374 protein-coding genes, 1 tRNA gene, 2 pseudogenes and 1 CRISPR repeat array (2 of these 378 cut by a window edge) are annotated in these 461,373 nt (G+C 51.6%); of the genes and pseudogenes, 172 read left to right on the top strand and 205 right to left on the bottom strand.

Going from position 1 to position 461,373, the window contains the following annotated elements:
• The 3 genes in view from IE117_RS02825 to udk are tightly spaced (at most 18 nt apart) and all read left to right on the top strand, a layout consistent with a single transcriptional unit that may run on beyond the window.
• Positions 1-1,812, top strand: partial view of a GumC family protein gene (locus IE117_RS02825; RefSeq protein ID WP_189562826.1) — the 3' portion only. It extends 627 nt beyond the left edge of the window; the window shows 1,812 of its 2,439 coding nt (coding positions 628-2,439); its start codon lies beyond the left edge, outside the window; its stop codon occupies positions 1,810-1,812.
• An 18-nt stretch (positions 1,813-1,830) separates the two neighbouring features.
• Complete coding sequence (locus IE117_RS02820) at positions 1,831-2,703, top strand: N-acetylneuraminate synthase family protein (protein WP_189562825.1); 873 nt, start codon at positions 1,831-1,833, stop codon at positions 2,701-2,703.
• Between the two features lie 15 nt (positions 2,704-2,718).
• Positions 2,719-3,354 (top strand): uridine kinase, encoded by a 636-nt coding sequence (gene udk / locus IE117_RS02815; RefSeq protein ID WP_189562824.1) that lies wholly within the window; start codon positions 2,719-2,721, stop codon positions 3,352-3,354.
• A 126-nt stretch (positions 3,355-3,480) separates the two neighbouring features.
• On the opposite strand, the gene IE117_RS02810 is transcribed toward udk, so the two are convergent.
• Positions 3,481-4,149, bottom strand: coding sequence for a bifunctional 4-hydroxy-2-oxoglutarate aldolase/2-dehydro-3-deoxy-phosphogluconate aldolase (locus tag IE117_RS02810; protein ID WP_229580223.1), 669 nt, complete (start codon positions 4,147-4,149; stop codon positions 3,481-3,483).
• Between the two features lie 120 nt (positions 4,150-4,269).
• Positions 4,270-5,265, bottom strand: a complete 996-nt coding sequence (locus IE117_RS02805) for a sugar kinase (protein WP_189562823.1) — start codon at positions 5,263-5,265, stop codon at positions 4,270-4,272.
• A gap of 195 nt (positions 5,266-5,460) precedes the next feature.
• Here IE117_RS02805 and IE117_RS02800 point away from each other — a divergent pair, with 195 nt between their 5' ends.
• From IE117_RS02800 to IE117_RS02790, 3 genes are all read left to right on the top strand, one after another.
• Entirely contained in the window at positions 5,461-6,318 is an 858-nt protein-coding gene (locus IE117_RS02800) for an inositol oxygenase family protein (protein WP_189562822.1), read from the top strand.
• Between the two features lie 98 nt (positions 6,319-6,416).
• Complete coding sequence (locus IE117_RS02795) at positions 6,417-7,805, top strand: high affinity choline transporter 1 (RefSeq protein WP_189562821.1); 1,389 nt, start codon at positions 6,417-6,419, stop codon at positions 7,803-7,805.
• Entirely contained in the window at positions 7,802-8,647 is an 846-nt protein-coding gene (locus tag IE117_RS02790; RefSeq protein WP_189562820.1) for a polysaccharide deacetylase family protein, read from the top strand. The genes IE117_RS02795 and IE117_RS02790 overlap by 4 nt, the downstream gene beginning before the upstream one ends.
• A gap of 52 nt (positions 8,648-8,699) precedes the next feature.
• Here IE117_RS02790 and vapB read toward each other — a convergent pair whose 3' ends face one another.
• Both vapB and recQ read right to left on the bottom strand, forming a co-directional pair.
• Entirely contained in the window at positions 8,700-8,915 is a 216-nt protein-coding gene (gene vapB / locus IE117_RS02785) for a type II toxin-antitoxin system VapB family antitoxin (protein WP_189562819.1), read from the bottom strand.
• Between the two features lie 41 nt (positions 8,916-8,956).
• Entirely contained in the window at positions 8,957-11,101 is a 2,145-nt protein-coding gene (recQ, locus tag IE117_RS02780) for a DNA helicase RecQ (protein ID WP_189562818.1), read from the bottom strand.
• Between the two features lie 277 nt (positions 11,102-11,378).
• On the opposite strand from recQ, the gene IE117_RS02775 reads away from it, so the two are divergent.
• The 6 genes from IE117_RS02775 (at position 11,379) to IE117_RS02750 (ending at position 16,592) form a co-directional block, all read left to right on the top strand.
• Positions 11,379-12,191, top strand: coding sequence for a carboxylesterase family protein (locus IE117_RS02775; protein WP_189562817.1), 813 nt, complete (start codon positions 11,379-11,381; stop codon positions 12,189-12,191).
• Between the two features lie 19 nt (positions 12,192-12,210).
• Complete coding sequence (locus tag IE117_RS02770) at positions 12,211-13,665, top strand: arylsulfatase (protein ID WP_189562816.1); 1,455 nt, start codon at positions 12,211-12,213, stop codon at positions 13,663-13,665.
• A 4-nt stretch (positions 13,666-13,669) separates the two neighbouring features.
• Entirely contained in the window at positions 13,670-14,188 is a 519-nt protein-coding gene (locus tag IE117_RS02765) for a GNAT family N-acetyltransferase (RefSeq protein ID WP_189562815.1), read from the top strand.
• Positions 14,185-15,324: a cysteine desulfurase family protein gene (locus IE117_RS02760; RefSeq protein WP_189562814.1), complete on the top strand. Its 1,140-nt coding sequence runs from the start codon at positions 14,185-14,187 to the stop codon at positions 15,322-15,324. The genes IE117_RS02765 and IE117_RS02760 overlap by 4 nt, the downstream gene beginning before the upstream one ends.
• Positions 15,325-15,444: 120 nt before the next feature.
• On the top strand, positions 15,445-15,741 hold the full coding sequence (locus IE117_RS02755; RefSeq protein ID WP_189562813.1) for an SCP2 sterol-binding domain-containing protein: 297 nt from the start codon (positions 15,445-15,447) through the stop codon (positions 15,739-15,741).
• Positions 15,742-15,803: 62 nt separating this feature from the next.
• Positions 15,804-16,592 (top strand): SDR family oxidoreductase, encoded by a 789-nt coding sequence (locus IE117_RS02750; RefSeq protein WP_189562812.1) that lies wholly within the window; start codon positions 15,804-15,806, stop codon positions 16,590-16,592.
• Positions 16,593-16,699: 107 nt separating this feature from the next.
• On the opposite strand, the gene IE117_RS02745 is transcribed toward IE117_RS02750, so the two are convergent.
• From IE117_RS02745 to IE117_RS02720, 6 genes are all read right to left on the bottom strand, one after another.
• Positions 16,700-17,710, bottom strand: coding sequence for an aspartate-semialdehyde dehydrogenase (locus IE117_RS02745; RefSeq protein ID WP_189562811.1), 1,011 nt, complete (start codon positions 17,708-17,710; stop codon positions 16,700-16,702).
• A gap of 69 nt (positions 17,711-17,779) precedes the next feature.
• The gene (locus tag IE117_RS02740; RefSeq protein ID WP_189562810.1) at positions 17,780-18,352 is read right to left on the bottom strand and encodes a 5-formyltetrahydrofolate cyclo-ligase; all 573 of its coding nucleotides are present in this window, start codon (positions 18,350-18,352) and stop codon (positions 17,780-17,782) included.
• A gap of 56 nt (positions 18,353-18,408) precedes the next feature.
• Entirely contained in the window at positions 18,409-19,956 is a 1,548-nt protein-coding gene (bshC, locus tag IE117_RS02735) for a bacillithiol biosynthesis cysteine-adding enzyme BshC (protein ID WP_189562809.1), read from the bottom strand.
• A gap of 23 nt (positions 19,957-19,979) precedes the next feature.
• Positions 19,980-20,777 carry a sugar isomerase domain-containing protein gene (locus IE117_RS02730; protein WP_189562808.1) on the bottom strand — a complete coding sequence of 266 codons (798 nt, stop codon included), beginning with the start codon at positions 20,775-20,777 and terminating at the stop codon, positions 19,980-19,982.
• Between the two features lie 85 nt (positions 20,778-20,862).
• On the bottom strand, positions 20,863-23,382 hold the full coding sequence (locus tag IE117_RS02725; RefSeq protein WP_189562807.1) for a M1 family aminopeptidase: 2,520 nt from the start codon (positions 23,380-23,382) through the stop codon (positions 20,863-20,865).
• 119 nt (positions 23,383-23,501) lie between these two features.
• On the bottom strand, positions 23,502-24,770 hold the full coding sequence (locus tag IE117_RS02720) for a cation:proton antiporter (RefSeq protein WP_189562806.1): 1,269 nt from the start codon (positions 24,768-24,770) through the stop codon (positions 23,502-23,504).
• A 318-nt stretch (positions 24,771-25,088) separates the two neighbouring features.
• Between IE117_RS02720 and IE117_RS02715 the strand changes: the two genes are divergently transcribed.
• Together IE117_RS02715 and IE117_RS02710 are read left to right on the top strand one after the other, a co-directional pair.
• Positions 25,089-26,396 (top strand): DUF6600 domain-containing protein, encoded by a 1,308-nt coding sequence (locus IE117_RS02715; RefSeq protein ID WP_189562805.1) that lies wholly within the window; start codon positions 25,089-25,091, stop codon positions 26,394-26,396.
• A 179-nt stretch (positions 26,397-26,575) separates the two neighbouring features.
• Positions 26,576-27,154: a DUF2911 domain-containing protein gene (locus IE117_RS02710; protein ID WP_189562804.1), complete on the top strand. Its 579-nt coding sequence runs from the start codon at positions 26,576-26,578 to the stop codon at positions 27,152-27,154.
• A 152-nt stretch (positions 27,155-27,306) separates the two neighbouring features.
• Here IE117_RS02710 and IE117_RS02705 read toward each other — a convergent pair whose 3' ends face one another.
• The 3 genes from IE117_RS02705 to IE117_RS02695 all read right to left on the bottom strand — a co-directional run bounded on the left by IE117_RS02705 (position 27,307) and on the right by IE117_RS02695 (position 32,532).
• Complete coding sequence (locus IE117_RS02705) at positions 27,307-29,238, bottom strand: M13 family metallopeptidase (protein WP_229580635.1); 1,932 nt, start codon at positions 29,236-29,238, stop codon at positions 27,307-27,309.
• A gap of 242 nt (positions 29,239-29,480) precedes the next feature.
• Positions 29,481-30,395, bottom strand: a complete 915-nt coding sequence (locus IE117_RS02700; RefSeq protein ID WP_189562802.1) for a bestrophin family protein — start codon at positions 30,393-30,395, stop codon at positions 29,481-29,483.
• A gap of 46 nt (positions 30,396-30,441) precedes the next feature.
• On the bottom strand, positions 30,442-32,532 hold the full coding sequence (locus IE117_RS02695) for a prolyl oligopeptidase family serine peptidase (RefSeq protein ID WP_229580626.1): 2,091 nt from the start codon (positions 32,530-32,532) through the stop codon (positions 30,442-30,444).
• 232 nt (positions 32,533-32,764) lie between these two features.
• Here IE117_RS02695 and IE117_RS02690 point away from each other — a divergent pair, with 232 nt between their 5' ends.
• The 5 genes from IE117_RS02690 (at position 32,765) to IE117_RS02670 (ending at position 37,498) form a co-directional block, all read left to right on the top strand.
• Positions 32,765-33,724, top strand: a complete 960-nt coding sequence (locus tag IE117_RS02690; protein WP_189562800.1) for a hypothetical protein — start codon at positions 32,765-32,767, stop codon at positions 33,722-33,724.
• A 423-nt stretch (positions 33,725-34,147) separates the two neighbouring features.
• Positions 34,148-34,699: a fasciclin domain-containing protein gene (locus tag IE117_RS02685; protein WP_189562799.1), complete on the top strand. Its 552-nt coding sequence runs from the start codon at positions 34,148-34,150 to the stop codon at positions 34,697-34,699.
• Positions 34,700-34,889: 190 nt separating this feature from the next.
• Positions 34,890-36,548: a sodium/sugar symporter gene (locus tag IE117_RS02680; RefSeq protein WP_189562798.1), complete on the top strand. Its 1,659-nt coding sequence runs from the start codon at positions 34,890-34,892 to the stop codon at positions 36,546-36,548.
• Between the two features lie 96 nt (positions 36,549-36,644).
• Complete coding sequence (locus tag IE117_RS02675) at positions 36,645-36,992, top strand: GIY-YIG nuclease family protein (RefSeq protein WP_189562797.1); 348 nt, start codon at positions 36,645-36,647, stop codon at positions 36,990-36,992.
• Positions 36,993-37,015: 23 nt separating this feature from the next.
• Entirely contained in the window at positions 37,016-37,498 is a 483-nt protein-coding gene (locus tag IE117_RS02670) for a YehS family protein (protein WP_189562796.1), read from the top strand.
• Positions 37,499-37,589: 91 nt separating this feature from the next.
• Here IE117_RS02670 and IE117_RS02665 read toward each other — a convergent pair whose 3' ends face one another.
• Together IE117_RS02665 and IE117_RS02660 are read right to left on the bottom strand one after the other, a co-directional pair.
• Positions 37,590-40,400 carry a M16 family metallopeptidase gene (locus IE117_RS02665; protein ID WP_189562795.1) on the bottom strand — a complete coding sequence of 937 codons (2,811 nt, stop codon included), beginning with the start codon at positions 40,398-40,400 and terminating at the stop codon, positions 37,590-37,592.
• Between the two features lie 103 nt (positions 40,401-40,503).
• Entirely contained in the window at positions 40,504-42,717 is a 2,214-nt protein-coding gene (locus tag IE117_RS02660; protein ID WP_189562794.1) for an FUSC family protein, read from the bottom strand.
• A 184-nt stretch (positions 42,718-42,901) separates the two neighbouring features.
• On the opposite strand from IE117_RS02660, the gene IE117_RS02655 reads away from it, so the two are divergent.
• The 3 genes from IE117_RS02655 (at position 42,902) to nadB (ending at position 47,585) form a co-directional block, all read left to right on the top strand.
• Positions 42,902-44,335, top strand: a complete 1,434-nt coding sequence (locus tag IE117_RS02655) for an alpha-L-fucosidase (RefSeq protein WP_189562793.1) — start codon at positions 42,902-42,904, stop codon at positions 44,333-44,335.
• A gap of 94 nt (positions 44,336-44,429) precedes the next feature.
• Positions 44,430-45,890, top strand: a complete 1,461-nt coding sequence (locus IE117_RS02650) for an alpha-L-fucosidase (protein ID WP_189562792.1) — start codon at positions 44,430-44,432, stop codon at positions 45,888-45,890.
• An 87-nt stretch (positions 45,891-45,977) separates the two neighbouring features.
• The gene (nadB, locus tag IE117_RS02645) at positions 45,978-47,585 is read left to right on the top strand and encodes an L-aspartate oxidase (protein WP_189562791.1); all 1,608 of its coding nucleotides are present in this window, start codon (positions 45,978-45,980) and stop codon (positions 47,583-47,585) included.
• 1 nt (position 47,586) lies between these two features.
• Here the strand turns inward: nadB and IE117_RS02640 are convergent, their stop codons facing one another.
• The 4 genes from IE117_RS02640 to IE117_RS02625 all read right to left on the bottom strand — a co-directional run bounded on the left by IE117_RS02640 (position 47,587) and on the right by IE117_RS02625 (position 52,547).
• On the bottom strand, positions 47,587-48,354 hold the full coding sequence (locus tag IE117_RS02640) for a T9SS type A sorting domain-containing protein (protein WP_189562790.1): 768 nt from the start codon (positions 48,352-48,354) through the stop codon (positions 47,587-47,589).
• 670 nt (positions 48,355-49,024) lie between these two features.
• Positions 49,025-50,473, bottom strand: a complete 1,449-nt coding sequence (uxaC, locus tag IE117_RS02635) for a glucuronate isomerase (protein WP_229580221.1) — start codon at positions 50,471-50,473, stop codon at positions 49,025-49,027.
• A gap of 70 nt (positions 50,474-50,543) precedes the next feature.
• Positions 50,544-51,737 carry a mannonate dehydratase gene (gene uxuA / locus IE117_RS02630; protein WP_189562789.1) on the bottom strand — a complete coding sequence of 398 codons (1,194 nt, stop codon included), beginning with the start codon at positions 51,735-51,737 and terminating at the stop codon, positions 50,544-50,546.
• 195 nt (positions 51,738-51,932) lie between these two features.
• Positions 51,933-52,547 (bottom strand): RNA polymerase sigma-70 factor, encoded by a 615-nt coding sequence (locus tag IE117_RS02625; protein WP_229580211.1) that lies wholly within the window; start codon positions 52,545-52,547, stop codon positions 51,933-51,935.
• A gap of 286 nt (positions 52,548-52,833) precedes the next feature.
• On the opposite strand from IE117_RS02625, the gene IE117_RS02620 reads away from it, so the two are divergent.
• Positions 52,834-53,910, top strand: a complete 1,077-nt coding sequence (locus IE117_RS02620; protein WP_189562788.1) for a LacI family DNA-binding transcriptional regulator — start codon at positions 52,834-52,836, stop codon at positions 53,908-53,910.
• Here the strand turns inward: IE117_RS02620 and IE117_RS02615 are convergent.
• Positions 53,852-55,123 (bottom strand): DUF349 domain-containing protein, encoded by a 1,272-nt coding sequence (locus tag IE117_RS02615; RefSeq protein WP_189562787.1) that lies wholly within the window; start codon positions 55,121-55,123, stop codon positions 53,852-53,854. The two genes, IE117_RS02620 and IE117_RS02615, sit on opposite strands and share 59 nt — an antisense overlap.
• Positions 55,124-55,414: 291 nt before the next feature.
• On the opposite strand from IE117_RS02615, the gene ettA reads away from it, so the two are divergent.
• Positions 55,415-57,082, top strand: a complete 1,668-nt coding sequence (gene ettA, locus IE117_RS02610; protein WP_189562786.1) for an energy-dependent translational throttle protein EttA — start codon at positions 55,415-55,417, stop codon at positions 57,080-57,082.
• 134 nt (positions 57,083-57,216) lie between these two features.
• On the opposite strand, the gene IE117_RS02605 is transcribed toward ettA, so the two are convergent.
• Both IE117_RS02605 and IE117_RS02600 read right to left on the bottom strand, forming a co-directional pair.
• Entirely contained in the window at positions 57,217-57,465 is a 249-nt protein-coding gene (locus IE117_RS02605; RefSeq protein ID WP_189562785.1) for a hypothetical protein, read from the bottom strand.
• Positions 57,466-57,644: 179 nt separating this feature from the next.
• Entirely contained in the window at positions 57,645-59,141 is a 1,497-nt protein-coding gene (locus tag IE117_RS02600) for a thioredoxin domain-containing protein (RefSeq protein WP_189562784.1), read from the bottom strand.
• 207 nt (positions 59,142-59,348) lie between these two features.
• On the opposite strand from IE117_RS02600, the gene IE117_RS02595 reads away from it, so the two are divergent.
• Positions 59,349-62,306: an FAD-binding and (Fe-S)-binding domain-containing protein gene (locus IE117_RS02595; RefSeq protein WP_189562783.1), complete on the top strand. Its 2,958-nt coding sequence runs from the start codon at positions 59,349-59,351 to the stop codon at positions 62,304-62,306.
• Here the strand turns inward: IE117_RS02595 and IE117_RS02590 are convergent, their stop codons facing one another.
• The gene (locus IE117_RS02590; RefSeq protein ID WP_189562782.1) at positions 62,307-62,540 is read right to left on the bottom strand and encodes a hypothetical protein; all 234 of its coding nucleotides are present in this window, start codon (positions 62,538-62,540) and stop codon (positions 62,307-62,309) included.
• Between the two features lie 197 nt (positions 62,541-62,737).
• Between IE117_RS02590 and IE117_RS02585 the strand changes: the two genes are divergently transcribed.
• The 4 genes from IE117_RS02585 (at position 62,738) to IE117_RS02570 (ending at position 65,995) form a co-directional block, all read left to right on the top strand.
• Positions 62,738-64,354 carry an McrB family protein gene (locus IE117_RS02585; protein ID WP_189562781.1) on the top strand — a complete coding sequence of 539 codons (1,617 nt, stop codon included), beginning with the start codon at positions 62,738-62,740 and terminating at the stop codon, positions 64,352-64,354.
• 42 nt (positions 64,355-64,396) lie between these two features.
• Entirely contained in the window at positions 64,397-65,152 is a 756-nt protein-coding gene (locus IE117_RS02580) for a hypothetical protein (RefSeq protein ID WP_189562780.1), read from the top strand.
• Positions 65,153-65,255: 103 nt separating this feature from the next.
• Positions 65,256-65,651, top strand: a complete 396-nt coding sequence (locus IE117_RS02575; protein ID WP_189562779.1) for a nucleotidyltransferase substrate binding protein — start codon at positions 65,256-65,258, stop codon at positions 65,649-65,651.
• The gene (locus tag IE117_RS02570) at positions 65,648-65,995 is read left to right on the top strand and encodes a nucleotidyltransferase family protein (protein WP_189562778.1); all 348 of its coding nucleotides are present in this window, start codon (positions 65,648-65,650) and stop codon (positions 65,993-65,995) included. Before IE117_RS02575 ends, IE117_RS02570 begins: the two co-directional genes overlap by 4 nt.
• On the opposite strand, the gene IE117_RS02565 is transcribed toward IE117_RS02570, so the two are convergent.
• On the bottom strand, positions 65,946-66,413 hold the full coding sequence (locus IE117_RS02565; protein ID WP_189562777.1) for a GAF domain-containing protein: 468 nt from the start codon (positions 66,411-66,413) through the stop codon (positions 65,946-65,948). The two genes, IE117_RS02570 and IE117_RS02565, sit on opposite strands and share 50 nt — an antisense overlap.
• Before the next feature lie 133 nt (positions 66,414-66,546).
• Positions 66,547-68,979 carry an ABC transporter permease gene (locus IE117_RS02560; protein ID WP_189562776.1) on the bottom strand — a complete coding sequence of 811 codons (2,433 nt, stop codon included), beginning with the start codon at positions 68,977-68,979 and terminating at the stop codon, positions 66,547-66,549.
• A gap of 309 nt (positions 68,980-69,288) precedes the next feature.
• Here IE117_RS02560 and IE117_RS02555 point away from each other — a divergent pair, with 309 nt between their 5' ends.
• The 9 genes from IE117_RS02555 (at position 69,289) to IE117_RS02515 (ending at position 89,672) form a co-directional block, all read left to right on the top strand.
• The gene (locus IE117_RS02555; protein ID WP_189562775.1) at positions 69,289-71,682 is read left to right on the top strand and encodes an ABC transporter permease; all 2,394 of its coding nucleotides are present in this window, start codon (positions 69,289-69,291) and stop codon (positions 71,680-71,682) included.
• A gap of 42 nt (positions 71,683-71,724) precedes the next feature.
• Positions 71,725-74,109, top strand: coding sequence for an ABC transporter permease (locus IE117_RS02550; protein ID WP_189562774.1), 2,385 nt, complete (start codon positions 71,725-71,727; stop codon positions 74,107-74,109).
• Between the two features lie 75 nt (positions 74,110-74,184).
• Entirely contained in the window at positions 74,185-74,472 is a 288-nt protein-coding gene (locus tag IE117_RS02545) for a hypothetical protein (RefSeq protein ID WP_189562773.1), read from the top strand.
• A 164-nt stretch (positions 74,473-74,636) separates the two neighbouring features.
• Entirely contained in the window at positions 74,637-77,045 is a 2,409-nt protein-coding gene (locus tag IE117_RS02540; RefSeq protein ID WP_189562772.1) for an ABC transporter permease, read from the top strand.
• A 59-nt stretch (positions 77,046-77,104) separates the two neighbouring features.
• A complete protein-coding gene (locus IE117_RS02535; RefSeq protein ID WP_189562771.1) occupies positions 77,105-79,489 on the top strand; it encodes an ABC transporter permease in 2,385 nt (794 codons plus the stop codon).
• 139 nt (positions 79,490-79,628) lie between these two features.
• Positions 79,629-82,037 carry an ABC transporter permease gene (locus tag IE117_RS02530; protein WP_189562770.1) on the top strand — a complete coding sequence of 803 codons (2,409 nt, stop codon included), beginning with the start codon at positions 79,629-79,631 and terminating at the stop codon, positions 82,035-82,037.
• A gap of 170 nt (positions 82,038-82,207) precedes the next feature.
• The gene (locus IE117_RS02525) at positions 82,208-84,607 is read left to right on the top strand and encodes an ABC transporter permease (protein WP_189562769.1); all 2,400 of its coding nucleotides are present in this window, start codon (positions 82,208-82,210) and stop codon (positions 84,605-84,607) included.
• Between the two features lie 121 nt (positions 84,608-84,728).
• A complete protein-coding gene (locus tag IE117_RS02520; RefSeq protein ID WP_189562768.1) occupies positions 84,729-87,098 on the top strand; it encodes an ABC transporter permease in 2,370 nt (789 codons plus the stop codon).
• Positions 87,099-87,197: 99 nt separating this feature from the next.
• Complete coding sequence (locus IE117_RS02515) at positions 87,198-89,672, top strand: ABC transporter permease (RefSeq protein ID WP_189562767.1); 2,475 nt, start codon at positions 87,198-87,200, stop codon at positions 89,670-89,672.
• A 66-nt stretch (positions 89,673-89,738) separates the two neighbouring features.
• Here IE117_RS02515 and IE117_RS02510 read toward each other — a convergent pair whose 3' ends face one another.
• Positions 89,739-90,851 (bottom strand): Gfo/Idh/MocA family protein, encoded by a 1,113-nt coding sequence (locus IE117_RS02510; protein ID WP_189562766.1) that lies wholly within the window; start codon positions 90,849-90,851, stop codon positions 89,739-89,741.
• 102 nt (positions 90,852-90,953) lie between these two features.
• A complete protein-coding gene (locus tag IE117_RS02505; protein WP_189562765.1) occupies positions 90,954-91,358 on the bottom strand; it encodes a DUF1573 domain-containing protein in 405 nt (134 codons plus the stop codon).
• Positions 91,359-91,577: 219 nt separating this feature from the next.
• On the opposite strand from IE117_RS02505, the gene IE117_RS02500 reads away from it, so the two are divergent.
• From IE117_RS02500 to IE117_RS02485, 4 genes are all read left to right on the top strand, one after another.
• The gene (locus IE117_RS02500) at positions 91,578-93,989 is read left to right on the top strand and encodes an alpha-ketoacid dehydrogenase subunit alpha/beta (RefSeq protein WP_189562764.1); all 2,412 of its coding nucleotides are present in this window, start codon (positions 91,578-91,580) and stop codon (positions 93,987-93,989) included.
• A gap of 8 nt (positions 93,990-93,997) precedes the next feature.
• Positions 93,998-94,609 (top strand): sugar transferase, encoded by a 612-nt coding sequence (locus tag IE117_RS02495; RefSeq protein WP_189562763.1) that lies wholly within the window; start codon positions 93,998-94,000, stop codon positions 94,607-94,609.
• 119 nt (positions 94,610-94,728) lie between these two features.
• Entirely contained in the window at positions 94,729-95,343 is a 615-nt protein-coding gene (locus tag IE117_RS02490; protein WP_189562762.1) for an acetyltransferase, read from the top strand.
• 40 nt (positions 95,344-95,383) lie between these two features.
• On the top strand, positions 95,384-96,154 hold the full coding sequence (locus tag IE117_RS02485) for an alpha/beta fold hydrolase (protein WP_189562761.1): 771 nt from the start codon (positions 95,384-95,386) through the stop codon (positions 96,152-96,154).
• Between the two features lie 16 nt (positions 96,155-96,170).
• Here IE117_RS02485 and IE117_RS02480 read toward each other — a convergent pair whose 3' ends face one another.
• The 4 genes from IE117_RS02480 to IE117_RS02465 form a co-directional block, all read right to left on the bottom strand.
• A complete protein-coding gene (locus tag IE117_RS02480) occupies positions 96,171-96,602 on the bottom strand; it encodes a hypothetical protein (RefSeq protein ID WP_189562760.1) in 432 nt (143 codons plus the stop codon).
• Between the two features lie 19 nt (positions 96,603-96,621).
• Positions 96,622-97,053, bottom strand: coding sequence for a hypothetical protein (locus IE117_RS02475; RefSeq protein WP_189562759.1), 432 nt, complete (start codon positions 97,051-97,053; stop codon positions 96,622-96,624).
• 25 nt (positions 97,054-97,078) lie between these two features.
• Complete coding sequence (locus tag IE117_RS02470) at positions 97,079-97,507, bottom strand: hypothetical protein (RefSeq protein WP_189562758.1); 429 nt, start codon at positions 97,505-97,507, stop codon at positions 97,079-97,081.
• 145 nt (positions 97,508-97,652) lie between these two features.
• The gene (locus IE117_RS02465) at positions 97,653-99,119 is read right to left on the bottom strand and encodes a sulfatase (protein WP_189562757.1); all 1,467 of its coding nucleotides are present in this window, start codon (positions 99,117-99,119) and stop codon (positions 97,653-97,655) included.
• Between the two features lie 54 nt (positions 99,120-99,173).
• Here IE117_RS02465 and IE117_RS02460 point away from each other — a divergent pair, with 54 nt between their 5' ends.
• The 3 genes from IE117_RS02460 (at position 99,174) to IE117_RS02450 (ending at position 101,951) form a co-directional block, all read left to right on the top strand.
• Positions 99,174-99,896, top strand: coding sequence for an SAM-dependent methyltransferase (locus tag IE117_RS02460; RefSeq protein WP_189562756.1), 723 nt, complete (start codon positions 99,174-99,176; stop codon positions 99,894-99,896).
• Positions 99,897-100,085: 189 nt separating this feature from the next.
• Positions 100,086-100,787: a hypothetical protein gene (locus IE117_RS02455; RefSeq protein ID WP_189562755.1), complete on the top strand. Its 702-nt coding sequence runs from the start codon at positions 100,086-100,088 to the stop codon at positions 100,785-100,787.
• A 165-nt stretch (positions 100,788-100,952) separates the two neighbouring features.
• Positions 100,953-101,951: a 2-hydroxyacid dehydrogenase gene (locus IE117_RS02450; RefSeq protein WP_189562754.1), complete on the top strand. Its 999-nt coding sequence runs from the start codon at positions 100,953-100,955 to the stop codon at positions 101,949-101,951.
• Between the two features lie 82 nt (positions 101,952-102,033).
• Here the strand turns inward: IE117_RS02450 and IE117_RS02445 are convergent, their stop codons facing one another.
• The 5 genes and pseudogenes from IE117_RS02445 to IE117_RS02425 form a co-directional block, all read right to left on the bottom strand.
• Complete coding sequence (locus IE117_RS02445; RefSeq protein WP_189562753.1) at positions 102,034-102,393, bottom strand: hypothetical protein; 360 nt, start codon at positions 102,391-102,393, stop codon at positions 102,034-102,036.
• 73 nt (positions 102,394-102,466) lie between these two features.
• The gene (locus tag IE117_RS02440; protein ID WP_189562752.1) at positions 102,467-103,603 is read right to left on the bottom strand and encodes an epoxide hydrolase family protein; all 1,137 of its coding nucleotides are present in this window, start codon (positions 103,601-103,603) and stop codon (positions 102,467-102,469) included.
• An 81-nt stretch (positions 103,604-103,684) separates the two neighbouring features.
• Positions 103,685-103,896, bottom strand: a pseudogene (locus IE117_RS26500) (DUF2200 family protein); the annotation flags it as partial.
• 45 nt (positions 103,897-103,941) lie between these two features.
• Positions 103,942-105,630: a hypothetical protein gene (locus IE117_RS02430; protein ID WP_229580209.1), complete on the bottom strand. Its 1,689-nt coding sequence runs from the start codon at positions 105,628-105,630 to the stop codon at positions 103,942-103,944.
• 270 nt (positions 105,631-105,900) lie between these two features.
• On the bottom strand, positions 105,901-108,129 hold the full coding sequence (locus tag IE117_RS02425; RefSeq protein WP_189562751.1) for a T9SS type A sorting domain-containing protein: 2,229 nt from the start codon (positions 108,127-108,129) through the stop codon (positions 105,901-105,903).
• A gap of 303 nt (positions 108,130-108,432) precedes the next feature.
• Here IE117_RS02425 and IE117_RS02420 point away from each other — a divergent pair, with 303 nt between their 5' ends.
• Positions 108,433-108,585: a hypothetical protein gene (locus IE117_RS02420; protein ID WP_189562750.1), complete on the top strand. Its 153-nt coding sequence runs from the start codon at positions 108,433-108,435 to the stop codon at positions 108,583-108,585.
• Positions 108,586-108,791: 206 nt separating this feature from the next.
• Positions 108,792-111,194, top strand: coding sequence for a TonB-dependent receptor (locus IE117_RS02415; RefSeq protein ID WP_189562749.1), 2,403 nt, complete (start codon positions 108,792-108,794; stop codon positions 111,192-111,194).
• 34 nt (positions 111,195-111,228) lie between these two features.
• Here IE117_RS02415 and IE117_RS02410 read toward each other — a convergent pair whose 3' ends face one another.
• Positions 111,229-112,131 (bottom strand): NAD-dependent epimerase/dehydratase family protein, encoded by a 903-nt coding sequence (locus tag IE117_RS02410; RefSeq protein WP_189562748.1) that lies wholly within the window; start codon positions 112,129-112,131, stop codon positions 111,229-111,231.
• Positions 112,132-112,285: 154 nt separating this feature from the next.
• Between IE117_RS02410 and IE117_RS02405 the strand changes: the two genes are divergently transcribed.
• Positions 112,286-112,750 (top strand): hypothetical protein, encoded by a 465-nt coding sequence (locus IE117_RS02405; protein WP_189562747.1) that lies wholly within the window; start codon positions 112,286-112,288, stop codon positions 112,748-112,750.
• 161 nt (positions 112,751-112,911) lie between these two features.
• On the opposite strand, the gene IE117_RS02400 is transcribed toward IE117_RS02405, so the two are convergent.
• The 3 genes from IE117_RS02400 to IE117_RS02390 all read right to left on the bottom strand — a co-directional run bounded on the left by IE117_RS02400 (position 112,912) and on the right by IE117_RS02390 (position 117,028).
• A complete protein-coding gene (locus IE117_RS02400; RefSeq protein WP_189562746.1) occupies positions 112,912-115,077 on the bottom strand; it encodes a xanthine dehydrogenase family protein molybdopterin-binding subunit in 2,166 nt (721 codons plus the stop codon).
• Between the two features lie 74 nt (positions 115,078-115,151).
• Entirely contained in the window at positions 115,152-116,144 is a 993-nt protein-coding gene (locus tag IE117_RS02395) for an FAD binding domain-containing protein (protein WP_189562745.1), read from the bottom strand.
• An 80-nt stretch (positions 116,145-116,224) separates the two neighbouring features.
• Complete coding sequence (locus IE117_RS02390; protein ID WP_189562744.1) at positions 116,225-117,028, bottom strand: 2Fe-2S iron-sulfur cluster-binding protein; 804 nt, start codon at positions 117,026-117,028, stop codon at positions 116,225-116,227.
• Positions 117,029-117,304: 276 nt separating this feature from the next.
• On the opposite strand from IE117_RS02390, the gene IE117_RS02385 reads away from it, so the two are divergent.
• Positions 117,305-118,096, top strand: a complete 792-nt coding sequence (locus IE117_RS02385; RefSeq protein WP_229580207.1) for an NIPSNAP family protein — start codon at positions 117,305-117,307, stop codon at positions 118,094-118,096.
• 217 nt (positions 118,097-118,313) lie between these two features.
• Here IE117_RS02385 and IE117_RS02380 read toward each other — a convergent pair whose 3' ends face one another.
• From IE117_RS02380 to IE117_RS02370, 3 genes are all read right to left on the bottom strand, one after another.
• A complete protein-coding gene (locus IE117_RS02380) occupies positions 118,314-119,045 on the bottom strand; it encodes a YqjF family protein (RefSeq protein ID WP_189562743.1) in 732 nt (243 codons plus the stop codon).
• Positions 119,046-119,197: 152 nt separating this feature from the next.
• Complete coding sequence (locus IE117_RS02375; RefSeq protein WP_229580205.1) at positions 119,198-120,718, bottom strand: sulfatase family protein; 1,521 nt, start codon at positions 120,716-120,718, stop codon at positions 119,198-119,200.
• 171 nt (positions 120,719-120,889) lie between these two features.
• Positions 120,890-121,183: a TIGR03643 family protein gene (locus IE117_RS02370; RefSeq protein ID WP_189562742.1), complete on the bottom strand. Its 294-nt coding sequence runs from the start codon at positions 121,181-121,183 to the stop codon at positions 120,890-120,892.
• A 168-nt stretch (positions 121,184-121,351) separates the two neighbouring features.
• Here IE117_RS02370 and IE117_RS02365 point away from each other — a divergent pair, with 168 nt between their 5' ends.
• On the top strand, positions 121,352-122,104 hold the full coding sequence (locus IE117_RS02365) for a hypothetical protein (protein WP_189562741.1): 753 nt from the start codon (positions 121,352-121,354) through the stop codon (positions 122,102-122,104).
• Positions 122,105-122,224: 120 nt separating this feature from the next.
• On the opposite strand, the gene IE117_RS02360 is transcribed toward IE117_RS02365, so the two are convergent.
• From IE117_RS02360 to IE117_RS02335, 7 genes are all read right to left on the bottom strand, one after another.
• Positions 122,225-122,590, bottom strand: coding sequence for a DUF2200 domain-containing protein (locus tag IE117_RS02360; protein WP_189562740.1), 366 nt, complete (start codon positions 122,588-122,590; stop codon positions 122,225-122,227).
• 177 nt (positions 122,591-122,767) lie between these two features.
• The gene (locus IE117_RS02355; RefSeq protein WP_189562739.1) at positions 122,768-123,196 is read right to left on the bottom strand and encodes a hypothetical protein; all 429 of its coding nucleotides are present in this window, start codon (positions 123,194-123,196) and stop codon (positions 122,768-122,770) included.
• Between the two features lie 35 nt (positions 123,197-123,231).
• A complete protein-coding gene (locus IE117_RS02350; protein WP_189562738.1) occupies positions 123,232-125,370 on the bottom strand; it encodes an AAA family ATPase in 2,139 nt (712 codons plus the stop codon).
• A gap of 123 nt (positions 125,371-125,493) precedes the next feature.
• Complete coding sequence (locus IE117_RS26190) at positions 125,494-125,625, bottom strand: hypothetical protein (protein ID WP_308439260.1); 132 nt, start codon at positions 125,623-125,625, stop codon at positions 125,494-125,496.
• Between the two features lie 292 nt (positions 125,626-125,917).
• Positions 125,918-127,255 carry a hypothetical protein gene (locus tag IE117_RS02345; RefSeq protein WP_189562737.1) on the bottom strand — a complete coding sequence of 446 codons (1,338 nt, stop codon included), beginning with the start codon at positions 127,253-127,255 and terminating at the stop codon, positions 125,918-125,920.
• A 295-nt stretch (positions 127,256-127,550) separates the two neighbouring features.
• Positions 127,551-128,255 carry a hypothetical protein gene (locus tag IE117_RS02340; protein ID WP_189562736.1) on the bottom strand — a complete coding sequence of 235 codons (705 nt, stop codon included), beginning with the start codon at positions 128,253-128,255 and terminating at the stop codon, positions 127,551-127,553.
• Between the two features lie 91 nt (positions 128,256-128,346).
• Positions 128,347-130,668, bottom strand: coding sequence for a TonB-dependent receptor (locus IE117_RS02335; protein WP_189562735.1), 2,322 nt, complete (start codon positions 130,666-130,668; stop codon positions 128,347-128,349).
• Positions 130,669-130,771: 103 nt separating this feature from the next.
• On the opposite strand from IE117_RS02335, the pseudogene IE117_RS02330 reads away from it, so the two are divergent.
• Positions 130,772-131,907, top strand: a pseudogene (locus IE117_RS02330) (DUF819 family protein).
• Positions 131,908-131,978: 71 nt separating this feature from the next.
• On the opposite strand, the gene IE117_RS02325 reads toward IE117_RS02330, so the two are convergent.
• The 15 genes from IE117_RS02325 to atpA form a co-directional block, all read right to left on the bottom strand.
• The gene (locus IE117_RS02325; protein WP_189562734.1) at positions 131,979-132,878 is read right to left on the bottom strand and encodes a hypothetical protein; all 900 of its coding nucleotides are present in this window, start codon (positions 132,876-132,878) and stop codon (positions 131,979-131,981) included.
• Between the two features lie 206 nt (positions 132,879-133,084).
• Positions 133,085-134,623 carry a TolB family protein gene (locus tag IE117_RS02320; protein WP_189564200.1) on the bottom strand — a complete coding sequence of 513 codons (1,539 nt, stop codon included), beginning with the start codon at positions 134,621-134,623 and terminating at the stop codon, positions 133,085-133,087.
• Positions 134,624-134,738: 115 nt separating this feature from the next.
• Positions 134,739-135,902 carry a glycoside hydrolase family 26 protein gene (locus IE117_RS02315; protein WP_189562733.1) on the bottom strand — a complete coding sequence of 388 codons (1,164 nt, stop codon included), beginning with the start codon at positions 135,900-135,902 and terminating at the stop codon, positions 134,739-134,741.
• Positions 135,903-136,004: 102 nt separating this feature from the next.
• On the bottom strand, positions 136,005-137,093 hold the full coding sequence (locus IE117_RS02310; RefSeq protein ID WP_189562732.1) for an IPT/TIG domain-containing protein: 1,089 nt from the start codon (positions 137,091-137,093) through the stop codon (positions 136,005-136,007).
• Positions 137,094-137,171: 78 nt separating this feature from the next.
• Entirely contained in the window at positions 137,172-138,740 is a 1,569-nt protein-coding gene (locus tag IE117_RS02305; protein ID WP_189562731.1) for a RagB/SusD family nutrient uptake outer membrane protein, read from the bottom strand.
• An 89-nt stretch (positions 138,741-138,829) separates the two neighbouring features.
• Positions 138,830-142,048, bottom strand: a complete 3,219-nt coding sequence (locus IE117_RS02300; RefSeq protein WP_229580203.1) for a SusC/RagA family TonB-linked outer membrane protein — start codon at positions 142,046-142,048, stop codon at positions 138,830-138,832.
• An 87-nt stretch (positions 142,049-142,135) separates the two neighbouring features.
• Positions 142,136-143,914, bottom strand: a complete 1,779-nt coding sequence (locus IE117_RS02295) for a tetratricopeptide repeat-containing sensor histidine kinase (protein WP_189562730.1) — start codon at positions 143,912-143,914, stop codon at positions 142,136-142,138.
• A 30-nt stretch (positions 143,915-143,944) separates the two neighbouring features.
• Positions 143,945-144,592 (bottom strand): response regulator transcription factor, encoded by a 648-nt coding sequence (locus tag IE117_RS02290; protein ID WP_189562729.1) that lies wholly within the window; start codon positions 144,590-144,592, stop codon positions 143,945-143,947.
• 257 nt (positions 144,593-144,849) lie between these two features.
• Positions 144,850-145,713: a UTP--glucose-1-phosphate uridylyltransferase GalU gene (galU, locus tag IE117_RS02285; protein WP_189562728.1), complete on the bottom strand. Its 864-nt coding sequence runs from the start codon at positions 145,711-145,713 to the stop codon at positions 144,850-144,852.
• Between the two features lie 123 nt (positions 145,714-145,836).
• Positions 145,837-146,832: a mevalonate kinase family protein gene (locus tag IE117_RS02280; protein WP_189562727.1), complete on the bottom strand. Its 996-nt coding sequence runs from the start codon at positions 146,830-146,832 to the stop codon at positions 145,837-145,839.
• A 219-nt stretch (positions 146,833-147,051) separates the two neighbouring features.
• Entirely contained in the window at positions 147,052-147,591 is a 540-nt protein-coding gene (locus IE117_RS02275; RefSeq protein ID WP_189562726.1) for a YceI family protein, read from the bottom strand.
• Between the two features lie 135 nt (positions 147,592-147,726).
• Entirely contained in the window at positions 147,727-147,903 is a 177-nt protein-coding gene (locus IE117_RS02270; protein WP_189562725.1) for a hypothetical protein, read from the bottom strand.
• Between the two features lie 202 nt (positions 147,904-148,105).
• Positions 148,106-148,834: a LolA-like protein gene (locus IE117_RS02265; RefSeq protein ID WP_189562724.1), complete on the bottom strand. Its 729-nt coding sequence runs from the start codon at positions 148,832-148,834 to the stop codon at positions 148,106-148,108.
• Positions 148,835-149,097: 263 nt separating this feature from the next.
• Positions 149,098-149,979, bottom strand: coding sequence for an ATP synthase F1 subunit gamma (gene atpG / locus IE117_RS02260; RefSeq protein WP_189562723.1), 882 nt, complete (start codon positions 149,977-149,979; stop codon positions 149,098-149,100).
• A 76-nt stretch (positions 149,980-150,055) separates the two neighbouring features.
• A complete protein-coding gene (atpA, locus tag IE117_RS02255; RefSeq protein WP_189562722.1) occupies positions 150,056-151,633 on the bottom strand; it encodes a F0F1 ATP synthase subunit alpha in 1,578 nt (525 codons plus the stop codon).
• A gap of 314 nt (positions 151,634-151,947) precedes the next feature.
• On the opposite strand from atpA, the gene bamJ reads away from it, so the two are divergent.
• The 3 genes from bamJ (at position 151,948) to IE117_RS02240 (ending at position 155,663) form a co-directional block, all read left to right on the top strand.
• Positions 151,948-152,652 (top strand): BamJ family beta-barrel-assembly machinery protein, encoded by a 705-nt coding sequence (gene bamJ / locus IE117_RS02250; RefSeq protein ID WP_308439259.1) that lies wholly within the window; start codon positions 151,948-151,950, stop codon positions 152,650-152,652.
• Positions 152,653-152,663: 11 nt separating this feature from the next.
• Positions 152,664-154,787 (top strand): carboxy terminal-processing peptidase, encoded by a 2,124-nt coding sequence (locus IE117_RS02245; RefSeq protein ID WP_189562720.1) that lies wholly within the window; start codon positions 152,664-152,666, stop codon positions 154,785-154,787.
• A gap of 123 nt (positions 154,788-154,910) precedes the next feature.
• Positions 154,911-155,663, top strand: coding sequence for a CPBP family glutamic-type intramembrane protease (locus IE117_RS02240; RefSeq protein WP_189562719.1), 753 nt, complete (start codon positions 154,911-154,913; stop codon positions 155,661-155,663).
• 43 nt (positions 155,664-155,706) lie between these two features.
• Here IE117_RS02240 and IE117_RS02235 read toward each other — a convergent pair whose 3' ends face one another.
• The 6 genes from IE117_RS02235 to IE117_RS02210 all read right to left on the bottom strand — a co-directional run bounded on the left by IE117_RS02235 (position 155,707) and on the right by IE117_RS02210 (position 164,137).
• Positions 155,707-156,420 (bottom strand): tetratricopeptide repeat protein, encoded by a 714-nt coding sequence (locus IE117_RS02235; RefSeq protein ID WP_189562718.1) that lies wholly within the window; start codon positions 156,418-156,420, stop codon positions 155,707-155,709.
• A gap of 127 nt (positions 156,421-156,547) precedes the next feature.
• Positions 156,548-156,808, bottom strand: coding sequence for a DUF4160 domain-containing protein (locus IE117_RS26495; RefSeq protein WP_189562717.1), 261 nt, complete (start codon positions 156,806-156,808; stop codon positions 156,548-156,550).
• A gap of 58 nt (positions 156,809-156,866) precedes the next feature.
• Positions 156,867-159,278, bottom strand: coding sequence for a hypothetical protein (locus IE117_RS02225; RefSeq protein ID WP_189562716.1), 2,412 nt, complete (start codon positions 159,276-159,278; stop codon positions 156,867-156,869).
• 55 nt (positions 159,279-159,333) lie between these two features.
• Positions 159,334-160,458 (bottom strand): DUF4249 domain-containing protein, encoded by a 1,125-nt coding sequence (locus IE117_RS02220; RefSeq protein WP_189562715.1) that lies wholly within the window; start codon positions 160,456-160,458, stop codon positions 159,334-159,336.
• Between the two features lie 149 nt (positions 160,459-160,607).
• The gene (locus IE117_RS02215) at positions 160,608-163,367 is read right to left on the bottom strand and encodes a TonB-dependent receptor (RefSeq protein WP_189562714.1); all 2,760 of its coding nucleotides are present in this window, start codon (positions 163,365-163,367) and stop codon (positions 160,608-160,610) included.
• The gene (locus tag IE117_RS02210) at positions 163,364-164,137 is read right to left on the bottom strand and encodes a hypothetical protein (RefSeq protein WP_189562713.1); all 774 of its coding nucleotides are present in this window, start codon (positions 164,135-164,137) and stop codon (positions 163,364-163,366) included. The genes IE117_RS02215 and IE117_RS02210 overlap by 4 nt, the downstream gene beginning before the upstream one ends.
• A 202-nt stretch (positions 164,138-164,339) precedes the next feature.
• Between IE117_RS02210 and IE117_RS02205 the strand changes: the two genes are divergently transcribed.
• Both IE117_RS02205 and IE117_RS02200 read left to right on the top strand, forming a co-directional pair.
• The gene (locus IE117_RS02205) at positions 164,340-167,210 is read left to right on the top strand and encodes a PVC-type heme-binding CxxCH protein (RefSeq protein ID WP_189562712.1); all 2,871 of its coding nucleotides are present in this window, start codon (positions 164,340-164,342) and stop codon (positions 167,208-167,210) included.
• A 196-nt stretch (positions 167,211-167,406) separates the two neighbouring features.
• Complete coding sequence (locus IE117_RS02200) at positions 167,407-167,631, top strand: hypothetical protein (protein ID WP_189562711.1); 225 nt, start codon at positions 167,407-167,409, stop codon at positions 167,629-167,631.
• 25 nt (positions 167,632-167,656) lie between these two features.
• On the opposite strand, the gene IE117_RS02195 is transcribed toward IE117_RS02200, so the two are convergent.
• Both IE117_RS02195 and IE117_RS02190 read right to left on the bottom strand, forming a co-directional pair.
• Positions 167,657-168,433 (bottom strand): LytR/AlgR family response regulator transcription factor, encoded by a 777-nt coding sequence (locus IE117_RS02195; protein ID WP_189562710.1) that lies wholly within the window; start codon positions 168,431-168,433, stop codon positions 167,657-167,659.
• Positions 168,430-169,476, bottom strand: coding sequence for a sensor histidine kinase (locus IE117_RS02190; RefSeq protein WP_189562709.1), 1,047 nt, complete (start codon positions 169,474-169,476; stop codon positions 168,430-168,432). The genes IE117_RS02195 and IE117_RS02190 overlap by 4 nt, the downstream gene beginning before the upstream one ends.
• Before the next feature lie 401 nt (positions 169,477-169,877).
• On the opposite strand from IE117_RS02190, the gene IE117_RS02185 reads away from it, so the two are divergent.
• The 17 genes from IE117_RS02185 to IE117_RS02105 all read left to right on the top strand — a co-directional run bounded on the left by IE117_RS02185 (position 169,878) and on the right by IE117_RS02105 (position 197,754).
• Positions 169,878-172,436 carry a TonB-dependent receptor gene (locus IE117_RS02185; RefSeq protein ID WP_189562708.1) on the top strand — a complete coding sequence of 853 codons (2,559 nt, stop codon included), beginning with the start codon at positions 169,878-169,880 and terminating at the stop codon, positions 172,434-172,436.
• Positions 172,437-172,685: 249 nt separating this feature from the next.
• Entirely contained in the window at positions 172,686-173,957 is a 1,272-nt protein-coding gene (locus IE117_RS02180; RefSeq protein WP_189562707.1) for a hypothetical protein, read from the top strand.
• Between the two features lie 209 nt (positions 173,958-174,166).
• A complete protein-coding gene (locus IE117_RS02175; RefSeq protein WP_189562706.1) occupies positions 174,167-174,766 on the top strand; it encodes an RNA polymerase sigma factor in 600 nt (199 codons plus the stop codon).
• Between the two features lie 111 nt (positions 174,767-174,877).
• Positions 174,878-176,032: a FecR family protein gene (locus tag IE117_RS02170; RefSeq protein ID WP_189562705.1), complete on the top strand. Its 1,155-nt coding sequence runs from the start codon at positions 174,878-174,880 to the stop codon at positions 176,030-176,032.
• A 181-nt stretch (positions 176,033-176,213) separates the two neighbouring features.
• Positions 176,214-179,582 (top strand): TonB-dependent receptor, encoded by a 3,369-nt coding sequence (locus IE117_RS02165; protein WP_229580201.1) that lies wholly within the window; start codon positions 176,214-176,216, stop codon positions 179,580-179,582.
• A gap of 7 nt (positions 179,583-179,589) precedes the next feature.
• Complete coding sequence (locus IE117_RS02160) at positions 179,590-181,236, top strand: RagB/SusD family nutrient uptake outer membrane protein (protein WP_189562703.1); 1,647 nt, start codon at positions 179,590-179,592, stop codon at positions 181,234-181,236.
• A 12-nt stretch (positions 181,237-181,248) separates the two neighbouring features.
• Positions 181,249-182,067 carry an endonuclease/exonuclease/phosphatase family protein gene (locus IE117_RS02155; protein ID WP_229580199.1) on the top strand — a complete coding sequence of 273 codons (819 nt, stop codon included), beginning with the start codon at positions 181,249-181,251 and terminating at the stop codon, positions 182,065-182,067.
• A 245-nt stretch (positions 182,068-182,312) separates the two neighbouring features.
• A complete protein-coding gene (locus tag IE117_RS02150; protein WP_229580197.1) occupies positions 182,313-183,230 on the top strand; it encodes a helix-turn-helix transcriptional regulator in 918 nt (305 codons plus the stop codon).
• Between the two features lie 81 nt (positions 183,231-183,311).
• The gene (gene cas6, locus IE117_RS02145; protein ID WP_189562702.1) at positions 183,312-183,980 is read left to right on the top strand and encodes a CRISPR-associated endoribonuclease Cas6; all 669 of its coding nucleotides are present in this window, start codon (positions 183,312-183,314) and stop codon (positions 183,978-183,980) included.
• Between the two features lie 14 nt (positions 183,981-183,994).
• Complete coding sequence (locus tag IE117_RS02140) at positions 183,995-184,555, top strand: hypothetical protein (RefSeq protein WP_189562701.1); 561 nt, start codon at positions 183,995-183,997, stop codon at positions 184,553-184,555.
• Positions 184,552-186,741 carry a CRISPR-associated helicase Cas3' gene (gene cas3, locus IE117_RS02135; protein ID WP_189562700.1) on the top strand — a complete coding sequence of 730 codons (2,190 nt, stop codon included), beginning with the start codon at positions 184,552-184,554 and terminating at the stop codon, positions 186,739-186,741. The genes IE117_RS02140 and cas3 overlap by 4 nt, the downstream gene beginning before the upstream one ends.
• 1 nt (position 186,742) lies before the next feature.
• Positions 186,743-188,062, top strand: coding sequence for a hypothetical protein (locus IE117_RS02130; RefSeq protein ID WP_189562699.1), 1,320 nt, complete (start codon positions 186,743-186,745; stop codon positions 188,060-188,062).
• A gap of 36 nt (positions 188,063-188,098) precedes the next feature.
• A complete protein-coding gene (locus tag IE117_RS02125; protein WP_189562698.1) occupies positions 188,099-189,139 on the top strand; it encodes a CRISPR-associated protein Cas7 in 1,041 nt (346 codons plus the stop codon).
• Positions 189,136-189,687 carry a CRISPR-associated protein Cas4 gene (gene cas4 / locus IE117_RS02120; RefSeq protein ID WP_189562697.1) on the top strand — a complete coding sequence of 184 codons (552 nt, stop codon included), beginning with the start codon at positions 189,136-189,138 and terminating at the stop codon, positions 189,685-189,687. Before IE117_RS02125 ends, cas4 begins: the two co-directional genes overlap by 4 nt.
• 80 nt (positions 189,688-189,767) lie before the next feature.
• Positions 189,768-190,853: a type I-B CRISPR-associated endonuclease Cas1b gene (gene cas1b, locus IE117_RS02115; RefSeq protein ID WP_189562696.1), complete on the top strand. Its 1,086-nt coding sequence runs from the start codon at positions 189,768-189,770 to the stop codon at positions 190,851-190,853.
• 93 nt (positions 190,854-190,946) lie between these two features.
• A complete protein-coding gene (gene cas2, locus IE117_RS02110) occupies positions 190,947-191,210 on the top strand; it encodes a CRISPR-associated endonuclease Cas2 (RefSeq protein ID WP_189562695.1) in 264 nt (87 codons plus the stop codon).
• 234 nt (positions 191,211-191,444) lie between these two features.
• Positions 191,445-195,849: a CRISPR direct-repeat array (repeat unit 29 nt; unit sequence CCTTCAATTTGACCTGCTGGTATTGAAAT).
• A gap of 108 nt (positions 195,850-195,957) precedes the next feature.
• Positions 195,958-197,754, top strand: a complete 1,797-nt coding sequence (locus IE117_RS02105; RefSeq protein WP_189562694.1) for a sulfatase-like hydrolase/transferase — start codon at positions 195,958-195,960, stop codon at positions 197,752-197,754.
• A gap of 10 nt (positions 197,755-197,764) precedes the next feature.
• On the opposite strand, the gene IE117_RS02100 is transcribed toward IE117_RS02105, so the two are convergent.
• Complete coding sequence (locus tag IE117_RS02100) at positions 197,765-199,126, bottom strand: MATE family efflux transporter (RefSeq protein WP_229580187.1); 1,362 nt, start codon at positions 199,124-199,126, stop codon at positions 197,765-197,767.
• A gap of 134 nt (positions 199,127-199,260) precedes the next feature.
• Between IE117_RS02100 and IE117_RS02095 the strand changes: the two genes are divergently transcribed.
• From IE117_RS02095 to IE117_RS02085, 3 genes are all read left to right on the top strand, one after another.
• The gene (locus IE117_RS02095) at positions 199,261-199,992 is read left to right on the top strand and encodes a DUF4290 domain-containing protein (protein WP_189562693.1); all 732 of its coding nucleotides are present in this window, start codon (positions 199,261-199,263) and stop codon (positions 199,990-199,992) included.
• A 158-nt stretch (positions 199,993-200,150) separates the two neighbouring features.
• Complete coding sequence (gene murA, locus IE117_RS02090; protein WP_189562692.1) at positions 200,151-201,458, top strand: UDP-N-acetylglucosamine 1-carboxyvinyltransferase; 1,308 nt, start codon at positions 200,151-200,153, stop codon at positions 201,456-201,458.
• 13 nt (positions 201,459-201,471) lie between these two features.
• Positions 201,472-202,131 (top strand): DUF3267 domain-containing protein, encoded by a 660-nt coding sequence (locus IE117_RS02085; protein WP_189562691.1) that lies wholly within the window; start codon positions 201,472-201,474, stop codon positions 202,129-202,131.
• Between the two features lie 18 nt (positions 202,132-202,149).
• Here the strand turns inward: IE117_RS02085 and IE117_RS02080 are convergent, their stop codons facing one another.
• Positions 202,150-203,019 (bottom strand): 3-keto-disaccharide hydrolase, encoded by an 870-nt coding sequence (locus tag IE117_RS02080; RefSeq protein WP_189562690.1) that lies wholly within the window; start codon positions 203,017-203,019, stop codon positions 202,150-202,152.
• Between the two features lie 344 nt (positions 203,020-203,363).
• On the opposite strand from IE117_RS02080, the gene IE117_RS02075 reads away from it, so the two are divergent.
• The 16 genes from IE117_RS02075 to IE117_RS02000 all read left to right on the top strand — a co-directional run bounded on the left by IE117_RS02075 (position 203,364) and on the right by IE117_RS02000 (position 224,003).
• On the top strand, positions 203,364-204,680 hold the full coding sequence (locus IE117_RS02075) for a polysaccharide pyruvyl transferase family protein (protein WP_189562689.1): 1,317 nt from the start codon (positions 203,364-203,366) through the stop codon (positions 204,678-204,680).
• A gap of 118 nt (positions 204,681-204,798) precedes the next feature.
• Positions 204,799-206,142, top strand: coding sequence for a sulfatase-like hydrolase/transferase (locus IE117_RS02070; protein ID WP_189562688.1), 1,344 nt, complete (start codon positions 204,799-204,801; stop codon positions 206,140-206,142).
• Between the two features lie 77 nt (positions 206,143-206,219).
• Positions 206,220-206,822, top strand: coding sequence for an RNA polymerase sigma-70 factor (locus IE117_RS02065; protein ID WP_229580185.1), 603 nt, complete (start codon positions 206,220-206,222; stop codon positions 206,820-206,822).
• Between the two features lie 107 nt (positions 206,823-206,929).
• The gene (locus IE117_RS02060; RefSeq protein WP_189562687.1) at positions 206,930-207,979 is read left to right on the top strand and encodes a FecR family protein; all 1,050 of its coding nucleotides are present in this window, start codon (positions 206,930-206,932) and stop codon (positions 207,977-207,979) included.
• A 143-nt stretch (positions 207,980-208,122) separates the two neighbouring features.
• On the top strand, positions 208,123-211,434 hold the full coding sequence (locus IE117_RS02055) for a TonB-dependent receptor (protein ID WP_189562686.1): 3,312 nt from the start codon (positions 208,123-208,125) through the stop codon (positions 211,432-211,434).
• 93 nt (positions 211,435-211,527) lie between these two features.
• Positions 211,528-212,982, top strand: coding sequence for a RagB/SusD family nutrient uptake outer membrane protein (locus tag IE117_RS02050; protein WP_189562685.1), 1,455 nt, complete (start codon positions 211,528-211,530; stop codon positions 212,980-212,982).
• Positions 212,983-213,035: 53 nt separating this feature from the next.
• Positions 213,036-214,406 (top strand): sulfatase-like hydrolase/transferase, encoded by a 1,371-nt coding sequence (locus tag IE117_RS02045; protein WP_189562684.1) that lies wholly within the window; start codon positions 213,036-213,038, stop codon positions 214,404-214,406.
• 15 nt (positions 214,407-214,421) lie between these two features.
• Complete coding sequence (locus IE117_RS02040; RefSeq protein ID WP_189562683.1) at positions 214,422-216,110, top strand: FAD-dependent oxidoreductase; 1,689 nt, start codon at positions 214,422-214,424, stop codon at positions 216,108-216,110.
• 13 nt (positions 216,111-216,123) lie between these two features.
• Positions 216,124-217,803, top strand: a complete 1,680-nt coding sequence (locus IE117_RS02035; protein WP_189562682.1) for an FAD-dependent oxidoreductase — start codon at positions 216,124-216,126, stop codon at positions 217,801-217,803.
• Positions 217,804-217,812: 9 nt separating this feature from the next.
• Positions 217,813-219,495 carry an arylsulfatase gene (locus IE117_RS02030; RefSeq protein ID WP_189562681.1) on the top strand — a complete coding sequence of 561 codons (1,683 nt, stop codon included), beginning with the start codon at positions 217,813-217,815 and terminating at the stop codon, positions 219,493-219,495.
• Positions 219,496-219,540: 45 nt separating this feature from the next.
• A complete protein-coding gene (locus IE117_RS02025) occupies positions 219,541-221,037 on the top strand; it encodes a sulfatase family protein (protein ID WP_189562680.1) in 1,497 nt (498 codons plus the stop codon).
• Positions 221,019-221,495 carry a nucleoside deaminase gene (locus IE117_RS02020; protein ID WP_229580183.1) on the top strand — a complete coding sequence of 159 codons (477 nt, stop codon included), beginning with the start codon at positions 221,019-221,021 and terminating at the stop codon, positions 221,493-221,495. Before IE117_RS02025 ends, IE117_RS02020 begins: the two co-directional genes overlap by 19 nt.
• A gap of 64 nt (positions 221,496-221,559) precedes the next feature.
• On the top strand, positions 221,560-222,165 hold the full coding sequence (locus IE117_RS02015) for a superoxide dismutase (RefSeq protein ID WP_189562679.1): 606 nt from the start codon (positions 221,560-221,562) through the stop codon (positions 222,163-222,165).
• A gap of 102 nt (positions 222,166-222,267) precedes the next feature.
• Positions 222,268-222,343 (top strand) — tRNA-His (locus IE117_RS02010).
• A 50-nt stretch (positions 222,344-222,393) separates the two neighbouring features.
• A complete protein-coding gene (locus tag IE117_RS02005) occupies positions 222,394-223,056 on the top strand; it encodes a carotenoid biosynthesis protein (RefSeq protein ID WP_229580181.1) in 663 nt (220 codons plus the stop codon).
• 68 nt (positions 223,057-223,124) lie between these two features.
• Complete coding sequence (locus tag IE117_RS02000; RefSeq protein ID WP_189562678.1) at positions 223,125-224,003, top strand: MerR family transcriptional regulator; 879 nt, start codon at positions 223,125-223,127, stop codon at positions 224,001-224,003.
• Here IE117_RS02000 and IE117_RS01995 read toward each other — a convergent pair.
• The 4 genes from IE117_RS01995 to IE117_RS01980 form a co-directional block, all read right to left on the bottom strand.
• On the bottom strand, positions 224,000-224,950 hold the full coding sequence (locus IE117_RS01995; RefSeq protein ID WP_189562677.1) for a D-2-hydroxyacid dehydrogenase: 951 nt from the start codon (positions 224,948-224,950) through the stop codon (positions 224,000-224,002). The genes IE117_RS02000 and IE117_RS01995 overlap by 4 nt on opposite strands.
• Positions 224,951-225,061: 111 nt before the next feature.
• A complete protein-coding gene (locus IE117_RS01990) occupies positions 225,062-225,547 on the bottom strand; it encodes a hypothetical protein (RefSeq protein WP_229580179.1) in 486 nt (161 codons plus the stop codon).
• A gap of 3 nt (positions 225,548-225,550) precedes the next feature.
• Positions 225,551-226,873, bottom strand: coding sequence for a signal recognition particle protein (ffh, locus tag IE117_RS01985; protein ID WP_189562676.1), 1,323 nt, complete (start codon positions 226,871-226,873; stop codon positions 225,551-225,553).
• A 158-nt stretch (positions 226,874-227,031) separates the two neighbouring features.
• Positions 227,032-228,240 carry a thioredoxin family protein gene (locus IE117_RS01980; protein WP_189562675.1) on the bottom strand — a complete coding sequence of 403 codons (1,209 nt, stop codon included), beginning with the start codon at positions 228,238-228,240 and terminating at the stop codon, positions 227,032-227,034.
• 193 nt (positions 228,241-228,433) lie between these two features.
• On the opposite strand from IE117_RS01980, the gene IE117_RS01975 reads away from it, so the two are divergent.
• Positions 228,434-229,141: a head GIN domain-containing protein gene (locus tag IE117_RS01975; protein WP_189562674.1), complete on the top strand. Its 708-nt coding sequence runs from the start codon at positions 228,434-228,436 to the stop codon at positions 229,139-229,141.
• Between the two features lie 29 nt (positions 229,142-229,170).
• Here IE117_RS01975 and IE117_RS01970 read toward each other — a convergent pair whose 3' ends face one another.
• Positions 229,171-229,599 (bottom strand): ABA4-like family protein, encoded by a 429-nt coding sequence (locus IE117_RS01970; RefSeq protein ID WP_189562673.1) that lies wholly within the window; start codon positions 229,597-229,599, stop codon positions 229,171-229,173.
• 68 nt (positions 229,600-229,667) lie between these two features.
• Here IE117_RS01970 and IE117_RS01965 point away from each other — a divergent pair, with 68 nt between their 5' ends.
• Positions 229,668-231,164, top strand: coding sequence for an FAD-binding domain-containing protein (locus IE117_RS01965; RefSeq protein WP_189562672.1), 1,497 nt, complete (start codon positions 229,668-229,670; stop codon positions 231,162-231,164).
• Between the two features lie 11 nt (positions 231,165-231,175).
• Here IE117_RS01965 and IE117_RS01960 read toward each other — a convergent pair whose 3' ends face one another.
• Together IE117_RS01960 and IE117_RS01955 are read right to left on the bottom strand one after the other, a co-directional pair.
• Positions 231,176-231,898 carry a hypothetical protein gene (locus IE117_RS01960; protein ID WP_189562671.1) on the bottom strand — a complete coding sequence of 241 codons (723 nt, stop codon included), beginning with the start codon at positions 231,896-231,898 and terminating at the stop codon, positions 231,176-231,178.
• Between the two features lie 15 nt (positions 231,899-231,913).
• Complete coding sequence (locus IE117_RS01955) at positions 231,914-232,396, bottom strand: hypothetical protein (RefSeq protein WP_189562670.1); 483 nt, start codon at positions 232,394-232,396, stop codon at positions 231,914-231,916.
• A gap of 136 nt (positions 232,397-232,532) precedes the next feature.
• On the opposite strand from IE117_RS01955, the gene IE117_RS01950 reads away from it, so the two are divergent.
• Positions 232,533-233,393 (top strand): DUF58 domain-containing protein, encoded by an 861-nt coding sequence (locus tag IE117_RS01950; RefSeq protein ID WP_189562669.1) that lies wholly within the window; start codon positions 232,533-232,535, stop codon positions 233,391-233,393.
• 12 nt (positions 233,394-233,405) lie between these two features.
• Here the strand turns inward: IE117_RS01950 and IE117_RS01945 are convergent, their stop codons facing one another.
• Positions 233,406-233,558, bottom strand: coding sequence for a DUF8506 family protein (locus IE117_RS01945; RefSeq protein ID WP_189562668.1), 153 nt, complete (start codon positions 233,556-233,558; stop codon positions 233,406-233,408).
• Positions 233,559-233,792: 234 nt separating this feature from the next.
• Here IE117_RS01945 and IE117_RS01940 point away from each other — a divergent pair, with 234 nt between their 5' ends.
• Genes IE117_RS01940 through IE117_RS01930 form a run of 3 tightly spaced genes read left to right on the top strand, consistent with a single transcriptional unit; the run spans position 233,793 to position 238,818 of the window.
• Positions 233,793-234,986: a BatA domain-containing protein gene (locus IE117_RS01940; RefSeq protein ID WP_189562667.1), complete on the top strand. Its 1,194-nt coding sequence runs from the start codon at positions 233,793-233,795 to the stop codon at positions 234,984-234,986.
• Complete coding sequence (locus IE117_RS01935; RefSeq protein WP_189562666.1) at positions 234,983-237,166, top strand: hypothetical protein; 2,184 nt, start codon at positions 234,983-234,985, stop codon at positions 237,164-237,166. Before IE117_RS01940 ends, IE117_RS01935 begins: the two co-directional genes overlap by 4 nt.
• Positions 237,163-238,818, top strand: a complete 1,656-nt coding sequence (locus IE117_RS01930; protein ID WP_189562665.1) for a hypothetical protein — start codon at positions 237,163-237,165, stop codon at positions 238,816-238,818. Before IE117_RS01935 ends, IE117_RS01930 begins: the two co-directional genes overlap by 4 nt.
• A 49-nt stretch (positions 238,819-238,867) precedes the next feature.
• Here the strand turns inward: IE117_RS01930 and IE117_RS01925 are convergent, their stop codons facing one another.
• The 5 genes from IE117_RS01925 to IE117_RS01905 all read right to left on the bottom strand — a co-directional run bounded on the left by IE117_RS01925 (position 238,868) and on the right by IE117_RS01905 (position 245,868).
• Entirely contained in the window at positions 238,868-239,374 is a 507-nt protein-coding gene (locus IE117_RS01925) for a DUF6265 family protein (protein ID WP_229580177.1), read from the bottom strand.
• Between the two features lie 3 nt (positions 239,375-239,377).
• The gene (plsY, locus tag IE117_RS01920; RefSeq protein ID WP_189562664.1) at positions 239,378-240,022 is read right to left on the bottom strand and encodes a glycerol-3-phosphate 1-O-acyltransferase PlsY; all 645 of its coding nucleotides are present in this window, start codon (positions 240,020-240,022) and stop codon (positions 239,378-239,380) included.
• A gap of 145 nt (positions 240,023-240,167) precedes the next feature.
• On the bottom strand, positions 240,168-244,856 hold the full coding sequence (locus IE117_RS01915; RefSeq protein ID WP_189562663.1) for a hypothetical protein: 4,689 nt from the start codon (positions 244,854-244,856) through the stop codon (positions 240,168-240,170).
• A gap of 23 nt (positions 244,857-244,879) precedes the next feature.
• Positions 244,880-245,710, bottom strand: coding sequence for a 50S ribosomal protein L11 methyltransferase (prmA, locus tag IE117_RS01910; RefSeq protein WP_189562662.1), 831 nt, complete (start codon positions 245,708-245,710; stop codon positions 244,880-244,882).
• The gene (locus IE117_RS01905) at positions 245,707-245,868 is read right to left on the bottom strand and encodes a hypothetical protein (RefSeq protein WP_189562661.1); all 162 of its coding nucleotides are present in this window, start codon (positions 245,866-245,868) and stop codon (positions 245,707-245,709) included. Before IE117_RS01905 ends, prmA begins: the two co-directional genes overlap by 4 nt.
• 21 nt (positions 245,869-245,889) lie before the next feature.
• Here IE117_RS01905 and IE117_RS01900 point away from each other — a divergent pair, with 21 nt between their 5' ends.
• The 3 genes from IE117_RS01900 (at position 245,890) to tamL (ending at position 254,168) form a co-directional block, all read left to right on the top strand.
• Complete coding sequence (locus IE117_RS01900) at positions 245,890-246,633, top strand: hypothetical protein (protein WP_189562660.1); 744 nt, start codon at positions 245,890-245,892, stop codon at positions 246,631-246,633.
• Between the two features lie 207 nt (positions 246,634-246,840).
• On the top strand, positions 246,841-251,817 hold the full coding sequence (locus IE117_RS01895; protein ID WP_189562659.1) for a translocation/assembly module TamB domain-containing protein: 4,977 nt from the start codon (positions 246,841-246,843) through the stop codon (positions 251,815-251,817).
• Complete coding sequence (gene tamL, locus IE117_RS01890; protein WP_189562658.1) at positions 251,814-254,168, top strand: translocation and assembly module lipoprotein TamL; 2,355 nt, start codon at positions 251,814-251,816, stop codon at positions 254,166-254,168. Before IE117_RS01895 ends, tamL begins: the two co-directional genes overlap by 4 nt.
• A 31-nt stretch (positions 254,169-254,199) precedes the next feature.
• Here the strand turns inward: tamL and mce are convergent, their stop codons facing one another.
• Positions 254,200-254,637, bottom strand: a complete 438-nt coding sequence (gene mce / locus IE117_RS01885; protein WP_189562657.1) for a methylmalonyl-CoA epimerase — start codon at positions 254,635-254,637, stop codon at positions 254,200-254,202.
• Positions 254,638-254,725: 88 nt separating this feature from the next.
• Between mce and IE117_RS01880 the strand changes: the two genes are divergently transcribed.
• From IE117_RS01880 to IE117_RS01860, 5 genes are all read left to right on the top strand, one after another.
• Positions 254,726-256,078: a Gfo/Idh/MocA family oxidoreductase gene (locus tag IE117_RS01880; RefSeq protein ID WP_189562656.1), complete on the top strand. Its 1,353-nt coding sequence runs from the start codon at positions 254,726-254,728 to the stop codon at positions 256,076-256,078.
• A gap of 99 nt (positions 256,079-256,177) precedes the next feature.
• Positions 256,178-257,494 carry a sugar MFS transporter gene (locus IE117_RS01875; protein ID WP_189562655.1) on the top strand — a complete coding sequence of 439 codons (1,317 nt, stop codon included), beginning with the start codon at positions 256,178-256,180 and terminating at the stop codon, positions 257,492-257,494.
• Between the two features lie 28 nt (positions 257,495-257,522).
• Positions 257,523-258,266 carry a glucosamine-6-phosphate deaminase gene (locus tag IE117_RS01870; RefSeq protein WP_189562654.1) on the top strand — a complete coding sequence of 248 codons (744 nt, stop codon included), beginning with the start codon at positions 257,523-257,525 and terminating at the stop codon, positions 258,264-258,266.
• 10 nt (positions 258,267-258,276) lie between these two features.
• Positions 258,277-259,464, top strand: coding sequence for an N-acetylglucosamine-6-phosphate deacetylase (nagA, locus tag IE117_RS01865; RefSeq protein WP_189562653.1), 1,188 nt, complete (start codon positions 258,277-258,279; stop codon positions 259,462-259,464).
• Between the two features lie 67 nt (positions 259,465-259,531).
• Entirely contained in the window at positions 259,532-260,902 is a 1,371-nt protein-coding gene (locus tag IE117_RS01860) for a putative oxidoreductase C-terminal domain-containing protein (RefSeq protein WP_189562652.1), read from the top strand.
• Between the two features lie 87 nt (positions 260,903-260,989).
• On the opposite strand, the gene IE117_RS01855 is transcribed toward IE117_RS01860, so the two are convergent.
• Entirely contained in the window at positions 260,990-261,751 is a 762-nt protein-coding gene (locus IE117_RS01855; RefSeq protein WP_189562651.1) for a DUF547 domain-containing protein, read from the bottom strand.
• Between the two features lie 182 nt (positions 261,752-261,933).
• Here IE117_RS01855 and IE117_RS01850 point away from each other — a divergent pair, with 182 nt between their 5' ends.
• Entirely contained in the window at positions 261,934-263,994 is a 2,061-nt protein-coding gene (locus IE117_RS01850; RefSeq protein ID WP_189562650.1) for a PAS domain-containing sensor histidine kinase, read from the top strand.
• Between the two features lies 1 nt (position 263,995).
• Here the strand turns inward: IE117_RS01850 and lepB are convergent, their stop codons facing one another.
• The 5 genes from lepB to IE117_RS01825 all read right to left on the bottom strand — a co-directional run bounded on the left by lepB (position 263,996) and on the right by IE117_RS01825 (position 268,532).
• Entirely contained in the window at positions 263,996-265,153 is a 1,158-nt protein-coding gene (gene lepB, locus IE117_RS01845) for a signal peptidase I (RefSeq protein ID WP_189562649.1), read from the bottom strand.
• A 159-nt stretch (positions 265,154-265,312) separates the two neighbouring features.
• Positions 265,313-266,092, bottom strand: a complete 780-nt coding sequence (locus IE117_RS01840) for a TIGR00266 family protein (protein WP_189562648.1) — start codon at positions 266,090-266,092, stop codon at positions 265,313-265,315.
• A gap of 105 nt (positions 266,093-266,197) precedes the next feature.
• A complete protein-coding gene (locus IE117_RS01835; protein ID WP_189562647.1) occupies positions 266,198-266,440 on the bottom strand; it encodes a hypothetical protein in 243 nt (80 codons plus the stop codon).
• Between the two features lie 162 nt (positions 266,441-266,602).
• Positions 266,603-268,132 (bottom strand): glutamate--tRNA ligase, encoded by a 1,530-nt coding sequence (gltX, locus tag IE117_RS01830; protein ID WP_189562646.1) that lies wholly within the window; start codon positions 268,130-268,132, stop codon positions 266,603-266,605.
• A gap of 31 nt (positions 268,133-268,163) precedes the next feature.
• Entirely contained in the window at positions 268,164-268,532 is a 369-nt protein-coding gene (locus IE117_RS01825; protein WP_189562645.1) for a Rid family detoxifying hydrolase, read from the bottom strand.
• Positions 268,533-268,579: 47 nt separating this feature from the next.
• On the opposite strand from IE117_RS01825, the gene IE117_RS01820 reads away from it, so the two are divergent.
• Positions 268,580-269,176, top strand: a complete 597-nt coding sequence (locus IE117_RS01820) for a TIGR04282 family arsenosugar biosynthesis glycosyltransferase (protein WP_189562644.1) — start codon at positions 268,580-268,582, stop codon at positions 269,174-269,176.
• A 257-nt stretch (positions 269,177-269,433) separates the two neighbouring features.
• On the top strand, positions 269,434-269,880 hold the full coding sequence (locus IE117_RS01815) for an SRPBCC domain-containing protein (protein ID WP_189562643.1): 447 nt from the start codon (positions 269,434-269,436) through the stop codon (positions 269,878-269,880).
• 1 nt (position 269,881) lies between these two features.
• Here the strand turns inward: IE117_RS01815 and IE117_RS01810 are convergent, their stop codons facing one another.
• A complete protein-coding gene (locus IE117_RS01810; protein WP_189562642.1) occupies positions 269,882-270,697 on the bottom strand; it encodes an alpha/beta fold hydrolase in 816 nt (271 codons plus the stop codon).
• A gap of 108 nt (positions 270,698-270,805) precedes the next feature.
• A protein-coding gene (prfB, locus tag IE117_RS01805) for a peptide chain release factor 2 (RefSeq protein WP_189562641.1) occupies positions 270,806-271,880 on the bottom strand; the annotation gives its coding sequence in 2 pieces (ribosomal slippage) (positions 270,806-271,819 and positions 271,821-271,880; 1,074 coding nt in all).
• Between the two features lie 194 nt (positions 271,881-272,074).
• Between prfB and lpdA the strand changes: the two genes are divergently transcribed.
• The gene (lpdA, locus tag IE117_RS01800; protein WP_189562640.1) at positions 272,075-273,472 is read left to right on the top strand and encodes a dihydrolipoyl dehydrogenase; all 1,398 of its coding nucleotides are present in this window, start codon (positions 272,075-272,077) and stop codon (positions 273,470-273,472) included.
• Positions 273,473-273,603: 131 nt separating this feature from the next.
• Positions 273,604-274,527 carry a bestrophin family protein gene (locus tag IE117_RS01795; protein ID WP_189562639.1) on the top strand — a complete coding sequence of 308 codons (924 nt, stop codon included), beginning with the start codon at positions 273,604-273,606 and terminating at the stop codon, positions 274,525-274,527.
• Here IE117_RS01795 and IE117_RS01790 read toward each other — a convergent pair whose 3' ends face one another.
• The 5 genes from IE117_RS01790 to IE117_RS01770 form a co-directional block, all read right to left on the bottom strand.
• Positions 274,528-275,250, bottom strand: a complete 723-nt coding sequence (locus tag IE117_RS01790; protein ID WP_308439258.1) for an ABC transporter ATP-binding protein — start codon at positions 275,248-275,250, stop codon at positions 274,528-274,530. It abuts the gene before it with no gap.
• A gap of 131 nt (positions 275,251-275,381) precedes the next feature.
• Positions 275,382-275,909: a DinB family protein gene (locus tag IE117_RS01785; protein ID WP_189562638.1), complete on the bottom strand. Its 528-nt coding sequence runs from the start codon at positions 275,907-275,909 to the stop codon at positions 275,382-275,384.
• Positions 275,910-275,930: 21 nt separating this feature from the next.
• Positions 275,931-277,037, bottom strand: coding sequence for a serine hydrolase (locus IE117_RS01780; RefSeq protein ID WP_189562637.1), 1,107 nt, complete (start codon positions 277,035-277,037; stop codon positions 275,931-275,933).
• Between the two features lie 16 nt (positions 277,038-277,053).
• The gene (locus tag IE117_RS01775) at positions 277,054-277,557 is read right to left on the bottom strand and encodes a hypothetical protein (protein WP_189562636.1); all 504 of its coding nucleotides are present in this window, start codon (positions 277,555-277,557) and stop codon (positions 277,054-277,056) included.
• Between the two features lie 100 nt (positions 277,558-277,657).
• Positions 277,658-280,318, bottom strand: coding sequence for a tetratricopeptide repeat protein (locus IE117_RS01770; protein ID WP_189562635.1), 2,661 nt, complete (start codon positions 280,316-280,318; stop codon positions 277,658-277,660).
• 223 nt (positions 280,319-280,541) lie between these two features.
• Here IE117_RS01770 and atpD point away from each other — a divergent pair, with 223 nt between their 5' ends.
• Together atpD and atpC are read left to right on the top strand one after the other, a co-directional pair.
• On the top strand, positions 280,542-282,047 hold the full coding sequence (gene atpD / locus IE117_RS01765) for a F0F1 ATP synthase subunit beta (RefSeq protein ID WP_189562634.1): 1,506 nt from the start codon (positions 280,542-280,544) through the stop codon (positions 282,045-282,047).
• Between the two features lie 11 nt (positions 282,048-282,058).
• Positions 282,059-282,307: an ATP synthase F1 subunit epsilon gene (gene atpC, locus IE117_RS01760; RefSeq protein WP_189562633.1), complete on the top strand. Its 249-nt coding sequence runs from the start codon at positions 282,059-282,061 to the stop codon at positions 282,305-282,307.
• A 188-nt stretch (positions 282,308-282,495) separates the two neighbouring features.
• Here atpC and IE117_RS01755 read toward each other — a convergent pair whose 3' ends face one another.
• Both IE117_RS01755 and IE117_RS01750 read right to left on the bottom strand, forming a co-directional pair.
• Positions 282,496-282,747, bottom strand: coding sequence for a GlsB/YeaQ/YmgE family stress response membrane protein (locus IE117_RS01755; RefSeq protein WP_189562632.1), 252 nt, complete (start codon positions 282,745-282,747; stop codon positions 282,496-282,498).
• 132 nt (positions 282,748-282,879) lie between these two features.
• On the bottom strand, positions 282,880-284,304 hold the full coding sequence (locus tag IE117_RS01750; RefSeq protein ID WP_189562631.1) for a S41 family peptidase: 1,425 nt from the start codon (positions 284,302-284,304) through the stop codon (positions 282,880-282,882).
• A 209-nt stretch (positions 284,305-284,513) separates the two neighbouring features.
• On the opposite strand from IE117_RS01750, the gene IE117_RS01745 reads away from it, so the two are divergent.
• The gene (locus tag IE117_RS01745) at positions 284,514-285,674 is read left to right on the top strand and encodes a hypothetical protein (protein WP_189562630.1); all 1,161 of its coding nucleotides are present in this window, start codon (positions 284,514-284,516) and stop codon (positions 285,672-285,674) included.
• Positions 285,675-285,741: 67 nt separating this feature from the next.
• On the opposite strand, the gene rocD is transcribed toward IE117_RS01745, so the two are convergent.
• On the bottom strand, positions 285,742-286,986 hold the full coding sequence (gene rocD / locus IE117_RS01740; protein ID WP_189562629.1) for an ornithine--oxo-acid transaminase: 1,245 nt from the start codon (positions 286,984-286,986) through the stop codon (positions 285,742-285,744).
• A 106-nt stretch (positions 286,987-287,092) separates the two neighbouring features.
• Here rocD and IE117_RS01735 point away from each other — a divergent pair, with 106 nt between their 5' ends.
• From IE117_RS01735 to IE117_RS01720, 4 genes are all read left to right on the top strand, one after another.
• Entirely contained in the window at positions 287,093-287,284 is a 192-nt protein-coding gene (locus IE117_RS01735) for a C1orf53 family protein (RefSeq protein ID WP_189562628.1), read from the top strand.
• A 151-nt stretch (positions 287,285-287,435) separates the two neighbouring features.
• Positions 287,436-287,675 (top strand): 50S ribosomal protein L28, encoded by a 240-nt coding sequence (gene rpmB, locus IE117_RS01730; protein WP_189562627.1) that lies wholly within the window; start codon positions 287,436-287,438, stop codon positions 287,673-287,675.
• 249 nt (positions 287,676-287,924) lie between these two features.
• Entirely contained in the window at positions 287,925-290,294 is a 2,370-nt protein-coding gene (locus IE117_RS01725) for a TonB-dependent receptor (protein WP_189562626.1), read from the top strand.
• Between the two features lie 105 nt (positions 290,295-290,399).
• Complete coding sequence (locus IE117_RS01720; protein WP_189562625.1) at positions 290,400-291,317, top strand: DUF4249 domain-containing protein; 918 nt, start codon at positions 290,400-290,402, stop codon at positions 291,315-291,317.
• Positions 291,318-291,429: 112 nt separating this feature from the next.
• On the opposite strand, the gene IE117_RS01715 is transcribed toward IE117_RS01720, so the two are convergent.
• Together IE117_RS01715 and tpiA are read right to left on the bottom strand one after the other, a co-directional pair.
• On the bottom strand, positions 291,430-293,529 hold the full coding sequence (locus IE117_RS01715) for a ComEA family DNA-binding protein (protein WP_229580174.1): 2,100 nt from the start codon (positions 293,527-293,529) through the stop codon (positions 291,430-291,432).
• A gap of 40 nt (positions 293,530-293,569) precedes the next feature.
• Positions 293,570-294,334 (bottom strand): triose-phosphate isomerase, encoded by a 765-nt coding sequence (tpiA, locus tag IE117_RS01710; protein WP_189562624.1) that lies wholly within the window; start codon positions 294,332-294,334, stop codon positions 293,570-293,572.
• A gap of 186 nt (positions 294,335-294,520) precedes the next feature.
• Here tpiA and IE117_RS01705 point away from each other — a divergent pair, with 186 nt between their 5' ends.
• From IE117_RS01705 to deoC, 3 genes are all read left to right on the top strand, one after another.
• The gene (locus IE117_RS01705; RefSeq protein WP_189562623.1) at positions 294,521-295,795 is read left to right on the top strand and encodes an aspartyl protease family protein; all 1,275 of its coding nucleotides are present in this window, start codon (positions 294,521-294,523) and stop codon (positions 295,793-295,795) included.
• 112 nt (positions 295,796-295,907) lie between these two features.
• Positions 295,908-296,615 (top strand): GntR family transcriptional regulator, encoded by a 708-nt coding sequence (locus IE117_RS01700; protein WP_189562622.1) that lies wholly within the window; start codon positions 295,908-295,910, stop codon positions 296,613-296,615.
• A gap of 125 nt (positions 296,616-296,740) precedes the next feature.
• Positions 296,741-297,499 (top strand): deoxyribose-phosphate aldolase, encoded by a 759-nt coding sequence (deoC, locus tag IE117_RS01695; protein ID WP_189562621.1) that lies wholly within the window; start codon positions 296,741-296,743, stop codon positions 297,497-297,499.
• A gap of 96 nt (positions 297,500-297,595) precedes the next feature.
• On the opposite strand, the gene IE117_RS01690 is transcribed toward deoC, so the two are convergent.
• The gene (locus IE117_RS01690; protein WP_189562620.1) at positions 297,596-299,023 is read right to left on the bottom strand and encodes a hypothetical protein; all 1,428 of its coding nucleotides are present in this window, start codon (positions 299,021-299,023) and stop codon (positions 297,596-297,598) included.
• A gap of 252 nt (positions 299,024-299,275) precedes the next feature.
• Between IE117_RS01690 and uvrA the strand changes: the two genes are divergently transcribed.
• Positions 299,276-302,116, top strand: coding sequence for an excinuclease ABC subunit UvrA (uvrA, locus tag IE117_RS01685; RefSeq protein ID WP_189562619.1), 2,841 nt, complete (start codon positions 299,276-299,278; stop codon positions 302,114-302,116).
• Positions 302,117-302,158: 42 nt separating this feature from the next.
• On the opposite strand, the gene IE117_RS01680 is transcribed toward uvrA, so the two are convergent.
• The 13 genes from IE117_RS01680 to IE117_RS01620 form a co-directional block, all read right to left on the bottom strand.
• Positions 302,159-304,948 carry an FG-GAP-like repeat-containing protein gene (locus IE117_RS01680; protein ID WP_189562618.1) on the bottom strand — a complete coding sequence of 930 codons (2,790 nt, stop codon included), beginning with the start codon at positions 304,946-304,948 and terminating at the stop codon, positions 302,159-302,161.
• 51 nt (positions 304,949-304,999) lie between these two features.
• Positions 305,000-305,542 carry a nuclear transport factor 2 family protein gene (locus tag IE117_RS01675; RefSeq protein WP_189562617.1) on the bottom strand — a complete coding sequence of 181 codons (543 nt, stop codon included), beginning with the start codon at positions 305,540-305,542 and terminating at the stop codon, positions 305,000-305,002.
• 154 nt (positions 305,543-305,696) lie between these two features.
• Positions 305,697-307,625: a helix-turn-helix domain-containing protein gene (locus tag IE117_RS01670; RefSeq protein WP_189562616.1), complete on the bottom strand. Its 1,929-nt coding sequence runs from the start codon at positions 307,623-307,625 to the stop codon at positions 305,697-305,699.
• Between the two features lie 147 nt (positions 307,626-307,772).
• Entirely contained in the window at positions 307,773-308,951 is a 1,179-nt protein-coding gene (locus IE117_RS01665) for a class I SAM-dependent methyltransferase (protein ID WP_189562615.1), read from the bottom strand.
• 181 nt (positions 308,952-309,132) lie between these two features.
• Positions 309,133-311,679, bottom strand: a complete 2,547-nt coding sequence (locus tag IE117_RS01660; RefSeq protein ID WP_229580171.1) for an ABC transporter permease — start codon at positions 311,677-311,679, stop codon at positions 309,133-309,135.
• A complete protein-coding gene (locus IE117_RS01655) occupies positions 311,666-312,346 on the bottom strand; it encodes an ABC transporter ATP-binding protein (RefSeq protein ID WP_189562614.1) in 681 nt (226 codons plus the stop codon). Before IE117_RS01655 ends, IE117_RS01660 begins: the two co-directional genes overlap by 14 nt.
• Before the next feature lie 96 nt (positions 312,347-312,442).
• Positions 312,443-313,258 (bottom strand): enoyl-ACP reductase FabI, encoded by an 816-nt coding sequence (locus IE117_RS01650; protein WP_189562613.1) that lies wholly within the window; start codon positions 313,256-313,258, stop codon positions 312,443-312,445.
• A 45-nt stretch (positions 313,259-313,303) separates the two neighbouring features.
• Positions 313,304-314,125, bottom strand: a complete 822-nt coding sequence (locus tag IE117_RS01645; RefSeq protein ID WP_189562612.1) for a phytanoyl-CoA dioxygenase family protein — start codon at positions 314,123-314,125, stop codon at positions 313,304-313,306.
• 181 nt (positions 314,126-314,306) lie between these two features.
• The gene (locus tag IE117_RS01640; RefSeq protein ID WP_189562611.1) at positions 314,307-315,206 is read right to left on the bottom strand and encodes a trypsin-like peptidase domain-containing protein; all 900 of its coding nucleotides are present in this window, start codon (positions 315,204-315,206) and stop codon (positions 314,307-314,309) included.
• 174 nt (positions 315,207-315,380) lie between these two features.
• Entirely contained in the window at positions 315,381-315,929 is a 549-nt protein-coding gene (locus IE117_RS01635; RefSeq protein ID WP_189562610.1) for a DUF2911 domain-containing protein, read from the bottom strand.
• Positions 315,926-316,600 (bottom strand): type IX secretion system protein PorG, encoded by a 675-nt coding sequence (gene porG / locus IE117_RS01630; protein WP_308439257.1) that lies wholly within the window; start codon positions 316,598-316,600, stop codon positions 315,926-315,928. Before porG ends, IE117_RS01635 begins: the two co-directional genes overlap by 4 nt.
• 108 nt (positions 316,601-316,708) lie before the next feature.
• Positions 316,709-317,725 carry a DUF6089 family protein gene (locus IE117_RS01625; protein ID WP_229580168.1) on the bottom strand — a complete coding sequence of 339 codons (1,017 nt, stop codon included), beginning with the start codon at positions 317,723-317,725 and terminating at the stop codon, positions 316,709-316,711.
• A 198-nt stretch (positions 317,726-317,923) separates the two neighbouring features.
• Positions 317,924-319,081: a C40 family peptidase gene (locus IE117_RS01620; protein ID WP_189562609.1), complete on the bottom strand. Its 1,158-nt coding sequence runs from the start codon at positions 319,079-319,081 to the stop codon at positions 317,924-317,926.
• A gap of 125 nt (positions 319,082-319,206) precedes the next feature.
• On the opposite strand from IE117_RS01620, the gene IE117_RS01615 reads away from it, so the two are divergent.
• Positions 319,207-319,962 (top strand): SDR family NAD(P)-dependent oxidoreductase, encoded by a 756-nt coding sequence (locus tag IE117_RS01615; RefSeq protein WP_189562608.1) that lies wholly within the window; start codon positions 319,207-319,209, stop codon positions 319,960-319,962.
• Between the two features lie 40 nt (positions 319,963-320,002).
• On the opposite strand, the gene IE117_RS01610 is transcribed toward IE117_RS01615, so the two are convergent.
• Both IE117_RS01610 and IE117_RS01605 read right to left on the bottom strand, forming a co-directional pair.
• On the bottom strand, positions 320,003-320,674 hold the full coding sequence (locus tag IE117_RS01610) for an alpha/beta hydrolase (RefSeq protein ID WP_229580165.1): 672 nt from the start codon (positions 320,672-320,674) through the stop codon (positions 320,003-320,005).
• Between the two features lie 145 nt (positions 320,675-320,819).
• Positions 320,820-321,695, bottom strand: a complete 876-nt coding sequence (locus tag IE117_RS01605) for a diacylglycerol/lipid kinase family protein (protein ID WP_189562607.1) — start codon at positions 321,693-321,695, stop codon at positions 320,820-320,822.
• Between the two features lie 254 nt (positions 321,696-321,949).
• On the opposite strand from IE117_RS01605, the gene IE117_RS01600 reads away from it, so the two are divergent.
• Positions 321,950-322,381: a YybH family protein gene (locus IE117_RS01600; protein ID WP_189562606.1), complete on the top strand. Its 432-nt coding sequence runs from the start codon at positions 321,950-321,952 to the stop codon at positions 322,379-322,381.
• A gap of 11 nt (positions 322,382-322,392) precedes the next feature.
• Here the strand turns inward: IE117_RS01600 and IE117_RS01595 are convergent, their stop codons facing one another.
• The 6 genes from IE117_RS01595 to IE117_RS01570 form a co-directional block, all read right to left on the bottom strand.
• Positions 322,393-322,893 (bottom strand): lipocalin-like domain-containing protein, encoded by a 501-nt coding sequence (locus tag IE117_RS01595; RefSeq protein WP_189562605.1) that lies wholly within the window; start codon positions 322,891-322,893, stop codon positions 322,393-322,395.
• A 192-nt stretch (positions 322,894-323,085) separates the two neighbouring features.
• A complete protein-coding gene (locus IE117_RS01590; protein WP_189562604.1) occupies positions 323,086-323,586 on the bottom strand; it encodes a lipocalin family protein in 501 nt (166 codons plus the stop codon).
• 100 nt (positions 323,587-323,686) lie between these two features.
• Entirely contained in the window at positions 323,687-324,676 is a 990-nt protein-coding gene (gene meaB, locus IE117_RS01585) for a methylmalonyl Co-A mutase-associated GTPase MeaB (RefSeq protein WP_189562603.1), read from the bottom strand.
• 98 nt (positions 324,677-324,774) lie between these two features.
• Positions 324,775-325,494 (bottom strand): 2-C-methyl-D-erythritol 4-phosphate cytidylyltransferase, encoded by a 720-nt coding sequence (locus IE117_RS01580; RefSeq protein WP_262893082.1) that lies wholly within the window; start codon positions 325,492-325,494, stop codon positions 324,775-324,777.
• A 99-nt stretch (positions 325,495-325,593) separates the two neighbouring features.
• Complete coding sequence (gene queA, locus IE117_RS01575) at positions 325,594-326,643, bottom strand: tRNA preQ1(34) S-adenosylmethionine ribosyltransferase-isomerase QueA (RefSeq protein ID WP_189562602.1); 1,050 nt, start codon at positions 326,641-326,643, stop codon at positions 325,594-325,596.
• 118 nt (positions 326,644-326,761) lie between these two features.
• On the bottom strand, positions 326,762-328,255 hold the full coding sequence (locus IE117_RS01570; protein WP_189562601.1) for an acetyl-CoA carboxylase biotin carboxylase subunit: 1,494 nt from the start codon (positions 328,253-328,255) through the stop codon (positions 326,762-326,764).
• Between the two features lie 358 nt (positions 328,256-328,613).
• Here IE117_RS01570 and IE117_RS01565 point away from each other — a divergent pair, with 358 nt between their 5' ends.
• Positions 328,614-329,888, top strand: coding sequence for an aminotransferase class I/II-fold pyridoxal phosphate-dependent enzyme (locus IE117_RS01565; protein ID WP_189562600.1), 1,275 nt, complete (start codon positions 328,614-328,616; stop codon positions 329,886-329,888).
• A gap of 257 nt (positions 329,889-330,145) precedes the next feature.
• The gene (locus IE117_RS01560; protein WP_189562599.1) at positions 330,146-330,325 is read left to right on the top strand and encodes a BF3379 family histone-like protein; all 180 of its coding nucleotides are present in this window, start codon (positions 330,146-330,148) and stop codon (positions 330,323-330,325) included.
• Between the two features lie 59 nt (positions 330,326-330,384).
• Here the strand turns inward: IE117_RS01560 and IE117_RS01555 are convergent, their stop codons facing one another.
• From IE117_RS01555 to eno, 5 genes are all read right to left on the bottom strand, one after another.
• Complete coding sequence (locus IE117_RS01555) at positions 330,385-330,999, bottom strand: hypothetical protein (protein ID WP_189562598.1); 615 nt, start codon at positions 330,997-330,999, stop codon at positions 330,385-330,387.
• 80 nt (positions 331,000-331,079) lie between these two features.
• Positions 331,080-332,612 carry a 2,3-bisphosphoglycerate-independent phosphoglycerate mutase gene (gene gpmI, locus IE117_RS01550; protein ID WP_189562597.1) on the bottom strand — a complete coding sequence of 511 codons (1,533 nt, stop codon included), beginning with the start codon at positions 332,610-332,612 and terminating at the stop codon, positions 331,080-331,082.
• 33 nt (positions 332,613-332,645) lie between these two features.
• Positions 332,646-333,164 carry a low molecular weight protein-tyrosine-phosphatase gene (locus IE117_RS01545; RefSeq protein WP_189562596.1) on the bottom strand — a complete coding sequence of 173 codons (519 nt, stop codon included), beginning with the start codon at positions 333,162-333,164 and terminating at the stop codon, positions 332,646-332,648.
• Complete coding sequence (locus tag IE117_RS01540) at positions 333,161-333,496, bottom strand: FtsB family cell division protein (protein ID WP_189562595.1); 336 nt, start codon at positions 333,494-333,496, stop codon at positions 333,161-333,163. Before IE117_RS01540 ends, IE117_RS01545 begins: the two co-directional genes overlap by 4 nt.
• Before the next feature lie 57 nt (positions 333,497-333,553).
• Positions 333,554-334,825 carry a phosphopyruvate hydratase gene (gene eno, locus IE117_RS01535; protein ID WP_189562594.1) on the bottom strand — a complete coding sequence of 424 codons (1,272 nt, stop codon included), beginning with the start codon at positions 334,823-334,825 and terminating at the stop codon, positions 333,554-333,556.
• A gap of 77 nt (positions 334,826-334,902) precedes the next feature.
• Between eno and IE117_RS01530 the strand changes: the two genes are divergently transcribed.
• Positions 334,903-335,613 carry a thioredoxin domain-containing protein gene (locus IE117_RS01530; RefSeq protein WP_189562593.1) on the top strand — a complete coding sequence of 237 codons (711 nt, stop codon included), beginning with the start codon at positions 334,903-334,905 and terminating at the stop codon, positions 335,611-335,613.
• A gap of 497 nt (positions 335,614-336,110) precedes the next feature.
• Here the strand turns inward: IE117_RS01530 and carA are convergent, their stop codons facing one another.
• From carA to rpsL, 34 genes are all read right to left on the bottom strand, one after another.
• The gene (gene carA / locus IE117_RS01525; protein ID WP_189562592.1) at positions 336,111-337,214 is read right to left on the bottom strand and encodes a glutamine-hydrolyzing carbamoyl-phosphate synthase small subunit; all 1,104 of its coding nucleotides are present in this window, start codon (positions 337,212-337,214) and stop codon (positions 336,111-336,113) included.
• 129 nt (positions 337,215-337,343) lie between these two features.
• Positions 337,344-338,216, bottom strand: a complete 873-nt coding sequence (gene rplQ, locus IE117_RS01520; RefSeq protein WP_189562591.1) for a 50S ribosomal protein L17 — start codon at positions 338,214-338,216, stop codon at positions 337,344-337,346.
• Positions 338,217-338,288: 72 nt separating this feature from the next.
• Positions 338,289-339,278 (bottom strand): DNA-directed RNA polymerase subunit alpha, encoded by a 990-nt coding sequence (locus tag IE117_RS01515; protein WP_189562590.1) that lies wholly within the window; start codon positions 339,276-339,278, stop codon positions 338,289-338,291.
• 137 nt (positions 339,279-339,415) lie between these two features.
• Positions 339,416-340,021, bottom strand: coding sequence for a 30S ribosomal protein S4 (rpsD, locus tag IE117_RS01510; RefSeq protein ID WP_189562589.1), 606 nt, complete (start codon positions 340,019-340,021; stop codon positions 339,416-339,418).
• An 84-nt stretch (positions 340,022-340,105) separates the two neighbouring features.
• A complete protein-coding gene (gene rpsK / locus IE117_RS01505; RefSeq protein ID WP_189562588.1) occupies positions 340,106-340,501 on the bottom strand; it encodes a 30S ribosomal protein S11 in 396 nt (131 codons plus the stop codon).
• A 40-nt stretch (positions 340,502-340,541) separates the two neighbouring features.
• Positions 340,542-340,919, bottom strand: coding sequence for a 30S ribosomal protein S13 (gene rpsM, locus IE117_RS01500; RefSeq protein ID WP_189562587.1), 378 nt, complete (start codon positions 340,917-340,919; stop codon positions 340,542-340,544).
• A 4-nt stretch (positions 340,920-340,923) separates the two neighbouring features.
• On the bottom strand, positions 340,924-341,040 hold the full coding sequence (ykgO, locus tag IE117_RS01495) for a type B 50S ribosomal protein L36 (RefSeq protein WP_189562586.1): 117 nt from the start codon (positions 341,038-341,040) through the stop codon (positions 340,924-340,926).
• 48 nt (positions 341,041-341,088) lie between these two features.
• Positions 341,089-341,307 carry a translation initiation factor IF-1 gene (infA, locus tag IE117_RS01490; protein WP_189562585.1) on the bottom strand — a complete coding sequence of 73 codons (219 nt, stop codon included), beginning with the start codon at positions 341,305-341,307 and terminating at the stop codon, positions 341,089-341,091.
• A gap of 20 nt (positions 341,308-341,327) precedes the next feature.
• Positions 341,328-342,125 (bottom strand): type I methionyl aminopeptidase, encoded by a 798-nt coding sequence (map, locus tag IE117_RS01485; protein ID WP_189562584.1) that lies wholly within the window; start codon positions 342,123-342,125, stop codon positions 341,328-341,330.
• 3 nt (positions 342,126-342,128) lie between these two features.
• Positions 342,129-343,445: a preprotein translocase subunit SecY gene (gene secY / locus IE117_RS01480; protein WP_189562583.1), complete on the bottom strand. Its 1,317-nt coding sequence runs from the start codon at positions 343,443-343,445 to the stop codon at positions 342,129-342,131.
• A gap of 76 nt (positions 343,446-343,521) precedes the next feature.
• Entirely contained in the window at positions 343,522-343,998 is a 477-nt protein-coding gene (gene rplO, locus IE117_RS01475; protein WP_189562582.1) for a 50S ribosomal protein L15, read from the bottom strand.
• A 14-nt stretch (positions 343,999-344,012) separates the two neighbouring features.
• On the bottom strand, positions 344,013-344,192 hold the full coding sequence (rpmD, locus tag IE117_RS01470; RefSeq protein ID WP_189562581.1) for a 50S ribosomal protein L30: 180 nt from the start codon (positions 344,190-344,192) through the stop codon (positions 344,013-344,015).
• 71 nt (positions 344,193-344,263) lie between these two features.
• The gene (gene rpsE, locus IE117_RS01465) at positions 344,264-344,782 is read right to left on the bottom strand and encodes a 30S ribosomal protein S5 (protein ID WP_189562580.1); all 519 of its coding nucleotides are present in this window, start codon (positions 344,780-344,782) and stop codon (positions 344,264-344,266) included.
• A gap of 13 nt (positions 344,783-344,795) precedes the next feature.
• Complete coding sequence (rplR, locus tag IE117_RS01460) at positions 344,796-345,149, bottom strand: 50S ribosomal protein L18 (protein ID WP_189562579.1); 354 nt, start codon at positions 345,147-345,149, stop codon at positions 344,796-344,798.
• A 47-nt stretch (positions 345,150-345,196) separates the two neighbouring features.
• Positions 345,197-345,754, bottom strand: coding sequence for a 50S ribosomal protein L6 (rplF, locus tag IE117_RS01455; protein ID WP_189562578.1), 558 nt, complete (start codon positions 345,752-345,754; stop codon positions 345,197-345,199).
• A 19-nt stretch (positions 345,755-345,773) separates the two neighbouring features.
• Positions 345,774-346,172 carry a 30S ribosomal protein S8 gene (rpsH, locus tag IE117_RS01450; RefSeq protein ID WP_189562577.1) on the bottom strand — a complete coding sequence of 133 codons (399 nt, stop codon included), beginning with the start codon at positions 346,170-346,172 and terminating at the stop codon, positions 345,774-345,776.
• Between the two features lie 76 nt (positions 346,173-346,248).
• Positions 346,249-346,518 (bottom strand): 30S ribosomal protein S14, encoded by a 270-nt coding sequence (rpsN, locus tag IE117_RS01445; RefSeq protein ID WP_189562576.1) that lies wholly within the window; start codon positions 346,516-346,518, stop codon positions 346,249-346,251.
• Positions 346,519-346,538: 20 nt separating this feature from the next.
• Entirely contained in the window at positions 346,539-347,102 is a 564-nt protein-coding gene (gene rplE / locus IE117_RS01440; protein ID WP_189562575.1) for a 50S ribosomal protein L5, read from the bottom strand.
• 78 nt (positions 347,103-347,180) lie between these two features.
• Positions 347,181-347,519 carry a 50S ribosomal protein L24 gene (rplX, locus tag IE117_RS01435; RefSeq protein ID WP_189562574.1) on the bottom strand — a complete coding sequence of 113 codons (339 nt, stop codon included), beginning with the start codon at positions 347,517-347,519 and terminating at the stop codon, positions 347,181-347,183.
• 47 nt (positions 347,520-347,566) lie between these two features.
• Entirely contained in the window at positions 347,567-347,935 is a 369-nt protein-coding gene (gene rplN, locus IE117_RS01430; RefSeq protein ID WP_189562573.1) for a 50S ribosomal protein L14, read from the bottom strand.
• Positions 347,936-347,937: 2 nt separating this feature from the next.
• A complete protein-coding gene (gene rpsQ / locus IE117_RS01425) occupies positions 347,938-348,201 on the bottom strand; it encodes a 30S ribosomal protein S17 (RefSeq protein ID WP_189562572.1) in 264 nt (87 codons plus the stop codon).
• A gap of 6 nt (positions 348,202-348,207) precedes the next feature.
• Positions 348,208-348,417 (bottom strand): 50S ribosomal protein L29, encoded by a 210-nt coding sequence (gene rpmC / locus IE117_RS01420; protein WP_189562571.1) that lies wholly within the window; start codon positions 348,415-348,417, stop codon positions 348,208-348,210.
• Positions 348,418-348,460: 43 nt separating this feature from the next.
• Positions 348,461-348,889, bottom strand: coding sequence for a 50S ribosomal protein L16 (gene rplP, locus IE117_RS01415; protein ID WP_189562570.1), 429 nt, complete (start codon positions 348,887-348,889; stop codon positions 348,461-348,463).
• 44 nt (positions 348,890-348,933) lie between these two features.
• Positions 348,934-349,788 (bottom strand): 30S ribosomal protein S3, encoded by an 855-nt coding sequence (gene rpsC, locus IE117_RS01410; protein ID WP_189562569.1) that lies wholly within the window; start codon positions 349,786-349,788, stop codon positions 348,934-348,936.
• Positions 349,789-349,802: 14 nt separating this feature from the next.
• Complete coding sequence (rplV, locus tag IE117_RS01405; RefSeq protein WP_189562568.1) at positions 349,803-350,198, bottom strand: 50S ribosomal protein L22; 396 nt, start codon at positions 350,196-350,198, stop codon at positions 349,803-349,805.
• A 48-nt stretch (positions 350,199-350,246) separates the two neighbouring features.
• Positions 350,247-350,525, bottom strand: coding sequence for a 30S ribosomal protein S19 (rpsS, locus tag IE117_RS01400; RefSeq protein ID WP_189562567.1), 279 nt, complete (start codon positions 350,523-350,525; stop codon positions 350,247-350,249).
• Between the two features lie 9 nt (positions 350,526-350,534).
• The gene (rplB, locus tag IE117_RS01395) at positions 350,535-351,362 is read right to left on the bottom strand and encodes a 50S ribosomal protein L2 (RefSeq protein ID WP_189562566.1); all 828 of its coding nucleotides are present in this window, start codon (positions 351,360-351,362) and stop codon (positions 350,535-350,537) included.
• Between the two features lie 55 nt (positions 351,363-351,417).
• Positions 351,418-351,705, bottom strand: a complete 288-nt coding sequence (gene rplW / locus IE117_RS01390; protein ID WP_189562565.1) for a 50S ribosomal protein L23 — start codon at positions 351,703-351,705, stop codon at positions 351,418-351,420.
• A gap of 1 nt (position 351,706) precedes the next feature.
• Complete coding sequence (gene rplD, locus IE117_RS01385; protein WP_189562564.1) at positions 351,707-352,342, bottom strand: 50S ribosomal protein L4; 636 nt, start codon at positions 352,340-352,342, stop codon at positions 351,707-351,709.
• A 5-nt stretch (positions 352,343-352,347) separates the two neighbouring features.
• On the bottom strand, positions 352,348-352,968 hold the full coding sequence (gene rplC, locus IE117_RS01380; RefSeq protein ID WP_189562563.1) for a 50S ribosomal protein L3: 621 nt from the start codon (positions 352,966-352,968) through the stop codon (positions 352,348-352,350).
• A 294-nt stretch (positions 352,969-353,262) separates the two neighbouring features.
• Positions 353,263-353,568 (bottom strand): 30S ribosomal protein S10, encoded by a 306-nt coding sequence (gene rpsJ / locus IE117_RS01375; RefSeq protein WP_189562562.1) that lies wholly within the window; start codon positions 353,566-353,568, stop codon positions 353,263-353,265.
• Positions 353,569-353,715: 147 nt separating this feature from the next.
• On the bottom strand, positions 353,716-355,839 hold the full coding sequence (gene fusA / locus IE117_RS01370) for an elongation factor G (RefSeq protein ID WP_189562561.1): 2,124 nt from the start codon (positions 355,837-355,839) through the stop codon (positions 353,716-353,718).
• A 203-nt stretch (positions 355,840-356,042) separates the two neighbouring features.
• On the bottom strand, positions 356,043-356,510 hold the full coding sequence (rpsG, locus tag IE117_RS01365) for a 30S ribosomal protein S7 (RefSeq protein ID WP_189562560.1): 468 nt from the start codon (positions 356,508-356,510) through the stop codon (positions 356,043-356,045).
• A gap of 122 nt (positions 356,511-356,632) precedes the next feature.
• Positions 356,633-357,043 (bottom strand): 30S ribosomal protein S12, encoded by a 411-nt coding sequence (rpsL, locus tag IE117_RS01360; protein WP_189562559.1) that lies wholly within the window; start codon positions 357,041-357,043, stop codon positions 356,633-356,635.
• A gap of 221 nt (positions 357,044-357,264) precedes the next feature.
• Here rpsL and IE117_RS01355 point away from each other — a divergent pair, with 221 nt between their 5' ends.
• Positions 357,265-358,221: a nucleoside hydrolase gene (locus tag IE117_RS01355; protein WP_189562558.1), complete on the top strand. Its 957-nt coding sequence runs from the start codon at positions 357,265-357,267 to the stop codon at positions 358,219-358,221.
• Between the two features lie 3 nt (positions 358,222-358,224).
• Here the strand turns inward: IE117_RS01355 and IE117_RS01350 are convergent, their stop codons facing one another.
• Positions 358,225-359,241 (bottom strand): quinone oxidoreductase family protein, encoded by a 1,017-nt coding sequence (locus IE117_RS01350; protein WP_189562557.1) that lies wholly within the window; start codon positions 359,239-359,241, stop codon positions 358,225-358,227.
• Between the two features lie 119 nt (positions 359,242-359,360).
• The gene (gene murQ / locus IE117_RS01345; protein WP_189562556.1) at positions 359,361-360,170 is read right to left on the bottom strand and encodes an N-acetylmuramic acid 6-phosphate etherase; all 810 of its coding nucleotides are present in this window, start codon (positions 360,168-360,170) and stop codon (positions 359,361-359,363) included.
• A 257-nt stretch (positions 360,171-360,427) separates the two neighbouring features.
• On the opposite strand from murQ, the gene ilvD reads away from it, so the two are divergent.
• From ilvD to IE117_RS01310, 7 genes are all read left to right on the top strand, one after another.
• On the top strand, positions 360,428-362,125 hold the full coding sequence (ilvD, locus tag IE117_RS01340; RefSeq protein ID WP_189562555.1) for a dihydroxy-acid dehydratase: 1,698 nt from the start codon (positions 360,428-360,430) through the stop codon (positions 362,123-362,125).
• Positions 362,126-362,290: 165 nt separating this feature from the next.
• The gene (gene ilvB, locus IE117_RS01335; protein ID WP_229580621.1) at positions 362,291-363,976 is read left to right on the top strand and encodes a biosynthetic-type acetolactate synthase large subunit; all 1,686 of its coding nucleotides are present in this window, start codon (positions 362,291-362,293) and stop codon (positions 363,974-363,976) included.
• Between the two features lie 77 nt (positions 363,977-364,053).
• The gene (ilvN, locus tag IE117_RS01330; RefSeq protein ID WP_189562553.1) at positions 364,054-364,596 is read left to right on the top strand and encodes an acetolactate synthase small subunit; all 543 of its coding nucleotides are present in this window, start codon (positions 364,054-364,056) and stop codon (positions 364,594-364,596) included.
• Between the two features lie 58 nt (positions 364,597-364,654).
• A complete protein-coding gene (gene ilvC / locus IE117_RS01325; RefSeq protein ID WP_189562552.1) occupies positions 364,655-365,701 on the top strand; it encodes a ketol-acid reductoisomerase in 1,047 nt (348 codons plus the stop codon).
• Between the two features lie 166 nt (positions 365,702-365,867).
• Positions 365,868-367,139, top strand: coding sequence for a threonine ammonia-lyase IlvA (gene ilvA, locus IE117_RS01320; protein WP_189564183.1), 1,272 nt, complete (start codon positions 365,868-365,870; stop codon positions 367,137-367,139).
• Positions 367,140-367,254: 115 nt separating this feature from the next.
• Positions 367,255-367,950 carry a J domain-containing protein gene (locus tag IE117_RS01315; protein WP_189562551.1) on the top strand — a complete coding sequence of 232 codons (696 nt, stop codon included), beginning with the start codon at positions 367,255-367,257 and terminating at the stop codon, positions 367,948-367,950.
• 12 nt (positions 367,951-367,962) lie between these two features.
• Positions 367,963-368,817 carry a helix-turn-helix transcriptional regulator gene (locus tag IE117_RS01310; RefSeq protein ID WP_189562550.1) on the top strand — a complete coding sequence of 285 codons (855 nt, stop codon included), beginning with the start codon at positions 367,963-367,965 and terminating at the stop codon, positions 368,815-368,817.
• Positions 368,818-368,825: 8 nt separating this feature from the next.
• Here IE117_RS01310 and IE117_RS01305 read toward each other — a convergent pair whose 3' ends face one another.
• The 10 genes from IE117_RS01305 to IE117_RS01260 all read right to left on the bottom strand — a co-directional run bounded on the left by IE117_RS01305 (position 368,826) and on the right by IE117_RS01260 (position 386,321).
• On the bottom strand, positions 368,826-369,632 hold the full coding sequence (locus IE117_RS01305; RefSeq protein WP_189562549.1) for a fatty acid desaturase: 807 nt from the start codon (positions 369,630-369,632) through the stop codon (positions 368,826-368,828).
• A gap of 53 nt (positions 369,633-369,685) precedes the next feature.
• The gene (locus IE117_RS01300; RefSeq protein ID WP_189562548.1) at positions 369,686-370,837 is read right to left on the bottom strand and encodes an AsmA family protein; all 1,152 of its coding nucleotides are present in this window, start codon (positions 370,835-370,837) and stop codon (positions 369,686-369,688) included.
• Between the two features lie 100 nt (positions 370,838-370,937).
• Positions 370,938-373,469: an endopeptidase La gene (gene lon, locus IE117_RS01295; RefSeq protein WP_374757946.1), complete on the bottom strand. Its 2,532-nt coding sequence runs from the start codon at positions 373,467-373,469 to the stop codon at positions 370,938-370,940.
• Positions 373,470-373,607: 138 nt separating this feature from the next.
• The gene (locus IE117_RS01290) at positions 373,608-374,069 is read right to left on the bottom strand and encodes a DUF6702 family protein (RefSeq protein ID WP_189562546.1); all 462 of its coding nucleotides are present in this window, start codon (positions 374,067-374,069) and stop codon (positions 373,608-373,610) included.
• Between the two features lie 152 nt (positions 374,070-374,221).
• Complete coding sequence (gene rseP / locus IE117_RS01285) at positions 374,222-375,538, bottom strand: RIP metalloprotease RseP (protein WP_189564182.1); 1,317 nt, start codon at positions 375,536-375,538, stop codon at positions 374,222-374,224.
• Between the two features lie 176 nt (positions 375,539-375,714).
• Complete coding sequence (locus tag IE117_RS01280; RefSeq protein WP_189562545.1) at positions 375,715-376,590, bottom strand: hypothetical protein; 876 nt, start codon at positions 376,588-376,590, stop codon at positions 375,715-375,717.
• A 7-nt stretch (positions 376,591-376,597) separates the two neighbouring features.
• Positions 376,598-377,557, bottom strand: coding sequence for a CHAT domain-containing protein (locus IE117_RS01275; protein ID WP_189562544.1), 960 nt, complete (start codon positions 377,555-377,557; stop codon positions 376,598-376,600).
• 13 nt (positions 377,558-377,570) lie between these two features.
• Complete coding sequence (locus IE117_RS01270; RefSeq protein ID WP_189562543.1) at positions 377,571-381,884, bottom strand: caspase family protein; 4,314 nt, start codon at positions 381,882-381,884, stop codon at positions 377,571-377,573.
• Between the two features lie 202 nt (positions 381,885-382,086).
• Positions 382,087-383,412: a beta-helix domain-containing protein gene (locus IE117_RS01265; protein ID WP_189562542.1), complete on the bottom strand. Its 1,326-nt coding sequence runs from the start codon at positions 383,410-383,412 to the stop codon at positions 382,087-382,089.
• Positions 383,413-383,504: 92 nt separating this feature from the next.
• Positions 383,505-386,321, bottom strand: coding sequence for a TonB-dependent receptor (locus IE117_RS01260; RefSeq protein ID WP_189562541.1), 2,817 nt, complete (start codon positions 386,319-386,321; stop codon positions 383,505-383,507).
• 424 nt (positions 386,322-386,745) lie between these two features.
• Here IE117_RS01260 and IE117_RS01255 point away from each other — a divergent pair, with 424 nt between their 5' ends.
• The 6 genes from IE117_RS01255 (at position 386,746) to IE117_RS01230 (ending at position 394,512) form a co-directional block, all read left to right on the top strand.
• Positions 386,746-388,245, top strand: a complete 1,500-nt coding sequence (locus IE117_RS01255) for a glycoside hydrolase family 32 protein (protein ID WP_189562540.1) — start codon at positions 386,746-386,748, stop codon at positions 388,243-388,245.
• A gap of 77 nt (positions 388,246-388,322) precedes the next feature.
• Positions 388,323-389,135 carry a 3'-5' exonuclease gene (locus IE117_RS01250; RefSeq protein ID WP_189562539.1) on the top strand — a complete coding sequence of 271 codons (813 nt, stop codon included), beginning with the start codon at positions 388,323-388,325 and terminating at the stop codon, positions 389,133-389,135.
• Positions 389,136-389,240: 105 nt separating this feature from the next.
• Positions 389,241-389,576, top strand: a complete 336-nt coding sequence (gene nuoK / locus IE117_RS01245) for an NADH-quinone oxidoreductase subunit NuoK (RefSeq protein ID WP_189562538.1) — start codon at positions 389,241-389,243, stop codon at positions 389,574-389,576.
• A 67-nt stretch (positions 389,577-389,643) separates the two neighbouring features.
• Positions 389,644-391,563, top strand: a complete 1,920-nt coding sequence (nuoL, locus tag IE117_RS01240) for an NADH-quinone oxidoreductase subunit L (protein ID WP_189562537.1) — start codon at positions 389,644-389,646, stop codon at positions 391,561-391,563.
• A 101-nt stretch (positions 391,564-391,664) separates the two neighbouring features.
• Positions 391,665-393,113 carry a complex I subunit 4 family protein gene (locus IE117_RS01235; RefSeq protein ID WP_189562536.1) on the top strand — a complete coding sequence of 483 codons (1,449 nt, stop codon included), beginning with the start codon at positions 391,665-391,667 and terminating at the stop codon, positions 393,111-393,113.
• A gap of 10 nt (positions 393,114-393,123) precedes the next feature.
• A complete protein-coding gene (locus IE117_RS01230) occupies positions 393,124-394,512 on the top strand; it encodes an NADH-quinone oxidoreductase subunit N (protein WP_189562535.1) in 1,389 nt (462 codons plus the stop codon).
• Between the two features lie 156 nt (positions 394,513-394,668).
• Here the strand turns inward: IE117_RS01230 and IE117_RS01225 are convergent, their stop codons facing one another.
• Together IE117_RS01225 and IE117_RS01220 are read right to left on the bottom strand one after the other, a co-directional pair.
• On the bottom strand, positions 394,669-395,607 hold the full coding sequence (locus IE117_RS01225) for a helix-turn-helix domain-containing protein (protein ID WP_189562534.1): 939 nt from the start codon (positions 395,605-395,607) through the stop codon (positions 394,669-394,671).
• A 171-nt stretch (positions 395,608-395,778) separates the two neighbouring features.
• A complete protein-coding gene (locus IE117_RS01220) occupies positions 395,779-396,918 on the bottom strand; it encodes an acyl-CoA dehydrogenase (protein ID WP_189564181.1) in 1,140 nt (379 codons plus the stop codon).
• 226 nt (positions 396,919-397,144) lie between these two features.
• On the opposite strand from IE117_RS01220, the gene IE117_RS01215 reads away from it, so the two are divergent.
• Entirely contained in the window at positions 397,145-398,416 is a 1,272-nt protein-coding gene (locus IE117_RS01215; RefSeq protein WP_189562533.1) for a hypothetical protein, read from the top strand.
• Entirely contained in the window at positions 398,413-399,666 is a 1,254-nt protein-coding gene (locus tag IE117_RS01210; RefSeq protein WP_189562532.1) for a hypothetical protein, read from the top strand. Before IE117_RS01215 ends, IE117_RS01210 begins: the two co-directional genes overlap by 4 nt.
• A gap of 78 nt (positions 399,667-399,744) precedes the next feature.
• Here IE117_RS01210 and IE117_RS01205 read toward each other — a convergent pair whose 3' ends face one another.
• Genes IE117_RS01205 through IE117_RS01195 form a run of 3 tightly spaced genes read right to left on the bottom strand, consistent with a single transcriptional unit; the run spans position 399,745 to position 405,325 of the window.
• Entirely contained in the window at positions 399,745-400,836 is a 1,092-nt protein-coding gene (locus tag IE117_RS01205) for an alginate lyase family protein (RefSeq protein ID WP_189562531.1), read from the bottom strand.
• Positions 400,837-400,851: 15 nt separating this feature from the next.
• On the bottom strand, positions 400,852-403,374 hold the full coding sequence (locus tag IE117_RS01200; protein WP_189562530.1) for an OmpA family protein: 2,523 nt from the start codon (positions 403,372-403,374) through the stop codon (positions 400,852-400,854).
• A 10-nt stretch (positions 403,375-403,384) separates the two neighbouring features.
• The gene (locus IE117_RS01195; RefSeq protein ID WP_189562529.1) at positions 403,385-405,325 is read right to left on the bottom strand and encodes a T9SS type B sorting domain-containing protein; all 1,941 of its coding nucleotides are present in this window, start codon (positions 405,323-405,325) and stop codon (positions 403,385-403,387) included.
• A gap of 137 nt (positions 405,326-405,462) precedes the next feature.
• Between IE117_RS01195 and IE117_RS01190 the strand changes: the two genes are divergently transcribed.
• The 5 genes from IE117_RS01190 to IE117_RS01170 all read left to right on the top strand — a co-directional run bounded on the left by IE117_RS01190 (position 405,463) and on the right by IE117_RS01170 (position 413,050).
• A complete protein-coding gene (locus tag IE117_RS01190) occupies positions 405,463-406,287 on the top strand; it encodes an SDR family oxidoreductase (RefSeq protein ID WP_189562528.1) in 825 nt (274 codons plus the stop codon).
• A 43-nt stretch (positions 406,288-406,330) separates the two neighbouring features.
• The gene (locus IE117_RS01185; protein ID WP_189562527.1) at positions 406,331-406,966 is read left to right on the top strand and encodes a SprT family zinc-dependent metalloprotease; all 636 of its coding nucleotides are present in this window, start codon (positions 406,331-406,333) and stop codon (positions 406,964-406,966) included.
• Positions 406,963-410,370, top strand: coding sequence for a type IX secretion system sortase PorU (gene porU / locus IE117_RS01180; protein WP_229580162.1), 3,408 nt, complete (start codon positions 406,963-406,965; stop codon positions 410,368-410,370). Before IE117_RS01185 ends, porU begins: the two co-directional genes overlap by 4 nt.
• A 110-nt stretch (positions 410,371-410,480) precedes the next feature.
• Positions 410,481-411,695, top strand: coding sequence for a type IX secretion system outer membrane channel protein PorV (gene porV, locus IE117_RS01175; protein ID WP_189562526.1), 1,215 nt, complete (start codon positions 410,481-410,483; stop codon positions 411,693-411,695).
• Between the two features lie 71 nt (positions 411,696-411,766).
• Positions 411,767-413,050 carry a M16 family metallopeptidase gene (locus IE117_RS01170; protein WP_189562525.1) on the top strand — a complete coding sequence of 428 codons (1,284 nt, stop codon included), beginning with the start codon at positions 411,767-411,769 and terminating at the stop codon, positions 413,048-413,050.
• A gap of 15 nt (positions 413,051-413,065) precedes the next feature.
• Here IE117_RS01170 and IE117_RS01165 read toward each other — a convergent pair whose 3' ends face one another.
• Entirely contained in the window at positions 413,066-413,437 is a 372-nt protein-coding gene (locus IE117_RS01165) for a LytR/AlgR family response regulator transcription factor (protein WP_189562524.1), read from the bottom strand.
• A 148-nt stretch (positions 413,438-413,585) separates the two neighbouring features.
• Positions 413,586-414,305, bottom strand: a complete 720-nt coding sequence (locus tag IE117_RS01160; RefSeq protein WP_189562523.1) for an MIP/aquaporin family protein — start codon at positions 414,303-414,305, stop codon at positions 413,586-413,588.
• A gap of 194 nt (positions 414,306-414,499) precedes the next feature.
• Between IE117_RS01160 and purB the strand changes: the two genes are divergently transcribed.
• Positions 414,500-415,846 carry an adenylosuccinate lyase gene (gene purB / locus IE117_RS01155; RefSeq protein WP_189562522.1) on the top strand — a complete coding sequence of 449 codons (1,347 nt, stop codon included), beginning with the start codon at positions 414,500-414,502 and terminating at the stop codon, positions 415,844-415,846.
• A 7-nt stretch (positions 415,847-415,853) separates the two neighbouring features.
• Here the strand turns inward: purB and IE117_RS01150 are convergent, their stop codons facing one another.
• The gene (locus IE117_RS01150) at positions 415,854-416,285 is read right to left on the bottom strand and encodes a nuclear transport factor 2 family protein (RefSeq protein WP_189562521.1); all 432 of its coding nucleotides are present in this window, start codon (positions 416,283-416,285) and stop codon (positions 415,854-415,856) included.
• 178 nt (positions 416,286-416,463) lie between these two features.
• On the opposite strand from IE117_RS01150, the gene IE117_RS01145 reads away from it, so the two are divergent.
• Both IE117_RS01145 and IE117_RS01140 read left to right on the top strand, forming a co-directional pair.
• A complete protein-coding gene (locus IE117_RS01145; RefSeq protein WP_189562520.1) occupies positions 416,464-417,744 on the top strand; it encodes a hypothetical protein in 1,281 nt (426 codons plus the stop codon).
• 45 nt (positions 417,745-417,789) lie between these two features.
• A complete protein-coding gene (locus tag IE117_RS01140; RefSeq protein ID WP_189562519.1) occupies positions 417,790-419,094 on the top strand; it encodes an alpha/beta hydrolase family protein in 1,305 nt (434 codons plus the stop codon).
• A 111-nt stretch (positions 419,095-419,205) separates the two neighbouring features.
• Here the strand turns inward: IE117_RS01140 and IE117_RS01135 are convergent, their stop codons facing one another.
• From IE117_RS01135 to IE117_RS01120, 4 genes are all read right to left on the bottom strand, one after another.
• Positions 419,206-421,923, bottom strand: coding sequence for a choice-of-anchor Q domain-containing protein (locus tag IE117_RS01135; RefSeq protein WP_189562518.1), 2,718 nt, complete (start codon positions 421,921-421,923; stop codon positions 419,206-419,208).
• 172 nt (positions 421,924-422,095) lie between these two features.
• Entirely contained in the window at positions 422,096-425,215 is a 3,120-nt protein-coding gene (locus IE117_RS01130; RefSeq protein ID WP_189562517.1) for an AAA family ATPase, read from the bottom strand.
• 192 nt (positions 425,216-425,407) lie between these two features.
• Positions 425,408-426,652, bottom strand: a complete 1,245-nt coding sequence (locus IE117_RS01125) for an exonuclease SbcCD subunit D (protein ID WP_189562516.1) — start codon at positions 426,650-426,652, stop codon at positions 425,408-425,410.
• A gap of 92 nt (positions 426,653-426,744) precedes the next feature.
• Positions 426,745-427,272, bottom strand: coding sequence for a KdsC family phosphatase (locus IE117_RS01120; RefSeq protein ID WP_189562515.1), 528 nt, complete (start codon positions 427,270-427,272; stop codon positions 426,745-426,747).
• A 91-nt stretch (positions 427,273-427,363) separates the two neighbouring features.
• Here IE117_RS01120 and IE117_RS01115 point away from each other — a divergent pair, with 91 nt between their 5' ends.
• The 3 genes from IE117_RS01115 to IE117_RS01105 all read left to right on the top strand — a co-directional run bounded on the left by IE117_RS01115 (position 427,364) and on the right by IE117_RS01105 (position 431,025).
• Complete coding sequence (locus IE117_RS01115; protein WP_189562514.1) at positions 427,364-428,608, top strand: AGE family epimerase/isomerase; 1,245 nt, start codon at positions 427,364-427,366, stop codon at positions 428,606-428,608.
• A 137-nt stretch (positions 428,609-428,745) separates the two neighbouring features.
• Positions 428,746-429,963: a parallel beta-helix domain-containing protein gene (locus tag IE117_RS01110; RefSeq protein ID WP_189562513.1), complete on the top strand. Its 1,218-nt coding sequence runs from the start codon at positions 428,746-428,748 to the stop codon at positions 429,961-429,963.
• The gene (locus IE117_RS01105) at positions 429,964-431,025 is read left to right on the top strand and encodes an SO2930 family diheme c-type cytochrome (protein ID WP_229580152.1); all 1,062 of its coding nucleotides are present in this window, start codon (positions 429,964-429,966) and stop codon (positions 431,023-431,025) included. It begins immediately after the preceding gene.
• 11 nt (positions 431,026-431,036) lie between these two features.
• Here IE117_RS01105 and IE117_RS01100 read toward each other — a convergent pair whose 3' ends face one another.
• A complete protein-coding gene (locus IE117_RS01100) occupies positions 431,037-431,840 on the bottom strand; it encodes a Rossmann-like and DUF2520 domain-containing protein (protein ID WP_189562512.1) in 804 nt (267 codons plus the stop codon).
• Between the two features lie 167 nt (positions 431,841-432,007).
• Here IE117_RS01100 and IE117_RS01095 point away from each other — a divergent pair, with 167 nt between their 5' ends.
• The 3 genes from IE117_RS01095 to IE117_RS01085 all read left to right on the top strand — a co-directional run bounded on the left by IE117_RS01095 (position 432,008) and on the right by IE117_RS01085 (position 435,617).
• Positions 432,008-432,688, top strand: a complete 681-nt coding sequence (locus IE117_RS01095; RefSeq protein WP_374757957.1) for a glycosyltransferase family 2 protein — start codon at positions 432,008-432,010, stop codon at positions 432,686-432,688.
• A 125-nt stretch (positions 432,689-432,813) separates the two neighbouring features.
• Complete coding sequence (locus IE117_RS01090) at positions 432,814-434,298, top strand: cellulose synthase family protein (RefSeq protein ID WP_189562510.1); 1,485 nt, start codon at positions 432,814-432,816, stop codon at positions 434,296-434,298.
• Positions 434,295-435,617 (top strand): MptA/MptB family glycosyltransferase, encoded by a 1,323-nt coding sequence (locus IE117_RS01085; protein ID WP_189562509.1) that lies wholly within the window; start codon positions 434,295-434,297, stop codon positions 435,615-435,617. The genes IE117_RS01090 and IE117_RS01085 overlap by 4 nt, the downstream gene beginning before the upstream one ends.
• Before the next feature lie 14 nt (positions 435,618-435,631).
• Here the strand turns inward: IE117_RS01085 and glpK are convergent, their stop codons facing one another.
• Positions 435,632-437,131 (bottom strand): glycerol kinase GlpK, encoded by a 1,500-nt coding sequence (glpK, locus tag IE117_RS01080; RefSeq protein ID WP_189562508.1) that lies wholly within the window; start codon positions 437,129-437,131, stop codon positions 435,632-435,634.
• Between the two features lie 280 nt (positions 437,132-437,411).
• Between glpK and IE117_RS01075 the strand changes: the two genes are divergently transcribed.
• A complete protein-coding gene (locus tag IE117_RS01075; RefSeq protein WP_189562507.1) occupies positions 437,412-438,170 on the top strand; it encodes a hypothetical protein in 759 nt (252 codons plus the stop codon).
• Positions 438,171-438,199: 29 nt separating this feature from the next.
• On the opposite strand, the gene IE117_RS01070 is transcribed toward IE117_RS01075, so the two are convergent.
• Positions 438,200-439,279 carry a ferredoxin--NADP reductase gene (locus IE117_RS01070; protein ID WP_189562506.1) on the bottom strand — a complete coding sequence of 360 codons (1,080 nt, stop codon included), beginning with the start codon at positions 439,277-439,279 and terminating at the stop codon, positions 438,200-438,202.
• Positions 439,280-439,859: 580 nt separating this feature from the next.
• Here IE117_RS01070 and IE117_RS01065 point away from each other — a divergent pair.
• The gene (locus IE117_RS01065) at positions 439,860-442,262 is read left to right on the top strand and encodes a T9SS type B sorting domain-containing protein (RefSeq protein WP_189562505.1); all 2,403 of its coding nucleotides are present in this window, start codon (positions 439,860-439,862) and stop codon (positions 442,260-442,262) included.
• Positions 442,263-442,323: 61 nt separating this feature from the next.
• Here IE117_RS01065 and IE117_RS01060 read toward each other — a convergent pair whose 3' ends face one another.
• From IE117_RS01060 to rplU, 3 genes are all read right to left on the bottom strand, one after another.
• A complete protein-coding gene (locus tag IE117_RS01060) occupies positions 442,324-442,920 on the bottom strand; it encodes a NifU family protein (protein WP_189564178.1) in 597 nt (198 codons plus the stop codon).
• A 204-nt stretch (positions 442,921-443,124) separates the two neighbouring features.
• Entirely contained in the window at positions 443,125-443,436 is a 312-nt protein-coding gene (gene rpmA, locus IE117_RS01055) for a 50S ribosomal protein L27 (protein ID WP_189562504.1), read from the bottom strand.
• Between the two features lie 102 nt (positions 443,437-443,538).
• Positions 443,539-443,850 (bottom strand): 50S ribosomal protein L21, encoded by a 312-nt coding sequence (gene rplU, locus IE117_RS01050; protein ID WP_189562503.1) that lies wholly within the window; start codon positions 443,848-443,850, stop codon positions 443,539-443,541.
• 321 nt (positions 443,851-444,171) lie between these two features.
• Here rplU and IE117_RS01045 point away from each other — a divergent pair, with 321 nt between their 5' ends.
• From IE117_RS01045 to IE117_RS01025, 5 genes are all read left to right on the top strand, one after another.
• Entirely contained in the window at positions 444,172-444,651 is a 480-nt protein-coding gene (locus tag IE117_RS01045; protein WP_189562502.1) for a TlpA disulfide reductase family protein, read from the top strand.
• Positions 444,652-444,693: 42 nt separating this feature from the next.
• On the top strand, positions 444,694-445,347 hold the full coding sequence (locus tag IE117_RS01040; protein ID WP_189562501.1) for a thioredoxin family protein: 654 nt from the start codon (positions 444,694-444,696) through the stop codon (positions 445,345-445,347).
• A 140-nt stretch (positions 445,348-445,487) separates the two neighbouring features.
• A complete protein-coding gene (locus IE117_RS01035; protein ID WP_189562500.1) occupies positions 445,488-446,408 on the top strand; it encodes an SMP-30/gluconolactonase/LRE family protein in 921 nt (306 codons plus the stop codon).
• A gap of 10 nt (positions 446,409-446,418) precedes the next feature.
• Positions 446,419-446,793 (top strand): diacylglycerol kinase family protein, encoded by a 375-nt coding sequence (locus tag IE117_RS01030; protein WP_189562499.1) that lies wholly within the window; start codon positions 446,419-446,421, stop codon positions 446,791-446,793.
• Positions 446,793-447,281: a hypothetical protein gene (locus tag IE117_RS01025; RefSeq protein ID WP_189562498.1), complete on the top strand. Its 489-nt coding sequence runs from the start codon at positions 446,793-446,795 to the stop codon at positions 447,279-447,281. Before IE117_RS01030 ends, IE117_RS01025 begins: the two co-directional genes overlap by 1 nt.
• A gap of 51 nt (positions 447,282-447,332) precedes the next feature.
• On the opposite strand, the gene IE117_RS01020 is transcribed toward IE117_RS01025, so the two are convergent.
• From IE117_RS01020 to IE117_RS01010, 3 genes are all read right to left on the bottom strand, one after another.
• A complete protein-coding gene (locus IE117_RS01020; RefSeq protein ID WP_189562497.1) occupies positions 447,333-447,848 on the bottom strand; it encodes a DUF2911 domain-containing protein in 516 nt (171 codons plus the stop codon).
• Positions 447,849-447,945: 97 nt separating this feature from the next.
• Complete coding sequence (locus tag IE117_RS01015; protein WP_189562496.1) at positions 447,946-449,028, bottom strand: Gfo/Idh/MocA family protein; 1,083 nt, start codon at positions 449,026-449,028, stop codon at positions 447,946-447,948.
• A gap of 67 nt (positions 449,029-449,095) precedes the next feature.
• Positions 449,096-450,775 carry a hypothetical protein gene (locus IE117_RS01010; protein WP_189562495.1) on the bottom strand — a complete coding sequence of 560 codons (1,680 nt, stop codon included), beginning with the start codon at positions 450,773-450,775 and terminating at the stop codon, positions 449,096-449,098.
• 195 nt (positions 450,776-450,970) lie between these two features.
• On the opposite strand from IE117_RS01010, the gene IE117_RS01005 reads away from it, so the two are divergent.
• The 8 genes from IE117_RS01005 (at position 450,971) to IE117_RS00970 (ending at position 458,730) form a co-directional block, all read left to right on the top strand.
• Entirely contained in the window at positions 450,971-451,540 is a 570-nt protein-coding gene (locus IE117_RS01005) for an RNA polymerase sigma factor (protein WP_189562494.1), read from the top strand.
• Entirely contained in the window at positions 451,512-453,179 is a 1,668-nt protein-coding gene (locus IE117_RS01000) for an outer membrane beta-barrel protein (protein WP_189562493.1), read from the top strand. The genes IE117_RS01005 and IE117_RS01000 overlap by 29 nt, the downstream gene beginning before the upstream one ends.
• Before the next feature lie 168 nt (positions 453,180-453,347).
• A complete protein-coding gene (locus IE117_RS00995) occupies positions 453,348-454,559 on the top strand; it encodes a serpin family protein (RefSeq protein ID WP_189562492.1) in 1,212 nt (403 codons plus the stop codon).
• Positions 454,560-454,787: 228 nt separating this feature from the next.
• The gene (locus IE117_RS00990) at positions 454,788-456,101 is read left to right on the top strand and encodes an LVIVD repeat-containing protein (protein ID WP_189562491.1); all 1,314 of its coding nucleotides are present in this window, start codon (positions 454,788-454,790) and stop codon (positions 456,099-456,101) included.
• A 44-nt stretch (positions 456,102-456,145) separates the two neighbouring features.
• Positions 456,146-456,739, top strand: a complete 594-nt coding sequence (locus tag IE117_RS00985) for a hypothetical protein (protein WP_189562490.1) — start codon at positions 456,146-456,148, stop codon at positions 456,737-456,739.
• 26 nt (positions 456,740-456,765) lie between these two features.
• Complete coding sequence (locus tag IE117_RS00980; protein WP_229580149.1) at positions 456,766-457,236, top strand: hypothetical protein; 471 nt, start codon at positions 456,766-456,768, stop codon at positions 457,234-457,236.
• Between the two features lie 37 nt (positions 457,237-457,273).
• Positions 457,274-457,735: an META domain-containing protein gene (locus IE117_RS00975; RefSeq protein WP_189562488.1), complete on the top strand. Its 462-nt coding sequence runs from the start codon at positions 457,274-457,276 to the stop codon at positions 457,733-457,735.
• 116 nt (positions 457,736-457,851) lie between these two features.
• Entirely contained in the window at positions 457,852-458,730 is an 879-nt protein-coding gene (locus IE117_RS00970; protein WP_189562487.1) for a TraB/GumN family protein, read from the top strand.
• Positions 458,731-458,802: 72 nt separating this feature from the next.
• Here IE117_RS00970 and IE117_RS00965 read toward each other — a convergent pair whose 3' ends face one another.
• The 4 genes in view from IE117_RS00965 to IE117_RS00950 are tightly spaced (at most 37 nt apart) and all read right to left on the bottom strand, a layout consistent with a single transcriptional unit that may run on beyond the window.
• Positions 458,803-459,897, bottom strand: coding sequence for a WD40/YVTN/BNR-like repeat-containing protein (locus tag IE117_RS00965; RefSeq protein WP_189562486.1), 1,095 nt, complete (start codon positions 459,895-459,897; stop codon positions 458,803-458,805).
• Between the two features lie 37 nt (positions 459,898-459,934).
• Positions 459,935-460,384, bottom strand: a complete 450-nt coding sequence (locus IE117_RS00960) for a DUF1572 family protein (protein WP_189562485.1) — start codon at positions 460,382-460,384, stop codon at positions 459,935-459,937.
• Between the two features lie 28 nt (positions 460,385-460,412).
• Positions 460,413-461,030 (bottom strand): DUF4159 domain-containing protein, encoded by a 618-nt coding sequence (locus IE117_RS00955; protein ID WP_189562484.1) that lies wholly within the window; start codon positions 461,028-461,030, stop codon positions 460,413-460,415.
• Positions 461,027-461,373: the 3' portion of a Uma2 family endonuclease gene (locus IE117_RS00950; protein WP_308439255.1), read on the bottom strand. 328 nt of this gene lie beyond the right edge of the window; the window shows 347 of its 675 coding nt (coding positions 329-675); the start codon falls outside the window, past its right edge; it ends in the stop codon at positions 461,027-461,029. Before IE117_RS00950 ends, IE117_RS00955 begins: the two co-directional genes overlap by 4 nt.

Here is a 461,373-nt window from a genome sequence, read left to right as displayed (position 1 = left end):
CTGGTGAACGCATTTGTTTGGCGCATAGATATGGAGGAGACCGAGGAGCAAATGCCTGTTATGGACCTCACCTTCCGCCATCATAACGAGGCTTATACCGAGCACTTTCTCGTCAATCTGGTTGAAGCATACCGGGATTTCGATTTGCGGCAGAAGCAAAAATCCTCCGACCTCACGATTGGTTTTATCAACAAGCAGGTCGGTATATATTCCGGCTATCTCAAAGAGTCGGCCCGTGAACTGGAACTTTTCAAGCAGAAAAACCAACTGCTTGATGTGAGTACTTCGGCGCTGGAGATCACCTCGAAAGTGCGCGAACTGGAGCAACGGAAGAACGAGCTGGAAATTCAGAGATCTTATATCGATATGCTGGAAGCCAACATGGGCCGTACTTTCGAAACCGTCAACTACCTTTCGGTGGGCCTTGATGGAACCTCTGACGGTGTGTTGATAGGTCTTTTACAAAACTTCAACGACCTTATCACGCAGCGTAAGCAGTTATTACAAAAGTACAGCCCCAATTCAGCTGCGGTGAAGAATCTGGATGAGCAGCTTGTCAAGTACCGCAGTCAGATTCTGGACAATATCCGGCTCCAGAATCAGAAGAATGAACGTACGCTCAAAATCCTGAATGATAACCTGTCGGCTCTCAAAGGCAGATTCAGCCGGATTCCGGCTCTGGAAAAAAACTTCATATATCTGCAAAGTGATTTTGAAGTAAATAAAAACATCTACTCCCTGCTACTGAACAAGGAAATCGAATCTTCCATCGTGAAGGCCGGCATGTTGCCGTCTTTTACGGTCATTACACAACTGGACACCGATAAGGTTTCGCCCATTGCCTGGCGAATCATACTGCTATTCATGTTCGCTGGCCTGGCCTTGGGAATAGGCTCCGTGCTGCTGGCGCGGTCAATCAACAGCACTTTTACCGACATCGGGAAGGTGGCACAACACCCGGGCGTGAGTTTGCTGGGACTGATCCATCACTTCTCAGAAAAAGTGACCAACACCCCGCAGGACCTGACAAGTTTCCTCAACGATCGCACCGTTTTTACCGAATCCCTGAGTGCCATCCGCACTCGGTTAAGTTTTGCAAAATCTGCTCTGGATGCCAAAACGGATGATGGGGGACAACTCATCCTGGTAACCTCCGAGCGGGCTGGCGAAGGAAAATCATTTGTGACCGTTAACTTAGCTCTATCTTTCACAAAAATCGGGAAGAAAGTCATCGTAGTTGGGGCCGACCTGCGCAAGTCGAGAATCCACTTATTTTTCGATGCAGGGCAAACGTATGGCCTGAGTGATTTCCTGCAGGACCCGGAGGAAATCGACCGGGCAGTCTATGCATCAACGATCGAAAATCTTGACTATATCCCCGCCGGGTTTGCGCCGTTCAATCCGGCCGAACTCCTGCAAAAGCCCGCGATGCAGGAGTTGTTGCGCTACTGCCGGAAAAACTATGATTATGTGCTACTGGATACCGCCCCGGTCGGATTGGTAGCGGACAACGTGCCGCTACTACCCCAGAGCGATTTTGTGATATTCATCGTACGCTGGTTATATTCCAATCAGGAATCGTACCACCTGGCCGGACAACTTGCCGACGAGTATGAATTAAAAGATGTCAAAGTAGTAATCAACGATTTTTATCCCGACAATCTGCACAGTAGTCTATCCTCCGGCAGCGGCTATTATGGCTCCGGTTCCGGCAGTTACCAGTACGGCTATGCTTACCAGAACGACGGGTACCTGACGGATTCGCGTACGGGTTGGCGCAAGAATTTGAGAAAAGTTTTTGGCAGGAATTAAAATAATAGTCCGCTTTTTATGAATACCTACCAACAGCCCAGAGTCATATCGGAAATAGGTTGCAACCATATGGGACAGTTCGAGATCGCCAAAGAACTTATCCGGCTGTCGAAGGAATGCGGGGCGAAGTACGCCAAATTCCAGAAACGCAATTCTCGTGAGCTTCTCACGCCCGACCAGTATGATGCCCCCCACCCCATTCCATATAATGCTTATGGTCCGACCTATGGCGCTCATCGGGAGTACCTGGAATTTGACCAGGCACAGCATGCTGAATTGAAGGAATACGCCGAAACAATAGGCATTGGATACGCCACTTCGGTATGGGATGTCACATCGGCCCAGGAAATCATTGGGTTACAGCCCGATTTTATCAAAGTACCATCGGCATGCAACAACAATTACGAAATGCTGCGCCTGCTGCGCGACGGTTATCAGGGCGAGGTCCACATTTCAACGGGTATGACTACACAAGACGAAATCGCTCAACTCGTAGCGTACTTTGAAGAGACCGGTCAGGCCCGGCAGCGGCTCGTGATGTATAGCTGCACGTCGGGGTACCCGGTACCTTTCCGGGATATTTGTTTGCTGGAAATCAAGCGGATTCAGGAAAACTACGGCAACCGGATCAAAGAAATCGGATTTTCGGGCCATCATCTGGGCATTGCGGTAGATGTAGCAGCTTACACGCTGGGTGCTGTGTGGGTCGAGCGGCATTTCACCAAGGATCGTACCTGGCGTGGCACCGACCATGCCGCTTCGCTGGAAGTACCCGGACTACAAAAGCTGGTGCGGGATCTGGATCACACCTTTGAGGCACTCACCTACAAAACCAGCGAAATCCTGGAAATCGAGCAAGTGCAAAGGGAAAAATTGAAGTATCGGAAATAGATTTTATTTAGAAAATTGACACAGACCAAACCATTTATTGTAGGCATAACGGGCGGAAGTGCCTCAGGAAAGACCTTCTTTATGAAGAGTCTGCTTTCGGCCTTCGGAGAGGAGGAGATTTGCCGTATTTCGCAGGACAATTATTATCTCCCCATTCATCAAATCCCCAAAGACCGGAATGGGGTAGAGAACTTTGATTTGCCCGAAACGATCGACCACGCGCTGTTCGCGCAACATATTGCCGAACTTCGGCAGGGAAAGGTAGTGCAGCACAGGGAGTATACCTTCAATAACCCGTTAGTTACGCCTAAAATGCTCACTTTTCAGCCGAAGCCAATCATTATTGTGGAAGGAATTTTTGTTTTTTACTTCCCGGAAGTGGCCGATCTGATCGACTTAAAAGTATTCGTTGACGCCAAAGAACATGTCAAGATCAAGCGGCGCATTATCCGCGACAATAGCGAGCGCGGCTACGACCTGGAAGATGTCCTCTATCGTTGGGAAAACCACGTAGCCCCCACTTACGACAAATACATCAAACCCTTGCGCGCCGAAGCGGACATCATTATCAATAACCACGATCAGTTCGATCGTGGCTTGGATGTGGTAGTGGCCTATTTAAAAACGAAAGTACCGGCTCAGCGCTCCTAGTTCAAAGCTGGCGGTGGAAGCTTTTTGTTATCAGCAGCAATCTGTGTTGTGCAACTGTAATCCCTATTGTTATGAATTCAAGTGAATTTCATAACAATAGGGAAGGCCTTTTTGAAGGTTCAATTATTAGGCACGAAGTTCTTTCACAAACCCCAAACACTCCGCAATCTTCCGTTCTACCCAGTCGTAATCCTGCCGGGCCAGCACATCCTTGGGAAACAGGTGAGAGCCCATCCCTACGCAGTAGGCCCCCGCACCAAACCATTCGGCAAAGCTCTCGCGGGTAGGCTTCACGCCGCCCGTCACCATAATCTTCAGGTCAGCCATCGGACCGCGTACGGCTTTCAGAAAGCCCGAACCAAGTACCTCGCCGGGAAATAGTTTCACCACTTCAGCCCCCGCTTGTCTTGCGTTGTATATTTCGGTGACCGTCATCACGCCCGGCAGCCAGGGTACTTCGGCGGCGGCACAGGCTGTTCCCACGGCGGGGTTGAGTGCAGGCGTCACCACGAAGTCGGCTCCGGCGTAAATGAACTTATTCGCCGATTCGTCGTCGTAGATGGTACCGATGCCCATCGCCATATCGGGCAAGTGTTCGTGCGCGTAGGCGACAAGTTGCTCAAAAGTGGCCAGCGCGCTGCCACCCCGGTTCGTAAATTCAAACACCCGTAAGCCCGCCCGGTAAGAAGCCTTAAGTACCTCGATAGCTACGGCAGCATCATCGTGGTAAAACAGTGGCAAAACACCACCCGAGTATAAGGAATTGAGTACGGTATCTTTATCAATATGCGCCATTTCAAAAATCAGGGTTAATGGTTAAACGGTCAAATGGTCAAAGGCCCTGCACGTTTTCGTCTTGTTTGCGCCGATTAGGTCCGCAAACCCCGAACCGTTTGGCCCTGTAACCCAAAAAATTTATCTTTTTATTCTTCCCGATGTCTCGCCCTGCCGGATGGCCTCCACCTCAGCTTCGGTGCTTACGAGCGCGTCGCCTTCGATGGTGTGCTTCATGGCCGAGGCTGCTACCCCGAATTCCAGGGCTTTCTGCTCATCGTCGAAAGTCAACAGGCCGTGAATGAGCCCAGCGATGAAAGCGTCGCCTCCACCCACGCGGTCCACTATAGGGTTGATATCAACGTCGGCAGTTTCGAGCATCTTTTCACCATTCCAAAGGAAAGCTTTCAGCAAATTGTGGCTGGCGCTAAGCGAAGTACGCTGCGTGTCTACAACCCGACTCACCTGCGGGAAGGCTTTCTGCAATTTGACGCAGGCATCCGGAAAGTCGGTGCATTCGATGCCAAATATTTCCTTCACATTGATCTGGTTAGCAATCACGATATCCGTTCCAGCGGTGAGTTCAGGAATGACGTCGCCGGGCGTCTTGCCGTATTTCCAAAGGTTGGAGCGGTAAAAAATATCGCCCGACACGGTGATTCCTTTTTTACGAGCTGCCTGAATTCCTTGTAGACAAGCATCGGCTGCCTCTTGCGAGAGGGCGGGTGTGATGCCCGCCCAGTGAAACCAGGTCGCGCCTTTCAGGATTTCGTCCCAATCGTACGACTGCGGTTCGGCAGTCGCGAAGGACGAGCCCGCCCGGTCGTACACGATCTGGCTGCCGCGCAGGGCTGCGCCCGTTTCGAGATAATAGACCGCCATGCGGGGGCCGCCAAACTGAATATGGGAGATGTCTACACCGTGAAAACGGAGGTACTGCGCTGCCGCCCGACCGACGGGCGAATCAGGAAAACGGGTGACGTGAGCCGTACTATGGCCCCAATAGGCCAGGGCGGATGCTACATTTGCTTCGCCGCCAGCATAGGTAACGTCAAAGGAACGGGCTTGTTCGAAACGGGAAAACCCGGGGGTACTAAGGCGCAACAACACTTCGCCGATGGTAACGATTTGGGCCATACAGAGGGCATTCGGCAGTTGGCTGACAGCTAACGGCCTTTGTCAATTTAGTGAAAGAGTGGTTTAGTTTTCAGAGGGGCAAAGGTATGGATTTTCGTAAAGTAAGGAAATCTGCCTTTGACTTCTGATAAGCCAAGCTTTTTTTGTTAAAAAAACTGTAATTTTATCCTTTATAACCGAAAAACACTCATAAGCATGAAAGCTGACACCCAAAATCCGCTCCCGAGCCTCGATGTCTGGGAGGAAGATGTCCTGACCCGCTACCCTGAGCCTTTTGAAAAAGCCAAGGAAGACTATCGCAACTACGACGAGCCGGGCCGCGACACCGTGCGGGAGTTTTACAGGCTGAATCACACCTACCAGACGTACGACTTTGTGCGTGAGAAGGAAGCTGAATATCTTAAATTCGACAAAAAAGAAATGCCAATCTGGGAAGCTTTTGACTTCCTGAATACCCTCGTAGACGACTCGGACCCCGATACCGACCTGGATCAGTGGCAGCATCTGCTCCAAACCTCGGAAGCCATTCGTGCCGACGGCCATCCCGACTGGTTTGTGCTGGTAGGGCTGATGCACGACATGGGTAAGGTACTTTGTCTGTTTGGTGAGCCGCAATGGGCCGTCGTGGGCGACACTTTCCCTGTAGGCTGCGCCCATTCCGATAAGATTGTCTATCCCGAATACTTCGCTGCCAATCCTGATACGTACGATGAGCGGTACAATACCAAATATGGCGTATATGAGCCAAACTGCGGGCTGAACAATGTTCATATGTCGTGGGGGCATGATGAGTACGTGTACCAAATGACAAAGCACGGCATGCCCGAAGAAGGTCAGTACATGCTGCGTTACCATTCGTTCTACGCCCAGCATCGCGAACATGGCTACGACCACCTGCTCGACGATCACGACCGCGCGATGTTCGAATGGGTGAAGAAATTTAACCCTTACGATTTGTATTCAAAAGTACCTACGCCGCCGGATTGGAAAAAGCTTCGTCCTTACTACGAAGACCTGGTGGCGAAGTATTTGCCGGGGGCGTTGAAATTCTGATTATTCCATTATCCTCACTTTTGGACCGCTATTTACGCTGAGAACGGAATCGTTCAAACCGTGAATAGCGGTTCTTTTTTAGCCCCGATTCGTACTACATGCTGGCAGCTTGCATTCTTGGCTACCTGGCCCTCAACCTGGGAATCGGTCTTTGGGCTTCACGGCGGGTTTCCACCACCCAGGACTTTGTACTGGCGGGGCGCAACTTGCCACTTCTTCTGGCAGCTTCGGCCACTTTCGCCACCTGGTTTGGTTCCGAAACCATCATGGGTGCTCCCGCTGAGTTTATTCAGCACGGAGTGCTGGGCGTCATCGAAGACCCCTTCGGAGCCGCGTTGTGTTTGTTTCTGGTTGGCCTATTCTTTGCCAGCCGTCTTTACAAAATGAACATCATTACATTCTGCGACTATTACCGGATTCGGTACGGTCGGCGAGCGGAGCTATTGTCGGCTTTACTCATCATTCCTTCGTATTTCAGTTGGATCGCTGCGCAGCTAATGGCGATGGGAATCGTACTGAAAATCGTACTGGGATGGTCGCTGACAGAGTGCATTCTGCTGAGTTCGGGCGTTGTGATCCTTTATACGGTCTGGGGCGGCATGTGGTCCATCTCGATCACGGATTTTCTACAAACCATCCTGATCATTTTAGGACTGAGCATTGTAGCTTTCATTCTCTATCAGAAAACGGGGGGCCTCGAGCGCATCACCGAAAAATTGCCTGACGGCTTCTTTCGTTTTTACCCCGAGTTCACTTTCAAGGGTTCGGTTGAGTACTTCGCGGCCTGGATCACGATCGGCCTGGGTTCCATCCCGCAACAGGACGTTTTCCAGCGGGTTATGTCAGCCCGGTCGGCCCAAACGGCCGTACGGGCTACGTTGATTTCTTCCTTCATGTACCTGAGCGTAGCCCTCATTCCGCTTTTTATCGCTCTCTGTGGCCATCTGCTATACCCTGAACTGGAGCAACAGGACGGGCAGATGATTATTCCGCAGATGGTTCTGCTGCACACAAGTTTGCCGTTGCAGGTCATGTTTTTCGGGGCTTTGGTTTCAGCTATTCTCAGCACCACAAGCAGCGCCATTATGGCCCCGGCGGCGGTCCTGGGCGAAAACGTCGTCAAGCTTTTCCGGCCGGAGCTCACCGACCGGCAACTTCTGCTGGTCATTCGTGTGGGCATTGTGGTGATTACGGCTGTCTGCATCTATATGGCCACCACCCGCGAGAGCATCTTCGAGCTCGTGGCCGAGTCCTCGGCTTTCAGCCTGGTTTCGCTATTCGTGCCGCTGGCCGCAGGAATCTATTGGCGGCGGTCCAACGAAGCGGGCTGTTTGCTTTCGATGGTATCAGGGCTGGGTGCCTGGCTTTTTTGTATTTGGCTGAAAACCGAATACCCGCCGTTGATCTATGGTTTGCTGGCAAGTACAGTAGGGATGCTGGCTGGCGTCTTTTTATATGGTAAGCCCCAACTGTTTCAAAACGTATGAAAACCAATCTGCTCTTTTTATTTATTTTTTGCGCCACGACCTGTTTGGCTCAAAAACTACCCGCGCGCCTTATCGTCCGCGGCGACGACATGGGATTTTCACACTCGGGCAATTTAGCTTTAGTAGAGTCGTACAAAAACGGTATCGAAACGTCCATTGAGGTGATCGTGCCCTCGCCTTGGTTTCCCGAGGCAGTACAGCTGCTCAAAGAAATCCCCACCGCCGATGTAGGCATTCACCTGGCTCTGACCAGCGAATGGGATTTGGTAAAGTGGCGGCCCCTGACGGCGGCGTCAAGCCTGGTAAATGAGGATGGTTATTTTTATCCCATGATTTTCCCTAACAAAAACTACCCCGGCCAGTCTATCTCCGAGAATAAATGGAAAATCGAGGACGTGGAGCGGGAATTCCGGGCGCAGATTGAAATGGCCTTGCGGCACATTCCGCGCATCAGCCATGTTTCGGCGCACATGGGTTGCGCGAATTTGTCGAAAGAAGTAGCGACAATGACCAAGCGGCTGGCGCAAGAATACAAAATCGATATCGACCCGGATGACTACGCCGTGCAGCGACTACCCATGGAGGGGCCACGCAACACGCCAGCGGAGAAAGCGCAAAGCTTTATAAATGCGCTTGACAAGGTACAACCCGACAAAACTTACCTCTTTGTGGAGCATCCCGGCCTGGACAACGCCGAACTACGCGCCATTCATCATATTGGGTATGAGAACGTCGCCGAAGACCGGCAAGGCGTGACGAATTTATTCACCGATCCGAAAGTAAAGGCGCTGATCGAAAAGAAAGGCATAAAATTAATTGGATACCAGGATTTGGTGAAGTAGTAATGTTATATTGTATAATAGAGAAAAGTGTGCGTATCAAGTAAATACCGCATCACATATAATCCTTGAAGTCAGCCAGTGGAGTATCGAAGTCCGGAGCAAGCTTATACCTCCCCTTCGAAATACCGAAAACCCTTTCCTTAGTATTAGACTTGTTTTCCAGTCTCCGTGTTTTTTCCTGTCGCAGGAACTGGGCAAAGTGAAGTACTTCCTGTTTTAGGCTCTCAGGAAGCTGTTGTATTTCGGATGACATCAATTCTTCGGTCATAACCCAAATTTGAATTTTCTTCAACAAATATAACAAAACATTCACGCCCCTTCCCGGATTGCCAGTGCCAGTCTGATCATCCCGTACTCGATTCGTTCACCCAGATGCTCGAACAAGGGGGCCAGCGGATCGCCAGGCTTGAAGTTGAGTTCGTCAGCGGCAGTCAGTACTTCGGCGTAGGTGCGGTCCGAAATGAGCGGGCGAAGCTGGATATCGTGGCCTTCGTCGCGTAGTTTTACCAGATGCGCCACTACGGTGGAGGTAGTTAGGCCACGCTGTTGGGCAATGTCATCGAGGGTAAAGCCCTTTTCGTAGAGTTCGTGCGTCATGAGGTAAGTCATCCCCTTCACTACGCGGGTGCCGGGTTTGGTATTTTCTTTGGCAAACTTCACAATTTCGGCTACGAAGGCCTCGCCGTAACGCCGGTACTTTTCGGTACCTACACCTGATACTTCCAGCATCTGTGCTTCCGAGACAGGCCGCTTCTGAGCCATTTCGGAGACAGTCTTGTCCGAAAAAATCACGTAAGGCGGCACATTGAGAGCGTCGGCCATCTGCTTGCGAAGCAGGCGTAGCTGCTCGAACAACGCGTCTCGGATAATCTCCTGTTTGGGTTTTTCCTTAGGTACAAGGGCTTCTTCGCGGGCTTTTCGCTCGGAGAACGGAATGTACCTGGCCAGTTCCAGCGTCTTGCCTTCTTTTAGGATCTGCCAGCTTAGAGCGTTGAGTTTAAAAGCATGGCCTTCGTCGTAGGCAATGTCCATCACTCCCGAGTTGAGCATCTGGCTCAAGTACTCGGCCCATTCGTCGCCACGCAGGTCGCGCCCCACGCCGAAGGTCGGCAGTCGGTCGTACCCGCGATCGAGCAGGGCACGGTTGCGGCTACCGCGCAGAATGTCGATCAGCATTCCCATCGCCACGCGCTCACCGGTGCGGGCAATGCCCGAAAGCGCCTTTTGAGCCAGCAAAGTACCGTCGAATCGGGTGCGGGGGTTCTGGCAGACATCGCAATTGCCGCAGTCTTTCTCCACAGCTTCGTTGAAGTAGCTGAGCAGAATGCGCCGGCGGCAGAGATCAGCCTCGGCGTACTGCTTCATGCGTTCAAGTTTAGCCCGCAACAGTTCCTTTTGATCATTGGATTGCTCCGAATTGTTGATCATGTCCTGCCGCATGACGATGTCCTGGTAACCGTAGAAAAGTACCGTGTCGGCGGGGGCACCATCGCGGCCTGCCCGTCCAATTTCCTGGTAAAAACTCTCGACATTGGGTGGCAGATTATAGTGGATCACCCAGCGGACATTCGATTTGTCGATCCCCATGCCGAAGGCAATCGTGGCGACGATGATCTGAATGTCGTCGTTCAGAAATTGCTCCTGCACCTTGGAACGCTTGGAGGCTGACAAACCGGCGTGGTAGCAATCGGCTCGGAAGTCACGATTCTGGAGCGAAGCGGCCACCGTCTCGGTAGTCTTGCGGCTCAGGCAGTAGATGATGCCCGGCTGGTTGGGGTGTTTTTTCAGAAATTGTTCGATCTGCGGCAGCCGTTTGCGGCTTGGAAGTACCGTCAGGCTAAGATTAGGCCGGTCGAAACTAGCCACGAAAGTCGGGGCCTTCTTCACACCTAACTGCCCCAGAATGTCGCGCCGCGTCACGCGGTCGGCCGTGGCGGTGAGGGCAATGACCGGCACGCCGGGAAAATGGTTTTTAAGCGAGGAGAGTTGCCGGTACTCCGGCCGGAAATCGTGCCCCCAGGACGAGATGCAGTGCGCCTCGTCCACGGCAAAAAGCTGCACGTTCCAGCTTTTGAAAAGCTCCATCGTGTTGCCCGAAAACAGCCGCTCGGGAGCCACGTACAGTAGTTTTAATTCTCCCAATTTGGCCTTCCAGAACACCGAATCCTGTTCGCTGCTGCTCAGACTGGAATTAAGATAAGCCGCCTCAATCCCATTGGCGCGGAGGGCTTCCACCTGATCTTTCATCAAAGCTATAAGCGGGGAAATGACTACCGTCAGCCCTTCCTGCAATAAAGCGGGCACCTGATAGCAAACCGACTTTCCCCCACCCGTAGGCATCAGTACCAGACAATCCTGACCGCGCAGGACCGTGTCGATGATTTCGGCCTGCTGCGGCCGAAAAGTGTCGTATCCGAAATATTGTTTGAGGGCTTGTTCTTTAGTTAATGGCATTTTTATAGGTCAGCGTTCCGATGTTCAACGTTCTCAGAAGCTGTTTGAGTTCTTGGAATAATATCTGGGAGAATTCCCGGTGCGAGCCGGTCTGAGCACTCTTCAATAAGTAGCTCTCGAAACAAAATACCCACTTTTTCCCAAAACTACCTAGTCAGTTTGCGTCCGTGTTGCGCAAGATCACGGCTGACGGCGTTTCAATCGATTAAAATGTATTTTTGGGTAAAAGGAATCTAAAATTCTCTTTTTGTCCCTAACTGTTTTATTTGAGATGACCATGAAAAACAACGCTATTGCTCGATTTGCCGTACTGCTACTCCTACTCTCCGGCTACAAATTTTCCTACGCACAGGATTTAAGCCAATACGAGAAGCGGGAGTTCAAGACCGCTGATGGAAACACGCTCCCCTACCGCCTGCTGTTTCCAGAAAATTATGACAAGAGCAAAAAGTACCCTCTCATCCTGTTTCTGCACGGGGCCGGGGAGCGCGGTACCGACAACGAGAAACAGCTCGTTCACGGAGGCAAAATGTTCCTAGAAGCACAAAACCGCGAAAAATTCCCGGCTATCGTGATCGCGCCACAGTGCCCGCCGGAAAGTTACTGGGCTTCGGTAAAGGTGGACCGCGACAAACGGCCCATGACGTTTGAATTCGATTATCAACGGCCATCGAACTGGCCGCTGGTAGCAGCATACGATTTGGTAAAACAAGTAGTTGGAGAAGAAAGCGTGGACAAGCACCGGCTGTACATCATGGGATTGTCGATGGGCGGCATGGGCACATTCGAGCAAGTCTACCAGCACCCCAAAACCTTTGCCGCCGCCGCGCCCATCTGCGGTGGAGCCGACGTGCAGGCCTACGACAAGCGCGTCCGCAAAACGCCCTTTTGGGTTTTCCACGGTGATGCCGACTCGGTAGTTCCTGTGGAGAACTCACGGCGAATGGTCGATAAACTCAAAGCCTTGAAAGTACCCGTCCAGTACACCGAATATCCGGGCGTCAACCACAATAGTTGGGATAATGCCTTTGCGGAACCGCAACTACTGCCCTGGCTCTTCTCTCACTCCCGCCGCAAAGTAAAGTTGTGAAACTACGTAACCTACGCTTATGAAATCCCCAAAAATCACCTTTATAGTATCAATCCTGTTTATAGTATCAATCCTGGCTGGCCTGGGTATCCTTGCTTTCATTCCAAAAGCAAGCCCAAAAGTCGTTAAGCCCAATATTGTTTATATCATGGCCGACGATCTCGGCTACGGCGATGTGGGCGCATACGGTCAAGAGAAAATCAAGACGCCCAACCTGGATCAAATGGCCGCCGACGGACTGCGCTTTACAAGTTTTTACGCCGGAAGTACTGTCTGCGCCCCGTCGCGATGTTCGCTCATGACGGGTAAACACACCGGACACAGCTACATCCGGGGTAACGGCGAGATTCCCCTTCGTCCTCAGGATAAAATATTGCCGCAATACTTACAGGAGCAAGGGTACACCACAGGTATGTTTGGCAAGTGGGGCTTGGGCGACATGAACACTACCGGAATGCCCGATCTGAAAGGCTGGAGTAAGTTTACTGGCTTTCTGCATCATGTGGAGGCGCACTTTCAGTTCCCCGGCATTGTGTGGAATTTTGTTCAGGGCAATAAGCCGATACGCGAACGGGTCCGAACCGAGGGCGGACAGAGTAGTTTTGCGAATGATTACATAGAGGAAAGAGCCTTGGAATTCATCGACAAAAACAAGGAGAAGCCATTTTTTCTTTATCTATCGCTAACCATTCCCCACGCCGAACTGGTCACGACAAATAAAATACTGAGCCGATACCAGGACAAAGACGGCAACAGTGTTTTTGCTCCCGAAAAACCTTACCCCGGCCTGCACTACGGCGGACAAATGCAGCCCCGAGCCGCCTACGCTGCCGTAGTGAGCCGCATCGACGATTACGTGGGTGATGTCCGCGCCAAACTCGCCGAATTGGGTCTGGCCGAAAACACGCTGATTTTTTTCACCAGCGACAACGGCACTCACGTAGAAGGGGGTCGCGACCACGATGACGTGGAGTTCTTCCGGAGCAGCGGCCCGCTACGCGGAGTGAAGCGCGACATGTACGAAGGCGGCATCCGTGTCCCCGGAATCGCGTGCTGGCCAAGCACCATCCAACCCGGCCAAATCACCGACTTCGCCACCGCCAACTGGGACTGGTTGCCCACGCTATTGGAATTGAGCGGCAGTCCGGCCAAGCCGACGGCTTTGGACGGCACGTCGCTAGTGTCTTTATTAAAAAAGAACGAAGCTCCCAAAGCCGCCACTAACCGCACGCTCTACTGGGAATTCCACGAGCGAGGTTTTTCGCAGTGCCTTCGCCAGGGCGATTGGAAAATCGTGCGTTTCGTCGAAACAGGCCAACCTACCAAAACTGAACTCTACAACTTGGCCGACGACCTGGGCGAACAGAACGACCTCGCCCCCACGCAGCCCGCCGAGTTACAACGTATGACCAAACTGCTGGACGCCGCCCGCACCAGATCGGTGCACCCGGCATTCGTGACGGCGGGCTATTGAGTTGATGAAAAACGCCTCTTCCACCCTATCTCTCCGGCCAGCCACGCCTGACGACCTGTCGCTTCTAAAGCAATGGGACGAACAACCCCATGTACTGGAGTCCGACCCCGACGACGACTGGCAATGGGAAACGGAACTGCAGCGTTCACCCGTATGGCGGGAGCAATTGATCGCCGAGCTGGAAGGCCGTCCGATTGGTTTTGTGCAAATCATCGATCCCAGATTGGAAGACACCCGTTATTGGGGGGACGTACCGGATGGTCGCAGAGCCATCGATATATGGATCGGCGAGGCATCCGACCTGGGAAGAGGATACGGTACCCAAATGATGCGGCTGGCTCTTGACCGATGCTTTGCCATCCCCACGGTAGACTCCGTCTGGGTAGACCCGCTGGAAACCAATACCCGTGCGCACAGGTTTTACGAACGTATTGGCTTTGAGTTTGTTGAAAAAAAGAGATTTGACGATCAGGACTGCTCGATCTATCAGATAAAACGTAAGACTTATTCAAATATACCTTGACTCCACCCATCTACCTCGACTATAACGCTACCACGCCCGTAGATCAGCACGTATTGAAAGAGATGCTGCCCTGGTTCACGGAGCGTTTTGGTAACGCCGCCAGCCGCACCCACCTCTACGGCTGGGAAGCTGCCGATGCCGTGGCCGACGCCCGGCAGCAAGTAGCGAAGCTGATCGGCGCGACGGAGAAAGAAATAATCTTTACCAGCGGGGCCACTGAATCCAATAATCTGGCGTTGAAGGGTGCCTACGAAGCAGCGGGCGCAGAACGGCGGCATATCATCACGGTAGTTACCGAACACAAGGCCGTGCTGGACGCCTGTCAGCATCTTGAAGCCTTAGGAGCTGAAATAACCTACCTTACGGCCGCTCCCGACGGACTCATCAACCTTCGCCAAATCGAGCAAGCCCTGCGGCCGGATACTTTGCTGGTATCTGTCATGTATGCCAATAATGAAATTGGCGTTATCCAGCCCATTGCCGACATCGGGGCACTGTGCCGGGCAAATGGGGTATTTTTCCACACCGATGCCACCCAGGCGGCGGGCAAAATCACCGTTGGCGTAGAGTATGACTGCGTAGATTTGCTAAGTCTGTCGGCGCACAAACTTTACGGCCCCAAAGGGGTCGGGGCTTTGTTTGTGCGCAAAGGCACCAATTTGACGGCACAGCTGGATGGTGGCCGCCACGAGCGCGGGCTACGGTCAGGTACTTTGAACGTGCCGGGTATTGTGGGTTTTGGCAAAGCCTGTCGTTTGGCCGCCGCCACCATGCCCACTGAGCGTGAAAGGCTTAAGACCTTACGCGATCAGCTAGAAAAGGAAATTCTGGAAACCGTAGCCGATGTGCGCATCAATGGTAACCAGGAAAAGCGTCTACCGCAAACTACCAACCTTTCCTTCGAAGGCGTGGATGGGGAAGCTTTGTTAATGGCCTTTAACCGCATTGCAGTTTCTAACGGCTCGGCCTGCACCTCGGCTTTGGTTGAACCTTCTTACGTGCTGAAAGCATTGGGTGTCCCCGACGACCTGGCCCATGCGTCAGTGCGGTTTAGTTTGGGACGATTTACTACAGAGGAAGAGATTGCAGAGACGATCCAGCACGTGCAAGAGGTTGTGGCGCGGCTGCGGGCGTGAAGATTCAGATCCTGTCTTTGAATAATAGAAGCTTATAGGTTTGTTTAAAAGAGACAGTCAGTTTTTCTCGCACATTGCTTATACTTGTAAAAAATCAGTTTACCATTAATCCCCAGCTTCATGAGCCTGAATACCCTGACCGACCGAATCCGCACCGTCGTCGGCACCGATAGTGACACCAAAGCCAAAGTAAAGTTCGAAACCGACGAAGGTTTTGTTTTTATAGACACAACCCAAGTACCCAATGTCGTCGCCAACGAAGACAAAGACGCCGATTGCACCCTGAAAATATCTACCAACAACGCCCTGAAAATGCTGGATGGTGACCTGAATCCAATGATGGCCTACATGACAGGCAAGCTGAAAATTGAAGGCGACATGGGTGTGGCGATGAAGATCGCGCAGACGTTCAGTTAGGCGTCCTTCGATTCTACTCAGGCGCTTCTATAACTATTATCCACTCGCAACTTTCCACTACATTGAATCTCGACCTCACCGGAAAAACCGCCATCGTTTGCGGTAGTACCCAAGGCATTGGCCTTGCCTCCGCCATCGAATTAGCCCTACTGGGCGCCAACGTCACTCTCATGGCGCGTGACGAACAAAAATTAAAGGAAGTCGTGGATACGCTCGACACGTCGCTCGGTCAGATCCACCGCTTTGTCGTGGCCGACTTTATGGATAATGCGGGTGTCAAGACTTCCATCGACGAGTACCTGCGACTGGTACCTGACGTGCATATTCTGATCAACAACACGGGCGGCCCGGCGGGTGGAGCCATTCTGGACGCCGAGACGGATCAATTCCAGCAGGCTTTCCAGATGCACCTTGTCAACAACCAAATCCTGACGCAATCTGTGGTACCCGCCATGAAAAATGCCCGGTTCGGCCGCATCGTCAACATTATAAGTACCTCCGTGAAGCAACCCATTGTGGGTCTCGGCGTGTCCAATACCATCCGGGCAGCGGTGGCCAACTGGGCCAAGACCATGTCGCTGGAACTGGGCCGTTATGGTATTACGGTGAACAATGTACTACCGGGCTATACCAAAACCGGCCGCCTGGATGCGGTGCTCAACATGAGGGCCGAAGCCCAGGAACGAACACCCGAAGACTTGGCCGCCCAGATGCAGGCCGAGATTCCGGTAGGACGCTTCGCCGAGGCAGAAGAGGTAGCTGCGGCCGTGGCCTTTTTATGTAGTCCGGCTGCCGCGAGCATTAGTGGCATCAACATTCCGGTGGATGGCGGAAAGACAGGGAGTTTGTAAACAGCCTACACCCGCTGAAAAGCATCCTGATCAATAGAAAAAAGCCGCTCCTGATCTCAGCAGGAGCGGCTTTTCGAATTATTGGTATCAGATTGTTAAAGACAAACTTACACTTTTTCGGCTACATCCACCAAATCGTGTTGCACGAGGTACTCAGCGATCTGCACAGCATTGGTTGCCGCACCCTTGCGCAGGTTGTCAGACACTACCCACAGGTTAAGCGTCTTGGGCTGAGTTTCGTCGCGGCGGATGCGGCCCACGAAAGTGTCGTCTTTACCATGCGCGGTTAGCGGCATAGGGTAAACGAAGTTTTTGGGATCGTCCTGCAGTACCACACCATCGGCATTGCTCAGGAGCTCGCGTACTTCATCCAAGTCGAACTCATTCTCAAACTCAATATTAACCGCCTCTGAGTGACCGCCCATAGTCGGGATGCGCACGGCGGTGGCGGTAACAGCAATGCTGTCGTCGCCCATGATCTTCTTGGTTTCGTTGGTCATCTTCATCTCCTCCTTGGTATATCCATTGTCAAGGAAGACGTCGATATGCGGTAGCACGTTGAGGTCGATCGGATGCGGGTACACCTTCTTGACCGTGTCGTCGCCCCTGCGCTCGGCAAAGAGTTGATCCACGGCTTCCTTCCCAGTACCCGTCACCGACTGATAAGTCGAAACTACCACCCGCTTGATCTTGTATTTTTGGTGCAAAGGATTCAGAACCAGCACCATTTGAATAGTGGAGCAGTTCGGATTGGCAATAATTTTGTCTTCGGGGGTCAGCGTGTTAGCGTTGATTTCCGGCACGACCAACTTCTTGGTAGGGTCCATGCGCCAGGCAGAAGAATTGTCTACCACGGTAATGCCCGCAGCGGCGAATTTGGGGGCCAGTTCCAGCGAAGTACCGCCGCCAGCCGAGAAAATCGCCACTGCCGGTCCGGCCTTGATCGCGTCCTGGTAGCTGACCACTTTCACCTGTTTACCCTTGAACGTGATTTCCTTGCCAACAGAACGTTCAGAGGCCACGGGCAGTAACTCCGTCACCGGAAAATTACGCTCGGCCAGTACTTTAAGGATTTCGCTGCCTACCAGTCCGGTAGCGCCTACGACTGCGATTTTCATTTTAGTAAAATGGTTTTAGTAAAAATTGGGGGCAAAAGTACAAAAAAATCTTTCAGAGAGTAGTTAAAATCAACTGTTCCAGTGGTATATATTAGTAGGTGTCACACAATAGTTCAGCTTCACGTCCCATTCGTCTGCATCTTCAATTTCCTCAATCGCTTCGAAAGCGGAGAGCCCGATTTTAAGCGTGTCGGGTCGGCATTGGGCCAGGAAGCGATCGTAGAAACCGCCGCCATACCCTACGCGGTGTCCTTTTTGGTCAAAGGCTAGCAAGGGTACTAGTACTGCATCAATCGCCTGTATTTCTACCGGTTGAGAAGTACCGGCACCGGGTTCTTCAATTCCCCAGCGGTTAGAGATCAATACTGTTTCGTCGTTCCAGAGGTAGTTTTGTAATTTGCTGGTACCGGGAATCATGCGGGGCGCGGCCCACTGTATAGATGGAAGTTGAATTCGCAGGAGCTGGCGAATACCCTTTGTATCGACCTCGCTTCTTGTCCGACAGCCTACGAAAGAATGGACGAGGCTGATTGAGCTTCCAGACAACACTTCTCTTAGCCTGGCGGCGATCCGCTCATTGTCGGCCAGATTCGTGACTGCCCTTTTCTTCAGGAAAATTTCTCGAATCTCTTTTTTCTTCACCTTACTGAACGCAAATCACTCAAAAGTCTGGCATACGCTGCGGTTAGCCTCGCTGCCTATTCTTCCAAAACATTAAACTTGAAATCCAGAGGGTCGAAGTGTTCGAGGAGAATCGAAATGAAATTCCGATTGTTGAGGTAAAAATTCAGGAAATTATCGTGGCGCTCTTGCGCTGAACCGTTGGGAAAGAACGTATCCAGCAGGTTCTGCAATTGTCCGACCTGAATGTCGTGTTTTTTCTCCTCGGCCCGCCGAATCCGCTTTTCCAGTTTTTCCAGCGAGTTGAATAGTCTCGCCCGCTCGGCCAACACGGCTTTTTCCATCGTCACATCCACGTCCAGCGCTTTGTTTACCACCTTGGCAAGTACCTCGGCGAACGCGTACTTTTCCAGATCCAGCGACAGCGGGTATTCCGATATCCGCTCGACCAGATCGTGTTTTAATTGGTGTTTCTCCTTAAAAATATCTCCGTAGGATAAATCAAGTTTTTCCAGCCGATGACGACTGGCGGCGTCGACGTACAAGGCAAAATTGCGTGGAATCAGCATCGGGAAGGGTACGACGAAATGATCAAACACTCCTTTCAACTGCAACCAGTAGGGCACCTCCGATGGTCCGCCGATGTAGGCCAGGTTCGGCAGAATAATTTCTTCGTACAATGGCCTGAGTACTACGTTCGGGCTGAACCGCTCGGGATACTCGTTCATTTCCTGCCGGATTTCTTCGTCCGTAAATTCCAGCCTGGTGTTCAGAACATTGAAAGTACCATCCTGCCGGATGATACGCTCGCGCAGCCCGTCGGTCAGGTAAAACAGATTGATTTCCCGCGCGTGAACGGGCGTGTGGTAGCCCAGCCCTTCCAGTTCCCGGGTAGTCTCTTCCACCAAACGGCTGGAATTCTGGTTGAAAAGTTCATCTTCAATGACAGGCAGTAAGTGTTTTTTCAAAGCCGGGTCATCGGCATCAACCGTTATGAGCCCCTCCGCACCGAATAGCTCGTGCATGTAACATCGGGCCGCATCCGCCAGCGTTTTGTTTTCGAGGTAGGCTTTCTCGAATAGCGGCGCCGACTCGGGCAACGTGTTCAACACGGTTTCCAGTTCCTGTGGGTCGAGACGCCCCACCGCCCCCACATGGTCGCCGGGCCAGGTGTATTTCCTGCCAAAGAGATTGAAGGAAGCGATTTCCTCAAAATCATGGTCTTCGGACGCCATCCAGTAAACGGGTACGAAGTTGTACTCGGGATAATTTTCTTTCAGCGTTCGCGCCAGATTGATCGTGGTGACGACCTTGTAAATCACGTACAGCGGCCCGGTAAAGATATTCAGCTGGTGGCCCGTGGTAACAGTGAAGGTACTTTCGTCCAGTAAAACGCTGAAATCGGGCGCATCCGCGATGCCTTTGTACTGCCTCGTCAGCACTTCCACCAACGTTTGCCGCTTGGCTGAGTCGAAACCGGCGCGTTGGTCAATTGCTTTTCCAGCTTCATCAACACTGGGAAATACGCTGTAAAATGCCTTCAATTCCGGTTTTTGGTCCAGATAATCGAGCAGAAGCGGCGGAAACTGGCCGGTGTCGCGCAAAGCAACGGAATGTAATTTCATCGATCAGGTCAAAAATGGGTTCATCACAATTTGGGCCGTTGTCCCTGCCCTACTTTTTCGTAAAGTCTGGCCAATCGGTGGGCGTGTTCATCGTAGGCCGACTCGAACAATTCGACGGCTTTTTCCGCGCCAACTACCACGCCCGCGCTGAGTACTTTGGGCGGCTGCCCGGCCTCGGTGAGCAATCGGGCCACTTCGGCCTTAATGCAGTTGACCAGCATCGCGCCGCCGATGGTACTTCCCGGGGCAACGGGAGTGTCCAGATCTGGAATACTCACCATCGCGTCGCCGACGGGGGCGCCCGTGTCGAGAATCAGGTCGGCAAAATCGCCCAGTTTTTTTCCGTCGGTGCGTTTAGAGGTACTTTGGCTGGAATGCGCACTGGTAATCAAAGCTACGACTTTTACGCCGCTTTTCTGAAACAGCTCCGCCATTTCGATCGGTACGACATTGCAGCCGCTCGACGAAATGACCAGAGCGGCATCCTTCTCCGACAAATCGAAATTGCGCAGGATACGGTCGGCCAGGCCGGGGACATTCTCCAGAAACATCGCCTGCCGCTGTCCATTGGCTCCCACCACTAGGTTATGGAAGGTTAAAGAAAGCTCCACGATTGGGTTAAAGCCTGGAAAAGAACCATAACGCGGCCACATTTCCTCGACCATGATCCGGCTATGGCCACTACCAAAGACGTGCACCATCCGCCCCGCCAGGATGCTGTCGGCAAACCAGCGCGCGGCCTTTTGGATTTCCGGTTTCTGGCTTTCGACGGTGTCGGTGATTGAGCGGCATTTGTTTAAGTAGTCTTGAATGACGTCCATTCTGCGGTTGATTTGTGTACTTGCTTGTAGGGCTGGATAGCCACTGCTGCGAACCAATAGATTTCTTCTTATAAATCCGATAGCCTCAATTCACAATCCTCTCAGCCCGGAAAAGGTTATCGGCGGATTGCAGGAGTTTGGCTTTCAGGCGTGGATTATAGTTGGGGTGTTCCTGCAGGAAACTTCTGACGATCCGCTCGGCTTCCGTCGATTGGTACGAACCCAATGTAGCCCGGAGCCAGGCTTCGGGGAAAAAGATGTCGCCTGTTTTTTGAATCTCTTCCAGTAAATCCAGGCTCGGGCGCAGGTACTTTTGAGAAGCCTCTATCCGCAACGGATGGTGCAGATATCCCAAAGCCGCCGTCACCCAGGATTCGTGTTCACGGTTTTTCTCTTCTTTTAAAGAATTGAAGAAAGCGTCCCTTTCCGAAACATCAGCCGACAGAGCGGGCAGCATAAATTCCAGCCGTTTTTTGCGGTCAGGATTCTTGACACGGGTCAGTTGTTGTTCCAGAATATTTTTTGCAGAAATGTCAGAAGTACCATACTCCCGCACGGCCAGTGCCAGGGCCAGCGACGTGTAGTCGTCTTCGGTAAGTGTGACGCCCGCCGGGGCCTGCTGGGTTCTCCAGATTTCGTAGAGGCGATCTTTGGCTTCCTGGCTTTCAGCAATGTTCTGGTAAAGCTTAAAGACGATTTTTTTCTTGTTGCCGTCCTCGATCCGTGATAGCGCTTCCCACACCTTCTTTTCCAGATAGTCTGCCCAGGCTTTGCGTGCCTCGGGCTTCATGAATTGCCAGAAAATATGGGAAAGCTGGTCAGTGATCAAGTCCAGACTCAACTCCTCTGTTTCCTTGTCCAGCATCTTCACGTACAGATCGGCCAGCAGGGTGGGCGGGATCGCCGGATTTTTATTGAGCATATTTTCGTACAAACTGATGTAAGCAGAGGCACGCATCAGTGGGCTGGCGATCGCGGGTAGTTGCACGACCATATTCCGGCTCATGGGGAAAAGGCCATAGCCCTGTCCCGAAGAATTCATCAGGATATCCAGCGGCATGTCGCGCCCAACTACCTCCGGCACCAAGACCGTATCAGCGTTCATGTTGACCGTCAGCTCCTCCACCCTATCCCGGTAAATGAGGGCTATTTCAAAGTACTGAGGCCAAGTCCGGTCAAACTCGTCCTCACTCTGCTGGGTGATGGTCAGGTTGGTAATTTTCCCGGCGGAAGCATTTAAGTTGTAATCGAAGCGAGGCCGCCCCGTTTCGTTCACCCATACCTTGTTCCAGGCGGCGAGGTCGATGGGGGTGTATTTATCAAGAATCGCGATCAGATCGGGCCAGGTGGCGTTGCCGTAAGCGTATTTTTTCAGGTACTCGCGCAGGCCATCACGCAGGGCATCGGGCCCCATAAGGCGCTCGAGTTGGCGCATCATGATGGGCGCTTTGTGGTAGATAATCGGTCCGTACATTGTCCCGGCCTGATTCAGGTTGTCGAGCGGCTGACCGATGGCATTGGGTCCTTCGGTACGATCCACGCCGTAGGCCGTCGGGAAGTGTGAAATCAGGAACTCGAGATCGTAGTTGCTCAGTGGCTGCGCAACCTTGGCGATTTTGTCAGCCATGAAATTAGCAAAGACCTCTTTCATCCACACATCGTTGAACCAGCGCATCGTTACCAGATCGCCAAACCACATGTGGGCTGTTTCGTGGGCCAGTAGTTTGATGCGGCTCATTTTCTGGTTGCGTGTTGCTCCTTTATCCAAAAACAAACTTGCCGCCTTGTACTGAATAGCCCCCGCATGTTCCATGCCACCGTACTGGAAATCAGGAATGGCCGCGAAGTCGAATTTCTGGAAAGGGTACTTTATCTGCGTGTAGTCTTCCATGAAGCCCAATGCGTCGGCGTGGGTTTCAAAGATCGGATCCAGGCTGAGCCGGATTTTGGAAGTATCCGTTTCGCGGTGATACAGCGTCATTTCGCGTCCACCGGGCGTCCGCGCCACACGATCAAACTTGCCGGCGACAAAAGAGAAAAGGTAAGTCGGCAGAAGGTCGGAGGGATGGAAATGATAGCTTTTCTGCATTCTTGAAATCACGCTATCGCGCAAAGGAGCATTAGACACAGAAATCCAATCCGCCGGAACGGTTAGTGATAGTTCGAAGCTGGCCTTCAAATCAGGCTGGTCCAAGCAGGGAAACACCGTGCGGGCGCGGTCAGGGACGAGCAGAGTGTAGAGATACTCGGCATTGCGGTTGAGCGACAAGTCCCCGGCGATGAAGTCAATGTCCACCGTATTCTTTCCTTTTTTCAGGTACTCCGCCGCGATCTGAACATGCTCCTTCTCAAAAACAAGGGGCACGTCCTTGCCGTTGACCCGAATTTTCTGGAGATGATCCTCCTTTTCCTTGAAATCGATCGAAAGTGAGTTGGTGTTTTTCTGCCAATCAAAGGTGATCCTTTCTGTGGCGGGAATAGGGCTGTCTTTCTGCGCGGGAATGTCGAATGAAAGCTTGTAGGTGATGTTGCTCAGCACCTGCTTCCGGTTGCGGGCCAGCGCTTCCGAAACTCCTTCCTGCAAATCAACGGAATCGATGGGCATGCGATGACACGAGAAGCACAGAAGTGCTATGGTGAAAAGACACAAAGCGGTCCGGCACAAAGTAGTTGTATTGGATAGTGAGTGCAAAGTTTCTGAACATTCGGGGGCTGACCCGCAAGTTACGGCTCCTTAGCGGGCAAATCAACCTCCTCGGCGGGCTGTCCGGCAAATTTCTCCTCGATCTTTTTCATGCTGATAGCTGCGGTGACACCATGCGTAATCAGCGAAACCAACACTGTGAAGGCGGCCATCGACCAAATCTCGCGGGCATTGGCGAAATTGACTTCTGCCAGAGCAAAGGATAGATAGAAAAATGAGCCGATGCCTTTAATCCCAAAAAACGATATGGCTCCTCTTTGTAACGGATGCAAATCCGTCCCCAATAGCCCCAGGTACCCCGCCACGGGACGAACGACGAAAACAAAAACCAACCCCAGGACAACCATTTGTCCCGACAATTCTTCCAGTACACCGCTGACCAGGCTGCCTCCAAAAAGAATAAGCACGATCGCCACCAGAATACGCTCGATCTGATCGGTGAAAGAATGCAGCTGATTGTGAAATTCGTGCTGCATCTCGGAGTTACGTAGTGTCACCGCGCCAATAAACACAGCCATAAAACCATACGCATGAAGCATTTCAGTGAAGGCGTAAATGACCAACGTCGCTGCCAGGGCGATGAAGCCGTTGTTCATTTCAATAATGCTTTTTTTGCTGGATTTCCGGAAAATGAGAAATGCCAGCAACCGCCCCAGCAAGTACCCCACCACCGCGCCAACGATAATGCGGTAAAAAAAATCAGTGAGCAGCCAGTCGGTAAGGCTGCCTTCGCCGGTACCGGCGATTTGGGCCAGTACGATTGCCAGCCAGGTAAAGGGGAACGCCAGGCCGTCGTTGAGTCCGGCTTCGGCGGTGAGAGCGAACTTCACGTCATTACGCTCATTTTCCTGTGGTTCGCCTACCTGGACGTCTGCCGCCAGTACGGGATCGGTGGGAGCCAGCACTGCGCCAAGCAACAGAGCCGAAGCCAGATCAAACTGCAGGAACTGCCATGCCAGCAGGCTAATGGCGGCAATGCTCAGAAGCATGGTGACACTCACCAGTCGCAGAGGCAGGTTCCAGTTTTTGAAAGAAAAAGGGCGGTCGATTTTCAAACCTGTTCCCATCAGCGAAATAATGACAACCAACTCGGTCAAATGCACGGTGTACTCCTGCTTGCGGATGGGATCAGGCAAGGGCAAACTATCACCAAAAATGTACAAAACGCCCCCCAATAGCACGTACAGAATAGCGTAGGAAATTTTGGTTTTCTCAGTGATGGCGGGCATCCAGGCCATGGCTAGCGAGGCAAGACCGACAATAAGCAGTACAATGACATAAGTATCCATCAAGTTGTTGGTTTATCCGCTCTGGTGACCATGATAAAATTTCGGTTCTGTCAGGAACAACAACTACGCTGCAAGGTTGTTACTTCCTGATAATAAAGTTTTTTGTCGGGCGTAGGGGGATCGGGGGATTTATTTGTCAAAAAAGCGGGCCTGGAATTTTTTTTTATCCTTTCGAGTTCTTAACTTGTATACTTTTCAGGCCAAGTTTACAGTTTAAATAAAATCATTAAGCACCAATCAGTCAGAATATTAAACCCGTTGCCGGCTTTCCTGTCCAAGAATTGCTTACCCGTTCCTAACACTCAAAATTTATTAGCCATGAAAAATTCAAAAACCTTCCTCCTCCTGGCCTTCCTGACACTAGGCTTGCTGGGAACCCAAAAGGCGCAGGCGCAACGCGGCGGTGCAGTCAACTTCCAGTATTTTTATAACGAACTCTCACCCTACGGCAGTTGGTCATCGGACCCGCGCTACGGTTCCGTGTGGACGCCCTACGACGTAGGACGAAACTTCCAGCCTTATGGTACCGATGGTCGCTGGGTGATGACTGAGTTCGGCAACACCTGGGTTTCGGATTTCTCATGGGGCTGGGCTACTTTCCATTATGGCCGCTGGTTTTACGACGATTACCGTGGCTGGGCCTGGGTACCTGGCTACGAGTGGGGGCCCGCCTGGGTTGACTGGCGCTCGAACAATGACTATTATGGCTGGGCGCCTATGTGGCCGGGTGTACGGGTAGGTGTTTCTTTCAACATCCCACTTAATTACTGGGTGTTTATCCCGAGACGTCACCTGTTCAACCGCAACGTGTTCGGCTACTGTGTGCCCCGCTACCGTTATAATAGTTTCTTCGGCCGCACCACGGTCATTAACAACTACTATTATAACGACAACCGAAATTATCAGTATTCCTATGGCCCTAGCCGGGGGGAAGTAGAGCGCGTTACGCGTGGTACTATTCCTACCTATCGTGCCGAAGAAATCCGGGGCAATCGCTACGCCTCAAACAATGGATCGGGTACCAGCAACCGTACCTACCGCGCCGATGATACAAGCCGCAGTGGCCTCGATCGCCAGAGTCGTGATAATAGCGGCAGCATAAATGGCCGCACGTACGATGCAGGTACTTCAAGCCGCTCTTCCCGCAGCTATGGCAGCAATGAGAACAGCAGCAATGGCCGCAGCAGCTACGAAAGTACCGCACCTTCGTCAAGCCGTACCTACGATGCCAACGAATCTTCCAGCCGCTCACGCAGCGGAAGCGCGTACGAATCCAGCAGCCGGAGTTCAGCCACGCCATCTTACGACTCAGGCAACAGCTCTCGCAGCAGTAGTCCGAGTGTAAGTAGTCCTCCTAGCTACGAATCCCGCAGCCGTTCGAGTGCTCCGCAAACCCGTTCAGCGCCGAGCGTGAGGAGTGCACCAAGCCAGCCGAGCAGCAGTAGCCGTTCCCGAAGCAATAGCAGCTATTCGGCACCCTCACGGTCCTCATCGAGAAGTACACCTGCCCCATCCATGAGCAGTCGGTCATCGTCCCAATCGAGTGCAGCGCGGACCAGTGCGCCGAGTTCCAGCAGCCGGAGTTCTTCTTCGAGTTCATCAAGCCGGAGCCGGGGCCCAAGATAAGAGCCGCAAATTGCGGTCAAGACTTAACCTATCTAAAATGAATCGAATACATGTAGTGCAGAAACTCCGGCTCGTTGAGTCGGAGTTTTTTTATACTTATGTCGGACTTTCATTCCTGACTAGCTATCTTCGAGGCGCGTTTATTAATATTTATGAATCAAGAAACAACCAACCAAACAATGAAAACTACCGCTTTACTTCTGTGCATTTGCGCACTTTTCACATTCAAAGCCCAGGCCCAGACTTTCCGGGGCATCGACAAAAGTCCGATGGACATGGCCTATTACCCTGATGACTACGCTCACGATCGCAAGTTTGCGCCCGATAAGATAAAAGGCGAAACCGCCAAGGTACGGGTCATTTACAGCCGTCCTGCCCTGAATGGCCGCGAGGTAGTCGGCAATCTGATTCCGATCGGCAAAGTGTGGCGTGTGGGTGCCAACGAAGCCCCCGAAATCAAGTTCTACGAGGACGCCACGATCATGGGCAAGAAGGTTAAAGCCGGTACTTACGCGCTGCTGGCTCAGGCCAATGAGCAAAGCCAGGATATGACCATTATCCTGAGCAGCGACCTGGATCAGTGGGGTGCGTATAGCTACGACCCGAAATATGACGTACTGCGCGTAAACGTGGCAGGAAAGGAAATTTCAGAATCTGTCGAGAATTTCGCAATCCAGTTTGCCAAAGGCAATGACAAGGAAGTACTCATGCGTATGGCCTGGGGCACAGGAATGGTGGAGGTACCGATTGTATTTTAGGCGATTGGCCGTCGGCCATAGGCTTCCGGCTTATAGTAAGAAGGGCCTGGCAGAATTCTGCCAGGCCCTTCCTTTTGTTATTCGATCAATATCGTTGTTGCTTCCTGCACTAATGAAAAGGCCGAAAGCCGACCGCCGATAAAACTGCTTCCTTACCACAAATAAATCCGGTCCTCCGGCTTCACGTACAGCTTGTCGCCTGGCTTCACGTTAAACGCTTCGTACCAGGCATCCATGTTGATGAGCGGGCCAATGGTGCGCCATTCGCCGGGCGAGTGCGGGTCAACGAGTACTTGCTGGGCCGCGGCTTCGGGCAGGATGTTGGTGCGCCATACCTGCGCCCAGGCCAGGAAGAAACGCTGGTCGGGCGTAAATCCGTCGATCTTTTTGTCTGATTTCCCTTCGGGTGTCATTTTGAAGGCAGTGTAGGCGGCATTCAGTCCACCCAGATCACCGATGTTTTCACCTAGCGTCAGGCGTCCGTTGACGTGGATCGTGTCGAGCACCGTGTAATTGTTATACTGCTCCACAATGCGGTCGGCCAGGCCGACAAACTTTTTGCGGTCGCTTTCGGTCCACCAGTTGCGGAGGTACCCGTCTTTGTCGTACTGGCTGCCGCTGTCGTCGAAGCCGTGCGAAATCTCGTGCCCGATTACGGCACCAATGCCACCGTAGTTGACCGCATCGTCGGCGTTGGGATCGAAGAAGGGGAATTGCAGAATGCCCGCCGGAAACACGATCTCGTTAAGTACCGGATTGTAGTAAGCATTCACCGTGGGCGGTGTCATGCCCCAACGGGTGCGGTCCACGGGTTTGCCCAGGCGACTGACCATGTCTTTGTAATCCCAGGCATCGCTGTTTTTCACGTTGGCGTAAAATGTGCCCGGCTTGATATACAATCCCTCGTAGGTCTGCCATTTGTCGGGGTAGCCGATTTTGGGCGTGAAGTTGTGCAGTTTAGCAAGCGCTTTTTCCTTGGTTTCAGCACTCATCCATTCCAGCCCGTTGATGCGTTGCTCGTAGGCCTTCACCAGATTTTTGATCAGCTCGTCCATGCGCTGCTTGGCGGCGGGCGTGAAGTATTTTTTCACGTAGAGCTGGCCGAGCAATTCACCGATAGTGCGGTCGGTGAGTTGGGACATCCGCTGCCAGCGGGGAGTCTGCACTTTTTGTCCGGTAAGTACCTGGTTGAAAGCAAAAGCCGCATCCACAAAATCGGAGCTCAGGTAGCTGGCCGAAGATTTCAGCACATTCCAGGTCAGGTAGGCTTTCAGATCGGGCAACGAGGTAGCGTTAAACAGCGAGTCCGCTTTCACGAAAAAAGCCGGATTATTCACAAGTACCGTATCCTCGCCCGTCACCATCATCATAGGCATAATCTGCTGCCAGTTAAAATGCGGGGTACTTTTGGAGAAATCCTTTACCGACAATTTATTGTAGGTTTTCTGCGGGTCACGCATTTCCACGCGCGGCATCTGGGCGCGGGCCAGTTCGGTTTCCAGCTTCATGATGGCGTTGGCGTTCGCCTTGGCCTGCGTTTCGGAAGTACCCGTGAGCGTGAACAGCTTCACGATATAGTCGTTGTAGGCAGCGCGGATTTTCTGGCTGCGGGCGTCGTCTTTCAGGTAGTAGTCGCGGTCGGGCAGCGTGGTGCCGCCCTGCGAAAACTGCGGGATCATCACCTCCACATCCTTACGATCCTGCCCTACATAAAAGCCGAAAAAAGGACTTCCCTCACCCACGGTGCGGGCTTTGGCGATTTGCGTAATGGCGGCTTGCTTACTGTTAATGGCGTTGACCTTCTGCAAGTCAGACTTTATAGGCGTGTAGCCGAGTTTATCGATTGCAACACTGTCCATTGCCGACTTGTAAAAATCGCTCACGCGCCGCTCGACCGAACCCGCCGGGGCGTTTTTGTTAGCGGCGGCGTCTTCCAGCAGACCGCGTACGGCTTCTATATTGAAGTCGCGCAGCACATTAAAACTACCCCAGCGCGTCTCCTTGGCCGGGACTGGGTTGTTTTTGATCCAGTTGCCGCTGGCGTAAGTGTAGAAATCATCGCCCGGTTTTACGGAAGTATCCATGTTCGCGGGGTCGATAAACTTCTCCGGGGTCAGGGGCTTTACTTCTTTCTTTTGGGCAAAGGCATTGGTTTGCAGAACCCCTACGCCACACAGGGCCAGAGCCAGCAATTTTGTTTTACAAATCATTTTCGATTAGGTTGATGCATTAACTGTTGTTGGTGCAATGATACTTGGTTTTTCGATAACCTAAACGCCTGTGAGCCTGAATTGATTTCGATTTTTTGTTAAGAATTTTTAAAAGCTCAAAGCACATATTCCCCATCGACACTCTGTACAGGCTCCGGAATATCGGTTTCTCCCAGCATTTGCAGCAGATTTATCTCGATGGTCCGGGTGATCTGATCCAGTGGCACTCCGGTAGGCAATGGCTCGAATGGGTTGACCAACGCCTGACCTACCGAGTGGGTGGTCAGGAAGACATAACCGACCAACGCTCCAAACAATACAGACCAAGGGCCGATGGAATTGGCGGTTACCATGGTCGTGCTGATTATGAAAATCCAGATAAAAGAACGGGTGTAGTAGTTGTATGTAGTAGGAAAGACCGTATTGGCAATGCGTTCGGACTTACCCATTTCATCGCAGAAATTGACAACCATCCGGTTCATTTCCATAAACTGGAATCCGTCGATGGCTTCCCTTTTGTATAGATCTTCCACGAGCTTCGACTGGTAAGAGAGAATGGCGTTGGGAACATTCATGTCTTTTTCTACGTAGGCGAACTCCTCTGGATCAATGAATTTATCGTGCTCAGAGACACCTGACTTCCGCAGATTCTTTTTCAGCGCATACAGAAAAGCAATGTGTCGCTTGACCGCGATGCGCCTCAGACTAAGGAGTTCCGCTTCGGATAGACTCTCTGAGGAGGTAGTGTACTGAATGATTTGTCTGGCCCAGGTGCGGGAGTCGTTGACGATTGCTCCCCAAATTTTCCGGGCCTCCCACCAGCGATCATAGGACTGATTGTTATTGAAACCGACAAAAAAAGCAAGGGCAGTACCCAGGATGGTAGGGATAACCGCCGGAAATACAAAATAGCGGCTGACCACGTATTCATTAACCAAAAACGCCGCAACACATATCAATAAATCCAACGCAGCGTACCGCCCCGTTCCCGATATGATGCGGCCTATTCTTACATTTTTTGAGATTAACATGATGCTATTTCTTTATGCTCCAGGCACGAAATAAAGATTCCCCTCCTCACTTCCAGACCAGTCCCATATTTTTGAAAACAAAAGCGTACAAATCCGCCGTGGTTTCCAGGGCCTTCTTGGTATTGCTGGCGCCGTGGCCCGAGTTTGTATCGATCCGGATCAATAATGGGTTGGTGGACGATGCGCCCGCTTTTTCCTGCAATGTCGCAGCGTACTTGAATGAGTGCGCGGGCACTACGCGGTCGTCGTGGTCGGCAGTGGTGATGAGTGTAGCGGGGTACTTCCCGCCCTCCTTGATATTATGCAAAGGCGAGTACTTGTACTGATACGCGAACTCGTCGGCGTTGTCGCTGCTGCCGTAGTCGGCGATCCAGTTCCAGCCGATGGTAAACTTGTGGAAACGCAGCATGTCCATCACGCCCACGGCGGGCAGAGCCACTTTAAATAGTTCGGGCCGTTGATTAACTACAGCTCCCACGAGAAGCCCTCCGTTGGAGCCGCCCTGCACGGCCAGGTAATCGGGCGAGGTGTATTTCTCCTTGACAAGGTACTCGGCGGCGGCAATGAAATCGTCGAACACATTTTGCTTGTTGAGCTTCATGCCCTGTTCGTGCCAGGTTTCGCCGTACTCGCTACCGCCGCGCAGGTTGGCTTGTACGAAAATACCACCCTGGTCCAGAAATGGAATGCGCGTCGGGCTGAACGATGGCGGTAGGCTGATGTTGAAGCCACCATAGCCGTACAAAACTGTCGGGTTCTTGCCGTCCATTTTCAGGCCTTTTTTATACACGATAAAGGCCGGGATTTTGGTACCGTCCTTGCTGGGATAGAAAACCTGCTTGGTTTCGTAGTCCTCGGGCTTAAAGCTAACCTCCGGCTCACGGAAAATGCTGCTTTTCTCCGAAGCAATGTCGTAGCGGAAGATCGTCGGTGGGTAGTTGAAAGAGGTATAGGTGTAAAACACAAACTTATCGTCCTGCTCGCCACCAAAGCCCCCCGCCGACCCCAGGCCGGGTAGTTTGACCTCATTCTGCATTTTGCCTTGCATGTCATAGACATAGACGCGCGAGGTGACATCTTTAGAGTACTCGGCGAATAGCTTGCCCCCGGCGGTACCTGCGCTTAGGAGCGGCTCGGCTTTTTCGGGCAGGAAAGGCTGCCAGTCTTGGGTTTTGGTGATGTACTTCATCACTTTCCCGTTGGGAGCGTTTTCGTTGGTTTCGATCAGGAAGCCGCCGTCAATGTTCTCGACAATGCTGTACGAAAAGTCGGTGATTTCTTCTTTGATAGGCGTGAATTTGGCTTCACCGCGCTTCATTACCCACAGGCCATTGCCATCCAGACCTTTGCCCCGATCACTCAGGTAGAGTGAAGCATATTGCTCATCCTCCGTAGTACTGACCGTGTGAAAGCGTTGCGGATTGGTTGGGTCTTCGTAAATCAGCTTATCGCTGGACTGCGCCGTACCCACTTTGTGGTAAAATACCTGGTGATTCTCATTTTTAGCGGCCAGCGCACTGCCCTCAGGCTTGGGATAGCGGCTGTAATAAAAACCATCCCCCTGCCAGGCTGCACCCGATACTTTCACCCATTCTACCTTGTCGGACAGCATTCTCAGAGTTTTCATGTCCATGACCTGGTATTCCTGCCAGTCGGAGCCGCCCTGCGAGAAACCGCAGACGGCGTAGTTGCCATTTTTCGACAGGCTGAACACCGTAAGCCGTGTAGTGCCATCGGCGGAGAGTTGATTGGGGTCCAATACTACCTCGGGTGTCCCGTTTAGCCCCTTCTGCCGATACAGCACCGATTGGTTTTGCAGACCGTCGTTTTTATAAAAATAGAAGTAGTCGCCTTTCTTGCGGGGAGCCGAGAACTTGGGGTAGTTGTAGGCCTTTTCCAGGTCGTCAAAAATCTTCTGTTTGAAGGGAATCTTGCCCAGATACCCGAACGTCACCTCGTTCTCGGCCTTGACCCAGGCGGCTGTCTCGTCAGAGCGGTCGTCTTCCAGCCAGCGGTAAGGATCGGCGACTTTGGTACCGTGGTAGTCGTCCACATGGTCGATTTTTTTGGTGGTCGGGTAGTTTATTTTTTGCGCCTCTCCGTCGGGGTGGAGTAGCGTGGCGGTAAGCAGGGTCATTCCGAGTAGTTTATAGTTCATTTTTGCAAGATTGAATTGATCTTGGAGCATTGAGCAAAAGTACGATTGGTTTGTAAGACAAGCAATGGCAGTTCCAATGGGGTAGTCTTGCTCCCTTCTCTTTTGAGAAAATAAAAAAGGCGTATGCTTGGCCTGATATTTACAAAAAATAATGAGCAATTGTTAGGTTAAGACACGAGTTTTCTCCGTAGTTTTATCACAAAAAAGCGCTATGATAGCTCGCATTCTCACCCTGCTGCTGTTTGCCGTTTTTACGGCTGCGAGTGCCCGGGCCCAGGACCTCGATTCGACCGTCGCCTTTCCCGTGAACGCTGTCATTTTCCTCAAAGACGGCACCCAGCTGCGTGGCGTGCTGCTATCCGAGTCGCCCGTGGGTGCGCGGATCAGAACTGACAATCTGGGGGAGATCGCTGTGACGGCGGATAAGATAGAGAGCATCGAAAAAAACGATAACGGCTTCTATAACAAAGGCAGGTACTGGTTCAACAATCCACATTATACCCGCTACCTGTTTGCGCCCTCGGCTCTATCGCTGAGCAAGGGCGAAGGCTACTACCAGAATTCTCTGCTTCTCCTCAATTCCGTGGAAGTGGGTATCACGGATCATTTCACGATGGGCGGAGGTTTTGTCCTGAATCCCACTTTCCGCGACTGGCAGGTACTTTTCTTAACTCCCAAAGTTAGTTTTCCTACCCAATCAAAGGTAACGTTTGGAATCGGAGCGCTAGCCATTGGTGTTTTCAATCGTACTTATGATTTTGACATTCAGACAGGAGTACAGCGTAAAGACGGCATAGAAACCAATTTCGCCGGTGTGGGATATGGTATCATGACCATCGGCGGAGCCGAGCGAAACGGCTCCGTGGGCCTGGGTTGGGGCTTTGCGCAGGGAGAAATCAGCGCCAGCCCCGTCATCAACCTGAGCTACATGTCGCGACTGGGCCGAAAGGTAGGCGTCGTGACTGAAAACTGGATTATCATTCCCCGCCAGGGCGATTCGGGCGTCGGTATTTTGTCGGGCGGTGTACGGTTTTTCGGAGAAAAAATGGCCGTGGATTTGGCCCTTTGGGTACCCGTCGGTGAAGATGCCCCCTTCTTCGCTTTCCCTTATGTTGACTTTGTAATAAAGTTCGGACAAAAGAAAAGACCAGGGCAACGCAGCGAAAAGTAGGCTCGACCAGAAAACGACCAACGTCCTTATTCGAAATCCAACCTTTACTTTCCAACCAAGAAAGGAACGGCTTACCGGCTGTCTCGCCGGAGCACCGACGCGATGACTGCGCTCATTCATCTGCCAGAAATAGCGATCATTCATATCGGTAATGAAGAGCCTGGGGCGAGGTGACTCCGCATAGGGTACGGATGTAGTTTTTCAGAGGGGATGTCCGGTGGACATCCCCTTTTTTCATTGAGTGTAGCTGCTTCCCAAACTCTTTCTTGAATTATATTGATTCATAAAGCACTCAATTTCAATACTATGAGTATTTATTTTTTCAAATAAACACTCCAATAAAATCCGCCGGAAAAAACAAGGCGTAAGTGGAGCCATAAATCAACAAACTAAAAATCATCCATTACAAAACCGAATTGCATTATGAAAAAATTAGCATTTTTTGTCGCGGCCCTATTTGTTGCCAATGTCTCATTTGCGCAGGGAAACATGAAAACCGTGGAAGTGGGCGGAGCTGCGATGTACCCTACTAAGAACATCGTCGAAAACGCCGTCAATTCCAAAGACCACACTACGCTGGTGGCCGCCGTTAAAGCCGCCGGCTTGGTGGAAACGTTGCAGGGAGCCGGTCCTTTCACGGTGTTTGCACCAACGAATAAGGCGTTCGACAAACTACCCGCAGGCACTGTCGAGACTTTGGTAAAACCTGAAAACAAGGCCACATTAACCACGATCCTGACCTACCACGTCGTACCGGGCATGATGGATTCGCAAGCCATCGCTGCTGCCATTAAGGAAGGCAACGGAAAAGCCACTTTCAAGACCGTAGAGGGCGGAACCTTGACGGCCATGATGAAAGGCAAGAAACTGATGCTGATGGACGAGAAAGGAGGTACTTCCACCGTCACCATCAAGGACGTCTACCAGTCCAATGGTGTCATTCACGTGATCGACACGGTGGCAATGCCAGAGTAATTCGCGGACTGAGTCGAGAGCACGAGTAAAAAAGCCGGCGCGCCATGCGTCGGCTTTTTGTGTTTTTATCGTTCAGAAGAATGGCTCAAAACTCCCTAATCGGTGGGCAAATGCATTATTTTACGAGCAGAGTATTAACTGAGAGGGCAATAGTGCTTTGTACTAAAAACCTGGATAAACTCCTTCCTCGATGACCCTCGGCTTACAAACGCTCGATTACGCCATTTTTCTCGTTTACTTCGTCATAGTTGCCAGCTACGGCTATTGGGTCTACACCCACAAGGGCAAGCAGAATGGCGACAGCGCCAAGGATTTCTTCCTGGCCGAAGGCTCGCTGACGTGGTGGGCCATTGGCGCGTCCATCATTGCTTCTAACATTTCGGCGGAGCAGTTCATCGGCATGAGCGGACAGGCGTTTCAACTGGGAATTGCTATTTCAGTATATGAATTATTCGGTGCGGTGTCACTGCTGATCGTGGCAGTGTACTTTCTGCCCATGTACCTCAAGAACGATATTTTTACGATGCCGCAGTTCCTGGCGCGGCGCTACGATACCCGGCTGGCGACGATTATGGCGGTGTTTTGGCTGTTCCTGTACATTTTCGTCAACATGACATCCATTATCTACCTCGGGGCATTGAGTTTGGAAAAAATGACGGGTTTTGGCTTCATGCTTTGTGCTACCTTTCTGGTAATCTTCGCCATCGTCATCACCTTGGGGGGCATGAAAGTCATCGGTTATACGGACGTCATTCAGGTAGTTTGTCTGATTTTTGGCGGCCTGGCGACTACTTATTTGGCGCTGGGCTTGCTTTCCGACCGAGTTGGAACGGGAGCGGGCGTGTTTGAGGGCCTGAGCATGATCGCTCAGAAGGCCGACAGCCACCTGCACATGATTTTCACGCCCGGTGAGTACAGTGTCCACGACGGCCGAGGCGGCTTCATCGACGCCTACAACCAACTACCCGGCGTGATGATGTTTATCATCGGCGGACAGTTTGTCAATAATCTCAACTACTTCGGCTGCAACCAGTACATCACCCAACGCGCCCTCGGGGCCGACCTCAAAACGGCCCGCAGCGGGTTGCTTTTCGCCTCGGTGCTCAAAATGTTTATGCCGCTCATCGTAGTTCTGCCGGGCCTTGCCGCTTACGTACTTTTTCAGGAAAACGCCGATCCGGCTATCATCGGTGGCATTACTGACAACAACATTGTGAAGCCCGACAACGCCTATCCCGTCCTGCTCAACTTACTGCCAACGGGCTTGAAGGGCCTGGCCTTCGCTGCCCTCACCGCCGCCATCGTGGCGAGTCTGGCGGGTAAAGCCAACAGTATTTCGACCATTTACATGCTGGATATTCACAAGAAGTTTTTCCAACCCGGCATGAGCGAAAAACAAACCGTCTGGACGGGCCGCGTGGCCATTGTGGTTGCCTTCATCATCGCATTGCTGGTCAGTCCGCTGCTGCGCAACTTCGGGCAGGCCTTCGAATACATTCAGGTGTATACGGGCTATATCTCGCCGGGTATCCTGAGTATTTTCCTATTGGGTTTCTTCTGGAAAAAAGCCACCGCCAACGGCGCTTTGGTTGCTGCAATTCTTAGCGTGGCACTGTCGGCTTTCATCGAGTACCAGTTCCCGGCCTTCCCCTTCCTCAACCGCATGGGGGTCGTATTCTGGATTTGCTCGCTGGTTCACGTCACCATCAGCCTTATCCAATCGGGCGGGAAGGATAACCCGAATGCTTTTATGGTCAAGCGGGAGTGGTTCAGGGTTGCGCCGTCGTTCCGGTACGGGGCGATCGGGGTGGTAGGGTTATTTTGTGTGATTTATTGGATTTGGTGGTAATGCTTCGGCTCCGCTCAGCATGACAAGATCCCGAAGCCGCCCAGCGGCCAAAGACAGTCCCTCCAAAAGAAAAAGTCATAACTTTACTTAAAAATTATGCACAGGTACTTTGTATACATTCTTAAATGCGCTGACGATAGCTACTACACTGGCGTCACAAACGATCTCGACCGAAGATTGATAGAACATCAATCAGGACATAACCCTGATTCCTACACTCACAGCCGCAGACCTGTGGAAATAGTTTTCAATAGAGAGTTTAAGTACATAGATCAAGCCATCGCATTTGAGAAACAAGTAAAGGGATGGAGCAGAAAAAAGAAAGAAGCAATCATTCAGGACAACTGGGATTTGCTACACCCGCTAGCCGAGTGTCTCAATAACACTTCACATAAAAAATACGGAACAGGTGTCTCAGCCCGCCCGAAACCCTTGTCAGTCTGAGCGAAGCCGAAGACCACACCCCTATGAACAACAACGACACCCTCCGCCGCCTGCGCTACGCCTTCGACCTCGACGACCACGCCATGATGGTACTTTTCGACAAAGGCGGGTACGAAGCGACCCGCGCCGAAGTGAGCGACTGGCTGAAACGCGAGGAGGACGAAAATTTTCAACCACTCCGAGACGTGATGCTGGCGACTTTCCTCAACGGCTTTATCGTGGACAAGCGCGGCAAAAAAGATGGCGAAGAGCCGAAGGCCGAGAAGAAGACCAACAACAACCTCGTGCTGCGCAAGCTAAAAATCGCCCTGAGTATGAACGATACCGATATGCTCGACGTATTTGCGTTAGTCGGTTTCCACATCAGCAAGCACGAAATCAGTGCGTTTTTCCGCAAGCCCGACAATCCGCGCTATCGCGATTGTAAAGATCAAATCCTGCGCAATTTTCTGGTAGGATTGCAGATGAAGTATCGACCAAATCCTGAGGAAGATTTTGAAGACTAAAAAAGCAAAGGCTCCGCTAAAAACGGAGCCTTCGGTACTCAAATGAAAAGGCCGACAGCCGACAGCCGACAGCCGACAGCCGACAGCCAAACTACTTCTTCTCCGGCATCAGCACTACCTTAATAAAATTACTGTCGTCCAAGTACTTTTGCGCGGCGGCTTTGGTACTAGCAACGGTCACTTCTTTCAGGTGTTTTTCTTCGTTAAAAACCTCGGTCAGGTCTTCGTCTTCGAATAGACTGTTATCGAGGTAGCCACGCCAAAACTCGTTGGTTTTCAGGCTCACCTGCGTTTGGCGCTGCGTTTCGGCCACGAACTTTTCGATATCCTTGGGTTCGGCCCCGTTCTTTTTAAGCTTCTCGATCTCCTCCTTGGTGCGTTGAATGAGCTTGTCCACGTTTTCAGGAGCGCAGCCGAAGCCGATCATCATCCGGTAGTGGCCGTTGGGGTACTTATCCGTAGATTCCGAAACGCTCACGCCGTACACGCCGCTTTCTTCCTCGCGGAGCGCCTCAATGAGTTTGATTTGCAACACTTCCTGTAAAGCCTCAATCTGCACGTTATTTTCGGGAGTATAGTCATACTCGCCCGTATATGCCAGCGCTACACGACTTTTGGGCTCCACCCCCATGTAAACCGTTTTTTCCACACGTCCCTTCATCGGACGAATATCCGGGTCATCGTAGGTATCGTTGCGGTCGGTCGAAGGTAGTCCGCCGATGTACTTTTCGATCATCGGCTTGATTTCGTCCACCTTAAAGGCTCCGACGAAAGTAAACACAAAATCGGAGGCGTCTTTGAAGCGGTCTTTGTAAATCTCCATGGCCCGATCGAGGTTCACTTTGTCCACACGCTCGGGCGTTAGCGGCTCGCTGCGCGGGTCGTAGTTGGTCATCACAGCATTCAGCGTATCCGAAAAAATCTTCTCCGGCGTCGGTGTTTTCATCATGTTCTCCAGGTACGATTTCTGGCTGGACAAAATCCCCTGCGCCACGGGCTCGTCCTTACGGGGCGCGGTGAAGTAGGCGTACATTAGTTGCAGGGCGGTTTCAAGGTCTTTCGGGTTGGTACTACCCGTCACGCCTTCGGAGAGTTCAGTCACGTAAGGGCGCACGCTGACGGTTTTGCCGGCAAGGTACTTCTGCAACTGCGTCTGGCTATAACTACCCGCGCCACCCGAGCCAATGAGGTAGCTGGCGAAATCACCCGTTTCCAGATCTTTGGGAAACAGCGAAGTACCTCCCTTTCCCGTGGCTTTGAACAGGATTTGATCGTTCTTGAAGTCGGTTGGCTTTAAAAGTACCTTCACGCCGTTGCCCAACGTGAGTTCGGTAACGCCTAGGCGTTCGTCCAGTTTTTTCTCTGATACAACCTTCGTGCCTTTCGGTTCAGTGGGCAATAATGGCTCGTCTTTGGTGTCGTCCACATAGGCCGTCACGTCCTTACCCGCCGTGGCGAGCATTTCTTTCACCTTTGCCTCGGTGGGAAGTTCATCTTTGGCCTTCTCGGGACCCAGAATCACTACTGCGCGGTTCTTGTCGGTGATAAACTGACTGGCAAGTTTGTTGATCTCCGCCAGCTTGACACCCTCGATTTCTTTCTTGACAAAGCCGGAGTAATACACGATACCCATGATCGAACTTTCGTTCAGGAAGTTATCGATGTAGGCCTGCACGTAACGGTCCGAGCGGGTCTTATCTTTTTCCGCCAGACTTCGTTCTATACCATTCAAGTAGGAGCTTTTGGCCCGGTCGAGTTCCGACTGCGTGAAGCCAAATTTTTGCACGCGGACATTTTCCTCGAGCAACGTTTTCAAAGCGCGTTCCACGCCATCGGCACTTTTGGCGAGAGCCACGGAGGTGAAGGCGTCGAGGTCGCCCAGGAAGCCCCCGTAACTACCCGTTCCAAACAGGAAAGGCGGATCGGCCTGTTGCGTAAGCTCCTGCATGCGCGTGCCGAGCATGGCATTGAAAAGTCGGAAGGTCAATTCCGTGCGGGTATCTTTCAGGGTCTTTTCGGTGAACTCAGGCTGTTTATAAATCACCTGCACCAGATTTTGGGGCTGCTCGGCGTCGGTTACAATCGCCACATTCGTGGCCCCGTCGAGCGGAATTTTGTACTCGGTCCGCTTCTTGGGCGACTTGGGCATCGGAATGCTGCCAAACTTGTCCTTGATGATCTGCTCGACCTTGGCAGGATCAAAATCACCCACGGCAATGACCGCCATTAAGTCAGGGCGGTACCAGTCGGTGTGGAATTGCTTCAGGACTTCGGGTTTGAAGTTCTTCAAAACTTCATCTTTACCGATGGGCAGACGGTCGGCGTAGCGCGAATTGTTGAGGATCATTTTGAAATACTGATCGCGCATCCGCTGCTGCGCACCCCGGCCCGAGCGCGACTCTTCCAGTACCACGCCGCGTTCTTTCTCCACTTCTTCGGGATCAAACAGCGCATTGTGCGCCCAGTCTTCCAGTACCTGCAATCCCTTTTCAAGCAGTCCCGCCGAGTCCGTGGGGATCGGCAACATATAGACCGTTTCGTCGAAACCCGTGTAGGCATTGAGGTCGGCTCCAAAGCGAACGCCGGATTTTTGCAGGAAATCGACCAGTTCATTTTTGGGAAAATTCTTGGTGCCGTTGAAGTTCATGTGCTCCATGAAGTGAGCCAGCCCTTGCTGCTCATCGGTCTCAAGGACAGAACCCGCCTTGATCGCCAGCCGCAGTTCGGCGCGGTCTTTAGGCTCTACATTCTTGCGGATGTAGTAAGTCAAGCCATTGGCGAGTTTACCGATTTTCACATTGGGATCAAGGGGAATCGGCTTAGAGAGGTCTGTCTGGGCCAGCGTGGGGGCGGCAACTACCAGCAGCAGCAGCCAGGTTTTGGGAGAGAGAAAGCTTTTCATTCAGTGATGGGATAGGTTAAAAGGGAGTGTAACAAACTTTCAACGAAGAAAATAGTTTTTTGTTGAAATGCAAGGTACCTAAGCCTCAGCGATACTAACGTAGTCAGTCGGCACTCGTGACTTCCGGCTTCTGATTTAGCTTTTTCCTGAGTTTGTGGGTAATCACTTTCAGTTTGTGGGCGCTCTCCAGCCAGAATAAATCGTAGGCCCTGGGTAAGTATTGCCGGCTATCGGTACGCAAAAGCTCCTCAATTTCCAGCTGGCGGCGGCTCATTTCTTCCGAGTCGTCTGCTGCCTCCTCGTCAGCATCCAGGTAGGGCTGGGATAGCAGCGAATCGATCCCATTCATGGCTTCTTGTAGAGAATTATTCACCCTTGTGTCTAGGCGGCGATAATCGGGGTTTCTTTTTAGAAATAAACCAAGATTGGTAATAAGCGAAAGCTGAGTGTAGATCAACAAGGCAATTCGCTGCGCATTTCCCAGCAATTCGGTTTGTCGGGGCGTTTCGGCCTGAGCGAGGCGGTACGAACTCAGCAGGTCATCCGTTTCAAGAAAAGCCGTTTTGCGGTACAGTTTGTACTCCGTAACATTGCTTTCGCCGGTCCTTGCCTGATTGAGCACATTTTTCAGGAGATCGTGATTGGCGCGGAGTGCCGAGGCTACATCGCCGGGTAGTTTCTGTAGTTCCCAGAACGGAAAGACAAAGCGCATCGCCAGCCAGCATAGTCCGGCAGCCAGCAGCGTATCGAGCAGCCGGTAGTAGGCCGCATCCATGAAACCCCGCTGCAAGTAGCTGTAAAAGAAAAGGATGAAAATGGTAAAGAAACCCGTCGTGACCGCATACTGCCGTTTGACAAATGAAAAGGCGCCAAACTGCGCTATCAGAAATATCGCCAGGCTAAGAATCAATCCCGGCCGAAAAAGGTAATAAATGGCCAGCCCCGCCGCCAGTCCGACCAGCGTTCCGTAGGTTCGGTGAGCGAGCCGCTCGCGGGAAAGGCTGAACCCCGGTTTTAGAATTACCAGCACAGTCAACAGCGCCCAGCTCGGATTTCCCAAACCTAGTGCAGCAGCCAGAAAATAAGCTCCGGTGGCCGTCAGGGCCATGCGAAGCGCGTACCTGAAAAAACCCGATTGCAAAGAAAGATGGCTGCGCAGGTAGTTCCAGCCGATGGTGTCGCGCAGGGCGAACCGCCGCAGTCCTTCGTCGGGCAGGTCCAGGCGCACTTCCCGACGATCCAACGTATCGCGAAGGTTACGGAGCAAGCGTAATTCCTGCTCCGCATTCCGTTGAACCCGACGTAATAAACGGTAGCTTTCTGCTACCTGCACCAAGCCACGCAAAGACTGTTTCTGATCATCAAGAAATAGGGTTAGTTCTTGCAATGCCCGTTCGGCCGCATCGTCATGGTCGCGGGTAGACGGAGCCTGCTCGCCTGCCACCAAACGGCCCTCCAGCAATAAAAGCTGCGCTGCGATACTGTCATTTAATGTCAACAGCAGGGGTTTTGCTTTCTCTTTTTCGGGGCTGTCGGGCAGGGCTTCCAGCGATGAAACGCTGGCGGTGGCCAACTCGAGCAAATCCACCAGATTGGCCAGAAAGTGAGTGGCCCTACCCATGAATGTCTCAGGATTGGTGATGTTCATGGGTTCACGCAGTAGTACTTCCCGGATTTGCTGATGGGCGGCCAATATCCCTCCCTGCTTTTGGGTCAGGGCTAAAAGTACCTCGTCACCAGGACGGTCTGAATGAAGAAGCCCATCCTGCATGGAAAAATAATCGGCTGTCAGGCGCAGACAATCCTGCAGGCGCCGCCGGAGCTGCCGGGGACGCTGTAAGGGGTGCATTAATAAAGCGTACAAAATGTACCACGATGCCCCCAGCAGCAGGTAGCCCGCTTTCTGCAAACCGTCGCTCAAAGTCGGAACGGTGGCCGCCAGACTCAGCCCGATCATCACCGAAAGGTTGAGCAACAGGGCTACAATACTGAAATTAGAACTAAAAGGAGAAAGAAAATTGATGACAAACAGCACACCGAAAAGCATGACGGCATTCAGCAGAGGGTACGCTTTCACCTGGGTGAATACCAGAAAAAGCAGCGCCGACAGCCCCCCCGACAGAAGCATAAAGCCCAGTTTTTTGGGTAGTGCGATCGGAATGTCGATGCCAAAAACGAAAGTGCAGCCCAGGAAAAGGAAAAGCCCTAACTCGTTGTAGCCTAATACCAAACTCACCAACAATGGCAAAGAAGCTCCCAACAGAAAACGCAGAGCGGATTCCGTATCTTCGGAGGTGATATATTCTTTGATTGTCATAAGGTGCGGTCAGCGAACGTTATTCTGGATAATTCCCGGATACGGGAATGAGTTAAACCAGAATCTTCTGAGAACTTTGTTTGCAAACACAGGCTGTTTGGCATTTTCTTAATAACATTGAGTTTCTTTTATTAAACTTTTTAAAAAAATCCCCGGCCAGTATTGCCAAAGCAAGCGTTAAATTATGAAAAAAGGACTTTTTCTACTCTGTTTAGTCTGTGTGACAGGATTGACCCAAAATATTCGGGCCCAACAACATTCCGAGCAGAGCCACTCCAAGTACATCCCTCCAACCGACGAGAAAGTTAAAGCCAAGCTGGCGCAGTGGCAGGACGTAAAGTTTGGTTTGCTCATGCATTGGGGTACTTACAGTCAGTGGGGAATCGTGGAATCATGGTCGCTTTGCCCGGAGGATGAGGGCTGGTGCGAACGTCGAGGCCCTTATGCCGACAACTGGTACGAGTACAAAAAAGCCTACGAAAATCTGCAAACTACCTTCAATCCCACGCGCTTCAACCCCGAAAAATGGGCGACCGCGGCCAAGGGGGCGGGCATGAAGTACGTGGTTTTTACTACCAAGCACCACGACGGCTTCTGCATGTTCGACACCAGGCAGACCGATTATAAAATTACCAGCGCCAAATCGCCCTTTTCCAGCAATCCGCGCAGCAACGTCACGAAGGAAATTTTGTCAGCATTCCGGCAAGAGGGCTTCATGACGGGCACCTATTTTTCCAAGCCCGACTGGAACGTGGAGTCGTACTGGTGGCCCTACTTTCCGCCCAAAGATCGCAATACTTCCTATGACCCGAAGAAGTACCCTGAACTTTGGAAAAAATTCCAGGACTTTACTTACAATCAGATCGAGGAGCTTATGACGGGCTACGGCTCAGTGGACATTTTGTGGCTCGATGGCGGATGGGTCCGGCCTTATAGTACCATCGATCCGGATATCAGCTGGCAGAAAGCTATTCCTTACGAACAGGATATCGACATGGCGCGCATCGCCAAAATGGCCCGCAGCCATCAGCCCGGATTATTGGTAGTGGACCGTACCGTCACGGGCGAATTTGAAAACTACGTAACCCCCGAACAACAGATTCCGGATGAGTACCTGCCTATCCCGTGGGAATCGTGCATGACGATGGGTAGTTCGTGGTCGTACGTTCCAAAGGAAAACTTCAAATCGGCCCGGCAACTGGTGCATACTTTGGTCGATATCGTAGCCAAGGGAGGGAATTTGCTCCTGAATATTGCGCCCGGTCCCGACGGCGAATGGCACGATGAGGCTTACACCCGTCTGGCGGAAGTAGGCGAATGGATGGACGTCAACAGCGAATCGATCTACGAAACGCGGCCGCTGGCTCCGTATCGCCGGGGCAAATGGGCCTATACCCGGAAGGGCGAAAGTACCTACGCTACCTACCTGACCGAGGTGGGCGAATCCATGCCCGGAAAGTTAAAGCCCGATGGGTTGGCAATTCCGGACAAAGCCCAGGTGACGTTGCTGGGTAACGATAAAAAACTGGTAGTAAAGAACGGACTGATCGAAATTCCGGCAAAAACAATTCAGGCTCTTGGCCAGAAGTACGCTTACGTGTTCCGGATCGACTCCTAGGCTAGTGGCTGAGGGTGGAAACAACTACCTCAAAAATAATCTTTATATTTACCTTATTCCTACGTTAGGCCCGAATCCCAGATTAAACGATCTAATGAAAAAAACTTTAATCGTATTCCTTTTTGCCAGCCAATACCTTTGGGCACAAGTACCGCCTAAACCTTACGGTCCTACCCCATCGCCGCGCCAATTGGAATGGCATGCCGTGGAGCAATACGGCCTGATCCACTTCACACCAACTACCTTTGAGAACAAAGAATGGGGCTACGGCGACGCCGATCCTGCCATTTTCAACCCCAAAGAATTCGACGCCAATCAAATTGTGCAGGCCGCCAAGGCAGGCGGCTTGCGGGCGATTATTCTGGTAGCCAAGCACCATGATGGTTTTTGTCTGTGGCCTACGAAAACCACGGAGTACAACATCACAAAAAGCCCTTTCCGAGGCGGGAAAGGTGACTTAGTCAAAGAAGTGGCCGATGCGGCCCGTGCCAATGGCCTCAAATTCGGTGTGTACTGTTCACCCTGGGATCGCAACAACGCTGCTTACGGCACGCCTGAATACCTGGCCATTTATCGTGCCCAGTTAGAAGAGCTCTACACGAACTACGGTCCGCTCTTCATGTCATGGCACGACGGCGCCAACGGTGGCGACGGCTACTACGGCGGTGCCAGAGAAAAACGTTCCATCGACAACACGACCTACTACCAGTGGGACTCCACCTGGACCAACCTTACCCGAAAGTTACAGCCGAGCGCCAACATTTTCAGCGACATAGGCTGGGACGTGCGCTGGGTAGGCAACGAGAAGGGAATTGCCGCCGAGACGCATTGGGCTACCTTCACTCCCCAACCCCCTAAGGGCGTTAACGAAGCCGTACCCGGCCAGGCCAACTACGAAGACAGCCCCACCGGAATGCGCGACGGCAAGTTCTGGATTCCGGCCGAATGTGACGTGCCACTGCGCAAGGGCTGGTTTTATCACCCGGATCAACAACCGAAGTCGCCCGATGAGCTTTTTGATCTGTACTTAAAAAGCGTCGGACGCGGTGCAGCCCTGGACCTGGGCCTGGCCCCCGACACGCGTGGCCTGCTCAGCGACGCCGACGTGGCATCGCTGAAAACCTTCGGCGAGCGGCTACAAAAGACTTACGCCCAAAATCTGGCCCGGGCGGCCTACATCCGCGCCATTAACGTGCGGGGCTATAATTCGATATATGGTACCAAAAATCTGGTGGACAACAACCCCGACAGCTACTGGACGACGGACGATGATTTTAAGAAATCCAGCATGAACTTGGAGTTTTCGCAACCCACTACGTTCGATCTTATCAGTATTCAGGAAAGCGTCAAGTTTGGCCAGCGCGTGGAAGAGTTCGAGATCGACACCTGGGAAAACGACGACTGGAAGAAGATACACACGGGTACCAGCATCGGTGCCCGCCGTCTGATCAAATTCGATACTCCTGTGACTGCTGAAAAAATCCGCATTCGCTTTACCAAAACGCCCGAGGTGGTAGTTTTGAGTGAGCTGGGCGTTTACAAAGTAGCGGACTGACTTCTCTCTTTTACCTCCAATTCATTCAGGCGGCTGGCAGCATAGAGTCGTCTACGTGACCTTATTCATTCAATCAAAATTGGCCCTATGCCAAAATTCGATTTTCTAGTCATCGGCTCCGGCATCGCCGGGCTGAGTTATGCCGCCAAACTGGCGCGCCATTTTGAGGGGAAAGAAAAAGTTTCCATCGCCGTCATCACCAAGGTGCAGGCCGACGAAACCAATACCAAATACGCGCAGGGCGGCATCGCAGCCGTGTGGGCCGAATCCGATTCTTTCGAGAAGCATATCGGCGATACGATGGACGCGGGCGATGGCATCAACAAGCGTGAAATTGTAGAAATCGTGGTGGAGGAAGGCCCCGACCGCATTCAGGAGCTGATCGACTACGGTACCCGGTTCGACAAGGAAGAGGACGGCGACTATGACCTGGCCAAAGAAGGCGGCCACTCCGACCACCGTATTCTGCACTTCAAGGATATTACCGGAGCCGAAATCGAACGGGCTTTGCTGAGCGAAGTACGACGGCACAAAAACATCGAGATTTTTACGCACTACTATGCCGTCGAGTTCCTCACCCAGCACCATCTGGGCGAAACGGTCTACCGGTACCGCGAAGACATCAAGTGCTTTGGCGCTTATGTTCTGAATTTGGAAACAAGTCGGGTAGAGAAATTTCTGGCTAAAACTACCTTGGTTGCCACGGGTGGTGTTGGGAATATCTACCAAAGTACCACCAACCCCACGATTGCGACGGGTGACGGCATTGCGATGGCCTACCGCTCCAAAGGCATTTGCGACAACATGGAGTTCATCCAATTCCACCCTACCAGTCTTTTTCAGCCGGGCAAAAAACCCTCTTTCCTGATTTCGGAGGCAGTCCGGGGGTTTGGCGGCATTCTGAAACACGCCGACGGCAGTACTTTCATGGACAAGTACGATGAACGCCTGTCGCTCGCGCCGCGCGACATCGTGGCCCGGGCCATCGACTCAGAGATGAAGACTCACGGGGTGGAGCACGTCTATCTGGACGTGCGGCATCTGGACTACGAAGAATTCTTAAAGCATTTTCCCAACATCAATCAGTACTGCCTCAACATTGGCATCGATGTCCGGAAAGACATGATTCCTGTCGTACCGGCGCAACACTATATGTGCGGAGGCATCAAGACAAATGAATGGGGGCAGACCAATATTCAGTTCCTATACGCTGTAGGCGAATGTTCTGCTACGGGGCTGCACGGAGCCAACCGTTTGGCCTCCAATTCATTGTTAGAGGCGGCAGTATTTGGCCATCGGGCCTACCTGAGTACGATTGAATATTACGAAAAAGCCGTCATTCCCGAAGGTATTCCCGAGTGGGACGACTCCGGCACGTCGCATCCCGAAGAACAGGTACTGGTGACGGAAATGACGCGCGAGCTGAATAGTATCATGTCCAACTACGTGGGCATCGTCCGTACCAACCGCCGGATGAAGCGCGCCTACGACCGCCTGCAGCTTCTGCACGAAGAACACGAACAACTGTATCGCGAGTCGAAGGTATCCGTGGCGATCTGCGAACTGCGAAACATGATTACGGTATCCTACCTGATTATCAAGATGGCTATGGCCCGGCGCGAGAATGTAGGACTACACTATAACCTGGACAACATCAAGCCGGAAAAACTGGAACCTGTGCTTCCCCTGGCGTAGGTCAATGCACCAGCACTTTGGTGTGTTTTCGCAAACCATCCTGATCAAGCGAAAGAAAGTACATACCCGGCGCCAGCCTGACCGCCGGGATCAATTCCGTGTAGCCATCGCTGTTCTGGTTGAGGCGGAAGCTTACATCCTGCCCCATGATTGTCGTCAGCCTAAGCGCGGCAGCATCGACACCTGAGCTACGGACCCGAATCCGCTCACCGGAAGTGGGGTTGGCAGCCACCCAAAGCGTGGGTTGGCCGGGACGCACGATCACGTCCTTGACATTCGAATATTCGTAGGTATTGTCCTTATCCACCATCCGCAGGCGGTAGTAATTGTTGCCAGGCGGGGGGGTAAAATCCGTAAAAGCATACTGCCGGCGACCATCCGATTCACCCGCTGCTGCCACGCGCCCCACGTCTCCGAACTCTTTCAGATCGTTACTGCGCTGCACGATGAACTCCCGGCTGTTTTGCTCCCAGGCCGTTTCCCAGTTGAGTTCCACCTGGCTATTGATGGGATCGGCGTTGAAGTACGTAAGGTTAACGGGGTTAACGCCCTCGATGTCCTGAATCAAAAAATCGCTAAGGCGTATGATGCCCACACCACCCTGAAAGCGAAAAGAGATATCAGATAATTGAACTGGCAAAGTGGAGACGCGTGGAGTACCCGCCAGGAATCTGACCTTATCGATCCAGAAGTCCCATCTCTGAGGATTCAGACTATCAATTGTATTGTTAGGTGTACGGTAGTAATGTACCCTGGAGGTGTTGTTCATCACCCAGGTTACTAGCACAGACCCACTAAGAACATCACTGGTAGAAGAACTATTTCCCGTCTTTCTGAACTGAAACAGGTTATTGACTCCTAGGAAATTGACTGAAACCTTTGCAAAAAGACTTGTGTCGGCAGGAACCGCATTATTGCTTGGAGACAGACTCTGCCCAACGTTGAAAGTAGCAACGTTAGCCAGATTGCTAGTAGCCGAAGGTACAGTCACGCGTACTTGATAAAACATTGTCTGGGGAACGTACGGATTAAAATCTGTCGAACGAACCACTCTACCACTTCCTGAACCCGACGAACCTGTTCTTTCGAATTCCACGTACCCTTGTTGAGGCACCAAACGAAGAGTGGCACCGCCCTGAACATAAATAGTATCAAATTGGGTATTGTTCGGATCTTTTGAGGTGTAAGGGCCAGCTCCGGAAAAGTTTTGCCTTAGAAAGGTAGTTTGCGCCGTTGCCTGCCCCAACAGCAGAATAAGGCAAACTCCCAGTAACCCGCATTTTCCGTATAAATTCCTCATCACATCAAAATCGTTAAATCCGCTATCATTCAACCAATTTACAAATATAATCGATTGAATAATAGGGCAAACAAGAATAATATAAAAAGGCAGGGGCGAACACAAATGCTCGCCCCTGCCTTTTTATATATCTTTTTATTCAAAATCCGAAGTATTCCCTCGCGTTGTTGTAGCTGATGTCCTGCACCATTTTGCCCAACCAGGGGATGTCGTTAGGTAGTTCGCCGTTCTCGACATCGGTGCCGATGAGGTTGCACAGAATGCGGCGGAAGTACTCGTGCCGCGGGTACGACAGGAAGCTGCGTGAGTCGGTGAGCATTCCCACAAAACGACTGAGCAGTCCCATGTTGGAAAGCGTATTCATTTGCTTTTCCATGCCGTCCTTCTGATCCTGGTACCACCAGCCCGAGCCAAACTGGATTTTACCCGCCACGCTGCCGTCGTTGAAGTTACCTACCATCGTCGCGATCATCTCGTTGTCGCCGGAATTGAGGTTATAAAGTATTGTCTTAGCCAGTTGATCGCTCGAATCCAGCTTGTCCATGAACTTCGAGAGGGCCTGCGCCTGACTGAAATCACCAATGGAATCCCAACCCGTGTCAGGACCCAGGTTGCGCAAAGCGCGCGAGTTATTGTTGCGCAATGCCCCGAGATGAAACTGTTGCACCCAGCCCGCAGCGTGATCCATTTTGGCCAGTTCGTACAGCAGCGTGGATTTGTAGGCATTCTGCGCGTCGTTGTCAGGAACGCTGCCCGCTATGGCCTGGGAAGCCGCGTCGTAGGCCAGCTGGTCGTCGAACTGCGTGGCATATATATGTTCCAGACCGTGGTCAGAAAGGCGTCCGCCCATCCTGGCGAAAAACTCGTGACGCTTCTGCAGGGCTTCCAGCAGATCATCGTAGCTGTCGTTGCTACTCAAGCCCGCCATTTGGCAAATTTTTTCCATATAGGCCCGGTACTCCGCGGGATCGCCGATAAGCAGCATGGACTTGTCAGCCCGGAAGGTAGGCAGCACTTTGATTTCGAAGCCACTGTCCTTGATCGTTTGGTGATGTTCCAGCGTATCGGTGGGGTCGTCGGTGGTGCATACCACTTTCACGTTCATCTTCCGCAGCAGATTCCTGACGCTATATTCGGGGCTACTCAACTTGGCGGAGCATTCTTCGTAAATATCCCGCGCTGAATCAGAATTCAGGATCACGTCGATGTCAAAGTACCTCAGAAGTTCCAGGTGCGTCCAGTGGTAGAGCGGGTTGCGCATCGTATAGGGAACCGTCGCCGCCCATTGCTCAAACTTCTCCCAGTCGGAAGCATCACCCGTGCAGAATCGCTCATTGATTCCATTGGATCGCATGGCCCGCCATTTGTAGTGGTCGCCATACAGCCAGGCCTGGGTCAGGTTCTCAAATATTTTATCCTCTGCGATCTGGTCGGGCGGCAGGTGGCAGTGGTAATCGATGATAGGCATTTCCTTGGCGTAGTCGTGGTAAAGCCGCCGGGCGGTTTCGGTCCGCAGCAGGAAATCTTCGTTGATAAAAGTCTTTTTTGCCTTGTGTTTCAGTACGGTCATAGGTGATTTAATTTTCATTGGTAAATAATAAAATGACAGGGCAGAATAGAGACCTCACCCCACCATTTTATGATTCAGAATTCTGTCATTATATAATGGACGAACGCTCAATACCCATCTCCAAGCCCCTTAGCTCCGCCAGTCCGCGCAGTCTGCCAATGGCTGTGTAACCGGGATTGGTACGCTTGGCGGCGGTGAGGTCGTCGAGCATGCGGTGGCCGTGGTCGGGGCGGAACGGCAGTCGCAGATCAGCACGGCCTGCATCTTTTCTTTTCTTCTGTTCTTTCAGCAGCGCTTTCATTACCCCGTACATGTCCACGTCGCCGGCAAGGTGATCGGCTTCCTGAAAACTACCATCGCCCTCGCGCTGCGTGGCCCGCAGGTGGATAAAATGAATCCGATTCCCCAGCCTTTCCACCATGCCTACCAAGTCGTTGTCGGCCCGCACGCCGTAGGACCCCGTACAGAAACACAGACCATTGGCCATCACCTCGCAGCTTTCCAGCAGCGCTACGGCATCCTTTTCGGTACTCACCACACGAGGCAAGCCCAGAATTGGGTAAGGCGGGTCATCGGGATGGATAGACAGCCGAATGCCCGACTCCTGCGCGACAGGGGCTATCTCATTGATGAATTGGTACAGATGTTTCCTCAACTCTGCATCACCGATGGCATCATAGGTCGCCAGTACATCCCGGAATTCTTCAATGGTAAAACTTTCTTCCGAACCGGGAAGCCCGGCGATAACGTTGCGGGTCAGGCGGTGGATGCTTTCCTCATCGGCCTGGTCCAGCCATGCCTTCGCCTTTCTTTGCTGCTCTTCAGTATAGGAAGCCAACGCATTTTTTCTTGCCAGGATATGAAGTTCAAAGGCAGCGAATTGCGTAGCGTCGAAGCGCAACCCGGTAGAGCCATCAGGCATCGGGGCATCCAGATCGGTGCGAGTCCAGTCCAGAACGGGCATGAAGTTGTAGCAAACAGTGTCGATCCCGCTTTCGCCCAAATTATGGATGGACTCCTTGTAGTTATCTATGTATTGCTTGAAATTGCCGGTGCGCGTCTTGATTGCCTCATGAACGGGGATGCTTTCCACCACCGACCACACCAGCCCCTGAGCTTCAATGGCGGCCTTTCGCTTTTTGATTTCTGCTGCACTCCATACTTCGCCATTGGGAATATGATGCAGGGCTGTGACAACACCGGTGGCACCTGCCTGTCGCACATCTGCTAATGAAACAGGGTCATTTGGCCCAAACCAGCGCCAAGTTTGTTCGAGAGACATCTTTCTAGTAGTAAATTGTTGTTTTTTAGGCCGAAAGTTAACGGTTAAAGGTGAATGGGGCGCGGTCTTTACTCATACATGTATCCTTATGAGGGACAAAATGATGTATCGGGAACGGATTAATTACAATCCACCGCTCACAACCTGGAAGATTTTCAGCCTCTTACCGAAAACTCATTGAAAGCAAATCCACTGCTAAGCCACCAGCCTGTTCTCAGGCACTCTTTCCCGCAACACCTTCAGAGCGCGGCCCATTTGGGTTTCTACAGTTTTGATCGATATTTTGAGTTGTTCAGCGATTTCGCGATAGCGGAGCCCTTCCTCACGGCTGAGGCGAAAGATAATCTGACACTGGCGCGGAAGGTCGCGGATGTGGCCCTCCACCCGATCATAAAACTCGTTAAAAACCATTTCATCGGCCGGAGAGTAATGATCGGCATAGGCAGGGTTCCACTGAATACTTTCCAGCGGCTCTCGTTCGTACACGCGGTGCAGTTTCAGTTTCAGGTAGTCGAGCGACTGGTTGCGAACAGCCCGGTATATGTACGCCTCGAAAGAGGTGTGTACTTCGATCTGGTCACGATTTTTCCATAGCTTGATAAATACATCGGCTACCACCTCTTCGGCAACTTCACGCCCCACCACTACGCGCATGGCATAGGTGCAGAGGGAGTAATAATAGCGGGTAAACAGCTCGCGGTAGGCAACGTAGTCACCTTCCTGCACCACCTTCCTGAACAGCATTTCCATTTGGCTCGGGCAGAGGGAAGGCTGACTGGTCGTCTTCTTAAGTAGAATCGTGTTCATCATCCGGTAATGATTAGGAATAGAATTTTTTTGTGAAATAGGTAATTGCTTGAAATTGCACGATTGCTTGATTTCGTTGAAAGATTACGCATAGGCTCGTTGATTCACAAAATTCTATCTTGAAAAAGGGCAACAATTTTACGCAACCGTTCCCGGTACCGTTCCCGAAACTTCGACATTTTCCGGGAATTGTTGTTTTTATGCTACTTTGCAGAAAATAATTTCGCTAAAAAAAAGCGATTTCAGGTTAGGTCAATTGCACTTTTCAAGGTAATCGCTTTCATAAATTATGGGAAAAACTTCGATCACCATTAAGGAAATTGCGCGCCAACTGGGAATTTCCAAATCCACGGTTTCAAGGGCTCTCCGCGATAGTTCTGAGATAAGCGGAGCCACTAAGGAACGGGTCATAGAACTGGCACGGAAGCTCAACTACTCGCCTAACCCTATCGCACTCAGCCTCTTAAAGAATCAGACCCACACCATCGGTATCATTGTTCCGGACATCGACAATCCTTTTTTTTCCACGGCTATCAGCGGTGTGGAGGACGTGGCTTACAGTCGCGGGTACCATGTGATGATCTACCAGAGTCACGAGTCCTACGAACGCGAGATGGCCGATGTCCGGCACATCGCCGACCGTCGTGCCGACGGCCTGATCGTTTCGGTAGCAAGCCGGTCATTGCATCACCAGCATTTCGCCGACTTACAGGAAGGGGGTATCCCCATCGTATTTTTCGACCGGGCCAGCAATGAGGTTCAGACCCACAAGGTATTGGTTGACGACTACACGAGTTCCTTTGCCGGAACCGAGCATCTGATCGAGCAGGGCTGCCGCAAAATTGCTCATGTTTCGGGCCCAATGAGCCTGGCCATCAGCAGGAATCGATGCAACGGCTACCGGGATGCGTTGCGCAAACACAAACTACCCCAACGGGATGAGTGGGTGCTGGAGGCAGAGTATAATCAGGCGGGGGGCACCGAACGCGCCTACCAGCTCATGGCCCTCCGCGAACGACCCGACGGTATTTTTGCCGCCAGTGACCGCATTGCCATTGGAGTTCACTGGGCATTGCGGCAGCTCGGATACCGGATGCCCGATGATGTGGCGCTGCTGGGCTTTTCAGATCTGGGGGTGTCAAGCTTGCTCGACCCGCCGCTAAGCTCGATAGCCCAACCCTCTTTCGAGATGGGACGCCAGTCCGCGGAGTTGCTGCTGGAGCTCATCGAAAACAAAAGTACCCCGGTCACTTACGAGACCAGGGTACTGAAAACACATTTGCAAGTGCGGGGATCGAGCTTGAAAATCAACGCTCCAGTCGTTCAAGCTTCCGCTGAAATTCCCGAAGAATCTTATCCTTCATAGCTACCTTTCGTTTTTGTATGTTGAGCCGCCCGCGCAGGCGCTTGTCCTGCTCTTCGTCTCCGGTCAGGCTGCGCTCTACATCGAGCGTCGCCATATCCAGGTCGCTTTTTTCCCGGCTCACGAGCCATTCCATCTCCCGGATTTGGGCACGAAGCTGCTCTTCTTCGCTCTTGAGTTCAAAAGCCGGGTACTTACGGCTGATCACGCGGGCCAGGTAGCTCAGCTCGAATATTTTGTCGCAGGTCGAGCGGAAGCGGTCGCTCAACTCACGATCCGACTGCCGGAAAGGTATCCTGATTTCCTTCCACTTGCTGAGAAGTACCTTGGCTTTCTCAGATGCCGTCACGATGTTGTCGTTTTTCAGGGCGTCCTCAGCCTCGGCCAGAAGCTTCCGCTGCTGTGTGATCCGCGGATCTTCGCGATTCTCCGGCTGAATACCTTTCGCTTGGTTGTATTTGTCGTAAAAGAGCTTGAAAAAATGGCGGTAGGCCTTGTTGATCTTGAAAAATTTCTTGGGGGGTAGTTCGCCCAGAGCGTTCCAATCTCGCCGAATATCTCGGGCCTGTTTGTAGGCTTCGTCCAAATCCTTACTCCACGACAGTTGTTTCACCCGCTTGATGAGCTTCTCGTACTCGTCCACCTTGGCTTGCACAATCTTATTCTGCTCGGCAAAGTATTCGCGGCGACGATGAAAAAAGTCATCCAGGATGTCCTGAAATTGTTTGTCTACATCCTCCTGAAACTCATTGTCCACAGGACCTGTCCTGATCCATTTGTCTTTTACCACCTGCACGGCATCGGTGGCTGTCGGCCAGTCCTCGATTGAGGCTGCCTCTCTGGCGTCTTCGATCAGTGCCCGCTTTATTTCCAGATTCTTGGTTTGATTGACCAGGATCAGCCCCGTGAGATAATCTTCGGCCTTATCCAGTCTGTCGAGCAGGGGAATGAAGTCGCCAATCGCATCAAAACCAATCAGTTTCCGGCGGAGTTGGGTCAGTTTAGTGAGGTAAGACCCCTTATTCTGGGCTTCTTCGATGTCCTTTTCCAGGGTGTCCACTTTGCCTTTGGCAATGGTGAATCGATTTTTGAAATAATCGATCGCCTCCTGTTCTGTACTTTTCACCTCGCCAATCTGACGGTCGGGATTCCCGAGGTAACCTTTCAAAAATACTTTGCCATCCTTTACGTAGCCGTATTCTTCCTTTTCTTCCATGACTTTACTTTTTATCTATCTGCTTAATTGGTGGGTTTAGTTATTCAGGAAACCCATTTGATGCCGAAATCTCCTCTATATTTCAATAAGTACATTAAATCAGCGCTTTCCGAAGGTTTTAGACAAAACAGAAAAATAGCAGCCTGAAACTCAAAACCTAATTTAGAATACCTATCCAATCAAATTACTGAATATAAGATTTTTAATTCCCCTTGATATCCGTAATCCACAATCCGGCGTCCATGTATGGGCTTAATTACCGATATTTGCCAAGTACAAATTAACTAAAAAATGGCCAACGAATCCATAATTTTCTCGATGTCGGGTGTCAGCAAGATCATTCCACCCAACCGTCACATCCTCAAAAATATTTACCTGTCTTTCTTCTACGGGGCCAAAATCGGCGTCCTGGGCCTGAACGGTTCCGGTAAATCCACGCTGTTGCGCATCATTGCGGGCCTCGACAAGAGCATTCAGGGCGAGGTTGTTTTCTCACCTGGCTTTACGGCTGGCATGCTCGAACAGGAACCTCAGCTTGATCCCACAAAAACCGTGCGGGAAGTGGTGGAGGAAGGCGTGCAGGAGATTGTAGACCTTCTCAAAGAGTTCGACCAGATCAACGAAGCCTTCGGTGATGCCGACGCCGATTTTGACAAGCTGCTCGAGCGCCAGGGCGAGGTGCAGGAAAAACTCGACCACGCCGACGCCTGGAATCTCGACAACCGCCTGGAAGTGGCGATGGACGCCCTGCGCTGCCCCCCGTCCGATCAGTCGGTCGCTAATCTGTCGGGAGGGGAAAAACGCCGCGTGGCCCTGTGCCGCCTGTTACTGCAGCAGCCCGACGTACTGCTCCTCGACGAACCGACCAACCACCTCGACGCCGAAAGCGTACTATGGCTGGAAGAACACCTGCGGCAGTACAAAGGCACGGTCATTGCCGTAACCCACGACCGCTACTTCCTCGACAACGTGGCTGGCTGGATTCTGGAACTCGACCGCGGCGAAGGCATTCCGTGGAAAGGAAACTACACCTCCTGGCTGGAACAAAAGCAGGAACGACTGGCAAAAGAGGAAAAACAGGAATCGAAGCGCCAGAAGACACTACAGCGCGAATTGGAGTGGGTGCGCATGGCTCCCAAGGCACGGCAGGCTAAGTCGAAGGCGCGCCTGGGTGCCTACGAAAAAATGCTCGGTGAAGACGCCAAAGAAAAGGAAAACAAGCTGGAACTCTTCATCCCGCCCGGCCCGCGCCTGGGTAACAAGGTGATCGAAGCCAGCAACATCATGATGGCTTACGGTGACAAACTACTTTATGAAGACCTGAATTTTGCCCTGCCTCCCGCCGGTATTGTGGGGATCATCGGCCCGAACGGTGCCGGAAAAACTACGCTCTTTAAGTTGATTACCGGACAGCTGGAGCCTCTGAAAGGAGGATTCGAAGTAGGTGAAACCGTGCAGTGGGCCTATGTGGATCAGGAACACGACAACCTCGATCCGGACAAGACAGTGTACCAAACCATCTCGGAAGGCAATGAATGGGTAATGCTGGGCGGAAAACAAGTCAATGCGCGTGCTTACGTAAGCAAGTTTAACTTCGCGGGCTCAGATCAGGAAAAGAAAGTCGGTAACCTGTCGGGCGGCGAGCGCAACCGCGTTCACCTGGCTATGACACTGAAAGAAGGCGGCAACCTGCTCCTCCTCGACGAACCCACCAACGACCTGGACGTGAACACGCTCCGAGCCCTGGAAGAGGGCCTCGAGAACTTCGCGGGCTGCGCCGTGGTCATCACCCACGACCGCTGGTTCCTCGACCGCGTCGCGACCCACATCCTGGCCTTCGAGGGTGACTCGCAAGCCTACTGGTTCGAGGGAAATTTCTCGGAATATGAGGAAAACCGTAAGAAACGCCTTGGTGCAGACGCTACGCCTAAAAGAATTAAATACCGGAAGTTGGTTTAGATACAAAGGGCTGCCAATTTTTAATAAGGGTTGCCTTACTTTCTTCGGTTAAAACAAAAATGCTGCTCTGTCGAAAGATAGAGCAGCATTTTTGTTTTAATAACTCCGGCCGATCAGTATCCGTGCAGGAACAGCTAACTCAGGAAGAGGGAAGAGTACTGTTCACGAAGCCTTCTCAATTCTGTCTCCCGGTCAGATTCAGATTTGTAGAACCATGTTCTGACTATTTTATCGAAACCGTCTGCCTGCGCGCCATAAAAGTACAGTATGGAAATATTTTGGTTTTTATGATTATCGGGTGCCCGCTCAATGCGGGTAACTTTTGAAAACTCAATCGGCGGATTGACGTTTCGCAAGTTGTACATACTCTTGATTGTAAGCATAGTAATAAGAAAAAGGGGACATTGGATCATTGCGCAAACCGCACCAACGATCACATTCAATCCAGTCGCAGGCACAAGCTGAACAGCTCCCGATTTTTAATCGGGATGAGCCAGGCAGCGATACAGATGATATTATTCTTGGTTTTTGTAGAATACTACTGAGTTCGCGTAGAAAACTACTACTGCCCCACCACGCTCCGCAGTTCTTTTTTCAGCGTCGGGTTGTCAGGGAACTCCTGCGGAATCCAGCGGTTCACAAAGCGGCCGGCTTCATCGATCACCATGAAGGGAAAACGCGGCTCGACTGCATAAACGGCTTTGAATTTTTCGATTTCTTCGTCCGGAGCATAGAGATGCAGTGCGTGGGGGCGTGCTTCCACGTAATCTTTCCAGGTATGGAACGGGATGCCGGGTGTAACACTCACGTACACAAACAGGACACTATCACCTTTTGCTTCTTCCAGCAGCTTCAGCGTTGGTTCATGTTGTTTCAGGTTGAAGGCAAAGGCAACGGCCAACGGCTTACCCCGCAAACTACTGAGTGACACCATCGTACTATCTTTATTGAGCAGTGTAAACTCAGGCGCCGATTGACCTTTTTCCAGTTTTTCCTTAGCGGCGATGATTTTAGCAAAATAGTCTTTCACCTCCGAGTCGGGATAGCGCGGCCCGAAGTCACTGAACAATGCCTTGGCAGCCTGCATGGAAGGCAGCGCGGTCACTGCATAGTTGAGCCAATAAGTAAGTAGGTACTCTTGCTGTTTGGGATAATTTTGCAGTTTTTCGATGCTGCGCTGGTACACATCCTGTACAGCTTCAGCACTCAGCATAAACTGAGTGCTAACCTCCTGCGGGTACTTCTCGGTACTGGGAATCAGAATCCAGTTGCGCAGTTCGTTGCGATAAGCCAAACTAAACAAAGCTTCATCCGGGTATAACTTAAAGTTATCCATCGTGATGGTATTCAACTCTTTCCGCTGTTCGGGCGTCAGTTTCACGGGCGTATTCTTGCGCATCTGGCGATCACGGACGACGATGCGCATCAGGTACGGCTCCACGTGGGTGGTGGCCCGCACATAGTTGTCGAAAGTACTGTCCACCGGGTGCGCCGCTTTGAAAGTTTCGTACTGCGCCAGGCGAAGTTGCGCCAGGCTATCGCTCTGCGTAACTATGGCATCATTGTCTATTTTCTTAGGATTAAAGCGAAAGGCGGGCAGGTACTGGTAGTGGTTTTCCAGAAAATAGTTTTGCAAAAATTCCTGATAAGCCACATTCTTTCCCTCAAATGTGAGTTCATTACCGGGATTCACCGTGATGGTCAGGTTTTCGTCCGGCACGATATAAAGCAACTGAGTACGGCTCTGGCGGCGCATTTCGGCGGGCGACAGGTCGTTGGTAGGCCGCTTGGAAGCAATCGTCATTCTAACCAGTAATGGCTTGTCCACCGGGAAAGTCGTCGAGCCGTCTTTCTGAATACTCAGATCAAACACGTCGATGGTTTCATACTCGGTTTCGGCCAGGCCCACGCCCAGGGTTTCATGAAAACGAACGCGCTCGAGCGTAAGGGAATACACATAGTCGACCTCAGTGGGCGACGCAATGTTGATGCGGGCGGAACTCTGAGCCATTCCGCTGATAACCAGCATCGTAAATATAATTGTTGAGACGGCTTTCATACACTTTTTCTGGACACTCGGGTCGCAACGGTTTTTATATAAAACAGGCGAAGTTACGGGTCTTTGTATCAAAACCAAAAGCATGCCGTAGCCGCTGCGCCGAGCCTGGAAGTTGTTGAGTAATGGCAATATAACGGAAAAATACTTCCGGCAAGTTCGCGCTGCCGTTTGGTTACGTTAATTTAGCGTTCCATTTTCACCGACCGCATGAACCGCCCCACTCTTCTTCAATTCAACGCACTACGCTCCGAACTTTCTGGAGAACTCTATTTCGACAACTCCACCCTCCACGCAGCGCAGCGGCGGCTATACGCCACAGATGCCTCGGTGTATCAGGAGTTGCCGCTGGCCGTGGCCCTGCCGCGCCACGAGGCAGACATCAGGCAACTCATTGCTTTTGCCAATCAGCACAGACTTACGCTCATACCGCGCGCCGCGGGTACTTCGCTGGCCGGACAGGTGGTGGGGCAGGGTTTGGTGGTAGACATTTCAAAATATTTTAACAAAATTCTGGAAATCAATGCTGAGGAAAAATGGGTGCGGGTGCAGCCGGGCGTCATCCGTGACGACCTGAACAAGTACCTGGCACCGCACGGATTGCTTTTTGGCCCCGAAACCTCCACGGCCAACCGCGCCATGATCGGCGGCATGATCGGTAACAATTCCTGCGGACTGCATTCGCTGATCTGGGGAACTACCCGCGACCATCTACTGGAAGTGAAAACACTACTCTCAGATGGATCGGAAGCAGTGTTTTCCTCAACCAGTCAAAATGATTTTTTGCAAAAATTGACTGGCCAAACTGCTCCCAGCAAACGCGAACAGGCGATTTACGCCGGAATGTGGGGGATCATTTCCAACCCCGTCGATCAGGAATTGATTGAAAAAAACTTCGCTAAAAAATCCGTAACGCGGCGAAATTCGGGCTACGCGCTCGATAGTTTGACGGAAGGTGACCACATCAACCTCGCCCGGCTCATCGCCGGGTCAGAAGGAACGCTCTGTTTCATCACCGAAGCCAAAATTGGCCTGGTGGATTTACCGCCCGCCGCCGTGGGTGTGGTTTGCGTTCACACGACTTCACTGGGCGAGGCGCTTCACGCCAACCGCGTGGCCATGCGCCATGCGCCCAGGGCGTCGGAACTGGTGGATAAGTACATCATGGATTTCACCAGGGAACACCATGAGTACTCCAAAAACCGATTTTTTCTGGAAGGGGACCCCGCCGCCCTGTTGCTGGTGGAGTTCTGGGGCGACGCAGAGGAGGAAGTACGTAAACTCGCAGCGGATTTCGTCGCCGACCTGGAACTGGAAAACCTGGGCTACGCCTACCCGCTGCTCTTCGGAGCCGACGCCATCAAGGCCTGGGACATTCGTAAGGCAGGATTGGGGCTGATCCGTAACTTACCCGGTGATACGCAGCCGGTGAACCTGATCGAGGACTGCGCCGTGGCCGTAGAAGACCTGCCCGACTACATCGCCGACCTGGAAAAACTCCTGACCCGGCATGGCCTGCACGCCTCATACTATGCCCATGCCGGTGCGGGCGAGCTGCATGTGGAGCCGATGATCAACCTGAAAACCAGCGAGGGAAAACGCCTGTTCCGGGAAGTACTGGCCGAAACTGCCGTACTGGTAAAGAAGTACCGGGGCGCGCTCTCAGGCGAACACGGCGACGGGCGCCTGCGCGGCGAGTTCATCCCGTTTATGATGGGGCAGGAAGTATACGAGCTTTTCCGGCAGGTGAAGCGGATCTGGGATCCGAATGGCATTTTCAACGCCAACAAGATCGTAGACACACCCCCTATGAACGAGTCGCTTCGCTACGTGGCCGACGCTCCACCGCCCGCCATCGGGACCATTTTTGACTTTACACGAGAAGAAGGCATTCTGCGCCTGACCGAAAAATGCAGCGGCTCCGGCGATTGCCGGAAAACCGAACTGACAGGCGGCACGATGTGCCCCAGCTACATGGCCACCCGTCGCGAGCGCGACACGACCCGCGCCCGCGCCAATATTCTGCGGCAGTATTACTCCAAAACGTCATTTTCAGAAAACAAAGAAGGAACGACCAGTCCCGCAATGGTAAAGGAAGTGCTTGATTTGTGTCTTTCGTGCAAGGGCTGTAAAGCAGAGTGCCCGTCGAGCGTGGACGTAGGCAAGATGAAGGCGGAATTTACCCAGCAATATCACGATACACACGGTGTGCCGTTCCGGTCGCGGCTGGTGGCGGATTTCACCAAGCGCATGAAACAGGCTGCTCTCGTTCCTTGGGTGTACAATAAAATTTTCAGCACGCCCGCTTTGCGCCGCGCAGCGAACAAAGCCGTCGGCTTCCACCCTGAACGAACGATGCCGCTGCTGGGCAAGCAGACTTTTCGGAAATGGTTTGGGAAAAGAAAGGGCCGGGAAAAGAGCGAACTCGCAAAAAATGGGACCGTCTACCTCTTCTGCGATGAATTCACAGACTACAACGACGCGGAAGTCGGGCAAAAAATGGTTTGCCTCTTGGAGGGGCTGGGGTACGAAGTGTTACTTCCGAAACATACTGAGTCGGGCCGTACTTTTTTATCCAAAGGATTGGTGAAAGAAGCACAGCAAATCGCCAACCAGAACGTCCGGTTGTTGCACAACCTGATTACCGACCAAACCCCGCTCCTTGGTATCGAGCCGTCGGCTATTCTGACATTTCGCGACGAGTACCCCGATCTGGTTACGCCCGAACTTCGGACTCCGGCAAAAAATCTGGCCAAAAATGCGCTGCTCTTCGAGGAATTCATGGCCCGCGAAATCGAAAAGAAAAACATTGCCAGTTCGCAGTTTTCAACCGGGGAAAAGCTCATCAAGCTTCATGGGCACTGTCACCAAAAAGCGCTTTCATCGCTGTCGGTGGCGAAGCAGGTACTTTCGCTGCCGCTCAACTATAAGGTGCAACTTATCCCCAGCGGCTGCTGCGGCATGGCGGGTAGTTTTGGATACGAGGAGGAACATTATGACCTCTCGATGCAGATCGGCGAACTGGTACTTTTCCCTACGATCCGGCAGCAGCCCGAGGCGGTAATCATCGCCGCGCCCGGCACGAGTTGCCGGCACCAGATAAAAGACGGAACCGGACGCAGCAGCCTGCATCCGGTTGAAATTCTGTGGGAAGCACTTTTAAAATAATTATCGCTGCATGTCGGTCGCCAGAGTATCACTCATGCGGTCGCCGGCCACCGTATCGGATAATACCTGGCTGGATGGGGTGTCGCTTTTCGGCACCGCATCACCATCATGCCTGAGAAAGCTGTATACAAAGGCAAGGATCGACAGCACGATGCCTATGCCTATGATCCAGTATAGCACATTGCCAATTTTTTTAGTTTCGCGGGCTTCGTGGTCGGTTTCTTTTCTGTCCATGAGGATTGGTTTTATTAGTGTTCGTAAAGGGTACAATTTCCGTTCCAAAGGTAATACGTAGGGACTGGATTCTGGATTCCAGTTTCTTAATTTTTGTCAAAGGACTATGGTTAAGCCTTTTACACCTTACTCTTTCGATATAAAAATATTGATTTGATTATCTTGCCATATTATCCCAAAAAATCTATCCCGCCATTATGAACCAGTCAGAACAGAAAGACCAACTTATTAAAAAAATCCGGGAAATAGACCATCCCGAAGCCAGTCTGCTGTTTTTTAGACTACTGAAAGACGTGCTAGATGTCACCAACCTGGCCGACTCTGACCCCCGGCTGGCGATTGTAGTTTTAAAGAACGCCGTTGGGATTTCGGTCAATATCAATGTGTATCTGGCCCTACGCCTTACGAAAACCCGCAACGAAGGGGTCTGTCTATGGTTTGCGTTTCCCAAAGACTACTTCCAGGACGGCAAACATCCGTTGACGAAGTCGAAAGATTCCCAGTCCAGGCTTAACGGTCCCCAGGCAGATTATGTTTGGCTGCCCCTGCCCTTCGAGCAGGCAGATCTGGACCGCTACGACCCCGATGCCAAGCAACAGTGGGAAAACTGCCTGCTGGAATTCGTGGAAAAGGCCCGGCGCAGTCCGCACATCAAAAAACATAATTCTGCCGCCTACAAAGCCGCGATCGATGAAGCCTACCGGGGCGAGATCATCGCCTTAGCAGCCCCCGGCTGGCACGAAAATCAAGTAAACGAAGGCACAAAACCCTATGCAACGCTGGATACGAACGGAGGGCAACACCAAGATTCCGTTCCCCCGAAACGTCCTGACATTCCGCTCAACTACCTGCTCTATGGCCCGCCGGGAACGGGCAAAACCTACTACGTTCAGCAATTGCGCCGCGAATTCCCCGACGCCCACTTCGTGACCTTTCACCCCTCGTACAGCTACGAAGAATTCATGGAGGGGATCCGGCCCGATTTGGTTGGCGGACAATTGAGCTATCGGGTCAAAAAAGGGATCTTTCAGGAAGCCTGCGAGGAGGCGCTACGAAAAGCGGGTTATGCTTCCTTTGGTAGTTGCCTGGACGAGGGGCCCGCGCGCCGGGCCGAGCGATTCGCCGCTGCGCCGGGACATTTGCTTGTCATCGACGAGATCAATCGTGCCAACCTTTCGGCGGTACTGGGCGAAATCATCACCCTGCTGGAACCCGACAAACGATTGGGGGCCGGGAACGAATTATGGCTTACCCTCCCCTACTCCCGCAACCGCTTCGGGGTTCCGGCCAATCTCTACGTGGTCGGGACGCTCAATACCGCCGATCGCTCCATTGCCTTACTCGACACAGCCTTACGCCGCCGCTTTGCATTCCGGGAAATGCCTCCCGATCCTGAGTTACTGGCCGACATTGCCATTGAAGGTATTGACCTTCGTGCTTTGTTGCGCACGATGAACAAACGCATTGAGGCCCTATACGACCGGGACCACACACTAGGCCACGCCTATTTTCTGGGCTTGAAAACCTATGAGGATTTGTGTGAGGCTTTTCGGGGCAAAATCATCCCGCTGCTGCGCGAATATTTCTATGACGACTGGGAGAAAATACGTCTCGTATTGGGCGACAACGAACGGCAGGGCAAGGATTATGATGAGCAACTGGTACGTCGTATGGTACTCAATGAGCGCGAATTGTTTGGCGAAGAAGTACTTATTCAACCTGACGCTTACACCTATGAAATTAATCCGGCCCTGGCCGGCGGTGCATTCGACCAGCTACCGAAAGAAGCCTTCATTCGTATCTACCGGAAGTAATTTTTTTACATTTGCCATTCCCAATTCACTTGTTCGACTCGTATGCGTTTACAGAAAAAATTCATTCGTCCGGTTTTTCTCCTGAAAGCTGCTTTGTGGACATTCATGCTGATGCCGCTGAGCGTCGCAGCGCAGCAGCGCAATCTGGTTTCTTTTTCGGGTGGATACAGCCTGCCCGTCGGGCAGTTTGCCAGCGAAAACCTCAACGACCCCGAAGCAGGGTTGGCCGGGTCAGGGATTTATGGTCAGCTCAATTACGAACGCAAACTGCTTTCCTGGCTGGGCCTGCGCCTGACGGGCAATCTCAACATCAATCAGACGGACGCACAGCCCCTCATCGATCGGTTCAGTCCGTTACTGGATAAGTCGGAAAGCTATAGCTGGAAAAAAGAAACCACCACCTGGCAATTGGGCGCATTGCTGCTGGGGCCATCCGGGTACCTGACCAGGGGGAGCATCGAACTGGAAGGGCACGTGCAGGGAGGTTTGATTTTCGTCGAGTCGCCGGGTGTAAAAGTGTTGGGCACCTCCTCAGAAGGCGGCCCAACGGTCGAAGGTCAGATTAAAAAAGCTTCTACAAACGCCTTTGGTTTCGGTGCTGGCGCTTCGGTACGTTTCCGGCTGACCGACTGGCTGCGATTTCAAATCACTGCCGATGGCATCGGATCGAACGCCCAGTTGAAGAACGTGCAGAATACGGGTATAATAAACAATGTGGTCGTCCAGAACGTGACCAGCAATCCCAAGCGCTTCGTGTCGGTTGTGAATGTAGGAGCGGGACTAGTTTTTGGTTTTTAAGAAGGTCGATAAAAAGGGAATTGATATAAATTATCGCAAATAATAATTTACATTGATCCCTTTTTATCAACCTGTGAAACCCAATTGTATATAAAAAAATTACATGACTGACCCAGACATTCGCTGGAAGCAACGCTTCCAAAACCTTGAAAAAGCATACGCCCGCCTGCGAGACGCCGTGGCTATGAAAAACCTTTCGGATTTAGAAAAGGCGGGCGTAATTCAAGTATACGAATTTACTTTTGAGTTAGCCTGGAAAACGGTAAAGGATTATCTCGAAGCGAATGAAGTATTGGTTAGTTTTCCGCGCGATGTCATCAAAGCTGGTTTCAAATATGACTTATTGGATGGAGAACTTTGGCTGGACATGTTACAAAAGCGCAACCTGATGAGCCACAGCTACGACGAGGAAAACGCAGAGCTGGCTTATCGGTTGATCGTTACTAAATATTTCGTGGCTATCGAAGAATTATTCCAGAAGCTCCAACAATCAATATGAACCCATTCGGCATATCGGCAAAAAGCTTCCGTCTGCTTACCGAAGCCTTTGACCGCTACCCAGAAGTAGAGGAAGTACTCGTATTCGGTAGCCGCGCCAAAGGCAATTTCCAAACGGGCAGCGACATCGACCTGGCAATCAAAGGCGCAAGATGCACCCTCAAAACAGCAATAGATATCGCAGGCTATTTGAATGAGGAAATTCCCATTCCATATTATACGGATGTGGTATATTACGAAGGGTTAAAAAACGAGGACTTAAAAGCGCACATCGACCGGGTTGGAAAGCCTCTTTTTACGCCAACTGCCGACTCAGTTCCTCCCCGATCTTCATTAAGTCGCTAATCTCTGTTTTCGTAAAGTCATAGGGCACGGGCTTGGCAATGCCCAGCACTCCATGTAGGTCCCCATCGAGCAGCATCGGTGCAGCCAGTGAACCTTCCACTTTGGTATCCTTCGCCGAGGGCCGGGCTACGCCCGACTCATCCGTCTGCAGATTACACATCTCCACAGGTTCTCGGCGTTCGGCAGCGATGCCCGCCATACCCTTGCCGATGGGTATCTGCGACATTTTAGGCAGCAAAAATTCAGGTATACCCACCTGTGCACGCAGATTCAGGAATTGAGTTTCGCTGTCCAGCGTGTGGATGGTCCCTGTGGTACAATCGAAAGCATCGATAATCTTTATCAGAAGTTGCGACCAGTCGATCGCTGAAGTCTCACTTTGCAACCCGGCGAGAATGGATTCAGTTTTGGCGTTCATAAGTAGTTTGAAGATTCAATTTCTTCCTACAAAAGGCATACCCGCATCGCCCACCCTAACCTTCAGCACGCCAAAACTGACAAAGTGCCGGGGGGCTGACCGAGTGGAATGATCCGCACTCGCAGCTGAACGTTCACTCACTCCGCAGGGACTTTACCGGATTCATCAACGCCGCCCGAATGGCCTGGTAGCTCACCGACCCCAATGCCACGGCCACGGCCAATAGCGCGGCTACCACGAACACCCACCATTCGATGCCGATTTGGTACTGAAATCCCGCCATCCAGGACTTCATGAGGTACCAGGCGATGGGCGAAGCGATAACAATGGCGATACCGACCAGTTTCAGAAAGTCTTTGGATAAGAGCGCCGTCAAGCCCAGCACGGATGCTCCCAGCACTTTCCGAACGCCGATTTCCTTGGTGCGCTGCTCGGCGGCGAAGGCCGACAGACCGAACAAACCCAGACAGGCGATGAAAACTGTCAGCCCGGCAAAGACACGGTAGAGCAAGCCCATTTGCTGCTCGGCCTGGTAGAAATTCTCAATGTTTTCTTCGTAGAATTTTCCGACGAAAGGTACTTCAGGAAAGATTTTCTCATAAGCGACTTTGACTTTCGCCACCGTTTGCGGTAAGTTTTTGGATTCCAGTTTCACGGCACCCGACCAGTAAAACTTGCTGAGTTGAGTGATAAGAATAGGGTCGATATCCTCCCGGGCCGACTTGGTGTGGAAATCCTTGATGACGCCAACAATGGGCGCGGGCTCCCAGCCGCCCATACGCAACTTATGGCCAATGACCGAAGCCGGGTCCTTGATGCCCAGTTTTTGCAGAAGACGCTCATTGACTACGAATTTGGTGCTGGTGTCGGCATTAGCGTAGGGGCCGCCCGCCAGAAATTCGATGCCGTAGGTTTTGAAATAATCACCATCGGCCATTTTCATGGAAATTTCGAAATCTTCATCTTCCGACAAATTGGTGTAGGCAAAATTACTACCCCAGTTGTTGCTGGAAGAAGGCGGGTCGGAAGAAAAAGAAACCGCGCTCACTTCCGGTATTTGCAGTAGTTCATTGCGCAACGTGGCGTTGCGGGCGCTGTACTCGGTATCCAAATTGAGATTGTATACCCCCTCTTTCACAAAACCCAAATCCAACTGGCTGATGTACTCCATCTGTCGCAGATTGATAACCGTGCCGATAATCAGAACCAATGCCGCCGCAAACTGGAAGACGATCAGGCTCTGGCGCAACGTCAGCCCCCCAGCCCATCCACGTGAAGCTTTCTTTTGAAATACTTCCAGCGGCGAAAAGGACGACAGTACCAAAGCCGGATAAAGACCCGCCAGAAATGTCAGTCCCAGCGACAGCCCGGCCAGCCACAACCCCAATCGGGGTACAATGTCCAACGCCGGATCGGTCGGGACGTCGAACATGTTTTCCAGGATTGGCAAAGCCATGTAAGCAAGCATGAAACCAGCCAGTACTGAGGCCAGCACCACCAGAAAAGTTTCGGTCAGGAATTGGGCAACCAACTGTCCCTTCTGGCTGCCCAGGACTTTCCGGACACCCACCTCCTTGGCGCGCTTGGTGGCTAGGGCAGAATAAATATTGATGAAATTAATGCAGGCCATCAACAGAATCAGCACGCCTACGATAGCGATGTTCCGGATGCGCTCGCGAGGGACTGCCCGGTCTTTGTAATTGTCCAGCTCGGTATCATGGTGGAGGGCTGCGAAAGGACTCAGGCTATGGGTTTTCTTATCCTTGTCGTTTCGTTTGTCATAGTGCTTGCGGGAGAATTTTTCGAGAAGGGCATTGGCCGAGGCTACTTCAAAGTTTTCGGGTAGTTGCACGAAAATCTGATCGCTGCTGCTGGTACTACCCCAATTCTCAAAATCCCCGAAGCCAAACAGCTTCGGCTGGGTACGTTTAGACTCGTAAGACAAAACGATATTGAGCGGAAAATCTGTGTTTTGAGGCGCATCTTCAAGAATCCCGCCCACTTTCATCGTGGTGGTGTTGTTGATCCGCAGGTACTGACCCACGGCTTGCTGGTAATCCTTGAAATATTTCTCCGCAAACTTCCGCGACAGCACCACCACGTTAGGCTCTGCCAGTACGTCGGGGCCGCCTTCGAGCCACTGGAAATCGAACATTTTGAAAAATCCGGGATCGACCATCAGCCCCTCATTGTCCTCAATAAATTTGGCTGAAAGGTCACCGGAATCAGGGTTTCGGCCCAGAACCGTCACCTGCGGATCGAGGGTACCATAGATCGGCACCACTCTCTCGAACTGCGGGATGTCCGTTTTCAGCGCTGCGGCCACGGGCAGGGGCGCGCCCGGCGTCACTTCACCACTTCCATCGGCATAGGCTTGTTGCCGGATGACGCGGTAGATGCGGTCGTAGTTCGCATGGAACTTGTCGAAACTGTTTTCGTAGCGCACCACCATGAACAGCAACAGAGCTGCCGCCACGCCGACGCTCAGACCCAGCGTATTGAGAATAGTAAAGCCGCGATGACGAGACAGGTTGCGAAGGGCAATTTTGAGATTATTGCGTAGCATGGTAAAACGGAGAAAAGACGGTTACAGGACATGACAAGCAGAAAAGTCTGTGCCAAATACCGTGGCTACTGGTTCTCAGATAATTATACTTTGGCCTTTCTTTTTTATTGTCCGAAAACGGTCAGTGGTGTTCGATATCGAACACTTTTTAGTTCACTTCTTTTCATAAAAATCTGATTATCAGAAATATCAGTTTTTGGTACAGATTTTTCCCGGCCAATGCAGACACCAGTGAAAGGAATCCTTTCCACCGGACCACCCGGGCAGTTGCACTACCCTCCCCTATCTCCCAAAAATTACTTCCAAATCATGCTGAAATCCCACTTCAAAATCGCCTGGCGGAACTTACTGAAAAACGGCTTATTCTCTACCCTCAATTTGCTCGGCCTCTCGGTTGGTGTGGCTATTTTTCTCTACCTGTTTCTTTACGCCCGGGAAGAATTGTCTTTTGACAAATACAACCCTCATGCCGAGGATATCTACCGCGTCGGGCTGACGGCAACTTTTGGAGGCGAGAGCAATGAGTGGGCGTCGGTACCCAACAATATCGGCCCCGACATGAAGGCGGAGATTCCCGAAATAAAAGCCTACGCGCGTCTGCTGTACCACAATTTTGGCAAGACGGGTTTCGTGAGCAGCGAGCAGGATAAGTTCGCCGAGCGAAAAATGTACTGGTCGGACCCCGGTCTGTTCGACATCTTCGAACTCCCGCTGGTGTACGGCAACCCAAAAACGGCCCTCGACGGACCGAATAAGATCATGCTTAGTCAAAGCACGGCCCAAAGGTACTTCGGCGACGCCGACCCGGTGGGCAAAATCCTCAATGTGGATCACGACTACGAGGTCACGGTGAGTGCCGTGTATCAGGATTTCCCGCAAAACTCTACTCTCGATCCTGATCTCATCGGTTCGTTCTCGACGGTCAAGTGGGCCAACGAGGGGCAGCACTGGAGCAACGCCAGCTACGAAACCTATTTTCTGCTCGAGCCGAATGCCTCCATGAAAAAGGTAGAATCAAAAATCAACCAGGTACTGGACAAGAACGTAGAAAAGGAAAACCAGTGGTTCCGATTCTGGTTGCAGCCCCTGGCCGACGTTCACCTTTATTCTACAAATATTTCGAATTCCAGCACGACGCGGATCGGCGATATTCAGCAGATCAATATTCTGATTGCGCTGGCGCTCGGCATTTTGCTCATCGCCTGCATCAACTACATGAATCTGGCCACGGCGCAGTCGCAGAAGCGCCGCAAAGAGGTAGGCATCAACAAGGTAGTTGGCGCCACGCAATCCACGCTGGTAGCGCGATTTTACGTCGAGGCTTTCATCATGGTCACGGCCGCGGTGCTGGTGGGTTTTGCGGTGCTTTTCGGACTTTTGCCTTTGTTTAATTCCATCGCCGAGAAGGAAATTACTTTCGGGAGTTTGTTCAGCGTTCCGGTGCTGGCGAGCATTGGCGCGGCTATTGTGGTACTTTCATTGGTGGCAGGCTCGTATCCGGCTTTGATGCTGTCGTCGTTTTCGCCGTTGAGCCTGTTCGGACGTGGAGCGCAAAACAGCCTTTCTGCCATTTGGGTGCGCAAAGGGTTGGTCGTCGCTCAGTTTACGGCGTCCATCATTCTGATGATTGCCACCTTCGTTTTTTATCGGCAGTTACAGTATGTACAGGAAAACGACCTGGGCTATAATGCCGACCAGGTCATTGCCATTTCGACGCAGGGTGCCGAAAATAGCGAGCAAATCAATACCCTTTTGAACACCTATAAGGGGCTGAGTTTTGTGAGCTCTGTGGCGCGGGCACAGTCCTACCCCGGTGCGGGAACGAGCGGTCGGACGATCACCAAAGATGGGACGGGGACAAATGGGATCGCCATTCAGACCAACCGCGCTACGCCAGAAATCATAGAGACGCTGGGCATCAAACTTCTGGCCGGCGCTCCCGTTTCCGAAAAATCGTCGGAAGAAGACACGACCGTCCAGTTGGTTATTAACAAAACTGCCGTAGACTTCCTGGAAATGACGCCCGAAGAAGCGATTGGTAAAACCGCCTACAATACCTTCGGCTACAACCGCGCTACCATCGTAGGGGTAATGGAAGATTTCCACTTCGACACATTCCACAAGCCCATTGGGGCCTACGCTTTCCATAATAGTGCTTCCGAAGGGAGAAGCAATCTGCTGGTTCGCATGAATGGCGGAAAACTGTCCGAGAATGTGGCGACGCTGGAAAGTAGTTTTAAGAAATCCATCCCCGATTCAGCCTTCGATTTTAAATTTCTGGACGATGTAGTCGCCAAACTCTACGCCACCGAGCAGCGCACCGCCCGCCTGGTACTTTTCTTCTCGATCACCGCTATCCTGATCGCCTGCCTAGGGTTGTTCGGCCTGGCGGCCTTCACGGCCGAGCAGCGCACCAAGGAAATAGGGGTTCGCAAAGTACTGGGAGCCAGCGTTGCGAGTATCACGGCTTTGTTATCAAAAGATTTTCTAAAACTGGTGTTGGTGGCTCTGGTCATCGCTGCACCCGTTTCCTGGTATTACCTCGATGGCTGGCTCCAAAGCTATGCTTACCATATCGATATGCCGTGGTGGATTTTCGGGGTGGCAGGTTTGCTGTCGGTCGTGGTGGCCTTCCTCACGGTAAGCTACCAGTCGATCAAGGCGGCGGTGGTGAATCCGGTGAAGTCGCTGCGAAGTGAATAAAAAGAAGGACCCTGTCTGAAAACCAAGCCCAATAATTTAGCCATGCTCTCCAACTACCTCAAAATCGCCTGGCGCAACCTGCGCCGTGACAAATTTTACAGTCTGATCAACATCCTCGGTCTGACGATTGGTATCACTTGTGGCCTGCTGCTCTTGCTGTACGTGACCGATGAGTTGAGTTACGACCGCTACCACAAAAATGCCGACCAAATCTACCGCGTCGTCACGGAAATTCACGAACCGGACAAGACCAACCATTGGGGAGGCATTCAGCCTCCGGCGGTCAAGACGATGAAGGAAAAGTACCCCTCCGTGGAGAATTACGTTCGCTTTTTCCCCAATGGCACGACAACTTTCCGACGGGGTGAGCAGCGGTTTTCCGAGGAAGATATTTACGCGGCGGATTCGACGGTGTTCGACATTTTCAGCTACAATTTTGTGGCGGGCGATCCCAATACGGCCCTCGATGCGCCCGGCAGCGTGGTACTGACCCGTGAACTGGCGCAGAAATTCTTTGGCTCGAACGAAGCGCTGGGCCAGTACCTGCGCACCGACGACACTACCTCCTACCAAGTAACGGGAGTCATCGAAGGTGTACCCAAAAACTCGCACTTTCGGTTCAACGCCCTGCTTTCGCTCAATTCCCGGCAGCAGCAGAATAACGGATGGGGCGGGTTTTTCGTGACTAGCTACGTTTTGCTGGCCAAAGGTACCGACCCAAAGACGATCGAGAGTAAATCGCCCCAGCTCTACGATGAGTTTATGGCGCCAATTTTCGAGCGGATGGGTATCAAAATCGCTTACCAATTGCAGCCGCTGACGAGCATTCATCTGTATTCCAAAATGGATGGAGAGACGGGAGGCGACATCGGTTATGTCTATACGTTCAGTGCAGTGGCCTTTTTTATGCTACTGCTGGCCAGCATCAACTACATGAATCTGGCAACGGCGCGGTCGGCACGGCGGGCCAAAGAGGTAGGTCTGAGAAAAGTAATGGGATCGGTCAAGAGCGCATTGATCGCGCAGTTCTTATCCGAGTCGGTACTGATGACGACAATAGCCTTGCTGGCGAGCGTGCTATTGGTGGTTTTATTGCTGCCTTTTTTCAATACTGTTTCTGGTAAGGAGATCGAACTCGCTCAACTTCTTCAACCCCAGTTTCTTTTCATCGCGCTGGGTATCGTCGTCTTTACGGGCTTCGTCAGCGGTAGCTACCCGGCTTTTTATCTGTCGTCGTTTGCACCAGCCTCGGTTCTCAAAGGTACTTTCAAGGGACGAGGAGACGGTTTCTTTCGCAAGGCACTGGTCATCACCCAGTTTTCGGTATCGCTGGTGATGCTGATCTGTACCTGGATCGTCTTTCAGCAGCTCAATTTCATGCAAAACCAGGACATGGGCTACGACCGCGAGCAGGTACTTACAATCAACTACCGCGATGACCAACCCAGCGGACGCTACGAATCCTTCCGCCGAAGTCTATTGACCAATCCTGATATTGAGCGTGTGGCCACCGCCGGACAACCCGCCAGCAACATGGGCGGCAGAGTGATTTTTGGCGTCGAGACGAATACGGGCATGAAAGATATGGCTTTCAAACCTGCGTCCATCGACCACGACTACCTCGATGCCATGGGCATGAAAATCGTCCAGGGACGGGGATTTTCCGAGAAAACTCTTGCCGATACGCTCAACAGTGTGCTCGTCAACGAAGCCGCCGTGAAACGGATGGGCTGGAAGGAGCCGCTGGGCAAGAAAATCATGCTTGACGGTTTGCCGCAGGACGGCCAGAACGCCCCGCCCACGGCAAAGGTGGTGGGTGTCGTGAAAGATTTCCACCAGCAGTCGCTCTACAACCCCATCGAGCCGCTGGTACTGCTTTACGACCGGGCGCTGCCCGTCACGCACATCAAAATAGCCGCTAAGGACGCTGACAAAACGCTGGCCTTCATCAAGCAAAAATGGACGGAAACGTACCCCGACAAAGTGTTCGAGTACAGTTTTCTGGATCAGGATTTCGAGTCGGCCTACCATGCCGACGTGCTGCGCGGGCAGATTTTCACGACTTTCTCGATCCTCACGATTCTGATTGCCTGTCTGGGTCTGTTTGGTCTGGCGACTTTCACTACCGAGCAGCGGGTGAAGGAAATCGGGGTGCGGAAGGTACTTGGCGCGTCGGTGTCAAGTGTGGTAGTGCTGCTTTCGCGGGATTTCACCAAACTAGTGCTGTTCTCCTTCCCGATCGCGATTCCCATCGCCTATTTTTCGATGGACAAATGGCTGCAAAGCTTTCCCTACAAAACGGATATTCACGTTTGGGTTTTCTTGGCGGCCTGTGTACTAACATTACTGATTTGCTGGGCGACGGTGATTTACCAAAGCGTGAAAGCCGCGCTGATGAATCCGGTGAAGAGCCTTCGGAGTGAATAAAAAGAAGGAAAGTACCGAAAGCCAGTCCTCTTTTCCTTGCCCAAGAAACCAATGTTTCACTAAACCCCAACAACTATGAGCCACATAGCCATCCCCATTCCTCCCCTTCCCGGCAAGCAGGAGATTGAAGTCGAGGTAACGATCAACGGGCAAAAGCACCAACTGCACTACCGGGTGGAGCTGTTTTACTGGAACGATTGCAGCAATCCGCACGGGCACCGCGCCGACTGTATCAGCGAAATGCTCTCGTCCCATGATCCCGCCTGGACGGTGTACTACATCGGCGCGCCCACCGATGAGTTTGTTCCTATCACTTTTGTAAAAGAAGAAAGTCGCAGGCTGCTGCGTGGTGAGGTAGCATGATTTGAAAAAGCCTCTCACGACTGTCCGATTCCGAATAAAACTGTCCGAAATCGGACAGTTTTATTATATATAAATACTGACTAACAATTAGTTAGACTTATGGCACAGGTTTTTCCCGCCTTCCATTATTCCTTGTACCCTATCCTCCTTTCATTCTACATAAAATGCTACTCAACTACCTCAAAATAGCCTACCGAAACCTCCTTCGCCATAAGGCTTTTGGCATCATCAACATCATCGGACTGGCCGTTGGACTTGCGGGATTTCTGCTGATCGCACTTTACGTCAAAGACGAGTTGGGCTACGACCGCTACAATGAAAACGCCGACCGCGTGTACCGCGTGGGCCGCACTTTCCTGACGTCAGAGGGTACCCCCTCGCTGACTTTGGCGCAGGTGGCTCCACCGTTCGGGCCGCTCATCGAGCAGGATTTCCCCGAGGCCGAAGAGGTCGTCAGAACGCTGGGTACGGGCGGGTTGGTCATGCGGAACGGCGAGCGGCAATTCAACGAGGAAGATGGGTTCTTTGCCGAAGAGAATTTATTCAAAGTACTGACTTTCGACTTCATCAGCGGCAACCCCGACGAGGCTCTGGCAAATCCAAACTCCATGCTCATGTCGCGCCCGATGGCCGAGAAGTACTTTGGCAAGGAAGATCCCGTCGGCAAGACGCTGCGCGTCGAAAACCAGTTCGACCTCATCGTGACGGGCGTGTATGAGCCGCTGCCTGCGCAGGCGCACTTCCACCCTCGTTTTCTCCTGGCCTTTTCGGCTCTGAACGACCCGAATATTTACGGTGCCGAACAGTTGCGAACCAATTATGGCAATAACTCTTTCACTACCTATATTTTACTGGCTAAGGGCGCTGATCCGCAGCGCATGGAAAAGGCATTCCCGGCCTTTCAGGACAAGCACGTGCCTTCCTATGAAGGCCGGATGCCCTCCTCTTTTTCCGTGCTGAACCTGACCAAACTCACCGATATTCATCTGCGTTCCCATACCGATTCGGAGTTGGAGCCGCCGGGAAATATCCGCTACATCTATATTTTTTCACTCATTGGCCTGTTCATTCTGCTGATTGCCTGCATCAACTACATGAACCTGGCCACCGCCCGCTCGGCCGGACGGGCCAAGGAAGTCGGTATGCGTAAGGTGGTAGGCGCCAAACGCGGCCAACTCATCGGGCAGTTTCTGAGCGAGTCGCTGCTACTGGTTATTCTGGCGTTGTTCTTTGCTTTGCTTTTAATGGTGTTCGGCTTGTCTGCCCTTAATAATTTTAGTCAAAAAGAGCTGTCATTCGCGCAATTGCTTGACCCGACTTTTCTGGTCATCGTGACAAGCATCACGCTCCTGACCGGGTTAATTGCGGGCCTTTATCCCGCTTTTTTCCTGGCTTCCTTCCGGCCACTCAACGTCCTGAAAGGACAAATCGCCAGTAAACTACGCACGGGCCGACTGCGGCAGGTACTGGTCATCACGCAATTCTCGATTGCCATCGCCCTCATCATCGGCACAGGCGTGGTGCGCAACCAGATGCACTACATCCAGGATTACAGCCTGGGCTACGAGAAAGAGCAAGTGGTACTTTTGCGAGATGCCGGAGACGGCGAAACCAACTACGAAACACTCAAACAACAACTCATCCAGACGGGCTCGGTCACCGACGTAGGCCGCTCGTCGCGCATTCCTTCCGGGCGGTTGCTCGACTCACAAGGAGCCCGTGCCATGCAGGGCGACAGCATGGCTCCCACCAGCATCACCCTTAAGCAACTAATGGTGGACTACGATTTTGTTCCAGCCTACAAGATCGGCATGGCGGCCGGGCGCAATTTCTCCCGTGATTTTTCTACCGATACATCCATGGTAGTCATAAACGAGACGGCCTCACGGCAACTAGGCTGGACACCCGACGAGGCCATCGGTAAGCCGTTTCAGTACGGAAACGTGCGGGGTCAGATAATCGGCGTCACTAAGGACTACCACTTTGAATCGCTGCACCAGGAAATCGCTGCCATCGCTATGACGCTCACCCCGGGCCGGCTCAACTGGGTTTCGGTTCCACTCAAAGGCGATATCACCGCCGGGCTGCAACGCGTGGAAAAGGTGTGGAAGCAGTTTTTTCCGGGACAACCTTTCCAGTACCAGTTCCTCGACGAGCGCTTCGACCGCCTTTACGCCGCCGAACAAAGACAACAGAGTCTGTTCAGCACTTTCGCAGGAATAGCCATTCTGCTGTCCTGCCTGGGGCTATTTGGCCTGTCCATGTTTATGGCGGAGCAAAGGGTAAAGGAAATAGGCGTTCGCAAAGTACTGGGTGCCAGCATCGGTAGCATCGTAGCTTTGCTTTCCAAGGATTTCCTGAAACCCGTATTAGTCGCCCTGCTGATCGCCTCGCCCGTCGCTTGGTATGCTATGAGTGAATGGCTGGGTGGTTTTGCTTACAAAACAGACATCGGCTGGGGCGTATTCGCGCTGGCAGGTATTCTGGCTATTGGTATTGCGCTACTGACGGTGAGTTTCCAGAGCGTGAAGGCGGCAGTGGCGAATCCGGTGGAGTCGCTGAGGAGTGAATAAATAAAATGTCTGCTGGTTACTGGTCATACAGAACTGAAATTTTATAAATAAAAACAGCCATGATCAAAAACTATTTCAAAATCGCCTGGCGGAACCTGACGAGAAACAGGCTATTTTCCCTGGTCAACATTGCGGGGCTGTCACTGGGCTTGACCTGCTGTATGCTGATCGTATTGTACATCAAAGATGAAGTTAGCTTCGATCGTTTTCAGGAACATAAAGATGAGTTATACCGCATACAGGTTACGTTCTCCGATGAGAATGGAGCCCGAACGACTGGCAGTACCAATGCCATTCACGGACCGGCATTCAAGCAGGAAATTCCTGAAATCAAGGAGGTGGTTCGAACGCAGAGTAATTCTTTCGTTATAAAAAAAGATAATGAACTCTTCAATCAGTCGGCAGTCTTTGCGGATGATGGCTTTTTCAGAATATTCACGATGCCCCTGCTGGCTGGTAATCCTGAAACGGTACTTTCGGATATACATTCGATTGTACTGACCGAGCGAATCGCTGAGAAGTACTTCAACACCACCGATGCTGTAGGCCGAACCCTGGACCTGAAAATAGGGGATGAATTTGAGACTTTTACCGTTTCCGGCGTAGCCCAAAACTGTCCGGAGAATTCTTCCATCCAGTTTGAAACTGTACTGCCCTTCAAATTTCAGGAGGCAAAAGGCTGGACCGATACCGGATGGATGGGTTTCTACATGAATACCTTCGTGCTGCTACATGATAAGGCCGATTCCCGTACAGTAGTACCCAAACTCGATCGGGTATTTGCCAGCAAGGCTGCTGAGGAAATCGGCGAGATGAAGGATTCTAAGTCCAAAATCCACTTCGACCTTCAGCCATTTCTGACCATTCACATGGATAATGAACTGAGCGATTTGCGCAATGGATTGGGGCATGGCAGCAGCCCGATATATTCCTATCTCCTGTCCGGCATAGCCTTGTTTATTCTGCTGATTGCCTGCATCAACTTCGTAAACCTGACGGTGGCCCGCTCACTCAATCGGGCTAAGGAAATTGGCATTCGAAAGGTAGCCGGAAGTAAGCGAACACAGCTTGTCGCTCAGTTCCTGAGTGAGTCGATTTTGCTGGCGTTTGTTGCCTTCGCTTTCGCGCTAGCGCTGACCCAAGTTATACTGCCTACCTTCAACGAACTAGCAAATAAGCAACTGGCGCTTTCGTATCTGTTCGACTTTAAGCTGGTAGCTATGTACATAGGGCTCCTTCTGGTTACGGGCTTTGTAGCTGGTTTTTACCCTGCACTGGCCTTATCGGGATTCAGCCCGACCCAAACGCTCTATAACCGACTTCGGCTTACCCGGAAAAATTACCTCACCAAAGGATTGGTGGTCTTCCAGTTTGCGCTATCGGTGTCGCTGGTAGTCGCGACGCTGGTTATTTTTTCGCAGTTCGAGTACCTGACCAACAAAGATCTAGGTTACAACGATGAAAACCTGATGGTTCTGAGTTTGGGCCGTGGGGGACCCGGTAAGCAGACATTCGATGTGATCAAACAGGAATTACAGAACACTGCCGGAATTAAGTCCGTGGCGGGCTTCAACGGCCATTATAACGGAACCGGTGCCAAAATCGGGGATCAAAATATAGGATTTAGCTATATAGGCGTGGATGATGATTTTCTCAATACGCTGGAAATACCTCTCGAACAAGGGCGTAATTTCTCGCAGAGTTTCACCTCCGACCCCACTCAGTCTGTCATTATCAACGAAGCTTTTGTCAGGGAGGCAGGTTGGAAGGATGCGATTGGAAAAGAGATATACTTCGAGTGGAAGGATGCAACACTTCGGGTAGTAGGTATAGTAAGGGATTATCATTATGCTTCGCTGAAAGAAAAGATCGAACCGCTACTACTGACCCAAGACCCTAATTATCGTTTAGGAACCTTAATGATCAAACTGGACACCAGGGATATTCCGGCTACGGTCAAAGCCATTGAACAGGTCTTTCACAAGCATATTCCGCTCATGCCCTTTGAGTATGTATTTGAGGATATGACTAATTTCAAAAAATACGAAAAGGAAGCCAAATGGAAACAGATTATTACGCTGGCGACCATCCTATCCATTTTTGTTTCGTGTATTGGCCTGTTTGGTCTGGCTACTTTTAATGCCGAATCCCGACTCAAAGAAGTAGGAATCCGAAAAGTACTGGGAGCCTCGGTAGTACGGATCGCCACCTTGTTATCCACGGATTTTATCAAGCTCGTTTTATTTTCGATCCTCATCGCCGTACCGATTTCCTACTATGCGATTTCCGCCTGGTTACAGGATTTTCCGTACCGAATCGAGCTTTCCTGGGATTATTACTTCCTGGCCGCTATCCTGTCGGTAGCTGTAGCACTGATCACGGTAGGGTTTGAGAGCATTAAAGCGGCATTGATGAACCCGGTGAAGTCGCTGAGGAGCGAATAGTCTTACGACCAAAGTACCCCTCATCAAAAACTACGTTTAAGGATTTTTAACACACTCATTTTGAGATTGTTTTCTACCTTGGCTGCTTGTTCAATCAGGCAGACAGATGATACCAGGTCTGCGCATTTCCGAAAGTTTCATGCTGAAAAACTATCTCAAAATCGCTTACCGATCCTTGCTGCGCAGCAAGTACTATTCACTCCTGAACATTACCGGACTGGCGGTGGGCATCACGTTCGCCATGCTGATCGGCAGCTACGTCTGGGGCGAATTCCGGGTGAACCGGACTTTACGCAATACCGAGCGGCAATATATCGTGCAAAGTCGCTGGAAGCAGGAAAACATGGGGCTGGAATTCGCGACCCTGGCACCCATCGGTCAGGCCCTAAAAACGCAGTATCCGACGCTGGTGGCCGATTCCTACGCCTTTTATGGCGTTACCGCCACGGTGAGCCACGGTAACAACCATTTCCGCGAATCCATCCAGATCGGCGATTCGACATTGCTGACGATGTACGATTTTGCGTTGGCGGCGGGCAATCCGCACACGGCTCTGACTCAGCCGAATGGAATCGTTATCACCGAGACCAGAGCCCGTAAGCTTTTTGGCAAAACCGATGTATTGAATCAATCGCTGACCGTAGAGACACCGCAATCGGGGAAGCAGGAGTTTACCGTAACGGGGGTACTTAAGCCACTACCACCCAACTCGGTGACTCACCTATTGACCGAAGAAGCCGAAGTTTTCATGTCGCTGGGCGCGCTGCCCTATTTCGGCGGCGATCTTACCAATTGGAACAACACTTTCACCGTCAACTACGTGGAGTTGCAGCCGGGTGTGTCGCCCTCGGATTTGAAGAAACCCCTCGCTCAGCTCATTGCCACGAATGCCCCGCCCAATCTGGGCAAAAACCTGACTGCCTATTTGACCCCGCTGACCGATTACTACCTGGAAAGCAACAATGGTCTGGTGCGCCGAATGATCACAACGCTGGCGTGGGTGGCGCTTTTTATTTTGCTGATGGCCGTCATTAATTTTGTCAACCTTTCGCTGGGTAGTGCTTCCACGCGGTTGCGCGAAATTGGCGTGCGCAAAGCACTCGGAGGTTTGCGCCGACAACTGACCGCGCAGTTTTTGACGGAAGCCCTGGTCCTGACGCTGCTGGCGATGGTACTTTCCATCGGTTTATACGTGCTATTTCGTCCGGCATTCAGCGGCGTGGTGGGCAAAGACATTCTATCGCTAACGGACCTGCCTGCTGGATACGGTTGGGGAATACTCGCTTTAATTCTTTTGGTTGGCTTACTGGCCGGCGGTTATCCTGCCCTCCATTTGTCGGCCTACTCCTCCGTCGATTCTTTGAAAGGAAAAGAGCGGACCGCAGCGGGCGGGCGGTGGTTCAGGAGAGGGCTGGTGACCGCACAGTTTACGATTGCGGTACTGGTTTTTGTGGGCGCGATTTTCGTTTCCCGCCAAATCGCCTTCTTCTTTGATACTGATCTGGGGTTTAATAAGGACGCCCTGCTAACCGTCTCTTCGCTGCCCCGCGACTGGTCGCCCGAGGGCGTCACACGCATGGAAGACCTTCGTGATCAATTTGCCCGCTTACCCGGCGTCGGCTCGGCCAGCTTATCATACGAAATTCCGAACGGCAGCGCAGGATTGAACGCCAACGTCTATCTGCCGGAGCAGGACAGTACCCAGGCCATCACCATGCCTGCCCTGACGACCGATGAGCATTTTGCCAAAACCTACCAAATCGACGTGCTAAGCGGACGGTACTTTCGGCCGGAAGCAAGTCAACAAGATGCCGATGGCATTGTACTAAATGAATCTGCCGCTAAGCAGCTCGGCTACCTGAGCCCCGAGGCGGCGGTCGGGAAAATGGTGAGGATTCAGGGTAGTTTGCAGCCATTTCGGGTATTGGGCGTGATTAAGAATTTCCATTTCGGCAGCATGCACAAAGCCATCGAGCCGTTGCTGGTCGGACATATTCAAAACATCACTATCTATCGCTATTTTTCCTTCAAAATAGAAGCCGGCGAAGTGCGCCCGACGATTGCGGCTATCGAAAAGAAATGGCACGAACTATTCCCGGACTCTCCGCTGGAATATGCCTTCATTGATCAGGCTTTTGAAAAACTATATAAAACCGAATTGCAACTGGAAAAGGCCGCTTACGTGGCCACCGGATTGTCTTTGCTGGTGATGCTTCTGGGCGTCGTGGGCATGGTTTCGCTCACCGTTTCGCGCCGGACCAAAGAGGTCGGCATCCGTAAAGTACTAGGTGCTTCCGTAGCGGGTATTGTGGGACTTTTCCTGAATGAGTACGCCTGGATATTGCTCGTTGCCAATCTCATAGCATGGCCGCTGGCCTACACGCTCCTCACGGATTGGCTAGCCGATTATGCTTATCATACCACGATCACCTGGTTACCGTTCGTGCAGGTAGGCGTAAGCATAGCGCTGGTTTCGGCTTTGGTGATTGGACTGCAGGTGATTCAAACGGCACTGCGAAATCCGGTGGAGAGTCTCAGGAGCGAGTAACCAGCGCCCACCTTCAACTGTCCGATTTTGAACCTAAGTGTTCGAAATCGGACAGTTTCCCCATACCTAATATCTGACTTTCAGAAAGTTAACATTTTGGCATAATTTTACAAAGCAAGTAAGGATAGTATTCCAATACGCGAAGCCATTCCCTTTGTGCTCAAAAAATTATGCTCCGTAACTACCTGAAAATCGCTTACCGCAACTTGCTACGCAATAAGCTATACTCTGGGATCAACATCGTCGGCCTGGCGGTGGGATTGTCGGCCTGTATCGTCATCATGCTGTTTGTCAATTACGAGAATGGCTACGACCGTATCCACACCAAAAACCTGTATCGACTCGACGAGGTGCAGAAATTCGAGGGCATGGTAGCGCCACAGAAAGTCGCGCTTTCCATGTACCCGATGGGGCCGACGCTGCAAGAGGAGTACCCTGAGGTCAAGAACTTTGTGAGAATTGACGACCAGTCCGACGTGATCCTGAATCATAATGACAAGAAAGTAGAGCTTCCCACCGTCCTTTCGACCGATGCCAATTTCCTAAAGATGTTCGATTTTGAATTGATCGAAGGTGATCGGGCCCTGGTGCTGGCAAAACCCAACTCGGTAGTTCTTACCCAGAAAAGTGCCACCAAGATTTTCGGAAGCAATGAACCGATTGGGCAAACCCTGATGTCCTACGGCCGGGATACGCTGGCATTCAAGGTTACCGGAGTGCTGGAAAATCTGCCCGCCAATTCACACCTACAGTTCGACGCGCTTTTTTCGATGAGTACGTTCGTTGGCCCGCAGGCGATGAACAATTGGGGAGGCAACTGGCTGGTAACCTACCTGGAATTGGAGAAAGGAGCCGACATCGCCGCAATGGAGAAAAAGTTTCCTGACTATCTCAAAGGCCATATGAGTGAGGAAGGTGCGAAGCAGTACGAATTGTTCCTGCAACCGCTGACCGAAGTACACGGCAACTCGACCGACATCACCCACGACTACATGAATTTCCAGAAGTTCGACCGGACCTACACGTATATATTCTCGATCATCGCGCTCATTGTACTGGTGATTGCCTGCGTCAATTTCATGAACCTCTCCACCGCGCGTTCGACGGGCCGGGCCAAGGAAGTTGGCATTCGCAAAGCAGTGGGGGCCCAACGTTTTCAGTTAGCCGGGCAGTTTATTGGCGAGTCGATATTACTGGCATTTTCGGCCTTAATTCTTGCCGTAGTGCTGGTGTTAGTTACGCTCCCATACATCAACCGAATGAGCGATCGTAGTCTGGATTTCGCCATTTTCACCGACCCCAAACTGCTGCTTACCGTTTTGGGTGGCACCATACTGATCGGCATATTATCGGGACTTTATCCGGCGGCGTACTTATCGTCGTTTGAAGCCGCCAAGGTACTGAAAGGCTCGATCCGCACGGGTAAGAGTACTTTCCGAAATGCGCTGGTGGTGGCGCAGTTCAGTTGCGCGGTGTTCCTGATTATCGGTACGGGCTTTGCTTTGAAGCAGCTTCACTTTATGCGGGATAAAGATCCCGGTTTCCAAACCGATCAGGTTGTCCTGATTCCGCTCAATGCTAAGTCGTGGCCAAAGTACCAGTCACTGAAAAAGGAATTGCTGGCTAATTCGCAAGTGGAGGCAGTGTCGGGTTCGGGACAGCGGCTAGGCAACAATTTGCACCAATGGGGCATGCAGTTTCAAGGCGATGGTCCCGTGCGGCAAGTCGGGACATCCAATGTGGTGGTCGATCCCGACTACCTCTCGCTCTATAAAATAGAACTGGTGGCCGGGCGAAATTTCCGCGACGACGCTTCGGACAATGGCCGGACATTCATTATCAACGAGTCGCTGGCCAAAGAGCTATTGAAGGACGAGGCCGAGCCAGACATCGCGTCGCTGGTCGGAAAACGCTTCGGTGGAGATTTTGCTGACTCACTGGGCACGATCGTAGGCATTGCCAAAGACTTCAATTTCAACTCGCTCCATCATAAAATTGAAACCTTGTCCATGTATAACCAGCAGGATTGGGGGTACGATGAAATGTCGGTCCGCATTAAAGGCAAAAACTCCAGACAGGCCGTCGCCGCCATCGAGAAAATCTGGCGCGATCAGGTACCTGAGCAAACATTCAGCTACTCTTTTCTGGACGAGCATTTCACCAAACTCTACCGCGCCGACAGCCAGGTCAGCGAAATCGTGGGAATTCTGGCGGGGCTGGCCGTTTTCATCTCGGCCCTCGGTTTGTTCGGACTGGCATCCTACTCCGCTGAGCGGCGGGTGAAGGAAATCGGTGTCCGCAAAGTACTTGGGGCCTCGGTGGTAGGCATCGTGGGGCTACTGTCCAAAGATTTCCTGAAACTCGTTTTCGCAGCTATCTTTATTGCGGTACCTGTCGCCTGGCTGGCCGTCAATTCCTGGTTGCAGGATTTCGCTTACCACATTGACATCGACATCTGGCTGTTCCTGGCGGCGGGTCTGCTGGCCGTATGCATTGCCCAACTGACCGTTACTTTCCAAAGCATGAAGGCTGCGCTGGTGAACCCGGTGAAGTCGCTGAGGAGCGAATAATTAAAGATAAAAGGAGGGGCGATGAGAGCAGAAAAGAAAAAGGGATTTTCCATTAGCGCTTTATCTAATCCTGACTCTCCCCCTTCCTTCCATTACTATTTAAGCCTACCATTGCAAATACATGCTTCGTAACTACCTCAAAATCGCCTACCGGAGTTTGTTGAAGAACAAGCTCTTTTCCGGTATTAATATCTTCGGCCTTGCGCTGGGAATGGCTTGTGCGCTGCTGATTGGGCTGTGGGTACGCTATGAGCTTAGTTATGATCGATTCATTCCCGGCGTGGAAAATATCTATAACGTGCAGGTGAATTACGCCTTCAACGGCGGGAAACTGGAAACGGCTCAGTACGTCCCTGGCCCGTTGCAGGAGGCTATTGCCAAAGACATTCCGAATGTAGCAGCGGTCACCAAAATAAGTGGCGGAGGCGAAAGTCTGGTCAAATCCATTGCTACGGCTACGGAAAAATCAGCGAAGGAGAAAGGTCATTTTGTCTCGGCCGAATTTTTCGACGTGTTTTCATTTCCCGTATTTCAGGGTGATGCTAAGGCGGCCCTGGCCCAACTCGATAAAATTATTATTACCCGGAAATTAGCTGAGAAATACTTTCCAAATAAATCGGCCCTGGGACAAACGCTGCAACTTGACGACAATAAACTGTACACCGTCGGGGCGGTACTCGACGATCTGCCCGCCAATTCGACGCTGCAATTCGACTGGCTGGCCAATTTGAAAAATATCGAACAGCCCTACATGACTGAATGGACGTGGAACTCAGTCATCGTGTACGCCCGACTGCTACCAACCGCCAGCCCCGATCATACGCAAGCCAGTATGAAAGACATTTTCCGGCGGTACGCCACCTTTGACAACGGTGAAGTACCCGTGCTGCACCCGATGACCGCCATGCACCTGTATTCCGACTACAAGGACGGAAAGGTAGCGGGCGGACGCATCGAATACGTGCGAATTTTCTCGCTCGTGGCGCTTTTCATTTTGCTCATCGCCTGCATCAATTTCATGAACCTGGCCACGGCGCGCTCCTCGGTACGGGCGCGCGAGGTCGGCGTCAGGAAAGTCGTGGGAGCCAGGAGGATGTCGCTGGTCGCGCAGTTTTTGGGTGAATCTTTGCTGATGAGTTTGCTGGCCGCCGGGCTGGCTATTTTTCTTGTATGGTCAACACTACCTTCCTTCAATGCTCTCTTTGATAATCAATTATCCCTCGATTTGGATAATCCGATGTTTTGGGCGCTAGTAGGGGCGCTCATATTGATTACCGGACTTTTGTCGGGTAGTTACCCCGCGCTGTTTTTGTCAGCCATGCGCCCCCTGAGCATATTGAAGGGCTTCACCAAGATGGGAACGGGACCCGCTTTGTTCCGGCGGACGCTGGTGGTATTCCAATTTTCTCTGTCCATCTTTTTGATCGTTGGTATGCTGGTCATTGGGTCGCAGATGCGGTACCTGCGCACGAAAAACCTGGGTTTGGATCGCGAGAATGTGGTTTTCATTCCACTGGAAGGAGCATTTGAGCAGGCTCCGAAAAGTACCTTGTTCCGCGAGAAAATTCTGCGCCAACCCACCATTGCCTCAGCTACATTGACCAGCCAACTACCCGTAAACGTGCGGAACAGCACGACGGACCTGGCCTGGCCGGGCAAGGAGCCTAAACGAATGGTGGAAGTTTCAACGATGAATGTGGGCGGCGATTTTATTCGTACCATGAACATCGACCTGGCCGCGGGCCGTGATTTCCAGCCAAACAATGCGGCAGATTCCTCCAACTACCTCATTAACGAAACTGCCGCCAAGCTGATGGGTATGAGTGATCCGGTCGGTCAGGAAGTCACCTTTAACCGGGGCAAAGGTCGGGTAGTGGGACTGATGAAGGACTTTCACCTCAACTCGATGCACCAGGCGATTGCGCCGTTGGTACTGGCCTTCTATCCGGAAAACACCCGTTATCTGCTGGTAAAAATCCGCGCCGGACAAACGCCGTCAGCCCTGGCCGCGCTCGAACGTATCAACAAAGAACTGAATCCAAACTACCCTTTCAGCTACCAGTTTGTGGACGAAGCCTACGAAAAACTCTATCAGTCGGAACAGCAGGTCAGCACGCTGGTCAACTACTTCGGCGTCCTGGCTATTCTGATTTCCTGCCTTGGCCTGTTTGGGCTGGTCGCCTTCACCGCCGAGCAACGCACCAAGGAAATCGGTATTCGGAAAGTATTGGGCGCTACGGTGACGAGTATCGTGACCCTACTTTCGAAAGATTTCCTGAAACTGGTATTAATCGCAATGGTGCTGGCAATTCCGCTGGGTTGGTGGGCGCTGAATAAATGGTTGGGAACATTCAAATACCATACTGATCTGTCCTGGACAATGTTTGGCCTGGCGGGTGTACTGGCCCTGGGCATCGCGCTCCTGACCGTTAGTTTTCAGTCGGTGAAGGCAGCGCTGATGAATCCGGTGAAGAGCCTTAGATCGGAGTAGGCAACGATTTCTTATAGGTCAAACGGCATTCTACGCTACCCTCTTAATTGCCTCGAACCGTTCGCCTTTTCACCATTCACCTTTTAACGAAATAAAATCATGCTGCTCAACTACCTCAAAATAGCTCTCCGCCACTTCCGGCGGCAGAAGTTCTTTTCGCTCATCAACGTCTTGGGTTTGGCCGTGGGGCTGGCGGCCTGCTGGCTCATCGGCCTATACGTACAGCACGAGCGCAGCTACGATAATTTCCTGCCCTACACCGACCGCGTCTGTGCCGTAGCCTTCGACATTAAAGCAGGCGACCAGGAAGCTTTCACTACCAACACCCCGCCGCCCGTGGGTCCGCGGCTGGTGGAGGATTTCCCTGAAATCGAAATGGCCGCCCGAACCTTCAATCTGGGCAGCGTTGTCGTGCAGCGCGAGGCAATGGAAGGCAAAGAAGCCATCACCTTCAACGAATACGAAAACGCCCTGGCTGCCGACACGGCTTTTCTGGAATTATTCGGCTTCCCGATGCTGGAAGGAAACGCGGCTTCCGCCCTGGATGCGCCGGGTAGCGTCGTGCTTACGGAAAGTATGGCCCGCAAGTACTTTGGCGAGGAAACTGCTTTGGAACAATCACTAAAAATCAACGATTATCCGTACAAAGTGACGGGCATCGTGCGGGACTTGCCCACCAATTCCACGGTGCAATTTGGCTTTCTGGCGTCCATGGCTGATTTCTCCGTGGTAGAGCGGTTCTCATGGAGTTGGATTTGGTTGCAGGTCGATACCTGGGTGAGGCTACGCCAACCTGCTACGGAGCAATCGCTGGCTAGTCTGGAAAAGAAATTCCCGGCGATGGTACGCAATTATGCCCCCGCAGCCTACGCCCGCATCGGGCAGGATTTGACCAAAAATCTCGAAAACGGCGACCGCCTCGATGTAAAACTCCTGCCTTTGGGAAACCTGCATCTGGGTTATACGGATCTTACTTCACGGCTAAGTACCCTCGGCGACGGGCAACAGGTAGGCATGTTCGCGATCATCGGTGGCTTGATTCTGCTGCTGGCCTGCGTCAACTTCATGAACCTAAGTACCGCTCGATCTATGAAACGTTCACGGGAAGTAGGAGTTCGCAAAGCTTTGGGTTCGCAACGGAGTGCATTAGTAGCGCAGTTTCTGGTGGAATCATTGCTGTTGAGTATGGTAGCCCTGCTGCTGGCTGCTTTGCTGGCGAGCGTTGTGCTGCCTAGTTACAATAACCTGACCGGGCTTGCGCTGCCACCTAATGATCTTTTTTCGCTCAAAATCATCGGTTTTGTCTTGGTACTACCTTTCGTAACAGGCTTGCTGGGCGGACTTTACCCGGCTTTTTATTTATCAAAATTCAAAGCCGTAGAGATGTTCAAACCAGCTGCCGGGCGACGCGGTGGGTTGCTATCGGTCAGGAGCGGATTGGTAGTCTTTCAGTTTGCGGTGTCCATTGTGCTGATGCTGGGGTCGTTCGTGGTGTTCCGGCAGTTGGAATTTGCCCAAAAACAATCACCAGGCCTCAATCGTGAGCACGTGCTGGTGATCGAGAATACGCGTCATTTCACCTCGCCTTCTGCGCGGGAGGCTTTCCGGCAGCAGCTGGCCCAACTACCCGAAGCCCTGGATGCTACCCATGCCACCTTTCTGCCTTCGTTAGGTAGTTTTGGTGATTTTTATGAGCCTGAACAAGGCGAAGACAAGAATGCCGTTGTGCCCAACCTACCGATCGGCTCTTTCCTGACTGATGCTGATTTTGTTCCTACCCTTGGTGTGGAGATCCTGGCCGGGCGAAATTTTCGTCCCAATTCGGTGAGCGATTCGGCCTCGGTAATTCTCAACGAAACGGCGGTCAGGGCCATTGGCTGGAAAAATCCGATCGGGAAATGGCTGCGCTATCCCGGCAACGCCAATCAGCGTTTTCAGGTAGTTGGCGTCATGCGTGATTTTAACGACGCTTCCGTCCGTACAACCATCGAGCCCATGGCGCTTTTTCACGAAGCGTCCAAAACCTACCGGACCTGGGGCTCGTACATCGCCCTGCGGCTACGACCTGGCACCGAGAAACAGGCGGTCGAAAAAGCTACCGCCCTGTGGCAGAAAGCCGTTCCCAATGTACCCTTCGACTACGATTTCCTGGATGCTACTTTTGCCCGTCTCTACCGCACCGAAGCCCAGACAGGCTCGGTGCTGAGTATCCTGACGGGCCTGGCCCTGTTCATCGGCTGCCTGGGCTTGTTCGCGTTGGCGGCCTACACCGCCGAAAGCCGCACCAAAGAAATCGGTGTCCGCAAAGTACTGGGAGCCAGCGTTGCGAGTATCGCATCCCTGCTTTCCAAAGATTTTCTAAAATTGGTCGTGGTAGCTATCATCATCGCCACGCCACTGGCCTGGTACGTGGCCGACGATTGGTTGCAGGATTTTGCCTACAAAATAGATCTGGCGTGGTGGTACTTCGCCGGAGCGGGCGGCCTGGCTATTCTCGTGGCACTACTGACGGTAAGTTTCCAGAGTGTGAAAGCGGCGGTGGCCAATCCGGTGGAGTCGTTGCGGAGCGAGTAAAGAGGTGGAAGGGAGGAAGATTGCGCAGGCTCCTTTCCTCCCTCCTTCCATTTATGCTTTCTTTCTTCAAAAATCCGGCACCTGGATTATCTCGCCGCCTCGCATCGCCGACTCGTGAGCCAGGATACCGACGCTCGTCCAGTTGGCCGACTGAGCAGCATTTGGAAAGGGATCGCGGTCTTCAACCAGGGCTGAGACGAACTCGTGAACCAGGTGAGGGTGCGAGCCACCGTGGCCACCGCCCTGTACGAAAGAAAGGTGAGCCTTGTCGCCCGCATCATACACTCCCCGGCCCGTAAATGACTGGATCTCCTCAGGCAGGAGGTGCGCGTAGTCTGGCGTCTCGACGCGCTCAGGTATTTCGGGTTCGGGTTTCTTGGCGGTATGAATTACCGGATGCTCCCCCTCGATGAGCGGCCACTCGAACGACTTTTTGCTGCCGTATACCTCGAAACTCTCACGGTACTGCCGCGCTGTGTCAAACAGCGAACGATAGACGTAGGCCGACAGATCGCTGTCCCTGAACTTGATGTGCGCCGATTCCACGGCGAAGGGCGAGTTGTGGATTTTGACCAAATCCTCGCTGATCGTGCCCGAGCCAAAACAGGATACATATTCAGCTTCCAGTTTAAGAAGTCCCGCCACCGGACCCACGCAGTGCGTGGCGTAGTGCATCGGCGGCAGCCCGGGCCAATAATCCGGCCAGCCTTCCATGTCCTGCTGGTGGCTGGCTTTCAGGAATTGTACTTTGCCCAGTTCGCCTTTTTCGTAAAGTTCTTTAACAAAAAGGAATTCCCGGGCGTAGACTACCGTCTCCATCATCATGTATTTGAGGCCTGTTTCGCGACAAACCTTAACGATTTCGGCGCAATCTTCCACCGAAGTGGCCATGGGCACGGTGCAGGCCACATGCTTGCCCGCCCGCAGGGCCTTCAAAGTCTGCTCGGCGTGATTGGGGATGGGTGAGTTGATATGCACGGCGTCCACTTCGGGATCGGCCAGCAGGTCGTCGTAGCTGGTGTAGCGTTTTTCGACCCCAAACTCATCGCCTACGGCGTCGAGTTTGGCTTGGGTACGCTGGCAAATGGCGTACATATTGGCGGCAGGATGCCGCTGGTAGATGGGAATGAACTCGGCTCCGAAACCCAGACCGACGATGGCGACGTTGATTTTTTTCATAGTCTTGTAAAAAGCTTTACTACGGAAAATCTTACTATTGAATGACACAAAAAAAGGCGATTCTCATCAGAGAACCGCCCTTTCTATCAAAAACACTTATTTTTATTTTTCCGAAGAAGGCTTGGATGCTGCTCCTTTCTCCACAACCTCGCCTTTCAGAAAGAGCGTCAGGCTGGGCGATTCGGCATTGCTGAATACCGTGATGGATTTATTGAAAGTACCCATCGCGGCAGCGTTGTAGGTAGCCTTGATGCTGCCGGTCTGCTTGGGCAGAACAGGATCTTTGGTCCAGCTAGGAGTAGTGCAGCCACAAGACGCACTTACATTAGAGATGACGATCGGCTCAGTACCCGTGTTCGTGAACACGAATTCCTGCGTAACAGGCTTGCCTTGCTCTACTTTGCCGAAGTTATGGGTTTCTTCCTTGAACTTCATGACGCCCTTCTGAGCGTAGCTCATGGAAGTGACGGTCAACAAGACTACGACTACTGAAAAAAACTTTTTCATGTTGCTTGAAAATTTTAATTATTGAGAATTGGTTGTTACGTAAGTTACGGATTCAGAAGCAAAAGCTTTGCCAAATAATTCCTCCGACGGGACTTTTCCAACAAAGTAACACAGGAAATCGTTTTTTTAAAAGGATATTTTTTATTTTAATTTTGACCCAAATCGTTAAAAAACGTATCTTAACCCCACAATCTTCGCACCGCTCCTTTTGAAATTCCTATGCTCCTAAACGAAACCCTGCCGGAAAATAGTCTCTTCACTGTCGAGAAAGTGTTGGCCGACTACCGTTTGGCCTGCGAAAGCCGGGCAGTGAGTCTTTTGGGCCGCAAGGATGCGATGGGAGGCCGGGCGAAGTTCGGTATTTTCGGCGATGGCAAGGAAGTAGCGCAACTGGCCCTGGCGGGCGTTTTCAAGCGTGGGGATTTTCGTTCGGGCTACTACCGCGATCAAACCATCGAGGCCGCCCTGGGCAATCTCAGCTGGCAGCAGTTTTTCGCCCAGCTGTACGCCCACCCCGACCTGGACCACGAACCGCACACGGGCGGGCGCTCCATGAACGGTCACTACGCCACCCGCTGGCTCGATGCCGAAGGTCATTGGCTGGACCAAACCAAGCTTTACAATTCTGTTTGTGACATTTCTCCCACCGCCGGGCAAATCCCGCGCGCCTTGGGGCTGGCTTACGCCTCCAAACTATACAGGTACAATAAGGACATTCAATACCTCGATACTTTTTCCCACCAGGGAAATGAGATCGTGTTTGCCACCATCGGCGATGCCTCCACTTCGCAGGGAATGTTCTGGGAAACCATGAACGCCGCCGGGGTGCTGCAGGTACCACTGCTGATGTCAGTCTGGGACGACGGGTACGGAATTTCGGTACCCATTGAGTACCAAACTACCAAGAGCAGCATTTCCAAAGCCCTTGCCGGACTGCAGCGCAATGCCCGTGAGGAAGGCGTGGAAATCATGACCGTGAACGGCTGGGATTACCCGGCCCTGGTCGAAACGTACCAGAAAGCCGCCGATCTCTGCCGCCACGAGCAGGTACCTGTATTGATACATGTCCAAGAGCTCACCCAACCGCAGGGGCATTCGACTTCGGGTTCGCACGAGCGGTATAAGCCCGAAGCGCGGCTGGCCTGGGAAGCCGAGCGCGATTGCAATGTGCATTTCCGGGAGTGGATTTTGGAAAACGGCTACGCCACGGTCGAGGAGTTGGAAAAAATCGAAACCGAGGCAAAAGAAACGGCCCGCAGTGCCCGCGATCTCGCCTGGAAGGCTTACCGAAAATCTATTGAGACGGATTTGAAGGCGGCTCAGCAACTCCTCGAAACGGCCACCCAGGAAAGCAGCCACCATACCGACGAACTCAAGAACAGCATTGCTGCTCTGCACAAAGCGCAGTATCCTATCCGCCGCGACATCATGGGCGCAGTGCGCAAAGCGTTGCGGGCATTGCGCAACGAATCCATTCCCAGCCGCCCCTTGTTGAAAGAATGGTTGCAGACGGAGCAAAAAATGAACGAGGCCCGCTATAACGAGCATTTGTACAGCGAATCGGACGAATCGCCGCTGCGGGTGCCTTCCGTGGCCCCTGCCTACACCGACGACAGCCCGCTGGTAGATGGCCGCGAGGTGATTCGTTCCTACTTCGACATCTTGTTCGAGCGTGACCCGCGCGTGCTGGCATTGGGAGAAGACGTCGGGCAAATCGGCGACGTGAATCAAGGCCTGGCGGGTTTACAGGAAAAGTACGGCGAAATCCGTATCACCGACACGGGCATCCGGGAAACTTCCATTATGGGACAAGGTATCGGCCTGGCTATGCGCGGACTACGGCCCATCGTTGAAATCCAGTACTTCGATTACGTTTTTTACTGCCTTGCCACGCTTACCGATGACCTCGCCACGCTGCGCTACCGGACGGCGGGTGGGCAAAAAGCCCCGCTCATCATCCGCACCCGCGGCCACCGATTGGAAGGTATCTGGCACAGCGGCTCGCCAATGGGGGCCATGCTGGGTAGTTTGCGCGGATTGCACATTGCGGTGCCACGCGATTTCACCCAAGCCGCCGGGCTATACAACACCCTGATGCAGGGCGATGACCCCGCCCTGGTCGTGGAGCCTCTGAATGCTTACCGCCTAAAAGAAAAACTACCTGAAAATCTCGGTGACTACAATGTACCTCTCGGCCAGCCGGAGGTCATCCGCGAAGGCACCGACCTCACCATCGTGACTTACGGCTCGATGTGTCGCATCGTGCTGGACGCCGCCGCTCAGCTGTCTGAAGTCGGCATTGAGGTGGAAGTGATCGACGTACAGACCCTGCTGCCTTTCGATCTGGACAATTCGATCGTGCAATCTATCCAGAAAACTAACCGGGTGATTTTTGCCGACGAGGACTATCCCGGCGGGGCGTCAGCTTTTATGATGCAGCAGGTACTGGAAAAACAAAACGCCTACCGCTGGCTCGACTCCGCCCCGCTGACCATCGCCGCCCAGCCCCACCGCGCGGCTTATAGCTCCGATGGTGACTATTTTTCCAAACCCAACGCCGAGAATGTCTTCGAAGCCGCTTACGGCCTGCTGCATGAAGCGGAACCGCAGCGCTTTCCGGCCTACCTATAGTCTGCCCCGTGACTCTTTACGCGCGCTTCGGAAAACGATTGCTCGACGTATTGGTATCCTTTTTGGGATTGGTCATTCTTTCCCCCTTTCTGGTGATCATCGCCCTGCTTTTAGCAATAGCGAACCGGGACAACCCGTTTTTTCGGCAACAACGTCCGGGACGAGGCGGCAAGGTTTTTGTTTTGTTAAAATTCAAAACCATGAACGATCGCCGCGACGACAAGGGACAACTCCTACCCGACGCCGAGCGCCTGACCGGCTTTGGAAAAATCATTAGAAAAACATCTTTGGACGAACTACCCCAGCTTTGGAATGTCCTGAAAGGCGATATGAGCCTGATCGGCCCTCGCCCATTGCTGGTAGAATACCTGCCGCTGTACAGCGAGGAGCAAAGCAAGCGTCACCTCGTCCGCCCCGGCATTACGGGCTGGGCGCAGGTCAATGGCCGCAATGCCCTGAGTTGGGAAGAGAAATTCGCTCACAATGTCTGGTACGTAGAAAACCTCTCGCTGGCCCTGGATATAAAAATCATCGGGATGACGATTGTGAAGGTTTTTAAGGGGGAGGGAATCTCGTCGGGTACATCGGTGACGATGGAGAAATTCAGAGGCACGAAGTAGGGGCGAACCTATGTGTTCGCCCGATGGTGGGCACAATATGTGTTCTCCCTATGGCGGGCGCAAGCAGGGCGAACACATAGGTTCGCCCCTACAACAATTACACAATTCAACAATAAACCATGCTACTCTACGGTGCCAGCGGTCATGCCAAAGTGATAAATTCCATTCTGCGGGCGACGGGGCAGGAAGTAACGGCTATTTTTGACGATGATTTGGGAAAGAAAAATCTGGGCGATATTGCCGTAGTCGGTCAGTATGATCCGGATTTTCAGACCGCTGCGCCATTGATTATTTCCATCGGCTACAACGATATCCGCCGGAAAGTTGCCGGAAAGATTCGCCACCGCTTTGGCAGGGCCATCCACCCCTCGGCGCTCATCGACGAAACGGCGACCATCGGCGAAGGTACGGTCATTATGCCCGGCGTCATCGTGCAAGCCGACGCCCGGATTGGCCGCCACGTCATCGTCAATACCGCCGCCACGGTGGATCACGACTGCCTTTTGGGCGATTTTGTTCATATTGCACCGGGTGTGGTACTTTGCGGTGCGGTGCAGGTGGGAGAAAGTACCCTGATTGGTGCGGGTTGCGTGGTAGCCCCGAATCTAACTATCGGTGCCAATTGTCTGATCGCGGCCGGGAGTGTAGTGACGACCCATATTCCTGACGGAGCCACTGTACGCGGAAATCCGGCGCGGGTGGTGGGCAACTTCGAAGCGGGCTCACCGCGATGAAAAACGGTTATAGCTAATTCTTTATTTATTCTACCCAATTTTGAAACTTAACTACAAGAAAATCAACGAAGAAGGTCAACCGCTCGTCATTCTGCACGGCGTGTTTGGCTCACTGGACAACTGGGCGACGATCAGCAAATCCATTGCCGATTTGGGCTACGTTGTTTATCTGGTCGATCAGCGCAATCATGGTCGCTCGCCGCATTCCGACGAGTTCACCTACGAAGCGATGGCGGCAGATCTGGCGGAATTCATCAAAGATCACGCGCTGGAAAACCCGGTGCTGGTCGGCCATTCGATGGGCGGCAAAACGGTGATGCAGTACGCGCAACAGTATCCCGGTACTTACGACAAACTGGTGATTGTGGATATTGGCCCCAAGGCTTACCCGTCCCACCATGATGAGTTGCTGGCCGGACTGAATGCACTGCCCCTGGCCGAAATCGAAAGCCGCCAGCATGCCAACGAGCTATTTAGTGCCCACGAACCGAATATGGCCGTGCGGCAATTTTTGCTAAAAAACCTTTACCGGACGGATGAGGGAAACTACGGTTTTCGCTTTAACCTACCTATCCTGACTGAACTTCAAGGAAACGTTGGAGACGAAATTCCGAAATTACGTACCATCCCCGAACCTACGCTCTTTATGCGGGGTGCGCTCTCGTGGTACATCAAAGATGAAGATTGGAAAGAAATTCAGGAAATGTTCCCCAATGCGGAGTTGGCGACGATTCCGAAGTCGGGGCATTGGGTGCACGCCGAACGGCCCAATCAGTTTGTAGAGGTTTTGGAAGAGTTTCTGGCGAAATAAAAGCTAGTAGTGCCCTTTACGGCAGCTTACGGTAGGTAATTTTATATCCACCGCAACTAATCCAAAGTAAAGTATTCTCGGTTGCCTGTAATTCGACCGTTCCGCAGGAAGCACAATTGACCAATGCACAGTAATCGGCTGGCTTAACCGGGGACTTTGGCTCGATAGGATAAAGTTTGCCATTCAATAAAAAATTCTGGGGTGAACAGCATAATCCCTCGCCGTTCTCGTCGAGCGGCACGCCATCGGCGCGGAAGGTTAGGGAGACTTTTCCATTGGTAGTATCGGCTACCCACACCTCCTTACCATCTTGGGTAGTTTGGTGTCCGGTCTGTTCCCATTTTCCTTCCAATAGCCGGATGGCTTTGGGGGTGACATCTTTATCCCGCTGGCAACCCAGCATTCCAAGAAGTATCAGAAGACAGACTTTTTGCTTTAAAATATTCATTTATATTAAAATTGGTAGTTTAAGGTAATCGTCGATATTGAGACCGTATTGTGCCGCACCTCATCCAAACGAGTTTTTCCTCATCCACCTCGAACACGTTATCGTTGCAAATAATGCAGTCGATTAACTGGCATATTTCATCGTAGGTAATTGGCATCGTCGGATTTAAAAACATTGCTTCACCATTGATGGTAACTTTCCCTCCAGGCCCACAGCACATTCCTTTTCCATTTCCAAACAAAAATGCACCATCCGAACGAATAATGAGCGTAGGCTGCCCAGTTAACGAATCGATCGTCTTCCATTCTCTATCATTCCCGCTTAGCGTTGCGTAGTACGCCGTCATCTCCCACTTACCTGTTAGCAAGGGATTGATGTTAGAAGGAAATTTATCCCGGTTTTGACAGCCCAGGGCCAATATCAGTAATGAAAGATAGAGTAGCTTCTTCATGCTTCAAGTACTACATAAATATAGGTCAAGGCAATCGCCGATAACGCGAGCGACTTCCGCAGTATGTCCAGACCATCTCGTCCCCTTCTATCTGGAATTTGTGTTCTGAGCAAATTCCACAAAACGTCCGTAAACATTCTTCATTCTCTGGGACTGGTTCTTTGATTTTTGGAAAGTATACCTCACCATTGACTACGTATTTCTCAAAAGAGATACAGCAATACTCTTTCCCGTCCCCACTCAAAAGGGCGCCATCTGAGCGAACGATGAAACTGGGCTTTCCGGTTAGCGAATCAAGCGTTTTCCACTCCTTAGTGCCGTTACTCAACACTTCTTCATACGCGGTTTGCTCCCACTTTCCAACCAGTAGCGGATCAACACCCGAAGGAAATTTCTCCCGGTTTTGACAACCCAGGGCCAACACAATTAACCATAAGTGGATTTGCTTTTTCATTCCGATTCCAATTTGTTTCTCTTTGTCAAGAGCAAAGTCAAGCCAAAATGGTTGGAAAGAAAGCCGAAGTTTTTCCAAAATCAAACGCCAGATGTGGTAAGGCCGGGCTGGCGCACCAACGGCCCGCCCGTCTTTTCCTCAGCGCTCAACGCGGCACGGGTACTTTCGCCCCCGTTCGCTCCAAGAACCCGTCCAGTTTGCCCCGCAATTCCTGCCGTTTTTTGGGTAGTCGCGAAGCCACGTTGCGGGTTTCGTCGATGTCGTCTTTGAGGTTGTACAGTTCGTCGGAATCGTCCTCGTAGTTGTGGATGAGTTTCCAGTAACCGCTGCGAACGATGTTGTAGGGCGTCACTTCCTCGTAGCGGTAGTGGGGAAAATGCCAGAAGAGATCCCGCGTCGGCAGCGGTTTGCCGGTTCGCAGGTGAGCGAGCAGACTCACGCCGTCGTTGGGAATAGCCCGATCGGGTCGCGTTCCGGCGGTTTCCAGAATGGTATTGAAAATATCCATCGTAATCGCCGGGCTACCCGACACGCGCGGCGCAATCTGCCCCGGCCAACTCACGATGAACGGCACCCGAATACCGCCTTCGTACGGAAAGCCCTTGCCGCTGCGGAAAGGCGGGTTGTTGGTGATCGGATTATTCGGGTTTCCTTCCAGGCCCCCGTTGTCCGACGTAAAAATCACCAGCGTATTTTCCAGTAAGTTCTGTGCTTTCAGTTCCGCCAGGATACGGCCCACGTTCTGATCCAGACTTTCGATCATGGCGGCATACACGGGATTGCCCTGGCCTTTGGCGGGCGACTTGGCTTTGTACTTCTCGATCAATTCCGGCTTGCCGCCCAGCGGCGTATGCACCGCGTAAGGTGCGTAGTTGATGAAGAAGGACCCTCCTTTGTTCTTGCGGATGAGGTTAATGACTTCATCCCCTTCGCGGTCGGTAAGGTACTCTCCTTCTTTCCGGGCGGGCAGGGTCGGGATACCCTTTGTTCGGGCATTTTCGTAGGGGTCAAAGTAGGAAGGCGGCTGGCCAAAGTCGCAGCCACCGATATTGACATCGAAGCCCTGCTTGTCGGGGTAGTGCGTTTCCAGGCCCAGGTGCCATTTGCCGATGAAAGCCGTAAAGTACCCTTGCTCTTTGAGGTACTCGGCGGTAGTTTTTTCGGAGAGGGGTAGTTCGAACGGAATGGGCGGCACGATCAGTTTCTGCTTTAAATCGCGCTCGTACTCCTGTTTGCTTTTGCCGTCGTACCGCGCCTCGGCGTTCTGAAAGCTGGCCCGAATCCAGTCGGTAATGCCCGTGCGGGAAGGGTACTTTCCCGACATCAGCGCGGAGCGCGAAGGCGAGCAAATGGCCGCCGCCGCGTAGGCATCGGTGAATTTCACTCCGCCGGCGGCCAGGGCGTCGATGTTCGGCGTCTCGTAGTACTCGCTGCCGTAGCTGCTCAGATCGGCCCAGCCCAGGTCATCCACGAAAATAAGGAGGATATTGGGCGGTGATGCCTGAGACGGGGCGACTGGTTTGGTCTCGGGCTTCTTCCAGACAAAAGCTGCCGGAGCGAAAGACAAGCCTATCCCAAATGCTAAACCGAGTAGCTGTACGGTCTTTTTCATTTTTTCGGATTAAATAAAAAAAAGGGTTCTTTTGTAAAAAGCTAAATTGCAAAGATGCCTATTCAAACCCAAAAAGGAGCAAACACCCTTTTCCTCCTCCCCACCGTACTGGCCGAAGGCACGGCGGCGCAGGTACTCAGCCCCCAGGTGACGGAAGTCATCGGCCGGCTCGACTACTTTTTCGCCGAAGAACTCCGCACCGCCCGGCGCTTTGTGAGTAGTTTGCGGCTGGGCCGGGTGATTCAGGACCTGACTTTTTATGAATTAAACAAGAAGACGCCCGAAGCCGACACACTGGCTCAACTCCGCGCCCTGCCCGCCGGGCAAGACATAGGGGTACTTTCGGAAGCGGGGTGTCCGGGCGTAGCCGATCCCGGCGCGGTGGCCGTGCGGCTGGCGCATGAGCTGGGCATGAAGGTAGTCCCGCTGGTGGGGCCGTCCTCCATTCTGCTGGCCCTGATGGCCTCGGGGTTGAGCGGTCAGTCGTTTGCCTTTCACGGGTATCTACCCATCGACAAAGCCGATAGGCGCAAGGCTTTGATTTCTCTGGAAAAAGAGGGAAAACAGCACCGCCAGACCCAGATTTTCATGGAAACGCCTTTTCGCAATAACCACATGCTGGAAACCATTCTGGCTGCCTGTCAACCCAATACGCTGCTTTGTGTAGCTAGCAACCTGACGGCTCCCGACGAATATATAAAAACGCAAACGGTGCAGGCGTGGAAGAACCAGAAGGTCGACCTGCATAAGCAACCTACCATCTTTCTGCTGGGCTGACCTTTACTTTTTTTACTTCACCTCCTCAATCCTGCTAACGGCAGGATTTTTTTTGCTTTATACCTTCCTGATTTTCAGTTTCCATGTCATTTTTTAAAAAAAAGACAGATTTCATTTCCAACGGATCATGCTCTATCCATCTCTATGAAGGCGATTACCATTTTTTATAAAATTTAAAAAACAATTAGCATGAAGAAGAATGTGTGGATGATGAGTGCCCTGTTGGGAATGAGTGTGTGGTCCTGTGATCAGGATAAGGATCTGACGAATATGAAGTCAGTGGACTCCAATTTTGAGCAAAACAACGACGGCTGGGCAGTGGGTTTTGCGGAGTACGGTGAAGAACAGGATTCCACGATTTTTGAATTCAATTCGCGGCTGGCGGCGTTGCCTGCTCCGCTGGATACCACGAAAAAGGCGATCAGAGTGCAGAGTCATAATCGCAGCGATGATGTCTTTATGTACCTGAAGAAAAAGGTTTCGGGCCTGGATCCGAACCGAACCTACAAGGTCACGTATGAGATCGACCTGGGCACTAACTACGCCAAAGGCAGCGTGGGTATCGGCGGCTCACCCGCGGAGTCGGTGTACCTGAAAGCAGGTGCTTCGCCCAACGAGCCAGTCACAAAACTGGTGGACGGATTCTACGAAGTGACGATTGACAAAGGTCAACAGGCCACCGGAGGGACCGAAATGTCAGTACTTGGTAACGTAAGCAATGGCCTGGACAGCACGGCCTACAAAGTAGTGCAGCGATCCAACACCGAAGCGCCGGTCGCAGTAAAGCCGAATGCAAATGGCGAAATCTGGCTGTGCGTCGGTACCGATTCTGGCTTTGAGGGCCTGACTGTTCTGTATTACGACCGGATTAAAGTCATGATCCGCGAATAAGTATGATTCAACCATTTTACCGGGGGCCGAGGTGCCTCGGCCCCCGGTAATTGATAATGGAAGGAACGTTTTGCGCAAAAGATGGTAATTGTAAAAGCTGAGGTACCTTGCGACCTTGATTCCATTGCCCCCGGCGATTACTTAAACCCAATTACCTCAACTACCATGAAGACTGCCCTTTTCAGCTTCAAGCCTTACGATCGGACCTACTTTGACCGCTACGCGGCAGAATATAATCAGGAGATATCATACTTTGAAAACCGACTGGACCAGCGTTCGGCCGAATTAGCACGGGGACACCAAGCCGTTTGCGCTTTCGTGAACGACCAGCTGGATCGGGAAGTACTGAAACGACTGGCAGAACTCGGCGTAAAATTGATTTCCTTACGAAGTGCGGGCTACAACCACGTGGACACCGACGCTGCGCAGGAGTTGGGCCTGAGCGTCGTGCGGGTACCGGCTTATTCGCCCCACGCGGTGGCCGAACACGCCGTGGCTTTGATCCTGACGCTCAATCGCAAAATCCACAAAGCCTACAACCGGGTGCGGGAGGGAAACTTCGCGCTGGATCGGCTCGAAGGTTTTGACTTATACAAAAAAACGGTGGGCGTGATCGGGACGGGGAAAATCGGTCAGGTATTCAGCACCATCATGCAGGGCTTTGGCTGCCGGGTGCTGGCCTACGACCCCTACCCCAACGAAACGCTCCAGCAACAGGGCGTAACCTATGTATCGATCGAAGAGCTTTTCCGCGAATCGGATGTGGTGTCGCTGCATTGTCCGCTTACCCCCGAAAATCACCACCTAATCAATGCCAGTAGCCTTCGGCAGATGAAGGACGGTGTGATGCTTATCAACACCAGCCGGGGCGCATTGATCGATACGAAAGCAATTCTAAACGCGCTGAAAAAACGGAAGGTCGGGTACTTGGGCATTGACGTGTACGAGCAGGAAACCGACTTCTTTTTCCAGGATCTATCCGAAGAAATCATTACCGACGATACGCTGATGCGACTCATCAGTTTTCCTAATGTACTTATTACCTCTCACCAGGGATTCTTCACCGAGGAAGCTTTAACCGAAATTGCCCGGATTACCTTGCAAAATCTGACAGACTACGAGCGCGGAGAATTTACCGACGCCAATACAGTAGTGCGTGGATGAATCACGATCTTGATAAGTAAGGGTTTGCTCTATCAAAACTATCCCAGTACCAAGCGGCATTTGTTTTTCTATGGAGCGCCTTTCAAGATTCTTGCAATGCCCTTCTAAATTTGAGAGCAGCTTTGTTCAATGATGTGTTTAGGTCAAAGTCTTTTTCTTTACTGATAACCTCATTTATACCCGAAGAATGAGTCAAAAGCTGATGAATGGTTATTTTCCCGATATCTGCCTTCTGTATGTCAAAGAATTCCCCAGTTCTTGTCTCCAGTTTAATTAAACCTCTGTCAGCCACCAGTACATTCCCAATAAAATCCTGGTCTTCAAAAGCCCGTTCCATTACATAGGCTATTTTTTCCTGTTTCGTTTTTCCTGGATTAGTGTTGTAGCTAGTTGGCTCAAAAACAGCCAATAGGAATCCCATAGCTATAAAGAGGGCTTTCATTTTTTTATTAATCTTCAGAGGATTAATTTATAACCCTATCTCCAATATATCTCCCGGGTTGGAATCGATTGCTTTACAAAGAGCTTTTAGCATTGAGAAAAAAATCAATTATATCTTTTGCCAGTAATTCTGGCTGTTCCATGGCAGCAAAATGCCCTCCATTGGGCATTTCAGTCCACCGTTGAATATTGAACCCTTTTTCAATGTAAGCACGAGGTGGAGTAGGTAATTCCTTCGGAAATTTGGCAAAGGCAACCGGAATTTTCACAAAATCATTCTGGCCGAATTGCAATGGGTGTTTGCTGTTTTCATTATAAATACGGATAGACGAATGGATAGTTTGGGTTACCCAATATAGCGTAACGTTCGCCAGTAGCTCATCTTTGGAAAATGCATTTTCAATATTGCCCTTATTATCGCTCCATCCATTAAATTTTTCTATTATCCATGCACATAAGCCAACAGGCGAGTCATTCAACCCATAAGCTAACGTAATTGGTTTTGAGCTTTGTTGATGGGCATAAGCGCCCTCTTTTACCGACCACTCACTGGCGTATTTCTGAAATTCATGAACATCCCCCGAAAGTTGCTCATTTTGCGGTATAAATGGTTTGTAAGAACCGGCAACATAGTTCAAATGTAAGCCTATCACATTCTCAGGATAATTTAATGCCAACCAAGTACTGATCCCTGATCCAATATCTCCTCCTTGTGCCCCAAATTTTTCGTAACCTAGATTATTCATCAATTTGAACCACAACTCGGCAACGAATTCGCTATTACATCCCGGTTTTGTAGGTTTATCAGAAAAACCAAATCCAATCACGGATGGAATGACTAGATCAAAAGAAAGGCTTTCATCATCAGTAAGCAGAGGGATAAGTTTCATCATTTCTACAAATGAACCCGGCCATCCATGAGTAATAATGAGGGGTATAGACTTTTTCCCTTTCCCCTTTATGTGCAGGAAATGGACTTTATAACCATCGATTTCTGCAATGAAGTTGGGGAAAGAATTTATTTCCTCTTCGATTTTCCGCCAGTCGAATGTGTTTGACCAATATTCAGCCAACTCTTTCATGTACGAAAGATTAGCCCCATAGGTCCATCCCGAATCAGTTATCTCATCAGGCCAGCGGGTAGACCTGATTCTCAACTTTAAATCATCCAGAATTGATTGTGGTATATTCGCTACAAATGGCTGGATCATTCCGCTTTTTTCATTGAAATAGACATTATCGAAATAGCTTGGCGCTTAATTTAACGAAAGTTCCATCTTTCATTTACTGGCTTACGAAGCTCGCAAAATCTTCTCCATTTTACGTCCCTTGGCCAATTTATCCAAGTACCTGACCTGCTGAGTCAACGGATTTTAGATTTTTCCACCCGATAGCCACAGATTATACCCGTAATTAATTGAGAATTGGGATTCAGAGTACCATTCTGAAAGAACTTTTCAAATGTCGCTTTTTCTTTCATGAGTTTTTTTAATTTTTCTTCATCTCCCTGGTTTCCCAGAATTTCATGGACTCTTTTCCTGACCCCACGTTATTTGGTTACCACCTTCACATCCCTGAACATAAACGAATTATCACTAATGCGCAGGGGCTTGCCGCTGGCGGTAGTCACATTTTTGAGCACGACTTCTTTGGTGATGACATAAGGAAACTGCTCCTTGTAGGACTCATCCTTCATCTGGGGGTTGAAATTGGCAAAAATAGCCGGTCCTTGATAATTCTCCGGATGGTTGGAATCATCGATTTTCAGATTTTCAATCGTGATCCGTTCGGGCATATAGGCCGTATAGCCGAAATCATGCTGACCGGAGTATGACCCGCCAATCAGAGACGCGGTGACAGGCCGGCCGCCCGAGGGTACGAAAGTGCAGTTGCGGATCACGAACTCCCCCTGCCAGGTACTTCCATAGTCGGAGCGCAGATTGATGAGGGTACCCCCTCGGATCGTGCTGTTTTCCACCAGAAAAGTGCCGCTGCCGATGGCGTTGATGCCCATATGCCCCAGGGTCGAGTTGCGGATGGTGGCATTGGCTACGCCCATGTGGGCGTCGAACCGGGAAAAAACACACGAGTCGTACAGCATATTCTTACAGAAATTAGAGCCCAGAATCCCCCAATAGGTTCGGTCGTTTATATCGTTGGTCTGGCTGCAGTTAATGAAGGATACGTTGACAGCGCGGTTGGGGGAAATGTCGTAGCTGCCCATGGAGACGGGCTTTCCAGCCGCGCCGATGGTACTGTAGGTTTTGTGGCCGGTCAGGATGGTGTTCCTGACGGTCACATAGGCGCAGTCCCGGATACTGAAAAAGCCCCCGTAGGGCGCACCGTGGTCGCCTTCACCCGTGATGTGGTGTTCGAGTCCGTCCACCAGCACATTGGAGCGTCTGATCTGTATGTTCCGTTGGTAATAAGTGTACTTCGATTCAGCCTGGTTAGCGATTGTGGTAAAGCGCCCTCCGGTGATTTTGAGGGGCTTTTCGTCGATGGGAAGTGCACTAATCTCCGTAATCTGGTCGAAGTCCCAGATGATCGGCGCGTCCATATCCACCTTTCCGTTTTTATCCACCATGAAGATATCCGTCTGCGACACTCCATTGTTCTGATTCAAGCCGTACCTTATGTAGTGCTTTACGTTGGAGTTAGTGACCGTGATCAGACAGGGGCCGGGCAATGTGGCGTCGATTTTTTTCTGGTTCCGCTTCAGCGACGTCACCCCTTTCAACGGAAAGGATTTCAGGCTCGAACTGACCTCAAAAACGGAGGCATTGCGGTTCTCTACATCCACATCGTCGATAATGAAGGCGGCCTTCCCAAAATCGGTATCGGTTCGGATCACGGCGGTGCGCTCCTTCCCACTGATGTAGTAGGTAGCTCCCTCGTCCGCTTTTACCGGCAGTTTCTGCTGATTGGCGAAGGCATGGGCGGCGGCAATCGCATTCATGTCGTCAGTCTTGCCGTCACCGAGAGCGCCAAAGTCACTATACTTTACCCATCCACGAGTTTTGAATGCCTGTGCATCCTTTGGGGAAACATTCACCTGTAGTTCCCCGTTCTTGCCGGTGCTTGCCTGAGTCTTCTGGTTTTGGGAGGTGAAGACTACCTGGCTTGCGGTCTGCCCCTGGGCAAGGGTGGCGATGGCCAGCAGGCAGCACCACAAAAGGGGGTACTTTAATAGAAATGGCAGTCTTGTTGTGTTTGTAAATCCGAGCGGAGTGGTCATGAGATTGATTCTTTACTGGTAGCATGTACTTAATACATTACTGTAAAGAATGACCCGTACGAAATCTATCGAATTCCACATCCTTTGGTACTGTTTCAATGCACCGGGCACCTTCGTAAGACTGAGGGAAATGGGAATTATCGACCGCCAATCCGTAGTGCGTTTTGTAAATCGATTAAGAATAAAGGAAAAGCCGGTTTCCTGCCTCCAACAACAAAAATGGAATGTTCAATCAAACATTCCATTCCAACTTATCCATTTTCCTACCTCTCAATTAATCATAATTTTTGAAACAAACCGCTGGCGATCAGACTGCAAACGAACAATATAAATTCCGGGAGAATGGGAAGGGCTGAGGTTTGTGGTATACTGGTTCTTGCCGGTGGCTATTTGAATATTCTGCGTCATCACTATGGCGCCGGTGGCGGCATTGACCAGTTCCAGCCTCATGTCCTCATTTGCGCTGGACTCAAATTCAAGATTCAGCCGTGCACTGGTCGGATTTGGGTAAGCAATAACCTGGGATACCGCTAACTCGGGCGATGCAGAATGCTCGGCAAAACGCACATTGCTCAATTCGGTTTGCAGCTTTGATCCGGGAGATGAAACCTCGTAGGTAAACGAGATCGTGACCAGATCGTTTAGTGTGGGAGCAGCCGAAGACGCGGCAGACTTGAAGTCACGGAACGGAATGGCGTACTCAGAATTTTTACTTTGCAGCGAAAGCAGATACTCATACTGATCGTCGTAGTTGGTGACGGATTCACCCACCAGCCTGATGCGCACCTTGCTGTTCCCCGAAGCCGAAAACTTCAAGAAGTTGTAGGCAGACAGGTCGGCGGCCACCCCTCCTCCCCTCACCATGCGGTAGACCGTTATGTAGTCGGAAGTCACCGCTTCCAGCTTCACATTTCTGAAAAGACGGTATTCAGTTGCCAGGGGCTCAGCCGTATCGTTTGAAATTGAAAATGCCTGAACCACCGAAGTAGGCGTACTGTAAATATTCCAGATCCCATCGCTGTTGTAAATAACGTCCTCCTTGACCCCGTTTATCATAAGGTGCACCTCCGACTCGGCCATATCATTGACAGGCAGGTCGGCGGTCGTGGGTCCGAAAGGATTCAGCGTTACCGGGTACTCTCTTACTACAGTGCGAGTGGATTGCTCGTTTTCTTTGCCGGAAATCACAAGCACACCATTCGTAGCGGCGGTTCCGTTGTTGATGTTCAGTTGCAGAATCAGCTGATTTTTGGGATTCCTGACCGCTTTGGTAATAAAGGTCATTGGCTTTTTCACCTTCCCAGTCTGCTGAATCGGGCGATCAACCGTCAGTTTGTCCAGCACATTTCCAAGCATTTTATTCAGCAAGCCCAGGTCTGAACTCCACAGCTGGAAATTATACATACTCTGCTGAGCCTGATAGGAGGACGTGAGCCACTCTGACTGCAAAGTGAATGGGGCATCCAGCTGATTGAATCCTGCCGAAAAACTAATGGCGTATTCGTTGATACCGGTTTGGGCTTTCAGATTGTAAAGCAAAAACTTGTAGCTCCCGTACTGCAGCGTATCGATAGAAGTCAGCTCTGAGCCTTTCAGTCGGTCGCAAACGGGTTTGGTATGGGAATAAATCCCTCCCAGTGTTTTCGTACAAAACGCAACCGCTTTATTGATCCCGCCTTCCACATAATCTACCGACATTACCTCGACGGCATTCGTGAAGTTCAATATGTCATTGGGGGAAGTGATGTACCCGGTAAAGCCAGTACCCAGCGCCTTCCGGTCAGGCATATAGCCTATGATTCCCAAATCGTCACTCCGCAGGCGGCTATATTCGCTTACAGGAAGGGCTTCAGAGTAGTTTATTTTTGTCGGGACACTTTGTACACTATTGGTATACATTCTTTCAGCAAGGGCACTACCCAGGCTCTCGCTTTCCAACCCACCGGTATTGCCCGAGCTTACCCCCCCGAACGGGCTGTCCACTCTGCTTCCTGACGAGCCCGACAGACTGTAAGAGCAGGTGGCGTAGGCCGAATTCGTCACCGGATCCTGGAGCTGCAGGGTAATCACACCCGCGTTGGGCAGGTTGTTGTTGTAAAAATTGTACTTCACTTCATTCCCACTGGGAACGCCCGGAGGATTGAAAGGACTGCCCAAGGAATTATCGCCGAAAGACCAGTTCTGGGTAGTTACCCCTTTGTCCGTAGTCCACGTTCTGGTGATAACCGGAGGATTGGCGATCGGCCCTCCCCACTGCAAAGTAAGCATCCCCTCATTATTGTTTTTTAGTGCCGTCAGGTAATATATGCTACCTGTGCCGATGTTCGGGGCAAAGACCGAAACCTGTTGTCCGTTCCCGTTATTCCGCTTGAAGGAGTCCGGGCAGTTTTTATTGTCGACCTGTTGAGCAAAAAGCGTGGTGGAGCTGGCAAAGGCAAAAAATGACAGAAAAAGAAATCCTTTCCTGGTGATAGTGCGGTTGATAGAGGGGGTGACCATGTTATGATTTATTAGCGATATACTTATTAGATAGCTTTGTCTGGTAGTTTGAATCCGTGTCTTCCTGAATAGTTCAGCCATCCATTCCCCTAAGCAATCCCCAATAGTGTGCCATAAGTCAAAAAGGCCGTTTCCAGCCTAAAAACGCCTATTTCTAAAAATAGGATTTCCATTCTCGGGACAAAAGTCTGAAAATTGGAATCAGGAAGGCATTTCGGATACAACTTTTCAATGGGTACTACCCCGACATGTCCCTTATTTAGCTTCTTTTCGCTCAACTTCCACTACTCATTAGGTATAACAATGAGAATACTCCTGCCACTTTGCGTACTGGCTTTTGCGGCCGGCTGCAACTCAACCCAAAAAAATGAGAACGATCCCTCCTATATGATTGGCTTCTCCGACGCCGGAGGTACTTTCGGGGATCTGAAAAAAGCAGAACCTATCCGCCACTAGCTCAAAATCAATTATTTAAAACCGGAGTGGCATCGGGACAATCGGATAGAAGCAACGCCAAAACCTCATGCGAAAATCCGAGAAAGTATTTGCTTTTAAAGAGCCACAACCTTCCTTGCTTCTCATTTTACCGTTCATCAATTTTTGTATTTTTTTTAGAAAGGCACACAGGTACTTTGCAGGCCTTTTTACCGCCAGTGGCCTTTATGCAAAAAATAGTACTTTCCGCGCTTTTTATTCTGCTCACGTGTAGTGGGTATGCTCAATCAATACCTGTCACGATCCGACTGAATGACCCCTCCGAGACTCCGGTGATTGCGGCCAATGTCAGGGTGATGAATGTCCCGGACAGCTCCGTAGTTCAGTATGCGATTGCCGATACGGTGGGCGCTGTGACTTTTAAACTGATCCCGGGCAATGCGTACGAGTTGTTGGCTTCTTCGATTGGTTATAAACCCCTTCGGAAGTCGTTGGTTATTTCAGCATCGGATAAGGCACTTTTCTTTACACTCAGCGAAGACAATCAACTTCTTGACGAGGTACGTATCGTAGGCAGCCGGCCTCTGATGCGGCAGGAAGACGATAAGGTTATCGTAGATCCTGAGCCGCTCATTAGCACGAGTACCAGTACCCTGGAGGTACTTGAAAAAACACCGGGCTTGTTTGTAGACCCGGACGGCAACGTATACCTGAGCAGTACTACCCCAGCCACCATTTACATCAATGGCCGGGAGCAGCGCATGAGCACGGCCGATATTGCTTCCATGCTCAAAAGCCTGCCCCCCGACGCCATTGCACACATTGAGATTCTCAGGACTCCATCGGCCAAGTACGACGCCAGCGGCAGCGGTGGGGTTGTCAATGTTGTACTTAAAAAAGGGATCAAGATTGGGCTTACGGGCTCTGTGAATGCTTCGGTGAATCAGGGCCGCTACGGAAATCAAGTACTCGGAGTAAACCTCAACAACCAGAACGGGAAGAGTCATTCGTATGTCAACCTGAACTATTCCAAACGCAACAGCTACGAAAAAGTAGAAACAGAACGCCTGCTCGCAAACAACAGCCGGGTGGTACAGAAGGCATTCACGACGCATCCTGCCGATGTAGCCTACGCGGGTTTTGGGTTCGGGTATGAGTTTACCCCCAAATGGGAGGTCAACTACGATAGCCGGATCAACTACAATCTCGATCGTTCGTATTCGGTGAATGAAAGTGCCATTACTAGGATGAACGCCACGACGCCGTCCAGCGAGAACAGTAACTACCTGCAGAATGGTACCCATACCTTTTCGATGAACCAGGGCGTGACGTCCAGGTATAAAATCAACGAAGCGGGCTCAGAAATTACAACTGACTTCTCGTTTGGTTACACGGAGAATAAAGGTACCCAAGCGTACCAGACCTCTTTCCGTCTTCCGCAGGCAACAGAGCTGGAAGGAGGCGGAGACTGGACCAATCGCCGGTATTTCTGGGCGGGGCAGGTAGATGCCCGTTACAAACTTCCGATGCAGATCACGCTGGAAACCGGGTTGAAAGCGACCTTTCAGGATTTTAACAGTGGTACCAATTACTTTATCCAAGTGGGCGACAAGCAGGAGCGCGATGCGTTTCGCAGTACCACCTTTCGCTATCGCGACAACATCAATGCGGCCTACCTGCAAGGCTCCCGCTCTTTGGGGTCGTTTGTTTTAAAGGTAGGAGCCCGGCTCGAAAACACCAACATGAAGGGCCGGCAGATGATCCCGGCGGATACTTCCTTTGCGATTAATCGGACGGATCTGTTTCCTTATCTGTACCTGAGCCGCAAGGTAGGTGCCATTGCGGGTTACGAGTTGCGGAGTTATCTGGTGATGCGCCGCTCGATCACCCGCCCGACCTACGAATACCTCAATCCGTTTGCCCGTTTCGTGGATCAGTACCTCTACGAAACCGGAAACCCCGCCCTGCAGCCCCAGTTTACGACCAATTTTGAAGTAAACATCAGTGTGCAGGAGCGCCCCATTATCGCCATCGGCCGCAACTACACCCAGGATATTTTCACTAACGTACTGTATCAGGACCCGGCAAATCCAACCGTTGCGTACCGCTCGTATGACAACCTGGGGAAAAATTCGGAAACGTACTTCCGGTTGATGGGAGCTATCCCGCCGGGGAAGAAGTACTTTTTTGTGGTAGGCATGCAGTACAACTACAACGATTACCGGGGCGAATACGAAAACAGTCCGCTGGAATTTCAACGGGGAAGCTTGTCGCTTTTCACCTTCCATCAGCTCAAACTCGGTACCTTGTCCACGGTCAGCCTCAATGGCTTTTACCGCATGAAAGGGCAGCTGCAATTCTACGAGCTCAGCAATTTTGGGAACCTGAACCTAAACGTCAATCGACAATTCCTGAACAAAAAGCTAGTGGCCAGCCTGAGTGTCAGTGACCTGTTTTTTACAAATCAGTACCGCTTTACACTCAACCAGGGGTCGGTGTCTGCCAGGGGCGCCCGGATCAACGATACCCGCCGGGTAGGGCTCAGCCTCCGGTACAATTTCGGAATTCGTAAAAAAGAAGAAAAATCGGGTATGCCTGATTTTGACACCATTGAGCGCAGTACCCGGTAGATTCAGGTACCTGACGTAGCGGCGCTTTTCCGTTTCAGCCCTGTTTTACGTACTTCTGCCAGTTGTGTTGTTCTTCGAATCCCAGAACTTCCCGGATTTTTCGGTTGGAAAACAACGCTTCGTGCTCTTCCAATTCGCGCGTAAGGGGTACCCCGGGGAAAAACCGCTCGGCTAATTCTTTGCTGGGGATGATGGCACCGTTTTGATCGTTTCCGGCATTGAAAACCTGGTACCCGAGGCCGTCTTTTTTCAAGCACAGATCCACGATCTGCCCCAGGTCTCGTGCATCAATATAACAGAAGGCATTCCGGCGACGTACCTCAGGATGCTCGAAATAATGCGGGAACAGTTCGGCGTATTCGTGCGGTTCGATCACATTGCCAATCCGAAGGGCGTAAATATCAAAGCCCGACCGCCGCTGAAAGCTCCGGGCCGTTTTTTCATTGACAACCTTCGATAATCCGTAGCTATCCATGGGGTCAACGTCATAATCTTCTTCCAAAGGCAGTACGTGAGGGTAGGTTTGGCCATCCGAAAAACAGACTCCGTAGGTAGTTTCGGATGAAGCAATGATAACCTTTTTAATGCCTAGTTTCACTGCCGCTTCAATCACGTTATAGGTGCCCAGGGTGTTGACCCGGAAGGTTTCATTATCCGGGTTGATCAGGATACGGGGCACGGCCGCAAAATGGACTACGGCATCGAATTTTGGTACGCCATTCCCTGCTTCCAGTTCGTCCAATCCGGCATAGGAACTCATGGCGTTGAACATTTGGCCGGAATCCGTAATATCCGCGATCAGATTATCTACCCCCGGGTGATCCAGAGGTTTCAGGTCTACGTTCATCACGCGATGTCCCTGATCAAGCAGGTAGGGAATTACGTGCTTTCCGGCTTTGCCTGATCCCCCCGTAAAAAATATTCGCATGGCAGTCATTGGTTATCCAGTTTAGTAGTAGTTTTATTTGTTATGAACTAGTAGTTTGTGCGGTATCTGCGTCGGGTCAAAGTAACACGTATTCTTTCATTCGGTAAGAGCAAACAAACGTACTTTTTCTTTATCCATACCTTATTCCCCTTTATTCCACCGTATGAGAATATTCGTTTTGCTTTTCCTGCTGGCTTTTGCGGCCGGCTGCAACCAGACCCAGAAGAAAACGGAGTCTTCCGAAAAGCGGGTTGTTGTGAATGACACGATTCCCAGCGAGCGCACCAACGTCGACCCCAAGCCGGTGGCCACTTATTCCAAGTCTGTTCCCGATGCGCTGAATCAGTTCAAATTTACGGTGAAGCTGTATGAAACCCCGCTGCGGTTCCGCTACCGGGTGGCCGTCACCTACAAAATGCTGGAGGTGAAAGACAGCGTCGATATCCCAAACTTTGGCTACCAGCCCAAAGTCGACGTACGGAGGTACGAAAATGACCTCTCCGCCATGATTGGCTTCTACGACGCCAAGGGTACTTTTATGGATCTGAAAAAAGTAGAAGTCGTCGGCAATCAGCTCAAAATGCGGCAGGTAAAGCGGTATGGCGTAGGGACCGTCAGAAAGAAATAGCGGCAGGAGCTCCTGAGCTCCAAAGTACCAAGAAGTCGGCCAAAGTAGATCTCGGCAGGACTAAGATACCCGTCACAAACTAAAACGCAGGAATTTTAGTCTGCGACGGGTAAGTCATGGCAATTTTCGCACTTCGGTCACTTTTTACGCAATTCCAAACCTTACGCAACACCGGGTTCTACGCCGGCCATGATCAGTTTTTCGGGAGTGATAGGCAGGTCACGCATGCGCTTGCCGGTGGCATTGAAAATGGCGTTGGCAATAGACGCCGCCACACTGGTTATGCCCAGCTCTCCAATTCCTTTCACGCCCATCTCATTGGCTATTTTGTCTTCTTCGGGTAGAAAAACTACCTCTACGTTCGCCATGTCCAGATTTACCGGAACGTGATAATCGGCAAAAGACCGGGTGATGAAGTTGCCGAAGTTGGGCTCTACCCGGGTCTGCTCGGCGATCACCATGCCTGCTCCCATGGTCAGTCCGCCGATGATCTGGCCAAAAGCCGTTTTGGGGTTCAGTATTTTTCCGCAGGCACCGACGTTCAACATGCGCTTGATCCTGAACATGCCCGTGTCTTTGTCTACCCAAACCTCGGCAAAATTCGCCCCGAAGGAATAGACCGAATGCTCTTTGAATGCCTCGGAAGGTTTGGCGGTACCCTGGGCTTCGTAGGTCGTCAGCTTGTTGCCCGTCATCAACTCTTTTACACTCATTTTCTTTTCATCACCTACGTTCAGCTTTTGTTTCAATTCCTTAATAGCATTTTGGCAGGCCATGCGGGCTCCGTTGCAGTAAGATGCCGCTCCCCACGACCCTCCGGAGCCGGGCGTTACAGGAAACAGCGAGTCGGCAAGCTGCACAACCACTTGCCCCACGGGAATATCCAGGTACTCGGAAGCCGTTTGCGCAATAATGGTATAACTACCTGTCCCTATATCCGTGGCATCCATCTGAATGGTAGCCAGTACGGTCCCGTCTTTGAGTGTCAGTATCACCTTCGACGACGTTTCCTGATAAGGTGCCGCCCGCGACGCGCCACTGACGCCGTACCCCACCAGCCAGTTGCCGTTTGTATTTTTAGCCGGTTCCATTTTTCGCTTGTCCCAGCCAAATTTATCGGCACCAATCCGCAGGCACTCAACCAGCAGGCGCGAAGAAAAAGGCTTATCGTTGCTGGGGTCGGTCTGCGTATCGTTTTTGATTCTGAATTCAATCGGGTCCATTTTGAGCTTCCAGGCCATTTCATCCATCGCCGATTCCAGCGCAAAACTACCGGTAGCTTCGCCCGGTGCGCGCATGGCAAAGGGAGTTTGCAGGTTCACGGGCACCAGCCGGTGGGTCACCTTGTTGTTGGGTACTTTGTAAAGCATTTTGGAAACCGTGCCGCATGGTTCCTGGTACTCTTCGTAGGTAGAGGTATGCGACACTATTTCGTGGGCCAGGGCGGTCAATGATCCGTCTTTGGCAGCCCCTATGCTCACCTTCTGCTCATTGTGCTGCCGCAGGTTGGTATTGGTAAACATCTGGTGCCGGGTGACGGTAAGCTGCACCGGGCGACCGGTCTTTTTAGCCGCCATAATGGCCAGAATCACATGTTGCTTGGCGTGCAGTTTGGAGCCAAATCCCCCCCCTACAAAAGGGGCTATGACGCGTACATCTTCTTTGGGGATCTGGAAGGTATTTGAAATGGTGACCGCTGCATCGTTGATCATTTGCTGGCTGGCGTACGCTTTTACTTTTCCATTTTCCCACGAGGCGATAACGGCATGCAGCTCCATCGGGTGATGGTGCTCGATGGGCGTGTTGTAGGTAGCTTCCAGTTTTTGATCGGCTTCGGCCAGCCCCGCCTCCACATCGCCTCGGGAATAGTCCGACTCTTCCTCTGGTTTGTAAGCGTCCGCCCGGTGGTTCTTGAAATCTATTTTTGGAGTTTCCTTTTTGTACTTAATCTTAACCAAGCGTGCGGCGTACTGGGCCTGCTCAAAGGTTTCGGCCACCACCAGGCCTACGTATTCTCCGTAATAATGAACCTGCGGACTTTGCAACACCGGCTGAATGCTGGTGGTAGAAAGTGGCGGTAGTTTTTTGTCGGGCGTCTTGAGCTTCTCGGCGTTTTTGTAGGTAATGATTTCAACGACCCCCTTCTGCTTTTTTGCTTCTGAGATGTCGATTGAGGAGATTTCCCCTTTGGCAATGGTACTGTTGATCGCCTGGGCATAAAGCATTTTATCTACGGGGAACTCCGACGAGTATTTGGCCATCCCGGTCACTTTCAGGTGTCCTTCCACCCGGTCTATCGGGTTTCCTGTTCCTATTGAGGTATCCATACTATCTTATTGGCTAGGTAAATGGGGTAAGTAAAACTCAGGCTGAAAAGCTGTCAGCGGGCTGAAAGGTGCTTTTAGGCGTTTTTTTCGTAAGCCTGGGTAAGCGCTCTTATGATTGCCTTTTTACCCATTTCAATTTTATATTCATTGTCCGGCAGGGTACGGGCCGGGCGCATCGCCAACTCCGCAGCCTGCTCAAAGTTCTCCTGAGTTGGTTTTTTGCCGCTTAGAAAAGCCTCGGCTTCGGTTAGTTTCCAGGGTTTGTGCGCTACTCCCCCCATGGCGAGGCCCGCTTTGGCAATGCTACCGCCTTCCATTTGTAAGCCGGCCGCTACCGAAATGAGCGCAAAAGCATAGCTGGAGCGCTCGCGGATTTTCAGGTAATAATAATGATCGGCGAAAATCGGTTTGGGTAGTTCGATGGCCGTAATGAGCTCGTTGGGCTGCAGCGTGTTGTCTTTTTCCGGCTGATCGCCCGGCAAGCGGTGGAAATCGGCAAAATCAATCGTTCTTGTCTTACCCCCGGCTTGTTGTACCTGTACCGTGGCCCCTATGGCCGCCAAAGCCACGCACATATCCGAAGGATTGACCGCTACGCATTGGTCATTCCAGCCAAAAATGGCGTGCTGGGCGTTCATGCCCTTCCTGGCACCACAACCCGTGCCCGGTTCCCGTTTGTTGCAGGGCATGGAGGTTTCGAAAAAGTAGGGACAACGGGTACGCTGCAACAAATTGCCGCCGTTGGTCGCCATGTTGCGGATCTGCGCCGTAGCCGCCGACAGCATGGCCATCGAGAGCAAAGGGTAGTTTTTCCGGATGTCGGGATGGTTGGCCGTATCGGCATTGCTGGCCATCGCGCCCAGCGTGTAGCCGCCTGCGCCATTGGATTTAATGTCGTTGAAACTGAGGTCCGCCACTTCGATCAACTCCGTTGGGCGTTCCACGTCTTCTTTCATCAAATCGATCAGGTTGGTACCGCCCCCCAGGTACCTGGCTTGTTTATTGGCCGCAGCGGCCGATACGGCGGCCTGCGGATTTTGCGGCTGGGTATATACAAAAGGTCTCATTGGTTACTGGTTTTGTGGCGTTGAAGCCGTTGAAAGACGCTGATTCCTGTTTTTCCAGGTACCTGTCTCTTAAAATAAGGTCAGCTTTTGGCTTTGGCTTTTTGCATTTGTTCCGCCGTGGCAAATTCCCACTTGGGTTTTTCTTCTTTGCCCGACTGTACTTCCTGAATGGCCTGCACGATATTGTTATAGGCCCCGCACCGGCAGATATTGCCCGACATCCGTTCCCGGATTTCTTCTTCCGATAGCTCAATGTTTTGCCGGACGTTTTTGAAATCCTCCGTTACGTAGCTCGCTTCCCCATTTCTGGCCTCCTGCAGCAGGGCGACGGAAGAGCAGATTTGCCCGGGTGTGCAGTAGCCGCACTGGAAGCCATCGTGTTTGAGGAAGGCCGCCTGCATGGCGTGCAGCTCATCGTCCGTGGCCAGACCTTCTATAGTAGTGATTTCCTTGTCCTTGCAGCTGGCCGCCAGCGTAAGGCAGGAGAGTTTGCGTTTCCCATCGATGATCACGGTACAGGCGCCGCACTGCCCGTGATCGCAGCCTTTTTTGGTGCCGGTCAGCTGAAGACGCTGCCGAAGCGCGTCCAGCAGGGTAGTTCGGGAATCGATGATTAAAGGTTTTGTTGAATTATTTACCCGTAATCGGACCTTGATTTCGTTCAGCATGGCTTCAGTAGTGGTCAGGAGTTCTTCTTTTGATGATTTACCTAGCGCTTCGGAGGTAAGGAAGGGCGCAGCAAACAGGCTGAGTCCGGCGGCAGAAATTTTAGTCATAAACCGGCGACGAGAGTCTCCAAAAAGCCCAAGCTGATCCAGAATCTTACTTTCGTCCTCGGTCAACTGCCTCTCTTCCGATTGGTCTTCCTGGTTATATTTCGTCATAACATAGATGTGTTAGAGTTGGTAGTGGAGTGGGTGCAATGAAGCAGTAGAGCTTAATGATGATTGCCTGGGTTCTGCCTCATATGGGTAAGAGAGAAAAAACCATACCCACCTCAACCTTCGTATCGCGTCCATGGGGAGTCACGCCGCGGTTCGCACCGGGGTCATTGGAGGGGTGGCGGGGGAAATTACACGTTGTACCATCCACTAATGTGATTTCTTTTGTTACTTTGTTAAATCCACAATTAACTTCAATAATCACCAGTTGCCCCACTCATGAAGAACTACCGATCAGTCCTGAAACCTTTTATGTTCTCCCTGCTTTTTGTGCTCGGAGCGGTAGCCCTTGCTCAGGCCGCCAAGAGGGAATTTTACGAAATCAAGATTTACACCATCAGCAGCGCGGCCCAGGAACAGGGCTTGGATGCCTACTTAAAGGATGCCTACCTTCCGGCCATGCACCGGCAGGGTATCAAGACAGTCGGGGTTTTCAAACCGAGACCGGGCACAGACGATGCCGGCAAAAAAGTATATGTCTTTACGCCATTGAAGTCGCAAAGCCACATATTGGACATCACCAAAAAACTGGCTGCCGATGCGGCGTATCAGAGTGCCGGAACTGCATATATCAACGCAAGGTTTGACAACAAGCCCTACGACCGTTTTGAATCGATTGTTTTACATGCGTTCAGCGAGGCCCCGCAGATGATGCTGCCCAATCTCAGCGGCCCGAAGAAGGATCGGGTCTACGAGCTGCGCAGCTACGAAGGTCCCACCGAAAAATACTACCTGAACAAAGTGAAGATGTTTAACGAGGGCGGCGAAGTGAAGCTCTTCAAAAGACTGAATTTCAATGCGGTGTTTTATGGCGAAGTGATCACCGGCAGCCACATGCCCAACCTGATGTACATGACTACCTTCGAAAACCAGGCCGATCGCGATGCCCACTGGAAAGCTTTCACAGAATCACCAGAATGGGCGGTGCTAAAAGCCGACGAGCAGTATAAAAACAATACTTCCAAGAATACGCAGTACTTCCTGTATCCTACCGAGTATTCGGATATTTAGGCAAGCCGTTTTTACGGATATTGTACTTGCACCAGGTCATGGAAATGGCCTGGTGTTTTTATTGCGCAAAGCCCACTTTCGTCTTTCTCAGGCAGCAAGTGCATATAGGGTGAGGCATTAGACGCCGCGCTTGGCGTAGAGCTTTCCTTGCACGTGGTGTCCCGGACTGCGCGTCCCGGACTACGCATCCCTGGCGCAGCGGACCGTTCTGAAGGGTTTAATTCGCTGTTAGCGACGGAGCCCGCAGTACCCGCTTTGATTCAATGGTAATGGCCGAGCCTTCGGCCAGCATCACGGACCGGGGTTGTTGGTGATTCAGGAAGACAAAGTCGTTGCCGTATAATTCGGCAAAGTCAGCCTTGATTTTATAATCAAGTACCTCGTACTTCTTCCACTTCGGGTGCGTCACCTGGTATTCATTGGTCAGGGAAGGGTTCACCTCCGCATACCCCCAGTAATGCTCGGTGATAAACTCGGTTTCACTGCCGGGAATCATCTCGGTGAGTTCCCTACCAGTAGTGACCCTAAATGACTGCCACCCGGATTTGATCTTCCAGCGGTACTCCACCGTGAGGTCAGTATCGGTTTCGTCCCACCGGTGGCGCATTGGGCGGGTTTCGTACTTCTCGTTGTAAAGGGTATTGGCCACGAAAGTCAGGGCGGGCAAGGGGACGATCTCCTTGACGAAAACTACCCCTCGTTTCCACGCTCCGTCTTCAAACCGCCTGACGTAAAACCGCAGGTTTACCTCCTCAAAATTGATGTGAAAAGGTACTTTGATCCCCAATAGCCGGGTATTTTTAAACATGAACCCGATCAGACTCGCGTAACAGTGTCCCTGCCACAGATCCAGCTCGGTCCCGTAGGGAAGGTAGGGTTTGAGAACGGCGGGATCAACTTCGTAATTAGCAAAGGCTAGCTTGCGCCACTCGGCGGTTAAAAAACTCATGGACTATTGATTGGAGGATAACACCTACCAAACAGCGCGGAATTCGCTAATGTTTTAGGATCAGGCACCTAACTGTTGGGGGCAAACGAGATAAGTACCCAGGACTTGTCACCTTATAGTAAGCACAAGGAAAATCTTTATGGCAAATCGCCTTACCCCTCATCTAATACAAACCCGTCCTTCGTTTTCACCAGCCAGTCTTGCAGCCGACCTTTCAATCGGCCGACTTCCGGCTGCGATGTCCTGTACAGATTATTCATTTCGTAGGGATCGGCTTTCAAATCGAATAGGTACCCTTGCAGTTTTTTGCCATTTCTTAAATAGGCCAGCTTATAACGCTGCGTCCGCACTCCCCTGAAACCCGAGTTGATTCGGGCCGGATCGCTGGAAATACTACCCATAATGAATTGTTCCTGAGGTAGCCTGCCTTCCCTTTCCAGAAAATAGGATGCATGACTGACGCCCTGTACGCTTTTGGGAATATCATTTTTGAAACCCGCCAGATCAAGCAGGGTCGGAAAAATGTCGGGCATACCGGCAAGCAACTCACGGTCGATCCCAGGCCTGATTTTTCCCTTCCAGTAGACGAGGAAAGGTACCAGCAGCGACTCTTCGTAGATATTGTTTTTTGAGACCTCGTCGTGCTTTCCCAGACAGTTTCCGTGATCGGCCGTAATGAGGACAATCGTATTTTCCAGCAAACCATTATCCTTCAAGGCGCTGATCATCCGACCAATCTGAGCATCGACGCCCGTAATATTGGCGTAGTAGTTTTTGATGTCTTTTCGATACATATCCCCCATCCGGGTACCCGCCGGGGGAATATTCGGCTCCGTAACCAATGAATCGAGTGGGATATCTTTATACGGTTCAAGGTACTTTTTGGGCATGGTGTTGTATGGCGAATGCGGCGGATTGATAGAAACGACCAGGGCGAATGGATTCTCCGCATTCCTTACGCCTCCTTTGTTCGTGAAGTAGTCGATGGCTTTCTCCGCTTCGTGTTCTGGCCCCCATTGATCGACATAATGAAATTCATCCCGCGTTGCTTTCGTATCCCAGTACATGGGCCGGTCGTGCTGGTCGTAGGTATTGTAGGCATACCAAAAATCGAAGCCGTGTCGCCTTGCCGGCGGCGTCCACTCGTTCCAAGCCGTGTTCCCCTCGTTGTTCGACGTAGGAATATAGGGCTGATAAGGTGCTTCGAGATGCCACTTGCCGATGTAGCCATTGGAGTAGCCCTTGGCTTTCAGGATATCGGACCAGCATACCATATCCGTGGGCAACTCGACGCCAAAAGGGGCCGAATTGGAATTGGCGTTACTGATGACTTTGTTTTCTAAAGGGTACGTACCCGTAAGCAGCATAGCGCGGGCGGGCGAGCAGACCGGGTAGTTGCTCACCATCTGGGTAAGTGCCAGCCCTTCTTTCGTTAAACCATCCAGATTGGGGGTTTGTACTTTTTCTCTTCCCACGTACCCAAGCGCGCGACCACTCCACTGATCGGTGAAAATCACCAGGATATTGGGGTGTTTCTGTTGGTTGGCTCTTCCTTCGTCCCAAAAAAAGGCAGAGAAAACCATGAGCAAGGTACCCAGGGTTATCGCAAGCGGAAATACTCCTTTCCGGGTAGTTGAACCGTTGTGCTTAATTCGTTCAGGAGAAGCCGCCATACAATTTTTGATTTGAAACGCCTATTTAGCGGATTTTTTTGATTGTATGGATAGAGCGCGCCGTATTCTTTTCCGTCAATCCCAGAAATCAAGGCACCCTGTTTAGTGGTGAGCGTAGTACTGAAACGAAAACACACGCTGATTTTTCTCACCCTCGGGAGTAGTGGACTTCTACCTTTTGCTGATTTTATTGCCGGAAATCGCCCGTTGTCGATCGCTCTTGAAACGATGCATTTGCTCGCTCGCTTTGAGGGCGTGCTTGGTACTTCGGCCCTGCACCCGTGCCCGCCAACGCCGCCACGAGGCGGGTTTCAGCGAACGGCGCATCAAAACGATCACTTCCGGTTCGGCCAGGCCGAACTGTGCCTCGATGGCGTCGAAGGGCGTCCGGTCTTCCCAGGCCATTTCGATGATCCGGTCCGTGTCGCGGGCCGATAATGGATTGATTAGCTCTTTTTCTTTCATGCAGGACTAAACAGCGTAGGTGGCGATGCTGTTCGAAATAAATCTGATAACTAGCCCTGATGCTCGCGTCGGTGGAGTGTCAATTAACTATTTTCAAAGTGCTTTCTACTAGTAGTTTGCTTGCCAACCTGCCTTTATGGACAAACTCAGACTATACCACAGCTACCCATGAAACAGTTTGATTCTCAGTTGGATGTATTGCCTTATTTTTCGGCCTTGCCCTATGATGCGCTGATGGAAGCCCGGAACGTGAACCACGTTCACGTCCCGGATCAGAGGGGAATTTACTTCTGGTTTCTGCGGGAAGAAGGCTTCGAAAAGCTGAGCCGGAAGCTGCAGGTTGTGCTGCGTCCTCCCCGACACACCCTAAAAGTAGGGGATGCTTCCCTAGTGTACTACGGGCACCTTGGGGCCTACAGCGATGCGAAGTCGGTGCAACGGGCGGATAATCTGAAATATTACTTCCAGTCGGAGATTCCGCATAATCCCCTCGAATACAGCCTTGAATGTTATTCTTATCTTTCCTGCTTTCGAAAAACCATCAGTGGCCTACTCACCGACGATATACTGGCCGAACAGGAAACAGTAAAATCGTTCTTCCAGAACTATGTGCTAATCTACTTTCTGGCCTATGACGCTATCACTGAAGAAGAAGAAGTGGTGGCCCGTGACGCCGTAAAATCAGATTTTCGGTACGTAAGTCTGGCGATAGCCTCGCTCAGTCATCACCGCACAGCCGGCGCTGCTTATGCCGCCAAAGGGGCATTGGTCTATGACAATTATGGTCCTGAGGTAAGAATCATCCTGGAAAGACGACGTTACTTCGCGGAGCTGATGACGTTAGCTACGATTCGACAAAAGCATCAATTGGACGATGAGGCCGGTAGTGAATTGATAGAGCCCATAGTTTATTATGAGTGAAGCAAGGCACCACTTACTTGTTAGAGAGGTTATCCACTTGATTCATGAATCCCAGCCTTCGCTGGTATCTGTCGAGTGAATTTTCTACGACTATACAACTCCGATTTGTAATTGGTCTTACTACGCGGTTCTCAAAATCTTTTCCATCTTTTTGCCTTTCGCCAGTTCGTCCACCAGCTTATCCAGGTACCTAACTTTCCTGGTGATTGGATTTTCAATTTCTTCGATCCGGTAGCCGCAGATTACGCCCGTGATCAAATCCGCCCCTGGATTCAATTTTGCTTCGTTGAAGAATGTTTCAAAAGTCGCTTTCTCCTCCATCAGCGCTTGCAGTTTTTTGTCGTCAAAACCCGTCAGCCACGCGATCACCTGATGTAATTCTTCTTTGGTCCTGCCTTTGCGCTCGACTTTCGTGAGGTAGTGCGGGTACACCGAGGCAAAAGTCATTTTTGCCATTCGCTCGTTGTGCTCGGGCGTAATCTTCATATTCCGGAAAGGCTTTTTGTTTGAAGTGCGTAAACTTAGTGGCATCGGCAGTCGTCGGAAACTGCCAACTATATTTGGTTAATACTCTCATAGAGGATTACGCGCAACAGGGGCGAGGTGATGAAACCATACGACGGAACGTATCAATTTTAAATTAGGGTTAGAGATGTGGGTAAACTAAGATAAAAATTCATAGGTATCTGTAGTCGAGTCATAGGTTGCTTTACCTTGTTCAACTAGTCTTTTCCAAACTTTGTCTGCGCCTGAGGATCTTGATTCATTTCCAAATGACTTAAATTTGGGATTGTTAGAACTTGAAATTATTCTTAAATTTAAAACTTGACTAGCTTCCTCAATCATTTTTTCAGGAATGCCTTTTGCAACATAAACTTCCAGATAGTTGTGTAGCATTGTAGTTACCTTCCCCATAGTTTCATTAATCTTAGTAATCGAAAACTCAAACCAGTCCGTTTCATCTAAATCGCTCGGTTTTATTTTAAATATCCACTTTATATTTCCATTTTCTTTGGAAGTTTCTCGTGCGTATTTGAAATAGTTTATTTCTTCACCTCTCCCAATGCAAGCAATTTCAGCAATAAATTCCATGACTATAAATCAGAGTTAGCGGAAAATAAATTACTTTATGTAGTCAGTTTATCAAATAGCTTCGACCAAATCTCAATATATTCCGGTGTAATTTCTTCGTAAAATTTCGAACTCCTATTTAGTATTTCTCTTGCTACATCTACCTTCCAGCCGAGCTCTAATGTAATGTTATTCTCTTTTGCCCACTTTTCTATTTGATCAACTATTGGCTCATCTTTGACATATTTATCATCGAAGAATTCTTTACCTCTGAACATTCTATCAATAACAGTAATTATGAATTTATGAGGAATAAAGTCTTCAATCTCATATTCTTTATCTGCCAAAAAGTCATTTACTTCTAGTACTAAATCTTTATCATCTTTATATTTACCATTAAGCAGACCTTTCTTATAATCTTTACCTGCTTTATCTGAATCCAACAAAACCATAGGAAATTTGTCATCTCTTGACGAAACAAGCTTAGATACTGGCCCCATTCCTTTTATTCCACCCACAGGAATAAAAACAAATTCTCTCGTATATTTAAGTATACCTTGGCCGATCAAAAATCTTTTTATAAAATTAAGATATATTTGATCACTCGGACCTTCCACTAATATTGGTTTACATCCAAGTAAAAGGGTATCAGATACCGTTAGACCTAAGGCTGCATGTACAGGATATATCGATTTTTCAGAATCTTTCTCATCATATCTTAAATTTGATGTAATATTGGTCCTTCCGGTTTCCTTATTTATATAGACAGCTTTTACATTTGCTAAATTATCGATGTCAACAAGAAATGGTGAATGTGAAGTATAAATCAATTGATTATCCTCGGACAACTTTCTAAAAAATTTAGCAAGGTCATACTGTGCTAGTGGATGAAGTGATAGTCCTGGCTCATCTAATAGCAATACTGTATTTGAATGACCTTCTTTGGTTTCAACTAAGAAAACAAGGAAGAAGCTAAAAAACCATTGAAGCCCTCTACTTCTACCTTCTAATTCTATTGGTTCTGGACGTAGTGAATCGCTAACGTTAATACGAAAGTGGTTTCCATCAGCTTTAAATTGAAAAATGTAGTTCCCCTGCAGCCACCATTTCTTGAAGCTCTCAGTTAGTTGTGTTGCTGCTGATTCTAACAATATATTTCTTTCTCTTTTCTTATCAGCCCATGCTTTGATTTCTTCGTCAGTTTTTTCTTGTTCCGTTTCAGAAATCACATTGTTGTTTTGATGGTTAATTCTCTTGATAATTACTCTTGAATCATTACCAAGTTCAAAAATTTCTTGTGGCGATAAATTCACATATTTGAATAAGACCTCCAATGTTCGTGCTTTTGCTCTTGCTGTTTCGCCCAAATCTTTTCTTTCAAAATCCTCTATAACTCTTGGTAAATAGATTTCACTGTCTAAATTTCCATAGTCAGAATAATAAACGAACTGTGGAATATTTTTAAGAATCTCGCTCAATGTATCTTGTTCTATTTTAATTGGATTGCCTTCAAAAGAATTTATAAAACCCGAGAGTGAGTTCTCCAAATTTTGTTCGAAAAATTCTGGAAGTTTTTGCTTTTTCCCAAAACTTTCAATTTTGAAATTTTGGACAGATTTTATTACTTCTTTAATATGTTTTTCTCTAAAAAAATTATCAGGTATTGAATCCTTTAACTCATTTATAAAGTTAAATATCAAATCTTGCAATTGTTTATCTTCTTTAATATAAAAATCTTCTAATTTAATTCTTTGATAAAATTCTTCATACACTTCAAGTAAACGGGTGGATTCAAACTGGTCAATTTTTGTATAAGGGAATGACACATGGTAATCTCCACTGTATTCTCTTTCGACTAATACCGTTTTGATCTGATCTTGATCACACTTGTATCTTTCCGCAAGCTTTATTTGTAGTTCTATGCTCAATACAAAATCAGCAGAAATGAATATATCAGACTCATGTCCTTCTGCTTTATATCTGCTGAATAATAATCTTGGGAAATCATCAAGAGGCACTATCGGCTCACCATTCACTGGGTTTAATTTCCATAAGGCAATTAATAAGTTTGTCTTACCAGATTCATTAGTCCCTATCAAACATGAGTTTTCAGCAACTTCAATCCAGTCACTTTTCTCAATAGATCTGAAATTTTCAACTTTAAATCTTACTAATTTGATATCGTTTTTTTTCATTGCAATTATATTTTAATATATGCTAATGAGGAAATGATCGCTATTTCATCATATACATTCTCAAAAAAATTAATTTTATTTACCAAAGGATAGTAAATCGTTTTCTACTGTCAAATCTGCATTTCAATACTTCGCCGCCATCCCCTTCCCCGGCGTCGCCTTCAAGATAAACGCCCGCAAATCGTCATTGGCCTGCACGAGGTCTTCCTGCCGGAGGTCCAACCTATGGCCGCTGCGGTAGCCCTTCCAGTCCATGCGGCCTTTGAGGCGGCCGCTCGGGGATTGGCGCGCGGTTTTGGGCGAAAAGGGAAGGCCCTCCGGCTACGCTCAGGGTGACAAGAAGGAACGTGGCCGCGCACCGGAGATTTTGTAGGCGTTTTCTCATGTGAACTTCGTAATTAACTGTTTTAGGGAGAGATAGGCAGGTTTTTGCAACTTTCCGTTAAGGTAGAGATTTGCCCCGGAAAACGCAAAGCCGGGCGGAGAATCGCGTGATTCTTCCGCCCGGCTTTGGAATGGCGTTTGGGCACTGACTGTCTGTTACTACTTACTCAGGGCAAGCTTTGGCGCTTTCGCTGGCGTATTGCTGGTAAAGCGTCTGAATTTCATCAGGCATTTTATCGTCGGGATCGCCCTTTTCGTACTTCTTTTTAATGTTTTTCTCGCGGGTTCTGAACGTTTCCAGCACGCGCTGCTGGTTGGCGAGGCAGGCTTTCTGTTTGTTTAGTTTTTTTCGCTGTTCAGGCTCGAGATTGGAGTCGCTCAGCTCTTCCTGAATCTCCTCGTTCCGGGCCTGAAACTGCAAGTCCATAATCTGCCACATCGACACCTGATTTTCGGGATTGGTGTAGGCTTTGGCCAGATCGGCCAAGTCGCTGGATTCCAAAAACTGCCCATTGTTTTCTTTCAGGTTTTCCGAGATCCGCCCCATCTTTTCGGCCTGCTGCATTTTGATGCGGCGTAGTTCGGGGTTTTCCTCTTCGGCGGCTTTCTGCTTTTCGGTCGCAACGTTTTGGTCCAGATTGGCATTGCTTATGCCCATCTCTTTGGCCAGGTACTCGCCGATGGGTTTGTAGCCTTTACCCGAAAAAGGCACCCGGCTCAGGTAGCTTCCCTTCGGTGCCGAGGCATCCAAAGGAATGATATTCAGGACGGCAATGCCATTGATGCCATCGTTTATTTCGTGGAGGTAGTAGAGTTGCTTATTTTTTTCGTTGTAGAGGTACCCCACGCCGAAGGCCGTGGCGATGTAGTTTTTGGCCAGCGGGTGATCGGCCTTCACGCCCCAGTCGTGCATCCAGCAAGTGTAAGTTTTGCCTTCGTCGGTAATCTTGTATTCTTCCAGCAGCAGTCCCTGCTCATGCGGCCAACGGCGGCTGTTGCCCGTCTTGCGCACCCCGTTCCAGAATATCTGCGAGCCGTTCCAGCGGTCGAAATTGGCCGAAACCATCGACATGCCACTCCCCATTTTCATGGCTATTTTGCCCATGTCCGGCGTTTCGGTGTACATGAGCGCATCGGCATTGGGCAGGTGGGCGACGAACTTAATATGATCGGTTTCTTCCATTTGGGGCGCATTTTTCCAGCCTACCCGTATCATCTCGCCCGAATAGCCAAACACGCCGTTGGTGCTGTTGAGATAGGCCTCCACAATCATGCTGCCTTCCAGGCTGAGTATTTCCATGGAAATGATCTGGTTGAACTTCATGTCGTCGTTCAGGCCCGGAATCGGGTCGGGATTTTGAGCAATGTCGGCTCTAACTTTGGAAAAGTCGAGCGTTTTCTTGCCGCCTTGCCCGGCTTTTTCCACCACAATTTTTTGCTGTCCGAAGACGGAAAGGCACACGAACGCCAGCAGTAGCGTCAGGAGGGATTGGTACTTCATCGGTGAGAAGGATTAGATAAAATTCAGGGCATAGAATCGGAAATCGAAGTAGGACGAATTTCCCGGTATTGACAAACGGTGGTTAGCCATTGGATACCGTACGAAGCCGATTGGTCGGTGGGGCCTAGCAGAATACAAATTGTCGTTTGTCCACGATGGGCTCATTCACTGGATTTGGAGTGGTGGGAAAAACAGGAAGCGAGGTTGTAGGGGGAAATCTGCCCGTAAAATCAAGAAGTCTGGCGGATGCAGTTAGTTGCATCCGCCAGACTTTTCAGAACTACCCGAACTCATATCAGTGTTCGGCCGTCTCTGCGTGTTTAAATGGCGTCACCTCCGCCTCGTAGCTGGGGTGGTCGAGGATGTCGCCGAGCCAGTAGTCGGAGGAGATGATTTCCACTTCGTAGGTATCGCCGGACTGCGTCACATTGCGTTTCCACACGATCGCATCGGCGTCGGCGAGTTCCTTTTTGCCCTCCAATTGATCCGGGTACAGGCGCTTGACGATGGAATTATCCGGCATGGCCTTTTGCAGCGCTTTGAGGATGATTTCGCTGGTAATGTCTCCGGCCTTACTGAAAGTACCGTCGGTATCCGTCAGCGTGAAAGTAATCTGCACCGCCTTGCCATCGGGAAACTTACCGTTGTAAGCCTTCCGCAACAGTTGATTGATGCTAAACATGCGGTGGTGAAGGCCGATCTCGGGGTACTCTTCAAAAATCTTATCCAGTTGCATATCGCTGGCGATCTGCGACATCTGACCTTCGTTGAGGTCATCGGACAGGTACAGGGCCATCAGGTTCTCCGCCGCCTGATTCGGTTCTTCGTCGGTGATCGCCATGAGCGTCATTTCGGCCAGCTCCTTATCCGGCAGCGCATCGGCATCGGCGAAGTCGAACGCTTCCAGAATCTTCAAATAGTCTTCCTTCTGCCAGGCATCGGGGATTTCAGAGAGGTACTCGTGAGCGACGTTCTCGACTTGCAATTTTATCTTGTCCATTCTTTTTAATTCAAAAGGTGAATTAGCAAGTACGAAAGTTTTGGCGGCTTTAACTACTGGCTTTTCATCATGAAACGAATCGCCAACTCACTTACCAAAACCACGTCCACGACAGACGGGCGAAGAAGGGCGTGCCGGGCGTAAAGTGGATTTCCTCCACCGGCACCGACTCGCTTCGCAGTCGACTTGTGGTAGCAAACTGGGTTTCCTTCCAGCGGGTATTGAGAAGGTTCTGCACCGAAAGCCCGAATTGCTGGCGGGGCAGCGTGTAGTTCAGCTGCAAGTCCGCAACAAAGTACCCTGCTGCCACCAGGCTGTTGTCCTCGTTGGCGGGGCGGTCGGCCAGGTAGCGGTAGCGCAGCGAGCCATTGAAGCCACGCTCGGCCTGGTACGAAAATCCGCCGATGGAGGTAAACACGGGTGCCAGCGGCACATAGCGCTGTCCTGGTTCCTCGTCCACGAAGCGGGGACGGGTGGCATTCATGTCAAGGTCGGCAAAAAGGTGGTCGGTCAACTGGTAGCGGAGCGAAAGATCCACGCCCTCGCGGCGGGTCCGGCCACTGGGTTCAACTACCCCTTCGTCGCCGACATACACAAACTCCTGCGCCATCCGCAGCGTCCACAAGGCGGTACTTACCAGCAAGCGTGGCATCGGCTTCCAGATGGCCCCCAGGTCGCCGCCCCAGGCGGGAGGAAGTACCTGCTGCACGCCCCCGACGGTGGCTCCGGCGGACACCACGCGGCTGTCGTTGGAGTGAAAGCCCTTGCCCGCTTTGGCGTAAAGCTGCAGCCGGGGCGAGAAGGTGTAGTAAAGATTCAGTTTGGGAGAAACGATGGCCGTATTGGTCAGCGACGTGGCGGCGGGCGTCAGCAGCAAATCCTCGTAGCGTTGCCGGAATACATCAAAGCGAAGCCCGGCGTTTACTGTCAGTCGATTGGTCAGGTACAGTACTTCGTCGAGATACAGGGCGGCGTTGAGTTCGTTGATGTTGCCGAGTTGGTACCGTTCCAGCGTTTCGTTGCGGTTGCGGGTGTGCGAAAGCTCAGTCGAATCGGTCAGATCGTGGCGGTACTGGACGCCCAGCGTCGAGGTCAGGTTTTTGTTACCAATTTGGTGATAGCGGGTAAAACTACCGTTGTAGCCAAAGAGGTTGCGCTTTTCATTCTGCCGGATTTGGTCGCCGTTGATGGAGTCGTTGAGGAAAAAGGTGAAATTGGAATAGAGTTCAAAGGCATTGCGGCTGTAAAATACCTGCTGGCGGATTTCATCCTTCCGCCCCGTAACCGTCACGAGCTGGGCGTTCAGGTTGGTGCGGCTGGTCTCGCCGCCCTCCGTCGGGTCGACGGAGCCAAAGAAGCCCGTCAGTCCGGAGGCTACCGCCCGGTCGGGAATCTGACCGGAATGGTTCCATTTGCTCCAAAAGGTGGACGCCGACAGAGTCAGCGTGGTGGCAGGCGACAGGTGGCCGTGGTACTTGCCGAGTAAATTAAACCGGTTAAAGTACTGTGGGTTTTCAAAATAGCCATTGGAGTACTGGTACTCCGATGCCACGTAGGCCGACTGCTTCTGGCCCTCGTCTTTTCCCACCTCTTTCCCCAATAAATTCACACCACCCACCAGCCGGTAGGTATCGTACTGCCCCACTTCTGCCTTCACAAAATTCCGGTCCAGGGTAGTTTTGGTTTGAAAATTCACCCAGCCCGCCGTAGCCAGATTTCCCTGATCGCTGGCGTAAGGACCTTTGCCAAAATTCAATGACTGCACCATTTCGGGAATCACAAAGTGCAGGTCGGCGTAGCCCTGCCCGTGGGCGTGCGACACCATATTGACGGGCATCCCGTCCACGCTCAGGCGGATGTCGGTACCGTGGTCGAGGTCGAAGCCGCGCAGAAACAGTTGCTCGGCCTTGCCGCCGCCCGCGTGCTGTCCGATAAACAAGCCCGGTACCATGCGCAGGATTTCCTGCGAGTTGGTCACGGGCCGCAGCCGGATGTCTATGCCGCTGATAATCTGCTGGCCGTTCGGCCGCAGCGCTGACACCGTCACGGTACCCAAATCGATGGGGGCTGTTAAGAGTTTGATTTGCAAGAAAGTCGTCTGGTCGTCGTGAACTTCCGCCACAATCGACTGGGTCTGAAAACCCATGCTGGTAAATTCCAGGCGGTAGGTAGCCGCCGGGAGGTTGGTGAAGTCGTACTGGCCGAGTTCGTTGGTAATGGCTCCCTTACCATGCTCCAATACCACAACGGTTACGCCTGCCAGGGGCCGGCCCGTGGCGGCGTCCGAAACGGTACCGGTGATCTTGCCCAGGTGGGCCAGACAAACGTGAGAAAAGAGTAAAAAAAACAGAAGGGCAGAGTTCCTGCGCCACTGTCCCGTTTTTTCAGTACCTGCGTGTAGAGTTGAAGTCATTGAGGAGGTAAATTCAAAGGATGATAGCTAATGTACGTCCGTTGCCTGCAATTCGGTTCATTTCGCTACATTGCCGGGTAACTAAAATCATGCCCGGCAGCCCATGATTACCCACCCGCTCTTTGTCCTGGCCGTACTTTGCCTGAACGTTGTCATCTGCGAGTGGCTGGCCACCAAACCCTATTTCCGGCACCTTGGTACGGCACTGATGGTCATTCTGCTCACTGCCCTTACCGCCAACCTGGGCCTGATTCCTTCCTCCACGCCACCCTCGGTCGTATACGACGGGATTTTTACCTACGTGGCCCCGATCTCCATCTTCCTGCTCATGCTGAGCGTGAACCTGAAAAGCATCCGCCGCGCCGGGCCTTCCATGATCGGCCTGTTTCTGGTGGGAGCTTTGGGAACCGTGATTGGGGTGGCCGTCGCCGTAAAAACGGTCGATGCTGCCGCACTGCTGGGCGAAAAATACTACGCGCTTGCGGGCATGCTGACCGGAACTTATACGGGGGGTAGTTTGAATTTTAACGCCGTAGCCCTGCACTACGGTATGGCCCGCGAGGGGACACTCTACGCCGCCACTACTGCCGCCGATAATATCGTGACTGCCCTGTGGATGATTGCCACCCTTGCCCTACCCGCTCTGCTGCGGGGAAGGTCGAAAAAGCAGCGGCGTCAGAATCAGCAGCCATCTCTTCCAACACTTTTGACGAGCAGGAAACGATCAACCCCAAAGATGTCGGACTACTCACTGCCCTGGCTTTCGGGGCCGTACTCCTGGCCGACCGGGTCGCTACCATTTTTCCGGCTTTGCCCACGATTCTTACCATCACGACGGTCGCGCTGGTGCTGGCGCAGTTCCCGGCAATTAGTCGCCTGCGCGGCAGCCGGGTACTTGGGATGTTCATGATCTACCTTTTTCTAGCTGTCATCGGAGCCTACTGCGACGTTCCGGCTTTGTTGCAGGACGGAACCCTGGCCATTTGGTTGCTGGTCATTATCTGTATCATTGTGCTGATTCACGCCGCCTTGCTGATGGGCGTGGCCAAATTACTGAAGCAGGACCCCGATGTGGTAGCCGTAGCATCGCAGGCCAACATCGGCGGATCGAGCTCGGCCCTTGCCCTGGCCCGCAGCCTGGGACGTCCCGATTTACAACTACCCGCTATTCTGGTCGGTACTCTTGGCAATGGGTTGGGTACTTATCTGGGTTTCGCGGTGGCAGAGTGGCTGCGGTAGGTGGGAAGAAAGGTCTATGGCACGAGTTTCTCACCACGGCAGAATCATTCATCACCGGTGCCACTTGCTTTTTATTCGCGCAGCATTTTTTGATTGAGTACGGTGTAGTTTTTGAGATGCACGGCCTCGCGCAGGAACCTGCGGCCCGAAGCTGCGATCCCGAATCCCGCACCCGAAACTACCAAACCACCGAAGTACATCCATGGTCCTGCCGGACTCCGGCTGCTGAATCCGCTGGGAGAAGCAACCATCACCGCTATTCCGGCAGCGTATACCACGGCACCCAGACGCTGATTGGTACGGTACTTCTTGTACATATCCCAGGCCGTAGGAATATTCCTGAATTCCCCGGCAGCTTTGTCGCCCAATATGCCTAATTTATGTTCGTGCCCGTTCTTTATGTAAGAATTGGTGGTAAGATAAAGCGTCTCGGTTTCGTAGAGATAGCGCAGCCGGGGCTGATAAGTGGGGGAAGTGTAGCGAAGTATTTCGTCCCGGTTTCTCAGCCATAACGCACGCTCAAAGTTATCAGCCGACTGACGAGCCTTTTTGCCTCCCACAAAGGCCAGAGTAAAACCGCCCAGCGCCATGCCTATTCCCAAGCCTGTCTGCCAGTCAAATTGAGTCGTTGTATTGATGAGGGGAAGTGATCCCAGCATCAGGCCCAATCCCGCAATGCTGTAAAAAGGCTGTATTCTCCGTTGAGCCAGTGCCAGCCGAAAAGTAGCTTCGCCCTCGGGAGAAACCTTGAATTCATCGGCCACATTTTTCCACCCACGGCCTAGCGAACGGTTGCCCGTGCTTGTAGTCCACCGATTGCCATTGACATAAGCGGCATGTGCATTGTAGTTTTCCGCAAAAGAAAGAAAGTCTCCAGCCGGGCTTTCAGTTGCCGTTGTATCGGCCGGCGTTTGGGCGTAAGCAATCTGAAACAAAGTAAACGCCAGGCAGCAAAGAAGCAGGTTTTTCATGGTGCAGTATTTGGGCTGGAAAACGGTTTCAAAAATACATTATTCCTACCCGTATAAAACTCCATTTGCAACAACTTTAATACATGGTTCGGATCAGAAAAGAAGAAATATTTTGCACCGATACAGAAATGGGTCTGCCTTCCCGAGAATACGCACCCTTACTTTCCCACGGGTGTCAGCCCGCGAAAAACAGGACGGTCAGTAGGCTACTTCTCCACCGGGCTCAGACTGCTTTCTGCGGTGTTGCTGACAAAGGCTACCTTTTTGCTGTCCGGCGACCAGGAAGGCGTGTTGATGGTCCCCTGCCCTCCGTAGACATAGGCAATCACCCTGGGTTCAACGTCACCTGACACAGGCATCAAACGCAGGTACACATGCTTGTAGAAAGGGTGGTCGTCGACCTCTACCTCCTCTTTCAGAAACGAGATAAACACGATCCATTTGCCATCGGGAGAGATATGCGGAAACCAGTCCTGGAACTTATCATCCGTCAGTGCCCGCTGATCGCTGCCATCAGGTTTCATGCGGTAGATGCGCATATTTCCGTCGCGGGCCGAGTTGAAGTAGATGTACTTGCCGTCGGGCGAATATTCAGGCCCATCGTCCAGCCCCTTGGCGTCGGTCAGCCGTACTTCTGGCCCGCCCGCTGCCGGAACGCTGAAAATATTGAAGTCACCGTCGCGCTGTCCCGTAAAAAGCAGCGTCTTCTTGTCCGGCGACCAGCTGTGCAGATACGACGGGCCGCGGGGCGTAATTTGTTTGGGCGTACCGCCTTTTGCCGGGACGGTGTAGATGATGGACCCACCCAACTCCTTTACATCACTGCTCAGGCCGAGCATTGTTCCGTCAAAAGAAAGCACATGGTCGTTGTTGTTATTCTTGATCTCGCCCGTATTCAGCACTGCTGGCCGCCGTTTGGCCAGATCAAAGGTGTACATCAGTCCATCGCTATTGTACAGTAGTGTTTTGCCATCGGGCGTCCAGTTGGGAGCCTGAATGGATTTGGGATGCGTAAAAATCACTTTACGGTCGCCCGTGGCCACATCCAGAATTTCCAGGTTGCTGGCCAGGTACTGGCGATAGGGTACCAGGCTGTCGGGCGCAGGAACGCTGATGCGGACATCGCGGAATACGCCTTTTTCCAACACCTCCTTATTGTGCGAACCCACGAAAAGGCCCACGTACACCTCTTCTCCCAGGTCCAGGTCAGCAACCTGCTCGGTTACGAAGGGCTCGCCGAATTTGGCTACCCGCATGGTGTAGGTATTGCCTTTGCGTTCCAGCTGGATCACATCGGCATGGGTCATTTTGGCCTTCATTTCTTCCGTATCCGCCCCGGTGGTACGCCGGAATTGCAGCGAGGTGAGGCCGTCGCCGTGCACCACCGCGTTGATATGGGCCGACTTGCCGTCCAGACTACTCCTGACCATCCAGCCCACCTTCCGGTGCGGATCGACGCCTTTACCCACGAGTCCGGCACGGGTGTAGAGGATAAAATCGCCTTTCATCTGCTTCCACAGATAATGGAATTCGTCGTGGTCGAACCATACGTTGTAGCCCGCCCCGGCCACTTCGTACTGCCGCTTTTGGGCATTGTAGCTGGCCGAACCCGGCTTAAGTACATCGCCGATGTCGCCATGTCCCGTGAATACACCCAGGTCTGTTTTCTGCGCCAGTGCCGTGAAAGGAACAGCGATGCTCAAGCCAAGCAAACAGGCTACCAGGTTTTTTTTCAATAATCTCATCATGTATACTAGTCAAATGGATTTGAGCACTTTAACTAAAAAAACCGTAACAGTCCATAGACATGGTAAGCGCATTTCTGCTGGTTGTTACTGTCCGCCCGAGTGGGAAGTGTTTCTAAAAAAACAGGAACTTCCGGCGCTGGTACAGACGTGGCAAATCTGTTTCGAACACCGTATAGTCGTCCTCATAGAAATTCATAAAGTCGGGCACACTGGAATGACCCGGATAAGGCGCGTAAAAGTGCGTGGTGCTGCGTGCATCATTCCGCCATACCAGCACATAAGCAAGTCTCAGCTTTTCGGCTTTCAGGGCTTTGAGCAAAGTACCCGTCCACCAGGTCGTATCCGGGATCGATTCAAGGCCGGTTTCGGTGAAGGCCGCCAGCTTTCCGGCTTTGCGGGCATAGTCCGACACGATTTTTAACCTGGTGATGGCCGCCGGGAGGTTGTAATGGCTGTTGCGACCAAAATCGGCGTAATCGTCCATCCCCACCATGTCTACCCAGGCATCTCCGGGGTACCTTTCGAGGTACTCGGTTTCGGAGTTGAAGTTACAGTCCGGAGAAAAGACGTAAATGAAATTGTGCACCTGCAGACTGTCACGCAGGTAGGATACCGTGAACCGCCAGAGTTCCGTAAATTCCTCAGCTGTGCAGTGCGGTTTCCCCCACCAGAACCACCCTCCGTCGAATTCGTGGTAAGGGCGGAAGAGCATGGGTACCAGCTTGCCATCGTTGCCCCGCACCGACTGGGCCAGGCCGCCAATCGTTTGCAAAATGGCCTTGTACTCTTCGTGATGTGACCCACCCGGAATGAGATTGGCTACCGCCGGAGCAGAAAGGGAGTCTTTCCAGTAAAAGCCCGTTTGGGGCGTAACCGGATTGGAAAAATGCCAGGCTACGGTAGTTACCCCGCCCCGATTGTACGTATCGGCGATCTGGCGACGCAGCGACTCTTTGGCCCGTTCGATGGCAGCAGGCGGGCGGCCTGACAGGCCACTAAAATCAACGCCGATCACCGCCGGATGTGAACCTGTTACAGATTTGACGTCGGAGCGGGCGGCCTCGCCCTGCCAGCCGTGCCCATATTCGGTGGCGTGCTGGTGGCCGAACAGAATATGCCTGCGGGCCAGCTTGTCCAGATTCCGGTACAGGGCTTTGGTTTCGGATGTAGCGTTGCGGTCGATTAACCTGGGGCGCGCCGCTGCCGACCCCGCCGAAACTACCAGCAGGCCAAACGCCAGACTGAGCCAGGCATGGTGAATGCTAAACTTTTTCATGGTAAACAATGCGCAATAATGTACCGGAATGAGTTGGAGAAGCAGTAAAAATCCCCACAGCGTTCCGGTTAGATTACTGTGGGGATAGAGGATACTGATTATTTACTTTACTAACAGGATATCGTCGAAGTAAAATGTTTCATCCTGCTTGTCAGGGCCTTTGATCCGAAACCCTACCTGCGTCAGCTTTTTACCCGGCACCCAGAAATCCATGTCGGAAATTTTGATTTTGAAGTAGTTCCAAACCCCGGCCTTGACATCGACGCGATTGGCTTCTACAAAATCACCGAACCCGGCCTTCCCGGCATCGGTCGTGATGTAGAGCGAATAGTCAGCCGAGGCTCCTTTGATCCAGCCTGTGATGTAGGTGTAATCCGGCGAGTAAGCAATGGCCGACGACCAGTTCGATAATCCGGTCAGGTGCCAGTTGCCTTTTTGGTAAGTCTTGGTGAGTGACGCACTGCCGTCTTTTTTCTCCTTCGTGGTCACGGTAGCCGCATCACCCCAGGAAGCATTTGCGAAACCAGCGCCGAAAGTATCGGTGAAGATTTTGTACGCCAGATCCATGTTCACGAACTCCTGCCGGGTGCGGATGCGCCCCGTGCCGTTGGTGATGCTGAGCGTACCCCGGCTCAGCGTACTGGCAGGCATTTCCACGACCAGCTGCTTTTTATCTTTGGAGATAATCGTGGCCGCATCCGATATTCCTTTTACCGAATCGGCTACCGCCACGGCCGTTACGTCGTCCAGGTTGTTGCCGGTCAGCGTGATGATGGTGCCTTTGGAAAAGATGTAGTTCGATGCATCGCTTATGGTAGGATACGCCAGTACTTTAAAAGGAATGGTGGTTGACCTGCCGGCACTATTGGTGACGATAATGTTCTGAACGCCACCAGCTGCTTCCGTGGGTACACGGAAAATCAGCGCTTTGTCGGTATTGAGGGTAGGCTGAAAACCCGCCGGTACTTCCTGTTTTTCAAACACGATCGACCGGATATCGCCCAGGCCGGTGCCCAGGAGAGTCACCGTGCCGCCACCAGCGGCGGAGTCGGGCATAATTTGGGTAGCGACGGGGGTACCCACTTCAAAGCTGGGGGAACCATCGGTATCTTCCTCGCAGGAAGTGAGCACCATTCCGGCCAGTAGTGTCAAAAAGCCCAGGCCCCAGGCGCGATTACAAGTAAGTTTCATGGGATTGAATATTTGAGTGTTGGAAGTGCTTTCCGGTTCCGACAATGGAGATCATCGAAACCGGAAAGTGACTAAAATTTAGTTGTAGTAAGGAACCGGATCTTTGCCCAACTCAGGGTCCTGCACGATTTCCCCGGCGGGAATGGGCAGGTACATTTTGTCCTGGGTGAAGTTGGTGATGTAGTTGGCTCCGGTAACGGTGCCCCGGTTTTGCTTTTCGATCATGGATTTTGCTTTGGCAAATCCCTGACGCTGTATATCGTACCAGTAGTCGCCCTCGAAAGCGAATTCCACCCGGCGCTCGTGCAGTATGTCGTCGAGCGTGAAGGATGTGCGTGCGGGCAAGCCGGCCCGGCTGCGCACTAGGTTCAGGGCGTTCAGCGCCTTGGCATCGGTAGTGGAGGCCGAAGTACCCAGCGTAGCTTCGGCGTAAATCAGCAGTACATCGGCGTAGCGCAACAGCACCACGTTGTTTCCCGAATTTTGCCCCAGAACCGGTTCGCCACCGAAGCTTTTGCCGGGTCCGGCAAAGTACTTGGCAATGTTGGAGCGCGTGGCATTCATACTGCCGCCATCGGCCGTGGGCTGAATGGTATCGTAGCGGAAGCCATTGGCCATAAACTCATTGTACTTGGGTGCATTCACGCGCTGGGGCTTCCAGTTCAGGTTGGTCCAGCCGTGTTCCATCACCGACCATTTCCGGCGCAGATCGCCAAATTCATACTCCTTCAAGATATCGAGCGTCGGGATGTACATTTCCCAGGCATCGGCTTCGGCCGTGCGCAAAGCTCCGGCACCGCGGTCGGGGTTTTTGAGATTGCCCGTTCCCCAGGGATCCTGGGCCAGCTGGTGCTGGATAGAGAACAGTGATTCCGAGTTATTGTCCAGGCTCATCTTGGTAAACATGCCGTTGTAGTCGCTCACCAGACTGTACTTGCCCGAATTGATCACTTCTTCGGCTTTGGCCTTGGCGTTGGCGTAGTCTTTATTATACAGGTACAACTTGGCCATCATACCCTTGGCCGAGTACTTCGTCACGCGGCCCGGCACGTCGTTTTCGGGCAGGCCCGCTTCGGCCATTTTCAGGTCTTCCAGGGCAAAGCGCAAAACATCTTTTTGCAAATAGCGTGGAATGTTGAAGTTGCCCGACAGCGCCGTTTCACCCGGATCGGTGATGATGGGAGCAGCTCCCCAGGTACGGGCGATGTAAAAGTAGATCGTTCCCCGGATGAAGTGGCACTCGGCGATGGCAGGGTCAAGGTAGGCGGCTCCTCCCCCGGCGGCTTTCTTCTCCTCGAAGGTTTTGATCATCACGTTGGCGTAGCCGATAATTTTGTAAAAGGCACCCCAGGCAGCTCCGATACGATCGGAGGCCGACGAAACTGTAAAGTTCAGGTACTCGACATCGGTATAGGTGAACATGTTTCCGGCCATTACGTCGCCAATGGCATCCTGAGCACGGCTTTCGTAGTTGCGCCAGGGCAGGCCGCTGTACAGCGTGCTGGTAGCGCCCCGCACTTCTTCGGCGTTGTTATAGTAGTTTCCGGTGGTAGTTCCCGACAGCGAGGGTCGGTCGATGAAGTCTTCCTTGCAGGAAGCCAGCAGCAGCACCGGTAAAATCAGGGCAGTGATTGTTTTGAGTCTCATTGGTATCTTGTTTAAAATCAGTTTTTTATCCTTTCTTTTTTTTTCTTAGAACCTTACTGAAAGTAGTTGGCCATCAGCCGGGTACTTTACTAGAATTGCAGATTCGCGCCTACCGTGAAGGTGCGGGGGTTGGGGTAGTGGCCCGTGTCCACATTCATCAGCTTAATGCTATTGTTGAAAGACCCGATCTCGGGATCGTAGCCCGAGTAGTTGGTAAAGGTTTTCAGGTTCTGAATCGAGCCATAAATCCGCACCGTACCCAATTTTACTTTGCTCAATACTTTGGCGGGTAGCCGGTAGCCCAGCGTGATGTTCTGGATCCGGGCGTAGGAGGCATCCTCCACGTAACGATCCGACATGGCGGTGTTGTTCTTGTTCGTGTTCGTAAAGCGGGGCAGCGCACCGTCCACATTTTCTTCGGTATAGCGATCCGTCACCGTGTTCATCTGGTTGGTGTAGGCGTTGTTCAGCCCCTCCAACTGCCAGCGCAGAAAGTTGAAAGCCTTGGCTCCCTGACTACCCTGTAGAAATAGCGAGAAATCGAATCCACCGTAGTTGAACGAATTGGTCAGGCCCCAGCTGAATTTGGGCAGCGGGCTACCGATGAAGGTATAATCCTGTGCGTCGATCTTGTTGTCGCCATTGATGTCCTTGAAGCGAATATCACCCAGCCAGGTTTCGCTCTCGTTTACGTTGTAGCCAAACTGGGGAATGCTGTTGTCCAGGTCCGCTTGCGTACGGAACAGCCCGTCGGTCACCAGGCCCCAGAACGATCCCACGGGCCGCCCGGGCGTCGTGTGCGTAATGAGGTAGTTGTTGTAATACACCTTGCCGTCGAGAGCGGAAGCCGCGCTGGCCGCCTGGTCGTAGCTGTTAGTGAATTGCGTAAAGACTAGATTCGTTTTCCAGGTAAAATCGCCTTTTTTGATATTCGTGGTCGTGATACCGATGTCCACGCCCGTGTTGGTCATTTGCCCTGCATTGCCAAGCGGCGCTTTCAGATCGTCCCATTGGTCACCCACCCCGATGAGGTTCGGGCCAGTCAGGAAGATAATCATGTCGGACGTCACCTTTTTGTATACGTCAATCGTGGCGTCAATGCGTCCACCCAAGAAACCCAGGTCAAGCCCCACGTTAGAGGTTTTGACTGATTCCCATTTCAGATTGGGATTGGGGATACCATTGATCATGTTGGATGAACCAAAGCCCACCGGACCGGAGAAAAACTGCACGGCGCCCACGTAAGCGGGGTTCGGCGCGCCACTGGGGAAGTTCTGATTACCCACCACGCCGTAACCCAGGCGTAGTTTAGTGAAATTGAGCACATTGTTGATGGCTCCCTTCATGAATTTTTCGTTCGAGATCGTCCAGCCCGCCGATACGCCGGGAAAGTACCCCCAGCGATTGTTTGGACCAAAGTTGGACGAGCCATCGGCCCGGAAACTGGCCGAAAGCGAGAAGCGCTCGTCGTAGGTGTAGTTGGCGCGGGCAAAGTATGATTCCATCGCCCACTGACCTTTGCCACCACTCAGCCCCCAGGTAGTCTGGTCGGCACTACCCGTGTTGAGGTCAAAAATATTAGCCTGCAGATCCACTTTAGTACCTGAAATGCCCTGGTAATAGGAGTTCTGGACCTGGTGACCCAGCGTAGCCTGAATGCCGTGTTTCTTAAAGTACTTATTGTAGCTCAGGTAGTTGGTCAGCGACCAGTAGTAGCTATCCGAGCGCGAGTCGATCAGCTTGCTGCGGAAGGAAGTACCGCCCACGTTACCCGATTTCTGGAAAGCTTCATTGTTGTTTTGTCCCAGCGAGTAAGACAATTCGTTGCGGAGCGACAGGTCTTTCAGTAGTTGGAATTCGGCGTATAAGCTACCGAAAATGTTATTGGTAGTCTTGGTATTGCCACGAAACTGGCTGTTACCCACAAGGTTGGTGTTATTATACTGCACACCGCCGATTGTCTGACCACCGCCCCAGGTACCATCCAGGTTTTTCACGGGTGTCAGCGGACTGGTGGAAGCGCCCCACCAGATGGTGCCCTCGGCCGCGTCGGCCAGCGAGATATTCTGGATGCTGCGCGATACGTTGGCGCTCAGGCCCACTTTTGCCCAGCTTTTCAGCTGCGTGTCCATGCTAAAACGCGACGAGTACCGCTTGAAATCGGAGCCAAGCAGAATACCTTTATTATCGAAGTAGTTGAGCGAGAGGTAGTAGGTAGTTTTGTCCCGTCCGCCCGAAAAACTCAGTTGCTGGTTGTTGATCGTGCCGCGCTGAAACATGGCATCCTGCCAATCGGTACCCGGGCCAAGCAGCTCAGGGTTCTTGAATTCGTCGGCTACCGGATTTCCTATGATAGGAAGTACCTCGTTCTGGTAGCGGGCAAAGTCAGGTAGTTTCATCAAATCCAGCTTCCGGGCTACTTCCGAAACCCCGGTGTACATCTCGTAGCTGATTTTGCCTTCACCTGACTTGCCTTTTTTAGTGGTAATCAGGATAACGCCATTGGCCGCCTGCGAACCATAAATGGCCTGCGCCGAAGCATCTTTCAACACGTCGATGCTTTCGATGTCGTTAGGATTCAGCATGGCCATTACGCTGTTGCCGGTTTGACCATCGCCCCCACCCAGACCCGCGTAACCCGTGCTCGACGACGTGTTGCCACCCACGAAGGGAACACCGTCGATGACGAAGAGTGGGTCATTGTTGTTGATAGAAGTCACACCCCGTACTTTAACCGACACGCCACCGCCGGGCTGGCCACCGTTGCTCGTTACCGTTACCCCGGCCGCTTTACCTTGCAAAAGCTGGTCGATACCCGCCGCTGGAATATCCTTGATGTCGGCGGCTTTTACCGTCGTAATCGAGGAAGTTACGTCCGCCCGCTTGGAAGTACCGTAGCCGATCACCACGACTTCGTCGAGGGTGCGGTCAGCGGGTGCCAGCACTACATTGATGGTAGTTCGGCTCCCTACTTCCACTTCCTGAGTAGCCATACCGATAAATGAAAACACCAGTACATTGGCCCCGGCTGGCATATTGATCGAGTACTCGCCGTCCACGTTGGTCGAAGTACCCATTTGCATTCCTTTCACAGACACCGTGGCGCCCGGCAGCGTATTTCCTTTTTCGTCGGATACCACTCCTTTCACTACCGCCTTAGTGTCTGTTACTTTATTAACAGCAGACTTATTGGCCCGGGCCAACACCAATTGGTTTTTTGCGGGTCTGACTTCGGTCGGGCTCTGAGCGGCCAGGCTGAGCCACCCGCCGAGGGTAAGGAATCCCAAAAGCACATGTTTCATCATCATAGGTCGATTAAAGGTTAACTTATACATTAGAATTGGTAGATAATTGTGTTGTTGGCAATTTTGACTTCGTGAGTAAACTCTTATAAATCAAGCCTTAATCAAGGCCGGTTTTAGCAACTTCTCCATAGGAAGTGAAATCATCACGGATGTTCCCTTGCCTGGTTCACTCTGCCACATGACCTGCCCACCCAGAAAAGCAATGCGGGAATGGATGTTGGCGATTCCGTCGCCGGCTAGTGACTCCTGTTCGAAGTCGGCCCCGCGCCCGTCGTCATCCACGCTGATGAGGGTAGTTTCGTTACTGGCCATCACCTGCACGGCGATGGTCCGGGCATCAGCGTGTTTGAGCGCGTTATTGAGCAACTCCTGAACTACCCGATAGATCATCACAGACGCTTCGTTGGCCAGCGGCGGCATCTCGCCGTAATGTTCCAACACCAATTCGGTTTCGTTGACCAGATTTAGCTTTTGCACCAAATCTTCCAGCGCCGGAATGAATCCAAACGTGGAAAGCGAATAAGGCCGCAGGTTACTGGAAATCAAGCGCGTTTCGGTACAGGCTTCGTCCAGAAACTGGTTTAAAGGCTCCTTGACACTCAGGGGCAATTGTTCTTCGTGTGCTTCGACAAAAAGCTTGATTCGAGACAACTGAATGCCCAACCCGTCGTGCAGGTCCCGGGCGATACGGCTGCGTTCACCTTCCTGTCCTTCGATCATAGCGCGTAACGATTTCAGTTCCAGTTCCCGAATCTGTTGTTGGGCAATGACCGTTTCCTGGTGCGCAATCAGCTTTTGCTGACGACGCAAAAAAATCAACGCCCCTACGCCTAATACGCTAATAATCAACCCAACAGCTAACAGCGTATTGAGAACGCGCTGGCTTCGGTTCTGCTCTTCCACCAATTGCTTCTCGATCGCCAGGTTTTTGATCTGGCTTTCGTATTCCTGCAGCCGGATGCTTTTGGTCTGCTCCGAGGTATTAAAGCGGTTGGCATAATCCAGTGTCAATACAGAAGCCTTATAGGCATTTTCGTAGTCACCCAGCCGCGCGTAGCTGTCGGCAGTGTGCCGGGACAACTCCCGCAGCATCGACAGATCGTTTTCTGATTTGGCAATATCCACGCTCTTCTGGTAGAAGCCAATAGCCTCTCTTGACTCGTTTCTAAACTGATGCACCAGCCCCAGATAAAAATGGTTCAGGGCAATAAGCCATTTGATATCCAGCGAGTTGGCGATTTTCAAACTACGATTGGCATAGTACTCGGCTGAATCCGGCATTTTTGCCCTTGAATAGGTGTTGGCCAACAGATTGAGAGCATAGGCCTGGGATTGGGGCTGCCTGTATTGGGCGCTCATTTGTTCCGTTTTGCGCAATTCAGTGATCAGATTGGCGGGCAGAGGTTCTTTTTTCTGGGCAATATTGGCCAGCCCCAGCCGGCTTTCGATTACCTTGGGAATGTTGCCAGCCCGTGCAAAGTACCTCCGGGCCTTCTGAAGGTAATCCTCAGCTGTAGCCTGCATAAAATAATCATGAGCATAGTAGTCTCCGATCACGATATATTCACTGTAATAGCCCAGCGAATCGCCTTGCAAGCCGTAGTAATGCAAACCTTTGAAGTACGCATCCAGGGAATGTTTGTTATAGCCATATTGCTGGTGATATAACTTTCCCAGGTAGTCATACGAAAGGGCTACCTGACCGTGTTTTCTCTCCTGTACCAACTGACTGATTCGTTGTTTGACGCTATCGACTTCTGCCGGTTCGCCCACAGACAGTATCGTCTGGCATTCGCCGTTTGACCAGAGCAGGGTCAGTACGAAAATCCAGAGTACCCGTAGCGTATCATGCCAGAAAGCAGGTTTCATTCAGTAGTTAAATTCAACTCGTGGAACTGATCACGCAATCAAATGCAGTTCCATGGCAGTTTTGATCAAAAGCGCCGTATTCGGAACCCCAAACTTCATAAGCAGACTGCTGCGATGAAACTCCACAGCCTTGGCACTCACAAACATCTGAGCCGCCATTTGCTGGGTGGTCAGCCCCTGTGCAATCAGCGCCAACACCTCTGACTCTCGAGGTGTGAGCTTTGGCTTCAATGCCACTCCGGCGGCTGATTTACGGCTCTGGGGCTCATCGTTGAGCAGGATATGCGTAATCGTTTCGTTGAAATACTGCTTTTCCTGATACACGGCCCTGATGGCCTGAAGCAGCTCCACTTTGGTGGTGTTTTTCAGCAAGTACCCCTTTGCGCCTTTCTTCACCACCCGCTTGATCAGACTCGCATCATCGTGCATCGTCAGGGCTATGACCTTGACGGTCGGATAAGTCTGAGTAATGTATTCACACAAACCCAGCCCCGCTTCTATCTGTGGGAAGGAAATGTCCAGCAGAACGACATCCATTTCGGCGTTACTCAGCCGCTCCATCACCGATTCTACCGTGTAGCACCGTTCTCTCACTTCAATGTCCTCCGAACCAGAAATGAGCGACTCTATGCCTTCGACAAATACATTGTGGTCATCGGCTATCAATACGCGTATCATGGCTGGCCTTTCAGTGATCAGGGACGGTGCAGGATTGGCTTTGGTTGGAAGTCTGCCTAGTGACAATTGGGTTTTTCTACGTTTTGTTTCGCAAAATTGAATTTTGTGTAGCAAAAGTAGGATTTAATAAGACACCAATATAATAGTGAAAACCCTAAACTTTGGCTTGTTAGGGTTTTCACTAAGTACTTACAAAATGTATAAACAGGAGGCTACCGGAGAGGCATAGCGGGAAGAGAATCTGGATCTTGACTAGCTTACTTCGCCAGAATTTCCATCAAAAACTCCCGAAACGGCCCCGCAAACTCTTTGCGTTTCAGGGCAAAAGCGACGGTCGTTTTCAGAAAATCCAGCTTATTGCCAATGTCATGGCGCTGGCCTTCGATGCGGTGGGCGTAGATGTTCTCTCGGCGCAGCAGTAAAAGTAGCGAGTCGGTAAGCTGAATTTCGCCGCCCTTTCCTTTAGGCGTTTTCTCGATGGTCTGAAAAATGTCAGGGGTCAGAATGTAGCGCCCTGCGATGGCGAGATTGGAAGGAGCGCTGCCAATTGCCGGCTTTTCAATCAGGGTTTTCAGTTCAAGAATGATATCACTCAGAGCGTCGCCTCCGACAATCCCGTAGCGGTCAACCTTATCAGCGGGAACTTCTTCCACCGCAATTACCGAACCGCCATATTGCTCGTAGGTATCCATCAATTGCTGCGTAACCGGAATGACCGAATCCATAATCGTATCCCCCAGAAGTACGGCAAAGGGTTCGTCGCCTACGTGATGGCGGGCATAATGGATAGCATCGCCCAGGCCATTGGCTTCCTTTTGGCGCACAAAATGGATATTGGCCATGTCGGCCAGGCGGCGCATTTCGGTATGCCAGGCCTGGTCTTCCTTTTCTTCCAAACGGGCTTCCAGTTCGAAGTTGCGATCGAAGTGGTCCTCGATGGCCCGTTTTCCTTTGCCGGAGATAATCAGAATGTCCTCGATCCCTGAGTCCACAGCTTCCTGCACGACATATTGGATCGTCGGGATATCGATGATGGGCAACATTTCCTTGGGCATGGACTTGGTGGCGGGCAGAAAGCGGGTGCCTAGTCCGGCGGCGGGAATAACGGCTTTACGAATCATATTTTGGCTTTTGGCCGTCGGCTTTCGGCGATCGGCTTATTTTTTTAGATAAAATGGAATATCCTCCTATTGATATTGAAGTCCATACGAGAAAATGGCTGCAAGGGTAAAGCAGCCGAACCCCTATACTACAAAAGGCTTCACCACCCGGGCGTTGTGCTTCTTAAGTTCTACGAACAGGCGGTTGAGCATATCGTCGTCACGGTAAGTACCGATAATCGTTCCGCCCGATCCGGCGAATTTAGCGGATGCACCGCAGCTTCGGGCCGCAGCGATCAGCTGCTTATTGGATTCCGATACATTGTAAATCTGGCATCGAAGGTCAAAATTCTGGTTGATAAGATCGTGCAGGTCGTCGGGACGACCCTCTAGTAGGGCTGCGCGACCCTCAGCGGCGCGTTGCGCAATCTGGTTGAGCACATCTTTCACTTCGGCTTCGCCCCGGTCAAATCGGGCGCGCACATCACTGTGTACTTTGCCCGATACCTTGCTCAGGTGGGTATTGTAAGCAACATAAAGCTTGGGCAGCAGGGCAGGGTTAAGGCGCTCATATTCACCGTACCCCTGCTTTTCGATGAGTTCTTTATCAAAATTCATATAGACGCAGCCCTCGTAGCACTGAATGACGCGATCCTGCAAACCTGCCGCAATGCCCAATTCTTCAGTTTCGGAATTAAGCACGAGTTGAGGGAGGTGTTCCAACGGGATTTCCACCTTGTAGAACTGGATCAAAGCCCGGAACAGCGCCACGACTATGGCGCTGGAACCCGACATACCTACCTGCCGGGGTATCGACGAGCGGTAACGGACGGTGAAGTTGCGATTGGGTAACCGAATACCGTTCTGTTCGCAATACTCCGCAAACTTTTTGATACCTGCCTTGATAAGTGGGATTCCCCCGTTATAGCCCAGCATACTCACTGAGTCGCGCAGATGATACACACTTTTGAAAGTACTACTATCCTGCGGCTGTGGCTCAATGTGCAATTCGGGAGACTCGTAGAGGGAAATCGAGGTGCCGAAGTTACGCACAGACACCGAAATCGTCTTGCCGAAAAAACCATCCGAAGGGTTGCCGAGCAGCCCGGCTCGGGCGTAGGCACGCGTTTCTATAATCAAGGAACCAGTTGCTTTTTTTGCCAATATTACGAAGAAATACCGGAACAGAACAAACTTGGCTAGTCAAACCGCTGATATGATTATGTAAAAATTTCCAGCGCTAAAAATCAGCGGCAGACGTGGTGACATCGTGCGACTCCTGAACCCCTGAAAAGAAATAGGGTGAATGAGTGATTTGAAACAATCACTCATTCACCCTTTCGGATATTTTGGGCCTGATTAAGCCTTAGCCACCTGAATGTTAAACTCAAGCTTGACATCGTCGCTCACGACAATTCCGCCTGCCTCGGTTACGCCGCCCCACACTAGGCCGAAGTCTTTGCGATTGATTTTACCGGTTACTTCAAATCCCGCTTTGTAGTTTCCGTAAAAGTCGGTCATGTAGCCGCCATGCTCCGCTTTCAGCTCTACCGATTTGGTAGTGTCCTTGATCGTCAAGTCTCCGGTGATAATGTAATCGTCATCTCCTACCTTTTTTACATTAGTCGATACAAAGGTCATTTTCGGGAATTTTTCCACGTCGAAAAATTCTGCTGTGCGCAGGTGCTGGTCGCGTTGTTCCTGATTGGTATCCACGCTGACGGTATCGGCACTGAAAGCGATTTCCGCCGTGCTGAAATCCTCGCCATCCGTTTCTACCGTGCCTTCAAACTGTCGAAAATGACCTGTTACAGTTGAAATGACCAAATGTTTCACTTTGAACTGGATTTCGGAATGGGTAGGGTCAATGTTCCAAACCGTTTTTGTTGCTGTTTCCATGATTTTTGAAAAAAGGATTATTAATGTGATTACAATTGATGTATATACACACAATAATAAAAAAAAGTTTGCCTGGATAAAAAAAAAGGCCAAATACGTATAGTATCTGGCCTTAACATTCTCAATATCAGCAGCTCAAATCCCTCCCTCGCGATCAGTATCCCGATCGGGTACTTTCCCAGGCGTACCATCCGACTCCTCGGAAGGTGGCGTAGTTTTAGGCGTATTCTTGGGGAATGACGGATATACGGGCGGTTCCAAAAGCTCTTTCCCGGTACCGGGTATTGCGGGTTCTCCTCTTTTACGTGCCATTATATAGTTAGTTTAGTTGACAAATTTCTATTTAAGAGCTTCAAAAAGAACCGTTCCGTCCCGGCATCACCAATAGTTCTGCAGTAGTTGGGGAATATTTTCTATAGATAATTAAAATTTCCCACAAAAAAGCCGCCCACCGGAAGGCGGGCGGCTCGAAATCCAGAATACGAAAGTACTCGATCGCGTAACCTGAACCTGTCTAGTTCTTCGGCATCGCAAAAATGCTCTCGTCCACCGTAGGATTCACCTGCACGTTATTAACCATCATTGTCATCACGCCCGGCATGGCAGGCGATTCAATTTCAGTCGTGAAGGGAAAGGTCACTCCGTCCACCTGCTTGAAGTTGGAAAAATTGGTTTTCACTTCTACTGCCTGTCCCTGTACTTCGGTATTGATAACCGATTTGAGGATATAATAGGTATCCTTGGAAATGTAATGCGTCGCCGTAGCTCCATTGGCCATATCAACTTTCACCACATACATGGGTGCGCCTTCCACGGTTTCCTCACCCATTAGCTCAGCCTTATGACCCTTGGCTTTGTAGTTGTATAGTCCCGTCAGATCCAACTGCCCGGCTGACATCTTCACCTGATCCTCGGGCAAGGCCATCGCAGTAGTTTGGCCGGCCATGGGGTTAATCATCCAGCCCGTCTCGCCGTCGATCGCCTGCACAATGGCCGACCCCTGCACCGTCGTTTCGCTGCGCATTCCGCGTCCCTGCACAATGGTAGTCGTCGAAGGAAGGTCCATGCCCATGATCTGAGCCGTTGCCTCCATCTTCAAACCCTTAATGCTGGAGTACTTGTCACCACCCATTGCGGCCACATGCTTGTCGATGACTTCATCCACTGACTGGGCCTGAGCCGTATTGAGTACCAGGACGAAGGCAAACAGCCCGAGTAATTTCACTATTGATTGATTACGCATAATAAGGTTTATCTTTTTGATGAAATGAAAACAAACTAAACAATTTCGAACAGACACTGGGACAAATATGGTACCAGCGGTTTACCGTGGTTACTACTAGTCCAAATAATTGATAAAGTAAACTCGAAGCATTGAAACTTCGTTCATAATTTTTGAGCGCCCCACCACTCCACTCTTGCTTCGAAACCAACTTCCAATTCAAAAAAGAAGGGAAGCATCGCTTTCGCATGTGCTTCCCTATCAAAAGGAGGGTCAACTATTTCTTATGCCAAAGCTTCCGCTCCACCCACGATTTCCAGAATTTCTTTGGTAATAGCTGCCTGACGTGTCCGGTTGTAGACGAGCCGCAGGTCTTTCAAAAGTTCCTGGGCGTTGTCGGTGGCCTTATCCATGGCAGTCATCCTGGCACCATGTTCCGAGGCGTTGGATTCCAACACTGCCCGGTACAATTGTATTTTAAGCGATTTGGGGATCAGTTCGTTGACGATCTGCTCCTCATCCGGCTCAAAGGTATAGTTGATATTCGGTCGACCGCCCTGCCCGTTGGCTGGGTCAGACGCAATGGGCAAAAACTGCTCGGTACGGATAATTTGGGTAGCGACGTTCTTGAATTCGTTGAATATCAGATCAACGCGATCATACTGGCCATTGGCAAACATCGCCATCGCTGCTTCGGCAGCCTCTTTCACAGCCACAAAGCTGAGTTGCGTAAAGATGCCCTGATAAGCCGCATTCACCTTGAAGCCCCGGCGGGTCATGCCTTCGGCTCCTTTTTTACCGATAGCCAAAACCTCTACCTTCCCCTGACGTGCCAGATCGGCATAGTTGGCCTCAATGTGAGCCATTGCGGCTTTGATGACATTGGTGTTGAATGCACCACACAATCCCCGATCAGAGGTCACCAGAATCAGCAACACCTTCTCTACAGACCGCGTCTGGCCGAATGGGCTGTCAGAACCGGTCTCGCTACCCGATGATACTGTTGCCAGCATTTCGCCCAGTTTTTGAGCATAGGGCCGCATCTGTATAATGTTGTCCTGCGCACGGCGCAACTTCGCCGCCGCCACCATTTTCATGGCGCGGGTGATCTGCTGGGTAGAGCTAACCGAGACTATGCGGTTACGTACTTCTTTTAAGCTTGCCATTCGTTCAATTTTGAATGAGAGATCAAGGGAATCAGGGAATAATTTTTAATTCTCTCGATCACTCATTCATCCAAAATTAAATATACTTAGCCGCGATTTCCTTCGCTACTTTTTCCAACACAGCGGTAAGTGTGTCGTCAAATTTTCCGGCGCGGAAAGCGCTCATCGTATCGGCATACTGGCCTGAAAGTACCGTGAGGTAATCCTCCTGGAATTCTTTCACCCTTTCGACGGGAACCTTATCGATTAGACCTTTGGTAGAAGCGTAGATGATAGCTACCTGCTGCTCCACAGGAACGGGGCTATACTGCGGCTGCTTGAGTACCTCCTGGTTGCGGCGTCCACGGTCAATGGCCAACTGCGTGGCGGCATCGAGGTCAGAACCGAACTTGGCGAAAGCTTCCAGTTCGCGGAACTGAGCCTGGTCGAGCTTCAGGGTACCCGCTACTTTTTTCATTGATTTGATCTGGGCGTTACCTCCTACCCGCGACACCGAAATACCCACGTTGATGGCGGGACGTATACCGGAGTTGAACAGGTTCGTTTCCAGGAAGATCTGACCGTCGGTGATCGAAATTACATTTGTAGGAATATAGGCCGACACGTCACCAGCCTGCGTTTCGATGATCGGCAGTGCCGTCAGCGAACCGCCGCCTTTCACCCTGCCTTTCAGCGAAGGAGGCAGATCGTTCATGTTCTGGGCAATCGAATCATCGTTTACGATCTTGGCAGCCCGCTCCAACAGGCGGCTGTGCAGATAGAATACGTCGCCGGGATAAGCTTCGCGTCCGGGTGGGCGGCGAAGCAGCAGCGACACCTCACGGTACGATACAGCTTGCTTGGAAAGGTCGTCGTAAATCACCAGCGCGGGGCGTCCCGTATCACGGAAGTATTCGCCGATGGCCGCTCCCGTGAAGGGTGCGAAAAACTGCATGGGCGTGGGATCGGAAGCACCGGCGGCCACGATGACGGTGTAATCCATCGCACCGTAGCGACGCAGGGTAGCCTCGATCTGCTTGATTGTGGAAGCCTTCTGCCCACAAGCTACGTAGATACAATAAACCGGCTCACCCCGATCGTAGAATTCCTTCTGGTTGATGATGGTATCGATGCAAACAGCCGTCTTACCGGTCTGCCGGTCACCAATCACCAGCTCGCGTTGGCCGCGACCAATGGGGATCATGGCATCGATTGCCTTGATACCTGTCTGCAGCGGTTCGGTTACGGGCTGGCGGAAGATTACGCCAGGTGCCTTGCGTTCTAGCGGCATCTCGAACAATTCGCCCTGTACGGGACCAAGTCCATCGATGGGCTCGGCCAAAGTGTTGACTACGCGGCCCGCAATACCGTCGCCTACCTGGATTGAGGCGATTTCGTTGGTACGCTTCACCGTGTCGCCCTCTTTGATTTCGCTCGACTCTCCGAGCAAAACCGCGCCGACGTTGTCTTCTTCAAGGTTAAGCACCAAGGCTTTCAGGCCATTTTCAAAAACCAGCAATTCGCCAGCTTGTACTTTGGAAAGGCCGTAGATACGCGCCACGCCGTCACCGACCTGCAGCACCGTACCGACTTCTTCGAGTTCCGCCTCTGATTTCGAACCCGCGAGTTGCTCGCGCAAAATGGCTGAAACTTCGTCCGGTCTTACAGATACCATATAATGTGATTTACTAGATTTGGGAGTTGAGGTTGTCTCTGTTTCAAAAACAGCCGCAAATTTACGATTTTATTTGTTAATATTTTGATTTACTCTAAAAAAACTCCATGCCCCAAATTATACTTTTCTAAGGATTGCCCATACGCAGGAAAATATACCAACGAAAGACATTCTCAGGGGGCTAGCGGTGCCCTCCAAACTTTTTCCGGGCCGAATTGTGTTTATTAGACAAATGCTTTCGTTTCTTTACCGTCTTTTCAATATTTTATACTAAACAGTACCTGTAAAACCGAATGTACCGTATCTTGAAATCAATGGCCGCATTTGCATTTTGCGCCACTTTCCTATCCACCCAGACCCTTGCGCAAACTTCCAAAGCCACTGCAAAACCTGCCACTACACCAGCTGCCGCGCCCAAACCGCTGAAAACTGCCCTCGACTCCGTCGCGTATGCGATTGGACTCAGCGTAGGTGGCTCACTGAAGGCCCAGGGGCTTTCGGACATCAACACCAATTTGTTGTTGAAGGCAATTAATGAAACGCTGAAAGAACAGGATACCGAACTTACCCCTGAGCAGGCTAATCAGTACATCGGCGAATATTTTCAGAAACAAGCTAGTGCCAAAGGCAACGCCAACCTGGCGGCAGGCAAAAAGTTTTTGGAAGAAAACAAGAAACGTCCCAATGTGACAACGACCGCCAGCGGCCTGCAATATGAAATAGTAAAGCTGGGCGAAGGACCAAAACCTGCCGATACGTCACGCGTGAAAGTGGATTACCACGGGACATTGATCGATGGAACGGTTTTTGACAGTTCTGTTGAGCGGGGCGAACCCGTAGAGTTTCCCGTCAGCGGCGTCATCAAAGGCTGGACAGAGGCTTTGAAGCTGATGCCCGTAGGTTCAAAGTTCCGGTTGTTTATTCCCGCCGATCTTGCCTATGGCGAGCGTGCCGCCGGACCTAAAATCGGGCCGAGCTCGACGCTGATTTTTGATGTGGAATTATTAGAAATCCTTTAACTGTATCATACATGAGAAAGTACCTGATTACCCTGATCCCCGTCGTCTTACTCGGATGGCAGCAAGGGCCGCAGCCCCAGAGTGCCGACCGATTCCCCGACGGGATCGAATTCGAGGAGGGATCGCTTTCTGAGGACTTGAAACCATCGCCCGCGCAATTGAAAGCCGAGGGGCTGGCTATTCGGATTCTTTCGAACTATCACTACCGCAAACTCGATCTCAACGATTCGCTTTCGGCGGAGATTTATAAGAAGTACCTTGATGACATCGATCACAGCAAGCTGTATTTTCTGGCTTCTGACGTGGCGAAGTTCGACAAGTACAAGTACTCCTTCGACGATTTCCTCAAGAATGACGAGTTGGAAGTTCCATTCGAGATTTACAATACCTTTCGCAAGCGGTACCAGGAGCGGAGCAATTATATCCAGCAGTTGCTGGAAAAGCCCAATCCTTTCGACTTTGAAGAAGAGGAAACTCTGAACACAGACCGTGAGAAAGCCTCCTGGGCGAAAAGCAATGACGAACTCGACGATACGTGGCGCAAATACATAAAAAGCGAAGCCCTGGATCTGAAACTGACGGGTAAGGCTGATACGGCGGCCATCAACACGCTTTCCAAGCGCTACAAGACCCGGAATCGCGCCTTGGAGCGCATTCGTTCGGAGCAGGTTTTTCAGATGTACATGAATTCCTACGCTGAGTCGCTTGACCCGCACACCAACTACCTGGGTCCGGTGTCTGCCGATCGTTTCAAGCAGGATATGAGCCAGTCGCTGGAAGGCATTGGAGCCATGCTGCGCGAAGAGGAAAACTACATTAAAATTGTAGACGTCATTCCCGGCGGCCCGGCTTTTCGGGGGAAGCAGCTTAAAAAGGAGGATCGCATCATGGGCGTAGCTCAGGGAGACGACAACGATTTTGTTGATATCGTGGGCTGGTTCGTAGATGATGCCGTTAAGCTCATCAAAGGCCCCAAAGGTACAGTGGTGCGTCTGCAGGTGCTTGCTGCCAACGCTCTGCCCAACACGCCACCACGTGAGATTCGCATTGTGCGCGAAAAAATCAAGTTGGAAGAACAGCGTGCCAAAAGCGAGATTGTGACGGTGGATCATGGCGGCAAACCCATGAAGATTGGTGTCATCGACATTCCTCTTTTTTACCGTGATTTCGAGGGTGCCCAGAAGCGGGAAAAGGAATTTTCCAGCACCACCCGCGATACTCAAAAGCTTATGGATGATCTGCGGAAAGAAGGAGTGGAGGGAATTGTGATTGACCTGCGCAACAACGGCGGTGGCTCTCTGACCGAGGCGATTTCGCTCACGGGATTGTTTATCAACAAAGGTCCCGTGGTGCAGGTGAAGGAGTCGCAGGGGGAAATAGAAGTACAGTCTGACACCGACCCTATGGTGGCTTACGATGGACCGCTCGCGGTAATGGTAAACCGGTTCAGTGCTTCGGCATCGGAGATTTTTGCGGCGGCAATTCAGGATTACAAGCGCGGAATTATCGTGGGCGAACAGACCTACGGAAAAGGAACCGTGCAGACGCTCATTGAATTGAACAGATGGATGCCTAAGGAAAAAGACGATTTGGGAGAAGTGAAGATGACCGTAGCCAAGTTCTACCGAATTAACGGCAGTAGTACGCAATTGCGTGGCGTGATGCCCGATCTGGAACTACCCACGGCATATAAGAACGACGAATACGGGGAAGCCTCACAACCCAGTGCTCTGCCATGGGATCAAATCCCTTCTTCGCGCTACGAGCTGACGCTCAATATCAGCGATCAGATTGTGAACCAGCTGCGTGACAAGTACAACAGTCGCTTGAAATCCGACGAAGATTTGAAGAAGCTGGTGAGCGATCTGGCTGACTTCAAGAAAGCCCGCGAAGACAAGACGGTGTCGCTGCAAATTGACAAGCGCCGGAAAGAACGGGCCGAAGCCGAAAAGAAGCGGACTGCCCTAAAAGAGTTGGACGACGACACCGACGGTGGTGACGAAGCCGAACCTACGGAAACTACGCCCGCTAAGAAGAAGAAAGATATCTATCTTACTGAAACCAGTCGCATTCTGGCAGACCTGGTGACAATCACCAACGAACCGAGCTTGGCCGGAACTAAAAAGAAACGGTAATGTGGCACGGGCTTCCAGCCTGTCTTTGCCCACTACTGCCCGGCAAAGCACAAAAATCAAAGAAAAAAAGCGGTCGCCTCCAATGGAGCGGCCGCTTTTTTAATGTCAGTTTCACCAATCTCGATGCCGCACGATACATTTACCATCCAATTTATCCTTCGCGACTTCTGGCGTTTCCTGAAAAAACCTGAATGTAAAAAACAGGCAAAGGATTTCTCCTTATCCCCTACTCTCAAGCTTTTTCTGGCTCTTTTGATCATCCGCTTCATCGGGATCATCCTGGAAATAAACGGCTTCCAACCGCTTATTCTTCATTTCACGGGGGAGGAACTGCAGAAGCAGGTACATGCTGATTACGGCATAGCAGACAGAGTAGTCGGCTCACTTATTTCGGCTCCGCTCTTTGAAGAATTAGCTTACCGCTGGGGCTTACGGTTCAGTCCGTTGCGTACGGCGGCATCGTTGGGGTTAATCGTTTTCTATTGGCTACCCTACGGCGGCACCTACTCTACCACAATCATTGAAGTACTTGATGACCCGGGATTCTACCTCATGGTCGGAATGGCCCTAATCACCGGATTGACCGCTTATGCTTTATTTAGCATTTCAGTTTTTGAACAACCGATCCGGCGTTGGTGGGAGCAAAACTTTGGCTGGGTCTTTTACACTTCCTCACTGCTGTTTGGCCTCATGCACGTCTTCAATGTCAGTGAAGTGACGGCCACCGTGGTGACTTTGGCTTTTTTCATCACCTTTCAGCAAATTACGATGGGGCTCTTTAACGGCTACGTCAGGATGCGGTATGGCTTCGGACAAGCCATATTACAGCACTCGCTGTTTAATTTATTGCCTGTGTTAATTGGGTTGCTGCAGTAAGCATGAGTTCACGGCCAATGACTCATCAGATTTTCTGCTATGCTTACTTGCAGTGCTTATCCCATGAAACCTTTGCCTCACCACTACCCAATTCAACAGCCCTTGCCCAGTCTCCGCAAGCTCCGGTAGTGTCGTTCAATTGGTATCTAGCTACGCCCCGGTTGTTGTAGAGGTCAAGATCCTCTGGCTCGACAGCTATGGCAAAATCATAATCAGCTATTGCACCAGATGCGTCACCCAACAGCATTCTAACATCACCCCGATTCCCATAAGCATCTGTAAAATTGGGATTTATTGAAATAGCCGCGCTATAATCCCTAAGTGCGGCTTCGTTGTTGCCTAGAAAATAGTTGGCAATCCCACGGGTATTGAAAACATACTGGTACTTGTCTCTTTCTATCCTGATTCCCGATTTTACTAAAAGGGTCAAATCCTCCATAGCTCCTTCGTAATCCTTGATTTCGTACTTGGCAAAACCTCTAAAATAATAAGCTTCCATGTTCTTTGGCTCCGATCGAAGCGCATCGTCATAAGCCTCTATTGCTCTGATAAAGTCTTTTCTTTTCGCCATTTCTCGCCCTTTCAGTATGAATTCGGAAGCAGGACTTCTAAAACAAGCACCTAAGCAAATAGCTACTAATGTACATACGACTAGCCTCATGTTTGCATCATCTATGACAAATACAACTTGTCTCCTTATAGAATCAATATGCTCAATACCAATCACCTCGTCCAGTTCGCCCCAGAAAAGGAACAAAGGTGTAACGCACACGTTTCGTTGCTGTTCGGGAGTAGCCGCTGCCACGGATCTCAACCAAGCTAAAAGTGGATTATATGACCACCTTTCAAGGTGAACACGATCTCTTCATCGTCTACCATAGCTTTCAACATCTGGGAAAGTTCGCTGGTTTTCGGCCTTTACGCTTGGCTTTGAGATTGTTCTCATGACAACACGGTTCATATTTGGCCAATACAAAAGGATTATTTTCGAGCAAAATCGTCTCAATGGAATTGAGGTCGCGGCTTGTAAATTCTTGGTTTTCTGCAAGTTCGAAGTCATCACTCGAAAATATCCAGTACTTGCTCGTGTTTTTCTTTTTCTGAATATGTAAATGAGATGGCTCTACAAATAGGTTAAAGGACATAGAAAAGAAGCAGAAACCAAACAAGCGAAGGAAAACGGGCATATTAGAACAGAGTAACCTACTGCCCAACTCCCGGCTTTACTTCAAACACATACTCTCCGCTTCCCGCCGTTCCTCCGGGCGTGAGTCCCTGCACTACCACGCGGTAAGTACCCGTCTGGTCGGAGGTGTAGAAGTCCAACCCCTGCTTTCCCTGAGCATTGGTGGTGAGGGTGGGCGACCAGTGCAAAAGGTTGCGAAAGTCAGGCAGACGGCTGGCGCGGTCGCTGGCTATATCATAGCGTGGAGCATAGAATTCACGGCGCGACTGGGCAAAGTCATAGGACTGCACCAACGAGCGTGGATCGAGCTCAAAGCCCGCTAGGTCGCCCTTGTAAGTTGTATAACTCACGATGCCCGGAAAGGAGCGCGGGCCGAGGTAGTAAAGGGCATCGATCACTTCCAGTTTTTTTACTTTCAAAGGATCAAACGCCATTATCTTATCCGTGTCAAAAACGGGGACGCCATCAAGCAGGATGAGTGGCTCGTCTTTAAAAACGCCCTGCGGCGTAATGTTGTCCAGCACATTGAATTGAAATTTCTTCTGGCGTCTTCTGACGAATACTCCCGGTACATATTCGCGCATTACTTCTTCCATGGTGGGGAAGCGCGTGAAGGCGTCAAGCATGTACCTTTCGTCTGGCTTTCCGAAAAATGCCAGGCTGTCTGTATTCGCAAAGACGGGCCGCAAGGTGGGTCGGGCCATGAAGGCATTCAACGTCTGCATATTGACACTGCGCGTCAGAAGCGGGGTCTCCTGCTCGGAGGAGAAGGCAAACTGCGGCCACCGCCGTGATGAAGCCTGGCCGGAGTACGGGCTGCTGATCTCGATCCGGTAGGTACTATCAAGCCGCGTGTTGGTCTGCACGATAATTTCCTGAGTGTCCTGCAGCTTATTTACTTCAAATCGCAAATTGCCCAGCGAGTCGCTTTCGGCGATGAAGAGTGTAGGGCGCAGGTCGGGCGTCGCCAGGAAGGCGGCCACGTTCTTCTGAGGTTGTCCCGTTTCCGTGCTGGTTATTTTTCCCTTGATAAAATGACCTCCGTACTCAGGCAGGTACTTGAAATCAGGTTTCTTATCACTCAGTACCTCATCCCACCGAAAACGCCGCCAACCGTGGGTGAGCATGACATGGTCCAGGGCCGCGTCTGCCGCGGTCCCGGTTTCCTGCAGGTAGGTTGCGGGGGACTCCACTGTTCCCTGTAAGTCGGACGTAAGCCCGAAGTAGGCATCGATGTCAATCGGATCGGGACTATCCAGCGAATCCAGCAGGTAGACCGAAACCGACAGTGTGGCGGCCTCCTCTACGGTAGCGTTAGCCATGAGATCGAGATGTACTTTTTCGCGGGGGCCATACTCATTTTGCGCCGTTTTGGCCTCTATGGTTAATCCTTTGGTCAGGCGCTTAAAGTAAAGCCGCTCGGCTACCGGCCTGGGATTCTGGTCAAAAACCGTGAGTTGCGTAATGCCCTCGCTCAGTTGAGCCTTCTCTACTAAAAATACAGCGGTTCCGTTCTGCATAACCGGTCGTAAAGCCAGGGGCTTTGCGGTCCGACCGTGCGCCAGCAGCGATAAGCCCGCTGCCATACTTTCGGGCTGCGAGCGTACCAGTACTTTCACAAACTGATCGGCAGAATCACTGACCTGCATCGTATAACCCTGATTTTGAACGCCGGGAAGTGGAGATGTAAAAGAATGCCCCTGCGAATCCTGCAAAATGGCGCGGTACTTTTCGCTGGCGGCCGGGGTGAACCTGAAACTACCCAAGCCAAAACGCTGAGGCTCGAAACGAAGCAAGGTATCGTTCTTGGCGTTTACCAAAGCTCCTTTAAAATCGACGCCTTTTCCGTCGCGCCCTGCGGCGCGGAAGGCCACCCGGTTTTCCACCTGGCTTACTAAATTTCCGCCTTCGGGAAAGAACTGCAACTCATAAGCCGGAACTCTGGCTGCATCGGCGGCGGGCATATCATCTGCTACGATAAAAGGATTGAGAATTCTGACGGGCGTCTCGAAATAATGGTCAGGGTTGAAATTCTTCATCCAGTTGGTATAACAGCGCACCGCGTAGGTTCCGTTGGCCAGGCCTGCCGGAACAATCAGGTTACCGTCGCCTTGACCGTCGGTCAGCGAAATCTTCATCTGCGCCACGGGGTTCGACTCTTTATCAATCAATTCGAGGTACGCGATTTTACTCACATCCAACGCGCGATGTGTATCACCCGCTACGCAATAAATCTTGAACCACATTGTCTCGCCCACCACGTAAAGCGGCCGATCTACATGGACGTAGATTTTTTCCTGGAAATATTCGCCAGTGTAGCTTGCAAGTTGCCGTTGCACCCCCGCCAGTGGTACATTCTGGGCGAAAGATGAAAATGGTCCCACCAACACCAAGGCTGCCAATGACAGCAGTATATTTTTACCTTTCATTTGATATACTTTACTTTTTCTGCCTGATACCTGTGCTCATTTCCGATTATAGATCTTACCTCCAAAATGACGGCCGCTGCGTTGTACCACCGCGCAGGCGACAATCGGCGCACTCGACGGGTCCCATGACGTAGTCCGGGTTTAGTGCCCCCTCGGGGTAGTATTCAAACATAATCAATCCGCCGGGGTCGTCTAAAACCTCCGACTTGGTGAGCGTATCGCCGTACTGGCAAGACTGCGGCGGCCCAATATTTACGTTGAGAAAAATCCGCTGCTCCTGCTGGTTGGCCGCACTGAAATAGCCAAATACCTGCTCGCCCGGATCATCCACGGCCTGGATATTGCCTGTCACCTGTGCCGGCTGCGGATCAAAAAGGCTGCCTGTGCGTTCGGTGGTTTTGGCCAGTGTGTTCCAGTATTCGTATTCGTCCTGCGTAAGGGCATATTGCCGTACCAGAATACTGTACTTTGAACGCAGTTTTCCCGAACTACCGGGAACATAGACAATTGGCTGATCCTTAATAATATCTTTGCTTAGCTTGATGGTGGACCCCAGCACGATGTTGGTAGGGAAAGCATTGCTCCAGCAGGTGTTGATATTCTCCGTGCGAAAAACAATTTCGCCGTTCAGTACTTCGAACCCCGAGTAAAGCGGCATCTGGTACTCCCAGGTTTCGGTGTAGCTCCATCGATAAAACCGCGTCTTGTCGAGGTCGTCGTGCGTGTTGATCTTGATCTCCACCCCTGATCTCTCGCCCCGGATACTATAGGTGAGGCTGTCGATCGGCGGGGTTTTCATGACCGGCACATAGGCTGATAAGTACTCGCGGTTTCCGGCGGTTCTGATGCGCAGGCGGTACTTCTCTGTGGCCTTGAATGCCGTGGCTCCCAGTTGATAAACTCCCTGTTCTGCTTCTATAAAGGAAAAGCGGCTGCCCTGATCACCCTCCACGGTCAGTTTGGCGCGGATTTCTGCCTGAGGACCGCCTTTGTCATAAATGTTCTGGGTGCGGCTCAATTTAATTTGGCTTATCCCTCCGGGCGTCGTATTCAGTGAGCCGTCCACCACCAGAAACCGGCTGGCGGAGGTGATTTCCGGTGGCGCAAAAGGCTCAACGCAACCGTGGAGAAAGAGTAGGGTCGCCGTGAAGAACGTTGCTATTGCGAGAAACTTTTTCACTTTTTATTTAAAGTTTAGATGGTTAGTGTTTGGTTCGGAAACCTGGCTGGTGACGTACTTCAGCTACATATGGACTGGCAGATATAGCTTCGCTGGTTCGACAGCCCGGCACTCTGTCGTTTTGGTACTTTGGAACTCTGCCCTCCTTCTCAAAACTTAAAGTTGTACGTCACCGTCGGAATAGGCTGGCCGAAAATCGACAGCTTATAGCCATTCACGTCACCGCCCTGGGTTTGAAAAAAGACCGACGACGGATTCTTGCGGCCCAGCAGGTTGTAAACTGCCACGGTCCACGAACTGTGCGCCAGCTTCCTGATTTTATGGTTGCCCTCGATGTTCATCGACAAGTCGACGCGGTAATAATCGGGAATACGGTAGAGGTTGCGCGAGGCGTAATAAATCCGCTGCGCTCCGTCGATGGTGTACTTGCCGATGGGCGGCGTATAGGGCCGTCCGGTACTGTACGTGAAGTTCATCGACACACTGAAACGGTGGCTCAGGCGATAATTGGTGATGGCCGTGAAATCGTGCGGTTTGTCGTAGTTGCTGGGGTAGTAGTTGCCATTGTTAGGCGCATCGGACGAAGCACGGTCCACCGCCCGCAACAGCGAGCGCGAATACGTGTAGGCCACCCAGCCGTTGAGTTTTCCCGACATCTTCTTAGCCATCAGCTCGATACCGTACGCTTTGCCGCGCGTGACGATGGTTGCCGTTTCGATACGGGGATTCATGATGAGCGAGTCGCCGCCCTTGAAATCGAGGAAGTTGCGGATGTTTTTGTAATATCCCTCGACAGAAACCTCAATCTGGTTGCCGCGCAGGTTGCGGTAAAGACCTACGGCGAACTGGTCACCCAGTTGGGGTTTGATGTACTGGTCGCTCAGTTTCCAGATGTCGGTCGGAGAAGCCACCATCGTGTTGGACAACAGGTGGATGTACTGGCGTAATGTATTGTAGCTCACTTTCAGCGACAAGTCGCCCGCGAGCAATCGTCGCGCCGATAGGCGGAACTCAGGCCCGCCGTAGTTTTGAATGAATTTACCCGAGGCGTAGCTGACTGTGCCATCTTCGTACAACTTGTCGAGCGGCTGACCGGGCAGGTACTGGTTGACGGTTTTAGGTCCCAGATAATTGAATACCGAGAACCTTATCCCGGCGGTAAGCAGCAATTTGGGGTTTACTTCAAAGTTGTCTTCCAGATAAATCGCGCTTTCCTGGCCCTGCTCCCGTTCCAGTTTCTCGGGCAGAATCAGCGATTCGCTGCTGCGCGGCTGAAAAGTACCGGGCGTAAGATTGTAGCGGATGCTGCTCAGGCCGAATTCCAGCGTGTGGCGGTTGTTGAGCAGGTAGGTAAACTCCGCCTTGCCGCTGGTTTGTTGGATGCCAAAGTCCAAGTCGAAGGCATTGAGCGGCACCCGCATACTCGCAACGGCATAACGGTAGTCGGTTAGGGCAGCGGTAAAGGTGCCGTACAGCTTGGCGTTGAAGGTATGCTTCCACTTCACCGAAGCAAACTTGTTTTGGTAAGTATAGGTCGTATCGCCGAAAAGCCGGAAGAAGTCATTGCTCATGTAGCCCGTTGCGTACACCGTGTTCTTCTCATTGATCTCGTGACTGAGATGGGCATTCAGGTCATAGAAGGATGCCTTGCCTTGGTTGTACGACTCGCTTTTCAGGCGGTTGAGCAGCCAGTCGGAGTACGTGGAACGGGCACCAATCAGGAACGACGACTTATCCTTTACCAACGGTCCTTCCAGTGTCAGGCGCCCCGTAATGAGACCAATACCGCCCGAACCGACGAACTTCTTCTTGTTACCGTCACGACTGCTGATATCCAATACCGACGACAGCCGTCCGCCAAACCGCGCCGGGACGGTACTTTTGTACAACTCCACATCACGCAACATGTCGGGGTTGAAGGCCGAGAAAAAGCCAAACAAGTGCGAGGGATTATATACCGTGGCATCGTTGAAAAGAATCAGATTCTGATCCGCTGAGCCGCCACGCACGTTGAGCCCCACGCTGCTTTCACCCACCGATTTCACGCCTGGCAACGTTAGCACGGTGCGCAGCAGGTCGGTTTCACCCATGACGGTAGGCACCTGTTTCAAAGTCTTGATGGAAAGCTTCACCTGTCCCATCGACGAACTGGCCACGTTGGCGTCCTGCCCGGCCTTGATCTTGACTTCTCTCAGTGCGGTGACACTTTCGAGCATGTCGATGTCCAGCTTACCGTCGGAATAAAGCATGATCTGACGGTAGGTTTCGCGCATCCCCACGCTCCGCAAGCGCAGCCTTTGCCGTCCTCTTGGAATGGTGAGCGAGTAGTAGCCAAAGACATCGGTCGTCACGCCGATCTGCGGGGCGTCAAGATAGACCGCCGCCCCAATGATCGGCTCGCCCGTGCTGGCCGAGCGCACGTAGCCCGACACGGTAGAGTTTCCTGGCGTAATGCGTATTTTCTTCGGGCCGATTTCGTACAGTTTGTTTTCAGCCGTGGACAACAGCTTTTCCTGCTCATCGCTGGGCGGCGCGTAGTCGAAAGAGGCCTGGGTGGCGTTGGCGGCCGTGGGCAATGCGGTGATGATGGGCTTGCCCTTCGTGACAAACACCCGATCCTGCGCATCGATGGCAAAAGTATATTCGGTATTATTAAACACCTGTCGCAACACTTCGGCCAGCGGCTGGTTTTTCATCTGCATCGAAATTTGCAGCGGGTCAAGTTGGGCAGCGTCGTAATAAAAATAGTAGTCGCTTTGCTCCTCAATGACCTTAACAAATTCCCTGAAGTCGATGTTTTTGAAGTCGCCGCTGATGAGCTTACCCGTAGGTGTCTGGGCATAACCCGACGATATGGCAAGAAGCCATCCGCTCAGGCAAAAGAAAACAAGAGGGTAAATTTTCTTCATCGTTTGGTTAGTTCGTCGTAGCGGGCGGCCATTATTTTAATAGCCTCTTCGCGGTTTTGGCGGAAACTCAAATTTTGTTTTCGCAGCTCTCTTTTTAACTGCCTCTTGTGTTCCGGCAGCAACATCAGCACGGAACGCTTGGATTGCACAGGTTGGTATTCTCCATTTTTGTAGAGGTAGTATTGGTCTTTGACCGGAAAGGCAATCGTGATCTTTGTTTCGGACAACTGTTGCAGCCGCTCTTTGCGGCGACGGGCCAAAACTTTGGTAGTTCCGGTATAAATCTGGTCGTAAAAGCCCGTACGCAGCCCTTCCACGCGGCCCGTGTCAGCTTCAACCCGCATGAAATCATGACCGTCCAGTGTGAAGGAACGCACTTTGCGATTTTGCAAAGTCACATTGCCGAAGCCATGGCGGTAGCGGACCACCAGCTGGTCTCTGACAATGTCATAAAGCAATGGTACTTGCTCAAATTGCTGACCGTCGTAGAAAACCGAACCCACTGTCCAGTCCTCCGTCAGGAAAAACTGGTGTTCAACCTCCCTGCTGTCGTATACGTAGTACTGTTTTCCGTTGTAAAGGTGCTGCGACTCAACCGTGGCGGAGTCATAAAGGGTCAGGGCAGCGGTGACGCCGGGCGAATCCACGCCGGGCGAAGCCACGCCGGGCGTCGTTGCGATTGGCGTAGCATTGGCCAATTCCTGCGCTATACTTGTGGCGGCAAAGCCAGGAAGGATAAGATAAAGCGCAACAAGTATCCTAATTACCATTATCGGTTGTATAATTTCATTCAGAAAAAAAGGAGGGAAAGCCCTCGGCGAAAGTACGTTAACCAGCTCAATATCCTGTTACTCCTTCCTGGATATTTTTGTGGCACGAAAGGTTGGAACGCTCATAGATTTTGACGCATTTTTTCTGGTTTACCCCGGTTTCTTTCTAAATTTAAACCAAAAATTACCAACCAGGCAAAATATGCGTCGAGTTCTTCTGCTTCTCCCGATTCTCCTTTTGTACTTATTTATTCCCCACATCCATGGTAAAAATGCGCTGCCCGGTGCGCCTTCTTCCCAGCCAGATACCGTCCGCTACGACCGCGACTATACCCTGACAGCCTTCATGGTCGGGTACTTTGGCCCCGACGGTGCGCGCAACCCCACGCTTCGCGCCCATAAGGGCGACCGCGTGCGCATCACGATCACCAATGGCGAAACCATGACCCATGACGTTTCTCTGGAAAAGCTTAGGATCAAGAGTGAGACTATTCTGGAAAAAGGCAGCAACACCAGCATTACCTTCACGGCGCAGCAGAGCGACACTTATTTTTGCTCCATTCCCGGCCACCGCACCGCTGGCATGGAGGGTAGTTTTGAAGTAGTGGAGGGCGCGCTCTCCGGACAGACCATCGTCGGGCAACTACCCACCAAAGACGGTCGGGCTTTGAACCTCGATTTCGAGACGGGTACTTTGCAGGACTGGACCGCCACAGGCGATGCCTTCGCCAGCCCACTACTTTCGGCAGAACCCTCACCCCTACACGAACCGGATATGAAGCTGGGCTTTACCGGAAAGTACTTCCTCAGCAGCGGCGGCACCAAAAACGCCGACCTGAAAGGTACTTTGACTTCCGTTCCCTTCAAGATCACGCAGCCTTATGCTTCCTTTAAAGTATCGGGCGGAGCTTTGCTCGATACCCGGGTGGAATTGGTTTTGGCCAAAAATCAGGAAGTCATTTTTAAGATTACGGGTAATGGTAAGCCCACATTGCTGCCCGTGGTGGTGGATTTGCAACCTTACCGGGATCAGGAAATATTCATTCGGCTTGTGGACAACGAAACCGGTATCACTCCCATCCCTTACATTAAACCCGATCTTTGGGCGCATATCAATTTTGATGATTTCAAATTCTACCCAAGTCGACCCAACTTCACTAACGAACTCAAACCCGAGGACATCATCGTTCTTCCCCCGCTCGACCCAGTATTGAACGCCGGGCTTTCCGGCCCAGAAGCCGCCAAAGCCATGACGCTGCCCGAGGGTTTCAAGATTACGCTCGCCGCCGCCGAGCCGGATGTGGTGCGTCCGCTGGCTTTCACTATTGATGCCAAAGGCCGTCTGTGGGTGGTCGAGGCACACACCTACCCCACCCCCGCACCGGAGGGTCAGGGCCGCGACCGTATTCTGATTATGGAAGATACCGACGGCGATGGTACCCTGGATAGCCGGAAAGTTTTTGCCGAAAACCTTAACCTGGTGAGTGGTATCGAGGTCGGTATGGGCGGCGTATGGCTGGGGGCCGCCCCCAATCTGCTGTACATTCCGGTAGATGCCAAAACGGATAAGCCGACCGGGCCACCGCAGGTACTTCTCGACGGCTGGGGCACCCACGATACCCACGAAGTACTCAACAGCCTGCGCTGGGGACCCGATGGATGGCTGTATGGTACCCACGGCGTGTTCACGCATTCCAATGTAGGCAAGCCGGGGGCGCCCGACGACCAGCGGACAAAGCTCAACGGCGGCGTATGGCGCTACCATCCCACTAAGAAGGAGTTCGAGTTGTTCTCCGAAGGCACCAGCAATCCCTGGGGCCTTGACTTCAATGACTACGGCCACGCCTTCGTGACGGTCTGCGTGATTCCGCACATGCACCACGCCATCCAGGGCGGGCGCTTCCAGCGGCAAGCCGGAAAGCACTTCAATCCCTACACCTACGACGACATCAAGACCATCGGCGACCACGTGCATTACGTGGGCAACCGCGGCCCGCACGCGGGTAACTTCCGCTCGGCAGAGAAAGGTGGCGGTCACGCCCACGCCGGGGCCATGATCTACCTGGCCGACAGCTGGCCGCAGGAATTTCGTCAGAATATTTTTATGAACAATATCAATGGCGCCCGCCTCAACGTGGACCACCTCACGCGCGTGGGGTCGGGCTATGTGGCCACCCATCAGCCCGATTTTCTGGTGATGAACGATGCCTGGTCGCAGTGGCTCAATTTCAAGTACGACGCCAGCGGATCGGTTTGGGCCATCGACTGGTACGACAAGAATCAGTGCCACAGCCCCAACCCTGATGTCCATGACAAGACAATGGGCCGGATCTTCAAAATCACCTATAAGGACGACCAATGGAAAAAATTCGATCTGACTAAGGCCAGCAACCACCAACTGGTGGAGTACCAACTACATCCCAATGAGTGGTATGTGCGGCAAGCCCGGCAGATCTTGCAGGAGCGCGGCCCCGACAAGCAGGTTCATAAAGAGTTAAAAGTGATTTTGGCCAAAAACCCCGACGTTACCCACCAACTGCGGGCGTTGTGGGCACTGCACGTCACGAAAGGGTTGAGTGAGAAGGAATTGGTCGTCTTACTCGCCCATAAAAACGAGTACATGCGCGGCTGGGCCGTGCAATTGCTCACCGAAGACAAAAAGGTGTCGCCCGTGACTCTGCAACGCTTTGTGGAAATGGCCCAATTGGACCCATCTTCTTCGGTACGGCTGTATCTGGCTTCAGCGATGGGACGGTTAGCACCCTCGGATCGCTGGGACGTGGTGGACGCCCTCCTGCAAAAAGCCGAGGACCAAACCGATCATAACCTGCCGCTTATGGCTTGGTACGCCGCCGAGCCACTGGCCGCACTGGACCCGAACCGTGCCCTCAAAACAGCCGAACGGGCCAAACTACCCAAGATCCTGGATTATACCATTCAGCGCGTGGCAGCGATTGGAACTGACGAAGCAAAGAAAGCCTTGAAAGATTTAGACGGGCGACTGGGAAAAGCAGATTCACACGAGCGGCATGGCAGTAAAGTGCTGCTTGGGGAGGTTTTGGAGAGAGAATAACTGCCCTGATGTTTTTTCTATTGGATTTAACTTTCTGGTAAGCTTAACCGGAAATCGAAAGAGGTTTGCCATTTTGCGGGATAGGCGCGCTTGATATGCATTATCCGTGTCTTTGGTTTTGAACAAGCTGATTGCGTGATTAGCCTTTCTGGAACACTTTTTTACCCATTTCCGAAAGCCAACTATTTTTTCAAAAATGGATAACGACAAAAAGCAAAACCCGGAAGACATCGAGACCCAAGCGGCGCAAGAGGGGCGCAACAGCAACGATGATTTCAACGAAGGCGCTGTGGACGACTACGGCGTAGACAAAACGCAGCCCGGTGCGGCAGAAGAAATTCAAAAGCGAAGCGACATCAAGAGCGGCACGGGAACCCAGGGCGCTAAGCGCAATCCAAACGACAATTTCGCTGAGGAATGATTTGAAGCCTGACGAACTTAAAATCTTACGTCCACCGACTCACGTAGTCTGAGAAGGCTTCTTTGTACTGATCACTTACCGGCACAAGGGTGCCGCCGATTTGGATGCTGGTCTTTGAGATGGCTTCGATCTTTTCCAGGCCCACGATGTAGGAGCGGTGTACCCGCATGAAGCGGTGCGCCGGGAGTTTCTCTTCCAGGCTTTTCAGACTGGTGAGCGAAAGCAAAGGCTTGGATTCTTTTTTGAGGTGTACTTTTACGTAGTCCTTCAAGCCTTCGATATACAGAATATCGGCGTAGGCCACGCGGACCAATTGATATTCCACTCTGAGAAACAAGTACTCCTCGGGCGGCACGGCATGCGAGGAATTGACAACCGGCCCCGGGCTGACCTCGGCCTTTTTCACCAGATCAAAATAGGCCCTGGCTTTGCTGGCGGCGCGGAGAAACTCCTCGTAGTTGAATGGTTTCAACAGATAATCCAGCGCGTCGACCCGGAAACCTTCGAGGGCAAAGTGATTGAAGGCCGTTGTGAAAATAATGCGTGGAGCTGAGGAGCCGGTTATACCAGCCGGCCCTGCCGATTTTTCCAGTACCCGTGCCAGCTCAATCCCCGTTAGGTCGGGCATCTGAATATCCAGAAACAACACATCCACTTCTCCTTCGTGCAATCCCTGCAAGGCTTCCACTGCGCTGGAATAACGCCCCACCAGATTAAGGAATGGGGTCTTTTCTATAAAGGCGCACACCAACCCCAGAGCCAGCGGCTCGTCGTCTACGGCAATACAATTCAGCGTCGTCATACGGCGTCGAGTTCGAGGTGAACTTTGTATTCGTTTTCCTGGCGGTCTTCCTGCACGTCGAGCTCATAGCGACCCGGGTATAGCAAGTCGAGGCGGCGGCGGGTATTGACCAGCCCGATGCCGTTGCTTTCTTCAAGATTAGTCGATTGTTTGGCCGAAAACAGCGTATTCTTGACTTCAACGTGAATTTTGGCCCCATTCTGCCGGATGATAATCTCGATGCGACTGGGCTGAGTGGCACTTACGCCATGTTTGAAGGCATTCTCGATAAAAGGTAGAAACAGCATGGGTGCGATGGGTACATCACTCATCGGGTTCGGCGGAGTAAGCTGCACCGTCACTTTGTCAGTGAGACGAAGCTGCATCAGCTTGATGTAGTCCTGGGCAAAAGCAATTTCCTGGCTGAGCTGCACCGTACCCTGCTGGGAATCGTAGAGAACATAGCGCATCATGCGCGAAAGTTTGTGGAGTGCTTCCCGCGACGCCTCCACATCAATGACCGTGAGGGCGTAAATATTGTTGAGTGTATTGAAGAAAAAGTGCGGGTTAATCTGCGCTTTCAGGAATGAGAGTTCCGATTCGGTTTTGGCGCGTTCGAGATTTTGCCGGAGTTGGGCATCGTGCTGCCACTTCTGCACCGCCGCCACGCTGGTACTTATGGCGATCATCATCAGGGCGGTGAGCAGCGAGAAATAATCGAGTGAGTCCTCCCGGCGCATGACGCCCGAATTACGCACGGCCTTGAAAGCCGCCTCCATACTTTCACGGAGGTTCACCCAGATTTCTACCCTTTGCACCAGAAACGACACCAGCAACACCGCCGCTGTATTGAGCAAAATAAACCAGGCCGTCCGGTTATGGAAGAGCAGGCGGGGAATCCAGATTTTGGTATTGATATAAAAAACGGCCAGCAGAAGTCCGAACAGCACGGCTTGCTTTATCCAGAATTGCATGGGGATGGTAATCTGCCAGGTGAGCGGCTGCCACAACAATAGGATCGAACCCAGCAAGGTCCACACTAAAACGTGGATCAGCCAGGGCATATATTTTCGGGAGGTTTCCAAATCAGTTCAAAGTGGAAAGTGGAAAATTGAGAGTTCCGATCGGGGTGCTATCGGCTAATAACTTCATTTCTCCCCAAATACTCACAACAACACTACGTAGTACTTTTCAAAGTTAGTGGTTGGAATCGACCAACCACCAGAGAACCTAGACGAATGCCGCAATCCGTTCGGCGAATACATTCTCCAAGACCCGACGAAAGGAATAAAGCGCTTTCATCGGGTGAAACAGGCAGTTCATCTATGTCATCATCCCGTTCATCTATTACCTAAAAACCCTTGGGCAATAAGGTAGTTATTTTGAAGTATCTAAAATTTCAAACTGAGACGGATTGTACTTTTCCTTATTTAAAAATCTAACAGCATCCCTTTATCACTTAGCTATGAAAAAGTTATTCACGCTAACATTTCTACTTACCTGCGGCCTGAGTGCCGTTTCTTATGCCCAGCGGCCCGAAGGCGCGGGTCGCCCTCAGGCAGAGCCCAGCACGAACATTCCCGGCACCATCGACAACTCTGCGCGGGGCAACGGTAAAGTCAGCGGCACCATCAAAGACTCTGTGTCGAACCAGCCCGTCGAATTCGCTTCGGTCTCCCTTGTCGACATGGCAACCAATCGTCCTGTCGACGGTTCTACCACCGACGATAAAGGCAAGTTCAGCATGAAGAACATCGCCGACGGAAACTACAAGCTTATGCTTTCTTTCATTGGCTATAAAGGAAAGCAGATCGACAAGATCAAAATAGACGGACGTACCAACATCGAGCTGGACGATATCGTATTGACACCCGACGTAGTGCAACTGGATGCCGTGACCGTAACCGGCCAAACCCAGATGATCGAGGAGCGGGTGGATCGGCTGGTATATAACGCCGAGAAAGACATTACGAGCAAAGGCGGTGATGCCACCGAGGTAATGCGCAAGGTACCGATGCTGAGCGTAGATCTGGACGGCAACGTGTCGTTGCGCGGCAGTTCAAATGTGAGAGTGCTTATCAACAACAAACCCTCGACCATCCTGGCCAGCAGCGTGGCCGACGCCCTGAAACAAATTCCTGCCGACATGATCAAGTCGGTAGAAGTGATTACGTCACCCTCGGCCAAATACGACGCCGAAGGTACTGCCGGCATCATCAATATCATTACCAAGAAAAACACTTTGCAGGGCGCGACGCTGGACTTCGATTCCGGCGTTGGCAACCGGGGAGCTAACCTTGGCCTGCGTGGCGGCTATCGCACAGGTAAGATGGGCTTCAACCTGGGCGGATATGGCCGGATTGGCTACAACATTCTCGGCAAAGGGGATAACCTTCAGGAAGGCGTTAAGAATGGTGTGCCTTTCTCAGTACGCCAACTGACGGACTCGAAAAACACCTACGGGTTTGGCTCCTACAACCTGGGCTGGGATATGGATATCACCGACAAGTCGTTTATCACGGCCAGCGTCCGTTACGGTACCCGCAACTCGACGAGTTCGCAGGAGATTTCCACGCTCAACTCGTTCGGCACCACTCCCGCCAAAAATTCTTTCCGCGATGTGGATGTAAAGGATCTTTCCGGGACGGTAGACGTAAACGTGGACTACACCCGTCAGTTGAAAAAACCGCAGCAGGAGTTCAGCATCCTGACGCAGTTCAGCCGCAACAACCGCACCAACGACTTCGACGCCAATCTGTTCGACTCAGCCACATCCTCCACGCTTTTGGGCCAGGAAGGCAACCGCAACGGCAGCTACAATCAGGAAAGTACCGTGCAACTCGACTACACTTCGCCCATCAAGAAAAACCAGAGCATCGAATTTGGTGGCAAGGGTATCTTCCGGCAGGTGGACAGCGACTTCACTTACTATAGCACGCTGAATCAGCCCCGTCAGGCCAGCAGCCTGGTCTATGATCAGAACGTGGCGGCTACCTATTTGTCCTACACCATCTCTACCAAAAACAAGTACACTTTCAAAGTGGGCAGCCGTTATGAGTACACGACCATTGACGCCACGCAGGGCGAAGTGGGGCTGAGCATTCCCAACTATGGCAATCTGGTACCAAGCATCAACGTATCCAAAACCTTCAAAGGAGGGCGTACCGTGAAGGCCGCTTACAACCGTCGTTTGCAACGCCCAGGCATTCAATTCCTGAATCCTAACATCAATGCCTCAAACCCGCAGAACATCTCAGTGGGTAATCCTGACCTGTCGCCCGAATTGACCGACCAGTACGAGTTGAGTTCAAGCTGGTTCAAGAAATCAGTCTATATCAATTTCTCGCTCTTTGCCCGTAACACCAACAACTCCATCGAGAATGTACGCACGACCAGCGAGGAGGGCGTTATCACGACGACTTACGGGAACATCGGTCAGAAGCAAAACTACGGCGCCAACATCTTCGGAAACGTCACGCTGTTCAGTAAGTGGCAGATCGGCGGCGGTGTCGATGCCTACTACGTCTATCTGTCAAACAACTCTAACAACGCTTCGCTGGGCACGAGCAACTCGGGAGTGGTGGCCTCAGGTCGCGTCTTCACCAGTGTGACGCTTCCCAAGGGTTGGGGTATTCAGGGATTTGGTTTCACCCGGGGCCGCGACGTGCAGCTGCAGGGCTACTCGACCGGCTTCCGGATTTACAGCCTGGGTGTGAAAAAGGAGTTTGCCAACAAGCGTGGCAGCATCGGCATGAGCGCCGAGAACTTCCTGTCGAAGGCATTCAGAATGAACACAGTGCTGGAGACACCCACTTTCACCCAAACGAGCATCAACGACCGCTATATGCGGGGTGTACGGGTCAATTTCTCCTACAAACTGGGTAAAATGAGTTTTGACGACCAGCCCCGCCGCCGCCGCAAGAGTGTCAACAACGACGACGTGAAAAGCGGTGGTGACGGCGACGGCGGTGGTGGCCAGCAGCAAGCTGCACCTGCCGCCGGTGGCGGAAGGCCCAGGGGGTAGTTTGTGAGTTCATGAGTTTAGGAGTTTAGGAGTTAAAAGTTCGGGAGCGGGTTGACAATGAGCAACAGAGCCTAATCGAACCAGTAGTTTTTGTTTCCTGAATTCTTATAAACACGGGTTCCCAACGCAGCGGGAACCCGTGTTTTTTTATTAAAGAAGAAGAATAGTGTCAAGCATAGACAAAGCAACCGCAAAGGTGGCTCTGTCCTGAGCCCGTAAACTTTCGACTTTAAACTCGTAAACTCCAAGATGCAGCGTCGCGATTTTATAAAAAGCAGCCTGGCCGGAAGTGCGGGCCTGATGACCTTTTCGGCTGACAGTTTCCTCGCCGAAGGAGATTTTCCCGCCGAGCGCATTACCGATGGCAGCAATCCGCACTGGTTTGGGTACTACGATAAATTACAGATCGACCCCACGGGCCGCTACGCGCTGGGAATGCAGGCTCCTTTCGAAGGCCGCACGCCCGGTCCCGACGACCAGCTGGAAATCGGCCTGATCGATCTGCAGAACAACAACAAGTGGCGTAAACTGGGGATGTCCAATGCGTGGGGCTGGCAACAGGGTTGCATGCTGCAGTGGCTGCCCAACTCGGCCGAGGAGGTCATCTGGAACGACCGGATCGACGGCGCTTTCAGGAGCAGGGTCCTCAACGTCAAGACCGGGAAAGAGCGTATCCTGCCCAAAGCCATTTACGCCCTGGCCCCCAACGGGCAATTTGCCGTGGGGACTGAGTTCAACCGCATCCAGAACCTGCGGCCCGGCTACGGCTACGTGGGCATCCCCGATCCTTACGAAAAGGTGAAAGCCCCCAAAGACATCGGGATTTACCGCATGGATTTAAAGTCGGGCAAGCACCAAATGCTGTTATCGCTGTCCGACATGGCAGCCATTCCGCACCTGGGCGAATCGGTAGATACCTATTGGCACTGGTTCAACCATCTGCTGATCAGCCCTGATAGTAAACGGATGCTGTTCCTCAACCGTTGGCGACATAAGGTGCAGGAGCAGGATGGCGTACCCACTACGGAATTCATCACCCGCATGGTGACGATGGACACCGACACGGGCAAAGATCGCTACGTGATCGACCCTTCGGGCAATACTTCACACATTATCTGGGATGGCCCGGAGCGCATCCTGGCCTGGACCAAACCCATCGGCAAGGAGTGGGGTTTCTGGCTGATGGAAGACAAAACCCAGAACAGCGAACACATCGGCGCGGAAGCCATGACCGTCAACGGCCACAACACCTACATCCCGCACACCGACAACGAATGGGTTCTGAACGACACCTATCCTGATGCCAACCGGATGCAGACGCTCTACCTCTACAACATCTCCACTCAGCGGCGCGTGATTCTGGGCAAATTCCTGTCGCCGCCCCAATACAAAGGCGAGTACCGCTGTGACCTTCACCCCCGCGCCAACCCCCAGGGAAAGCAGGTCTTCTTTGACTCTACGCATGAGAAACTGGGCAGGCAGATTTATAAAGTGGATATCGGGAAGGTTGTCCGGGGATAGTTGAACTCTGCCGCAAAAGCAGTTAGTTTTTCTGGCCTCAAAACTTCTTTTATCTCCTCACTGATCGGCCTGTATTGAGTTAATAAAAAGATACTTGGTATTAAAATTTAATAATTTCATTAAATTACCGAGTGCTATCGTTTCTAACAGATTTCCTTACTTGATCGCTCGTAATCAAACCCGGCATGTGAACGACTAAACACTTGAGTATGGACACGCGAACCGAGGGAGATATATGGACGGATTTTGCGGCGGGTAGCCAGGAAGCGTTCCGGGAACTATACGACACCTACACCGATATCCTGTATGCCTTCGGGCTGCGGTATACGGCAGATCAGGAACTGATCAAGGACTGTATCCATGACCTATTTATCGATTTGCATACCTATCGGGCCGGACTGGCAGCCTCGCCCGACAGTGTCAAATTCTATCTGCTCAAATCCTTTCGCCGCAAATTAAATCTGGCGCTGCGCAAATCTTCCCTGTTTCAGCTCAACGGTTGGCTGGATCGCGACCACGCTCTTCCTTTCCCTCCGTTTTCTTTCAGCATTGAGCACAAAATTATGGCTGAAGAAAAGGAACGGGAGACCCTCGAAGCACTGGCGTACGAAATCAACCAGTTGCCGGACAGGCAGCGGGAAATCCTGTACCTGAAATTCAAACACGACCTTAGTTACGAAGAAATAGCCGCCTTGATGCAGGTTTCGGTGCCTACCTGTCGCACGCTGGTATACCGTGGGGTGAAGCAACTCCGGCAACAACTCAATGGTCTGCCTTTGGCCTCTATGCTGCTTTTATTGCTGGATTAACTTGCTTCATTTCAGGCTGTTTGTTCTATAACTGCTTAAAAACTAAAAAAAACTTCGGCCCGCGTCTATGGCGCGGGCTTTTGTCGCTCTATACTTATAAACAATGGCGTGATGAAACCGAAGAAACCACGTAATCTTGAAGATTTTCTGAGCGGGCGCCATGCATCGGATTCGTCTGGTGAACTACCTCCCGAGCAGCAGAAACTAACAGAGCATCTGAAAAACCTGTTTCAGGAAAACGGGAATGAGCAACTCAACGATTCCGAAAAGGAGGCGTTATGGGCTACCGTTCAGCAGAGTACGTCAGAGTCGGCAGGTCGAAGGAGCGTTCGGCTACCCGTATTCCGCATTGCCGCTACCGTATCGCTCCTGCTACTGGCGGGCTTCGGCCTGTATTTTTATGGTACCCGTCCTGATTCCGGCATGCAGCTTGCCGCAGAGCGTGCTGCCGCATCCGACTCGGCTACTAATACCCAGCTCATCCTCTCCGACGAGCAAACGATCAGCCTGTCCAATGATGAATCAGAGATTACCTACCAGGAAAACGGGGCAAATATCCGGCTGGATTCGGGATCGGTGATCGATCGCGGCTTCAATCAGAAGGACATAGTGTACAACACCCTGGTGGTACCCTACGGCAAGCGCTCCACCCTCACCCTGCACGATGGCACCAAAGTATGGCTCAACTCCGGCTCAAAACTAGTGTACCCGGCCCGCTTTTCGGACCGGCAAAGGGAAGTGTACCTCGACGGAGAGGCATACTTTGCGGTGCGGCACGATGCTTCCAAACCTTTTTATGTTCAAACCAAAGCCCTGGAAATCGAAGTACTCGGGACAGAATTCGACGTTAGTGCCTACTCCGACGACGCCGAGAGTTACGCCGTGCTGGCGCGGGGGAGCATCGAGTTGACGGCCAACAAGGACGCGCTATTTGGTAAAATAAAAAAGAAGTTGGTCCCCGGTACCAGAGCCTTGTACAACCCCTCGGCAGCCGAGGTGCAGGTAGCTTCGGTGCGGGTGGAAGAATATACCGCCTGGAAGGATGGCTACCTGATTCTGAGCCGGGTACCGCTGAACGAAATCCTGAAAAAACTGGCCCGCTACTATCGGGTGGAGCTCGCTGTGGAAAGTACCACCGCCGGGCAGGAGACTTTCTCGGGGAAGCTGGACCTGCAGGATGATATCACCCATGTACTGTCTATCATCTGCACCACGACTTCGCTTAGCTACGAGCAGCACGAAAGGAGGTTTGTACTTAAAAAGTGAGTTTTTATAAATGAAAAAGCGAAAGGCGCGCCAACGCCTTCCGCTCCGAATCTTCCTGCCGGCAAGCAGGAAAACAACTTAAACAATTGTATAACAAAAGTCTATCAAATGTATGAAAAAATTCGACGATTGTACGTGCGCTCTTCAGCCGGAGAGGCATGACCTAAATCTACTGAGAATCATGAAACTGACCGCCGCATTACTTTGGGTAGCTATGATGGGGGTAAGTGCCGAGGGCTTTTCGCAAAAAGACCGCATGGACGTACACCTTAAAAACGGCAACCTGGCTCAGCTGTTCCGGCAAATTCAGGAACAGACCGATTACCTGATCTTTTATAAGGATAAAATGCTGGAAGAAACCCCGGCGAATGCCCTGAATCTGGACATGACCAACGAAAAGGTTTCGGTGATTCTGGAGAAAGCCCTGCGGCAGTCGGGCCTTACCTACCAGCTCTCCGGCCGACAGATTGTCATCGTGCCAATCGCAAAAGAAAGAAGGAGCACGGCTCCGGTTTCGCAGCCGAAAGCGGAACCAGAGCCAGTCCTGGCTGATCCGCTGCGGTTGGTGTCGGGTATGGTGAAGGACGCCAAGGGGCAACCGCTCCCCGGCGCAACCGTAAAAATCAAAGGCACGCTACGGGGTACTTCGACCAACGGCGAAGGGCACTTCTCGATCGAGGCCGAAGAAGGCGAAGTACTGCAGATTTCGTACATCGGCTTTCTGGGTAAGGAAGTAAAAATTGGCAGCCAGACCAGTCTCACGATCCAGCTTCAGGAAGATGTGGCCGGCCTGGAAGAGCTTGTGGTCGTGGGCTACGGGGTGCAGAAAAAGGTCAACATCACGGGTTCGGTAAGCAGTATCGATGCCGAAGATATCGAAAGCCGCCCCGTCACCTCGGTTACCTCGGCCCTGCAGGGCCTGATGCCCGGCGTGACCGTCCGCAACAGTACCGCGCTGCCTGGCCAGGGTGCCGGCAGCATTCGCATCCGGGGCATCGGTACCCTGGGCGACTCGGAACCTCTGGTAGTGATCGACGGCATCCCCGGTGGCAACCTGAGTATCCTCAATCCCGACGATATTCAAAGCATTTCGGTGCTGAAAGACGCCGCTTCCTCGTCTATCTATGGGGTACGGGGAGCAAACGGGGTCATTCTGGTAACGACCAAAAAAGGCAAGGAAGGTACCCAGCCCAACATTTCGTACGGGGGGTACTTTGGGCTACAGACACCCACGGCTCTGCCCGATTTTCTGGGCTCGCCGCAATACATGCAGCTACTGAACGAAGCCCAGCGCAACGTGGGCCGCAACCCTACCTACACCGACGCCGAGATCGAGATCGCCCGCAATGGCTCTGATCCCAACTACTACGCCAACACCAACTGGATCGAGGAAATCTACACGCCCAGTGCGCCCCAGCAAAACCATAACCTGAGTATCAACGGCGGCGCCAGCAACCTCAACTACTACGTATCCTACGGCCTGCTCAAAGAAGGCGGCCTGATTACGGGCGACAACTACAGCGCCAACCGCCACAACATCCGGGTTCGGCTCAACACCACGCTGATCGACCGCATTCAGCTGGATGCCAATCTGGGGTACATCGACCGCAGCTACTCGGGCTCTTCCGAGGGCGTGGGCGCCGGATCGGGACCCATCTACGCCGCCCATCAGATACTTCCCCTGGTGCCCGTGCGGTTCACTACCGGTGGCTGGGGCTACATCGGCGGGCAACGCAATCCCATTGCCGTAACTACCGACGGCGGCACTAACACCTTCGGCTCGCAGGAATTTACGGGCAACCTGAACGCGACTATCAAAATAACCGACGGCCTGAGCTTGCGCGGACAGTACGGTTTGATCCAGTCCAATTCCAGCCGGACCATTTTCAACAAAACCATCAATTACTATAGTCCCGACGATGGCTCACTGATTTACCAGACGAACCCGGTGAATAAGATCGACGTGCGCGATTACATTTCCCGCTACCAGACCTTCATCGGAGTCCTGCAGTACGATAAAAATTTCAGCGATATCCACACCATTAATGCCATTCTGGGAGCTTCGCAGGAGAAAACAGTCGGTTCCAGCTTCGGGGCTACCCGCACCAATCTGGCTTCGCAGGACGTCCCCTCCATCAATATCGGGACCGAAAACCAGCTGAACTTCGGGGGAGCAGCCCACAACGCGCTGCAATCGCTCTTTGGCCGCGTCAATTACGGATTCCGCAGCAAGTACCTGGCCGAGGTCAACTTCCGGTACGATGGCTCCTCGCGCTTCGCGCCCGACGTCCGCTGGAACCTGTTTACCTCGGCTTCGCTGGGCTGGGTATTTTCCGAAGAAAAGTTTTTCAAAGGGCTCACCGATGTCATCGAGTCGGGCAAGCTGCGGGCTTCGTACGGCTCGCAGGGCAACGACCGGGTGGGCAGCGACTACGCCTATCTGGCCACGCTGGGTCCGGTCAACAACGTTTTTCCCATCGGCAACGCCTACACGATTGGCTACCGCCAGCAAAGTATCCCCAACCGGCTGCTGACCTGGGAGTCGGTCATCAAGAAAAATATCGGTCTGGATCTGGTATTTCTCGGGGGGCGCCTAGGAGTGACGGCGGATGTTTTTGAAAACAATACCAACGACATTCTGCTATCGGTACCTCTGCCCGACGTACTGGGCGTGGGCACTTCCTATCCGCCCCAGAATGCCGGTAAAGTTCAAAACCGCGGCTGGGAAATTCAGGCTTCGTGGCGCGATCAGATCGGTGATTTCCGTTACGCGATCAACTCCAACCTTTCGGACGTAAAAAACAAGGTCGTAAGCCTCGGCGGGGTACCTCCTACCATTGGCGACCGCATTCGTATGGTGGGTGAGCCCATCGATGCGTTCTATGGCCTGGTGGCCGAGCGCATGGCGCAGGAGTCAGACTTTACCTACGACGCCGAAACCCAGAAATATACTCCCAACTTCCCTATTATCGCTGGTGATCCGGTGGCTCCCGGCGATGTCATCTATCAGGATCTGGATGGCGACGGCGTCATCAGTCTGGATAAGGACCGGAAGGTAATTGGCAACGCCATTCCGCGCTTTACGTACGGCTTCCGGACTGAGCTGGGCTGGAAAGGTATTGATTTCAGCTTTTTCCTTCAGGGCGTGGGCAAGGTCGACGGCTACCTGCAGGGCGCTTCTCGCCACGCGCTGATCAACGAAGGATCATTGCCGCAGACTGTCCACCTGGACCGCTGGACACCCGAAAATACCGATGCCAGCTACCCCCGCCTCACCTACCAGCAATCGTACAATCAGCGGCTTTCCACCTATTGGCTGGAAGACGCCTCGTATCTGCGCCTGAAAAACATTCAACTTGGGTACACGCTTCCCGCCACGCTGACCCAGAAATTCCGGGTGAGCCGCTTGCGTGTCTACGCCTCGGCCGATAATCTTCTTACCAAATCCGATTTCTTTTACGGCTACGATCCCGAAACCCCGGTGACCAGCGGGGGCTTCTATCCGCAGGTAAAGACCTTCGTGTTCGGATTGAATATTAATCTCAAATAGTCAAATCATGAAAAACAAAATAGTATATCTCATTACGCTGCTTGCTCTCTCACTGGGTTCCTGTCAGGATGATTTTCTGGACCGGGTGCCCCTGGATGAAATCGCGGACGAAACCTTCTGGAAGAACGAAGAGCAGCTCCAGCTGGCCGCCAACGCCATTTATAACAACATAAAGGCCAAGAATACCGTCGATATGGAAAACATGGGCGACAACACCCTGTGGCCTTCCAATACGAATTATCTGCAAATTGGCAGCGGCAACTTCGGCCCCGACCTGGGTACTTTGAACAGCGAATGGCGTAACATGTACTCGGGCATCCGGGAGTGCAACACCTTTCTGGAAAACTACCAGCAGGCCGAAGTAGCAGTGCCTGCCCGCAAGGAAGCGCTGGCCGCCGAGGTCCGTACCATCCGGGCTTACCTGTACGGCTACCTGACGTTTTTGTTCGGCGATGTACCTCTCGTCACCAAAACGCTGGACATCGACGAACTCTACGGCCCCCGCGATCCGCAGGCTCAGGTCGTGGACTTTATCCTGACCGAATTGGAAGAAGCCGCCGCCAAACTACCCACGGCCATCCCCACGGGCAGCAACCTAGGTAAAATAAACAAAGGGGCCGCGCTGGCGCTCAAAGCCCGCTACTCGTTATACGCCGGTCGGTACCAGGTAGCCGAAAAAGCCGCCAAAGACGTCATGGACCTGGGAATCTACCAGTTGTTCAGCACGGGCAACCCCAAAACCAGCTACAATGCGCTCTTCACCTACGCGGGCAAACTGTCCGCCGGCAAGAATAAAGAAACGATTCTGGCGCGCCCTCATCTGGAAGAGGTCAATTATCACAACCTCAGCCGCGAGATTCAGGTACCCGACCAGAACGCCCGCTGGAATCCCACCAAATCACTGGTAGACTCCTACCTGATGATCGACGGCCTGCCCATCGAGAAGTCGCCGCTCTACGAGGAAAACAGCTACGAAGCTGTCTTTGAAAACCGCGATCCCCGCATGACGCAGACGATCCTGGCCCCCGGCTCGCCCTGGGGCGGACGCTACGACGGGAATCCCGCCAATACCGATCCGGCCATTTTTACGGCACCCAAGTTTCGCTCCGACCGCCGGGGTTCGGTGACCATTACCGGCTACTATTTTACCAAATATGTGGAGCCCTCCACGGTATCGCGGGTGGGCCGCGATGCCAATGACATCCACCTGATCCGCTACGCCGAAGTACTGCTCACCTACGCCGAGGCCCGCTTCGAGCAGGGCAAGCTGACTCAGGCCGATGTAGACCTGACCATCAACAAGATTCGCGCCCGCGTGGGCATGAAACCGATGGTACTCACCGAACTGACCGCCAACGGGCTGGACATACGTGAAGAAATTCGCCGCGAACGCCGGGTTGAGCTGGCCCTGGAAGGACAGCGTTACTTCGACATCCGCCGCTGGCAGCAGGGCGAACTGCTGGCGCAGGACGTGAAAGGCATGAAAGCCGCCTGGGCCGAAGTACCCGCCGACGTGGCCAACCTGCGTACCGACGAAGAAGGCTACATCGTGGCCGCTACGGGCCGTACTTTTGCCCCTAAAAACTACCTGTGGCCCGTCCCGCTCGAACAAACCCAGCGCAACCCTGCCCTGGGACAAAATCCCGGTTGGTAAGCGTTGATTCTTATGAAAAAGCTACTGTACGTTCTAGGCCTGCTGATTACCTTTTCCGCCTGTGGAAAAGGCAGCGAAACCGTGGAGAAAGAACCGGAGGTACCCGCCCGCAAAGGCGATCTCAAGGTGATGACTTACAACATCCACCATTGCAATCCGCCTTCCGAAAAAGACAAAATCGACGTGGCGGCCATCGCCCGGGTCATCAATCAGGAAAAGCCCGATCTGGTCGCGCTACAGGAGGTAGATGTCCACACCGAGCGCTCCGGCAAAAGTCTGGATCAGGCGCGTGAATTGGCCCGGCTTACCGGGATGCACTCGTATTTCAAAAAAGCACTGGACTATCAGGGCGGTGAATATGGCGTGGCCGTGCTGTCACGCTTCCCGATCGTGGATTCGGTGGGGTACCTGCTCCCCCGCAATCCCGAACTTGGTGGTGAAGATCGCGCCGTGGCGGCCATCACGGTGGAAGTACCCGGCAAAGGAAAAATCCTCTTTGCCAGCACCCACCTGGATCTTAAGGAAGGAAACCGATCGACCGAATCGGCGCAGATCGTGGAGCATTTCAAAGACGCGGAGCTTCCCATGATTCTGGGGGGTGATTTCAATGCCTTGCCCGAAAGTACTACGATCAGCTACCTCGACCAGCACTTTACCCGTACCTGCAAGCAAAACTGCCTGCCCACGATCCCGGTCGAAAGCCCCAACCGAACCATCGATTTTATCATGTTCAAACCCGCTGCAAGTTTCAAAGCGCTGTCTACCCGGGTGATTTCCGAGAAGTACGCCTCGGATCATTTGCCCGTAGTAGCCGAGCTGCGGCTGGACTAGATACTATCAAAGAGAGAAGTTGTACCACGAAGCCTGGGTTGGTCTGAATGTAATTCGGGCCGATCCGGGCTTTTTTTCTGATTAGTCTATCAAATTCTGAAAAAGTGGCATAAATGAAGCAATCCTATACATCCTCCTGCTTGGGAAACCCCTTTTCAGGCTCAAAAGACAAGTAACTCGGTTGAGACTACTTTTTTATTGCTACATTAGGTGACAAATAACTCAGTTCCCTCAACTACCACCACTTGAACCCTTCCGCCCTGCTGCACCGCCGTCTCTGTCTGATCCGAAACACAGAGGCACCATACCGCTATCCTTCCAAGGAAGAACTGCTGGCCAGCTTTTCCGAAATGGACTTCCCCTCCATAGCCCGGCGATCGCTCGAGCGGGACATCCGCGAACTACGTGACGAATACGGAATTCACATCAAATACGATTATCGCCGCCGGGGTTATTATCTGGATATTCCGCCCGATGAAGATGTAGACGATTTCCGCCAGTTTGTTACCCTGCTCGAACGCCACGAACGGCTGAGTTTCCTGCAGAAAGCCATCACCAACGTGCAGGAGGTCGGCAAGTACCTTCAACTCGAACGCAACGAGCAGTTTGCGGGGGCCGAAAATCTTCCCCTCCTCTGGGACGCTCTGCGTGGGCAAAGGGTGATTCACTTTGAGTACGCCGCCTACACGGATTCCGCTTCGCCAGCTGCCCGGCGCACCGTCGAACCGGGTATTCTCTTCGAGTACCGAAACCGCTGGTACCTGGATGGCTGGGATGTAGAAAAAGACTCCCTCCGCACCTTTGGACTCGACCGCATGACCGACCTCCGACTAACCGACAAGCCTGTTACCACTGACCGCACGGCCACCTACAAAAATTTGCGCCGCCATGTCATTGGGGTCACGGCTCCCGATGGAGCTGAGCCGGAGCGCGTGGTGCTGCGATTTAATGCTTTGCAGAGTAGTTATGTACGTTCACTGCCACTGCATTCGAGCATGGTGGAGCTTGGCGCGGGGGAGTTCGAGTTGTTTGTAATCTTAAATCCAGAGCTTGAAAAAGAAATCCTCTCTTTTGGTGAGGCTGTGGAGGTGCTGGAGCCTGCTACACTCCGTAAACACATTGCCGAACGAGCGAAAGACCACGCAAAAACTTACCTTCTTTGATTTTTTTGATATAACCACGGGACTACGCCGCTTTTTGGCGAACCTCTCCCCTTCCTTTGTCCCATCCAAACCGAAAGCTATATGCGAATACAACTGCAACTGAGTCCCAATACCGAACCTGTGCCGTTTAATCACCTGCACCACCTAACTGGGGCAATTCATAAATGGCTGGGCGGCAATTCGGCGCACGACGGTTTGAGCTTGTACAGTTTCGGGTGGCTACGAGGTGGACAACCTAAACGCCAAGCTCTCAGCTTTCCCGAAGGAGCCAGTTGGAACATTTCCTTTTTTGATAACGAACTAGCCCGACAGTTAATAAAAGGAATCCTGGAAGACCCGTCGGTTGCCCACGGTATGGCCGTGCAGGAAGTGCGGGAAATTGATCTGCCCTCTTTCAGCAAGCAGCATATTTTTGCTACTGACGGATCGGCAGTCTTGGCGCGACGAAAGCGCGACGACGGTAGCCGAGAGTACTTGCTTTGGGACACGTTGGCCGCCAATGATGTGCTGACCCACTTGCTTCGTAAAAAACTAGAAGTGGCGGGTTTCAGTGGTGAACACCTTGAGGTCCGGGTAGCCTTTGATCGCGCTTACGCCCGGCCTCGACCCCGCATGGCTACGATTAAAGGCATAAAACACAAAGGCAGCGAATGTCCGGTCATTGTAGAAGGCACGCCCGAAGCCATTCAGTTTGCGTGGCTGGTAGGTATTGGAGATTTAACGGGTAGTGGATTTGGGGCTTTACGATAATAACGAAAACTACCATGAGTGAACAACTATTACACATTGTTACCTATACCGGGCCATTTGGATTCATCAAGCCGTGGACGGCAGTGCGGGACGAGCGCACGTACAGCCAGCAATTCCTGACGCCCAGCATCATCGAAGGACTGAGAATCAGGCTAGATGTATCAGCGATTCTACGGCATAAACTCACCTATGCCAAAATCGATTCTCAACAGGAACGCACCCAATCGCGGGCTTTCGCCGAAACGCGCAAGAAGGCCACTCGTGAGCAGTCCATTTTGGTGCGGGGCATTATGCTTTATCCTAAACTAACCTTGGCTTTCGCTACTGAAGCTGAGGCGAAAGCGTCCGCTGAGCAGCACATTTGCCTATGTCGCAATGAGGATATTTTACTGCCCGATAGCCTAGTGGAGACCATCTCTGAATCTGGTTTCGATGCCCTAATCGGCTTTGAGTTAATCTTCAAAGAAGACCCGATGGCGATTCTGGTGGGTTACGACCGCTATCGTAATAATGAGCCCATGTACGGAGTACTGAAAATTACGGGCAACCCCGTAGGAAGCGAACCTATCGAATGATGGAACTCTACGCTAAAAGCCCCGAACAGGGTGGACTCACCTTGTTGGCGCATACCCAGCACGTGGCTCAGGTCATCGCCATGATGGCGGTCCACCATGGTTTCAATCGGCGACTGGCGCGGCTTGGCGCACTTTTGCACGACTTGGGTAAGGCGCACGATTATTTCCAGCGCATGGTCAACGGCGAAGTGGACGAAAACGAACGCATCACCTCCGAGCCGCACCGTCACGAAATATCCTCTCTGCTTTTCCTGCCTTTGTTCGACCGTGAGGATTGGCCTATTCTGATAGAAATGGTGGCGGCTCACCACAAATCAGCTTCTGATGATGTGCGGAAGCGTGGCTTAATCGACCTGGTCGGAAGAGATGGGCCGAAAACTGTCGTCAAACGCCACGCCGAAAACTGGGCGGAATGGTCAGAGAAAGTGCGACCAATTGTCGAGCATCGGGATTTTAAAATGAAATTTCGGTCTATCACCATCGAAGAAGCGAACGAGGCCCTGGATTTTGCCTACGACTATTGTTATCGACTTCCTTATGGCTGGTCGAAATGGCGGGGATTGCTCATGGCCGCTGACCATTTCGCGTCGGAGTACATGGACGAAGCTGCGCCTTTGATCAAGCGGTTTTATCAAGTACCCAATCTTGATTACTACAACCGCACTTCAGAATTACACCCGCTGTCGCTCATGCGGGCCGATGTCCGCACCCGTCATACGCTCGTAATTGCTCCCACGGGTGCGGGCAAAACCGACTTTTTACTGCGCCGTTGTCGGGGACGGGTGGTGTACACGCTGCCTTTTCAGGCTTCAATTAACGCCATGTTCGTCCGGCTTGACGAAAACCTGAACGGCAAAGGCGAATCACGACTGCCCAAAGACCAGCGAACCGATGTGCGACGGGCGCACGCGGCTTCCAAAATTAAGATTCGTGATGAAAAAGGCAGGAAAGTTGAAGAAGAAATCTCCTTGCAGCGAAATCCCGGCGCGAGCGTTAAGGTTACCACGCCGCACCAAATCGCTTCTATCGTCTTTGGCATTAGCGGTCACGAGGCTACCAAACTGGATCTCAAAAATTGTGATGTGATTCTGGACGAAGTCCATGTGTACGACGACATGGCGCGGGCGATGACAATTGAAATAGTCAAAGAGTTGGTCAAATTAAACTGCCGCGTTCACATCGGCACGGCCACTATTCCCACGGTTCTTGCTGACGAACTCATCAAAGCTCTAGGCGGAAGGCGTCGGGTCCATCGCGTGGGGTTGAAGAAAAGGGCGTTGGAGAAATTCAACCGCCACGAGGTGCAAAAAATTAAGGATGAAGCCGAAGCGCGAGAAATAGTAAAGACAGCTATTGCCGACGGTGAAAAGGTACTTTTCGTTGGCAACCGCGTCGCCACTGCCCAGGAACGCTACGAGTGGGCGCGGCGAGAATTTCCGGATTTGGACATTCTATTGGTTCATAGTCGCTTCCGCCGTGGCGACCGCGCGGAGCTGGAAGCAAAGATTAGTGAATTTGATAAAGGGAAAGGCCCTTGTCTGGTCATCGCTACGCAAGTAGTGGAAGTGAGCCTGGATATTTCGTTCGACCGACTGGTGACCGATGCGGCTCCGCTGGATAGTCTGGTGCAGCGTTTTGGCCGGGTTAATCGTCGCCGCACTTACGAAACCATTGGCAAGTACCGCCCTGTCTGTGTGATTTCCCCCTCCGAGACAGACAAAGATATTTTGCCCTATAACCCCGACGTGGTAAGGCGTGGCTACGATCTGCTGCCCGAAGGACTATTACACGAGAGTCATTTGCAGGAACTGATCGACCAGGTGTACGGCGAGGTGGCAATTCCTTCCATCGACGTGCATTTGACATCGGGCAAAGCCCCACTGCGCGAGTTGTGCCACCGCCCCAAGTCCGCATTGATTGATGCGCTGGAAATCGAGGGCGCAGTCTGCATCCGCAAATCGGACTACGATACCTACGTCGACAACTACGGCGAGAAGCGCCAGAATCTAGAAATTCCCGTGCCGTGGCGGTCTCTTGCGCCTTACGCCAGAACGTGGCCGAGGGTGGAAACAGGTAGCTACCCTACCGTAATTCCTGATGAATATTATGATTCAATACTCGGCTTAGTCTTAAAGTCTCCGGGCGCTAATGCGGCAACTCCATCCATCACCAACCGAATGATTTGATATGTACACAGCTTACATTGGCAAGAGACTGATCCAACTGGTCAATCAGCGGGAAGGCAAAGAACGATCCGCCCAGGAATTTTTTGACGAAGTGTACATCCCGCTGTTTTTCATGAATGAGCGGTATTTGCAACACGTCAACAACTCCAAGTTCGATCAAGCTTACAAACAAAAGAAAAAGACGCCGCTGACCACAGAGGTACTGGCAAATGCGCTAAGCGGCCAGCACGAAAAGATACTGACCGACGCGCCCGACGGCTCCTTTTTTCTGGGCGGCGCGGCGGCGGAAGCCTCGGCAGGCACTTCGGGACAAGTCACAGATTTGGTGTTGCCGATTACCGAACATGAGGTGTATGCTTCCTGGGTTGGCGCGGCTATGGGCGTAGGCGTCAGCGGTGGGCTTAACGTTCTAATCGACTCAAATGAAGTTCTGCTGGCTTTGTACGAAGGCTGGTACCGTTACCGTGAGTATCTGACCCAAACGCCCAATCTTAAACCTCATCAAGTAAATACATGGAATGGCTACTGGCTGACCAATGTCTTCGACGCTCGTTTCGACCCAGAATACCCATTTGCTAACAAGTCGCCCGACATAAAGACGGATGCAAAAACGGGAACAGCGAGCATTGAAACTACCTCCTGGGTCAAAGTTATTTTCGCCTTGTCAGAGAGAATGCCAAATCAGTCGCTCAATACCTACGTGTACTCCCTCAGCCAAATGAATACGACAGTGGGGTTTGTGGCGATGGAACTACCCGCCGTACGCTACCTGAACGAACTATACCAAAAGATCAGTCGGGAATCAGGTGCATTGACGACCGATTCTTTCGATACGCTTTATGATACCGCCCTAGGTTTCCAAAGAGCCTGTGAATTGGGCAAGATTGGCATTCCAGCTCTCGAACCTAAACAACTTCGGGAGCACATGCCCGGACGCGGAACGAACAAACCTTTCAAACAACCTAAGGATAAAGACGACCCCATCCTTATCACCTACAACCTCTACCAAACCTGGATTATCGCTATGCTGAACAATCAACAACTAATCGATTTGACCACGAAAGTCGCGTCGGTGCTGAACGAATTTGCCAATGAAGGGGATCGAGGCAAAAAAGTAAATAGTAATGCTGTGGATAAGCTACTCGAGACCAAGAACCGTCGTGAATTCATCGAAAAGATGGCCGAATTTGTCAAAAACGATGAAAAGAATGCCACAAATTTTGACGAGCTAGGGAATACGATAATCCTTATGCCCACAACCGATTTTCCGCTATTTATGGCCCTGCTCAAACTCAAATACGCCGTCGCTAAAACCAAATAAACATTCTCATTTTCCAACCCTAAAAGTAATAAAACCATGAAGTCATACTTTTATCTGCGCGGCCTGAAAGCTGCTGAACACACCGTATTTACTGTTCAGGATGGACAGAAGACTTACTATGATCCCATCCATAACCGCCGAGTTGCTTATTCGAGCGGGCAGCAGGTGAAGAGGTCCGTGCTGGATTTTTTGGCCGAAGAACTGAACGAACCCCGCGCTCCAATCACCTTTAACTACGAGATAGATAAGAAAGACGAACTTAGTAATAAAGAGCCTTGGTCTCCCTGTGACCCCGCCTACGCCGACCAGCTCATCGGTGGCTGGATGCGGGCAAGGCCGGGCGTCGTGACGCTGAAAAGACGTAGTCCATTATCCATTTCCGCCATGCGAGCTTTACACCCATTGCTGGTTAGCATGACTTCGGAAAATTTGACGTTCGACCGTAGCGACAAGCCTGAGCAAAACCCGGTACGGGTGCTGAATGCCGCTGGCGAAGAATTGTCGGGTGAGCAAATTGAGGAATATCTGGATAGCAAGCAACGCACCCTACCCCGCCGCCACTGGATACCCGAAAATGCTCGCACAACAGGTTTGTTTGTCTACGACATCGCCATTGACCGCTCCCGGCTGTTCAGCGTGTCGGTCAACCAGCACGAACCCGAGTTAACTAAAGACACACTAGAAGATTTGAAAGCACAGGGTTGGACACCATCCGCCGATGGCAAGGGATTGATCTGCCCCGCCGAACGCCGGCAACAACTCATTCCGGCCCTTGCTAAATCCCTAGTGGGCTGGCACATCACCAGCAACCAGGCCCGCACATACAGCCCGCAAACCACGTTGGCTTTGGCTATCAGCGAAAACGCCAGTCTGATCGCCGCCGCCATCCGCGCCGACCTAAACGAAGAAGACATGAAACGGGCCGACCCCGTGGTCGAGACTTTTGACGGCGTGGACACTTTTGTATCCCTTGCGTGTAAAGGTCACGTCCGGGGTGTCGTCGGTGCTGCCGACGCGCTGGCTCAGGCCGAGGCTAAAATCGTTGAAATGCTTTCTGACTACGATTACGAAGGATGATTTCTGCTACCTCCTTCCGCATCGGCGGCATGCTCGTGGGCTATCACCGCCTTTGCCCGCGCAAGGCTTGGTGGTCGCTGCGGGGCATCTGGATGGAGCAGGAATCCGACACCGTGGCTTTGGGGCGACTACTCGACCAAGCTGCCTACGCGCGGGCCGACAAGCATTTGCAGGTAGAAGCGGAGGCACCGGATGGAACGCCGCTGATCGGCAAAATCGACCGCGCCAACCTGCGGGAAGGGGTATTGCACGAAACCAAGAAAGGCCGCTCCTGTGAGGACGCTCACCGGTGGCAGCTCCGGTTTTACCTGTGGCTGCTGCATCGCAACGGCGTGGCCCGCACGGACGGCGCACCTTTCCTTGGTCAACTCGACTACCCGCTGCTGCGCCGCACCGAGACCGTCACTTTGGAAGCTGAACACCTCGCTGAACTGGAACGAACGGTAGCTGCGGTACGACAACTTGCCACCCAGCAGACTCCGCCCCCGGTTTTGACCAAAAGAAGCTTCTGTAAAAAATGCGCCTTCGAGGAGTTGTGCTACGGATAACAATGATAGAATAGCTCCGTGCGAAGCCGGTTTTCAACTCATAAGTACTCTCAACTTTCAATTCTCAACTCTTCCCTAAATTGAAACGTCCTTACTACCTATTTTCCAGCGGACGCCTGAAACGGCAGCACAATACGCTGGCTTTGGAAAAAACCACGGGTGAGCGCATTCCCGACGACGCGCCAGGCGATGAGGGGTTGCCCTCCGCCGCACCTGATGGACCACGGACTCCGTTTCCGGTCGAGAGCGTAGATAGTTTGTTTCTGTTCGGAGAGGTAGACATCAACTCCAAACTCATCACTTTTCTGGGACAGCAGGGTATTCCGGCTTTCTTCTACGATTACTACGGCAACTTCACCGCCACGATCTATCCAAGAGAAAGCCAACTTTCGGGACGCTTACGCGTGCAGCAGGCGCAGCATTATTTGAGTCCCAAAAAGCGGCTTGTGCTGGCGCGGGCTTTTGTGGAGGCGGCTTTGTTTAACATCGAGCGAGTCATCAAGTACTATCAGCCGCGTCTCTCGGGCGAAGCGCAAGCCACCGTGCTGGCAACTCTGGCCGCCCTCGTGCGTGACCGCAGTGCTCTGCCACACACAACCGACATCCTGACGCTGATGGCCGTCGAAGGCCGCATCCGGGATCGGTACTACCAACTGTGGCCGCACTTTCTGGGGCCGGAAGTAGCGAGTCGATTCCCATTCGACAAACGTGAACGCCGCCCGCCTTCTAACGAACTTAACGCCCTGATTTCGTTCGGAAACTCGCTTTGTTACAACTCCGTGCTACGTCAGATTTACCGCACGGCCCTTGACCCGACGGTGGCTTTTTTACATGAACCCGGTGACCGCCGCTTTTCGCTCTCGCTGGATATCGCCGAAATCTTCAAACCATTGTTAGTGGATCGTGCCATTTTTCGTTTGCTCAAAACGGGTGAAATCGGTCCCAAGCATTTTGAAAAGCACCTGGGTGGCTGCTATCTCTCCGAAGCCGGGCGCAAGATCTTCGTTCAACACTGGGACGAGCGCCTTAGCCAAACCGTGCAGCACCGTACCCTCGACCGCAAAGTGTCGTACGAACGCCTCATCCGGCTGGAATGTTACAAACTCATCCGTCACCTCAGCGATCCGGCGGGGGAAACTTACCAGGGGCTGCATATGTGGTGGTGACCCTGCAACTACGCTTAGGATGTAGAGTAAGTGATAAGTATCTACCGATTGGTTCTTTGACGTGTTGAATTTTTTAACTTGATAGCCCGTTTTATGCCTTACTTCGTAGCAGTGTATGATGTGAACCAAAAGCGAGTGGGCAAAATGCTCAAGCTCTTCCGTCGCTATCTGACCTGGATTCAGAATTCGGTCTTTGAGGGCGAGCTGACGCCTGCGCAGTTCAAGTCACTACAGACCGAAGCCGACCAACTCATGCAGGAAGGAGACGGCGTAGTTTTCTACCAACTCCGCGACGAACGTTACATGGACCGTATCGCCCTGGGGAAGGAAAAGGCAGAAAAGTCTCGTTTCCTGTAAGTTGTATGAAAGCTGAGTCGTCAGAGTCCGTTTTTTAGGTACAGGGTCATCGCTCAATGCCACAGTAAAGCCTTGTATTGCGTTCATTTTTCTGCAAAAAGTACCCTGATGTACTCAAAAATGCGTGTCGTCAGCCCAGCGGTTTTTTAGCACTATCGTAGGCTGACGATTTTCAGTAAAGTTTTTCGTCCTAAAATGAATGTTTCCGCCGCATAAAGGCTATTTTAGCGGCGCCCTTCAATTTGACCTGCTGGTATTGAAATTCAGGCTCGTTACCTGGCCTTCAAGCGTGGTCACCCCTTCAATTTGACCTGCTGGTATTGAAATGCACTATACATTTCTACGTTGAAGACGCGATGTGTGTCCTTCAATTTGACCTGCTGGTATTGAAATGCTATACGTACCAAGATCTCGCGGCGGTCCTGCCACCTTCAATTTGACCTGCTGGTATTGAAATGTCGGTTTCCAGCAACTTCTCGGCCACAAACAACCCCTTCAATTTGACCTGCTGGTATTGAAATTCAAAAAGGAGGCTGAACGTCAGCGTAAAATTGCCAACCTTCAATTTGACCTGCTGGTATTGAAATAAAAAAACTGGTTGACTTGTACATTAAGGAGATCCACCCTTCAATTTGACCTGCTGGTATTGAAATGAGGCCCAGGAAAAGGTGGGTTTCTATGCAGGGGCACCTTCAATTTGACCTGCTGGTATTGAAATTTTGAAATTCTCATTTTTCATACTTAACTCGTTGGAGCCTTCAATTTGACCTGCTGGTATTGAAATTTCTGGCTGGTGATCGTGCCATTGGTCAGGTTCCATACCCTTCAATTTGACCTGCTGGTATTGAAATAAGCCAAAAGCCTCCTCACCGACAAGGAGCAGCTGGCCCTTCAATTTGACCTGCTGGTATTGAAATGCGTGTGGTACCGGCTGGCTTCGTCTCGGACGGGCTTCCTTCAATTTGACCTGCTGGTATTGAAATAGGCCCAAGGCCAGGTAACGAAGCTGACGGAGGAACCCTTCAATTTGACCTGCTGGTATTGAAATGGTGGCATGTACTCCCAGTTACCACGATCAATGAGGCCCTTCAATTTGACCTGCTGGTATTGAAATACAAGCGGGAAGCCTGGCTGATTATTACGAATCTGCTACCTTCAATTTGACCTGCTGGTATTGAAATACATACTCCGGCTTGATGCTGCCCAGGTCGAATACTACCTTCAATTTGACCTGCTGGTATTGAAATAAATTAAAAAGCAGGAGCTGAAGGCAAAGGCGGGACACCTTCAATTTGACCTGCTGGTATTGAAATATTTTGGAATAGGGAGTTTTCCAGGCAGCGGATTGCTCCTTCAATTTGACCTGCTGGTATTGAAATGAATCATTGCGCAGTCGTTTTTTCAGGCGTATGTCCAGCCTTCAATTTGACCTGCTGGTATTGAAATGGTGGTGATCTCGCTAGGGGTGTTACAGCCGCGCCAGCCTTCAATTTGACCTGCTGGTATTGAAATATGCCCATTGTGGGGCCATTGACGGCGGAGCACGCCCTTCAATTTGACCTGCTGGTATTGAAATATGTACCAGAATATGCTTTGAGCAGTCGTACCGGGACCTTCAATTTGACCTGCTGGTATTGAAATTGACTGTCGAGTAAATGACATATGCCAATGATGGCCACCTTCAATTTGACCTGCTGGTATTGAAATGCATTCAGATTGCTGGCATCGCGGTAGAACGCGCTGCCTTCAATTTGACCTGCTGGTATTGAAATAGAAATTCACCACCGAAACGGTGCGGGAATACGCGGCCTTCAATTTGACCTGCTGGTATTGAAATGGTATTGGCTGTGAATTGTAATGTCTCCTTCGGGTGCCTTCAATTTGACCTGCTGGTATTGAAATGATGGTGGGTGCTTTCCTGCTTTATGCGTTTGATTTAGCCTTCAATTTGACCTGCTGGTATTGAAATGTACGCGAGCTCGACGTTCTTCTTCGCCCATATCTCCCTTCAATTTGACCTGCTGGTATTGAAATGGTATGTATGCGGATTGTACGGATGAAGTGGAAACCCTTCAATTTGACCTGCTGGTATTGAAATGAGTGTACGAACCACAGTATTGCGAAAGGCCAGCGCCTTCAATTTGACCTGCTGGTATTGAAATATGTGAAGGCGGTAGTAGATACGGATTACCTGCCGGAGCCTTCAATTTGACCTGCTGGTATTGAAATACGATACCACCACCGACGATGACGGGAATATCAACACCTTCAATTTGACCTGCTGGTATTGAAATAAATAATAGCCAGGTAAGTGATGCTATGGATGCCTTCCTTCAATTTGACCTGCTGGTATTGAAATTGAAGTCCTCATTGATGTAGTAATTATTCTGAAACCCTTCAATTTGACCTGCTGGTATTGAAATTAGGGTAGGGAAAATCCAGAAGCTCCATATTAGCAACCTTCAATTTGACCTGCTGGTATTGAAATAATTGTCGGAATTCAAACTTATTCATGGAGATACCAACCTTCAATTTGACCTGCTGGTATTGAAATGATACGCACCACGATTGCGCGGATATTTCGGAGACGCCTTCAATTTGACCTGCTGGTATTGAAATCGGCGAGGCTTTTGTTGCCTGGGCGGATGAGTACTTCCTTCAATTTGACCTGCTGGTATTGAAATATGCAGTTTTGGGACGAGGAGTACAAGCGGACGAACCTTCAATTTGACCTGCTGGTATTGAAATTCGAGTATCGCATCCCCGTCTACACGCGACGTCTTCACCTTCAATTTGACCTGCTGGTATTGAAATAATCCAGTATCTCCGCTGAGCCGTACAGATAATCGAACCTTCAATTTGACCTGCTGGTATTGAAATGGGGGCCAGTTCCATATACACGGTAGCCTGCGCCCTGCCTTCAATTTGACCTGCTGGTATTGAAATCCAGCAATTCCATATTCGCCTGGTCGTCGCCAATCTCCCTTCAATTTGACCTGCTGGTATTGAAATATATCTATCGGGCAGCAGTGGCGTAAGAAGGACTTGCCTTCAATTTGACCTGCTGGTATTGAAATTTGGATTTCATGGGGCTACAACTCGGATACCGCTCCCTTCAATTTGACCTGCTGGTATTGAAATTGCTGCGCACCGGGCCTAGCGGCCCGCCCCTCCCACCTTCAATTTGACCTGCTGGTATTGAAATACGTTGCAGGTTCTTTTCTGAACTGCTGCCATTCCCCCCTTCAATTTGACCTGCTGGTATTGAAATTCCGGTGGGGTCGCGTCGCTTCGCTCCGGCCCCCTCCCCTTCAATTTGACCTGCTGGTATTGAAATACGTTAAGAAATTGCACTTTCGAGGGCAGTCTCTTCCTTCAATTTGACCTGCTGGTATTGAAATAATTTCCGAGGGAATGGCAAGACGCCTGGACGGTGAACCTTCAATTTGACCTGCTGGTATTGAAATGGTAGTTTTGAGGTCTGCATGGCCTAGGCTGTCGGCCTTCAATTTGACCTGCTGGTATTGAAATTGTTCCTGAACCTTGTCGCCCTCCCTTAATAAATCCCTTCAATTTGACCTGCTGGTATTGAAATGAACAATGACACCATGCAACAAGCAGATTTTACGGCCTTCAATTTGACCTGCTGGTATTGAAATTTTCGCCCTGGCGGGTGATGACGTGTGAGCAGTAGTCCTTCAATTTGACCTGCTGGTATTGAAATCATTTTGTGCGGGTTTACTCGCTGCGTTTCCGGTGTCCTTCAATTTGACCTGCTGGTATTGAAATCGAGGATTCCGTTCGTTTGTTCGTCCGGCTGACATCCCTTCAATTTGACCTGCTGGTATTGAAATAAAGATGTTGTCGAGAGCTTCGGCGGTGATCGTGTTCCTTCAATTTGACCTGCTGGTATTGAAATGTTATGGCGTGGATGGTGGGTAACGTCGTGATGCAGCCTTCAATTTGACCTGCTGGTATTGAAATTGGCTGTACGCTCACGCCTTCACCCGCAATTACTGCAACCTTCAATTTGACCTGCTGGTATTGAAATCCGAGCAGTAGCATAAGTACCCACGACATATCGAGTCCTTCAATTTGACCTGCTGGTATTGAAATTACTGCATGGCGCCGAAGGTGCCGCAAAACTGCACACCCTTCAATTTGACCTGCTGGTATTGAAATGAAAGTGCCTAAGCCAGTTGTCTATGATCTGGCTGCCTTCAATTTGACCTGCTGGTATTGAAATTTCTGTACTGCATCCAAAAACCATTGGCGAATAATGCCTTCAATTTGACCTGCTGGTATTGAAATGCGTACTCGGTGAACGCGTAGTAAAGGCGCTCACTCCCTTCAATTTGACCTGCTGGTATTGAAATAACGCTGAAAGGCTGGGCACCGAAAGAGGCACACCGCCCTTCAATTTGACCTGCTGGTATTGAAATCATCGTGCCACGTGGTCAACCCTTAGCGTGAGTAAAACCTTCAATTTGACCTGCTGGTATTGAAATTCGGCATGGGCTTCGATGCCAACGCCGAGGCGCAGATCCTTCAATTTGACCTGCTGGTATTGAAATGGGTCATATCGGTAGCGAATCGGACCGGAAGGGCGGCCTTCAATTTGACCTGCTGGTATTGAATTTGGCCCAATGGTAGCTGATTATAGGTTTGGCTCGACCTTCGATCTAACGATTCGACAAGTAAATGAATTACAACAAAAGACTTTGAACCAGAGAACGTCGGTTTAACTATGAAGCTCTCGAATTTTGGTCGTTTTATCAAAAACTCCTGTCTTTCCCTTTTAATACTGCCTTGGCTTGCGCATACCGGAGCTCCAGCCCAACAGACACAGCGACCCAACGTGCTCTTCATCATGGCCGACGACATGGGATTCGGCGACATCCGCATGGCCGGAAACCCAAACATCCACACGCCCAATCTGGATCAGCTGTCGGGAGAAAGCGTCAACTTCACCAACTTCTACGTCTCGCCCGTCTGCGCCCCCACGCGGGCGAGTTTGCTCACAGGGAAGTACGCCCAGCGGGTGGGGGTACTGAGCGTAACCAACGGCTATGAGACCTTGAATCCCGAAGCCACAACCATCGCCGAGATGATGGCGGCCGCGGGCTACCGGACCGGGCTTTTTGGCAAGTGGCACTTGGGCGAAAACTACCCCAGCCTTCCCAATGCGCAGGGATTTCAGGAGTTTGTCGGCTTCCGCACGGGCCATTTTGACAACTACTTCGATCCGGTTCTGGAACGCAACGGCGAGCCTTACCCCACCAAAGGCTATATCACCGATGTGCTGACCGACGAGGCGATTACTTTTATGAAGGAAAGCAAAAACGGTGAACCGTTCTTCTGCTACCTGCCTTTCAATGCGCCCCACACGCCACTCGACGTGCCGGGAAAGTACCTGGTCAGACACCAGAACAAAGGATTGGGTGAACGCGTGGAGCGGGTATACGCCATGATGGAAAACCTGGACGAGAACGTGGGTTTCCTGCTGAATTTTCTGCACGAATCAGGTCTGGAAAAGAACACCATCGTCATTTTCCTCAGCGACAACGGGCCGATCGACAAGTTTCGGGGTGGGCCGGAGGACTGGCGCTTCAATGCCGGACTGCGCGACCAGAAGTTCACGGTGTACGAGGGCGGCATACGCACCCGTTTTTTTGCCCGCTGGCCCGGCCATTTCGTACCCAACCGAACGGTGGGAATCATCGCCGCGCACATCGACGTGATGCCCACTTTGCTGGATTTATGCGAAATCCAGCCAACGAGTTCGGTTGATGGTGTGAGCCTGAAACCTTTGCTTACCGAAGCCAAACCCGAATGGTTCGAAAGAACGCTATTCCAGAATTACTCGCTCCAGAACTTGGCCGGGCCTGCCCCCTACCCCGGCGGCATCGCCCGCACCCAGCGCTACAAAATGGTGAACGGAAACGAGCTTTATGATCTTGAAAAAGATCCCGGCGAAAAGGAAAACCTGGCGGCAGGCCAGCCACACCTACTTGCTCAACTCGACCAGCAGTACCGTGCCTGGTGGAGTACCCTTTTTCCCGGAGGATCATTTTCCATTCGACCCATCTCCATCGGCCATGATGAGTCAAAAAAGGTCAGGATAACGCCTCACCTGGGTCGGGCGCAGGGCAGACTGGAATACACCGGTTTTCGGGGCTTGTACGGAAAGGAAAAAGTGGGCGTTCACCCCAGCGGCGTAGATGGCGACTGGCTGGCCCACTGGCTTTCGGTCAATGAGAGCGTTACCTGGGAAATAGAGGTAGTAGAGACAGGCGACTATGAGGTTTCAATAGATATTCGTTGTCCGCATGGAAACGAAGGTTCGCTGGTGCGGGTGAGCATCGGAGAAAAGTACCTCGAAAGCAAAGTACCCGTTGCCGACCTGAAAGTCGGAGAATGGAAAGAAGTGAATTGGGGTAGTTTGAGACTGGTTCCGGGGAAGTACAGGCTGAGGGTTCAGGCCACCGAGGTGGCGGGCGAGGAAGTCATGGAATTGGGAAGCGTGGTGATTCGGAAGCAGTGAGCTCACCCGTTCAAATTTCCACTTCTTCCGGCTCGATCTCTTCCAACTTCACCCTAGGTAGTTTGTGATAAAAACGGTACGTCAGCAGTACCGCCGATACTGTGAGTCCGGCCAGTAGTCCCAGCCACACGCCCGGCGCACCCAGGCCCAGCGGAAACGCCAGCACATAACTGAGTGGCAGCGCCACCACCCAGTAGGCAATGAGTGTCAGCAACGTGGGCACGTTGACATCGGCAATACCCCGCAGCACACCTAGTCCCACGACCTGAATGCCGTCGGAAAGCTGGAAAAATCCGGCGATGACCACCAGCGTGGCGGCAATGCGGACGACCTCGGCGTTGTCGCGGATATAGAGGTTCACCAGCCATTCATTGGCCGTCAGAAAAAGTACACAACATACGCCCATGAAGATAATGGACAGCATAAAGGCCGCCGTTCCCGCCCGCTGCACCGCCGGGCGGTTGTTGCGGCCCACCGCCATGCCCACCCTGATACTACCCGCCGCCCCAATGCCCGTGGCCATCATGTAAGTGGTGGAAGCCATGTTGATGGCGATCTGGTGCGCGGCCAGCTGCGCCTCGCCCAGCCAACCGACCATGATGACGGCCAACGAAAAGGCGGCAATTTCGAAGAAAAACTGAAAGCCACCCGGCAGGCCTAACCGCAGGATTTTCTCAACCAGCGGCGCGAGTGAAATGGCCTTCGCTTTTTCCAGATAGGGAACAAAAAAACGGTCTCTTTTTACATAAATCCAAATTGCCAGTGCCATATAGCAGCGGGCCAGCAGCGTTCCCAGAGCAGCGCCGTTCAGCCCCATGTTCTTTATCAGAATATAGTTAAGCACTACATTCAGCAGTAAAGCCGAGAGTGTAATGAACATCGTGACTTTGGGGCGTGAGAGGCCGTCGCACAATTGACGGATGGCGATGAACAGCAACAAAGGCACGTTCGAAACCGTTAGGATAAGTACAAAGGGCCTGGCCATTTGTGTGACGTCGTCAGTCTGCCCGAAAATCTGGAACTGCCAGGCGACCAGCACGCAGATTACACCCAGCGACAGGCTCAGCAACCACGCCACCCGAATACCCGCACGGTACAGCCGGTTTACTTCGCCTGTATTTCGCTTACCCACGGCCTGCGAGATCAGGGCCGACACGATATTGAGCCCACCCACGCCAATGCTACCGACCAGAAAGGTGACGGAAGTCGCTATGCCGGCGGCACCAAGCGGCACCGCTCCCAGAATGCGTCCGATCATCAGGTTGTCGGTCACACCCATGAGTACCACACCCAGTTGCGCAATAATGATCGGGATGCTCAGGCGCAGCGTCTCGCGCATATCGCTACGGTAAAGACGGGCCAGCGGATACATGGGGCTCAATTATTTAGGCTAAAAAGTCCGCAAAGGTAGCAATTGCTCCGCGAAACATGAGACCGCCCGCCAGGTACGGACCTGTTTCTAACAAAATCTTCTTAATTTTGTCAACCAATTAATCCCAAAATCTTTTGAAAGAATACGGCAGTAACGTCGAAAAGTTGGCGGAACACATCGTGCAGATGGAAGATCCCGCCAAGCGCACGCTTTACGCGCACATTCTGGTGGAGCTGATGCGTCAGATTCACCCCGGCATGCGCGACAATCAGGATTACTACAACAAGCTCTGGGATGACCTCTTCATTATCTCGGGTTTCGAGCTTGAAGTGGACGGGCCTTTCCCACCGCCCTCAAAGGAGGCGCTGGGCAAAAAACCCCAGCCAGTCAGTTATAACCAGCACAAGCTCAATTACCACCACTACGGCAAGAATATCGAACTGCTGGTGGAGAAGGCGATCGAAACCGAAGACGCCGACGACCGCCTGGCGTTTGTGTCTTATCTCTACCGCCTGATGCGCTCGTTCTACAATGCCTGGAATCGCGACAATCCCGAGGATGTGGTACTACTTGAACATCTGCTTGAAATTTCTGAGAACAAATTGAAGCCGGAAGTAGACTACATCCGCGAAAATGGCCCGGTCGAAGCCTCGCCCAAGGACCGCAACAGCAACGCCGAAAAGAGCCGTGGCAACACGCTGACGGGCTATAAAGCGCAGGTCAGCACCGGTCCGGCCGTCAACAACGGCAACTTCAACAATGACCGCGCTAAGAATACCAGCCACGCTATAACCAGCAGTGGCAGCGGAAAAAACAACCGCCGGAATAAGAACAATAACCGGAATAATCGCAATCGCCGGAAATAGTTCTTGATTCATTGTTAAATGCTCTTTGCGTGATCTGGTATTCAGAGATTTTCAATCATTCCACTATTGGGGTAATGGGTTGAAAGGGGAAAGCTTCGGTCTTCTGGCGGAGCCGTTCTCCATTCTCCATTCTCCATTCTCCTTCTCCATTAAACAAGATGTCCTCATTCAAAATAACAGGAGGTCGCCGCCTGAAAGGCGAACTTCAACCGCAGGGTGCCAAAAATGAAGCGTTACAAATCTTGTGCGCCGTACTGCTCACTGCCGAACCTGTCACGATTCATAACATTCCGTCGATCCGCGACGTCAACCAGTTGATTGACTTGCTGGGTGATTTGGGAGTTCGCCGGACGATGATCAGCGATTCGTCGATTCGCTTCGAGGCAGGCGATGTCAACACCGATTACATGGAGTCGGAGTCCTTCAAGCAGAAAGCCGCCGCCTTGCGCGGATCGGTGATGCTGCTCGGACCCATGCTGGCGCGGTTCCGCAAGGGTCGCATTCCGCGCCCCGGTGGCGACAAGATCGGTCGGCGCCGTCTGGATACCCATTTTCTGGGTTTCGAGAAATTGGGAGCGGAGTTTAGCTACACCCAGGAAGATGGGGGGTTCTACCGTGTAGACGCCAAAAATCTGAAAGGTACTTACATGCTGCTGGACGAGGCCTCTGTCACGGGTACGGCCAATCTGCTCATGGCTGCTGTGATGGCCGAGGGCACCACCACGATTTACAATGCGGCCTGCGAACCCTACTTGCAGCAACTCTGCAAAATGCTCAACCGCATGGGGGCCAAAATCTCGGGTGTGGGCTCCAACCTGCTCACCATCGAGGGCGTGGAGGAACTGCACGGTACTGAGCATACCATGCTGCCTGACATGATCGAAATCGGTAGTTTCATCGGTTTGGCGGCCATGACGCAGTCCGAGATCACGATTAAAAACTGCCAGGTACCCATGCTGGGGGTCATTCCCGATGTATTCAGGCGGCTGGGCATCAATCTCGAAATCCGGGGCGACGATATCTATGTGCCCGCACAGGAACATTACCGCATCGACAGCTACCTCGACGGCTCGACGCTCACCGTAGCCGACGCTCCCTGGCCCGGCTTTACGCCCGACCTGCTCAGTATCGTGCTGGTGACGGCCACGCAGGCGCAGGGAACGGTACTTATCCACCAGAAAATGTTCGAGAGTCGCCTGTTTTTTGTGGACAAACTCATCGAAATGGGCGCCCAAATCATCCTCTGCGATCCGCACCGCGCTACGGTGATCGGTCTCAACCGCGAAACCCAGCTACGCGGCATCCGCATGACCTCCCCCGACATCCGGGCCGGAGTCGCGCTGCTCATCGCTGCTCTTTCGGGACGTGGCGTGAGCATTATTGACAACATCGAGCAGATCGACCGTGGCTATCAGCACATTGACACGCGGCTGAATGCCATTGGGGCGGAGATTATTCGGTTGTAAAAAAGTTTTTTTCATGACACGCCCTACGGTCGATACCCTGCACCGCTCCGATGAATATCAACTCGTCGAGTCGTTCACTATCGACGAAATGACGGTATTTCTGGCGCGCGAAGCGGGATTGCAAGCCACGAGCGGCGGTAAACCCAACCAGAAAACAGCGGGCTTCTGGTTTCTGATGATTGGTCTGGGCTGTTTCGGCGGCGCCATTGGCTGGCTGATCGGATCGGCCGTCAGGAACTCCGTAAATAACCAATTGATGGCCCCGGGCTGGCAACTCGGGCTGGGGGTGCTTGCGTTCTTCGTTCTGCTACTCCCCCTGCACGAACTGATTCATGCCGCGTTTTTCAAGTTACTGGGCGCGTCCAAAATTGGATTTGGGTACTCTGTGAAAGGACTGATGGTGTATGCCTACGCACAGCAATTCGTGATGGAACTCCGCGAAAACGCGATCGTGGCGGCCATGCCATTTCTCATCATCACTTCTCTGCTGGCCGGCCTGCTGGCTTTTGTTCCGCAGCTGCAGTATCTCTGGTTGCTACTGCTGATTTTCCATACGTTGGGCTGCATCGGCGATTTTATCCTCGTAAAGCACGCCTGGACCAATCGCCATCGAAATATGGTCACCTACGACGATCTGGAAGAAAAACGGACCTACTTTTTCGTAAAAAAATAGGTCCGTTGCAAATACAAATCACTTCTTTCCGTAAGTACACAAGGAATTATCGGCCTTTACGTAATACGATTTGAAGTTGCTGGCCTTTGGGTCCATGCAGCCCTTCAGATTCAGGAGCTCCACCTTGCGGAATTCCACCGGGTGACTTTCGCTTTGCAATGAAATGGACCCCTCGGTGAGTAGCTTCCCGTCGGGCTTTTGTGCCGGGTTGAAACTACCTACATTGCCGCCGCCGACCTGCGGCTTGGTGTATTCAAGTACCATTTCGTCATTGACAAAATGCTGGATGAGCGAATCGCCCAGTACCAGCACTTCGGCCCGCACCCACTGGTCGCCGTTGTAGGTCTTGGAGGTGGAATTGATGCAGTGTCGCGTATCCAGTTTGCCATTATAGACAACGTTGGTGCCGGGAGTACACAGGTTGCAGGTAGATCGCTCGCCCTTGTCCAGCCCACCCAGCAGCTGCACTTCTATGGAAATCGGAAAATCCTGATCTTTTCCCATCGACGCGGCGGTCTGGCCGTGTACCATAATGCCGCTGTTGCGCTTGGCCCAACCCTCGCCGCCGGGTGGCTGCTCGCCCACGAAGCGGTACTCCACCCCGATGCGGTAGTAAGAGAAATTTTCTTTGTAAAACAGATGGCCGTAACGCTGTTTGAAATTATCGTAGGCATCGTAACGCGTCACGATTTTGGCATCTTCAATCCGGAAGGTGTTGCCAAAATTATCGTTCAGATCGTATCCCCGGATTTTGAGGTCCCAGCCGGCGAGGTCTTTTCCATTGAAGAGTTGCCGCCACTCCATCTCGTCCTTATCGGTACTTTTCTGGGCCGGAGCCATGCATGCACTAAGGGAAAGCAGGAGAAAAAGGGGAATAATAATTTTCATAGGTATCTAGAAGAGTATTGGACTTGAATAATGCACTTATTGGATGAAATCCTGTTCATTCAAAACCTGTCCGATTGCGTTTCTACTTATGCAGATTTTAGCTTCGTCTTTATTTTTCTTCACCTCCTGCCACCTCATCTAATAAAACAGGGACGTCGTCGATGCCCGGAATCTGTTACCCGTTCAGAAACGAGGGGAGTCGATGGAAACAAAGTGTTTTTGGAAATTTCTGCGAACGTTTGGATTGGTGAAGATTCGGAAGTCAATGCATAGGCGGTGAAAAACTTGATGAGGATTGAATATGAGGTTACCGGATTACACTAATGAACGAATCAAATTTCAAAATGAATCTAGCAAACTCCAACCGCCGCGGCTTTCTGACTTCGGCCCCTCTGCTGGCGGCTTCACTGCTAAGCCTGGATGCGTTCGCTTCAGGTACTGCGGGTAGTATTCCAAAAGCTCGAAAACAGCTCGTCCTCCGCTCGTCCTGGCAAACGGTCAACATCGGCGACATTGGCCATACGCCGGGTGTGTTGCATTTGCTGGAAAAACACCTGCCCGAAGTCGACGTGCGGCTATGGGCTGGCGACGTTGGCAATGGCGTGCGGGAGATGCTGGCCAATCGTTTTCCGAAACTGGAGATATTTACCAATTCCGACAATGAAGCCGTAGCCCGCGCCATGCAGGAGTGCGATTTCCTGTTACATGGCTCCGGTCCTTCTCTGGTAGCCCGCAGCGACGTGAAGCGTTGGAAGGAGGAAACGGGCAAGCCTTACGGCGTGTATGGCATCACCTTTCCGGGGGTGTACAGCGAAGACCCGAAGGAAGTCGTCGAGGCGAATCCGCTCGACATCGAGTTGCTGAATGCCGCCGCTTTTGCCTTTTTCCGCGATTCGGTTTCGCTTGATCTGGCAAAAAAACTGGGCGTTCACAATGCTGCTATGGAGTTCTGCCCCGACGGTGCATTTGCCGTGGATTTGAAAAACGATGCAGCAGCCACGGCCTTCATAAACGAGCATGGATTAGAAGAAGGCAAATTCATGTGCGTGCTGCCCCGCAACCGGCTGACACCCTGGTGGGAAATCCCGAGTAAGAACCGGAGCATAGATGAGAAGAAAAACGCCCGCAACGAGCTCATGCGCGAGCACGATAACGCACCGCTACGGGAGGCAATCATCGCCGTGGTACGGCAGACACCGATGAAAATACTGCTTTGCCCCGAGGATGAGACGCAGGTAAAACTCGGCAAGCAGATTATTCTGGACAAACTACCCGAAGACGTAAAAGAAAAAGTCGTGTGGCGCGACCGCTACTGGCTGACTGATGAAGCCGTGAGCACCTATGTCCGCTCGGCCGGAATTTTTGGTCTTGAAATGCACTCGCCCATTATGGCGCTCGGCAATGGCATCCCGGCCATTGTAGGCCGTTTTGCCGAGCAGACCAGCAAAGGGTTCATGTGGCGCGACATCGGGCTCAACGAGTGGCTCTTCGATTTTGATAACGAAGCCGACATCGCCCGCTATGTCCCGGCGGTGCTTGCGATGGCTCAAAACCCGGAAGCCGCCCGCAAAAAGGCGGCAAAGGGGAGAAAATTTGTGGAGCAGCGGCAGAAGGAAACGATGAAGATGTTGGGGAAGACTTTGGATATCCAGAGCAAATAACCTCGAATCAAGCTCTTCTGGAAGGAAGGGCGTCTTCCTTCTCCGCGCGATACAATCAGTAAAATCCGCCTTGACACGCCTTCTTCCTGAATACCCAAATCCCCCGTTCGAGGCGTTCATGAAGAAAAAAATACTGCTTTTCGCGATTATCGCGGCAGGTGCTTGGCTAACTTTCGGAAGTACCATACCTACCAAGTCTAACATTGTTCTCATCCTGAGCGACGACGCGGGCTATGCCGATTTTGGTTTTCAGAGCAACCGCTTCATCGCCACACCCAACATCGATCGCATCGCCAACGAAGGTGTAAAATTCACGGATGCGTATGTGAGTGCCGCTGTCTGTGCGCCGTCGCGGGCGGGCCTGCTCACGGGTATCAATCAGGCCGAATTCGGTAATGTCGATAATTATATCAAAGGGGTGAAGTACACCATTCCCCAGGCGGATTACGGAATTCCCCAAAACATAAAACTGATTGGGGACTACCTTCACCCCCATGGCTATCGCACGGGAATCATTGGCAAGTGGCATGAGGGCTTTTCCAAACCCTACCACCCCAACAGCCGGGGCTTCGATTATTTCTGGGGATTCCTGTGGGGTAGCAGTAACTACCTCCCCGGCAAAGCCGTCGAAGTGGAGGAAGACGGCCAGCCCGTCGACCCGGCCCGCATTCCTTACATGACCGACGCCATCGGCGATCATGCCTTGGAGTTCATCGAGCGGGAGCAGGACCATCCTTTTTTCCTCTATGTGTCGTTCAACGCAGTACATACTCCGCTACAATCCAAAGCGGAGGATTTGGAGAAATTCCGGGATCAATTCAAAGACAAAGTCAAGCTGAACAATGCCGCCATGACCCATTCGCTCGATCAGAACGTGGGCCGGATTTTTGCTCAACTCGAGAAGCTGAATCTGCTTGACAATACCCTCATTATCTTCCTGAATGACAACGGTGGTCAGAAGAACACGATCCATGCCGACAACTTCCCGTTGCGTGGACAAAAGAGCGATCCCCTGGAAGGAGGAATTCGGGTGCCAATGGCTATGCGGTGGCCGGGAAAAGTCGAACCGGGCACCGTAAGTAGCAGGATCGTCAGTTCGCTGGACATAGTCCCGACTGCTCTGGCTGCCGCCGGGGACAAGCTATCCAAACAGCCACAGTTGAAAGGCAAAAATCTCGTCGAAGTCGCTAGTGGCAAGAATGGCCGGGACGATCGAACGCTGTATTGGCTGATCAGCAATGACGAAGGTGCCATCCGGCAAGGAGACTGGAAGCTGGTTTTTGAAAATGGGAAAGGCCCGCAACTGTACAATCTGCGCCGGGATATCGGGGAGTCGAATGACCTGTTTCAGAGCAACAACAAAATGGGGAAGCAATTGCTAGCCAAGTACCAAGGCTGGAAATCGAGCCTGCCGCCCAAACGATTCCAGCCCATCCGGCCCGGTGATGGAAGTAAGGATTGATTTTCGATCATCTCCTTGCAAAAACCTGCACTTCTTTACACCAAAACAAGATTAAGTAGTAAATTAGGCAGATACTTTTGGTATTAACCCTAAATGTGCGTTACCCGATCGCTACCACAGAAACCCATACTGATAATGACAGAGAATTGCTGTCGCTCCTTCATCAGGAAGACAGACAGGCCTTTGACCTTATTTTTCGCAAATATTGGCAGGAACTCTACGACTTTGCCTATATCAAAACCCACGATACCGACGTAGCGGAAGAGATCGTTCAGGAGCTGTTTGTCAGCTTTTGGGAAAAACGGCGTACCCTGCAAATAGGTAGTTTGCGCAGCTACCTGTTCGTTTCGGTTAAAAACCGGGTGATCGACTACTATCGCAGGACGACCCACGACCGGCTGGACACCGTCACCGAATTGGCATCAGTAGACTACCCCATGTTTCTGGACGAGCTGGAAGCTGCCATTCAGGGCGCGATAGCGCAGCTGCCCGAAAAAACCCAGAAGATTTTTCGAATGAAAAAGTTCGAAGACAAGACCACACGCGAAATTTCCGAATACCTAGCCATTCCTGAGCGCACGGTCGAATACCACTACACACAGGCTACGCATACACTCAAAGCGCTTCTTGCCAACTTTCTTTCCTTGCTTCTCGGGTACTTTTCATCTGGTACTATTTAAAGAAATAACCGCCCTATTTTTCCTGTTACTATAATTTTTCAACGAATTCGTTTTATTCGTTGCGGACTTCCCCATTTTTTCCGTCGTATCAACAAAGGAACGCCCCTATGAGCAAACAGCACTTCCGTACGCTATTGAAACGCTATCAGGCCAACGAATCCACTCCGCAGGAGCGGCGTATCGTGGAGCAATGGTTTTCGTTGCTCGACGGCGAGCCACCTGTCCGTACAGCTTCGGAGAATCAACAGCTGGAAGAAAAAATGTGGCGGGCCATCCAACAGCAGAAAAGTGAAACCGAGCAGCCGGTTGTTCCCTTGTCCGCGCATTCCCGCTGGTGGTGGTCGGCGGCGTCAATCCTGCTGATTGGAATGGCTTGGTTTGCTTACGATTATTTAAGCACAAAATCAGACTTCCTGACAGCCAGCAACGCCACCCGGTCAACCTCGACAGACCTCATCTCGCGCTTCAACGATACCGCCGAGGCTATGGCGATTACATTGAGCGATGGCTCGACGGTAACGCTCTCGCCACGCAGCCGTGTGGAGTACCCGGCTGCTTTTGAAAGCGACCGGCGTGAAGTGACGCTGATTGGCGAGGCACTTTTCAATGTGACGCGCAATCCGAACCAGCCCTTTTTCGTCAATGCCGGAGAGCTGACCACCAAAGTACTGGGTACCAGCTTCCGGGTTGAGGCGGGTGAAGACAACCGTTTGGTACAAGTATCGGTATTGACTGGCAAGGTATCTGTTTTCCAGCGGAGTGCATCGGATGAGCAATCGAAGGATAAAATAAAAAACGGAGTAATCCTGACGCCTAACCAAAGGGTAGTCTATAAGCCGGCCAGCCACTCGTTCGAAACGAGTCTGGTGGAGCAGCCGATGGTTGTAGCCCCGGACGGAGATCCTTCTGCCCGGAATCCAGAGTTTGTAACCTTCGCATTTGAAGACGCCACAATGGCCGCCGTGGTAAGTAGACTCGAGAGAGCCTACGGTATCGAAATCATTCTGGAAAACGAGGAACTGAGCAAGTGTCTTTTCACGGCCGACATCACCCAGCAACCGCTCTTTACAAAGCTTGATTTACTGTGTGCGGCCCTGAACGCCACCTACGAGGTGCGAGGGACGAAGATTCTTATTATGGGTAGCGGCTGTCGCTAGCCAAAAAAAGAGCCGAAAGTGTTGCGAGCACTTCCGACTCCGAAGTGGTACCCTTTCTAAAACCTGGTCGGGTTCCATCCTTTCGGATGGGAAAAGGGAGTTTTGTCAAATTTTTTAAAACCTAACAAAAACAACCAAATGTAATGAAAAAACAATTACGAGCACGAAAGCTGCTGCAACGAATCATGCGGATTACCCTGCTGCAAACTATCCTTACCGGCCTGACCCTCACGCTATGTTACGCCCATGAAGCCCACACTCAGGGCTTGCTCGATCGGGCGGTGTCGGTAAAGGCGAATAATGTCGAATTGCGAAAAGTCCTTTCAAGAATAGAAAATGAAGTGAGTGTCAAATTCGTGTATAGCTCCACGGTCATTCAGCCCGACCGCCGGGTGAGTGTCAAGGCCGAACAACGCAAACTTTCGGAGGTACTTGCCCAAATACTACAGCCGCTGGATATTTCATACCGGGTTATTGGCGGGCAAATCATGCTGACGCGTTTGGGAGCCGAACCTTCATCGTTGTGGCCTACCCTGCACGTTGAGGAAGCGGCAGAGCGGAGAGTGACGGGAACCGTCCGGGACGAAAACGGCGGAACGTTGCCGGGCGTCAGCGTAGTTCTGAAAGGTACTCAGCGCGGCACTACGACCGACACCGACGGTAAATTTGCGTTGGAAGTACCAGACGAGTCTTCCGTTCTCGTTTTTAGTTTTGTAGGTTATTCCAGCCAGGAAGTAACTGTCGGGACTCAATCGAGCCTGTCCATTTCACTGGTACCCGAGAGCAAAGCGCTCAACGAGGTCGTGGTCATAGGTTACGGTAGCGTCAAGCGCAAAGACCTGACCGGGGCAGTTTCCCAAATCGATACCAAGGACATTGACGCCTTTCCGGTAAGTGATGTGCAGCAGGCACTTCGGGGCCGCGCACCGGGTGTTCGGGTCATTCAGAGTTCTGGTCAGCCAGGAGCTTCGGTGCAGGTGCAGGTTCGGGGCGGTAACTCCTTCCTGGGCAACAACAATCCACTTTATGTCGTCGATGGCTTCCCCCTTACGGGCGGAATCAGTTTCCTCAATCCCTCGGACATCGCCACGATGGATATTCTGAAAGATGCTTCCGCCACCGCCATTTACGGAGCACGGGGCGCCAATGGCGTCGTCATTATCACCACCCGCCAGGGAAAAGAGGGCCGCAGCCGCGTGAGTCTGGACAGCTATTACGGCTTTCAAAATGCCGCCAAACGTTTCGATTTACTTAATCCCCAACAGTATGCCGAAGTCGCCAACGAGCAGTTGACCAACGACGGTAAACCCGCGCAGTTCACAGGTTCAGATTTTGCCAACACCGACTGGCAGGACGAAATATTCCAGACGGCGCCCATCCAGAACCACGTACTGACCTTCTCGGGCGGCAATGAAAAAACCCGTTATTCAGTATCGGGTAATTTCTTCAAGCAGGAGGGCATTATCCTCAATTCAGGCACCGACCGGGGCTCGTTCCGTTTCGGTTTGAATCAGAACGTGAGCGACCGCTTCTCCTTCTCGACGCATTTTGTGGGTTCGAGATTTACGCTCAACAACAGCCGGGCAAACAACGGTAGCCGAGGGAACAACATCCTGTCATCCGCGATCGTGTCGCCCCCCACAGTGCCGGTGCGTGACTCCAACGGCAATTATCCTAACGTGGCCCCTTACTCATTCAGCCCCAATGTGCTTCAGCACCCATTGCTTTATGCCGAGATCCTAGACCAAAGCAAACGAACCAGCCTGCTGGCTGATTTTTCTGCCACTTTAACAATTCTGGAAGGATTGACTTTCAAGACTTTGTTTGGTACCGAGCAGGCTTTTGACGAAAGAAACTTCTACTCACCCACGACCCTGAAATTGTCTTCGGCCAACGGCAACGCCAGCTCGTCTTTCGGCCGGGACGTTTCTTTTCTGAACGAAAATATTTTGTCCTACACCCGAGCGTTCAATCAATCGACGCTGAACGCAGTGGCCGGATTTACCTGGCAAAATCAAAACAGCTATGACAACAGCCAGGGAGGCAGCGGCTTCCTGAACGATATTTTGCAGAACAACAATCTGGGAGCTGCCGAAGTCACGAATCCTAACAGTTCGAACTACAGCGAGTGGGCGCTACTCTCCTGGCTAGGTCGGGTCAACTACTCGCTGGCCGACAAGTTTCTGTTCACGGTTAGTGCCCGGGCCGACGGCTCCTCGCGTTTTGGGGCCAACAACAAGTGGGGCTTTTTCCCGTCAGGGGCTATCGCCTACAAGCTTTCAGAGGAAGCTTTCATCAAAAGTATAAAGGCCATCTCGACTCTGAAATTGCGTCTGAGCTACGGCACCACGGGCAGCACTACCCTCTCGCCCTTCCAATCGCTCAATCGTCTGGGCGTACAACGGGCGACATTCGGCAAGACTGACCTCATTGGCTACACTCCGATAGCCCTGCCCAATGATAATTTAAAGTGGGAAACTACCGCACAATTCGATGTCGGACTGGACGCGGGCCTATTCAACGAAAGGCTGCGCATTACGTTTGACTATTATCGCAAATCAACCACTGATCTGCTGGCCAGAGTGACGCTTCCCGGCTCGACGGGTTTCGGCTCGATTACGACCAACTTAGGCGAAATTCAAAATGCGGGTGTCGAGCTGGGCATCGGAGCCGATATTGTGGACAGAGCCTTCAAATGGGACGTTTTTGCCCAAATGTCCACCAATAAAAATAAAGTCATCGACATCGGTGGTAGTGATATTTTCGGCGGTGGGATCAACCTACCGTTTGGCTCGGCCATCAATATTGCCCGCGAAGGCCAGCCGCTTGGTCTCTTCTACGGTTTTAAAGAAGACGGGCTGGATGAGAAGGGACAAATCAAGTACCTCGACCTCAACAACGATGGTGCCATCACCAACAGTGACCAGACCATTATCGGCAATCCGTACCCCGATTTTATTTTTAGCCTTAACAACAATCTGAATTTCAAAAATTTCGAGCTGAACGTATTCCTGGAAGGTGTTCAGGGCAACGACTTGTTCTTTGGCACGGGCGGTTCGATTAGCAACTCCTTCAATTCAGGAGAAAATCAATTGGTGGATGTGTACAACAACCGCTGGCGACCAGATAGTCCGGACCCGAATGCGCTCTATCCTAAATTAAGCACGACTTCTGCCTTTCGGGTCTCGGATCGATTCATAAAGAATGCATCTTATTTGCGCATCAAAAATGTGCGGCTGGCCTACAACCTGCCGATAACAAGCCTGGGCGTCAAGTGGATTCAGAGCATCCAGCTTTACGCCAGCGCACAGAACCTCCTGACGATCACCAAGTACCCCGGCCTCGACCCCGAAGTGAACACCCGGTCGAGCACCGGCGACCTGCGCATCGGCATCGATGAAACCGGATACCCGGCGGCCCGCACCCTCACGTTCGGCCTGAAAGCAGGCTTTTAGGATTTGAACACTGGATTCAGTGCAGCAGGTCTTTAACCGCTGCGGCGGGTCGACCCAAGAAACTAACACTTACTACTTAATTGCCAAAAGTATATGAAACAAATAGCAATCATCGTACTGCTGAGCTGCGTTTTCTTCCAATGTGAAGACGCGCTCGTGGAATCGCCCAAGAGTTTTATTGCCAAAACCAATTTCTATAAAAACGCCGACGATGCCAACGCGGCTCTGACGGCTGCGTACAGCTCGGTAGACAGAGGTATCGCGTTCATGGCACTTCTCGAGTGCCGCTCCGACTACGCCGACGGGCGCGGCAGCCAACAGACCATCAGCGTCTACGACAAGCCCTTGGATAACACCAACCAGGCGAGGGTGTTCACCTCCTGGGATAACTTATACCAGGGGATCAACCGGGCCAATTCCGTACTGGACAACGTCCCCGGCATTCCGATGGATGAAAAGCTAAAAAAACAGATTCTGGCCGAGGCCAAAACCCTGCGGGCGTTCTTCTACAGCAATCTGGTCAAGTACTGGGATGGCGTCCCGATTCGGAAAGAGGAACTAACCGACCTGGCGCAGGTACCTGCCCCTCGGAAACCAGCACAGGAAGTGTGGGACTTCATCAAGGCCGATCTCACCGCCGCCATTCCCGATATGGCTCCCTCCTTCCCGGTTGGTTTGAGCGGCCGGGCCACTTCCTGGGCGGCTAAGATGTTGCTGGCCGATGCTTACCTGAACACCGGAGAATGGGCCAAGGCGCGCGACCTGGCCGACGACGTTATCAAAAACGGCCCCTTCAAACTACTTGAAATCAAGCAGCCCAACGACTTCCTGAACAAAATGTACGGCCCCGGCGTGGTCACTTACGACGAGGATATATGGTCGGAACACCATACCCCTACGAATGGCAACCAGATCCCTACCTACCTGCATCGGGTGGTCGGCGGGGTATCGTTGGCCTCGGGTGGTTTTTTTGCCTGGCTTCCTGTCATGAGTTCGTATCTGGGCACATGGGACAAGAAAGACCTGCGCCAACAGTACAATTTGTATACTTATATCGCAAGGGCACCAGGCGATACCGTCTATTTGCCTCAGCCCAGCCCGCTGTTCAAAAAGTACCAGGACCCTGCTGCCAGTTGCAACAGCTGCGCCCAGAACAACGTCCCTATCTTCCGGCTGGTTGAGGCTTACCTGGTATACGCCGAGGCCGCCAGCCAGGCCGAGGGTGCGCCCTCGGTGTTGGCAACAGAGCGCCTGAACATCGTGCGCCGCCGCGCTTACGGGTTGCCGCTGAATACCCCCTCCAGTGTCGATATTAAGGCAGGACTTGCCCAGAAAGCCTTCCGCGACGCCGTGATTCAGGAGCGGGGCTACGAGTTCCCGTTAGAAATGAAGCGCTGGAATGACCTGCTGCGCGCGGGTACCGCTGCCGAGAAAATCAAAGCCACGGGTAAGGCCTGGAGCGATGTGAGTCTGCTGTTCCCGATTCCGGTGGATGAGATCAACAACAATTCCGCTCTGACCCAAGCCGATCAGAATCCCGGTTATTAAGTTTTTTATCAAGAGAGTAGCTTCTGCCGGGCTGCTCTCTTCTTTATTATGCTATGATTTACTTGTTCCTCATGCATTTCCTGCTCAGCTGGCTGGCTTTTCCTGAAAAGTCAAAATCTGCTGAAAAGCCCAATTTCATTATCCTGTTGGTAGACGACCAGCGCTGGGACGCCCTGAGTTATGGCAAAAACACCTACTTCACCACCCCTGAGCTAGCTAAACTAGCCGCACAGGGTACTTACTTTCCCGATGCGTTTGTTACGCTGTCCATATGCACCCCCAGTCGCGCGGCAATCCTGAGCGGGCAGTACGGAAGCCGTAATGGCGTAATGGACATGGGGTCGAGGCTGAAGGATGAGCCAAACGCATTGGGAAATATTATGAAAAACAACGGGTACGCTACCGCTGTCTTTGGCAAGTGGCACCTACCCAATCAACCCGACAATCTTGGTTTTGACTACTCCTTTATTTTCAAAGGAATCACCACCTATTGGGATGTGGATTTTTTGGAAAATGGAAAGAAAAAAAGTACCGACGGCTTTGTGGACGACCAGACGATCGACCAGACGGTCGACTACTTGAAAAAACGAGACGACAGGCCTTTTTTCTTGTTTGTCAACACTTTCGCACCACATATGGACGAAAACTACGACTGGCCGATCAAAGCCGCCGAGCGCAGTCACTTTGACCAGCAGGCTGCGCCGCTCCCCGCCGACTGGAACACCGATTTTGAGGGAAAGCCTGCCTACCTCAAATCGGAACGGCCACACCAGCGAGCTCTGGAATACGGCTATGACCGGCCCGACTCAATCAGGAGCCACGTCTACAAATATGCCGCCGCAAACTACGCGATGGATCAGGCTGTGGGGCGGCTTTCGAAGTATTTGACTGATGAAAAACTACTGGATAACACCTACCTGATCGTGCTGGGTGACAACGGGTGGTTCATGGCCGAGCACGGTCTGACGAGCAAAGTACTCGCTTACGAGGAGTCCATGCGCGTCCCTTTCTTTGTGCTGGGGCCAAAGGTTGCGGTTCAAAAATCCGACGAAATGGTACTGAACGTCGACCTGTATCCGACCATCCTTGACCTGGCCGGCATTCAGAAAACAATTCATTCTCAGTCCATAAGCTTAAAAAAACAACTTTCCAGTCAGGGTAAGCCCAAGCGGAACCACGTCTTCTATGAAGCACCGGTACCTGTTCATGGTACTTACCCGCACTATGCCATCCGGACCAAAACGTGGAAATATATCGTGACTTATCATCCGGAAAAGGCTCGCGAGCTATATTCCGAGGAGCTTTACGACTTACGAAACGATCCGAAGGAATTGAAAAACCTCGCCGCCGATAGTGGTTCGGCAAAAGTGCTTGCTCAGTTAAGAAAAACAGCCCAAAAAGAAATTCAAAATTCAAACCAGTAAACCCTCCCAATTCATATGCGTATTTTCAAAAAGTTTACGCTCAGTTTTTTGCTTCTGACGATTCTGGCGGCATGTTCGCCTAATTCCGGTACTGATGACAATGGAACGGGCGACACCCGCTCTGCCGACGTCATCATTTACGGCGGTACCGCCGCCGCCGTAACTGCCGCTGTGCAGGTGAAGAAAATGGGTAAGTCGGTCATCGTCGTCTCACCCGATAAGCACCTGGGCGGGCTGTCGGCAGGCGGGCTGGGCTTTACCGATACGGGCAACAAGTCCGTCATCGGTGGACTGGCGCGCGAGTTCTATCACCGCCTCTACCAGCACTACCAGCAGGACAGTAGCTGGAAATGGCAGCAACGGGAAGAATTTGGCAACAAGGGCCAGGGTACGGCCGCCATGGACGGCGAAAACCGCACGATGTGGATCTTTGAACCCCACGCCGCCGAGCAGGTGTTTGAAGATTTTGTGAAGGAAAACGACATTACCATTTATCGTGACGAGTGGCTCGACCGCTCGGCCTTTGGGGTGGGAATGGAAAATGAAGAAATCAAGTACTTCAAAACCCTCAGCGGTAATGTCTACGAAGGAAAAATGTTCATCGACGCCACCTATGAGGGTGACCTGATGGCGGCGGCAGGCGTCAGTTACCACGTGGGACGCGAGGCCAACAGCGTGTACGGCGAGCAATGGAACGGCGTACAGACGGAGGTTTTTCAACACAAGCACTATTTCGAAAGCGACATCAGCCCTTACAAAGTGGCGGGCGATCCCAGCAGCGGTCTTCTGCCCGAAGTCTCCAATCAGCCACCGGGCGAATACGGCTCCGGTGATAACAAGATTCAGGCTTACTGCTTCCGCCTTTGCATGACCGACAAGCCCGAAAACCGCCTGCCTTTCCCCAAGCCCGAAGGCTACGACCCCGCCCGCTACGAACTTTTGCAACGCGTCTTCGACAGCGGTTGGGACAAGCTTTTTGTCAAATTCGACCGCATCCCCAACCGCAAGACCGACACCAATAACCATGGCCCGTTCAGCAGCGACTATATCGGCAAAAACTACGACTACCCTGAGGCTAGCTACGAGCGGCGGAAGGAAATCATCGAGGACCACCGCAAGTACCAGCAGGGGTTGCTGTATTTCATGCAAAACGATGCCAGAATGCCGGGCGATCTAGGAAAAAAAATCAAGGAATGGGGCTTATCCAAGGATGAATTCACCGACAACAACAACTGGCCGCACCAGATCTATGTCCGCGAAGCCCGGCGCATGGTCGGTCAGGAGGTAATGACCGAGCAGCACACGCTCGGCACTAAGCTCGTGACCAACTCAGTGGGCATGGGCTCCTATTCGCTGGACTCGCACAACGCTCAGCGTTACGTGAAAGAAGACGGTTTCGTGCAAAACGAGGGCGACATCGGCGTACATCCCAAGCAGCCTTATTCCATTTCTTATGGCTCCATTTTGCCAAAGGCGGCCGAATGCAAGAACCTTCTGGTACCTGTGGCCATGTCCAGCTCTCATATCGCCTTTGGCTCCATCCGCATGGAGCCTGTATTCATGATTCTCGGTCAGTCGGCGGCAGCAGCGGCGGTGCTGTCGATCGAGAACGACGTGACGGCGCAGCAACTGCCCTATGCGAAGTTGCGTGAGGTTTTGGTGAAAGAAGGACAAAAACTAGAAGTGTCAATCCAAGCAGAATAATCCCTGTCTCAATATGAAACAATTCTTTGGTATACTGCTGGGCCTCTTGCTCCTTTCGTGTAGCAGCAACAAACCTCTCCAAACCCAAAACGGAACCGACCTCGTCGTGTATGGCGGTACTTCGGCGGGGATTGCCGCGGCTATCGAGGCGAAACGGATGGGCAAGTCGGTGGTGCTGATAGAACCCACCTCCCGCATAGGCGGACTGACCACGGGCGGTCTGGGCCAAACCGACATCGGCAACAAGCGCGTCATCGGTGGGATTTCGCGGGAGTTTTACCAGAATATCAAGACCTACTACGATCAGCCCGAAAACTGGAAATGGCAGAAGAAGGAGGAGTACCTTGACGGAGGACAAACCCGTACCCAAAAGAATGAAAACAGCATGTGGACCTTCGAGCCATCGGCGGCTTTGAATGTATACCACGATATGCTGAAAGAGGCGGGCATTCAGGTTGAATACAATCAAAAACTCGACCGGGCCAAAGGTGTGCGGAAGAGTGGCAACCGGATTTCTTCCATCACCATGCTCTCGGGCAAAACCTACCAGGGCAAGATGTTCATTGACGCCACCTACGAGGGTGACCTGATGGCGGCGGCCGGCGTCAGTTATACCGTGGGCCGGGAAAGCAACAGTCAATACGGCGAAACGCTCAACGGTGTCCATAAGCGAGACCGCGATACCACCATGACCGGTCAACTGTCTCGTAATGCAATGAATCACAATTTTGTCCAGGGCGTGGATCCTTACGTGGTCAAGGGTGACAAGTCCAGCGGGCTGCTGCCGTTCATCAATCCCGAGGCCCCCGGCCCGCACGGCGCAGGCGACAACAAGGTGCAGGCCTACTGCTACCGAATGTGCCTTACCGACCATCCCGATAACCGCATTCCGTTCACCAAGCCAGCCAATTACAATGAGCGCGACTACGAATTGCTCATCCGTAATTACGAAGCCGGAGAGAAGGGATTCCCCTGGATCAATTCCCAGATGCCCAACCGGAAAACGGACACCAACAACCGAACCGGGTTTTCCACCGACTTCATCGGCCAAAACTATGCTTATCCCGAAGCCAGCTATGAGGAAAGGGAACGCATTGCCGAGCGGCACCGCCAGTTCCAGCAGGGCCTGATGTGGACGCTCGCTTACCATGAGCGCATGCCCGATTTCATCAAAAAAGAAGTCTCGCGCTGGGGTACCAGCAAAGACGAGTTCGAGCGGGCCGACGGCTGGCAACAGCAACTGTATGTCCGGGAGGCCCGTCGCATGGTTGGCGACCTGGTGATGACGCAGTACCATTGCGAGGGGTTGAAGACCGTCGAAGATCCCGTCGGTATGGGGGCTTACGGGATGGATTCGCATCATATCCAACGCTACGTGACCGAGGAGGGCTTCGTCAAAAACGAGGGCAACGTTGAGGCCCATGTGGCCGCACCTTATCCCATAGGCTACCGGGCCATTGTCCCCAAGCAAAGCGAGTGTGTTAATCTTCTCGTCCCCATCTGCCTGAGTGCCACCCACATTGCCTTTGGGTCGATCAGGATGGAGCCAGTATTTATGGTACTTGGACAATCCGCTGCCGTCGCTGCCTCGCTGGCGATAGACAAGAACCTGGCCGTGCAGGACGTGCCCTATCAGGATTTGCGGAAAGTACTTTTGGATAAAAATCAAATTTTGGCCAACACTCCTGAATAGAACAATCTATTGAAAAACACGAAAGCTTTTGTCAGAATCTTGTGCTTTTCGTTCACGGTGCTAGGTCTGCTGGCGGCCTACCAGCAACCAATTTCCGGTATTTCCCCAGCCCAAGCGTCAGATCGCCCCAATATCGTTCTGATTATGGCCGACGACATGGGATACTCCGACATCGGCTGCTTTGGCTCGGAAATCGCGACTCCCAACATCGACCGACTGGCGGCGGAGGGGATCAAGCTGACGAATTTCTACAACGCCTCCCGCTGTTGTCCCACCCGCGCTGCACTCATGACGGGCGTGTATCCGGTACAGGCAGATATAGGAGAAATGGACGGCGACGACGGGGTACCGGGCTACCGGGGATTTTTGAGTCGAAACACGGTCACGATGGCCGAGGTACTGGGCGAGAACGGCTACCACTGCATGATTTCGGGAAAATGGCACCTTGGACAACAGGAGCACGCCTGGCCGATGAAGCGGGGGTTTCACCGCCAATACGCCAGTACCACCACCACGGGCCACTACTTCGGAATTGCCAAAGACCGTCCCTACGTGATCGACGACCAGTCGGTAGAGGTTCCGGGTGAGTGGATCGAAGCAGGACAAACGGATTACAAGCTCTTCAAGAATGCCGACGGTTCGCAATGGTACGCCACCGACGCCTACACTGACCGGGCAATGGAAAACATCGAGGATTTGCGAAAAGCCGATGCCATGAAGCCCTTCTTCCTTTACCTCCCTTACACGGCTCCGCACTGGCCCTTACACGCCTTCGAGGAGGATATTGCCAAATACGAAGGCAAGTATCTGGCCGGCTGGGACGCTGTGCGTCAGCAACGGTACCGACGCCTGGTAGAGTTGGGAATCGTTCCCGAAACCTGGAAGCTCAGTCCACGCAACCAACAGGCGAAGGATTGGAATCACCTCACCGAAAGCGAGAAGAAATACTATGACCGCATGATGGCCACCTATGCCGCGATGATCGACCGCATGGATCAGAACATCGGGCGGTTGCTAACCTTCCTGGAAGAGAAGGGCGAACTGGAAAATACCATCATCTTTTTTCTTTCAGACAATGGAGGCTCTGCCGAGAATGTGCACAAAGGCAAGGAAGGTGTCCCAACGGGCCGCCCCGATTCTTTCGACAGCTACGAAGCAAGTTGGGCGAACGTGAGCAACACCCCTTTCCAGTGGTTCAAGCAGTGGACACACGAAGGAGGCAACGCCACGCCGCTTATTGCCTGGTACCCTAAAATGATTAAAGCCGGAACGATGGATAAGCAGGTGGCCCACGTGATCGACCTCATGCCAACCGTCTGCGAATTGGCCGGAGCGAAGTACCCCGCCACTTTTCGGGGAAATCAGATTTTGCCTTTGGAAGGGAAGAGTCTTGTACCCGTTTTGGAGGGAAAGCAGCGGGAGGGACACCGTGTACTGTTCTGGAATCACTTGGGCCACCGCGCTGCCCGGAAGGGGGACTGGAAGATCGTATCGCGCTACGAAGCCAAAACGGAAACCGAACTACCCTGGGAGCTTTACGATATGAGCAAGGACCGAACGGAAACAAATAATCTGGCAAAAAAATACCCGCAAGTCGTGGCCGAACTAGAAACCGAATTTGCAAATTGGTTCGAACGCACGGGGAGCATTTCGCACAAAAATCTGGTGGCGATGCGCAAGGGAAAGCGATAGTAGAGAAGTTGTAAAATGTGCTTCTTAAGGCAAAAATCCTGATGCATGCCCTACCCTATCTTTGCCGTAATCCTGGCTTTCTGCACTTTATTCCCTCCCCGGGAAGTTGAAAAAGTAGCTGCAACGAAGAAAGGGACGGGCGCGGCCAACCGGAATGCCAAGCATGGTCCGGCTGTGCCCCATGCATCGTCCCGACCCAACATCATCTACATTTTCACCGATCAGCAGCACCGTGATATGATGAGCGCGGCGGGCAATCCCTGGCTCAAAACCCCGGCGATGGATTACCTTGCCGCCAACGGCGTCCGTTTCACTCGCGCCTACACGACCAATCCGGTGTGCTCTCCTGCCAGAGTGAGCCTGATGACCGGACGGATGCCGGGTTATTTCAGGGACAATAAAGGCCAACCCGTGACCGAAAATGTAGGAGCGATGCGCATCGGGAAACTCTCGCCGGAGGTTGAGAGCACCACGCTGGCTACCTGGCTGAAACGAGCGGGCTATCGACTTCTTTTTGGCGGTAAAGAGCACCTGCCTCCATCCCTAACGCCGGAGGCGCAGGGCTTCGAGGACTTCACCGACGATGAGCGTGGTCAACTCGCTGAGCGGGCGGCTGAGTATATCAGATCCCAGCCCAAGGACCCCTACTTCATGGTAGTTTCACTAATCAATCCGCACGATATCTGTTATATGGCGATTCGGGACTTCGCCAGTACGGAGCAGGAAAAGAGGCTGGTCAGTACCGGAGCGGAGGAGATCGAAACCCTCGACCGGGCAATGAAGCGGCCTGCCGGGGTGTCGGAAGCGGAATTTTTCGAAAAGTACTGTCCGCCATTGCCTCCCAATTACGAACCTCAAAAGGGAGAACCCCGGGCGATCAAGAACTACATAGCCTCGCGCAATTTTCAGCAGGCAGCTCGCGAACAATACACCGATAAGGACTGGCGCACTCACCGCTGGGCCTACTGCCGCCTGACCGAAACGGTGGACAGCCAAATCCAGACTATCCTGAACGCCCTGCGGGAAAGCGGCCAGGAAGAGAACACGCTTATCCTGTATTCCAGCGACCATGGCGACATGGACGCCGCCCACCGCCTGGAACACAAGTCACTACTCTATGAAGAGTCGGCGGGCGTTCCTTTCCTCGCCATGTGGAAGGGACACCTTCGGGCGGGCACTGTGGACAGTACGCATCTGGTTTCCAGCGGTCTGGACCTGCTGCCTACCGTCTGTGACTTTGCGGGCATTACCGCGAAGGCCGATCCACGCGGCCGGAGCCTGCGCCCATTGCTTGAAGGCAAAAAAGTGCCGTGGCGGCAGACCCTGGGTGTAGAAAGTACCGTGGGGCGCATGGTAGTTGATGCGCAGCGGCATAAATACATCCGCTATGCCTGGCCTGAAGATGATAAAACCGAGGTGCAGTTGCTGGATTTGACCCGAGATCCTTACGAAACCACCCATTTCACCGATGATCCCGGCGCGAAAGCCGTTCTGCCGAGATTGAGTCGGGCATTCGACGAACTATGGTTTCCGAACAAGTAGGTACTTTTCTTATGATAAACCCACTCTCCGATGAGTTTTTCATGCAGCAGGCTCTTTATCTGGCCGAGCAGGCGGCGGCAGAGGGTGAAATTCCCGTAGGGGCCATCGTGGTATGCCGGCAGCGGATCATTGGAAAGGGCTACAATCAGACCCAGCGCCTGCACGATGTGACGGCCCACGCCGAGATGATGGCTCTAACTGCCGCCTCGGAGTATCTGGGAGCAAAATACCTGGCTGATTGCACACTTTACGTTACCCTGGAACCCTGCGTCATGTGCGCTGGAGCGATTTTTTGGACACAATTAGGCAGAGTAGTTTTTGGGGCGGCAGATGAAAAACGGGGCTTTACGAAAATTTCGAAAGCCATTCTCCATCCCAAAACGCTGCTGGCGGACGGCATCCTCGCTGAGGAGTCCCGTCGACTGCTGCTTGATTTTTTCCGGGGCCTAAGAACATAAAATCCGAATCCTCTGTTAGAAAAACAGTATTAATATATTTTGAACCTAATAAAACCAACTAACAATGGCATTTACCCTAGATCCCCTACCCTACGATAATGACGCGCTGGAACCCAATATTGACGCCAAGACCATGGAAATTCACCATGATAAGCATCATCAGGGCTATGTCAATAACCTGAACGCTGCTGTGGACGGCACCGATCTGGCAGGCCAAAGCGTGGAGGAGCTGCTGGCCAAGGTGAGCACGCTGTCAACGGCCGTACGCAATAATGGCGGCGGACACTGGAATCACTCCTTTTTCTGGAAAACCCTCTCCGGCGACGGCGGCGGCGAACCAACCGGCGAGCTTGCCAAAGCGATTGATGCCAAATTTGGCTCCTTCAGCGCTTTCAAAGAAGAATTTAAGAAAGCAGCAGGCAGCCGTTTCGGTTCGGGCTGGGCATGGTTGATCAAGACCGAAAACGGCGACCTAGCCGTGGTATCTACCCCTAACCAGGATAATCCACTCATGGATCTGGCCGAAACAAAAGGTACGCCCATTATCGGCCTCGATGTGTGGGAACACGCTTATTACCTGAAATACCAGAACAAGCGTCCTGACTATATTGACGCTTACTGGAACGTGGTGGACTGGAAGGCCGCCGAAACCAACTACAACGCCGCCTAGTCATAGCGCGGTCAATAAAAAAAAGGTTGGCAGTTTGTGAAAAATCTATCAAAGAATTTTGCAAGCTGCCAACCTTTTGCCTAATTTTGCGCTTCCAAAAACGGAGATTGTAGCTCAGCTGGTTAGAGCGCCTGATTGTGGTTCAGGAGGTCGCGGGTTCGAACCCCGTCTTTCTCCCCCTTTTTAAAGACCCCACTCGTCGGGGTCTTTTTTATTTTAGCCTTGCCCATGCCTCACGATTTGCCGCTCGTGCCACCCGTCGCTCGCAGGATGATTTTTGTTATTCTGCCGCTAATGTACCTAGCCGGGCTGATCGGCCTGAACGTACCAGCCTCGGCTCCCCTTTTTCAGCTACTCACGCCACTCAACCTGGTGGCATCGCTGATTTTGCTACTACTTTTTCATACGGATTTTCGGCTTTCTTTTTGGGCGTACTGCATAGTGGCTTTCACCGTGGGCTTTCTGGTAGAAGTAGCCGGAGTACATACAGGCGTTATTTTTGGCGAGTACGCTTATGGTAAGGCCCTTGGGTTCAAAATAGCGGAAGTACCTCTCGTCATAGGGACCAATTGGCTAATGCTCAGCTACCTCTGCGGCAGCGTGATCAACCGCTTGTCTTTACCCCTACTTGCAAAAGTTCTGCTGGCAGCGGGCCTGATGACTTTGCTGGATTTCGTGATTGAACCCATAGCAATACGGCTCGACTTCTGGCAATGGCAAGCTGGTGCCATTCCGCTTCAGAACTACCTGGCCTGGTATGGAATTTCGGCGTTGCTTTTTTTTCTGTTTTACAAACTACCCTTCCGAAAAGAAAATAGTCTGGCCCCGTTGTTGCTTGTTTTGCAGTTCCTTTTTTTTGGATTAAATAGCCTGATCCACGCTTTCAATTGAGGCCGGGCTGAACAATCGGGATGCGGGGAAGTTATTACTCAAAGTCACCCTCACCGTTTTTATAAGGCATGAGCAGTTATTCAATCCGCGACCTGGAACAGTTATCGGGCATCAAAGCGCACACACTGCGGATTTGGGAGCAGCGTTACAACATCATCGAGCCGCAACGCACGGACACCAATATCCGAACCTATGACGATCAGGACATGAAGCTGGTCCTGAATATCTCATTGCTCAAAGCTCACGGCTATAAGATTTCCAAGATATCGAAAATGACTCCCGAGCAGATGCACGCGGAGGTAGTCGCTATTTCGGATCGCAAGCTCAGCTACCCTGATCAAATTCACGCCCTGACGCTCTCGATGCTGGATTTGGATGAGGAACGTTTCGAAAAAATCATCAGTACCAATATTCTGAAATTTGGGTTTGAGGACTCGATGATCAATATCATCTACCCGTTCCTGAGTCGCATAGGTACGCTTTGGGTTACCGGGTCGGTCGGTCCCGCGCAGGAGCATTTTATCTCGAACCTCATCCGGCAGAAAATAATTGTCGCCATCGACGGCCAGGTGGTTCGGCAGACACCACAGTCAAAAACTTTCCTGCTTTTTCTACCCGAGGGGGAGCTCCACGAAATGGGCCTGCTGTTTGCGAATTACATCCTTCGCGCCCGCAATAACAAAGTGGTGTATTTGGGCCAGAGCTTACCCTTTCACGAAATCGAGTTTGCCCATAAAATTCACCGTCCCGATTACATCTTCGCTGCCATCACGTCGGTACCCGCAGGCAACGATGTGCAGCCTTATGTGGACAGGTTGGCCGCCGAGTTTCCGGAATCCACCATTCTGCTTACAGGCTATCAAATAGTAGGGCAGGGCATAAAGACGGCCCCGAACGTGATTCTGATCAATAAGATCCAGGATTTGATTCAGCTCGCGGCTTCCTAGCTGACGACATTGGTGGGCTGGCCTTTTTGGAAAGCAATAATGTTATCGGCCACCATCTGCATGAGCCTTTGCCGCGACTCGAAGAACGCCCACGCCACGTGGGGTGTAATCAGACAGTTCTTAGCCGTAAGCAGCGGATTGTCGGCCTTCGGGGGCTCGGTGGACAGAACATCCACGGCGGCACCGGCTATTCTGTCGGCGTTGAGGGCGTCGGCCAAATCCTGCTCGTTGATTAGCCCACCGCGTCCGGTGTTGATGAGGTAAGCCGAGGGCTTCATTTTGGCCAGCGAACCGGCATTAATAATTCCACTTGTATCGTCGGTCAAGGGGCAATGCAGGCTGACCACATCGCTTTCCCGAAACAACTCATCCAACTCTACCAATTCGATCCCTACGCCCGCCGAAGCTTTACTCTTGCGATGCGCCAGCACACGCATGCCGAAGGCCAGCGCAATGCGGGCGACCTGCGTCCCGATATCCCCAAGACCGATGAGTCCGATGGTTTTACCCGCAATTTCTACCAGAGGCGTTTTCCAGTAGCACCAGTCAGCCGCATTTGTCCAGTCACCGGCCCGGACGCTTTGACTGTGAAGTTCGGTATGGTTGGTTAAGCCCAGCAGTAATGAAAACGTGTGTTGCGCTACGGCGGATGTGCTGTACCCAGCCACATTGGTGACGACAATGCCCTGCTTGCGGGCTGCCGCGAGATCCACGTTGTTGTAGCCCGTAGCGGTCACGCCGATGTATCGGAGTTTGGGTAGTTGCGCCAGGATGTCGGCGGATAATACCACTTTGTTGGAAAGGATAATGTCGGCGTCGGACGCCCTGTCCACGATATCTTCGGAGTCAGTGCGTTCATAAACCGTAAAATTCCCGAGCTCTTCAAGTGGTCCCCAGCTGAGATCGCCAGGGTTAAGGGTATGGCCGTCGAGATAGGTGATATTCATCTTTCTGTGGTAAAAGGGGCAAAGTGCGAGAATCCTGAGGTACTTCTGGTAGTCTTCTGATAAAGAGACATTACTTTCTTTCTCTACTCCACCTACTAAGAAACCCCGCCGCTATTCGTCCTTGCTTTTCTCCCGTTTCCTGAAAACATACGCTACTCCGAAATGGCTTTTCAGCACACCGCTGGAAAAGCCATCGGTAATGTATGGGTTCAGTTCCAGGGCGATCTGAATCTGTCGTTTCTGGGGAAAAGGCGAAGCCCGCACGCCAAAGTTGATGGAGTAACCATCCACTGTGATCAGCCGGGCGTCGGGATCGGCAATACGGTAGAGCGGATTGACACGCAGCCCACCGCCCAAGTACCACTGCGCCACCTCTCCCCTTTTCAAGTTGATCAATGGCAGCAAATCCACACTCAGACTACTGAAAAGAGAGTTGGTCTGGACGCGGGTATCGAGCCAGATGGCTTTCCGGGGATTGGTACTGAACGCCAGTAAGCCACTCCATGGATAATACGATGCAGAGCCCTGAGCGTTGGCAACCCGCGGGGAACTCAGAACGACAAATGCGATTAGGATATACCTTTTGAATGGCCCCACCGCTTAACGCCGCACGGCACTTTTTATGGCAGCGGGCATTTGCATCGTGTTCATTTTCTTCATCATCTTCCGCATTTCGTCAAACTGCTTGAGCAGGTTATTGACCTCCTGTACGGAAGTTCCACTACCATTGGCAATGCGCTTCTTGCGGCTGCCGTCAATGATGGTAGGGGTTTCACGCTCCTTCTTGGTCATCGACTGGATGATCGCCTCAATGGGTTTGAAAGAATCGTTGTCAACATCCAAGTCCTTCATGGCATTGCCCATGCCGGGGATCATGCCCACGAGATCTTTGATGTTGCCCATCTTCTTAATCTGCTGCAATTGGCCCAGGAAATCGTCGAAGTCGAATTTATTAGCCCGCATCTTGGCGTTGATGCGCTTGGCTTCATCCTCATCGAAGGCTTGCTGGGCGCGTTCCACCAGCGATACCACATCGCCCATGCCGAGGATACGGCTGGCCATACGGTCGGGGTGGAAGGCGTCGAGCGCCTCCATTTTTTCGCCCGTACTAATGAATTTGATGGGCTTCTCAACTACCTGCCGGATGGACAGCGCCGCACCACCGCGCGAATCACCGTCGAGCTTGGTAAGTACCACCCCGTCGAAATTCAGGCGTTCGTTGAAGGTTTTGGCGGTGTTGACTGCATCCTGCCCCGTCATGGAGTCCACCACGAACAGAATTTCGGTCGGTTTCACGGCTTTCTTAATGTCCTCGACCTCCTGCATCATTACCTCGTCCACGGCCAGGCGTCCGGCGGTGTCCACGATCACGATTTTCTTATTAGTCTTACGGGCGTGGGCGATGGCGTTGGTCGCAATCTCGACCGCATTCTTATTTTCCGGCTCTGAATAAACCTCCACACCAATCTGCTCGCCGAGCACTTTGAGCTGCTCGATGGCCGCCGGACGGTAAATATCGCAGGCCGTAAGCAGTACGTTCCGCCCCTGCTTTTTCAGCATGGAAGCCAGCTTGCCCGAGAAAGTCGTTTTACCCGAACCTTGCAAACCTGCGATCAGCACAACGGCGGGATCGCCCTTGATATCGATACTCTCGGCGGTGCCGCCCATCAGCTCGGTCAGCTCTTCCTGCACGATCTTGACGAACATCTGCCCCGGTTCCACCGAGATCAGAATCTTCCGATCCAGCGCTTTCTCCTTAATGCGGTCGGTAATTTCCTTAGCAACCTTAAAGTTAACGTCGGCATCTACCAGAGCGCGGCGCACTTCCTTGGTTGTGGCGGCCACGTTGATGTCCGATATCCGGTCTTTGCCTTTGAGAGTACGGAAGGCAGAGTTTAATTTATCCTGTAAGCTTTCAAACATGGGGGATCAATTATAATGACGGGGCAGCCCGTGGTGGTAATGAATGTCGGACATTCAGTGAATGTCAATACTCGCTTCACTCTTAATTCTTGACAAAGTTAAGAAGAAAAAGTTGGTCAGATTACTTATAACGCCTCTGACCTTCTTTTCCTCTTCATTTACAACTTCCTCCGCTTGATTCGCTTCAACTTATCTTCGTGCTCATCGAGGCTTTCATCGTTATTGTTACGGGCAATTTCCACAGCCTGAGTTTGGGCGGCAATGGCGTTATCATAGTCGCCCTGTTTATAAAGTAGCGAGGCGTAGTGGCTTAGCAGCACGAGATTCTTTTCTTTTTTAATAACTTCGGCTACACAGTCACATACTTTGGTCAGGCGGTCTTTCTTAACGTACTCGCTGTACATCCAACAGACATTGGTCAACTGGTCGAGTGCCTTGCGGTAGTCATCAGGGTTCTGTTGCCGGGCTTCGTCCGAGATAGCCGGGATAATTTCCTGTTCAAGGTACTGCTCTGCCGCGTCTGCCAGGTCATCGTAGTCCCTGGTGGCAGCCGAAAAATCCATGGTGTAGCGTGTTTTCAGCTCGCGGGCCACTTCCGGTGTCTCAATAGTGTCCACGAAGGATAGCGTGTTACGAAACAGCTTCTTGTCCTTCTCTTCCTGTGCCTTGTGAATGGTATTGCTGATAATATAACTGAGTTTATTCTTGATGTTGGGTGTTTCCCTCTGCGTTAGAAGAAAGTTAAATCCTTTGCCCTCGGCCCATTGTGTGTTTTCCAACACCACCTTTTGCCAGGCAGGGAGCCGAAGCGAATCGTCAGGTATTTTCTTTAAGGTCTTTTCCAGCAATTCGTGGGTTGGAAGACTGTACACCCGACGGAACTTGAAGTAGGCATACACCACCTCGGCGTTGTAGTTGCCCCGTTGGAAGGCACTTTCATACAGGGTGAAAATCCGTCCGTTTTCGGTCGCTTGCAGCGCCTGATTTGCCTCGGCGATGAATTCGGGGGTGGGCCGGAACCCAACGAACTTGTGTATCAAATTCCCCTCCGCATCCAGGAAAAGGCCCGTCGGGTAGGCATTCACGCCGTATTTGCTGGCAATCCCGCGGCCACCCGACTCGGCGTCGGCTTTGTGATTGACAAAAAAAGCATTCATCCGTTGGCCCGTCTCTTTGTCGCTGAATACTTGACTATCGAGCATCTTGCACGGACCACACCAGGTCGTGAACACATCCACGAAAATGAGCTTGTTTTCGGCCTTAGCCTGGGCTTTGATTTTTTCCCAGGAAGCTCGCTGGAAATCGATTTGTCCGTGGGCAGTAAACCCTGAGCAGGTGAGCAGCAAAAGGATACGAAGGATTTTCATAAAGTGCAGATTTTGAGTCGTATTTTGACTATAAAGCTACAAATAAATAAGCTTTTGCCATAAAAATATACGGAATTTACTTTGGTCACATAAAATTAATCATTCATAACATTGGCAGGAAAAATGGCCCGCGGTGCAACCAAAGTTCACTTCTGTGCATCAACTGGCAAAGCAACCTAAATTAATCATGACCATGCGACGCTCATTTTCTTTATTCTCTGCTCTATTCCTGTTCGTTCTTCTGCTGCCAGCGCGCGCGCAATTACGGGGCAATGGTGTGATCAAATCCGAAAACCGCTCGATCCGCGAAGTACGAGCCGTGAAAGTCAACAAGGGCATCGACCTCTACATACGCCAGGGTGACAATGAGAAGCTGACCCTGGAAGCCGACGAGAACCTCCTGAAATATTTTGTTTCGGATGTGAGTAACGGTACGCTGACGCTTACGATCGATAAAACCTTCGTTCAGGCGAAAACCCTGAAAGCTTACCTGACCGTCCGGTCGCTGGAACGCCTGGAATCATCGGGAGGCTCCGACGTTTATTCAGAAGGCGTACTGCGGGCGGAGAAAATGATCTGCCAGGCTAGCGGCGGCAGCGATGTGCGGCTGGAACTTGATGTCAAAAATATGACGATCAATACCTCTGGTGGTGCCGATGCCTACCTTAAAGGTTTGGCTTCTCAACTGCAAGTCTCGGCTTCAGGCGGCAGCGACATCAAAGCGCGTGACCTCCGCGCCGATGTCGTGAAAGCAACGGCCAGCGGGGGAGCCGACGTTCATGTATTTGCCGACTTGCGGCTTACGGCTCGCGCTTCTGGCGCAGGAAGCGTCTACTACTATGGCGATCCGCAGGAAGTTAACCAGAGTTCGTCGGGCGGCGGCGATGTAAAGAAGCGCTGAGGGGGCGGATTTGCAAAGTTTGGTTCGCGCTATGCTAGTTTCCTGGTTTTAGCCGTCCGCACGATCCAGTATAGCAGCAGCCCAATCGGCCCCAGCATAAAGCAGAAAAGGATCGGCACGACCACCCACCAATGGGGAATACCGCGTTCTTGGGCATCACGAAGTACCACGCTTCCGGCGATGAGGTCGAAAGCCAGGTAGTGAATCCAGCCCGCCAGCATTACCCCGTCGCCTCCGTTTTGGAACAAGCCCTTTACGCCTTCCAGTGTGCTGAATGCCCCAAAGTCGGGCGGACCTCCGGCAAATATGTAAAAGGCGTAAAAAACGGCCAGCACGACGGGAATCAAAAAAGATTTCACCAAAAACTGCGTCACGGACCAGCGAGGGGCCACCACCATGAGCAGCCATTGCGGCAGCACGAGAGCGTTGGCGATTTGGAAGGCGGTGTCTGGGGTCATAGGAGAGGGAATTTGTTTGGGAACGAAAATTTAAACAAAATATCCATCGTCCGGTTGGATTTTTGTAAATGAACGCTCCACATCCACTCCATATCGTCTGGTTTAAGCGCGACCTGCGCCTGCAGGATCACGCTCCGCTTAAATCGGCGTTGGAAAACGGCGATTCGGTGCTGTTGCTCTACATCTGGGAGCCATCCCTGCTACGAGATCCGCACTACGCCGCACGGCACTGGCGATTTGTGGGCGAATCGTTACGCTGCCTCGATGAGCAACTCAAACAATACGATACCCAAATCCGGCAGTTGGCGGGCGAAGTAGTACCGATCCTGCAGGAAATTCGTCAAAAGTACCCTATCGCCGCCCTCTATTCCCACGAAGAAACGGGCTTGAAAATTACCTACGATCGCGACAAGGAGGTAGCCGATTTTTGTCAAACAGCGGGCATAGCCTGGCACGAGTACCAGCACAACGGTGTACAGCGCGGCCTGCCCAACCGCAAGACCTGGAAAGAAGACTGGCACACCTACATGAACGCTCCCATTCCGCAACCCGCCCTGCCGCGCCTGATGTACGACGCGGCCCGGATTGAACTATCCCATGAAACAGCCGATTGGGAGAATCTACCAGATCTTCCGGCAGAGATTTCCGGCAGCCGTGAGTTTCAGCCGGGTGGTGAGGAAGCAGCGCATCGTTATCTGAGCAGTTTTTTTCAAAAGCGGGCTACCGACTACAGCCGCACGATCTCCAAGCCCGAAGCCAGTCGGCGGGGTAGCGGACGACTTTCGCCGTATTTGGCCTGGGGGAACCTTTCGGTCAGGATGGTATTCCAGCGGTATAAGCAAGCCTTACGCGAGGAGCTCATCCCGCGCCGTAATCTGATCGCCTTCGGATCGCGCCTGCGGTGGCATTGCCATTTTATCCAAAAATTCGAGAGTGAAGACCGCATCGAGTTCGAGAACGTCAATCGCGCCTACGATGCGCAGGTGAAGGTTTTTGACAAAGATCTATTCAGAGCCTGGGCCGAAGGGCATACGGGTTTTCCGCTGGTGGATGCCTGCATGCGCTGCCTGCACGAAACGGGTCACCTCAATTTTCGGATGCGGGCCATGCTGGTGTCATTCCTCACCCACCTGCTGTGGCAACCCTGGAAGCCCGGCGCGGTGCATCTGGCAACGCTTTTCCTGGACTTCGAGCCGGGTATTCACTACGCGCAGTTCCAGATGCAGACGGGCGTGACGGGCGTCAATACCGTGCGCATCTACAATCCCGTAAAGCAATCATACGATCACGATCCGGAAGGTACTTTTATCAAGAAGTGGGTACCCGAACTCGCCGCTTGTCCGCCCGCCTTCCTCCATGAGCCCTGGAAAATGACCGCCATGGAGCAGGAAATGTACAACTTCCATATCGGCGTCGATTACCCCGAACCGATCGTGGCGATTACGGAAGCCCATCGTACCGCGCGTGAGCGGGTTTGGGCCTTCCGAAAACTACCCGAGGTAAAAAAAGAAGGCGAACGAATTTTGAAGCGGCACGTGGTACCGGGTCGCCGGCAACGCTGGTAATAGGATGTCCGTCAGGGCCGGAAGCGATAGTGAAGCTGCAGCGTACTTCCACCCGAAACTACGTAATCATAGAGACCAAATGACACGCCCACGCCGGGATAGTAGGGGGTTTCACCCTTACCAATTACCCGCAAGTGATGGCTCCAGCGCGTTTCCCAGCGCAGCAGCCAACGCGGCCCGAGAAAAAAATCATAGGCGTAGTAAGGCTCGAATCCGATGCCGAAGTTGTTCACCACATCGCGGGTTTGATAGTCGCCGAAGGATGGGCCTTCGTACAATAAATCCGTGGCGTACCGATTATAGGTAAGCATCCCTCTGATGCCCAACTTGGAGTGTCGCTTTCTCTGGCCCAAAGCCCATTCCACGCCACCCTTTCCGTACCAGCCAACTACCTCCTGCCGCCGCGCGATGGATTCGGGATCTGTAACCTCAGCCCTGGTGAAACCTGCGAGTCCGTTCCAGTAAAAATTATCGCTAATTTCTCCCCGCAGTACTATTTCTACAATGCCGCGATTGTGCAGCCGGGCAGATTGGCCCGCTGGTAGGGGAAGGTTATTGTTAAATGCCAGGAAGGGCACATTTTTAAATACATCGAGACCAACGGTAAATCTCTTCTGGCCAGAAAAATCAGACCGAACGGAAGAAATAGTGTCTATTTCGACCGATTGACCAAAACCCAGATGAGAAACCATTGCTCCCGCGATACAGAACAGAAAAAGCGAAATCTCTTTCATGCTAAAATGAAGTATCTAGTTGTAACTAGTCGCGTCGACCAAAATTCCGTACGCACCGCTGCCATTCAGTCCTTCCACCTTGCCAGTGTAGGGGTAGTAAGTAGCCGTAGTATTGCCGAATGTACTATGGAAACGCGGCCCGTCCGGTTCGGCGATGTCCAGATAGTAACCGCATTCGCTGCGGGTATCGAAGATTCTTTTGTAAAAGAGTGTCAAGGTATCTACCCGGTCCGCAAAATAGAACAGATAGGTCGTGCTATCCTGCAGCAGCGAAAGCGGGAGTTGCCCCGAGCCACTGCCTCCTTTTATTCTAAACTGCCGGAAGAGAGAATCGGATTTCACCCCAACGGCACTGACTCTTTGTAGAGAAGAAGTGGGAGTGTCGTTGCGCGAAACCGAAAGACTAATGGTAGGTTCAGCCCTCGGACCGCAGTCGTAGCAGCCTGCCAGACTTACCATCCCACCCAGGAAAAAGAAGGTGTGGATTATTTTTTTCATAGCTTGGCGGACATATGATTTAATATTTCCTATGTATCCTATAAAGCAGCAATATATCTGAAAAGTCCGACTTTGTCTATCAGAGAAATAAGCGCTACTATTAGTTTCCTACTCAAGGTACCTTACATTTGCGATCATGCCCCACCTCGCTGCCGATCTTATCAAACTCAACAACCTCCAACTGGCCGGAAAACTGGTCAGTGAAGAACTCTGGCTGGGCATTCACGGCAGCCGGCGTTCCGGCGTTGGCGTGGAATTCGAGCAATACCGCCACTACCAGCCCGGCGACGATCCCAAGCGCATCGATTGGAAACTCTACGCCCGTACGGGCAAACACCAGGTACGCGAGTCGGCCACGGAGAGCAGTCTGCACATCCGCTTTTTGCTGGATCTTTCCGGCTCCATGAACTACGCCGAACAGGCAATCAGCCGCCTGGATTACGCCCGGATTCTGCTGGCGTCGCTGGCGTATCTGGGTTATCGGCAAGGTGATGCCATGAGTTTGTACGCCCTGCAAGAGGGTACTTTGCAGACCATCGCCGTTGCAGGCAAGCAGGCGTTTCAGAAGATTTTGTTTGGTCTGGAAAAAGCTGAGGCGCGCGGCGAATGGCGGAACGGAGCGGGTACTTTCCCGGAATTCTACACCCGGCAAAAGGAAATGCTTGTCTTCGTTTCGGACTTGTGGCAGGTCGGCGATGAATGGATCGACTTTATCAAGAGTATCGCCAATCCGCGACGGGAGGTAGTTATCTTCCAAATTCTGGGTGACCAGGAAATGGAATTTGACCTGAAAGGTTTTTACCGCTTTCAGGACCTGGAAACAGGCCGCGAAGTAGAACTCGAAGCCGACGCGGTACGCGAAACATTTCGCCAGAATGCCACGAAGTACCTGGACGATCTGGAAGAAGCCCTGCGACTACCCCACGTGCATCTGATTCGCGCCCGACTGAGCGACCCTATCGCGGTAGTTTTGCGGGATTTTCTGGTGAAGCGATAGAAGTAAAAAAATCTACTCAGGCTTTATTCTCACGATTTTTCCATCGCGCATCACCACAAGGTCAGTGCCTTTCTTCTTTTTAAACTCGATGAGTTTTTCGTAGGTTTTTTTTAGACCCGTCTGAATCTTATCTCTCAATTCAATTTGCTCTTCAACGGTAGTCATAGTAATTTTCTATTTCTTTAAATTTCAAATTATTCAAAACTACAAGATTTCCATCAACCGTTTTTTGTGCCAAAAGTTCGGGTTCACCATCCGAATTATCATAAATAAATACCCCCTCCACAATTGGTAGGTATATATCGAATAAATTCTTTATGCCTCGATAATAGCGACGTTCAATTACGTCCGGCACTTTCATTATCTTCACGACCCAAAAGCAAGCGAACGTTCAAAGCAATGCAATTTCTCCAACCCGCTCTCCTTTGGGGTACTTTGGCCATCGCCATCCCGATTGCCCTCCACTTCTGGCACCAGAAAAAGGGGAAGGTCATTGCCTGGGCCGCCACGCGATTTCTGTTCGAGAAAAACCAGCAGTCGCGGCGGGGGTTGCGGCTGGATCAACTTTTGTTGCTGGCGCTGCGCTGTTTGGTAGTACTCACGCTGGTTTTCTTGTTGAGTGAGCCCCTTTTTAATAGTAAAAGTGGAGCAGGTACTTTACAAAAAATCCACCTCGTGCAGCCTGATGATTTTGTGGTGAACAACTACCGCTTCGAATTGGAAAAAGCCCGACGCGACGGCGAAGAGATGTATTGGCTGACACCTACGACGCCCGCTGCCGACGAACTCAAAGTACCACTCGCCGAACGTAGCGCCTGGAATACCGTACTTTTACAAAAATCCCTGAATCAAATCGCACGGGAAGGAGCGGAACTACACCTTTATATTAAAAACGAGCGGCTCCCGAACCCTCTGCCTTTTATCCAAACGCCCGCCAAATTCCGTCTGCACGCAGTGGTCGATACGCTTGGGAAAAGTATTCGCAACTACCGGCTCGTTACGGATAATCAAAAGCTTTACGTCAATGCCAGTAATCGCCTGGCTACGGATTCCGACGATCCTGCCGTGACTTTCGCGGCGCAGCCTATAGCCGAAGGAACGCTCAGAGCCACAATCGACTTAAAAAATCCCCTCGAACGCAAAACCGCTGCGGCCGCATTGCGGGCCTTTGGCGAAGTCTACAATCTGGAAATCGAAGTAGCGGAAAAGGAAAATATGGCTCGTCCGTCATATGTGGTTGTCACGGAGACAAAACCCGCCGCACCGCAACCCGCAACGTTGTACTTAGTAACGAATCAGGCAGGAATGTCGGCCTACCCGAATGTCGTATATTTCCCCGAAAAACTGACGCCACAGGCTTCGTCACTGGTCGCCGACGGTCAACTACCCAAATGGCTGGGGGAGCAACTGCTGGACCATTGGAAAATCAAGGGTAATCCTACGCCCATGAGCGCAGCGGAGTGGCAGACTTTATTTACGCCTGCTACCCGAATGGCCGGAAATTTTTCGGCCTCTACGCAGCAAATCATTTTTATCCTATTGCTCATTCTTGTTATTTTGGAGCGAATTGTTGCCCTGACAAGAAACGCATGAGCGAACTCCACCGCCTGATTGCTTCGGTCCGAACCCAGTTGTACGCCAATGCTCTGCTGCGTTGCGCGTTGCTGGCTGCCGCGGCGTTGATAATCGCTTCGGCCTTAACGGATTCGCTGGTAATTCAGATGGCCGCCACAGTGGCGGCGATTTTGGCGGGTACTTTTATTACTAAAATTTACGAACCCAAAAAACCGGAAGCCTTCGCCCTCATTCACCAAAAAGTACAAGGCACCGAATACAGCCTGGCGTTGCTGGACAAGGAAAACCTGAATCTGGCGGAGCAATTGCAGCTGGAGCGATTGTATGCCCAAATCGAAGGCCAAACCCCACCAAGCGTTTGGCGGGCGCAGCTCTGGCCTTATGCTCTGCTGCTACTGGGAGCAGTTCTATTTCGGCTGACGGTACCTTATCTTGAGTCAAAAAGCAGAATCGATAAAACGGAGCAAAAGGTTTTTAATCAAAAAACGGAAAAGCAGGAAGTACTGCCGCCCAGTCTGCAATCGGCGCAAGTGACTGTCCAACCTCCGGCTTATTCAGGTTTGCGGGCTTCCGAATCCACGGATCTAAATGTGGCGGCGCTGAGTGGTTCGCGGCTGGCCTGGCAGGTCAAACTCGCGAACGCGGCAGGCATTTCGCTGCGGCTATCGGACGGCAAAAGTCAGGGGAATATTTTCCAGAAAAAAGGAGGTACTTATGAGTACCGCGACCGACTACTGCATTCGGGCATTTATAACCTGAAAGCCTACCGGGACGATTCGCTGGTGTGGCAGTCGGAGTTTTATCGGCTGGAAGCACAGCCCGATTTGCCACCCAAAATTACGCCCGCGAGCAAGGAACTCTACCGATATCATTTACTGAACGACGCCAAAAAGGTTTCTGTCTCGGCCAAAATCTCCGACGACTTTCGGGTGCAGAACGCATTCATCGTTGCCACGCTGGCGCGGGGTTCGGGCGAGAACGTGAAGTTCCGGGAAGTTCGTCTGCCGCTGAATCCAAGTACTTTCCGGGAAGCAAATCTCACCAAAGTACTTGACCTGAAAGCGCTGGATTTCACGCCCGGCGACGAATTGTACTACTATTGGGCCGCCGTGGACAACCGTCAGCCGGAAGCCAATTTCACCAAGTCGGATACCTACTTCATTGTGTATCGCGACACTACGCGGATGGAAGAATCCGAACTGGCGACGATGGCCGTGAACCGAATGCCGGAGTACTTCCGCTCGCAACGGCAGATTATCATCGACACGGAAAAGCTGATCGCGAAACGCAAAAAAATCAGCGACAAAGAATTCAAATCTACCTCTAATGAAATCGGTTTCGATCAGAAAGTACTTCGGCTGCGTTACGGGCAGTTTTTGGGAGAAGAATTCGAAACGAATATTGGCGGTGGAGGTCCACCGGATGAACATGACGGCGGCGGAGCCTCGCTGGAAGGATTCATGCACAAGCATGATACCGAAGAAGAACACGCGGCGGTAGTAGAAACGCCATCACACGATCACGATCACGGCTCTACCTCGCCGGCCGAGTCGCAGGACCCGCTGGCCGCGCTGATGGAGCAGTATGTTCATGCGCACGATGACGCAGAGGTGAATACTTTTCACGAACAATCTACCCGCTCTCTGCTAAAAATGGCGCTGGAACAAATGTGGCAGTCGGAACTACACCTGCGTCTGTACGAACCCGAGAAGGCATTACCCTTTGAAAACAAGGCGCTGGAATATCTCAAAACCGCCCAGCAAAAGGCCCGTACTTACGTCAAGAAAAGTGGCTTCGATCCGCCGCCCCTGAAAATCAAGGAAACCCGCCTGACGGGCGAACTCGACAAAATCAACGAACGCTACCGACAGGAACGGAGCTACGAACGTGAGCAACTGGCCGTCAAGGTGAGCCGGGTACTTGGGTATCTGGAACTACCCAAATTATCGGCGACGCAGCAGCGGGATGTCCAGCAAGTGGGTGCCCAACTGGCCGAAACTACAATCAACAGCGGGCTAAAGAACTGGGCAGTGCTGGGCGACCTGCAGAAACTGGCGAGTGGAAAAAAACTCTCTGACAAGGAGAAAACGCGAGCAAAAGCATTTCTTATGCCCTTAGCCAACCCAGCCTGGCAGACTACCTCCTCCCACCGCAGCGACCCGAAACTGGAAGCCGCCTTCTGGCGACGCCTTTTATGATTTCTTTCGATTCTCCCTTCAATTCTTCTGATTTCTTACACTGGGTTTTGCTCATTTTGCTGGCGGCTTTTCTAACGGTAGTTGCCGGAATTTTGTGGAAAAACAAGACTTTGCCGCCGCGTCGGAAATGGATTAAAGGGCTACTCAATCTGTTGCTATGGCTGGTGTTGTTGGGGTACTTTATGCAGCCCACCTGGACTACGACCACGGATTCTCGCCGGGCTATGCTGGTCGGGCAAGAAGTACCCAATGCTGTAGCCCGCCAATATCAGGACAGCCTGGGCTTAAAAGAACGATTCGGAGCGCAGGAGTTTTTGAAGAAAAAATTAGTGAACAACTTTGATTCGCTAACCCTTTTGGGGCAGGACTTTGCCGCTGACCTGCTTTCACAAATTGGTTCTGGGGCAGTGGATTGGCAACCGTACTTTACGAGAAATCAAATTCAAAACCTCAGTTGGCAAGGTATCCTCCGGCAGGGTGAATGGCAGCGCATTTCCGGAGTTGTGAACACTTCTGAAAAACAATGGATCAAAATAAAATACGCGGGAGAAACGCTGGATAGCGTCGAGATTTCCGAGAAGCAAAAATCCTTTTCGCTTACTTTTCCCGCATTCAGCGAGGGCCGTACTTCGATAGAGCTTTTCCTTGAAAGTACTTTCGTGGATACACTCCGCTTTTTCGTTCGCCCGCGCCCGGTACTTTCTTACCAATTTATTCTGGACAACCCCGATTTTGAGAGCCGCACTCTTGCGGAATGGTTGGGCCGCCGGGGGGACGCCGTAACCATAAATACGACCGTCTCCAAGGGTATTCAGCAAAGTACCACCATCAACGAAGGCGTCGAAAAAGACGCATTGCCGGATGTGATTATCACCGATGCCAGTAATGCCGCAAATAGTCAGGTAAAAAAAGTCCTGGCCGCCGGAAAAAGCGTGCTCTTCATCGGTACAACTCAGCCCGAAGCGAACTTTGCCATCATCAACCGCGCGTTGGGAACGGGCTTTTCCGTAAGGAGGAATACCACCGAGACCTTGATACGATTGCAGCCGAACCTAACCGCTTTACCCTACAAATTTAATGAATCACTGCCGCAACTGCTAACGCCCAACTACCCCGTGGCAGTCTGGCGTAAGGTCGGTAAAGTGGGCGTGAGTCTGCTGAATGAAACCTTTCCCCTCAAACTTAGTGGCGACAGTGTGGCTTACGCCAAAGTCTGGGATACGATTTTGGCGCAGGTGCAGCCGCCTTTGAAAAGTATGTTATTGGCAGAGGCGCCTTTGTTCAAATGCCTTTCGGGGGATATTCTTATCAATGCTGACCTGCAACTACCTGGGCAGCTTCAAGTCGGTCAGGATACGCTTGCACTGTCATATTCTCCACTAAATGAATATTCAGCAAAGTCTCAGTACTTTTTCGGACAAGCGGGCTGGCTGGCGCTGGGTGATTCGGCCGAAGTCTTTGTGGAAGATTCGACATCCGCTCTTTTCCTGACCCGCCGGATGAACGATTACGTTCGGGCGCAGCGGGCGGCGCGGTTTTCGGCTGTCACTCTAAGTTCTAAACCGCAGCGACAACAGAAGGTAGACGATTGGATTTGGCTGGTGCTATTTGTAATGAGTTGCACAGCACTTTGGGTGGAGCCGAAACTATAATGCGAAGTAGAAGCTAGTCACGTTGCAGCTTCAAGACCCTCAAATCTGTTCAGGGGATTTTTTCAAATATGAACAAATCCACAAACTGCCACTCTTCATTGGTCTTGCTCCCTCTGCGGATCACGAGTTGATCCTTTTTCCGGCGTTCGTAGATAATGCGCACCTTGGCATCGTCCTTCTCGAAAAGTGCCTGATTTTTTTTCGCGGACAAAAACACGTAATGATCGTGTACTTCCTTCTCTTCCAGAGCCACCATGCCCGGCTTGAAATGTTTCACCATCGCTACGGGCCCGTTGTCGGTTTGCTCAAAAACAAATAGTTCGTACATCGTTGGTTTGTCGTCTTTCATCATGCGGATGTACCCGATAATATTCTCGGACGCCGGGGCTGTCCAGGAAGCTTCGATCGGTCCGCCGTTGAAAGTACCTAGCCAGTGTCCTTCCAGAAAACTCAGGTCGGAGAGACTGCCTTTCTGGGCATGAGCGGGAAAAGACAGAAGGGAACCGACTACGAAAATAGCCAGCAAATTGAAAATACGGGAGTGTCCTGATTTCATGATTTACTCTTTCTTGTTACCAAAAATTCTGACCCGGCTTTCATTACCCGACAGCAGGCGGCCGATGTTCTTTTTGTGAGTCAGGACAACCAGCACAAACATAACGAAGCCGAAGACAACCAGTAATGTTTCGGGCTGACCAAACATGCCCAGCAGGGAGAAGACCGGAAAGGCCAGGGTGGCTAACATCGAACTCAGCGACACGTATTGTGAGGTAAGCAGAGTAAAAATGAAAATGGTAATGCAAACAAGGGCTAGTTCGCTATGAACTGCCAGCACCATACCTAGCAGCGTTGCAACTCCCTTGCCCCCTTTGAACTTCACAAAGATTGGATAGATATGTCCCACAATAGCGACCAGCCCAAAGACTATTTTGTAAGAAAGAAGTTCTTCTAAGCCAATCACATTGAAATAGTACAAGAGCAAGGCCAGACAGGTGGCGGTCCATCCCTTCAGGATGTCGATCAGCATCACGATGGTACCGGCTCGCTTGCCCAGTATGCGAAAAGTATTGGTAGCCCCGGCGTTGCCGCTACCATGCTGGCGAACGTCAATGCCGAAGTAGCCGATGCCATACCAGACCGACGTAGGAATGGAGCCTAGCAGGTAGGCACCAATAAAAGTAATCAGAAACAAACCGAAAGTCATATTTTGTATTATTTCAAGGTGCGGGGCGCATTATCCTAAAAATGCGCACAAAAATACAATGCCAAGTCAGAATACCAAGGAATTATGGTCTCTTCCTCTTAACAATGCGTTAATATACAAAATAATTGCACCGAAGCGGCTTTTTTTAGAATCCTTCGGTGGCCTCTGCTTTCTTTTTTTCAGCTTTTTTCTTGGCATCTTTCTTTGCGGCAGCGGCTTTGGCGATTCGTGCCTTTTTGAGCGCAGGCTGATAAAAGTCCGAGAAACGGTCAAGGAACAGGTTCTTCTCCTCAAACCCCAGTGGAATCAATTCGCCATCTTTGATCTTGGCATTTTGGGACTTTGCCATGATTTGATCATTGAAATTTACGTCTGACGACACGATACCTAACTGCTTCTGCGCGTAGTCCATAAAGAACCATACATCGGGTGAGAGCTCCAGATACAGGCTGAACTCGTCGCCGACATCGGTGCGGCGCAACTCGAATTGTCCCTCCATCTGGGCGTTGATATCGTTGCGGCTCAGGTTAGACATCCCGATCGGCCCCATTGAAAAATACGCCCCGTGGACATCAGACCAGCGGAGATTGAGATTCGACAGCACCATCGATGCGCCCAATTCGGGCGAAGCTTCGAAAAGCGGCTTGTAGCCGGCGGCAATTTTGGTCAGATATTCGTCGGCAGCTTTCTGACCAACGATCGCAGCGACCTTAGACATCAGACGGTCCTGGTCATCTTCGGCGGGATCGCTGTTTTGCTCATCCAGGTTGGTCTGCACGATCTTGGCAGCCAGTTCGGTCGCGATGGGCGTCAGCGCGGGCAGGTTCAGCATAAGCAATGTGTTGAACTCGTAGCGGGCGCTATCCACCTGCACATCTACCTGGCCTGCGGCGCGGCCCAGTGCGGGCTCGGTGATCTGGAGCGGCCCTCTGAACGATGCAACACCCTTCTGATCGTCAAACACAAAGGCGTTCTCTTCATTGACGAGGCTGTCTGCTCCCGGCGGTGGCATAATTACGAAAGCCTTACTTTCCTCATCGTAGCGCAGGTTGCCTTTGGCCGTATAAATATCCTGATCCCGCTCAGTGAATTTAGGGGAGAGAAAACTCAGGTACATCCCTCCGCCCGAGCGGTAATGCAGCCCGGCGAACAGTGGCTGATCCACTTCATTTTTCAAGTCCTTATTGACCTTAATCGAAATGATCCCCGTCGAATCGGTACCATCTTCTTTGAACGTGATCCAAGAACTGGACAAGTCGGGCCGGGGCTTCAGCGCGGGACGGATGAGGCCGTCGAGTTGCAGAGCGGGTTCGTAGGCAATTAAATTGACGTCGCCTTTGTATTGCATCCGGGGGGCCAGCTGAAACTTATCGTCCTCGGTTACGCGGGCGCGGGCAGTGGTGTAATACCCGGCAGATCTCGTGTCAGTACCAACGGGCTTTTTCGATTTTTTAGAATTATCGGCTACTGCTGCCCCTATTTCATGCAACTCGAAGTTACCCATCTTAATATTGAAGGTGTCCTTCCGGGAGGTCACATATTGGTATGTCGCTGAGCCCTCGAAGCGATTCCGCGAACTGATACGTATGTTGGCATCTTTCAGGCGGTGTGAGCTATTAAGGGTGTCAATCTCAATGCGGGCATTTTTAAATTCGGTCATCTCCCCGTTTTTGCGAATGCTCACAACGCCCTTATTGGGAATGATTTTCACGTCAGCAGTCTTGATATAGGGCACACCGCTGACGTTGAGCGTCATTTTTTCAATTTCGTAGAGAGCAGCGGAGCCGTTGAAGGCCAGCCCTTCCTGGTCGGGCGCGGTGGCAGAGAAGGTCGAGTTGGCCACGTCGCCCTGCATGGCGATGGTTTTATTGGCAATATTCCAGCGCGCTTTGTTAATAGAAGTACGGTAAGAAGCATAGGGGAATTCCAGTGAGGAAGAATCGGTACCGAAGCCCGTATCCGTAGTAGTCATTTCCACACTATTTTTGGCTATGTTGAAATCTACGTCTACATTTTTGCCCAATAAAATGGGCCGGAAAGATTTCTCCTGTCCGGCGGTTACCGTAAACTGCGACTTGTTAGCAACGAACCCTTCCTTATTGAACTTTATATCCTGGGAAATCAGTTCGGAATCCTTACGTTTCAGCTCCCCCTGACCATAAAGGCCCGCCGACCGCAACAGTAGTCCGCCCTCCAATTGCGTGGTACCCGCATAGAAATTAAAGGCATTGCCCTTAGTAACGACAAACATGCTGTCGACTTTGGGAAACCAACGGAGCGAGTAGTTTTTTAGCTCGACTTTGGGAAAATACCCCTTACCGATAGTCGCTTCTTTGATTGAAGCCTCGCTGCCGGAAGCCAGTAGCGAGTCGGTAGTTAGCAGCATTTCTTGGGCGGGAAGGACGGCGGCCAGGTGCGCCAGTGTGCCCGCCGCACGCAGACCCGTATTGTCCATTACCAGTGGTTCAGTCAATTTTAAGGTCGATTTGCCCTGGTAAAGTTTCATGGCTTCGGTGCTTTTGTATTCAAATCCCAGCGAGTTATCCTCCATGCTTTTCAGCGTGGTCTTGATGGGCGGCAGAATACCGTCAGAATTGAAAGTACCCGTGAACACCACGTCGCGTTTGTCCAGGCTGTCGTAATCGAGTTTCGGAATTTTAAAAAACACTTCACGGTTGTATTTCAAGTCCTTTCGTATTTCCTGGTCAAAAAATACCGTCATGCCTTCGGGTATCACCAAACGCGGCGACTTGCCGCCCTTCTGCATTCCCGATTTGTTCTTGGGGTCGCTGAGGTAAAAAGTACCCCCCTTTTCGTATTTTACATGGCCACCCACCTCGCCCGTCATGCCCTTGGCGTACTTATCCTGCGGCGTGTAGGTAATGGAATCCACCTGGTTGAGATTGACAAAAAACTGATCATAATTGAATTTCAGTCCGCTGCCCGTGAATCGGAAGTTGGCCGATTTAAGCTGACCGTTCACCGTGAAGTCGCGCCCGCGCCCGATCACCACTTTCTTGTCGGAAGGCACGGCCATTATCTTCAACGAGTCGCTGACCACGAACCGCTCAACTCCCCGAACAGTCAGCAGCGTGTCTTTAAGCGAAATGCTGGCATTGGCATTTTCTCCGTTGGTTTGATACTGAGAGATAATCTGAAAATTATCATAATCGCTCTTTTCCAAGTTGGCCAGGATGTACATGACTCCCTTCTTGCTCAGCCGGAACTGATCGGCCTCCGGATTGCTGTCGAAATAGCCATCCAGCGCGAGCGTTTCCAGAGCATTGCGCATAATGGCAGCATCCTGGCGGTACTGCGTGGCCAGGTCATAAGGTGAAAAAGACTGTACTTTTTTCGTCTGTACGTAATTGGCGGCCATCAGGAGCGGCTGAAAGCCGAAGTCTTCGGTAATACCCGAGAAGCGCTGCTTGCGAAAATAATCGAAGGATTCCAGCCGCGCAGGAACTTCCTTTTTTCCTACGATCATGTAAAATTCCGCCTGTTCTTTGGGAAAATCCCAACGAAGCGCCTCCGCCCAGATGTTCATTTTGTGATAGGTGTCGACATAAGGCAAAGCCGCATAGGGCGTGCCGTCGGCCCGCTCAAGGCGCAGTTGGCCAGCGTCGTCGCTGTAGCGGAAGCGGACACCGGGATGATAGACCGAGTCGCGTCCCAACGGCAGCGAGAACTCGGCCACCTTAGCCGACACAGTAGAATCGGTGAGTACGAAACGTTTACTGGCGGCCCGGAAAGAAGGCTTGTCCTGATAGGTAACGTATAACTGCGCAGGTTCGCCAGTGAGCGAGGTGCTGTACACAGTCGTTCCTACCAGACTGAAACCGCCCTTGTACGTCATGCTTTTGCGGGTATTGCTTAGCACAGCGTCGTTTTTCCTTGATACGAAACGGGGGAATGTTGTAGGCTTTCCGGCGGGGCGGCGGGTGGCTTTAAACTCAAAAACACCCTGAACCGGTTTTTGCAATCGCGCTTTGTCATGCAGCATGGCATTATCAACGTTCAGTCTGGGGTTGACTACATTGAAGCTGTAATCGGTGAACTCTGCGAAGGTGGAAGGATCTCCCGCAACCGTCCAGTCAAACTTTCCTCCTTTGCCCACAAAAGTACCCCCCCTCAGCGACAGAGCCCCGGTACTAGGTCCGAACACGGCGGAGTCGCCACCGGAAACCATTGCAAAAGCGGCATCCTTGAGGTCGAGCAGCGCCCCCGTTATCGTCGGGAGCGGCTCGGTACTTGTCATAACCAACGCGGCGGTGTCGGAAGGCGTATCCCAGCCATCATTGGCGGGAGCAGTAGCACCCGGTGCATCCTGGTCGGGCTTGGAATCATCAAAACGAAACCGATAACTTCCGGCAACCACGTACAGTTTGTTGAAATTGGAAGAATAAAGCTGCCGTTTTTCCAGGAGTAGTTGCATATTCTCCAGCACCTTTTGGAAGGTTTTCCCATCATAGAGTTCGCTGGCACGGCCGAGGGTAGCCAGGAAGCCGTTCACGTCGGCCTCAGGCTGAGTAAGTACTGTGCGGAAGTTCCGCATAAGAAGGTAGAAAATGGGACCAGCCTTTTGTCCTTTGGCCGCCATGTTGCGCATAATGGTCGCGAACTGGGTTTGTTGCGCCGCCGAGGGAGTACTCATCCAGATGGTGTCCAGTTCAGCGGCGGTTTTGGCATAAAGCGGGTTGCGGCTGTCCTGCATGACCTTCTTGGCTTCGACCATGAACGCTCCCGGCTCTTCGGAGAATTTCAGGTTTTGGGCGTGAAGAATCGTGCTGCCGAGTGATAGGGCAATTACAAAAAATATAGGATTAAATTTCATAGAATCAGATTTATCGGTCGTGCCTACTTCTCAAAGACCACCATCGCCCATTGGTTCCGGGTGTTCATCCGCTTGTAACTCAATCCGCTGCTTTCGGCTTTGGCGATAATGTCCGGGGCGTCGATTTCGTAGAATCCACTGACTACCAGCCAGCCGCCAGGCAAAAGGTGCTGCGCGTAACGCGGTACTTCGTTCAGCAAAATGTTGCGGTTGATGTTCGCCAGAATACCGCCGAAACGTTGGTCAAACGGCACATCATCAATTGTACCCTGAAAGACTTCGCTTTGTTCAGTGGCTTCATTTAACGAAAAATTCTCCCTCGTATTTTCTACCGCCCATTCCTCTATGTCAAAGGCTAACAGGTCCGCCGCACCGAGTTTACGCGCCAGAATTGCCAGGATGCCCGTGCCGCAGCCAACATCAAGCACGGCACGCCCTGCGTGGGGCAGACTGAGCTGCTCGTTCATCACCAGCCAGGTAGTTTCATGGTGGCCCGTGCCGAACGACATCTTGGGTGTGATTACAAGTTCGTGTCGAAACCTTGCATCAGGTTCGTGGAATAAAGCCCGCACCCGCACGGCGTCACCCACCTCAATGGGCGCGTAATTGCTTTCCCATTCGGCATTCCAATTTTTCTTCTCCAGAACCTGCCAGGAAAACCTTACAGGCGCAACAGGCTGGTAACGGGCCAGTGTTTCCTGTAGTTTTTCTTCGGAGAAATCGCTTTCAGGAATGTACGCGTCCAGCCCCGTATCAGTTTCAACAAAGGACTCATATCCCATTTCGGCCAGTTCGGCCATCAATATTTCCGCGTATTCGGGGGAAAGAGTAAGGTTTAGTTCGATATGGTTCATGGCTGGAACAATTTTTGTAGTTTAGGGGTGGTGCACAAGTGGCGCGTCACGGCGTGTTGAACCTCACGGCTGCCATCATGGCGGATGATTAAACCCTCGATTACCCACTCTGTCTGAGAAAGGCAGTCGAAAAGCGACTGTTCTTCTTTTTTGTTCATAAAAGTACAATTTCAATAGCTATGAAACTCCATACTAACAAACTCTTCGCAGGGCTTCTGGTGCTGCTCGTATGTGCTACAACTTCATTCGGCCAGGCAAATATGACCGTCGATTCAGTCTTTGCCAAATACTATGACGCCACCGGAGGCGAGAGTCTCTGGAAAAATGTTAAAAACTTTTCACTTAAGCGTACGTACAGCTCCAATTCGTCCGCGGACTACGACTCACAGATTTATGTCTCGATGGCCGACAAGGCGATGAGCAAAACGAAATCAATCATGAAGCGCGATTTCGTATATGGTGTGAAAGGAAACGAGGGCTGGTTGAAAATCCCTATCGGCGGTAGTGACAAAGCCACTCGCTACCAGGTAAAAGATCTCAGCCAGGCCGAACAGGATAACATGCGTCTGGAAATGTATGAGCTTCTGGTGCCGTTCGTCAATTATAAGGATCGCGACTTGGTTGCTACTCTTGTAGGATTGGATCAGGTGGATGGCGTGCCGGTGCACCACGTTGAGTTGCAGGGCAAGGGGGTTAAGTATAACCTTTACTTCGATGCCAAGACCGGACTGTTGAAGCGACAGAAGCAAACCCTGTCCGGCATCGTGACCACGACCGATTATGATAAATATAAGAAATCAACGTACGGGATTATGTACCCGTCGTCACTTGTCGAAACCAGCAGCAAGGATAATTCCAAAATAGCCATCACCTCCGAACTAGCGGTGAACGAAACCATTGCTCCGGAAAATTTCCAGCGCTAGTTCGCAATCAAGACCATCTGGGTGGGTGGTCGTAAAATCAATCGCAATGATTACTACTTACGATCACCCGCAGCTTTTCAACCAAGCCAGCAATTCTTTTCTGTTTGAAACAAATCTAAGAAGGACACGTGAGCGTTTAAACTAGTGAACCGAGAACGGTTGTTCACATTCTCTGCGAGGCGCCCCTAACTGTCCGTTGAATAAAGTATGAAGAAAGCAATAACCGCTCTGGCTATCATCTTTCTGGTAATCTTCCTCCTTGTGGGCATCGCTTTTTGGACGCTGGAAACGAGCGCCGGACAGAATTTCCTTACTAGGCAAGCCACTTCCTTTTTACGTAAAAAACTCAAAACCCGTGTCGACATCAGAGCCATCCGATTGGATATCCCGGATTGGGTAGCGCTGGAAGGGGTGTATATTGAAGACCAAACAGGCGATACCCTGGTGGCGGGCGAACGGCTGTACGTGAATATGGACATGTGGTCACTGATCAAGGGCAATATCGGCATCAACCAAATAGAAATGGAGGGCATTCGGCTGAAAGTGAACCGCACTTTGCCCGATACTGTGTTTAACTTCCAGTTCATTCCCGATGCATTTGCCAGCACGGAACCCACTCCGGTGGACACAACGTCCAGTCCGCTCGAAATGCGGTTGGACGAATTTGTTCTGAAGCGCGTCCATCTGACTTACAAGGATGCGGTCATCGGCACCGATGCCGACGCCAATATTTCCAACGCCCGCGTTCTGTTCGATAAATTCAACCCTACACTCTCCCAGTATCATCCCACCAACATTACGTTGAACGGTACCCGCGCCGATGTGCGTACCTACGAGGCCTTAGTGGAAACCATTGCCGACCCCGATAAAACCAAGCCTTCGGCCCTGGAAGACGCCCAAATAGACACATTGGATGTTCAACTGGGCAATCTGAGCGTGCAGGATTTGATTTTTAATTTCACGGATGACGTTTCAGGCCTTAAAAGTGGTGTCAAATTGGGCAAACTGGCGGGACGTATTGACAAAACCTATCTCGAAAGTCAGCAGGTTTCGGTACGGAATGTATTGCTGGAAAATACCTCCGCTTTCGTCGAGCAGAAGAAAATGGCTAAGCTTGCAAATCCCGAAACGCCAGCTACCTCTTCCGGCCCTGCTCCCGATAATACTCCTGGCTGGAATATAAATGTAGGTAGTATCAAGCTGACGAATAACGATCTGAAATACGACGACAATAATTCACCCAAGCAACCGAAGGGAATTGACTTCGCGCATTTGGGTATCAGCGATTTCACGGCGGATTTGAGCAATTTCAAATTCAGCGATACCAATATTTCAGGAAATCTGGAAAGGTCAGCTTTACGGGAGCAAAGCGGCTTTGTGGTACAACAGGCTAAAGCCGATTTTGCCTACGCCGAAAAACAGACATTTCTGAAAAACATGTACTTAAAGACTCCCTCAACGCTGCTGCGCGATGAGTTGGTTTTACAATACAAAAATCAGAACCAACTGAGTGAGGACATCGGAAAAGTACAGCTCAGAATGAAGCTGGTCAACAGTCAGCTGGCGTTTAGCGATGTGCTGCTGCTGGTACCCGATCTAAAAGATACGCCGCCTTTTTCCAAGAGCCCCAATGGACTTCTGAAAGGCGATGCACTTATTACCGGTACGGTGGACAACATGCTGATTTCAAAAGCGAATTTCAGCACTTTGGAAGGTACGGTGCTACGGACGAGTGGCCGCATCAGCGGCTTACCTGATTCGGACAAGCTCTCGGTGAACATCTCGATCGACGAAATGGCCTCCACCCGGCAGGACTTAATGAAAATGTTGCCCGATAGTGCCCTGCCATCGTCCATCGAACTCCCCGAGAACCTCAACATTACCGGAAAGATAAAAGGCGGACTGGACGATATCACGCTGGACGCCCAAATTGCTAGCTCGCTGGGTAATGGTTCATTCGCGGGCAACGTCAAGAATGCCACCGATTCAGTGAATGCAACCTATAACGGTAGGTTAAGTTTCACGGAGTTCGATATGGGTAAATTTCTGAAACAGCCCCCCGAAGAACTCGGCAAACTAACGCTGACCACTGACGTGGATGGACGCGGCTTCTCGCCCACAACCATGCAGGCCCGTCTGGACGGAACGGTGGAGAGCGCATCTGTTAAGGGCTATACTTACAACAACCTGAAATTGAACGGTGACATCAACAACGGGCTGGCAGATTTCACGGCCAATATCGCCGACAGCAACATTGACCTCAACCTCACCGCAAAGGCCAACCTGAACGGGGAGTACCCAACCGTAGACGCGAATGCCGACATCCGCAAAATCAATCTTAAAGCCCTGAATCTTTACGAGGAAGCACTCAGTTTGCAGGGCCAAATCGATGCGAACCTCACCTCCACCGATCCGTCCAATCCTTTGGGTGTGATCGCGGTGCGGAACTTCGTATTAACCACCGACGGTGAGCCCGTTAAACTCGACAGCGTGGACGTGCGCCTAACGGCAGACGGGAACCTCAAAGAAGCAACCGTGGACGCGCCTTTCATGCAGGCCCATTTGTCTGGGACGTTTGACTATGCCCGGCTCGCCGATGTGGTTCTGACCGAAATCAATAAGTACTTCACCGTGCCGGACGTTTCCTACCAACCCATCGAAGGGCCGTACGACATGAAACTGGATGCGCAGGTCGTCAACCATCCGCTTATTCAGCAATTCGCCCCCGGCCTGACCAAACTGGATCGGGTGAATTTCTCGGCGCAAATCGACAGCCAGAAAGATACCACCATGAGGTTGGCCCTGACAATGCCGCTGGTGGAATACGACACCATGCGCGTTGAGCAAACTAATTTTCTGATGGCCGGCAACGGGCAGGAAGCCACTTTCGCGGGCAATGTGGGCAAACTCAAGACTTCAAGTTTTCGGGTACAGAAGGCCTCCCTAAATGGCACGATGGCCGATAGCAAAGCCTTGTTTACCCTCATGGTGCGTGACTCAGTAAACAATCCCCGACACACAGTGCCAGGCGGACTGGCTTACGCCGATAGTTCGTATCGATTCACGCTGCGCGACGAGTTGCTACTCGATTATAAAACATGGGATGCCAACGCGACGGGCTACGTACAGTACGGAAACGCCGGACTACTGGCCAAAGATTTCGGGATCAATCGCAGGGGACAGAGTCTGAATATCAACTCGCTGACCAGCGAACCCAATGGCCCCCTGAGCATCAAACTCGACAGTTTGGGTATCGGGCAATTTATCGCCCTTGCCACCCAGGATTCAACCCTGGCTAACGGCAAGCTGAATGGCGAAATTGTCTTGAAAAACTACATGGAAACACCTTCGTTCACGGGGGATCTGGTACTAAAGGACTTGTCCGTCACCCAGATCCCGGTGGGTGATCTGACAGTCAACGCTACCAATGAGCGTGCGGATCGCATCGCCCTGGACATGAAACTGAACAGCGACCTGAATGACATGACGTTAACGGGCGACTATATCCTGGAAGGCGACAACGCGCTGAATTTTGATATAAATATGAATCGTCTGAGTGCCAAAACGCTGCAGGCATTCAGCTTCGGGGAATTGGAAAGAGCCCAGGGTGCATTGACGGGCAAACTTACCGTACGAGGCAGTACCGACAGCCCCCGGCTGAACGGACAGATGAAATTCGACAGCGTGGCTTTCGATGTAAAGCAACTCGGAGCAAGGTACCGTTTCAACGGACAGACGATCGACTTCAGGGGTCAGGACATTGTATTCAGTAATTTTACGGTACAGGATTCGCTGAATCAGAAGCTTACCGTGGACGGCAATGTATCCATCGCCACTATTCCTGATGTGGGGTACAACCTGAAAATCAACGCTAGTGACTTCACCGTTCTGGATGCCAGCCGTAAGGACAACGACTTTTTCTATGGCAAAGGAGTGATCGATATGGCGCTGAATGTCAAAGGAAGAGGCTCCGAGTCAGTGATCGATGGTACCATCAAAGTAAAAGGCGGCAGCGATATCACGGTCATTATGCCCAATGATGCCGCCGGGGCCGAATCTGCCGAAGGTATTGTGAGGTTCGTGGATAAAAGCGACTCGACCAACATGGCGCAGTCTGATACTTTGAAGATGGACGCCAACATGGCTGTGGACTTCGCCTCCGAACTCTCGCTGAACATCGAGGCCGACGACGACTCAAAGTTCACGATCGTGATTGACGAACTGAACGGGGACAACATCACGGTACGCGGCAACGCCCAGCTTAATACGGGTATCGCACCCAACGGTCAACTTTACCTGCTGGGCCTTTACGAACTGACGGAAGGCTCCTACGACCTCACATTCGAGGTACTTAAAAAGCAATTCACCATTCAGAAGGGCAGCACCATCCTCTGGACGGGCGACCCGATGGCCGCCGAAGTGGACATCACGGCTATCTATACTGTCAATGCTGACCTGACCGCGCTGGGGGCGCCCTCGACCTGGAATGCCAAAGATTCGGAGAAAGCACCGTTGGATGTGCAGTTGAAAATAAACGGCAGTCTCCTGAATCCGAACGTTTCTTTCGACATCGTGGCTTCAAGTACCCTGAATCGCGATGATGCCCAAAGCATCAACCAAAACAGCGGCTTGTCGAACTTACGAAACAACCCCGCCGAATTGAACAAGCAGGTATTCGCCCTCTTAATTTTAAATAAATTCCTCACCGACCAGCCGGGCAGCAGTTCTTCCTCGGGCCTCAATGCCGAGGGCATTGCCCGGCAGAGCGTAAGCCAGTTGCTGACTGACCAGTTGAACCTGCTCGCTTCTGACCTCATTAAGGGCGTGAACGTCAATTTCAACCTTAACTCCCAGGCTGAAGGCGGTGCTGCCCGGACTGACCTGAATGTGGGCTTAAGCAAACAATTTTTGAATGATCGCCTGACGGTGTCGGTAGGTCGAAATTTTGAATTGGAAAATACCGGAGGTGCGGCAGGTGGTTCTTCCACCAATCAAGTCTTCGACAATGTGGCTGTGAATTATGCCCTCACTAAGGATGGCAAGTACCTCGTCCGGGCTTACCGCAAGAACCAGTACCAGGCGGTATTGCAGGGTTTCATCATTGAAACCGGAGTGAGTTTCATTGTGACCCTGGACTATGACAAGTTCCGGGAGTTATTCCAGAAAGATCTAAGCATAGAATGAGAGCAAAGCTTACTATACTGATTTTATTGGCTTTGGCCGCGGGCGGTTGCTCGGTGTCAAAGTACGTGCCTGCTGGCGAGAGCCTTTATGTGGGAGGCAGCGTAGAGGTAATTCCTGACTCAGCAGCCAGGAAGCAGGTAAGTGGTCTCGAAAGCCAATTGGAGGGGATGCTGCGCCCGGCTCCCAACGCTACGCTCTTTGGTTTTCCCTATAAGGTTTGGCTATACTACTGGATCGGAACGCCACGCAAAGAAAAGGGCTTTCGCAATTGGTTTCGTAAAAAATTCGGGGAACCGCCCGTACTGGCCAATCAGCGTGTGGTGACGGCCAACGCCGAAATTCTGGCCGCCTACATGCAAAATCAGGGGTATTTCCGCTCCACGGTCACCGGCGAAATTGTCGAGAACAAGAAGCGCCCTACTGCTACTGCCGAATACAAGGCTTATGCGAAACCCCGCTACTATATTGATACGGTAGTTTACGCCGTGGATGATACTATCAAGCAGTTCAATAAAGACTTTCTTTTGACAAAAGAGGCGGGACGGGGTAGTTTACTACGGGAAGGTGATCCTTATCGATTGGATGTTATAGAAGGCGAACGCAGTCGGGTCGACCGACTTCTTAAGGAAAAGGGCTATTACTATTTTAATCCTGATTATCTGATCGCCGAAGTCGATTCTACTGAAGGTACCCATGCGGTGAATATCTTCCTGAAAGTAAAGCCTACGACTTCGCAATTGGCATTAAAGCAGTACTACATCGGCGACATTTATGTCTATGCCGATTACAACGCCCTCTCGCCTGACACTATGCCCGCACAGGCCAAGATGAGGCGCGGACTGAACATCGTAGATCCGAAGGATAATTACAGATCCCGCATTTTCGACGACGCTATTGGATTTACCAAAGGCAGCCGTTACAACAGTGAGCTGCATGACGTGTCGCTCTCGCGGCTTATCAACTTAAACAATTTCAAGTTCGTCAAGAACCGCTTCGAACTAGTGCCTCGCTCCGATTCTGCCATTCTCAATGCTTATTACTACCTGACGCCCGCCAAAAAGAAATCGTTGCGGACAGAACTGAGCGGCCTGACCAAGTCCAACAACCTGGCGGGTACGCAGGTGGACGTATCGTGGAGCAACAAGAACGCCTTCCGGGGAGCGGAACTATTGAGACTAAGTTCCAACGTGGGGGTAGATTGGCAGATTGGGGGTATTCCAGAAGGGCAAACCAATAGGGATGTCAATAATTTTTTGCGTTTTAATGTTCAGGGCGAATTGTCTTTCCCCCGGTTTATTATTCCGTTCTATCACGTCAACCCGGCTACCAACCAGGCTTTACCACGTACCATACTTACGGCAGGGTATGAAACGCTAACGCAGGGAGGACTTTACACACAGACTTCTTTAAGGGCATCAGGCGGTTATTCGTGGCGAAAAAATGTAGAAGTAGAACACACACTGACACCTTTCGGAATAAACTTTATCCGTCCCCGAAACATAAGTGAAGCTTTTGTCGATACTATTTTCAATCCCCAAACAAGTCCGAGGGATGTTTATAGGTTTGTTACTCAAGTACTTGACGACAAATTGATTCTGGAAAATCAATACACAATTTCTTATAAACCAACGCCCGGCCCTTTTGCCCGTGATCAAATTTTCCTGAGTGGTGGAATCAATCTGGCTGGTAACTTTGCCAATTTGCTGGACAAAACTGTCGGGGGCGATGATGGAAGATTTTTTGATATTGTCTTCGAGCAATTCGCCCGTTTCGATGGTGAAGTTCGCTACTACCGCGACCTGTCGCCCTCTCTCAGGCTGGCCAATCGATTCATTGGTGGGTTGGGTATCCCCTATGGGAACTCACTAGCACTTCCGCAGTTTAAACAGTACTTTGCGGGTGGTACTACTGGGATCAGGGCTTTTCGATCCCGTACTTTGGGGCCGGGAAACAGTATTCCCGAGAGATCGGTTTTTGGCAACAGCCAATTCGGAGATATTCGTCTGGAACTCAACACCGAATTGAGGATCAAGTTCTCCCAACTCATCAATGGGGCGTTATTCGTCGATGCGGGCAATGTCTGGAACTATAATGAAATAGAAGAGTACCCCTATGGCCAATTCACAAAAGACTTCTACAAACAGGTAGCCATAGGAGGCGGCTTGGGACTGCGGCTCGATTTTTCGTTTCTTGTGTTTCGCCTTGATCTTGCCACTCCCTTCCGCAAGCCCTGGTATCAGGTTTTACCCACGCCACGTAGCCCGTGGGTGTTCGATCAAATCAATCTTCGCGACAAATCTTGGCGGCAAGAAAATCTGGTGCTGAATATTGCGGTAGCGTATCCTTTCTGAGCCGCATCTGCGATTGGCTATTTCCATAGTTTCATAATCTTCTTTCTTTGTCGTCCTGTGACTTCGGGACAATCTCCTGGCAAAGCTCCACCAGTACCCCACCCGTCCCCTTCGGATGCAGGAAGCAGACCAGTTTGTTGTCCGCGCCGGGTTTGGGTTTTTCATTCAGAAGGGTAAAACCTTCGGCCTGCAGTCTTTTCATCTCGGCTTCGATGTCATCTACCTCGAAGGCGATGTGGTGAATGCCCTCGCCTTTTTTTTCCAGAAAGCGGGCGATGGGGCTATCCTCGCGGGTAGCTTCCAGCAGCTCGATTTTGCTTTGATTTATTCTAAAAAAAGATGTCATTACGCCTTCACCAACGACTTCCTCGCGCTTGTATGGCGGCGAGTTGAAAAGCTTCGTGAAGAGCGCGTCGGAAGCGGCAAGGTCTTTGACGGCGATGCCGATGTGTTCGAGATTGGTGAGCATGGCTTGTAAGGAAGAAGTACATTTGTTAAAAAAAAGACGGGCTAAAACGGAGTCTGCACGATTTTCAACCCAATATTCGCATTAACGTATGAAAACACCACCCAATTCCCGCCGCGATTTTATCAAAAGTACCCTGGCAGGAACCGCTGCCCTGTCACTAGGCGGGCTCCTGCCCGGCTTCTCGCCCAAAAGTTACGCCCGAATCCTGGGGGCCAATGAACGGGTACTTCTGGGGGTAATGGGTGTGAATAGCCGGGGACTGGCATTGGCTTCCAATTTTGCGATTCAGCCCAATTTCGAGGTAGTTAGCATCTCGGACGTAGACTCCCGCGCCGCCGACAAGTGTATCCAGACAGTAGCCGACTTAACAAAAAAGTCTCCCAAAGCGATACCGGATTTCCGTAAAGCACTGGAAAATAAAGATATGGATGCGCTCGTCATTGCCGCCCCGGATCACTGGCACGCTCCGGCGGCCATTCTGGCATCGAAGGCGGGCAAGCATGTGTACCTCGAAAAACCGTGTAGTCACAATCCCAACGAGGGCGAAATGCTACTTGAGGTGGCTAAAAAGTACAAGAACGTAATTCAGATGGGCAACCAGCGCCGCTCGTGGCCCAACGTGGCGGCGGGTATCGCCGAAGTACAGGGCGGCACCATCGGTCGGCCTTATTTTGCCAAAGGCTGGTATACCAACAACCGCCCGTCCATCGGCACGGGCAAACAGGTACCTGTTCCCGAGTGGCTCGACTACGACCTCTGGCAGGGACCCGCACCACGTAAGCCTTACCAGGACAACTTGATTCACTATAATTGGCACTGGTTCTGGAACTGGGGAACCGGCGAGGCGCTCAACAACGGCACCCACATGGTGGACCTCATGCGCTGGGGGCTGGGCGTAGACTACCCTACTCAGGTGACCTCATCCGGTGGACGATACCGGTATAACGACGACTGGCAAACGCCCGACACCCAGGTAATATCGCTGGAATTTCCGAACAATACCGCCATGACCTGGGAGGGACGTAGCTGTAATGGTCGCTCGGTGGAAGGTTCAAGCGTGGGTGTTATATTTTATGGGGAAAAGGGCTCGCTGCTGATCGAAAGCGGCAATTCGTACAAAATTTATGACCTGGAAAATAAGCTGGTGAAGGATGTCAAGAACGACCTGGTGATCGATCCGCGTAATAAAATGAATCCTTCCCAGGCCCTGGACGCTTTTCACTTCCAAAATTTCCACGACGGGATCACCAAAGGCACTGAGCTCAAATCCGACATTGTAGGCGGCCACCAAAGTACCCTGCTGTGCCAGTTGGGCAACATCGCCCAGCGTACCAGCGGCGCGTTGGAAATTGATTCCAGCAACGGCCACATCAAAAACAACAAGGAGGCGATGAAGCTCTGGAAACGGGACTACGAAAAGGGATGGGCACCGACGGTTTGATTGGGTCAACGGTCAAAGGCACGAAGGTTCAAACTCGGCTGCCCGGCTGTGAGCTTGCGTCAGCCTAAACAACTCCACAACTAAACACCTAAACAACAAATGCCCTCAACCACCGTTGACGCCAGTTCGCTTAGCAAGCGGGATACTATTATTTCCATTCTGATTGTCGGAGTACTTTTTTTCATCTTTGGCTTTGTGTCGTGGGTGAATGCCATTCTGATTCCTTACTTCAAGATTGCCTGTGAACTAACCAGTTTCCAGTCCTATCTGGTCGCTTTTGCCTTTTACATTTCGTATTTCGTCATGTCGGTTCCGGCCGCTTACCTGCTCAAAGCAGCGGGCTTTAAGAAAGGCATGATGGTGGGTTTTTGGGCGATGGCTTTGGGCGCTTTTATCTTCGTTCCGGCAGCTTATTCGCGCACTTACGAAGTATTTCTATTGGGGCTCTTCATGATTGGCGTTGGCCTGGCCATCTTACAGACAGCGGCTAATCCTTACATCACTATTCTCGGCCCGAAGGAGCGGGCGGCGCAGCGCATCAGCATCATGGGTATCTGCAACAAGGCGGCGGGTATCCTGGCCCCCTTGCTTTTTGCGGCTGTCATCCTGCGCCCTACCGACTCCGATCTCTTTAAGCAACTGGCGACGATGGGCGACGTTGAGCGCAATGCCGCGCTCGATGAGTTGATTCAGCGCGTCATAGTCCCATACGCCACGGTCGGAACGATTCTCTTCATCCTCGGTATCCTGGTGTATTATTCACCCCTGCCTGAACTGAACACCGAGCAGGAAAGCCCCGAACTTGCCCAGGCCAATGCCAGCAAAAACAGCATTTTCAAATTCCCGCACCTGATTCTCGGAGCCGTGGCCATTTTCCTGCACGTCGGCACGCAGGTAATTGCCATCGATACCATTATCGCATACGCGGGCTCGATGGGCATCGGACTGCTGGAAGCCAAGGTGTTTCCATCCTACACGCTTTTCCTGACCATCTGCGGCTACATTCTGGGGATCATACTCATTCCCAAATTCCTCCGTCAGGTTAACGCCTTGCGAATCTGCACGTTGCTGGGCATGGCCTTTACGTTTATGGTTATCTTCGCCAGCGGTCGGGTCGGCTTCATGGGCCACGACGCCGATATTTCGATTTGGTTCGTGGTGCTGCTGGGTCTGGCCAACTCGCTGGTGTGGGCCGGAATCTGGCCGCTGGCGCTGGATGAACTGGGGCGTTTCACGAAGCTCGGGGCGTCGATCCTGATCATGGGGCTTTGCGGAAACGCCCTGATACCGCTGCTATACGGGTACTTTGCCGATTTGTACAGCCTGCGGGAGGCCTATTGGGTGCTCATTCCCTGTTACGCTTATTTGGTTTACTATGCCTTTTACGGGCATTTGGTGAGAAGGTGGAGTTTATAATTTACTAAAAACTGATTTGTCAATTCAAATGAAATTCAATACCGATATCTCGAAAGATAATAAAGAACTTGGTCGCAAATCGGGTGACAAAGCCGCTGAGATCATTAAAAATGCCATTGCTGAAAAGGGGCAGGCCAACGTTATTCTGGCGACAGGAACGAGCCAGTTCGAAACCCTGCAACGGCTGCTTACGCACGACGACATCGACTGGAGCAAGGTCGTGATGTTTCATCTCGACGAATACATCGGTTTACCCATTACGGCCCCGGCCAGTTTTCGGAAGTACTTGAAAGAACGTTTTATTGACAAAGTACCCGCGCTGAAAGCCTATTACCTCATCGACGGCGAGGCTGCTGACCCAGCGCAGGAATGCGCCCGACTGGGCGACCTTATTGCCGCCCACCAGATCGACTTCGCCCAGGTCGGTATCGGCGAAAACGGCCACCTGGCTTTCAACGATCCTCCGGCGGATTTTCATACCGAAGAGCCTTATATCGTCGTCGAGTTGGACGAGGCCTGCCGTCGTCAGCAATTCAATGAAGGTTGGTTTGAAACGATGGAGGACGTCCCCAAACAGGCCATCAGCATGTCGATTCAGCAGATTCTCAAATCGAAATCCATCATTTGTTCGGTTCCCGACGAGCGCAAAGCGCAAGCTGTAAAGAACTGCGCAGAGCTACCGATCAGCAACGAGTATCCGGCGGGTATTTTGCGAACGCACGACGACTGCATACTTTATCTGGATAAAAACTCGGCTTCCCTGCTCGCCTGACGACCTTTCAATGACTTCTTCTTTCAAGATAACCAACGGTACGCTTTTAACCCCTCACCGAGCCATTCCGAACGGTACATTAGTGGTAGAAAACGGGTTGATTACGGCTGTTCTGGAGCGCGGAAACGATACGCCTGACCTTCCCGAAATAGACGCTCAGGGAAAGTACGTTTCGCCCGGCTTTGTGGAGTTGCATGTGCACGGCGGCGGCGGTCACGACTTCATGGATGGTACTTTGGAGGCTTTTTTGCAAGTAGCCGAAACCCACGCCCGCTTCGGTACTACAGCGATGTCACCTACCACCTTGACCAGCAGCCAGGAAGCCCTTTACGGGACGCTGGAATTGTATGAGGAAGCTAACAAAGTGAATAAAAAAGGTGCCAAGTTTCTCGGTCTCCATCTGGAAGGCCCGTACTTTGCCATGAGTCAGCGCGGGGCGCAGGACCCGCGTTATATCCGCAACCCCGACCCTACGGAATATCGCGAAATCATCCGCCGGGCTCAGGGCTCCGTCACCCGCTGGAGCATTGCGCCCGAACTACCTGGCGCGCTGGAAATGGGCCGTTTTCTTCGTTCACAAGGTATCATTGCTTCCGTGGCGCACACCGATGCCATTCACGAAGACGTAGTGCTGGCCGCCGAAAATGGCTATTCGCTGATGACGCACCTCTACTCCGGAATGCTCGGCGTGACCCGTCGCGACGCCTTCCGCTACGCCGGAGCGGTGGAAAGTGCGTTCCTGCTGGACGATATGGATGTCGAAATCATCACCGACGGCATTCACCTGCCGCCACCACTTTTGCAGTTAATCTACAAAATAAAAGGTCCCGATCGAATCGCCCTGATCACCGACGCCATGCGGGCCGCTTCTCTGCCGCCCGGCGACAGCATCCTTGGTCCACTAGACAACGGCCTGAAAGTATTGGTGGAAGACGGCGTCGCGAAACTACCCGATCGTACAGCATTCGCCGGGAGCGTCGCTACGGCCGACCGGCTGCTGCGCACGATGACACAGCAAGCCCACGTCCCGCTTCTGGATGCCGTAAAGATGATGACCGCCACGCCCGCCCGGATTATGGGTCAGCAAGATCGCCTCGGCTCATTGACAGTAGGAAAAGCGGCTGATGTGGTTTTATTTGATGAAAATATCGAAATCAGTATGACAATCATTGATGGGAAAGTGGTGTATTCACGGTAGTGATCATACTTCTATTGTGAAAATCAGCTTTTCCAATCATCCATTTTCAATTATCCAATAACAAATAATGCTCAAGAAGATCCTAACACTCTCCGCCCTCATCGCGCTCTCGGCCATGAACCAAGGCTGCAACACCGCCAAAGAAACCACTGACGTGTCTGACAAACTACGGCTGATCGTCCTCGACCCCGGCCATTTTCATGCTGATTTGCTACAAAAAACGGCCTACGATCAGGTAGATTCCGTTGTGTACGTCTACGCGCCCGATGGACCGGAGGTGAAAGCTTACCTGGCAAAGGTCGATCAGTACAATACCCGCGCCGAGTCGCCGACGCATTGGAAGGAGGAAATCTATACCGGGCCGGATTATCTTGAAAAGATGTTGGCCGACAAGCCCGGCAACGTACTGGTGCTGGCTGGCAACAACCAGAAGAAAACCAACTACATCAAAAAAGCCGTGGACGCGGGTCTGAACGTGCTCGCTGACAAGCCGATGGCAATCGATTCCGAAGGCTTCGAATTACTGAAAGAAGCCTTCGATTCTGCCGAGAAGAACAATGTGCTGCTCTACGACATCATGACGGAGCGCTACGAAATCACGAATACGCTGCAAAAGGAACTGGCCCAGCAGGAAGCTCTCTTTGGTGAACTACAGAAAGGGACCACCGAGCAGCCTGCCATCAGCAAGGAGAGCGTCCACCACTTCTCCAAAATCGTATCCGGCAGTCCGCTGGTGCGGCCGGCCTGGTTTTTCGACACCAAGCAGCAGGGCGAAGGCATTGTGGATGTGAACACACACCTGGTGGACCTGATTCAGTGGGCTGCATTCCCTGAGCAAGTAGTGAATCCTTCTGATGTCAATTTGATTTCGGCCAGGCGCTGGACCACCGACCTTACGCCTTCGCAGTTCAAGCAAGTCACCAAGCTGGACACCTACCCCGATTACCTGACCTCATCTTTGAAAGACAGCACATTGAGCGTGTATGCAAACGGCGAAATAAACTATACTCTCAAAGACATTCATGCCCAGGTGAAGGTACTTTGGAACTTCCAGGCTCCCGAAGGTGCCGCCGACACGCACTACTCGATTATGCGGGGGTCCAAGGCTAATCTGATTATTCGCCAGGGAAAGGAGCAGAATTACAAGCCAATGCTTTACATTGAAGCCGTTGGTCAGCAGGAAGGGTACAATGAGGCCATGGAAGCCGCCTTCCAAAAAGTGGAGGCCATGTACCCCGGCATTGAGCTGAAAAAGAATTCGAATGGCTGGCAGGTGATGATTCCCGCCAAGTACGATAATGGCCACGAAGCCCACTTCGGCCAGGTAGCCAGCAAGTACATGGAGTACCTGAAGGACGGAAAACTTCCCGACTGGGAAGTTCCGAACATGATCACGAAATACTACACAACTACCGAGGCGCTGAAGATGGCCAAGTAGGACTCTTTAGATTTTGGATGTTAGATATTGGACTCACGTCCAGTGTCTAACATCCATCATCCAGCGTCCAAAACCCAGCGTTCAAAGTCACTTCTGTTCGTTCAACGCCCAGTTGTAATCCTTATAGGAGATATTGTTGGTCTGCAGGTTGGTCTTGGCGTATTTGTTGATCCAGTCTTTGATCGGCATTTTCTTCTTGAAATCACCACCGTACCAGTCCATGATTTTGGAAACGCTGGCCTTATCCTTGGTTACCTCGTTGAGTCTCGGATTGTTAAGAAATGCGCGTCCCTGGTCGTCGAGCTGTTTGTCGAGCTTATCGGCAGTGTATGCTTCATTGCGTAGTGGGGGGCAGGACATGGCAGCGCACACCACGGCGAAGTGAATACGGGGTTCGTTGAAATCCTTGCGGATTATGCCGTGCTCGATATTGTTCAAATCCATTTTCTTGCCGCCAATCTCAATAAACTTCACGTCCCAGGGGGTGTTGACAAACGGAATTTTGATGGACGAGCCGATGTCCTTGATGCTTTTCAGCGGGTAGTGATCAAGGATGAGTTGCACGGTGTAGGCATTGTAGGCGTTGATCCAGTAGGCCAGCTTTTCTTCTTTGCTCCACTTACTGCCAGGGGCATTGCTGCTGATCAGGTTAAGATACTGTTTCAATTGAGCCTGATCCTTTTTGAATCCCTTATAGTCGACCAGGCCATTACCATTTACATGTTCTTTAAGTAGTTTGTCCCAGATAGTATGTTCGATGGGCGCTGACTTGGAAGTAGGCGCTGAAGTACCGCAGGAAACCATGATGAGTACGGTGGCCAGGGCATAAAATGTGTTTCTAATCTTCATAGGTATTTTAAAAAATTATGGAATTGTTCCTAATAAGTACGTAAATAACGTGCCATTGGTTGCTGGAGGGCACCAGGTAGAGTCCTGAGAGTTAAAATGGTTTAACAATTGCCTTTCACCAATGTTTCAAGTAGTTGACGATCTTGCCTTATATTTACTTACTTGATAGCTACACACAACAAATGCCGCTAGATAATACCGCTGATGATTCGGTTAAATACGCTTTCCTGCGCGGCGGCGGGGAGATGGGCCACCGGATACGCACTATGGACTGGTCCCAGTCTCAGCTGGGAACGCCTGACACCTGGCCGCAGGGGTTGCGGACTACGCTGGGAATCATGCTTAATTCCAGGTTCCCCATGTTTCTGTTTTGGGGCGAGGATCTGCTTTGTTTTTATAACGACGCCTATCGACCCAGCCTTGGCAACGACGGCAAGCACCCGCATGCCCTGGGCCAGCCTGCCACCGAAATATGGTTGGAAATTTGGGACATCATAAAGCCGCTACTCGATCAGGTTCGCCTCACCGGAGAAGCAACATGGAGCGAGGATCAGCTGATCCCCTTTTATCGCAACGGCCGAATCGAAGACATTTACTGGACGTTCAGCTACAGCCCTATTTTCGATGAGTCCGGTCAGGTGGAGGCTGTGTTGACAACCTGTACGGAAACGACTGAAAAAGTCAATACCTTTAAAAAACTGGCCGATAGCAATGACCAATTGCACTTTGCCATAGAGTCGACGGAACTGGGCACCTGGGACTACAACCCGATCACTGGCCAGTTTAAAGCAAATGATCGGTTATTGGAATGGTTTGGACTGCCGACGCAGGAAGAAACCAAGCTCTCGATGGCCTTGGATGCCATTGCCGAAGAAGACCGGGAGCGAGTGGAAAAAGCCATAGCTAATGCGCTGGATATTTCTTCCGGTGGCCGTTACGACACGGAGTATACGATCATTCATAAATTGACCAAGAAAGAAAGAATCGTGCGGGTTCAGGGAAGGGCTTGGTTCGGAAGTGATCAGCAAGTCTATCGCTTCAACGGCACAATGCAGGATATCACCCCGCAGGCACTGGCCCGGATAAAGCTTGAAGCTGAGAAAAAGCTCTTCATGACTCTGCTGGAAACCATACCTAATATGGCTTGGACCACCACCCCCACAGGCGAACCTACCTTCGTCAACCAGCGCTGGTATGACTACACCGGGCAAAATACTGAGGAAACCTATAATGGTGGGTGGGAGAAGGCTACCCATTCCGACGATTTGCCAAATGCGCTCGAAAAAATGGCGCACGCCCTAACAACCGGGCAACCCTACACGACGGAATACCGCCTTAGAAGAGCCGACGGAGCTTACCGCTGGCACCTCGCCCGGGCAACGGCCATTCGGGACGAAGCCGGAGAGATTGTCTCCTGGCTAGGTACGATCACCGATATTCATCAGCAAAAGCAAATACAGGTTCGGCTAGACGAACTCGTCAGGCAGCGCACTCAGCAGCTTGAAGCATCGGTGCAGGAACTACGGCGGTCCAACGAAAACCTGCAGCAGTTCGCCTATGTGGCCAGCCACGACTTGCAGGAACCGCTGCGAAAGATCCAGGCTTTCGGCGATATGCTGAAAAAACGTTACGAAGACCAGCTCGGAGATGGTGCCGACTACCTCAACCGAATGCAGTCGGCGGCCAAACGGATGTCGATACTGATTGATGATTTGCTCACTTACTCACGCATCACCACCCGGCAGCAGGCTACCGGTGATATTTTGCTGGATGGTATAATAAACAATGCGCTGAGTAATCTTGAACTCAGGGTCAGAGATAGCCGGGCCTCAATTATAGCGGAGCCACTGCCCGTGGTGCAGGGTGATGCCAGCCAGCTGACGCAATTGTTCCAAAATTTATTAAGCAATGCGATTAAGTTCCAGAAACCGGACATTGACCCGGTAATTCGCATTAGTACCACCAAGGTGAATGCCGAAGACATTCCCTCCGCTGTTAACCTCGGGCGGGAAGCAAAGGCCTACTACCGCATCGATGTGACGGACAACGGCATCGGTTTCGAAGAAAAATACATTGACCGGATTTTTGAAGTTTTCCAGCGGTTGCACGGCAAGAGCCAGTACAGCGGTACGGGCATCGGCCTTGCCATTTGCAAGAAAGTGGCCGTCAACCACGGTGGGGCCATATCGGCCAGTAGCCGGGTTGGCGAGGGGGCTACTTTCAGCGTGTATTTGCCGGTCTGATTTACTCGATCACCCGGAACAGGCGATTCCAGCGGATTTTATTCCAGACCTGATCAGCTACCGGATCGATGGACATCCAAACAAATACCGCCTTGCCCACGATATGGTCAGCGGGCACGAATCCCCAGAAACGCGAGTCCTCGGAGTTGTGGCGGTTGTCGCCCATCATGAAGTAATAATCCTGCTTAAAAGTGTAAGAAGTGACTACCTGCCCGTCGATACTAATAATGCCGGGGGCCACTTCCACCTTCTTATTAGCCTCATAACGTTTTATAATGGGCCCGTACACGGCAATTGTTTTTTCGTTGATCGGGATAATGGCGCCCTGTTTTGGCACGATCAGCGGCCCGTAGTTATCGCGGTTCCAGTTATAAGCAGCACTGCCGTATGCGCCCGGCTCCGCTACATTGGGCAGCGCGGTAGTCGGTTCTATTCGCTCAATCCATTCCATTTCCCGGAATTGAGCCAATACGGACTGCGTCATGTTGACATTATAGCCAATGGGTACATTGGTTTTGGTGGACTCGTCATAAGCCTCCACAGGCTGCCAATTGATGAAAGGCCCATCGGGTGAGTTGAAGTCATTGACGATGTCGTAGCGGCGAAAGAATCGTTCGTTCAGGTTTTCCTTTGTTTTAACAAAATAAAACGTCTCGGCGCGGGGCGGAGCTGGCATTTCTTTGCCGTTCACGAAAACTACCTCCCGTCCGATTTTGATCTTGTCGCCCGGCGTGCCGATGCAGCGCTTGACATAATAGGTTTTCATGTCGGCAGGATACTCCGTTTCATTTGCCAGGCCGGGCGGGTAGTTGAACACGACCACATCGCCGCTTTTGACTTCCGAAAAACCGGGAGTGCGGTACACGGGCAGCTGAATGGCATCGCTGAACGAGGGGATGTCGGTCCCCCAGATTTTCTGGTGCGTCAAAGGTACTTGCAGGGGTGTGCGGGGCGTGCGGATGCCATAGTGTAGCTTGCTCACAAACAAATAGTCACCCACCATGAGGGTACTTTCCATGGAAGGTGTGGGAATAGCAAATGCCTCGAAAGTCAGAAAACGAATCAGCGTGGCGGCAATGACTGCAAACAGCAGCGAGTCAGCCCACTCGCGGAAGAAAGATTTTTTGGGTTTGGGAGTAGCTGGCTTCTTTTTGAACATGATTTTAAAGAGGATTAGGGTTTGCTAAAATTGAACCAAATATACAATTTTATATATAAAAATCTTTTATATAAATATAAAAGGGCATTTTACTGATTTTGCAAATAAAAAGGCCGGACCATCCATGGTCCGGCCTTGCATAACCTCAGGATCAAGCTTTTAACCTTCGAACAAATCTCCCAAGCCACCCAGTACTGAGCCGCTTTCCTTCTTGGCATTTCCTCCACGAGGCGAGAGACGGTCGATAAGCTTCGAGATCGGCATGGATTGCAGATAAACTTTCCCGGTGCCCCGTAATGTAGCCAGGAACATTCCCTCTCCGCCGAACACCATTGATTTCAGGCCGCCCGCCCGCTGTATGTCGAAGCTGATGCTGGGCTCAAAGCCGACGACGCAGCCCGTGTCCACGCGCAGCATCTCGTTATTGAGCTGCCGCTCCATCATCACGCCACCCGCGTGCACGAACGCCATGCCATCTCCGCGCAGTTTTTGCAGGATGAAGCCCTCGCCACCGAACAAGCCTGAACCGATGCGCTGGTTGAAGTGAATTTTCATGCTCGTTCCCAAGGCCGCGCACAGGAAGCCGTCTTTCTGCACAATGAGTTCGTTGCCGGGAATCAGACGTAGATCAATCGGCATGATCGTACCGGGATAGGGTGCCGCAAAGGCCACCTTTTTTTTACCGTATCCCCGGTTGGTGAAGTGCGTCATGAAGAGCGATTCCCCGGTAATGAGCCGCGTTCCAGCCTGGAAAATCTTCCCCATAATGCTTTGGTTTGGCTCGGAGCCATCGCCCATTTTAGTCTCGAACTGAATGCCATCCTCCATATAAAGCATAGCCCCGGCTTCGGCGATAACGGTCTCGTTGGGGTCAAGCTCGACCTCCACTACCTGAATGTCTTCGCCGATGATTTTATAGTCTATTTCGTGTGATGTCATGGGTATTGTTTAGGTGTTTAGAGTTTACGTGTTTAGGCGGCGCAAGTCTATTTTGGCGCTTTGTTCGCCACGGGGCGCCCCGCTTTGCTCCCTGTCCATCCTTCCCTACTCTTCCTCTTCGGATTTGCTTTTTTTCTTCCGCTTTTTACGGCCGGGGATGTCTTCACGATCCCGGAGTTTTTTGTCATCCACATTTTTATTGAGGAATTCGTTGACGCGGTCCATGTCGAAACTGGTGGTGATTTCACCGAAGGAATTGATCTGGATATCGAAGCCTTCGAGGTCTTTATGCACGCGGGGCTTTTCAGCGTCCGCCTCGTTGGGATCAGATTGTTTTTTCTTGGCCATGGTAGTTAATGGATAGTGAACAATGGATTATGAACCGGGCAACAGTGGCTGACCATTGATTGCTCCTAATGTAAATAACCTTGCCTGGAAAGACAAGGTTATTTGAGTAAATGGTACGTATCGGCCTTTCGCTGGCCTTTTTGGGTGGATAGAAGGGGCGGCCTATAACACCTCCACAGCCCGTCGCAAGCGTCGCACTACTTCCTCTTTTCCAAGAATCTCCATTGTCACCATCAGGTCCGGCCCAGTCCCTGAGCCAGTAACTGCGAGCCGCAGTGCCTGCATGATTTTCCCCATTTTGATGCCCGCGGTTTCCAGGGTCCCGGCCAACACGTGCTTTATATTTTCGGCCACAAACTCGCCATCGTAAGCAGCCAACCCTTCGGCGAAGGCTGAGATACCGCGCTGGGCATCTTCATTCCATTTTTTGGCAACGATTTCCTGGTCATAGCTTTCGGGAGCAGAGAACAGAAAAGCCGATTCGTCCACTATTTCGTGAACAAAATGTACGCGATCCTTAAGCAAGTGAACGATTTGGATCGCTTGTTCGTCGGAGATTTCAATTCCTTTTTTGGCAAAAAGCGGCTGCACCTGTGCGGCCATCGTCAGGTCGTCCTTTTCCTTCAGGTACTGCTGGTTGAACCACATTGCCTTCTGAATGTCGAACTTCGCGCCTGACTTGTGCACGCGCTCAAAACTAAACGCATCGATCAGTGCCTGCATCGAGAAAATCTCCTGCTCGGTTCCGGCATTCCAGCCCAGCAAAGCCAAAAAGTTGGTGGTAGCTTCGGGATAATAGCCCTCTTCGCGGAAGCCTTTGGCGATTTCGCCCGTTTTGGGATCGGTCCATTGCAGCGGAAAAATGGGAAAGCCGCCCAGATCAGCATCGCGCTTGGATAGCTTGCCGTTACCGTCGGGTTTCAGCAGTAGCGGGAGATGCGCAAACTGCGGCATGGTTGCCTCCCAGCCCAGATAACGGTACAGCAGCACGTGCATCGGAGCCGAGGGCAGCCACTCCTCCCCCCGGATCACGTGGGTGATGCCCATCAGGTGGTCATCTACGATATTAGCCAGGTGGTATGTCGGCATTCCGTCAGATTTGAGAAGTACCTTGTCGTCAATCTGTGACGAATGCACCACTACCCAGCCGCGAATCAGGTCGTTAAAGCGAATGTCATCTTTGGGCTGCACCTGCATCCGGATGACGTATGGCTCGCCGCTTTCGAGGCGTTTTTTGGTTTCGGCAATCGGCAATGTCAGCGAATTGGTCATCTGAAGCCGCGTGATGGCATTATACTGTGCGGCGGGTACTTTGGCCTCTTCCAGGCGCTTGCGCATAGCGTCAAGTTCTTCCGGCGTATCAAAAGCATAATAGGCTTTTCCTTCGAATACCAGTTTCTCAGCGTATTCACGATACATTTCCTTTCGCTCCGACTGCCGGTAAGGTGCGTGAGGTCCGCCGACGTTGGGCCCCTCATCAATGGAAATACCCAGCCATGCCAGGGCTTCCAGAATGTAATCTTCGGCGCCGGGCACGTAACGCGCCTGATCGGTATCCTCGATGCGCAGCAGCATCTGGCCGCCCGTCTGCCGGGCAAAAAGGTAATTGTATAGGGCCGTGCGCACACCTCCGGCATGAAGTGGCCCGGTAGGGCTGGGCGCAAATCGTACGCGTACTGTTTTATCTTGCATTGTCAATTGTTCACTGTCTGTCTGTTGTTCATTAAATAACCGCAATCACCGAAATCTCCACGTTCACATCCTTCGGTAGTTTTGCCACCTGCACGGTTTCGCGGGCGGGCGGCTCATTCTCGAAATAGGCTCCATACACTTCGTTAACCAGTGCAAAGTCATCCATCTTTTTCAGAAAAATACTGGATTTGACAATGTGTGCGTAGGTGAGTCCGGCGGCAGTGAGGATATGTCCGATGTTTTCCATAACCTGCCTGGCCTCAGACTTGACATCCCCGGTTTCGGCCTCTTTCAAGGCAATCTGGCCCGAAACATAGAGCATATCATTGATCATGACTGCCTGACTGTACGGCCCGATGGGGGCGGGGGCCTTATCGGTGAATATTATTTTTTTGGGCATAATTTTAGTTGTTTGGATCTTTTTCAGAAGCACAAAACTACCAAATTATGCCACTTCCCGCCCTGATTATTTTCGTAAAGAACCCCATCGAGGGTAAGGTAAAGACCCGGATCGCCAAAACCGTCGGCCACCCAAAAGCCGTCGAAATTTATCGTGAACTACTGGAATATACCTGCCGAACCGCCGACCTGCTTTCTGCCGATAGCTATGCTAAGACGGTGTATTATGGTGACTTCATCAATCACGATGATCTGTGGAACGGGTGGCACAAGGCTCTGCAACCTCAGGATGGAGACCTCGGCGACCGCATGAAGCAGGCATTCCGTGAACAATTTGCGCAGGGGGCTGACAGTGTCGTAATCATCGGCAGCGACTGCCTGGATTTGAAACTCCGGCATTTAGAGACCGCTTTTCAGCAACTCCAGCAGCATGATGTGGTGATTGGCCCATCTACCGACGGGGGCTATTACCTGCTAGGCATGAATCGTTTGTACGAAGAAATCTTCGACGGTATGCCGTGGAGCCAGCCCCATCTTATGGAGCAAACCGAAGCGGCATTGATGAAACACAAGATCAGTTATGACTTGCTGGAGCCTCTTACCGACATCGATGAATGGGAGGACTATTTAAACGCAAAGGGGTAGTTTCTCACCCTCTCCAAATAATTAACCTATAAAACAGGTATTTAATATTAATCCTGTGCATTTCTTATTCTTTCCCTCAAACATATGTTAGTTTATAAATCTATTATATGTTTGGATTATATTATAATATTTCGGTAATTCGGTCCTTTGTAATACAACTAGAATATCATTCTCTGCGCTTTCCGACAATGTTCCACCATCCTCTTCATTACTTAAAGAAGGAAAAACTTCAACCGACCATGTTAACGCAATTACCGATGAAAAGGAAAACCATCGAGAAGGCGGTGGAAATCGCCGCCTCACGGGAAAAGGTTTGGGAAATACTAACCGATGAACGTTTTACGCCGCGCTGGTATGGCGAGTTCAGTTTTGGCGCCAGGCCCAAAACCAATTGGGAAGAAGGTAGTAAGGTGCTGTTTACGGACGTAAGCGGCGGGGGACTTGTGGGGGAAGTACTAGTGAACGAGCCCCCGCTTATGCTCTCAATAGAGTATCAGGGTGTGGTGTTCGGCGGTGAGGAAGATTACACAAGCGAAGAAGCCATGAGCGTGAAGGGAGGCAAAGAGACTTACCTGCTGACCCACAAAGAAGGTGCCACCGAACTGAGCGTAGAAGTTGAAATGGCCGAAGATTCTTTCGATTCTATGACTTTGGCCTGGAAACGGGCAATGGCAAAAATCAAGACCCTAGCCGAGGAGGCTTAGCTTATTCTTTTTGTTTCATAACCAGCGCAGCCCGCTCTACCAATCCCCCGTGGCCGCTTTCCAGCACGAAGAAGTGTTTCTCGGGCAATCGCTCCGACAACAATTTCAACTTGGCAGGCACGATAACAGGATCGTATTTGCCCACAAAAAGCCACACTTCCACTCCATTTCTTTTTAGCTGAGCGTGGAGTTTGGCGATGTTGAAAGACAATTCCCGCAAGCTTACCCAGGAACGGTAAATTCGCCGCCGCTGCTCGGCTGTCCCCATAGCGTAGCGTACGAAGCTCACCATTTTTTCGGGCAGAATTCGTGCTCTCTGCGCCAGATCGGCGGCGGCAAAGAGCGGTTGCGGATTGTCGCTAAGCCGCCGGTACAGCCCGCGCGTGGGTGCAAAGCGAGTGGCTATCCCGAACAGCGGATGATCCACCACACCATCGGGAGCAATGAGAATCAGCCGCTCCAGGTGTTCGGAAAAAGCCTCTGCGGTAGCCAGGGCATAGCGTCCGCCCAGGCTAAAACCTACCACATCGAAGCGGACAATATTTTTTTCCTTAATGAACTTTTGAATCAGGTCTTTCCAAAGCGCCCTGGTCAGCACGTCGGCATCGGAAAAATCATCGCTGCCGCTCACGCCCTTGCTTTGTCCGTGATGAAACAGGTCAAACGCATAAATCGTGTAGTAATGGCCCAAATGCCGGGCGAAGGGCTCGTAGCAGCGACGCCCCGTTTGCCCCACCCCGTGAAAAGCCAGCAGCACGTTCGGCCCGTGGCCGAGGCAGTCGTAGTGCAGTTTCAATGGCGTGGTCGTATGGGTCAAGGGTTAACGGTTAAAGGCCAATAGGTTTTTGAAACGGTCGATAGCTTTCCTCTACACTATTCTTACCCGGAATTTCCGCGTTGCCGTTAACCATTAACCCTTCCTCAATTACGACTCCATAAGATAGGCCTTGATGAAATCATTGAGATCCCCGTTCAGGACGGCATCGGTGTTCGAGGTTTGGTAATCAGTGCGGTGATCCTTCACACGGCGATCGTCAAGGACGTAGCTGCGGATCTGTGACCCCCACTCGATCTTACGCTTCGATGCCTCCACTTCGGCGCGTGCCTCGTTACGCTTTTCCAGTTCGATCTGGTATAGCCTCGATTTCAGAAGCCGCATGGCCACCTCCTTGTTCATCAACTGCGAGCGTTCCTGCTGACAGGCAATGACAATGCCCGAAGGCTTGTGGTGCAGCCGCACGGCGGTCTCGACTTTGTTGACGTTCTGGCCGCCCGCACCGCCGGAGCGATACGTATCCCAGGTAATATCCGCCGGGTTAACATCGATCTCAATGTCGTTGTCGGCCAGCGGGTAAACATACACCGAGGTGAACGACGTATGTCGCCGGGCGTTGGAGTCAAAGGGCGAAATGCGCACCAGGCGGTGCACGCCATTCTCGGATTTGAGGTTGCCGTAGGCATACTCGCCCTCGATTTCAAGCGTCACGGACTTCACGCCCGCTACTTCGCCATCCTGCAAATCGACTTCGCGCACCTTATAGCCGTTTTTCTCAGCCCACATGATGTACATTCGCATCAGCATCGACGCCCAGTCCTGCGACTCGGTACCGCCCGCTCCGGCGTTGATCTCGATCACCGCTGGCAGATCGTCGCCTTCCTCGCCGAGCATCTTACGGAATTCAATCTCCTCCAGCTTTTCGGTGAGCTTGGCGGCTTCGGCGTCCACTTCCTCTTCGGTGGCTTCGTCGGCGTCATAAAACTCCCAGATCACGTCCAGGTCGTCGCGCCGCCGGGCGAGTTCTTCGTAGCCGTTGGTCCAGAATTTCAATCCCCGAATTTCCTTCATCACTTTCTCGGCGCGGGCCGAGTCAGTCCAGAATTCAGGCTGTGCAGTTTGTAGTTCTAATTGTTCGAGTTGGTTTTTGCGATGACCGTAGTCAAAGATACCTCCCCAAGGCCTCTACGCGGCCCTTCAGCTCTTTCAACTGATCCTGAGTCATTTTCTTAAATGGATAATGAGTAGTAAGCAACCGACCGTGAGGTAGTACCCTTTTGCGTCAATTGCTTTCAAAACTGCAAAGATAGTGATTTCTGCCTTGAATATAGGAACTCAGCTCCTTCGGCTTTGCCGCAAAAAAGGCTTATATTTGCGACGTTTTTTTAGCAAAACCTCATACCCCAAACTAACTCAGAAATGGCTCAAACATATGACGTTATTGTGGTAGGCAGCGGTCCCGGTGGTTATCCGGCGGCCATTCGTGCCTCGCAATTAGGATTGAAAGTGGCAATTGTGGAAAAAGAAAGCCTGGGCGGCATCTGCCTCAACTGGGGCTGCATTCCTACAAAAGCTCTGTTGAAAAGTGCACAGGTTTTTGAATATATCAAGCATGCCAAGGACTACGGTATCAACGTCGGCGAGAATTCTGCCGACTTCGGGGCCGTAATTCAGCGAAGCCGGGGCGTAGCCAACGGCATGAGTAAAGGCGTGGCCTTTCTGATGAAGAAAAACAAAATCGACGTCATCATGGGCTACGGGAAAGTGATTCCCGGCAAGAAAGTCGAAGTGACCGACGCCGATGGCAAAAAAACTGAATATGCAGCCAGCAAGGGCGTAATCATTGCTACGGGCGGCCGCGCCCGGGAACTACCCAATATCAAGATCGACGGCACGAAAATCATCGAATACCGCAAGGCCATGAGCCTGGAAAAGCAACCCGAAAGTATGCTCGTGATCGGTTCCGGCGCTATTGGCGTGGAGTTTGCCTTCGTGTACGCCAGCATGGGTACCAAGGTGACGATCGTGGAGTTTCTGCCGACGATGGTTCCTGTGGAGGACGAGGACGTGTCCAAGGAGCTGACGAAGCAGTACAAGAAAATGGGCATCGATATTTACACCAATTCGTCGGTGGAGAAAGTCGATACCAGCGGTAAGCTCTGCAAAGTATCCGTCAAAACGCCAGACGGCCCCAAGACTTTCGAAGCCGAAGTAGTGTTGTCGGCAGCGGGCGTAGTGGCTAACCTCGAAAATATCGGCCTGGAAGAAATGAAGATTGCTACCGAGCGCGGCAAAATCACCGTCAACGAGTGGTACGAAACCAACGTTCCGGGTTACTACGCCATCGGCGACTGTACTCCCGGCCCGGCCCTGGCGCACGTGGCAACGGCGGAAGGTATCATCTGCGCCGAGAAAATTGCCGGCCACAAGACCGAAGCCCTCGACTACAACAATATTCCCGGCTGCACCTACTGCCAGCCCGAAATTGCATCCGTCGGCTTGACCGAAAAGCGGGCCCGCGAGGAAGGCTACGACATCAAAGTCGGTAAATTTCCTTTCATGGCTTCCGGCAAAGCGTCGGCAGCGGGTGCGAAGGAAGGTTTCGTCAAAGTGATTTTCGACGCCAAATACGGCGAGTGGCTGGGTGCGCACATGATCGGCGCCAACGTTACGGAGATGATCGCCGAGGTAGTTGTAGCCCGCAAGCTCGAAACTACCTCGCACGAAATACTGCGCTCGATCCACCCCCACCCCACCATGTCGGAGGCAGTGAAAGGCGCAACGGAAGCAGCATACGGAGAGGCGATCGACCTTTGATTTCTTTCTCTTTTTAGTTAAAAATCCCCTCCCGGAAAATTTCGGGAAGGGATTTTTTCTGGCAAAAGCTGACAAGCAGGATCAGCAACCCCTGTTAATAAATATGAAGAACTTCTAAAACTCAACTCAACATGATCGTTTACGAAACCAACAAACATTTCCTTGGTGACATCGCCCACCTTACCCGTAGCTGGACAATGCGTAAAATGATGCGCAGCACAGCAGCCGTGGCTGGTTTTACCGCTGTTTTCTGCGTCCTGGTCATGGAAGGCGAGCTGGAAATCCACGCACCATCCAGTATTTTCTCACTGCTGGGTATCGTGCTGAGCGTGCTGCTTGTGTTTCGCACCAACACGGCTTACGACCGTTGGTGGGAGGGCCGCAAGCAGTGGGGCGCACTGGTAAACCACTGCCGCAATCTGGCCGTGACGGCCCACGCCATATTCCCGGAAGGAGATGTGCGTAGCCGCGCCGAAATGGCAACCTTGATTTCCAATTTCTGCCTATCCCTAAAAGAACACTTACGCCAGGGTACCCGCATTGAAGAGTTAATCCATCTTACTCCACAGGAAATCACTGATTATCAAAAATACAAGCACATCCCCAGCCATATTTCTTCCCTGATTTTTCAGAAAACCCAGACCCTTTATCGCAGCGGCGCTATAACGGGCGATGACACCCGCAACATGAAGCCCCACACGCAAGCACTACTGGACATAGCCGGGGCCTGCGAGCGGATTAAGAAAACGCCGATTCCTTTTTCGTACAGTGTCTACGTCAAATTGTTGATTTTGGGCTACGCTTCGATGTTACCCTTCGGACTGGTGCGCGACTTTGGCTATTTCACTATTCCATTAGTGGCCTTCATTTTCTTTACCTTTATCGGCATTGAAATGATGGGCAGCGAGATTGAAGATCCCTTTGGTCTGGATTGTAACGACCTGCCCACGGGCGACATCGCCCACACCATCACGAAGAACGTCTTCGAGATTCTGGAAGTGGACCTGGAAAAGCAGCCCGCCGAGCAGCGCGAGCTTTATGAGAAGGTCTTTTGACTATTCTTCCTGCGCCAGGATATGCTTCACTTTGGTCGGATTGGGATTCACTGTATCCGACTCCACCAGTCCGTCGCGCAAACGGATGACGCGGTGGGCGTACATGGCGATGTCTTCCTCGTGCGTCACCATTACGATGGTATTGCCCTTGCTGTGCAGTTGGTCGAAAAGGTCCATGATTTCGTAGGAAGTCTTGGTATCCAGGTTACCCGTGGGTTCATCGGCCAGCAGGATGCTGGGATCGTTGACCAGGGCGCGGGCCACGGCCACCCGCTGCCGCTGTCCACCCGAGAGCTCGTTTGGTCGGTGGTGCCCCCGGTCGCCCAGCCCGACATTGGAAAGCGCCTGGTTGGCCTTTTCGGTGCGGTCAGCTTTATTGAGGCCCGAATAAATAAGCGGCAGAGCCACATTGTCAAGCGACGAAATACGCGGCAGCAGGTTGAAGGTCTGAAATACGAAACCGATTTCCTTGTTACGAATTTCGGCCAGTTCGCTTTCAGTCATGTCGCTGACATCCTTGTTATTGAGGATATACGTACCTGAGGTAGGCGTATCGAGGCAGCCGATGATATTCATCAGCGTGGATTTGCCCGAGCCGGAAGGGCCCATGAAGGCGACGTATTCGCCCTTGTTGACCGAGATCGTGACAGATTTCAAAGCGTCAACTACCTGGGTGCCCATGATGTAACGGCGCGATATTTCGGAGGTTTCGATTATTTTCACTTCGTTCTTTTGGTTAAAAGTTAAGGGTTTTGGTCAACGGTTCGCGGATGCCTCTCAGGTCCCGGTCAAAAGATTGGCTTTAACACCTTCGGACGCCAAAAAGCGCCCCGCTTTCACCGCAAACCTTATTTTTACCATCCTACGTACTTTGGTGGCAGAACTCCATTCAGCCGCAGGTACACAATGGCCTGAGCGCGGTGATGGGTCAAATGGTCATTCATCAGATTGATGATCTGCCGCTTAGTCATCGGACCGCTGAAAAACCTGACGGTTTCGTTGAGTTTTTCGGGGTCAAAGTTTTTCAAGGTTTCGGAAGCGTAGTCCAGCGATTCCGAAACTACTTGAAGTACCTCGTCTTTAGATTTGTCGGCAAAGCCGTCCACGTCTTTCCGAATGCGGGGCGGCTTTTTGTCGGTCAGGTATTCAGAACACAACCACACCATGTTTGACGATAAATGCACCATCTGGGTGCCAAAAGTCATCTCCCCTTCCACTGGCCGGAAACTATACTTTTCGGCGGGCATAGATTCAGCCAGCGCCAGCGTGTAGGCTTTGGCGTTAGTCCACTTCTGCTGCAGTTCCTGCAAATGCACAGCTTCGGACTGCGCGAAGGCGGCAAATGACGAGCCCAAGATCAATAACAGCAAAAAGTATTTCATGCGGTTCCAGGCGAGAGCGGGTCAATCGCCAATCGTTGTTGTATTCAGTGTTTTCAGAATTGCCTGACGTTCTTTTTCATCTCCCGAAAGTACTTTTTGCTGAAAATCACCAAGCATGGCTTGCAGGAAGGTACTTTCTACGGTCGTGAGGTCGTCAAAGAAAAACGTCAGGCGGGTACGGTCGCCTTTCTGGTCGGTGGCATAAAGAGCGTAAGTTAATACAAAAGCGGTCGATCCGCCCTTTGCGCCCAGATGCAGGTACTTTTTCCGGTTAGTGTCGAAGGCTTCCATGGGCCATTCCATAATCTCTTCCAGCGTTTTTTGGGTTGTCGGATCGAAGTACGTACGGCTCTGGATTTTTTGCAGGATGCCATCGTACTCGCGAACCGTACTTCCGGGCAGTCGGTCGGACCACACACGCTGCACAGGTGCGCTCACATGCGCACGGTTGAACCTCTCCTTGATGGTCGTGTCCATTTTCAGTACTTCAAAGTAGTGCATCGACTTCTTTTTGTACAAGTCCATACCCATCAGTTTCAGCCCCTTGGCCGAATTTTCCTCCGAACAAACGTACAGCGCCGATACGAACGGATAGAGCGAATCGTGCTTCGTCAGCCCCAGGTCAATAAGGTTGGCATTGATAGGTGCCAGTCCCAGCCGCCACATCAGGTACTCGGTGTTCGCATTACTACTATGACGGATCATGCCTTTGGCTATTTCCAGCAGCGAAGCTGTACCGGCCGCCACCAGGTTTTTCTCCTTCATTTGTTTCAACCAGGCCGGATGAGCGCCGCCGTCGGTGCCGTCAATGTAGAAGCGCGATAACTCGCTGAGCGGCACTTGCTCTGCCGGATCTATTTTGCCGGAAGAAACCTGCTCGGCGAACTCAATGGCAATGATAATCTTGACCGTACTGGCCAGCGGCATCTTGCGGCTGGGATTCTGCTCGGCCATCAGGCTGTCATTCCGAACCCAGTACAGCGCACTTTTCTGCTTGTTTTTGGCAATAAAGTTAGCGACATAATCACCTTCGAAATTAAAGTAGGTGAGATATGCGTATGCCGCCAGTCCGGCGAAAGCCAGAACAAGGACACCTACGATTATGCCGATAATTTTTAATGCTTTCATATTGGTTCAGACCTGATCAACTCGCCATGTAGCCCATCATGAGGCCTATGAAAAACAACCCTGCAAGAATTGATACCCGCCTTGCCAAGAAATAACCCCGAACATACAAGCCCGCCAGCAGTACAACCGGTGGCAGGTAGGCATCGGTGATTTTACCCTGACTTCCCAGCGAACCTTCGGCAAGGTACCTCGACTCTTCTTCTCCATTGCCAACCAGCCAGCTACCGCGCGGTTTTTCGTGTAACGTGTTCCAATTGAAGCCCTCCCCATCGTAGGTGATGGTAGCCGAGCGTGGCGAAGTACTGAACTCAATGGTACCCAGTACTTTTTCTCCTTCAATATCCAGGATCCAGGCCTTTTTTTTGCCCATGCCCTGATGCTCAAACCGCACTAAAAAGCCCTTAAATTCGCCGTAAGCCTTACGGTTCCAGAAGTCATTCTTTAAGATTCCGATAATCTGCCTGCCGTTGAAAAGGCGGTATTCCCGCGCCAGGCCAAGCATTTTCCATGTTAAGTTCAAAGCTATTAAGTATTAGGTTGCCAGGTTTCAGATATGATATTACGCGATTCGCGTACCAGGCTTACCTGAATCCTAAATACCTAAACCCAAAAATACGGCATCACCGAAACTCGGCGCGTTGTTTTTCGATGAGTGCCCGCATGGGTTGATAGCGATTCAGAAACGCCTGATAGTCGGCATCGGCAGCAAGTTGCTCTACTTTTGCCACGCCTTCCTCCGACTGCGCCAGTAATCCCTGTTCAACGCTCAATAAGGCATATTGTTCCCAGATTTGGGGGGAAGATTGGTTGAACTGAAGAGCTTTCGTCACCAGTTCGTAGGCGCGCGCCGACTGCTTCTGTTGCCGGAAGTACGAGGCCGCCGCCGCAACGATACGCCCACTGAAAGGATTGGCCCGGACTGCCTTCACGTAGGCAGCGATGGAAGGGTTTTGCTGGGCCGCCAGCAGCAGCGAATCGCCCAGCACGCCGGGCCTGAAGCCGCTGGCCAGGGTTTTGCGCAAAGGGTCCATTGCCGCTTCCGCACCCTGTTCGGGCAATCGCTCGATCAATACACCCGCAATGGCTTCATTCCCCATAAATGCATTGGCCAGAATCTGCCCAATCAACCCCTCCGGGCTCTGCACCAGGCCGAATTGCTCCGCCGCCTGTTCGTACAGTCCGAGTTGCAACAGCCAATGTCCAAGAACTTTGCGGTAGGTTTCGGCTTTTTCGCCGCCTTCTTCTACCAAAACCAGCATGGCCTCAATCGCCCGCCGGCGATTGCCGCTGTAGAATTCAGGGTAAAGTGAAGGCAATAGCAAATCATCTGCTAAAAACGGATTCTTCACCGCCAGCGACGAAACCAGACGCACGGGCGTGCTGTCGTAACGTGCCTGGTTGAGCGAATAATTGACCAGATAAGCCATACCCGACACGTTCAGCAGCGAGTCTTCGCGAATGACTTTTTTGATAAAATCCTGTTTGTCGAATTTTTGCCGAAGGTTTTGCACAGCCAGCCAATTGGCCTGCCAGGGGTAGTAGTTTCTTCCTCCGGCAGTGCGGGCGAGCGAATCCAGCAGCTCATCGTCGGTACTTTTGGCATACAGGGCCAGCAGGTTCGTGGCCGGAACGTCGTCGTGGCTACTGGCTCGCTGGGCGCGGTCGAGGTAATAATAGGCCGAGTCGGCCACATTGGTACGGGCGTACAGTATGCCAAGATTATTGAGCAGTTCGCTGCTTTCGGGAAACTTCCGGATACCTTCCTGATAACTGGCAACGGCGTCAAAAAACAAACTTTCCTGCGAAAGTACCCCTCCCAGGCCGACGTACGCCTGCGGCGACGGGTTTTTCAGAGTCGCCTGATTGAAGTAGTAAGCCGCCGCGGTCCGGTCGTCCTGGCGCAGGGCCAACGACGCCAGACCGTAGTTGGACTTGTGGTTCTGAAATTCCTGTTGCAGGGCCATCTTGTAATACTGCTCGGCCAGGGTATATTCTTTAGTTTTAGTGTAGAGGTCGCCCAAACCGTTGAAGTACCCCGCCACGGCTTGATAAAAAGGCAGCATCTCCTGGGTAGAAACCAGAAATACCACGCCCGCAAAGCCGAGCAGCCGGGTCCGGGTCAGGCCGAATTTCAGGGGTTTGTACAAAACCTTGTGTACCGCCAGCCCCTGCCGGAAAAGGGGAAGGAAGTTGGCCAGAATGTAAAAGTAGAACACTGCACTCATTGCCAGCTGACCTTCCACGACCATATCTTCCAATACTTCCAGCGTCGGGTCATTGGCAGTAGCCGCGGCATAACCTCCGAAGGCCAGCGCGACGATAAATAGCCCCACGTACAGCCAGAAGCCCACGGCGCGGTAGTTCAACGCGTCAATCGAGGCGGCTTTGGTTCTTCTGCGGAACCCCCAAATACCCAGCAAACCCGCCGCCAGCGCCAGTACGACCGGGCTCACCATAAAGGTGTTCCACTCAATCCGCTGGGTGTTTTTAAGAAAAAGCAAAAGTAGCGTTAGTAGATAAAAACTACTGATAACCAGAAAATTGATCAGCGATGGCTTGCCTTTTTGCCCACTCGTACTCAACCAGACTAATCCGGCCAGTATTTCGGTGGCAGTCATCAGGATAAAGATGATGGCAAGCAGCAACCACAGCGGGTAGCTGAAAACCGCAAACGTCAGCATCGGCTGCAATACGGGAGATGCGAAGGCCACGAGTAAAACCATCAGGACCGTAAGGCCCACAAAAGAGAAAATCCTGATGTTGATGCCCCAATCGGGCCGGAAAGCGTGCAGGTAGTAACTGAGACCTCCATACGCGACAACAGTTACCACAAAAAGCAGCCGGGAACCTTCCCCGAACATCCCGAGCGTTTCTAACCGGCAGGCGGCCAGCAAAAGGATAAAAAGCACCATACTGCCCAGGTACCAAAAGCGTGGCATAACCGTGACGGCGGCCAAAATCACGCAAAGGCCAAGGAGGGCCAACACGCCTATGAAGCGAATCATCAAGATGGGCAACTCCATGGGTGCAGCACCGAATTGTTCCATTGTCAGGTAGGAAGGGACGGTAACGCCGAACTGCCAGCCGTCGAGTGGCAGGATGTCCACGACGGTCGTGATCTCGGAGAGTTCACTCAGCACGTCCCAGTGTACGGCATTTTCGAGAGGATCAAGGATATTGGCCAGAAAAGCAAGGAGCGTCAAGGCCAGGATTCCCAGTACCCAATGAGCCACCCGGGCTTCTGTCGTGGACCAGGTACGCCAAAAAAGGAGTTGTTTCATATAATTGCAAAACGCCTTCCCCGAAAATTTTAATACATATTTCGTGAAAAGAAGGCTATTTTCTAAAAAATATCCAATAAATGAATCGGCGCCCTCTTGGTACTGACCGAATTAAAGGCTAATTTTGCGCTCTGAAAAATCACCCCCTGAGCAACATTCACAATTCACTCATCAGACCGGCGATCGCCTCGGGGCGCCCCGCAGTCACTCATTCAAAATTAAAATGGTAAACATAGGCAAAGTTACGCAGGTAATTGGTCCCGTAGTTGACGTATCATTTGAAAACAGCGAGTTCATCCCATCCATTCTGGATGCGATGGAAGTCGTGAAACCCAACGGCCAGAAAGTAATCCTGGAATGTCAGCAGCACCTTGGCGAAGACCGTGTCCGCACCATCGCGATGGACGGGACCGAAGGTTTGCAGCGCGGCATGGAGGTAAAGTCGTTTGGTCAGCCAATCAAAATGCCGATTGGCGAAGCTATCAAAGGGCGCCTGTTCAATGTTGTCGGTGATTCCATCGACGGCTTGAGGGATGTGCCTAAGGAAGATGGCATGTCCATCCACCGTCAACCGCCTAAGTTTGAGGATTTGGCAACGTCCACCGAGGTACTTTTCACGGGCATCAAGGTAATTGACCTGCTGGCCCCTTACGTAAAGGGCGGTAAGATCGGCCTGTTCGGCGGAGCCGGAGTAGGCAAAACAGTTTTGATTCAGGAATTGATTAACAATATCGCCAAAGCCCACGCCGGACTTTCGGTATTTGCTGGTGTAGGAGAGCGTACCCGCGAGGGCAACGACCTGATGCGCGAGATGATTGAAGCCGGGATTATCAAGTACGGCGAGAAATTCAAGCATAGCATGGAAGAAGGCGGCTGGGATTTGAGCACGGTGGATTATGATCAACTGAAAGATTCACAGGCTACCTTCGTATTTGGTCAGATGAACGAGCCTCCCGGAGCCCGTGCCCGCGTGGCCCTGTCTGGACTAACAGTGGCCGAATACTTCCGAGATGGCGATGGCGAAGGCCAGGGACGCGATATCCTTTTCTTTATCGATAACATTTTCCGCTTTACCCAAGCGGGCTCCGAAGTATCCGCTCTGCTGGGCCGGATGCCTTCAGCGGTAGGTTACCAGCCTACGCTGGCTACCGAGATGGGCGCGATGCAGGAGCGCATCACCTCTACCAAGCGTGGTTCCATCACCTCGGTGCAGGCTGTATACGTTCCCGCTGATGACTTGACCGACCCTGCCCCCGCAACAACGTTTGCCCACCTTGATGCTACAACTACCCTTAGCCGGAAAGTGGCCGAGAAGGGCATTTATCCCGCTGTGGATCCACTCGACTCTAACTCTCGCATCCTGACCGCTGAGGTACTTGGAGCCGCGCATTACGACTGCGCCCAGCGCGTAAAGGGGCTGCTGCAACGCTATAAGGAATTGCAGGATATCATTGCGATTCTTGGTATGGAAGAACTTTCCGACGAAGACAAGCTGGTCGTATCACGCGCCCGTCGTGTGGAGCGCTTCCTGTCACAGCCCTTCTTCGTGGCCGAGCAGTTCACCGGATTGAAAGGCGTGCTGGTGGACATCAACGATACCATCAAAGGCTTTAACCAGATCATGGATGGTGAGTTCGACCATCTGCCCGAAATGGCGTTCAACCTGGTTGGTACCATCGAAGATGCTACTACCAAAGGTGAGAAGATGATGGCTGATGCCGCGAAATAAACCCCCGCACTATGAATTTAGAAATAATAACCCCCGATAAAAAAGTGTTCGCCGGAGAGGCCAACGCTGTAACATTCCCTGGTACCGAAGGCCAATTCCAGGTACTCAACAACCACGCCCCGCTGGTCAGTACGCTGGGTGTGGGCGATGTGGTCGTGGAAGCAACGCCCGGCGCGGCGAAGCAGGTGTACCGCATCGACGGCGGTGTCGTGGAGGTTTTGAAAAATAAGGTGCTGGTGCTGGCGGAGGCGATTATATAATGAAAAGCAACAAGTGAAAAGCCGCCTGTGCGGAGGGAATACCTTTTCCGTTCACTGATATCACTTTGAAAATGCAAAGCGCGCAGTCCTAAGGGCTGTGCGCTTTGTGCGTTTAATGGTTAGTGTCTCAATAAAGAAAGGCCACGGAACATGTTCCGTGGCCTTTCTTCAAATAGTATTTGGTCGGTCTACTTCGAAGCAAACTTGCGGTAAAGCCAAAGCAGCAGCACTGCGCCCAAAATAGCGATGAACAGGCTACCGATGTTGAAGCCGTCCACCGTGCCGAAGCCCAGCGCACTCGAAATGAAACCACCAACGATGGCACCCGCGATACCGATCAGCATGGTAACAATAAAGCCTCCGGGGTCTTTGCCGGGGTGAATGGCTTTGGCGATGCCGCCAGCGACGAGTCCTACGATGATCCAGGTTAAGATTCCCATGTTTTTTCTTTTGTTTAAGGGGTACGTGATGAGAGAATACACAATGTACCGAAGTACGGCCATTTGACAAGAAAAAACCATGCCACCGAGTTTATACTCGAAGGCATGGTCTTCTCGTAAGAAAAATGAACCTTACTGGTTTGGCAAAGTGAAGAACATGTTACCACCTGCTGCCTTTTTATCGATGGATGAGTACACATCCGGACCGGTTCCAGGTCGATCTGTTTCGTCCACACCGCGTCGGGCGATGCGGGTGCCAAAAATCTGAAACAAGGCTTCACCCAGCAGAGGGTCGCGGAAATCACCGTAAGGGTACAGCACCGTGCCTTCGGTCTTAGCGACGTTCGGCTCAAAGCCTGCCGTATAGGCGGAGCTGCGCAGGCTGTTCGACGAGCGTGATACGATGGGCTGGATGCCCCACTTGATGCGATTGGTCTTATCGGAAATCGTGATGGAACCCACATTCTTGCCCACCGTGGTCCCGCCGACCAGGAACACGTCCATGAAAGGTTTCAGACCATTGATGAGCAGTTCACTAGCCGAGGCTGATGAGGTGGAAGTCAGGAAAAAGACGCGGTTCAGATTACCGCCAATATTCTGGCTTTTGTTAAGAAAGTTGTCTTGGAAAAAGTCCTTACCGTACTGTTTTTCCAGGTCAGGCGTAACAGTCTTGTTATATTCTTTATAGTAAAAAACGTCCTTATCGGAAACGCCCTTGCCGATAAGGCTGGCGATTTGCGTGGCTGAACTTACGTAACCGCCTCGGTTGTAGCGCAGATCCATCACAAGTTCGTTAACGCCTTTTGCCTTAAAATCAGCAAATACTTTTTCCAACTCCTGGTCATAAGTCTTCACGGTGCTATTGTTAGGACCGGGGATGAACTGGTGGTACACCACATACCCTACACGCTTGTCACCTTTCACAAAAGTGGTGTCGAAGTACACCGGATCGGACTGGATTACAGCGGGTGTTACGCTTCGGTTGGTCGAGGTCGCCACCACTTTTTTATCGGCATCCAACGCACCCATGGTGATCACCTTCGCTTCGTTTCCCGTCGTCAGGAGCGCACGGTAGTTTCCTACCGTAAGTTTCTGGCCATTGACATGCGTAAAGTAGTCGCCACGCCGGAATCCCGCCTTCTCGGCTGACGAACCTTTGTCGGTATAGGTAACCAGGCCGTAAAGGTCATCGCCCCCGCTCGCATAGCGAATCATACGGTATTCTATTCCAGTACTGGTGGATTGTCCGCTGAGCGAGGCTTTCAACTCGTCGGCGCTCTCCTGCAACCACGAAAAGCGGTCACCGTCAGGGCGGAGTGAGTTGTCGTACTTATAAAGAATGGATTGAAAGAAGGTTTGGGGGGTCAGGGTAAAGTCAGGAGTTTCCGGCAATTTATCGTTCCAGAAATACCACTGTTTCATATTGTCATGAACCCATTTGTTCACCTCTGTATCGGCCGGGTTACCCGCCCGAACCACCTCAAACTTGTCACGGCAAGAAACCAGGAAAGAGGATAGTGACAGAAAGAGGATGAAGTAGTTCTTTCTCAAATGCATAATTAATTAAAGAGTAGTAGGTTAGTGCCTGAAAAACGCAAGTAGGTAACGTTCGGTTTCTGTTAACGCAAAATATGCCGATATAGGTACATCACACCAACGGTGCGCAAAAGAAATTTTATTTTGGAAAAAAGTCAGGCAAGACATTTAACTTTTTCCCGTTATGATAATCGAAAAAGCAAAGCAAATAGCCCATCCTTACCTTGCCCATGAAAGCCCCCCGTCTGAAAATTTCTGGTATGATCCTGTGTGTTGGTGCATTACTCAGCGGAACTACCTATGCCCAGGAAACCAATCAAGCACCTGAATCATTCATCTGCAACTACGTTGGCAAAGGTCGGCTGAATTCGCCGCAAGATATTTGCAACTACCTTTCGTTTACTTCCAATCGCCATGCCGAACGCGTGGTCGAGCGCATCCTGCAACCCGTGGGCCTGACCCGGAATTTTGTGGTAGTCGAATGCCCCAACACCGAGAACTGCTTCGCCACCGTGGTGGACGGCAAGCGTTTCATTATTTATGACGGGCAGTTCATGAAGCAGGTTGAGAATTTAACCAACACCGACTGGTCGGCAACCAGCATAGTGGCTCACGAAATTGGCCACCACCTGCAGGGCCATACCATCGACGGCCTGGGTAGTCGCCCAAGCAAGGAGCTCGAAGCCGACCGGTTTTCGGGCTTCGTACTGCACCAGCTGGGCGCGTCGCTGGATGAGTCCCTGATCGCCATTCGCACGCTATCCAGCGAGGAGAGTACCGACTCCCATCCGGGGCTGGGGGTGCGCGTAGAGGCCATCAGCCGGGGTTGGAATGAAGCCGAGAAGATGTACCCGCTCTGGAACAAGACACCGGCTACGCTGGTGAACCCTACGATCACGGCTTCAAACAATGGAGGCGTTTACAAGCCCGCCGCAAAGGCTCCGGTAAGTAAGCCAACACCATCCAGGGAGGAAGTCGTCGAAACAGACATTACGTACCATGCTCCCAAAGGCTGCGCCTCGGGCGACTGCTACAACGGGCCCGGCATTTTGATCCGCGAAAACCAGGAACGTTACGAGGGAAATTTCCAGAACGGCAAGAAACATGGTTTCGGAGTCCAGTATTATCCTGGCGGGGCGATTCGTTACAAGGGGATTTTCCGCGACGACCTTCGCTCAGGCGAAGGCACCTACTACTTTACCAACGGCGATAAATTCGTTGGTTTCTTCCTACACAACGTACCCGAAGGCAAGGGTACTTATTTCTACGCCGACGGCGAGCGATTCGCGGGCAATTTCCACGAGGGCATGCGCGAAGGATACGGCGTGCTGACCCGCTCCAACGGAACCCGGGAGGCGGGGTATTATCGGGAGGATGAGCGGGTGAGGTAGTTATTTAATTTTGAATGAGAGAATGGGTGATAGAGAGAATATTGCTTTCGCCTGATTATTCTCTCAATCACTCATTCAGAATTAGAAAGGCCTCTTCAATGATTCCACAAGCCCGCTCCATTTGCTCCTCGTCGATAACCAGAGGCGGCGCAAAACGAATTTTGTTGCCATGAGTGGGCTTGCATAGCAGTCCCTTGTGCATCATGCTGAGACAGAGGTCGTAGGCCGTGTTGCTTTCTTCGGTGTCGTCGATAACGATGGCGTTGAGCAAGCCTTTGCCCCTGACTAATTTGATCAAATCTGTTTTCTGGCCCAGGGCTTCCATTTTGTCCCTGAAAATCTGACCCATTTTTTCAGCATTTTCGGCAAGGCTTTCGTCTTCCACCACGCGCAGGGCCTCCATTGTCACGGCGCAGGCCAGCGGGTTGCCTCCGTAAGTGGAGCCGTGTTCACCAGGACCAATCGTGAGCATCACCTCATCGTCAGCCAGGGCAGCAGAAACCGGCATAGTGCCCCCCGAAAGCGCTTTGCCCAGTACCAGAATATCGGGTTTCACGCCTTCCCAGTCACAAGCCAGCCGCTTGCCCGTGCGGCCGATGCCCGTCTGTACCTCGTCGGCAATAAAAAGTACGTTGTGTTTGGTACAGAGTTCTCGGACACCTTTCAGGTACCCTGCTTGTGGCACGACTACACCCGCCTCACCCTGAATAGGTTCCACCATAAAGCCCGCTACGTTGGGATTCTTGGTGAATATTTCTTCCAAAGCGTTCAGATCGTCGTAAGGCACCAAGACCGCACCAGGCAGAAACGGGCCGTAATCCGTGGTGCTGGACGGATCGGTTGAAGATGAGATCGCCGCCAGTGTCCGGCCCCAGAAATTGCCCGTGGCGTACACCGTCACGGCCTGGTTTGCCGGAACGCCTTTTACTTTGTAAGCCCATTTACGGGTGAGCTTGAGAGCCGTTTCGCCGCCTTCTACGCCCGAGTTCATCATCAGCACCTTATCGTAGCCGAAGTATTCGGCCATAAATTTTTCACACTCCCCCAGAATATCGCTATGAAAGGCACGAGAGGTCAGTGTCAGTTTTTGCGCTTGGGCAATCATGGCATTCACGATCCGCGGGTGGCAATGTCCCTGGCTCACCGCGCTATAAGCCGACAGAAAATCAAGGTATTGGTTCCCTTCCACATCCCAGACATGAACACCCTCGCCGCGTTCCAGCACCACAGGCATGGGTTTGTAGTTGTGGGCACCATATTGCCATTCCAGTTGCATGGCTCGTTCGGTGGCTCTAGAATAGGTGGTTTCCATGTAATGCATAAGAATAAGGACTCGATTTAGCGTGTCTGATGAACGCTATGTAACAAAACGGGTGAAGAACAGGTTTTGTGGTAAAGTTAGCAAAACCTTCCGCAAATTGAGCTACCGCGTCCCACCCCCCACCCGAAGCAAGCCGGGCACCAGCCTCTCCGAAGAGGATTTTTACATAAACAAAGAGGGCTTCATGGTTTTCACCGCCATTTATCACCGGAAAAGAGGCTACTGCTGCCAGAGCGGTTGCCTGCACTGTCCCTACGGTTTCCGAAAGACAGGTGGCGACTCAAAATAAAATTTTCGCATAGAAATAGTATGGTAAATTTCTTGTTATCAGCAGTTTATACATAATATATAAGGTACTAACAGGAATAAGAATCAACCATAATTTGAATTTTAAACTGATCGCCTTATATTTGCACCCTCATTTGCAAAATTGAAAGATCATGGCTAGAGTTTGTCAAGTTTCCGGAAAAAGAACCCGCGTGGGTAACAACGTATCGCACGCTAATAATAAAACCAAGCGTAAGTTTATCCCCAACCTGCGGAAGAAGCGCTTTTATGTACCTTCCACGGGTGAGTGGATTACGCTTAAAGTAGCTACTTCAGTAATCAGAACCATCAATAAGAATGGTTTGGAGGCTACGCTTAGAAAAGCCAAAGAGAAGGGTACGCTGAGCTTGTAACAAGTCTGCACGAAGAAATTACATGAAAGCCTCTCCGATACACGGAGAGGCTTTCTGTGCTTATTCCCTGCCCGGACGATTTTGTCCAATGCACCATTTGCCCCGTTCATCGCGTATAGGTTTGAGTTGGTCATTTTTTTATTCCAAACTTAACCCTACCTGGCTAAGTTTGGCTATTGAAGGATATGCGGTAAGGGGCATTAAGTTCAGAGATGTCTCCGGAACACAAAACAAAAAAATCAGTTCTTAATGAAGAATATAGTACGAATCGCAGGCTTAAGCATACTACTCCTGAATGCGCTGAATACCTACGCTCAGGAAAAATATACGGTCAGCGGCTATGTGAAAGACATCGCCAATGGCGAAGGCTTGATCGGCGTATCGGTTTACGTGCGGGAAGCGTCCACAGGCGTAGTAACAAATCCATACGGTTTCTACTCCATCACGTTACCGGAAGGGGATTACTCGCTGGTGTTCACTTACATCGGCTACCAAAAGCTGACCGAACGTGTCACGCTGAACGCCGACCAACGCCGGAATGTGGAAATGGCTTCCGAAAGCAAACAGTTGGAAGAAGTGGTGATTTCTACCAAAAAAGAAGACGAAAACGTCCGCAGCCTGGAAATGTCCGTCAATAAGGTAGACATTAAGACGATTCGCCAGATTCCGGCCCTGCTGGGCGAGGTGGATGTTATCAGGAGCATTCAGCTCCTGCCCGGCGTAACTACCGTCGGCGAAGGTGCATCGGGCTTTAATGTGCGCGGCGGTGATGTATCGCAGAACCTGATCCTGCTTGACGAGGCCCCTGTCTACAATTCTTCCCACTTGTTCGGTTTCTTCTCAGTTTTCAATCCCGATGCAGTCAAAGATGTCAAGCTGATCAAAGGTGGCATTCCGGCACAATACGGCGGGCGTATTTCTTCCATCCTGGATGTCAGGATGAAGGAGGGCAATACCAAGAAACGCGAAATCAACGGCGGCATCGGCACCATTTTCTCACGGCTGACCTACGAGCAGCCTTTTGCGGCCGGGCGCGGGTCGTTCATTGTGGCAGCGCGGCGATCGTATATCGACGTGCTGGCCAAGCCTTTTTTGAAAGGCGATTTGAAGCAAACCCGCTTTAATTTCTATGACCTCACGGCCAAAGTAAACTACCGCATCAACGACAAGAATACCGTTTACGCCTCTGGGTACTTTGGGCGCGATGTGTTTGGGGCCGATGTGTTTGGCTTCGGTTGGGGCAATGGCACCGCCACGGCGCGTTGGAACCACATTTTTTCCAATAAACTCTTCCTGAACCTTACGACCTATTACAGCAACTACGACTACTCCATCAATTCAGACCCCAACAACCAGACTCCCAATGACCGTTTTGAGTGGAATTCCAAAATTATAAGTACCAGCGTGAAGCCTGACTTCACCTATTATCTTACGCCCAACAACCAGATCAGCTTCGGCGGACAGTACATCAGCTATGACAGCCGCCCCGGCGATGCCGTGGCCGTGTCCAGCGGCGAAAGCCGCAACATCAGCCTCGACTCCCGCTTCGGTGACGAGTCGGCGCTTTACATAGGGAATGAGCAAAAAATCTCCGATCGCTTTTCGCTGCAATACGGTCTGCGCTACTCGCTGTACCGAAATCTCGGGCCGGGACAAGTCTACCAATATCAGGAACTTCAACCCGGGGAGCGCAAGTTTCCCGTGTTGCCGGGTACGGCAGTAGCCAAAGGCGAGGTCATTAAGCAGTACGGTAACTGGGAGCCAAGGTTTTCGATGAACATCGGTCTGAGTTCGACGGCCTCGATCAAGGCCAGCTATAACCGCACGGCGCAGTACTTGCATCTGCTCTCGAACACGGCGGCGACTTCACCGCTCGACGTCTGGACACTCAGCACGAATATCATCAAGCCCGAAATTGCCGACCAGGTTGCCCTGGGTTGGTTCCAGAATTTTCGCGACAATACATACGAAGCCTCAGTAGAAGTGTATTATAAAGATTTGAAAAACCAGATCGACTACGTCCGAAACTCCGACCTGCTGCTCAACCGATACGTGGAGGGTGATCTGCTCTTTGGCAAAGGCCGTGCCTTCGGGGCCGAGTTTTTCCTGAGAAAAAACAAAGGGCGCCTCACAGGTTGGCTCAGCTACACACTGGCCCGAACGGAGCGGCTGATCGACGGTGTGAACAACGACGACTGGTTTCCGGCCCGCTTTGACAAGCCCCACAACTTTACGGCGGTAGGGATCTACAATCTGAAAGAGCGGCTGACGCTATCGTCCACATTTACGTTTGCATCGGGTACCCCGGCGACTTTTCCGACCAACCGCTTCGAGTACAATGGCTGGGCGTTGCCGCACAACGTATACAACGCCCGCAACAACAACCGCATCCCGTCGTACAATCGTTTGGATCTGGCGGCGACTTTGAAGTCCAGAAAAAAACTGTTTGGACTCGGTCAGGGCGAATGGGTATTTTCGGTGTACAACGCCTACAATCGCCGGAATCCGTACTCGGTTTATGTCCAGCAGAATGAAGACAACCCATTGACAACCGAAGCCATACGCTTTTCGGTAATTGGGTCGGTGATTCCGGCCGTTACTTACAATTTTAAGTTTTAAAGAAGCCGGGGAGAGATAGAATGGACTTCAAGCAGCTACGTAAATTCGCGTGGCAGGGGTCATTTGCTTTCCGAGAACAATAATTCCATGAAAAGGAAAACAGTCATGAAAAAAAGTACCCTTCATATACTTTTAGGTTTGCTCACGGCAGCTTATTCCTTGACAAGCTGCGAGGACGCCATCAATATCAAAACTGAGACAGGCCCCACCGAACTGGTAGTGGACGGCTGGATCACCAACAAGCCTGGTCCTCAGACGGTGCGTCTCACGCTTTCGGCGGCTTACTTCGATAATAGCCCGGCCCGGCCAGCCCTTGGGGCTGAGGTGACAGTTATCGATGACAAAGGCACGGTTTATGCATTCACAGATGCGAATGGTAAGGGTATTTACACATGGGCGCCTAAGTCAGACACCGTGGCCTTGGGACGTGTCGGGGGAAAATACGCTTTGCAAATTCGCTACGACGGCGAAGAATACGCCGCCACCAACGAAATCAAGCGGGTGCCAAAAATAGACTCGCTGGCCTACGAAGAAGAAAGTTTCCCCATCAATCCTCCCGAAGGCCCAAAGGACGGCTATCTTGCGCAGTTCTATGCCCGCGACTTCGTGGGCCTGAATGATACCTACTGGATCAGACCCCTGAAAGGCGGCAAGCCCTATGGCACCGACCCAGGAAATATTTCATTGGTTTATGATGCCTCGTTCAGCCCGGGTTCACCTTCCGACGGACTGGTTTTCATTCAGCCGCTACGGCAGTCAATCAATGTTAACCAACTTTTCTCGGCGGGCGACACCGTAGGCGTCGAGCTACACAGCATCACACTGGAATCGTATTACTTCCTGTTCCAGGTGCGGCAGGAAACTACCAACGGGGGTATTTTCGCCGTCCCCCCCGCGAACATTCCTACGAATATTTCTAACAAGAATGCCAACGGCAAGAAAGCCCTCGGCTTCTTCGGTGCCTCCGCCGTCAGCCGCGCCGAAACGGTCATCGATCCCAAGAAGGCAAGGCCGAAGGAGTAAGGAGCTTATAGCCATGGGCCGTCGGCTTTCGGCTTACTTTTGGCACAAAAAAAGAGTAAGCAACTGGTAGTCAATGTAAATCTTAGAAGATCGAAGCCGAAGGCCGACCGCTCTAAAAAGAATACATTACCTGCGCTTTCACTTCACTGCGAGTATTGCCCTGGATTTCGCTGAGGCCGGAACTAATGAGTTCGGTGTTGCTGAATCGTGATTGAGACCAGCGGAGCCAGATTCTCAGATTTCTTGACATGGCATAGCGCAGCATGACGTAGTGCCGGGTCCCGGTATTGTAGTAGGCAGGCAGCGAGAAAGCGTAAAGAACGTCCTTCTCGTAGACGTATTGGCGGCTGTCGTAATTATCCGTGGAGAAGAAGGCTGCGCGGCCGCTCAATTCGAGTCTAGAAAATCGCCACGTAATATCCTGGATAATCGTGAATCCCTGCGAACGTGAAGATCCCACGAAGGCATAATCTCCGCCTTGCAGTCGGGTTCTTACCGCGAATTTTAGTGGAACGTCGTATTCGGCCTGCAATACCGCCGTGCGGCGGATTGTGTTGGTTATGTCGGGCAGCGGGGCCGTGTTTCCCGGCAGATTACGCTGCTTGTGTTCTTCGTGAAAAAGAGCGAATGCGTTAAAGCGTTTGTTAGGCGCGTAGCGGACATGCAGCAGGCGATCGTTTCCGTCGGAGGGTGCGTTGACCTGGTACTTCAGCCACGGAAAGCGGAAGCGGTCGTAGAAACCGCTGATCTGCCAGCGGCGGTTGGGTTTGTAGCGCAATCCCCAGTACGTACCTGATTCGTTGATAGGCCGCGAACCTTCGGTGATCGGATTTCCATAAAAGGTGTGGAAATTGCGGTCGTAGTGGCGAAGCTGGAAGGTAAAATCCAGTGCCTTACTCAGTGTGGCGATCAAGCCACCCACGCCGCCCAATCCGCCGCTTTGAGAGCGCGCACCTTCGCCAAAAAAATGAAAGTTCTGCCAATGGTAATCCCCGTGCAAGCCGACGGTCAGGTTTTGTTTTCCCGTGAATTCAAATCTATTGTAGGGCAGGTCGCGCCGCTGTAGTGTTGCGTCAAAATGGGTGTAGAGAGCCGTCATGCCGATCTTACCGCTTTGTTTGGGAAAGGTATAGAGCGCATGGAATCCGATATTTTTCTCGGGGATCAAGCCTTGTTTATCTCGTTCGGAAGGCGTGCGGTGCAGCCCGGCAGTGAGCAGGGAAGAAACCACCGTGCCGTCGGGGCCGTCGCCCAACTCACTCACACTTGCATCGCGGCGGGTGGCCGAACCGAAAACTGTGACATCCAGATTTTTGCGCACGTTAACTGTCGCTGCTGTACCGCGGAAAAAGCCCGCTTCCAGCACTGAGGTGTAAGGCCGCAGGCCGAGCGTGCTCCTGTAGGTAGTTAGGATGGTTTCGGTGCCTTTGCCAAGGGCAAAACCCGCCGCCATCACCAGGCCCTGGCCGGCTTGCATCTGAAAATCACCGATGATAAGATTTTTGAGCCTCCCCCGGTTCATGATCTGAGCGTGAAAAGACGTGAAGTCAGCTCCGAAAACCTGCCGCTCGGGGCGCCAGGCCAGCACTTCCCCGGCATCCTTTTCGGCAGTGAACCCAAAGCTGAAAGCACCGATACGCGAGTATCGGTAACGTGCGTACACTTGGTAGGGGTCTCCGGCATACCGCGTGAGAGATCTTGATGTGGTGTCTATCTCTGAAAAACCCTTTTGTTGTTCCAGAAGCCTTTCCGACCGCAGGATCAGGTAGTGCTGGGTGGGGTTTTTGAGCGATTCGCGCAACGAAAGCCGCTGCGTCTGCACCGTTACAAAAGGCTGCAATCGGCGGATCGTGGGTAGGTCGAAGCCGGGAATAGCCTGCAATTCATAAAGAGAAAGCAACGGTCCAAGCTGGGTACGGTAGTCCATGAAAGCATCCAACTGGCTTTCGGAAAGGATGTAGGTAGCTGCCAGTTCGTCGCGGGTAGCGATATTCAGATCCCGCGGATTGGCGTACAACTGAAACAGCGACTCGAATAGATCGCTGTAATTGATATCCTCGCTGGGAACGGGAAAAAGCTCCTGGACAAACTGCTGGATGTCGATCTCACGGCGGGGTGGAGTTTGGGCAAAAGCCGAAGCAGCCGCAAGTACAATAGCAAAACCGCTACCCATCAAACTCAGAAAGTACTTGATAAGTAGCGGTTTGTGCATTCGTAGCAGATGTTTTACGACGCCAGTTTTTTTTAAGACCCTACTGCCGGGCTTTCACAATCTCGGTAAAGTCGCGGGATTTGAGCGAAGCGCCGCCTACCAGGCCACCGTCTACGTCGGGATTGGCAAAAAGCTCGGCGGCGTTGGCCGCGCCCACGCTTCCACCGTAAAGTATCGAAATCTCGTCAGCTACTTCGGCGCTGTACTTGTCGGCAAGATGTGCCCGCAGGGCGGCGTGCATTTCCTGAGCTTGCTCTGCGCTGGCGGTCAATCCGGTACCGATGGCCCAGATGGGTTCGTAAGCAATGACGACAGAAGAAAGCTGCTCAGCGGTAAGGTGGAAGAGGCTTTCGGAAATTTGATTTTTCACAAAACCGATGTAGTCCTCATTCTGCCGTTGGTCCAGCGACTCACCGCAGCAGAAAATGGGCGTCAGGCCATTTTCCAGAGCAATATCCACCTTCTCAGCCAATTGCGCGTTTGTTTCGCCGAAGTACTGCCGCCGCTCGCTATGGCCAATAATTACATTAGGGATTTGGATGGCTTTCAGCATCGGGGCCGAAATCTCGCCAGTATAAGCTCCGGAAGCCTTTTCGTGGCAGTTTTGCGCACCGAGTGAAATTTTACCGGCGCTTTCTGTATGTTTTTTCAAAGTCGTCAGGTAAAGCGAAGGCACACAAAGGATCACCTCCACTTGACCCGACACTTCATCATTGATCATATTGACAACTTCCGAGGTCAGCGCGACGGCTTCATCGAGCGTCTTATTCATTTTCCAGTTACCAGCTACTATTTTCTTACGCATAATGAGGCGGTGAGTTACAGTTTTAGGGTTGAGACAAAGCCCAAAACTACCAAATTTTCATCCAATCCCGAGCAATAGGCACTGGCACGAAAATTTTTGACAATATCTTGACACTAAATAAGTTTTATTTGTGTTTAAACAAGACCAAATAAGTACCTTTGTTAAAGGTTACGGAGTGAGGGAGTTATGAAAAAAACGGAATTCTACATTGTCATCTTTCTGATCCTGTTGTCAGGCAGTGCCTACCGTGTATTCGCGCAAAAGTCGGAAGCATGGGAACCTGCCGACAAGTTCGGTTTCTTCCTGGAAGGAAAGCGCAAAATCACGCGTATTCCCTTTGAATTTCATTCCAATCTGATCATCGTTCCGGTCCAGATTAATAACTCAGACACGTTGCACTTCATTCTGGATACAGGCGTAAGCACCACGCTTATCACCGATCCCAATGCATTGAACAATCAGAAACTAGACTTGACGCGCCCGGTTGTTCTGAGTGGGGCAGGTGAAGGACAGGCTGTGTCGGCGCACGTTGCCCTTGACAACTCGCTTTCAATGCTGCGCATGAAAGCCAATCACCAGAACCTGCTAATTCTGGACGAAGATTTTCTGCATTTATCGGAATACGTGGGTGTTCCGGTTCACGGCATTTTTGGCTACGACATTTTCAATAATTTCGTTGTCACGATCGATTTCAACCATAAGGAGCTGATTCTTGAAGAGCCCGGTCGCTATAAGTACCGTAAGCGAAAAGGGGATAAGTATCCGATTACGATCGAGGACACCAAACCCTTCACCAACGCCGTGGCGCTCTTTGCCGATGGCCGCGAGCATCCCATTCGCGTCATTATCGACACTGGAGCCGGACACGCGCTTTTTCTGGATAAAACTGAAGACAACATCATTCCGGTGCCCGAAAAAGTAATCCGCACCCAACTGGGCCGGGGCCTGAATGGTATCATCAACGGTAGCCTGGGCCGGATCGAACGCATCAAGTTTGGTCGTTTCGAGTTGGACAATATTGTCGCCTCTTTTCCCGACAGCACTTCTTTTGGGTCCAAACTACCCGACCGTGACGAGCGTCAGGGCAACGTAGGTTGCGAACTGCTCCGCCGCTTCAAGGTGACCATGAACTACCAGGATCGTTACATGGTGCTGAAGCCGGTAAAAAAGCGCTTGCGCGAAGCCTTCGAACACGATATGAGCGGGCTGGAAGTGGTAGCGGCAGGCTCAAAACTACGTGACTACTACGTACGAGCTGTAGCCAAGGACTCTCCGGCGCAGCGTGCCGGCCTGACCGAAGGCGACCAAATACTGTTCGTCAACGACCGGGCAGCAGCCGATATAAGCATAAGCGAAATCTACAAAATGCTTCAAAAGGGCGATGGGCGCGAAGTGGAGTTGCTCATCAAACGGGAAGGCAAGATTTTCTTCTCGCGCTTTTTGCTGCACCGGATGATTTAGAAACCTTTGCTTTTTCCTGCTGAATGCCCCATTGCGCCCGGTTATTTATGGGTCAATTACTTGTATATAGATCATGTACTTGTAATATTGTGCTTCGCATCAGAACCCCACCATGGAAACCGCGCATTACCAAAAACTCTACGCCCTCTTAAAAAGCCAGATTCAGGTAGGAAACTATAAAGAGGGCGACCTGCTGCCCTCCGAAAACGAACTGAGCGCCACCCACAAAATAGCCCGCATGACAGTACGACGGGCTCTGCAGGAGTTGGCTGGTGAGGGCTACATCCGCAAAGTAAAGGGAAAGGGCAGCATCGTGAGCGCCACGCGGCAGTCTTTGGGGCTGCTATCATTCAAGGGATTTTCGGAAGTGGTAGGGGCCGAACACGAGGCCCGGACTGTTATGCTGCGTTCCCCTATTGCGATCGCCTGGCCGGATCGTTTTTTCTATAAACTCGATAAAAGGGAGATCAAAGCGGGCTGTGTAACCTTTGAGCGCATCCGCTACGTGGACCAGGACCCCGTGCTGCTGGAATGTAGCTATTTGCCTAACTTCGGCCTTCAAGACTTCTGTGAAAAACCATTACTCGATGGCTCACTTTTTAAGACACTGAGCGTTCGTCACCAAATCGATATTCTCAGTTTCGAGCAGGATATCCGTGCCGTGCTGGCCGACGAATCGACCGCCCGTCATTTTGAGATAAAGCCCATGACCCCGCTTGTTCAAATCTACCGCCGCTACCACACCAGCCTATCGGACTACCACGTGTATAGCCTTACTTTTTGCAATACGGAGAAATATACGATTAGTAATTATCAATAGGGATTGTTGAAGTGTTTAGCTGTTTAATTGGCAAAATGTGCAATTGAACCCAAATGCTTTCAACGCACTCAACAGAACAATTGCACGATTCGACGATTAGACAATTTCATCCTCAACCGCTACCAATGAATCTCATCACCCAACTTGCCAAAATGATCGACCACTCATTGTTGCATCCCACAATGACTGAGGCCGATTTGAAAAAAGGCTGCGACATCGCCCGACAGTACGGTGTCGCTTCCGTGTGCATTAAGCCTTACGCTATTACGCAGGCCGTGGAGTGGCTGCGTGGCTCCGACGTGCTCGTGGGAACTGTCATTGGTTTTCCGCACGGGAATAGTGCCATAAGCATCAAAGTTGCTGAAACAATTCAGGCTTGCCGCGACGGGGCCGTCGAGATAGATATGGTTGTCAACATCGGTAAAGTACTGGGCGGCGATTGGGATTACGTGCGCGACGAGATCAAGGCTGTCACCGAAGCCACTCACGCACACGGCGCGATTGTTAAGGTAATTTTTGAAAACGATTACCTGCCCGATGACGCCCTTAAAATCCGCCTTTGCGAGATTTGCAGTGAGATCGGGGTTGACTTTGTCAAAACCTCCACGGGTTATGGTTTCAACAAGGGCGACGATGGCCGCTACGGCTACGATGGTGCCACCGAGCACGACCTCAAACTGATGCGCCACCATAGCGCGCCCAACGTGCAGGTCAAGGCAGCGGGCGGCGTTCGCACCCTGGACGATCTGCTGAAAGTCCGCGAATGGGGAGCGACCCGAGTTGGGGCAACGGCAACCGTGGCGATGATCGAGGAAGCAAAGCGGCGGTACGACAACGACTTTTCCGGCAGTGAGGTCAAGGCTGATGATACGCCGGGTTATTAAGGCCTATCGTTAGAATGCTCTACTTACTTGAAATGTCGTCAATTCACCCGCTCTGCTCCAGTATGAGTATCTTCTTAAGCTATCCTGTCGTTCGCGTCAATCGATTCTAATATGACTCCAAAAAGGGATGGTGTTTTTGCTATCCTCATAAATCAGTCTGGCCTCATAGTCACCGGAAGCCAGATTGGTCGGAATTGTATATTCTCCGTAATACAATTGGATAGTGGCGTCAGCGTAGGAGCCAGCTCGGGTTTTGGCTTTTATTACCATATTGGCCTGTCCATTTTTCAGTTCCAGATCTGGCAGTCTCTGGTTCGGGTCGAAGGCCCCATAGAAGCTTCCCAGAATGGCTGGAAATGGGATGATAAACACGGGTTTTCCCTTCTGAATGGATAGGTTTCTGGGTGGGGCGTCCTGCAAAACACACGAAACGCAACTCGGGGATTCTGTCCATACACTTCGGATCCCTTTCGGTTTGGCGTCGTTTGAAACGTTGAAAACGAACGATTTGACTAGATATTCTCCCTCGTACAAGCTTATCAGATAGCTCCCATCGGCCATCCCGGAGGGAAGCGAGAAGGTAAGCATGGAGGGATTCGTGTACTTAGCTGTGAGCCATTGGCTGGGATGAAACATACTCTCCACTTTAACGCGGTAGTTCAGGTTCGCTAAGAAATATCCCCCGCTCAGTAATATTTCCTGATTTCGCGGCAAGGCATTAAATAAGTTATTGAGTTCATAGGGAGCGGCAATTGGGGCAGCCCGTTTCAATTTTTGTATGTCGGGGAACACGAACCTCTTTTCGCCGTATTCCAACTCTATCGTGTACTCCGCTGCCAAATTGAGCGGGGTAGTGTTCTCAATAAAGAAGGTACGGACTGGAACCCCATACAGACCCTGAACAGGACGGCCGCTCCCTAAGTTGATGAGCTTCGAGGTAAGTCGCTTAGTACTTCCCGGTTTCTCGGGTATGGTACCTACGCCCGACTTTAATTCAAGTGAGGCTTGTACTGTACTATACGGCTCGGCACGTGAGGGATGCAACATCAAATCAGAAGTAAGAACTGCAGTCAGTGGTCCCGTACACTCCACGTACACTCGGTATGATTTCCCAATGGGATGTCCATTATTTGGCCGCAACACATCAAACACAATCGGCTCAGCCCCTCTGAAATGGCCGACCTCAACCCGGTTGGGAGTGCTGAGCTTATCCCAAGAATTGGGTTCATACACTGCGCCTGGATGAGTTTCTAGGTCGATAAAAAGATTGTCAGCCGTGAAATTTGGAGGCAAAGTCACAAGTATCGTTTTCTCCACCGTGTCCATGACCACCTCCGTCGCGCCTTCGACCTTGACACTCTTTAGCCAACCCAGGTTCTTGACGGTATCCACCTTGACCACAGCGTCGACCTTATCGATTATTGGAGGCTGGGGTCGCGTTTTGGGAATGTCACGATCAGGCTGCTTGCAGGTGAGGAGTGAGCAAGCCAGGATTAGATAAGTGAAATGTATATGCTTTTTCATAGTTTCTTCATGTGTTGCTTGAAGGCTGGTCGAAAAATTTATGAAACTTTCGATTTTTCTGCATCCGTGATCCGGTGTTTACAACAATAGAGGCTGAGTATTGTAAACCCAATTTGAGCACTTTTTATTTTCTTGCGTCTGACCCTTTATCCGGTGACAATCGATAAAGTAAGTTGCAATAGCTTCCCCCGAACCTAACGCCCTGCTTTCGGGTTAATACCCGGATAACCTAACCACCCAATTTCTCCACTTTTGAAATCTTCCAACACCAAAGACCTGACGGGCTACGACTACATCGACGTACAGGGTGCCCGCGAGCATAATCTTAAAAATATCGACGTATCCATTCCGCGCAACCAACTAGTGGTGGTGACGGGTATCAGCGGCAGCGGCAAGTCGTCGTTGGCCTTCGATACGATCTACGCCGAAGGGCAGCGGCGCTACATGGAAAGCTTCTCGTCTTACGCCCGTGGCTTCATCGGCGAGATGGAGCGGCCCGACGTGGACAAAATCAGCGGCCTGTCGCCGGTCATCAGCATCGAGCAGAAAACTACCTCCCGCAATCCCCGCTCGACGGTGGGAACCGTTACCGAAATCTATGACTTCCTGCGCTTGCTCTATGCCCGCGCGGGTGAGGCATTCAGTTACGTGACGGGCCGCCGCATGGTGAAGCAGTCACAGGATCAGATCATCGACCAGATTCTTAGCCAGTTTGAGGGCCAGAAAACTACCCTACTCGCGCCCGTAGTGAAGGGTCGCAAGGGTCACTACCGCGAGTTGTTCGTGCAGATTGCCCGCCTTGGCTATAACAAAGTCCGTGTGGACGGGGAGGTGCAGGACATCGTCCCCAAGATGCAGCTCGACCGTTACAAAGTTCACGACATCGAAATCGTGGTGGACCGTGTGGTACCAAAAGCCGAAGATCGCTACCGCCTGAGCCAGTCCGTTTCTACCGCTCTGAAACAGGGCAAAGGCGCCATGATGATTATGGATGCGCAGGGGGAAGCACAGTATTTTTCCCAAAACCTGATGGACCCCGAGTCGGGCATCAGTTACGATGATCCGGCGCCTAACTCTTTCTCGTTCAACTCCCCTTACGGCTGGTGTCCCAACTGCCAGGGGCTGGGCAAGGTAGAGGAAATCACCGAGGAGTCCATCATGCCCGACCGCTCGCTGAGTATCAGCCGGGGCGGTATCGCGCCCATGGGCGAGTACCGCGAAGCCTGGATTTTCAAACAGCTGCAGGTACTTTTGAAACCCCATAAAGTCAACCTCAGCACCCCGCTGGAAAAATTCCCGCCCGAAGCCATCGAACTGGTACTTTACGGCAGTGACGAACCTGTACCCGTTCCTTCCAAAAAGTACCCCGGCACCAAGTGGGACACTAAGTTCGACGGCATCATCAACTTCCTGAAACGCCAGCAGGAAAATGGCTCCGACAAGATCCAGGATTGGCTCAAAGATTTTATGGTTATCCGGCCCTGCCCCGAGTGCAACGGCCTGCGGCTGCGGCAGGAGTCGCTGCATTTCATTATTGACAAAAAAAATGTCGCCGAACTGGCCGAGATGGACATTCGCGAGCTGTCCGACTGGTTGGTGGATCTCGAAGATCGCCTGGAAGATCGCCAGAAGGTCATCGGCCACGAGGTACTTAAAGAAATCCGCAAGCGCGTCGGCTTCCTGCTCGACGTCGGACTAGACTACCTCACGCTCAACCGCTCACTGCGGACTCTGTCGGGTGGCGAGGCGCAGCGCATCCGGCTGGCCACCCAGATCGGCACCCAGCTTACGGGGGTACTTTATATCATGGATGAGCCCAGCATTGGTCTGCACCAGCGCGACAACGTACGGCTGATTGGCTCGCTGAAAAATCTGCGGGATTTGGGAAATACCGTGCTGGTGGTGGAGCATGACAAGGACATGATGCTGGCCTCCGACTATATCGTGGACATTGGCCCCGGCGCCGGACGCCACGGCGGCCACATCGTGGGACAGGGTACGCCGGAAGAGTTCCTGAAAAACGGCTCCACTACGGCGGCCTACCTCGACGGCCGGGAGAGCATCGAAATCCCGGAGAAACGCCGCAAGGGCAATGGCCACAGCCTCGTGCTGAAAGGCTGTACGGGCCACAACCTCAAAAACGTCACGCTCAAAATTCCGCTCGGGACTATGATTTGTGTGACGGGTGTGAGCGGCAGCGGCAAGTCATCGCTCATTCACGAAACGTTGTTTCCATTACTGAATCAGCATTTTTACCGCTCCCGCCGCGAGCCGCTGGAACATAAATCCATCGAGGGGCTGGAGCATCTGGACAAGGTTATCGAGGTGGATCAGTCGCCCATCGGCCGCACGCCGCGTTCCAATCCGGCCACGTATACCAACCTCTTCACCGATATCCGTTCCCTGTTCGCCGAACTACCCGAATCCAAAATCCGGGGCTACAAGCCGGGACGGTTCAGCTTCAACGTCAAGAATGGCCGTTGTGAAGACTGCGAAGGCGCGGGCCGCAAGAAGATCGAGATGGATTTCCTGCCCGATGTGTACATCGACTGCGAGACCTGCAAAGGCAAGCGCTTCAACCGTGAAACGCTGGAAGTACGCTTCAAAGGCAAATCCGTTGCCGATATTTTGGATATGACCGTAGAGACCGCGCTGGAATTCTTCGAGAATCAGCCTCGCATTCTGCGCAAAGTTCAGACGCTGAACGACGTAGGTCTAGGCTATATCACCCTCGGCCAGCACGCCACTACCCTCTCGGGCGGCGAAGCCCAGCGCGTAAAACTTTCCGAAGAACTCTCCAAGCGCGACACGGGCAAAACCATGTACATTCTGGACGAACCCACCACCGGCCTGCATTTCCAGGACATCCGCCACCTGCTGGCCGTCCTGCAAAAACTCGTGGACAAAGGCAACACCGTCCTGATCATCGAACACAATATGGACGTTATCAAAGTAGCCGACTACGTTGTGGACCTAGGCCCGGAAGGTGGCGGACTTGGCGGCGAAATCGTGGCGCAGGGTACGCCGGAGAAAGTCGCGCAGACGCAGGGTAGTTATACGGGGAAGTTTTTGAAGGAGGAGCTGGAAAATTAAAAGTGCGGGTGGGGAAGTTTCCCCCCACCCGCACTTTATAAATTATTGCTTCTTCATCCTCACGGCAGCCTGTCGGCCCGCCGCATCGCGCAGCCGGACCAGGTAGAGGCCCGTCGGCAGACTATCCAGTCTTAATTCAATCTCGTTGAGCCCCTCGGCCAACTCCCGGCTTTGTGTGTGCCATGAGCGGCCTGCCAGGTCCAGCACCTCCAAAGTACCCTCGCCCGCCGTGGGCGAAAGCACCTGCACCGTCACGGCATCCTGCACGGGATTGGGATAAGCTTTCAGCGAAAGCGTCAGCGGTAGATCCGTAGTTTCCTGCACCCCAATCCGGGCGACGCTGCTTCCGCAGCCTCCCAGCGTCGCCCCCAGTTTCAAGTACCGCGTGGCGATTTTCTCGCTCACGCACTGGGTCACCCCGTAGTAGCAGATCGTCACGTTCTGATTCTTGTTGCCGCAGCGCACGTCCTGCACGCTGACAGTCACCTGGGCAGGAAGTGAGGTACAGCCCTTGCCGTCGGTAACCGTGACGGAGTAGGTGGTGGTGGTTTCGGGGCAGACGGTGACCGTAGGTCCTTTCAGATTGCCGGGCGTCCAGTTGTAGACGTAGTTGCTGCCGCTGCCCCCGCTGGCCGTGGCCGTCAGCTCGGTGCAGTTGCTGCCGAAGCCAAGCACGACCGACTGGTCGGGGCCGGGCGTCAGTGTCGGTAGCGGGTTGACCGTCACCGTTGAGCTGCCCGACAGATTCTGCGTGCAGCCATTCAAACTTACCGAGACCAGCGTCAGCGCCACGTTGGCCGTGGCATTGCTGGCCGTCAGCGTCTGGCTGCTCCCGTCGAGCAGCAGCGTCTGGCTGCCGACTTGGCCCGTGATTGTGTAGGTTAAGGTGGAACCGCTGGTGCCGCTGACGGTGAAAGAGGCCGTGCCGCCTGAGCAGATCGCGCCGCCGTTGCCGCTGATGGACGCTGTCGGCTGCGGCTTGACCGTCACCGTTGAGCTGCCCGACAGGTTCTGCGTGCAGCCGTCCAAACTTACCGAGACCAGCGTCAGCGCCACGTTGGCCGTGGCATTGCTGGCGGTGATGGTTTGCGAACTTCCATTGAGTAGTAGCGTCTGGCTGCCGTTCTGGCCGGTGATCGTGTAGGTTAGCGTGGCGCCTGAGGTGCCGCTGACGGTGAAGCTGGCGTTGCTGCCCGCGCAGACCGCGCCGCCGTTGCCGCCGATGCTGGCCGTGGGCTGAGGCTTGACCGTCACCGTCGAGTTGCCCGACAGGTTCTGCGTACAGCCTTCTTTGCTTACCGAAACCAGCGTCAGGGTCACGTTGGACGTCGCGCCGCTGGCCGTGATGGTCTGGCTGGTCCCGTCGAGTAGTAGCGTCTGGCTACCATTCTGGCCGGTAATGGTGTAAGTCAAAGTGGCGCCTGAGGTGCCGCTGACAGTGAAGCTGGCGTCGCTGCCCGCGCAGACCGAGCCGCCGTTGCCGCTGATGCTGGCTGTGGGCAGAGGCTTGACCGTCACCGTTGAGCTGCCCGACAGGTTCTGCGTGCAGCCATTCAAACTTACCGAGACCAGCGTCAGCGCCACGTTGGATGTCGCCCCGCTGGCGGTGATGGTCTGCGAACTTCCATTGAGTGGTAGCGTCTGGCTGCCGCTCTGGCCGGTGATCGTGTAGGTTAGCGTGGCGCCGCTGCTGCCGCTGACGGTGAAAGAGGCCGTGCCGCCCGCGCAGATTGAGCCACCGTTGCCGCTCACGCTGGCGCTGAGGGTAGTAGCAGGCTCACCGATGGTGACAGGTTGGGCCGCCGATACACAATCGTTGGCATCCTTGACCCTGACGGAGTACGCGCCCGCCGACAGGCCAGAGAGCGTGGAGAGGCCGCCGTAGCTGGCCCCGCCGTCGACCGAGTAGGTGTAGGGGGCGGTGCCGCCGCCGGGCGTCAGGGCGATGCTGCCGTCGCTGCCGCCCTGGCAGCGTACGTCGCTCACCGTGGGGGTGAGAGTGATGGAGGGGCAGGCGTTGAGCAGCACCGAGACCGTGTTGTTGCCTGGATTGGCCGTGGCCAGGTCGGGCTTGCCGTCGCCGTTGAAGTCTCCCACCGCCACCGAGTAGGGGTAAGTGCCCGTGGGGTAGTCGGTCCTGGCCAAAAAGCCCCCCGCCCCGTCGCCCAGCAGCACCGAGACCGTGTTGTTATTGCTATTGGCCACGGCCAGGTCGGGCTTGCCGTCGGCGTTGAAGTCGCCCACCGCCACCGAGTTGGGGTTAAGGTCCGTGGGGTAGTCGGTCCTGGGCAAAAAGCCCCCCGCCCCGTCGCTCAGCAGCACCGAGACCGTGTTGTTATTGCTATTGGCCACGGCCAGGTCGGGCTTGCCGTCGGCGTTGAAGTCGCCCACCGCCACCGAGACGGGGTAACTGCCCGTGGGGTAGTCGGTCCTGGCCAAAAAGCCCCCCGCCCCGTCGCTCAGCAGCACCGAGACCGTGTTGTTGCCGGATATATTGGCCGTGGCCAGGTCGGGTTTGCCGTCGGCGTTGAAGTCGCCCACCGCCACCGAGAAGGGGCTAATGCCCGTGGGGTAGTCGGTGCTGGGCAAAAAGCCCCCCGCCCCGTCGCCCAGCAGCACCGAGACCGTGTTGTTGCTGGATATATTGGCCGTGGCCAAGTCGGGCTTGCCGTCGGCGTTGAAGTCGCCCACCGCCACCGAGCGGGGGTAACTGCCCGCAGGGTAGTCGGTCTTGGGGCCGAACCCCTGGGCCCAGGCCCCGCCGCTCAGGACGAGCAGCAGTGAGATGGGAGCCAGCCGGGTGAAGGATGCGTCTGTGGTAGTGGTTTTCATGCATGAAAAATTGGATGTATGTTCTGGTTGTTTGTTACAGGATATAGGTTATTACAGGGTATCTGTGCCCGGCGCACGGCGCAGCTGGTCGGGGTTGTGCAGCAGTCGGTCGTTCTGAAAGCCGTAGAGACGGTCGATCAGCTTCTCTTCGTTGAAGTGCAGCCACAGGCTGACGGGCTGCTCGTCGGTCTGGCCCGAGGCATACACCACCCGCTGCCGGAACGCCGCCGCTACGTATACCCCGGGCAGATCGGCCAGGGGTAGTTTTGTGAGTGTCTGCATGGGCAGAATGCTGAATTCCGACAGCCGGACCTGGCGGATGTGCGAAGAGTCGCGGTTCTGCCGCCAGTGGGCCAGCACGGCGGTTCTTCCCCTCAGCCGGCTAATTCCGGGGATATGGTACTCCACATCTTCGGCCAGCAGGCTGCCCCATGCGTCGAGCTGGTAGTCGGCCTGGTAGGTGATGGCTTTCTGGGCCAGTACCAGATAGGGGGTCGGAGCTGGGCTATAGTCGGTGGATGAGGCAGGCTCGCCGGACGGGTTGCTCCGGCACGCTGCCAGCAAGAAAAGCAACAGGCAGAGGAGGACAGGCATCGGTTTCATGGAGGGCCAATGAATAAAAATGACCCTGTAAAGGTCGGCCGCGCGCCAGAAAACGGCTTTCCTTATATGACCGAAAACTTTCCCTATTTGACCAAAAACTTTCCTTTATTGGTCAGAGGGATCAATTTTGAAGAAAATGTTAGGATCAGGCAGGTGGCTGTGGGTCGAGCAACCCAAGTTGGCGAAGTATTTCCTGAAAGCGCGGATCGCCGTGCAGAAAACGAAAGATGGGTGACACTTTGAGATAGTAGGGCATATTACCCTGATTTAGCCCCAGGCGGAGGTACTTCAGGCAATTTTCTTTGTCGTTCAGTCCGGCGGACACGATGGCCAGGTCAGGGTACCGGCTCGGAATTTGGGGAATGGTTTTGAGGTAAGCTTCGGCCGCCGCCCGTTGCCCTACCCGGGCCCGGCAGTACTGCAGCGTGGAATGCAAGACCGGGATATCGGGATTGAGCGAAACGCAGCTCTCCATTTCTTTCAGCGCATTCGTATAGTCGCCCAGGTTGAGGTAATAATAGGCCTTCACGTAATAATACACGTAAAATTCATCCAGCATCAGAGCGTACTCTTTGATCAGCTGGCGAGCCTCGGCGTAGCGACCCGCATAGGAATAGTTGCCAATGTGCCCAACGATAATTGAGGGGTAGAGCGGATCGAGGGCCAGGGCCTTGGTGCTATATTGAATGGCTTCCTCGAAACGGCCCAGCGAGCGCAGGGTGATGCTGTACCAGTAGTTGATTTCAGCGTCGTTTGGGCTATGCCCGAGGGCAATCTGGTAGGTCGTAACGGCCTGCTCCCACTGGTTGAGCTCACGGTAGCTATTGGCCAGAATGGCGTAAGCCAGCCCGTTCTCCGGATCGAGCCGGATGGCTTTTAAAGCGTTTTGTTCCGACTGGCTGATCCCCTTACGCAGATTGATCATATTATCAGTACCGAGAAGAAAATAAGCCAATGCTTTTCGGGCATAGGCATCGGCAAAACCCGAATCGAGGGCAATGGCGCGATCAAAGCGGAGGAGGCTGGCCTTGAGTTTATCTGCACTGCGGCTGAGCATCAGCTGCTTGCCTATCAGGTACTCGCGGAGGGCGTCAGAATTGCCGGTAGGCGTCCGATCCATCCGGCGCGATTCTGCATCGGTCAGCTTCTGGTCGAGCGCCAAGATAGTTTGCCGGGCGACGGTCGTCATGAAACCCATCAGTGCTTCGTCGGTACCCTGGTAGGTTTTGGACCACAGGGTACGGTCCTGGGCCGCTTCCACCAGTTCCACGCTGACCAGCATGTGCTGGCCCATCTGCTTCAGGCGTCCAACCAGTATGTAGTTGACATGCAGTTCGGCGGCGATTTGCGGGATGGTCTTGCGCGTATCGCGAAACAATTCAGCGGAGCTGCGGGAAATCACCTTCAGGTTCTCAACTGCCGACAAAGACGAATGGATCTGACCCGCAAGGCCGTCCGCCAGCAGGGCGGTCGTGTCGGTTCCCGCGTTTCGAAAGGGTAGAATGGCCACCGAATTAACGAATGCCTCGGACGACGCCCGCGACGAAGACGCCAGAAAGCGGCTGTACCCAAACACGCCCAGAGCCAGTAGCACCAGTGCTACCAGACCCAGAATTGGCAGGTACTTCCACCGTTTGCCAGGTACTGCCCCCAGGGGTACGGAAGGTATTCCGCGCGGCCTTTCCTCGCCAGGCGGCTCACCCGTACTTTCTCCAATGTCGTTAGCCGAAGGAATAACAGGAGTGGCCTGCTTCGGCGGACCAGCTTCCTGCTGCCGGCGGTAGTCGGAGGGACTGAGGCCGAATTCCTGAGTAAAATATTTGGTAAATGCCTGCGGGCTGTCAAAACCGATTTTGTCGGTTATTTCGTTGATGCGCCAGTCGGTTCCTTTCAGTAGCTCCTGGCCCCGCAACAGACGACGTTGCCGGATATAGAGTGAGGGAGAGAGGCCCGTCAGCTCTTTGACCATCCGGAACAGCTGCGAACGACTCACGCCCAAATCTTCGCAAATGGCATCGATGGTATAATCCGATTTCTCGAGATTCTGATCAAGCAGTTCATTAAGCCGCTTCAATTGGTATTCTTCTGTCCTATGGTGTGTATTCCCGCTTTCCATACCTCGTAAACTACCGGATAATCAGCCGCGATTTGCTGATTACAATTTACCAGAAAAAGAAAATTTTTCTAAAAACTACCTTTTTAGATTCCGATATCCCCGGGATTAATCAGGCAGCCCGATTAGCCTTTCCAACTGATGGTACCCTATTCCAAAAAATTGTTTTGACGTCCGGAGCTTTTCTAAAATCATCTCCTGTTCCGCAGGCTTCTGCTTCCGCTTTTCACCCACAATCAGCACATTTTTAGGCGTGTGGGCATCGGAGACAAATTCAAAAACTTTGGTCGCGTAGCCGTAGTATTCCAAGATCAGTGATCGGATACCGTCAGTTACCATTTCTGCCTGGCGTTCCAGAAAAATACCGTGCCTAATCAGGAAATCCAACTCGTTTTCAGGCTTGTGCTTTTCCATTTCCCGGCGGATTTGTTTGTGACAACAAGGTGCCACCACAATGAGATCGGCGTTGGCCGTGATGCCCTGGTAAATGGCCTCGTCCGTCGCGGTGTCGCAGGCATGGAGGGCAATCAGGACATTGATTTCTTTCTCAGGTTGGTAGTTTTCTATTGTCCCTTCTTCGAATTGTAGCGCATCAAAGCCAGATCTTTGCGCAATAGTATTGCACAAATCCACCAAATCTTTCCGAAACTCCACCCCCGTTACCCGCGCGGGTTTGCCGAGAACGTTGTTCAGGTAATCGTACAACGCAAAAGTAAGATAGCCCTTTCCCGCACCCATGTCCACAATGTTGGTCACGGGTTGATCAGGCAGGTTTTTGAGTAAAGAACTCAGGATCTCGATGTAGTGGTTGATTTGCTTGTACTTATCCTGGGCGTTCTTGTACACCTTTCCCTGGGCGTCGGTGATGCCCAGTTCGGTGAGGTAATTTTTTCCCTGCGCTTCGATTTTCCGGTTTTTGGGCTTATCGTGCGCCAGTGAGGGTAGTTCGTGGAGGCTGGGCGGGGTAGTTTTCAGGGAAAAACCTTTTCCTTTGATAAAAGAGAGTTGCACATCTTGCTCTAAGGTAAAAAGTTGCCCTGACCTGAAACCGTTTTCCGCCACCAAAGTACCCAACCGCTGCACTGCTTCCTCGGGGGGGTAGTTTTTGGTGATGTCTTTGGTTCTGTAGCGATACAGGAAGGAAACCTTTTCCTGCCGTTTCACAATTACTTTCTTGAGATAAAGACTTTTCAAATCCTCCTCCTCACCCCGGTAGTCACTGAACTGGGCTTTGATGAAAGTGTTGTCGGCCAGACTGGATTTAATGTACTGATTGATTTCGGTCATACTGGTTGGGGCGAACCGGTGTGTTTGCCCAATGTGCGTCAGCAACGGGTGTGATAATATGTTTAACGGTGTTCCCGGCGATTCGATGTCCACGATACGTGTGCGGGGTGAACACATAGATTTGGCTGGCGTGGTCCGCCGCTACGGGACTCAGGCGGTTTCAACCGCCGTGACTTGCCCTCTACGCCTCCTGACGCAATACTTCCAGCGGTGACCGCGACAGAATGCCGCGGCTATTAACAAGCCCAATGAGGACGGTCAAGCCGGAAACGCTCAGGAAGACCAACAACAGGGGCAGGAATTGGGGTTCAAAATCGACTTTGAAAGTGAATTTCGCCAAACCCCAGCTACCCGCCAACGCCAGAATGATACCCGTGGCGGCAGCCAGCGCGCCGAGGAAAAAGTACTCCAAAGCCGTGATTGAGAAAATTTGTTTTCGGCTCGCACCCAGGGTACGGAGCAACACGCTTTCCTGCAAGCGCTGGTACTTGCTGATAAGTACCGAGGAAATCAGTACGATGAGGCCCGTCAGGATGCTGAACCCTGCCATGAAGCGGATGACGAAGCCAATTTTTTCCAGTAGTTCGTCAAGTACTTTCAGTACCAATCCCAGGTCGATGATAGAAATATTGGGAAAACGCTGCACCACGGCGCGCTGAAAATTGGCCGAGCCCTCGCTGGAAGGAACGCGCGTGAGCAACACGTGAAACTGCGGGGCCTCTTCCAAAACGCCCTTGGGAAAAAGTACCAGGAAACTCGTCCTGACGCCGTTCCAGTCGACTTCCCGCAAACTACCGATGACCGTCGTTAGTAGCGCCCCCTGCACATTGAAAGTAAGCGTATCGCCCACTTTGACGCCGTTACGTTCGGCAAAACCCTCTTCCATCGAGATGGGTACGGGGCCATTGGCAGGAGCTGTTCCCTCCCAGCGTCCTCTTTTAAGTTCTTCGAATTCCGTGAGCGTATCGCGGTAGCTTACGCGGTACTCACGGCCAAAAATCCGGCGCGACACGCGGTTCGACGTATCTTTCTGCGCGATGGCGGGCGTAACGTCGTTGACTTTTTCCAGCCGCATGTTCACAACCGGTACGCTTTGAATAATGGGCAAACCCTGACTTTCGGCCAAATCAAGTACCGCATCACGCTGATCGCTCTGGATATCGAACAGCACGATATTGGGCTGGTTACCGCTCGTGGAAAGCGTAACACGCTTCAACAGCAGCGACTGCACCAAAATCAGGGTGCAGATGAAGGCAGTCCCCAAGCCGATGGACACGATCAGGATGGAAGTCTGATTATTGGGTCGGTGCAGATTGGCCAACGCCTGCCGCCACACGTAGCTCCACGACGACGGAAAGAACCGCCGAACCAGCCAGATGAGTAAAGAAGCCATCGCCAGCAGCAGTAGAAACGCTCCCAGAATGCTGACGGTGAACACCAGCGCGTCTAGCCAGCTATCCGTTTGGAGGTAGGTAAAAAGAAATACGAAGGCGAGAATCAGGCCGTAGACCAGCCACCGCAACGGGTCCCTACTGGCGGGCGCAGACTCGAACGATGCCCGAAGTACCCGCAACGGCGCGATGTTACGTACCGAAATAAGCGGCAACAGCGCGAACAAAATCGAAATAATCGTACCCAACAGCACGCCTTGCCCGATGGCCGACCAGGAGATTTCGGTGATGAGGGCAAAGGGAAGGAAATCTTTGAGTACAAGCGGCAAGAATTGCTGAATAACCGCTCCCAGCGCAGCCCCGATCACCGAACCCAGGAAACCGACGCCCACGATTTGGATTAAGTAAATGACAAATGCCTGCGAGGATTTCACGCCCAGGCAGCGCAGCAAAGCGATGGAATTAAGCTTTTCACGGATGTAGATGTGTACCGCACTCGCCACACCGACGCATCCCAGCAACAGCGCAATGAAGCCTACGAGTCCCAGAAACTGCGTCAAGTCTTCAAAAGAGCGCCCTGTGGATTCTTTCTGACTCTCGACGGTTTTGGAATCAAGATCTTCAAGATCCAGACGCGATTCCAACCCTTTTGCGATCCGCTCGACGTCCGTCTTTGGGGGGTACTTAAAAAAATACAGGTAGTTGATACGGCTGCCTTTTTCTTCAAGGCCCGTCTGTGCCAGATAGCGCAGGGGGATATAGACCGCCGGAGCGACAGTGGCCGACACGCCCGTTTGGCCGGGAGCTTTTAGCAAAGTACCCGCAATAAGGAAAGTAACTTCGCCTACTTTCACCGAATCACCCACTTTGGCGTCGTACTGCAGCATCAGGGTCTGATCCACCAAAGCATGGCGGCTATCCCGGAAGCTGCGTCCCGCGCTGACAGGAACGGTTTCCAATTCACCGTAATAGGGGTAGCTTCCTTCCAGTGCCCGAACCTGCGCCAGGCGGCTGCCGCCGCCTTTGGGAAAGTACACCATCGAGGCAAAGCGCCGCTCCTCCGAGCGGTCTTCGCCCAGCGAATCCAGCAGCGGTTTGATTTTTGGGGAGGCAGGTTGATTGCCGGAAATTTCCAGGTCGGCGCCCAATAGCGCGGCGGCCTGGGTGTCGATGTTTTGCCGGAGATTATCTCCCAACGAATAAATGGCCACCAACGCCGCGATGCCCAGAATCACGGATGAGATGAACAGCAGCAGCCGCGAACGGCTGCGGCGGCTGTCGCGCCAGGCCATTGTTAGTAGCCACGGGAAAGAAAAGCTTTCTCTAAACTCTTGCATCGGAAACGATTTTTCCACCTTTGATCCGCACAATGCGCTGGGTGCGGGCTGCCAGGTCAAGATCGTGGGTGACAAGAACGAGCGTAGTACCTGCTTGCTGATTAAGGTCGAATAGCAGCTGAATGACTTTCTCGCTAGTTTCGGCGTCCAGGTTTCCCGTGGGTTCGTCGGCGAAAAGGATTTGGGGCTGATTGGAGAAAGCCCGCGCCAGCGACACCCGCTGCTGCTCGCCGCCGCTAAGCTGGGTGGGATAATGGTGCGACCGGTCGGCCAGACCGACTTTATCGAGTAAGTCTATTGCTACGGGCCGCACGTTTTTCTCGCCCCGAAGTTCCAGAGGCACCATCACGTTTTCGATAGCCGTGAGGGTCGGCATCAACTGAAAATTCTGAAAAATAAAACCTACGTAACGGTTGCGCAGGGCGGCCAGTTGATTCTCGGTAAGACCATTGAGCTTGGTACCGTGCAGTTCCACACTACCCGACGAGGCACGGTCCAGGCCCGCGCACAAGCCAAGCAGGGTAGTTTTTCCGCTACCCGAAGGCCCGACAATGGCTATGCTTGCGCCAGTTTCTACCGAGAAACTGACGTTGTCAAGTACCGTAAGATCGCGTCCCCCACTCTGGTAGGTTTTGTTTACGCTTTGGAGGTCAAGAATGCTATTCATGTTGTGCTAACGGACTTTCGCCGTTGGAGGTTCGATTTTTGGTAAAATCGAACCTCCAAACGTTTAACCGCGCCGGCGACCTCGGTAAAGCCTGGGTTACTTTCCCTGAATCATGGCCATCAATTCCTCCGAAATGCCGGTAGTCGAGTAGCCGCCGTCGTGGAAGAGATTCTGCATCGTGACCATGCGCGTGAGATCGGAAAAGAGCGTGATGACGTAGTTGGCGCAATCGTCGGCGGTGGCATTGCCAAGCGGACTCATTTTTTCGGCAAACGAAAAGAACGAATCGAAGCCGCCGATACCCGTACCTGCCGTAGTGGGTGTGGGCGATTGCGAGATGGTGTTCACACGTACTTTTTTGGACTTGGCGTAGCGGTAGCCGTAGCTCCGGGCGATGCTTTCGAGAATCGCTTTGGCATCCGCCATGTCATTGTAGAAAGGGAATGCCCTTTGCGCAGCGATGTAGGAAAGCGCCACGACAGAGCCCCACTCATTGATAGCGTCCAACTTCTCAGCTGATTGCAGCATTTTGTGCAGCGACATCGCCGATACGTCCACGCTTTTCATGTACCACTCGTAGTTGAGGTTGTTGTACTCACGGCCTTTGCGGACATTGGGGCTCATCCCGATGGAGTGCAGCACGAAATCGACTTTTCCGCCCAACGCGTCCATCGACTCGGTGTAGAGTTTTTCCAAATCTTCCGTCGAAGTGGCATCCGCCGGAATCACCTTGGCGTCGCACTGCTCGGCAAGTTGGTTGATGGCGCCCATACGCATGGCAATGGGGGCGTTGGTGAGGGTGAAGGTCGCGCCTTCTTCTTTAGCCTTCAATGCGACTTTCCAGGCGATAGAGTTTTCGTCCAAAGCGCCGGAAATGATTCCCTTTTTTCCTTTTAATAAACCGTAAGACATTAAGTATGAGTAGTGAATGATGAATGATAAACGTGGTTTTTCTTTTCAATAATTGAATAACACCGGATTCAATTCGCTGTCGGGAACGGTGCCGATTTCCTTACTGGCAAGCCAGGTTTTCCAGTCGGCCTCCTGATAGCGGTTGGTTGGTTTAGTGATTTTCTGATCCTTATCCATGTAGATCATCGTCATCACTTTCCGTGGCTCATCGGATTTATTGGCTCCGGCCCGGTGAAAAAGCCAGCCCGCATGAAAGCTGACTTCACCTAGCTCGAAGGGCGTTTCATTGAGATCGAAGGGCGTGAGTTGGGTGGCCATGTACGCCTCGCTTTCGTCGCTGATCTCCAGGTCGCGGCCTATTTCCACCGACTGACTTTTTTCGGCAAATGCCAGCGGCCCCATATTCATGGGGGTAGTTTGCAACGGAATCCAGACGGTTATGGTCTTGTCGGTGGACAGCGGCCAGTAGAACTGGTCGGCGTGCCAGGGCGTAATCCCACCCGATGGTTCCTTGTACAATGCCTGATCATGGTACATCCTCACCCCCTTCACCTCCATGAGGTCAGTAGCGATTTTAGCCAGCCGTTTTGAGAAGGCAAACTCTTTGACCTCGTCGTCTTTCCTCCACAAATTCATAATTTGCAGAAAAGCTTTTTCGTAGGTCGTGCGCTCCTCCATCGGCTTGGTGAGCGTGTTGAGTTCGATGACCTTATCGCTGATAATTTTCCCGTAATATCCCAGTAGCTCCTCACTCAGGACATTTTTCAGCTTCACATAGCCAAATTCCTGATAAAAGGTAATGGCAGCCTCGGGTAGATCATAAGGTTGCTCCAATTCCTTCAGCAGCGCGAGTTTATCAATGGTCATGTTGTCAGTTCAAAGTTTAGGTCCTTTCCATCCTTAGGCTTGAAAGGAAGATGGCCGGTGATCCTCTGCTATGAGCGGCCCCTGAGATCAGGACATCTCCAAAGTTAGGGGATATTGTTTTTTGCGCCAAAAACAGCAAGCTGGTGATGACTCTTTTTATTTTTCACCAGCCCTGAACAGCTCAAACACCAGGATCGGCTTCGTAATACTTCACCCCCTTTTCCCGCAGGAACTCTTTGATAACATTGACGTGGACGCACTGTCCCACGTTCAGGAAGGGGTAGTTGGATACCCGCTGCTTTTTGGCACCGATCGAAACTTCCTTGTTAATCTGGTCAAAGCCAAGGTGCAAATGCCTGGTAGATGATTGCATTCCGTACACGATACCATGCCTGTCGAAGAGCGGGCCTCCGCTTTGGCCGCGCAGACCGGGTGTGCTGAGTTCAATGCCCTGAACGCGGTTTGTGACGGGATCGCCGATCTGACGAGTCACGATGCCATCCAGCGGAAAACTTGGTGAGCTTTGCCGCCCGTCGGTCGTCCATTCGATGTCGTCCATGTCTTTATTGTAGCGGTAGTTGGTAAACTCCGGAAAGGGATAGCCAAGACGGCAAAGCGAGCGGCCTTGTCGCACATCGCCATCGCGCAAAAAAAAGGCGTGGCCTTGGTAAAAATTTTCATCAAAACTCGCAAACTTAATAATAGCCAGATCCTGAGTGGGGTGCGGCGTTATTTCCATGGTGAGTTCCCGTCTGACGGAATTCAGGAAATTAGGCAATATGCGAATCACCGTTTCCTTCGTCATGCCATAGTGGTCTTCCAGTCTTTTCTGATGCAGTGAGTGGTTTTTCTCTTTTTCGAACTTGCGTAGTTCGCCTTTAAATTTTAGAAAATGACTGTAAATAGCCTGTCCGTGAACAATGTGCTCAACTACGTGCTTGCAGGTAACAGCGAAGCCCTGCTCATTGACAAAAAACATCGTTGCCGAACCAGGGACAATCTCGCCGCCACCATAATAGCGGGTAATGAAATTAATAGGACGGGTAAAGGGGGTGACTTTTTCAATGGCAGTTACGAACATAGTGGCATCTTGGAGGGAGGGGAAGTTTGAGGCTTTGGCGAAAGGCCGGCCGGATCACTCCGCGTAGCATAGGCTTTGAATCACCGGCCGTCCCGCAAATTGCCTCTTTGCAAACGTGAAGAAAAAAGTATTGGATTTTTCCTGACGATGTTAATAATGATAACAAATCCACAACTATTCAGAACGAATGGCGGCAATCGCTTCGGTTTGATCCCAGTTTAGAATTAGGTCAGCCCCGTATGGCTTTTGTTCAAAAAATATTTTGAAATTTTCCGTTACCCGAGGATTGATGCGAATCGGTATTTCGATCCGGGTGAGATCCATACCATCATTGTATTGGGTACCCCATTGGCCTGTTTCGCGGTTAATGACAAGCTGCCATTTGGCGGGACCGGGAACGGTCCAGAGTGAATAAGTACCCGATGGCACGGGGGTCTCGGCGACCGTTACATCGTTGGCAAAGGTGATAAGGGTGGCTTCGTTGGCTCCGGTACGCCATACTTTATCGTAGGGTACGAGAGCATTGTCCGATTCACGGCCGAAGATCAGGCGTCTCTTCTTGGCGGGACGGCAGTACTGTACACGAATGTCGAGACCGTTTTGATTGAATTCAGCCACTGCTTCGGGGCTGAACGACTTCGTATAACTGCGGTAGCCGATAAAGGCAGCAGCTAGGAGGATGACTAATAATGCTGTACTGAGGAGTAGAACTTTTTTCTTCATTCGGGACAAATGATACGGTAGAAGGTATAGCTCACCGAAAAGCCAAGGTAGTAATAAGTATCTTTTGTGGTCATGTCGCCCTGATCCAATTTGTTGGTGGTAGTTGGTGTTCCGCCCAGATTATCTAAATGATCAGTAAAAGTCTTTCGGGTGCCGAATTCCAGACCCACATTCCAAGGACGGTTGATTTGGTACTTGACCCCGATGCCGTAGGGCAGCACCCATCCCTTAGTCGGATAATCGGAAGTCTTTGGGTCGGGAGAAAAGCGGGAATAGCCAATTCCCGCAAAAACGTAGGGCGTCCAGTTTAGCGCGAAGCGGCGGTCTTCGTAATTCAGAAAATTATATTCTGTGACCAGATTGGCTTCCGACAGCTTGGTGCGGAAAGAAAGATTGCGAGCCTTCTGAAAAGGATCTTTGCTGAAGGCGTCGTCGCCCGTGATACTGCCCATCATTGCTTCGGTGCGCAGGGTCAATGAACGGCTTACATTGTATCGAAAAAAAAGGCTTCCACCCGGCCGCAGGAAACGGGGATTGAAAGCCGGAGCAATGTCGCCCTTGTAATTTAGTCCTCCCAAACTGGCTCCAATCTCCACTTTCTGCGCTATGCACAAGCCACTGACCATTAATAAGGCTGTTATGATAAGACCAGAACGGAACAAATTGAACAAGGGATTCAGTTTTAAATTGTAGAGAATCTGTTATCAAATTGAAGGCGGCTGTTCCAGAGAAAACACTCCAGAACATCCGCCTTGATTATCCTGACCATCAGCCTGACGCTATTTTAGCGGTGGACACTTAATCGGGCTGCCTATAATATATGTCAGGTGGATGCTCCCTAGCATATAGGAGTCTTTACGGGCAGGGTTACCACGCGGTGTCCCGGGTGATGCATAATCTGTCTGCCCGATAGCAACGAAAGGATCAATGCCCGCGTCGTTTATTCCGTACTGCTCAGCCAGAAAATTCCTAAGTCCAGCAGTTCGGTCGCCGCCTTTTCGCGCAGCGGTTGGCTCGGCTGAGCGATTAGACATAGCCCGAGAAAGATCATCTTTCAGTACGTTGGGGTCAGGGTAGTTACCACTCACATCATCAAGATAATCAGTAGAGGTGAAACGGAAGCCCAACTCCGCCGAAACGTCGAAACGCTGGTTGATTTTGTAACGCAGTCCAAAACCGACCGGAATAGCCAGCTGTACCAAAGAATAAGGTTTGGCGTAGTCACCTGGGCTACCCTGTCCTTCGGTCCCTAATGGTTGAAGCTTCACCCATTGATTGCCATCTAAGTCCGGTACACGAGCCATGGGGTTATGGGCCACGGCAGCAATACCCGCAAAAATGTAGGGGCTAAATTGTGGACGGCGATCGTAGCTGCGGCTGTCTGGGATTATTTTGAAGATACCGGTCAAGGCAAATTCTTTCAAATCATTGCGGAAGTGCAGGTTACGGGCGAAAGAAAGAGCTCTCCCGTTAGAGCCTTTATTCATCTGAAAGTCGTCACCAGAAATTCGCGCCCAGGTAAAAGAAGCCCGTGCTCCAAAGCGCGGAGTAAAGTGACGGGTGTAGTCAGCTGTAACACTCCATCGCATCATTCCAAAGGTCGACGCAAAGGGACGACTGTAAGGGGCCAGATCACCATAATAACTGGATGTCCCGATACCTACTGAAACGCTTGAATAAGGAACGAAGTTGCTGCTTTTGAACTGCGCCGTGGCCGCTTCACTTACCAATAGCATCAGCATGGCTACCGCCGCTCCTGTTGCTTTCACCCGGTGTTTTTCAAAAAAGATATGCATAGTTAATGCCGTTTTTCCGGCAAAATTAAGATAGTTGACAGTTTATTGGGGGTATTTCTTCAAAGAAACGATATTGTTGGGGGTTTATTTGTTGAGGTGCTGATTTGTTGAGTCGATCAGCTCTCCTGGTATTTGATCTTTCAATCGGTAAATTTTGTGGCACGCTGCTATATTTTGTCGGTCTGCAGCATTCATTGCTCAATTCACCATTGCCTTCAACTCCTGAACGCCCCGAGCGTTGCCGAGTAGCCGCTTGGCACGGATAAAACGATTCTTCTCAAAATCGTCGTAGTTAGGGGCCCGGGCATTCATACTGCTGACACGAACTTTACCTGAAGCATGGATAAACTCACCGTTGCCGATCCACATGCCCACATGTGTTACCTTTTCCGCGGTAGTTTCACCCGCCTTAGTGCCGAAGAACAGCAGGTCGCCGGGCCGCAGCTTGTCGAACCCTCTGTCGGTATCTACCAGCGTGCCCGAATGCACTTGCTGGGAAGCATCGCGTGGGAGTACCCAGCCATTGAGCAGGTAGATGGTTTTGGTGAAACCGCTACAGTCCACGCCCTTGTACGATGTCCCGCCCCACAGATAGGGCAACCCCATCATGCGTTTGGCGGTACCCACCAGTTTATCTTCCGAAATAGTGAGGGAAGCCAGCCATTCTGCATAAGGCCTGGCATCAGCCTTTTTTATGTAGGCGGTACGCCCGTCAGGGTACTGTACATGGTAGAACTCCCCCTTCTCATCAAGCATTTTTAATAAATCGCCCGCCACCAGATCCGAGACGGTCTGACCATCGGCGTCGGTTTCCTCGTAGGAGAAAGTGTAGGGAGATAAAACGATGATCTTTTCAGCACCTTCCCAGGATTCAAAATCCGCTTGATTCATGCGCTGGAAACCGCCCCAGTCCAACCAGGCAATGTAATGGTCGGGCGTTTGTACCAGGTACCAGCCGCGATCTTTGTTCAATACTTTCAATGGCATCCCCAGCAAAGCCTGTGTGGCCAGTTCGGCGGCGTCGCGGGGCTGCGAGCGAATGTTGGCTACCGAGAGGTTCACTACTCCGTAAATCTGCTCGCCCAGTATTGCGGCGGGTAATGTCTGGATACTGTCCTGGTACTTCAGACCCGCGTTACTGAGTTTTTGCAATAAATCACTTTTCGCTTCGGGCAGATTGGTCTTTCCCGTCAGAATTCCGTTTTCATCAGCTTCAATTTGAAAAATGGCCACCCGGCGATCTGGTGCGTACTGCTGCCGCACTTGGTCGATGGTTTTCTGCATTTGCTTGGGAAGCTGGCCATAACTCAGGCCGAAACCAGCGATAAAAGCACAAAGTAAGGTGGCGAATTTCATTTTCGTGTCTGTTCCTGATTGTCTTATTGAAGGCGAATCTAACCATTGAAAGGCAATTTGCTTAACTTTATCCATCTTTACTAGTTGCTTTTTTATTCACTCAATCACTATTTTTTCCTGAATTCATGTCACGAATAGCTCTTATCACCGGCGCGTCCTCCGGTATCGGAAAGGCCACTGCCGAGGCTTTCGCCAAAAGTAATATCGACCTCATTCTCTGCGGTCGCCGCCGGGAACGGCTGCGCGAACTGAGCGAAGCCCTCGGCCCCTACGTAAAGACCACGACCCTGGAATTCGATGTCCGCGACCGTACAGGTACTTTCAAAGCAATAGACTCGTTGCCTAGCGAGTGGCGAAACATCGACATTCTGGTCAACAACGCCGGAAACGCTCACGGCTTCGGCCCTGTGGACGAGGGTGATCCTGAGGACTGGGATGCCATGCTCGACAGCAATGTGAAAGGACTTTTGTATCTGACCAAGGCCGTGACACCCGGCATGGTGCAGCGAGGCCGCGGTCATATCGTCAACATTAGTTCTATCGCGGGCAAGCAGACTTATGCCAACGGTACGGTGTATTGCGCTTCCAAAGCCGCCGTTGAAGCCCTCAGCGAAGGCATGCGCCTTGACTTAACCCAGCACGGTATCAAAGTGACCAACATCGCCCCCGGCGCGGTAGAAACCGAATTTTCGATGGTGCGCTTCAAAGGCGACGAGGCTCGTGCCGATAAAGTTTATGAGGGATTTGTACCGTTGCGGGCCGAGGATATCGCCGACAGCATAGCCTATGCAGTAAACGCCCCCGCTCACGTGATGATTGCAGACATTACCATTTTGGCAGCAGCACAGGCAGCGGCGACGACGGTTTATCGAAAAAGCTAATTGAGGTGCCCCGACTGAAACAAAAGTAGTTTGGGATGCTTCAATACAACGCAAACGGTTTTTCGCCAAATCTTCTGCTCAATACTTCCGTATCAACCGCGTGACCACCTTCGTATTCCAGTATTTTCATGAAAGGCAGTTCGGTACGTAGCTTTTCCAGGTACTTGTCAGGATTCAGTTGGTTCAGGTACTCGTCTTTGTCTCCATACACAAAATGTGTGTTCTGTGGCGGCAGGCGATCTCTTTCCACCAACTCAAGAATACCGTTGGCAAAGTAGCCGCCCCACAGAATCAGTCGGTCGCAGCGCATTTTGCTTTGGTTGACCCAACGGCAGGCCGTAGCCGTGCCCTGCGAAAAACCCAGGACCGTAATTTGCACGTTATCAGAGCGATAGTACTTAAAAATCTCCTGCTGAATGCTTTCAAGATACGCTACGTAATCTTCAATCTCGTGCAGCCGATCCTCACGCGTCATCCAGCTTGCTCCTACCCTACCCGAGTTGTGGTCCAGATAAAACCTCGACAGCGCCTCGGGAGCTACGATGAGCGTTTCCGGATCCTGGATTTTCTCGAATTTACGGACGAAGTACTCTGCCAATTGCCCATATCCATGCAGGACAAACCACACCTGCCGCGTACGCTCGTACATTTCTCCCAGCGTGAAATACCGGGCTGTCCGCGTAATGGCAATTGAATGGTCGGCGGCTTTCAAGGATTGGAGAAGGTTAAAGGGTTAAGGGTTAAGGGTTAAGGGTTAAGGGTTAAGGGTTAAGGGTTAAGGGTTAAGGGTTAAGGAGAAAAAATAACATTCGCTGTCAGCTACTCTTCAATCTCTAAGTACTTTGGAATTCCCGTTCCTATCCCCTCACCCGCAAGCTCTGGGGCACGATGTTAACCTCAATGCGGTTGGTTTCCAACTGCCACGGTTCACCATCGTAATGAACCAGAGCCGGGTGCTTGGTTTCGACGACCAGTGATGTCAGCGACTGGTAGGCGACGTAAGTTGAGGTTCTCAGGTTTTTGGTGAATAGCTGAAAGGCGAGAGCCGTTCCAAACCATTTGGGGAAAGGAGTCACGGTGCATACTTCCAGCAGTCCGTCGGCAAGGTCGGCGTGGGGCGCCACCCAGGCATTATTGCCAAACTGACCCGCGTTGGCAAAACTTAACGAAAATATTTCGGCGTCCTGACCTTCGATTTTGAGCCGTTGCGGCAGGTAATCCAGATAAGCCTTCATCGACACTTTTACGTAGGTATCCCAGCCCCGCTGGCTCTGCTTGCCAAAAAGCTGGCTGACATAAGCATCGAAACCCAGTCCGGCAACACAAAAAAAGGGCTGAAAATTGAGCGTGGCGCTGTCAATAGTGACCGAAACACTCTTCCAGAGATGATCCAGCGCCGCTGGCAGCGTGAGCGGAATGCCCAGATGCCGCGCCAGGCCATTGCCCGACCCCAGCGGCAGAATGCCCAGGGCGGTGCCGGAGTGCAGCAAGGCCCGCGCCACCTCGTTAACCGTGCCATCGCCTCCCACGGCTACTATGGTGTCAAACTGTTTATGGGCCGAGGCAACGGCTGCCAGTTCGGTAGCATGGCCTTTGGCCTCAGTAATGACGCACTCCGCTTCGTATCCGGCCTCTTTTGCCTTTTTCTCCAGCAATGTTGCCATTTGTCCGGCTTCCCGGCCGAGGGTGGTACCGGAGTTCGGATTTATCACGAACAAAAAGGACTCGCGCACTATTTTCAGGAAAAGAAGAGAAACAAGACAAGAATGAAGACGATAATAAAAAGGTAGTACAGACCGTCCACAAACGGATACTGCTGCCGATCCACTTTCTTGAAAAGATTTTTGAACATGAGTAAGGGCGTTGGGATGTTGAATTTTAGGTTCGGACTGCCAATGCAGTTAAGTTTGCTTGCTCAGAACCTGGACCGAACCCCAACTACCCAAACAGTCAACCCATCCAATAACCACAAAATTCCGCAAAATAGATGAGAAACACCACCCTCACCTGCCTGCTCCTACTAACCGCCACAATTTTGGTGGCCCAATCCCGCAACGACCGTCAGACGATCCTGACTACCCTCGACCGCCAAACCGCCGACTGGAATGCCGGAAACATCAAGGCTTTTATGAATGGCTATTGGGAATCGGATTCACTGATGTTTGTTGGCAAAAATGGCATCACCTACGGCTACCAGAACACCTACCAAAACTACCTGAAGCGCTACCCTGACCGTGCTACAATGGGTACTCTCAAGTTTGATATTCTGCACCTTTCTTTTCCGGGCAAAGGCGTGGCCTTTGTCGTGGGCAAGTGGCATCTCACCCGTCCTGAGGCGGGCGATGTGGGCGGACACTATACTCTACTCTGGCGGAAAATGAACGGAAAGTGGGTAGTCGTGTGTGATCACACGAGTTGACCGGAACATATTTATACCCGCTTGAAAACAATAGTGGTCGTGTAGGTTTTTCCGTCGTCGGGATCGAGCTCGGCAATTGACCATTCCATGGTCGTTTCGTTCACTTCCAGGTCGTATGCACTTACGTCACTTCCGTTGGTGATAACTATTTTTTTGTCCTGCACTTTCCAGGTACTTTTTTCGTCCAGGCCTACACTCTCGGTTGGGTCATTCGCCTGGCAAGCCTGGGGAACATTGCCATCCATCGTCCCGTCGGCTTTGAATATAAAGGTGATTTTAGTGAGACAATCGCTTCCCAACAGAGCGTTCAGGAAAGCAAGGTAGTCACTGATTCCGTCTATGGGAGGAGTCACAGTCATAGCGCTGATCTGCCAATTACCCGAAACGCCATCCTTGCCGCCGGGCGACGGGTCGCTGTCTTTTTTGCAGGAAATCAGGCTGGTCAGCACAAATGTGACTACTGCCAGGTACTTGGCTACGGAGTAAGGTGCGGTTGATCGAAAAATCTTCATCCTGTGTGAAATTTGAATGGTTATCTATCTCTGCAATATAAATAATCATCTTTATCACGCAGGCCTATTCTTAGTGAACGGGGCATTCTCTTGAGCAAGTGGTCAGAATCTGCCAGCAGGGAGGAATTTCAAACAGACAGGGTCGTTCCGTAATGTGGAGCGGCCCTGTCTGTTTGAAATTCTCTTACGAACCTAAATTCGCTTAAAGCCCACAGTAATCTTGTGGGACTTTCCATCGTCCAACATTCCCTGGGTAATCAGAGTCATCGTGCTGGCGTTTACAGCCAAATCAGAACTTACTGTGCTGCTGCCTGTGGTAAGGATCAGCATGTCGTTTTCGCTTTTCCAGGTAGTGTTCGCTCCAATGCCGGCCAGATTCATCAGGTTTTCTTTCGTGGCTTTACATTCGTCAGGAGCAGTCACGTTAACAGACTTGTTGGCATTGAACTCAAAAACAATATTTTGCGGGCAGGTGTCACCGATTAGTGCCAATGCAGCAATAAAATCAGTCACAGGAACAGGAATTCCGGTTATAATATAGGCCGGATCAAGTTTGATCGAGGTGACCTGCCAACTTCCTTCCACGCCATCTTTAGGTGTCGCGTCATCATCCTTTTTGCAGGCAGCCATACTTATCAGGCCAAAGATGAGCAGGTAGGTAAAAGCTCGGGAAATAAGTCGGGGAGTTTTCATAAGTGAGAGTGGGGTAAGGATAAAAGATTATTCTTGGTCTGGTATCATGTACAAGAACGCACTTTTTTAAAATAAAAGTGCTACTACTGGCACAGAAAGACTATTCTTCCTTGAAAAAGCGATGCAGTAGTCTTTGCGCCGCCGGCAATGGCAGCTCGACTCCGCTACGCACCGCCTGCTCGGTGTCAGCCCATTGCTCTGCTATCTCGGGGTGGATGAAAAACCGATCTTCCAGTTGCTGGCGGATTAGGCTGCGCAGCCAGTCGACATTCTGGTTTTGGCGACTTTTATGAAAGTAGCCGTTGGCGTGGATAAGGGTGAGGTAGTTTTGGATCAGGTCCCAGATTTCGCCAATACCCTCATTTTCGGTCGCTGAGCAGGTCACAACCGGGGCATTCCATCCTGACTCGGAAAGTGAAAAAAGATGCAGAGCATTGCGATACTCACTCACGGCCTGCTCAGCCAACGGCCGGTTGGAACCATCGGTTTTGGTGATGGCGATGGCATCGGCCATTTCCATAATACCCTTCTTGATTCCCTGCAACTCATCGCCCGCACCCGCCAGCATCAGCAACAGGAAAAAGTCAGTCATACTTCTCACCAACGTTTCAGACTGGCCGACACCTACTGTTTCGATTAAGATGATTTCGTAACCGGCCGCCTCGCAGAGCAGCATGGCTTCTCGGGTGCGGTGGGCAACGCCCCCCAGCGAACTACCCGTCGCCGAAGGCCGGATATAGGCCAACGGATGGTGTGAAAGTACCTCCATCCGTGTTTTGTCGCCCAGAATGCTGCCGCCCGATCGCTGACTGCTGGGATCTACGGTAAGCACGGCCAACGACTTTCCCATAGAAACGACGTGCTGTCCAAATACCTCGATAAAAGTGCTTTTGCCTACGCCAGGTACTCCCGTGATACCGATGCGCGAGGAGTTTCCAGTGTGAGGAAGCACGCCCATCAGTACCTGTTGGGCCAACTCCCGATCACCCGACAATCGACTTTCCACCAGCGTAATGGCACGACTTAGTACCATACGGTCGCCATTCAGAATTCCATCGATATAGTCTTTCGTGGTAAGCCGGGGGCGCATTGGTGTCACATTCTATGGTGCTTAACACAGATTGGCGTGCAAAATTTACATTCCGCCAAATCACTGCGTTATAATAGGCTGTAATCTAAACAACAGTACTAAGAACGAAGTACGTCGAACGATGGAGTTTTCAGGAATGCCTCAGCCCACAGCAAGTCCTCGGGCGTAGTGATTTTGATATTCTCGTAGGCGCCATCGATCAAGCTTATGGGATAACCCGCCGCCTCCAGCACGCTGGCACAATCAGTGAAGTGTGGCTGAGCCTCGCTGGCAAAGGCACGACGCATCCAGTCCATACGGAAGGTTTGGGGAGTTTGCATCAGACGATAGTCGCTGCGACTGACGGCTTCATTGGAGCCATCGGGGCGAACAAGCCGGGCCGAATCTTTTAACGCCACGCAGGTAACCGCCGCGCCATTGTCAGCGGCCTTCTCAAATGAAGTTTTGATGATTTGGGAAGAGACAAAAGGTCGCACGCCATCGTGAACCGCTACGAACCCTTCCTTAGCCGATATGCTGTTCAGCCCGTTTTTTACGGATTGAAAACGAGTTTCACCACCGGCCACGAGCTGCCCGTTAAACTCGAATGCGTGGTCGTTGCACAACTTGCTCCAAAATTCGAACTGACTTTGGGGCAATACCAATCTGATCTGAATTTCTTTTGAGTAATTTCGGAAAGCATCCAGCGTCCACATCAGTACCGGACGCCCATCTACGGGCAGGAACTGCTTGGGCAAGTCGCTCCTCATGCGGCTCCCGCTGCCGCCCGCCACAATTATAGCAAAGTTATTCAGTTGATAATGGATAGTGGACCGCACGGGCGGCCCCGAATGGATAATGAGTTTCTGAAAGATGAGGCAAATCTGGTCTTAAACCTACCGAGAGAAAAAAATCATCAATTGTCCATTGACCATTAATCAAAGAATAAGCATCGCGTCACCATAGGTGAAGAATTTATACTTCTCCTTCATGGCCACTTTATAGGCTTCCTTGATGAGGTCATTTCCGCCAAAAGCCCGTGCCGACATCAACAGGATAGATTCTGGCAGGTGGAAGTTGGTAATCATGGCGTTCGCCAGCTTGAACTCGTAAGGAGGAAACACGAACCGGTCTGTCCAGCCATCCACGGCTTTCAGGTGACCACTCGCCGACACCGACGACTCGATAGCTTTGAGCGATGTGGTGCCCACCGCACATACACGCTTACCGCTATCCAGCGCTGCGTTGACAGTATCCACGCTCGATTGTTCAATCTGATATTTCTCAGAATCGGTCTTGTGCTTGGTCAAATCCTCAACGTCAACGCTCCGAAAAGTACCCAGACCTACGTGTAACGTTACGGGCGCAAATCCCACACCTTTTATCTCCAGACGCTTCATAATGGCCTTGGTGAAGTGCGTCCCCGCTGTGGGAGCCGCTACGGCACCCGTATTTTCGGCGTAGATAGTCTGAAAACGCTCCCGGTCGGCGTTTTCCACCTTCCGGCGAGATATAATTTCGGGCGGCAAAGGAGTTTCGCCCAGTTGATCTACCAGCTTCATAAATTCCTCGTGCGAACTATCTGACAGAAAGCGGATCGTGCGACCGCGCGATGTAGTATTGTCGATCACTTCGGCAACCAGGTCGTTATCGCCAAAATACAGCTTGTTTCCCACCCTGATTTTCCGGGCAGGGTCTACGAGCACGTCCCAAAGCCGCATGTCACGGTTGAGTTCGCGCAGAAGGAAAACTTCGATCTTGGCGCCGGTTTTCTCTTTTTGCCCAAACAGGCGCGCCGGAAAAACCTTCGTGTCGTTGATTACCATGACATCACCGTCATCGAAATAATCGACGATGTCGCCAAAGGACTTGTGTTCAAACTCTCCGCTGTCGCGGTGTACCACCATCAGGCGCGACTCCCCCCGTTCGGCGGGATGTAAGGCAATCAGGCTTTGAGGAAGGTCAAATTTGAATTCGGATAACTTCATTGCTTTATGTCGGCGGTAGGTAGTGGCCAAGGCAGTAGGATTAACTTGAAGCGGGGCGCCAAGGCGTCTCGTTATGAAAATAAGACCGCAAAAGTAAGAATTTTTTCGCAAAAATTCATTATCTGCGACGCGTTTTCCAATTGTTTTTCGTAATAGGGAGTTCTGATTTTGATGCTTTTGCCGAGTTGCCCTTTTCTAAAATCTGACCGGCTATCAGAGCAGCCAATTCAACATATACCGTATCAAATTCAGTCTCTAGCCGGTCAGGCGTAAAGTACTTGCTGACAAAGTGCGTGTCAAACTGCCCGGAGCGAAAAGCCTCGTGTTCCATCACAAATCTTCCGAAAGACAATGTCGTTTGTACGCCCGTGATTCGATATTCATCAATGGCACGGATCATTTTAACAATCGCTTCCTCACGGTCCTGCCCGTAGGTAACGAGCTTGGCGATCATAGGGTCGTAATGAATCGGTATAGCCATGCCTTGTTCAAATCCGTCGTCCAGCCGCACGCCATTTCCTTGGGGGCGAATGTAGGTCTGCAGCGTCCCCACGTCAGGCAGGAAGTTCGTAGCCGGGTCCTCGGCATACACTCTTACTTCCATTGCGTGGCCCCGAATCGCCAGATCTTCTTGTTTGATTTCCAAAGGCTTGCCCTCAGCAATATAAATCATCTGTCTGACCAGATCTACACCCGTGATCTGCTCCGTCACTGGATGCTCGACTTGTAGCCGGGTGTTCATTTCCAGAAAATAAAAAGCGAGACTGTCATCCACAATGAACTCAACAGTACCCGCACCGTAGTATCCACAGGCATGCCCCACTTCTACCGCACAGCGCCCCATCGCTTCGCGTATTTCTGGGGTGAGCACCAACGAAGGGGCTTCTTCAACAACTTTCTGATGGCGGCGCTGCACCGAACACTCCCGCTCGAAAAGATGGATAATATTGCCGTGCTGATCGCCCAGCAGTTGGATTTCGATATGGCGTGGCGAGGTGATGTACTTTTCGATGAAAACCGACCCGTCGCCGAAGGAAGACACGGCTTCGCTTACGGCGCGGTCCATTTGTTCGTCGAAATCTTCGGGCTTTTCCACCACCCGCATTCCTTTACCACCGCCACCTGCGCTGGCTTTGATCAGAATCGGGTAGCCGATCTGCGCCGAAATTCGTTTGGCCTCGTTCCGGTCGGTAATTGCGCCATCGGTGCCGGGCACCATGGGAATATTGCGCTCCCCTGCTGCACGCTTAGCAGCCAACTTGCTGCCCATTGTTTCGATGGCTTCGGGCGAAGGACCAATAAAAATAAGCCCGGCCTCACCCACCGCGCGAGCAAAGGCAGCATTTTCGGACAAGAACCCGTAGCCGGGATGGATAGCATCCACCCGCAATCGAAGGGCGGCATCAATAATCTTGTCGCCACGGAGGTATGACTCAGCAGATGGTGGTGGGCCGATGCAAATGGCTTCATCGGCGTAGCGAACGTGCAACGCCTCACGATCGGCTTCACTATATATTGCCACGGTGGCAATGCCCATTTCACGGGCAGTACGCATTACGCGTAGCGCGATTTCACCACGGTTGGCAATGAGTATTTTCTTAATTGGGGGCATCCGTATTATAGTTGTAAATAGCGGGACGACGAAACAAACTAGCGAAAGTAATACTTACTCACTTCCGAACATTCCCTCATTCCGACATTGCTCTCTTGCCCAAATGTAGTAATTTGTGGCACTCGCACCTAAGAATGTGAAGTTTACAAATACTTAAAATTGGACTCAACCCATAATCTTTTCTGAACTTATTTTTTGAAACTTTTGTCAAAAGTCAGTTCAAATACTTTTAAAAGATCATTTGCCTACAACCTAACATTCTGATTGCAAGCAAAGTAGTTCTTTTATCAATATTTTTTCTACTTTTGCATTTATTCAATAGCGAAATCATTCTATAAACTATACAAACCTCTTCTAAGTGGATATTTTTGAGAAACTGCGCGATAACTGGGGACCGATCGGCACGCCCGCCAAAATGCTGAACAGCCATCACTACTTTTCCTTTCCGATGCTTGAAGGTGAATTGGGCCCCCGGATGCGGTTTATGGGACGGGAAGTCCTCAACTGGAGCCTCAACAATTATCTTGGTCTCGCCAACCACCCGGCAGTTCGGCAAGCTGATACCGACGCCACTGAAAGATGGGGGCTCGCCTACCCGATGGGTGCACGCATGATGTCGGGCAACTCCGTATTACACGAAACCTTCGAAAAAGAATTGGCCGAATTCGTGGGTAAGAAAGACGCCTTTCTGCTCAATTATGGCTATCAGGGCGTTGTGTCAATTATAGAAAGCGTGTGTGATCACCGTGATGTGATCGTGTACGATGCTGAATCGCACGCCTGTATCATCGACGGCGTCCGGCTGCACAAGGCCAAGATGGGGCAGTACTACAAGTTTAACCATAACGATATGGAGAGCCTGGAAAAAAACCTGAAACGAGCTACCCGCCACGCCACCGCCAAGGGGGGAGGCGTGCTGGTAATCAGCGAAGGTGTTTTTGGCATGTCGGGGAAGGTAGGCAACCTGAAGGCAATTGCCGAGCTCAAACAAAAGTACAAGTTCCGTTTGTTTGTAGACGACGCCCACGGCTTTGGCACCATGGGTGCTACCGGTGCGGGCGCGGGCGAGGCGACGGGCGCACAGGACGCCATTGACCTATATTTCGCCACCTTCGCCAAATCCATGGCAGCCATCGGTGGCTTCGTTGCTTCCGACGACCCCGATATCATTATGTACCTGAAGTACAACATGCGTTCGCAAACTTACGCCAAAGCGCTTCCAATGCCTTACGTGGAAGGTTGCCGTTTTCGTCTGAAGATGATTAAGGAAAACCCGGAGCTTCGGGAAAACCTTTGGAAAATCGTAGAAGCCATGCAGAGTGGTTTGCGGCAGCGCGGCTTCAACATCGGCGAGACAGAATCGCAGGTGACACCCGTTTTTCTTCATAGCGAAGGTGGAATTCCTGAGGTAACGCGCATGGTACGTGACCTTCGGGAAAATATGGGCGTTTTTTGCTCCATCGTAGTCTATCCGGTGGTGCCGAAGGGACAAATAATGCTTCGGATTATCCCAACTGCCGTCCATACTCTGGAAGATGTGGAGTATACATTGGATGCCTTTACTACATTGGCCGAGAAACTCAAAAATCGGGTCTACCAGCAAGATGAAGCAAACGTAGTTGCCGGAGCCTAAAAAAGGCCATTAAACGAAACAGGAGCATTTTTTTCAAAATGCTCCTGTTTTTTTATGACTGTTCCTATAGTACATACTCCAAACACAATAATCTCACAATCAGCTATTTGTACACAATTTTGCTGTTACATTGCATTTTTTAAATTGTTTTTTTTGCTAAATTAAGTTGTGAATGCCGTAATAATTGTTAAACTTCGGCCAAAACACGCCTAAACAAGCGTATTTGACGCATTTTTTCAACTAAAAAAGCTATTACTATGGAAAGATTTGAAGAAGTAAAAAACTTAATTATGTCTCTCGAAGGTGACTTCGACAAGTTCTATGATAAGAATAATCAGGCCGCTGGCACCCGCGTTCGTAAAGGAATGCAGGAACTGAAAACTCTTGCTCAGGATATTCGTACTGAAGTTCAGAATATGAAGAATGCGGAGTCGTAAGAACTCGATTTTTCAGCACTGCTAAGCCCGGTTCGTTCATGAGCCGGGCTTAGTCATTTTTACTGTACAATTACCCGCACATCAAACGGCTTGCGGTCACTTATGACAAGTTCCTGAAATCCCTGAATCCGGTATGAAGTAATCTGCCAGATGCCCGCTCTTTCTTCACAGCGCATCGAAAGATTTTTCTCAGACTCATACAGTTTGTTTTCTGAACTGATTTTAGCTTCAATTACGGCAGGTTTTCCATTGTCCTCATCCAATACGACTTTCAAAAACCGTACAGGTAGATCTTCCTCCGTTTGCAATCTGTATTCATAAGTCAATGAATCGGGCCGGGCAGTAGCGTAGCTCAGGCGGTAGGCAGGTTTGTTGATGTCGGCCTGCAGAAATAATTCCATTTCCTTCTGCCAGTCCACCGCTCTGGTGTTCCGCTTTTCCTCATCCTCACCCACAACCATTGTTTTTTCAATGGAAGGCTGTTGTTGGCTAAATAGTTTGATTTGATTCTGGACGAAGTTCTCTACGTCGTAGTAGGCATTCGGCTCCGTTCGGGTTTCGGCTGGCGTTTGGCAGGCAGAAAAAAGTACCAGAAAACAAAAGCAGGGCATCGCAGCGCGAAACCAGCTTCTGTTTTTCCATAGAGCAATCGTATTGTGAGATAAGCTAGTCACGTCAAAATGTTTTTTCCATAAAAAATCGGAGAGACCATCTGGCTCTCCGACAATGCTAACACCCTAAAAAGCGGGATAGTTTACAACAAACTCACGCCATCCATCTCGGCAGGCTTCGGAATTCCCATCAGCTCCAGAATAGTAGGCGCAATGTCCGCCAACTTGCCGTCTTTGATTGGCAGGGAATAGGTATTATCCACCAGAATGCAAGGCACGAGATTGAGCGAGTGCTGAGTATTGGGCGAACCATCGTCATTGATCATGTAGTCGGAATTACCGTGGTCAGCAATGATAATTGATGAATATCCGTGTTCTAGTCCTGTTGTCACAACTGCCTGCACGCATTGGTCGACCGTCTCGGCGGCTTTGATAGCGGCAGGAAAGATACCCGTATGACCTACCATGTCGGTGTTTGCGAAGTTGAGACACACAAAATCAACCTCCTCTTTTTCCAAGGCGGGTACGATGGCATTTCGTATATCGAAGGCTGACATTTCGGGCTGCAAATCGTAGGTGGCCACCTTGGGTGACGGACAGATCATCCGGCTTTCACCAGCAAACTCCTTCTCACGTCCCCCTGAAAAAAAGAAGGTTACGTGCGGATATTTCTCAGTTTCGGCGATTCGGATCTGCTGCTTGCCCGCTTTTTCCAGTATTTCGCCCAGCGTGTTATCAAGGTTGTCTTTTTCGTAAATCACCCCGACGTTTTCAAAAGTCTCATCGTAGTTGGTCATCGTGATGTAGCGCAAATTGAGCTTGTGCATATTTTGCTCAGGAAAATCCTGCTGAGTCAGCACCTCAGTGATTTCGCGGCCCCGGTCGGTGCGGAAGTTGAAGCACAGCACCACATCTCCATCCTCAATAACAGCAACAGGACTGCCGTCGGCCTTTGTGACCACAATCGGTTTTATGAACTCATCAGTTACGTCCTCTTCGTAGGATACCTGTATGGCAGCTAACAGACCGCCTTCCGGTATCTTGGTTCCCTCACCACGCACCATGGCGTCGTAAGCCAACTTCACGCGTTCCCAACGCTTGTCGCGGTCCATAGCATAGTAACGCCCCGTAACACTGGCGACTTTTCCGACTGTGGCAGCCATGTGGTTTTGCAAATCCAGCAAAAAACCAGCGCCGCTCTTTGGATCGCAGTCGCGGCCGTCAGTGAATGCGTGAACGAAGACATCAGTCAGCCCTTTATCATGGGCGATACTGCACAAGCCTTTGAGATGATCGATGTGTGAGTGCACCCCACCGTCAGACACCAGGCCAATGAAATGCATTCTTTTGCCCGATGCCTTAGCGTAGTCCAGCGCATCGGCAAGAATCGGTTCCTGAGCCAGTGAACCGTCTTCTACTGCCAGATTTATTTTCACCAAATCCTGATACACCACGCGTCCCGCCCCCAGATTGGTATGCCCCACTTCGGAGTTACCCATTTGGCCGTCAGGTAGCCCAACAGCCAATCCGCTTGCTTTCAATTTACTGCTGGGGTATTTCGCCAAAAGACTGTCGTAGTATGGCGTATTGGCAGAAAGGATGGCGGAGCGTCCTTCTTCGCCGCTTTTGGCAACTCCCCAGCCGTCCATGATGATTAATATGACTTTTTTGTTCATTCTTGTATTTTAGGTTTTAGATTATTTCGGCGACTACTTAATCTCAACCAGTTGATTTTTTTCAACCAGAAATTTCAATAAACCAGTACCGCAACGCTCCACAATCTGATATACCTCTTCAAAAACGGCAATATCTTCGTAGTAAGGATCAGGCACGCTGAGCTGGGGATTCTCCCCGGAGCTTTCACTCTCAGGGTCAAACTCGCGGAGGAGGAAGAGTTTATCCTCCGGGAAATAGAATCCGCTGCTGCGGTAGCTTTGGTTACGGATATCCTGAAAATTGGTTTCATCCATCGCCACTATATAGTCGAAATCGTAGAAATCGTCGCCCGCCAGTTTACGGGCTTTGTGGCTGAGCGTGATTCCTTTTTCCTGCGCAATTTGCCTTATCCTGCGATCCGGCAGGCTGCCAATGTGATACGAAGCTGTACCCGCGGAATCGCATTGAATATTTTCCGACATGCCCGCCTTATGTACCAAATCCCGAAAAACTCCTTCTGCGATTGGTGAGCGGCAGATATTCCCCAAACAGACAAACAAAACGTTAATCATTCTTCTGTTTCGATGGATTTTCCGTTTTCATCTACGATTACGTACACGTCTTCGGTGGGTTTGCGCATCAGGTACTTTTCCCTGGCCCACTTTTCGAGCATAGCATTGTTGCCAAACACTTCCTTCCGCTCTTTTTTTACCAGTTTCACCTGCTCTTTGTAATAGCTAAGGTCACGTTCCAGCTCCTTCATTTTCTGATGGTTTTCCAGCAGAACGAAGAGGTTGTTACTATCGATAAATACGACCCACACCAGCCAGGCCACCAGGGTTCCGGTGTAGAACTTGCGCAGATGAACCAGAATTCGGGCGAGCCAGGTAGGAAGGTGAACCATTAGAAAAGAAGAAAAAAACCGAAGCGTGAGGCTTCGGTTTGGGTAACTGTCTTGCTATTAAAACTTCAAACCGGGAAAATAGGCCGTTTCGCCAAGCTCCTCCTCAATGCGCAAAAGCTGGTTGTACTTTGCCATCCGGTCGGAGCGCGAAGCCGAGCCAGTCTTGATTTGGCCGGTATTCAAGGCCACGGCCAGGTCGGCGATGGTCGAGTCTTCTGTCTCGCCCGAGCGGTGCGACATGATGTTTTTGTAGCTATTGCGTTTGGCCAGGTTCACAGTGTCGATAGTCTCAGTCAACGAGCCGATTTGGTTTACTTTGATCAGGATTGCGTTAGCTATCTTCTGGTCGATGCCCTGTTGCAAACGGTTGACATTGGTTACGAACAGGTCGTCGCCCACGAGCTGACACTTGTCGCCAATGGCCTCAGTGGTAGCCTTCCATCCGTCCCAGTCATCCTCGTCCATGCCATCCTCGATCGAAATGATAGGGTACTTGTTCACCCAGTCGGTCCAGTATTCGGCCATTTCCTGCGAAGAAAGCTTACGTCCGTCCGATTTCTTGAAGTGGTACGTACCGCCTTCATAGAATTCAGAAGCCGCAGCATCCATCGCGATGAATATTTCCTCACCTGGCTTGTAGCCCGCCTTTTCAATAGCTTGAATCACGATTTCGATGGCCTCCTCGTTTGACTTGATATTGGGGGCAAAGCCTCCCTCGTCGCCGACATTCGTAGAATACCCTTTGCTCTTCAATACCTTTTTCAAGGTATGAAACACTTCTACACCCATGCGCAGGGCATCGGAAAAAGTGTCAGCTTTAGCAGGCATCACCATGAATTCCTGAAAATCGATGGAGTTGTCAGCATGACTACCCCCGTTGAGGATGTTCATCATGGGCACAGGCAGTGTGTTAGCATTAGTCCCGCCAATGTACCGATAAAGCGGCATGTTAGCCTCTTGAGCGGCAGCCTTAGCCACGGCCAGGGAAACGCCCAAAATAGCGTTAGCGCCCAATTTTGCCTTGTTGGTAGTTCCGTCGAGTTCCAGCATGATCTTGTCGATCAGATTCTGCTCATATACCGAAATGCCAATCAACTCAGGATAAATAATGTCATTGACATTTTCAACCGCTTTCAGAACCCCTTTACCGACATACACTTTATCGTCATCATCGCGTAATTCCACGGCTTCATGCTTACCCGTGGAAGCACCCGATGGTACAGCAGCACGGCCCAAATAGCCATTTTCGGTACGAATATCTACTTCTACGGTGGGGTTGCCTCGGGAATCCAGGATTTGTCTGGCGTGTACTGACTGTATGGTACTCATGGACAGTGTTGGGTTTTAATAGGGTAAATGGTTAATTTTATCAAAAACAAAATTAACGTAAAAATTCGGGAACCGACATGAAACTCCTAAAATGCCTTTTATTGATAACGTTGAGTTTATCTGCATCTGTGGGTTATGCACAGGTTCCTCTGGCTGTTGATGCCTTCAATCAAAAACTTGCCGATACGCCGCAGGGCCAACTGCTGGACGTACGAACGCCTGACGAGTATGAACAGGGTCATCTGGCCAAGTCGCAGAATCTGGACGTCAAAGACCCGGTATTTGTGCAAAAACTGGCCACACTCGATAAAGACAAACCGGTGTTCGTCTATTGTCTCTCGGGTGGCAGAAGCGGAAAAGCTGCCAAGCTACTGGTTGATAATGGTTTTAAAGAAGTGTACGACATGCAGGGTGGATTCCTCAAATGGTCTTCGGCCAAACTACCTTTCGAAAAGGACAAAAACGCTATCGCCGCTCCGACAGGTATGAGCCAAGAAGAGTTCAATAAACTGACGGCTTCAAACCAACCTGTATTGATTGATTTTTACGCTCCCTGGTGCGCTCCCTGCAAGAAGATGATGCCAACAATCGAAAAACTAACCCGGGAATATGCCGGAAAAGCTACGATCAAAACCATCAATTACGATGAAAATAAAGCTTTGGCGCAAAGCCTTCAAGTGGATGAGATTCCGGTTTTCCTGCTTTATAAAAATGGAAAACTACTATGGCGCGGCTTGGGGGAGATGCCGGAGAAGGAGTTTAGAGAGGTTATTGAGGGGAATATGTAACAGGGTTTCAGGCCCAGCTAACTATTGTATTTCCTAAGTTGAAGAAAATCTTCTATAATATATTTATCGTCCATACTTTGCTTACTTCCGTCAGCTGCATTAGAGAGGCTACCTGTGAGGAAATGGCGGACTCGTACAGATCAGACGAAATAAAAATGATAATTACTAAACCGGCAAGATCGATCTACGATTTTAGACTAGATGGAGTGTCATTCCAGAATAGAAAAGTTTCCTTTATTGCTGGCGGGTGTTATTCTTGGGCATTCGATTTCAATGATTATATATCGAAAAGCGACACCGTCATTAAGAATAAAGGAGAGTTAAAATTTTACATACACAAGAAAGATTCAATTTTGGTTTTTCCATTCGAGTGTGATGGAGTGATTTACGAATAAGAGTTTTTGGGGTTACTTAAAACCCTCTCCATGAGAATAATATTTCTCTCATGGAGAGGATTTTAATAGTTTTCTTCCTAAAAAAAGCCAACCGCTTATACTTTACGCTTTTTCAAGCATCTGCGCAAACTCATCGAACAAATAATGCGAATCATGCGGACCTGGCGACGCTTCAGGGTGGTACTGTACCGAGAAGGCGGGGTGGTCCTTACGACGGATGCCCGCGACGGTTTTGTCGTTGAGATTGATGTGAGTCACCTCTACATTGGGATGATTGGTGGTTTCGTCAGCGTTAACGGAGAAACCGTGATTCTGCGAAGTGATCTCGCAAAGGCCAGTAATCAGGTTTTTCACGGGATGGTTTAAGCCCCGATGGCCGTGGTGCATTTTGTAGGTCGAGATGCCACTTGCCTCAGCTAAAAGCTGGTGGCCTAAGCAAATACCGAACAAGGGCTTGCCCGATTCGACCATTTCTCTCACCGTTTCCACGGCATACATCATCGCGGCGGGATCGCCGGGTCCGTTAGAGATGAAGAAACCGTCAGGTTGCCATTCCATGACTTCCTCAAAGGGCGTTTGGGCAGGAAATACCTTGCAGTAACAACCGCGCTCGGTCAGATTTTTCAGGATGCTTTTCTTGATACCGTAATCCATTACCGCAACGCGCCAACGACTCCCTGCTTCTTCGCCCATGAAATAAGGTTCGGTCGTGCTGACTACGGAAGATAGCTCCAACCCAGCCATGGAAGGTACCTTCTTCAATTCCTCCATTAACTGGTTCTCATCCAGAATCTCCGACGAAATAATGGCGTTCATTACTCCTTTTTCCCGCACATGACGTACGAGTTGGCGGGTGTCCACATTGCTAATGCCCACAATGTTGGACCGCTCAAAGTATTCCTGCAATGAAAAATCTGCTGTGTGTCTTGAATAATCATCAGAGAAGGTGTTACACACCATTCCCTTAATCTTTACGTTGCTGGATTCCTCTTCGGTATCCAGCTGCACACCGTAGTTGCCAATGTGGGAGGTGGTATTGACGACGATTTGACCATAATACGATGGATCAGTATATATTTCCTGATAGCCAGTCATACCTGTGTTGAAGCAGATTTCGCCACCCGCAGTTCCTCTCTTTCCCAAAGCCAAACCCCGGTAGGCTGTTCCGTCTTCCAGCAGTAGTAATGCTTCTTGTGTCTGTTTCATAATGTATTTTATATGAAATTATTTACGCAACGGGCGCAAAAATAAGATTTTAAGCCCAAAAAAAGGGGCCAAACGAAAACGTTCAACCCCTTTTGCAATTATTTTCAATTATTTCCGATTTCTGTGCTATCAGTTTTCACGTCCGCCTTCGAGTTCGTTCTGCCATGTTTTCAACTCGTCCCACTTACCATCAGCGGCAAGTTTGGCTTGTTGCGGCCAAGTAGCAGGATCATGTGAAGCAAATTGAGAACCCGCGTTATCGAGGATCTCGCGAATGGCTTCTGGCGTAGAGTCAGCCACTTTGGCAAATGTGCCCAGGCCCGCTTCAGTCAAGACCTCAGCAATTTTAGGACCAATGCCTTCAACCTTAGTCAAGTCGTCAGCTTCGGCACCAGCGTTTGCTTCTGTCGCGACATCTACCGAAGTAGTTTCTTCTTTAGGCTCCGTAGCCAGAATTTCCTCGGGTGCATTGGCTTCGACCAAATCAGCAGCACCAGATTTCATTGTGGCCTCCTGATCCACTGCCTCAGCTTTTACTACACCTTGCTCTACCGGCGAATCAGTAGTATCACTGGATTTTTTACCTCCACGACGGCTGCGGCGAGTTCTGGCTGGTTTTTCAGCATTACTCAACAGGTAGGTCTCGTTGAAATCCACCAATTCCATCATACAGGTTTCGGCAGAGTCACCCAAACGAGTACCCAACTTAATGATGCGGGTATAGCCACCAGGACGGTCAGCTATTTTGTCGGCGACTACATCAAACAATTCTTTAACCGGCTCCTTATCGCGCAGTTTTCTAAAAACCATGCGGCGGCTGTGAGTTGAATCGTCCTTAGCCTTTGTCAGCAGAGGTTCAACGTAGGTTCTTAATTCTTTCGCCTTGGCAACCGTCGTTTCGATCCGCTTGTGAAGGATCAGGGAAGCGGCCATGTTGGACAGCATGGCATGACGGTGAGCGGTCTTTCTGCCGAGGTGATTGTGTTTCTTTCCGTGTCTCATTTTTCTAATTGATAAGTAGCTTCGAGCGGCGGTTGGTTCGCGCTACAGAATACATACTGGTTAAATTGTTAATTATTCTTCGTCGAGACGATATTTCGCTACATCCATACCAAATGTGAGCTGTTTTTCGGCTACCATTTGCTCCAATTCAGTCAACGATTTTTTACCAAAGTTGCGGAATTTCATCATATCCGAAATTTCGAGCTTTACCAGATCGCCCAGTGTTTTCAGATCCGCCGATTTCAAGCAGTTGAAAGCACGAACCGAAAGATCCAGTTCAGACAAATTGGTCTTCAGCAGCTTACGCATCCGCAGCATTTCTTCATCCACTTGATTGTCTTCCTCAGCCATTTGCTTCTCAAACGTCATCGTTTGATCAGAGAACAGCATGAAGTGCTGAATCAAAATGTTAGCGGCGCCTTTCAGAGCTTCTTCAGGGTGAATGGAGCCGTCCGTTTGGATATCAAGTAACAGACGTTCGTAGTCTGTTTTCTGTTCTACCCGGGTATTTTCCACGCTATACCGCACATTCTTAACTGGAGTATAAATGGCGTCGATGGCTACATGACCGAAAGGAATTTCGTTGGCGCGTGGTTCATCGGCAGGGACGTAGCCCCGGCCTTTGTCTACCAAAATCTCCATCTCGAATTCCTTCTTGTCATCAAGGTGGCAAATCACCTGGTCGGGATTCAGCACTTTATAAGAACTAGTGAATTTTCCGAGATCTCCGGCCGTAACAACCGATACATTCTTCAGATTTACTTCAATTCGATTCTCCACCAGATCGACGACTTTTTTAAGACGTACGGATTTCAGGTTGAGAATAATTTCGGTGACGTCTTCTACCACACCCTCAATCGTTGAGAATTCGTGCAGAACACCGGGAAACTTAACGCTCGTAATGGCGTATCCCTCCAGAGAAGAAAGCAGAATACGACGTAGCGCGTTACCGATCGTGACGCCGTAACCCTTCTCCAAGGGTTTAAACTCAAATATCCCGTGAAAATCGTCGGACTTCTCCATCACGACCTTATCGGGCATTTGGAATGCTAATATTGACATAGTCTTGTGTCCTTTTTATGTAGTAAATGACAGTTGATCAGGCCGTCGTTACCTTTGCGATCGCAGACAGTACTCCTGAGCGGGTACGAGGATGCCCCGGCAAAAGGCCGGGGCGGTAAGGGGTAAGCGGTGTCGAATTACTTCGAGTAAAGCTCGACTATGAGCTGCTCGTTGACATTCTCAGGGATTTGGTCGCGCTCAGGATAAGTGACAAACTTGCCCGTCATATCCGAACCTTCCCATTCCAGCCAGTTGAAACGCCGCGCCGAGTGTCCACTCAGACTATTCGTAATGGCTTCAAGAGATTTCGATTTCTCTCGAACCGATATGAGTTGTCCCGGACGAAGTGCATAGGAAGCGATATTGACGATTTCGCCATCAACCATGATATGCTTGTGCGAAACCAACTGCCGGGCTGCACGGCGGGTGGGTGCAATACCCAAACGATATACCGTATTGTCGAGACGTGACTCACACAACTGAAGTAAGTTAACGCCTGTGATTCCATCCTTCACTGCCGCGCGGTGAAAAACATTTCTAAATTGCTTTTCCAAAATGCCATAGGTGTATTTCACCTTTTGCTTCTCTGCCAGTTGCAGTGAATATTCCGACTTTTTGGAGCGCCGTCCACGACCATGCTGGCCTGGAGGATAATTCTTTTTGGTCAGCGCCTTGCTGGTTCCCATGACGGGTTCACCAAAACGCCTTGAAATTTTTGCCTTAGGACCTGTATAACGTGCCATGTATTCTCTATAAAATTTACGCGTCTGTCAATTGTGCAATCCCAGTTCCTAAATTGCCACTTGGGTCAGCCGCTGATTGAACTATTAAACTCTGCGGCGCTTGGGAGGACGACAGCCGTTGTGGGGCAACGGCGTAATGTCACGGATCGTTGAAACCTCAATACCTGTATTTTGGATCGTGCGGATTGCCGACTCACGGCCCGAACCTGGTCCTTTCACAAATACCTCTGCTTTGCGCATCCCCAAATCATATGCCACCTGAGCACAGTTTTGAGCTGCGGTCTGCGCAGCATAGGGAGTATTCTTCTTAGATCCCCGGAAGCCCATTTTGCCTGCCGAAGCCCAAGAGATTACTTGGCCGCTATTGTTGGTAATTGAGATAATGATGTTGTTAAATGAAGCCTTAATGTGAACCTGCCCCACTGACTCGACAACCACCACCCGTTTCTTCGCCTTGTCTTTTCTTTTATTTTGTGCCATTGATAGGATTGGTTAGTAGCGGCGAACCGCCGCCTACCGATTATTTCGTGACTTTCTTCTTATTGGCTACCGTCTTCCGCTTACCCTTACGTGTCCGAGAGTTATTCTTAGTGCGCTGTCCACGCAGTGGCAGGCCTTTACGGTGGCGCAATCCCCGATAGCAGGCAATGTCCATCAAACGCTTGATGCTAAGCTGCACCTCCGATTTCAGTGCACCCTCCACCTTATACTCGTTAGCGATAATATTACGCACCGCACCCGACTCGTCGTCGGACCAATCGGCGGCCTTTTTTTCCAATGGAACCCCTGCCTTTTCCAGAATCGTCCGGGCGGCACTACGGCCAATTCCGAAGATGTAGGTGAGGGCGATGTCGCCCCTTTTGCGATCGGGTATGTCTACTCCTGCAATACGTGCCATATAATTAACCTTGTCTTTGTTTGAACCGAGGATTCTTTTTATTAATAACGTAGATCTTGCCTTTGCGGCGGATCACCTTGCAGTCCTCACTGCGTTTTTTGACCGATGCTTTGACTTTCATTTTTATTAAGGATTTGCGACCGTATACCCGGTCAACGTTCTCGAATTATTACTTATAGCGGTACACGATGCGCGCCTTAGTCAAATCATAAGGCGACATTTCAAGTTTCACCCGATCTCCAGGCAAAATCTTGATGTAGTGCATCCTCATTTTGCCAGAGATATGCGCAATCACTTCGTGTTTATTTTCCAGCTCAACCCGAAACATAGCGTTCGAAAGTGCTTCGAGTATTACGCCGTCCTGTTCGATGGATGCTTGTTTGGCCATTCTTTACTTTTTGTCTAATTTTATGACGCGACCACCATTAAACTGGTATCTGCCGTAACTTCTTCTATATATTCAAAGGTTGTCAGGATTTCAGCCTGACCCTTTCTCACAGCGATCGTATGTTCAAAGTGCGCCGAAGGTTTGCGGTCAGTAGTACGGATAGTCCAGCCATCCTTTTCCTGCACTACGCTTTTCTTTCCCAGGTTAATCATTGGCTCGATAGCCAAAACCATCCCTTCTTTCAACTTTATGCCTTTGCCGCGCTTACCATAATTAGGTACTTCAGGGCTTTCGTGAAGACTTTTTCCCACACCGTGCCCAACCAACTCTCTTACAACTGTGTAATTGTATTTCTCAACGTAGCTTTGAATGGCAAACCCAATGTCCCCCATTCGCATTCCATCGCGGGCTTTCTCAATGCCCAAATAAAGTGACCTCTTGGTTTTTTCCAGCAAAGCCAAAATTTCTGGCGATACTTCACCCACTGGGTAGGTGTAAGCACTATCACTGTGGTACCCATTCAGTTTTACACCGCAATCAATCGAAATAATATCTCCACTGCGAAGCTCATAACCACTTGGAAAACCATGAACAACTACCTCATTGACCGATATACACAAAGCGGCGGGGAAGCCATTGAATCCCTTGAATGATGGAATCCCTTGATGATCACCAATATATTCTTCAGCAACTCTGTTCAGCTGTCGAGTGGTAATGCCAGGTTTCACCCATTTCGCCACTTCAGCATGCGTCTTACCAAGAACCTGTGCACTGATCTTGATCAACTCAATCTCCTGATCTGTTTTCAGGTAGATCATCGGTTAAACGGCTAAACTTTCTGCCCGCCCTTTAATCCGGCCAGACTTCATTAAGCCTTCATAACGACGCATCAGTAGATAACTTTCGACCTGCTGCAGTGTATCAAGCACTACACCTACCATGATCAACAAAGATGTACCTCCAAAAAACTGAGCAAACGAAGTTGTCATTCCCAGGATAGCAGCAAAAGCGGGTAGAATCGCAACCACAGCCAACATGATAGAACCAGGGAAGGTAATGCGGTCCAAAATCGTACTGATGTAATCAGAAGTCTGTTGACCTGGTTTAACACCAGGAACAAAACCACCGCCACGTTTCATATCATCAGCGATTTGCTGCGGGTTGACTGAGATGGCCGTATAAAAGAAAGTAAACACGATAATCAGTAGAGCGTACAACAGGCTATATTGCCATGAGGTAAAATCAGCAAACACCGTGGCTGCGTTAGCAGCAAAATCACTGTCTTCTGCGAACGCGCCAAAAACAGCAGTTGGCAAAAACATCAGTGCCTGAGCAAAGATTATCGGCATTACACCCGCGGCATTCACTTTCAAAGGCAAATATTGTCGCTGCCCCAAGCCAACTGCCCGGTTACCCACCACCTGCTTGGCGTATTGGATAGGCACCCGCCGAACAGCTTGCGTTAGCATCACAGCAGCCATAATAACAAAATACAAAGCAACAAGTTCCAATACGAATATTAGGATTCCGCCGCTTCCACGCGAGGCAAACTCTTGATAAATAGACCCTGGAAAGCGAGAAACGATACCAATCATAATCAGCATGGAAATTCCATTCCCAACACCTTTATCCGTAATCCGCTCTCCAAGCCACATGCAAAACATGGTACCTGAAATCAGAATAAAAATGGAAGAAACAGTAAAAATGCTTCGTGGAACAAGCAGGGCTTCATCGGGAACGGTTGTGGTCAGGTAGGTTAAACCCTGGGCAAAAGTAACGACGATCGTAAGAACCCTTGTAATCTGGTTCAGCTTCTTTCGTCCAGACTCACCCTCCTTCTGCATCTTCTGGAAGTAAGGCATTGCCATTGTCAAAAGCTGAATGGCAATTGACGCCGAGATGTAGGGCATTATACCCAAAGCAAAGATAGAAGCCTTACTGAAAGCACCTCCCAGGAAAGTGTCCAACAGACCCAATAACCCCCCCGTTGAGACAGCCATCAAATCAGGTTCGACTCCTGGCAGTACAACAAACGACCCCAAACGGAATACCGTTATAAACAAAAGAGTGTTGAGAATCCGTGTTCTCAACTCCTCGATTGAAAAAATATTCTTGATCGTATCGATAAATCGCTTCATAGAAAAAATATTGTAAGCCGGTGACTCTTCCAGTTTAATAAATTATTCCCTAACAAATTAAAAGGGAACATCCGGATTACATGTCAGCAGTTTCCACTGCAAACCGGTCGATAACAACCGCCTTACCTCCTGCTTTCTCGATAGCTTCAATGGCGCTCTTGGAGAATTTATGTGCGTGAATTTCGACAGCTGCGCTCAGCTCACCACGGTTCAAAACCTTTATCAAATCTTTCTTCTTTGCCAAATTGTTAGTGAGCAAAGCTTCATGATCCAATACTTTCGCATCAAGCCGTGTTACAGCCTCCTGGATGGTATCGAGATTGATAGCCTTATATTCAACCCGGTTGGGACTGGTAAAGCCAAACTTAGGGAGTCGACGCTGCAAAGGCATCTGACCACCTTCAAAACCACGTTTCTGACTGTAGCCTGAACGTGACTGAGCTCCCTTGTGTCCACGTGTGGAAGTGCCCCCGCGTCCCGAACCTTGTCCGCGACCTACCCGCTTGATGTTCCGTACCGAACCTTCCGCCGGCTTTAAATTATGGAGATTCATAACTCGCTAGTATTTTAAATTTCTTCAACTTTAACCAAGTGATTGATTTTCCGGATCATGCCCGACATCGAATCACTGACTTCTTTCTCGCAGTACTGGCTAATCTTGCCTAAACCCAGCGCCTTCATAGTGCGCTTCTGGCTTTCGGGTCGACCGATAATACTTCTAACCTGTGTAATACGTACTTTCGACATGGTTGGTTCTTTTATGCGGAGACAGTAAACTGCGTCTTGTTATTCGACAGGCGCAATTTATTTCGTCTCTATTATCCGTTGAAAACTTTTTCAATCGATATTCCACGCTGAAACGCTACCTGATGAGGTGCACGCATTTTCAAGAGAGCATCGATCGTGGCCTTAACCACGTTGTGCGGGTTAGATGAACCCTTAGATTTTGCTAATACATCGTGAATGCCAGCAGCCTCTAAAACGGCGCGCATAGCCCCCCCTGCAATCACGCCCGTACCAGGAGCTGCAGGCTTAATGAGTACATAGCCACCGCTATACTTACCCTCCATTGCGTGCGGAACCGTTGTTTTCATCAAAGGAACCTGAAAAAGATTCTTCTTGGCGTCATCGATCCCCTTCGTAATGGCATCAGTAACCTCATTGGCTTTGCCTAGACCATATCCGACGACTCCGTTACCATCGCCTACCACCACGATGGCAGAAAAGCTGAAGCGACGACCGCCCTTTACTACTTTGGCAACCCGATTGATGGCCACAACGCGCTCTTTCAGGTCTGCTTCGTTGACCTTTTCGGGCCGATTTGAATTTTGTTGCATGATAGCTTTTAACTTAGAATTTTAGTCCGGCTTCGCGGGCGGCGTCAGCAATAGCTTTAACCTTCCCGTGGTACAGATAGCCACTACGATCGAAAACAATTTTCTCGATACCAACTGCCTTAGCTTTTTCAGCAATCTTCTTGCCAACTAAGCCTGCAATTTCCACGTTCGTATTTTTGGTTCTATCGCTCACCTCCTTGGAAGATGAACTCGCCAGCGTAACGCTCTTGTCGTCGTCAACCAACTGCACGTAAATGCTGGTGTTGGAGCGATATATCGACAGGCGCGGACGCTCCGCCGTACCGTTTACTTTCTTGCGGATGCCGCGCTTGAGGCGCTGTCTCCGTAATGTTTTTACCGTCGCCATTATATGCTAATCGTATAAACTTGAATATAAATCTTAAAAAGTGCAGCTTATTTTTTAGCGGCTGCCTTACCTGCTTTACGGCGAATCTTCTCACCCACAAAGCGAATACCCTTACCCTTGTAGGGTTCAACTTTACGAAGCGACTTAATTTTTGCAGCTACATCACCGATAAGCTCCTTATCAATTCCTTCCAGTATGACCTTGGGATTCTGTCCCTTTTCCGTCACCGTCGAAACGCTGATTTCCTTAGGGATTTCCATAATAATACTGTGTGAATAACCCAAGCTAAGGTCTAGGACATTATTAGTTGCGGTGGCTTTGTAACCTACACCCACCACTTCCAGTTCACGACGGTAGCCTGTGCTGACACCCACCACCATATTGTTGATAAGTGAACGGTACAAACCGTGTAACGCTTTGTGACGCTTTTGCTCCGTTGGACGCTCTACATGTATTTCGCCGTCTTCGATTTTAACGGTCATGTCTTTGTCAATGGGACGAGTCAAAGTACCCTTTGGTCCTTTCACCGAAACCACATTTTCGCCGTCCACCGAGATAGTAGTTCCGGAGGGTATTTCGATTATTTTCTTTCCTATTCGTGACATCTCTCTGTGAAATTTGCGGTTAGTACACCTGGCACAATAACTCGCCACCTACATTCATGGTCCGAGCTTCTTTGTCAGTCATTACTCCCTTTGAAGTGGAGATAATAGTAATTCCCAGTCCGCTCAAAACACGAGGTACCTCGGCGGCTCCGGCATACTGGCGAAGACCGGGTTTACTGACGCGCTGCAACTTGACAATAGCAGGCTGCTTTGTGACCGGATTGTATTTCAGGGCAATTTTAATCGATCCCTGAGGACCGTTCTCGTCGAACTTATAGCTTTGAATGTAGCCTTTCTCAAAGAGAACTTTCGTTATCTCCTTCTTAAGGTTGGAAGCAGGTATCTCTACCACCCGGTGCCTGGCCTTGATCGCGTTTCTGATTCGAGTCAGATAATCTGCTATGGGATCCGTTAACATTTTTGTTGACTTGGTTAAGCACTCCTCAAAAAGGCGTGCAAAGGTAAGTAATTGAAATCAGAATTGAAAGCGGTGGCTACCAGCTTGATTTGGTAACACCGGGAATCTTACCCATCGAGGCCAGATCGCGGAAAACCACGCGTGAGATGCCAAACTTTCGCATATATCCACGGGGACGACCAGTGAGTTTGCAACGATTGTGCAGACGGACGGGCGATGAGTTCCGGGGCAGCTTGTCAAGGCCAACCCAGTCGCCTTCGGCTTTCAACTTAGCGCGCTTCTCAGCGTATTTCTCTACCAGACGCTGTCTTTTCCTCTCCCGGGCTTTAACTGATTCTTTTGCCATTTTATCTTAATATCTTAAATTTACTGATTAGTCTTAGCGGCACTTGCGAAGGGCATGCCCAACGCTTTGAGCAACTCGTAACCTTCTTCATCTGAATTAGTTGAAGTAACGAAGGTTATATCCATTCCTGTGATTTTATTCACCTTATCGATGCTGATCTCAGGAAAAATAATCTGTTCTTTCACACCAAAGGTGTAGTTGCCGCGACCGTCGAAACCTTTATCGCTAATTCCCCGAAAGTCCCTAACGCGAGGCATTGCGATGGCGGTCAAACGGTCGAGAAATTCGTACATCCGGTCGCCTCGAAGAGTGACTTTTGCGCCGATTGGCATGTCTTCCCGAAGTTTGAAGTTCGAGATTGCCTTCTTGGAAATGGTCGCGATCGCCTTTTGTCCGGTGATCATGCTCAATTCCTCAATTCCCACATCCACCAGTTTTTTGTCAGCCACGGCTGCACCAATCCCTTTATTTAAAACTATTTTGGTCAGGCGTGGTACCTGCATGATGGACTTGTACTGAAATTTCTCTTTCAGTTGGCCGACAATTTCCTTGTCGTATTTTTCTCTTAGTCTTGGAGCTGCCATGAGTATTGTTAACCTTGCCGATAGATTTCCGACCCATCGGTCGTTGATGTATGTCTTATTAGTAGAGCCGGTAGTCCTTTAAATGAACTTGTCCGTCTTTTTTGAGTAACGCTGAAGCTTACCAGCGTCATTCAAGCGGCGCCCGGTGCGAGTTGGTTCGCCTGTGGCAGGATCGACCAGCATCAGATTGCTGAGGTGGATGCTTGCTTCGCGTTTTTCGATACTTCCTTGCGGATTATTGGCGTTGGGCTTCAAGTGTTTGGTAATCATATTGGCTCCCTCCACAATCGCCCTTTCCTTATCGACCTGCATGGCCACCACTTTGCCCGTTTTCCCTTTGGAGTTTCCGGAAATTACTTTCACCGTGTCGCCGCTGCGAATGTGAAACTTAGGCTGCATTTTCTTTTTCTTATCCATTGTCATTCTGCTTTATGAGTTCAAAGAACTACGGCTTGCGGTATTCCTTAAAGAACTTCGGGGGCCAGGGAAACGATTTTCATGAACTGTTTCTCACGTAATTCGCGAGCTACAGGGCCGAAGATGCGGGTTCCACGGGGTTCGTTATTGGCGGACAATAGCACAGCGGCGTTGTCCTCGAAGCGAATATATGTTCCGTCTTTACGGCGAATTTCCTTTTTCGTGCGTACGACTACTGCTTTGGAGATCGTACCCTTCTTCATATTGCTCGAAGAAAGTGCCGCTTTCACAGTGACTACAATCTTATCGCCTACGGATGCGTAACGCTTGCCCGTTCCGCCCAATACCCGAATAACGAGTACTTCCTTGGCGCCGCTGTTATCAGCTACGGACAGTCTTGATTCTTGCTGTACCATTGTTATTTCGCTTTTTCAATGATTTCTACTAAACGCCACCGCTTGTTCTTACTAAGCGGACGGGTTTCCATTACACGAATCGTATCGCCGATCCCGCACTGGTTGTTTTCGTCATGCACCATCAGTTTGGAAGATTTTTTCATGATCTTGTCATACATTGGATGCTTCACTTTCCGATCGACCCGGATCACACAAGACTTTTCCATCTTGTCGCTCACTACCAAGCCAATTCTTTCTTTACGTAACTTTCTCGTCAGTTCCTCCATGATTTCTTAAACAGGGCTGTTTTGCGTTTGGGAAGTTTTGATCGTAAGCTCCGTCAGCAAACGGGCTACCTGCTTGCGCGCCGCCCTAATGCGCAGCGGATTTTCGATCGGAGAAACCGCGTGGGCAAACCGCAGACGAAGCAGACGCTCCCGCTCCTTGGCGATTTCCTCTTTCAATTGGTCAGCCGAAAGGCCTTTGATTTCTTCTTTGGTCATTAGAATGTCAATTTGAATAGTTCAGAAAAGCTTTACAGCTTTCTTATGACTCCTGGTAATCGCGACGGACAACAAATTTTGTCTTCAATGGCAACTTTTGTGCCGCCAAGCGAAGCGCTTCGTTGGCCGTGGCCAAATCCACACCACCTGCTTCGAAAATAATCCGTCCGGGCTTTACAGTAGCTACCCAATATTCGGGAGCACCCTTACCTTTACCCATCCGAACCTCTGCAGGTTTCTTAGTGATAGGCTTGTCAGGAAAAACGCGAATCCATACCTGGCCTTCACGCTTCATGGCGCGGGTGACCGCAATACGAGCGGATTCAATCTGGCGGGCGGTAATCCAACCCGGCTCAAGTACCTTGATGGCAAATGATCCGAAAGCAATTTGGTGCCCGCGTGAAGCGATCCCGTTAAAACTTCCTTTTCCTTTCTGCTGCTTGCGAAATCTGGTTCTTTTCGGCTGTAACATGATTCTTATCTATAATTACCGACGCTGGGCGCCGAATATCGTTCTTACCTGTTTCCTCCCCGGCCACCGCCGCCACCGCTTCCGCCGCGACCACCGCCGCCGCCTGCGTTACCGCCTCGGCCACCGCCACTTCCGCCGCCTCTACGGCGACGTTCGCCGCGTTCTCCGCGTTCGTTGTCACCACGTCCGCCGCGCCGTTCGCCGCGTCCACCACGCTCAGCGCGGTCGTTGCGATCGGCCTGAGCTGTGGCTGCACTTGGCGTGAGATCGCGCTTACCGTACAACTCGCCTTTGAAAACCCATACCTTAATACCGATTTTTCCGTATACCGTCTGAGCCTCAGAAATAGCGTAATCTATATCGGCACGCAATGTGTGCAAAGGAATGCGTCCTTCTTTGTATTCTTCAGTCCGGGCAATTTCGGCACCACCCAAACGACCTGAGCAACGGATTTTGATTCCTTGTGCTCCCACCCGCATGGCTGAAGAAATAGCTTGCTTCATGGCACGTCGGTAAGAGATACGAGCCTGCAATTGTTGCGCTATTCCTTCACCAACCAGTTTAGCGTCAGTTTCGGGGCGCTTGATTTCATATATATTGATCTGGACATCTTTGCCCGTGATCGACTTGAGTTCTTCTTTAATCCGATCTACTTCGCTACCCCCTTTACCGATTACAATGCCCGGACGAGCGGTGTGAATTGTAAGCGTGATACGTTTCAGCGTACGCTCGATTACAACTTTCGAAATCGAACCTTTTGGAATACGCGCCTGGATATAGTTGCGGATTTTTTCGTCCTCGACCAGCTTGTCGGAGAAGTCTTTTCCACCGTACCAGCTTGAGTCCCATCCTCTGACAATTCCCAGTCTCAGACCGATCGGGTTTACCTTTTGTCCCATTTAATTAAGATCTTTTATGATTCGGTGTTATTTTCTTCTTCTGCAATCTGGATCGAGCTCGTATCGGTAGACGCATCATCAATCACCAGTGTGATATGATTGGAACGCTTCCGAATCCGGTGAGCTCTACCCTGTGGAGCAGGGCGAAGGCGCTTTAACATACGGCCTCCATCGATGAATATGGTTTTCACGTACAGGTCGGCGTCGCCAATTTCCACATCCTCATTTTTCTGCTGCCAGTTAGCGACGGCCGAAAGCAACACCTTGCGGATCACAGCGGCACCCGCATTGGGCTGGAATTTCAGAATGGCCAGGGCCTGGCTGACTTTTTGACCGCGCACCAGATCTGCCACAAGTCGCATTTTGCGCGGGGAGGTCGGTACGTCTTTAAGTATTGCTCTTGCTTCCATTGTTATCTCAGTTTAGCCGCCCGTGCGCAGGACCGGCAATCCAATTATCTATCGTCTTCCTTTATCCTTCTTGGCCGTGTGACCCCGGAAGTTCCGCGTGGGGGCAAATTCTCCCAGCTTGTGACCCACCATATTCTCGGTCACGTACACTGGAATGAACTTATTACCATTGTGAACCGCGAAAGTATGCCCAATGAATTCGGGAGAGATCATCGAACGGCGCGACCAGGTCTTGATGACTGACTTGCGGGCGGCGTCGTTCATCGCATGGATTTTATTCTCCAAGCGATAATCAATGTAAGGGCCTTTTTTTAATGAACGTGACATATCGCTTGCTTACTTTTTACGTCTGCTAATAATCATTTTAGAAGATTGCTTCTTCTTATTTCTCGTCTTCAATCCTTTAGAGAACTGGCCATTACGTGAGCGAGGCTGACCACCCGAAGCACGTCCCTCACCACCACCCATTGGGTGATCGACTGGGTTCATGGCTACACCACGAACGCGGGGGCGACGTCCCAACCAACGGCTACGTCCAGCTTTGCCCAACGTAACGTTCATGTGGGTGGAGTTACCAATTGTTCCAACGGTCGCAAGGCAAGTCGAAAGTATCATTCGCATCTCACTCGAAGGCAACCGCAGTACAGCATACTTGCCTTCCCGTGCCACTAGCTGGGCGTAGGTTCCGGCGGAACGGGCAATCTGTCCGCCTTTGCCAGGTGTAAGCTCAATGTTATGAACAATAGTACCGATAGGCATTGCGCCAAGCGGCATAGTATTTCCCACTTCGGGAGCGATACCACTATTGCCGGAAATTATTTTCTGACCCACATTCAGACCATTAGGCGCCAGAATATAGCGCTTTTCGCCATCTCCGTACTGCACCAAGGCGATGCGGGACGAACGATTAGGATCGTATTCTACAGTCAGGACTTCAGCAGGATCGTCGAAACGATTCCGCTTGAAATCGATTACCCGGTAGCGACGCTTGTGCCCGCCGCCAATATAACGCGCCGTGCGGCGTCCTTGACTGTTCCGTCCTCCTGTCCGCTTAATAGGTTCAAGCAGGCTTTTCTCAGGCTTGGAAGCCGTGATTTCGGTGAAGGCCGGAGCGACTCTGGTGCGTTGCCCAGGGGTCGTTGGTTTTAATTTTTTAACTGCCATTGCTGTATGGTCTCAGTATTATTGGTATAACTTGTGCAGGGTAAAGTGCAGTGTTTTACACTTCTCCGTAGAGGTCAATGATTTCGCCTTCGGCGACAGTAACGATGGCTTTTTTGAAGGTCGAGGTTTTACCCGTAACCTGCTTGCCACCGGAAATGCGCGTTCTGGATTTACCGATGCTACGCATAGTATTCACCTTTTCCACTTTCACATCAAACATTTTCTCAACCGCATCTTTGATCTCGAATTTGTTTGCCGTTTTTTCCACCTCAAAGGTGTATTTCCGTAAAGCTCCCTGCGCGGTCACTTTTTCAGTTATGATCGGACGCTTAAGTACACTCATCTTATTGGTATCTATTCAAAAGGTTATCCAGTACAATCAGGGCGGGTTCGCTGATCAGCAGACGGTCGGCATGCAACAATTCATAGGTGTTGACCTGCGAAGCCGTAGTAATTTTGGTCTTAGGGATGTTTCTGCCCGACAGATACACATTGTTATCTGCTTCGCCCAAAATCAACAGGGTTTTCTTGCCCGTCAGCGAATGAGCGTCGAGGAACTGCAAGTAATCCTTTGTCTTGGGAGCGTCGAAAGTAAAGTTCTCCAGAATCATTACCGCGTTGGCCTGAGCTTTGGCAGCTAGAACAGATTTACGAGCCAGCACTTTCGTCTTTTTATTGATCTTGAAACCGTAGTCGCGGGGACGGGGACCGAATATCCGGCCACCACCGACCATGATTGGCGAGCGACGGCTACCAGCACGGGCACCACCTGTACCTTTCTGACGCTTCAGTTTACGGGTAGAGTAATTAACTTCACCGCGCTCCTTAGCTTTATGCGTTCCCTGACGCTGATTGGCCAGATACTGCTTTACGTCCAGATAAACTACGTGTTCGTTGGGCTCAATCCCGAAGATTTCTTCCGACAGTGTTACCTTTTTGCCGGTGTCTTCACCCTTTACATTTAATATTGACAGTTCCATCGGTATTATTTCTCAATGATTACGAATGATTCCTTGGCACCGGGAACCGAGCCACTAATGACCAGCAGGTTCTGCTCGGGAATAATTTTCAACACGCGCAGGTTTTGGATCGTCACGCGATTACCACCCATGCGGCCCGCCATACGAAGTCCTTTGAAAACCCGCGAGGGGAATGAACAGGCACCAATGGAGCCAGGGTGACGGGCGCGGTTGTGCTGACCGTGAGTTTGTCCACCCACGCCGCCGAAACCATGACGTTTCACAACGCCCTGAAAGCCACGCCCTTTTACCTTTCCAACTACATCTACGAAATCTCCTTCTGCGAAAACGTCTCCGATTGTCAACGTTTTGCCGAGCTCAAATTCGCGGGCGAAGTATTTGAACTCAACCACTTTGCGCTTAGGTGTAGTACCTGCTGCTTTGAAGTGGCCAAGCATTGGCTTGGTGGTGTTCTTTTCTTTCTTCTCACCGTAAGCAAGTTGAACGGCTTTGTAGCCATCCTTCTCTTCGGTCCTAAGTTGCGTTACTACGCAAGGACCCGCCTGAATCACCGTACATGCCAGAGCCTGCCCGTCAGCATCGTACAAACTGGTCATTCCGATCTTCTTTCCTATTAAACCAGACATCTTTTATTGTGTTAAAATAGCAGGATTGAACCTATTTTTTGAAACGGACTGCAAAGTTAGCAAAAGCTTTTTAACATCCTACCCGCTTCACTTATATTTTTCTGATTTTCAACAAAAAAGGTCAGATGTGCTTGACATCTGACCTCAATCGCCGTCGGAAATATCTGATGAAGCTTCAATTGCTCCTTTCCGGTGGGAAGAACTCAGATGCGGTTTCCAAAAAGCGGACCTTCACCCGACCAATATGTTTCAATCATGCGTCAGGAAATCAATTCTCCCAACGACTTTATTCTTTTATACTTTAATCTCTACATCGACACCGCTGGGCAATTCCAGTTTCATCAACGCATCGACCGTTTTGGCACTAGATGAGAAAATATCCACCAGGCGCTTGTAAGTGCAAAGCTGAAACTGCTCACGCGATTTCTTGTTTACGTGCGGTGAACGCAGGACCGTAAACTTCTCTTTTTTGGTAGGCAAAGGAATGGGTCCGCTAATCACAGCACCCGTCGCTTTTACCGCTTTCACAATTTTTTCCGCCGACGCATCGACCAGCATGTGATCAAAGGATTTCAGCTTAATGCGAATTTTCTGATTCATTCTAATTATTGGTAACCTGGTTCATTATATATGACGTCCGTTCCCGACGAACCTTCACCAGTGAAAGAACCATTTGCTTCACTGGTGAATTTTATTTTTATGATTGGTAGAAATAATCAAAAATCCTTTCTACCACCTTTCTTTCAATTAAGCATTTACCGGACCACCCTTCGCTTTCGTAATCACCGCGTCGGCCAGGCCGGATGGAATGATATCATAATGCGAGAAGGTCAAGCTGGCCGTAGCACGACCCGAGGTAATTGTACGGAGGTCCGTCACATAGCCGAAGAGTTCAGACAGCGGCACATCAGCCTTCACGACTTGCGAACCAGCTTTGGTATCCATGCCCTTCATTAGGCCCCGGCGACGGTTGAGGTCACCTGTAATTGGTCCAGTGTACTCTTCGGGAGAAACTACCTCTACCGCCATAATTGGCTCGAGCAATTTAGCACCTGCATGACGAGCTGCTTCCTTGAAACCGATCCGTGCCGCCATCTCGAAAGAGAAAGAGTCGGAGTCGACGTCATGGAAAGAACCGTGGAAAAGGCGAACTTTCATCGAGTCCAAAGGATACCCTGCCAATGGACCGTTCTTCATAGCTTCGGCGAAACCTTTCTGCACCGATGGAATAAATTCACGGGGGATGACACCACCAACAATGGCATTGTCAAACTGCAAGCCCTGCTCCACTTCCTTGCCTTCCTCAGCGTCGTCGCGGGGCCCGATTTCGAAAGCGATGTCGGCGAACTTACCGCGACCACCCGTTTGCTTCTTGTAAACCTCGCGGTGTTCGAAATTCTTGGTCAAAGCTTCCTTGTAGGCGACCTGCGGCGCGCCCTGGTTCACTTCTACTTTGAATTCACGACGCATCCGGTCGATGATGATTTCGAGGTGCAGCTCACCCATACCACGGATGATCGTTTGGCCCGTCTCCTCGTCGGTGTTGACTTGCAGTGTGGGATCTTCCTCAATCAGCTTGGCTATAGCATTACCGAACTTATCCTGGTCGGCAGTTTTCTTCGGCTCGATGGCGTAGCCAATAACAGGCTCAGGGAATACCATTGATTCGAGAACGATAGGATTCTTCTCGTCCGAGAGCGTGTCGCCCGTCTTAATATCTTTAAAGCCAACTACGGCACCAATATCACCGGCTTCGAGGCGGTCGATTTGGTTCTGCTTGTTAGCGTGCATCTGGAAAATGCGGGAAATCCGCTCCTTGTTACCTGAACGGTTGTTCAGGACATAAGATCCCGACTCCAACGTTCCCGAGTAGGAACGGATAAAGCACAAACGGCCTACGTAGGGGTCGGTAGCAATCTTGAACGCTAGCGCACAGAAAGGATCGTCACCTTTGGGGCTACGCGTAATTTTCTCTTCTGTGTTGGGGTCAGTACCCGTGATAGTACCACGATCCATGGGTGAAGGCAGAATCGCCATCACATAGTCAAGCATCGTCTGCACACCTTTGTTTTTGAAAGAAGAACCGCAGACCATCGGTACGATCTTCATGCTGATTGTCGCAGCGCGCAAAGCGGCCAGGATTTCGTCCTCTGAGATGGAAGCAGGATCCTCGAAGTACTTCTCCATTAGCGTATCGTCGAATTCGGCGACCGCCTCGAGTAGTTTCTCACGCCATTGTTTGGCTTCCTCTACCATATCCTCAGGAATCGGCACCTCGGTAAAGGTCATTCCCTTATCTTCCTCGTTCCATTCGATACCACGGAAGTTGATCAGATCAACTACACCCCGGAAGTTATCCTCAGCACCAATCGGCAATTGTAAAGGTACAGCGTAGCTGCCAAGCATCTCTTTGACCTGCTCGCAAACCATCAGAAAGTCAGCTCCCGAACGGTCCATTTTATTTACGAAGCCAATACGGGCTACGTTATAGTTATTGGCAAGACGCCAGTTCGTTTCCGACTGCGGCTCAACGCCATCTACTGCACTGAATAGGAAAACAAGTCCGTCCAGTACACGAAGCGAGCGGTTCACCTCCACCGTAAAGTCCACGTGACCGGGGGTATCGATGATGTTGATGTGGTACTTCTCGTCGCGGTACATCCAATCTACTGTCGTAGCCGCGGAAGTAATGGTAATACCACGCTCCTGCTCCTGCTCCATCCAGTCCATGGTGGCAGCACCATCGTGCACCTCGCCAATCTTGTGGCTGACACCTGCGTAGTAAAGAATACGCTCGGTGGTGGTGGTTTTGCCCGCGTCGATGTGGGCGGCAATCCCGATGTTCCGGGTTAATCTTAAATCACGTGCCATGCTGGTGGTGAACTTTATATCTGTTGCTAAATGTAATTCGGCTGAAAACGGGCGGGTTAGCGAATTAGTGCCTACCCTCCCAAAAATCGAGTCGCAAAATTAGGACTTTTTTTTCTAAAACCAACCTGACTCTTTTATTTTTATAAAAAAAGCCCGCTCCTGACGAAGCGGGCTTTCCCGATTTTTCAAAAAAGACCTATGTCCTAGAAACGGAAGTGGGAGAACGCCTTGTTGGCTTCAGCCATGCGGTGCGTGTCATCCTTCTTCTTCACGGCAGCACCTTCTCCTTTAGAAGCCGCGATAATCTCGGCAGCCAGGCGGTCCATCATGGTTTTTTCACCGCGCTTGCGGGCATAACTGATGAGCCATTTCATGCCCAGAGACTGCTTACGCTCGGGGCGCACTTCGGTAGGTACCTGGAAGGTAGCACCACCCACACGTCGGCTTTTCACTTCTACGCCGGGGGTTACGTTATTCAAAGCCTTGCGGAACAAATCCAGACCGTTATCGCCGGTTTTCTTCTCCACCAGTTCGATGGCGTCGTAGAAAATAGTGAAGGCGGTACTTTTTTTGCCGTCGTACATCAGATTGTTGACGAACTTAGTCACCATCACGTCGCGGAACTTCGGGTCGGGCAGAATGTACCGCTTCTTTGGTTTTGCTTTTCTCATTTCTTCTAAAAATTAAAATAGGTTTCGTTTTGCAACTCATTCACCCCAAGAAAAATCCTTGAGATTACTTCCCCTTTATATCAAGTGTTTTTGCCTAATAAAAAGTCGAGCCTGCGAATTAATTATTTCTTCTTGCCTTTGGCTGGAGCTGCCTCCTGACCTGGCTTAGGACGCTTCGCACCGTACTTCGAGCGGCGCTGCTTGCGGCCGTTCACACCAGAGGTATCCAATGCACCCCGGATGATGTGGTAACGCACACCGGGCAGGTCTTTCACCCGTCCGCCGCGAATCAGCACGATTGAGTGCTCCTGCAGGTTGTGGCCTTCACCTGGGATATAGGCGTTTACTTCTTTCTGGTTGCTGAGGCGCACACGGGCCACCTTACGGAGGGCCGAGTTGGGCTTCTTAGGCGTCGTGGTGTACACGCGGGTGCACACGCCCCGGCGCTGCGGGCAGGAATCCAAAGCCGGAGACTTGGATTTCCACGTCATTTTCTCGCGTCCTTTACGGACCAATTGTGAAATAGTAGGCATTTAACTTTTTGATTTTGAACGGCTAAACAGCTATTCGTTCTGATAAATACAGTTTTTTTGAAAAAATCGGACTGCAAAATTACGGAATCAAGACTGATTTGCAATCTTTTTAGCGAAAGTTTTCACCGTAGTTATTCGCAGACGGCAAATAAAATCGCTTTGTGCCTTTGCAGTTCAGTAAAAGATTAACCTAACGTTCTTTTTTCAAAAAGAATTCGCCGATGAAACTCCTGACTTTCTTCCTGCTCCCCTTCCTCTTTCCCTTATTACTCTCCGCGCAAGTCAGCGTCATTCTCGATACTGACATCGGCCCCGATTATGATGATGTTGGCGCAATGGCTATGCTACACTCCTTGGCCGACAGCGGACAGGTGAACATACTGGCGACGGTGGCCAGCAATCAGTCCAAGTATACTGCCAGTGTTTTGAGCGTTTTGAACACGTACTTTAAGCGGCCTGAAATTCCGATTGGTGTGGTGCGGGGCCGGGGTGTAAATATGGTAGCGTGGCAAAAATGGGATTCCTTAGTGGTGGCAAAGTACCCCCATAAGGTTAAATCCAACGAACAAGCCGAAGACGCACTGTCGCTCTACCGCCGCATTCTGGCCGCTCAGCCCGACCTCAGTGTCACGCTTGTGACAGTAGGTTTCCTGACTAATATGGCCGATCTGCTTATCTCGCAGCCCGATAAGTATTCCCCGCTTAGTGGGAGAGAATTAATCAGCAGAAAAGTCAACAAGCTTGTCAGCATGGCGGGGCGCTTCCCGTCCGGAAAGGAATTCAACGTGGACCGCGACCCAGTATCCTCCAAAATTGTGTTCGACAGCTGGCCTACCGCCATTATTTTCAGCGGCTGGGAGATCGGCAGCAAAGTACATACCGGGCTGCCTTTGACAATGAACGAAAAGATCAAAAACTCACCGGTCAAGGATGTTTTTGCCATGAGCATTCCTCTGAGCAAACAAGACGCAAATGGCCGTATGAGTTGGGACCAAACCGCCGTGCTGGTGGCAGTCAAAGGCCATGAGCCCTACTATAATTTAGAAGAGGGCCGCTTCGTGGCCCATGATAATGGATCAAACGACTGGCACCCGAACGGCAAAGGCCATTACCGTTTGATAGAGAAAATGCCCGTACCGCAAGTAGAACAGGTACTGGAAGCCCTGATGGCGCGGTAAGTATCAATCGCCGATCTGCAACACGATCTTGCCAAACTGCTCCCCATCTTCCATACGTCGCAGGGCCATTTCCACATCGTCAAGCGCAAAAACTTCGTCCACGATAGGCTTGATCTCTTTTTCCTCCACAAAACCAATCATCTCCTCAAATTCCTGCCGCGTCCCCATGGTGGTGCCATGGATGTTAAGCTGCTTGAAAAAAATCTTTGCGGGTACCAGATCGGTGATGTTCCCATTTGTACCGCCATAGAAACAGATGGTAGCGCCCGGGGCGGCCACATCCACTAGGCGGGCAAAGCCCGGCCCGCTGGCGCCGTCAATGATCGTATCGAAATAACCCTTTTTGGGACCCTGCGTTTTTGCCAGTAAGTCGCGGTGCCAGGTTGGCTCCTTGTAATTGACGCCACCCTTCACGCCCAGGTTGATCGCTTTTCTTATTTTAGAATCAGAACCTGACGTAACCCAGACTTCCGCATCGGAGGCCACGGCAAACTGCGCGACGAACAACGCGACACCGCCTCCCGCTCCCGTGATCAGCACGCGATTGCCCGGCCTGAAGCCGCCACGCGACATCATGGCCCGCCAGGCAGTCAGGCCCGCCAATGGTAAACAAGCCGCTTCAACGAAGGATAAATGCTTGGGCTTATGTACCAGATAATGATGATCTACTTTTATATACTCAGCGAAAGTACCATTCTCTGGCATGCCCAGAATACTAAAATCGTCGCCATAAAAGGCGGGATTGTCTCCCCAGCCCTGCGAAGGGTTGATGATGACTTCTTTATCCAACCAGTACTCGCTGACGCCCTCTCCTACTTCTACCACCACGCCTGCTCCGTCTGAGCCAAGAGTAATCGGGGTAGTGATGTTGGCATAACGTCCTTTCTGAATCCAGACATCACGGTGGTTGAGGGCGGCGGTTTTTAGTTTCACCAAAACCTCTCCCTTTCCAGGATCGGGCTTTTCGGTTTCCCTGACGATTAAGGGTTGGTTGACTTCTTCCAGTACGGCAGCGTTCATATGTTGTGTAATCGTTGAATCGTGAAATTATTTAGTCGCTGCGAGGACGCGCTGACTTTTACAATTCTGAATTTTCTGAGCAATTAACTAAGCACCGCCCAGGCCAATCCTACCGTAATTCATCCCTCCTCATTCACCGCCCCTTCAATCGCTCCTCTCACACTACCATGCGCATCCAGCAAAGCTTCCGCCTCTTCGCGGGAGACGTTGGTCTCTTCCACTACCATGCGGATAGCACGTTCAACCAGCTTATGGTTAGTCATTTGCATATCCACCATTTTGTTGCCTTGTACGCGGCCCAGTCGGATCATGACAGAAGTTGAAATCATATTCAATACCAATTTTTGGGCTGTGCCTGACTTCATCCGGGTACTTCCCGTCACGAATTCCGGACCCACTACTACCTCCACAGGAAATTCCGCCGCCTGAGCCACCGCCGAGCCTTCGTTGCACACGATGCAGCCCGTCAGAATGCCGGCTTCTCGAGCCTGGTGTAATCCGCCAATTACGTAGGGGGTACGACCCGAGGCAGCTATACCGATTAGCGAATCAAGGTTCGTGATCTGGTACTCCTGTAAATCCTTCCAGGCTTGCTGATCGTCGTCTTCCGCAAACTCCACCGCCTTCCTTATAGCCGAGTCACCGCCCGCCATAATCCCGATGACCATATCGAACGGCACACCGTAGGTAGGCGGGCACTCCGAGGCGTCCACGACACCCAGTCGTCCGCTGGTTCCAGCTCCGATATAGAAGAGCCGGCCGCCCTGCTTCATGCGGGTGACAATTTGCTCTACCAGTTTTTCAATTTGCGGAATGGACTTTTCTACGGCTAGCGGCACCGTCTTGTCTTCCTTATTTATGTTTATCAGCAACTCCTGGACACTCATGCGTTCGAGGTGGTCGTAGTTTGAAGCGGTTTCGGTAGTCATTTTTTAGCGGATGAAGGATAGTGGGAATTAATAACTCGCGAGCCAAGAGGACAGTTGAAATAAGAGAAAATTGAATTATTCTTAGTTAATTCTGACTAATTTCTTTTGATTTTCTTTTTCAAAGACACGCAAAGTCCAAAGTTCTTGATAAATCTTAAAAATTGGGAGATAATGTTTGGAAAATAGAAAGATAGCTTCCTTATTTGTCAAGATATTTGATTCTAGCGAATTTTCGCTACCAGTGAATTTTCATTTTCATGCAAGAAACCGAAACCCAAGTACTCAATAAGTACTCCCGCACTCTCACCCAGGAAGTGACTAATCCTGCTGCTCAGGCTATGCTTTATGCGATCGGCATGAAGGAAAAGGATATGGATAAGCCGCAAATTGGCATCGCCAGCACAGGCTACGAGGGGAATCCCTGCAATATGCATCTAAATGGCCTTTCGGTGTATGTGAAGCAAGGTGTGACGGCCAATAATATGGTCGGGCTTATTTTCAACACCATTGGCGTGTCAGACGGCATGACGAATGGAAACGATGGGATGCGCTATTCGCTCCCCAGCCGTGACCTTATCGCCGATTCCATTGAGTCCGTTGTGGCGGCACAGTGGTATGATGGCGTGATAGCGGTAGTAGGTTGCGACAAGAATATGCCCGGCGCCATTATGGCAATGGCTCGACTTGAGCGCCCGGCCATTATGGTTTATGGCGGCACAATCCGCTCAGGCCACTATAAGGGCAAAAAACTGGATATCGTTTCGGCATTTGAAGCTTTGGGCCAGAAATTTGCGGGCAATATATCCGATGAGGACTATAAAGGAGTCATTCAAAACTCCATTCCCGGCCCCGGCGCTTGCGGCGGCATGTATACTGCCAACACGATGGCGGCCTCGATCGAGGCAATGGGCATGAGTCTGCCGTTCAGCAGCAGCTACCCGGCTACCCATGAAGGTAAACAGGAAGAATGCAAAAAAATAGGCGCGGCGATGAAGCTGCTCTTAGAGCGTGACATCACCCCGAAAGACATTATCACGAAGAAATCGCTGGAAAACGCCCTGACGGTAGTTATGGCGCTGGGCGGCTCCACCAATGCCGCCCTGCACTACCTGGCCATTGCGCGTTCTGCCGGACTTCCACTGACGCTCGACGACATTCAGGAAATCAGCAACCGCACGCCCTTCATCGGGGATTTGAAACCCAGCGGCAAGTACTACATGGAAGACCTGCTGGAAATCGGTGGTGTCCCGGCTATAACGAAATACCTGTATGGAGAAGGCCTGATCCACGGCGATTGCCTGACGGTAACTGGAAAAACCGTGGCCGAAAATCTGGCTGAAGCATCAGACCTTGACTTTGATAATCAAAAAATAGTATTCCCGCTTTCTAATCCTATCAAACCTTCGGGCCACATCCAAGTCCTGTACGGCAACCTGGCACCCACGGGTTCTGTGGCCAAAATCACAGGCAAGGAAGGAACATTCTTTGAAGGTGACGCCAAAGTGTGCGAACACGAGTCTGAGATCATCGATATGCTGGCCAAAGGCGAAATTCGCGAAGGCCACGTAGTTGTGATCCGCAACTCGGGCCCCAAGGGCGGGCCGGGCATGTCAGAAATGCTCAAACCAACATCCGCCGTTATGGGCGCAGGGCTAGGCGACAAAATCGCCCTGATCACTGACGGTCGCTTCTCGGGTGGTACCCACGGCTTCGTAGTGGGCCATATCACGCCCGAAGCTTTCGACGGCGGGCCGATTGCGCTGGTAAAGGATGGCGACAAGATCACGATTGATGCCAATACCCGCCAATTAACCCTCCACATTTCAGACGAGGAGATGGCAGCCCGGAAGAGCAACTGGAAACAGCCTGCGCCCCGTTTTACCAAGGGCGTTTTAGGAAAATATATCCGTCAGGTAAAATCAGCCAGCGAAGGCTGCGTGACGGACGAAAGTTAATTTGGAATTAGTGAATGTCAGACGGGGGCGCCCGCGCGCTTAGCGAATAAAAACAGTCCGACATTCACTAATTCGCTAATTCCAAATTGTATTATGATGACAAGAGAAGAAACAACTACCGCCGTTCTAAAAGATCCGCAGGTACTTAATGAAAGTACCGAATTAATGAATGGCTCCCACGCCGTGATTCGGGCTTTGCTGGCTGAGGGAGTAGATACCATCTTTGGCTATCCAGGCGGGGCGATTATGCCTGTTTACGACGCCATTTATGACTATCAGGATCATGTAAATCACATTCTCGTACGTCATGAGCAAGGGGCAGGTCACGCCGCCGAGGGATATGCCCGACTTTCTGGTAAGGTGGGTGTGTGCTTAGTCACTTCGGGTCCCGGTGCGACCAACCTGATTACTGCCATCGCCGACGCCATTATCGACTCCACGCCAATGGTCTGCGTCGTTGGCCAGGTGGCCAAGCACCTGCTGGGAACCGATGCCTTTCAGGAGACAGACGTCATTGGTGTGACGATGCCCATCACCAAGTGGAATTTTCAGATAACCTCCGCCGATGAAGTACCCGAGGTGATGGCGAAAGCTTTCTACGTTGCGCGGGCGGGCCGCCCGGGTCCGGTACTGATCGACATTACCAAGAACGCCCAGTCGGAAATGATGACGAAACCGTTCAAATACGACTTCTGCCACAAACTACCCGGCTACCACCCGCGCCTAGTTCCCAAACGCGAACATGTGGAAGCCGCCGCCACGCTCATCAACGGGGCCAAGCGTCCGTTTTTGCTCTTCGGCCACGGTGTGAAGCTGGCCGGAGCAGAGAAAGAATTGCTGGAACTGGTTGAGAAAACCGGTATTCCCTGCGCCTCGACCCTGCTCGGGCTTTCTTCGGTCCCCGTGAATCATCCGCTGTACGCGGGTTGGCTGGGGATGCACGGTAATTACAGCACCAACCGCCTGACCAACGAATGCGATGTCCTGATCGGCATCGGATTGCGCTTCGACGACCGGGTGACGGGCGATGTGACGCGCTACGCTAAGCAAGCCAAGATTGTCCATATCGAGATAGACCCCGCCGAAGTAGACAAGGTAGTTAAAGCCCATGCTCCCGTGGTGGGCGATGCAAAGGAGGCCTTAAGGATGCTCACCCCGCTCCTCAATCCCAATAGCCACGAAGAATGGCATGCTAAATTCAAAGAGCTGGACGCGGAGGAAGAAGAAGCGATTACGATTCCGGAGCTTTCGGCCAATACTGAGAAGATTAAAATGGCCGAGGTCGTACGGATGCTTTCTGATAAGACCAAAGGCGAGGCCGTAATCGTGGCCGACGTGGGCCAGCACCAGATGGTGGCGGCGCGCTACTACGAATTCAAGAGAAACAATTCCTTCATCACCTCCGGTGGCTTGGGAACGATGGGCTATGCGCTTCCGGCGGCTTTTGGGGCCAAAGTTGGTGACCCTGAGCGGGAGGTAGTCGCAATAATCGGCGACGGCTGTTTCCAGATGACCATCCAGGAATTGGGAACAATCGCTCAAAGCGGGTTACCTGTGAAAGCAATTATCCTGAATAATAACTACCTGGGCATGGTGCGACAGTGGCAACAGCTGTTTTTCGAAAAACGCTACTCGTTCGTGGAATTGCAAAACCCTGACTTCATCACCATCGCCAGAGGTTTCGGTGTGGACGGCCACACCTGTGACCAGCGCGAAAACCTCAGCGACTCGCTCGACAAGATGCTGGCGTCTGACAAGCCTTACCTGCTGGAAGTCATCGTGGAAAAAGAAGAAAACGTCTTCCCGATGGTAGCTTCAGGCGCTAGTGTGGCAGAGATAAGATTAAGGTAATTTCGAATCAGTGATTGACAAAATTATGGAATGATACGTATTCCGACATTCACTAATTCTCTAATTCCAAATTGATTATGACTTCATATACTATTTGTGTTTTTACTGAAAACACATTCGGGCTGCTGAATAAGATTACGATCATATTTACCCGTCGCCGAATCAATATCGAGAGTCTTACCGTGTCTGAGACAGAGCGTAAGGGGATCTCACGCTTTACAATCGTGATTAAAGAAGAATCCCGAGAAACGGTCGAAAAAGTCGTGCGACAGATTCGGAAAGTTGTGGAAGTGCTGGCGGTATTCGGCTACCTCAACGACGAGGTAGTTTACAATGAAATCGCCCTTTTCAAAATTCCGACGCCCGAAGGAGCCAAGCGCCTCGACATCGAGACCGTCAATAAGACCTACAAAGCCTGGGTCGTGTACTGGGGCCTCGAATACGTGGTAATCGAAAAGACGGGGACGGAGGAGGAGATTTTCGACTTCTTCAACTACATCAAACCGCACGGCATTCTGGAATTTGTCCGCTCGGGCCGGGTAGCCGTCAGCAAGTCGTCACGCAGCCTGGTAGAGTACCTGCCGGAAGAGGAAAAGTACGACTACCTTTCTTACAATTAGATATTACACTAAATTTTTCATTATCAATTTTCAATTATCCATTCTCAATTAAGTAAAGATGGCAAAGTTAAATTTTGGCGGCGTTGAAGAAGAAGTAGTCACCCGCGAAGAATTCCCCCTCGAAAAAGCCCGCGAAGTACTCGCCGACGATACCATCGCCGTAATCGGCTACGGTGTTCAAGGCCCCGGCCAAAGCCTGAACATGCGTGACAACGGTTTCAACGTTATCGTGGGTCAGCGCAAGGGCGGAAAATCCTGGGACAAAGCCATAGCAGATGGCTGGGTACCTGGTGAAACGCTGTTCGAGATCGAGGAGGCACTGGAAAAAGGGACGATTATTTGCTACCTGCTTTCGGATGCTGCCCAAATCGAACTTTGGCCAACTGTCAAAAAAGCGCTGACACCCGGCAAATCATTGTACTTCTCGCACGGCTTCGGCATCACTTATAAAGACAAAACGGGTATTGTACCCCCTGCCGACGTGGATGTATTCCTGGTAGCTCCCAAAGGCTCGGGTACTTCACTGCGCCGGATGTTCGTGGAAGGTAAAGGCTTGAACTCTTCCTTCGCCGTATTCCAGGACGCTACGGGCAACGCCCGGACGCGCTGCATCGCGATGGGCATTGGCGTTGGTTCAGGGTACCTGTTCGAGACTGATTTCTACCGCGAAGTAACCTCTGACCTCACAGGTGAGCGGGGTACTTTGATGGGTGCTATTCAAGGTATTTTCGCTGCACAGTACGAGGTACTTCGTGCCAATGGCCACTCACCTTCCGAGGCCTTTAACGAAACGGTGGAAGAACTCACGCAATCGCTGATGCCGCTGGTAGCCGAAAACGGCATGGACTGGATGTACGCCAACTGCTCCACCACTGCTCAACGCGGCGCTTTGGACTGGTGGAAGCCTTTCCGCGACGCTACCAAGCCCGTTTTTGAGAAACTTTACAATTCGGTAAAATCAGGCGAACAAGCCGAAATCTCCATCACTCGTAACTCCAAAGCCGACTACCGTGAAAAGCTGGAAGTAGAACTCGCCGAACTTCGCGACTCTGAAATGTGGCGGGCCGGAAGTACAGTACGGGGCCTTCGTCCGGAAAGAGGATAATTATGAATTAGTGGATGTCGGAATATCAGGCGAAAGTAATATTCCGACATTCCAACATTCATTAATTCCGACATTAAAAGAAAAACCTGCGAGCGTTCCTCGCGGGTTTTTCTTTTTACAAGAAATGAAATCCGTAATTTCGCCGGAGCATTTTCCAGTTAATTTTATGAAAGACACGCCCGACGATACGACTTCTCAACTACCCACACTCGACGCCATTTTCCTGGCGGCCGAGCGGCTGCGGGGCGTCGCTACCCATACGCCCCTCATGCAAAATCTGCATTTGTCGGAGCAGTTTGGGGCCAATATTTATTTGAAGCGGGAGGATTTGCAGATTGTGCGCTCGTACAAGATTCGGGGCGCGTATAACAAAATGGTAAACCTTTCGCCTGAGGTACTTGCGAATGGCGTCGTCTGCGCCAGCGCGGGCAATCACGCCCAGGGAGTGGCCTACGCCTGCCGCAAGATGGGTGTGCAGGGCGTCATCTTTATGCCTACGACTACGCCCGCGCAGAAGGTGAAACAAGTAAGGATGTTTGGCAAGGAGTGGGTCACGATCCAGCTGGTGGGCGATACTTACGATGATGCCTACCACGCTGCGAAGGAATACCAGGCCACGCATGAGGCAACCTTTGTGCACCCATTCGACGACGTTCTGGTCATGGAAGGTCAGGGGACGGTGGGTCTAGAAATATTTAAAGATGCCGATTTCAAGATCGATTATCTATTGATGGCCATCGGCGGCGGCGGGCTGGCCTCGGGCGTGTCCACGGTTTTCAAGCAACTTTCGCCCAAAACCAAGCTCATCGGTGTGGAACCCCTTGGCTCTCCCACCATGCAACGGGCCATCGCCGAGGGCCATGTCATCACGCTCGAAAAGATCGACAAGTTTGTGGACGGAGCCGCCGTGCGCCGCGCCGGGGAAACTACCTTTCAAATCTGCCGGGACAATCTGGATCAAATCATTTTAGTGCCGGAGGGTAAAGTGTGTTCCACCATCCTGCAACTTTACAACGAGGAGGCTATCGTCGCCGAACCCGCCGGGGCTCTAACGGTGGCGGCGCTGGATTTTATCAAGGAAGAAATCCAAGGCAAAAACGTGGTCGTCCTTATCGGCGGTGGAAACAACGACATTACCCGCACGGAGGAAATCAAGGAGCGTTCGCTGTTGTATGAAGGTCTGAAACACTATTTCATCATCCGCTTTCCGCAGCGGGCGGGCGCTTTCCGTGATTTTGTGGAGGTGCTGGGCTCCGACGTGGATATCACGCGCTTCGAGTACACCAAGAAAACCAACCGTGAGCAGGGCCCTGCCCTGGTGGGACTGGAACTACAACGCCGCGATGACCTGATCCCGTTGCTCCGGCGCATGGAAGAAGGCCGTGTCATGTACGAGTACCTCAACGACCAACCGGATTTGTTTCAGTATTTGGTTTAAAATAGTGGATAGTTGAGAATAGATAGTGGATAGTTTTTTCATTGGCGTTACACACATAGCTTTGGAGAAGCACAACATCAAAAAACCATAAAATTGACTTCTAATTTCATCACCGATGAAAGACTACTACTATATTTTAGGTATCACGCCCCAAGCTTCTTCGGACGAAATCAAAACAGCTTACCGAAAACTATCTACCAAGTTTCATCCCGATAAAAACGGCGGCGATAGTTTTTTCGAAGAACGCTTTAAAGAAATTCACGAAGCCTACGATACATTATCGCGTCCCGAGCGGCGAACAAATTATGACCGAGATTTTAAGAAAAGATTTAGTCAGTCAAGTACTTCCAATAATTCCACTCCGACAAATCACACTAATTTTTTTCCTACGATAGAACTCTTTATCGCTTCTCCTTCAAAGATTTACGATGGTGACGAAGTAGAGTTCTCGTGGAATGTTTTTAACGCAGATTCTATACAAATCGAAAAAATCGGAATTGTCCCAGCGAAAGGGAAAAAGCGCATCAAAATTTCGGGACTGCGTAGTGCCAAAGCTATTAGCGTGACGCTTTCTGCCATAAATACCCACATTGGCAAGTCTGAAAAGAAATCAGTACAAATTTTCAATCAGGCTTATGAGGATATTGAGAAGGAAATTATTAGAGGCAGAAAATCTACCCCCAATAGCACAGGGGGTGAAAGGAATGATAGCTCAAGACTTAACAATGAAATGGATAATATTTTTAAGAAATCTTTAATCATTTTTCTTTTTCTCTTAATAATTTATGTAGTCATATATTCTATAACCTAGTGCTTCATTATTTTGCTCCGAGTTCCCTCCGACATCAGCAGCCAGGAATTTGAGTCCCTGAAAATTCAGGACATGACTTTTGTGGCTTACCGCAACGAGGTGTATCCGTCGCGCTACGAGGTGTTTTTTGAAGAACACGCGGTGATTGTGGTGTTGGAGGGCGAGAAGAAATTCAGTAGTACCACACAGGAGGTTCGGGTTGAGAAAGGCGACATTCTTTTCGTTCAGCGGGGTTTTTACCTCATGTCGGAGTCCATTCATGAAGAATACAAGAGCCTGGTTTTTTTCTTTGATGAAAATCTTTTGAAAGAATTCGTCGGATTGCACGGTGAGTTGTTCGAAGGAAGGGCGGCGCGAGAAGCCGCCCCATTGCAAGCTCCGATTCTGCATTTGCATTCATCCGAAAATTTCGCCCGGTTTATTGCCTCAGTACTACCCTATTTCCGGTCGCAAAGCAATCTGAAAACCCACTTTCTACGACTGAAATTTCAGGAACTGCTATTGCATTTGTTAGAAATAGATCGTTCGGGCAAGCTGCAATCCGTTCTCCTAAGCATCCACCAAGGGCAGAAGGCCGATCTCCGTTTTTTGATGACTAGCTATTCGCTCAAACCCCTCACGTTGATCGAGCTAGCGCGGCTATCAGGCCGCAGCCTGTCGGCTTTCAAACGGGATTTTCAGGAAGAATTCGACACTTCCCCTGCTTTCTGGATCAAGCAACAGCGGCTGGAACACGCAGATTTTTTACTACGTACCACGGAAATGAACGTCTCGGAGATTAGTGCAGAAATCGGCTACGAAAGCGTTTCGCACTTTATTAAGGCATACAAAGCCAAATATGGCAAAACGCCTAAGCGTCGGAGGTAATACTCACGCTACAAAGTCTGGGCCGTCGCCTCCCGCGCTTTGGGCAACCGCCACCACGGCAGATAAGGGTAAGCGTGATGCTCGAAGTGATAACCAAAGAAATAGCAGGTCGCAAAGGCCCAGATGTGATTGAGCGTTTGACTGCGAGCGTTGTGGGGCGGGTTATGGTGTTCGCCCCGGTGCGGCAGGTAGGTGCCAAAGAAAAATAACTGGAAAGTGCTCAATATGGCAGGGATCATCCAGAAAACTACCAGATTTTCCCAAGGGAAGGCCAGTTTCAGCAGGTTGTAGCTTACTGCCATAAATAGAATCTGCTTCCAGGAAATATATTCCTTCAAAAAACTGAAATACCACGCAAAAAAGTTGGGATTCCCCTCATGAAAGTCAGGATCGTCGAACGTGCCCGAATGCTTATGGTGCAGATGATGCTTACGGGAGAGCGTTCCGTAGTTGTTGAAGGCGAATAGCGTCGCCGATAGCCAGCCTACAGCGCGGTTGAGTTGGGGACGATCGGGAGCCACCACGCCGTGTATGGCATCATGGGCGGTAATGAATACACCCGTGTAAAGATGCATCTGCACCAAAACAAATAGGTACACAAGTGGATCTCGGAACGATAGCGGGTAGTTGAGCAGCAAGGCCAGCGACCCAAACCATAACGTCAGAACGATAGCCGCCGCCCATATGCCTTTGTTGCCAATTGCCGATGGTCTTGTAGCAGATTCTTGGCGGGTAGTCCCCTGCGACCTAAATTCCCCGCTGCGTCCTGCCTCGCCTGAAAACTTATGAAGAAAATACGTTGTGTCTTTTTCCATATATGCTTTCAAAACGCCCGGCAACTGGAAATGGTTTTTGAAATACAATCTTATTACTTCTTTCTCTCCGCCTTCTTTTCCTCGCGGTTTTCTTTACGCTCCTCCCTGCGCTCCTGGCGCTGCTTGCGGCGGTCTTCCCGGTAGAGCTGCCACGCTTCTTTTACACTAAGGGTATTATCGAAGGTATCGGTAAGGGCGCTCACATAACCATTCCGCAGAACACCGATAATAGTAGGCCAGATACCCGTTTTGACATCATTGATGGTTCCTTCAAGCGGAATGCGGGTAGCCACCTGATCTTTTACTTTATTTTCCAGTACTTTGTTGCCACCTTCCGCTATTAATTCCTTTACGAACTGCGTGATGGTGCGGTTGTCTCCCTCATTCCATTCAAAGATCTGCATATCGTGCGTCAGGGGCTTGAGATAGCCTTGTAATTTGCCGTCCACCACCTCCATCTCACTCACCAGATCGAGCGACCCCTTCTCAAAATCAATCCCTCCATAGCGTTTGGAAAGTTCGTTGAGCTTGACAAGTTGCAGATTACTGAGTTTGAGGTTGTAATTAAAATCCGGCATTTTTTTCAGCAACTGCATGTCGGCGTCGAAGGTCAGCGTACCGTCATAGCCAGGAAGGTCGCCGGAGGCCTTTACCGGAGAGGGGAACTTGTTATCGCTAACTACTACATTCCGGATATTGGCAATTTCAAGATCAAAATTGTGCATCGACAGGTCGGTGCTGGGCTGCGAGACAACGTTGGTGAGGTTAATCGTGCCATCCACAACTGTGAAGCGGTTGATGTTGATCGGCAAAAGATCCTTAATAACCTGGGTCCAGTCGGTTTCCACGCCCGTTTGGCTGGCATTCTCGTCTTCGCTGAATGCAAAGTTGATCTCCGGCCGGGTACAGACCACTTCTGCTACAAGTTTGCCCTTGAACAGTGATTTCCATTCTACGGAGAGATCCATTTTTGGAATGGAGATGAACGGCTCCTCAATCTTACCGTTCACCTTACGGATATTGAGACTATCTATCTGATAAGCACCCCGATAGAGCGCGATATCTACGTCATTCACATGGCCTGTGTACCCGTCAAGGTCAGCCAGCGTTTTGTTCACATATTTTAAGACAAAGTATGGTAACACCAGCCGCGCAATTATCAGCAGCACGACGATACCCATGATTATTTTCACCGACTTTTTCAAAATACAGAATGGTTTGGTGTAAAAAAGGAGTTCCTGTTTTCAGGAACTCCAAAAAATCTGAGTATACTTTTCTAAAAAATAGTGCCAGGTAAAAATAGTCCTACAAGACTACTACCGGAGCCTGGATTCCATCTCCTCCCGACCTTTCCTTATTTTCCTCAGGAAAAACAAATTTGATCGGGCGTGAGACGATTTCGGGAAGCAGTGCGGCAGCCAGTACCTCATCCACCGTGTCGACATAATGAAACGACATATCCTTGATATAGTCGGCTTGGACTTCGTTCACATCCTTCTTATTTTTTACGCAAAGGATAATCTCCTTCACACCCGCCCGGCGGGCCGCCAGGATCTTCTCCTTGATGCCTCCAACCGGCAGTACCTTGCCGCGAAGCGTAATTTCGCCCGTCATCGCCACGAACGACTTCACCCGGCGCTGGGTAAAGATGGAAGCCATAGAGGTCAACATGGTAATTCCCGCCGATGGGCCATCCTTAGGCACTGCTCCGGCAGGAACGTGGACGTGCAAATCGTAATGATTGAACACGCGGTAATCGATACCCAGCCGCTCAGCGTGGGCTTTCAGGTACGAGAGGGCCGTGACAGCGGATTCCTTCATGACGTCGCCGAGCTGGCCCGACAGCGTAAGCACGCCTTTACCCCGGCTAAGGCTGGTTTCGATGAACAGGATTTCGCCGCCCACTGATGTCCAGGCCAAGCCCGTGACAACACCCGCGATGTCATTGTCCTGGTATAGATCCTTATCAAAAATCTCCGCGCCCAGCATTTTTTCGACCTGCTCCTCCTTCACAGTTTTGGAGTACTCCTGTTCCATCGCGATGGATTTGGCGACCTTTCGCATGAGTGTTCCAACTTTCTGCTCCAGATTCCGCACGCCCGACTCACGGGTGTAGCCCTCAATGACTTTTTGCAGGGCTCTGTCGTCAACTTTAACATTGGTCCCCTTCAGGCCGTTTTCCTTGCGTTGCTTGGGGACGAGGTACTTTTTGGCTATTTGCAGCTTCTCCTCCATCGTATATCCTGTCATCTCGATGATTTCCATACGGTCGCGCAGAGCGGGGTTGATGGTTTCGAGAGAGTTGGCTGTAGCAATGAAAAGTACCTTGGAGAGATCGTATTCGACCTCCATAAAGTTATCGGTAAAGGAAGCGTTTTGCTCAGGGTCCAGCACTTCCAGCAGAGCGGAGGCCGGGTCGCCCCGGAAATCGGAACTGACCTTATCGATCTCGTCCAGAATGAACACGGGATTGGATGAGCCCGCCCGCTTGATGAGCTGAATCACCTTCCCCGGCATGGCGCCGATGTAAGTCTTGCGGTGACCGCGAATTTCGGCCTCGTCGTGGACACCACCGAGGGCCATGCGGATATACTTGCGGTTAAGGGCCTTGGCCACCGATTTCCCTAAGGACGTCTTACCGACGCCCGGAGGGCCGTACAGGCAAAGAATCGGAGCCTTCATGTTATTTTTCAACTTCAAAACCGCCAGGTACTCTACGATACGCTCCTTAACCTTTTCAAGGCCGAAGTGCTCGGAATCGAGTATCTTCTGCGCCCGCACAAGGTCGAAGTTATCTTTGGTGTATTCTTCCCAGGGCAGCTCCACTAAAGTTTCGAGGTAATTTAGCGTCACGGGGTACTCAGGAGCCATCGGATTGAGGCGCTGCAATTTGTTGACCTCGCGATCAAAGTGTTGCTGAACTTCCTTCGACCATTTTTTGTCCAGCGCTTTAATCCGGAGATCGTCCATTTCGCGCTCGGGGCTGTCGATACCGAGCTCGTCGTTGAGGACTTTGATCTGCTGACGCAGAAAATAATCGCGCTGTTGCTGGTCGATGTCCGAACTGGCCTTCGACTGAATCTCACGCTTCAATTCCAGCATCTCGATCTCCTTCATCATGTACTGAAGCAGGAGCGTGGCCTGTTTGTGCCCGTTCTTTTCTTCAAGCAATTTCTGCTTGTCGGCTACGTCCACATTAATATTGGACGACAGGAAGTGAATCAGGAAAACCGGGCTTTCGATATTGTCGAGCGCGATACGGGCTTCCTGCGGAATTTCAGGATTAAGACGCATAATGCGGTGCGCTCCATCACGCAACGAATTCAGCAACGCTTTGGACTCCTTGCGCTTTGGCGAGGCAAAAGAATCGTTGATGCTCTCGATGCGGGCCGTGATATATGGATCTTCGCGAACGATTTCCTTGATCTGAAAACGCTGACGCCCCTGCACGATAATGGTGACGTTGCCGTCGGGCAACGTGATCATTTTCAGGATATGAGCCACCGTGCCGATTTTGTAGAGGTCAGCGGCACCCGGATCCTCCTTTTGAGGCTTGGCCTGCGTCACAGCCCCCATGATACGCTGATTGATGTCGGTATTGCGGTAGATTTTCTTCACCAACCGGATGGCTTTCTGACGGACCACCGTTACGGGAATCACCATGCCGGGAAACAACACCGTATGCCGAATGGGCATAATAGGCAATTCGTCGGGCAAATCAAGGGGTTCTTCGGGACCGTCGGGGCCACCGATGGGTACTATTTCCAGGCTGTCGAGGTCGGAGTCGTTCACCAACAATTGACTGTATAGATCTGAGTTTTCAAAATTCATAGGCATTCTGCCAGAGTGGCAGATATTCTTTTCCCAATGTACAAAAAAATAAAAATCTGAGGGGAGGTAAACAGTTGAAAATAGGTATGCCAGACATCCCCTTGTCAGGACGAACGGTTACAGCTATTTTCAAAACACATGTTTTTACAAAGCCTGAACGGACTTCCCCTTCTTGAATAAATACGTCTTTCGGTCATCGCCCCATTTTGCGTTAACCATATTGACCTGATCGTCAAAGGCCTCCATAAGCAGTTCATTCTTCATTACCCAGCCATCGGGATCGCCTTGGAACGGTACTTCCAAATATAGCCAGGTAGCGTCGGCTTCTTCTTCTTTGCCAATGTAACTAAAAGTCCGCAGCTTCCGTTCTGGGTCCGCAAGAGCGAAATGTTTGCGCAGGTACTTATCCACAAGCGGATTGTTCTCGTCTCCATTCCGCAGCAAAATCCGACGGTTTCCGTTGGCCTGCGAAAGTCCCTTTTCAAGGTCATCCGTGAATGCTCTTATGCTTATCTCCAACGTTTTCTGGGACGAATTATAGTTGATTTTCGTCACGCTGATATGATACTCGTGCTTAGGTCGAGCCGCGGTCAGCAGCACCACCATGATCAAGTGGGTAATGAAAAAAAGACAGTGGATAATTTGTGGTTTTCTCCTAGCCAAAATTCTCAATACTTATTGGGTGGAAAGTGTGCTCCCAATAGATCAAGAGCAGGAGCTGGTTCCATATACCGTGAACACCTGGCATTGTCCACTAATTAAAAAACTGCTTTCCAGACGTCATTAAAAATGGCGAAGGCCATGATTCCCAGCAGCAACACCATACCCACTTTCTGCGCGTTTTCCAGAAAAGCATCCGAGGGTTTGCGACCCGACACAATTTCGTACAACAGGATCACGGAGTGGCCACCGTCCAGGGCCGGAATCGGCAGGGCATTCATGAAAGCCAGAATCATTGACAGCAAGCCCGTCAGGAACCAGAAGCGGCCCCAATCCCAGACACCACCAAACATGCGGGCGATGCCGATAGGGCCGTTGAGCGCTTTGGAGGCGGATACCTCGCCGCGGAATATTTTGCCGAAGCCTTTGATATTGTTGTACACCACGCCGAATGCTTCCTGCGTCCCGGCAGCTACGGCTTCGGGGAAGGAATATTTTACAATCGTGTAGTCAAGTCCGCTTTTGGCCCGAAAGCCGATCGTGCCGTCTTCCATAACCTCCACAGGAAGGGTCAGATTTGTTCCGCCGCGTTGCACCGCCAGAGAAGCCGTTTTCCCTTTGACCGTATCCAGAGCATCCTGCAATTGGTGAAAGTACTGGATGGGTTGGCCATTTATACCGACGATGCGGTCTCCGGCTTTCAAACCGGCCTCATCGGCGGGTGTTTCCGGCACGATTTCCCCGACGGTGAAGGGCTCGATAGGGCGGATGAAAGTACCCCGCTGTTCTGGTTCCGACAGTTTCTCGATAAGCCCGTTCGGAACATCCACGTCAATTTGCTGTCCGTTACGCTCTACGGTGTAATAGCTGTTGTTGCCCAACATCACCTCGGAACCGACAGCCATGTCGAAGTTGGTGAAGTCTTTACCGTTGTAGGCTATGATCTTATCACCCGTGCGCAGGCCTATTTCCTGGGCCAGCGGCCCAGCCACGATACCGTAGCGGTTCACTTCTTCCTTGGAGAGATAGGAGTCACCGTTCTGGTAAGCCAGAGCGATAAAGATGATGATACCCACCACGACATTGACGATGATACCACCCAACATTACGATGAGCCGCTGCCAGGCGGGCTTGGCCCGGAATTCCCATGGTTCAGGTGCCTGATCCATCTGCTTGGTATCCAGCGATTCGTCAATCATTCCGGAGATTTTCACGAACCCTCCCAATGGAATTGCGCCTATTCCGTACTCTGTCTCGCCGCGTTGAATACTCCATACTTTGGGCGGAAAACCAATGAAGTACTTCTCGACCCGCATCCCGAACATTTTGGCAGTAAGCAAGTGGCCTAATTCGTGCAATCCCACTAAGATAGACAACCCCAAAATGAGTTGCCCGGCCATAATTAAAATTTCTATGTATTGATCCATTGAAGCGGCTTGTAAGTATCGTTTTTTACCCCTAACGAAAATTCAGGCCGCAAAGTTACGGAAAAGCGATGGCTATCCCCCATGTTTTTTGCTTTTGATTTCAGGAAGAGGCTGTGCAGAAAGGATTTGCCCGTTTTACAGTGACTATCAGACATCAAGCGCATTCAGTTTCCAACCCAGACCTCCAACTGCCCTAACGACACCTTGGCGTTGGAAACATAGGTGACGGGGATGTCTGTTGTCCTGACGTTGACTCCTCTTTCTTTCAGAATACCCCGCAGTATTTTGCTAACCCATTGAGCCGCTCTTTCATCTTCCTGGTGAAAGTACTTGATGGAAGTCCTGAAACTACGGGGAAGATTCCTGGATTGGATAGCGGGGACAATTGCCCCTTTCTCTTTCAGCATTTTCTGCAACTCCTTCGACGCTTCCCGCGCCTTCGCATCCTGAATGTAAATGATATATCCAAAGCAGATACTCCGGGAAGCGCTCCCCTGCTTCTTCAATTCGTAGTGCTGAGTCTGGGCCTGCTGCGCTACCATCGGCTCGGAAGGTTGCTGAACTGCCTGTGGCAGGGAACCCTGCACCCAGGGATCATTATCCTCCGATTGAACCGGACCGCTGGTTTGGGGGCTTCTGACTCGCGGCTTGTTAGACTGGACAGGCATAGTAGGCCGCTCCAGCACAGGTTCTGCTCCGGCTGGCATTGCCGCTTCGCCGGGCATCATAACTACCTCCGGCTCCAATTGGATGGGGATCGAATCGACCTCCAGCAATGACATCCGCCACGCGTCCAGTTCATTTTTAAAGTTGGTAAGCACGACCTTCTGGTCTTCCAGTAGGTCATTTTGCCGGGCTAGTTTCTCCTTAGCCCTGGTCAGTTCCCGGTTGCTTTCCCTCAATTTATAAAACAAAAAGACCATAACGACCACGCAAATAATTGCAAACAAGAGGGAGAAAACGCTCTGCTTTTTCATGGAAGCAAGCTCGTGCAGAAGCCTCCCCTTCACTTCATCAGAATAATCAGGATTTTCTATCATGTCGGATTTAGGCAAAAAGTCTCATTCTTCGGATCACTTCCTCATCGGCCAGTATCGAGTTCAATTCCACGGTTTTGTAACGCTGCTTATTCTTGAAGCCGAAGTAAGCCAAAAATGCGGCCGCCAGCCCCACGAGCGCCAGCATATGATCCTGCATAAAAAACACGGCATAAACCACGATGGTGATCCCGAGCAGGCAAAGGATCAGGACGAGAAAATTCATGGCCTGATCCCAGAATGATCGTCCCGCCAGCAGGTCCTTTCGGGTCGGACTGGCCAGTCGTATTTTCCACCACTCCCGGCGGTCTATTTCCTGCTGGTACTTTTCATTGACGTACAATTCCCAGCGGTCACTGTCTTCTTCGGACTCGGTCACCAATCCCCGCCAGACGACAGGCTCGGCCGGGACAGAATTAAAGGCAGGGTACTTTCTTCTCAATTCGTTCAGGGCGTGCTCAAAGGCCGATCGTATGGTATATTCCGTGTCGGAAAGCGCTTTATAGAATGTTTCGGAAAATTCGCGGGCGATGCCGTCGTTCACTTTCCCACGCGTCGCGATCACGATTTTGATATTGTTTTCAAAAAGCAATTTCACCTGATCGTAGGTAGCGCAGCCATTCAGGAATACCAGTTTTAAGTTTTGGGCTTCGCCCAGCAAGCCCGCCAGCCCCCGGGCGTGGCTCGACCCATCCCTGAAGAGGAGCTGCTCACTATCGGCGTGACCGCTGAAATGAAAAATCAGGATGCGGTGCTTGTAGTTACGGATGTCCTCAGCTACTTCGTCGCCATCGGCGCTGCCGCGCGGCGGAAACTCTACCTCAAAGTACCTGCTCGAGCCCTCCTGAATCTGGTACTGTTCCCATGCCTTGCCAATGGACTTATATTCGTCTTCCAGAAATCGTAAATATTCCTGATCGGGCCCTCCGCTTTGCGAGAAGTAGGACAGTACGACGGGGGAATATTTCATAGTCTGGCACAGTTTAAACACTCTTCTTTAATAAAGTCAAAATATCTTCGGCCTCGTCGTCGTCAGTATTGAAGCTAACCTGCACACGGCCCAGCTCGTAGGCGTCTTCGTAAGTCAGCCCTGCCCCTAACCCCTGATAGAAGCCGATGGAGAAATTAATGGCTTCGTCGTCGCCTATCTTGGATCGGGTACCCACGACCACCGGAATACTTTTGGCTACCTCATCGGCCTGAGTTTGGGAGAAGCAGGCGTTCAGGATCACACATTCAATTTTCAGTACCTTTCCCATCACCCCAAACAGCTTTTTGAGCGCCTTCGTGGGGGCCAGCTGGGGTACTTCGTGCTCATTGACCAGATATATTCCTTCCGATGAGCCATGACCCGAAAAGTGAACGATCGTCGGCTTTTCGCGCAGCAACGTCCGTGAAAAATCGAAGCCTGTTACCTCAAACAACGTAGTGTACAGGAATTCATCACGAAGTGAGGACATCAGTAGTTCTTCCCGGATTTTGTTCGACTCGCGCCCCAGCAGCAGTCCCGACTTGGAATCGGCTGCCATGAAAATGATTTTTTTCTTGATCTGTCGGGCAATCTCCTGGATCGAAACGTTCGGGTCGCCATTGACACGTACAGATTTTTCGAGAACCTCCATATCGTCGGTCTTGCCATCAAAATGAGCCGACACCCGCAGAAAAAGCGGAAAAGTACCCGCTTTCAGGGCAGTGACGCTGATTTTCCATTCGGTAAAATCACCTTTACTGATTGCCTGTCGTTCGGTACTAATGGGAGCGATGCTGAAATTTAAGCCGTTAGATATATCCACCAGCCTGACGCTCATCTCGTCCGTGATTTTGATGCTGGCATGGGTACTTTCAGCACTGATTTTTATATCTTCCAGAGCCAGTTCGGCACCACCGATGCGGATAACGCAGACGACGGGTTGGTTTTGCTGCATGACGTCCGGGATGTCATAGTCCAGCTGACCTGCCCGGAAAACGGAGGGGGCCTCCTGATGAAACTCCACAGCTTCCAAATCTATCACTATTGGGCGGGGAGAGGGCTCAGCGTGCATCGGCGGGGCTTCTGCAGGCTCAGATTCCTCCGCTCCTGCCATCTGCGCTTCGGCTCGCATGGGCCAAAACACCATTTTCTGGAGCTCCCCAGCGTCTGCGGTTCCTGCTCCGTCCTGTCCTGCCTCAAACATTACCGGTTCCTTTTCCTGCAGTGCCTGCTTGATTTCCTGTACCTCAAAAAAGTATTCTCCGAGCACGATCTTCCCCGCTTCCGTCGGCTGATTGTACCGCAGAAATTCCAGCAACTCATTGCGCGAAAGTGAACCGGCGTCAATTAACAAATCATTGATGGACTTTTTTTTTTGACTCTTGATGCGTTCTATCGCACCAATAAACTTGTCCGCTACGATCTGATATCCCGCATTGGTGGGATGAATTTCATCAAACCAGCTCTGGCGATCCACCAGGCCTCGCGTGTCCACAAAGGTCACACGGTCTTTAAATTCGCTTTTTTGTGCGAGGGCGGTCAGCCTTCCGGCAAATTCGTCCACAATGTAGCGAATCAGTTTCTCGCGCTCTTCCTGCGGCACGATCCCTTTTTTGATCATGTGCTTTCCGGTCCAGCTCGATTTCTTTTTGTTAGCTGGAATGTCCGTATCCACCGGAATGAGGTAGTCGTAACAATGGACCAGAATATGCAGGTCGGGATAGCGGGCGAAAAGTTCGTTGAACATCTGCGTGTATAGCGCATCCAGTTTGTCGAGCTGATCAAACATTTTCTGATTCAAGTACTTGCGGGGCGTGTCATCAGTATTATCGGGGGTTTCGCGGAGAAAATACTGAAACTGATCGCCCAGCACATCGTTGCCGCCGCCACTGACGAGGAAGAACCTGACATCCTCCTCCTCGATGGCATCGAGGTACTCTTTCTTTTTGAGGTAGTTTTCCAGCGTATCGCCCGCCTCGGCGAAGCTGCGGATGGCGTAGCACTTGTAAAGCTGGTCGAGGGTATCCTGCAAAATGATCGGGTACTGGAACCACGAATCGCCCTCGGCCACGATGCGCAGGCGGTTGGGGTCTTTTTTGAGGTTGCGGTACCGCTTGCGGCGTTGGCGCGTTTCGATCCAGTTGCCCAGCCGCAGTTTGATATCATCGAAAAGCCCTTTTTCGTCCTCGGGTACGACTAGGCCTTTCTTTAATTTCCAGACTGTCGGCTGACCCGTTTCGTCCAACTCGACCTTGCAGAACAGCCCGGCGGCGAAGTAGGTAGTTTCGTCCCATTCAAGCAGAGCTTCCAAGGTTTTGGCCGGAATCCGGTTGTAAACAGGATTCTTGAAGACCAAATGCAAAGTCTGGGTCAACCAGCCGGAAAATTCGAGCGGCTCGTCTTCTTCCGTAACCAACCCTTTCGCTTTCCCTCCCCGGCTTTTTTCAAGATCGTCGGTAGTAAGTGGGCCGGGTAGTGCGTCCAGCGTGAGCGCTTCGGCGTCGAACTCAACCGTACTGACAATGAATTTAAAGGCTTCAACTACCTGCGGCCAGTTGTATTCCTGTTCCACTTTACCCAGCTTGAGGGCGATACGGTCTTTTCCGTTCGGACCGAGAAAAAGAGATTTTCCGGCTTCGAGCAATTGCACCCGCTGGGGCAGGAAATCAAGGAAACATTGAAATTCTTTGCTGAGGTAGGCCGCGCAGGCGTATAAATCCTGCGCAGTGGTGTTGGTGATTTTAACCTGCAAAGTACCTTTCCAACTTCTACCTGATTTTTCGTAGTCCAGTTCTGCGGTGTCGTTAGCCAAGGGCACGGACGTAGAAGTACCATCCGCCATCACGCGACTCAGTTCTATTTTCAGTGGCTGGGCCGGGAAGCTCTCGGGCAGGTCCTCGTTTTGCAAATTTTTGATGAAATGCCAGCGCGACACATGCCGCAGCGTTCCGAGGATTGCAGTATGCTCTTCGTCCTCCAAATAAAGTACCGGACGAATCAGCGGACGGTACGGGTCGCCGGGCTTCGTCAGGTACACCTCGCCGCTGCGGACGTGGAAAGTGTAGTCGGCGGGCTGAGACTGGCCGTTGTCTTTCTCAGTTTCGACAGCTTCTTGCTCTCCGCCGAAAGCAAAGCCACCGCTGGCGTTCGCTTCCAGCTCTTTGGTAAGCTGGCCGACTTCTCTGGGGTTCCCGTCGTAGTTTTTCAATTCCAGGACTAGCTCCTGTGTCATCAAACCCTCGACTTCAGCTTTGTACATCGCACTCGTATCCAGTCCGGCGACATCCAGCAGCGTGTAGTCCACAAAAACACCTCCTTTGCGTACTTTGGCGGCATGCGTTTTCTCCCGGTTTCTGGGGTCGAATAGCGTAACCTGCGAATCGGCTTTCATCCCATGAATGGCGCCGACGTTCAGTTGCCAGCCTTCCTGCTTATTCCGCGTTGCCTCACAAATCATCTTCTGTGGGTCGACGGTTTGATTCAGGAAGCCCCGACGCAAAAGATTTTCGGCGTCGAGCGGCATATAAATTCGGGGAGTTTGCTCGAAGCCAGCCCTCATGTACTGCCGGATACGGCTGCGCAGCGTGTTGTAGGTAATGTTACCGCCGCAGTCGGTTAGGGTTTTGAGTAATGTTTTGGTAAAAACGCCCTCGCGCGCCACTTCCAACGCCACCTGACTGGATTCACACGCGGCCATCTGTACGTGGGTACCCTGCGGCAGAAATTCGGCCGGCTTTCTGTTTCGTACGTCAGCTTCCTGAATAGTGTCACTGAATAAGAACTGACTCCACATTCGTTGTGGGAAAGCGCGGCCCGCCTTGTCGGTGACGCGCCGCTCCCGTGTTTCGTCGTAGCTCGCGCCGACCAACGCCGCGTTGCGGGTGTTATCGCCCGAGTGACAGCAGTCGAAAATCGTGACGATGTGCGCCTGGGTACTTTGGGAAAGTTCGTGGATCAGGTAACGAAGCTCCTTGTCGGTAAGCAGAAAATCGGGCGTACTTCCGGCTCCGCCGTCGTAGCACACCAGGCATTCCAATGCGCCATCGGTTTCGTCCCAAAGCGAAGCGGCCCGCTCCTGCGTGCCGTGACCCGAGTAATAAAAAAGTACCGTGTCGTCCTGGCCCGCTTGACTCAGAAAAGTCTGAAACCCGTCGGCCACGCCTGCGCGGGTGGCAGCCTGGTCGGTGAGTTCTTTGATCTCGACATCGAAATCCGCTCCGTGTTCCAGGTAGTTGCGTACAGCTTTTACATCGTTCAGGCAACCGTGCAGTTTACCGACGCGATCGTAATCGTTGATGCCCACGAGCAGGGCGAATACTTTTTTCATCGGGTTGAAAGTTTTTCATAAGGGTTTAGGATGAGTAATTTATGAAAAACTTTCAGCCAGCGCAAATGAATTTAGTAAGTGGTAGTCCCGGGAGAACTGTTAGGTATTCCCCACCACAAATCTGACGGATTTAGCACAAAAAAACCGGGAGCAAATGCCCCCGGCTTTTCGACAATCTGACACCAATTTGTAAGGTCGTTGTTTATTTGGCAGTATCGTAATCCGCGTTTTGAGGATCGAAGTTGGCCCAGGTGGCGGTCCAGTCGGTAGTATTGAAAGCGCCGATGTAAGGAGCAGGCTCGAAACCAGCGGGAAGCGTTACACCGCCCGTCAACAGGGGCGAACCGGTCTTTGGAGTTCCCACCGGACGCGCCGTGATGCTATTGAAGTTGGTATCAAGCATCAGGTCAGCTACCGAAGTATATACTTTGTTCTTATTAGCGGCAGTATTGAAGATATTTTCATCGACACCGTCGAACATTTTCGTAGCTCCCTGCATAGCAATACCTTGCAATACCAGCTTGCCGTTTTTGTAGTTATCGACCGAAGCATTCTGCACCAATACTCCCACCTTGTAAGGACCGCTGAATATGCTGTTGTAAATTTTCAATTCTGAACTACGACGCAGACGCATGGCAGCGTTGTACTTTGAGTCCAAAGTACCAGGTGCGATAGTAGCCGTAATGTTGGCAAATCCTGCGGCAGTTTTAGGAAGGGCTTCTGAACCTCCTGAGTCATTGTCCGACTCAAAAGCATTGGAATCGCCGGCCTGGTCGGCTACGGCTGGGTCACGAATAACAAGACCGTACTGAACTTTGCCGCTGTAGCCGTTGTCTGTATCGAAATCGTCGTCCAGACCACGGTAGGAGATCAAGTGCTTGGCGTTCACGGTACCACCAAACCACTCGAAAGAGTCGTCGCCGCTGTACGAAACCTGCACGTAGTCAACCGTCGTGCCGGAACCCACCCCACCAAAAGTAAGGCCATTGATCTCGCGGTCAGTCTCGAAGGCAATGCCCGCAAACTCAATACGCACATATTTCAGGGTGCCTGAGTTATCGGCGGCATCTGTGCCACCGAATTCAGTGATGTTCTCTCCTTCGATTACCGCCGGAGTCTTGTTAACAGGCGCTTTGCCCAAAAGTACCAGGCCTCCCCAGTCACCCGCTGCACGCTGGCCCGCCGGCTGGTTCGAGGTGAATACAATCGGATTACTTACCGTTCCCGTAGCGTTGATCTTGCCTCCGCGCTTTACGATGAGCGAACCCTTGGTAGCTTTCTCGCCCTTGATAATTGTACCTGGCTCAATTGTAAGTGTTGCGCCATCTTCTACATACACAAATCCTGAAAGAATATATTGCTTGTCTGCTGTCCAGGTCGTGTTGCTCGTTATGCTTCCATTAATTGTGGAAGGAGTCGGCGGAGTGATCACAATCGGATCGTCGTCGTCATTGTTGGTACAGGCCGCGAAACCTAAGACTAATGAACCAAGAATGAAGGTTTTTGCAAAATTTGTTACCTTTTTCATACTTCCTTTTTTTGTTTAACAATCTGATTTTTAATTTATTGACTTCACATTAAAACCTCCCGAAAGTTTCCATACTCAGGAAAGTTGGTGCCTTAAAACTTATAGCTCAACCCAACCGTCGAGTATGTTCCGGGGCGGTAGGTTTGGTAAGTTTCGTCCACATTGGTGATCTTCTGGTCGAGGTTGCTGTCCTGAATCAGGCGGAAAGGCTGGTTGAGCAAATCCTGCACTCCAACCTTCAACTGCCAATGTTCGCCCATCGCTTTTATTATATTCAGGTCAATGACGTTACGCGGCATTTCGTACACCGTTGGCTGTATTTCCTTGTCACCCACCAGAAATATGCGTGGCCCCACGACATTGTACAGCACATTCACCTGCCAGCCGCTGTTGACATCGTTGTAGTAAATTCCTGTGTTTATCAGGTAGGGTGATTGCCCCTGCAGCTGGCGGTTATCCTCTTGTCCTTCAAAACCTGTTGTTACGCGGCTTTGAATCAGCGAAGCGTTCAGCAAAAGCGTCAGGTTATTGACAAAACCGGATGAGGTCAGGTCTTTGAGCGATTTGCGTATTTCCAGCTCCGCGCCCAGGGCGTAGGCTTTCTCGGCGTTATCCACCGTGAAGGACACACCCGAACCCGCATACCGAACCTTGGCCTCGATGGGGTTGAGGAAACTCTTATAGAATCCGGCCACCGAAATGATCTCGCCATCGGACGGATAAAACTCGTAGCGGAAGTCAGCGTTGTGAATTGTTGGCGTTTTCAGGTTGGGATTGCCCACCCGAGAAACGTCGAAGGCGAAGTCGTAGTAGTTGAAGGGGGCCAGTTCCCGGAATTCGGGACGATTGAGGGTGATTCCGTAAGCCAACCTGAACAGCGACTTCTCACTGAGGTTATAAGTAAAATTAGCCGAAGGCAGCGGGCGGAAGATAGGATTATCCACATCCACATCGGTACCCGCGCCGCGCAGGCGGCTTTGCAGCGTCTGCCGATTAAACTCGGCCCGGAAGCCTAATGAGGTGTTGAACTTGGGCGTGAACGGATAAAAAACGCCTACGTAACCTGCGGCAAGTAAGCTCTGGGCGTCGTATCGATCGTCAAAGTTGGTGCGCTCGCCGTAGTAGAGTTTGTCGGAAGCGATCGTATTGGCACTAAATAACTGGTCGAAAGGCTGGTTGAGTACTTCCTGGGCTACACCGCCGGGGTTGACCAAGTTGAACCAACGAGCTTTAAAAGATCGGTCTTTGTACTCACCGTAAGCACCTGCCCGCAGTTTGATATCCATTTTATCGTTGTCGGCGTAGGTGCTACGACGTACCCGATGCTCCACATCAGCCCGGAGGGAAGAAGTATATTCATTCAATGTAGAGTAAAAGCGTGCACCTCGCGTCAAACTGGCGTTACTGCCAGGAACGATCTCAACCGTAAAGGGGTCGTTAGTACCTCTGTCGCGGCTCGATACGAAGCGGCGGAAGTCCGGTTCCTCGCGGTGGGTGTAGCCGTAGGCACCGGTCCATTTCACCGTAGTGGCGTCCGACAAGTCGTGCGTACCGCTCAGCTGCCCGGTATAAATGCTTTTTGCCTCGTAGCGGAAAGCGAAGTTTTCAACATCCCGACCATTCTCGGTGCTGTATCCCTGGCGGAAAGTAGTTTCCTTGCTTGCCAATTGGTTAAATAAGTTGCGGAACTCGATCTTATTGTTGGGGTTAAGAATCAAAGCCCAGTTGGACATCGCTCCCAGCCGGACATTGTTGCCGTAAAAATTGTCCTGGTAGGCGCTCAGTATTTCCGACTTCTGCTGGGAAGGGTCGAATGACAAGTACCTGTTTTGATCCCGATTCAATACTTGATTCGAGTTGGTATAGCTCAGATTATTGAAAGTTGTCAGCGTCTTGTCGCCCACGAACATTTTGCGGTTGTAGCCTATCGAAAGCCGCAGGTCGGGATTGACGGTCGTGTTTTCTACGTTGTAGAAATCCGGCAAATTCCGGAAAGCCTGTAAGGTGGCCTCCGTTGGGCGATTCTGGCTAAGCAGTGTGTTGGTGGACGGAAATGAACTGGGTAGTTTCCGGGCCCCGGCGCCAAAGCCGACCACATCTCCGGCAAACCCTTTGTCACTGAGAACATTTTGAAAGGTAGTGCCCGCGCGATAACTGCTGGAAACGCTCACTGATAATCCATTTTCATCAGGGACCGTCTTGGTATAAATCTTAATGACTCCACCCGCGAATTCGCCGGGTAGTTCGGGCGCTCCGGTCTTATAAATCATCATCCGGTCGATGGCCGAACTGGGGATGAGGTCGAAGGAAAAGGATTTTACGTCCACCTCAGTCGAGGGCGTGATGGCGTCGTTGAGCATGACGGTGTTGTAGCGCTCATTAAGGCCGCGAATGATGACGAAGCGGTCGTCCTGAATGGATACGCCCGGCACCCGGCGGATGACCTGCGAGGCGTCGCGGTCCTGTGACTTCTGAATCTGCTGAGCTGAAATACCCACGGCGATCTGCTCGGCCTGCTTTATCTCGGTGATGACCGATACATCAGTAAACGTAGCACGTTGGCCTACGATCTTGACCTCGTTCAGCGTGGCGACATCCTCTTCCAGCGTACTATTAATAAGGATGGCCTGATTGGGGTACACCGTAACTTCGACTTCCTTGGGCTTATAGGAAACGTAACTGATAATGACGATTTGTTTACCAGTCGGTACATTCGTAATTTCAAAGTTTCCTTCGACGTCGGTGGAAGTACCCACGGGCGGGGTAGTTCCTTTCAGGATTACGCTGCCGCCAATGATGGCTTCTTTGCTGGCGGCGTCCATGATCTGGCCCTTGATGCTGCCGGTCTGGGCAATGGCGAGCGACGAAACACACGCCAGGAGGATAGAGAGTAAAGTGTACTTTTTCATTTGAGGTGTCAATCTTACTTTTTACAGGTGTCAGTATTCCTTAGAATTGCTGCAAAAGTAAGCGGACAATGTTACCCCAATGTTAAGCCAGTATTATGGCTTGATTATATAAATTAAGCCATCCATACACTGGTGTTATATCAACAACACACATATTTCATCTCACTGATTACTATATATTTATACGATAAAAATTTATACTATTACTATAATATCGTTTTGCTGGAAATTTCTTTTTGCCTGACCGTTTTTTAGAGGCCAGGCTGGCCTGAGGCCAGGCGTTTAGTGCTGCTATTCGTCTCACTATTCATTAGGATATTTTTTTCATATCCAGACAATATCTGTGTTAATTTGTAGTCGCCGCGTCATAGGGAACCCGGATTGCGAAAACCTCTTGTCCTTACTACCTGACAAAAAAATACCGATGATCTTTAAAAAGGGCCGACCGATTTTCTACATGCTGATGCTTCCTATCCTATTGGCTGCCTGCACTTCGGAAGAGAAAACTGAAGTCGCTGATATAGAACCCGGCGATTATCGCCCAGCCTACCACTACTCACCGCCTCAAAACTGGACCAATGACCCTAACGGACTTGTATATCTTGATGGTGAGTACCATTTGTTTTACCAGTACAATCCTCAGGGTGATACATGGGGGCACATGAGTTGGGCCCATGCCGTGAGCCCTGACCTGATAACCTGGGAAGAACTACCGCTGGCCCTCGCTGAATATCCGAATGCCGACAGCACTGAAACGATGATCTTCTCAGGCAGCGTAGTGGTGGACAGCCTGAACACTTCCGGCTTTTTCGAACCGGGATTCAAAAAGGGAATGGTGGCGATATACACCTCGCACGTCCATAAAGACGGCGAAGGCACCGACCAGCATCAAAGCCTGGCGTACAGTGCTGACAAAGGCCGCACCTGGAAGTACTATGACAAAAACCCGGTACTGGACCTGGGCATGAAGGACTTTCGCGACCCGAGCGTGTTTCGGTACCAGGGCAAATGGAAAATGGTCGTCGCCAAACCGAAGGAGTATACAGTACTGATTTATGAATCGGACAATTTGAAAGAATGGAAACGGCTGAGTGAATTTGGGAAGATGGGCGACATGGCCAAGATTTGGGAGTGCCCTTCGCTCTTTGAAGTACCTGTGGAAGGAAGCGACACCACCCGCTGGGTGATGATGATCTCGAGTGCGGCGAAGGATACCGATTTCACGGGGATGCAGTACTTCGTGGGCAACTTCGATGGCAAAAGATTTAAAGCAGACAAGCAGCGGGGCGTCCGGCGCGTGGATTATGGGAAGGATTTTTATGCCGCGATACCTTATAACAACCTTCCGGCGGACCAGGCGAAGCCTATCATTCTGGGTTGGGCCAGCAACTGGGCATATGCCGACAAGACACCCACCAGTGGCTATCGGGGTATGTTCTCACTACCGCGCCAGCTATCTTTAAAACTTGACAGCAGCGGAGTTTACCATTTGATTCAGCAGCCTATTGTCAGGAAAGGAATTTCAACCAAAACCCTGACTATGAAAGCCCCTGATCTGAAAGCAGGTGTCATTCTGAAAATGGACGGGAACTCGTACCATCTCAACCTGACGATTGAATTGGCCGAGGCAGAGAATTTTCGGGTAAAACTGTTTAGCAATGAAAAGGAAGCAAGTATACTGGCCTACGATATAGCCACCAACCAACTCACTTTTGACCGTACGAAATCGGGTAACATCGCTTTTCACAAAAAATTTCCCAGCGTAGAAATCATGAAGGTACCGCCCGTCAATGGCGAACTGAAACTGGATATATATGTCGATAATTCTATCGTGGAAATCTTTGCCAACAATGGTGTAGCAGTACTTACCGACTTAGTCTATCCGACCAAAAAGAAGGGCGAAGCGATAATTGGCGTGAACTGAGCGGCAATCGGGTAGCACATTTTGTGTACCTTCGCGGCCTCAAACCAGGAATTTTGTACCAAGAATCAAATCATCCCGTGCCTCATCAGCTAAAACTAAAACGTCCTCTCGCTTTTTTTGACCTCGAAACTACGGGTACTAATGTTGCCAAAGATCGCATTGTAGAGATTTGCGTCGTGAAGGCACTTCCCGATGGCAGCGAGGAAGTTCGTACCTGGAAGGTGAATCCCGAGATGCCAATTCCGCTTGAATCCAGTCTGATACACGGAATTTACGATGAAGATATTGCAGACTGTCCTACGTTTAAGCAGATTGCCCGTGATCTGGTGAAATTTCTGGAAGGCTGCGACTTGGCGGGCTTTAATAGCAATCGCTTCGATGTGCCCCTTTTGGTGGAAGAATTTCTTCGGGCAGATGTGGATTTCGACGCCAAAGGGCGTCGCCTGATCGACGCTCAACGTGTTTTTCACCTGATGGAGCCGCGTAACCTTGCCGCCGCCTATAAATTTTATTGCGGAAAAGAATTGGTCGGGGCGCATGGCGCGGAGGCCGATGCCCTGGCTACTTACGAAGTACTGAACGCCCAAATCAAGCACTACGCCGATGTCACTGTGATTGACGACAACGGTAACGAATCGGTACCCATCCATAATGATATGGATAAGCTGCATATGCTGACGGCTTCACCCAATGTAGACTTTGCTGGCCGAATGATTTTTAACGAGCAAGGCGAAGAGGTTTTCAATTTTGGCAAACACAATGGCAAGAAAGTGGTTGATGTTCTAAAAAAAGAACCTGCCTTCTTCGATTGGATCATTAAAAACGACTTTCCGCTCGATACCAAGCGCCGTCTGACCGAGATCAAACTCCGCGCATTGACAAAGCGGTAGAATAATCATCCTTCCATGGCTTGGGTAAGGAATTTTTATCTTTAAATTTGCCCGAATTTTACGGGTCAAAGCCCCTATAAATGCACTGTTCAACGGCTTTTTTCTATGCAGGAACCCTCGATACCGGATATAATCCAACTTATTCCGCTTAAAAGCTACCTGATTCTCAGCACTGCCCTTTTCGTAATCGGCATACTGGGCGTTTTGATCCGTAGGAACGCCATTGTGATCTTTATGTCGGTTGAATTGATGCTCAATTCGGTCAATTTGTTGCTGATCGCTTTTTCTTCTTATAAATCTGACCCTTCCGCCCAGGTTTTCGTCTTTTTCATCATGGCTGTGGCCGCCGCTGAAGTAGCAGTGGGACTTGCTATCATCGTGATGATTTATAGAAACACCCGAACAATCGATATTGGGTTCTTGAATAAATTGAAGGGATGATACTGAATACCAAAACTTACTCTCTCATCGCACCGGCGACCCGGTCACTCATTCTTAAATTGAAGTGATGCCTGTTACGCTACTAGTTTTAATTCCCCTGCTACCTTTGATCGGGTTTCTGATCAATGGCATTGGGTTTCGTCATATTCCTAAAGGAGCAGTTGGGCTGATAGGCTCCCTGGCGGCTTTGGGTAGTTTTGCCGCATCGGTGGCAGTGCTGCTGGCCTTTAAAGAAGGAGGCAGTCAGCCGATGATCGTTTCGTTGTTCGACTGGATCAAAGTAGGTGAACTAAACATTCCGTTCTCTTTCCAGGTCGACCAGTTGTCGCTGCTGATGCTGATGATTATCACGGGTGTGGGTTCGCTGATCCACATTTACTCCATCGGCTATATGAAGCACGATCCGGGTTTTGGAAAATTTTTCTCCTTCCTGAACCTGTTCCTCTTTTTCATGCTGCTGCTGGTACTTGGTTCCAACTACGTCATCATGTTCATTGGCTGGGAGGGCGTCGGACTCTGCTCCTACCTGCTGATTGGCTTCTGGAATAAAAACACTGACTTCAACAACGCTGCCCGCAAAGCATTCATCATGAATCGTATCGGCGATTTGGGCTTTCTGCTGGGTATTTTTACCATTATTCACGCCTTCGGCTCGGTCGAGTACACGGAAGTCTTCCGCCAGGCTACCGGCTTGCCCGTAGGCGATCACGTTGTATTCGCCATCACGATGCTGCTATTCGTGGGAGCGATGGGCAAATCGGCGCAGATTCCGCTCTACACCTGGCTCCCCGACGCCATGGCGGGCCCCACGCCAGTATCGGCCCTGATTCACGCGGCTACGATGGTGACAGCGGGAATTTATATGGTCATCCGCTCAAATGTACTTTACACGCTTGCCCCCGAAACTTTGGAAATCGTGGCGGTCGTCGGCGCAGTCACGGCTATTTTTGCGGCTTCCATCGGTCTTCTGCAAAACGACATCAAGAAGGTTCTCGCTTACTCCACAGTGAGTCAGTTAGGCTATATGTTTTTGGGTTTGGGCGTCATGGCCTACTCAGCCTCCATGTTTCACGTCATCACCCATGCCTTTTTCAAAGCTCTGCTGTTCCTGGGCGCGGGCAGTGTAATTCATGCCATGTCCGACGAGCAGGATATTCGTTTCATGGGCGGGCTGCGCAAGAAGCTGCCGATCACGTTCATCACTTTTGCCGTAGCTACCTGGGCCATCGCCGGACTGCCGCCTTTTGCGGGCTTCTTCTCAAAGGACGAAATTCTGGCCCATGCGTTTGAGCATAACAAACTACTGTGGGGGATTGGCGTGTTGGGGTCGGCCCTGACATCCTTTTACATGTTCCGGTTGCTCTTCCTGACTTTCTTTGGCTCTTTCCGCGGAACGCACGAGCAGGAACACCATCTGCACGAGTCACCCGCTGCCATGACTATTCCGCTGGTGATATTAGCCCTTCTCTCGGCGGTCGGAGGTTTCATCGGCGTTCCCGAAGCATTGGGCGGTACGCACCAACTGGCCGAATTCATGAGTCCCCTGTTCGACACCGCACGACAAGTCAATCCCGAAGCTTTTGCAGCTACGGCCCTCACGCATTCTGAAGAATGGATACTTATGGCTGTTTCGGTAGCTGTGGCATTGATTGCGGCAGTGATAGCTTATGTAATGTACATCAGCAGAAGCGCGGTACCTGCGCCCGAATCGGAAGCCAGGACGGGCGTGGAAAACGTAGTCTATCACAAATACTACATCGATGAGCTTTACGATACGGTCTTTGTAAAACCCATGAAGTCGCTTTCCGGAGTACTGTCAAGTTTTGGGGAGTTTGTCATCGATCTCTTTGTGGAAGGCACGGGCAAATTGGTCAAAGGACTTTCCAACCTGGGTCGCCAAACTCAAACAGGCTCCATTGGATATTACGTCTTCGCCATGGTTGTGGGGATTGTGGTCATACTGTTTTGGAACCTGTTACTTAATTAGTGAATATCGGACGGGATCGCCCGGCGATGTCGGAACCAATGAGTATTAGTTTCGCCTGATTGTTCACTAACTCCGACACTCGCTAATTCCAAATTAAATAAATGCTAACGATTCTATTAATACTTATTCCTCTCGTGGCTGGCTTGCTAACGTTCTTTTTGGGCGGAAGCAATGCGAAAATTATCGCGCTGGCAGGAGCCCTAGCCGAACTGGCAACGGCTGTATTCGCCTGGACGCAGTTTGATCCCGCTGCCGGGGCCCAATTCGGCTTTCAGTATGACTGGATCACCGCTTCAGGTATTTCCTTCGCAGCCTCTGTCGACGGCATCAGTATGCTGCTGGTGCTCCTCACGACCTTCCTAGTACCACTGATCGTGCTTTCGGCTTTCGGACACAACTACCAAAACCCGGCAACCTTTTTTGCCCTTATTCTTTTTATGGAGTCAGCATTGGTGGGCGTTTTCACCACCACAGATGCCTTCCTTTTCTACTTCTTTTTCGAGGTTGCGCTGATTCCGGTTTATTTTCTGGCTGCCGTTTGGGGTGGAGAGAACCGCCTGAAGGTTACGTTCAAATTTTTTGTCTACACCATCTTCGGTAGCTTATTCATGCTTGTGGCGTTGGTATATCTTTATTACCAAACGCCTGGTACGCACTCTTCGGCTATTACGGCTTTTTACGATTTACAATTGACACCCGCCGCGCAGGGTTGGCTTTTCTGGGCATTTTTCATTGCCTTTGCCATCAAGATGCCGCTGTTTCCCTTCCACACCTGGCAACCGGATACTTATACCGAATCGCCGACCCCGGCCACAATGCTGTTGGCGGGCATCATGCTCAAGATGGGTGTTTATGGCTTGATTCGCATTCTGTTGCCGATCACCCCGCTGGCATTGAACCAATGGGGTGCGGTAGCCATTGTGCTGTCGGTTATCGGTATTGTCTACGGGTCCATCATCGCCATTCAGCAGCGCGATATGAAACGGCTGGTGGCTTATTCGTCATTCGCTCACGTGGGTCTGATGGCTGCCGGTGTGTTTTCGACTACACTCAACGGTATGCAGGGGGCATTGATCCAAATGCTGGCGCACGGCATCAATGTCGTCGGGATGTTCTTCATCATTGATATCATTTTCAGTCGTACCAATACCCGTTACCTCGATCACCTGGGAGGCATCACACAAAAGACTCCTAGTCTGAGTGTGTATTTCATGATAATGCTGTTAGGCAGCGTGGCCCTACCGCTCACGAGTGGCTTTGTAGGGGAGTTCCTTTTACTGGCCGGAGTTTTCGAGTACAATAACTGGCTGGGGGCCGCAGCCGGGCTGACAATTATCCTGGGAGCGGTGTATTTGCTGAGAATGTTTCAGAAATCGATGTTTGGTGCCACCTCGGTCAATACGGAGCATTTCCAAGAATTGACGCTCAGCGAACGTGCCGTATTGATTCCCCTGACCATCATGGTTTTCTGGATTGGTATTTATCCCAGCACATTTTTAGAAATGACCGAACCGACGGTCAACCAACTACTGCGGTTCATCCATAACTAATTCCCCTTCAATGTATCCCATTATACTTCTTTCTTTTCTGGGAATAGTTGTTCTCTTTTTGGGTTTTGCGAAATCCAAAGCTATTCTACTGCCCGCGACGCTGCTCTTTCTGGCCGTTGCACTGGTCGGCAATTTTGTAGAGTGGAACCAGGGAACGATCATTTATTTCTACAATATGCTGGCTGTGAATAATCTCACACTGGCCTTTAATGGTATCGTACTGGTGTCGGCTTTCATGATAGTCGCTATGACGCGCGGCTTTCAGGACGACGATGAAGCGCAGCCCGCCGAGTACTACGCTATCATGCTTTTCTCGCTGGTGGGGGCTTTTATGATGATCGGTTTTGAAAACCTCATCATGCTGTTTCTGGGGCTGGAAATCTTATCGGTAGCGATGTACGTACTGACGGGCAGCGACAAGCGCAATCTGCGTTCCAACGAGGCCGCGCTGAAATACTTCCTGATGGGCGCCTTCGCCACGGGTATTCTGCTGTTTGGCATTGCGCTGCTTTATGGAGCCACGGGATCGTTCACTCTGACGGGTATTCAGGCATACATCGGGCAGGGCAATCCTTCCTATTTATTGTACGGAGGTTTGCTGCTGGTACTTATTGGCATGCTGTTCAAAGTGTCGGCGGCTCCGTTCCACTTCTGGACGCCCGATGTCTACGAAGGCGCCCCGACCATTTTCACCGCCTTCATGGCCACGATTGTCAAAACGGCGGGCTTCGCGGCCCTCTTCCGGTTGCTTTCGCATTCCTTCACCGGAATATACGATTACTGGTGGATTACGCTGGCGGTCATCACAGTGCTTACTTTATTGGTAGGCAACATCATCGCGGTATACCAGGACAGCTTTAAGCGTATGCTGGCCTATTCCAGCATTTCCCACGCGGGTTACCTGCTCATCGCCCTCACGGCCATGACGCCTCAGACAGAAAACTCCATCCTCTTTTACTCAATGGCCTACTCAGTGGCGACAATCTGCGCTTTCGGCGTACTGATTCCACTGGCCCGGGAGAAGGCTATGACGGGCAAGCCCCGGGAGACCTACGAAGCTTTCAACGGCCTCGCCCGTAACAACCCGCTGCTGGCCTTCGTGCTGACGGTTTCCATGCTTTCACTGGCAGGCATCCCACTCACCGCCGGATTCTGGGGTAAGTTCTTTGTATTCGGCAGCGCCGCCGAGCGTGGCATTATCTGGCTACTGGTTGTCGCCATTTTGATGTCAGCAGTGGGGATCTACTATTACTTCCGGGTTATTATGGCCGCTTACATGAAGGAGGGGGACACCGCCGAAATTCGTGTAGCGCCCTTTTATAAGATTGTTCTTGTTACAGCTACCATCATTACCCTTCTCTTTGGTATCGCTCCGGGGTTGTTTACGGGGTTGGTTTAATAACTTTCCCGCTCTGATTCCTGAACAGATCATCCCTGCTCATTCATACTAGGACTTAAAACTCAAAAAGCCGCAGGACGAATCCTGCGGCTTTTTGAGTTCTAGAAGTATCTGAATAAAAGGCATTATCCGTTAACACCGTCCATTCTCAATCGATTAAACGTTCATCAGCGACTCACGGCGACGCATCTTGCCCGCCGGAATACCGAACATCATTTTGAACCGGCGACAGAAATAGGCCGTGTCTTTGTACCCAACATCAGAACCAATGGCGCGGATGCTCTTCTTGGAAGTACGGAGCAGATCCACCGCTTTCTCCATGCGCTGGTACTCGATGTAGTCCTGAGGATTGATACCGGTGAGCATCTTAAAGTATTGCCCCACGTAATCTTCCGACACGTTGGCGACGTTGGCCAGTACTTTGTTGGAAAGGTCACCGCCCAGGTTGTCCTTGATGTAGGCAAAGATATCGATCAGGCGAGGATCCTTAAAGTAGGTGCTGTTGGTCACCAGCTGCTCTACGAACAGTTTGTTTTTAAGGATATAGCGTATAATCTCAATCACAACTTCCTCGGTCTTGATCTTGATAACCCGGCCCTTGCCCGCGATGTCATTCATATCCTCGGCGAGAATCTGATTAATCGTGTTGGCGATCTGATCGTCACGCTTGATAAGGAAAGGAGGTACATCAAGCGACGTAAAGAAGTTGACGGTGTCAAAAACCTTGGCCTCAAAAGATACCAGACCGAAGGAATTAGGCAGACTACCGATTGTCAGCGGGTCGTAGCCCGACTGAATGTAATTGTCGCGATTGGTCATGAAATCTTCATTCGAGACCGTTCTGGCCGAACTGGAACTACCATAGGTTACCGTAGCGTGCTTGCCACCCGGAATGAAGAGCATATCGCCCGCTTCCACCTCCTGGGGTTCGTCGTCGCCTTCGAGGGCAAATGACACTTCGCCATCATAAAGGATGGTCAATGAGTTCTGGACATCGTAGTAGTTCTTGATCGTGATGGGTTGCAGCATCTGAATATGCCGGGCTTTCACAAACTTGACTCCGAGGGATTCAATGATTTTATTGTAATCTTCCATAGTATATTTTTTGAGGCGCGTAAATGCTGAAAAGTCTAATTTTGTACAAATCTAATAAATTGTACAAAACTAATACAAGCAAATAGTCATTAATTTTCAAAAAAAAGTGTGCGTTATAGTTAAAATAGCGCACACTTCTACCGAAAAATTCAACTTGAACCCTATTTTACCCTATTTAATAAGCTCCCGGGCAATTACTAGTTTTTGTATTTCTGAGGTACCCTCGTAAATCTGCGTAATCTTGGCATCGCGCATGAGCCGCTCCACATGATACTCCTTCACATAGCCGTAGCCGCCGTGAATCTGCACGGCTTCAGTCGTGACCCACATGGCTACGTCGGACGCGTAGAGCTTGGCCATTGCGGCAGATTTAACGTAATCTTTTCCTTCGTCTTTGTCTTTCGCAGCTTTGTATACCAGAAGCCGGGCCGCCTCAATGCGCGTTGCCATATCGGCCAATTTGAACTGAATAGCCTGATGATCAAAGATCGGATGGCCAAAGGTCGTGCGTTCCTGAGCGTATTGCAGTGCTCTTTCATAAGCACCGGCGGCGATACCCAGCGCCTGCGCCGCTATACCAATGCGACCACCATTGAGCGTACTCATGGCGAGCTTGAAGCCAAAGCCGTCATCACCGATGCGATTCTCCTTAGGTACTTTCACGTCTGAAAACATCAACGAATGCGTGTCCGACGCACGGATACCCATTTTGTCTTCCTTACGGCCCACCGAGAAGCCGTCACTTCCCTTCTCCACGATGAGGCAGTTAATGCCCCGGTGCTTCTCCTCGGGATTAGTCTGCGCCATGACGAGGCAGACCGATGCCGTATTTCCACTCGTAATCCAGTTTTTGGTGCCATTCAACAGGTAATGGTCGCCCATATCCTGAGCAGTGGTATGCTGTGATGTGGCATCGGAGCCCGCTTCGGGTTCCGACAGACAGAATGCGCCGATAATTTCGCCCGTAGCCAGGCGAGTGAGGTACTTTTGCTTTTGTTCCTCGCTACCGAATGCCTCCAAACCCCAACATACCAGCGAGTTGTTGACCGACATAATGACCGAAGCCGAGGCATCGACTTTGGAAATCTCCTCCACTGCGATGGCGTAAGATACCGTATCCATGCCGCCGCCGCCGTACTCCGGCGAGACCATCATGCCCATAAAACCCATTTCTCCCATCTTGCGGAGCAGGTCTTTATCGAATTTTTGTTCCGTATCGCGTTCGATGACACCGGGCAACAGTTCGCTTTGTGCAAAATCGCGAGCCGCTTCCCGCACCGCTTCCTGTTCCTCTCCCAGGTTAAAGTCCAACCCCGTTCTTTCCGTTAACACTGCCATTATTTTCTGAGTATCGTTAGAGGTGAAATTTTGTAATCAAAAATATACCAAATCAACCCATCAGTCAAGTTATAGTTTTAGTCTGCTGTCGAAAATGGTCAGTTTCGGAGGAAACTTGCTAGTTTTGCGAAAATCCCCGGAACAAGCGGCACCAACTATCTTTTCTGTAAATAATCTGCCTTTTGAATTCTGGCTTGCCATGCCGATACTGACCGTCTTTTACGTAAAACTTATTCTCAACCTGCTGCTCACAATAACTACTGTTTGGGTAGTGAGCCAATCGGACCTCTTCGCCAGATGGCAGCGCAACAATGATAATCTGGCGCTGGCCGCGGGCTTCATCCTGTTCCGCCTGTTGCCCTGGATCGGCATCTTCCTGGTTATTGGCGAAGACCCGCGCGGCGATGTGCCGTTCTTTTTTTATAAAGCGGAAGCCGCCAAGCTGGGCGGCTTTGTGTACCGTGATTTCTGGTCATATCACGCACCGCTGTTTGCTTATATCATTAGTCTTCCGCTCTGGCTCTGGCACAATTCGCGCGCCATTGTACTACTGATGGTCGTGATAGAAACGCTGATTCTCTGGTTAACGTATCGGACCTACAAGCCCGGGAAGCCCCACTCCCTTCAACTGACTTACCTATACTGGCTCCTTCCCGCTTCTTTCATGTATATCCTCGTAGACGGCCAGGAAGAGGTGTGGTTCTGGGGAGCAGCATTGCTCATGTGGAGGCACACGAAACGGCACCCACAAGACTATGAGATAGGCGTTGGGGTTATTTTTTCTCTCGCCCTGATAATGATCAAGGTAACCTTTGTTTTTCTGTTGTTCCCCTTGTTGATCATTGTAAGGAAGCCCCTTAAATTATTGCTGACGATGGCGGTTATCGGGTTGCCCGTTCTGGCTTTCCTTTACTGGCAAATCGGCGACCTCTTCCTGATGCCGATCCAGCACACTGAACAATTGATGACGCCGAACTTGTTTTCGGTCATGCGCCCCATCGTCGAGTCTTTCACGACAATTAACGAGAAGAATTCGCCACTCCTCAACTGGTTCGGACTGGTATTTACCATTTTGATCCCGTCCTACCTGGCCTATCGCAGTCGCCACCGACCCGCGTCCGAAACGCTGCCGGGGCTGTTTGTGGCGACCTTCACATGTATGATGATTTTTCAGGCGAGCGCGCCGGGTGCTTACCTCATCGCTTTTCTAGTGACGGTAGTTTTTGAGCTGATCGATGTCAAAAATCCCTGGCACATCGGTGTACTGCTGGCGTTGAGTTGGCTCACGGTCGTGCAGCCGTTTGTGTACGTTTATAACGGTCAGCCCTCTTACCTGAATTTCGGAATGCTGGGCAATCCTATTTATCTCTTCGAATACACACTGCAACTGCTTAATGTCGCCTGTTTCTTTTGGATATTGCGGCAGGCATACCGGCATGTAGTACTTTCCCAACTTAGTTCCGCCCCATGAGTATTGTCTTAGTCAAAACAGTTCTGAGCATTATTCTTCTCCTTGTGGTTGGGGTGATACTGTGGAAAAAAGAGTATTTCCTGCAATTTTTCTCAAAGAAAAAACCTTCGGTTTTGCTGGCCGTTGGTTGGCTGCTGTTTCGGTTGTTACCCTTCATGGCGGTTTATCTGCTGGCGGGCTTCGCGCCCACTTCCGACGTGAACGGTTTCTGGGACGAAGGTAGCAAGGCGTCGCTGGGGCAGGTAGTGTATCGCGACTTCTGGTCTCCCTACTCCCCGCTTTACGCTTATTACCTGGGACTTTGGCTAAAATTCTGGTACGACCCGCGAATGATCGTATTGATGATGACCGTCATGGATGCGCTGGCGTTGTGGGTTTCCTGGTACTTTTATCGTTCTAGGCTCTCCAATGCCGACTTTTTGTTCAAAGCACTGCTCTATTATCTTTTGCCGGGCTCGCTGGTGCTGTGTGTCGTCGGGGCACAGGAAGACGTCTGGATGTGGCTATTTGTGGCGCTGGCGTATTTGTTGCGACAGCGCACGGGTCGGGTTGAAGTTTACGCCCTTGTGCTGGCGCTGGGTCTGTTATTGACTAAGGCCATTCTGGTGCTGATCTTCGTACCTCTATTTCTTCTTGAAAAAGAAAAGATCCGTTTTGTCATCACGATGTCGGTAGTTGGGGCAGCGAGCCTGGCCATCCTCTACCCGCTCGTGGGTTGGGAATTCACTCAGCCGCTCGATGAAGCCAAAACACTTCGCGCCCCCAACATTCCATCGGTACTTAACCCGTGGTTTTTTGACCAGATCGGGGTCGGCGAAAAGCTCTGGAACTGGATCGGGCTGGTCGTTTCGGTAGGAATAGGTACCTGGACAGCCTGGCGCTGGCGCAATGCCGACTTTTCGCTGATGCTCTCCCGCACCTGGATTGCGCTGTATGCCACCATGATGATCGTACAGCAAAGCGCCTACAGCAACTACATCTTTCTCTTTCTGATTCCGCTAGTGTTTTTTGTGGTCAATTGGCAAGACACAAAACAGGTAGTTTTGCTGCTAGTCTTCAACTTATTGTGTGTCGTGCACCCTTCTTATTGGTGGCGATTGGATATGCCCAAGTACCTGACACCTTCGGACATCTGGGCGTCGCCTGCTTTTCTACTCGACTATGCGATGCAGGTAGCGATCATTGTTTTGACGGGGTACTTCGTGTGGCTGGCGGCAAAAGGCCGACGCGGCGCTGCACAGGTAGTTTGATGTCGGAAAACTGCCCTTCGGCAATTGAATTAAGCACCAACATAAAGTAATCTTTCATTGGCGCACTGCCAATCCGAGCTATTTCCGCGCCGCTGCGACTAACACTGAGAACCAGGAATCGAATTCCAGGCTGTTTTCCTTGGTCAGATGTCGGAGCACTTGGTGGTACCTGGAATCAAAGTAAGAGGCTAATTCAAACATTTCTCGAGACTGCTCCGGCTCGTAGGGAGTACCGGGCTGGTAATGTGCAATGCCCGCCGCGGCCCGTTGCCTGTCCAGTTCCACCTTCGTATTCACCCACTCCTCGTGCACCTTTTCGCCCAGCGCGTAGGGTACCACAAAATCGACGGACGCTCTAATGCTGCCACCCGCAGGATTCCGGTAGTTGAATATCTGACTACCGCCTTTGTCATTCTTGAATTGATCCATCGTGATCGCCGTGACCAGTAGTGGCTTCAAACCAGACACATGGTAACTCATGGCATCACGCTGGCGCAAGTCCCGGCTAGTGCCGTCTTCGTACAATGCTCCATCGACGTATTTTTTCAAACCCTCCACGGCGTATCTCTCGAAACCTTCACGACCGACGATCAGGCCTATCGTCCCTATCAATTTGATTTGTTTGGTTTTCCAATTATTCTGCGGAATATTCGGGTAGGCCAGTTCGGCTTCCGCGATCTCAGTAAGCCAGTGTTCAACTTGTCCTTGCTCTGCTTTTGAAAAATGCATTTTCATGGCCTGATAGCTATGAATCAGAGGCTCAAATTTGTTTTCGTTGATAGGATTTCCTGTGGGCTGGTAGGTACTTGCCCACGCCAGAATGTAGGTTTTAGCCTTTCTGGCGTAGGTTGCATCCTGTGTGACGTAGTAGGCAAACAGCCAGGCGGCGAGCTTGTCCATATCGCGCAGGCTTTTTTCGGTATCGATACGGTCAGGATTCGTATCCAGCAAACCTTCGTAATAAATACTCCGTAAGGAACGGGGCTGATCGCCCAGGTAGCCCTTAGCCTCCTGCTCTACTTTCGACCACAGTGCCTGGGCAGCCGCACTAGTGCTGATGATTTGGCGGAGGTACTTCTGCTGGGACTGTGTGAGGAGGATGGTCTCCGGGATGTCGGCTCTTGTGAAGTACGGAGCAATGGCCAGAATAAGCAAAACGACGGATCTCAATTCATTATATTTAAATTATTTAATGGATAGGACCTTTAACTCCGTGCGCCTGTTGCGTTCGTGTTCCTCTTCGGTGCAAAGTACACCATCTTCGCATTGATTAAGTAGTTGAGATTCCCCATACCCTTTGGCCGACAGGCGATCACGTGATATGCCCTTCGAGGCCAAATAGTTGAGAGCGGCTTTTGCGCGGCGTTCTGACAAATATTGATTGAACTTCGCCTCGCCCTGGCTGTCGGTATGCGAGCCGATTTCTATTTTCAGCGAAGGGTACTTTCGCATCGTGGCTACAAGCCGGTCGAGCTCCTTGGCGGCATCCGCCCTGACATCCCACTTGCCCGAGTCATAGTGAATGTTTTCCAGCGTCACCAGATCGCCCGCCTTGATCATGACAATGTTGGCCGAAACGAGTTTGGGCTTTGACGCAGCAGGTATTTTCCGAATAGCGTTGGTATTGGTCCCGTAGGAGGTTTTCGTTGCTACCAGTGTATAGTCGCAGCCTTCGGTGAGTTCGAACCGAAAACGTCCGTTCGGCCCGGTCACGGTTTGTTTGACTTTGCCATCGCACTCATTTTTCAACACAATTTTAACCCCTTCAATGGGGCGCTTGTCACCTTCACCGGTTACGGTGCCGCGCAGCGTTGAGGTTGAAATGGCGTCGTCGGTTTCCCAGTCGCTATTCTCATCAGTTCCGCTCGTAACACGGCCGGGTGTGCGGTCTCTGTCAATAACATCGAATTTTATCAGTGACGAGCCCAGCCGCGTGGCTCTGTCGTCGGTCAGGCCAACGGTTGAAAAGCCGAGCGATCCGGTAACGTAGCCGTCTTTGGCGAGTTCGAACATGAAATCATTTTCAGCTTCCAGACAGATATCGATCATACCCTCCGCGTCGGTCATGATGATTTGCTCGTCACGCCCTTCGCCCCGTGCTCTCACGGTCACCGTAACATTGTCGAGCGGCGCATAAGTGGCTTCGTCGAATACCTTTAAGGACAAATTCCGGCATCCGTTGAGCGAGCTTTCCCGGAAAAACCGAAAAATATCATCGTCCCCATTGAGGCGATTGCTGCTGAAATAACCCGTCGAGCGTCTGCCATCCGTAATAAGCCCAAAATCGTCGGCTTTGGAATTGATGGGGGCTTCGAGGTGAGAGATTCGCGGCTCCCCCCCACCGCTGAGGGAGGTATGGTAGATATCCAGTCCGCCCAAGCTGCCGGGCTGGCCGTTGGAAGCGAAATAAAGAATACCGTTTTCATCTAAAAAAGGGAACATTTCGTCGCCTTTTGTGTTGATCTGCGGTCCCAGATTAAGAGGCTGCGACCAGGTGCCACCGTCGAAGCGAGCCACATATATGTCAGTGCCGCCGCGACCACCGGGACGGTCCGATACAAAATAGAGCGACTTGCCATCGCGGCTCAAGGCCGGATGGCCCGAGGAATACTCGTCGCTGTTGAAGGGAAGTTCGCGCACATTGGCCCAGCCGCCGTCGCGGAGTTCGGCAGTGTATAGCTTCAGTTTGGTGACGTTGTCGCTGCTTTTCTTGGATTTGCCCTCGTTGTAGTTGTTTCGGGTGAAGATCACCAGGCTACCGTCGGCTGAGAAAGTCAGGGGGCCTTCATGGTACTTGGTATTGATGTCTTTGCTGAATTCCTCCGGAGCGGCGGTTGTCGCAGCTTTTCTTTCGTTTTTACTCAAACCCAGCCCCGACGAAAAGCTCATGGGCGCATAGCTGGCCGCAGTGGGCGAATCATTGGCGGTAGCACGGGTATAGCTGTCGCGGCCCAGCCGGCGGTTGGCAAAAGTGTTTGAGCCATTTGCGTTGGCACGTCCGTCATTAACGGGGATGAGTTTGCCGTCAGCACCGATTACCCCCACGGAGGTAAGGTCGGTGCGGTTGGGAACGTAAAACAGATCAAGGTACCCTTTATCAGGTGAAGTACCCGAACCACTCGACCCCTTACCCGCTACGTACACAAGCCCCTCTCGGAAGTAGGCTGGGCTAAACTCTGCATTTTCAGTGTCGATACCCAGTCGTTCTACCCGGTAGGTTACCTTGGTGTCGCTGTTGCCCACCGCACCGGGACGGTTGCTGGTTGGTTCCGTTCCGAGCGTGGCTTTTACGTTTTCATAGCGGGCGTACATGTCCTGGGCATCCTGTAATTTTCCATTCCGGCCCAGAGCCTGCGCGTAATAAAGGTAAGCGTTCTGGTACTTTCCTGTTGGCTCTCCCATTTCAAGTAGTTCCCGGAAACTACTCTCTGCTTTGGCAAACTCCCCCAACTCCTTGTATGCATAAGCAAGGTTGTACAACGCATCTTTCCGCGCATCGGCCGCTAGAGAGCGATCTTTGAGCAGTTCGGCGTAACTGTTCGCGGCATTCAAATAGTCTTGCGAGTAGAACAGGTGGTCGGCCTGTTGCCTTGGTACTTCCTGCTGGGCGTAGCTTAGCGTGCAGCCCAGCCAAAACAACAAACTAGCCAGCTTCAACTTAAGTGAGGGCCGGGGCGGATATCCTGACAGATGCGTGAAAGTTTTCATGGTGTGTATTTTAATGTGTGATAGTCAGAAATTTAACAAATTCCCGGCCGTCGCTGAGTCGTATCATGTAGAAATAGGTGCCGTCGGCCAACTCCTTCTTCCCTCCTCCCGCCACGTTCCGGTTGCCTTTACCATCCCAGTCGCCCTTGTAATCGTTTTCCTGATGTACCAGTTGCCCCCAGCGGTTGTAGACCTCCAGGGAAACGTTGATTTCATCGGGGACATTGCCCAGCACGAAGCGATCGTTAATACCGTCTCCATTAGGCGAGAAGCCTTCGGGAATAAAAATTTCTGCCGGATTGGATGTTACCGGGAATAATCCGCCAGGTAAATTCTGGTTGTTGACCGAAGTACTATCTCGTGGCGGGATTGGCGTAGTGGCAACGCCGGTGCCGGCAGAATGCACCGGAAGGCTCATCGAATCGGCCACACCTTCGCAGGGGCCTTCGCCATCGGGATCGTCGGTCAGGAATGTAAGCGTTACCGAACCTCTCGCGTAATCACTTACGCTGGGAATATAGGTTGTGTACGTCGAATCGGCAGCTCCGAAAGCGCCGCTGCCGCTGGTAGCCCAGGCACCACGCGAAGCGCTGCCGCCTAACTCCGCCGTAAGCCGCAGCAGTCCGGCGGTTGAGTCCGCTTTTACGCTTACGCTGCCGGGAAAGTACGCGCAGACGGGTACCGGGGCCATGCATTCTTTAATCGTGATGGTCACGGCCGCCGCGTCGCTGTGACAGCCCGCCGCACTTTTCTCAAAAACATAATACGTTCCCGCACGCGCAATGCCCGGATGCACGACCTCGGGCGAGCCGGCGCTGGCGGCCGTTCTGAATTCATAGCGTCCCCCTTCCGTGCGGGGTGTTTGTTGCAGAGTCAGCATCAAATCCAGGGTGATGTACGGGCACTCGTTCTGACGGTTGCGCACCAGCGGCGTGGGGGGAAGCGGATTGACTGTAAAAGTCATAGGGGCCGAGAATTCACTCTGACAATCGCCCTGGCCGCACCGGGCTTTTATTTCCGAGGTAGTTTCCGGGGAAAACATGATTTCTGAACCTGTCTGACCGTCAGACCAGGTTACAGGACCGTCGCAGCCGCTCGCACTGACTTTTATCTTTTCGCCGGCACAAACCTCTGTTCGTCCGGCTGTGATGACTGGAATGGGCGCCGGGCCTACCCTGACACTCACAAGGTTGGTGGCAAAATCACAATCACCGACTTTGCAAAAAGCTTGGTAGGTAGTGGTAGCCGCAGGTTTTACTAACCGGGACGATGCCGTCAGGTCCGAAGCGTCTGCCCATCGGACTGTACCCGGACACGCCGCGACGCGCAAAGAAAACGTATCATTGGCGCAAATACTCCTACGGGAGGAAATCAAAACAGGATGTATGGAATCCGCCACTTTTATTTCGAGCGGGGACGCGAAGCAACTGATGCAATTGAGGGTACTTACCGATTGGTTGCCCATACGGCAGATGGCTGTGTAGGAGGTCGTCTGTGCGGGACGCACCGTAATTTCGCGGCCCCTACTGCCGTTGGACCATACCACCTCGCCCGGACAGCCACTTGCGGTGAGCACTGCGCTTCCACCCGCGCAGACCGTTCGACTACTGGCGTTGAGAACCGGAATATCAGGAAAAGGAACGATGACGTTTATTTCATTGGATCCTGTACTCCGGCAGTCTCCTTTCACGCAAAAAGCCGTGTAGATTCGGGTGGTGGCGGGACGCGATACGATGGTGTCGCCCGTCAGACCATTGGTCCATTCTACCTTACCGTCGCAGCCCGTTGCCCATAGCAGAACGGGCTGGCCTGAGCAGGTGGAGTCTCGCTCGGCGTAGATGGTAGGTGCGGGAACTTCGCAGGTATCCAATAGGCACAGAAGTGCATTGTCCGCACTGACCGGGCCTTGAAACAACAGCAAAAAACAGAATCTGAATAGATATTTCGTCATTAATCGTACGCTTTTCGCTATCTTGAAACTTCAATTCAAGTCTCAATATTAGAGCATAAACCATGCCACCCTTTTGGAATTAATACGTCCGAAAAAGGCATTTTTACCGAAAAACATCTACAAAACCCGGCAAATTCATGTTAAAGAACAAAACTGTTTTCATTACCGGAGGAAGCCGGGGCATTGGTCTGGCGATTGCCGTACGTCTGGCAAGGGAAGGAGCCAATGTAGTCATTGCCGCGAAAACCTCCGAACCTCACCCCAAACTGCCCGGTACGATCCACACTGCCGCTACCGAAATAGAGGCCGCCGGAGGCAAAGCACTGCCCCTGCAGGTAGATATCCGGGAGGAAGAAATGGTACAGGCTGCTGTTGACGAGGCCGCAAGTACCTTCGGCGGAATCGACATTCTGATCAACAACGCCAGTGCCATCAGCCTGACGCCCACGCTGCAAACTGAGATGAAGCGCTACGACCTGATGCACCACATCAACACGCGCGGCACATTCCTGACCAGCAAACTTTGCCTTCCGCATTTGCTGAAATCCGATAACCCGCACGTACTGAATCTGTCGCCGCCGCTCAACATGGAAACGCGCTGGTTTGCACCGCACGTGGCTTACACGATGGCTAAGTTTGGCATGAGTATGTGCGTATTGGGGATGGCGGGCGAATTCAAAAAGCAGGGCGTAGCCTTCAATGCGCTATGGCCTCGGACGACCATCGCCACCGCCGCCGTACAGAATCTGCTGGGCGGCGACGGACTCATGCGCCGCAGTCGCACGCCTGAAATCATGGCCGATGCTGCCTTCCACATTCTCAGCCGCGACAGCCGCGAATGCACGGGTAATTTTTTCGTGGACGAAGAGGTACTCAAAGCCGAAGGCGTGACGGATTTTGCAAAGTATCGCGTAGACTCTAACCTCAGCGACGAAGAATTGATGCCGGACTTCTTTTTATAGAGATTCGGTCCGGCAATGCCCCCAAGCCCATTATTTTTGATTCATGGAAAAAAGCAGGACGCTGGCACCCTACTTGCCAGGAGAAGCCCTACCCTACTGCATTGCGTTGTGGGAACGGTATCAGTTCGAGTTGCGCATTGTGCGTCCCCGCCGCACTCGGCTCGGCGACTTCACCAAGAAACCCAATCAACGCCCGCGCATCACGCTTAACGCCAACCTCAATCCGTATAACTTTCTAATTACCTACCTGCACGAGGTGGCGCATCACGTGGCGTACAGCGCCTTCCCCCGAAAAAAAATAGCCCCGCATGGCCGGGAGTGGAAGGTAGCATTCAAAGACTTGCTCCTTCCGGTTTTGAATGAAAGCTGTTTTCCCGACGATGTTCTAAGTCCCCTACAACGCTACGCAACAAATCCCAAAGCATCTACTGGCAGCGATGCCTCCCTGATGCTGGCTCTGGCCAAATACAGCACAACCGGAGCAGAATCCGGCGATGCTGTACCATCCGATGCTAACAAAACTACCCTTTTGCACCTAAGCGAAGGCGTAAATTTCGTTTTCCAGCAAAGGGAATTCACCCGCGGCCCGCTGCGGCGTACCCGCGTGCTGTGTTTTGAAAGAGTATCAAAACGCCGCTACACGATTCCCGCCCACGCTCTTGTTTTGGTCGAAAATTGAAAGATGAAAGTGAAAAATTTCTAGACAGGCGATTCTGCTCCAACCTGCGCATGCTATTCGGCTGGTTGCTTCTGGGCGCGGCTCTGATTCAGCCTTCTCACGCCCAAACTACCTCCGTATTGGCGGAAGGTACCTGGTACAAAATAGCCGTTACGCAGTCGGGTGTGCATCGCGTGGGTGCCGGTTTTCTGCGAAAAATGGGGATCGACCCGTCGAAGCTAAATCCCGGAAATCTGCAAATATACGGCAATGGAGGCGGCGTGTTGCCGCAAAACAACGCCGCAGCACGACCGATCGATTTACTCCCCAACGCTATTTGGGTGGCGGGCGAGGAGGACGGGCGCTTCGACGAACAAGACGCGATTTATTTTTACGCCGAGGGGCCACGGACGATACGATACGATTCTGTACAGAATTCTTTTTTTCACGAGATCAATTCCTACACCGATAGCAGCTACTACTACCTGAAGATCGGTGCCTCCGCAGGCAAACGTGTCGCGGACGTCGCTTCGCAGAATGTGGGGGGCACTCCCGTAGATCAGTTCGACGATTACTGGTTTCACGAAGAGGAGACCGTTAACCTACTGCAATCCGGCCGGGAATGGTGGGGCGAGTACCTGGGATTATCGGGGCAACTATCGCTGAAAGCCGACCTGCCGGGTGTAGTACTGGGTTCGGCGGCGATCCTGCGGGGCGCCGGCATCGCCACAGCTCAGGTCGCGACCCGCTTCCGCTGGCAGGTCAACGGGCAGGACATCGGCGAGCAGACACAGGGTGCAGTAAGTACCTACCGTTACGATTTAAAAGCGCAACGCAGCGAAAAAAACTACGCTTTCGTTGTCGGCAGTACACCGCCGACCGTCTTCAACATCTCCCTGAATTTTGATAAAAACGGCCAAAGCAACGCGCAGGCTTATCTCGATTTCGCCGCTTTGCAGACCCGAAGGCAGCTTCGTGCCTATGCTGCGCAACAGATCTATCGCTTCCGGCCTTCGGGTTCGAAGACCGTTTCTTATTTACTAAAAGATATCCCTCAAGATTGGCAGTGGTGGGATATCTCCAATCCACAGCAACCACACCGCGCCGTGTTGGAACGCACCACCGATGGCACAGCAAAATTTGGCGCCAACGATGGGCGGAGCGTTCGCACGTACGCTGGATTTTCTCCTCAGCAAACCTTGGAACCCGCCGCCTGGCAGAAAATTGCGAACCAGAATATTCATGCTCTATCCGTTCCCGAACTGCTCATCGTCACGCCCAAAGCCTGGCAAAACGAAGCCGCCCGGCTCGCGCAATTCCGCGAAAAGCATGATGGGCTCACAGTAGTAGTGGTGACCACCGATCAGATATTCAACGAATTCGCTTCGGGCAAACCCGATCCGACGGCCATCCGGGATTTTGCCAGGTACTTATACCAACAGAATCCTGACCGCCTGAAGTACCTCCTGCTCTTCGGCGATGCTACCTATGACTACCGAAATCGTGGTGGAATACAGTCGGCTACGCAACAGCAACGCTGGGTGCCGGTGTACGAAAGCCGCGAATCGCTGCACCCGGTTTACACGTATTCTTCTGATGATTACTTTGGTTTTTTGCAGGAAAATGAGGGAGAATGGCGTGAAAACTCGGCGGGTGACCACTTGTTGGATATCGGCATAGGGCGCTTGCCCGTAAAGACCCCGGAGGAAGCCCGCGTGGTTGTGGACAAATTGATACATTACACCGCCTCACCCCAAACGCTGGGCAAATGGCGCAACCGTATCAGCTTCGTAGCCGACGACGGCGACGGCAACATTCACCAGCAGCACGCCGATTTGCTGGCGAAGCAGATTGGGGACAAATTTCTGACTCAACGGCTTTTTGTGGATGCTTATCCGCACGTCAGTTCTCCCGAAGGGGCCAAAGTACCCGACCTGAACGCCACTATCCGGCAGCGCATTAATGAGGGAACACTCATCCTGAACTACACCGGTCATGGCGGCACAACGGGCTGGGCCGAGGAGCAGATCCTGACCCTGGCCGATATGCAGAACGCCCGCGGCTACAACAACCTGCCGCTGCTGCTGACGGCCACCTGTGAGTTTGGCCGCTACGATGACCCCGCTCTGGTTTCCGGGGCCGAACTCATGGTACTCAGCCCGCGCGGGGCGGCTATCGGGGCGCTAACTACCACGCGGCCCGTGTTTTCGAGTACTAATTTTTCCCTGAATCAAGCCTTTTATGAAGCCCTGAACGCTGCTGACGGCACCACCCGCCTGGGTGACTTGATGAAATCGACCAAAAACAACAGCCTGAGTGGTAGCCTGAACCGGAACTTTGCGCTACTTGGCGACCCGTCGATGCCACTGGCACGCCCTCCCTACGAAGTCACCTGGGCGGCAGCGCCCGATACGCTCAGCGCGTTGCGGCAGGTTACGCTTCGGGGAAGTATTCTACAAAACGAAAAAGTAGCCGATACCTTCGACGGAAAGGCTTTCGTGACGATTTATGATAAACCCGTCCGCTTCCGTACCAACGGCGAAGGGGGTGCCGTGGCCGCCTACGACGAACTTCGCAACAAGCTTTACGAAGGCCAGGCTACGGTGCAGCACGGACAATTTGCGCTCAGCTTTGTGGTGCCCCGTAACATCGATTACCGTTTTGGCACCGGACGGGTGAGCGTGTATGCCCTCCGAAGCGATAGCCTGGCCGATGCCGCCGCGCAACTTGACGTAACGGTGGGTGGGGCCGTGACGGAGGCGACGGATCGCACGCCGCCGGAGTTGACCGCCTACCTCAACGACAGTACTTTCCGTGACGGGCAGACAGTGCCGGCCAATTCGGTTTTATGGGTGAAAGCCTTCGATGCCAGCGGCATCAGCGTGTCTTCAGCAGGTTTGGGCCAGGACCTGACCGCGACGCTCAACGATACCACCACTTTTGTGCTCAATGATTACTTCCAGGCGCAGACCGACGACTTCCGGCGGGGGAGGATACGCTTCCCGCTGGACGAATTGTCGCCGGGAAGCTACATTTTACGAGTGAAAGTCTGGGATACCTACACGAATTCCACTGAAACTACGTTGCGATTTACAGTGGGAGCTTCGGCGGGCATCAGATTGGATGCCGCTGACTTCTTCCCCAATCCGTTCGACGATCAGCTTTCTTTTAAAATTACGCACGACCGACCCGGAGAAGATGTGGAGATAACTGTCCGTTTGATAACTTTATCCGGCCAGGTTATCCATACTTCCCGCCAGATTTATTACAATAGCGAGCCGAATATTACCGAAATGCTAAAATTTGGCCCGAATAATGCTTTAGCTTTTCCCGGAAGAATCCTATACTTATACGACTTGCAAATACGTTCTACCAAAGATCAAACAACCGACCGACGCGGAGGAAAACTACTGCATGTCCGCTAGTTGCGCCAAATTCGTGCATTAATTTTGATGGTTTCGTTACTTTCGTCGTAAATTTGAATCCCGTTATCTGAAAATTTGTCATTGCCCTTACACAGTCAAACCAAGGAAATATGAATCGTTTTTTCGTTAGTTTATCCTCCGTTCTACTCCTTTGCGGGGGTGTCACGACCGTAAAAGGCCAAAATCCGCAGGTTACGGGACAGGATACAACCAATCGAATCCCTGTTACCTCGCTGGCCTTCCTCAATTTTGCGCCAGACGCTCGCTCTGCCGCCCTTGGTGATGCCGGCGTAGCCCTCAGCCCTGATGCTAACGCCACCTATTGGAATCCGGCCAAACTACCTTATCTCAAGGATGATTTCGGGGTTTCGCTTTCCTATACTCCATGGCTGCGCAACCTGACCGACGACATGTACTTCACCTACCTTTCGGCCTACAAGAAGGTGGCAAAGGGCCAGGTAATCGCCCTACAAGTCAATTATTTCGATCTGGGTCAGCTGGAATTCAGAAACCAGCAGGGAAGTCTCACAGGTACTTTCCCCTCGCGTGAGCTTATGGCGGGTCTGACTTATGGTCGGCAACTGGGGGAGAATTTCTCACTGGGCCTAACGCTGAAATACATCAACTCCAACCTGGCGGGCACTGGCCTGGTCAACGGAGTTTCCATTAGTCCCGCTCAAACAGCGGCGGGTGACATCAGTGCTTACTACAAAAAAGAGTACAAAAACGATGAAATCGGCAGCAGCCTGACCTGGTCGTGGGGTGCCATGATCTCCAACCTGGGTGGCAAGGTGTCTTACGGTAGTGATGACAAGTACTTCATTCCTACCAATTTCAAGCTGGGTACCGGAATTTCTTACACTGCCGATGGCCGTAACCGTTTCAATTTTGTGCTAGATGCCAATAAGCTGATGGTTCCCACGCCGCCCGTATATACGATGGTAAACGGGGTGTCAACTGTAACTCGCGGTCGCGATCCGAAAGACCTTTCACTGCTGGGTGGCATTTTTGGTTCGTTTGCCGATGCGCCCGATGGCTTTAATGAAGAGTTGAAAGAAGTTATGATTTCGACGGGAGTCGAGTACTGGTACAATGACATCTTCGCTGCTCGCTTCGGATATTTTAGCGAGAGCCGCATGAAAGGCGACCGCAAGTACTTTACCGTAGGCTTTGGCGCTCGTTTCCAGCAAAAATACAATGTCGATTTTGCCTATCTCCTCCCCCAGCGGCAGGGTAGCCCGCTGGCTCAGACGCTCCGCATCTCGCTGGCGGCCAATCTAAAAGCCAAGGACCGTTCCGAGATCCTGGAAGATATGGAGAATTGACCTTAGTTTAGAAAATCCTTTTGCGAATGACGTCCCGCCATGGGATGTCATTCTTTTTTTACCCCCGAACCATGATTTTAGACCGTACCATCGCCCCGCCCTTCCGGGTCATCGACCGCATTAGCCTTCCCCCCGCCGAAACGCTCACACTGGACAACGGCCTGCCGCTGCACGTCATTAATATTGGCGATCAGCCCGTTGTGCGGCTGGAGTGTATGTTCGAGGCAGGAAACTGGTCGGAGGCCAAGCCCGGCGCGGCGCATTTCGCCATCAAGATGCTGACCGAAGGTACCGCTGCGCGTTCCTCAGCCGAGATCAGTGAGGCGTTCGACCGTGTGGGCGCTTTCACCGAAATGAAAAACACGTTCGATCAGGCGGGAGTTGTGGTGTATTGCCTGGCGCGGTTCCTGCCCGAGGTACTGCCCATCGTGCACGAACTTCTGACCGAAGCCACCTTTCCCCGCAAAGAGTGGGACGATCTGCGCAATATCACTCTACAGAATCACCGCGTCAACTGGGAAAAGAATGCATACCGTGCCACGGCCCTATTCCGCGAAAAGCTCTATGGCCTGGAACATCCCTATGGGCGAGGGCGCACCGAAGAGAGCATCAGTGCGATGGCCCGGGAAGATGCTTTGACACATTATCAAAGCAACATTCAGTCTTCCAGGTATCGGATTATTTTATCAGGAAAAGTAGGAAGGGATGAAATTGCGACGGTCAATGCTTTTTTGGGAAAAGATGCTGCAAGGGCAGATGCAGAGGAGCCCACCGCTGCCAGCTTCCCCATTTTACCGGGCGAAAAGACAACTATTGTCGAGCGTTCTGAAAGCATTCAGTCGTCTATCCGACTGGGCAAGCGGCTTTTTACCCGCCATCACCCCGATTACTACCAGATGCTGGTGGTAAGCGAGATTCTGGGAGGGTACTTTGGATCAAGATTAATGAAGAATATCCGGGAAGAAAAAGGCTTGACCTACGGAATCTCGTCCAATGCCTATGCTTTCCGGGAGGATGGCTATTTCGTTGTCAGCACCGACGTGAAGAAAGAATTCACCCAACAAACCCTGGACGAAATCCGGAAGGAGATTGCTATCCTGCAAACGATACCTGTGCCCAAAGAAGAACTCCGTACTGTCAAGAATTTCCTGGCCGGCGAATTCGCCGGATCGCTCAACACGGCCTTCGATGTGGCTGACCGCCAGAAAATACTCATCACGGACGGCCTGCCCGCTGACTTTTACGACCGCTACATCCGGCAAATCCATGCTACCACCGCCGAGGATATCATGCAAATCGCCCAGAAGCATTTGGTGCTGGATGACATGACGGAGGTGGTAGTCGGTGGTAAATAATTGCCGACAAGCGCTTTATCGCGCCTGGCGTTCCAGTCCGCGCAGGATTCGCACGCGTCCGCCGCGCAACGTCAGCCGCACGTACCTACGCCGCCGTCGCGCAACGGGCAAAATCTTGCCGTCAAGCAGAACCAACTGTTGACCATCGTACTCCGCAATGGCCTCCTTGTTGACCAAAGCCGAACGACTTACCCGCAGGAAGCCCTCCTCACCCAGACGCTCGTGCAATATTCGCAACGTCACGGATAAGGTTAACTTGGGGCGATCGGAGAAGTACACCTGGGTGTAGTTGCGGTCACCTTCGCAGAAGACGATTTGAGCGGCAGACACAGCGGTGTAGGCGCCGATATGGACGTTTCCTTGCTGAGAAAGTAATGAGGGGTTCATGCGGATGAATTTTATACGTTGGCGTTGAGAAATATCCTTTCGGTCAGACCGATCGGCACCATTGTATAAAACCAAGGCAGAAAAGGTAAGTCTATTATTTCATATCAGTCGAAATCCCTTCCGCTTGTCAACCTAAAAAAACGTCCTTCTACACACTGAATAGCCCTAAAAGTACCGCCGCCACCGCTGCTCCTACAAAAGGCCCGACAACGGGAATCCAGCCGTACGCCCAGTCTGATGGACCTTTGCCCGCAATGGGCAGCAACGCATGGGCCACACGCGGGCCGAGGTCACGGGCGGGGTTCACCGCGTAGCCCGTGGGACCGCCCAGTGACAGGCCAATGCTCCATACCAGCATTCCAACCAGATAAGGGCCAAAGCCCGGTGGAATGGCTTCGGTTTGGCCGATGCCGTAGAGCCCGACAATGAGGAAGAGGGTGGCCAGTACTTCGCTCACAAAATTGGGGCCGGTGGCCCGGATGGCGGGACCGGTGGCGAAGCAGGCGAGCTTGTCGGCGGGGTCTTCGGTGGCCGCCCAGTGCGGCATATAGTGAATCCAGACCAGCACTGCCCCCAGAAATGCCCCGATCATCTGCGCCGTAATGAAACTCAGTACATTGGAATAGTCACCCGACATAACGGCGTTGCCCAGCGTCACTGCGGGGTTGATGTGTGCCTCGGGACTACCGAAGGCCTGCGCCGTGAAAATACCCATCAGCACCGCCAGCCCCCAGCCCGTGGCGATCACGATCCAACCGCCGCCATTGCCTTTGGTTTGCTTCAAAACTACGTTGGCTACGACGCCGTCGCCTAGCAGCATGAGTACGAGTGTACCTAGTAATTCACCAAGAAAGGGAGAAGAGGTCATTTTTTATTGGAGAGTTAATAATTGAGAATGCCTGGACTTGTAAGTTTTGACCTTGAATTATCCCTAAAAAGTGTTGAGAGAGTACATCTTTACTTATCATTCAAGCAAGGCTGCTGCTTCTAATCACCAACCTTGACCACTCGAAGGGCTAATTGTCTTACCTTTGCCTTTTCCAAAACTTGACCCACCCGAATATGAATCTGAATCAACTGACGGCTATTTCTCCCGTGGATGGCCGCTACCATAAGCAAGTTACCGAGCTTTCCTCCTACTTTTCTGAATACGCCCTCATCTACTATCGGGTAATGGTAGAAGTAGAATATTTCATCGCGCTCTGCGAACTGCCGCTGCCCCAATTAAGCGAGGTAGGCGAGAGTTTCTACCCGAAACTTCGCGATATCTACAAGGATTTTAATGAAGCCGACGCGCTGAAAATTAAGGAGATTGAGAAAACTACCAATCACGATGTAAAAGCGGTGGAGTACTTTCTCAAAGAAAAATTCGAGAGCATCGACCTGGGCAAATACCTGGAATTCATTCACTTCGGCCTGACTTCGCAGGACATCAACAACACGGCTATTCCTCTCTCGCTCAAAGATGCGCTGGAACGGCAGGTGAAACCGCTCTTCCGGCAGGTACTTTTTGTGCTGAAGCGCATGAGCATCGAGTGGCGCAACGTACCCATGCTGGCTTACACGCACGGTCAGCCCGCCTCGCCAACCCGGGTCGGCAAGGAGTTTCTGGTGTTTGTGGAAAGGCTGGAGCGGCAATTCGAGCTGCTGGATCAGGTACCCTACTCGGCCAAGTTTGGTGGGGCGACGGGCAACTTTAACGCCCACCACGTGGCTTATCCTGACGTGGACTGGATGCAGTTTGCGCACCACTTTGTAGAAGGCCTGGGCTTAAAGCGCAGCCGCCACACTACGCAAATCGAGCATTACGACAATCTGGCTGCCACCTTCGATGGCTTGAAGCGCCTGAACAATATCCTGCTGGACTTGAACCGCGACGTGTGGACGTACATTTCGATGCACTTTTTCAAACAAAAAATTAAGGCGGGTGAAATTGGCTCTTCGGCCATGCCGCACAAAGTGAACCCCATTGATTTTGAGAATTCAGAAGGCAACCTCGGCATCGCGAACGCGCTGTTTGAACACTTTTCTTCCAAACTACCCATTTCGCGCTTACAGAGAGACCTGACCGATTCGACTGTGCTACGCAATGTGGGCGTTCCCATCGCTCACCAGGTCATCGCGCTGCATTCGTTACTGAAAGGACTGGGTAAGCTGGAAATCAACGAACAGGTCATCCGGGCCGAACTGGAAGAAAACTGGGTGGTGGTGTCGGAGGCGATTCAGACGATCCTGCGCCGCGAGGGCTATCCAAAACCCTATGAAGCCCTCAAAGAACTTACCCGAACCAATCAGCAGGTTACGCACGACACGATGACGCGCTTCATCGAAACATTAGATGTGTCAGAGGCCGTACGCGAAGAACTTCGCCATATCACCCCATTCAACTATGTAGGCGTGGTGGAATAAGCTCTCCCTACATCGTCGGCGTCATCTGCACCGATGCCACTTTCCAGGCTCCACCCTGCCGGACGCACACGCTGGTAAACGCCAGCGTGTTATCGAAACGAATGCCCTGCACGGTTCCCCTTGCCCGCCAGGTACCTGTCACGATGCCGGTGTCGCCATAGGTGCGGGTGCTGGTAGCGGAAATCATCCCGGTCTCTATTTTGATATAGCCGCCATTCATCGCCTCGGCCAGCGATTGACCATCCACCAGCGATCCATCGAAGCTCACGATGGCGAAATCGATCGTCAATAGGGCGCGCATGTCCCTGGCATTCTCATCCAAAAGAGCCCTGAAGAAAGCTTCAGTACATTCGGCTGGATTGGTCGACGGATTTATTTGCTGCGCGAAAGTGGTCACTGTCACCCATGCGAGCAGCCAGGTCATGCATGTTTTTTTCATGGTCTTTCTTAGTGAAAATTGATAGCCTTATCAATGAGGTGCCCTAATTGGGCGAGAAAATGCGTATTCCCTTTTGAATCACAAAACATTTCCCCCTAAGTTTTAGCAAAATATTGTAGCAATTTACCCCGCTAGTACCTATTTTAGGGCTAAAATTCAGAACGTTACGGCAGTGTGTATGAAAAAGACTTTACTTATTTTATCGGTATTGTTAGTCCTGATCACCGCCGAACGGGCCTCGGCCCAAAGTCCGTGGCGGCTGGGCGTCTCGCTCGGGCCATCGCTCTCCTACAACACCCTGTATTCCGATAAGCCGCTACCGAACGGCAAGTTCGAGGCACCCGACCGTTTCGGTGCGTCTTATGACCTCACCCTTGAGCGTAGCCTGACACCAAATTTTTCATTGCGCATGGGCGTTCGCACGGCGAACCTGAAAGTCGGGACGCGAACTAAATTCATCGCGCGTGATTCAGTCACGCGGGCGGTCAATGGCTGGGGCCGTAACGATGGCTACACGCAGTTCTCTCCGGCCAACCTTAACGTTGGCGTTACGTATAACTCCAAACTCCTCTGGCGCCGCCTGATCCTGACCGCCGGGGCCGATGTCAACTACATCGTCAACCGCTACGATGGCTACGTGCGCGAGCAGAATGACCCTAAAGTGGACGGCCAATGGCCCGGCGATGTATATCAGTACGAACTTGAAAGCGCCCACACCCGTAACAATGGCCTGGCACTTTCCTTCCGCACCGGACTGGATTACAAACTTAGTCAGTACAAATCGTTAACCGTCAATGTACTTTATAGCCAAGGCTTTCGCGATCTTTTCCGCATTTCCACCAAAGAACTCGAACTCAATGGTGTCAACTACCAGGCCGATGTCGTGAGTAAAGGCAGCTACCTGGCCCTGCAGGTAGGATACAAACAGAGCCTCAACTGGAAACGCGCGGGTAACTATATGAGTCCGTACAATATGCCTGTCGTCGGCAAGCGGACCGGCAACCGACCTGACTTCCAGGCGGGCTCCATAATTGCGGGTTTTTCGGGCGTGGCTATTCCTTACCAGACGGGGGGTACTTTTGCCAACGTGGCGGCACGGGGTGGCCTCTTCGTCGCCGATCGCTTTTTAATCGGAGCCGTGGGCTTTGGCGCGTACTCGACCATTACTCCTATCGAGTCCCCGCTTACGGGCTGGGCCGTCGGCCCCATGGTGCGCTACCATATAAGTACCACGGCTTTTTCACCCTTTGTAGAGGCCTCTTATCTTATGGGACAGGAAAGCGGGCAGACCTACCGCCGGGGTTGGCAGTTTGTGGCCCTGATGCCGGGCGTCAGCTTCCGCCTCACGCGCCAACTCAAAGCCGATGTGGGCCTGTATATGCTGCGTCCCACCTATCCCATATCGGAGAATGCCGTCATTTCGCTGCCACAATTGGGGCTCCATTATTCATGGCGGTGATGGTTTTGTTTTTCCATTGAGCCTAGTATCTAAATCCCCTTCCTCTTGCTTAATAAAAAAGCCGCTACGACTCGCCGCCAATTCGTAAAAAACTCCGCTGGTTTGGCTGTTGCCGTGCCTCTCGCTGCCCAGGCAGCACCACTGGATTTTTTCAGAAATTTTGCAGTAGAAACTACCTCCGTGACACTCCCCGATCCTACCAAAAGCATTATTGGCCAGTACGGCTCCTGGGCTGCCGGGCTCAGGCCCAGTCCCCCCCAACTTTCGCTTCGCGCCAACCGCAGTAAAAGCCTGGATGCATGGCGCAAAGAAGCGCTAGCCAAAGTCAACGAGCTCGTGGCCAGCCCACCGGTACACTCCGTACCCAAAGTAACGGTGGAGAAAAAATACGTGTTCGACGGGTTGGAGATTGAAGAGTTATCGTGGCAACTACCTCACGGGCGCCCTACCAAAGCGGTATTTTTAAAACCAGCGGGGGTTAAAAATCCGTTACCTGCCGTACTGGGTCTGCACGATCATGGGGGTAACAAATACTTCGGCTGGGACAAGATTGCCGTGACCAGCGAAACACCTAACCCGCTGATGACCCGGCACCGGGAGCAGTATTACGAAGGCCGCGCCTGGGCCAACGAACTCGCCAAGAGCGGCTATGCGGTGCTGGTACACGATGTGTTCACCTTTGGCAGCCGTCGGGTACATTATGAGGACGTGGACGGGATCACCTGGGGGCCGAATTACGCTAAGGAAAAAAAATCAGATGCTCAGATAAGTACCCCTGAGGAAATTGCTGCCTACAACGCCTGGGCAAGCGACCATGAGCACATCATGTCCAAGTCGCTGTTCTGCGCCGGAACTACCTGGCCGGGCGTCACGCTGGCGGAAGACCAGATGGCGCTCACCATCCTCAGCCAGCGACCCGAGGTTGATCCCAATCGACTCGGCTGCATGGGGCTGTCGGGTGGCGGCTTACGGACGGTTTACCTCGGCGGCCTTGATCAGCGCGTGAAGTGCGCCGTACCCGTCGGCTTCATGACGACCTGGAGTGATCTGCTCCTTAACAAGGCCTATACCCATACCTGGATGATTTATACGCCGCTGCTATCCAACTACCTGGAATTTTCCGAAATCATGGGTTTGCGCACCCCGCGCCCCACGCTGGTACTCAGTAACCGCGAGGATCAGCTTTTCACCCTTCCCGAAATGCAGAAGAGCGACGAGATATTGAAAGAGGTTTACAAAATCGCCAAAGCCAGCGACGCTTACAAAACCAGCTTCTACGACGGGCCGCACAAGTTCGACAAGGCTATGCAGGAAGAGGCTTTTGGGTGGCTAGATCGGTGGTTGGTCTAGCGAAGCATATGATCGATTTATATAACAAAATTTCGATACGGGCTTGAATAGAAAAGAGAAGGCCACGACGTAGCCTTCTCTTTCAAATCACCGCCTATCTCACAGACTACGTTACCGGACATTCAGCACCTTCACTGTCTGACTCCGATCGGGTGTGGTGGCTCGAAGTAACAGTATACCCGCTGCTTGCTGACTAATAGCCAATGAATGGCTTTCAACAGACTCGGCCTGTTCTATCCGATGTTCATCGATCAGGCGACCGTTCAAGTCATTCAATTGGATAGTGAGTGGCTGGCCGTGTGCCCCGCGTACTTCCATTTTCAACACGCCATTCTCAACGGGATTCCCCAGTACTTTCACTTGCAATTCTGAGCCAGGCTCTTCGGCAACGGCTAGTCGCGCCGCGGCTGTATTACAGACATTCAGCCAATTAAACTCAAATCGAACTCGCTCACTGATACCGTTCTGAAAGGCAAAAAGGGTAATGCTCGGGTTATCGATGTATAACCGCAGACTGTAAGGACCAGGAGCGTGGGTATCTGCCAATTCTCCGTATACTGAGAAGTTGATGGGTGAACCGTTGTCGCCCTGATAAGTAGGCGTGAAGGTAAGTTGACGCGCCGTGGATGACAGGATTTGGCAGTCGACCCCTGTCACACCCGTGATCGCAAAGCCACTCACCGGGGGCGGTGGGGGCGGGGTAGTACCGCAAGCCGCCAGCCAATCGTACTGAAAGCGCGACTGTTTCCCATTCTGACTGGCATTCAGCGCAATAGTCGGATTATCTTTGTAAAGCCTTATGCTATAAGGACCGGGAGCCTGGGTATCGGCTAATTCCCCATAAACTGAGAAGGTGATTGGTGAGCCGTCTGCTCCCGAATATGTAGGAGTAAAAGTGAGCTGCCGCGCGGTGGGCGAGAGTTCCTGGCAGTTTACGCCGCTGACACCCGTAATAGCGAAGTTACCTGGCGTTGGAGGGGGCGGAGGGGGCGTGGTACCGCAAGTCGCCAACCAATCGTATTGATACCGGGACTCTCCCCCATTTCCTTGTTTCGCAATCAACGTTATAGTCGGATTGTCTTTGTAAAGTTTTATGCTATAGGGGCCGGGGGCCTGGGTATCGGCTAGTTCTCCGTACACTGAAAAAGTAATCGGTGAACCATCCGTGCCTGAATAAGTGGGTGTAAAAGTGAGCTGCCGCGCGGTGGGCGAGAGTTCCTGGCAGTTTACGCCGCTGACACCCGTAATGACAAAGCTCGCCGGGTCTCTGAATTCATAAGCCCCCATGTCGATAGTACCATTGATTATCCGTTGGTTGCCCGCCAGGTCGGTAGTGGTAGAATTCGCTGAGTTAAGGCCCGCGTCGATGGCGGGAGAACCGGGGCGTAGGCGAGCGTCAGTGTCGGAGATAAAGGGCGATTGGTTAACCTTGATGTAGGTTATACCTCCAAGACCGCTGGTATAGCCCGTCACGGATGCGTCAAGTACAGAGTAAGTAACAGTAGCAAGGACACCCGAACCCGCTTCATAGTCAAATGTGTTAGCACCGTTATTATCCCACAGCGCACAATTGACGAGCTGAGGACTACCATTGCCGCGATTATAGAGGGCTGCTCCACCTTTGATATTATTGTTTTGGTAAGCATTCGCAGAATTTCCTAAAAATGAGCAATTGTAGAAGCGGGGCGTACCGCTTCCGATGTTTACTGCTCCCCCGAAAGACGAGGTGTTGTTCTGGAATAGGCAGTTGCTGGCTACGAGATTTCCACCAAACTGTAACGCGCCTCCTCCCAATAAAGAATTATTGTTTTTAAATATGGAGTTAGTAATCTCGCAATCATTCCCTGTGGTAAATAGTGCTCCGCCTGTTCCCGCGGTACTATTTTTCATAAACTGGCAGTTGTCAATTCGAATGTTACCGCCGTTGACTATCGCTCCTCCGGAGATTGACCTGCCGAATACAGTTTTGTTCAATTCAAATGAAGAGTTGCTTAATTTTAGGCTACCATCAGATTTGTAGATCGCTCCGCCGCTATAAAAACTCTGGTTGCTCGCGAACTTGCAATCTCTGATTTCCGTCGAGGGGCCAGCCTTCGCGAGATAGATCGCCCCGCCATCATACGAGGTAGTTATGTTGAATTCAAAAAAACAACCCGTGATTATCGGGCTCCCGCCGCTGCTGTAGATTGCTCCTCCGGTAGTGCCCGAGGCATTGCCCCGAAACGTGCAGTTTGAGATATGGGGATTGCCATCTTTAATATATATCGCGCCGCCATCTTCCCTTGAATTGTTCTTCTCGATCAGGCAGCGGTTGATCGTCGGGCTGGATGACTCGATGTACACAGCGCTGCCCTTCGAGGGGACGCCATTATAGCCAAAATCATAATCGTTGCTCCCGCTGATGGCAAACCCATCCAAATAAGACTTAACCCCCACATTGTAAACTATATGCAGACTATTACCGCTAAGCTTGCCGTCGCCATCGATATCTCCGCTCAACACCGTGCCGTTACTGGCTGGGTCGGTATTACGGTCATTCAGGTTCATCTGGCCGCTGGTGAAACCGCCATAAATTGCTACGCCCTCTTTCATGACAAAAGAAGCAGTGCGGTCGTTCGGGTCAGTGGTGGGTTTGTAAGTACCCTTGGCTACCCAGATTTGGTCGCCGTCGGTAGCCGCCGATAAGGCGGATTGCAAGTGCTTGTGGGCCGTGGCCCAGGAAAGTCCGTTGCCGGCGTTGTCGGGTCGATTGGCATCGACATAGCGGACGGTAGCCGAAGCGGGCAAAGCCAGCACGGCCAACAAGAGAAACAGGTAAATCTTGCGCATAATGGTGAAGGTTTAAGAATTGTGAATTTGAAAATCCAGACCCATCAGAGTAGGGAAAGGTTGAGACTAGTGCAAAAATAAGACTCTCCGGTAACTATTATCAAATCAACCTTGAAAAGGTAAGTTCCTTTTTCAAAAAAGATGACTAAAACCTTGTCCAACAGCCCCCAGACTACCCCCAATGCGGCACCACCACGCTTCCCTGCTCGGTCATTTCTATTTTCAAGTGATTTTGGATTTCCTGCTGAAGCTCCTCCACGTGTGAGATGACGCCAACAATGCGGTTTTCGCGGCGCAGCGATTGCAGGGTCTCGAAAACTTCGCTCAGCGAATCCTTGTCGAGCGATCCGAAGCCTTCGTCGAGGAAGAAAAAGTTATGCAGCGCGTGCGATTGGTTATGAATCTGGTCAGCCAATGCTAACGCCAGCGCCAGCGCAACCTGGAATTTCTGTCCGCCCGAGAGCGTCTTGACGGCGCGGGTGCGGCCTTCGTTCAGCAGGTCGCGGACTTGAAAATCGTATTCCGCCGGGCGGGGTTCGTAAAGTTCAAGCTGCAGCTGGTGGCGCGTCATTTTATGGAAGCGGGCATTGGCCTGGTTGCACAGGTTCTGCAAGTGCATGGCCGACACATAACTCACGAAGCCACTGGCTTTAAACAACTTGGTCAGCGTGTCGATATCACCGGCGCGGTTGTCGAGTTTTTCCTTTTCCTTGCGCAAATCACCCTGCTGCGCCAGATCCTGCTCCTGCTTTTTAACCTGATTGGCCAGGCCTCCCTCTTCTTTGCGAAGTTCGTTGAGGCGGGTTGTCTTTTCTTCCAGATCGATACGTAGTTTTCGGTGGATTTCGGCGTCGTAGCGCAGGCCGTCCGTTTTTTCTTCCAGCGATTTCAGAGTCGCGCGGGCGGTATTCAGCGCCAGGCGATACGCTTCGATTTGTTTTTGCTCGGTGGCAACGTCCAGTTCCGACTGCAGCATGGTCACGATCTCGCCTTCATCAGCGAAGTCGGAGTCGGCAATGTCTTTTGCCAGGTTTTCGTTCAGCGTACGAAGAGCCTCGGCCTGTTGTTGAGTGTTGGTTTTAAGCGAGGCGATCTCACCCGAAAGTACATTTTGCTGGTCTGTCAGCGTCTGGATTTGCTTCGTCAGGCGGTCGTAGTCGTTGGTGAGTTTCTGGTAGGTAGTATTCTGGGCGTGGATGCGGTACTTGATTTGCTCGGCCGTTTGGCTGGCAAATTCCGCCACATCCAGCTGAGTGATTTGCTTTTGCAGAGTATCGGTTTCGGCCAGTTTGGTGGCTAGTTTCAACTCAATCATATCCAGCGCAGGCTTGATTTTGTTGTCAAGTACCTCCCGCGCTTCACTGAGTTCCCGTTCCTTTTTTTTGTACTCATCTTCCAGTTTCTGAATGGCTGCCTGCTGCTGACGGGCTACCTGAAAAGCTTCTTTCACCGCTTTTTCATCGTCCTTAGAGAAACCCGTCCACTCAAAACCTGCATCGTGCTGCGCCAAAGCTGCCTTATTTTCATCCCATTTTTCCCGAATTGTCTTTTTCTGTTTTTCATAGAATGCCAACTCGTTTTCCAGCCCGGTCAGGTGGTTTTTAAGTTGGTCATAGGCCGTTTCCGTCTCGCGCAGTTTTTGCTGCCTCTGCTCAAAGGCCTTCAATTCGTTGTCGATCACATTGGCCCCGCCCATCACGTTGGGGTGATGCACCGAGCCACAGAGCGGACAGGGAGCACCCGGCTGCAAATCACTGGCATACTGCCGGAGTTCACGCTGGGTTTTAAGGTGCAGGATTTGTTTGTCCAGTTCGGCATTCTGGCCGACGAGCGTCTGCTTTTCCTGATCGAGCCGCTCGCGAACCTGGGCGGGCGTCATTGCGGCATCTTCAGGGCCGAAAAGTTGATCGAAAGGCGCGGCAAGCATCAGGTCCGACTTAGTCCCTTCGAGTTTTTCTTCGTCTCTGGCGACCGCATTGGCATCTTTCTTCAGGGATTCTTTAGTCGTCAGCAGCGAATTTTTGGTCGAGAACCACTCGGCTACCTTGGTCACCACTTCCAAATCCACGCGCCCGGCTTTCGCCTCGTCCTGCGATTTTTCCAAAGTACCTTTCTGCTCCGTGAGTTGAGCGATGAGGTCTCTTCTTTCCAGCACAGCCAACTTCCCACGCTTTTGGTCTTCCTGTAATTTAACCTGTTCTTCCTTGGCCTGCGCCAAAGTCAGCACCAGGGCCAGTTCCTCAGCTTCTTTTTTCAGTGCATCCCGCTTCTCATAATGTGGCAAAATTTCGTCCAGCTTTTTCTGCTCACCCGCGATCTGCTGTTGCACTTCCGCCGCCGCTTTTTCCTTTTGTTGTAAAGTACCCCGGTCCCGCGCCAGGGCCGCTTCCTGGATGGTTTTCTGATTAAGTACCAGCTTGAAGGTATTACGGCACAACTGGTAGCGGTCAAGCCGCGTGGCGCGGGCGTTGTAATCCTGCTCCTGTCTGGCAAGTACCTCTATCTTCTGCTCGGCAGTCAGTTTTTCCTCAAAAAGCTGGCGCAGCGTTTCAAGCTGTTTATCATTTTCGGTCAATTCCTTTACCACACCTTCGTTTTGCCTGATGAGCAACTGGGCGTTTTTCAAATCCCGTTTCGACTGCGCCAGTGACTCAGGGGTAGTTTGACCGAGTTGAGTCAGCTTTCCGGCCAGGTTTTCGAGCTGGTTATCGTTGCGATTTTTCAGGATTTTGACCTTATCGGCCAGGTCATAACGGTTTAGTTGAAAAATCTCGTTCATCATCCGGGTGCGCTGCGCCTGCGGCAGATCGAGAAAATCCTGAAACTTCCCCTGCGGAATAATAATCGTGCGCTTAAAATTGTCGTAACTCAAGCCTATGATTTTCTCGGCAGCGTTATCGACTTCCAGCGGCGCCCAGTCTTCCGCTTCGTCTGACCACTGGTACGCCTTGCGTTCGAAGGTGTTTACTTTATCGAACTGCTTGCCGTTACGCCGCCCCTTCACCGTGAAGCGGTACTTGTGCCCCTCCGGCCCGGCCCGGCACACGTAGTCGATCAGCAACGAGTCCGACCGCAGGTTCATCATGTTGTAATTACGGTCATCGCCTGATTTGTTGAGGCGGTCCGTTTCGCCGTAAAGCGCGTAAGTAATTGCTTCCAGAATAGACGACTTGCCGCTACCGACTTTCCCGAAAATACCAAAAATGGCCGTTTCGGTCAGGCGCGTGAAGTCGATTTCCTGGGTTTCTTTGTAGGAATATAATCCCTGGATGGTGAGGTTTTGGGGTATCAAAATAGGGGATAATTGAGTGTGGATCGTGGACAGTACCTTTGACTTGCTGGTGATGTCATAAAAGCATTAACAGTAGTATCACTTCTGTTCCGTTTTCTACTCTATTTGTATGATTTAGTCAAAAGGACCGGTAAACTGCAAAAGACTGAGCCGCCCGGACGGACAATGTTACCTTATGTCTTTGGCGCTCTTCTATTCTTCTGCTTCATCCAGCGCCCGCACCTCCCGGAACAAATCCAGCAGCGAATCACCGGGTACTTGCCCCGCGCCGATTTTGCTGTTCTTGAAATAATCGACAAAGAGTTCTTCAATGGAGAGCTTCTCGGGGTCGAGGCGGAGGCGTTCGGCGGCTTCGGCCTTGGCTTCTTTGGTGCGGATCTCGGGGATAATCGCCATCAGGGCCGGGTGGGCGTCCAGCAGGCGCTTCTTATCGGCCGAGGCCAGGTACTCTTCGGTCACCATCGTGATTTGTACCAGGTCGTCGCGGTGTTCTTGCAGCCAGGTCAGTGCTTCGTCCACATTTTCAAACTTGCCCCGGTGGAGTTTTTTACCCTGTTGAAGTTCGATGGGTTGATAACTTGCGAGCTTTCCGGCCTCCGCTTCCAAAAGTACCACGTACTTGGTCTGGTTTGATTCCGAAAAGCTGTACCCCAGCGGACTGCTGGAATACACCACCGGACAGGGTACTTTGTCAACTACCTGATAACGGTGCAGGTGACCGAGGGCCGTATAGTGGATTTGAGCGGGAATGTTTTCAGAAAACACCGCCTGCGCCCCGCCGATGTTCAGGATGGGCCGCTCGTCGTCGGGTTCTTCGGGCATCTCGCCGCCCTTGCGCATCATGTAGAGGTGGGTCACAAGCAGGTTAAAACCCTCATCGTCCAGGTATTTGTCGGCAAGTTGCTGCCAATGACTTTGTAGGTGCATCCTCAGGGCGGCCTCGGTGTCTTCCAGGCCGAGGAAGGTTTTGAGCCGCTGTTCGTTGGCGTAGGGAGTGAGCAGCACGCGGAGCGGGAAATCAATTCTGGGTAGTTTTATTTCTACAAACCCCTTATCGACCTTCACCACTTCCACGCCCGCCTGCGTGCGGAAAGGCTTTACTTCGGCGTTGGGAAAGCCGACGAAAATAATGCCGCAGGCTCGCGCCATGGCATCGGGTACTTCAATGCGCTCGGGCGAGTCGTGGTTGCCGGCGATGGCAATAATCGCCCGGGCGCCGTTGGCCGACAGGCAGTGCAAAGTACTGTACAGTAGCTCGGTCGCTTCGGACGACGGGCTGAAATTGTCGAACAAATCGCCCGCAATAACCACGCAATCCGCCGCTTCCCGATCGGCGATCTGACAGATTTCGTCCAGCACAAGTTTCTGCTCGTCGAGGCGCGGGTAGTGATCCAGTTTTTTACCAATGTGCCAATCGGCGGTGTGGAGAATTTTCATGCTGGTTTCTGATTTTTGATTCTGGAAGTTAGACACTGGACTTTGGATGTAAATCTCGGCGCTTCACAGAATCCAGCGTCCAATATCTAACGTCATTTTTCTACCCATGCCATCCACGTCCCCTGCGCCTTCATCACTTGCTCGATCAGGTCGCGTCCCGCGCCAAAGCCGCCGTTGTAGGGCGAAACGTAGTCGGCGGTGGCCAGGATTTCGTCCACCGCGTCGGCAGGGCAGGCACCCAGCACGGCAGTTCGCTGCATTACTTCCAAATCGGGGATATCATCGCCCATGAAGACGACTTCTTCTTCGTCTAGATCGTTTTCAGCCAAATATTTTTCGTAGATAGCCAGCTTGCCGTCGGGCGATGAACCAATGAAAATATCCTTCACGCCCAGGTATTCCAGCCGCTTGCGGACACCAACCTGATTTTGGGCCGAGATGATTGCCACACGATAGCCCATGAGCAGGGCGCGGTTGATGCCATAGCCGTCACGGACGTGGAACGAACGTGGCTGCTCGCCGCTTTCGAGAGCCAGCACGCGGCCGTCGGTCAGTACACCGTCAATGTCAAAAATGAATGATTTGATACGCAGCAGGCGGTCGGTCAGGGGTGGATTCATGAATTGTAAGTTTGGGTTCAGCCCGAAATTAACGCTATTTTTGGTTTTCCCCTACTTTCAAATCCTTTCCCCGGCACCCAGCCTTGTTCGCATGGACATAAAAAAACTAGCCGAGCAATACCGCCACGAACTGACGCAGAATATCCTTCCGTTTTGGGAAAGTCATGCGTTCGATCCACAGTATGGAGGAGTTTTTGAAGCTCTGGACGAAAGGGGCGAAATCATATCCACCGATAAACCCGTGGCGTTGCAGGCCCAAGCGGCCTGGGCTTTTGCCTTTGCGTATAACCAGCTTGGCCCAAATCCCGCGTGGTTGGAATTGGCGCAGAAAACGGTTCATTTTTTACTGGAAAAGGGCCGCGATGCCAAAGGGAACTGGTATCAACAGCTCGACCGCCGGGGAACATCCCTTAGCAAGGCAACCGACCATTTTCCGGCTTTGTACGCCACGCTGGCTTTGAGTCAACTCGCCCAGGCGACGGGCGGAGATGCTTACGCCGACGACGTGCAGAAAACCCTCGCCAGGGTACTGCGGAAACGAGATTCTTCTCTGAAAAAACAAAAAGAAAATCCTGGCGGTGGTCCGTCGGGCGGCGGAACGCCAATCGGACGAGCGTTCAAAAACCTGGAAGAATTCGCCCTGATCGGCCACGCGCTGTTGGCTTCGGAATCCTACGCCGATAAAAAATGGTTCCAGAAAACACTCAACGGCTACGTGGCAGAGCTGACCGATGACTTTTATGACAAGCGTTCCGACATCCTGTTGGAAAACATTACACCCGAAGGCCACTTTTGGGACTGTCCCGCAGGGAGAACGCTGGTGCCAGGACGGGTGTTCGAAGTGGCTAATTTCATGATGGACATCGCCGACCGAACCCGAAATCGCAAATTGCTCAACCAGATGCTCGACCTCACTGAGCTGACCGTCCGCGCGGCCTGGGATGAGGCATCGGGCGAGGCGTCGCCCGGCGAAGCGTCGCCCGGCGGTTTTTATTATCGCATGGACCTGAAAGGCAAGCCGCCCCTAGAACCGCGCTGGAACCACAAATTGGCATGGGTGCAACTGGAAGCCCTACAGACGCTGATGAAAGCACACTTGCTGTCGGCTCGGCCTGTGTTTCTGGAAATGTTCGAGCAAACGCACGAGTACGTTTGGGCGCATTTTCCCGACCTTGCTTCCGGCGGCTGGTTTACCGAACTCTCGCAAAAGGGCGAACCGTTTGTCAGACATAAGGTACTTCCCGATAATGGTTTTTTTTCCTTGGTGAAGAATCTGGCGAATGTAGCCACGCTGCTTGAGATTGCGAGAGGGAAAGGAAAGCAGCGCGTTGGCTGACAGGAAGCTGCCCGAATTGATTAAGCCGTTGGACGGCATTTTTATCAAAAAACTCGCTTGACAGCTTCCAAAGTATTATTGACGCTTGCGGGGATTTTTTATTATTTTTACAATCCATAAAATCCTCCCACGCAGCCATGAAATTTCCCGTCTTCCTTTTCTTAAGCTTCCTCGCGGGTGCAGTTTGCGCTCAAACGAACGAGGCCCAACCGACCGCGGCCCGACCCGATTTTCAGAAAAAACTACAGCGGCAGCTTATTCTGGCCGAAGACGGCGACACCATCCGGCTGGACGCCGGGACATTCCCGATCAGCGGTACCCTCTCGCTGGAAGGTAAGAAAGACATCACTTTACTGGGCGCAGGCAAAGACCGGACGATTCTGAGTTTTAAAAACCAGACCGAAGGGGCCGAGGGCTTGCGGGTGAGTAATGCGCAGAATATTGTTTTACAGGATTTTACGGTGCAGGATGCCAAAGGCGATGCCATCAAAACCATGAACCTCGACGGCGTCACTTTCCGTCGGGTGAAAACCGAATGGACGGGCGAACCCAAAGCCGAAAACGGGGCCTACGGTTTGTATCCCGTCCTGTGCACCAATGTGCTGATTGAAGAATGTGAGGCCATCGGGGCCTCCGACGCGGGGATTTACGTGGGGCAATCGAAGTACATCGTCGTGCGCAATTCGCGTGCCTACCACAACGTGGCGGGAATCGAAATCGAGAACTCGCAGATGGCCGATGTGTACGACAACGAGGCGACCGAAAACACGGGCGGCATTCTGGTCTTCGACCTGCCCGACCTGGTGCAGAAAAAGGGCGGCAACGTGCGCGTTTTCAATAACAAGATTCATAACAATAACTACCCCAACTTCGCGCCCGAAGGCAACATCGTGGCCAGCGTTCCGCAGGGAACGGGGATTTTAGTGTTGGCCACCAATGACGTGGAGATCTTTGATAATGAAATCATCGGCAACAATAGCCTGGGGACGGGTGTCATCAGTTACTACCTCACTGAAAAGCCGCTGACCGACTCGCTCTATTACCCCTACCCAACCCGCGTTTCCATCCATGACAACCGCTACCAGCGCGAACGGGTGAAGTACCAGGGCAAAGGGCGACTGGGCCTGATGTTCAAGTACAAGCTGCGCTTTGGCCGGAAAGTGCCGGACATCATTTTCGATGGCATCCTGGATAAAGACCATCCTGAAATGACGCCTATCTGTGTGCGAAACAACAAGAATGCCTCTTTCGCGACCCTGGATGCGGCCCATAATTTCAAGCAGGTGTCGCGGGACGCATCCCCCTACGACTGTACCCTCGATCCGTTGAAAAAAGCCGAGCTAACCCTGAGATAGATGATGCGGACGGTCAAGTACTTTTTTTTCCTGGCAGCGGCAGGTTATCTTTTTTCTTTCAAAGAGGCCATGCTTTCCGCGGACACTATGCCGCTGGCCCCAAAGGAAATGTTATCCGAATACGGATTTTTTGCGGGAAATCCGGCGGAGCAGCGTCCGGCGGCGGGCGTGATTCCCTACGCATTGAACACGCCGCTCTTTTCGGATTACGCCCAAAAACTTCGCTTCGTGAAGTTTCCCAATGGTCAATCGGCTGCCTATAACCCCGATCAGGTGCTGGACTTCCCGGTCGGGACGGTACTTATCAAGACTTTTTATTATCCCAAAGACGCCCGCAACCCCGCACTGGGGCGGCGGCTCATGGAAACCCGACTGCTGTTGCATGAGTCCAACGGCTGGAAGGCCTTGGAATACATCTGGAACGAAGAGCAAACCGACGCTCTCCTGGAAGTAGCGGGCGACAGCAAGGAGGTAGCCTGGATCGACGAACAGGGCGATAAGCGCACACTCACTTACTCGATGCCTAACCTGAATCAGTGCAAAGGCTGCCACAATCAGAACGAAAAACTGCTGCCTATTGGCCCTTCAGCCCGGCAACTCAACGGTACTTTGGCCTACGCCGACACTACCGAAAATCAACTGGTACACTGGCAGCGCCTGGGCCTGCTCACGGCCCTGCCCGACCTGGAAGAAGTACCCACAACACCCCGCTGGGATGCCCCCGGCACAGGTAGCGTTGCCGAACGCGCCCGCGCCTGGCTGGACATCAACTGCGCCCACTGTCACAGTCCCGCCGGGCCCGCCCGCTCGTCGGGACTTTTGCTGCACTGGCAGGAAACCGACCCTACCCGGCTGGGCGTGATGAAAGCCCCCGTCGCCGCCGGACGCGGCACGGGTGGGCGGCTCTACGGCATCGTTCCGGGCCAGCCAGACCAATCGATTCTGGTGCATCGGCTCGAATCCACCGATCCCGGCGTGATGATGCCCGAGCTAGGCCGCCGCTCGGTACACCAGGAAGGCGTACAACTCGTGCGGGCCTGGATCGAGGGAATGCCCCGCTGAGAATGGCTAGGTCAGTCGTCGAAGTGCCGCTCGCGGATGTCTTCCGTCATCAGGCGATAAATTGCCGTCCACTCGGGATTGAGTTCCTGCAGGTATTCCAGATGCCGGGCCGTCATGGCCCAATCGGCGCGGCGGGCGGGGCCTGTCTGTACCGTGGCAGGGTCGGAAGTTTGCAGCGCCTTGTGGGTGGTCTCCTGAATCAGGGGTTTCAACAAATCAAAAGACAACTGCTCGTGCGCCAGCAAATCGTGGGCAATCGAGAACAGATGGTTGGTGAAATTACAGGCAAACACCGCCGCGATGTGCAAATTGCGGCGCTCCTCCGAGTCACCGATCTGCACGCTCTGACTGATGGTCTGCGCCAGTTTGACTAGCTCTTCCTCCGTCGCTTCGTCGGTAGCTTCGATGCAAAAAGGGATTTCGGTATAGTCCAGCCTCACCTCCTTGGTAAAAGTTTGTAGTGGATACAGCACGCCCGTCCGCACGGGGACGTCGCTGTGGACTTCGACCAAATGCTGTAAATCGGCCAGCGAGCGACTACCCGAAGCATTGGCCAGGATCACACCGTCGGGTAACACGACGCGCTCCATGATGCTTTCCAATGCATCATCGGAAGCCGCAATCAGGATCAGGTCCGCAACGCTTTCAGAAAAATTCAGGTCGGGCTGGATAGCCGTGTCGTACAAGAGAGCCGTTAATTGCCGGGCGTGCTGCGGGTCGCGGCTGTACACCTCGCAGATAAGGTGCCCGGCCGCCTCGAAGGCTTGTGACAAATGCCAGGCCACGTTTCCGGCCCCAATGAAGGAGATTTTCATTAAAAATCAGTTTTGATTGAGAGAATGAGTGATTGAGTGAATAAAAAAGCTCCTTAAATCCCTACTTTTGCACCTGACTCTTAAAGAAAACGGGCTTCGGTTTCTAACTTGGCTACTCTGAAAAAGCCGAAAGCCGACCGCCGAAAGCCGAAAGCCTTTTGCAAAATATCCTGATCGACGTCGTCATTCCCGCTTTTAACGAAGAAAATTCGGTAGGTAACGTCGTACGCGACCTACCCGATTCCGTGCGGGAAACGGTGGTGGTCAATAACAACTCGCGCGACGATACGCGACGGAATGCCCGGGAAGCAGGAGCAACGGTACTGGATGAACCTCGCCAGGGCTACGGCTACGCTTGCCTGAAAGGAATAGAGTACCTCAAAAACAAACCTGATCCGCCGGAAATTCTGGTTTTTGTGGATGCCGACTATTCAGACTATCCCGAAGAACTGACCAAAATTGTGGATTATTTGCTCGAAAATAATCTCGATATGGTCATCGGCTCGCGGGCACTGGGCGAGCGCGAGTCTGGTGCCATGACACCGCAGCAGGTATTTGGCAACTGGCTGGCAACGACACTGATCAAGCGCTTTTATGGCGTCACTTACACCGATCTAGGTCCGTTTCGCGCGATCCGTTTTGACAAGCTCATCGCCATGCAGATGCAGGATACGACCTACGGCTGGACCGTGGAAATGCAGCTCAAAGCTGCCAAAATGGGCATGGCCGTGGGCGAGGTACCCGTCACTTACCGCAAGCGCATCGGCCATTCCAAGGTATCAGGCACCGTGAAAGGAACGGTACTGGCGGGATACAAAATTCTTAGCTGGATATTCAAATATAGATAAGGCGGATGGTGCCACAATTGGAGCAACTTCACTGCGCCTTCATGCGTAGTAATGAACATATCATCCCCAGGCCTGTTTTTTGAGTAATTTTGAAACTGACCTGTTTTTCAAACGATCCTCTTCCTTTGACTTTTCTTCAATACCTGGTTCTGATTCCTTTTCTGCTGGCTATCCTGTTCATTTTCGCGTACAGTTTATCGCAGGTGGGATTGGTTTTTGCCTATTGGAAGGAGGAAGCCACAGAGCCACAGAACCACAAACCGACGGGGTGGGCGGGCGACTCCGTTCGGGGTACTCCTGAATCAAAAACCTGGCCCGTAGTCACGGTGCAACTACCCGTGTACAATGAACGGTACGTGATCGAGCGGTTGATGGCGGCGGTGGTGGCTTTCGATTACCCGCAGGAATTGCTGGAAATCCAAATACTCGATGATTCGACCGACGATACCGTGGAAATCATCGCCCGGAAAATAGCGGAATATGCAGCGCGGGGGTTTGATATAAAACACATCCGCCGCAGCGATCGGACGGGCTTCAAGGCGGGAGCACTTGCTTATGGCCTTACCACCGCGCGAGGTGAGTTTATAGCCATCTTCGACGCGGATTTTGTACCGAAACCGGAATATTTAAAAAAATCCATTCCTTATTTTTCCGATGCGGAAGTGGGCGTGGTTCAGTCGCGCTGGGGGCATCTTAACGAAGACTATTCCCTCATTACGCGTATGCAGGCCTTCGGACTGGATGCGCACTTTACCGTCGAGCAGGTAGGGCGCAATGCGGGTGGGCATTTTATCAATTTCAATGGCACGGCGGGTGTCTGGCGTAAAAGTACCATCATCGACGCGGGCGGATGGTCGGCGGATACGCTCACCGAAGACCTCGACCTCAGCTACCGGGCCCAGCAGCGTGGCTGGCGGTTTGTGTATCTCGAAGGTCTGGTTTCACCTGCTGAACTACCTGTGACGGTTCCCGCCGTGAAATCGCAGCAGTACCGCTGGACCAAAGGCGCCGCCGAGTGCGCCCGTAAAAATCTGGGTAATGTATGGCGCTCGCCTGACCTCTCCTTCGCCACGAAGTGGTATGCCTCCTTCCACCTGCTCAACAGCTCTATTTTTATCGCCACACTGGCGACCGCCCTGCTGAGTGTCCCGATGCTGGGCCTGAAACTAGGCTGGGGCTGGCTGACTTTCTTTCAGTTGAGCCTGATTATCATGGGTGTATTTTACTGGACGGCCTTCCGGCGACGCGGAGGTACTTTTTGGGAGTTCGTCGTCATGTTTCCAACCTTTTTGGCGATCATGCTCGGGCTATCCCTGCACAACGCCGTGGCGGTACTGGAAGGGTACTTAGGCCGAAAAACACCCTTCGTACGTACCCCAAAGTTCAATGTCAACCAACGCGGCGACCGCTGGCAGGCCAATGCCTATCTGGTTCACAAAATTCCGCCGCTCACCTGGGTGGAATGGGGGCTGGTGCTCTATTTTCTGGGAGGAATCGTGCTGGGGCTTGTCACTCATAATTATAGCGCGCTGGCTTTCCATACCGTGCTGGTGCTGGGATTTGGGTTCATCGCCTACTGGTCGGTACGGCATTCACTGGCCAAGCCATGAGTCGGCTACTGTGGGCTGTCGGAATCATGGCAGCGGCAGCGGGATTCTTCTTTTTATTCCAAACTACCCGCAGCGATACCGTTACCTTGCTGAGTCTGTGGGGAATATTATTTCTGCTCTACGGAATCGCGATTCGAGATTGGGCCAAAGTACCTTTTAAATTTCTTATCGGTGCGGCGGTCGTTTTTCGCCTATTCGGGATGCTGCACTTTCCGAATCTTTCCGACGACGTGTACCGCTTCATCTGGGACGGGCGGTTGCTGGCCCATGGTTATAATCCTTTTCTGTACCTACCCAGCGAAATTCTCACTACTGCCATCGCCTTCCAGGCCGGGCTGACGGAAGCCTTATTCCAAAAACTCAACTCCCCCGACTACTACACGGTGTATCCGCCGCTGCTGCAAGGCTGGTTTGCAGCAGCGACTACGCTGGGCGAAACTGAATGGGCAACCGTGTTCTGGTTACGGCTGCCCATTTTTTTAGGCGAGCTCGCGACACTTTGGTTGCTTTATCAGCTTCTGAATATATTGGGGAAAGACCAAACTCAGGCGCAGCGAGGCGTACTGCTGTACGCGCTAAATCCGCTGGCTATCGTGGAGTTAGTAGGTAACCTTCACTATGAAGGGCTAACGATCTGCTTTCTGCTGGCAGGTTTGTACTTTTATTTGAAACAAAAACAAACCTCCTCGGCGACTTCCCTGGCCCTGGCGGCGGGCGTGAAGCTGTTGCCGCTCATTTTTATTCCAGCCCTATTGAACAAAAAAGATTGGGAAAAAAGCCTGAAATATGTCCTGACGGCGGGGGTAGTTTTTCTTTTGCCCTTCCTGTTTTTCTTCAACCTGACGATTATTGAGAATATCTCCACCAGCCTCGACCTGTACTTTCGTCGATTCGAGTTTAACGCCAGTCTGTACTACCTGTTGCGGGGAATCGGCACATTCGTCATGGGCTACAACCCGATTGCCACCATCGGACCGTTGTTGGCGTTGGTTTCTATCTCGCTAATATTGTTTTTCTCGTGGTCTAAAAAACTTAAACTTTCCCTGCCCGAGCGCTGGCTTTTTGCACTCACCACCTACCTGCTTTGCGCTACGACGGTGCACCCGTGGTACATTGTGCCACTCCTCGCTTTGAGCGTTTTGTCCCGATTCCGGTTCCCTATCGCGTGGTCAGCGCTGCTGCCGTTGACTTACGTGGCTTACGGGCAGTCCGGTTTCCAGGAGAATCTATGGGTCGTGGCGGTGGAGTACCTGGTAGTTTTGGGATGGTTAGGCTGGGAGCTGAGTCATAATAAATCAGTTAAGGAATTCAGGCAATAGGAAATTTTCTTCCCTTACTCCTCCCAACCAAACGACTTCGTTACCGCCTTCTGCCAGCCATTATAAAGTTCCGTTCTCTGAGCCTCTTCCATGTTCGGGTTCCAGGTTTGTGCAATCGCCCAGTTTTTCCGCAAGTCATCGAGGTCTTTCCAGTAGCCTACGGCTAGCCCCGCCGCGTAAGCCGCGCCCAGAGCGGTAGTTTCGGCGACGGCGGGAGCCACGACCTGAGCATTCAGCATATCTGACTGAAACTGCATGAGCATCTGGTTTGCCACCATACCGCCATCCACGCGTAACGATTTCAGCTCGATGCCCGAGTCCTCCTCCATGGCATTCACCACGTCCACGGTTTGGTAAGCGGTCGCTTCCAGCACGGCGCGGGCGATATGGCCTTTCGTGACATAACGCGTAAGTCCGGCGATGACGCCACGGGCATCGTTGCGCCAGTAGGGAGCATACAGGCCCGAGAAAGCCGGAACGAAGTAAGCGCCACCGTTGTCGGCCACACTTTGGGCCAATTGTTCGATGTCACTGCTTTTTTTGATCAATCCCAGATTATCGCGTACCCACTGCACCAGTGCTCCCGCGATGGCAATACTACCTTCCAGCGCGTACTGCACAGGCTGGTCGCCGAACTTGTAGGCAATCGTGGTGAGCAGGCCTTTTTCTGAAACCTGCAATTCGTCCCCGGTATTCATCACCAGAAAACAGCCCGTACCGTAGGTATTTTTGGCCATACCAGGTTCGAAACAGGCTTGTCCGACGAGGGCGGCGTGCTGGTCGCCCAGTGCTCCGGCCACCGGAACGCCCGGCAGAGACTCCGAAGCAACGTGGCCATACACCTCGCTGCTGCTCTTGATGGCGGGCAGCATGGCTTCGGGGATATCAAAGGCTTTCAACATCGACGCGTCCCATTGTAGGGTTCGCAGATTCATGAGCTGGGTGCGGCTGGCGTTGGTGACGTCCGTCACGTGAATCCCACTCTTTGCGCCACCCGTAAGGTTCCAGATCAGAAAAGAATCCATGTTACCGAAAAGCGCATCGCCTTTCTCAGCGTCGGCCCGCAAGCCATCTACGTTGTCCAGTAGCCATTTCAGCTTTAAGCCGCTGAAATAGGTGGCTAGCGGGAGTCCGGTGATGGCCCGGAAGCGGTCGATGCCGCCCTCTTTTTCGTATTTAGCCACCAAAGTACCCGTCCGGGTGTCCTGCCAGACCAGCGCATTATGATAGGCTTTTCCGGTTCGGCGATTCCAGACAACCGTGGTTTCACGCTGGTTGGTGATGCCAACGGCGGCCACCTCGCCGACATCAGCGGAGGCCTTGATCCGCGCCAGGGCAATGACTTCCAGGGTGTTTTTCCAGATTTCGTCGGGATTATGCTCCACCCAGCCGGGCTTTGGATAAATCTGTTCGTGTTCCTTTTGGCCTACGGAAACGATATTGCCCTGTCGGTCAAACAGGATGCAACGGGTACTGGTGGTGCCCTGGTCGATGGCGGCGACGTACTTCTTCATAAAGCGTGATGCAGGATTAATGGTTTTGCGGCGTTGTGCACTCCATTTATGAAGAGTTCGACTGCCTCACAATCTACCGAAATGCCTGCCCGATTTTTCGTGGCTACCCATCAAGCAAAGGGTGTAAAAACCTGTTGATAGGTAGTGGCAACCAATAGCAGCTATTGTGATTCCGATTGCTAGGCCATTATTGCCAGATGCCAAAATATATTCCTGCTTTGTGTATTCAAATCGTTTACCGCTTCCTCCCCCCAAAATCATCTTCCTCCTGGCAATTTTTATGAGAAAAAACCTGCTTTTTCTGGCCCTGCTGGCTATTTCCCTGCTTTTGGTTTCCTGCGGCGGCGATGCTGAAGGTACCAGCGCAACTATCACCTCTTTACTCTCCACAGAAGATGCTACCACCAACGACTCGGGAAAGGGTGACTGTGTTCTTTCGTACCAACGCAAAATGGATGAACTCCTGCCATTGGATGTCATCAAGAAGCACTACACCGGTGAAATGCCCGATGCCAAGATGAAGTACGACAAAAGCGCTCCTGAACGTGATGCGTCCAAAGACAAGTACCTTTATTCCTGGAAAAGCGACCGCACTCGAATAATAAAAATAGGCAACTCGACTATGGAGATTCCTCTCCAAAATGAGATTGGCGTGATGTGGCTGGGAAGCGATTTATTTATGATCGGTAAAAAAGCAACGCCTCTCGAAAACTTCAAGGCCTATTACCGCAATCCTACGCAGGAGGAAATGGATCTCGCCTTCAAAGCAGCCGAGGAACGAATCAAAAGCGACCCTAATTATTCCAAGGAACAAGCCGAAACAGCAGCAGGCATGGCCAAAGGTATGGCGGCCAAAGATAAGTTTGAGGACGTGCCGGGGCTTGGCGATGCTGCCTCGTTCAATAAAGAGGAAAACTACCTGACGGTTTTAGTAGGTGCGACTACTTTCCAAATCGTTGCCAATGTGAGTAAGGAAAAAGCCGTGAACCTGGATCTGGCGAAAAAGCTGGCAAAAGAAGTACTGGACAAATGCAAGTAACACTTGACAACTACCTTTGTCATATGTAGTTATTCCACTTCAAGTACCACATCGTCACTCATCGGATGCGCGACGCAGGTGAGTATAAAGCCCGCGTCCAATTCGCTTTTTGATAGCGCATCTTCTTCGTCCAAATGCACTTTTCCTGATACGCAGCGTCCCATACAGGCGGTACACATACCCGCCTGGCAGGAATAAGGCAGGTCGATGTCCAGATCCAGCGCCGCTTCCAGCACAGTTTGGTGCGGTTCTACCCGAAATTTATACTCACTGCCTTCGTAAAGTACTGTCACTTCGTGCCCCTTCGGCGAATCGTCATCGACATCCTCCGGAGCCTCGGTGACATCGCCGTGGGCTTTGGCGGTGGTGGCAGTCAGGAAGCTTTCTCTGTGGATACGCTCGGCGGGAACGTCCAGGATGTCCAGGGCGCGTTTGGCTTCCTCCATCATATCCTCGGGACCGCATAGGTAGTAGTCGGTTGCAGCGGGGTCGGGCTTAGGCAAGCCTTCCATGATTTTCAGGATCTGGCTTTTGTTAAGCCTTCCCATTTCGCCGATCCAGGCTGCCGAGGGCTGGCTGAGCGTATAGATCAATTGAAAGCGCTCGCCGTATTTCTCCTGAAGGGCATCCAGGTGATTTTTGAAAATAATACTTTCCTCATTGCGGTTGCCATAAAGCAGATAGACTGTACTCTCCTGCTCCACCATCAGCACCGATTTGGCGATGGACATCAGCGGCGTAATGCCACTGCCGGCCCCGATCAGTACTACGGTGCGCTTCTGCTCGGCGTCCAACTTAGGCACGAAATGGCCCATTGGCTCCATCACTTCCAGTACGTCGTCTACCTTCACCTCCTTCGTCAGATACTCCGACGCAAAGCCGCCCGGCAGCAGTTTTACGGTAATAGCCAGCGACACATCCGTATAAGGCGAGCTCGACATTGAGTAAGACCGGCGAACTTTACTACCATTCTGAGGCAGCAATAGCGTCAGAAACTGGCCGGGCTGGTACTTGACTACCTCACTCAATGGATGCCAGAAGTGTAATGTGACGGCGTCTGGCGTTTCGTGGGTGATCTCTTTTATTTTCAGGAAATAATACTTGCTCATGTGACTGTTCTATTGGCTGTCGGCTAACAGCCATTGGCTTTTTTTGCTTTCCAATTTCATTCTCCTCATTCAGCCTGCAAAAGTACGACTTTGGCTACACACCGAATAGCTTCGCTTCTTTAAATATCTCTAACCGTTAAATACCATGACCGAATCGGTTTGTTTTAAATTTTTAGAAGAAACAAATCATACGGCTCTGAACCATCCAAATACCGTTTAAATATGAGCCTTCCATGGAGATACTTCTACGACTCTCCTTACCGAACAATTAGATCATGCATACCCCCACTATATTGAACCAATACGTAAGCTTCAGTAGGTGTGCGGGCGGGAGTTTCGGAATTCAACCATTCCAAGTTGTAACGGAGACCTGAATCGATAGCGAGGGTAGTTAACGATGAAAGCAGAGCAAAGAGCTTAGGCTTAGGAAAGAGATATCATAAAAAAAACCAACGCAGAGTTGAAGATGGGACAGCAATAATACGTACGGTGTATGAAACTCACTCAATTCGTGTCGGTTTATCGCTAAATTGGCACCGAAATTGCGCACCAACGGGTGTCAATAGAAATCAAAAGAGAAATGACGAAGCGAGCGATAGCGTGGATCTTGTGGGGATGGGTGGCAGCGATAAGCGTACTGGCCCCCGTGCAAGCCGCGCACGTCATTGGCGGCAATATTACAATCTCGCCCAGGAACAATCTGACGGGCGTGTACGATGTTTGCGTGACACTCTACTACGATGCCAACAGCTCCGATCCCAACGCCGAACAAAGTGAGATCACCGTATCGTTTTTTCGTAAATTCGATAATGCCCGGCTCAGCGATCTACGACTGAAACAAACCAGCAAGCAGCCGCTTCCCTTCACTAATCCGGGGTGTGCCGCTTCAAGAAATCTGAAAATCAACGTCGTTCAATTTTGTGCTGAAACCCGGTTGCCATTGAGCGAATACGCGCACCAAGATGGCTACTACGTGAGCTGGGAGCGTTGCTGTCGTTCAGCCGACGTCAGAAATCTCAAAGGGGCAGGAACTTCCTCACTGGTGCTGTACGCCGAGTTTCCGCCCGTCTCGACGGCCAATCATTCGCCTGTCTTCGGTGCAGCCAACGGCGAAATCCTCTGCCGCAACACGGCCTACACTTTCGAGTCGGGTGCGACAGATCCTGACGGCGACGAATTGCGCTATCGCCTCGACACCCCTTTCAGCAGCACACGCCCTCCCTACGGCATTGATCCCCTGGCGCCGTCTACGGCGGGCCCTTATCCCAAGAGCGAATGGGCTAACGGTTTCGGCACAGCCAATCCCGTGCCCAGTCAGCCCGCTTTTTCGCTCGATCCCAAAACCGGAACCATCCGCCTGACGCCCACCGAAACGGGGCTGTTCGTTTATCGTGTAGTGGTGGAAGAATACCGGGGGGGGCGTAAACTCGGCGAGTCGCACCGCGATTACCAGCTCCTGGTCATTGACTGCAACACCGACAATCCTCCGCCCGTAGCCATTGAGGACGCCTTGCTCCCGCCCGGAGCGACCATCGCGGAAGGCGATTCACTGATCGATGTCGGCATCTGCCGGGGTGATACGATTCAGCTCAAAGCCGAAAGCAACCCGCAGTTTGCCTACCAATGGCAGCGCGACGGCGTGAACCTGAAAAATGCCAGCGGGCCCGCTATCACCATCACGCAGGAAGGCGTTTACAGTGTGGTCAAAACGTTTGCCGATCGCTGCGGCAACGCCAGCACGCTGGGCGAAAAGTTTGGTGTGAAGTACCGTTTGCAGGAAAAAGTCAACATCACACCCGGTCCAAAAGCAAGTGTCTGCGAAGGCACGCCGCTGGATTTGACGGTAAACATCGGCGGTGCAGGGTGGTCGTTTCGCTGGCAAAAGGACGGCAAAGCCTTGCCTGGCGCGACGTTCAACACGTTATCTGGCGTTACGGAAGCAGGAGTTTACATAGTGAAAGCGGCCAACATCGTCACGCAATGCGTCAGCTCTGATACGGTGACCGTGCGGCTGAACACCAGGCCGCCTGCCTCCATAACAGCGCCTGCTCGAGAAGTCTGTCAGGGAGATTCGGTAGTACTGCAAACCAACGCGGGGAAAAGCTTCACTTACGTGTGGTACCAGGCCCAAACGCCACAGACCAACCCCATCGGCCCAATTAACCTGGTTAAGCAATCAGGGCTTTATTCTGTAGAAGTAAGGGATACTACCACGGGTTGCTCACGCCGTTCCGACACACTGCGCATCACGGTGAAGCCCGCCCCCGAGGTACTTTTTGATTCTATTCCGTCGCTGTGCGGGCAGGCCGACGCGAAGCTATCCCTGTCTGCAACGCCTACGGGCGGAATTTTCTCAGGCAAAGGAGTCAGTGGAAACACCTTCGACGCCAACCAGGCTGGCTTGGGCAGTCACCCGGTAGTTTACACGTACAAAGCCCCAAACGGTTGCACAGCCACCGCTACTCAAACCGCACGGGTGACTTCCGCGCCGAGGGCTTTTTTAGGGAATAACAAAGTAATTGTCCGGGGTGACAGCCTTCAACTCCGGAGTTCCGTGACCGATGGGGCCACCTATGAGTGGTCGCCACCGCTCGGTCTGAGCAACCCGAACGTTGCGCAGCCCACTGCTTCACCTACCCAAACGACAACCTACCGATTGCGCGTCTCGATGGCCAATGGCTGTTTTTCGGAAAGCGAGATAGTGATAGAAGTACTGCCGCCCGTCAAAATTCCCAATGGTTTTACGCCTAACGGCGACGGCACCAACGACACCTGGGAAATCGAGAACAGCGCAGCTTACCTGGATTGTGAAGTGGAAATCTTCAACCGCTGGGGCAATAGAGTATTCAGTTCCAAGGGCTATGACAAAGACTGGGGAGGCCAATTCAACAACGAAGACCTTCCTGCCGCCACCTACTACTACGTCATCAAACTCCATCCCGACCTACCTGTAAAGAGCGGAAGCGTGACGATTTTTCGTTAATGGATAATTGACAATGGATAATTCTCGCTCTTCCATTATCCATCGTCAATTATTCACTGGGTTAAACTCCCTCCGCTACGACTGTTTTCACACCTGGCACCATCCGGGTAAGCAGATTTTCGATACCCGCTTTTAAGGTTAAAGTCGAGGATGGGCAGCCGCTGCACGAACCCTGCAGAAGAACTTTCACCGCGCCAGAATCCTCATCGAAAGAATGGAAGTTGATAGCTCCGCCGTCGGACTCTACCGCCGGGCGGACATACTGGTCGAGGGCCGCTTTGATCTGCTGTACGGTTTGCGTGTCGTTTTCTTCTACAATCATCGTGTTGCTCTCGATGGTTGTCGGCTCAAAAACGGGCTGGTTTTCTTCGAAGTATATTTTGATAAACTGCTTCGTATCATACAGCACCTCCTCCCAGGCGCTGGCATCATCCTTGGTGATGGTTACGAAATTGCTGGCAATGAATACCCGCCGTACATGCGGAAACTGGAACATATCTGCTGCCAGCGGCGACGCTTTCCCTTCTTCCAGTGCGGCGGCGTGGGAAGGGTAATCAAATGACAATCCATCGGGTACCAGCTCGAAATTCAAAACGAATTTCATGGAGTTTGGATTAGGACTCAGTTCGGTATAAATATAAACGGGGCGATTCAGCATAATGGAGAATGAACAAGAATAATGGACAATGACTGATTTTCCGGCAATCAGCCGCAACGTGTTTGATTCTTCTTTCAAACAAACGTTTTCGATTAAAAATTTCAGAAAGCAAAAGTACCCGCCTGGCTAATACCAAAAGCCCGAGGGAATAAATCCTTCGGGCTTCCGACTAATTCAATAGCTTTATTCTAAAGCGAAATTCGCTTATGCCTCGGCAGCTACGGGAGCATTTGCCGCGGGCTGTGCTTCGCCGGTTTCGGCGGCAATGGGCTCAATGGAAACCCAAGACTTACCCTTGGCTTTCTTGGTGAACACCACATGACCTTCAACCAATGCAAACAATGTATGATCACGACCCAAGCCGACGTTGCGGCCAGGATTATGCTTTGTACCGCGCTGGCGAACAATGATGCTGCCTGGCTTAGCGTGCTGCCCACCAAAGAGCTTTACACCCAAATATTTAGGATTCGAATCCCGTCCGTTCTTGGAACTACCTACACCTTTCTTGTGTGCCATAACTTTTAATTAGTGAATTATGGAATTATACAATTAGTGAATAACAGATTACGATACCGCCGGGCGACCTCGTCCGACATTCACTAATTCCCTAATTCCAAATTAAATAACAATATCATCAATACGGATTTTCGTCAGGTACTGACGGTGACCGTTTTTCTTTTTGTAGCCTTTGCGGCGCTTTTTCTTAAAAACGATGACCTTCTCGCCTTTCAAGTGTTCGAGAATGGTGGCATTGACCGAAACGCCGTCGATGCCGGGGGCACCAATCTGGATCGTGCCTCCGTCGTCAGTGAGGAGGACTTTGTCGAAGACAAGTGCAGCGTCCACATCCCCTTCAAGCCGATTGGTGAAGATGGTGCGGCCCTTTTCAATCTTGAATTGCTGACCTGCGATTTCTACGATTGCGTACATTATTTAGACCTGGTTTTTTGAAATGAGGGGCAAAGATAAAAACTTGTTGCTCAATTCACAAAGTGTACTCCCAAATTCTTTTACCAAGCTGAAAGACCCGTGTCCAATTGCTGATCTGAATGTGTCTTTTCGGGCCATCCTGCTTTTTCTCTAAAAAGTTTGGCACAATGCTTGATAGGGTTGGCGGTTATAGTCCCGGCAAACTGATAAATGAGAGGAATGAGGAGAAAAAACTTGCTGACAATCTGCCTGTTATTATGCGCAATAAATGCCCACTCCCAAAATGAATTTGCTTCCGCAAATGGCGATTTGCTAGCAATTATGGAGAAGACGCAGAGAAAAGAAAAAAATATTGTTGCTAAACTAAAAGCGCCGACTGTACTCGAAGTGAAGTGGTCGGTGTTGGAAAAACTACTTAACTCAAATACCGACACGACTTACATCGTTAACTTTTGGGCTACCTGGTGCGGCCCCTGCGTAAAAGAACTTCCTTGCTTTGAAGAACTTAACCGTAATTACGCCAGTCAAAAAGTCAGAATAGTACTGGTGAGTATGGATTTTGTCGATGATATGGAGGACAGGGTTGTACCAATGGTCGAGCGTATGAAGCTGAAAAACACGGTGTGGCTGCTCAATGAACCCGACGCCAACAGCTGGATCGAGCGGGTGGATGCCAATTGGTCGGGTGCCTTACCTGCTACGTTGATTATCAACACGAAGCAGCAGAAGAGAGTCTTCTACGAAAAGTCGCTTGACTATGAAACCCTAAACCGCAAATTGAGTTACTTTGTCGACGAGTAACTGTCGAACCCTCAAAAAAATAAGAAGTTAAATTTCTATGAAATGAAAAGATACCTAGCTAGCATATATGGCACATTGCTTTTGGGCATGGTCGTCTCGCTCCAGTTGCCTGCCACTGGTTTTCCTAACCAGAAGATTGACCCTGTGCAAGCCGATTACAAGATCGGTGATGTCGTGGCCGATTTTCAGTTGAGGAGTGTGGACGGGCGCTCTGTCTCGCTCCGCGATTTCGATAACCAGAAAGGAGTCATCGTCATTTTTACGTGCAACCACTGTCCATTCTCGAAGGCTTACGAAGATCGCATCGGGGCTTTGAACGGAAAATTTGCCGGACAGGGCTACCCGGTTATAGCCATCAACCCTAGCGACCCAAAGTCGTATGAGGATGATAACTTTGAAAAATTAAAGGAACATGTCAGCGCAAAAGGCCACGCTTACCCCTATTTGGTAGATGACTCCCAGACTGTGGCCCGGGCCTTCGGGGCCAACCGCACTCCCCAAGCCTACGTACTCCAAAACAACGGCGGGAAATTTACCGTCCGATACATCGGAACACTGGACGACAATCCCCAGGACCCGGGAAGCGTCAGGAAGCACTATGTCGATGATGCCGTTTCCAACCTTTTGGCCGGAAGACCTGTTACTACCACTACTACGAGGGCAATCGGCTGCGCCATCAAGTGGAAAGATGCGTAGAGACTAACCCTTTTACTTTTTTCAGGAAAAACTACCAGTACAAGATAAGCCGGGGCAGAAATGCATCGGCTTTTTTGTCTTGTGAGAAATAGGCAATATCTTGAAAACACTTACCTTTCTGGCTCGAAAACTATAAGCCTATGAATTTGCCTAGAACATTACTTCTTTTTTTTACGGTCCTCAGCCCATTGATTTCGACGTGGGCGCAACCGGACGCACCGCCTGCTACCAAGACCTTTACGGTACCCGAAGAATTTACGAACAACTGCGAAGGTCCAGCGGTGGACGCCGAGGGGAATGTATACGCGGTAAATTTTGCTCAAGACGGTACCATTGCTAAAATCAGCCGACGCGGCAAAACCAGCTTTTTTATAACCTTACCCAAGGGAAGTACCGGGAATGGAATCCGCTTCGGTGACGCCAACACTTTTTACATTGCCGATTTTACGGGACACAACGTACTGAAGGCCAATTTAGAGACTCGGGAGGTGAGCGTGTATACTCACGAACCACGCATGAATCAGCCAAACGATGTGGCTATTACCCGCTCAGGGCATATTTTCTGCTCCGACCCCAACTGGAAAGCTGGTACCGGACAGGTGTGGCACGTGGCACCGGGTGGCAAAACTCGACTGGTGGCCGAGAATATGGGCACCACCAACGGCATCGAGGTGAGTCCCGACGAAAAGACCTTGTATGTAAACGAAAGCGTACAGCGCAACGTCTGGGCCTTCGATCTGGCTGCCGATGGTACACTCTCCAATAAGCGGCTATTGCATCAATTCGCCGACGGCGGCATGGATGGAATGCGGTGCACAGCCGATGGGAACCTATATGTGACCCGCCACGGCATGGGGCAGGTGGCGGTGCTGTCACCTGACGGGAAAGTGGTCAGGACCATTCCGACCATCGGTAAGAAGGTGTCCAATATTTGCTTCGGGGGCAAGAAGGGCAAGAACGCTTACATCACTTTGCAAGACCGGGGCAACCTGGAAACATTCAAAGTTAAATCGCCGGGCCGTGAGTGGGTGATGATGCGGGAATTTGTTAAGCAGCGGTAGCCGCTCCACTATGGAATTTCCCGTCGATCTTCGCAAAGCCCTCCAGAGTTTTCGTTATGCAGGCAAGGGCATAGCCGATCTTTTTATTTACGAAAACAACGCCCGCATCCATCTCTTCGCGGCTGTTTCTGCCATAACAGCAGGCTTTTATTTCGGCCTGTCTACCACGGAATGGGCATTGTTGATTACGCAAATCGCGCTCGTGTGGGCGGCAGAAGCGTTCAATACTGCGCTGGAAAAATTGGCTGATGCCGTCTCCTCCGATTACCATCCACTCATCAAATCGACAAAAGATCTGGCCGCCGCCGGGGTACTTATCGTGGCCATTTCGGCGGCAATAGTGGGCGTTTTAATTTTTTTGCCAAAAATTTTACTGCTGTTCTGATGTCCTCCCAAGAAGTGTATATTAATGCAAAAGAGAAAGTACTTCGCAGTGCCTCCATCGTCGTGCTACTACTCTGCCTTTTGCAAAATGCAAAAGCGCAGGATACTGATCGGCGCCCTATCCAGGAATTGTACGACCGTGAAACGATCTACCTGATCAGCCCAAACCGCTACGTGCGCAACAACATCGAGTATACAGGCAGCGCGCAGCTGCGCCGTGAGTTTATGCTTTCACCGGGTGGTATGCAGTTGTATTCCCGTTCACAGCGCAACCGCAATATTGCGCTTGTTGTGTCGCTGGTGGGTTCAGCCGGGACGATATACACATTAGCCTCAGGTAACCGCGATTTTTACCGGCCATTTTTCATTCTCTCTTTAGGTACCGGCCTGGCTTCCGGCCTATTGAACATACGGGCCAACACCCAGCTCAACCAGGCGGTGTGGCTACGCAACCGCGACGCAATGAGCTTATCGGAGATCAGAAAATAAAAAAGCCCGATCCGGATGGATCAGGCTCAACAAAATTTTATCAACAGGGTTTTATTTCTGGTACTTGAGCGGTACTTCAAAACCCTGCTTGTCCCACTGAAAACTGAGCTTGTTGTCGTCCTTAACATCGAACATCAACTTATCAGCGGAGGTTTTGTAGTTTTTGGTCGGCACGGTCACTTCGGCTACGTTTTTGTCCTTTACCTTGTCGTAACCAAAGGCCCCCCACTGCTTCAGCTCGGGGTTAAGAATTACCGTCCATTCCTTCTCACCGGGAATGGAGTACAGGGAATAAGTACCTGCCTTTACGGGCTTCCCGCCAAACATGACGTCTTTCTTGAAAGTGATTTCGGTGGCTTCGTTAGCCCCTGTGCGCCACACTTTTCCGTATGGCTCCAGACTTCCACTACCTTCTTTTCCAAAAATAACACGGTCGCGCTTAGACGGCTGACCGTACACTACGGTTACGTTTTTGCCATCGGCAGTCATCTTAGGGCTGGGCTTCTGAGCGAATACTGTGCTGAAAGCAAATACTACCAGCGAAAAAATTAACAAAGTCTTTTTCATTTTGATTATTAAATGGATGATCGATCGTTTGTTATGAAACGCCTCTTTGGATCAAAAAGTTGTCAGGAAGGCCAGAAAAGGACAAACCGTAACCGCTCTACAAAGCCACTACCTGCCCGGTGCGCACTGATTCGTCGCAGGCGAAGGCAATGCGAAGGCTGTTCACGGCGTCGGCCATGTGGTCGGTCAAATCAGTGTTTTCACGAATGGCTTTCAGAAAATAAATTTGTTCGCGGTCGCATAACTCCTGATGATCGGGTTCGTCGGCGAGATTGATCCAGGTATCTTCCCTGGCAAACTTGTCGTCACCATCGAGAGCAGCATGGTGGTAACGGATAGATTCCGTTTTGGTGTGGGCTTCGATGGATGATGATTTGCCCGCGCCACCGGCGTCTTTGGCTACGATCGACACCGACCCCTTCGGCCCGATGACATCTTTGACAAAAAAGGCAGTTTCACTAATCATAGGCCCCCAGCCCGCCTCGTACCAGCCCACGGAGCCGTCTTCGAAGCGAATCTGTAATTGGCCGTAATTGTAGTTTCCCGCCGGAATATCCTCCGTGAGCCGGGCACCAATGGCATTGACCTGAACGGGCCGGGAGCGTGTCATCTGACACATCACATCGATGTAGTGCACACCGCAGTCCACAATGGGACTCAGGCTTTTCATCAGGTTGCGGTGTAAAGTCCACATGTCGGTCTGGCTCTGCTGGTTGAGGTTCATACGCATCACCAGTGGTTTGCCTAATTCGTGCGAAAGCTCGACAAACTTCTCCCACGATGGGTGATGCCGCAGAATATAACCAACCATTAGTTTTTTTCCGGCTTTATTGGCCGCCGCCACGACCCGCTCCGCGCCTTCCACAGAGTCGGCCACGGGTTTTTCGATGAAAACGTGGCAGCCTTTAGCGAAGGATTTCACAGCAAACTCTTCATGGGTGTCGGGGTAGGTCGAGATGCAGACCGCATCGGGCTGGGTGGCTTCCAGCGCTTCCTCGAAGTCGCTGTACAAAGTATAATTACCGCCCAGTTTTTCATTTAACCTTTCCTTGCTTTTTCCCGTCGAGACTAGGCCGCAAATTTCGAAGCCATCAAGGTTATGGTAAGCGGTAGCATGGGATGCGCCCATGTTTCCACAACCTACTACTAAAATGCGCAAAGATTCTTTCTGATTACTCATTATTTGGGGTTTTACAGTCAAGCCGGAGAACGGCTAAAAAAATTAAAGGGTTGCGAAAGTTGTGACGCTATTTCTTTCCCCGCCCGATGACAACATCTTTAATCCCGACAAAGATCGTATGCCAAATCAGATTAAAGAAGGACTCATCCTCGGCCCGCAGTACTTCTCCTTCACCGACGCGGATGGGGCGGCCTTCTCGCGGATTATTCTCGTTCAGCACAATGTTGTTGGCTACCCGAGAGAGAAACCCGCGCTTTTTGAGTCTGCCTGTTTCGTCATCCACTTTTAATACATTCACTTCCAGATTATCGTATTGGAGCTGCAGATTGATCGATGACTGAACGCTGTTGGCATTGATATTAAAATCCAGCTTAGACACCCGTCCTGACTGCACCGAAGCCTTGGCGAGGGCTTTGGTAACACCGTTGACCTTAGTCATATCAAAATCGCTCATTTTGCCCCCACAGCTAAAATCTCCCGCTCGTGAAGCCAGGTTAAATACGAAGTAAGCATTGAGCTTACCCGTCCCCATAAAGCGGGTATTGACGTTAACGCGGCATCTTGGGTTTTTCTTCACCCAAGCCGAATCGTTGGTCAGGTTAGTGATGGTGCCATTGGTGCCGTCAAAGTAGACCGCTCCCCGTTGGTCGGTCTTGGGGTTCAGCTCTCCGTAGCGAACACGGGTACTTTTGAGATAGACCTTCTCGAAGCCTACCTTCGTTTTAGCTTTTAACAGCAACTGGTGCGGGTAGAGGTAGCTTTTCCGGGAAGGATCGGCCGGGTAACGCTTGTCCTTGTCCACGTCAATCAGGCCGGCGTCGATGTCGAGCCTTTTGGCAAAAAGCTGGCGGTCCATCAAAAATCTTTTCACGTCTACCTGGGTTGCCTTGATGTCATTGAATTCTAAATCCAGGCGGTCGGCCGCATAGCCGGCAGCGCGGCTGAACTCGTTTTTGGACAAGAGTGGCTTGTAAAGTACCTTCTTTACCTGTAGCGTACTATCTTTGGAAGAAAAGCTCAGCTCGGCCATCTTGAAAATATACTGCTTATTGCCCGATGGCAATTCCAGTCCCTCAGCCCGCAGGCTAATGTCATCGGAGAAAAACAGACGACTCGTGTCCTTCTCCGACTCTTCATCCAATACAAACCCCGTCACGTCCAGATAGAGCTTTTTCAACTCGCTTTTCTGGGGTTCTTTCGACGTGTCGCGCCTGTCTTCAAAAGTGAAATCTACATTATCGAGACTAATTTTGTCAATTCGAATCGAATTCAGGAGTTTACTGATCAGTTCGTAAGGAGATTTTCTGGGCTTATTTTCATTATAATCCTTCGGGTCATGGACAATGTTCGCCACAGGACGGTTGATCAGGACTCCACCCATGCGCAGCGACTTAAAAAACAGCAATTGCCACAGCGAAATACCCCTTAGTTGAACACGCGCTGCCTGCAGGTCAAAGAGGTCGTTGGGAGCATTCTTCATTTGTACCAGCTGTCGATACACGGTAGAATCCGGCGTCAGCTTCACGCCCCGTACCTCAGCGTTGCCCAAAGGAATATTGATATCAATACCATCATAGCTAATCTGGTACAAGCTGTCGGAAGCATTGACCACTGACTCCCGCAAGGCATTATCCAGTTTGTCTTTAAAAAGTACCGGTAGCCACCAGGATAAAAGCAACCCCAGCAAAAACAAGCCCCCTCCCAGGCCGAGAATCCAGAGTAGCCATTTTTTATAGCGAGTTTGCATGGAGGTATCTTTATTGTTGATATTGTTGATGTGTTTTGATCAATAGCCCTACTTCGTGCTATTGTGCCTCCGAAAAGCAACAAAGCTATCTATTCCTCACGTTATTAAAAAAACTTCCCATCTATTCCAACCTTTTATCCCTGCGCGGGCTCTTACCAGAGTTAACGAGCCAATCGAAGCACCCCTTACCTTCGGATGATAGAAAATGAACAGGAACTGGTAAACGGCTGTCGCCAAAATGAGCGAACCGCCCAAAAACGTCTGTACGACGTTTTTGGGGGAAAAATGTTCGCAATATGCCTGCGCTACGTCAAGAACCGGGCCGATGCAGAAGATGTATTACAGGACGCTTTTATCAAAATATACGAGAACATAGGTACTTTCCGGGGTGATTCGCCACTGCTCTACTGGATGAAGTCCATCGTTGTCAACACGGCATTGAAACACATCCGGAAACAGAAATATACTCTGGAACTGAACGACATCCATACCTACGACAACCATTTGTCCGACGCCGAAGTCACACTTTCAGGCTTCCAGATGCAGCAGCTCCTGGAGTTTATCCACGAACTACCGCCGGGCTGTCAGACCGTTTTCAACCTCTACGCCCTCGAGGGCTACCAGCACGGCGAAATCGCCGAGCTGATGGGCATTTCGGAGGGTACTTCGAAATCGCAGTATTCGCGAGCCAGAGGTCTTTTACAAAAAAAATTGAACCAAGAACAACGATTCGACAATGAATCAACCAGAAAAACACAAATTTGAGCAGGAGTGGCAGCGGGCCTTCGAGTCCGCTGCCGAAACTCCGCCACCTTCGGCCTGGGACGCGATAGAGAAGCGTCTTGACGGAGAGAAAGCCGTGGTTTTGCCGCTTGTATGGTGGAAAAATCCAAAGGTATGGTACGCAGCGGCCGCCGTGGTGGCGCTACTGCTGGTGAGCTGGCCGATCCTGCAAACCAGCACTGAGGTTAGCGAAAGAACCGCCACACAACTGGCTGACAAGAAACCGTCTTCGGATAGCCAATCCAGTAAGGCAAGTTCGCCGGACATGTCAACTCCCGGCGTAGTGTCGCCCGATTCTGAATTGGCCAGCGCGGAAAATCTCCCGTCCGGAAGAAAAACGCACGAGCCGGAGGTCAAGACCGAGAAAGAACTCGTAGAGGTGCCATCAGCACCAGTTATCGAACCGCGCGAGCGCATAGCCGTCGGGGCCGCTCGTCAACCGGAGGCAGTTTTCTCGCAAACTCCTGCTTTGCGCTTCGAAAAGTCTGGTTCCTTCCTCGCAGATTCCCCGTCAGTGGCAGAAAAAGGCATCAGGGTTACGACTATTGAAACTCCCCAAAAGAAAACGCTCTCGAATCCCACGCCGCCTCTTGGTGCATTCACGCTGGGTACGCCCACGGTCATTACCATTACGCAAAGTACCCGTAAAATTCCGGCCGGATCTGATCCGGCTGACGATATGGAGCGGGTTATCATGGGTAGTTCGACGGTGCCGCTGCGCACCCCGACCCTGACGCAATCCATTGCTGCACTGGCGCCCGTGGATGAGTTGGGAGAGTTGAACGCTCGTTTTCACCAGCCTTCGGTGCGGAATGATTTGGCGGTTTTGGAAGCGGCCGCCGTCGCTCGGCCCAAGCGTTCGCGGGTTCGGGAGTTTTGGGCCGGCCTGGGCCTGATGCCTGCAGCCTTCAATCCCAAAATGAACGTTACTTCGGCCCCCGCAGCTTTTGCCAGTGCCAACGCTGGCCGCCAGGCCCTGTCCAATTCCAGTCAGGCGCAGCTTTCCTACGCCGTGCAGGCGCAAGCGGGCAAGCAATTATCCAAACACTGGTCTATTGAAACCGGCCTGAGTTATTTGCAGGGAAACTCGACTTTCGCCAGCGATGGCTACGTGCTGGATGCTGTTACGAGCCGGAGTTCTAATGTACTGGAGGATGCCCTATACTCAAATGCCTCGTACAATGGCGACTACTCTGCTGCACCCAGCACTAGTTCATCCTTCGACAAATCCACTGGCTCGTACATCGACTTTGACCAGCGCACCAGCAATGATTACCGCTATATTCAGCTTCCTGTGCAGGCAGGCTACACGCTCAACCCGGACGGTAAGCTAAACTACACCGTGCTGGGCGGTGTGGTGGCCAATTTATTCCTGCAAAACGAGCTTAAAACCCAGGCGGGTTATGTATTCGCAAATACCGCCAACGATGGCTTGTACCACTCCCTCAACTGGTCGGCGGCTACAGGTGTGCGGGTTAACTACCGTCTGTCGGATCACTGGAACGCCAGCCTGACGGGTGCGTACCAAAAGGCCATCGCTTCCATTCTTAAAGGTGACGGTGTTCTCGACTCGCGTCCCCAGCTTTACGGTATGGCGTGGGGGGTGAGGTATGTTTTTTGAAAAAATTCAGGCGCGGTTCCAACCTTTTTGTCAGTAAGGTTCTCTTAGGTGTATAGCAAAGAGTGAGTAAAGGTTTAGAGACTTTCGGCCTGCAATCCCAAACTTATTAAACTATAAGAGTGAAACCGTAATCTCTTTCCTCTTCAACAAAAAAACATTCTATTAGCCATGAAAAAAATATTTGTTTCCATTACGGCACTAGTTTTCAGCGTATTTCTTTGGCAATGCGGTAACGATGGCGTTACGCCCGAGCCGGGGCAGCCTGTACAGGTATCGGCAGACATAGCCGCCCGCACGACTGATTTTGCCTTTGATTTTTTCAAGAAATTCCAGGCTACGCAGCCCGCGAACGAGAATATTTTCGTTTCGCCGCTGAGTCTGCACATGGCTCTGGGAATGCTGCTCAACGGAGCTGAAGGTGAAACCGCGCAACAAATTTCGAAATCCCTGAAAATGGAAGGCGTGTCTCAGGCTGATTTGAACCAAGCCTACCAGGCATTGCTCGAAGGCTTACCTAAAGCCGATCCAAAAGTACAACTTGGACTTGCCAATTCGGTCTGGTACCGCAATACTTTCAAAGTAGAAGATAATTTCCTGAACGTGCTGCGCCAGTCGTTCGATGCCGAGGTGGCCGGATTGAACTTCGACGATCCTAATGCCAAGGATAAAATCAATGCCTGGGCCAGCGATAAGACTAATGGTAAAATCAAGAAAGTGATTGACCAAATCAAGCCCAGCGACGTCCTGTTTCTGATGAACGCGCTCTATTTCAAGGGCGACTGGCAGATACAGTTTGATCCAAACAAGACCAGTGACGCCCCCTTCCTTCTGGCTGACGATGGCGAGAAAACAGTGAAAATGATGCGTGTGAAGGAAAAATTCAAAGTTACGCAACGTAATGATTTCGCCGCTGTTCAACTACCTTATGCTGCTGGCAATTTCAATCTGACGCTGCTGATCCCTGGCCCGAATTCTCAGGTAGATAAAGTGATTGAAGGATTGAGCGCCAGTACCTGGAATGAATTGCAAACCGCAATGCGGGAGCAACAGGTGACCGTAGGGCTGCCGCGTTTCACGCTCGAATACGACGCCAAACTCAACGATGTGTTGCAGACCATGGGTATGGCCCGCGCTTTTAGCAATCAGGCCGAGCTTGGCAAAATCAATCCAACTGCCGACCTTTTTGTCAGCCTGGTAAAGCAGAACACCTACCTGGGTATCGATGAGAAAGGAACCGAAGCCGCCGCAGTCACTACGGTGGGTGTGGGCTTAACCTCCGTTCCGGTGGAGCCATACGTTGCCGACCACCCGTTCGTACTGATCATCAGCGAAAAAACGTCCAATACCATATTGTTCATGGGTAAGATCATGAACCCATAAGGCTATCAAAGACTAAGCGTCAGCTACCGCTGACGTTTTCGGGGTGCGTTATCGTCCGAGAGCCCTGCTTTCGGACGATTTTGTTCTTCCTTGTAGGGTCGGACAGCCGCTGCTGCGAACCCCTGTGTTCGCCCGATGGCTGGCGCACGCTAGGCGAACGCATAGGTTCGCCTCTACAAATCAACCTATAAACGATTCAACACTATTTCACCTAAACCTCTACCAACCATGGAAACAATGCTACGTACCGCTGGCATCCTGCTGATCGCCCTGAGCGTGTGGTCTTGCAACGACAATTGCACCGAAACCCGCGTCAGGCGGAACATGACGCCGGTCACGATTTCACTTCTGGAGGTCCGAAAGGATTTGAGAACCGAAGCCCCGCGCGCGCTTGAACATCCGGGAAAGATTTACGTACGCGACAAGTACCTCTTTATCAATGAAGTGGCCGAAGGACTACATATCATTGACAATAGTGACCCGGCCAACCCACGCTCGGTGGCCTTTGTAAAGATTCCGGGTAATGGTGATATGGCGGTGCGTGGCAATATCCTGTACGCCGACAGCTATTCCGATCTGGTGGCGCTGGACATCACTGATCCCAAGAACCCCAAAGAAGTGAGCCGCGTGGAGGAAGTATTCCGTAGCGGCCAATTTGATGGAGGTACCTGGAACTATAACCCAAGCATCCGGGCCATCAACGCCCAGAAAGTGACATTCGTCACCGAAACCATCCAAACCAACTGCGAAGACAATCCGACTCCCAATTGGGGTTGGGGCTGGAACAGCGTTTTTGCGATGGCCGATGCTTCATTCTTTCGGAGTGCCAACACGAGCTCTGCCGCACCTACCAGTGGCGGGGGCGGAGGTGACGGACAAGGCGGCTCGATGGCACGTTTTGCCTTATACGATAAGTACCTTTACACCGTCGGTCAGAATGAACTCAACCTTTTCGACGTATCCACACCAACCAAACCTGCTTTCTTCTCCACCGTTCAATTGGGGTGGGGCATCGAAACCATTTTTCCGTACAAAGACAAGCTGTTCATCGGCTCCACCACGGGCATGCACATCTACGACAACAGCAACCCGGCCAAGCCCGAGCGGCTGTCGATCTTCCAGCACGGTCGCGCCTGCGACCCGGTGGTGGTGCACGACGACGTAGCCTACGTGACGATCCGTACCGGAACTTTCTGCGGCGGCACCCAAAACCAGCTCGACCTGGTGGATATCCGCGACCTCAATCGTCCGCAACTCATCAAGAGCTACCAGATGCAGAATCCGCACGGACTGGGTATCGACTTCCCGACACTTTATCTCTGCGAGGGCGAGCACGGCCTGAAAGTCTTCGATGCCAAAGACCCATTTAACGTAGACAGTCACCTGCTTTCCCACTTCCAGAAAATGGATGCCTACGATGTGATTCCGCTGGGTAAAACACTCATGATGATCGGAAAAGACGGACTCTATCAGTTCGACGCCAGCGACTCGAAAAACCTGCGGCAATTGAGCAAGATTCCGGTTGGAAGTCCGGCGATTTAACGACTCTCGGAGCTCAACTACCGGCTCGCAAGACTTGACATTTTATGAAAAAAATACTTGTTCTTCTGATTATGCTTACGACTACGCTCCCGACCTGGGCGCAGGAGACTGCTTTCAAAAAGCATTACCTCAACCAAACCGAGGTGGGCATCATGCTGGGTCGAGTCAAAGCTGATCCCTACGCTCAGCAGGGCGGCAGCGGGCAGGAAATTATCCAGAACCGCACCAACCTGACGCTACAAATGCTCAATGGTATTCAATACTCATCCCGGCTCGGTGTGGGCATCATTACCGGAATTGACTGGTACAATTCGGCGCTCATCAATCCTATCGGTGCAGGACTACGTTACGATTTGGCGGGCAAGAAAACTACCCGCCTCTACGCCAGCGCCGACGCAGGCTACGGTTTTACTTGGTTTCACGACGATGCCGAAGGCTACGATACCAAAGGCGGCTTGATGCTCAACCCAGGTCTGGGGCTACGCATCGGGAAGCCCGAAGGCGCGGCATTTACGCTGGCGTTTTCGTACAAACACCAGGAGGCAACGGTAGAGAAGCCGCCCTTGTGGGATCAAAGTTCGCGCACTGAAGATCGGAACTATAATCGCTTTCTGGTACGATTGGGTGTGGCCTTTTGATTCTTTTAATTAGTGGACAATCGATAATGAGAGGATTCCTTGTAACATTTCTGTCTCTTTTGCTCCTGACATTTATTGGGTGCGAGAAGAAATCCTTTATACTGCATCCGGTTGATTGCGGGACAGAGCTTACATTGGAGGGAACGTGGCGTTTGAACGCATACCGGAAAACCGACAGCGAACCACTCAAAACAGATCCCGAACCGAATGGCCGTGGTGTAGTTTTGACATTTAGCGAAGAGGACGGAACGGGGAAGTTTGGGGGACATACCTACGTCAACTCCGTGGGCGGAAACTACCAGAAGAGTGATTCTTGTGGTCTTGGGGACTTTACCATCTTTTCCACTTTTGCCACGGAAGTGTATGAATCCTCCGAGTGGAGTAGAAACGCTTTGAATCCTCTGCGTGGAAAGGTAACCTACGGTCGGACGGAGGAGAAGCTCTACATTTACCACAATAAAACGTTAGTAGTAATGGTGTTTTCGAAGGCGAAGTGATGAATTACAGACCTCCCTATAAAACACTGATTCTGAAATGAAAAGACTGACATCTATTTTATTTTTCCTTCTACTCCTGGCATTTGTTGGATGCGGCAGGAAATCCTCGGTGCTGCAACCGATCGGTTGCAAAGCCAACTCCACATTTGAAGGTACCTGGAAGTTGAATGCTTACCAGAATCTCAGCGATGGAACGCTACAACCCGATCCTGACCCCGATGGCCATGGCGTGGTGCTAAGTTTCGCGGAAGACGGTAAATCGGTAAGTTTCAAGGGGCATACGGTGGCGAATGCCGTAAGTGGAAGCTTTATCAAAGACGGATCGTGCAACTTGGCAAACAGTGTTTTCGGAGGCACCAAAGTAGGCGAGCCGACGCAGTGGAGCAACAAGGTGTGGTCAGCTATGAATAGCGTAGTTTCCTACGGCCAGAATGAGGAAAGTCTTTTCATCTACTTTAACGACAGGACGGAGGTGATGATTTTTTCAAAAGTAAAATAGCAACGGTATTACAAGCTGGCTTAAGGTCCCCGGATTCTTTTCGGGGACCTTTTTTTGTAAAGCGAAATGGTTTCCTTGTTAAAAACGTTTGAGAAACAAACCAGCCAAATCCGAAAATGCCAAGTACCAACGCGAAATACCTCTTTGCCTTTCTGCTAAGCCTGACTTTGGTTACGCTCCGCGCCCAGGCTCCCACCGAATCTTCATTACTATGGAAAATTGAAGGCAGAAACCTTTCACAGCCCTCGTACCTCTACGGAACTATTCACCTGATTTGTCCCAACGACTTTGTGCTGACCGACACACTGAAAGGCTGTTTGAAACAAACGGAGCAGTTGACCCTGGAAATTGACATGGATGATCCGGGCATGATGATGGCCATGATGAAGGGCATGGCGATGCAGGAAGGAAAACAATTGAAAGACTTGCTGGATGCCAAAGACTATGACCGCCTGAATGCCTACTTCAAGGATTCAGTGGGCATGAGCATTGCGCCCTTCGAGCGGGCCAAACCCTTCATGCTGATGAGCGTCCTGCTCAACCGCGTATTGACCTGCCAGCCGCAATCGTATGAGATGTCGCTGATGGGCTTAGCCAAGAAACAGAAAGTAGAGGTAGTTGGTCTGGAAACGGTCGAGGAACAGATGGCCGTTTTCGACTCCATTCCTTACGCCGATCAGGCCAAGATGTTGGTCACGCTTATGGACAGTCTACCGCAGGCGAGGGAAGAGTTTAGCAAGATGGTCGAGGTGTACAAAAAACAGGATATCGCCGGATTGTATGATATGACGCTGGAAAGCGTTTTTGAGTTGGAAAATCAGCAGGAAGTGCTGCTTACTGACCGCAACAAGCGCTGGATTCCAATCATAGAAAAACAGGTTGCTGATAAACCAACTTTTATCGCCGTGGGAGCCGCGCACCTTGGTGGTGAGGATGGGGTCATCGCGCTGCTGCGTCGGCAAGGGTACAGCGTCAGTGCCATTCCGGGACGTTGACTGAGAGATTAGCCGTTAACGAAATCAAAATTGGGCTTAGTCGGGAACCACTTCATTATAAAAAACAGCTTCTTACCTTTTCCTCCGTTCCTTGGGAAACCTCTCAAACTTCCCCACCAGTCCTTTCCCGCCCACGGCATAGCCAGCCGGGCCGGCAAAGCTCACGGCATGGAAAGGTTCCTCTGAAAACATTGCCCAGGTTTTGCCAAAGTCTCGTGAATACCCGCTACCCGACGCCCCAACAGCCACCAAACGATAACGGTGCTTCGTCGGGCGCTGCCCGCCCGCGTAGTTTACAAATTGCGAATGGAACAGTCCGACGGCTTCTTTCAGTCCCGGTGGGGTCATTGCGCTGCTGAGTTGCCAGGAGGCTCCGCCATCGCGGGTGAGTAGCACATTCGGCGTATTTTTAGCAACATCTGCATAGTCACCCCCCACAGCGATGCCGTGTTTGTTGGACCAAAACTGTAAGCCGAAAATACCGCTGGTTGGCCCGGCGGGTAGCGGCGTTTCCGACACTTGCCAGCTTCTGCCGTTATCATCAGACCGAAGTACCCGTGCCATTTTCGCCCCGCCCGTACCGATGAAAACCTGATGCTTGCCCACAGTCAGCAAAGAAGAGTTACTGGCAGCAAAGGCAGCTTCTTTTTCCAGCGCCACGGGACGGCTGTCGCGCGGTAGTTCCTGCCAACTACGGCCCCCGTCGTCGGTGGTGAGGATAAAAAAATGCCCGTCCACCGGATCGCCGAAGCAGATACCTTCTTTTTTATTCCAAAAAGAAACACCATCGAGAAACACGCCGGGCTGGGTAGTTTGGTACACCAGCTGCCAGGAATCGCCGCCATCCTCGGTACGGTAGATTCGCGCTTTGCCCTGCTCCGCAACTCCGGCGCTCATCGCCACCGCCGTTTCCCGGTCGAATCCATAAATTCCCCGAAAGTCAAGTGAGTCGGCATCGCGTACCTTCATGATGTCCCATATTTCGCCACCATCGGTGGTACGCAGCACCGTGCCGCCGCTGCCACCAATCCAGCAAACATTCGGTTGCGGAGCGTGTACCGCCCGGAAGTTGGCCTGAGTGTCCAGTTTCAGGACGCGCCACTGCGCCGAAGCGGGCAAACCAAGCACCAACATTAAAAGGAGAGAAGATAAAATTTTGACGTTCATAGCATGAATTTGGTAGCAACGCTTCAAGCTCTTGGTTTCAATTATCCAAAAGCCTTCTGTGGTAGTTAATCTGGCCCAAATGGTAAGCCAAGTGGGTAGAGAGGTGAATCAAGAAATACTCCGTTGACATCTTATCCTTGAAAACTACCTTCTGATATTCCCTCTCCATTTGCTCTGGGGTAAGGCCGTCCAAAGTTATCCCGATCATTTCGATAGTTTTGATAATTTGCTCCAAAAGTGCATCCCGCGGAACACCTTTGCCCGCAAACTCAAATTCCCGATTCCTTACATAACCCGTGGCCCCGAGCTCCGCCCCGATGAAAGTATTTAGATTTCCCACCAAGTGCAGACAAAGGTTACCCGCCGAATTGGTGATATTTTCCTCGACACGCCAGATATTTTCCTCCTTCTGATACGCCTCTATTTCTGATTTCAGCTTGGCGAGGTCCCGGCTGAACAAAGATTTTAGGGTTGCAGTCAGCGTCATTCTTTTGATAAGGTTTATTAAGAGTACATTAAGCCGTCAAGGCGTACATGATGATATTTACTCCAAATTTGGTATTGTCCTCAGCCAGAAAGCGTTTGTTCCGAAAATCGTAGTCCCATTCGCAGCCGTAATCCTTATTGCTGTAAAGTATCCCGATGCGCCCATTGACGGTCACCGCCTTAAGGTAGTCGTGCACTAGGTCGTCACCCCAACCGTTCAATTCAAAGGAAGTAGTGGGGGGGCCGTCTTTGAACTGAAAAAAATTGGAGTAAATCGGGTGATCGTTTGGGATTTTCTGCAAAGCCTTCGGGCCGAAAGTACGGTCCATTTCCTGCTCGAACGACTTGGCGAACAGCCCGTCAATATCGTGGTTGCAATCGTCCACGAACACGAAGCCGCCGTTGGACACATACTGCTTGAACGATGCTCGCTCCGCCGCCGAAAACTCCACCAACTTGTGGCCGCTCAGATAGCAGAACGGACTCTTGAAGATTTCAGGACTACCAAGCTTCACTACCTTCTCTTTCTCTTCCACAGGCAGCGTGGTGTACTCCACCAGCGAATGCAGGATATTGGAGGGCATCCGCTGATCGGTGTCCCAATCACCGGAAGTGTATTGAAGGCGGGTGAAAGTGAAAGGCTTCATCTAGCCATAAGTTCTTGCAGCGCGTCCATATTGGCTTTTTTATCAAAAATAGCGCGCACCGGAATCGTAAAGCCTTCCACAACTTCGGCGCTCAGCATGTCGTTAGCGTCGTCGTACAGCACAGCGGCTTTGGCAAAGGCCATCGTCCCCTCATCCAGCGTGTACTGTTCCACCGCCTTGCGTACCGGGTCGATGATCCAGTATTCGAGCACGCCGTGGGCAGCATAATCTTCGAACTTCACTCCCCGGTCGCGGCCCGTTGTGCTTTTGGAAAATACCTCTACGATTAAGTCGGGGGCGGGATGCTCCGTTTGGTCGTCGCTGAAAGCAGCGGCCGTCTTGG

Source organism: Persicitalea jodogahamensis, assembly GCF_014651615.1.
In the GTDB taxonomy this organism is placed as follows: Bacteria; Bacteroidota; Bacteroidia; order Cytophagales; family Spirosomataceae; genus Persicitalea; species Persicitalea jodogahamensis.
The sequence above is the reverse complement of the archived record's forward strand: the minus strand, read 5'-3'. Positions and strand labels throughout refer to the sequence as shown.

Bases quoted from the DNA above. Each gene is read 5' to 3' on its own strand.
- ykgO (WP_189562586.1), bottom strand. From the start codon at position 341,040: ATGAAAGTCAAAGCATCGGTCAAAAAACGCAGTGAGGACTGCAAGGTG.
- IE117_RS02600 (WP_189562784.1), bottom strand. From the start codon at position 59,141: ATGAAAGCCGTCTCAACAATTATATTTACGATGCTGGTTATCAGCGGA.
- IE117_RS01750 (WP_189562631.1), bottom strand. From the start codon at position 284,304: ATGCATTTGAGAAAGAACTACTTCATCCTCTTTCTGTCACTATCCTCT.
- IE117_RS01900 (WP_189562660.1), top strand. From the start codon at position 245,890: ATGAAACTCCATACTAACAAACTCTTCGCAGGGCTTCTGGTGCTGCTC.
- IE117_RS01620 (WP_189562609.1), bottom strand. From the start codon at position 319,081: ATGAAATTCGCCACCTTACTTTGTGCTTTTATCGCTGGTTTCGGCCTG.
- IE117_RS02670 (WP_189562796.1), top strand. From the start codon at position 37,016: ATGAACAACAACGACACCCTCCGCCGCCTGCGCTACGCCTTCGACCTC.
- IE117_RS02130 (WP_189562699.1), top strand. From the start codon at position 186,743: ATGTACACAGCTTACATTGGCAAGAGACTGATCCAACTGGTCAATCAG.
- ffh (WP_189562676.1), bottom strand. From the start codon at position 226,873: ATGTTTGAAAGCTTACAGGATAAATTAAACTCTGCCTTCCGTACTCTC.
- IE117_RS02765 (WP_189562815.1), top strand. From the start codon at position 13,670: ATGAAAAACGCCTCTTCCACCCTATCTCTCCGGCCAGCCACGCCTGAC.
- IE117_RS02020 (WP_229580183.1), top strand. From the start codon at position 221,019: ATGGTTTCCGAACAAGTAGGTACTTTTCTTATGATAAACCCACTCTCC.
- IE117_RS02475 (WP_189562759.1), bottom strand. From the start codon at position 97,053: ATGAAGAAGCTACTCTATCTTTCATTACTGATATTGGCCCTGGGCTGT.
- vapB (WP_189562819.1), bottom strand. From the start codon at position 8,915: ATGACCGAAGAATTGATGTCATCCGAAATACAACAGCTTCCTGAGAGC.
- IE117_RS01930 (WP_189562665.1), top strand. From the start codon at position 237,163: ATGATTTCTTTCGATTCTCCCTTCAATTCTTCTGATTTCTTACACTGG.
- IE117_RS02615 (WP_189562787.1), bottom strand. From the start codon at position 55,123: ATGGAAGAAAAGGAAGAATACGGCTACGTAAAGGATGGCAAAGTATTT.
- IE117_RS02005 (WP_229580181.1), top strand. From the start codon at position 222,394: ATGCCTCACGATTTGCCGCTCGTGCCACCCGTCGCTCGCAGGATGATT.
- IE117_RS02795 (WP_189562821.1), top strand. From the start codon at position 6,417: ATGCTGGCAGCTTGCATTCTTGGCTACCTGGCCCTCAACCTGGGAATC.
- cas6 (WP_189562702.1), top strand. From the start codon at position 183,312: ATGCGAATACAACTGCAACTGAGTCCCAATACCGAACCTGTGCCGTTT.
- IE117_RS02175 (WP_189562706.1), top strand. From the start codon at position 174,167: ATGGACACGCGAACCGAGGGAGATATATGGACGGATTTTGCGGCGGGT.
- bshC (WP_189562809.1), bottom strand. From the start codon at position 19,956: ATGAAATTACATTCCGTTGCTTTGCGCGACACCGGCCAGTTTCCGCCG.
- secY (WP_189562583.1), bottom strand. From the start codon at position 343,445: ATGAAGCGATTTATCGATACGATCAAGAATATTTTTTCAATCGAGGAG.
- IE117_RS02445 (WP_189562753.1), bottom strand. From the start codon at position 102,393: ATGAAAGCCCTCTTTATAGCTATGGGATTCCTATTGGCTGTTTTTGAG.
- IE117_RS02340 (WP_189562736.1), bottom strand. From the start codon at position 128,255: ATGGACAAGATAAAATTGCAAGTCGAGAACGTCGCTCACGAGTACCTC.
- queA (WP_189562602.1), bottom strand. From the start codon at position 326,643: ATGAAGTTATCCGAATTCAAATTTGACCTTCCTCAAAGCCTGATTGCC.
- IE117_RS01150 (WP_189562521.1), bottom strand. From the start codon at position 416,285: ATGAAAAAAACATGCATGACCTGGCTGCTCGCATGGGTGACAGTGACC.
- IE117_RS02465 (WP_189562757.1), bottom strand. From the start codon at position 99,119: ATGAAAAAGACCGTACAGCTACTCGGTTTAGCATTTGGGATAGGCTTG.
- IE117_RS02275 (WP_189562726.1), bottom strand. From the start codon at position 147,591: ATGGAAACAGCAACAAAAACGGTTTGGAACATTGACCCTACCCATTCC.
- rpsG (WP_189562560.1), bottom strand. From the start codon at position 356,510: ATGAGAAAAGCAAAACCAAAGAAGCGGTACATTCTGCCCGACCCGAAG.
- IE117_RS01560 (WP_189562599.1), top strand. From the start codon at position 330,146: ATGGAAAGATTTGAAGAAGTAAAAAACTTAATTATGTCTCTCGAAGGT.
- IE117_RS01165 (WP_189562524.1), bottom strand. From the start codon at position 413,437: ATGAACCCCTCATTACTTTCTCAGCAAGGAAACGTCCATATCGGCGCC.
- IE117_RS02125 (WP_189562698.1), top strand. From the start codon at position 188,099: ATGAAGTCATACTTTTATCTGCGCGGCCTGAAAGCTGCTGAACACACC.
- IE117_RS01025 (WP_189562498.1), top strand. From the start codon at position 446,793: ATGTCCTCCCAAGAAGTGTATATTAATGCAAAAGAGAAAGTACTTCGC.
- IE117_RS02200 (WP_189562711.1), top strand. From the start codon at position 167,407: ATGGATAACGACAAAAAGCAAAACCCGGAAGACATCGAGACCCAAGCG.
- plsY (WP_189562664.1), bottom strand. From the start codon at position 240,022: ATGACTTTCGGTTTGTTTCTGATTACTTTTATTGGTGCCTACCTGCTA.
- rpmD (WP_189562581.1), bottom strand. From the start codon at position 344,192: ATGTCGAAAGTACGTATTACACAGGTTAGAAGTATTATCGGTCGACCC.
- deoC (WP_189562621.1), top strand. From the start codon at position 296,741: ATGAATCTCATCACCCAACTTGCCAAAATGATCGACCACTCATTGTTG.
- IE117_RS01880 (WP_189562656.1), top strand. From the start codon at position 254,726: ATGAAAACACCACCCAATTCCCGCCGCGATTTTATCAAAAGTACCCTG.
- IE117_RS01635 (WP_189562610.1), bottom strand. From the start codon at position 315,929: ATGAAGAAAAAAGTTCTACTCCTCAGTACAGCATTATTAGTCATCCTC.
- rocD (WP_189562629.1), bottom strand. From the start codon at position 286,986: ATGGAAACCACCTATTCTAGAGCCACCGAACGAGCCATGCAACTGGAA.
- fusA (WP_189562561.1), bottom strand. From the start codon at position 355,839: ATGGCACGTGATTTAAGATTAACCCGGAACATCGGGATTGCCGCCCAC.
- IE117_RS01265 (WP_189562542.1), bottom strand. From the start codon at position 383,412: ATGAAAAAGGTAACAAATTTTGCAAAAACCTTCATTCTTGGTTCATTA.
- rplX (WP_189562574.1), bottom strand. From the start codon at position 347,519: ATGGATAAGAAAAAGAAAATGCAGCCTAAGTTTCACATTCGCAGCGGC.
- IE117_RS01650 (WP_189562613.1), bottom strand. From the start codon at position 313,258: ATGTCTTACGGTTTATTAAAAGGAAAAAAGGGAATCATTTCCGGCGCT.
- rplW (WP_189562565.1), bottom strand. From the start codon at position 351,705: ATGAGTGTACTTAAGCGTCCGATCATAACTGAAAAAGTGACCGCGCAG.
- IE117_RS00995 (WP_189562492.1), top strand. From the start codon at position 453,348: ATGAAAAAAATATTTGTTTCCATTACGGCACTAGTTTTCAGCGTATTT.
- ettA (WP_189562786.1), top strand. From the start codon at position 55,415: ATGGCCAACGAATCCATAATTTTCTCGATGTCGGGTGTCAGCAAGATC.
- IE117_RS02520 (WP_189562768.1), top strand. From the start codon at position 84,729: ATGCTTCGTAACTACCTCAAAATCGCCTACCGGAGTTTGTTGAAGAAC.
- IE117_RS01085 (WP_189562509.1), top strand. From the start codon at position 434,295: ATGAGTCGGCTACTGTGGGCTGTCGGAATCATGGCAGCGGCAGCGGGA.
- IE117_RS01020 (WP_189562497.1), bottom strand. From the start codon at position 447,848: ATGAAAAAGACTTTGTTAATTTTTTCGCTGGTAGTATTTGCTTTCAGC.
- murA (WP_189562692.1), top strand. From the start codon at position 200,151: ATGTCCTCATTCAAAATAACAGGAGGTCGCCGCCTGAAAGGCGAACTT.
- IE117_RS02720 (WP_189562806.1), bottom strand. From the start codon at position 24,770: ATGGATACTTATGTCATTGTACTGCTTATTGTCGGTCTTGCCTCGCTA.
- IE117_RS02480 (WP_189562760.1), bottom strand. From the start codon at position 96,602: ATGAATATTTTAAAGCAAAAAGTCTGTCTTCTGATACTTCTTGGAATG.
- atpA (WP_189562722.1), bottom strand. From the start codon at position 151,633: ATGGTATCTGTAAGACCGGACGAAGTTTCAGCCATTTTGCGCGAGCAA.
- IE117_RS02360 (WP_189562740.1), bottom strand. From the start codon at position 122,590: ATGAAGATTACGCCCGAGCACAACGAGCGAATGGCAAAAATGACTTTT.
- nuoK (WP_189562538.1), top strand. From the start codon at position 389,241: ATGCAGGAACCCTCGATACCGGATATAATCCAACTTATTCCGCTTAAA.
- IE117_RS00985 (WP_189562490.1), top strand. From the start codon at position 456,146: ATGAAAAAAATACTTGTTCTTCTGATTATGCTTACGACTACGCTCCCG.
- IE117_RS02655 (WP_189562793.1), top strand. From the start codon at position 42,902: ATGAAAAAAGGACTTTTTCTACTCTGTTTAGTCTGTGTGACAGGATTG.
- rpmB (WP_189562627.1), top strand. From the start codon at position 287,436: ATGGCTAGAGTTTGTCAAGTTTCCGGAAAAAGAACCCGCGTGGGTAAC.
- IE117_RS02060 (WP_189562687.1), top strand. From the start codon at position 206,930: ATGAGCAAACAGCACTTCCGTACGCTATTGAAACGCTATCAGGCCAAC.
- IE117_RS02640 (WP_189562790.1), bottom strand. From the start codon at position 48,354: ATGAACAACACCTCCAGGGTACATTACTACCGTACACCTAACAATACA.
- IE117_RS02700 (WP_189562802.1), bottom strand. From the start codon at position 30,395: ATGTTAATCTCAAAAAATGTAAGAATAGGCCGCATCATATCGGGAACG.
- IE117_RS01190 (WP_189562528.1), top strand. From the start codon at position 405,463: ATGTTAAAGAACAAAACTGTTTTCATTACCGGAGGAAGCCGGGGCATT.
- IE117_RS01870 (WP_189562654.1), top strand. From the start codon at position 257,523: ATGAAATTCAATACCGATATCTCGAAAGATAATAAAGAACTTGGTCGC.
- IE117_RS02805 (WP_189562823.1), bottom strand. From the start codon at position 5,265: ATGGCCCAAATCGTTACCATCGGCGAAGTGTTGTTGCGCCTTAGTACC.
- IE117_RS02205 (WP_189562712.1), top strand. From the start codon at position 164,340: ATGCGTCGAGTTCTTCTGCTTCTCCCGATTCTCCTTTTGTACTTATTT.
- IE117_RS01690 (WP_189562620.1), bottom strand. From the start codon at position 299,023: ATGAAAAAGCATATACATTTCACTTATCTAATCCTGGCTTGCTCACTC.
- gpmI (WP_189562597.1), bottom strand. From the start codon at position 332,612: ATGAACAAAAAAGTCATATTAATCATCATGGACGGCTGGGGAGTTGCC.
- IE117_RS02665 (WP_189562795.1), bottom strand. From the start codon at position 40,400: ATGAAAAGCTTTCTCTCTCCCAAAACCTGGCTGCTGCTGCTGGTAGTT.
- IE117_RS02105 (WP_189562694.1), top strand. From the start codon at position 195,958: ATGAAGCTCTCGAATTTTGGTCGTTTTATCAAAAACTCCTGTCTTTCC.
- atpC (WP_189562633.1), top strand. From the start codon at position 282,059: ATGAATTTAGAAATAATAACCCCCGATAAAAAAGTGTTCGCCGGAGAG.
- IE117_RS02570 (WP_189562778.1), top strand. From the start codon at position 65,648: ATGAACCCATTCGGCATATCGGCAAAAAGCTTCCGTCTGCTTACCGAA.
- IE117_RS01120 (WP_189562515.1), bottom strand. From the start codon at position 427,272: ATGAATCCACCCCTGACCGACCGCCTGCTGCGTATCAAATCATTCATT.
- IE117_RS02540 (WP_189562772.1), top strand. From the start codon at position 74,637: ATGCTACTCAACTACCTCAAAATAGCCTACCGAAACCTCCTTCGCCAT.
- IE117_RS02400 (WP_189562746.1), bottom strand. From the start codon at position 115,077: ATGGATACCTCAATAGGAACAGGAAACCCGATAGACCGGGTGGAAGGA.
- IE117_RS00980 (WP_229580149.1), top strand. From the start codon at position 456,766: ATGAGAGGATTCCTTGTAACATTTCTGTCTCTTTTGCTCCTGACATTT.
- IE117_RS02155 (WP_229580199.1), top strand. From the start codon at position 181,249: ATGAAAAAGCTACTGTACGTTCTAGGCCTGCTGATTACCTTTTCCGCC.
- lepB (WP_189562649.1), bottom strand. From the start codon at position 265,153: ATGTTCAAAAAGAAGCCAGCTACTCCCAAACCCAAAAAATCTTTCTTC.
- IE117_RS02500 (WP_189562764.1), top strand. From the start codon at position 91,578: ATGCTCCTAAACGAAACCCTGCCGGAAAATAGTCTCTTCACTGTCGAG.
- IE117_RS02555 (WP_189562775.1), top strand. From the start codon at position 69,289: ATGCTGAAATCCCACTTCAAAATCGCCTGGCGGAACTTACTGAAAAAC.
- IE117_RS01110 (WP_189562513.1), top strand. From the start codon at position 428,746: ATGAAATTTCCCGTCTTCCTTTTCTTAAGCTTCCTCGCGGGTGCAGTT.
- IE117_RS02045 (WP_189562684.1), top strand. From the start codon at position 213,036: ATGATTTACTTGTTCCTCATGCATTTCCTGCTCAGCTGGCTGGCTTTT.
- IE117_RS01195 (WP_189562529.1), bottom strand. From the start codon at position 405,325: ATGACGAAATATCTATTCAGATTCTGTTTTTTGCTGTTGTTTCAAGGC.
- IE117_RS01270 (WP_189562543.1), bottom strand. From the start codon at position 381,884: ATGAAAAAAGTATTCGCCCTGCTCGTGGGCATCAACGATTACGATCGC.
- IE117_RS02455 (WP_189562755.1), top strand. From the start codon at position 100,086: ATGAAGAAGAATGTGTGGATGATGAGTGCCCTGTTGGGAATGAGTGTG.
- IE117_RS02810 (WP_229580223.1), bottom strand. From the start codon at position 4,149: ATGGCGCATATTGATAAAGATACCGTACTCAATTCCTTATACTCGGGT.
- IE117_RS02240 (WP_189562719.1), top strand. From the start codon at position 154,911: ATGCCGCACGATACATTTACCATCCAATTTATCCTTCGCGACTTCTGG.
- IE117_RS01105 (WP_229580152.1), top strand. From the start codon at position 429,964: ATGATGCGGACGGTCAAGTACTTTTTTTTCCTGGCAGCGGCAGGTTAT.
- IE117_RS02270 (WP_189562725.1), bottom strand. From the start codon at position 147,903: ATGGCACGTAAAAGAGGAGAACCCGCAATACCCGGTACCGGGAAAGAG.
- IE117_RS02730 (WP_189562808.1), bottom strand. From the start codon at position 20,777: ATGGACGTCATTCAAGACTACTTAAACAAATGCCGCTCAATCACCGAC.
- rplU (WP_189562503.1), bottom strand. From the start codon at position 443,850: ATGTACGCAATCGTAGAAATCGCAGGTCAGCAATTCAAGATTGAAAAG.
- IE117_RS02460 (WP_189562756.1), top strand. From the start codon at position 99,174: ATGCCTATTCAAACCCAAAAAGGAGCAAACACCCTTTTCCTCCTCCCC.
- IE117_RS02080 (WP_189562690.1), bottom strand. From the start codon at position 203,019: ATGAAAATTATTATTCCCCTTTTTCTCCTGCTTTCCCTTAGTGCATGC.
- rplV (WP_189562568.1), bottom strand. From the start codon at position 350,198: ATGGAAGCAAGAGCAATACTTAAAGACGTACCGACCTCCCCGCGCAAA.
- IE117_RS02215 (WP_189562714.1), bottom strand. From the start codon at position 163,367: ATGAAGAAAATTTACCCTCTTGTTTTCTTTTGCCTGAGCGGATGGCTT.
- IE117_RS02245 (WP_189562720.1), top strand. From the start codon at position 152,664: ATGAGAAAGTACCTGATTACCCTGATCCCCGTCGTCTTACTCGGATGG.
- IE117_RS01210 (WP_189562532.1), top strand. From the start codon at position 398,413: ATGAGTATTGTCTTAGTCAAAACAGTTCTGAGCATTATTCTTCTCCTT.
- IE117_RS02660 (WP_189562794.1), bottom strand. From the start codon at position 42,717: ATGACAATCAAAGAATATATCACCTCCGAAGATACGGAATCCGCTCTG.
- tamL (WP_189562658.1), top strand. From the start codon at position 251,814: ATGAGAGCAAAGCTTACTATACTGATTTTATTGGCTTTGGCCGCGGGC.
- IE117_RS02715 (WP_189562805.1), top strand. From the start codon at position 25,089: ATGAAAAATTCAAAAACCTTCCTCCTCCTGGCCTTCCTGACACTAGGC.
- IE117_RS26495 (WP_189562717.1), bottom strand. From the start codon at position 156,808: ATGTCCTTTAACCTATTTGTAGAGCCATCTCATTTACATATTCAGAAA.
- IE117_RS02560 (WP_189562776.1), bottom strand. From the start codon at position 68,979: ATGCTACGCAATAATCTCAAAATTGCCCTTCGCAACCTGTCTCGTCAT.
- IE117_RS01235 (WP_189562536.1), top strand. From the start codon at position 391,665: ATGCTAACGATTCTATTAATACTTATTCCTCTCGTGGCTGGCTTGCTA.
- IE117_RS02265 (WP_189562724.1), bottom strand. From the start codon at position 148,834: ATGCGTAATCAATCAATAGTGAAATTACTCGGGCTGTTTGCCTTCGTC.
- IE117_RS02620 (WP_189562788.1), top strand. From the start codon at position 52,834: ATGGGAAAAACTTCGATCACCATTAAGGAAATTGCGCGCCAACTGGGA.
- IE117_RS01590 (WP_189562604.1), bottom strand. From the start codon at position 323,586: ATGAAAACTCCCCGACTTATTTCCCGAGCTTTTACCTACCTGCTCATC.
- ilvB (WP_229580621.1), top strand. From the start codon at position 362,291: ATGAATGGCTCCCACGCCGTGATTCGGGCTTTGCTGGCTGAGGGAGTA.
- IE117_RS02595 (WP_189562783.1), top strand. From the start codon at position 59,349: ATGAACCGCCCCACTCTTCTTCAATTCAACGCACTACGCTCCGAACTT.
- IE117_RS01855 (WP_189562651.1), bottom strand. From the start codon at position 261,751: ATGAAGATTAGAAACACATTTTATGCCCTGGCCACCGTACTCATCATG.
- IE117_RS01100 (WP_189562512.1), bottom strand. From the start codon at position 431,840: ATGAAAATCTCCTTCATTGGGGCCGGAAACGTGGCCTGGCATTTGTCA.
- cas3 (WP_189562700.1), top strand. From the start codon at position 184,552: ATGATGGAACTCTACGCTAAAAGCCCCGAACAGGGTGGACTCACCTTG.
- IE117_RS02505 (WP_189562765.1), bottom strand. From the start codon at position 91,358: ATGAAAAAGTTTTTTTCAGTAGTCGTAGTCTTGTTGACCGTCACTTCC.
- IE117_RS02190 (WP_189562709.1), bottom strand. From the start codon at position 169,476: ATGCCCTGGCTGATCCACGTTTTAGTGTGGACCTTGCTGGGTTCGATC.
- IE117_RS01895 (WP_189562659.1), top strand. From the start codon at position 246,841: ATGAAGAAAGCAATAACCGCTCTGGCTATCATCTTTCTGGTAATCTTC.
- IE117_RS02390 (WP_189562744.1), bottom strand. From the start codon at position 117,028: ATGACGAAATATAACCAGGAAGACCAATCGGAAGAGAGGCAGTTGACC.
- porV (WP_189562526.1), top strand. From the start codon at position 410,481: ATGAATCGTTTTTTCGTTAGTTTATCCTCCGTTCTACTCCTTTGCGGG.
- IE117_RS01255 (WP_189562540.1), top strand. From the start codon at position 386,746: ATGATCTTTAAAAAGGGCCGACCGATTTTCTACATGCTGATGCTTCCT.
- nuoL (WP_189562537.1), top strand. From the start codon at position 389,644: ATGCCTGTTACGCTACTAGTTTTAATTCCCCTGCTACCTTTGATCGGG.
- IE117_RS01600 (WP_189562606.1), top strand. From the start codon at position 321,950: ATGAGAAACACCACCCTCACCTGCCTGCTCCTACTAACCGCCACAATT.
- ilvC (WP_189562552.1), top strand. From the start codon at position 364,655: ATGGCAAAGTTAAATTTTGGCGGCGTTGAAGAAGAAGTAGTCACCCGC.
- infA (WP_189562585.1), bottom strand. From the start codon at position 341,307: ATGGCCAAACAAGCATCCATCGAACAGGACGGCGTAATACTCGAAGCA.
- IE117_RS00965 (WP_189562486.1), bottom strand. From the start codon at position 459,897: ATGAACGTCAAAATTTTATCTTCTCTCCTTTTAATGTTGGTGCTTGGT.
- map (WP_189562584.1), bottom strand. From the start codon at position 342,125: ATGATCTACCTGAAAACAGATCAGGAGATTGAGTTGATCAAGATCAGT.
- IE117_RS01875 (WP_189562655.1), top strand. From the start codon at position 256,178: ATGCCCTCAACCACCGTTGACGCCAGTTCGCTTAGCAAGCGGGATACT.
- IE117_RS01000 (WP_189562493.1), top strand. From the start codon at position 451,512: ATGAATCAACCAGAAAAACACAAATTTGAGCAGGAGTGGCAGCGGGCC.
- IE117_RS02725 (WP_189562807.1), bottom strand. From the start codon at position 23,382: ATGCCCATCGATTCCGTTGATTTGCAGGAAGGAGTTTCGGAAGCGCTG.
- IE117_RS01785 (WP_189562638.1), bottom strand. From the start codon at position 275,909: ATGAAATACTTTTTGCTGTTATTGATCTTGGGCTCGTCATTTGCCGCC.
- IE117_RS02775 (WP_189562817.1), top strand. From the start codon at position 11,379: ATGAAAAACAACGCTATTGCTCGATTTGCCGTACTGCTACTCCTACTC.
- IE117_RS02055 (WP_189562686.1), top strand. From the start codon at position 208,123: ATGAAAAAACAATTACGAGCACGAAAGCTGCTGCAACGAATCATGCGG.
- IE117_RS01595 (WP_189562605.1), bottom strand. From the start codon at position 322,893: ATGAAGATTTTTCGATCAACCGCACCTTACTCCGTAGCCAAGTACCTG.
- IE117_RS00990 (WP_189562491.1), top strand. From the start codon at position 454,788: ATGGAAACAATGCTACGTACCGCTGGCATCCTGCTGATCGCCCTGAGC.
- IE117_RS01705 (WP_189562623.1), top strand. From the start codon at position 294,521: ATGAAAAAAACGGAATTCTACATTGTCATCTTTCTGATCCTGTTGTCA.
- IE117_RS02685 (WP_189562799.1), top strand. From the start codon at position 34,148: ATGAAAAAATTAGCATTTTTTGTCGCGGCCCTATTTGTTGCCAATGTC.
- IE117_RS02650 (WP_189562792.1), top strand. From the start codon at position 44,430: ATGAAAAAAACTTTAATCGTATTCCTTTTTGCCAGCCAATACCTTTGG.
- galU (WP_189562728.1), bottom strand. From the start codon at position 145,713: ATGATTCGTAAAGCCGTTATTCCCGCCGCCGGACTAGGCACCCGCTTT.
- IE117_RS02710 (WP_189562804.1), top strand. From the start codon at position 26,576: ATGAAAACTACCGCTTTACTTCTGTGCATTTGCGCACTTTTCACATTC.
- IE117_RS01700 (WP_189562622.1), top strand. From the start codon at position 295,908: ATGGAAACCGCGCATTACCAAAAACTCTACGCCCTCTTAAAAAGCCAG.
- IE117_RS02325 (WP_189562734.1), bottom strand. From the start codon at position 132,878: ATGAAAAACCTGCTTCTTTGCTGCCTGGCGTTTACTTTGTTTCAGATT.
- IE117_RS02470 (WP_189562758.1), bottom strand. From the start codon at position 97,507: ATGAAAAAGCAAATCCACTTATGGTTAATTGTGTTGGCCCTGGGTTGT.
- IE117_RS01185 (WP_189562527.1), top strand. From the start codon at position 406,331: ATGGAAAAAAGCAGGACGCTGGCACCCTACTTGCCAGGAGAAGCCCTA.
- rpsS (WP_189562567.1), bottom strand. From the start codon at position 350,525: ATGTCACGTTCATTAAAAAAAGGCCCTTACATTGATTATCGCTTGGAG.
- IE117_RS02415 (WP_189562749.1), top strand. From the start codon at position 108,792: ATGCAAAAAATAGTACTTTCCGCGCTTTTTATTCTGCTCACGTGTAGT.
- IE117_RS26190 (WP_308439260.1), bottom strand. From the start codon at position 125,625: ATGGACTGGAAGGGCTACCGCAGCGGCCATAGGTTGGACCTCCGGCAG.
- rpsD (WP_189562589.1), bottom strand. From the start codon at position 340,021: ATGGCACGTTATACAGGTCCTAAGGCAAAAATTTCAAGGCGTTTTGGT.
- IE117_RS01745 (WP_189562630.1), top strand. From the start codon at position 284,514: ATGAAAGCCCCCCGTCTGAAAATTTCTGGTATGATCCTGTGTGTTGGT.
- IE117_RS01970 (WP_189562673.1), bottom strand. From the start codon at position 229,599: ATGACCCCAGACACCGCCTTCCAAATCGCCAACGCTCTCGTGCTGCCG.
- uxaC (WP_229580221.1), bottom strand. From the start codon at position 50,473: ATGAAAATTAAATCACCTATGACCGTACTGAAACACAAGGCAAAAAAG.
- IE117_RS02100 (WP_229580187.1), bottom strand. From the start codon at position 199,126: ATGTATCCGCTGGCCCGTCTTTACCGTAGCGATATGCGCGAGACGCTG.
- IE117_RS01515 (WP_189562590.1), bottom strand. From the start codon at position 339,278: ATGTCAATATTAGCATTCCAAATGCCCGATAAGGTCGTGATGGAGAAG.
- IE117_RS01540 (WP_189562595.1), bottom strand. From the start codon at position 333,496: ATGGTTCACCTTCCTACCTGGCTCGCCCGAATTCTGGTTCATCTGCGC.
- IE117_RS01945 (WP_189562668.1), bottom strand. From the start codon at position 233,558: ATGACTACCGTTGAAGAGCAAATTGAATTGAGAGATAAGATTCAGACG.
- purB (WP_189562522.1), top strand. From the start codon at position 414,500: ATGAATCTGAATCAACTGACGGCTATTTCTCCCGTGGATGGCCGCTAC.
- IE117_RS02345 (WP_189562737.1), bottom strand. From the start codon at position 127,255: ATGAAGTACCAATCCCTCCTGACGCTACTGCTGGCGTTCGTGTGCCTT.
- IE117_RS02675 (WP_189562797.1), top strand. From the start codon at position 36,645: ATGCACAGGTACTTTGTATACATTCTTAAATGCGCTGACGATAGCTAC.
- rplE (WP_189562575.1), bottom strand. From the start codon at position 347,102: ATGGCAGCTCCAAGACTAAGAGAAAAATACGACAAGGAAATTGTCGGC.
- IE117_RS00955 (WP_189562484.1), bottom strand. From the start codon at position 461,030: ATGAAGCCTTTCACTTTCACCCGCCTTCAATACACTTCCGGTGATTGG.
- meaB (WP_189562603.1), bottom strand. From the start codon at position 324,676: ATGCGCCCCCGGCTTACCACGAAAGACTATATCGATGGAATTCTGAAT.
- IE117_RS02790 (WP_189562820.1), top strand. From the start codon at position 7,802: ATGAAAACCAATCTGCTCTTTTTATTTATTTTTTGCGCCACGACCTGT.
- cas2 (WP_189562695.1), top strand. From the start codon at position 190,947: ATGCCTTACTTCGTAGCAGTGTATGATGTGAACCAAAAGCGAGTGGGC.
- IE117_RS01850 (WP_189562650.1), top strand. From the start codon at position 261,934: ATGCCGCTAGATAATACCGCTGATGATTCGGTTAAATACGCTTTCCTG.
- rplN (WP_189562573.1), bottom strand. From the start codon at position 347,935: ATGGTACAGCAAGAATCAAGACTGTCCGTAGCTGATAACAGCGGCGCC.
- IE117_RS01815 (WP_189562643.1), top strand. From the start codon at position 269,434: ATGAAAAGGAAAACCATCGAGAAGGCGGTGGAAATCGCCGCCTCACGG.
- atpG (WP_189562723.1), bottom strand. From the start codon at position 149,979: ATGGCAAGCTTAAAAGAAGTACGTAACCGCATAGTCTCGGTTAGCTCT.
- IE117_RS01035 (WP_189562500.1), top strand. From the start codon at position 445,488: ATGAATTTGCCTAGAACATTACTTCTTTTTTTTACGGTCCTCAGCCCA.
- IE117_RS02050 (WP_189562685.1), top strand. From the start codon at position 211,528: ATGAAACAAATAGCAATCATCGTACTGCTGAGCTGCGTTTTCTTCCAA.
- IE117_RS01125 (WP_189562516.1), bottom strand. From the start codon at position 426,652: ATGAAAATTCTCCACACCGCCGATTGGCACATTGGTAAAAAACTGGAT.
- IE117_RS02000 (WP_189562678.1), top strand. From the start codon at position 223,125: ATGAGCAGTTATTCAATCCGCGACCTGGAACAGTTATCGGGCATCAAA.
- IE117_RS02015 (WP_189562679.1), top strand. From the start codon at position 221,560: ATGGCATTTACCCTAGATCCCCTACCCTACGATAATGACGCGCTGGAA.
- IE117_RS02575 (WP_189562779.1), top strand. From the start codon at position 65,256: ATGACTGACCCAGACATTCGCTGGAAGCAACGCTTCCAAAACCTTGAA.
- IE117_RS01795 (WP_189562639.1), top strand. From the start codon at position 273,604: ATGATCGTTTACGAAACCAACAAACATTTCCTTGGTGACATCGCCCAC.
- IE117_RS02695 (WP_229580626.1), bottom strand. From the start codon at position 32,532: ATGACCCTGCTTACCGCCACGCTACTCCACCCCGACGGAGAGGCGCAA.
- IE117_RS02370 (WP_189562742.1), bottom strand. From the start codon at position 121,183: ATGAAAGAAAAAGAGCTAATCAATCCATTATCGGCCCGCGACACGGAC.
- IE117_RS02300 (WP_229580203.1), bottom strand. From the start codon at position 142,048: ATGATGATGAAACATGTGCTTTTGGGATTCCTTACCCTCGGCGGGTGG.
- IE117_RS01925 (WP_229580177.1), bottom strand. From the start codon at position 239,374: ATGAAATCAGGACACTCCCGTATTTTCAATTTGCTGGCTATTTTCGTA.
- IE117_RS02545 (WP_189562773.1), top strand. From the start codon at position 74,185: ATGAGCCACATAGCCATCCCCATTCCTCCCCTTCCCGGCAAGCAGGAG.
- IE117_RS01070 (WP_189562506.1), bottom strand. From the start codon at position 439,279: ATGAGCAAGTATTATTTCCTGAAAATAAAAGAGATCACCCACGAAACG.
- IE117_RS02585 (WP_189562781.1), top strand. From the start codon at position 62,738: ATGAACCAGTCAGAACAGAAAGACCAACTTATTAAAAAAATCCGGGAA.
- IE117_RS01755 (WP_189562632.1), bottom strand. From the start codon at position 282,747: ATGGGAATCTTAACCTGGATCATCGTAGGACTCGTCGCTGGCGGCATC.
- rpsN (WP_189562576.1), bottom strand. From the start codon at position 346,518: ATGGCAAAAGAATCAGTTAAAGCCCGGGAGAGGAAAAGACAGCGTCTG.
- IE117_RS01665 (WP_189562615.1), bottom strand. From the start codon at position 308,951: ATGACCGAAATCAATCAGTACATTAAATCCAGTCTGGCCGACAACACT.
- IE117_RS02375 (WP_229580205.1), bottom strand. From the start codon at position 120,718: ATGGCGGCTTCTCCTGAACGAATTAAGCACAACGGTTCAACTACCCGG.
- rpmA (WP_189562504.1), bottom strand. From the start codon at position 443,436: ATGGCACACAAGAAAGGTGTAGGTAGTTCCAAGAACGGACGGGATTCG.
- IE117_RS01570 (WP_189562601.1), bottom strand. From the start codon at position 328,255: ATGCCCCCAATTAAGAAAATACTCATTGCCAACCGTGGTGAAATCGCG.
- IE117_RS02530 (WP_189562770.1), top strand. From the start codon at position 79,629: ATGCTGAAAAACTATCTCAAAATCGCTTACCGATCCTTGCTGCGCAGC.
- IE117_RS02525 (WP_189562769.1), top strand. From the start codon at position 82,208: ATGCTCCGTAACTACCTGAAAATCGCTTACCGCAACTTGCTACGCAAT.
- IE117_RS02070 (WP_189562688.1), top strand. From the start codon at position 204,799: ATGAAGAAAAAAATACTGCTTTTCGCGATTATCGCGGCAGGTGCTTGG.
- IE117_RS02820 (WP_189562825.1), top strand. From the start codon at position 1,831: ATGAATACCTACCAACAGCCCAGAGTCATATCGGAAATAGGTTGCAAC.
- rpsM (WP_189562587.1), bottom strand. From the start codon at position 340,919: ATGGCACGTATTGCAGGAGTAGACATACCCGATCGCAAAAGGGGCGAC.
- glpK (WP_189562508.1), bottom strand. From the start codon at position 437,131: ATGAAGAAGTACGTCGCCGCCATCGACCAGGGCACCACCAGTACCCGT.
- IE117_RS02535 (WP_189562771.1), top strand. From the start codon at position 77,105: ATGATCAAAAACTATTTCAAAATCGCCTGGCGGAACCTGACGAGAAAC.
- IE117_RS01060 (WP_189564178.1), bottom strand. From the start codon at position 442,920: ATGCTGAATCGCCCCGTTTATATTTATACCGAACTGAGTCCTAATCCA.
- IE117_RS01355 (WP_189562558.1), top strand. From the start codon at position 357,265: ATGAAACTCCTGACTTTCTTCCTGCTCCCCTTCCTCTTTCCCTTATTA.
- rplR (WP_189562579.1), bottom strand. From the start codon at position 345,149: ATGGCGACGGTAAAAACATTACGGAGACAGCGCCTCAAGCGCGGCATC.
- IE117_RS01655 (WP_189562614.1), bottom strand. From the start codon at position 312,346: ATGAATAGCATTCTTGACCTCCAAAGCGTAAACAAAACCTACCAGAGT.
- IE117_RS02185 (WP_189562708.1), top strand. From the start codon at position 169,878: ATGAAAAAGTTATTCACGCTAACATTTCTACTTACCTGCGGCCTGAGT.
- IE117_RS01835 (WP_189562647.1), bottom strand. From the start codon at position 266,440: ATGGCCAAGAAAAAACAATCTGATCCCAACGAGGCGGACGCTGAAAAG.
- IE117_RS02425 (WP_189562751.1), bottom strand. From the start codon at position 108,129: ATGGTCACCCCCTCTATCAACCGCACTATCACCAGGAAAGGATTTCTT.
- IE117_RS01010 (WP_189562495.1), bottom strand. From the start codon at position 450,775: ATGCAAACTCGCTATAAAAAATGGCTACTCTGGATTCTCGGCCTGGGA.
- IE117_RS01720 (WP_189562625.1), top strand. From the start codon at position 290,400: ATGAAAAAAAGTACCCTTCATATACTTTTAGGTTTGCTCACGGCAGCT.
- IE117_RS02395 (WP_189562745.1), bottom strand. From the start codon at position 116,144: ATGAGACCTTTTGTATATACCCAGCCGCAAAATCCGCAGGCCGCCGTA.
- nagA (WP_189562653.1), top strand. From the start codon at position 258,277: ATGACTTCTTCTTTCAAGATAACCAACGGTACGCTTTTAACCCCTCAC.
- IE117_RS01780 (WP_189562637.1), bottom strand. From the start codon at position 277,037: ATGAAAGCATTAAAAATTATCGGCATAATCGTAGGTGTCCTTGTTCTG.
- gltX (WP_189562646.1), bottom strand. From the start codon at position 268,132: ATGCAAGATAAAACAGTACGCGTACGATTTGCGCCCAGCCCTACCGGG.
- IE117_RS02350 (WP_189562738.1), bottom strand. From the start codon at position 125,370: ATGAAAAAAAACGATATCAAATTAGTAAGATTTAAAGTTGAAAATTTC.
- IE117_RS01200 (WP_189562530.1), bottom strand. From the start codon at position 403,374: ATGAAAACTTTCACGCATCTGTCAGGATATCCGCCCCGGCCCTCACTT.
- IE117_RS01030 (WP_189562499.1), top strand. From the start codon at position 446,419: ATGGAATTTCCCGTCGATCTTCGCAAAGCCCTCCAGAGTTTTCGTTAT.
- IE117_RS01995 (WP_189562677.1), bottom strand. From the start codon at position 224,950: ATGAATATCACCTATCTCGACGGCCATACCCTTAACCCTGGCGATCTC.
- IE117_RS01170 (WP_189562525.1), top strand. From the start codon at position 411,767: ATGATTTTAGACCGTACCATCGCCCCGCCCTTCCGGGTCATCGACCGC.
- IE117_RS02305 (WP_189562731.1), bottom strand. From the start codon at position 138,740: ATGAGACTCAAAACAATCACTGCCCTGATTTTACCGGTGCTGCTGCTG.
- IE117_RS02225 (WP_189562716.1), bottom strand. From the start codon at position 159,278: ATGAAAGGTAAAAATATACTGCTGTCATTGGCAGCCTTGGTGTTGGTG.
- IE117_RS01940 (WP_189562667.1), top strand. From the start codon at position 233,793: ATGCAATTTCTCCAACCCGCTCTCCTTTGGGGTACTTTGGCCATCGCC.
- IE117_RS01975 (WP_189562674.1), top strand. From the start codon at position 228,434: ATGCGACGCTCATTTTCTTTATTCTCTGCTCTATTCCTGTTCGTTCTT.
- IE117_RS01145 (WP_189562520.1), top strand. From the start codon at position 416,464: ATGAAAAAGACTTTACTTATTTTATCGGTATTGTTAGTCCTGATCACC.
- IE117_RS02295 (WP_189562730.1), bottom strand. From the start codon at position 143,914: ATGAAACCTGCTTTCTGGCATGATACGCTACGGGTACTCTGGATTTTC.
- IE117_RS01290 (WP_189562546.1), bottom strand. From the start codon at position 374,069: ATGGTGGTGCTGCTGACCGCGGCTCGACCTAAGCACGAGTATCATATC.
- rpmC (WP_189562571.1), bottom strand. From the start codon at position 348,417: ATGACCAAAGAAGAAATCAAAGGCCTTTCGGCTGACCAATTGAAAGAG.
- IE117_RS01315 (WP_189562551.1), top strand. From the start codon at position 367,255: ATGAAAGACTACTACTATATTTTAGGTATCACGCCCCAAGCTTCTTCG.
- IE117_RS02180 (WP_189562707.1), top strand. From the start codon at position 172,686: ATGCAGCGTCGCGATTTTATAAAAAGCAGCCTGGCCGGAAGTGCGGGC.
- IE117_RS02170 (WP_189562705.1), top strand. From the start codon at position 174,878: ATGAAACCGAAGAAACCACGTAATCTTGAAGATTTTCTGAGCGGGCGC.
- IE117_RS01545 (WP_189562596.1), bottom strand. From the start codon at position 333,164: ATGATTAACGTTTTGTTTGTCTGTTTGGGGAATATCTGCCGCTCACCA.
- IE117_RS01615 (WP_189562608.1), top strand. From the start codon at position 319,207: ATGTCACGAATAGCTCTTATCACCGGCGCGTCCTCCGGTATCGGAAAG.
- rplF (WP_189562578.1), bottom strand. From the start codon at position 345,754: ATGTCACGAATAGGAAAGAAAATAATCGAAATACCCTCCGGAACTACT.
- IE117_RS01040 (WP_189562501.1), top strand. From the start codon at position 444,694: ATGAAAAGATACCTAGCTAGCATATATGGCACATTGCTTTTGGGCATG.
- IE117_RS01820 (WP_189562644.1), top strand. From the start codon at position 268,580: ATGCCACTTCCCGCCCTGATTATTTTCGTAAAGAACCCCATCGAGGGT.
- IE117_RS02605 (WP_189562785.1), bottom strand. From the start codon at position 57,465: ATGCTTACAATCAAGAGTATGTACAACTTGCGAAACGTCAATCCGCCG.
- rpsE (WP_189562580.1), bottom strand. From the start codon at position 344,782: ATGCAACAAAATTCAAATCGGCCCGAAAAGGTCAACGAAGCAGACCTG.
- IE117_RS02550 (WP_189562774.1), top strand. From the start codon at position 71,725: ATGCTCTCCAACTACCTCAAAATCGCCTGGCGCAACCTGCGCCGTGAC.
- nadB (WP_189562791.1), top strand. From the start codon at position 45,978: ATGCCAAAATTCGATTTTCTAGTCATCGGCTCCGGCATCGCCGGGCTG.
- cas4 (WP_189562697.1), top strand. From the start codon at position 189,136: ATGATTTCTGCTACCTCCTTCCGCATCGGCGGCATGCTCGTGGGCTAT.
- bamJ (WP_308439259.1), top strand. From the start codon at position 151,948: ATGGCCGCATTTGCATTTTGCGCCACTTTCCTATCCACCCAGACCCTT.
- IE117_RS02365 (WP_189562741.1), top strand. From the start codon at position 121,352: ATGAAACAGTTTGATTCTCAGTTGGATGTATTGCCTTATTTTTCGGCC.
- IE117_RS02165 (WP_229580201.1), top strand. From the start codon at position 176,214: ATGAAACTGACCGCCGCATTACTTTGGGTAGCTATGATGGGGGTAAGT.
- IE117_RS01160 (WP_189562523.1), bottom strand. From the start codon at position 414,305: ATGACCTCTTCTCCCTTTCTTGGTGAATTACTAGGTACACTCGTACTC.
- IE117_RS01305 (WP_189562549.1), bottom strand. From the start codon at position 369,632: ATGGAAAAAGACACAACGTATTTTCTTCATAAGTTTTCAGGCGAGGCA.
- IE117_RS02210 (WP_189562713.1), bottom strand. From the start codon at position 164,137: ATGGTAATTAGGATACTTGTTGCGCTTTATCTTATCCTTCCTGGCTTT.
- IE117_RS02140 (WP_189562701.1), top strand. From the start codon at position 183,995: ATGAGTGAACAACTATTACACATTGTTACCTATACCGGGCCATTTGGA.
- lon (WP_374757946.1), bottom strand. From the start codon at position 373,469: ATGCCTATGAATTTTGAAAACTCAGATCTATACAGTCAATTGTTGGTG.
- IE117_RS01715 (WP_229580174.1), bottom strand. From the start codon at position 293,529: ATGCACAAACCGCTACTTATCAAGTACTTTCTGAGTTTGATGGGTAGC.
- IE117_RS02755 (WP_189562813.1), top strand. From the start codon at position 15,445: ATGAGCCTGAATACCCTGACCGACCGAATCCGCACCGTCGTCGGCACC.
- IE117_RS02430 (WP_229580209.1), bottom strand. From the start codon at position 105,630: ATGACCACTCCGCTCGGATTTACAAACACAACAAGACTGCCATTTCTA.
- IE117_RS01905 (WP_189562661.1), bottom strand. From the start codon at position 245,868: ATGAACAAAAAAGAAGAACAGTCGCTTTTCGACTGCCTTTCTCAGACA.
- IE117_RS02355 (WP_189562739.1), bottom strand. From the start codon at position 123,196: ATGGAATTTATTGCTGAAATTGCTTGCATTGGGAGAGGTGAAGAAATA.
- IE117_RS01725 (WP_189562626.1), top strand. From the start codon at position 287,925: ATGAAGAATATAGTACGAATCGCAGGCTTAAGCATACTACTCCTGAAT.
- IE117_RS01350 (WP_189562557.1), bottom strand. From the start codon at position 359,241: ATGAACGCTGCCGTACTGGAAGAAGTCAACCAACCCTTAATCGTCAGG.
- IE117_RS01840 (WP_189562648.1), bottom strand. From the start codon at position 266,092: ATGACATCACACGAAATAGACTATAAAATCATCGGCGAAGACATTCAG.
- IE117_RS01825 (WP_189562645.1), bottom strand. From the start codon at position 268,532: ATGCCCAAAAAAATAATATTCACCGATAAGGCCCCCGCCCCCATCGGG.
- tpiA (WP_189562624.1), bottom strand. From the start codon at position 294,334: ATGCGTAAGAAAATAGTAGCTGGTAACTGGAAAATGAATAAGACGCTC.
- IE117_RS01680 (WP_189562618.1), bottom strand. From the start codon at position 304,948: ATGAAAACCACTACCACAGACGCATCCTTCACCCGGCTGGCTCCCATC.
- eno (WP_189562594.1), bottom strand. From the start codon at position 334,825: ATGAGTACCATACAGTCAGTACACGCCAGACAAATCCTGGATTCCCGA.
- murQ (WP_189562556.1), bottom strand. From the start codon at position 360,170: ATGACTACCGAAACCGCTTCAAACTACGACCACCTCGAACGCATGAGT.
- ilvD (WP_189562555.1), top strand. From the start codon at position 360,428: ATGCAAGAAACCGAAACCCAAGTACTCAATAAGTACTCCCGCACTCTC.
- rplQ (WP_189562591.1), bottom strand. From the start codon at position 338,216: ATGAGACACGGAAAGAAACACAATCACCTCGGCAGAAAGACCGCTCAC.
- IE117_RS00970 (WP_189562487.1), top strand. From the start codon at position 457,852: ATGCCAAGTACCAACGCGAAATACCTCTTTGCCTTTCTGCTAAGCCTG.
- IE117_RS02800 (WP_189562822.1), top strand. From the start codon at position 5,461: ATGAAAGCTGACACCCAAAATCCGCTCCCGAGCCTCGATGTCTGGGAG.
- rplD (WP_189562564.1), bottom strand. From the start codon at position 352,342: ATGGAACTGTCAATATTAAATGTAAAGGGTGAAGACACCGGCAAAAAG.
- IE117_RS01965 (WP_189562672.1), top strand. From the start codon at position 229,668: ATGAACGCTCCACATCCACTCCATATCGTCTGGTTTAAGCGCGACCTG.
- IE117_RS02025 (WP_189562680.1), top strand. From the start codon at position 219,541: ATGCCCTACCCTATCTTTGCCGTAATCCTGGCTTTCTGCACTTTATTC.
- IE117_RS00960 (WP_189562485.1), bottom strand. From the start codon at position 460,384: ATGACGCTGACTGCAACCCTAAAATCTTTGTTCAGCCGGGACCTCGCC.
- IE117_RS02410 (WP_189562748.1), bottom strand. From the start codon at position 112,131: ATGACTGCCATGCGAATATTTTTTACGGGGGGATCAGGCAAAGCCGGA.
- IE117_RS01260 (WP_189562541.1), bottom strand. From the start codon at position 386,321: ATGAAAAAGTACACTTTACTCTCTATCCTCCTGGCGTGTGTTTCGTCG.
- IE117_RS01225 (WP_189562534.1), bottom strand. From the start codon at position 395,607: ATGGAAGATTACAATAAAATCATTGAATCCCTCGGAGTCAAGTTTGTG.
- IE117_RS02035 (WP_189562682.1), top strand. From the start codon at position 216,124: ATGAAACAATTCTTTGGTATACTGCTGGGCCTCTTGCTCCTTTCGTGT.
- uxuA (WP_189562789.1), bottom strand. From the start codon at position 51,737: ATGTCTCTCGAACAAACTTGGCGCTGGTTTGGGCCAAATGACCCTGTT.
- IE117_RS02440 (WP_189562752.1), bottom strand. From the start codon at position 103,603: ATGATCCAGCCATTTGTAGCGAATATACCACAATCAATTCTGGATGAT.
- IE117_RS01625 (WP_229580168.1), bottom strand. From the start codon at position 317,725: ATGCATATCTTTTTTGAAAAACACCGGGTGAAAGCAACAGGAGCGGCG.
- rplP (WP_189562570.1), bottom strand. From the start codon at position 348,889: ATGTTACAGCCGAAAAGAACCAGATTTCGCAAGCAGCAGAAAGGAAAA.
- IE117_RS01065 (WP_189562505.1), top strand. From the start codon at position 439,860: ATGACGAAGCGAGCGATAGCGTGGATCTTGTGGGGATGGGTGGCAGCG.
- IE117_RS02380 (WP_189562743.1), bottom strand. From the start codon at position 119,045: ATGAGTTTTTTAACCGCCGAGTGGCGCAAGCTAGCCTTTGCTAATTAC.
- IE117_RS02490 (WP_189562762.1), top strand. From the start codon at position 94,729: ATGCTACTCTACGGTGCCAGCGGTCATGCCAAAGTGATAAATTCCATT.
- rpsL (WP_189562559.1), bottom strand. From the start codon at position 357,043: ATGCCTACTATTTCACAATTGGTCCGTAAAGGACGCGAGAAAATGACG.
- IE117_RS01115 (WP_189562514.1), top strand. From the start codon at position 427,364: ATGGACATAAAAAAACTAGCCGAGCAATACCGCCACGAACTGACGCAG.
- rpsC (WP_189562569.1), bottom strand. From the start codon at position 349,788: ATGGGACAAAAGGTAAACCCGATCGGTCTGAGACTGGGAATTGTCAGA.
- IE117_RS01640 (WP_189562611.1), bottom strand. From the start codon at position 315,206: ATGTTCGTAACTGCCATTGAAAAAGTCACCCCCTTTACCCGTCCTATT.
- IE117_RS02085 (WP_189562691.1), top strand. From the start codon at position 201,472: ATGACACGCCCTACGGTCGATACCCTGCACCGCTCCGATGAATATCAA.
- IE117_RS01960 (WP_189562671.1), bottom strand. From the start codon at position 231,898: ATGAAAGAGATTTCGCTTTTTCTGTTCTGTATCGCGGGAGCAATGGTT.
- rpsK (WP_189562588.1), bottom strand. From the start codon at position 340,501: ATGGCACAAAATAAAAGAAAAGACAAGGCGAAGAAACGGGTGGTGGTT.
- IE117_RS01280 (WP_189562545.1), bottom strand. From the start codon at position 376,590: ATGATAGAAAATCCTGATTATTCTGATGAAGTGAAGGGGAGGCTTCTG.
- rpsH (WP_189562577.1), bottom strand. From the start codon at position 346,172: ATGTTAACGGATCCCATAGCAGATTATCTGACTCGAATCAGAAACGCG.
- IE117_RS01530 (WP_189562593.1), top strand. From the start codon at position 334,903: ATGAAACTCCTAAAATGCCTTTTATTGATAACGTTGAGTTTATCTGCA.
- IE117_RS01770 (WP_189562635.1), bottom strand. From the start codon at position 280,318: ATGAAACAACTCCTTTTTTGGCGTACCTGGTCCACGACAGAAGCCCGG.
- IE117_RS02680 (WP_189562798.1), top strand. From the start codon at position 34,890: ATGACCCTCGGCTTACAAACGCTCGATTACGCCATTTTTCTCGTTTAC.
- IE117_RS01660 (WP_229580171.1), bottom strand. From the start codon at position 311,679: ATGCAAGAGTTTAGAGAAAGCTTTTCTTTCCCGTGGCTACTAACAATG.
- IE117_RS01950 (WP_189562669.1), top strand. From the start codon at position 232,533: ATGCCCCACCTCGCTGCCGATCTTATCAAACTCAACAACCTCCAACTG.
- IE117_RS02515 (WP_189562767.1), top strand. From the start codon at position 87,198: ATGCTGCTCAACTACCTCAAAATAGCTCTCCGCCACTTCCGGCGGCAG.
- IE117_RS02290 (WP_189562729.1), bottom strand. From the start codon at position 144,592: ATGATACGCGTATTGATAGCCGATGACCACAATGTATTTGTCGAAGGC.
- IE117_RS01075 (WP_189562507.1), top strand. From the start codon at position 437,412: ATGAGAAAAAACCTGCTTTTTCTGGCCCTGCTGGCTATTTCCCTGCTT.
- ilvN (WP_189562553.1), top strand. From the start codon at position 364,054: ATGACTTCATATACTATTTGTGTTTTTACTGAAAACACATTCGGGCTG.
- IE117_RS02770 (WP_189562816.1), top strand. From the start codon at position 12,211: ATGAAATCCCCAAAAATCACCTTTATAGTATCAATCCTGTTTATAGTA.
- IE117_RS01215 (WP_189562533.1), top strand. From the start codon at position 397,145: ATGCCGATACTGACCGTCTTTTACGTAAAACTTATTCTCAACCTGCTG.
- IE117_RS02625 (WP_229580211.1), bottom strand. From the start codon at position 52,547: ATGATGAACACGATTCTACTTAAGAAGACGACCAGTCAGCCTTCCCTC.
- IE117_RS02420 (WP_189562750.1), top strand. From the start codon at position 108,433: ATGAGAATACTCCTGCCACTTTGCGTACTGGCTTTTGCGGCCGGCTGC.
- IE117_RS01935 (WP_189562666.1), top strand. From the start codon at position 234,983: ATGAGCGAACTCCACCGCCTGATTGCTTCGGTCCGAACCCAGTTGTAC.
- IE117_RS01275 (WP_189562544.1), bottom strand. From the start codon at position 377,557: ATGAAATATTCCCCCGTCGTACTGTCCTACTTCTCGCAAAGCGGAGGG.
- IE117_RS02745 (WP_189562811.1), bottom strand. From the start codon at position 17,710: ATGAAAATCGCAGTCGTAGGCGCTACCGGACTGGTAGGCAGCGAAATC.
- mce (WP_189562657.1), bottom strand. From the start codon at position 254,637: ATGCTCACCAATCTCGAACACATCGGCATCGCCGTCAAAGACCTTGCC.
- IE117_RS02705 (WP_229580635.1), bottom strand. From the start codon at position 29,238: ATGGATACTTCCGTAAAACCGGGCGATGATTTCTACACTTACGCCAGC.
- carA (WP_189562592.1), bottom strand. From the start codon at position 337,214: ATGAAACAGACACAAGAAGCATTACTACTGCTGGAAGACGGAACAGCC.
- IE117_RS01860 (WP_189562652.1), top strand. From the start codon at position 259,532: ATGCTCAAGAAGATCCTAACACTCTCCGCCCTCATCGCGCTCTCGGCC.
- rplO (WP_189562582.1), bottom strand. From the start codon at position 343,998: ATGAATCTCCATAATTTAAAGCCGGCGGAAGGTTCGGTACGGAACATC.
- IE117_RS02195 (WP_189562710.1), bottom strand. From the start codon at position 168,433: ATGACGACGCTGAATTGTATTGCCGTAGACGACGAGCCGCTGGCTCTG.
- rpsQ (WP_189562572.1), bottom strand. From the start codon at position 348,201: ATGGAGGAACTGACGAGAAAGTTACGTAAAGAAAGAATTGGCTTGGTA.
- IE117_RS02405 (WP_189562747.1), top strand. From the start codon at position 112,286: ATGAGAATATTCGTTTTGCTTTTCCTGCTGGCTTTTGCGGCCGGCTGC.
- IE117_RS02450 (WP_189562754.1), top strand. From the start codon at position 100,953: ATGAAGACTGCCCTTTTCAGCTTCAAGCCTTACGATCGGACCTACTTT.
- IE117_RS01955 (WP_189562670.1), bottom strand. From the start codon at position 232,396: ATGAAAAAAATAATCCACACCTTCTTTTTCCTGGGTGGGATGGTAAGT.
- IE117_RS01915 (WP_189562663.1), bottom strand. From the start codon at position 244,856: ATGAAATTTAATCCTATATTTTTTGTAATTGCCCTATCACTCGGCAGC.
- IE117_RS02315 (WP_189562733.1), bottom strand. From the start codon at position 135,902: ATGAAAAAGTTTAGCATTCACCATGCCTGGCTCAGTCTGGCGTTTGGC.
- IE117_RS01015 (WP_189562496.1), bottom strand. From the start codon at position 449,028: ATGAGTAATCAGAAAGAATCTTTGCGCATTTTAGTAGTAGGTTGTGGA.
- IE117_RS00975 (WP_189562488.1), top strand. From the start codon at position 457,274: ATGAAAAGACTGACATCTATTTTATTTTTCCTTCTACTCCTGGCATTT.
- IE117_RS02075 (WP_189562689.1), top strand. From the start codon at position 203,364: ATGAATCTAGCAAACTCCAACCGCCGCGGCTTTCTGACTTCGGCCCCT.
- IE117_RS02160 (WP_189562703.1), top strand. From the start codon at position 179,590: ATGAAAAACAAAATAGTATATCTCATTACGCTGCTTGCTCTCTCACTG.
- ilvA (WP_189564183.1), top strand. From the start codon at position 365,868: ATGAAAGACACGCCCGACGATACGACTTCTCAACTACCCACACTCGAC.
- prmA (WP_189562662.1), bottom strand. From the start codon at position 245,710: ATGAACCATATCGAACTAAACCTTACTCTTTCCCCCGAATACGCGGAA.
- IE117_RS01045 (WP_189562502.1), top strand. From the start codon at position 444,172: ATGGAGAAGACGCAGAGAAAAGAAAAAAATATTGTTGCTAAACTAAAA.
- IE117_RS02040 (WP_189562683.1), top strand. From the start codon at position 214,422: ATGCGTATTTTCAAAAAGTTTACGCTCAGTTTTTTGCTTCTGACGATT.
- IE117_RS02385 (WP_229580207.1), top strand. From the start codon at position 117,305: ATGAAGAACTACCGATCAGTCCTGAAACCTTTTATGTTCTCCCTGCTT.
- rpsJ (WP_189562562.1), bottom strand. From the start codon at position 353,568: ATGAATCAGAAAATTCGCATTAAGCTGAAATCCTTTGATCACATGCTG.
- IE117_RS01135 (WP_189562518.1), bottom strand. From the start codon at position 421,923: ATGCGCAAGATTTACCTGTTTCTCTTGTTGGCCGTGCTGGCTTTGCCC.
- IE117_RS02510 (WP_189562766.1), bottom strand. From the start codon at position 90,851: ATGAAAAAAATCAACGTCGCCATCGTCGGTCTGGGTTTCGGAGCCGAG.
- IE117_RS01230 (WP_189562535.1), top strand. From the start codon at position 393,124: ATGTATCCCATTATACTTCTTTCTTTTCTGGGAATAGTTGTTCTCTTT.
- IE117_RS02335 (WP_189562735.1), bottom strand. From the start codon at position 130,668: ATGACTTCAACTCTACACGCAGGTACTGAAAAAACGGGACAGTGGCGC.
- recQ (WP_189562818.1), bottom strand. From the start codon at position 11,101: ATGCCATTAACTAAAGAACAAGCCCTCAAACAATATTTCGGATACGAC.
- IE117_RS01005 (WP_189562494.1), top strand. From the start codon at position 450,971: ATGATAGAAAATGAACAGGAACTGGTAAACGGCTGTCGCCAAAATGAG.
- IE117_RS02690 (WP_189562800.1), top strand. From the start codon at position 32,765: ATGATAGCTCGCATTCTCACCCTGCTGCTGTTTGCCGTTTTTACGGCT.
- lpdA (WP_189562640.1), top strand. From the start codon at position 272,075: ATGGCTCAAACATATGACGTTATTGTGGTAGGCAGCGGTCCCGGTGGT.
- IE117_RS02580 (WP_189562780.1), top strand. From the start codon at position 64,397: ATGCGTTTACAGAAAAAATTCATTCGTCCGGTTTTTCTCCTGAAAGCT.
- IE117_RS02310 (WP_189562732.1), bottom strand. From the start codon at position 137,093: ATGAAACTTACTTGTAATCGCGCCTGGGGCCTGGGCTTTTTGACACTA.
- IE117_RS01645 (WP_189562612.1), bottom strand. From the start codon at position 314,125: ATGACCATTGATAAACTCGCGCTGCTGAAGGAATTGGAGCAACCTTAT.
- IE117_RS01980 (WP_189562675.1), bottom strand. From the start codon at position 228,240: ATGAAAATCCTTCGTATCCTTTTGCTGCTCACCTGCTCAGGGTTTACT.
- IE117_RS02320 (WP_189564200.1), bottom strand. From the start codon at position 134,623: ATGAGATTATTGAAAAAAAACCTGGTAGCCTGTTTGCTTGGCTTGAGC.
- rplC (WP_189562563.1), bottom strand. From the start codon at position 352,968: ATGTCTGGTTTAATAGGAAAGAAGATCGGAATGACCAGTTTGTACGAT.
- rplB (WP_189562566.1), bottom strand. From the start codon at position 351,362: ATGGCAGTTAAAAAATTAAAACCAACGACCCCTGGGCAACGCACCAGA.
- IE117_RS02565 (WP_189562777.1), bottom strand. From the start codon at position 66,413: ATGAACGCCAAAACTGAATCCATTCTCGCCGGGTTGCAAAGTGAGACT.
- atpD (WP_189562634.1), top strand. From the start codon at position 280,542: ATGGTAAACATAGGCAAAGTTACGCAGGTAATTGGTCCCGTAGTTGAC.
- IE117_RS02590 (WP_189562782.1), bottom strand. From the start codon at position 62,540: ATGGACAGAAAAGAAACCGACCACGAAGCCCGCGAAACTAAAAAAATT.
- IE117_RS01675 (WP_189562617.1), bottom strand. From the start codon at position 305,542: ATGCCTGTCCTCCTCTGCCTGTTGCTTTTCTTGCTGGCAGCGTGCCGG.